At 42.2% G+C, this 461,373-nt stretch carries 444 protein-coding genes, 4 tRNA genes, 14 pseudogenes, 1 riboswitch and 2 other annotated features (2 of these 465 running past the window's edge); of the genes and pseudogenes, 287 read left to right on the top strand and 175 right to left on the bottom strand.

Annotated features, from left to right (window positions below):
* The 12 genes from rplT to SSV_RS06890 all read left to right on the top strand — a co-directional run.
* Positions 1–34, top strand: the final stretch of a protein-coding gene (rplT, locus tag SSV_RS06945) for a 50S ribosomal protein L20 (RefSeq protein WP_000124830.1). 326 nt of this gene lie to the left of the window's left edge; the window shows 34 of its 360 coding nt (coding positions 327–360); its start codon lies off the left edge, out of view; its stop codon occupies positions 32–34.
* Positions 35–251: 217 nt separating this feature from the next.
* Positions 252–719: a deoxycytidylate deaminase gene (locus SSV_RS06940; RefSeq protein ID WP_072074226.1), complete on the top strand. Its 468-nt coding sequence runs from the start codon at positions 252–254 to the stop codon at positions 717–719.
* A 33-nt stretch (positions 720–752) separates the two neighbouring features.
* A complete protein-coding gene (locus tag SSV_RS06935; RefSeq protein WP_072074225.1) occupies positions 753–1,367 on the top strand; it encodes a tetratricopeptide repeat protein in 615 nt (204 codons plus the stop codon).
* A gap of 344 nt (positions 1,368–1,711) precedes the next feature.
* Positions 1,712–2,902, top strand: a complete 1,191-nt coding sequence (gene metK, locus SSV_RS06930; RefSeq protein ID WP_072074224.1) for a methionine adenosyltransferase — start codon at positions 1,712–1,714, stop codon at positions 2,900–2,902.
* 267 nt (positions 2,903–3,169) lie between these two features.
* Positions 3,170–4,429: a UDP-N-acetylglucosamine 1-carboxyvinyltransferase gene (locus tag SSV_RS06925; protein WP_072074223.1), complete on the top strand. Its 1,260-nt coding sequence runs from the start codon at positions 3,170–3,172 to the stop codon at positions 4,427–4,429.
* 33 nt (positions 4,430–4,462) lie between these two features.
* The gene (locus SSV_RS06920; RefSeq protein ID WP_072074222.1) at positions 4,463–5,014 is read left to right on the top strand and encodes a GNAT family N-acetyltransferase; all 552 of its coding nucleotides are present in this window, start codon (positions 4,463–4,465) and stop codon (positions 5,012–5,014) included.
* The gene (gene spxR / locus SSV_RS06915) at positions 5,007–6,284 is read left to right on the top strand and encodes a CBS-HotDog domain-containing transcription factor SpxR (protein WP_009659239.1); all 1,278 of its coding nucleotides are present in this window, start codon (positions 5,007–5,009) and stop codon (positions 6,282–6,284) included. Before SSV_RS06920 ends, spxR begins: the two co-directional genes overlap by 8 nt.
* A gap of 21 nt (positions 6,285–6,305) precedes the next feature.
* Positions 6,306–7,163 (top strand): methionyl aminopeptidase, encoded by an 858-nt coding sequence (locus tag SSV_RS06910; RefSeq protein ID WP_072074221.1) that lies wholly within the window; start codon positions 6,306–6,308, stop codon positions 7,161–7,163.
* Between the two features lie 33 nt (positions 7,164–7,196).
* Positions 7,197–8,123, top strand: coding sequence for a YihY/virulence factor BrkB family protein (locus SSV_RS06905; protein ID WP_176693628.1), 927 nt, complete (start codon positions 7,197–7,199; stop codon positions 8,121–8,123).
* Between the two features lie 32 nt (positions 8,124–8,155).
* A complete protein-coding gene (locus SSV_RS06900; protein ID WP_072074219.1) occupies positions 8,156–9,169 on the top strand; it encodes a hypothetical protein in 1,014 nt (337 codons plus the stop codon).
* A gap of 118 nt (positions 9,170–9,287) precedes the next feature.
* The gene (locus tag SSV_RS06895) at positions 9,288–9,737 is read left to right on the top strand and encodes a MarR family winged helix-turn-helix transcriptional regulator (protein WP_072074218.1); all 450 of its coding nucleotides are present in this window, start codon (positions 9,288–9,290) and stop codon (positions 9,735–9,737) included.
* A gap of 17 nt (positions 9,738–9,754) precedes the next feature.
* Positions 9,755–10,462 (top strand): B3/B4 domain-containing protein, encoded by a 708-nt coding sequence (locus SSV_RS06890; RefSeq protein ID WP_072074217.1) that lies wholly within the window; start codon positions 9,755–9,757, stop codon positions 10,460–10,462.
* Positions 10,463–10,534: 72 nt separating this feature from the next.
* On the opposite strand, the gene SSV_RS06885 is transcribed toward SSV_RS06890, so the two are convergent.
* Entirely contained in the window at positions 10,535–10,975 is a 441-nt protein-coding gene (locus SSV_RS06885; protein WP_072074216.1) for a GtrA family protein, read from the bottom strand.
* Between the two features lie 28 nt (positions 10,976–11,003).
* Positions 11,004–11,126: riboswitch (PreQ1 riboswitch) on the top strand.
* On the opposite strand from SSV_RS06885, the gene SSV_RS06880 reads away from it, so the two are divergent.
* The 19 genes and pseudogenes from SSV_RS06880 to pulA all read left to right on the top strand — a co-directional run bounded on the left by SSV_RS06880 (position 11,124) and on the right by pulA (position 26,129).
* Positions 11,124–11,639, top strand: coding sequence for a QueT transporter family protein (locus tag SSV_RS06880; RefSeq protein ID WP_072074215.1), 516 nt, complete (start codon positions 11,124–11,126; stop codon positions 11,637–11,639). Its footprint overlaps the riboswitch before it by 3 nt.
* 156 nt (positions 11,640–11,795) lie before the next feature.
* Complete coding sequence (locus tag SSV_RS06875) at positions 11,796–12,218, top strand: hypothetical protein (protein ID WP_060975873.1); 423 nt, start codon at positions 11,796–11,798, stop codon at positions 12,216–12,218.
* A gap of 14 nt (positions 12,219–12,232) precedes the next feature.
* The gene (locus SSV_RS06870; protein WP_072074214.1) at positions 12,233–12,622 is read left to right on the top strand and encodes a hypothetical protein; all 390 of its coding nucleotides are present in this window, start codon (positions 12,233–12,235) and stop codon (positions 12,620–12,622) included.
* 16 nt (positions 12,623–12,638) lie between these two features.
* Positions 12,639–12,974 (top strand): hypothetical protein, encoded by a 336-nt coding sequence (locus SSV_RS06865; RefSeq protein WP_072074213.1) that lies wholly within the window; start codon positions 12,639–12,641, stop codon positions 12,972–12,974.
* The gene (locus SSV_RS06860) at positions 12,971–13,630 is read left to right on the top strand and encodes a hypothetical protein (RefSeq protein ID WP_002924161.1); all 660 of its coding nucleotides are present in this window, start codon (positions 12,971–12,973) and stop codon (positions 13,628–13,630) included. The genes SSV_RS06865 and SSV_RS06860 overlap by 4 nt, the downstream gene beginning before the upstream one ends.
* Before the next feature lies 1 nt (position 13,631).
* Positions 13,632–14,108 (top strand): hypothetical protein, encoded by a 477-nt coding sequence (locus SSV_RS06855; protein WP_002924162.1) that lies wholly within the window; start codon positions 13,632–13,634, stop codon positions 14,106–14,108.
* A 15-nt stretch (positions 14,109–14,123) separates the two neighbouring features.
* Positions 14,124–16,322, top strand: coding sequence for a hypothetical protein (locus SSV_RS12240; protein ID WP_072074212.1), 2,199 nt, complete (start codon positions 14,124–14,126; stop codon positions 16,320–16,322).
* 5 nt (positions 16,323–16,327) lie between these two features.
* Complete coding sequence (locus tag SSV_RS06845; protein ID WP_002924187.1) at positions 16,328–16,699, top strand: hypothetical protein; 372 nt, start codon at positions 16,328–16,330, stop codon at positions 16,697–16,699.
* On the top strand, positions 16,692–17,243 hold the full coding sequence (locus SSV_RS06840; RefSeq protein WP_002924189.1) for an RNA 2'-phosphotransferase: 552 nt from the start codon (positions 16,692–16,694) through the stop codon (positions 17,241–17,243). The genes SSV_RS06845 and SSV_RS06840 overlap by 8 nt, the downstream gene beginning before the upstream one ends.
* A 38-nt stretch (positions 17,244–17,281) precedes the next feature.
* A complete protein-coding gene (locus SSV_RS06835; RefSeq protein WP_002924190.1) occupies positions 17,282–17,491 on the top strand; it encodes a hypothetical protein in 210 nt (69 codons plus the stop codon).
* A gap of 159 nt (positions 17,492–17,650) precedes the next feature.
* Positions 17,651–18,376 carry an AHH domain-containing protein gene (locus SSV_RS06830; RefSeq protein WP_231908363.1) on the top strand — a complete coding sequence of 242 codons (726 nt, stop codon included), beginning with the start codon at positions 17,651–17,653 and terminating at the stop codon, positions 18,374–18,376.
* An 18-nt stretch (positions 18,377–18,394) separates the two neighbouring features.
* Positions 18,395–18,838 carry a DUF4274 domain-containing protein gene (locus tag SSV_RS06825; RefSeq protein ID WP_002924193.1) on the top strand — a complete coding sequence of 148 codons (444 nt, stop codon included), beginning with the start codon at positions 18,395–18,397 and terminating at the stop codon, positions 18,836–18,838.
* A 50-nt stretch (positions 18,839–18,888) separates the two neighbouring features.
* On the top strand, positions 18,889–19,083 hold the full coding sequence (locus SSV_RS06820) for a hypothetical protein (RefSeq protein WP_223322483.1): 195 nt from the start codon (positions 18,889–18,891) through the stop codon (positions 19,081–19,083).
* A gap of 97 nt (positions 19,084–19,180) precedes the next feature.
* Positions 19,181–19,888 (top strand): annotated as a pseudogene (gene imm47 / locus SSV_RS06815) (Imm47 family immunity protein).
* Between the two features lie 50 nt (positions 19,889–19,938).
* Positions 19,939–20,127 carry a hypothetical protein gene (locus SSV_RS06810; RefSeq protein WP_002933180.1) on the top strand — a complete coding sequence of 63 codons (189 nt, stop codon included), beginning with the start codon at positions 19,939–19,941 and terminating at the stop codon, positions 20,125–20,127.
* A gap of 122 nt (positions 20,128–20,249) precedes the next feature.
* Positions 20,250–20,675 carry an IS200/IS605 family transposase gene (gene tnpA / locus SSV_RS06800; protein WP_141640138.1) on the top strand — a complete coding sequence of 142 codons (426 nt, stop codon included), beginning with the start codon at positions 20,250–20,252 and terminating at the stop codon, positions 20,673–20,675.
* Between the two features lie 214 nt (positions 20,676–20,889).
* Positions 20,890–22,848 carry an NAD-dependent DNA ligase LigA gene (gene ligA, locus SSV_RS06795; RefSeq protein WP_072074209.1) on the top strand — a complete coding sequence of 653 codons (1,959 nt, stop codon included), beginning with the start codon at positions 20,890–20,892 and terminating at the stop codon, positions 22,846–22,848.
* A gap of 9 nt (positions 22,849–22,857) precedes the next feature.
* Entirely contained in the window at positions 22,858–23,808 is a 951-nt protein-coding gene (locus SSV_RS06790; RefSeq protein ID WP_002906169.1) for a diacylglycerol kinase family lipid kinase, read from the top strand.
* A 23-nt stretch (positions 23,809–23,831) separates the two neighbouring features.
* Positions 23,832–26,129, top strand: a complete 2,298-nt coding sequence (gene pulA, locus SSV_RS06785) for a type I pullulanase (protein ID WP_072074208.1) — start codon at positions 23,832–23,834, stop codon at positions 26,127–26,129.
* Positions 26,130–26,182: 53 nt separating this feature from the next.
* Here the strand turns inward: pulA and SSV_RS06780 are convergent, their stop codons facing one another.
* Positions 26,183–28,378 (bottom strand): LTA synthase family protein, encoded by a 2,196-nt coding sequence (locus SSV_RS06780; protein WP_072074207.1) that lies wholly within the window; start codon positions 28,376–28,378, stop codon positions 26,183–26,185.
* Between the two features lie 250 nt (positions 28,379–28,628).
* Here SSV_RS06780 and SSV_RS06775 point away from each other — a divergent pair, with 250 nt between their 5' ends.
* The 37 genes from SSV_RS06775 to SSV_RS06590 all read left to right on the top strand — a co-directional run bounded on the left by SSV_RS06775 (position 28,629) and on the right by SSV_RS06590 (position 66,432).
* Positions 28,629–29,792, top strand: a complete 1,164-nt coding sequence (locus SSV_RS06775; RefSeq protein ID WP_072074206.1) for a class I SAM-dependent rRNA methyltransferase — start codon at positions 28,629–28,631, stop codon at positions 29,790–29,792.
* The gene (aroD, locus tag SSV_RS06770) at positions 29,789–30,466 is read left to right on the top strand and encodes a type I 3-dehydroquinate dehydratase (protein ID WP_072074205.1); all 678 of its coding nucleotides are present in this window, start codon (positions 29,789–29,791) and stop codon (positions 30,464–30,466) included. Before SSV_RS06775 ends, aroD begins: the two co-directional genes overlap by 4 nt.
* Entirely contained in the window at positions 30,456–31,310 is an 855-nt protein-coding gene (locus SSV_RS06765; protein WP_072074204.1) for a shikimate dehydrogenase, read from the top strand. Before aroD ends, SSV_RS06765 begins: the two co-directional genes overlap by 11 nt.
* Positions 31,311–31,320: 10 nt before the next feature.
* Positions 31,321–32,388, top strand: a complete 1,068-nt coding sequence (aroB, locus tag SSV_RS06760; protein WP_072074203.1) for a 3-dehydroquinate synthase — start codon at positions 31,321–31,323, stop codon at positions 32,386–32,388.
* Positions 32,389–32,479: 91 nt separating this feature from the next.
* Positions 32,480–33,646 (top strand): chorismate synthase, encoded by a 1,167-nt coding sequence (gene aroC, locus SSV_RS06755; RefSeq protein WP_072074202.1) that lies wholly within the window; start codon positions 32,480–32,482, stop codon positions 33,644–33,646.
* A 15-nt stretch (positions 33,647–33,661) separates the two neighbouring features.
* Positions 33,662–34,768 carry a prephenate dehydrogenase gene (locus SSV_RS06750; RefSeq protein ID WP_072074201.1) on the top strand — a complete coding sequence of 369 codons (1,107 nt, stop codon included), beginning with the start codon at positions 33,662–33,664 and terminating at the stop codon, positions 34,766–34,768.
* A gap of 18 nt (positions 34,769–34,786) precedes the next feature.
* The gene (locus SSV_RS06745) at positions 34,787–35,125 is read left to right on the top strand and encodes a YlbF/YmcA family competence regulator (RefSeq protein WP_072074200.1); all 339 of its coding nucleotides are present in this window, start codon (positions 34,787–34,789) and stop codon (positions 35,123–35,125) included.
* A gap of 130 nt (positions 35,126–35,255) precedes the next feature.
* Positions 35,256–36,539: a 3-phosphoshikimate 1-carboxyvinyltransferase gene (aroA, locus tag SSV_RS06735; RefSeq protein ID WP_072074199.1), complete on the top strand. Its 1,284-nt coding sequence runs from the start codon at positions 35,256–35,258 to the stop codon at positions 36,537–36,539.
* Positions 36,532–37,008 (top strand): shikimate kinase, encoded by a 477-nt coding sequence (locus SSV_RS06730; RefSeq protein WP_072074198.1) that lies wholly within the window; start codon positions 36,532–36,534, stop codon positions 37,006–37,008. Before aroA ends, SSV_RS06730 begins: the two co-directional genes overlap by 8 nt.
* Positions 37,005–37,838 carry a prephenate dehydratase gene (pheA, locus tag SSV_RS06725; protein WP_072074197.1) on the top strand — a complete coding sequence of 278 codons (834 nt, stop codon included), beginning with the start codon at positions 37,005–37,007 and terminating at the stop codon, positions 37,836–37,838. The genes SSV_RS06730 and pheA overlap by 4 nt, the downstream gene beginning before the upstream one ends.
* Positions 37,839–37,856: 18 nt before the next feature.
* Positions 37,857–39,206 (top strand): LCP family protein, encoded by a 1,350-nt coding sequence (locus SSV_RS06720; RefSeq protein ID WP_072074196.1) that lies wholly within the window; start codon positions 37,857–37,859, stop codon positions 39,204–39,206.
* 84 nt (positions 39,207–39,290) lie between these two features.
* A complete protein-coding gene (rlmD, locus tag SSV_RS06715) occupies positions 39,291–40,661 on the top strand; it encodes a 23S rRNA (uracil(1939)-C(5))-methyltransferase RlmD (RefSeq protein ID WP_072074195.1) in 1,371 nt (456 codons plus the stop codon).
* Between the two features lie 292 nt (positions 40,662–40,953).
* A complete protein-coding gene (locus SSV_RS06710) occupies positions 40,954–41,508 on the top strand; it encodes a hypothetical protein (RefSeq protein WP_072074194.1) in 555 nt (184 codons plus the stop codon).
* A gap of 142 nt (positions 41,509–41,650) precedes the next feature.
* Positions 41,651–42,214, top strand: coding sequence for a TMEM175 family protein (locus tag SSV_RS06705; RefSeq protein ID WP_072074925.1), 564 nt, complete (start codon positions 41,651–41,653; stop codon positions 42,212–42,214).
* Positions 42,215–42,400: 186 nt separating this feature from the next.
* The gene (gene gggC / locus SSV_RS06700; protein ID WP_072074193.1) at positions 42,401–43,942 is read left to right on the top strand and encodes a streptosactin export ABC transporter GggC; all 1,542 of its coding nucleotides are present in this window, start codon (positions 42,401–42,403) and stop codon (positions 43,940–43,942) included.
* A gap of 308 nt (positions 43,943–44,250) precedes the next feature.
* Positions 44,251–45,129 (top strand): phosphotransferase family protein, encoded by an 879-nt coding sequence (locus SSV_RS06695; protein WP_072074192.1) that lies wholly within the window; start codon positions 44,251–44,253, stop codon positions 45,127–45,129.
* A gap of 235 nt (positions 45,130–45,364) precedes the next feature.
* The gene (locus SSV_RS06690) at positions 45,365–47,122 is read left to right on the top strand and encodes a glycoside hydrolase family 13 protein (protein WP_072074191.1); all 1,758 of its coding nucleotides are present in this window, start codon (positions 45,365–45,367) and stop codon (positions 47,120–47,122) included.
* A gap of 124 nt (positions 47,123–47,246) precedes the next feature.
* Positions 47,247–47,483: an AbrB/MazE/SpoVT family DNA-binding domain-containing protein gene (locus SSV_RS06685; protein ID WP_002897305.1), complete on the top strand. Its 237-nt coding sequence runs from the start codon at positions 47,247–47,249 to the stop codon at positions 47,481–47,483.
* Entirely contained in the window at positions 47,480–47,890 is a 411-nt protein-coding gene (locus tag SSV_RS06680) for a type II toxin-antitoxin system death-on-curing family toxin (protein ID WP_072074190.1), read from the top strand. The genes SSV_RS06685 and SSV_RS06680 overlap by 4 nt, the downstream gene beginning before the upstream one ends.
* Positions 47,891–47,919: 29 nt before the next feature.
* A complete protein-coding gene (locus SSV_RS06675; protein WP_072074189.1) occupies positions 47,920–48,462 on the top strand; it encodes a ClbS/DfsB family four-helix bundle protein in 543 nt (180 codons plus the stop codon).
* Positions 48,463–48,495: 33 nt separating this feature from the next.
* Positions 48,496–49,341 carry a DUF4300 family protein gene (locus SSV_RS06670; RefSeq protein ID WP_072074188.1) on the top strand — a complete coding sequence of 282 codons (846 nt, stop codon included), beginning with the start codon at positions 48,496–48,498 and terminating at the stop codon, positions 49,339–49,341.
* 46 nt (positions 49,342–49,387) lie between these two features.
* Positions 49,388–49,699 carry a hypothetical protein gene (locus SSV_RS06665; protein WP_072074187.1) on the top strand — a complete coding sequence of 104 codons (312 nt, stop codon included), beginning with the start codon at positions 49,388–49,390 and terminating at the stop codon, positions 49,697–49,699.
* 200 nt (positions 49,700–49,899) lie between these two features.
* A complete protein-coding gene (gene rexB, locus SSV_RS06660; RefSeq protein ID WP_072074186.1) occupies positions 49,900–53,181 on the top strand; it encodes an ATP-dependent nuclease subunit B in 3,282 nt (1,093 codons plus the stop codon).
* A complete protein-coding gene (gene addA, locus SSV_RS06655) occupies positions 53,178–56,852 on the top strand; it encodes a helicase-exonuclease AddAB subunit AddA (RefSeq protein ID WP_072074185.1) in 3,675 nt (1,224 codons plus the stop codon). The genes rexB and addA overlap by 4 nt, the downstream gene beginning before the upstream one ends.
* Before the next feature lie 33 nt (positions 56,853–56,885).
* Positions 56,886–57,191, top strand: coding sequence for a DUF4298 domain-containing protein (locus SSV_RS06650; protein ID WP_072074184.1), 306 nt, complete (start codon positions 56,886–56,888; stop codon positions 57,189–57,191).
* 442 nt (positions 57,192–57,633) lie between these two features.
* The gene (hisC, locus tag SSV_RS06645) at positions 57,634–58,692 is read left to right on the top strand and encodes a histidinol-phosphate transaminase (RefSeq protein WP_072074183.1); all 1,059 of its coding nucleotides are present in this window, start codon (positions 57,634–57,636) and stop codon (positions 58,690–58,692) included.
* Positions 58,693–58,747: 55 nt separating this feature from the next.
* Entirely contained in the window at positions 58,748–59,737 is a 990-nt protein-coding gene (locus SSV_RS06640) for an ATP phosphoribosyltransferase regulatory subunit (protein WP_072074182.1), read from the top strand.
* The gene (gene hisG / locus SSV_RS06635) at positions 59,734–60,378 is read left to right on the top strand and encodes an ATP phosphoribosyltransferase (RefSeq protein WP_072074181.1); all 645 of its coding nucleotides are present in this window, start codon (positions 59,734–59,736) and stop codon (positions 60,376–60,378) included. Before SSV_RS06640 ends, hisG begins: the two co-directional genes overlap by 4 nt.
* Positions 60,375–61,667, top strand: coding sequence for a histidinol dehydrogenase (gene hisD, locus SSV_RS06630; RefSeq protein ID WP_072074180.1), 1,293 nt, complete (start codon positions 60,375–60,377; stop codon positions 61,665–61,667). Before hisG ends, hisD begins: the two co-directional genes overlap by 4 nt.
* An 11-nt stretch (positions 61,668–61,678) precedes the next feature.
* Positions 61,679–62,263, top strand: coding sequence for an imidazoleglycerol-phosphate dehydratase HisB (gene hisB, locus SSV_RS06625; protein ID WP_060553370.1), 585 nt, complete (start codon positions 61,679–61,681; stop codon positions 62,261–62,263).
* A 34-nt stretch (positions 62,264–62,297) separates the two neighbouring features.
* On the top strand, positions 62,298–62,921 hold the full coding sequence (hisH, locus tag SSV_RS06620; RefSeq protein ID WP_072074179.1) for an imidazole glycerol phosphate synthase subunit HisH: 624 nt from the start codon (positions 62,298–62,300) through the stop codon (positions 62,919–62,921).
* A complete protein-coding gene (gene hisA / locus SSV_RS06615) occupies positions 62,899–63,621 on the top strand; it encodes a 1-(5-phosphoribosyl)-5-[(5-phosphoribosylamino)methylideneamino]imidazole-4-carboxamide isomerase (protein ID WP_176693578.1) in 723 nt (240 codons plus the stop codon). Before hisH ends, hisA begins: the two co-directional genes overlap by 23 nt.
* Before the next feature lie 2 nt (positions 63,622–63,623).
* Positions 63,624–64,382, top strand: a complete 759-nt coding sequence (hisF, locus tag SSV_RS06610; protein WP_072074177.1) for an imidazole glycerol phosphate synthase subunit HisF — start codon at positions 63,624–63,626, stop codon at positions 64,380–64,382.
* A complete protein-coding gene (hisI, locus tag SSV_RS06605) occupies positions 64,382–64,726 on the top strand; it encodes a phosphoribosyl-AMP cyclohydrolase (protein WP_072074176.1) in 345 nt (114 codons plus the stop codon). Before hisF ends, hisI begins: the two co-directional genes overlap by 1 nt.
* Positions 64,727–64,852: 126 nt before the next feature.
* Positions 64,853–65,167, top strand: coding sequence for a phosphoribosyl-ATP diphosphatase (gene hisE, locus SSV_RS06600; RefSeq protein ID WP_072074175.1), 315 nt, complete (start codon positions 64,853–64,855; stop codon positions 65,165–65,167).
* A gap of 33 nt (positions 65,168–65,200) precedes the next feature.
* Positions 65,201–65,950 (top strand): PHP domain-containing protein, encoded by a 750-nt coding sequence (locus SSV_RS06595; protein ID WP_072074174.1) that lies wholly within the window; start codon positions 65,201–65,203, stop codon positions 65,948–65,950.
* An 11-nt stretch (positions 65,951–65,961) separates the two neighbouring features.
* Positions 65,962–66,432 carry a GNAT family N-acetyltransferase gene (locus SSV_RS06590; RefSeq protein WP_072074173.1) on the top strand — a complete coding sequence of 157 codons (471 nt, stop codon included), beginning with the start codon at positions 65,962–65,964 and terminating at the stop codon, positions 66,430–66,432.
* Between the two features lie 139 nt (positions 66,433–66,571).
* On the opposite strand, the gene SSV_RS06585 is transcribed toward SSV_RS06590, so the two are convergent.
* Entirely contained in the window at positions 66,572–66,742 is a 171-nt protein-coding gene (locus SSV_RS06585; protein ID WP_072074172.1) for a DUF3042 family protein, read from the bottom strand.
* 82 nt (positions 66,743–66,824) lie between these two features.
* Between SSV_RS06585 and miaA the strand changes: the two genes are divergently transcribed.
* The 8 genes from miaA to SSV_RS06545 all read left to right on the top strand — a co-directional run bounded on the left by miaA (position 66,825) and on the right by SSV_RS06545 (position 73,751).
* On the top strand, positions 66,825–67,709 hold the full coding sequence (gene miaA, locus SSV_RS06580; RefSeq protein WP_072074171.1) for a tRNA (adenosine(37)-N6)-dimethylallyltransferase MiaA: 885 nt from the start codon (positions 66,825–66,827) through the stop codon (positions 67,707–67,709).
* 31 nt (positions 67,710–67,740) lie between these two features.
* Positions 67,741–68,979, top strand: a complete 1,239-nt coding sequence (gene hflX, locus SSV_RS06575) for a GTPase HflX (RefSeq protein WP_072074170.1) — start codon at positions 67,741–67,743, stop codon at positions 68,977–68,979.
* Positions 68,972–69,595, top strand: a complete 624-nt coding sequence (locus SSV_RS06570; protein ID WP_072074169.1) for a cystathionine beta-lyase — start codon at positions 68,972–68,974, stop codon at positions 69,593–69,595. Before hflX ends, SSV_RS06570 begins: the two co-directional genes overlap by 8 nt.
* 10 nt (positions 69,596–69,605) lie before the next feature.
* Positions 69,606–70,535 carry a ribonuclease Z gene (rnz, locus tag SSV_RS06565; RefSeq protein WP_072074168.1) on the top strand — a complete coding sequence of 310 codons (930 nt, stop codon included), beginning with the start codon at positions 69,606–69,608 and terminating at the stop codon, positions 70,533–70,535.
* Positions 70,532–71,287, top strand: coding sequence for an SDR family NAD(P)-dependent oxidoreductase (locus tag SSV_RS06560; RefSeq protein WP_072074167.1), 756 nt, complete (start codon positions 70,532–70,534; stop codon positions 71,285–71,287). The genes rnz and SSV_RS06560 overlap by 4 nt, the downstream gene beginning before the upstream one ends.
* 6 nt (positions 71,288–71,293) lie before the next feature.
* Positions 71,294–72,013: a class I SAM-dependent methyltransferase gene (locus SSV_RS06555; RefSeq protein WP_072074166.1), complete on the top strand. Its 720-nt coding sequence runs from the start codon at positions 71,294–71,296 to the stop codon at positions 72,011–72,013.
* Between the two features lie 15 nt (positions 72,014–72,028).
* Positions 72,029–72,577 (top strand): hypothetical protein, encoded by a 549-nt coding sequence (locus tag SSV_RS06550; RefSeq protein WP_072074165.1) that lies wholly within the window; start codon positions 72,029–72,031, stop codon positions 72,575–72,577.
* Positions 72,578–72,722: 145 nt separating this feature from the next.
* Entirely contained in the window at positions 72,723–73,751 is a 1,029-nt protein-coding gene (locus SSV_RS06545; RefSeq protein WP_072074164.1) for an acyltransferase family protein, read from the top strand.
* 142 nt (positions 73,752–73,893) lie between these two features.
* On the opposite strand, the gene SSV_RS06540 is transcribed toward SSV_RS06545, so the two are convergent.
* From SSV_RS06540 to SSV_RS06495, 10 genes are all read right to left on the bottom strand, one after another.
* Positions 73,894–74,958 (bottom strand): HpcH/HpaI aldolase/citrate lyase family protein, encoded by a 1,065-nt coding sequence (locus tag SSV_RS06540; protein WP_072074163.1) that lies wholly within the window; start codon positions 74,956–74,958, stop codon positions 73,894–73,896.
* 22 nt (positions 74,959–74,980) lie between these two features.
* On the bottom strand, positions 74,981–75,763 hold the full coding sequence (locus SSV_RS06535; RefSeq protein WP_072074162.1) for an HAD family hydrolase: 783 nt from the start codon (positions 75,761–75,763) through the stop codon (positions 74,981–74,983).
* Positions 75,764–76,162: 399 nt separating this feature from the next.
* Positions 76,163–78,793: a calcium-translocating P-type ATPase, PMCA-type gene (locus tag SSV_RS06530; protein WP_072074161.1), complete on the bottom strand. Its 2,631-nt coding sequence runs from the start codon at positions 78,791–78,793 to the stop codon at positions 76,163–76,165.
* Between the two features lie 99 nt (positions 78,794–78,892).
* The gene (locus SSV_RS06525) at positions 78,893–79,531 is read right to left on the bottom strand and encodes a TerD family protein (RefSeq protein WP_072074160.1); all 639 of its coding nucleotides are present in this window, start codon (positions 79,529–79,531) and stop codon (positions 78,893–78,895) included.
* Positions 79,532–79,548: 17 nt separating this feature from the next.
* Positions 79,549–80,244 (bottom strand): TerD family protein, encoded by a 696-nt coding sequence (locus tag SSV_RS06520; RefSeq protein ID WP_002900105.1) that lies wholly within the window; start codon positions 80,242–80,244, stop codon positions 79,549–79,551.
* Between the two features lie 25 nt (positions 80,245–80,269).
* On the bottom strand, positions 80,270–80,869 hold the full coding sequence (locus SSV_RS06515) for a TerD family protein (RefSeq protein WP_002900106.1): 600 nt from the start codon (positions 80,867–80,869) through the stop codon (positions 80,270–80,272).
* Positions 80,870–80,961: 92 nt separating this feature from the next.
* Positions 80,962–82,092: a toxic anion resistance protein gene (locus SSV_RS06510; RefSeq protein ID WP_002900107.1), complete on the bottom strand. Its 1,131-nt coding sequence runs from the start codon at positions 82,090–82,092 to the stop codon at positions 80,962–80,964.
* Positions 82,093–82,107: 15 nt separating this feature from the next.
* Positions 82,108–83,676 carry a YceG family protein gene (locus SSV_RS06505; protein ID WP_072074159.1) on the bottom strand — a complete coding sequence of 523 codons (1,569 nt, stop codon included), beginning with the start codon at positions 83,674–83,676 and terminating at the stop codon, positions 82,108–82,110.
* 188 nt (positions 83,677–83,864) lie between these two features.
* Positions 83,865–84,956 (bottom strand): cysteine protease StiP family protein, encoded by a 1,092-nt coding sequence (locus SSV_RS06500; RefSeq protein WP_072074158.1) that lies wholly within the window; start codon positions 84,954–84,956, stop codon positions 83,865–83,867.
* An 11-nt stretch (positions 84,957–84,967) separates the two neighbouring features.
* Positions 84,968–86,104 carry a phosphoribosyltransferase domain-containing protein gene (locus SSV_RS06495; protein ID WP_072074157.1) on the bottom strand — a complete coding sequence of 379 codons (1,137 nt, stop codon included), beginning with the start codon at positions 86,102–86,104 and terminating at the stop codon, positions 84,968–84,970.
* Positions 86,105–86,260: 156 nt separating this feature from the next.
* Here SSV_RS06495 and SSV_RS06490 point away from each other — a divergent pair, with 156 nt between their 5' ends.
* The 20 genes and pseudogenes from SSV_RS06490 (at position 86,261) to SSV_RS06385 (ending at position 106,309) form a co-directional block, all read left to right on the top strand.
* Entirely contained in the window at positions 86,261–86,851 is a 591-nt protein-coding gene (locus SSV_RS06490) for an HD domain-containing protein (protein ID WP_072074156.1), read from the top strand.
* A gap of 105 nt (positions 86,852–86,956) precedes the next feature.
* Positions 86,957–89,170, top strand: a complete 2,214-nt coding sequence (gene recJ / locus SSV_RS06485) for a single-stranded-DNA-specific exonuclease RecJ (RefSeq protein ID WP_072074155.1) — start codon at positions 86,957–86,959, stop codon at positions 89,168–89,170.
* 275 nt (positions 89,171–89,445) lie between these two features.
* Positions 89,446–89,958 carry an adenine phosphoribosyltransferase gene (locus SSV_RS06475; protein ID WP_002897341.1) on the top strand — a complete coding sequence of 171 codons (513 nt, stop codon included), beginning with the start codon at positions 89,446–89,448 and terminating at the stop codon, positions 89,956–89,958.
* 147 nt (positions 89,959–90,105) lie between these two features.
* The gene (metA, locus tag SSV_RS06470; protein WP_072074154.1) at positions 90,106–91,047 is read left to right on the top strand and encodes a homoserine O-acetyltransferase MetA; all 942 of its coding nucleotides are present in this window, start codon (positions 90,106–90,108) and stop codon (positions 91,045–91,047) included.
* Between the two features lie 8 nt (positions 91,048–91,055).
* The gene (locus SSV_RS06465; RefSeq protein ID WP_002897343.1) at positions 91,056–91,736 is read left to right on the top strand and encodes a DnaD domain-containing protein; all 681 of its coding nucleotides are present in this window, start codon (positions 91,056–91,058) and stop codon (positions 91,734–91,736) included.
* A gap of 67 nt (positions 91,737–91,803) precedes the next feature.
* On the top strand, positions 91,804–92,592 hold the full coding sequence (gene yghU, locus SSV_RS06460) for a glutathione-dependent disulfide-bond oxidoreductase (protein ID WP_072074153.1): 789 nt from the start codon (positions 91,804–91,806) through the stop codon (positions 92,590–92,592).
* 141 nt (positions 92,593–92,733) lie between these two features.
* A complete protein-coding gene (locus tag SSV_RS06455; protein ID WP_072074152.1) occupies positions 92,734–93,423 on the top strand; it encodes a tRNA (adenine(22)-N(1))-methyltransferase in 690 nt (229 codons plus the stop codon).
* Positions 93,410–94,207, top strand: coding sequence for a Nif3-like dinuclear metal center hexameric protein (locus tag SSV_RS06450; protein ID WP_072074151.1), 798 nt, complete (start codon positions 93,410–93,412; stop codon positions 94,205–94,207). The genes SSV_RS06455 and SSV_RS06450 overlap by 14 nt, the downstream gene beginning before the upstream one ends.
* Before the next feature lie 11 nt (positions 94,208–94,218).
* Positions 94,219–95,313, top strand: coding sequence for an NAD(P)/FAD-dependent oxidoreductase (locus SSV_RS06445; RefSeq protein WP_072074150.1), 1,095 nt, complete (start codon positions 94,219–94,221; stop codon positions 95,311–95,313).
* Between the two features lies 1 nt (position 95,314).
* Positions 95,315–95,846, top strand: a pseudogene (locus tag SSV_RS06440) (NUDIX domain-containing protein).
* Positions 95,847–95,868: 22 nt separating this feature from the next.
* Positions 95,869–96,692: pseudogene (gene tmpA / locus SSV_RS11965) on the top strand (ZIP family manganese transporter TmpA).
* 134 nt (positions 96,693–96,826) lie between these two features.
* Entirely contained in the window at positions 96,827–97,696 is an 870-nt protein-coding gene (gene rfbA, locus SSV_RS06425) for a glucose-1-phosphate thymidylyltransferase RfbA (RefSeq protein WP_015605115.1), read from the top strand.
* A 4-nt stretch (positions 97,697–97,700) separates the two neighbouring features.
* The gene (locus SSV_RS06420; protein ID WP_072074148.1) at positions 97,701–98,294 is read left to right on the top strand and encodes a dTDP-4-dehydrorhamnose 3,5-epimerase family protein; all 594 of its coding nucleotides are present in this window, start codon (positions 97,701–97,703) and stop codon (positions 98,292–98,294) included.
* A gap of 240 nt (positions 98,295–98,534) precedes the next feature.
* The gene (gene rfbB, locus SSV_RS06415; protein ID WP_002909476.1) at positions 98,535–99,581 is read left to right on the top strand and encodes a dTDP-glucose 4,6-dehydratase; all 1,047 of its coding nucleotides are present in this window, start codon (positions 98,535–98,537) and stop codon (positions 99,579–99,581) included.
* A 203-nt stretch (positions 99,582–99,784) separates the two neighbouring features.
* Positions 99,785–100,384: a hypothetical protein gene (locus SSV_RS06410; RefSeq protein ID WP_072074147.1), complete on the top strand. Its 600-nt coding sequence runs from the start codon at positions 99,785–99,787 to the stop codon at positions 100,382–100,384.
* A 90-nt stretch (positions 100,385–100,474) separates the two neighbouring features.
* Entirely contained in the window at positions 100,475–101,335 is an 861-nt protein-coding gene (locus SSV_RS06405; RefSeq protein WP_072074146.1) for a GNAT family N-acetyltransferase, read from the top strand.
* Positions 101,336–101,399: 64 nt separating this feature from the next.
* Positions 101,400–102,032 (top strand): copper homeostasis protein CutC, encoded by a 633-nt coding sequence (locus SSV_RS06400; RefSeq protein ID WP_176693577.1) that lies wholly within the window; start codon positions 101,400–101,402, stop codon positions 102,030–102,032.
* A gap of 34 nt (positions 102,033–102,066) precedes the next feature.
* Positions 102,067–102,738, top strand: coding sequence for an MmcQ/YjbR family DNA-binding protein (locus SSV_RS06395; RefSeq protein ID WP_072074144.1), 672 nt, complete (start codon positions 102,067–102,069; stop codon positions 102,736–102,738).
* Between the two features lie 87 nt (positions 102,739–102,825).
* Positions 102,826–104,568 (top strand): ABC transporter ATP-binding protein, encoded by a 1,743-nt coding sequence (locus SSV_RS06390; RefSeq protein ID WP_072074143.1) that lies wholly within the window; start codon positions 102,826–102,828, stop codon positions 104,566–104,568.
* Position 104,569: 1 nt separating this feature from the next.
* Positions 104,570–106,309, top strand: a complete 1,740-nt coding sequence (locus tag SSV_RS06385) for an ABC transporter ATP-binding protein (protein ID WP_072074142.1) — start codon at positions 104,570–104,572, stop codon at positions 106,307–106,309.
* 51 nt (positions 106,310–106,360) lie between these two features.
* On the opposite strand, the gene SSV_RS06380 is transcribed toward SSV_RS06385, so the two are convergent.
* Positions 106,361–107,680 (bottom strand): aminotransferase-like domain-containing protein, encoded by a 1,320-nt coding sequence (locus SSV_RS06380; protein WP_072074141.1) that lies wholly within the window; start codon positions 107,678–107,680, stop codon positions 106,361–106,363.
* A gap of 39 nt (positions 107,681–107,719) precedes the next feature.
* Between SSV_RS06380 and SSV_RS06375 the strand changes: the two genes are divergently transcribed.
* Positions 107,720–108,586, top strand: coding sequence for a pyridoxamine kinase (locus tag SSV_RS06375; RefSeq protein ID WP_072074140.1), 867 nt, complete (start codon positions 107,720–107,722; stop codon positions 108,584–108,586).
* On the top strand, positions 108,567–109,166 hold the full coding sequence (locus SSV_RS06370; protein ID WP_072074139.1) for an ECF transporter S component: 600 nt from the start codon (positions 108,567–108,569) through the stop codon (positions 109,164–109,166). Before SSV_RS06375 ends, SSV_RS06370 begins: the two co-directional genes overlap by 20 nt.
* Positions 109,167–109,196: 30 nt before the next feature.
* Here the strand turns inward: SSV_RS06370 and trhA are convergent, their stop codons facing one another.
* Both trhA and SSV_RS06360 read right to left on the bottom strand, forming a co-directional pair.
* Entirely contained in the window at positions 109,197–109,844 is a 648-nt protein-coding gene (trhA, locus tag SSV_RS06365; protein ID WP_002900134.1) for a PAQR family membrane homeostasis protein TrhA, read from the bottom strand.
* The gene (locus SSV_RS06360) at positions 109,828–110,289 is read right to left on the bottom strand and encodes a DUF1836 domain-containing protein (protein WP_072074138.1); all 462 of its coding nucleotides are present in this window, start codon (positions 110,287–110,289) and stop codon (positions 109,828–109,830) included. The genes trhA and SSV_RS06360 overlap by 17 nt, the downstream gene beginning before the upstream one ends.
* A 129-nt stretch (positions 110,290–110,418) precedes the next feature.
* Between SSV_RS06360 and SSV_RS06355 the strand changes: the two genes are divergently transcribed.
* The 6 genes from SSV_RS06355 to SSV_RS12095 all read left to right on the top strand — a co-directional run bounded on the left by SSV_RS06355 (position 110,419) and on the right by SSV_RS12095 (position 113,489).
* A complete protein-coding gene (locus SSV_RS06355; RefSeq protein ID WP_072074137.1) occupies positions 110,419–111,003 on the top strand; it encodes a VanZ family protein in 585 nt (194 codons plus the stop codon).
* A 16-nt stretch (positions 111,004–111,019) separates the two neighbouring features.
* Complete coding sequence (gene yaaA / locus SSV_RS06350; RefSeq protein ID WP_072074136.1) at positions 111,020–111,748, top strand: peroxide stress protein YaaA; 729 nt, start codon at positions 111,020–111,022, stop codon at positions 111,746–111,748.
* The gene (locus SSV_RS12100; protein ID WP_176693576.1) at positions 111,745–111,915 is read left to right on the top strand and encodes a hypothetical protein; all 171 of its coding nucleotides are present in this window, start codon (positions 111,745–111,747) and stop codon (positions 111,913–111,915) included. Before yaaA ends, SSV_RS12100 begins: the two co-directional genes overlap by 4 nt.
* A gap of 45 nt (positions 111,916–111,960) precedes the next feature.
* A complete protein-coding gene (locus tag SSV_RS06345; protein WP_255297045.1) occupies positions 111,961–112,539 on the top strand; it encodes a hypothetical protein in 579 nt (192 codons plus the stop codon).
* Positions 112,540–112,669: 130 nt separating this feature from the next.
* Positions 112,670–112,912, top strand: a complete 243-nt coding sequence (locus SSV_RS06340) for a DUF4176 domain-containing protein (protein ID WP_080983539.1) — start codon at positions 112,670–112,672, stop codon at positions 112,910–112,912.
* Positions 112,913–112,961: 49 nt separating this feature from the next.
* Positions 112,962–113,489 carry a thiol-disulfide isomerase gene (locus SSV_RS12095; protein ID WP_176693575.1) on the top strand — a complete coding sequence of 176 codons (528 nt, stop codon included), beginning with the start codon at positions 112,962–112,964 and terminating at the stop codon, positions 113,487–113,489.
* Positions 113,490–113,595: 106 nt separating this feature from the next.
* Here SSV_RS12095 and SSV_RS06330 read toward each other — a convergent pair whose 3' ends face one another.
* Both SSV_RS06330 and SSV_RS06325 read right to left on the bottom strand, forming a co-directional pair.
* Entirely contained in the window at positions 113,596–114,144 is a 549-nt protein-coding gene (locus tag SSV_RS06330; RefSeq protein ID WP_072074133.1) for an NADPH-dependent FMN reductase, read from the bottom strand.
* Positions 114,145–114,229: 85 nt separating this feature from the next.
* Positions 114,230–114,676, bottom strand: a complete 447-nt coding sequence (locus SSV_RS06325) for a MarR family winged helix-turn-helix transcriptional regulator (RefSeq protein ID WP_072074132.1) — start codon at positions 114,674–114,676, stop codon at positions 114,230–114,232.
* Positions 114,677–114,790: 114 nt separating this feature from the next.
* Between SSV_RS06325 and SSV_RS06320 the strand changes: the two genes are divergently transcribed.
* The 12 genes from SSV_RS06320 (at position 114,791) to SSV_RS06265 (ending at position 126,295) form a co-directional block, all read left to right on the top strand.
* Entirely contained in the window at positions 114,791–115,279 is a 489-nt protein-coding gene (locus SSV_RS06320) for a cell wall elongation regulator TseB-like domain-containing protein (RefSeq protein ID WP_009659456.1), read from the top strand.
* Entirely contained in the window at positions 115,276–116,457 is a 1,182-nt protein-coding gene (locus tag SSV_RS06315; RefSeq protein ID WP_072074131.1) for a pyridoxal phosphate-dependent aminotransferase, read from the top strand. Before SSV_RS06320 ends, SSV_RS06315 begins: the two co-directional genes overlap by 4 nt.
* Before the next feature lie 250 nt (positions 116,458–116,707).
* The gene (locus SSV_RS06310) at positions 116,708–117,175 is read left to right on the top strand and encodes a hypothetical protein (protein WP_072074130.1); all 468 of its coding nucleotides are present in this window, start codon (positions 116,708–116,710) and stop codon (positions 117,173–117,175) included.
* Between the two features lie 234 nt (positions 117,176–117,409).
* Positions 117,410–117,883 carry a hypothetical protein gene (locus tag SSV_RS06305; RefSeq protein WP_072074129.1) on the top strand — a complete coding sequence of 158 codons (474 nt, stop codon included), beginning with the start codon at positions 117,410–117,412 and terminating at the stop codon, positions 117,881–117,883.
* Between the two features lie 232 nt (positions 117,884–118,115).
* Entirely contained in the window at positions 118,116–118,535 is a 420-nt protein-coding gene (locus SSV_RS06300) for a hypothetical protein (protein ID WP_002895228.1), read from the top strand.
* A 14-nt stretch (positions 118,536–118,549) separates the two neighbouring features.
* On the top strand, positions 118,550–119,143 hold the full coding sequence (locus SSV_RS06295; RefSeq protein ID WP_072074128.1) for a hypothetical protein: 594 nt from the start codon (positions 118,550–118,552) through the stop codon (positions 119,141–119,143).
* A gap of 9 nt (positions 119,144–119,152) precedes the next feature.
* A complete protein-coding gene (locus SSV_RS06290; RefSeq protein ID WP_072074127.1) occupies positions 119,153–119,503 on the top strand; it encodes a hypothetical protein in 351 nt (116 codons plus the stop codon).
* 179 nt (positions 119,504–119,682) lie between these two features.
* Positions 119,683–120,048, top strand: coding sequence for a VOC family protein (locus SSV_RS06285; protein WP_072074126.1), 366 nt, complete (start codon positions 119,683–119,685; stop codon positions 120,046–120,048).
* Between the two features lie 22 nt (positions 120,049–120,070).
* On the top strand, positions 120,071–121,417 hold the full coding sequence (asnS, locus tag SSV_RS06280; protein ID WP_072074125.1) for an asparagine--tRNA ligase: 1,347 nt from the start codon (positions 120,071–120,073) through the stop codon (positions 121,415–121,417).
* 125 nt (positions 121,418–121,542) lie between these two features.
* Positions 121,543–122,730 (top strand): MFS transporter, encoded by a 1,188-nt coding sequence (locus tag SSV_RS06275; RefSeq protein ID WP_072074124.1) that lies wholly within the window; start codon positions 121,543–121,545, stop codon positions 122,728–122,730.
* Positions 122,731–122,826: 96 nt separating this feature from the next.
* A complete protein-coding gene (locus SSV_RS06270; RefSeq protein WP_072074123.1) occupies positions 122,827–124,569 on the top strand; it encodes an ABC transporter ATP-binding protein in 1,743 nt (580 codons plus the stop codon).
* On the top strand, positions 124,559–126,295 hold the full coding sequence (locus tag SSV_RS06265) for an ABC transporter ATP-binding protein (protein WP_072074122.1): 1,737 nt from the start codon (positions 124,559–124,561) through the stop codon (positions 126,293–126,295). Before SSV_RS06270 ends, SSV_RS06265 begins: the two co-directional genes overlap by 11 nt.
* Before the next feature lie 90 nt (positions 126,296–126,385).
* Here the strand turns inward: SSV_RS06265 and SSV_RS06260 are convergent, their stop codons facing one another.
* Together SSV_RS06260 and SSV_RS06255 are read right to left on the bottom strand one after the other, a co-directional pair.
* A complete protein-coding gene (locus SSV_RS06260; RefSeq protein WP_072074121.1) occupies positions 126,386–127,594 on the bottom strand; it encodes a DNA helicase UvrB in 1,209 nt (402 codons plus the stop codon).
* Between the two features lie 90 nt (positions 127,595–127,684).
* A complete protein-coding gene (locus tag SSV_RS06255) occupies positions 127,685–129,217 on the bottom strand; it encodes an ATP-binding cassette domain-containing protein (RefSeq protein ID WP_072074120.1) in 1,533 nt (510 codons plus the stop codon).
* A gap of 617 nt (positions 129,218–129,834) precedes the next feature.
* On the opposite strand from SSV_RS06255, the gene SSV_RS06245 reads away from it, so the two are divergent.
* The 3 genes from SSV_RS06245 (at position 129,835) to SSV_RS06235 (ending at position 133,758) form a co-directional block, all read left to right on the top strand.
* Entirely contained in the window at positions 129,835–130,026 is a 192-nt protein-coding gene (locus SSV_RS06245; RefSeq protein WP_072074119.1) for a hypothetical protein, read from the top strand.
* A 113-nt stretch (positions 130,027–130,139) separates the two neighbouring features.
* The gene (locus SSV_RS06240) at positions 130,140–131,924 is read left to right on the top strand and encodes a serine hydrolase domain-containing protein (RefSeq protein ID WP_072074118.1); all 1,785 of its coding nucleotides are present in this window, start codon (positions 130,140–130,142) and stop codon (positions 131,922–131,924) included.
* 52 nt (positions 131,925–131,976) lie between these two features.
* Complete coding sequence (locus tag SSV_RS06235; protein WP_072074117.1) at positions 131,977–133,758, top strand: serine hydrolase domain-containing protein; 1,782 nt, start codon at positions 131,977–131,979, stop codon at positions 133,756–133,758.
* A gap of 57 nt (positions 133,759–133,815) precedes the next feature.
* Here SSV_RS06235 and SSV_RS06230 read toward each other — a convergent pair whose 3' ends face one another.
* Both SSV_RS06230 and SSV_RS06225 read right to left on the bottom strand, forming a co-directional pair.
* A complete protein-coding gene (locus tag SSV_RS06230) occupies positions 133,816–134,556 on the bottom strand; it encodes an amino acid ABC transporter ATP-binding protein (RefSeq protein ID WP_002895249.1) in 741 nt (246 codons plus the stop codon).
* Complete coding sequence (locus tag SSV_RS06225; protein WP_072074116.1) at positions 134,556–136,724, bottom strand: ABC transporter substrate-binding protein/permease; 2,169 nt, start codon at positions 136,722–136,724, stop codon at positions 134,556–134,558. The genes SSV_RS06230 and SSV_RS06225 overlap by 1 nt, the downstream gene beginning before the upstream one ends.
* Positions 136,725–136,919: 195 nt before the next feature.
* On the opposite strand from SSV_RS06225, the gene SSV_RS06220 reads away from it, so the two are divergent.
* From SSV_RS06220 to SSV_RS06160, 13 genes are all read left to right on the top strand, one after another.
* Complete coding sequence (locus SSV_RS06220) at positions 136,920–137,858, top strand: CPBP family intramembrane glutamic endopeptidase (RefSeq protein WP_072074115.1); 939 nt, start codon at positions 136,920–136,922, stop codon at positions 137,856–137,858.
* Positions 137,859–137,936: 78 nt separating this feature from the next.
* Positions 137,937–138,230, top strand: a complete 294-nt coding sequence (locus tag SSV_RS06215) for a TIGR04197 family type VII secretion effector (protein WP_072074114.1) — start codon at positions 137,937–137,939, stop codon at positions 138,228–138,230.
* Entirely contained in the window at positions 138,223–138,582 is a 360-nt protein-coding gene (locus SSV_RS06210) for a flagellar hook-associated protein (protein ID WP_072074113.1), read from the top strand. Before SSV_RS06215 ends, SSV_RS06210 begins: the two co-directional genes overlap by 8 nt.
* Positions 138,572–140,470 (top strand): DUF3114 domain-containing protein, encoded by a 1,899-nt coding sequence (locus tag SSV_RS06205; protein ID WP_072074112.1) that lies wholly within the window; start codon positions 138,572–138,574, stop codon positions 140,468–140,470. Before SSV_RS06210 ends, SSV_RS06205 begins: the two co-directional genes overlap by 11 nt.
* Complete coding sequence (locus tag SSV_RS12090) at positions 140,451–141,044, top strand: hypothetical protein (RefSeq protein WP_080983538.1); 594 nt, start codon at positions 140,451–140,453, stop codon at positions 141,042–141,044. Before SSV_RS06205 ends, SSV_RS12090 begins: the two co-directional genes overlap by 20 nt.
* 168 nt (positions 141,045–141,212) lie before the next feature.
* The gene (locus SSV_RS06195; protein WP_072074111.1) at positions 141,213–142,160 is read left to right on the top strand and encodes a CPBP family intramembrane glutamic endopeptidase; all 948 of its coding nucleotides are present in this window, start codon (positions 141,213–141,215) and stop codon (positions 142,158–142,160) included.
* A gap of 161 nt (positions 142,161–142,321) precedes the next feature.
* Positions 142,322–144,310, top strand: coding sequence for an excinuclease ABC subunit UvrB (uvrB, locus tag SSV_RS06190; protein WP_072074110.1), 1,989 nt, complete (start codon positions 142,322–142,324; stop codon positions 144,308–144,310).
* Positions 144,311–144,418: 108 nt separating this feature from the next.
* Positions 144,419–145,195 (top strand): hypothetical protein, encoded by a 777-nt coding sequence (locus tag SSV_RS06185; protein WP_072074109.1) that lies wholly within the window; start codon positions 144,419–144,421, stop codon positions 145,193–145,195.
* Between the two features lie 31 nt (positions 145,196–145,226).
* Entirely contained in the window at positions 145,227–145,724 is a 498-nt protein-coding gene (locus SSV_RS06180) for a GNAT family N-acetyltransferase (protein WP_072074108.1), read from the top strand.
* 36 nt (positions 145,725–145,760) lie between these two features.
* The gene (locus tag SSV_RS06175) at positions 145,761–146,306 is read left to right on the top strand and encodes a DUF1697 domain-containing protein (protein ID WP_072074107.1); all 546 of its coding nucleotides are present in this window, start codon (positions 145,761–145,763) and stop codon (positions 146,304–146,306) included.
* On the top strand, positions 146,296–146,838 hold the full coding sequence (locus SSV_RS06170) for a hypothetical protein (protein WP_072074106.1): 543 nt from the start codon (positions 146,296–146,298) through the stop codon (positions 146,836–146,838). Before SSV_RS06175 ends, SSV_RS06170 begins: the two co-directional genes overlap by 11 nt.
* Positions 146,816–147,259, top strand: a complete 444-nt coding sequence (locus tag SSV_RS06165) for a hypothetical protein (RefSeq protein ID WP_072074105.1) — start codon at positions 146,816–146,818, stop codon at positions 147,257–147,259. Before SSV_RS06170 ends, SSV_RS06165 begins: the two co-directional genes overlap by 23 nt.
* A 23-nt stretch (positions 147,260–147,282) precedes the next feature.
* Positions 147,283–147,750, top strand: coding sequence for an 8-oxo-dGTP diphosphatase (locus tag SSV_RS06160; RefSeq protein ID WP_072074104.1), 468 nt, complete (start codon positions 147,283–147,285; stop codon positions 147,748–147,750).
* Positions 147,751–147,796: 46 nt separating this feature from the next.
* On the opposite strand, the gene SSV_RS06155 is transcribed toward SSV_RS06160, so the two are convergent.
* On the bottom strand, positions 147,797–148,327 hold the full coding sequence (locus SSV_RS06155; RefSeq protein WP_173328821.1) for a transcription repressor NadR: 531 nt from the start codon (positions 148,325–148,327) through the stop codon (positions 147,797–147,799).
* A gap of 20 nt (positions 148,328–148,347) precedes the next feature.
* Positions 148,348–148,872, bottom strand: coding sequence for a hypothetical protein (locus SSV_RS06150; RefSeq protein ID WP_072074103.1), 525 nt, complete (start codon positions 148,870–148,872; stop codon positions 148,348–148,350).
* Positions 148,873–149,146: 274 nt separating this feature from the next.
* Between SSV_RS06150 and SSV_RS06145 the strand changes: the two genes are divergently transcribed.
* The 28 genes and pseudogenes from SSV_RS06145 (at position 149,147) to SSV_RS06010 (ending at position 176,508) form a co-directional block, all read left to right on the top strand.
* Positions 149,147–149,485: a zinc ribbon domain-containing protein YjdM gene (locus SSV_RS06145; RefSeq protein WP_002897401.1), complete on the top strand. Its 339-nt coding sequence runs from the start codon at positions 149,147–149,149 to the stop codon at positions 149,483–149,485.
* Between the two features lie 7 nt (positions 149,486–149,492).
* Positions 149,493–150,125 carry a Pr6Pr family membrane protein gene (locus SSV_RS06140; RefSeq protein WP_072074102.1) on the top strand — a complete coding sequence of 211 codons (633 nt, stop codon included), beginning with the start codon at positions 149,493–149,495 and terminating at the stop codon, positions 150,123–150,125.
* Positions 150,126–150,262: 137 nt separating this feature from the next.
* Entirely contained in the window at positions 150,263–152,803 is a 2,541-nt protein-coding gene (locus SSV_RS06135) for a pneumococcal-type histidine triad protein (RefSeq protein WP_072074101.1), read from the top strand.
* Positions 152,804–153,034: 231 nt separating this feature from the next.
* The gene (gene pyrR / locus SSV_RS06130) at positions 153,035–153,553 is read left to right on the top strand and encodes a bifunctional pyr operon transcriptional regulator/uracil phosphoribosyltransferase PyrR (protein WP_072074100.1); all 519 of its coding nucleotides are present in this window, start codon (positions 153,035–153,037) and stop codon (positions 153,551–153,553) included.
* 8 nt (positions 153,554–153,561) lie between these two features.
* Entirely contained in the window at positions 153,562–154,845 is a 1,284-nt protein-coding gene (locus tag SSV_RS06125; RefSeq protein ID WP_072074099.1) for a uracil-xanthine permease family protein, read from the top strand.
* Positions 154,846–154,952: 107 nt separating this feature from the next.
* Positions 154,953–155,870 carry an aspartate carbamoyltransferase catalytic subunit gene (locus tag SSV_RS06120; RefSeq protein ID WP_072074098.1) on the top strand — a complete coding sequence of 306 codons (918 nt, stop codon included), beginning with the start codon at positions 154,953–154,955 and terminating at the stop codon, positions 155,868–155,870.
* A 114-nt stretch (positions 155,871–155,984) separates the two neighbouring features.
* Positions 155,985–157,061 (top strand): carbamoyl phosphate synthase small subunit, encoded by a 1,077-nt coding sequence (locus tag SSV_RS06115; protein ID WP_072074097.1) that lies wholly within the window; start codon positions 155,985–155,987, stop codon positions 157,059–157,061.
* 23 nt (positions 157,062–157,084) lie between these two features.
* Positions 157,085–160,264 (top strand): carbamoyl-phosphate synthase large subunit, encoded by a 3,180-nt coding sequence (carB, locus tag SSV_RS06110; protein ID WP_072074096.1) that lies wholly within the window; start codon positions 157,085–157,087, stop codon positions 160,262–160,264.
* 284 nt (positions 160,265–160,548) lie between these two features.
* On the top strand, positions 160,549–161,487 hold the full coding sequence (locus tag SSV_RS06105) for a metal ABC transporter solute-binding protein, Zn/Mn family (RefSeq protein ID WP_072074095.1): 939 nt from the start codon (positions 160,549–160,551) through the stop codon (positions 161,485–161,487).
* A 9-nt stretch (positions 161,488–161,496) separates the two neighbouring features.
* Positions 161,497–163,929: pseudogene (locus SSV_RS06100) on the top strand (pneumococcal-type histidine triad protein); the annotation flags it as partial.
* Positions 163,930–164,040: 111 nt separating this feature from the next.
* Entirely contained in the window at positions 164,041–165,045 is a 1,005-nt protein-coding gene (locus tag SSV_RS12415) for a pneumococcal-type histidine triad protein (protein WP_441005783.1), read from the top strand.
* A 287-nt stretch (positions 165,046–165,332) separates the two neighbouring features.
* Positions 165,333–166,049, top strand: a pseudogene (locus SSV_RS06095) (PoNe immunity protein domain-containing protein); the annotation flags it as partial.
* A gap of 160 nt (positions 166,050–166,209) precedes the next feature.
* Positions 166,210–166,722, top strand: a complete 513-nt coding sequence (locus SSV_RS06090) for a hypothetical protein (RefSeq protein WP_072074093.1) — start codon at positions 166,210–166,212, stop codon at positions 166,720–166,722.
* A 287-nt stretch (positions 166,723–167,009) separates the two neighbouring features.
* Positions 167,010–167,357, top strand: coding sequence for an ankyrin repeat domain-containing protein (locus SSV_RS06085; protein WP_255297044.1), 348 nt, complete (start codon positions 167,010–167,012; stop codon positions 167,355–167,357).
* A gap of 96 nt (positions 167,358–167,453) precedes the next feature.
* Positions 167,454–167,930 (top strand): hypothetical protein, encoded by a 477-nt coding sequence (locus tag SSV_RS06080; RefSeq protein WP_072074092.1) that lies wholly within the window; start codon positions 167,454–167,456, stop codon positions 167,928–167,930.
* Positions 167,931–167,970: 40 nt separating this feature from the next.
* On the top strand, positions 167,971–168,717 hold the full coding sequence (locus SSV_RS06075) for a PoNe immunity protein domain-containing protein (RefSeq protein WP_072074091.1): 747 nt from the start codon (positions 167,971–167,973) through the stop codon (positions 168,715–168,717).
* A 47-nt stretch (positions 168,718–168,764) separates the two neighbouring features.
* A complete protein-coding gene (locus tag SSV_RS06070; RefSeq protein ID WP_072074090.1) occupies positions 168,765–169,193 on the top strand; it encodes a hypothetical protein in 429 nt (142 codons plus the stop codon).
* A 119-nt stretch (positions 169,194–169,312) separates the two neighbouring features.
* Positions 169,313–169,972, top strand: coding sequence for a DUF6572 domain-containing protein (locus SSV_RS06065; protein WP_072074089.1), 660 nt, complete (start codon positions 169,313–169,315; stop codon positions 169,970–169,972).
* Positions 169,973–170,254: 282 nt separating this feature from the next.
* Positions 170,255–170,677, top strand: coding sequence for a hypothetical protein (locus SSV_RS06060; RefSeq protein ID WP_072074088.1), 423 nt, complete (start codon positions 170,255–170,257; stop codon positions 170,675–170,677).
* 11 nt (positions 170,678–170,688) lie between these two features.
* Positions 170,689–171,111, top strand: coding sequence for a hypothetical protein (locus tag SSV_RS06055; protein ID WP_072074087.1), 423 nt, complete (start codon positions 170,689–170,691; stop codon positions 171,109–171,111).
* A 33-nt stretch (positions 171,112–171,144) separates the two neighbouring features.
* Positions 171,145–171,336 (top strand): hypothetical protein, encoded by a 192-nt coding sequence (locus SSV_RS06050; protein ID WP_072074086.1) that lies wholly within the window; start codon positions 171,145–171,147, stop codon positions 171,334–171,336.
* A gap of 265 nt (positions 171,337–171,601) precedes the next feature.
* Positions 171,602–172,338: pseudogene (locus SSV_RS06045) on the top strand (DUF4299 family protein).
* Positions 172,339–172,467: 129 nt separating this feature from the next.
* Positions 172,468–173,346 (top strand): NAD glycohydrolase toxin immunity factor, encoded by an 879-nt coding sequence (gene ifs / locus SSV_RS06035; protein ID WP_072074083.1) that lies wholly within the window; start codon positions 172,468–172,470, stop codon positions 173,344–173,346.
* A 110-nt stretch (positions 173,347–173,456) separates the two neighbouring features.
* Positions 173,457–173,924, top strand: coding sequence for a hypothetical protein (locus SSV_RS06030; RefSeq protein WP_072074082.1), 468 nt, complete (start codon positions 173,457–173,459; stop codon positions 173,922–173,924).
* Complete coding sequence (locus SSV_RS06025) at positions 173,921–174,799, top strand: DUF4299 family protein (protein ID WP_072074081.1); 879 nt, start codon at positions 173,921–173,923, stop codon at positions 174,797–174,799. The genes SSV_RS06030 and SSV_RS06025 overlap by 4 nt, the downstream gene beginning before the upstream one ends.
* 129 nt (positions 174,800–174,928) lie before the next feature.
* The gene (locus SSV_RS06020) at positions 174,929–175,483 is read left to right on the top strand and encodes an NAD glycohydrolase inhibitor (protein WP_072074080.1); all 555 of its coding nucleotides are present in this window, start codon (positions 174,929–174,931) and stop codon (positions 175,481–175,483) included.
* A gap of 28 nt (positions 175,484–175,511) precedes the next feature.
* Positions 175,512–175,799: a hypothetical protein gene (locus SSV_RS06015; RefSeq protein ID WP_072074079.1), complete on the top strand. Its 288-nt coding sequence runs from the start codon at positions 175,512–175,514 to the stop codon at positions 175,797–175,799.
* 64 nt (positions 175,800–175,863) lie between these two features.
* On the top strand, positions 175,864–176,508 hold the full coding sequence (locus tag SSV_RS06010) for a DUF6572 domain-containing protein (protein ID WP_072074078.1): 645 nt from the start codon (positions 175,864–175,866) through the stop codon (positions 176,506–176,508).
* A 45-nt stretch (positions 176,509–176,553) separates the two neighbouring features.
* Here the strand turns inward: SSV_RS06010 and pepT are convergent, their stop codons facing one another.
* On the bottom strand, positions 176,554–177,777 hold the full coding sequence (gene pepT, locus SSV_RS06005; RefSeq protein ID WP_072074077.1) for a peptidase T: 1,224 nt from the start codon (positions 177,775–177,777) through the stop codon (positions 176,554–176,556).
* A 139-nt stretch (positions 177,778–177,916) separates the two neighbouring features.
* Between pepT and SSV_RS06000 the strand changes: the two genes are divergently transcribed.
* The 6 genes from SSV_RS06000 (at position 177,917) to SSV_RS05975 (ending at position 183,430) form a co-directional block, all read left to right on the top strand.
* Positions 177,917–178,687, top strand: coding sequence for an SDR family NAD(P)-dependent oxidoreductase (locus SSV_RS06000; protein ID WP_072074076.1), 771 nt, complete (start codon positions 177,917–177,919; stop codon positions 178,685–178,687).
* A gap of 2 nt (positions 178,688–178,689) precedes the next feature.
* The gene (locus SSV_RS05995) at positions 178,690–179,832 is read left to right on the top strand and encodes a glycosyltransferase family 2 protein (protein WP_176693574.1); all 1,143 of its coding nucleotides are present in this window, start codon (positions 178,690–178,692) and stop codon (positions 179,830–179,832) included.
* Entirely contained in the window at positions 179,825–180,472 is a 648-nt protein-coding gene (locus tag SSV_RS05990; RefSeq protein ID WP_176693573.1) for a hypothetical protein, read from the top strand. Before SSV_RS05995 ends, SSV_RS05990 begins: the two co-directional genes overlap by 8 nt.
* Positions 180,441–181,724 carry a glycosyltransferase gene (locus SSV_RS05985; protein ID WP_072074073.1) on the top strand — a complete coding sequence of 428 codons (1,284 nt, stop codon included), beginning with the start codon at positions 180,441–180,443 and terminating at the stop codon, positions 181,722–181,724. The genes SSV_RS05990 and SSV_RS05985 overlap by 32 nt, the downstream gene beginning before the upstream one ends.
* 194 nt (positions 181,725–181,918) lie before the next feature.
* The gene (gene hemH, locus SSV_RS05980) at positions 181,919–183,013 is read left to right on the top strand and encodes a ferrochelatase (RefSeq protein ID WP_176693627.1); all 1,095 of its coding nucleotides are present in this window, start codon (positions 181,919–181,921) and stop codon (positions 183,011–183,013) included.
* Between the two features lie 51 nt (positions 183,014–183,064).
* Entirely contained in the window at positions 183,065–183,430 is a 366-nt protein-coding gene (locus tag SSV_RS05975) for a TIGR02328 family protein (protein ID WP_072074071.1), read from the top strand.
* Between the two features lie 76 nt (positions 183,431–183,506).
* Here the strand turns inward: SSV_RS05975 and SSV_RS05970 are convergent, their stop codons facing one another.
* Positions 183,507–184,322, bottom strand: a complete 816-nt coding sequence (locus SSV_RS05970) for a Cof-type HAD-IIB family hydrolase (protein WP_072074070.1) — start codon at positions 184,320–184,322, stop codon at positions 183,507–183,509.
* Between the two features lie 122 nt (positions 184,323–184,444).
* On the opposite strand from SSV_RS05970, the gene lepA reads away from it, so the two are divergent.
* From lepA to SSV_RS05920, 10 genes are all read left to right on the top strand, one after another.
* The gene (lepA, locus tag SSV_RS05965; RefSeq protein ID WP_176693572.1) at positions 184,445–186,268 is read left to right on the top strand and encodes a translation elongation factor 4; all 1,824 of its coding nucleotides are present in this window, start codon (positions 184,445–184,447) and stop codon (positions 186,266–186,268) included.
* 115 nt (positions 186,269–186,383) lie between these two features.
* Positions 186,384–187,022 carry a hypothetical protein gene (locus SSV_RS05960; protein ID WP_072074068.1) on the top strand — a complete coding sequence of 213 codons (639 nt, stop codon included), beginning with the start codon at positions 186,384–186,386 and terminating at the stop codon, positions 187,020–187,022.
* A 167-nt stretch (positions 187,023–187,189) separates the two neighbouring features.
* The gene (locus SSV_RS05955; protein ID WP_072074067.1) at positions 187,190–187,684 is read left to right on the top strand and encodes a YkgJ family cysteine cluster protein; all 495 of its coding nucleotides are present in this window, start codon (positions 187,190–187,192) and stop codon (positions 187,682–187,684) included.
* Positions 187,685–187,880: 196 nt separating this feature from the next.
* Positions 187,881–188,714 carry an AraC family transcriptional regulator gene (locus tag SSV_RS05950; protein WP_072074066.1) on the top strand — a complete coding sequence of 278 codons (834 nt, stop codon included), beginning with the start codon at positions 187,881–187,883 and terminating at the stop codon, positions 188,712–188,714.
* A 53-nt stretch (positions 188,715–188,767) separates the two neighbouring features.
* Complete coding sequence (locus SSV_RS05945; RefSeq protein WP_072074065.1) at positions 188,768–189,694, top strand: ATP-binding cassette domain-containing protein; 927 nt, start codon at positions 188,768–188,770, stop codon at positions 189,692–189,694.
* Between the two features lie 186 nt (positions 189,695–189,880).
* Positions 189,881–190,570 carry a pyrimidine 5'-nucleotidase PynA gene (locus SSV_RS05940; protein ID WP_072074064.1) on the top strand — a complete coding sequence of 230 codons (690 nt, stop codon included), beginning with the start codon at positions 189,881–189,883 and terminating at the stop codon, positions 190,568–190,570.
* A gap of 176 nt (positions 190,571–190,746) precedes the next feature.
* Positions 190,747–191,019: a 30S ribosomal protein S16 gene (gene rpsP, locus SSV_RS05935; RefSeq protein ID WP_002895310.1), complete on the top strand. Its 273-nt coding sequence runs from the start codon at positions 190,747–190,749 to the stop codon at positions 191,017–191,019.
* A 19-nt stretch (positions 191,020–191,038) separates the two neighbouring features.
* Positions 191,039–191,278 (top strand): RNA-binding protein KphA, encoded by a 240-nt coding sequence (gene kphA, locus SSV_RS05930; protein WP_002895313.1) that lies wholly within the window; start codon positions 191,039–191,041, stop codon positions 191,276–191,278.
* A gap of 237 nt (positions 191,279–191,515) precedes the next feature.
* Positions 191,516–192,064, top strand: coding sequence for a putative immunity protein (locus SSV_RS05925; protein WP_072074923.1), 549 nt, complete (start codon positions 191,516–191,518; stop codon positions 192,062–192,064).
* Positions 192,065–192,079: 15 nt separating this feature from the next.
* On the top strand, positions 192,080–192,892 hold the full coding sequence (locus SSV_RS05920; RefSeq protein ID WP_072074063.1) for an alpha/beta fold hydrolase: 813 nt from the start codon (positions 192,080–192,082) through the stop codon (positions 192,890–192,892).
* Here SSV_RS05920 and SSV_RS05915 read toward each other — a convergent pair.
* Complete coding sequence (locus tag SSV_RS05915; RefSeq protein ID WP_255297043.1) at positions 192,876–193,508, bottom strand: VOC family protein; 633 nt, start codon at positions 193,506–193,508, stop codon at positions 192,876–192,878. The two genes, SSV_RS05920 and SSV_RS05915, sit on opposite strands and share 17 nt — an antisense overlap.
* 233 nt (positions 193,509–193,741) lie before the next feature.
* On the opposite strand from SSV_RS05915, the pseudogene SSV_RS12375 reads away from it, so the two are divergent.
* Positions 193,742–194,550: pseudogene (locus SSV_RS12375) on the top strand (alpha/beta fold hydrolase).
* Positions 194,551–194,634: 84 nt separating this feature from the next.
* Here the strand turns inward: SSV_RS12375 and SSV_RS05905 are convergent.
* Positions 194,635–195,093, bottom strand: a complete 459-nt coding sequence (locus SSV_RS05905) for a hypothetical protein (protein ID WP_002897445.1) — start codon at positions 195,091–195,093, stop codon at positions 194,635–194,637.
* Between the two features lie 198 nt (positions 195,094–195,291).
* Here SSV_RS05905 and rimM point away from each other — a divergent pair, with 198 nt between their 5' ends.
* The 3 genes from rimM (at position 195,292) to SSV_RS05890 (ending at position 199,277) form a co-directional block, all read left to right on the top strand.
* A complete protein-coding gene (gene rimM, locus SSV_RS05900; RefSeq protein WP_072074062.1) occupies positions 195,292–195,810 on the top strand; it encodes a ribosome maturation factor RimM in 519 nt (172 codons plus the stop codon).
* The gene (gene trmD / locus SSV_RS05895; RefSeq protein WP_072074061.1) at positions 195,800–196,522 is read left to right on the top strand and encodes a tRNA (guanosine(37)-N1)-methyltransferase TrmD; all 723 of its coding nucleotides are present in this window, start codon (positions 195,800–195,802) and stop codon (positions 196,520–196,522) included. Before rimM ends, trmD begins: the two co-directional genes overlap by 11 nt.
* A 190-nt stretch (positions 196,523–196,712) precedes the next feature.
* Positions 196,713–199,277, top strand: a complete 2,565-nt coding sequence (locus tag SSV_RS05890) for a CAP domain-containing protein (RefSeq protein ID WP_072074060.1) — start codon at positions 196,713–196,715, stop codon at positions 199,275–199,277.
* Positions 199,278–199,436: 159 nt separating this feature from the next.
* On the opposite strand, the gene SSV_RS05885 is transcribed toward SSV_RS05890, so the two are convergent.
* From SSV_RS05885 to SSV_RS05875, 3 genes are all read right to left on the bottom strand, one after another.
* A complete protein-coding gene (locus tag SSV_RS05885) occupies positions 199,437–200,273 on the bottom strand; it encodes a sugar ABC transporter permease (RefSeq protein WP_002904608.1) in 837 nt (278 codons plus the stop codon).
* Positions 200,273–201,631 (bottom strand): carbohydrate ABC transporter permease, encoded by a 1,359-nt coding sequence (locus SSV_RS05880; RefSeq protein ID WP_072074059.1) that lies wholly within the window; start codon positions 201,629–201,631, stop codon positions 200,273–200,275. Before SSV_RS05880 ends, SSV_RS05885 begins: the two co-directional genes overlap by 1 nt.
* Positions 201,632–201,711: 80 nt before the next feature.
* The gene (locus SSV_RS05875) at positions 201,712–202,968 is read right to left on the bottom strand and encodes an extracellular solute-binding protein (RefSeq protein WP_072074058.1); all 1,257 of its coding nucleotides are present in this window, start codon (positions 202,966–202,968) and stop codon (positions 201,712–201,714) included.
* 364 nt (positions 202,969–203,332) lie between these two features.
* On the opposite strand from SSV_RS05875, the gene uvrC reads away from it, so the two are divergent.
* From uvrC to SSV_RS05800, 15 genes are all read left to right on the top strand, one after another.
* Positions 203,333–205,162: an excinuclease ABC subunit UvrC gene (gene uvrC, locus SSV_RS05870; RefSeq protein ID WP_072074057.1), complete on the top strand. Its 1,830-nt coding sequence runs from the start codon at positions 203,333–203,335 to the stop codon at positions 205,160–205,162.
* 43 nt (positions 205,163–205,205) lie between these two features.
* Positions 205,206–205,751 carry a hypothetical protein gene (locus SSV_RS05865; RefSeq protein WP_072074056.1) on the top strand — a complete coding sequence of 182 codons (546 nt, stop codon included), beginning with the start codon at positions 205,206–205,208 and terminating at the stop codon, positions 205,749–205,751.
* Between the two features lie 197 nt (positions 205,752–205,948).
* Positions 205,949–206,554, top strand: a complete 606-nt coding sequence (locus SSV_RS05860) for a nitroreductase family protein (protein ID WP_061589042.1) — start codon at positions 205,949–205,951, stop codon at positions 206,552–206,554.
* Positions 206,555–206,624: 70 nt separating this feature from the next.
* On the top strand, positions 206,625–208,031 hold the full coding sequence (pepV, locus tag SSV_RS05855; protein ID WP_072074055.1) for a dipeptidase PepV: 1,407 nt from the start codon (positions 206,625–206,627) through the stop codon (positions 208,029–208,031).
* 53 nt (positions 208,032–208,084) lie between these two features.
* On the top strand, positions 208,085–208,669 hold the full coding sequence (locus SSV_RS05850) for a uracil-DNA glycosylase family protein (RefSeq protein WP_072074054.1): 585 nt from the start codon (positions 208,085–208,087) through the stop codon (positions 208,667–208,669).
* Between the two features lie 10 nt (positions 208,670–208,679).
* Positions 208,680–209,168 carry a prolyl-tRNA synthetase associated domain-containing protein gene (locus SSV_RS05845; protein ID WP_072074053.1) on the top strand — a complete coding sequence of 163 codons (489 nt, stop codon included), beginning with the start codon at positions 208,680–208,682 and terminating at the stop codon, positions 209,166–209,168.
* A gap of 61 nt (positions 209,169–209,229) precedes the next feature.
* Positions 209,230–209,373, top strand: a complete 144-nt coding sequence (locus SSV_RS12085; protein ID WP_176693516.1) for a hypothetical protein — start codon at positions 209,230–209,232, stop codon at positions 209,371–209,373.
* 57 nt (positions 209,374–209,430) lie between these two features.
* Positions 209,431–210,393 (top strand): zinc-binding alcohol dehydrogenase family protein, encoded by a 963-nt coding sequence (locus SSV_RS05835; RefSeq protein ID WP_072074052.1) that lies wholly within the window; start codon positions 209,431–209,433, stop codon positions 210,391–210,393.
* Entirely contained in the window at positions 210,386–210,700 is a 315-nt protein-coding gene (locus SSV_RS05830; protein ID WP_072074051.1) for a rhodanese-like domain-containing protein, read from the top strand. Before SSV_RS05835 ends, SSV_RS05830 begins: the two co-directional genes overlap by 8 nt.
* A 98-nt stretch (positions 210,701–210,798) precedes the next feature.
* Positions 210,799–211,893, top strand: coding sequence for a DUF6574 domain-containing protein (locus tag SSV_RS05825; protein ID WP_072074050.1), 1,095 nt, complete (start codon positions 210,799–210,801; stop codon positions 211,891–211,893).
* A gap of 16 nt (positions 211,894–211,909) precedes the next feature.
* Positions 211,910–213,640 (top strand): TcaA second domain-containing protein, encoded by a 1,731-nt coding sequence (locus tag SSV_RS05820; protein ID WP_072074049.1) that lies wholly within the window; start codon positions 211,910–211,912, stop codon positions 213,638–213,640.
* 4 nt (positions 213,641–213,644) lie between these two features.
* Complete coding sequence (ldcB, locus tag SSV_RS05815; RefSeq protein WP_441005779.1) at positions 213,645–214,436, top strand: LD-carboxypeptidase LdcB/DacB; 792 nt, start codon at positions 213,645–213,647, stop codon at positions 214,434–214,436.
* A 32-nt stretch (positions 214,437–214,468) separates the two neighbouring features.
* Positions 214,469–214,759 carry an AraC family ligand binding domain-containing protein gene (locus SSV_RS05810; protein WP_072074048.1) on the top strand — a complete coding sequence of 97 codons (291 nt, stop codon included), beginning with the start codon at positions 214,469–214,471 and terminating at the stop codon, positions 214,757–214,759.
* Between the two features lie 713 nt (positions 214,760–215,472).
* Positions 215,473–217,386, top strand: coding sequence for a cell wall protein (locus SSV_RS05805; RefSeq protein ID WP_072074047.1), 1,914 nt, complete (start codon positions 215,473–215,475; stop codon positions 217,384–217,386).
* Between the two features lie 387 nt (positions 217,387–217,773).
* Positions 217,774–219,228, top strand: a complete 1,455-nt coding sequence (locus SSV_RS05800; RefSeq protein WP_072074046.1) for a CAP domain-containing protein — start codon at positions 217,774–217,776, stop codon at positions 219,226–219,228.
* A 142-nt stretch (positions 219,229–219,370) separates the two neighbouring features.
* Here SSV_RS05800 and SSV_RS05795 read toward each other — a convergent pair whose 3' ends face one another.
* Together SSV_RS05795 and SSV_RS05790 are read right to left on the bottom strand one after the other, a co-directional pair.
* On the bottom strand, positions 219,371–219,613 hold the full coding sequence (locus SSV_RS05795) for a type B 50S ribosomal protein L31 (protein WP_002895374.1): 243 nt from the start codon (positions 219,611–219,613) through the stop codon (positions 219,371–219,373).
* A 107-nt stretch (positions 219,614–219,720) separates the two neighbouring features.
* The gene (locus tag SSV_RS05790) at positions 219,721–220,656 is read right to left on the bottom strand and encodes a DHH family phosphoesterase (protein ID WP_072074045.1); all 936 of its coding nucleotides are present in this window, start codon (positions 220,654–220,656) and stop codon (positions 219,721–219,723) included.
* 105 nt (positions 220,657–220,761) lie between these two features.
* Between SSV_RS05790 and SSV_RS05785 the strand changes: the two genes are divergently transcribed.
* The 7 genes from SSV_RS05785 (at position 220,762) to SSV_RS05755 (ending at position 224,607) form a co-directional block, all read left to right on the top strand.
* Positions 220,762–221,202: a flavodoxin gene (locus SSV_RS05785; protein WP_072074044.1), complete on the top strand. Its 441-nt coding sequence runs from the start codon at positions 220,762–220,764 to the stop codon at positions 221,200–221,202.
* A gap of 125 nt (positions 221,203–221,327) precedes the next feature.
* Positions 221,328–222,710 (top strand): Fe-S cluster assembly protein SufB, encoded by a 1,383-nt coding sequence (sufB, locus tag SSV_RS05780; protein ID WP_072074043.1) that lies wholly within the window; start codon positions 221,328–221,330, stop codon positions 222,708–222,710.
* A gap of 357 nt (positions 222,711–223,067) precedes the next feature.
* On the top strand, positions 223,068–223,331 hold the full coding sequence (locus SSV_RS05775) for a chorismate mutase (RefSeq protein ID WP_072074042.1): 264 nt from the start codon (positions 223,068–223,070) through the stop codon (positions 223,329–223,331).
* On the top strand, positions 223,331–223,705 hold the full coding sequence (crcB, locus tag SSV_RS05770; RefSeq protein WP_072074041.1) for a fluoride efflux transporter CrcB: 375 nt from the start codon (positions 223,331–223,333) through the stop codon (positions 223,703–223,705). Before SSV_RS05775 ends, crcB (SSV_RS05770) begins: the two co-directional genes overlap by 1 nt.
* The gene (gene crcB / locus SSV_RS05765) at positions 223,702–224,028 is read left to right on the top strand and encodes a fluoride efflux transporter CrcB (RefSeq protein ID WP_176693569.1); all 327 of its coding nucleotides are present in this window, start codon (positions 223,702–223,704) and stop codon (positions 224,026–224,028) included. Before crcB (SSV_RS05770) ends, crcB (SSV_RS05765) begins: the two co-directional genes overlap by 4 nt.
* Before the next feature lie 119 nt (positions 224,029–224,147).
* On the top strand, positions 224,148–224,495 hold the full coding sequence (gene rplS, locus SSV_RS05760) for a 50S ribosomal protein L19 (protein ID WP_009660455.1): 348 nt from the start codon (positions 224,148–224,150) through the stop codon (positions 224,493–224,495).
* A gap of 40 nt (positions 224,496–224,535) precedes the next feature.
* Positions 224,536–224,607 (top strand) — tRNA-Arg (locus SSV_RS05755).
* A gap of 251 nt (positions 224,608–224,858) precedes the next feature.
* Here the strand turns inward: SSV_RS05755 and SSV_RS05750 are convergent.
* Together SSV_RS05750 and mnmE are read right to left on the bottom strand one after the other, a co-directional pair.
* Positions 224,859–225,386, bottom strand: a complete 528-nt coding sequence (locus SSV_RS05750) for a hypothetical protein (RefSeq protein ID WP_072074039.1) — start codon at positions 225,384–225,386, stop codon at positions 224,859–224,861.
* A 146-nt stretch (positions 225,387–225,532) separates the two neighbouring features.
* The gene (mnmE, locus tag SSV_RS05745) at positions 225,533–226,906 is read right to left on the bottom strand and encodes a tRNA uridine-5-carboxymethylaminomethyl(34) synthesis GTPase MnmE (protein ID WP_072074038.1); all 1,374 of its coding nucleotides are present in this window, start codon (positions 226,904–226,906) and stop codon (positions 225,533–225,535) included.
* 176 nt (positions 226,907–227,082) lie between these two features.
* Between mnmE and rpiA the strand changes: the two genes are divergently transcribed.
* The 6 genes from rpiA to SSV_RS05715 all read left to right on the top strand — a co-directional run bounded on the left by rpiA (position 227,083) and on the right by SSV_RS05715 (position 232,238).
* A complete protein-coding gene (gene rpiA / locus SSV_RS05740) occupies positions 227,083–227,760 on the top strand; it encodes a ribose-5-phosphate isomerase RpiA (RefSeq protein WP_072074037.1) in 678 nt (225 codons plus the stop codon).
* A 13-nt stretch (positions 227,761–227,773) separates the two neighbouring features.
* A complete protein-coding gene (locus SSV_RS05735) occupies positions 227,774–228,985 on the top strand; it encodes a phosphopentomutase (RefSeq protein WP_072074036.1) in 1,212 nt (403 codons plus the stop codon).
* A 28-nt stretch (positions 228,986–229,013) separates the two neighbouring features.
* Positions 229,014–229,826, top strand: a complete 813-nt coding sequence (locus SSV_RS05730) for a purine-nucleoside phosphorylase (RefSeq protein ID WP_072074035.1) — start codon at positions 229,014–229,016, stop codon at positions 229,824–229,826.
* A gap of 197 nt (positions 229,827–230,023) precedes the next feature.
* Complete coding sequence (gene deoD, locus SSV_RS05725) at positions 230,024–230,737, top strand: purine-nucleoside phosphorylase (protein ID WP_176693568.1); 714 nt, start codon at positions 230,024–230,026, stop codon at positions 230,735–230,737.
* Positions 230,734–231,495 carry a hypothetical protein gene (locus tag SSV_RS05720; protein WP_072074033.1) on the top strand — a complete coding sequence of 254 codons (762 nt, stop codon included), beginning with the start codon at positions 230,734–230,736 and terminating at the stop codon, positions 231,493–231,495. Before deoD ends, SSV_RS05720 begins: the two co-directional genes overlap by 4 nt.
* An 11-nt stretch (positions 231,496–231,506) precedes the next feature.
* On the top strand, positions 231,507–232,238 hold the full coding sequence (locus SSV_RS05715; RefSeq protein WP_072074032.1) for an NAD-dependent protein deacylase: 732 nt from the start codon (positions 231,507–231,509) through the stop codon (positions 232,236–232,238).
* 41 nt (positions 232,239–232,279) lie between these two features.
* On the opposite strand, the gene SSV_RS05710 is transcribed toward SSV_RS05715, so the two are convergent.
* Complete coding sequence (locus SSV_RS05710; protein ID WP_072074031.1) at positions 232,280–233,188, bottom strand: LysR family transcriptional regulator; 909 nt, start codon at positions 233,186–233,188, stop codon at positions 232,280–232,282.
* A gap of 110 nt (positions 233,189–233,298) precedes the next feature.
* Between SSV_RS05710 and SSV_RS05705 the strand changes: the two genes are divergently transcribed.
* From SSV_RS05705 to nt5e, 11 genes are all read left to right on the top strand, one after another.
* A complete protein-coding gene (locus SSV_RS05705; RefSeq protein WP_072074030.1) occupies positions 233,299–234,117 on the top strand; it encodes a hypothetical protein in 819 nt (272 codons plus the stop codon).
* Positions 234,118–234,492: 375 nt separating this feature from the next.
* Complete coding sequence (locus SSV_RS05700; RefSeq protein WP_072074029.1) at positions 234,493–235,299, top strand: dihydroorotate dehydrogenase electron transfer subunit; 807 nt, start codon at positions 234,493–234,495, stop codon at positions 235,297–235,299.
* A gap of 11 nt (positions 235,300–235,310) precedes the next feature.
* Positions 235,311–236,249 carry a dihydroorotate dehydrogenase gene (locus SSV_RS05695; RefSeq protein ID WP_072074028.1) on the top strand — a complete coding sequence of 313 codons (939 nt, stop codon included), beginning with the start codon at positions 235,311–235,313 and terminating at the stop codon, positions 236,247–236,249.
* Between the two features lie 248 nt (positions 236,250–236,497).
* On the top strand, positions 236,498–237,190 hold the full coding sequence (gene pyrF / locus SSV_RS05690; protein ID WP_072074027.1) for an orotidine-5'-phosphate decarboxylase: 693 nt from the start codon (positions 236,498–236,500) through the stop codon (positions 237,188–237,190).
* Positions 237,191–237,269: 79 nt separating this feature from the next.
* Positions 237,270–237,899, top strand: coding sequence for an orotate phosphoribosyltransferase (gene pyrE / locus SSV_RS05685; RefSeq protein ID WP_072074026.1), 630 nt, complete (start codon positions 237,270–237,272; stop codon positions 237,897–237,899).
* Positions 237,900–238,010: 111 nt separating this feature from the next.
* Complete coding sequence (locus SSV_RS05680; RefSeq protein ID WP_072074025.1) at positions 238,011–239,549, top strand: glycosyltransferase family 39 protein; 1,539 nt, start codon at positions 238,011–238,013, stop codon at positions 239,547–239,549.
* Entirely contained in the window at positions 239,546–240,298 is a 753-nt protein-coding gene (locus tag SSV_RS05675; protein WP_072074024.1) for a DUF4336 domain-containing protein, read from the top strand. Before SSV_RS05680 ends, SSV_RS05675 begins: the two co-directional genes overlap by 4 nt.
* A 35-nt stretch (positions 240,299–240,333) precedes the next feature.
* A complete protein-coding gene (locus tag SSV_RS05670; protein WP_072074023.1) occupies positions 240,334–240,987 on the top strand; it encodes a uracil-DNA glycosylase in 654 nt (217 codons plus the stop codon).
* 8 nt (positions 240,988–240,995) lie between these two features.
* Complete coding sequence (locus SSV_RS05665) at positions 240,996–241,460, top strand: NUDIX hydrolase (RefSeq protein WP_072074022.1); 465 nt, start codon at positions 240,996–240,998, stop codon at positions 241,458–241,460.
* 12 nt (positions 241,461–241,472) lie between these two features.
* A complete protein-coding gene (locus SSV_RS05660; RefSeq protein ID WP_072074920.1) occupies positions 241,473–242,741 on the top strand; it encodes a dihydroorotase in 1,269 nt (422 codons plus the stop codon).
* A gap of 164 nt (positions 242,742–242,905) precedes the next feature.
* A complete protein-coding gene (nt5e, locus tag SSV_RS05655; RefSeq protein WP_072074021.1) occupies positions 242,906–245,065 on the top strand; it encodes a cell surface ecto-5'-nucleotidase Nt5e in 2,160 nt (719 codons plus the stop codon).
* 39 nt (positions 245,066–245,104) lie between these two features.
* Here nt5e and plsY read toward each other — a convergent pair whose 3' ends face one another.
* Positions 245,105–245,755, bottom strand: a complete 651-nt coding sequence (gene plsY / locus SSV_RS05650; protein ID WP_061589022.1) for a glycerol-3-phosphate 1-O-acyltransferase PlsY — start codon at positions 245,753–245,755, stop codon at positions 245,105–245,107.
* A 190-nt stretch (positions 245,756–245,945) separates the two neighbouring features.
* Between plsY and parE the strand changes: the two genes are divergently transcribed.
* The 16 genes and pseudogenes from parE (at position 245,946) to SSV_RS05570 (ending at position 260,872) form a co-directional block, all read left to right on the top strand.
* Positions 245,946–247,889 (top strand): DNA topoisomerase IV subunit B, encoded by a 1,944-nt coding sequence (parE, locus tag SSV_RS05645; protein WP_072074020.1) that lies wholly within the window; start codon positions 245,946–245,948, stop codon positions 247,887–247,889.
* Between the two features lie 15 nt (positions 247,890–247,904).
* The gene (locus SSV_RS05640; RefSeq protein ID WP_072074019.1) at positions 247,905–249,938 is read left to right on the top strand and encodes an HsdM family class I SAM-dependent methyltransferase; all 2,034 of its coding nucleotides are present in this window, start codon (positions 247,905–247,907) and stop codon (positions 249,936–249,938) included.
* A 59-nt stretch (positions 249,939–249,997) separates the two neighbouring features.
* Positions 249,998–251,122: pseudogene (locus SSV_RS05635) on the top strand (restriction endonuclease subunit S); the annotation flags it as partial.
* Between the two features lie 245 nt (positions 251,123–251,367).
* Complete coding sequence (locus SSV_RS05630; RefSeq protein ID WP_072074017.1) at positions 251,368–252,114, top strand: DUF6261 family protein; 747 nt, start codon at positions 251,368–251,370, stop codon at positions 252,112–252,114.
* Positions 252,115–252,193: 79 nt separating this feature from the next.
* Positions 252,194–252,413, top strand: a pseudogene (locus SSV_RS05625) (GNAT family N-acetyltransferase); the annotation flags it as partial.
* A gap of 16 nt (positions 252,414–252,429) precedes the next feature.
* On the top strand, positions 252,430–253,251 hold the full coding sequence (locus SSV_RS05620) for an aminoglycoside 6-adenylyltransferase (RefSeq protein ID WP_072074016.1): 822 nt from the start codon (positions 252,430–252,432) through the stop codon (positions 253,249–253,251).
* 31 nt (positions 253,252–253,282) lie between these two features.
* Positions 253,283–253,773: pseudogene (locus SSV_RS05615) on the top strand (GTP pyrophosphokinase).
* A 23-nt stretch (positions 253,774–253,796) separates the two neighbouring features.
* Positions 253,797–254,495 (top strand): hypothetical protein, encoded by a 699-nt coding sequence (locus tag SSV_RS05610; RefSeq protein WP_072074015.1) that lies wholly within the window; start codon positions 253,797–253,799, stop codon positions 254,493–254,495.
* 178 nt (positions 254,496–254,673) lie between these two features.
* On the top strand, positions 254,674–257,124 hold the full coding sequence (gene parC / locus SSV_RS05605) for a DNA topoisomerase IV subunit A (RefSeq protein ID WP_072074014.1): 2,451 nt from the start codon (positions 254,674–254,676) through the stop codon (positions 257,122–257,124).
* Positions 257,125–257,293: 169 nt separating this feature from the next.
* A pseudogene (locus SSV_RS05600) lies at positions 257,294–258,319 on the top strand (branched-chain amino acid aminotransferase); the annotation flags it as partial.
* A 105-nt stretch (positions 258,320–258,424) separates the two neighbouring features.
* The gene (locus SSV_RS05595) at positions 258,425–258,655 is read left to right on the top strand and encodes a DUF2969 domain-containing protein (RefSeq protein WP_072074012.1); all 231 of its coding nucleotides are present in this window, start codon (positions 258,425–258,427) and stop codon (positions 258,653–258,655) included.
* Positions 258,656–258,705: 50 nt separating this feature from the next.
* Positions 258,706–258,786: transfer RNA gene (locus tag SSV_RS05590), tRNA-Tyr, on the top strand.
* Positions 258,787–258,799: 13 nt separating this feature from the next.
* Positions 258,800–258,871 (top strand) — tRNA-Gln (locus SSV_RS05585).
* Positions 258,872–259,034: 163 nt separating this feature from the next.
* The gene (rpsA, locus tag SSV_RS05580) at positions 259,035–260,237 is read left to right on the top strand and encodes a 30S ribosomal protein S1 (RefSeq protein WP_072074011.1); all 1,203 of its coding nucleotides are present in this window, start codon (positions 259,035–259,037) and stop codon (positions 260,235–260,237) included.
* Between the two features lie 87 nt (positions 260,238–260,324).
* Positions 260,325–260,396 (top strand) — tRNA-Arg (locus SSV_RS05575).
* A gap of 59 nt (positions 260,397–260,455) precedes the next feature.
* Complete coding sequence (locus tag SSV_RS05570) at positions 260,456–260,872, top strand: NUDIX hydrolase (protein WP_072074010.1); 417 nt, start codon at positions 260,456–260,458, stop codon at positions 260,870–260,872.
* A gap of 48 nt (positions 260,873–260,920) precedes the next feature.
* Here the strand turns inward: SSV_RS05570 and SSV_RS05565 are convergent, their stop codons facing one another.
* Positions 260,921–261,907, bottom strand: a complete 987-nt coding sequence (locus SSV_RS05565; protein WP_002895436.1) for an L-lactate dehydrogenase — start codon at positions 261,905–261,907, stop codon at positions 260,921–260,923.
* 194 nt (positions 261,908–262,101) lie between these two features.
* On the opposite strand from SSV_RS05565, the gene gyrA reads away from it, so the two are divergent.
* The 3 genes from gyrA (at position 262,102) to radC (ending at position 266,170) form a co-directional block, all read left to right on the top strand.
* Positions 262,102–264,561 carry a DNA gyrase subunit A gene (gene gyrA, locus SSV_RS05560; RefSeq protein ID WP_218054017.1) on the top strand — a complete coding sequence of 820 codons (2,460 nt, stop codon included), beginning with the start codon at positions 262,102–262,104 and terminating at the stop codon, positions 264,559–264,561.
* Between the two features lie 14 nt (positions 264,562–264,575).
* Complete coding sequence (locus tag SSV_RS05555; RefSeq protein WP_072074008.1) at positions 264,576–265,331, top strand: class A sortase; 756 nt, start codon at positions 264,576–264,578, stop codon at positions 265,329–265,331.
* A 155-nt stretch (positions 265,332–265,486) separates the two neighbouring features.
* Positions 265,487–266,170 (top strand): RadC family protein, encoded by a 684-nt coding sequence (gene radC, locus SSV_RS05550; protein ID WP_002897519.1) that lies wholly within the window; start codon positions 265,487–265,489, stop codon positions 266,168–266,170.
* A gap of 68 nt (positions 266,171–266,238) precedes the next feature.
* Here the strand turns inward: radC and SSV_RS05545 are convergent, their stop codons facing one another.
* The 7 genes from SSV_RS05545 to SSV_RS05515 form a co-directional block, all read right to left on the bottom strand.
* Positions 266,239–266,931, bottom strand: a complete 693-nt coding sequence (locus SSV_RS05545) for a gamma-glutamyl-gamma-aminobutyrate hydrolase family protein (RefSeq protein ID WP_002897520.1) — start codon at positions 266,929–266,931, stop codon at positions 266,239–266,241.
* A gap of 24 nt (positions 266,932–266,955) precedes the next feature.
* Complete coding sequence (locus SSV_RS05540) at positions 266,956–267,603, bottom strand: redox-sensing transcriptional repressor Rex (RefSeq protein ID WP_072074007.1); 648 nt, start codon at positions 267,601–267,603, stop codon at positions 266,956–266,958.
* Positions 267,604–267,726: 123 nt separating this feature from the next.
* Entirely contained in the window at positions 267,727–267,948 is a 222-nt protein-coding gene (locus tag SSV_RS05535; RefSeq protein WP_002900305.1) for a DUF4649 family protein, read from the bottom strand.
* A 122-nt stretch (positions 267,949–268,070) separates the two neighbouring features.
* Positions 268,071–268,418, bottom strand: coding sequence for a DUF1831 domain-containing protein (locus SSV_RS05530; RefSeq protein ID WP_002902952.1), 348 nt, complete (start codon positions 268,416–268,418; stop codon positions 268,071–268,073).
* A gap of 1 nt (position 268,419) precedes the next feature.
* On the bottom strand, positions 268,420–269,532 hold the full coding sequence (locus SSV_RS05525) for a cysteine desulfurase family protein (RefSeq protein WP_304362497.1): 1,113 nt from the start codon (positions 269,530–269,532) through the stop codon (positions 268,420–268,422).
* Between the two features lie 10 nt (positions 269,533–269,542).
* Positions 269,543–270,499: a ribose-phosphate diphosphokinase gene (locus SSV_RS05520; RefSeq protein WP_072074005.1), complete on the bottom strand. Its 957-nt coding sequence runs from the start codon at positions 270,497–270,499 to the stop codon at positions 269,543–269,545.
* Positions 270,500–270,634: 135 nt separating this feature from the next.
* A complete protein-coding gene (locus SSV_RS05515) occupies positions 270,635–271,198 on the bottom strand; it encodes a CYTH domain-containing protein (RefSeq protein ID WP_304362496.1) in 564 nt (187 codons plus the stop codon).
* A gap of 100 nt (positions 271,199–271,298) precedes the next feature.
* Here SSV_RS05515 and SSV_RS05510 point away from each other — a divergent pair, with 100 nt between their 5' ends.
* The 5 genes from SSV_RS05510 (at position 271,299) to mutY (ending at position 275,883) form a co-directional block, all read left to right on the top strand.
* The gene (locus SSV_RS05510; protein WP_072074003.1) at positions 271,299–271,970 is read left to right on the top strand and encodes a GTP diphosphokinase; all 672 of its coding nucleotides are present in this window, start codon (positions 271,299–271,301) and stop codon (positions 271,968–271,970) included.
* The gene (locus SSV_RS05505; protein ID WP_176693566.1) at positions 271,945–272,772 is read left to right on the top strand and encodes an NAD kinase; all 828 of its coding nucleotides are present in this window, start codon (positions 271,945–271,947) and stop codon (positions 272,770–272,772) included. Before SSV_RS05510 ends, SSV_RS05505 begins: the two co-directional genes overlap by 26 nt.
* On the top strand, positions 272,769–273,659 hold the full coding sequence (locus tag SSV_RS05500) for an RluA family pseudouridine synthase (protein ID WP_072074001.1): 891 nt from the start codon (positions 272,769–272,771) through the stop codon (positions 273,657–273,659). The genes SSV_RS05505 and SSV_RS05500 overlap by 4 nt, the downstream gene beginning before the upstream one ends.
* Positions 273,660–273,679: 20 nt before the next feature.
* Positions 273,680–274,657 (top strand): phosphate acetyltransferase, encoded by a 978-nt coding sequence (pta, locus tag SSV_RS05495; RefSeq protein ID WP_072074000.1) that lies wholly within the window; start codon positions 273,680–273,682, stop codon positions 274,655–274,657.
* Positions 274,658–274,722: 65 nt separating this feature from the next.
* Positions 274,723–275,883: an A/G-specific adenine glycosylase gene (mutY, locus tag SSV_RS05490; protein WP_072074919.1), complete on the top strand. Its 1,161-nt coding sequence runs from the start codon at positions 274,723–274,725 to the stop codon at positions 275,881–275,883.
* Positions 275,884–275,926: 43 nt separating this feature from the next.
* Here mutY and SSV_RS05485 read toward each other — a convergent pair whose 3' ends face one another.
* The 5 genes from SSV_RS05485 to SSV_RS05465 all read right to left on the bottom strand — a co-directional run bounded on the left by SSV_RS05485 (position 275,927) and on the right by SSV_RS05465 (position 280,149).
* On the bottom strand, positions 275,927–276,274 hold the full coding sequence (locus SSV_RS05485) for a DUF6568 family protein (RefSeq protein WP_072073999.1): 348 nt from the start codon (positions 276,272–276,274) through the stop codon (positions 275,927–275,929).
* A gap of 124 nt (positions 276,275–276,398) precedes the next feature.
* Positions 276,399–278,117 carry a phospho-sugar mutase gene (locus tag SSV_RS05480; protein ID WP_072073998.1) on the bottom strand — a complete coding sequence of 573 codons (1,719 nt, stop codon included), beginning with the start codon at positions 278,115–278,117 and terminating at the stop codon, positions 276,399–276,401.
* A 238-nt stretch (positions 278,118–278,355) separates the two neighbouring features.
* Positions 278,356–278,919, bottom strand: a complete 564-nt coding sequence (locus tag SSV_RS05475) for an ECF transporter S component (RefSeq protein ID WP_072073997.1) — start codon at positions 278,917–278,919, stop codon at positions 278,356–278,358.
* Positions 278,903–279,454 carry a phosphopantothenoylcysteine decarboxylase gene (gene coaC / locus SSV_RS05470; RefSeq protein ID WP_032906563.1) on the bottom strand — a complete coding sequence of 184 codons (552 nt, stop codon included), beginning with the start codon at positions 279,452–279,454 and terminating at the stop codon, positions 278,903–278,905. Before coaC ends, SSV_RS05475 begins: the two co-directional genes overlap by 17 nt.
* Positions 279,455–279,465: 11 nt before the next feature.
* A complete protein-coding gene (locus SSV_RS05465) occupies positions 279,466–280,149 on the bottom strand; it encodes a phosphopantothenate--cysteine ligase (RefSeq protein WP_072073996.1) in 684 nt (227 codons plus the stop codon).
* 213 nt (positions 280,150–280,362) lie between these two features.
* On the opposite strand from SSV_RS05465, the gene SSV_RS05460 reads away from it, so the two are divergent.
* From SSV_RS05460 to SSV_RS05330, 26 genes are all read left to right on the top strand, one after another.
* Complete coding sequence (locus SSV_RS05460) at positions 280,363–282,036, top strand: formate--tetrahydrofolate ligase (RefSeq protein ID WP_072073995.1); 1,674 nt, start codon at positions 280,363–280,365, stop codon at positions 282,034–282,036.
* A gap of 76 nt (positions 282,037–282,112) precedes the next feature.
* Positions 282,113–282,646 carry a GNAT family N-acetyltransferase gene (locus SSV_RS05455; protein WP_255297041.1) on the top strand — a complete coding sequence of 178 codons (534 nt, stop codon included), beginning with the start codon at positions 282,113–282,115 and terminating at the stop codon, positions 282,644–282,646.
* Positions 282,643–283,254, top strand: coding sequence for a DUF5052 family protein (locus tag SSV_RS05450; RefSeq protein WP_072073993.1), 612 nt, complete (start codon positions 282,643–282,645; stop codon positions 283,252–283,254). The genes SSV_RS05455 and SSV_RS05450 overlap by 4 nt, the downstream gene beginning before the upstream one ends.
* Before the next feature lie 3 nt (positions 283,255–283,257).
* Positions 283,258–283,911 carry a DNA alkylation repair protein gene (locus SSV_RS05445; protein WP_072073992.1) on the top strand — a complete coding sequence of 218 codons (654 nt, stop codon included), beginning with the start codon at positions 283,258–283,260 and terminating at the stop codon, positions 283,909–283,911.
* A 17-nt stretch (positions 283,912–283,928) separates the two neighbouring features.
* Positions 283,929–284,873, top strand: a complete 945-nt coding sequence (locus SSV_RS05440) for a hypothetical protein (protein WP_072073991.1) — start codon at positions 283,929–283,931, stop codon at positions 284,871–284,873.
* Positions 284,874–284,897: 24 nt separating this feature from the next.
* On the top strand, positions 284,898–285,764 hold the full coding sequence (locus tag SSV_RS05435) for a hypothetical protein (protein ID WP_072073990.1): 867 nt from the start codon (positions 284,898–284,900) through the stop codon (positions 285,762–285,764).
* A 182-nt stretch (positions 285,765–285,946) separates the two neighbouring features.
* Positions 285,947–286,072 (top strand): hypothetical protein, encoded by a 126-nt coding sequence (locus SSV_RS12225; RefSeq protein WP_255297040.1) that lies wholly within the window; start codon positions 285,947–285,949, stop codon positions 286,070–286,072.
* A 298-nt stretch (positions 286,073–286,370) separates the two neighbouring features.
* Positions 286,371–287,447 carry an aspartate-semialdehyde dehydrogenase gene (locus SSV_RS05420; protein ID WP_072073989.1) on the top strand — a complete coding sequence of 359 codons (1,077 nt, stop codon included), beginning with the start codon at positions 286,371–286,373 and terminating at the stop codon, positions 287,445–287,447.
* Positions 287,448–287,529: 82 nt separating this feature from the next.
* Positions 287,530–288,465 carry a 4-hydroxy-tetrahydrodipicolinate synthase gene (gene dapA / locus SSV_RS05415; RefSeq protein ID WP_072073988.1) on the top strand — a complete coding sequence of 312 codons (936 nt, stop codon included), beginning with the start codon at positions 287,530–287,532 and terminating at the stop codon, positions 288,463–288,465.
* Between the two features lie 244 nt (positions 288,466–288,709).
* Entirely contained in the window at positions 288,710–289,048 is a 339-nt protein-coding gene (locus tag SSV_RS05410; protein ID WP_002895476.1) for an ATP cone domain-containing protein, read from the top strand.
* Positions 289,049–289,189: 141 nt separating this feature from the next.
* Entirely contained in the window at positions 289,190–290,041 is an 852-nt protein-coding gene (gene ylqF, locus SSV_RS05405) for a ribosome biogenesis GTPase YlqF (RefSeq protein ID WP_011836977.1), read from the top strand.
* Positions 290,028–290,792: a ribonuclease HII gene (locus SSV_RS05400; RefSeq protein ID WP_072073987.1), complete on the top strand. Its 765-nt coding sequence runs from the start codon at positions 290,028–290,030 to the stop codon at positions 290,790–290,792. Before ylqF ends, SSV_RS05400 begins: the two co-directional genes overlap by 14 nt.
* A gap of 19 nt (positions 290,793–290,811) precedes the next feature.
* Positions 290,812–291,375: a sugar O-acetyltransferase gene (locus tag SSV_RS05395; protein WP_072073986.1), complete on the top strand. Its 564-nt coding sequence runs from the start codon at positions 290,812–290,814 to the stop codon at positions 291,373–291,375.
* A gap of 131 nt (positions 291,376–291,506) precedes the next feature.
* The gene (gene dprA, locus SSV_RS05390; RefSeq protein WP_072073985.1) at positions 291,507–292,349 is read left to right on the top strand and encodes a DNA-processing protein DprA; all 843 of its coding nucleotides are present in this window, start codon (positions 291,507–291,509) and stop codon (positions 292,347–292,349) included.
* 84 nt (positions 292,350–292,433) lie between these two features.
* Positions 292,434–294,527, top strand: a complete 2,094-nt coding sequence (gene topA, locus SSV_RS05385; protein WP_072073984.1) for a type I DNA topoisomerase — start codon at positions 292,434–292,436, stop codon at positions 294,525–294,527.
* A gap of 59 nt (positions 294,528–294,586) precedes the next feature.
* Positions 294,587–295,081 carry an LSm family protein gene (locus SSV_RS05380; RefSeq protein ID WP_072073983.1) on the top strand — a complete coding sequence of 165 codons (495 nt, stop codon included), beginning with the start codon at positions 294,587–294,589 and terminating at the stop codon, positions 295,079–295,081.
* Between the two features lie 92 nt (positions 295,082–295,173).
* A complete protein-coding gene (trmFO, locus tag SSV_RS05375; protein WP_072073982.1) occupies positions 295,174–296,508 on the top strand; it encodes a methylenetetrahydrofolate--tRNA-(uracil(54)-C(5))-methyltransferase (FADH(2)-oxidizing) TrmFO in 1,335 nt (444 codons plus the stop codon).
* A gap of 115 nt (positions 296,509–296,623) precedes the next feature.
* Positions 296,624–297,448, top strand: coding sequence for an alpha/beta hydrolase (locus SSV_RS05370; protein WP_072073981.1), 825 nt, complete (start codon positions 296,624–296,626; stop codon positions 297,446–297,448).
* A 32-nt stretch (positions 297,449–297,480) separates the two neighbouring features.
* A complete protein-coding gene (locus tag SSV_RS05365) occupies positions 297,481–298,236 on the top strand; it encodes an esterase family protein (protein WP_072073980.1) in 756 nt (251 codons plus the stop codon).
* Positions 298,233–299,399 (top strand): ATP-grasp domain-containing protein, encoded by a 1,167-nt coding sequence (locus SSV_RS05360; protein ID WP_072073979.1) that lies wholly within the window; start codon positions 298,233–298,235, stop codon positions 299,397–299,399. The genes SSV_RS05365 and SSV_RS05360 overlap by 4 nt, the downstream gene beginning before the upstream one ends.
* Before the next feature lie 222 nt (positions 299,400–299,621).
* Positions 299,622–300,590 carry a thiamine pyrophosphate-dependent dehydrogenase E1 component subunit alpha gene (locus SSV_RS05355; RefSeq protein WP_002906568.1) on the top strand — a complete coding sequence of 323 codons (969 nt, stop codon included), beginning with the start codon at positions 299,622–299,624 and terminating at the stop codon, positions 300,588–300,590.
* Positions 300,591–300,608: 18 nt separating this feature from the next.
* Positions 300,609–301,601: an alpha-ketoacid dehydrogenase subunit beta gene (locus tag SSV_RS05350; RefSeq protein ID WP_009660433.1), complete on the top strand. Its 993-nt coding sequence runs from the start codon at positions 300,609–300,611 to the stop codon at positions 301,599–301,601.
* A 380-nt stretch (positions 301,602–301,981) separates the two neighbouring features.
* Positions 301,982–303,025 (top strand): dihydrolipoamide acetyltransferase, encoded by a 1,044-nt coding sequence (locus SSV_RS05345; RefSeq protein ID WP_002913560.1) that lies wholly within the window; start codon positions 301,982–301,984, stop codon positions 303,023–303,025.
* A 71-nt stretch (positions 303,026–303,096) separates the two neighbouring features.
* Positions 303,097–304,803 (top strand): dihydrolipoyl dehydrogenase, encoded by a 1,707-nt coding sequence (lpdA, locus tag SSV_RS05340; protein ID WP_072073978.1) that lies wholly within the window; start codon positions 303,097–303,099, stop codon positions 304,801–304,803.
* Between the two features lie 66 nt (positions 304,804–304,869).
* A complete protein-coding gene (locus SSV_RS05335) occupies positions 304,870–305,859 on the top strand; it encodes a lipoate--protein ligase (RefSeq protein ID WP_002895497.1) in 990 nt (329 codons plus the stop codon).
* Between the two features lie 165 nt (positions 305,860–306,024).
* Positions 306,025–306,663, top strand: coding sequence for a hypothetical protein (locus tag SSV_RS05330; protein WP_072073977.1), 639 nt, complete (start codon positions 306,025–306,027; stop codon positions 306,661–306,663).
* 91 nt (positions 306,664–306,754) lie between these two features.
* Here SSV_RS05330 and xerS read toward each other — a convergent pair whose 3' ends face one another.
* The 7 genes and pseudogenes from xerS to SSV_RS05295 all read right to left on the bottom strand — a co-directional run bounded on the left by xerS (position 306,755) and on the right by SSV_RS05295 (position 312,383).
* Positions 306,755–307,825 (bottom strand): tyrosine recombinase XerS, encoded by a 1,071-nt coding sequence (gene xerS / locus SSV_RS05325; RefSeq protein WP_072073976.1) that lies wholly within the window; start codon positions 307,823–307,825, stop codon positions 306,755–306,757.
* A gap of 178 nt (positions 307,826–308,003) precedes the next feature.
* Positions 308,004–308,444, bottom strand: a pseudogene (locus tag SSV_RS05320) (MepB family protein).
* A gap of 55 nt (positions 308,445–308,499) precedes the next feature.
* Complete coding sequence (locus tag SSV_RS05315; protein WP_072073975.1) at positions 308,500–309,300, bottom strand: alpha/beta hydrolase; 801 nt, start codon at positions 309,298–309,300, stop codon at positions 308,500–308,502.
* 78 nt (positions 309,301–309,378) lie between these two features.
* Complete coding sequence (gene ffh / locus SSV_RS05310) at positions 309,379–310,953, bottom strand: signal recognition particle protein (RefSeq protein WP_049547722.1); 1,575 nt, start codon at positions 310,951–310,953, stop codon at positions 309,379–309,381.
* Positions 310,954–310,981: 28 nt separating this feature from the next.
* Positions 310,982–311,197 (bottom strand): 2-oxoglutarate:acceptor oxidoreductase, encoded by a 216-nt coding sequence (locus SSV_RS05305; RefSeq protein WP_072073974.1) that lies wholly within the window; start codon positions 311,195–311,197, stop codon positions 310,982–310,984.
* A gap of 2 nt (positions 311,198–311,199) precedes the next feature.
* Positions 311,200–311,532, bottom strand: coding sequence for a putative DNA-binding protein (locus SSV_RS05300; RefSeq protein WP_032907526.1), 333 nt, complete (start codon positions 311,530–311,532; stop codon positions 311,200–311,202).
* Between the two features lie 152 nt (positions 311,533–311,684).
* Positions 311,685–312,383, bottom strand: a complete 699-nt coding sequence (locus tag SSV_RS05295) for a GntR family transcriptional regulator (protein ID WP_004191301.1) — start codon at positions 312,381–312,383, stop codon at positions 311,685–311,687.
* 323 nt (positions 312,384–312,706) lie between these two features.
* Between SSV_RS05295 and guaA the strand changes: the two genes are divergently transcribed.
* Positions 312,707–314,269: a glutamine-hydrolyzing GMP synthase gene (gene guaA, locus SSV_RS05285; RefSeq protein WP_072073973.1), complete on the top strand. Its 1,563-nt coding sequence runs from the start codon at positions 312,707–312,709 to the stop codon at positions 314,267–314,269.
* A 72-nt stretch (positions 314,270–314,341) separates the two neighbouring features.
* Here guaA and SSV_RS05280 read toward each other — a convergent pair whose 3' ends face one another.
* The 9 genes from SSV_RS05280 to SSV_RS05240 all read right to left on the bottom strand — a co-directional run bounded on the left by SSV_RS05280 (position 314,342) and on the right by SSV_RS05240 (position 322,554).
* Positions 314,342–315,322 carry a DUF1002 domain-containing protein gene (locus SSV_RS05280; protein ID WP_072073972.1) on the bottom strand — a complete coding sequence of 327 codons (981 nt, stop codon included), beginning with the start codon at positions 315,320–315,322 and terminating at the stop codon, positions 314,342–314,344.
* A gap of 274 nt (positions 315,323–315,596) precedes the next feature.
* Complete coding sequence (locus tag SSV_RS05275) at positions 315,597–316,451, bottom strand: alpha/beta hydrolase (protein ID WP_072073971.1); 855 nt, start codon at positions 316,449–316,451, stop codon at positions 315,597–315,599.
* A gap of 114 nt (positions 316,452–316,565) precedes the next feature.
* Positions 316,566–317,168, bottom strand: a complete 603-nt coding sequence (locus tag SSV_RS05270) for a lysozyme family protein (RefSeq protein ID WP_002915229.1) — start codon at positions 317,166–317,168, stop codon at positions 316,566–316,568.
* A complete protein-coding gene (locus SSV_RS05265; RefSeq protein WP_002915230.1) occupies positions 317,168–318,142 on the bottom strand; it encodes a nucleoid-associated protein in 975 nt (324 codons plus the stop codon). The genes SSV_RS05270 and SSV_RS05265 overlap by 1 nt, the downstream gene beginning before the upstream one ends.
* Before the next feature lies 1 nt (position 318,143).
* Positions 318,144–319,406, bottom strand: a complete 1,263-nt coding sequence (gene glyA, locus SSV_RS05260) for a serine hydroxymethyltransferase (protein WP_072073970.1) — start codon at positions 319,404–319,406, stop codon at positions 318,144–318,146.
* Between the two features lie 47 nt (positions 319,407–319,453).
* Complete coding sequence (locus SSV_RS05255) at positions 319,454–320,044, bottom strand: L-threonylcarbamoyladenylate synthase (protein ID WP_072073969.1); 591 nt, start codon at positions 320,042–320,044, stop codon at positions 319,454–319,456.
* On the bottom strand, positions 320,037–320,867 hold the full coding sequence (gene prmC, locus SSV_RS05250; protein WP_072073968.1) for a peptide chain release factor N(5)-glutamine methyltransferase: 831 nt from the start codon (positions 320,865–320,867) through the stop codon (positions 320,037–320,039). The genes SSV_RS05255 and prmC overlap by 8 nt, the downstream gene beginning before the upstream one ends.
* Positions 320,867–321,946 carry a peptide chain release factor 1 gene (gene prfA, locus SSV_RS05245; protein WP_072073967.1) on the bottom strand — a complete coding sequence of 360 codons (1,080 nt, stop codon included), beginning with the start codon at positions 321,944–321,946 and terminating at the stop codon, positions 320,867–320,869. Before prfA ends, prmC begins: the two co-directional genes overlap by 1 nt.
* Before the next feature lie 35 nt (positions 321,947–321,981).
* Positions 321,982–322,554 carry a thymidine kinase gene (locus tag SSV_RS05240; protein ID WP_002897586.1) on the bottom strand — a complete coding sequence of 191 codons (573 nt, stop codon included), beginning with the start codon at positions 322,552–322,554 and terminating at the stop codon, positions 321,982–321,984.
* 105 nt (positions 322,555–322,659) lie between these two features.
* Between SSV_RS05240 and SSV_RS05235 the strand changes: the two genes are divergently transcribed.
* Positions 322,660–322,860 carry a 4-oxalocrotonate tautomerase gene (locus tag SSV_RS05235; RefSeq protein ID WP_223310287.1) on the top strand — a complete coding sequence of 67 codons (201 nt, stop codon included), beginning with the start codon at positions 322,660–322,662 and terminating at the stop codon, positions 322,858–322,860.
* 47 nt (positions 322,861–322,907) lie between these two features.
* Here SSV_RS05235 and SSV_RS05230 read toward each other — a convergent pair whose 3' ends face one another.
* From SSV_RS05230 to SSV_RS05215, 4 genes are read right to left on the bottom strand one after another with little or no spacing between them, the layout of a single operon-like run.
* Positions 322,908–324,314, bottom strand: a complete 1,407-nt coding sequence (locus tag SSV_RS05230) for a glycoside hydrolase family 1 protein (protein ID WP_176693565.1) — start codon at positions 324,312–324,314, stop codon at positions 322,908–322,910.
* Entirely contained in the window at positions 324,311–325,618 is a 1,308-nt protein-coding gene (locus tag SSV_RS05225) for a PTS sugar transporter subunit IIC (protein WP_072073966.1), read from the bottom strand. The genes SSV_RS05230 and SSV_RS05225 overlap by 4 nt, the downstream gene beginning before the upstream one ends.
* A 13-nt stretch (positions 325,619–325,631) precedes the next feature.
* Positions 325,632–325,922 (bottom strand): PTS sugar transporter subunit IIB, encoded by a 291-nt coding sequence (locus SSV_RS05220; protein WP_002909758.1) that lies wholly within the window; start codon positions 325,920–325,922, stop codon positions 325,632–325,634.
* A complete protein-coding gene (locus SSV_RS05215; protein ID WP_072073965.1) occupies positions 325,919–326,251 on the bottom strand; it encodes a PTS sugar transporter subunit IIA in 333 nt (110 codons plus the stop codon). The genes SSV_RS05220 and SSV_RS05215 overlap by 4 nt, the downstream gene beginning before the upstream one ends.
* 371 nt (positions 326,252–326,622) lie before the next feature.
* Between SSV_RS05215 and SSV_RS05210 the strand changes: the two genes are divergently transcribed.
* The 3 genes from SSV_RS05210 to SSV_RS05200 all read left to right on the top strand — a co-directional run bounded on the left by SSV_RS05210 (position 326,623) and on the right by SSV_RS05200 (position 330,606).
* Positions 326,623–327,060, top strand: a complete 438-nt coding sequence (locus SSV_RS05210; protein WP_072073964.1) for a DUF3284 domain-containing protein — start codon at positions 326,623–326,625, stop codon at positions 327,058–327,060.
* Between the two features lie 83 nt (positions 327,061–327,143).
* The gene (locus SSV_RS05205) at positions 327,144–329,105 is read left to right on the top strand and encodes a family 20 glycosylhydrolase (protein ID WP_072073963.1); all 1,962 of its coding nucleotides are present in this window, start codon (positions 327,144–327,146) and stop codon (positions 329,103–329,105) included.
* A 115-nt stretch (positions 329,106–329,220) separates the two neighbouring features.
* Positions 329,221–330,606: an MATE family efflux transporter gene (locus tag SSV_RS05200; RefSeq protein ID WP_176693564.1), complete on the top strand. Its 1,386-nt coding sequence runs from the start codon at positions 329,221–329,223 to the stop codon at positions 330,604–330,606.
* A gap of 111 nt (positions 330,607–330,717) precedes the next feature.
* Here SSV_RS05200 and SSV_RS05195 read toward each other — a convergent pair whose 3' ends face one another.
* From SSV_RS05195 to nox, 15 genes and pseudogenes are all read right to left on the bottom strand, one after another.
* Entirely contained in the window at positions 330,718–333,318 is a 2,601-nt protein-coding gene (locus SSV_RS05195) for a PRD domain-containing protein (protein ID WP_072073961.1), read from the bottom strand.
* 243 nt (positions 333,319–333,561) lie between these two features.
* On the bottom strand, positions 333,562–334,821 hold the full coding sequence (locus SSV_RS05190; protein WP_072073960.1) for a dihydrolipoamide acetyltransferase family protein: 1,260 nt from the start codon (positions 334,819–334,821) through the stop codon (positions 333,562–333,564).
* 13 nt (positions 334,822–334,834) lie between these two features.
* Positions 334,835–335,866, bottom strand: coding sequence for an alpha-ketoacid dehydrogenase subunit beta (locus SSV_RS05185; protein ID WP_002915247.1), 1,032 nt, complete (start codon positions 335,864–335,866; stop codon positions 334,835–334,837).
* Positions 335,867–335,884: 18 nt separating this feature from the next.
* Positions 335,885–336,958: a thiamine pyrophosphate-dependent dehydrogenase E1 component subunit alpha gene (locus SSV_RS05180; RefSeq protein WP_072073959.1), complete on the bottom strand. Its 1,074-nt coding sequence runs from the start codon at positions 336,956–336,958 to the stop codon at positions 335,885–335,887.
* Positions 336,959–336,973: 15 nt separating this feature from the next.
* A complete protein-coding gene (gene lpdA / locus SSV_RS05175; RefSeq protein ID WP_072073958.1) occupies positions 336,974–338,314 on the bottom strand; it encodes a dihydrolipoyl dehydrogenase in 1,341 nt (446 codons plus the stop codon).
* Positions 338,315–338,522: 208 nt separating this feature from the next.
* The gene (locus SSV_RS05170) at positions 338,523–340,766 is read right to left on the bottom strand and encodes an ATP-dependent Clp protease ATP-binding subunit (RefSeq protein WP_072073957.1); all 2,244 of its coding nucleotides are present in this window, start codon (positions 340,764–340,766) and stop codon (positions 338,523–338,525) included.
* A gap of 228 nt (positions 340,767–340,994) precedes the next feature.
* Positions 340,995–342,339 (bottom strand): annotated as a pseudogene (locus SSV_RS05165) (MATE family efflux transporter).
* A gap of 114 nt (positions 342,340–342,453) precedes the next feature.
* On the bottom strand, positions 342,454–343,035 hold the full coding sequence (locus tag SSV_RS05160) for a xanthine phosphoribosyltransferase (RefSeq protein ID WP_072073956.1): 582 nt from the start codon (positions 343,033–343,035) through the stop codon (positions 342,454–342,456).
* A gap of 64 nt (positions 343,036–343,099) precedes the next feature.
* On the bottom strand, positions 343,100–343,288 hold the full coding sequence (locus SSV_RS05155) for a twin-arginine translocase TatA/TatE family subunit (RefSeq protein ID WP_002897604.1): 189 nt from the start codon (positions 343,286–343,288) through the stop codon (positions 343,100–343,102).
* Positions 343,288–344,004, bottom strand: coding sequence for a twin-arginine translocase subunit TatC (tatC, locus tag SSV_RS05150; RefSeq protein ID WP_072073955.1), 717 nt, complete (start codon positions 344,002–344,004; stop codon positions 343,288–343,290). Before tatC ends, SSV_RS05155 begins: the two co-directional genes overlap by 1 nt.
* Positions 343,997–345,697 carry an FTR1 family protein gene (locus SSV_RS05145; RefSeq protein ID WP_141640136.1) on the bottom strand — a complete coding sequence of 567 codons (1,701 nt, stop codon included), beginning with the start codon at positions 345,695–345,697 and terminating at the stop codon, positions 343,997–343,999. The genes tatC and SSV_RS05145 overlap by 8 nt, the downstream gene beginning before the upstream one ends.
* Positions 345,675–346,883, bottom strand: a complete 1,209-nt coding sequence (efeB, locus tag SSV_RS05140) for an iron uptake transporter deferrochelatase/peroxidase subunit (RefSeq protein WP_072073954.1) — start codon at positions 346,881–346,883, stop codon at positions 345,675–345,677. The genes SSV_RS05145 and efeB overlap by 23 nt, the downstream gene beginning before the upstream one ends.
* Positions 346,884–346,887: 4 nt before the next feature.
* Entirely contained in the window at positions 346,888–347,760 is an 873-nt protein-coding gene (efeO, locus tag SSV_RS05135; RefSeq protein ID WP_072073953.1) for an iron uptake system protein EfeO, read from the bottom strand.
* A gap of 117 nt (positions 347,761–347,877) precedes the next feature.
* Positions 347,878–349,434 carry a ClC family H(+)/Cl(-) exchange transporter gene (locus tag SSV_RS05130; protein ID WP_072073952.1) on the bottom strand — a complete coding sequence of 519 codons (1,557 nt, stop codon included), beginning with the start codon at positions 349,432–349,434 and terminating at the stop codon, positions 347,878–347,880.
* A gap of 148 nt (positions 349,435–349,582) precedes the next feature.
* Positions 349,583–350,959, bottom strand: a complete 1,377-nt coding sequence (nox, locus tag SSV_RS05125) for a H2O-forming NADH oxidase (protein WP_002900394.1) — start codon at positions 350,957–350,959, stop codon at positions 349,583–349,585.
* Positions 350,960–351,217: 258 nt separating this feature from the next.
* Between nox and SSV_RS05120 the strand changes: the two genes are divergently transcribed.
* The 3 genes from SSV_RS05120 (at position 351,218) to SSV_RS05110 (ending at position 354,189) form a co-directional block, all read left to right on the top strand.
* Positions 351,218–352,153: an FAD:protein FMN transferase gene (locus SSV_RS05120; RefSeq protein WP_072073951.1), complete on the top strand. Its 936-nt coding sequence runs from the start codon at positions 351,218–351,220 to the stop codon at positions 352,151–352,153.
* A 168-nt stretch (positions 352,154–352,321) separates the two neighbouring features.
* A complete protein-coding gene (locus SSV_RS05115) occupies positions 352,322–352,927 on the top strand; it encodes an NADPH-dependent FMN reductase (RefSeq protein WP_002904465.1) in 606 nt (201 codons plus the stop codon).
* 17 nt (positions 352,928–352,944) lie between these two features.
* Positions 352,945–354,189 (top strand): NAD(P)H-dependent oxidoreductase, encoded by a 1,245-nt coding sequence (locus tag SSV_RS05110; RefSeq protein ID WP_072073950.1) that lies wholly within the window; start codon positions 352,945–352,947, stop codon positions 354,187–354,189.
* A gap of 49 nt (positions 354,190–354,238) precedes the next feature.
* Here SSV_RS05110 and sdbB read toward each other — a convergent pair whose 3' ends face one another.
* The 9 genes from sdbB to brnQ form a co-directional block, all read right to left on the bottom strand.
* Complete coding sequence (sdbB, locus tag SSV_RS05105; RefSeq protein WP_072073949.1) at positions 354,239–354,814, bottom strand: thiol-disulfide oxidoreductase-associated lipoprotein SdbB; 576 nt, start codon at positions 354,812–354,814, stop codon at positions 354,239–354,241.
* Between the two features lie 14 nt (positions 354,815–354,828).
* Positions 354,829–355,536 (bottom strand): thiol-disulfide oxidoreductase-associated membrane protein CcdA2, encoded by a 708-nt coding sequence (ccdA2, locus tag SSV_RS05100; RefSeq protein WP_072073948.1) that lies wholly within the window; start codon positions 355,534–355,536, stop codon positions 354,829–354,831.
* Positions 355,537–355,759: 223 nt separating this feature from the next.
* Positions 355,760–357,463: a cache domain-containing sensor histidine kinase gene (locus SSV_RS05095; protein ID WP_072073947.1), complete on the bottom strand. Its 1,704-nt coding sequence runs from the start codon at positions 357,461–357,463 to the stop codon at positions 355,760–355,762.
* Entirely contained in the window at positions 357,460–358,194 is a 735-nt protein-coding gene (locus SSV_RS05090) for a response regulator transcription factor (protein ID WP_072073946.1), read from the bottom strand. The genes SSV_RS05095 and SSV_RS05090 overlap by 4 nt, the downstream gene beginning before the upstream one ends.
* A 59-nt stretch (positions 358,195–358,253) precedes the next feature.
* Entirely contained in the window at positions 358,254–359,363 is a 1,110-nt protein-coding gene (gene msrB, locus SSV_RS05085) for a peptide-methionine (R)-S-oxide reductase MsrB (protein WP_072073945.1), read from the bottom strand.
* A gap of 15 nt (positions 359,364–359,378) precedes the next feature.
* Entirely contained in the window at positions 359,379–359,942 is a 564-nt protein-coding gene (locus SSV_RS05080) for a redoxin family protein (protein ID WP_072073944.1), read from the bottom strand.
* A 70-nt stretch (positions 359,943–360,012) separates the two neighbouring features.
* Entirely contained in the window at positions 360,013–360,333 is a 321-nt protein-coding gene (locus tag SSV_RS05075; RefSeq protein ID WP_002909792.1) for a hypothetical protein, read from the bottom strand.
* Positions 360,334–360,360: 27 nt separating this feature from the next.
* Positions 360,361–361,071: a thiol-disulfide oxidoreductase-associated membrane protein CcdA2 gene (gene ccdA2, locus SSV_RS05070; RefSeq protein ID WP_072073943.1), complete on the bottom strand. Its 711-nt coding sequence runs from the start codon at positions 361,069–361,071 to the stop codon at positions 360,361–360,363.
* Between the two features lie 157 nt (positions 361,072–361,228).
* A complete protein-coding gene (brnQ, locus tag SSV_RS05065; protein WP_072073942.1) occupies positions 361,229–362,557 on the bottom strand; it encodes a branched-chain amino acid transport system II carrier protein in 1,329 nt (442 codons plus the stop codon).
* Between the two features lie 377 nt (positions 362,558–362,934).
* On the opposite strand from brnQ, the gene SSV_RS05060 reads away from it, so the two are divergent.
* A complete protein-coding gene (locus SSV_RS05060; protein WP_072073941.1) occupies positions 362,935–364,089 on the top strand; it encodes a low temperature requirement protein A in 1,155 nt (384 codons plus the stop codon).
* A gap of 62 nt (positions 364,090–364,151) precedes the next feature.
* On the opposite strand, the gene SSV_RS05055 is transcribed toward SSV_RS05060, so the two are convergent.
* From SSV_RS05055 to SSV_RS04800, 51 genes and pseudogenes are all read right to left on the bottom strand, one after another.
* Positions 364,152–364,706 (bottom strand): GNAT family N-acetyltransferase, encoded by a 555-nt coding sequence (locus SSV_RS05055; RefSeq protein ID WP_072073940.1) that lies wholly within the window; start codon positions 364,704–364,706, stop codon positions 364,152–364,154.
* Between the two features lie 54 nt (positions 364,707–364,760).
* Positions 364,761–366,539 (bottom strand): ABC transporter ATP-binding protein, encoded by a 1,779-nt coding sequence (locus SSV_RS05050; RefSeq protein WP_072073939.1) that lies wholly within the window; start codon positions 366,537–366,539, stop codon positions 364,761–364,763.
* 13 nt (positions 366,540–366,552) lie between these two features.
* Positions 366,553–368,289 carry an ABC transporter ATP-binding protein gene (locus SSV_RS05045; protein ID WP_072073938.1) on the bottom strand — a complete coding sequence of 579 codons (1,737 nt, stop codon included), beginning with the start codon at positions 368,287–368,289 and terminating at the stop codon, positions 366,553–366,555.
* Between the two features lie 376 nt (positions 368,290–368,665).
* Positions 368,666–374,350, bottom strand: coding sequence for a ZmpA/ZmpB/ZmpC family metallo-endopeptidase (locus tag SSV_RS05040; RefSeq protein WP_072073937.1), 5,685 nt, complete (start codon positions 374,348–374,350; stop codon positions 368,666–368,668).
* A gap of 354 nt (positions 374,351–374,704) precedes the next feature.
* A pseudogene (locus SSV_RS05035) lies at positions 374,705–375,811 on the bottom strand (tyrosine-type recombinase/integrase); the annotation flags it as partial.
* Between the two features lie 285 nt (positions 375,812–376,096).
* Entirely contained in the window at positions 376,097–376,411 is a 315-nt protein-coding gene (locus SSV_RS05030) for a helix-turn-helix domain-containing protein (protein WP_072073936.1), read from the bottom strand.
* Between the two features lie 47 nt (positions 376,412–376,458).
* Positions 376,459–379,500: a type I restriction endonuclease subunit R gene (locus SSV_RS05025; RefSeq protein WP_072073935.1), complete on the bottom strand. Its 3,042-nt coding sequence runs from the start codon at positions 379,498–379,500 to the stop codon at positions 376,459–376,461.
* A 1-nt stretch (position 379,501) separates the two neighbouring features.
* On the bottom strand, positions 379,502–380,644 hold the full coding sequence (locus SSV_RS05020; protein WP_072073934.1) for a HEPN domain-containing protein: 1,143 nt from the start codon (positions 380,642–380,644) through the stop codon (positions 379,502–379,504).
* Positions 380,634–381,941 (bottom strand): restriction endonuclease subunit S, encoded by a 1,308-nt coding sequence (locus SSV_RS05015; protein ID WP_080983536.1) that lies wholly within the window; start codon positions 381,939–381,941, stop codon positions 380,634–380,636. Before SSV_RS05015 ends, SSV_RS05020 begins: the two co-directional genes overlap by 11 nt.
* Positions 381,934–382,623, bottom strand: coding sequence for a hypothetical protein (locus SSV_RS05010; RefSeq protein ID WP_072073933.1), 690 nt, complete (start codon positions 382,621–382,623; stop codon positions 381,934–381,936). Before SSV_RS05010 ends, SSV_RS05015 begins: the two co-directional genes overlap by 8 nt.
* Positions 382,616–384,415: a type I restriction-modification system subunit M gene (locus SSV_RS05005; RefSeq protein WP_072073932.1), complete on the bottom strand. Its 1,800-nt coding sequence runs from the start codon at positions 384,413–384,415 to the stop codon at positions 382,616–382,618. The genes SSV_RS05010 and SSV_RS05005 overlap by 8 nt, the downstream gene beginning before the upstream one ends.
* A gap of 253 nt (positions 384,416–384,668) precedes the next feature.
* On the bottom strand, positions 384,669–385,676 hold the full coding sequence (locus SSV_RS05000; protein ID WP_072073931.1) for a hypothetical protein: 1,008 nt from the start codon (positions 385,674–385,676) through the stop codon (positions 384,669–384,671).
* A gap of 171 nt (positions 385,677–385,847) precedes the next feature.
* Complete coding sequence (rplL, locus tag SSV_RS04995) at positions 385,848–386,216, bottom strand: 50S ribosomal protein L7/L12 (protein ID WP_002900419.1); 369 nt, start codon at positions 386,214–386,216, stop codon at positions 385,848–385,850.
* Between the two features lie 73 nt (positions 386,217–386,289).
* Positions 386,290–386,790 (bottom strand): 50S ribosomal protein L10, encoded by a 501-nt coding sequence (gene rplJ / locus SSV_RS04990; protein ID WP_072073930.1) that lies wholly within the window; start codon positions 386,788–386,790, stop codon positions 386,290–386,292.
* A 37-nt stretch (positions 386,791–386,827) separates the two neighbouring features.
* Positions 386,828–386,963, bottom strand: a sequence feature (ribosomal protein L10 leader region).
* A gap of 86 nt (positions 386,964–387,049) precedes the next feature.
* On the bottom strand, positions 387,050–387,847 hold the full coding sequence (locus SSV_RS04980) for a formate/nitrite transporter family protein (RefSeq protein WP_072073929.1): 798 nt from the start codon (positions 387,845–387,847) through the stop codon (positions 387,050–387,052).
* A gap of 113 nt (positions 387,848–387,960) precedes the next feature.
* Positions 387,961–388,908 carry a homocysteine S-methyltransferase gene (mmuM, locus tag SSV_RS04975; RefSeq protein WP_072073928.1) on the bottom strand — a complete coding sequence of 316 codons (948 nt, stop codon included), beginning with the start codon at positions 388,906–388,908 and terminating at the stop codon, positions 387,961–387,963.
* A gap of 9 nt (positions 388,909–388,917) precedes the next feature.
* Positions 388,918–390,324 (bottom strand): amino acid permease, encoded by a 1,407-nt coding sequence (locus tag SSV_RS04970; protein WP_072073927.1) that lies wholly within the window; start codon positions 390,322–390,324, stop codon positions 388,918–388,920.
* 137 nt (positions 390,325–390,461) lie between these two features.
* Entirely contained in the window at positions 390,462–391,160 is a 699-nt protein-coding gene (locus SSV_RS04965) for a glucosaminidase domain-containing protein (RefSeq protein WP_072073926.1), read from the bottom strand.
* Between the two features lie 110 nt (positions 391,161–391,270).
* Positions 391,271–392,113 carry a hypothetical protein gene (locus tag SSV_RS04960; RefSeq protein WP_072073925.1) on the bottom strand — a complete coding sequence of 281 codons (843 nt, stop codon included), beginning with the start codon at positions 392,111–392,113 and terminating at the stop codon, positions 391,271–391,273.
* Positions 392,106–393,602 (bottom strand): T7SS effector LXG polymorphic toxin, encoded by a 1,497-nt coding sequence (locus tag SSV_RS04955; protein WP_072073924.1) that lies wholly within the window; start codon positions 393,600–393,602, stop codon positions 392,106–392,108. The genes SSV_RS04960 and SSV_RS04955 overlap by 8 nt, the downstream gene beginning before the upstream one ends.
* A gap of 23 nt (positions 393,603–393,625) precedes the next feature.
* Entirely contained in the window at positions 393,626–393,733 is a 108-nt protein-coding gene (locus SSV_RS12220; protein WP_304362495.1) for a TIGR04197 family type VII secretion effector, read from the bottom strand.
* A 3-nt stretch (positions 393,734–393,736) separates the two neighbouring features.
* Positions 393,737–393,892 (bottom strand): hypothetical protein, encoded by a 156-nt coding sequence (locus tag SSV_RS12215; RefSeq protein ID WP_255297039.1) that lies wholly within the window; start codon positions 393,890–393,892, stop codon positions 393,737–393,739.
* 358 nt (positions 393,893–394,250) lie between these two features.
* Positions 394,251–394,838 carry a ribosome biogenesis GTP-binding protein YihA/YsxC gene (gene yihA, locus SSV_RS04945; protein ID WP_072073923.1) on the bottom strand — a complete coding sequence of 196 codons (588 nt, stop codon included), beginning with the start codon at positions 394,836–394,838 and terminating at the stop codon, positions 394,251–394,253.
* A gap of 10 nt (positions 394,839–394,848) precedes the next feature.
* Positions 394,849–396,078 carry an ATP-dependent Clp protease ATP-binding subunit ClpX gene (gene clpX, locus SSV_RS04940; RefSeq protein WP_072073922.1) on the bottom strand — a complete coding sequence of 410 codons (1,230 nt, stop codon included), beginning with the start codon at positions 396,076–396,078 and terminating at the stop codon, positions 394,849–394,851.
* Positions 396,079–396,302: 224 nt separating this feature from the next.
* Positions 396,303–396,815, bottom strand: coding sequence for a dihydrofolate reductase (locus tag SSV_RS04935; RefSeq protein WP_072073921.1), 513 nt, complete (start codon positions 396,813–396,815; stop codon positions 396,303–396,305).
* 124 nt (positions 396,816–396,939) lie between these two features.
* Positions 396,940–397,779, bottom strand: a complete 840-nt coding sequence (locus SSV_RS04930) for a thymidylate synthase (protein WP_072073920.1) — start codon at positions 397,777–397,779, stop codon at positions 396,940–396,942.
* Between the two features lie 104 nt (positions 397,780–397,883).
* Entirely contained in the window at positions 397,884–398,843 is a 960-nt protein-coding gene (locus tag SSV_RS04925) for an ROK family glucokinase (protein WP_072073919.1), read from the bottom strand.
* 112 nt (positions 398,844–398,955) lie between these two features.
* Positions 398,956–399,366, bottom strand: a complete 411-nt coding sequence (locus SSV_RS04920; protein ID WP_072073918.1) for a GNAT family N-acetyltransferase — start codon at positions 399,364–399,366, stop codon at positions 398,956–398,958.
* Between the two features lie 72 nt (positions 399,367–399,438).
* Complete coding sequence (locus tag SSV_RS04915; protein WP_072073917.1) at positions 399,439–400,026, bottom strand: hypothetical protein; 588 nt, start codon at positions 400,024–400,026, stop codon at positions 399,439–399,441.
* Positions 400,023–401,891, bottom strand: coding sequence for an ABC-F family ATP-binding cassette domain-containing protein (locus tag SSV_RS04910; protein WP_072073916.1), 1,869 nt, complete (start codon positions 401,889–401,891; stop codon positions 400,023–400,025). Before SSV_RS04910 ends, SSV_RS04915 begins: the two co-directional genes overlap by 4 nt.
* On the bottom strand, positions 401,888–403,087 hold the full coding sequence (locus SSV_RS04905; RefSeq protein WP_072073915.1) for a CCA tRNA nucleotidyltransferase: 1,200 nt from the start codon (positions 403,085–403,087) through the stop codon (positions 401,888–401,890). The genes SSV_RS04910 and SSV_RS04905 overlap by 4 nt, the downstream gene beginning before the upstream one ends.
* Positions 403,084–403,851 (bottom strand): 4-hydroxy-tetrahydrodipicolinate reductase, encoded by a 768-nt coding sequence (dapB, locus tag SSV_RS04900; RefSeq protein WP_072073914.1) that lies wholly within the window; start codon positions 403,849–403,851, stop codon positions 403,084–403,086. The genes SSV_RS04905 and dapB overlap by 4 nt, the downstream gene beginning before the upstream one ends.
* Positions 403,852–403,892: 41 nt before the next feature.
* Positions 403,893–404,741 carry a DegV family protein gene (locus SSV_RS04895; protein WP_072073913.1) on the bottom strand — a complete coding sequence of 283 codons (849 nt, stop codon included), beginning with the start codon at positions 404,739–404,741 and terminating at the stop codon, positions 403,893–403,895.
* A 2-nt stretch (positions 404,742–404,743) separates the two neighbouring features.
* Entirely contained in the window at positions 404,744–405,118 is a 375-nt protein-coding gene (locus tag SSV_RS04890) for a DUF1149 family protein (RefSeq protein WP_002915309.1), read from the bottom strand.
* 126 nt (positions 405,119–405,244) lie between these two features.
* Positions 405,245–407,206 carry a PTS fructose transporter subunit IIABC gene (locus tag SSV_RS04885; RefSeq protein ID WP_072073912.1) on the bottom strand — a complete coding sequence of 654 codons (1,962 nt, stop codon included), beginning with the start codon at positions 407,204–407,206 and terminating at the stop codon, positions 405,245–405,247.
* Positions 407,203–408,114 (bottom strand): 1-phosphofructokinase, encoded by a 912-nt coding sequence (pfkB, locus tag SSV_RS04880; protein WP_072073911.1) that lies wholly within the window; start codon positions 408,112–408,114, stop codon positions 407,203–407,205. The genes SSV_RS04885 and pfkB overlap by 4 nt, the downstream gene beginning before the upstream one ends.
* Complete coding sequence (locus SSV_RS04875; protein ID WP_072073910.1) at positions 408,111–408,854, bottom strand: DeoR/GlpR family DNA-binding transcription regulator; 744 nt, start codon at positions 408,852–408,854, stop codon at positions 408,111–408,113. The genes pfkB and SSV_RS04875 overlap by 4 nt, the downstream gene beginning before the upstream one ends.
* Positions 408,855–409,023: 169 nt before the next feature.
* A complete protein-coding gene (locus tag SSV_RS04870; protein ID WP_072073909.1) occupies positions 409,024–410,007 on the bottom strand; it encodes a CPBP family intramembrane glutamic endopeptidase in 984 nt (327 codons plus the stop codon).
* Positions 410,008–410,020: 13 nt separating this feature from the next.
* The gene (locus SSV_RS04865) at positions 410,021–410,650 is read right to left on the bottom strand and encodes a TIGR01906 family membrane protein (RefSeq protein WP_072073908.1); all 630 of its coding nucleotides are present in this window, start codon (positions 410,648–410,650) and stop codon (positions 410,021–410,023) included.
* A complete protein-coding gene (locus SSV_RS04860; protein ID WP_072073907.1) occupies positions 410,643–411,413 on the bottom strand; it encodes a TIGR01457 family HAD-type hydrolase in 771 nt (256 codons plus the stop codon). The genes SSV_RS04865 and SSV_RS04860 overlap by 8 nt, the downstream gene beginning before the upstream one ends.
* The gene (locus tag SSV_RS04855) at positions 411,410–412,165 is read right to left on the bottom strand and encodes an acyl-[acyl-carrier-protein] thioesterase (protein ID WP_072073906.1); all 756 of its coding nucleotides are present in this window, start codon (positions 412,163–412,165) and stop codon (positions 411,410–411,412) included. Before SSV_RS04855 ends, SSV_RS04860 begins: the two co-directional genes overlap by 4 nt.
* Positions 412,166–412,168: 3 nt before the next feature.
* Entirely contained in the window at positions 412,169–413,299 is a 1,131-nt protein-coding gene (gene hemW, locus SSV_RS04850; RefSeq protein WP_072073905.1) for a radical SAM family heme chaperone HemW, read from the bottom strand.
* Between the two features lie 141 nt (positions 413,300–413,440).
* The gene (gene proC, locus SSV_RS04845) at positions 413,441–414,244 is read right to left on the bottom strand and encodes a pyrroline-5-carboxylate reductase (RefSeq protein ID WP_072073904.1); all 804 of its coding nucleotides are present in this window, start codon (positions 414,242–414,244) and stop codon (positions 413,441–413,443) included.
* Positions 414,245–414,246: 2 nt separating this feature from the next.
* The gene (locus SSV_RS04840) at positions 414,247–415,509 is read right to left on the bottom strand and encodes a glutamate-5-semialdehyde dehydrogenase (RefSeq protein ID WP_072073903.1); all 1,263 of its coding nucleotides are present in this window, start codon (positions 415,507–415,509) and stop codon (positions 414,247–414,249) included.
* Between the two features lie 21 nt (positions 415,510–415,530).
* The gene (proB, locus tag SSV_RS04835; RefSeq protein WP_072073902.1) at positions 415,531–416,640 is read right to left on the bottom strand and encodes a glutamate 5-kinase; all 1,110 of its coding nucleotides are present in this window, start codon (positions 416,638–416,640) and stop codon (positions 415,531–415,533) included.
* A 115-nt stretch (positions 416,641–416,755) separates the two neighbouring features.
* Positions 416,756–417,652 carry an RluA family pseudouridine synthase gene (locus tag SSV_RS04830; protein ID WP_072073901.1) on the bottom strand — a complete coding sequence of 299 codons (897 nt, stop codon included), beginning with the start codon at positions 417,650–417,652 and terminating at the stop codon, positions 416,756–416,758.
* Positions 417,636–418,103 carry a signal peptidase II gene (gene lspA / locus SSV_RS04825; RefSeq protein ID WP_002895609.1) on the bottom strand — a complete coding sequence of 156 codons (468 nt, stop codon included), beginning with the start codon at positions 418,101–418,103 and terminating at the stop codon, positions 417,636–417,638. Before lspA ends, SSV_RS04830 begins: the two co-directional genes overlap by 17 nt.
* 3 nt (positions 418,104–418,106) lie before the next feature.
* Positions 418,107–419,009 (bottom strand): LysR family transcriptional regulator, encoded by a 903-nt coding sequence (locus tag SSV_RS04820; RefSeq protein WP_141640135.1) that lies wholly within the window; start codon positions 419,007–419,009, stop codon positions 418,107–418,109.
* Between the two features lie 119 nt (positions 419,010–419,128).
* Entirely contained in the window at positions 419,129–419,986 is an 858-nt protein-coding gene (locus SSV_RS04815) for a GNAT family N-acetyltransferase (protein ID WP_176693563.1), read from the bottom strand.
* A gap of 111 nt (positions 419,987–420,097) precedes the next feature.
* Positions 420,098–422,059 (bottom strand): peptide ABC transporter substrate-binding protein, encoded by a 1,962-nt coding sequence (locus SSV_RS04805; RefSeq protein WP_072073897.1) that lies wholly within the window; start codon positions 422,057–422,059, stop codon positions 420,098–420,100.
* 284 nt (positions 422,060–422,343) lie between these two features.
* Positions 422,344–425,142, bottom strand: coding sequence for a glycoside hydrolase family 3 protein (locus tag SSV_RS04800; RefSeq protein ID WP_176693562.1), 2,799 nt, complete (start codon positions 425,140–425,142; stop codon positions 422,344–422,346).
* Positions 425,143–425,378: 236 nt separating this feature from the next.
* Here SSV_RS04800 and SSV_RS04795 point away from each other — a divergent pair, with 236 nt between their 5' ends.
* Positions 425,379–426,119, top strand: a complete 741-nt coding sequence (locus SSV_RS04795; RefSeq protein ID WP_072073895.1) for a hypothetical protein — start codon at positions 425,379–425,381, stop codon at positions 426,117–426,119.
* A gap of 94 nt (positions 426,120–426,213) precedes the next feature.
* Here SSV_RS04795 and SSV_RS04790 read toward each other — a convergent pair whose 3' ends face one another.
* From SSV_RS04790 to SSV_RS04745, 10 genes are all read right to left on the bottom strand, one after another.
* Positions 426,214–427,566 carry a vWA domain-containing protein gene (locus SSV_RS04790; RefSeq protein WP_072073894.1) on the bottom strand — a complete coding sequence of 451 codons (1,353 nt, stop codon included), beginning with the start codon at positions 427,564–427,566 and terminating at the stop codon, positions 426,214–426,216.
* A gap of 250 nt (positions 427,567–427,816) precedes the next feature.
* Entirely contained in the window at positions 427,817–428,110 is a 294-nt protein-coding gene (gene rpmA / locus SSV_RS04785; RefSeq protein WP_002895619.1) for a 50S ribosomal protein L27, read from the bottom strand.
* Positions 428,111–428,126: 16 nt separating this feature from the next.
* A complete protein-coding gene (locus SSV_RS04780; protein WP_002900460.1) occupies positions 428,127–428,471 on the bottom strand; it encodes a ribosomal-processing cysteine protease Prp in 345 nt (114 codons plus the stop codon).
* A gap of 15 nt (positions 428,472–428,486) precedes the next feature.
* Positions 428,487–428,801 (bottom strand): 50S ribosomal protein L21, encoded by a 315-nt coding sequence (gene rplU / locus SSV_RS04775; protein ID WP_002904398.1) that lies wholly within the window; start codon positions 428,799–428,801, stop codon positions 428,487–428,489.
* A 33-nt stretch (positions 428,802–428,834) separates the two neighbouring features.
* Positions 428,835–428,922, bottom strand: a sequence feature (ribosomal protein L21 leader region).
* Positions 428,923–429,100: 178 nt separating this feature from the next.
* Positions 429,101–429,622, bottom strand: coding sequence for a methyltransferase family protein (locus SSV_RS04770; RefSeq protein WP_072073893.1), 522 nt, complete (start codon positions 429,620–429,622; stop codon positions 429,101–429,103).
* 21 nt (positions 429,623–429,643) lie between these two features.
* On the bottom strand, positions 429,644–430,858 hold the full coding sequence (thiI, locus tag SSV_RS04765; RefSeq protein ID WP_072073892.1) for a tRNA uracil 4-sulfurtransferase ThiI: 1,215 nt from the start codon (positions 430,856–430,858) through the stop codon (positions 429,644–429,646).
* A 3-nt stretch (positions 430,859–430,861) separates the two neighbouring features.
* Complete coding sequence (locus tag SSV_RS04760) at positions 430,862–432,004, bottom strand: cysteine desulfurase family protein (RefSeq protein WP_072073891.1); 1,143 nt, start codon at positions 432,002–432,004, stop codon at positions 430,862–430,864.
* A 100-nt stretch (positions 432,005–432,104) separates the two neighbouring features.
* Positions 432,105–434,015 (bottom strand): fructose-1,6-bisphosphatase, encoded by a 1,911-nt coding sequence (locus SSV_RS04755; protein WP_072073890.1) that lies wholly within the window; start codon positions 434,013–434,015, stop codon positions 432,105–432,107.
* Between the two features lie 41 nt (positions 434,016–434,056).
* Positions 434,057–434,875, bottom strand: coding sequence for a pyruvate, water dikinase regulatory protein (locus tag SSV_RS04750; RefSeq protein ID WP_072073889.1), 819 nt, complete (start codon positions 434,873–434,875; stop codon positions 434,057–434,059).
* A gap of 5 nt (positions 434,876–434,880) precedes the next feature.
* Complete coding sequence (locus SSV_RS04745) at positions 434,881–435,510, bottom strand: CBS domain-containing protein (RefSeq protein ID WP_072073888.1); 630 nt, start codon at positions 435,508–435,510, stop codon at positions 434,881–434,883.
* Between the two features lie 245 nt (positions 435,511–435,755).
* Here SSV_RS04745 and ppdK point away from each other — a divergent pair, with 245 nt between their 5' ends.
* Entirely contained in the window at positions 435,756–438,377 is a 2,622-nt protein-coding gene (gene ppdK, locus SSV_RS04740) for a pyruvate, phosphate dikinase (RefSeq protein WP_072073887.1), read from the top strand.
* A 184-nt stretch (positions 438,378–438,561) separates the two neighbouring features.
* On the top strand, positions 438,562–438,978 hold the full coding sequence (locus tag SSV_RS04735) for a DUF6556 family protein (protein ID WP_072073886.1): 417 nt from the start codon (positions 438,562–438,564) through the stop codon (positions 438,976–438,978).
* A 70-nt stretch (positions 438,979–439,048) separates the two neighbouring features.
* On the opposite strand, the gene SSV_RS04730 is transcribed toward SSV_RS04735, so the two are convergent.
* The 7 genes from SSV_RS04730 to SSV_RS04700 form a co-directional block, all read right to left on the bottom strand.
* Entirely contained in the window at positions 439,049–440,119 is a 1,071-nt protein-coding gene (locus SSV_RS04730; RefSeq protein ID WP_072073885.1) for an ABC transporter substrate-binding protein, read from the bottom strand.
* Positions 440,116–440,889, bottom strand: a complete 774-nt coding sequence (locus SSV_RS04725) for an ABC transporter permease (protein WP_072073884.1) — start codon at positions 440,887–440,889, stop codon at positions 440,116–440,118. The genes SSV_RS04730 and SSV_RS04725 overlap by 4 nt, the downstream gene beginning before the upstream one ends.
* Complete coding sequence (locus SSV_RS04720) at positions 440,886–441,692, bottom strand: ABC transporter permease (RefSeq protein ID WP_072073883.1); 807 nt, start codon at positions 441,690–441,692, stop codon at positions 440,886–440,888. Before SSV_RS04720 ends, SSV_RS04725 begins: the two co-directional genes overlap by 4 nt.
* On the bottom strand, positions 441,673–442,830 hold the full coding sequence (locus SSV_RS04715; RefSeq protein WP_002904388.1) for an ABC transporter ATP-binding protein: 1,158 nt from the start codon (positions 442,828–442,830) through the stop codon (positions 441,673–441,675). The genes SSV_RS04720 and SSV_RS04715 overlap by 20 nt, the downstream gene beginning before the upstream one ends.
* Before the next feature lie 181 nt (positions 442,831–443,011).
* Positions 443,012–443,917: a UDP-N-acetylmuramate dehydrogenase gene (murB, locus tag SSV_RS04710; protein WP_061591850.1), complete on the bottom strand. Its 906-nt coding sequence runs from the start codon at positions 443,915–443,917 to the stop codon at positions 443,012–443,014.
* 335 nt (positions 443,918–444,252) lie between these two features.
* Entirely contained in the window at positions 444,253–445,119 is an 867-nt protein-coding gene (gene thrB, locus SSV_RS04705; RefSeq protein ID WP_072073882.1) for a homoserine kinase, read from the bottom strand.
* Position 445,120: 1 nt separating this feature from the next.
* Positions 445,121–446,407, bottom strand: coding sequence for a homoserine dehydrogenase (locus SSV_RS04700; protein ID WP_072073881.1), 1,287 nt, complete (start codon positions 446,405–446,407; stop codon positions 445,121–445,123).
* A 138-nt stretch (positions 446,408–446,545) separates the two neighbouring features.
* Here SSV_RS04700 and SSV_RS04695 point away from each other — a divergent pair, with 138 nt between their 5' ends.
* Complete coding sequence (locus SSV_RS04695) at positions 446,546–447,511, top strand: polysaccharide deacetylase family protein (RefSeq protein ID WP_072073880.1); 966 nt, start codon at positions 446,546–446,548, stop codon at positions 447,509–447,511.
* 104 nt (positions 447,512–447,615) lie between these two features.
* On the opposite strand, the gene SSV_RS04690 is transcribed toward SSV_RS04695, so the two are convergent.
* The 8 genes from SSV_RS04690 to SSV_RS04655 all read right to left on the bottom strand — a co-directional run bounded on the left by SSV_RS04690 (position 447,616) and on the right by SSV_RS04655 (position 455,385).
* Positions 447,616–448,572, bottom strand: a complete 957-nt coding sequence (locus tag SSV_RS04690; RefSeq protein WP_072073879.1) for an ABC transporter permease — start codon at positions 448,570–448,572, stop codon at positions 447,616–447,618.
* A 1-nt stretch (position 448,573) separates the two neighbouring features.
* Positions 448,574–449,668 (bottom strand): ABC transporter permease, encoded by a 1,095-nt coding sequence (locus tag SSV_RS04685; RefSeq protein WP_072073878.1) that lies wholly within the window; start codon positions 449,666–449,668, stop codon positions 448,574–448,576.
* Positions 449,661–451,196: an ABC transporter ATP-binding protein gene (locus tag SSV_RS04680; RefSeq protein WP_072073877.1), complete on the bottom strand. Its 1,536-nt coding sequence runs from the start codon at positions 451,194–451,196 to the stop codon at positions 449,661–449,663. Before SSV_RS04680 ends, SSV_RS04685 begins: the two co-directional genes overlap by 8 nt.
* A gap of 139 nt (positions 451,197–451,335) precedes the next feature.
* The gene (locus tag SSV_RS04675) at positions 451,336–452,391 is read right to left on the bottom strand and encodes a BMP family lipoprotein (protein ID WP_072073876.1); all 1,056 of its coding nucleotides are present in this window, start codon (positions 452,389–452,391) and stop codon (positions 451,336–451,338) included.
* A 71-nt stretch (positions 452,392–452,462) separates the two neighbouring features.
* Positions 452,463–452,852 (bottom strand): cytidine deaminase, encoded by a 390-nt coding sequence (locus SSV_RS04670; protein ID WP_002906685.1) that lies wholly within the window; start codon positions 452,850–452,852, stop codon positions 452,463–452,465.
* On the bottom strand, positions 452,839–453,501 hold the full coding sequence (gene deoC / locus SSV_RS04665) for a deoxyribose-phosphate aldolase (RefSeq protein ID WP_072073875.1): 663 nt from the start codon (positions 453,499–453,501) through the stop codon (positions 452,839–452,841). Before deoC ends, SSV_RS04670 begins: the two co-directional genes overlap by 14 nt.
* A 17-nt stretch (positions 453,502–453,518) precedes the next feature.
* The gene (locus SSV_RS04660; RefSeq protein WP_072073874.1) at positions 453,519–454,796 is read right to left on the bottom strand and encodes a pyrimidine-nucleoside phosphorylase; all 1,278 of its coding nucleotides are present in this window, start codon (positions 454,794–454,796) and stop codon (positions 453,519–453,521) included.
* Position 454,797: 1 nt separating this feature from the next.
* A complete protein-coding gene (locus tag SSV_RS04655; RefSeq protein ID WP_072073873.1) occupies positions 454,798–455,385 on the bottom strand; it encodes a class I SAM-dependent methyltransferase in 588 nt (195 codons plus the stop codon).
* Positions 455,386–455,479: 94 nt separating this feature from the next.
* Between SSV_RS04655 and coaA the strand changes: the two genes are divergently transcribed.
* The 3 genes from coaA to SSV_RS04640 all read left to right on the top strand — a co-directional run bounded on the left by coaA (position 455,480) and on the right by SSV_RS04640 (position 457,286).
* On the top strand, positions 455,480–456,400 hold the full coding sequence (coaA, locus tag SSV_RS04650) for a type I pantothenate kinase (protein ID WP_072073872.1): 921 nt from the start codon (positions 455,480–455,482) through the stop codon (positions 456,398–456,400).
* A gap of 70 nt (positions 456,401–456,470) precedes the next feature.
* On the top strand, positions 456,471–456,707 hold the full coding sequence (gene rpsT, locus SSV_RS04645; protein WP_002895661.1) for a 30S ribosomal protein S20: 237 nt from the start codon (positions 456,471–456,473) through the stop codon (positions 456,705–456,707).
* Positions 456,708–456,764: 57 nt separating this feature from the next.
* Positions 456,765–457,286 (top strand): DNA topology modulation protein, encoded by a 522-nt coding sequence (locus tag SSV_RS04640; protein ID WP_072073871.1) that lies wholly within the window; start codon positions 456,765–456,767, stop codon positions 457,284–457,286.
* Between the two features lie 14 nt (positions 457,287–457,300).
* On the opposite strand, the gene SSV_RS04635 is transcribed toward SSV_RS04640, so the two are convergent.
* The gene (locus tag SSV_RS04635; RefSeq protein ID WP_002895666.1) at positions 457,301–457,876 is read right to left on the bottom strand and encodes a TetR/AcrR family transcriptional regulator; all 576 of its coding nucleotides are present in this window, start codon (positions 457,874–457,876) and stop codon (positions 457,301–457,303) included.
* 134 nt (positions 457,877–458,010) lie between these two features.
* Here SSV_RS04635 and SSV_RS04630 point away from each other — a divergent pair, with 134 nt between their 5' ends.
* Positions 458,011–458,853 (top strand): DegV family protein, encoded by an 843-nt coding sequence (locus SSV_RS04630; protein ID WP_072073870.1) that lies wholly within the window; start codon positions 458,011–458,013, stop codon positions 458,851–458,853.
* A 104-nt stretch (positions 458,854–458,957) separates the two neighbouring features.
* Positions 458,958–459,731, top strand: coding sequence for an XRE family transcriptional regulator (locus SSV_RS04625; RefSeq protein WP_072073869.1), 774 nt, complete (start codon positions 458,958–458,960; stop codon positions 459,729–459,731).
* Positions 459,732–460,025: 294 nt separating this feature from the next.
* Here the strand turns inward: SSV_RS04625 and SSV_RS12210 are convergent, their stop codons facing one another.
* The 4 genes from SSV_RS12210 to SSV_RS04605 form a co-directional block, all read right to left on the bottom strand.
* The gene (locus tag SSV_RS12210; RefSeq protein ID WP_255297038.1) at positions 460,026–460,250 is read right to left on the bottom strand and encodes a hypothetical protein; all 225 of its coding nucleotides are present in this window, start codon (positions 460,248–460,250) and stop codon (positions 460,026–460,028) included.
* Between the two features lie 84 nt (positions 460,251–460,334).
* On the bottom strand, positions 460,335–460,835 hold the full coding sequence (locus tag SSV_RS04615; RefSeq protein WP_072074915.1) for a hypothetical protein: 501 nt from the start codon (positions 460,833–460,835) through the stop codon (positions 460,335–460,337).
* 102 nt (positions 460,836–460,937) lie between these two features.
* Positions 460,938–461,231 carry an ABC transporter gene (locus tag SSV_RS04610; RefSeq protein ID WP_072073868.1) on the bottom strand — a complete coding sequence of 98 codons (294 nt, stop codon included), beginning with the start codon at positions 461,229–461,231 and terminating at the stop codon, positions 460,938–460,940.
* Between the two features lie 128 nt (positions 461,232–461,359).
* Positions 461,360–461,373 carry the final stretch of a hypothetical protein gene (locus SSV_RS04605; protein ID WP_072073867.1) on the bottom strand. 364 nt of this gene lie beyond the right edge of the window, so 14 of the gene's 378 nt are visible here — the last part of the coding sequence; its start codon lies beyond the right edge, outside the window; its stop codon occupies positions 461,360–461,362.

The raw sequence follows: 461,373 nt of genomic DNA, 5'->3' as shown, positions 1-461,373 counted from the left end.
TGCAGATGCAGCTAAAGCTAAGCTTGGTAAATAATTAAAATAAGAACTGAGGATTTCCTTGGTTCTTTTTCCATAACTCTTAATGAAAAGTATGGAGAGAGAAATTGCCTGCCATGCCACTTATATTATAGATAAAGGCTTGTTACTGATAAGACAGCTTTCATGGTAAAGCTAGTTAAAAATAGGGATTTGCGATATAATAGAAAAAACAGACATTTATGTAAATAAAAAATCAGTAGAATGGAGAAATTATGTCAGAAAATCGTTTGGCTTGGGACCAGTATTTTGCGGCTCAGGCTCTCTTAATCGCTAATCGTTCAACCTGCAAGCGGGCCAAGGTCGGCGCTGTCTTGGTCAAGGATAATAAGGTTATTTCAACTGGTTACAATGGCTCTGTTTCGGGGACTGAGCACTGTATTGACCATGAGTGCTTGGTCATTGACGGTCACTGCGTACGGACCTTGCATGCTGAGGTCAATGCCATCTTGCAAGGAGCCGAGCGGGGAGTTCCCAAGGGCTTTACAGCTTATGTGACCCATTTTCCCTGCCTCAACTGTACCAAGCAACTGCTTCAGGTCGGCTGCAAACGGGTTGTCTTTATCAACCAATATCGGATAGATGACTATGCTCAGTATCTCTACAAGGAAAAAGAGGTGGAATTGGTTCATTTGCCGCTGGATGATGTCAAGAAGGCTATCGCTCAAACGGATTTAGTTTAGAAGAGAAGTTCTGGAGATAAAAAGAGAAGGCAGATGAATGATAAATTGGCAGCTGCTTGGCAGCATTTCTTTGAAGGACAGTTAAATAAGGCCGAAGAACTAGAGCAGCAGCTGGAAAAAGATTCTTTTAGCCGCTGGAATTTACGAGCTTATCTAGCTGTAGAAAGGCAAGATTATCAGAATGCTTTTGCAAATTTGGAGATTTATCTGATTCAGGCTCAGAATGATGGTGATATTGAAAATGAGCATATCGCTTATCATCAGCTAGGTTATGTTGCTAGAGTTGCGGGAGATTTTTATCAAGCTTTAGAGTGGATAGAAAAAGAAGCTGCTTTCCTAGCGATGTATTTCCCAGATGACCATTATCGTCAATCAGTTAATCTCTATGAGCTAGGCTACCTAAATCTTAAATTAGGCCGATTGACTCAAGCTCAGGAGTTTATGCGAAAGGCGCATATCTATGCTAAGGAGTCAGATGATGTGATAAACCATGCATGTATTTGCCGAGGATTGGGTGAAATTGCTCAAGCTTTGGGAAATCTCAAAGAAGCAAGAACCAACTTTGCGGCTGCTATCAGACTTTTTGACCAAGCTGATGATGCTATCGGTAAGGCGGAAGTTGAAGAGTTGTTAGCAAGCTGCCCTTAGTTTATCATTGCAATAAAGCTATAGTTTCTGATTATAGCTTTTTCTATTAAAAAAATTCTGAATTTTTTAGGGAAAAGTGGTATAATGAGAAAGTTATATAGTCCCGATAAGGTGGTAGGAAACTTCTATCAGTACTTTGTAACTCGCAAACAATGACGGCTCCAAAAGTCGCACGTCATTCTACGGTTGCCGCTATTCTGCGGTCAACCTATGCGTCTTACTAGCTTCAGAAATAAAAAGGTATTGTTTTTATTTCTTTCGCGTCGTAACTCGCAGGTGACATGTTTTTAAAGAGTTTTTGAGTTTGTTTACTTGTTTAATATTTTTTAAGGGGGGACATTTCTATGTCAGAACGTAAACTTTTCACGTCTGAGTCTGTATCGGAGGGGCATCCCGATAAGATTGCAGACCAAATTTCCGATGCTATTTTGGATGCTGTCTTGAGTCAGGATCCAGATGCCCATGTGGCTGCTGAAACAGCCGTTTATACGGGCTCAGTTCATGTTTTTGGTGAAATTTCAACCACAGCCTATGTGGATATCAATTGTGTGGTTCGTGATACCATTGCAGAGATTGGCTACACCAATACAGAGTATGGATTTTCAGCCGAGACAGTCGGTGTGCATCCGTCTTTGGTAGAGCAGTCGCCAGATATTGCTCAGGGTGTCAATGAAGCTTTGGAGGTTCGTGGGAATGCGGATCAAGATCCATTGGACTTAATCGGTGCTGGAGACCAGGGGCTTATGTTTGGCTTTGCAGTGGATGAAACGCCAGAGCTCATGCCGCTTCCTATCTCGCTCAGTCACAAGCTAGTCCGTCGATTGGCAGAGTTGCGCAAATCAGGAGAGATTGCCTATCTGCGTCCAGATGCCAAGTCACAGGTGACCGTTGAGTATGATGAAAATGACCAGCCTGTGCGCGTGGATACGGTAGTTATTTCGACCCAGCATGACCCAGAAGTGACCAATGAAGAGATTCATCGTGATGTGATTGAAAAGGTAATTAAAGCAGTTATTCCAGCCCAGTATTTGGATGATAAGACGAAATTCTTCATCAATCCAACCGGTCGCTTTGTAATTGGCGGCCCGCAAGGTGACTCTGGCTTGACTGGACGTAAGATTATTGTGGATACTTACGGCGGTTATGCTCGTCACGGTGGCGGTGCCTTCTCTGGTAAGGATGCAACCAAGGTCGATCGCTCAGCTTCATACGCAGCTCGCTACATCGCTAAAAACATCGTGGCGGCTGGACTGGCCAAGAAAGCAGAAGTGCAGTTAGCCTATGCCATTGGTGTGGCTCAGCCGGTTTCTGTACGGATTGATACTTTTGGAACTGGTGCTGTTGCAGAAAGCAAGCTTCAGGAAGCTGTTCGTCAGATTTTTGATCTGCGTCCGGCCGGTATCATTCAAATGCTGGATTTGAAACGACCAATCTACTGTCAGACAGCAGCTTATGGCCACATGGGTAGGACAGACATTGACCTGCCTTGGGAAAAGTTGGATAAGGTAGAGGCTTTGAAGGCAGCAGTGCAGTAAGATGACAGTTCTCAATCGTCATGATTGGGAACTTTTCTATTTTCTAAAGAAAAAGTCATTTCTATACAGGCAACTTTAAAAAGGCAAGCAGTCTAACCTTGTGCTTCTTTCATTTTTTGCAATGCTGTTTTTCTGAAAAATTATTGAAAAAGCCATTTTCCCTGTTTCATTTTAATTTCAATTGTCTTATTTATCTAAAAGTATAGGAAATTTCCCGAATCTGTGGTATAATAAATGGCAATACCTTGAAAGAGCTTTATTTTAAACATGAAAAAAATTGTAATACATGGTGGTCGCCCCTTAAAAGGAGAGGTGACTATTAATGGTGCTAAAAACAGTGTCGTTGCCTTGATTCCGGCTGTGATTCTGGCGGATGATATTGTAACGTTGGATGGTGTTCCTGATATTTCGGACGTGGATAGTCTGATTGATATTATGATTGCCATGGGAGCTAGTGTTACTCGCTCTGAGGACAGTTTGACGATTGATCCGCGCGGTATCCAAAACGTCCCTATGCCTTATGGAAAAATCAACAGTCTAAGAGCATCTTATTATTTCTATGGAAGCTTGCTTGGACGCTATGGTGAAGCGACGGTAGGTCTGCCTGGTGGTTGTGACTTGGGGCCGCGTCCTATTGACTTGCATCTCAAGGCTTTTGAAGCCATGGGGGCTAAGATGACCATGGATGGCAACTACATGAACCTATCCACAGGAGGTCAGCAGCTGAAAGGCGCTAGCATTTATATGGATACGGTCAGCGTGGGCGCTACCATCAATACGATGTTAGCTGCTGTCAAGGCCAAAGGTCGAACCATTATTGAAAATGCAGCGCGGGAGCCAGAAATCATCGATGTGGCAACTCTCTTGAATAATATGGGAGCGCACATCCGTGGAGCAGGAACTGATATTATCACGATTGAGGGGGTTCCACACCTTCATGGAACGCGTCATCAAGTAATTCCTGACCGTATCGAGGCAGGAACTTATATCGCTCTTGCTGCAGCTATTGGTCAGGGAATTCAGATTAATAATGTCCTTTATGAGCATTTAGAGAGTTTTATTGCTAAGCTTGAGGAAATGGGTGTTCGGATGACGGTTTCTGAAGACAGCATTTTTGTCGAAGAGCAGCAAACTCTGAGAGCTATAAACATTAAGACTTCTCCTTATCCAGGCTTTGCAACTGACCTACAACAGCCTATTACCCCGCTCTTGCTGACGGCTAATGGCCATGGTAAAATCACGGACACGATCTATGAGAAGCGGGTTAACCATGTGGCGGAGCTGGCTAAGATGGCAGGCAAAATTTCGACCAGTAGTGATCAGATTGTCTATGAGGGACCAAATCAACTGCAGGGAGCTCAGGTCAAGGCGACCGATTTACGAGCAGGAGCTGCCTTGGTTATTGCTGGTTTGATGGCTCAAGGAAAGACAGAGATTACTAATATCGAGTTTATCTTGCGCGGCTATTCCAATATTATTGAAAAATTAACAAATCTGGGTGCAGATATCCAGTTGATAGAAGAATAAGCGTTTTTCGCTTATTTTTTGTAGAGGTAGCAGATGAATTTGTGGACTCATTTAGCAGCTTGTTCATTTATTGAGACGGAGCATGCTTTTTTGCGGCCTATTGTATTTGAAGATGCAGGGGCTCTATATAAGATTGCGTCCAATCCGGAAAATACTCAGTTCATCTTTCCGACAGAAGCAAGCCTAGAGGAAAGTGAATACGTCATTGCCAATTTCTTTATGAAAAATCCTCTGGGGATTTGGGCTATTTGTCACAAGGAAACGCAGGAAATGATTGGCTCTGTCAAGTTTGAAAAGATGGATGAGATTAAGAAAGAAGCTGAGTTAGGCTATTTTCTGCGGCAAGACCACTGGGGACAAGGGCTGATGACGGAAATTGTTCGAGAAATTGCTTTTCTATCTTTTACCCGCTTTGACTTCAAACGACTTAGTATTATCACTCACGCAGAGAACCTAGCTAGTCAAAAGGTAGCTCAAAAATCTGGCTTCAGCCTCTACCGGCAGTTTAAAGGGAGCGATCGGTACACGAGGAAGATGAGAGATTATCTGGAGTACCGTTATGAGAGAGGAAATTTTAATGAGTAAGCATCAGGAAATTTTAACCTATCTTGAAAATCTTCCAATCGGCAAGAGGGTCAGTGTCCGCAGTATTTCAAACTATCTGGGAGTCAGCGATGGTACGGCCTATCGAGCGATCAAGGAAGCGGAGAACCGCGGTATTGTTGAGACCAGGCCTCGGAGTGGTACGGTTCGGGTCAAGTCCAAGAAAGTTGTCTTGGAGCATCTGACCTATAAGGAAATCGTTGATATTACTGGCTCAGAAGTATTGGCTGGAGAAGATGGTCTAGAAAAAGAGTTCAATAAATTTTCTATCGGAGCCATGACGGAGCAGAATATCCTACGCTATCTGACAGAGGGCGGTCTTTTGATTGTCGGAGACCGGACGAAAATTCAGCTCTTGGCCCTGGAAAATGAGAATGCTGTGTTGGTAACCGGAGGATTTGAAGTCAGCTCGGAAGTTCTGAAGATGGCTAATTTGCTTAATATACCGGTTCTCAGGACCAAGCACGATACCTACACCGTTGCAACCATGATTAATCGTGCCTTATCCAATATGCAGATCAAGACCGATATTTTAACAGTGGAGCAGGTCTATCGCTCCAGCCACGAGTACGGCTTCTTGCATGATACTGATACTGTTCGTGACTATCTGGATTTGGTCCGTCGCAATCGTGCCAGCCGGTTTCCGGTTATCAACCAGCAGCAGATGCTAGTGGGAGTAGTAACCATGCGTGACGCGGGGGATAAGTCGCCTCTGACAACCTTGGATAAGGTCATGACGAAAAATGTCTTTATGACAGGCCTATCTGCCAATATTGCCAATATCAGTCAGCGCATGATTGCAGAAGATTTTGAAATGATACCAGTGGTTCGCAGCAATCAGACCTTGCTAGGTGTGATTACGCGGCGGGATATTATGGAAAAAATGAGCCGTTCTCAAATTTCCAGCTTACCGACTTTCAGTGAGCAGGTGGGACAGAAGATTAGCCGTCAGGATGATTTGTTTTCCTTTACCGTTGAGCCTTTTATGCTGGAGCAAAATGGTGTGCTGGCCAACGGTGTGCTGACAGAAATTCTGACTCGGATTACCCAGCAGCTCATGGTCAACAGCGGCCGCAGCTTGATTATCGACCAGCTGATGATTTATTTCTTTCAGGCGGTTCAGATTGATGACCTACTGCATATCCAGCCGCGCATTATCCGTCAGACTAGGCGGACAGCCATTATAGACTTTGAGATGTATCTGGAAGCGATGCTGGTTGCCAAAGCGACGATTACAGTGAAAATTAATTAAGAAGAGGAAATTAGAGAAAGAATGATTACTTTAAAATCACAGCGTGAAATTGACTTGATGGACAAGAGTGGAGATTTTCTGGCTTCTGTCCATATTGGTTTGAGAGACTTGATTAAGCCAGGTATTGACATGTGGGACATTGAAGAGTATGTTCGCAAGCGTTGTAAAGAAGACAATGCGCTGCCTCTGCAAATTGGTGTTGAAGGCTCTGTCATTGACTATCCTTATGCGACCTGCTGCTCTCTTAATGACGAGGTAGCCCATGCCTTTCCCCGTCATCAGAAGCTGGTAGAAGGTGATGTCATCAGCGTTGATATGGTGGTTGGCTTGATCGATAAGGCAGAGTTGGATGTGTCCAAGCTAGATTTTGACAATGTAGCACAGATGAAGCAGCACACAGAGAGCTTCCGAGGCGGCGTGGCAGACTCTTGCTGGACCTATGCAGTAGGAAAGATTAGCCCAGAAGCTCAGCAGCTGATGGATGTGACCAAGGAATGTCTCTATCGTGGAATTGCGGCAGCTAAGGTCGGCAATCGTATCGGCGACATTGGTGCAGCTATTCAGGAATATGCTGAAAGTCATGGCTATGGCGTTGTGCGGGATTTGGTGGGGCACGGTGTTGGCCCAACCATGCATGAGGAGCCTATGGTGCCGCATTACGGTCGAGCAGGACGCGGCTTGCGCTTGCGTGAGGGAATGGTTCTGACTATCGAGCCCATGATCAATACAGGTACCTGGGAAATTGATACGGACTTTGAGACCGGCTGGGCACATAAAACGCTGGATGGCGGCTTGTCTTGCCAGTATGAGCATCAGTTTGTCATTACAAAAGATGGTCCTGTCATTCTGACCAGCCAGGGAGAAGAAGGGACTTATTAGAAATCAAAGGCTGGGCACTTGTCTCAGCTTTTTTTGAAGGAGAAGAGAGTGAAGAAATTATTTAGTAAGGTTCGCAACAATCAGTTTTTAAGAGAATTTTTCCGTTTTTATAAAGAGGCAGATAGTGAGCTGAGCAGCGTTGCAGTTGCTTATTATTGGCTGATTTCCGTTTTTCCCTTGCTCTTGATTATCGTCAATATTCTGCCTTATTTCCATATTCCAATTGCGGATTTTCTGACAGCTATCAAGGACATGCTGCCAGAGACTTTATATGATGTTGTGGCAAAAGTCATGCGTGAAGTGCTGACCCAGCCTTCGACTGGCCTGCTGAGCTTCTCAGTCTTGTCGGCTCTTTGGACTTTTTCCAAGTCCATGAATTTCCTACAGATTGCCTTTAATAAAGCCTATGGGGTGGCTAAGAGTCGGGGGCTGATTTCTCATCGCGTCATGAGTCTCTTTGTGAGTCTAGGTCTGCAGATTCTATTTGCCTTGGCCCTCTTTCTGACCATGTTTGGCCATATGTCGCTTGATTTTCTCCGTACTTACTGGAAACTTGATAGCCAACTCTATCAGCACTTGCAGAATTTTACGGAGCCATTGATTTACGCCATACTCTTCGCGGTTTTGGTTATGTTCTATTATTTCCTGCCTAACGTGAAAATCAACAAAAAACGCTATGTTCTGCCTGGCAGCGCCTTTGTGCTCTTGATCATTCTAGCTTTACTTAATATCTTTTCCGTTTACATGGACAATTACTTAAATCACCTAGTTGATGTTCGTTTTTTCAGTTCCATCATTATGGTTGTGATGATGTTTTGGTTTATCATGATTGCTAAAATTTTGATTGTTGGTGCAGTGCTCAATGCCAGTATCCAGAGCTGTTGTGAGTCAGGGTTTCAAGTTGAAAGTACTGGACGCTTTACTTTCACGAAGAAAGAGCAGGATGGGGAAGAGGACTGATGTTGTTTTGGAATGGAAAAGGATAAATAAGTATGAAAAGTAAAAAACTAACTAAATGGAAGAGTATTGTGGTCGCTTTGCTCTTGCTTCTAGGAGCTGCAACGTATTTTATTTGGAGTAAGGAAGAGGCAAAGAAGTTCCAAGAAAAGTACGGGCAGTTTACGTATTATTCTCCTGAATATGAACCTGTTTATAGCTTTCTTGAAAACGATAAGGCTATTGCTTATAACTGGAGCGTTGTAAATTCTGAAGAACAGGAAAATATGAAAAAAGCAAAATCATATATAGTAGATCCTGATTATGATGTTATAAGAGAGTTTGACTCCGGATATTTCGTCAATAGTTACATGAAGCTCAAAGCTAATCCCAATCTATTGAATAAAAATGAATTTAATCGAAATATTCCTCAAAAAGGAGAATATTGGAAGTTGGCAGTTTACAAATTCCAGAATAAAAAATTAAAAAAAAGAGAATTTGATGTTTTTGAAATGGTTCGTAACTACGACCCTGATTTGATTCCGATAAAAATCCGTTCAGATATTATAGCGGACTCAAACACTCAAAAGTATTATGCAGTAATCTATTTAAGACAGAAGTCAACTGATAAAGAAAAGGCATATTGTATTAATCTAGATGAAGGGAGAATTGTTTCAGATAAGGGAATTAATCCATATAGAGTTCTTCCTAATGGTTTTACAATCTTCACTAATTTTGATGAACGTATGGAAAAAAGAGGTGTTGGACTTCATATAACATGGATGTCTCTGGAAAGTTCTTATTCAGAAAAACAATTTGAGAATTCACTTCTATCAAGTAAATATCCCCAAGTATATAAGATTATGCATGAAAAAGATGCTTGCATTGCTTTCTTAAATAGAGAAACCGATGTTGAGTTAGTAAAAAACGTAACCGAACTCTTCTTTCCGCCTGGAACGAATGTATTTGAGAACGTGACTATACCAGCTAAATATTCAGTAGATGGGCAGGAACATGTCATTAATTCAGCGGAAGAATTGCAAAAATACTACAAGGAAGAAGAAAACTAGAAAAAGACATTTTTGCCAAATTTAAAGAGGATTTTCCTCTTTTTCTTTTTAGTTAATTTTATTGCATTTGCAACAAAATGTGTTATAATAGATTCAAATAAAAATCAAAGGAGGGGATATGTCAGTATTGCAGGAAGTTGGGATTATCGCCCGAGCTTTGGATTCCATTGCTAATATTGAGTTCCGCGACATAGAGTTGGCGCGGGGGCAATATCTTTATTTGGTGCGAATTGCGGAGAATCCGGGAATTATCCAAGAGGAGCTATCGGAGCTACTCAAGGTGGATCGCTCGACGGTTGCCCGTTCTGTTAAGAAGCTAGAGGCCAAGGGCTTGATCCAGCAGAAGGCAGCCAAGGAAAACAAGAAGAACAAGGAATGGTTTGTGACGGAAAAAGGGGAAAAACTCTATCCTTTTATCCTAGCGGAGAATAACTATTCTGAAGAGACATCCCTGCAGGGCTTTTCTCAGGCGGAAGTTAAAGCCTTGGAGAAAATGCTGGTCCGAGTACGTGAAAATATCACAAGTGACTGGGAAGCCGTCAAAAAAGGACAAAAAAGAAACTATTAAGATTAAAGAGGTGCATCATGAATATTACAGTTGAAAAAGCATTTTGGGAAATATTTCCAGAAGCGCAGATTAGTGTTTTAGTAGTCAAAGGACTGGATAATCGAGTGGATGAAAGTAAGGATCCATATTTCAAATCCCTGCTAGATAAGGGAGCGAAACGAGCTGAAGACTTTATCTTGGATGAGAACTTCACTCAAAATGAAGTCATTCAGGAGTGGCGGCAGGCTTTCAGCAAATTCAAGACCAAGAAAGGAGCACGATCCTCTATCGAAGCTCTGCTTAAGCGGGTTAGTCAGGGGCGGGAGTTTCATCCCATAAATCCTTTGGTAGATATCTACAACAGTGTTTCGCTCTCTTATGCAGTTCCTTGTGGCGGAGAGGATTTGGATAAGATTGTCGGAGGTCTTCATCTAGGAAAAGCCAAGGGTGGGGAAGCCTTTTTCCCACTGGGCGCTGAGAGTGACGCACCGGCACTGCCAGAAGAAATCATCTACTACGATGAAGAGGGAGCTGTCTGCCGTTGCCTTAACTGGCGAGAAGCCCAGCGGACTATGTTAACAGACGAGACAAAGGATGCCATCTTGGTCATCGAGGCCATCAATGGAGCGCAAGCAGCGCGTGCACAAGCAGCCATGACAGAACTCCAGACTCTGATTGAGGACTATTTTGGTGCCAAAGGAGAAATCACCCATCTGACGCTTGATAATCCAAGCTTGGAAATCTGAGAATAAAAAAATCTGGATCAGAATTATCTAATCCAGATTTGCTTTTATAGGGTAAAATAGGCTAATTTGTTGTTATTTTTTCTTATTTTTAAAGACAAAAATCTTACTAAAGACATAGTTGAGGACGATAATAAGCACTTGAGCAATGAAAGTTTCAACGGTGTTGATCATTTTAATATCATTTTGGACGAATTGACCAATAATTTGTGGGAAGCTAGTGACAAAGATAAAAGTCAATAGTAAATTTAAGCCCATAGTAGCCAAACGTGCAGTGAAAAATTTGATAAGTCTAGAAGGCCAGCCACTCCTTGCTTGCTTGAAAACGATAGTATCGTTGGTTACAAAGGCAAATAGAATACCAAGAATATCACCTATTATTGTAGCCAGTAGTTCGTTTCCCGTCAATTCATAGCAGAGCATCCGACTGACAACGGATACGACAGTTGTTGCCACACCAAAGAAAAGATAGGACAGGACCTCATTGTCAAAGAATTTTTTGATTAAAGTTTTCATAAAGATAGTCTATCATATTTCCAGGATTTATGCTATACTAGTTGGGTTGCCGAACCACAGAGTGATAAGCTCTTGGTAGCGCGACCCTTGGCGCTTAGCTTCTTTCGCCAAGCATATTACACGCGGTAAAGCCGCTAAAGGAGAAAACATGAAACAAGAAAAACTGACAGTTCGTGACTTGGCTCAGATTGCCATTGTTGCTGCCATTTATGTAGCCCTAACCATTACGCCCCCTTTAAATGCTATTAGTTATGGGGCCTATCAGTTCAGAATTTCTGAAATGATGAACTTTATGGCATTTTATAACCGAAAATATATCATGGGAGTCACCATTGGTTGTATGATTGCTAATCTCTATAGTTTTGGAATCGTTGATGTCTTCGTCGGCGGTGGGTCAACCTTAGTCTTCCTGTCACTGGGAGTCTACCTCTTCAATCGCTATAAGAATCAATATCTGATTAAAGGCTTGATTCGTTTGGATCATTTCTATTTTGCAGTTTTATTCTCTATTTCGATGGTGACCATTGCTGCAGAATTACATTTCTTGCAAGGCCTGCCATTCTTCCTGACTTGGTTTACAACAGCCATTGGAGAATTTGCTTCCTTGATTGTTGGAGCCATCGTCATTAACCTGATTGCCCGACGAATTGATTTAACAAAATAGGCTTTTTGTGGCTCTGATGTGTGTAAATAGACAGATTGGAAGCATTTGCATATTTTTTTACTTCATGGTATCCTAGAAGTGTACATTTAGACTAAGATTAGTCTCATTAAACTTCTTGGTAGGGGAGACCAAAAAAACAACGCAAGGAGGTTCTGTATGGAACAAAATGAGCAGCTTAGGGAGTATTTGATAATCAAAAAAGAGGCCTATCATTGGCTTCTTTGGTGGGGACTTGCATACCTTATTGGAGTGGCGGGTGTCATTATATTACTATATAATGATTTACCGTCCTACAATAGGTATTTTTCTATTCTCACGATTATTATGCTCCCTATTTGGTTTGTCGGGGCTTTTCCTCTATTTATGGCAAAAAATCAAATAGAAAAAGAGCACCCAGAATTTAAAGCTGTTAAGACCAAAGAGGTCGTGGTGCCTATGTCTATGCGGAAAAAGCGATATCTGATGCTTCTTCCAGCGCTCGTAGTTGTGGCTTTTGTCTTTGTGCAAAGCTATCAGTCGGGCATGGCAGAGAAAGAAAAAAAGGAAATCTACGAGATTATCCAACAGTATCGTAATTAAGGAAGGAGAAGAGTATGGCAAGTGATGAAGAATTGAAAAGCAGGGTAGAAAACCTGAGCGGTGAAAAGAGAAAATATGAGCGGGTGCGAAATAGTATTCGGTCGCATAGTTTGAGTCATATGCGTAGTCTGGATGATATGAACAATTTTATCGATTATTGTGAAAAAATCATCGGCATTGTAGACGGTGAAGAGGGCTATCATTACATCAGCAATCTTTCTGAACATCTCAAAGAAGATGTCAAAACGATGAAAAAATACCGCGACTATGTTCGTGACGCCAATCAGTCATTCGTCAATCTGCACAATCTTTTAGAATCGAAAATCAGTAGTCTTGACAGTCAGATTGATAGTGCTAAGGATGAGTACAACAAGGATAAGACCTGGTTTTGGGAAAAAATATAAGAAGGAGTGTGTATAAATGAATACAAATATCAACGATATTCAAGATCGCTATACGGCTGAGACGGTACAATACGAAAGTAGCAATATTGCTGCGGTGTTGGAAAATCTAAAAGCAGCCGTGACTTTGATAGAGACAACCATTCCTTCTAATATCTCCGCTATGGAAAGCAGTGAGAGCCTCTGGAGCGGAAAGGCTAAGGAGCAATATCTGGGGCTGAAGGATTTTCTCAAACAGTACCAAGGTGATTTTTCTTCTAGCGTGAAGGAGCTGAAAGCGGCTGTTGAGGGGCTGGAAACCCTGCTCAATTCAACTTCCCAAGCCAATGTAAAAAAGGAGATTGACAACGGATGAAGACTTTTACTTTGGAGGCGATTTACGCCTTACACATGTTTAACGATTATTCGGATGACCTCTTCTTTCTGCCCCTGCCTAGCGAAGAGGGAAAAACTCGCTTGGAAAATCTGCGCCAGGTTTTAGAAAAAGGCTACGAGGACTTGGGGAAAATGGGCTTGGTGATTGATAACGAGCCGACGGAAGAGTGCGCTTATTACGGCGCTTTTCTGGAGCGTTATCACAAGGCGATTTACCATTGTCAGGTGGACAGCAATTATTTCTGCGCGCAGGAAACCGACAGCAACAAGTGGACGACGACGGTCATCAAGCAGATTGGCGATAATCAATATGTGATTGAAACTTTGCATAGCCTGGTTTTTCTGGCGCATTTGAAAGACATTCATCCGATTTTGAAGGACTTGGAAGAGAAGCGCAAGAACTACGCTTACTACAGCTGGGAACCTTTTTCGGCTTTTCGCTTACAGGCTTACTATGCCGACAATGAAGCCATTCGTTTGCAGACATTTCGGCGCAAGGAGCTGCTGAAAGACAGTCTCTTTTTGGAGGCGCCATCGGGCTTGTATGAGTTTGATGTGGCGCATGAACGCATTCGCTCGGTGGACGGTGAGGAATTACGAGATGAGATTATCCACGATTTGAAAGTGAGGGTGTAATATGGCAGACAAAATTAGTATTGACCTAACGCAGCAGGAACAGCTTTTGCTCCATATCCGAACTATGGTCACTTCAGCAACCCAGCTGAGTACGAAATTAAAAGAAGGAGTTGACGGCTTGCCTGCGCTCACTTCAAAGGGAGAAGTGCATAATCGTATGGTTGGAAATGAGAATCAGCTGATTCGATTTGTCACGAAAGCGCAGACTTTTCAGACTTTGACCGAGGTCATATTTAAGCACACACAGACCACCTATAGCGAATTTATTGATACTGATAAGATACTGGCTATGGACATCGCCAACAGTATTTTATATAGCTCCGAGACTTCTGCTGAGGACAAGCAGGGGATAAAAGACGATCCTAAGGGCTCTGTTGACAAGCTGAAAAAATCTATTCAAGACGAGAATGGTGAAATTCACAAGAATATGAAGGGGACCAAGTCTTCTGATATTATCATCGGTACTGGTGGAGCCTGATAGAGAGGAGTTACAATGGCTAAATATTATACGAATGAACCTGACTTTAAAGAAGGCTCTAAGACGGGTTGGTTTCACAGCAACATCAACTGCGTAAAGGACTTGCTACGCGATATTGATGAAGTGTCAAATAAGGTCAATTCTGAGGGCTTAGCTCATCTCTATGTGGCAACGGGAGAAGCGACTTTGGGGCGTGACATGCCCGTCGGTCCTTTTGAAGATGCGGAGCACCATGCTCTTCATCGCTTGGATGCCTCTAAGAAAGTCCACAAGGAAATCGTCCAAAATATTGACGGGAAATTCTTTGAGGGTTTGGATAATGCTTTGGAGAGTCTCAATAAGGTCAACGAAGGGAAAAACCAGTATAAGAGTAAGTATTTGACTTATACGAAAACCAACACGGCTTACGATGAGTACGGGACTGCGATAGAGTACACCACCACAGAGCACTACAGTATTTCGGATATTGTCAATAGCGACAAAACACCGATACCCGCTGCCAAGGAACTCTACGATGTTAAGCTCAAGCTGGCAAAAGAAGGCTTGGCGAAAATTGAGAAAGAAGATCATGAGAATTACGAAAAGCTCAAGGGCTTGAGCGACCAACAGCTCATGGAAGCTATGTTTCCGACGCAAGTCGGCGAGTACGAGCGGGCGCGCTCGACTTGGAAGGAGAACAACAAAGGCTGGTTGCAGTGGGTTGAAATTGGTGGTAAAATTATAGCAGTGGGTGCCATTATCGCAGGGAGCGTCCTGAGTGGCGGTACCCTAGCTCCTATCCTTATCGGAGCAGGGACTGCTTATCTGGTGGCAGATAGCGGTTATCAGGCGATTAGCGGGGAGACCATTTCGGGGAAACGGTTGACTGACGGGGAGCGTATCTGGGCAGGTGTGGACGCAGTCTTGACGGCAGCGACCGGTGGCTTTGCGACCTATGCCAGCGTGCTTGCCAAGACAGGGAAAGCCGCCTCTACGACGGTACAGACGGTAGGCAAAGCTGTCAATTATGCCGACGATGCCAATGACATCGCTCATACGGTGACCGCGATGCAGGATGACCCCTTGGGCGCAGCACTCCAGTTTGGAATAGGGCGTGCGATTGGTCATGGAGCTACTGCTCTTGGAAATAAAGCCCGAGCAAGATTTGGCAAGGGTGGCAGTGGAGCTGATGTGGACTTGCCAAGTAGTGGGAAAGGTGTGGATCTGCCAGCGGGCAATGCAGGCTTGAAGACCCATGCGGACACAGATGTGGATCCGTCTACGCTTGGTACAGGCAAGAAGCCAAAACCAGAGATTCAAACGCCTCAACATCAAGAAATACCAAGCCCAAGCAAGAAGCCAGAGCTTGATGTGACGAAGACAAGCAAGCCTGATATTGACCGTGCAAGCAGTCCAGAGATAACTGGTCCAAATAAGAAGCCAGAAATTGATACCACTAAAACGGCGAAACCCGAGATTGACAATCCAAGCCGTCCAGCGGTGGATAAGACCAACAGCGAGTTGGATACAGGTAAGCCCGTGAAGCCGGAGGTCAGCCAAGCTCGTCCGAGCGAGGTGGTGTCACCAAACAGCCGTCCGAAAGAAGTGGACGTGACCAAGAAGCCCGATATCGAAGTGACTCGCCCAGCCGAAGTCAATCCGACCAAGGTTAAGCCAGAAATGGAAACCAAGGTCAAACCAGACATTGACGCAGCTGCGGCTAGTGCCAGCGCCGTTCCGAAAGTCAAGGCGCAAGAACCCGACCTCCCCAAAGCCGGACAACCCGAAGTCACTCCTGATGCCGGCAAGAAGGTGCAGAAGCCAGAAGAGGTGGATACCGAAGCAACTAAGGCTGGTATAGGAATGTCGGAAGATGCAAATTATGCACAAAAGACATATGGTCACTCGTTCAGTCAAGAAGGACAGAAAATATATTCTGAATTAGCAGGGGAACCTATAAAAACAATTGATGATTTAGTTGATGCAATAAAATCGGGTAAAATAGATATTAAAGACTTACCGGTTGAATATATCAATCGCGATGGAAATACTTTGATATTGAATACTCGTACATCACAGGCTTTAACTCAATCAGGTATTCCTAGGAGTGATTGGCATACGATTGATAGGACGGGAGAAAAGTTACACGAGACTTTGCTTGACGGACAACTACAAAGAAACAAACTCACTTCAGAAGGTATTAAAGAAGTTAGACCAAGTAACAGAAAAGGATAATAAATATGACATACAAAACAGAATATGTTTTACCTATGTTTTCTTCAAATTTAGAAAAAGAGCCTGAAATTCAGATAACAGGTTTGGAGGTTGCAATTCGGATTTCAGGTTATGATGATGAGGAACAATTTAGTGATGTTCTACTAAAATTTCAATCAGTCTTGGAATTTACTCGGACATCCTCAAAATTTGGAATAACAGAGGGTTCTTATGATACAGTCATTAAAATTGAAAATTCTAAAAGATTAGCGGAGTTAAAAGAAGCAAATGAAAGGGACTATGCGTTTTGGTCTCCTAATCATTATGCTTTTTACCTAGACGGCTCAGGTTTCTTTCAAATAATTGCTGATAGTTTTGAGGTGGAAAGGCTTGTTTGATTATACAAAACTTAGTAGAGAAGTATCCTATATATTAAGACATAATCCAGATAAATATGGTATAAAGCTGGACTCGGAGGGGTGGTGTTCAGTTGATGATTTAATACATAAATTATCAGAAACTCCTTTATGGAAAGGACTTACAAGAGATGACCTTGAAACAATGATAGAACTATCTGACAAAAAGCGTCATGAAATAAAAGGTGAAAAGATTAGGGCTTTTTATGGACATTCAATAAAAGACAAATTATCTAAAACAGCCAATAAACCACCGAAAGTTTTATACCATGGAACAGTTCAAAGATTTTTAAATCAGATTTTACAAACTGGGCTAATTCCAAAAGAAAGGCAGTATGTTCATTTGTCTTCTGATGTGAGTACAGCAAAGCAGGTAGCTTTGAGAAGAGATGACAGAGCTATCATTTTAGAAGTTGCTGCCCAGTCTGCTTGGGAAAATGGTGTAAAATTTTATATTGGGAATGAAGATATATGGCTTTCTGAGCCAATTCCTAGTGAGTATATTTCTATTATTGAGGATAAATAATCTTTTTATGAGTAGAAATAGAAAGAAAGGGGAAAAGAATGTCCGATAAATCAATGAAAATGACAATGATGACAGAACAATTTGAAAAGGGCGATAGCGGAGAAACAGTAGAGGGCATTACTCTCATTGTTGACGGTGTTGTCAAAGACGTGACAGATATTCTTAAGGAAACAAAAGGATATAATTCAACCTTAGACTTAATTCAAGATGCTATTGTTCGTGGATTGGCTGAAATCAGGGAGTCATAGTTTTATTTAAGAGGACGTTAGTCCTCTTTTTTGTTATACTGGAAAGTGTAGGGGAACAAAATGGAAATTTTAAACAAGTACATTGACAATCCAATCCGAGATTAACAACTCAAGCCGAGCGAGGTGGCGTCACCAAACAGTCGTCCAAAAGAAGTGGATGTGAGCAAGAAGCCAGACATCGAAACCAGTCGTCCGGCCGAAGTCAATCCGACCAAGGTCAAGCCAGAAATGGAAACCAAGGTCAAACCAGACATTGACGCTGCGGCAGCTAGTGCCAGTGCCGTTCCCAAGGTCAAGGCGCAAGAGCCCGACCTACCCAAAGCCGGACAACCCGAAGTCACCCCTGACGCTGGCAAGAAGGTGCAGAAGCCAGAAGAGGTGGATAATCCAAATAGCGATAAAGGAATATCACAACAGACACCTAGAGTTATCCCTGGGCAAGATGGAGTTGTAACAGGCGGTAGTTCAACTAAACTAGGTAAAAATATGATGGAAGATATGGGGCTTAGTAGGGGGCAAAAATGGACTGGTTATCAAGCCCAACACATCATTCCGGCAGATATGGCTGATCACCCTGTTATACAAAAAATGGGTATGGATTTGGATGATGCAAGTAATGGGAAATTTTTGCCTGTGCCAGATTCGGTAGATACTACAAGTGTTAGTCCATTATCAAGACATAGAGGTTATCACTCCACGTATAATGAATTTGTTCGTGCACAGTTAGATAATATTGATGTAAATCAATCTCCTGCAATGTTGCAAAAAGAGGTTAAAGAGTTACAAAGAAAATTAGGCATACTGCAAGATAAGGGTCTGCCTTTATATCCTAAATTTGGCGCAACCGCCGAACTTTGGGAAAGATTTATGAAAAATTTAGACTAATTATTGAAGGATGATTTTATGACTAATAACATGAAATTTTTAACAAATATTCTATTCTCTGAAGACATAACAAGAGCACTAGAACAAGTTCAAAGTATAAATAGCTCCGAACAACTGTTCATCTTGTTAGACAATTATAACTGGGACAGTGGCTTTGACCTTCCGCAAGCGGTACTTGACAATCCTGCTTGTACTAACGCTGTAGCGCTACTGGCATTTGATAGAGCGGACGGCTACCGTTTCCTTTTCGAGGGGTTCGGAGAATATTCCTCGCCAGTTTGGCAAGACTTTGTGACGTCTTTATATAAAGATTTATGTGAGAACAAATTTCCTGACGGAGAGCTTGGTTATTTGCCTGAACTTAGTAAAGTGCAGAAATTTAAGTTGAAAAAACAACATCCAGATTTACCGACGATATTTCTAGACGGAGTTGACGGAGAGCATGTCCGTGTAACTTTATAAAAGTAGGCTATATATCGTATTATATTTGCGAAATGGAAGAAAATAGACGATTGATTATTTTAAATGACACTTTCGGGAAAGAGGGGTCAGATGAGGAAATTGCTGGGCTTACGATTTTGGTGGACGGCACGATTAAAATCGCTTTTGACAAAATTCAAGCCATGCGTCAGTATGACAGTTATAACGAAGTCTTGCGGGATGTCATTTTTGAAGGTTTAGAAAAGATATTCACAGAAAACCGATGATTTTGGGTAAAGTTTTTAATGGTTAAAAATATATTACTAACAGGTTCATGGTACGGTGAGATAAGCTCTCTCAGTAGAAGAATTGAGAGAAAAATTAGTGCAAGTACAAGATGAAAAAGATTGTATCTTGTTAATTGCTGAATTGCTCAAAAAAGGAGATTTTTCTGTAAAAAATCTTTTGATTGACTTGATGAATACCACTAAAGACGATGCCGTGCTTAATCTGTGTATTCGCTTGTTTTGTTCAGTCTGTACTCACGAAGATTTAGAAAATCCTCAAAATTTGAATTTTTTAGCTAATGTGTCAGAGCTTGGTGCTTTAACTTTTGCTTCAAGCGCGATTAACAGTCTGTCTCATGAAGTCATCCCTTATTTGCTAGCTTTATGGGAGGATTGGGAAGATACAGATGTAGCGGTTGCTATTCGTGATAGTTTAGACTCTTATCTAGATTACTATGATGTTCTTGGTGAAAAAGCCGACCTTGATGAAGTGGGACAGTATTATTTGGATAAAGTCCAATCAGTTGATAAAAGACTTTATTACTATGAAAAGGGACCGATTTTTCTTGGTGATTTAACAAAAATCATCTTCCAGCGTTTGTATATGGCGGCTAACCAAAAGGAACGTTTCGCTCTTTTTATCTAGCCAAGTCTTCTTTCAGTCTTATCTGGTTATCATTTTCCACTTGAATATGGACAGGAAGTTAGCGAGCAAGATTTACGGAAAGCTCAAGAATACGTAGACTTTCTGGCTCAAAAAGAGTGGAAAAAAAGTACAAAATATTTTTATGGCTACAACTTGTAGTAAGGTTTTAAGAGGACGGACGTCCTCTTTTTTGCAGTGGGGTAGAGTAAATGACAGATAAAATAGAATTTTTAAACAAGTATACTTTAACTTCTTCAGAAGTAGAAATTGTAACAGATAAAGCAAATATTCTAAATGCCCCAATTCCAGATTTTTGGAAAGAAGCACTTTTGTCAGATAGTTTGGAAGAAAGAAAAGAAAAAATTCATCAATATCTTGCTTTTGGGCTAGGAAGTTAAGCAATTCTGTAGTAAACTGTGTCATAGGAATAAATCTCTTTCTAGTAATGTTTCGCAACTCTACTATAACGGATTTATTCCTTTTTGTGTTTACACAACTTATTTTACACTACCCAAAGTGGATGTGTAAATATCACAGTGTGTTTACACCTAAGTATAGACGAAAAGTCATCTATAATCAATATCGAAACAGTTTGGGTGAAATATTCCACCGATTATGTGGTTATAAAGGCGTTGAAATTATTGAGGGACACTTAATGCCAGATCATGTACATATGTTGGTAAGTATTCCACCGAGGATAAGTGTTTCTAGTTTTATGGGGTATTTAAAAGGTAAAAGTGCACTCATGATGTTTGATAAGCAGGCCAATATAAAATATAAGTTTGGGAACCGACATTTTTGGGCGGAAGGCTATTACGTGAGTACAGTAGGCCTTAATGAAGCCACCATTAAGAAATATATCCAAGAGCAGGAAAAGCATGATATAGCGTTGGATGAATTGAGTGAAAAAGAATATGAGGATCCCTTTAGGGATAGTGGCAAGTAATGCAAACACCTCTTTGAGAGGTTTGTTACGAGTCAAGAGCAATGAGGCTTGAACAAAGTGAAAGCCAGCGTCTTTAGGCGCTGGCTGGTGATGTGGGCTTATAGCCCTGGGACAAACCACCCGTTAGACGGGTGGTTATGATGTCCTTTTGTTTTTTAGGAAGAATTCGGAACAAATAGAGGAAGATTTTGTGTATTTGTGATAAAATAGAAGTATGAAAGAAAGAATGTCAGAATTAGTAGAATTGCTCAACCGATATGCCCATGAGTATTATACGGCAGACAGGCCAAGTGTATCGGACAGCGAGTATGACAGACTCTATCGTGAGTTAGCGGAGTTAGAAGAAAAGTACCCAACCGATATCCTGCCTGACAGTCCGACACATCGGGTGGGAGGGAAGATTTTAGAAGGATTTAAAAAATATCCACACCAGTATCCTCTCTTTAGTTTGCAGGATGCTTTTTCACGTGAAGAATTAATAGCCTTTGACCAAAGGATTCGCAAGGAATTCCCTCAGGTCTCTTATCTTTGTGAACTCAAGATTGATGGGCTCTCTATTTCCCTGACCTATGAAAAGGGAATCTTGGTGGCAGGAGCGACTCGGGGGGATGGCTCTGTTGGTGAAAATATCACTGAAAACCTCAAGCGGGTCAAGGATATTCCACTGACCTTGAAAGAACCGCTGGACATTACCGTTCGAGGAGAGTGCTACATGCCTAAGGCTTCCTTTGATGCGGTCAATCAGCTGCGGCAGGAGAATGGTGAGCCTGAGTTTGCCAATCCCCGAAATGCAGCAGCAGGAACCTTGCGGCAGCTGGACACAGCAGTTGTGGCCAAGCGCAATCTAGCGACTTTCCTATACCAAGAAGCCAGTCCGACTCAGGTTGGCAGCCAAGAAGCCGTCTTAAACAAGCTGGCGGATTTGGACTTCTCAGTCAATCCTACTCATATTCTGGCGGATTCTATCGAAGCAGTTTGGGAGTTTATCGAAAATATTGCTCAGGAGCGGGACAGTCTTCCTTATGAGATTGACGGTATTGTTATCAAGGTTAATGACTTGGCGGTGCAAGAGGAGCTTGGATTTACTGTCAAGGCACCTAAGTGGGCTATCGCCTATAAATTTCCAGCTGAGGAAAAGGAAGCCCAACTTCTGTATGTTGACTGGACAGTCGGTCGAACAGGTGTTGTGACTCCGACGGCTAATCTGACGCCAGTGCAGCTAGCGGGAACGACTGTCAGCCGAGCAACTTTGCACAATGTGGACTATATTGCAGAGAAGGATATTCGTCAGAAAGACACCGTTATCGTCTATAAAGCGGGTGATATTATTCCTGCTGTCTTGCGAGTGGTGGAGTCCAAGCGTGTCTCAGAGGAGCCTCTGGAAATACCAAGTCACTGTCCGAGCTGTGAGAGTGAGCTAGTACACTTTGAAGATGAAGTCGCTCTGCGCTGCATCAATCCTCTTTGTCCAGCCCAAATCAAGGAGGGGTTGATTCACTTTGCTAGCCGGGATGCCATGAATATTACTGGCCTTGGTCCAGCAGTGGTAGAGAAGCTCTTTGCTAAAAATCTAGTTAAAGATGTGGCTGGAATCTATCGGCTGACGGTAGAAAATTTACTAGAACTAGAGAACTTTAAGGAAAAATCAGCAAATAAATTGTATACTGCTATTCAAGCTTCCAAGGAGAACTCGGCCGAACGCCTCTTGTTCGGTTTGGGGATTCGCCATGTGGGAAGCAAGGCCAGTCGGATATTGCTGGAGAAATTCCATGATATCCCTAAGCTGTCTCAGGCCAGCCAAAAAGAGATTGCAGCTATTGACAGCCTTGGAACTGTGATTGCCCAAAGCTTACATACCTATTTTGAGCAGGAAGGCTCTCAGATTCTTTTGGCGGAGCTGCAGGAAGCAGGTGTGAATCTAGACTATCTGGGACAAAAGGCAGCGGCTGATGCAGCCCTATCAGGTATGACGGTTGTTTTGACTGGTAAATTACAAAAATTGACCCGCAATCAAGCTAAAGAAAAATTGCAGAGTTTGGGTGCTAATGTTTCTGGATCTGTTTCTAAAAAAACGGATCTGGTAGTGGCTGGCGCAGATGCTGGCAGCAAGCTAGCCAAGGCTCAGGAGTTAGGAATTGAAATTCGGGATGAAGACTGGCTTGATAGCTTATGAGGCTGAAGTATGAAGGATAAGATTAAACGAGCACGATTGATTTATAACCCGACTTCGGGACAGGAAATTATTAAGAAAAATATAGCGGAAGTTTTGGATGTTTTGGAGGATGTGGGCTATGAAACCAGCGCCTACCAAACCACTCCAGCGCCTCTTTCTGCTCAAAAAGAAGCTGAAAGAGCAGCAAAAGCAGGATTTGATTTGATTATTGCGGCAGGCGGTGACGGTACCATCAATGAGGTAGTTAATGGCGTGGCGAATCTGGATGAACGGCCTAAACTGGCCTTTATTCCAACTGGCACAACCAACGATTATGCGCGTGCTCTGAAGATCCCCATGGGAGACCCCGTAGCGGCAGCCCGCATCATCGAAAAGAACCAGACCATTAAGATGGATATTGGCCGAGCCTATGGTAACAAGTATTTTATCAATATTGCGGCAGCTGGAACCCTAACAGAGCTGACTTACAGTGTCCCTAGTGAAGTCAAATCCCGCCTAGGTTACTTTGCCTATGTCGCAGAAGGAGCAAAAAAGCTCCCTCGCTCTAAGTTCCGCAAGGTCCGTATCAAGCATGACCATGGTGTCTTTGAAGGGAAGATTTCGCTCATGTTTGCGGCTCTGACCAACTCTATCGGTGGTTTTGAAAAGCTAGCGCCAGACACTAAATTAGACGATGGGAATTTTACCTTGATTTTGGTCAAGACAGCTAATCTCTTTGACATGCTGAGTCTGATGATGCAGGCTATCAATGGCGGTCAGCACGTAGGCGATATCAATGTAGAATACCTCAAAACAAGCAAGCTGCAGCTAGAAATTTTAGACAAAAAAGGTCCATTTATGCTGAATTTGGATGGAGAATATGGCGGCGATACACCTGTTGAACTAGAGGTGCTGCACGGACATTTGGAATTTTTTGCCAATATTGATGAAATCAGTCAGACAGCCCTTTCAATAGAATAATTTTAGATAAGAGATGAAAGAACATGCTAGACTATAAAGTCTTAGTCCATTACCACAATCCTACTGGAGATTATTTCTCCTATGATATGTGGCAGTGGCAAATAAACCAATGGGGAAAGGAAGCAGCCTTTTCCAAACTTGATTATTTTGGTATTCAGGGAGAATTATCATTTGAGACCTGGGAGCCCTTAGATCACGCTCATGTGATTATCAAACGTTCAGACTGGTCTAGCCAGTCATGTGACTATCATATTGATTTATTACCTCCTCATCTGCTGACGGAAATTTGGCTGATTGAGGGAGATGCTCAAGTTTATTATTCCCTGCAGGCTGCAACGACAAGTCACCAGTATTCACGCCGGCGTCCGCATAACTTTGATATGGCCCTGAGAACAGACTACTTTGATGAGTGCTGGGGCTATCAAGGCTGGTTGGGACACCGTCAGACGGACGGTGCACATGCTTTCAAAGTTTGGGCACCGACTGCTAAGAAGGTAGAACTAGTAGTCTATGAATCAGCTGCCAATCAAGCTCCTGTTTATAAAATCTTCCCAATGCAAAAAGGAGATCGATATTCTCAAGACCATAAGGAAAACACCATCGGTGTCTGGTCAACTGAAATAGCAGAAGACTTGACCGGCAAAACTTATCACTATCATGTTAGCTTTGAATACCGTAATTTTTATACTCGCGATCCTTATACCATTGCGACCAGTCCAGATGGCAAGCGCTCAGCGATTCTTGGAGCGGATGAGACAGAAGTAGCTGGTTTTCAAGTTCTGCAAGGCAAAGAAGCTTTCTGGCGCTTGGATAATCCAAATCAAGCAGTGATTTATGAGATGCACATTCGGGATTTGACCAAGTCGGAGACTTCAGGCGTGGATAGTCAGCTGCGCGGGACCTTCTTGGGAGCCTTTCAAAAAGGCACTACCAATCATCAAGGGCAAAAGACAGGCTTTGACTATATCAGTGATTTAGGCGTTAATGTCGTCCAGCTTCAGCCTGTCTCTGACCGTCACAAGGACTATGATGAAAATGGAGAGCTAATCTACAACTGGGGCTATGACCCGCAGAATTATCATGCTCCGGAGACGAGCTTTTCCAGCAATCCTGCTGACCCAGCGCAGGCCATCCGTGATTTGAAAACGATGATTCAGGCCTACCATGATGCGGGGATTTCTGTGACATTGGATGTTGTCTACAATCACATCTACTCGACCTATGATTCTGCTTTCCAAGCTACGGTACCAGATTATTACTATCGGATGAATCCTAACGGCTCTTTCCAAAATGGAACCGGAGTGGGGAGTGAGACGGCCAGCGAGCATGAGATGTTTCGCAAGTTTATGATTGACTCTCTGCTCTACTGGGTAAAGGAGTTCAATGTAGATGGCTTCCGCTTCGACCTGATGGGAATTCATGATGTAGAAACGATGAATGCCATTCGTCAAGCTATGGATGAGGTGGATCCGAGAATCCTGCTCTATGGAGAAGGCTGGGATATGGGAACGGGTCTGAGACCGGAAGATAAAGCCAAAAAGGACAATGCTTATCAGTTGCCGCGGATTGGATTTTTCAATGATACAGAGCGGGATGCGGTCAAAGGTGCAGAAGTTTATGGTGGCATCAAGGCTGGTTTTGTTAGTGGTCAGGCGACGGAGGATATCGTCGCTAAGTCTATCCTTGGCAGCAGGGAACTAGGCAGCTATCACAGTCCTGATCAAGTCCTTAACTACGTGGAGGCTCACGACAATTTCAACTTACATGATTTGCTTGCGGAGCTGCATCCCGACGATGATGTTCTGACTCGCACCAAGCGTATTGAGCTGGCAACTGCTATGAACCTCCTCATGCAAGGTATGGCATTCATGGAGGTTGGACAGGAATTTTCTCGTACTAAGCTTGTAGCTACGGGGGAAGACGGCCAAGTCCTGCATAGCGATCGCGAAAGGGCTATGAACAGCTACAATGCGCCAGATGCAGTCAATCAAGTGAATTGGGATATTTTGCAGGACCATCAAGAGAGTATTGATTTTATCAAGGACATCATTCGCCTCAAGACAAGCTGCAAGGCCTTTTCTTATCAGGCTTATGAAGATATTTACAAGCATGTCTTTGTCCAATCAGCCGAGCAGGGCAGTGGTTTGATTATCTTTGAGATTAAGGATGACAAGCATTATCAAGTCATATTTAATGCCAGCGGCCTGCCCTATTATCTGCCTAATGCAGATAAGCTGCGTCTCATAGTGGGCAATAGCCGTCATAAGAAGCCTTTCTATGTTGAAAATCTGACGGTTTCTGTTTTTGAAGTTATTCAATAAGTTATTAGCTACAAGAAAAGCCTTAAGTCCATTGGACTTAAGGCTTTTGCTATCTATGGATTGGCTGTGGAGCTAGAGCTGGAAGAGCTCGAGTCTTCCTGACTGCTGTCTTCGTCGCTGCTGCTAGTTTGGAACTGCTCTGGATGCAGTGCACGATAGCTTGGCGAATTAAAGAGGTCCACAGTGGAGACATTGCCTCGTTTAGAGTAAAGACTGGTTGATTGGTCACCTTTTTCCTTTTCAATAGCCAATAAGGCTTTCATTGAATTAAGATAAGAGTAATCTTTAGGGTTGACCTTGCCTAAGTCATTTCCCTTGTAGAAGCGAATCAAGTCGCCGGTCTGAATAGCGTCACTCATCTTCAGCTGAGTATTGGCAGCATTGCGAATCTCATCCAGCTCCTTCTTGATGGTTTCGTCAGGATTGGTAATTTCCTCACCGGTCTGGGTGTAGTAGGTCCGTCCGTTGAAGCTAGTGTATTTTGGAGTGACAAAGTTATTGCTGGATCGGAAGGCTGTGATTTGCTGATGCTGAGATGACAGCAGGTCTTGTCCAACTTGAAGGTAGTTCTTAGAGTCAATGCCCAGCAAATGCTCCAATGTTGGCAGCATATCCACTTGACCGCCGTAGGTATCAATGATCTTTCCTTTGTCCATATCAGGCACCACGACCATGTAAGGCACGCGCTGCATCATGGCATTGTCATAATTAGACCAAGTCTCAGAGGATTTGCCTACAAGAGGGGCCAAGTTAGGATTGCGGGTTTGGGAAATTCCAAAGTGATCCCCATAGAGAACGATAATAGAGTTGTCATAGAGGCCGGATTCTTTGAGATAGTCAAACAAGGCCTTGACAGAAGAATCTAGATAGTTGGCAGTGGCAAAGTAGCCGTTGATGGTTTCATCCTTGGTCTTAGCCAGAGGGAATCCAATCTCGTCGCCAATCAAGCTAGTTGTGTAAGGATAGTGATTGGAAACCGTGATATACTTAGCATAGAAAGGCTGCTGCAGGTGTTCCAGATATTTGATGGAATCTTTCAGCATAATCTTGTCGTTCAAGCCGTACTGGAAGGAGTTGGTGTCGTCCTGCTTGGTAAAGTAAGACGCATCGAAGAAATAGTTATAACCCCATTGCTTGTAAGCTGTATTGCGGTTCCAGAAACTTCCAGTATTTCCATGGAAAACAGCAGAAGTATAGTCGCCGTTTTTGGAAAGAATAAAAGGTGCAGCTTGCTGGGTATTGGTACCGCCGTAGTTAACCATGAAGGAGCCTTGATTGAGACCAAAGAGCCCAGTTTCAATCATGGTTTCAGCATCAGAAGTCTTACCAGCCTTGACCTGGTTGAAGACATTAGAGAAAGCCAGAGTCGAATTGGAGTGGTAGAGGGAATTGAGGAAAGGTGTCACCTCGTACTCTTTCCCATCTGCCTGCAGCTTATAGTCAATCAGGAACTGCTGGAAGCTTTCCAGATGGACGTAGATGACATTGCGACCCTTGGCAATCCCGTAATATTCTGGATTTGGTTCCGCATAGTGGGATTGGATATATTCTGTTACTGGTTCCAAGTCTTTTTCAGAAGCTTTGGAGCGCTCGCGATTGGCGGTATATGTCTGGTTAGCACTGTAACCTAGAAAGGCTGGCAAGCCCAGAGCCCGAACGACATAATAGTTGGAAAATCCACGTGACAAGAGCTCAGGCCGGTCAATTTCAGCCAAGAAAAGGTTGGCTGAGAATAGCATGGCAGACAGGGATGTCACAGCAAAGCTGGCGCGTTTATTGAAAGGCCTGTCATCCATGCGGATGTATTTCTTAAAGAATAAGAAGGCCAAAATCGGGAAATCAATCAGATAAAGAATATCCCAAGGGCGGAAGAGTTCAAGTGCTGCCTCCCCAAGACCAGCTGAAACGCTGCTAGAAGCTAGCATAGTGTTTACTGTGACAAAGTCACTGAACTCGCGGTAGTAAATGGAGTTAGATACCAGCCAAGCAAAGAGGAGCAGATAGATTCCGAAGGCTAGGCTGTAGAATAATTTAGTTCGTTTTACATAAAGTGCTAGTCCTAGCAGCAAGAGGCTGATAGGGAAAGGGTTGATAATAGCTAAAAATACTTGATAGGCACCTTGAATATCAAGGTTAAAATCAATCGTATAGGCCCACATGGTTTTTATCCAATAGAGGATCAGTAAAATCAAGACAAAACCTAGTCTTGTACTCATGAAGTTGAGTAAATTCTTGGTTATTTTTTTCACAAAAAGTTACTTCCTTGTCTTATTTCCTAAAAATTTTCTCCTCTAAGTATAACATAATTTCTCCAGTTAAGGAAAATTTGAGCCGCATTTGAGATATTTTAAATCGGTGAAATTGTAATATTTCTATAAAAGCCTTATCCTCTCTATGGAGAGGTTTATAGTCGTTTTGCACTTGTTTGTGAAATCTTTTATTAACTCAAATGTAAAATATGTTTTGAGAATTTTCACAATCTTTGGTATAATATAATTTATGAATAAACTTACTGTTACTCAAGAGGCAGAAGAAAAACTGAGAAAGGGCATTCTTTTATTAGATAAAAAGGATTTTGGCGCTCTTTCGCTTCAGAATCAATGTGTGGAGCTGCAAAACCGTCAGGGAAAGTTCTTAGGCACAGCTTATCTCTCTCCGCAGAATAAAGGAGTAGGCTGGCTGATTTCCCAGAAGAAGGTAGAGCTGAATCCTGCTTTTTTTCAAGACCTCTTTGAGCAGGCTAAGAGCAGACGTTCTACTTATTTCCATTCGTCTGACACGACAGCCTTTCGACTCTTTAATCAAGAGGGGGATGGCTTCGGTGGCTTCACAGTGGATTTCTACAATGATTTTGCGCTCTTTTCTTGGTACAATGACTTTGTCTTTGCTATCAAGGATCAGATTCTGACAGCCTTCGCTATGGTTTTCCCAGAAATTCAGGGAGCTTATGAAAAGATTCGTTTCAAGGGTTTGAACTACGAATCAGCCCATCTCTACGGAGCAGAAGCGCCAGCAACCTTCACAGTCTTGGAGAACGGTGTTCGCTATCAGGTTTTTTTGAATGAGGGGCTCATGACCGGTATCTTTCTGGATCAGCACGATGTGCGTGCCAGTCTGGTAGATGGTCTGGCTGCTGGTAAAAGTTTACTCAATATGTTTTCCTATACAGCTGCTTTTTCAGTGGCAGCAGCCATGGGCGGTGCCAGTCAGACAGTATCAGTTGATTTGGCCAAGCGCAGCCGTGAGCTGTCAGAAGCTCATTTTCTGGCCAATGGTCTGACACTGGATCAGCATTGCTTTCAGGTGATGGATGTCTTTGATTATTTCAAGTACGCTAAGCGTCACGATCTAAGTTTTGATGTCATTGTCATAGATCCGCCCAGCTTTGCTAGAAATAAGAAGCGGACATTCTCAGTTGCTAAAGATTATCATCGTTTGGTTGCACAAGCTTTGGAAATCTTGAATCCTCAGGGAATCATGATTTTAAGTACCAATGCAGCTAATCTTTCCAAAAGTAAGTTTAAACAAGAAATTGAAAAAGGTTTTGCCGGCAGAAAGCACCGCTATCTTGCGGAGTATGGCTTGCCAGCAGACTTTGTCTATAATAAAAAAGACGGGAGCAGTAATTACCTCAAGGTATTTACAATAAAGGTGGACCAATGAAATTAGTCGTTTCTGTAATGCCCAAGAGTTTAGAAGAAGCTCAAGAAATTGATGTATCACGCTATGAAGAAGCAGATATTATTGAGTGGCGGGCAGAATTTTTTGCCAAGGATGACATTTTAAATGTTGCGCCAGCTATTTTTGAAAAATTTGCTGGACGTGAATTGATTTTCACCTTGCGGACCCGTCAGGAAGGCGGAGAAATCGAACTATCCGATGATGAATACGTAGCTCTCATCAAGGAAGTAGCCGGTTTTTACCAGCCGGATTATATCGACTTTGAATATTTCTCTCACAAGGGGAAATTTGAAGAAATGCTGGAGTTTCCTAATCTGGTGCTGAGCTACCACAACTTTGAGGAGACGCCTGAAAATATGATGGAAATCCTGTCTGAGCTGACTTCTCTGACCCCTAAGGTGGTCAAGGTTTCTGTCATGGCTCACAATGAGCAGGATGTGTTGGACTTGATGAACTATACTCGCGGTTTCAAGACTTTGAATCCTGAGCAAGATTTTGTCACCATTTCCATGGGAAAAGTCGGCAAGATTTCACGCATTGCGGCTGATTTGACAGGTTCCAGTTGGTCATTTGCCAGTCAGGAGATGGCGTCAGCACCTGGTCAGATTTCTCTGAGCAATATGAAGAAAATCCAGGAGATTTTGAATGAGAATTAATGGCCACACCCGCATGGCTGCTGTGGTTGCCAAGCCAATTAAGCACAGTATTTCTCCTCTTATTCACAATATGGCTTTTGAAAAGACTGGTGTCAATGGTGTCTATCTAGCTTGGGAAGTAGAAGCGAAGGATCTGCAGGCCAGTATAGAAAATATCCGCAGATACGATATGTTTGGTGTCAATCTTTCCATGCCCTATAAGCAGGAAGTGATACCTTATCTGGACGAGCTTGATGTCAGCGCCCGCCTTATCGGAGCAGTCAATACCGTTGTGAATAAAAATGGAATTTTAGTTGGTTATAACACAGATGGCAAGGGATTTTTTAAGAGCTTGCCTTCTTTTGCTATTCGGGGCAAAAAAATGACGATTTTGGGAGCAGGTGGAGCAGCGACAGCGATTATTGCTCAAGCAGCTTTGGACAAGGCAGAGGAAATTTTTGTTTTCACTCGACAGGCTTCCTATGAGAAGATTGTCAGCAAAATGGCAGCTATCAGCCATCAAACCAAGAGTCGTATCCAGGTACTAACTTTGGAAGATGCGGATAGTTTGCAGGATAAAATCAATCAATCAGACCTTCTGGTCAATGGAACTAGTCTAGGCATGGATGGTATCAGCATGCCCCTGCCTGAACAGCTTGAGCTGCCCAGCCAGATTTTAGTTGCGGATGTTATCTACCAACCTTTTGAAACGCCCTTTCTCAAATGGGCCAGAAATCAAAATGTCTCAGCGGTCAATGGACTTGGTATGCTGCTTTATCAAGGAGCAGAAGCCTTTGAGCTTTGGACTGGCAAAACCATGCCCAGTCAGGAAATTTGGCAGTGTTTAGAAGAATTGTATAAATAAGGAGGCGCTTATGAAACTGAATGTGAATCTCCCGCATCATCCCTATGATATTCTCATCAAAAAGGGGTCTTTATCTCAGGCTGGAAGTTGGCTGAGTCAGCTTTGGCAGCCTCAGAAGGTAGTTATCGTCACGGACAATCGAGTGGCTCGACTCTATGCGGAAAAGATCAAGCTGAGCTTGGAAGCGGCTGGGTTTGAAGCCTTTGTCTTTGACTTTTTGGAGGGTGAAGCCAGCAAGAACTTAAAGACTGTCAACAAAGTCTATGAGTTTTTGGTCAAGGTTGGTCTGACTCGCAGCGACGGGATCGTTGCCTTGGGTGGCGGCGTTGTTGGTGATTTGGCAGGCTTTGCCGCTTCGACCTACATGCGGGGCGTTCATTTCGTGCAGGTTCCGACCAGTCTGACAGCTCAAGTGGACTCCTCTATCGGTGGTAAGACAGGTGTCAATACACCCTGGGCCAAGAATATGGTCGGGACTTTTACCCAGCCTGACGGAGTTCTGATTGACCCTGAAGTCTTGCAGACCTTGGGCCAGCGGGAATTGATTGAAGGCATGGGCGAGGTGGTCAAGTACGGCTTGATTGAGGATAAGGAACTCTGGGATGAGATGTCAGAAATGGATGGCAGTCCAGAGTCGATTTTGGAGCATGCAGAGAGCATCATCTACCATTCCTGCGATGTCAAGCGTAAGATTGTGGTCGAGGACGAGCTGGATAATGGCGTCCGCCTCTATCTGAACTTCGGCCATACTATTGGGCACGCTATTGAAGCGACAGCAGGCTACGGAAAAGTCATGCACGGTGAAGCTGTGGCGATTGGCATGGTACAGGTTTCTCGTGTCGCTGAAAAGAAAGGCCTCATGCCAGCCGGAATCACAGAAGACATTATCCGCATGTGTCAGAAGTTTGGCTTGCCAGTGGATTACCAGCCTTGGGATGAAAATGCTCTCTATCAGGCACTGACCCATGATAAGAAGGCTAGAGGCAACTCTATCAAGCTAGTACTGGTGCCTGAGCTGGGTTCGGCTAGTATTCACCAGATTCCGCTGGAAGAGATGAAAGAATTTCTGAAGAAATAAGTGCCAGATGGAGTTTAAGACGATTGGACAGTTTGGATAATAAATAGACAGGTTGTCCATATCTTTCCATCCCAGAAATAGGAGAAAATGTATGAGATACTTAACAGCAGGAGAATCGCACGGACCACGTCTGACAGCTATTATTGAGGGAGTGCCAGCTGGTCTTCCTTTGACCGCTGACTATATCAATGCTGAGCTCAAGCGCCGTCAGGGTGGTTACGGCCGTGGTGCCCGCATGAAGATTGAGAGCGACCAAGTCGAGATTACATCTGGTGTTCGGCATGGCTTGACCATGGGCGGTCCGATTACCCTCAATGTCACGAATCTGGATCATCAGAAGTGGCTGGAGATTATGAGCGCGGCAGATGTGGATGAAAAGAAAAAAGGGCTGCGCAAGATTACCAAACCACGCCCTGGCCATGCTGACTTGGTTGGTGGTATGAAATACCGCTTTGATGATTTGCGAAATTCTCTGGAGCGTTCTTCTGCCCGCGAAACGACCATGCGTGTAGCAGTCGGAGCAGTAGCCAAGCGCTTGCTGGAAGAAATTGGTGTAGAGGTGACCAGTCATATCGTAACCTTTGGTGGCATTGATATTGATGTGCCGAACGACCTGACTGTAGCAGAAATCAAGGAAAGAGCTGCCCAGTCAGAGGTTTCCATTGTCAATCCCGAGCGCGAAGAAGAGATTAAGGCCTTTATTGATCAGATTAAGAAAGACGGGGATACTATCGGTGGTGTCATTGAGACTGTCGTTGGCGGTGTTCCGGTTGGTCTGGGCTCCTATGTCCAATGGGACAAGAAGCTGGATGCCAAGATTGCTCAGGGAATCGTGTCCATCAATGCTTTCAAGGGAGTTGAGTTTGGCGTGGGCTTTGAAGCCGGCCGTCTCAAGGGCAGTCAAGTCATGGATGAAATCCTCTGGTCCGAGGAAGATGGCTTCACTCGCAGGACCAATAATCTAGGCGGCTTTGAGGGCGGTATGACCAATGGTCAGCCAATCGTAGTGCGCGGTGTTATGAAGCCCATTCCAACCCTTTACAAGCCACTGATGAGTGTGGATATTGAGACCCACGAGCCTTATAAGGCGACAGTGGAGCGGAGCGATCCTACGGCTCTGCCAGCGGCGGGTGTAGTTATGGAAAGTGTGGTGGCGACAGTTTTAGCCACCGAAGTCTTGGAGAAGTTCTCTTCGGACAATCTGGAAGAACTAAAGGATGCGGTAGCTCGCCATCGGGAATTTGTCAAGAACTTTTAGAAGAGAGGAGTTGGCATGGAGAGAAAAACGGTCTATATCGCAGGCCTGGGACTGATTGGAGCTTCCTTAGCTCTGGGAATCAGGCGAGCTCATCCTGAGATAGAGATTCTTGGCTATAATCGCAGTGAAGAATCGCGCAGAGTTACCTTGGAACGTGGAATGGTAGACCGGGTAACGGATGATTTTGCCGCCTTTGCTCCATTGGCTGATGTGATTATTCTGGCTGTGCCCATCAAGCAGACCATAGCATTTATCAAGGAGCTATCAGATCTGGAACTGAAGGAAAATGTTATCATCTCAGATGCTGGATCGACCAAGGCAGAGATTGTGGCAGCAGCAGAAAAGTACCTGAAGAATAAGCCCGTCCGCTTTGTCGGAGCTCATCCTATGGCCGGAAGTCACAAGACCGGAGCCAAGGCTGCCCATGTCACTCTCTTTGAAAATGCCTATTATATCTTCACGCCCTCTAGCCTGACCAAGCCTGGTACGCTTGAGAAAATGAAAGACTTGCTAAGTGGTCTTCATGCCCGCTTTATCCAGGTGGATGCAGCTGAGCACGACCGAGTGACCAGTCAAATCAGCCATTTTCCGCATATCCTAGCCTCCAGCCTTATGGAGCAAGCGGCAGCTTATAGTCAGGAGCATGAGCTGACTCAGTCTTTTGCAGCCGGTGGTTTTCGAGATATGACGCGGATTGCGGAGAGTGAGCCGGGTATGTGGACCTCTATCCTCTTGACAAATCCTCAAGCTATCTTGGAGCGGCTGGAAGATTTTAAAAACCAGTTAGACAAGGTTGCCGCAGCGATTGAGGCTAAGGACGAGACAGCTATCTGGGAATTTTTCGATCGAGGACGGCAAAGCCGTAAGCAGATGGAAATTCATAAACGGGCTGGTGTGGACAGTTTTTATGACCTCTTTATTGAGGTGCCCGATGAAGAAGATGCGATTTTGGGTATTTTGGAGCTCCTGCGCGGAATTTCAGTTGTCAATATTCGTATCAACGAGGAAAACCGAGAAGATATCAATGGTATTCTGCAAATCACCTTTAAAAATCACCAAGATTTGGAAAAATCTGCTAAAATAGTAAGAGAAAACACGGATTACCTAGTGTCCGTAGACTAATATAGATTGGAGAATTCTATGTCAAATATTTATGATTTAGCCAATGAACTGAGCAGAAATCTGCGTGATTTACCTGAGTACAAGGCAGTCGCAGAAAGAAAGAAAGCAGTGGATGCTGATAGCGAAGCGAAGGCTATTTTTACAGATTATCTGGCTTTCCAGCAGGAGTTGCAACAGCTGGCTCAAACTGGTCAGGTGCCGACTCAGGAGGTGCAGGACAAGATGACTTCCTTTGGTGAGAAGATTCAGGGCAATGCTGTTCTTTCTGAATTCTTCAATAAGCAGCAGCAACTGTCCATCTATCTGGCGGACATTGAGCGTATTATCTTTGAACCGGTGCAGGATTTGCTTAAGTAAGCTAAAAAAAGAAGAATCTGGGCTGAATACCTGGATTCTTTTTGCTGCGGCTAGGATTCCAGAAATTTTAAGAATTTCTGGTCTTTTTATGATAAAATAAGAAGCAACAAAGGAAAGTACGAGGTCATCTATGAAATTATCAACCAATGTAAGAGGCCTGAAGGGCCGTATCCGCGTACCTGGAGATAAATCTATCAGCCACCGTTCCATTATTTTTGGCAGTTTGGCCAAGGGGGTCACTACTGTTCGCGACATTTTGCGAGGAGAAGATGTGCTGTCTACCATGCAGGTTTTTCGTGACTTAGGCGTGCAGATTGAGGACGATGGAAATTTAGTCAAGATTCATGGCGTAGGATTTGAAGGCCTGCAAGTACCGAAAAATAAGCTGGATATGGGCAATTCTGGAACGTCTATCCGTTTGATTTCTGGTGTTTTGGCCGGTCAGGATTTCAAAGCGGAGATGTTTGGTGACGACAGTCTATCCAAGCGCCCTATGGATCGGGTGACCATTCCTCTGCGGCAGATGGGAGTCGAGATTGCTGGTCGGACTGAGCGTGATTTACCACCGCTCAAGATGAAGGGCAGTAGGGAACTGAAGTCTATTCATTATCAGCTGCCAGTGGCTTCTGCTCAGGTTAAGTCGGCCTTGATTTTTGCTGCTCTGCAGGCTCAGGGAGAGTCGGTTATTATAGAAAAGGAAATCACCCGTAATCATACAGAAGATATGATTGCCCAGTTTGGTGGGCAGATTGAGGTCAAGGGTAAGGAAATTCGCATTCAGGGTGGTCAGGAATTCACTGCTCAGGAAGTGACGGTTCCAGGTGACATTTCCAGTGCGGCCTTCTGGCTGGTAGCTGGATTGATTGTGCCGGACTCTAAGATCGTTTTAGAAAATGTTGGCATCAATGAAACTCGCACAGGTATTCTAGAAGTGATAGAGGCTATGGGCGGACGGATGACGCTGTCAGATGTCGATCCAGTAGCCAAGTCTGCAACCATCACCGTTGAGACGTCTGTGCTTAAGGGCACTGAGATTGGCGGCGAGATTATCCCGCGCTTGATTGATGAGTTGCCGATTATTGCGCTTCTGGCGACGCAGGCTCAGGGACGAACTGTCATTCGTGATGCAGAGGAACTCAAGGTCAAGGAAACCGACCGGATCCAGGTAGTGGCAGACGCGCTCAATAGCATGGGCGCAGCTATTACCCCGACGGAAGACGGCATGATTATTGAAGGGAAAACACCTCTCCACGGCGCTCAGATCAATACCTTGGGAGACCATCGCATCGGGATGATGACGGCAATTGCTGCTTTGTTGGCTCAAAGTGGTCAGGTAGAACTTGAGCGGTCTGAAGCTATTAAGACCAGCTATCCAAGTTTCTTCAGCGACTTGGAGGGCTTGATACATGGCTAAGATATTGCTGGGCTTTATGGGAGCCGGAAAATCCACAGTAGCCAGAGGCTTAGCCCAAGATTTTGTCGATATGGATGAACTGCTCTGCCAGCGGCTAGGCATGTCTATCAAGGACTATTTTGACCAGCATGGTGAAGCGGCCTTTCGGGCTGCTGAATCCCAACTCTTAGCTGAGTTGATCGATACGGACTTGGTCGTCTCAACTGGCGGTGGTGTAGTCGTCAGCCCTGAAAATCGCAGATTGCTGGCTCAGAATGCTGACAATATCTACCTGAAAGCAGATTTTGAAACGCTCTATCAGAGAATCCAGCAGGATGCTGAGCAGGAACGGCCCTTGTTCTTAAATCAGAGCAAGTCAGACTTACAGCAAATTTTTGAGCAGCGTCAGGCTTGGTATGAGGAAGTGGCGACCCAGATTGTCGATACGAGGCTCAAAAGCCTGCAGGAAATTATTGAGGAAATTCAATGAAAATAGCATTTTTAGGTCCCAGAGGCTCCTTTTCTCACCATGTAGCCCAAGCTGCTTTCCCCAGCGAGGACTTGGTGTCCTATCAGAATATCACCGAGGTCATGAAGGCTTATGAGGCTAGAGAAGTGGATTACTCGGTCGTTCCGGTGGAAAATTCCATTGAAGGCAGTGTCCACGAGACTTTGGACTATCTCTTTCATCAGGCAGACATTCAGGCAGTGGCTGAGATTGTACAGCCCATCAAGCAGCAGCTCTTGGTGACCGATTTGGAGAAGCCGATCGAGAAGATATTTTCTCATCCGCAGGCTATTGCCCAAGGAAAGAAATACATCCGCCAGCATTATCCGCAGGCTGCCATTGAGGTGACAGCTAGTACGGCCTATGCAGCTCGTTTTGTAGCAGAACATCCTGAAAAGAATTTTGCGGCTATTGCCCCGCGCACGGCTGCAGCAGAATACGGGCTCAAAGTAGCAGCCAGCGACATTCAGGAAATGGAAGAAAATTATACCCGCTTCTGGATTCTAGGTCATGAGGTGCCTGAGCTTGAACTGGTTAAGACAGGAGACAAGCAGACACTGGCCTTGACCCTGCCGGACAATCTGCCTGGTGCCCTCTATAAGGCTTTGTCGACCTTTGCTTGGCGTGGGATTGACCTGACCAAGATTGAGAGCCGGCCTCTAAAAACGGCTCTGGGAGAGTATTTTTTCATTATTGACATTGACAACGAGCAGAAAAAATTGTCGGATTTTGCCTATCAAGAGTTGACAAGTCTTGGAATTACTTATAAAATTTTTGGTAGCTACAGTGTGTTTCTGATTCAGGACCAGTAGCAGTAGATTGGAGAAGAGATGAAGAAACCAGAAAATCTTAGCCATCATGAACAGCTCCGCTTAGATTATCTCTATAAAAATTATTATTATCTAAACGATAAAGAAAAGAAAGAATTTGACTATTTGCGTCAGAAGTCCAAGGGGATTGGCAGTTCAGCCAGTGCGCCGGACCATGAAGAGCAGCCGCATACAGTTAGTGACGCCTATGAGCAAGAGCCTGTTGAAATGGATTCTTCTGGCCTCTTGCCCAAGTACCCTGAGCGTTCTTCTCGCAGCAGAAGGCAAAAGAAGGCATCGGAAGCTCTGGAAGGAGCTGGTCTGGGACAAGACAAGCCCAAGAAACCCCGCAAAAAAATTCGTTTGAAACGGATTTTGCTTTGGGCAGGGATTTTCCTGCTGATGGTCTTGGGGGGCATGATTTTCATGTTTATCAAAGGCTTGACGACAGCTCATAATGGCAATTCTAAGCCAGCAGAAACGGAATTCTTTGACGGCAAGGATACTAAGGACGGAGTGAATATCCTCATTCTCGGAACAGATGGCCGGGTTGGTGATGACTCAACTGAGACACGGACTGACTCCATTATGGTCTTGAATGTTGGTAATAAGGACCACAAGGTGAAATTGGTCAGCTTTATGCGTGATACCCTTATTCACATCGATGGAGTCAGCAATGAGTACTCAGACCCATCGCAGGCAGATTACTATGACCAAAAGCTCAATTCAGCCTATACGATTGGTGAGCAAAACCACAACCGCGGTGCAGACTATGTCCGCCAGATGCTCAAAGATAATTTTGATCTGGACATCAAATATTATGCACTGGTGGATTTCCAGACCTTTGCGACAGCTATTGACACGCTTTTCCCAAATGGTGTCAGCATGAATGCCCAGTTCTCAACGATTGATGGGGAGAAAGTGACTGAAGTTGAAGTGCCAGATGATTTGAATATGAAAGACGGTGTGGTGCCTAATCAAACAATCAAGGTCGGTCAGCAGCAGATGGATGGTCGGACCTTGCTCAACTACGCTCGCTTCCGTAAGGATGACGAGGGAGACTTTGGCCGGACCCGCCGCCAGCAGGAAGTCTTGACAGCTGTTTTCCAGCAGGTCAAAGATCCGACTAAGCTCTTTACCGGATCAGAGGCTCTTGGTAAGGTCTTTGCCTTGACTTCTACCAATGTGCCTTACAGTTTCCTTTTGACTAACGGTCTCTCTATGGCAGGAGATTCCCGCAATGGAGTTGAGCGCCTGACGATTCCGGAAAATGGCGACTGGGTGGATACCTATGACATGTATGGTGGCCAAGGGCTATTGATTGACTTTGAAGCCTATAAAGAAAGACTGCAGCAAATGGGTCTCAGATAAGATATATGATATAATGAAAGGTAGGACGATGTCCTGCCTTTTCTTTTGGGAAATGGCAGAGCGATAAAGCAGAAAGAGAAAAATATGTTAAAAAAGAATGATATGATTGAAGTTGAAATCGTGGATTTGAGCCACGAGGGAGCAGGGGTGGCCAAGGCAGAAGGCCTGGTTTTCTTTGTGGAAAATGCCCTGCCGGGTGAACTCATCCGCATGCGCGTGCTCAAAGTCAACAAAAAGATTGGCTATGGTAAGGTGGAGGAATTTCTTCGTACTTCAGACCAGCGCAATGAAAATCTTGATATGGCCTATCTACGTACGGGGATTGCCGACTTGGGGCATCTGAACTATCCAGCTCAGCTGGACTTCAAACGCAAGCAGGTCAAGGATAGTCTCTATAAGATTGCTGGTTTGTCTGATGTTGAGGTACCGCCGACACTTGGTATGGAGCAGCCGCTGGGTTACCGTAATAAGGCTCAAGTGCCTGTCCGCCGTGTCAATGGCCAGCTGGAAACAGGATTTTTCCGGAAAAATTCCCATGACCTCCTGCCGATTGAAGATTTCTATATTCAGGACCCAGTCATTGACCAAGTTATCCTTTTTACACGTGATTTGCTGCGTCGTTTTGACCTCAAACCTTACGATGAGCAAGAAAAGACTGGACTCATTCGCAATCTAGTTGTTCGCCGTGGCCATTATTCAGGGGAAATCATGGTAATATTGGTCACAACTAGGCCTAAAATATTCCGAGTGGAGCAGCTGGTGGAGCACTTGACAGAAGCCTTCCCAGCTATAAAGTCCATCATGCAGAATATCAACGACCAGCCGGGCAATGCGATTTTCGGAAAAGACTGGCGAACGCTTTATGGCCAAGACTACATTACCGACCAGATGCTGGGAAACGACTTCCAGATTGCCGCGCCGGCCTTTTACCAAGTCAATACCGAAATGGCTGAGAAACTCTATCAAACAGCCATTGATTTTTCCGAACTGACAGCTGATGATGTGGTGCTTGATGCTTACTCGGGTATCGGAACGATTGGGCTCTCTGTTGCTAAGCAGGTCAAGCAGGTCTATGGTGTCGAAGTGATTCCAGAAGCTGTCGAAAATAGCCGAAAGAATGCGGCAATCAATGGCATTACCAACGCCAGCTATGTCTGCGCTCCTGCTGAAGAAGCCATTCAAAACTGGCTTAAAGAGGGCATCCAAGCGGATGTTATCCTAGTCGATCCACCAAGAAAAGGCCTGACCGAGAGCTTCATCAAAGCCAGCGTCAGCATGGGGCCCAAAAAAATCACTTATATCTCCTGCAATGTCGCAACCATGGCGCGTGATATCAAACTCTATCAAGAATTAGGATATGAGTTGAAGAAAGTACAGCCGGTGGATTTATTTCCGCAAACGCATCACGTTGAGGCGGTATCACTGATTGTACGATCTGAGGCATCAGCGAAGTAGAAGTAGATGCTCCGCCCAAGGGATAGGACTCATAGAATGAGGAGGGAAACCGACGAAATGATACGGAAAGTCTGAACCGCTGAGTGTGTGTGTTTGTTTGAGAAACGTAGTTAACCCTCAAAAGTATCAATTTTCATAGCAAGTTCCTCTTTAGGAGGTTAGATAGATAGTATGATTTATTTGGTTAATTAACGGAGCATGTCTCAGTTGACTCGGTTTAGCTACGTAGCAATTAGGTATAGAACTTGTGTTCTTGATAAATTTTAGCTTTTAACATGGAGGTTTTAAAGAGATGATAAAGATTAATTGGGATAAGATAAAGACTCGCTTAGATGCTTTGGTCGTCATTGATGAGTATCTAACAGATCCAAACAAGGATTGGCTTCGACTGGTGGTTAAGACTAAGGAAAGCTATGGAGTCCGTTATCTTGTTGACAATGGTTCCGGAGATTCTTTGGATGTGATTTTGATTGACCAACTGATTCTCATAAAAGGTTTTGATCACGAAAATAGTTTAAGCCAGTTTGCTGCAGACGAGTGGAATCAAGACATCATAGATGGATTTTATAAAGGTCTGGATAAAAAGTATCAAAAGCTTTATTCAGAAGACCAAAAAGATGAAACAACTTTCTTTATTTGGTATGACGGTCAAGTGCATCAAAAAACCTACCAAGATCAGGACGGTGGTGAATGGTTATTATCCTATTTTTTTGATAGCTTTGAAAGATTTCGTGAATTTGTGACTAACTATTATTCAATTACCGTAGATGAGGCCTTACTAAGAAAACTATACAATTATGGACATCTTTCAGAAGTAGAATTAGAACAATTGATTCGCACTGTCTAGATTTAGGCATTTATGAAGTGGGATAATTATTAATACCAGAATGTCTTATACTTATATAAAATTAAAACTATAATGTGACTGATATAGTTCGGCACGTGAATGGAATAGAAAGGATTGTTTGATGAAAAGAGAACCAATGATTATGGAAAAGGAACGTTTGGGAGCCTTTATTGACGCTGTGTTAGCCATCGTTATGACTATTTTGGTTTTGGAGCTGGAAAAGCCAAAAACCTTTGATTTACAAGGACTATGGGAACTTAGAACAAATTTTCTTGCCTATGGTATTTCTTTCTTTTGGCTGGGAGCTATGTGGGTTAATATCCATTCATCTTCGCATCTCATTAAAAAGGTCAGCCAAAAAACGGTCTGGGCAACTATTGTCATGCTCTTTTTCTCCTCCCTCTTTCCCTATACCACACAGCTCATAGCAACCCATTTTGACAATGGTAGCATGCAAGCATTCTATGGAGTAATCGTCTTACTCATTACCTTTTCAGTATTATGGTATTACCGTACTTTGGACGAAGTGAATAACGTAGCTCAGATGCATGAGCTACGTCAAAAACGAAAACGTTGGATGCGATGGGATATTGGCATTAAAATGTTAGGGCTCATCTTGTCTCTGACAGTCTTCCCAGCAGGAGTAGGACTGTCAGTCCTAGTAACACTTTTATTTATTGTTATCCCGAGACAATTTAAAGTCTGATTGTTTAATCAACTCAGCAGCTCTTTCTGAGAACGGTTTTACTGCTTTTGATGCTGAGATTTTTGAATTTATATTGTCATGTGTTTCGTTTAATGGTTTCATTCAAATATTCAGGCTCCTATTATATTCCCGTCTAGAAAAAACGACCATCTAAGTTGGTAGATAATTTCAGGAGGTTTATACGCTATGCTTAGATCTTATGTGACTAAAAAGTATTTATTCTTCTATTTTGTGGCAATTATGATTACTTGGTTGGAGGCTGTTATTACACCGGCTTTGATTCAGTATATTGTCTCTAGTTTTACCAATCACCAGTTGCATTTGCTGTGGCAGGTCTTGATTTGGGGGATTGTGGGGAATTTGATTCTCTTGCTAGGTTTGGCGGGGAAACGTTATTACTATGCACGAGTGCTGACGGACTTCAAGTTGGGGATTAAGCAGGCTATCTTTCAAACTTTCTTATATAGCCGTCGGATAGCAGATGAAGAGGTTTTGTCCGACCTGGAAAATGATGTGAAACAACTAGAAGATAACTATATTGAGCCGACTGTCATTATCATTTCTTCTTTGGGATTTACAACTGTCTCCATCTCTTATGCACTTTGGACTAATTTTTATCTTGGCTTGCTCTTTATCATTTTTTATTCGATACCGGTTCTTTGTAGTAGCATAGGTTCCAAACGTCTGGATACGATTACTAAGCAGAAGTCCCTAGCTAACCAAGGCTACGTCTCTCAAGTGACCAATATGATTGCGGGTGCTCGTTCCATACGGCATTATCGGGGACAAAGCTTGTTTTACAATCTTTTTTCCAAAGATTTGCACAAGGCTTTAGAGCAAGAAGTCGCCTATGAAAAGCAACGGACGATAAACAGTCTCTTTATCAATGGAATTGATGCCTTTTGCTCTGTTGCGCCTATTGTCATTGGTGGTTTCATGACCTATTATAACTACCTATCTGCAGCCAGCTTTGTTGGGATTTACCTAGTATCGCATAATATTGGCTACCAATTTCAGGAGCTATCTTATTTTATTAATACTAGAAAATCAGCTAAGTCTCTTTGTGATAAATATCAAAACATGCTGGGAGATGAGTTGACGATGCCTTCTGTTCTTGCAAGTTCCGTCTTTCCGATTCAGTTAGAGCAAGTCAGTGTAGAGCGTGATGGTCAAGAAATCCTAGCCCCTTGTGACCTTACCATTGAGGAAGGGGAAAAGATCGCCATTATCGGAGAAAGCGGATCAGGAAAAACAACCTTACTGAACCTCATATATGGAGAAATCAAGCCTAGTCAAGCTCGGATTCGCTACCATGGACAAGAGCTAAGCTCGGATGAACTCTATCAGGCAGGAGCCTACATTCTCCAGTCCAGTCATGTCTTTGACGGATTGAGCCTAGAGGAAAATATCGCTCTGGGGCAAGAACTGGATTCTGTAAGGATGGAAGAGATTCTGCAGCAAACCGGTTTGAAAGATCTCCAAGGGAAAACACCTAGCAATCAAACTCTGTCAGGTGGTGAGAAGCAGCGGCTAGAAATTGCCCGCGCTCTCTATCACAATCGTCAATTTATCCTGGCTGATGAGGTCAAGGCCAATCTGGATCTAAAAAACCAAGAGAAAATCAGCCAGCTTCTCTTCTCTCTCCCACAAGCAATTATAGAAGTGATTCATCATTATAGTGAAGAGGACTTGAAGCGCTATGATAAGGTTATAAAACTGGTGAGATAGGTGGGACATAGATTTCAGAAAGGAGTGGCAGAGCCCACTCTTTTTTGTGAGTTGGTGAATAAGATGATTAGCTTTTTTCCCATTTATAATATACAATAAAGTTAACAAAGGAGTATAGAAGAGCGGCGTAATGGATAATAAAAAACAACTCCGTCTTAAAATATCGGTACAAAAATGTCAAACGAAGATTATGTTGAAGAACATAATGAACGACTGAATAATTTTAAAAGCTTAAAAAATAAAGCGATTTTCTTGAATTAGAGTTTGGACTATATAGTAGTGTTGTAAAGTTAATCGAGGAGTTATTGATGGAGTTTATTAGTAAGATAGCCATAAATAAAGGCTGGTCAGATGATAAAAAGTATTGTGTTACCGACCAGAACCAGCAAGAATATTTATTGCGTGTTTCTGATAAAGAGAAGTTAGATTCTAAGAGAATTGAATTTGATATAATGGAGAAAGTTGCTTTTCTTGGAGTTCGTATGAGTAAACCGATTAAATTTGAACTCTGCGGTGACGAAGTGCATTCTATACACGAGTGGATAGATGGAAGAGATGCAATAGATAGCATTTTAACTTATTCAGAAAACCAACAATACACATACGGTGTAGAAGCAGGAAAGATACTTAGAAAGATTCATACAATTCCTGCTACAGAAGTTTGTGAAGACTGGGAAATCTTTTTTAATCGAAAAATTGATGATAAAATCTCCAAATACAAAGAATGTCCCGTCCAATATGAAAGTGGGCAGGTCTTCATTGATTTTTTGAACGAAAACCGTGAACTGCTAAAGAATAGACCCCAAGTTTTGCAACATGGTGATTATCATATTGGGAATTTCATAATTGGAGAAGATCGTGAGATTTATGTGATTGACTTTGATCGTTTTGACTTTGGAGATCCTTGGGAGGAGTTCAATCGTATTGTGTGGTCAGTTCAAGTATCTCCCTTTTTTGCATCAGGTATGATAGATGGATATTTTGATGACAAGGTTCCAGATTTATTTTGGAAACTTCTTGCTGTTTACATTCTAAGTAACCTAGTTGGTGCTCTTCCATGGGCTATTTCTTATGGAGAAGAAGAAGTATCAATAATGCAAAATCAAGCTAAGGAAATTTTAGAATGGTATGATTATATGAACCAATTAGTCCCAAGTTGGTATATGAACAAGAATAATACTGAATAAGCGTTGGAATATCAATTTGGAAAAAGAAAAGAATTAAATGAAATCTCAAAATTGAAACTACTATTAAGCCTTGTCTCCAAGGCTCTTTAATATTCCCTGATATATCTCCTATTCCCAAACGAGAACAATGGCTTGCAATCCTTTTTTTAAAATAGTATACTAGGGCTAGTCTATGGAATCGTTTGCATAAAGTTGAAGCGACTTTAAGAAAGAGAAATATTTAGGAGATAAAAATATGGAATTAACAGCCATTTATCATAGACCAGAGTCGGAGTATGCCTACCTTTATAAAGAAGGTCAAGTGCATATCAGAATAAGGACTAAGAAAGAGGATATAGAGAAAATCGTTTTGCACTATGGCGATCCCTTTATTTTTCTTGAGAATTCTTATGAAGATGTAAAAGAGATGGTCAAAGTGACCTCTGATGCCTTATTTGATTATTGGCAAGTAGCAGTGTCGGTTGATTTTGGTCGGCTCCAGTATCTCTTTGAGCTGAGGGATAAAGAGGGGCAAAGTGTCTTGTATGGAGATAAAGGTTTCACTGACAATAGTCCAGAAAACCTTGCTTTGGAGGGCAATGGTTTTAAACTGCCTTATATTCACGAAATTGATGGTTGCCAGGTTCCTGAATGGGTCTCCAAAACGGTCTGGTATCAGATTTTCCCAGAACGATTTGCCAATGGAAATCCTGACCTTTCTCCAGAGGGAGCGTTATATTGGAATGCTGCTATCAGCCCTAAGACTACGGATTTCTTTGGTGGGGATTTACAAGGGATTATTGAACATCTGGATTATTTGCAAGACTTGGGCATTACAGGGCTTTACCTTTGCCCCATCTTTGAATCTCCAAGCAATCACAAGTACAATACGACGGATTACTTTGAAATTGATCGACACTTTGGGGACAAGGAAACCTTCCGTCAACTGGTGGACCAAGCTCATCAGCGTGGCATGAAGGTCATGCTGGATGCGGTTTTTAATCATATGGGCGATCAATCCGCTCAATGGCAGGATGTTCTCAAGCATGGTGAAAATTCAGCTTACAAAGACTGGTTCCACATTCAAGAGTTCCCAGTGATGAATGACAAGCTTGTGAATCACAAAGAACTCCCTTATCATACATTTGCTTTTGCCAGCTATATGCCTAAGTTAAATACGGCAAATCCTGAGGTGAAAGACTATCTCTTAAGCGTTGCGACCTATTGGATTGAATATTTTGATATTGATGCTTGGCGACTGGATGTAGCCAATGAGGTTGATCACCAATTCTGGCGAGATTTCCGCAAGGCCGTTTTGTCCAAAAAGCCTGACCTTTATATTCTTGGAGAAGTTTGGCATACCTCTAAGCCTTGGCTAAATGGTGATGAATTTCATGCTGTTATGAACTATCCTCTATCCGATAGTATCAAGGACTACTTTTTGAGCAGGAGCAAGAAGACCAGTCAATTCATATCTGAAATTAACTGCCAGTCCATGTACTACAAGCAACAGATTTCTGAAGTAATGTTTAATCTCTTGGATTCGCATGATACGGAACGCATCTTGACGACAGCTAAGGGTGATATCCAGCTGGTCAAATTAGCACTCGCCTTTCTCTTTTTACAAAGAGGGGCGCCTTGTATTTATTATGGGACTGAGCTAGAATTGGGCGGAGGTATGGATCCGGATTGTAGACGGGTCATGCCTTGGGACCGGGTTTCCAATGACAATGACATGCTCAATTTTATGAAGAACTTAATTCAGCTTCGCAAGGATGTTGCGGAAATTATTCAGCATGGGAGATATATTCTAGAAGAAATCACTCCTGATGTGCTGGCTTTAGAGTGGGAAGATGATCATCAAGTAATCCGGGCCATTTTTAATCAGTCCAAAGAGAATTATCTCTTAGACAGAGATTCAGCTGATTTAGTGAGTCATTGCCAAACTGATGATGAGAAACTTGTCATCTTACCAAAGGGATTTGTAGTTTATTGTGATGAGTCTTGCATTTGAGATGTGTTTAGCTAATATCTTAATTCTATGATGTATTCTAAATAAGATAAGAGAAGTCGAAAGATTATTCTATTTTTGTAATTACTGTAATTATCTGTTATAATATTCCTAAGGAGGAAGCAAGATGGCAGTAAAAACTAGAAAACAAGGGAATTCTATAACAATAACAATTCCAAGTGAATTTAATATTCCGAGTGGCGTGCATTACGATGCTAAATTGTTACCGAGTGGCGAAATTGTCTTTACTCCAGAAAAGACTGAAAATCAGGTTACTTATATTTCTGACGAATCTTTTGAATTGGATTTAGATAATATTTTTGATGAATACGATGATATTTTTAAAGCTTTGGTGGAAAAATGACAGTCTATTTAACAGAAAAGCAAATTGCAAAGATTAATACTTTAGTTATTCAGCGCTATTCTCCGAAAGAACAAATCAAGACGATTAGTCCATCAGCACTAAATATGATTGTGAACTTACCTGAACAATTTGTTTTTGGGAAACCTCTTTATCCATCAATCTTTGATAAGGCGACAATTTTATTTGTCCAATTGATAAAAAAGCATGTTTTTGCTAGTGCTAATAAACGAACGGCTTTTTATGTTTTAGTAAAATTTTTACGATTAAACGATTATCATTTTTCTGTTACGCTTGAAGAAGCGGTTGAAATGTGTGTAAGAATAGCGGTTGAATCCCTGTCGGAGCAAAATTTAAAAAACTACTCAAAATGGGTTTCTGAACATTCGTTTCGTAATGATAACGATTAAGCTTTAACTATGCAAAGGAGTGCAATCTTATGCCTAGACCGAAAACTAAAGAAGATTTGCTGTTAGCTGCTAAGGAAAACTATGAGAAGTTACAAACTCTCATTTCCAAATTGTCTGATCAAGAGTTAAATACGCCTTTTGATTTTTCTCGGGATGAAAAGAAGAAAGAGGCCCATTGGAGACGAGATAAAAATGTAAGAGATGTTTTGATTCACCTCTATGAATGGCATCAGCTCTTGTTGAATTGGGTGCATTCCAATCAAAAGGGTCAAGATCAACCCTTTCTTCCTGCGCCCTACAACTGGAAGACTTATGGAGAGCTGAATCTGGAATTTTGGAAGAAGCATCAAAATACTTCTCTAAAAGAGGCAACTGAGATCTTTCATCAGTCCCATCAAGATGTTTTGAAGTTGGCAGACACATTTACAAACGAAGAATTATTTTCAAAAAAAGTCTATAAATGGGTCGGAGGGACTGTACTAGGTTCCTATTTTGTAAGTGCTACTTCCAGCCATTATGATTGGGCTATAAAAAAGTTGAAGGCTCATCAGAAAAATTGTAAAGCAAAATAGTCAATTGAATACAAATAGTGGAGAGAAATAAGAATGAAGAAATACAGCAAAATAATCATGTCCTGCGCCTGCTTAGCTTTGGCTTTGGGGCTGGTGGCATGTGCTAGTTCGCAGAAAAATAAAGAAACAAGTCAAACTACATCGACTTATTCAAATCTAAACAGTAAAAAGAGTGTCGAAGAAGTTAAGAATTTGTTGGCAGCCGACTTGGATAAAGACAGTGTCGATAACTTTGTCAATCTAGTCAATGACTACAATGGACTTGTTGGCTCTACTGGATTAACGGGCGATTTCACTAAATTTACCAAAACCGAATATGATGTGGAAAAAATCAATCCTCTGTGGCAGGCAAAGAAGGGCGATTTTATCGGGACAAATTGTCGGATTAATACCTATACTTTGTTGAAAAATAGCATCGACATCCCTCAAATAGAAAAAGATGACGAACTCTTGTTCATAGATAATGATTCGATTGACAAGGGCAAGCTTTTTGATGCCAAGGATAAGGAAGAATTTAATATCTTATTTTCTAGAGTCAAGACTGAAGCGACTCAAGATGTAAAAGTCCATGCTAAGAAGATGGAGGAATACTTCAAGCAGTTCAAGTTTAGTGAAAAAGCAAGGATGCTTTCAGTCATTGTTCATGACAATCTTGACGGTGATTCTCTCTTTGTAGGCCATGTCGGTGTCTTAGTTCCAGACAAAGACGGATATTTATTTATCGAAAAGCTGACCTTTGAAGAGCCATACCAAGCAATCAAGTTTGCGACCAAGGAAGATGTCTACAAATACTTGCAGACAAAATATAAGGACTACACAGGGGAAGGTCTGGCCAAACCTTTTATCATGGACAATGATAAGTGGGTAGAGGGTAAGTAATGTGCTTTAGTTAGCATTAAGAAAATAGAACTGGGAGATTAAGCGTATGGAATTAAAAGATTTTACAGAAAAGGAACAGGAGCAGATCAATCAAGGGCTCAGCACTGCAGAAATTTCCGATAAGGAAGCTGCTAAAAAGATTTTAGCACTTGTGCCCCAAGAGTGGATTAAGAGGATTCCTTTCTTCGTGAGAGGGCATGCGACGACCAAGACCGTTGAGCGAGTTGCTAAGCAATATCCTGAACTTTATGCTGTAGCCAAGCAGCAAGGCGAACTTCCTGACAAGGAAAGAGAAGAATTGCGCGTGATTATGACAAGCATTTTTGAAGAAAAGATGAATAAGCATAAGATTAAATGAGTACTTACTTTGAAAGAAGTGAGAGCCATAGGAAGTCACTGGAAGCAGTGGCTTTTTCGTTTTTTATGGATATGATGAGGATGGTCACTAAGACTGTCTTTAGATGATGGGTTTTAATCGGGCTTTGGGACTATTCTCCATGAGAATTATTGGCAAAAATGGTATAATGTTCCTATATTTTCTAGAGGAAAAGGCAGGCTATGAAATTACTTTATACAGATATTCGCCATTCTTTGACCAAGGTTTTAGTGGCTGAGGCTGAGAGCTTGGTGGCGGCTGGTAAGCGAGTCTTTTATATTGCGCCAAATTCGCTATCTTTTGAGAAGGAGCGGGCGGTTTTGGAGTGTCTGAAGAACAAAGCTTCCTTTGCCATTACGGTGACGCGCTTTGCCCAGATGGCCCGGTATTTTGTCCTTAATGATGTTCGGCAAGGGCAGAGTTTGGACGATATTGGTCTGGGAATGCTGATTTATCGAACCTTGACAGAGCTGGATGATGGAGAGCTTAAGGTCTATGGCCGGATTAAGAAGGATCCCCAGTTTATCCAGCAGCTGATGGATCTTTACCATGAACTGCAGACCGCCCAGATGTCCTTTGCGGATTTGGAATTTCTTGAGGAGCCTGAGAAGCGGGAGGATCTGGTCAAGATTTTTACAGCGGTGACTGCTGCTCTGAATAAGGGGGATTTTGATTCGTCTTCTCAGCTTGCTGCTTTTGCCCAGCATATTCTGTCAGGTGATACAGATGAGGAATTGGAGAATTTAGCCCTGGTCATCGATGGTTTTACTCGTTTTTCTGCTGAAGAGGAATACCTAGTCGGTCTTCTCCATCGAAAAGGTGTGGAGATTGTTATCGGGACCTATGCCAGTCAAAAAGCCTATCGAGCAGCCTTTCGTGAGGGCAATCTCTATCAGGCCAGCGTGGATTTTCTGCGAAAACTGGCCGAGGACTATCAGGTCAAGCCTGACTATATCCCTCATGCGGGAGCAGAAGATGCCTTTGGACGGATTTCTAAGATTTTGGAGAGTCGCTATGACTTTTCAGAATCAACGGTTAGTCTTAGTGAGACAGACCGCTCGCGGCTTCAGATTTGGGCTACTATGAACCAGAAAGAAGAGCTGGAGTATGTGGCTAAGTCCATTCGGCAGCGGGTTCATGATGGTGTGCGCTATAAGGATATTCGTCTGCTTTTGGGAGATGTGGAAGCTTACCAGCTTCAGCTCAAGACCATTTTTGACCACTATCAGATTCCCTATTATCTGGGGCGGAGCGAGTCGATGGCCCAGCATCCGCTGGTTCAGTTTGTCGAGTCCTTGGAGCGGCTCAAGCGCTATAACTTCCAACTGGAAGACCTGCTCAATCTCTTAAAGACAGGGCTCTACGGAGATTTGACTCAGGAGGAGCTGGATCATTTTGAGCAATATTTGCGCTTTGCGGACATTAAGGGGGCAGGCAAGCTAGCCAAGGATTTCACGGCTAATAGCCAAGGGAAATTTGACCTAGACAGTCTCAATCATATTCGTCGTCGGGTTATGTCTCCATTGCAAGACTTTTTCAAATCCCGCAGTCAGACGGCGTCAGGGCTCTTAGTTAAGTTTACGGAGTTTGTCAAAGCAGCTAGTTTGTCTGACAATTTGAAGGCTCTGCTGCAGGGAGCAAGTCAGCAGGAGCAGGAACGTCATGAGGAAGTCTGGAAGTCTTTCAGCCATGTTCTAGAGCAATTTGCTCAGGTCTTTGCAGATAGTAAGGTCAAACTAGACGATTTTCTGGCTTTGGTCTTATCAGGCATGCTTTTGTCTAACTATCGGACGGTGCCAGCAACGGTAGATGTGGTCAAGGTCCAGTCTTATGATCTGATAGAGCCTTTAGCAGCTCCTTACGTCTACGCGATTGGACTGACCCAAGAGCGTTTCCCGAAAATCGCGCAAAACAAGAGTCTGCTCAGTGATGAAGACCGGGCTCGACTCAATGACACAACGGATTCTCAGGCAGAACTGCAGATTGCCAGCTCAGAAAATCTCAAGAAGAATCGCTATACAGCCCTGTCGCTGATTAATTCTGCGACCAAAGAGCTGGTCTTGTCTGCGCCAGCCTTGGTCAATGAAGTAGAGGACAGCATGTCGACCTATCTGCTGGAATTGACTGCAGCACCGATTTCCTTGCCCATCATTGTCAAAAAGCCTCAAGCTTCCAGTGACGATATTGGCAGCTACCGAGCTCTCCTGTCTCAAATCATCGAGCTTCACCAAGAGGAGATTGATCGAGAGTGGACAGCAGAGGAGCAGACTTTTTGGGCAGTGGCTGTGCGGGTTCTCCGCAAGAAATTGGCAGCACAAGGCATCAGCATTCCGCAAATCAGCAAGGAACTGAAAACGGAGTCTTTGCAACCTGAAACTCTGCAAGCTCTTTATCCAAAAGATCAGCCCCTCCGACTTTCAGCGTCAGCTCTAAACGAATATTTCCGGCATCAGTATGCTTATTTTCTCAAGTATGTTCTGCGCCTGCAGGAAGAGTGGACCATTCATCCAGATGCTCGAAGTCACGGGATTTTCCTCCACCGGATCTTTGAAAGGGTCCTACAGGATGATTCGTCGGCTGATTTTGACCGGCGTTTAGCACAAGCTATGGAAGAGACCAGCCGAGAGGCCGAGTTTGAGAGCATCTACAGTGAGTCAGGACAGACCCGTTTTGCCTGCCAGCTCTTGCTAGATACGGCGAGGGCGACCGGCCGCGTGCTGGCTTATCCAAGCGGGATTGAGACCATTGGCGAGGAGACTGGCTTTGGGTCAGCTTCTAAGCCTTTCCTGACTTTGGAAAATGGCAGAGCAGTGACCGTGAGCGGTAAGGTGGACCGGATTGACCGTCTGACCAAGACCGAGAGTCTGGGAGTGGTGGACTATAAGTCTGGCGATATTAAGTTCAGCTTTGAAAAGTTCTTTAATGGGCTTAATTCTCAGCTGCCGACCTATCTGGCGGCGATTGAGGAGTTAGCAGACTATCAAGAGGATAAGGGAACTTTTGGCGCCATGTATTTGCAGATGACCGATCCGATTGTGGCGCTTAAAGATACCAAGACCTTGGCGGATGCAGTCAATCAGTCTATGAAGCCACTCCAGTACAAGGGACTTTTTGTGGCTGATGCTGTCAAGGAGCTTGGTCCGCTCTATGAAAAAAATAAGACCAACTTGCTAAGTCAGGAAGACTTGGACTTGCTGCTGGCCTACAATGCTTATCTCTACAAAAAAGCTGCAGAAGGCATTCTATCAGGCCATTTTGCAGTCAATCCTTATACAGAGAATGGGCGAAGCATTGCTCCTTATGTAGAGCAGTTTAAGGCCATTACTGGCTTTGAAGCCAATCTCCACCTAGGACAGGCACGCCAGCTAGAAAAGCTGGATGCAAGTAAGTTTGATAGGCGGCCGACTGGTGAGAAGTTGCGCCAGGCCTGGCTAGAAAAGATGAGGGAGGAGCTGGAAAAATGAAGAGAATTCCTTTTTTAACTGCAGAAGAAATTGCTCTTAAGCAAGCCCAAGAAGCTGCTTCGGACAAGCCGCAGAAAAAGACGGCAGAGCAGATTGAGGCCATCTACTCCTCTGGCCAGAATATTCTGGTCTCCGCTTCGGCCGGATCGGGTAAGACTTTTGTCATGGTCCAGCGGATTATCGACCAGATTCTTAGAGGTGTTGCTGTCAGCCAGCTCTTTATCTCGACCTTTACTGTCAAGGCGGCAGGCGAGCTAAAAGAGAGGCTGGAGAAGGAACTGGGTCAGGCCTTGAAAGAGGCTGAAAGTCCTGAACTCAAGCAACATTTGGCCCAGCAATTAGCTGACCTGCCCAATGCTGACATTGGCACCATGGACGCCTTTACCCAGAAAGTGCTTAGTCGCTATGGTTACCTGCTTGGTTTGGCACCGAATTTTCGAATTCTCCAGTCTGCCAGTGAGCAGCTGATTCTGCAAAATGAAGTTTTCAGCCAAGTGTTTGACCGTTACTATGACAGCGAGCGTCAGGCTTTGTTTAGCCGTTTGGTTAAGAACTTTACTGGTAAGCGCAAGGATTTATCAGGTTTCCGGGAGCAAGTTTATCGGATTTACAGTTTTCTGCAGTCAACCAGCAGCCCTCAGCGCTGGCTGGAAGAAACCTTCCTCTATGGCTATGAGCACAGCGACTTTGCAGCAGAGAGAGAGAGGATATTCGGTCAAATCAAATCAGCCCTTTGGGAGCTGGAAGCTTTCTTTTCCGCCCATTTGGAGCATGAAGGGAGAGAGTTTGCGGGCGCCAAGTATCAGGAAAATGTCCAAGATGCTCTGACCGTCTTAGCAGGCCTGAATGAATTGTCATCGATAGAGGACACGGCTCAGATTCTCAAGCAGATCGTGGCACTTTCCCAACTGTCCAATGGTCAAGCCTTTACAGCTCGGGTTGGCAAGAATGCAGACGAGCTCAAAAAAGAAATGGCCAAGGACTACAATGAAGCCAGAAAGCCTATGATTGAACGGCTGCGTAGCTTTGACCAGCAGCTTTATCAACTGGACTTTATCGAGCAGCATCAGGATGAATGCCTGCCTCTGGTTGAGCTTCTGCGGGGCTTTGTGGCGGACTTTGCACAGGCTTACTTGGAGCGAAAGAAAGCGGAAAATGCCTTTGAATTTGGTGACATCAGCCATTTTGCTATTGAGATTTTAGAGACATTCCCAGAGGTGCGTCGCTTTTATCAGGAACGCTACCACGAGGTCATGGTGGATGAGTATCAGGATACCAACCACACGCAGGAGCGCATGCTGGACTTGCTTGCCAGAGGGCAAAATCGCTTTATGGTGGGTGATATCAAGCAGTCTATCTACCGTTTCCGTCAAGCTGACCCGCAGATTTTCAGTGATAAGTTTAAGGCCTATCAAGAGGATAGCAGTCAGGGCAAGCTAATCGTCCTTAAGGAAAATTTCCGTAGTCATCTTGAGGTACTGGAAGCGACCAATGATGTTTTCAAACGCCTGATGGATGAAGAAGTTGGGGAAATTGACTACAATGAAACCCACTATTTGGTGGCGGGAAATCCAGCCAAACGTGAGCCTAATCCAGCTAACCGCGCTTCTTTCTTAATCTATGAAGGCTCTAAGGAGAGTCCGGAAGAGGAGACTGATGAGGGCTTGCCACAGGCAGTATCAGCTGGGGAAGTGGATCTAGTCATCAAGGAAATCATTCGCCTGCACAATGAAGAAGGAGTGGCTTTTAAAGATATCACGCTGCTGACGGCATCCAGAACCCGAAATGATTTGATTTTAGCTGCCTTTGAGCAGCACCAGATTCCGCTGGTACCAGATGATGGTTCAGCAAACTATCTGCAGTCGGTTGAGGTCTTAGTCATGCTGGATACCCTTCGGACTATCAATAATCCGCTGAATGACTATGCCTTGACCGCCCTTCTTAAGTCTCCTATGTTTGACTTTGGTGAGGACGAGCTGGCTCGGCTGTCCCTGCAGGCCAGTCAAGAGCGTTCTCAGGAAAATCTCTATGAAAAATTGCTCAATGCCCTTGAAGGTAGAGGTTTGCACCCTGCTTTAGTCACCCAGGAACTGCAGAAAAAATTGCAGCATTTCCATGAAACCCTGCAAAGCTGGAGGACCTATTCCAAGACGCATTCCCTGTATGATTTGATTTGGAAGATTTATCAGGACCGTTTCTACTATGACATGGTGGGAACTCTAGCCAATGGTGCCCAGAGACAGGCCAATCTCTATGCTCTCTCTTTGCGGGCCAATGAGTATGAAAAGTCCAGCTTTAAAGGCTTGTCTCGCTTTATCGGAATGATAGACCGTATCTTGGAAAATCAGCACGATCTAGCCAGTGTGCCAGTGGCGGCGCCTAAGGACGCCGTTCGTCTCATGACCATTCATAAGAGTAAGGGGCTGGAGTTCAAGTATGTCTTCCTGCTCAATATGGACAAGGCCTTCAACCGTCAGGATAGCAGCTCTGCTATTATCCTCAGCCGAACCAAGGGAGTCGGCATCAAGTATGTGGCGGATGTATCGGTGTCTGTGGAAGATCCTTATGCGCCAAATCAGTTGCGCATTTCCATGGATACGCTGCCTTATCAGCAGAATCTAGCGGAGCTGCAGTTGGCCAGTTTGTCTGAGCAAATGCGTTTGCTTTATGTGGCCATGACGCGGGCTGAAACCAAGCTTTATCTGGTCGGCAAGGGCAGTCAAGAGACCTTGGATAAGCGTAAGTGGGGCAAGAGCCAGCAAGGGCGTTTGTCTGCCAGTCTGCGCAGCCAGCTCAGTAATTTCCAAGACTGGCTCTATGCCATTCAGGCTGTTTTTTCTGATGAGAATCTTGCCTACGAGACCCGTTTTGTTACTGATGAGGAGCTAACTGCTCAAGAGATAGGGCAGATTAATGAGCCTGTGCTCTTTCCAGCGGATGATTTGGCAGATAATCGTCAGTCGGACGATATCCGTCGGGCTCTGGATATTTTAGAAAGCGTGGATCGACTGAATAGCCAGTACCGTTCTGCTATTGAGCTGCCTAGTGTGCGAACTCCAAGCCAGATTAAGAAGTTTTATGAGCCAATCATGGATACGGACGGTCTGGATATCATGGATGAGCGAGCAGCTTTTCGGCCTCAGCCCAGCTTTGAGTTGCCTGATTTTGGCAAGAAAGCCAAAGTGACTGGGGCTCAAGTCGGTAGTGCCGTTCATGAGTTCATGCAGCGGATTCCTTTGGATAGCCGTCCCAGCATGGCTGTACTTCGTTCTGCCTTGGCTCAGGTTCAGGCTGATGACGCAGTCAAAAAGCAGATTCAGCTGTCTAAGATTGCATCTTTCTTTGAGACTGATTTGGGGCTCCTCTTGATTGAGAACAGTGACAGACTTCGTCGAGAAGCACCGTTTGCCATGCTCAAGAGAGATGAGGCCAGCGGTCAGGAATTTGTTTTGCGGGGGATTTTGGATGGTTACCTGCTCTTTGAAGACCGGATTATCCTTTTTGACTACAAGACGGATAAATATAAGGAGCCATCTGAGTTGATTGCTCGCTACCATGGCCAGCTAGACTTATATGCTCAAGCTCTCAGCCGTTCTTATGGTATTTCTCAGATTGAAAAATATTTGATTTTGCTAGGCGGTGAGCAGATGCAGGTGGTTAGGGTAGATTGATTAGTTTGTCATGTCCAGAAAGGAAGGAAAGCTGTGGAACAGTTAGAACGCATTCAAAGAATGGAAAAGCACCTGAATAAATATTCTCAGGTATTGGCAAGTGCTCAGGAAGCTTTAGCTGAGCTGGAGCGCTGCCAGTTAGATTATATCCAGCTGAGGGACTACTATACTGATCAGAAATTTTTTGATGATTTAGAGTTCTCGAATGGACCGGATTTCCCTGAAAATATAGCTTGCGGCGTCTTAAGTGAAGATGCTGTCTATGATCTGATGGGGGAGCATTTTGAAACAGCAATTAATCTGTTGGATTTGTCTAGTGTCATGCTGAAAGAGCGTTAATACATTTAGAAAGAAAAAAATATTTAATTTTTTTCAATTTTCCTCTTGCTTTTTAATAAAAATTCATGTAGAATATTCAACAATAAATTGAAAGCGATGAGAGAAAAAGTCTAAGACAAGAAACAGAGAGTGCCTGATGGTGAGACGGCATGCAATCCTTAGACGACACATTCTTGAGTGCGGATGCGAAATCAGTTAGCAGTCTGAGACTAGTGTCCGACGGCTGATTGCCGTTATTAATCTGGAGTCCCGTACTCCCAGAGGGTCCTCAGGCGACTGGGGTCCGAATAAAGGTGGAACCGCGTGTCAACGTCCTTGCAAAGTTTTTTTGCGAGGGCTTTTTATTATATTTAAATCAGAAGGTTCCCCCTATTTTCCTTTAGCAAAGCGGTAAATTTCGTCTTTCATTTATTAGAAGTTCTAAAAGATAAGAGGTGGCAAGATGGTTAAGCTAAAAGGTCTCAGGCAAATCAATCCCTATGTAGCGGGGCAGCAGCCCAATGAGCCAGACATGATTAAGATCAATACCAATGAAAATGCTTATGGGCCAAGTCCTAAGGTGGCAGAGGCCCTGCAGAATTTTGATGCCCAGGACTTGCGCAAATATTCCAGTTTGGATCAGGCGGAGCTCTGTCAGGTTTTGGCGGCAAATTTGGGTGTATCACCCGACCAGCTCATTATTGGTAACGGCAGTGACGACATCTTGTCCATGGCTTTCCTGGCTTTCTTTAACAGTGGCGAGTCGGTCTTATTTCCGGACTTGACCTATGGTTTTTACAAGGTCTGGGCCGACCTCTACCATGTGCCTTTTCGAGAAATCCCACTGACAGATGGTTTTGAGGTCCATCCGTCAGATTATTTTGGAGACAATGGCGGCATTATCCTAGCCAATCCCAATGCCCCGACGGGGATTTATCTGCCGCTAGATCAGTTGGAGGAAATTCTGGCGTCCAATCAGGATGTGGTAGTGGTGGTGGATGAGGCCTATATTCACTTTGGCGGTCAATCTGCCCTGTCTCTGCTAGACAACTATCCCAACCTCTTTATCACACGGACTTTTTCCAAGGACGCAGCCTTGGCTGGTCTGCGGGTGGGCTACGGCATTGGCCATCCGGACTTAATAGCTGTCATGAAAGCTGTCAAGGACTCCATCAATCCTTACTCAGTGGATATGTTAGCAGAGCGCTTAGCTCTTGCGGCAGTGGAAGATTGGGATTATTATCTCGAGACCGGTAGAGCCATTCAAGATACCCGAGATTGGTTTGCTGGGGAATTGGCTGCGCTGGATTTCCAAGTCCTGCCCAGTCAGACCAACTTTGTCCTAGCTCAGCCAACTAGAATCTCTGCAGCAGAGCTTTTTCAGCAGTTAGAGGAGCGTCAGATTTATGTGCGGTATTTTCCAAAAGCAGAACGAATCAAAGACTTTCTGCGCATCTCTATCGGACAGCGAGAGGAGATGGAAGCAGTCCTGGCAGCTATCAAGGAAATTTGCAGCAGCTGAGGGTTTGACTCAGAGCCAGCTAGTGTAAGAATAGAGCAAGAAAGGAAAGCAGCCTATGAATAAAATCACCCTTCCGATTGGCATGCATGACAAGCTTTTCAAGAGGGCACGTGTGACCTACGAGATTGAGCGGGACATCAGTGATTTTCTGATGGCTCAAGGTTTCAATCGGATTGACACGCCGACTTTGGAGCACTTTGAGGTCTTCAGTGACCATGTGGAGCCCCATCATTATCATCTTTTTGATAAAAAAGGTGAGCTATTGGTGCTGCGGCCTGATGTGACCAGCCAGATTGGTCGGGTTATTGCTTCGACCAGGGTGCATACGCCGACCAAGTTTTCCTATTCAGGCAAGGTTTTTCACTATCAAGAAGAGCTGCGTGGTCTTGCCAACGAGCTCAGCCAAGCTGGTATTGAGATTATTGGCTATCCAGCTCGCGAGGCGGTGCTTGAGGCTATCAAGACAGCCAAGCAGTCGCTGGATTTAGCGCAGGTTAAGTCTTATCAGTTCGAGTTTTCCCATGCGGCGATCCTGCAGACCATCCTAGCGAGTTTGGCCTTGGATTCGCAGGAGGAGGCCCAGCTGCTAGATTATATTCGCAAGAAAAATAGGACGGGGATCTTTGAATTCACCCAGACCAGATCTAGTGAATTTGATGATTTTTTGCAGGAGCTGCCCTATTTGTTTGGTCCTAGCCAACAGGTTTTAGCTAGGGCCAGAGAGCTGGTTGATAACGAGAGAATATTGACAGCTCTAGATGATATAGAGCAGGTTCTGCAGAGCCTATCAGGCTTGCTGGAGCAGACAATTATGGACTTGGGGCAGGTAGCGGCCATGCCTTACTATACTGGATTGACCTTCAAGGTCTTTGGCGACCGAGTGCCAGATGCTTTTCTGTCAGGTGGTCGCTATGACCAGCTTTTCAAGCGCTTCGGGGCAGCAGAACTGACAGCTATCGGCTGGTCTTTAGATATTGATAGCGTCTATCAAGCTATTCATGATGACCTACCGGACGAGGGCGGAAAGGAAGGTGATAGCAGATGAGTCAGATTACCATTGCCCTGACCAAGGGGCGGATTGAGGAAGATACGGTCAAGCTCTTGACCCAGGCTGGTTTTGATATGTCCTTCATGGCAGACAAGGGGCGCAGCTTGATTTTTGAAAGTCCAGACAGTCGCTTTCGCTTTCTCTTGGTCAAGGGGCCTGATGTGACGACCTATGTACGCCATGGAGTCGCTGAACTAGGCATTGTCGGAAAGGACATTCTCTTTGAGCATCCGACTGGCTATCTGGAGCTGCTGGATCTGAACTTTGGGCTTTGTAAATTCTCACTGGCCTCGGTGCCCAGCTATGACCCTCATGATCACAAGCGCAAGCGGATTGCGACCAAGTACCCAACGGTGGCGACTGATTATTTCAATCAAAAAGGGGAAGATGTGGAAATCATCTCCATCCAAGGAAGTGTGGAGATTTCACCAGTGCTGGGTCTGGCGGATGCCATTGTTGATATTGTGGAGACGGGGCATACCCTGTCAGCTAACGGCCTGCTGGTTTTTGAAGACATTTGTCGGGTGTCAGCCCGGCTCATTGCTAATCAGGCTTCCCTGAAAAATAACCCGGATATCATGCCTTTTGTGGCAAAGATTGAATCCCTAGTAGGAAGAAGAGAGGTGGCTTTTAAATGACAATTATCAAACGTTTAAGCGGAAGTAACGAAGAAATTTCACGGATTTTATACGAAGAGCAGCTGCAGCTTAGTCAACAAAACTTAGATGTGGAAGAAGCGGTGGCTGAGATTATTGAAAGAGTCAAACAAGACGGTGACCAAGCTTTAAGAGACTATACCATGCTTTTTGACAAGGTTGAGGTGACAGACTTTGAGATTGGGCAGGAGCTAATTGACAAGGCCTTTGAGGAGATTGACCCAGGGGTCTTGGCCGCATTGAAAAATGCCCAAGCTAATATCGAATCCTACCACCGCCAGCAGTTGGAGACTGGTTTTGAGGACAGTCCCAGTAAGGGCGTTGTCCGTGGTCAGTTGATTCGACCGATTGAGCGGGTCGGCACCTATGTACCTGGCGGCACCGCAGCATATCCGTCTTCCGTCCTCATGAATGTTATTCCAGCCAAGATTGCCGGTGTCAAAGAAATCATCATGATTACACCGCCCCAAGAGCACTTTACTCCAGCGATTTTGGTTGCAGCCAAGCTGGCTGGTGTGGATCGGATTTTCCAAATTGGCGGAGCCCAAGGTGTAGCAGCTCTGGCTTATGGAACTGAGACCATTCCCAAGGTGGATAAGATAACTGGGCCGGGCAATATCTTTGTGGCTACGGCCAAAAAGATGGTCTATGGTGTCGTGGGAATTGACATGATTGCTGGTCCTTCGGAGATTGGAGTCATTGCAGATCGTTCAGCCAGTCCAGTCTATGTGGCAGCTGACCTCCTGTCGCAAGCCGAGCACGACAAGCTGGCTCGAGCTATTCTAGTAACCGACTCGGAGGAGCTGGCAGACCAAGTCGAAGCAGAACTGGACAGACAGCTGGAAGAGCTGCCGCGAGAGGAAATTGCACGTGCTTCGATTGAGAATAACGGCCGCATTATCCTTGCGCCTTCTAAGGAAGCTATGTTTGAGCTCATGAATCAGGTGGCACCGGAGCATTTGGAAATTGCCATGGATGATGCTTACAGCTATCTAGATCAGGTTGAAAATGCCGGCTCTGTCTTTCTGGGGCATTATACCAGTGAGCCAATTGGTGACTACTATGCGGGAGCCAATCACGTTTTGCCGACAACCAGCACCAGCCGCTTTTCATCAGCTCTGGGAGTCTATGACTTCATCAAGCGCATTCAGTACACCCAGTACAGCCGTGCTGCTGTAGGGGCGGCTGACAAGGATATTACCAGTCTGGCCTATGCAGAAGGCCTGCAGGGACATGCCAAGGCCATCGAAGCCCGCAGACAGGAGAAATAGAAGGAGTTGCCATGAGACAAGCTGAAATTAAGCGTAAAACACAGGAGACCGATATTGAGCTGGCTGTCAATCTGGACCAACAGGAGCCGGTAGCTATCGAGACTGGTGTCGGATTCTTTGACCACATGCTGACCCTTTTTGCCCGCCACAGTCGGATTTCTCTGACGGTCAAGGCTGAAGGCGACCTTTGGGTAGACAGCCATCATACGGTCGAGGATGTGGGTATCGTATTAGGACAGGCTCTGCGTCAGGCCTTGGGAGACAAGACCGGCATCAACCGCTACGGTACTAGCTTTGTGCCTATGGATGAAACGCTGGGCATGGCCAGTCTGGACCTATCCGGTCGCTCCTATCTGGTTTTTGAGGCTGATTTTGACAATCCCAAACTTGGGAATTTTGACACCGAACTGGTGGAGGAATTTTTCCAAGCCCTAGCCTTTAATCTGCAGATGAATCTGCACCTGAAAATCCTTCATGGCAAGAACAGCCACCACAAGGCGGAAAGTCTCTTTAAAGCGACTGGACGAGCTCTGCGGGAGGCTATTACGATAAATCCAGAGATTCATGGAGTCAACTCCACCAAGGGCTTGCTCTAGCTTGTCCTTCTGAGTGAAAGGAGTTGATGTAGAGATGATGATTGTTATTGATTATGACGCGGGAAATACTGCCAATGTTCTCCGTGCTCTAGCTCAGGTCGGAGTAGAAGCGCGCCTGTCAGCTGACCCGCAGGAAATTTTGGACGCTGATGGTTTGGTTTTACCTGGTGTCGGTGCTTTTCCTACTGCCATGCAGGAGTTGGAAAAGCGAGGGCTGGTTTCAGTTATTCAGCAGGCTGTGGCCGATGGCAAGCCTCTCTTGGGCATTTGCTTAGGCATGCAGCTCCTGCTGGAGTCTGGATTAGAGAATGGTCAAAGCTCTGGACTGGGCTTGATTCCGGGTGTTTGCCGCCGGATTCCGGACCAGGCTGGTCTGCCTGTGCCCCACATGGGCTGGAATGACTTACAAATCCAGCAGTCGTCTTCTTTGACAGCTGATCTTGATGGCCAGTCAGTCTATTTCGTCCATAGCTACTATACGGATGTTCCGGAGGAGTACTTGGATGTGACGGCTGATTATGGGCTGCCTATTCCAGCCATGATCCACCGAGGCTCTGTCTTTGGCTGCCAGTTCCACCCAGAAAAGTCTGGTGCTGTTGGCCTCGGTATCCTAGAGAAGTTTAAGGAGTATGTCTATGAAAATACTGCCCGCTATTGATATCAAAGACGGTCAGGCCGTCCGCCTTTTTAAAGGGGATTTTAGTCAGAAGACAGTAGTCAATCCCGATGTCTTGGAGCAAGCTCGAGTTTTCAAAGAAGCCGGGGTTACCATGATTCATGTGGTTGACTTGGACGGAGCTTTAGAAGGTCGGGCGGCTAATCGAGATTTGATTGCTCAGATTAAAGTGGAAACAGGCCTAGCCATCCAAGTCGGGGGCGGCATCCGCAGTCTGGAGCAGATTGAAGATTACCTGGCAGTTGGCATTGACCGTGTCATTATTGGCTCTATGGCTGTTAAGAATCCTGAATTTGTCGAGGCTGCGCTGGAGCGCTTTGGAAGCAGCAAAATCGTAATTGGCATTGATGCGAAAGAGGGTCTGGTTGCGACTGAGGGTTGGCTGGAAACCAGCAGTCAGGACTATATTAGCCTAGCGCTTGCCATGGAAAAAATCGGCGTCCGTCTCTTTGTCTATACAGATGTGGACCGAGACGGGACTCTGACTGGTCCCAATATCCAGCATTATAAAAAATTGCTGGCAGCACTCAAAGATGCTCAAGTCATTGCCTCTGGCGGCATCCAGTCAGCGGATGACTTAGAAGAGCTGAAAAAACTGGGCTTGGCTGGTGCCATTGTGGGTAAGGCCTATTATAGTGGACGAATTAGCCTAGAGCAGATCAAGGAAGCAGAAAGGGGCTAGGCATGCTGAAAAAACGAATCATTCCCTGTCTGGATGTCAAGGACGGCCGGGTGGTCAAGGGCATCAACTTTGTCAATCTGACTGATGTGGGTGATCCAGTTGATGCTGCCAAGGCCTACTATGAAGCAGGCTGCGATGAGTTGGTCTTTCTGGACATTACAGCCACTCATGAGGAGCGGGACACGACGGTCGAGATGGTCCGGCGCGTGGCGGAGCAGGTTTTCATTCCCTTTACCGTCGGGGGCGGCATTCGCACGGTTGAGGATATGAAGCGGATGCTGCAGGCTGGTGCGGATAAGGTTGCAGTTAATTCCTCGGCGCTGGCAAATCCTCAGCTTTTAGCTGACTGCGCTGAGAAATTCGGCAGCCAATGCGTGGTGCTGGCCGTGGATGCTAAGAAAGAAGCGGATGGCAGCTGGCATGTCTATCTGGCTGGTGGCCGCAAGGACAGCGGTCGTGACCTGTTAGACTGGGTCCAAGAAGCTGTCAGTCTTGGAGCGGGGGAAATTCTTCTGACCAGTATGGACAAGGACGGGACCAAGTCCGGTTTTGACTTGCCTATGCTGGAAGCCGTCTCTCAAGTGGTTTCCGTTCCTATCATCGCCTCTGGTGGTGCTGGCAGTAGTCAGCATATCCTAGAAGTTTTTGAAAAGACTGCAGCGACAGGTGCTTTGGCCGCTTCTATTTTCCATTATGGTCAGGTCTCCATCGCAGAAACCAAAAAAGTCATGCTGGAAGCCGGGTTGGAGGTGCGCATCTAATGACAGAAGTGAAGTTAGATTTTCAAAAGCAAGGCGGTCTTATACCTGCCATTATTCTAGACCACACCAGCAAAGAAGTCCTCATGCTAGCCTATCTCAATGAAGAAGCCTACCATCTGACTCGCACCAGCGGTCAGATGTGGTACTGGAGCCGGTCACGTCAGGAGCTTTGGCATAAGGGAGTCACCAGCGGCCACTACCAGACTGTCAAAAAAATCACAGCTGACTGCGACCTAGATACCCTGCTGATCGAGGTAGACCAGCTGGGAGCAGCCTGCCACACCGGTGCTAAATCCTGCTTTTTCCATACAATCTGGGATGAAAAAAACGGAAAAACTGACTAAAAGCTCACTTACTTTAGTACTTGGTTAATGCAAGAATAAAACTAAGAAGTCAGTATCGAGCCTCCGGCCCGCCATTGGAAAGAATTGCTTTTTATAGTAAAATAAAGACAGTAACAAGGAGATACTATGCTAGAAACCCTCTATCAAGAAGCCCTCAAACGCAAAAAAGAGCCCAAGGAAGGCTCCTATACCAGCTATCTCTATGACAAGGGGCTGGACAAGATTCTCAAAAAAGTCGGTGAAGAAGCGACAGAAGTGGTCATTGCGGCTAAAAATGCTGACAAGGACGAGATGGCCAATGAGACAGCTGATCTGCTCTACCATCTGGCGGTCGCTCTCGTTGAGACTGGCGTCAGTCTGGATCAGGTAGAGGCCGTCCTCCAGGCCCGTCAGGGCAAGCAGAGCCGGATTCATGACCGAACTGAAATTGACCAATACTAAACGGATATAAGATTTGCAGAAAGGCGGTCCAGCATGCGCGACAACCATCTTCACACCTATTTTTCCTATGATTCTGATGCAGATTTCTGTGACTATCTGGACCATTACGAGGGCGAGATTGTCACCACTGAGCACTATGATTTGTCTAACCCCTACCCTTACGAAGCTGCCTCGCCCCACGATGATGTGCCTGACTATGAGGCCTATTCAGCAAAAATAGCAGAGCTGAACCAGCAATATGGCAACCGCATCAAAAAGGGCATTGAAATTGGCTATTACGCTCCGCGTAAGGATGATATCCTAGCTTTCCTAGCGGACAAGGATTATGACCTCAAGCTCCTGTCTGTCCACCACAATGGCAGCTTTGACTATCTGGAAGATCCAGTCTTGGAGCTGGATAAGATGGAGTTAATTCCCTCCTACCTGAGAGAGTTAGAGGAGGCTATTGAGGCTGTACCGGCAGATGTGCTAGCTCACTTTGACTATGGTTTCCGAAAATTTGCGCTTACCGTAGAGGAGTTAAAAACTTTTGAACCAGAGCTGCGACAGCTTTTTCAAAAGATGATTGACCATGGTCTGGCCTTTGAGCTTAACTGCAAGTCCATGTACCTCTATGAACACGAGGAACTCTATATCTATGCTCTTTCGCTAGTCAAGGAGCTGGGTGGCCAGCGCTTTTCAGTGGGATCAGACGGCCATAAGCTGGAGCATTTCCGCTTGCAGTTTGACCGAGTTGCCAAAATCTTAGAGGAGGCCGGAATAGCTGAGGAGCAGTTGATCTAGAAGGAGAAATCATGACCGAGATTAGGCCCTTAAAATCAGAGGAAATCCCACTCTTAGAGGAATTTCTTTACCAAGCTATTTTTATCCCTCAAGGTCTAGAGCCACTGCCCAGAAGCATCTTAAAGGAACCAGAACTAGAGATGTATATCAAGGACTTTGGTCAGCAGCCAGATGATTGGGCTTTAGCGGCAGAAGTGGACGGCCAGCTGGTCGGAGCTGTTTGGGTTCGCATCATGAAAGACTACGGCTATTTTGACGACCAGACACCCTCTCTATCCATTTCATTCCTGCCTGAGTTCAGAGGGCAAGGACTAGGCCAGCAGTTGATGACGGCCACGCTGGACTTGCTCAAGGCCAAAGGCTACCCAAGTGTCTCCCTATCCGTTTCCAAAGACAATCCCGCCGTTGGCTTTTATCAAAGACTGGGCTTTGTCACGGTTGAAGAGAGGGAAGATGATTATTTGATGCTGTGTCGATTGTAGCAAGAGGAAAGACCACCCAAACGAGCGGTCTTTTCGTATTATCGTTTGTTCTAGGTGGAAACTCAATTTTGACTAAGTTTTCTCCTTCAAAAGAAAAAAACCTGGAAAAAATCCAGGCTTTTTAGTGAAATGTGCAGGCTTAGTGTGCTACACGTTTGCGAGCTGCTTTTTTACGGTTTTCTTCGATGAAAGCCGCTTTTTGTTCTTCAGGTTCGATGACTTTTTTCTTAAAGGCATAGACTGCTCCAGCAACAGCAGCAACAGTACCAGCAACACCTGTAAGAACGCCTTTTCCAAATCCTTTAGCCATATGATTTCTCCTTTTCTGAACTTTTATTATTTATGTTATAATTAATAGTAACGAAAAATCAAAATTTTTTCAAGGAAAAACGATGAAAACCAAAATAATTGTGATAGTGGGGCCTACGGCGGTCGGAAAAACGGCTTTGAGTATCGAGGTAGCCAAGCGCTTCAATGGGCAAATCATCAGCGGTGACAGCCAGCAGGTCTATCGTGGCTTAGATATTGGCACGGCTAAGATTCGTCCTGAAGAGCAAGAGGGCATTCCTCATCATCTGCTGGATGTGCGGGAGGTTGGCGAGAGCTACTCGGCCTATGATTTTGTGACTGAGGCAGCTCAGGCTATTCGTGAGATTGCGGCTCAAGGTCAGCTTCCCATCATTTGCGGTGGCACAGGGCTCTATATCCAGGGCTTGCTCGAGGGCTATCATCTGGGCGGCTCCGTCCCTCACGAGGAGATTCTGAACTATCGGACGCAGCTGGATAGTTGGTCAGATGAAGCTTTGTTTGGGAAAATAGCAGAGCTGAGTATCGAGATTCCCCAACTGAATCGACGCAGGGCTATGAGGGCGCTGGAGATTGCTCAGTTAGGTGGTCAACTAGAAAACAATCAACCAGACTATGAAGCCCTGCTGATTTGCCTAGATGATGAGCGACAAAAACTTTATGAGCGAATCAATCAGCGAGTAGATCTGATGCTAGAAGCCGGACTTTTAGAAGAAGCTCGCTGGCTGTTTGAGAAAGCTCCGACCAGTCAAGCCAGCAAGGGTATTGGCTACAAGGAACTTTTCCCCTACTTTGAAGGTCAGATGAGCCTAGAAGAGGCCGTGGACAAGCTCAAGCAGAATACTCGCCGTTTCGCCAAGCGCCAGCTGACTTGGTTTCGCAACCGGATGTCCGTAACCTTTTATCAAGTGGGAAATCCAGACTATAAAAATCAGGTCATGGAAGACATCAGGAAGTTTTTGGACAAGTAACTGGCTGACCAAGTCTTAGTAAGGATATGAGATGATAGAAACAGAGAAAAAAACAGAGCGTGTCTTTTTGGTCGGTGTGGAACTAGCAGACACGGAGAATTTTGACCTATCCATGGAGGAGCTACAAAGTCTAGCTAAGACGGCAGGAGCTGAGGTAGTCGGCTCCTATAGCCAGAAACGGGAAAAGTATGACAGCAAGACCTTTGTCGGATCTGGCAAGTTAGAAGAAATCCGGCAAATGGTTGGTGCCGAAGAGATTTCGACCGTCATTGTCAATAATCGCTTGACACCTCGCCAAAATGTCAATCTGGAGGAAAGCTTGGGCGTTAAGGTCATTGACCGTATGCAGCTGATTTTGGATATTTTTGCCATGAGAGCTAGGAGTCATGAGGGCAAGCTGCAAGTTCATCTGGCCCAGCTCAAGTACCTGCTTCCTCGCTTGGTTGGCCAGGGGATTATGCTTAGCCGTCAGGCAGGTGGCATTGGCTCTCGTGGGCCTGGTGAAAGCCAGCTGGAGCTCAATCGACGCAGTGTCCGCAATCAGATTCATGATATTGAGCGCCAGCTCAAGGCTGTCGAGAAAAATCGGGCGACCGTTCGTGAAAAACGGCTGGAATCCAGTGTTTTCAAAATCGGTCTCATCGGTTATACCAATGCTGGCAAGTCTACGATCATGAACTGCTTGACCAGCAAGAGCCAGTATGAGGCAGACGAACTCTTTGCGACGCTAGACGCTACGACCAAGAACATCAACCTCAGTGGGCAGCTCAATGTCACTCTGACAGACACAGTTGGCTTCATTCAGGATTTGCCGACAGAGCTGGTATCCAGCTTTAAATCCACACTAGAAGAGAGTAAAAATGTCGATTTGCTGATCCATGTTATTGACGCCAGCGACCCTCATCATGAGGAGCATGAAAAGACTGTCCTCGACATCATGAAAGAGCTCGACATGCTGGATATTCCTCGGCTGACTCTCTATAACAAAGCGGACAAGGCTGAGCATTTCACTCCGACCCTGACTCCTTATTCTTTGATTTCGGCTAAGGCGGACAATAGTAGAGCTGTTTTGCAGCAAGTCCTGCTGGAGCGGATGAAAGAGCTCTTTTTGCCTTTTACCATCAAGGTAGCGCCTGCTAAAGCCTACAAGATTCATGATTTAGAGAAAGTCGCGATTATGGGGAATCGAGAATACATAGACGATATCGAAACCATTTCAGGCTGGATTGCCGAGAAAAACAAATGGAAACTGGAAGAATTTTATGACTGATTATATTGACTTGGCCCTCAAATACGGTGGTTTTACAAGCCTAGACAGGGTCTACTTAGAGCAAGTATTGGCTGGCCTGACAGAAGAGCAGAAGCGGAGCTTCATCACACCTCCGCCCAGCGTTATCAATGCTTACTTTGCTGAGCTTTATCAGAAGAAAAGTCCGGAAGCCGCGACAGCCTATTTTTTAGAGATTAGTCAGGCGCTGGACTTGTGGAATGCGAATCCCAGTTTTTTAGAAAATAAACCTTTTGTCCGGCTTAATCTTTCTGGCAAGTCCTATGGATTTTGCTATGAGAGCGAGAAAGTCGGCTTGGTCTTCCCTGAAAAGCCAGAACCGGTAACAGCTGACTTGCTCTTTGAAATCGCTCAAATCTTTCCACAGTACTTGGTTTACGAAGAAGCTGGGAGAATAAAAATGGCACCTCTCAAAGCTGAGTCTCAAGTCGTGGATAGTCAGGCGCTGACTGCTTTGACCGATTGGCAGCAGCTGGCGGATGGCAGCCAGAGAGTTCTGGGCTATAATCAAGATGAAGTCAGTCAGCTGGCTCGGTCCTATGCTGGCAGGAAATACTATCACTCGCAGAATCGCTCTGCCATGATTTATATCATTTAGAAAGAAAAACATGCAATTACAATTTTTAGGAACCGGAGCCGGTCAGCCCTCCAAGGCTCGCAATGTGTCCAGCCTTGTCCTCAAGCTTTTGGAGGAAATCAATGAGGTCTGGATGTTTGACTGCGGTGAGGGGACCCAGCACCAGATTTTGGAGACAACGATTAAACCGCGCAAAATCAGCAAGATTTTTATCACCCATCTGCATGGAGACCATATTTTCGGTCTGCCGGGTTTTTTATCTAGTCGTTCTTTTCAGGCTAACGAAGAACAGACGGACCTAGAGATTTATGGTCCCAAAGGCATTAAAAACTTTGTCCTGTCTAGCCTGCGCGTGTCTGGCTCTCGTCTGCCTTATCGAATTGATTTTCATGAGTTTGATGAAAATAGTCTGGGTAAGATTCTGGAAACGGACAAGTTCACTGTTTATGCAGATAAGCTGGACCACACGATTTTCTGTGTGGGTTATCGGGTGATGCAGAAAGATTTGGAAGGAACGCTGGATGCAGATAAGCTAAGAGAGGCGGGCGTACCTTTTGGTCCCCTCTTTGGTAAAGTCAAGAACGGTCAGGATATCGTCCTAGAAGATGGTACCAAAATCATTGCAGCCGATTATATCTCAGCTCCTCGTCCGGGCAAGACCATTGCTATTCTGGGTGATACTCGGAAGACTGCCGCCAGCGTTCGCTTGGCTGTATCAGCAGATGTGCTGGTCCATGAAGCAACCTATGGCAAGGGAGACGAAAAATTGGCCCGCAATCACGGTCATTCGACCAATATGCAAGCAGCAGAAGTAGCCAAGGAAGCTGGTGCCAAGCGCCTCCTGCTAAATCATATCAGTGCTCGCTTTTTGGCCAAGGACATCAGCCAAATGCGCCGCGATGCTAGCGCTGTCTTTGAAAAGGTCCATGTGGTCAAGGACTTGGAAGAGGTGGAGTTGTGAGAAATATCATCATCACAGGAGCTAGCGGTGGACTGGCCCAGGAAATGGTTGAGATCTTGCCCCATGACCGACTGATTTTGGTCGGTCGGAGCAAGGCTAAGCTGGAAAAACTATATGGAGAAAGGGAAAATATTGACCTAGTGGAGCTGGATATCACAGACAGCTCAGCTTTGGAAAGATTTGCTAAGCGGATTGACAGCCAGTATGGCCACGTAGATGTCCTAGTCAATAATGCTGGCTATGGGATTTTTGAAGAATTTGACAAAATCAGCTCCAGCGATATCGAGACCATGTTTGAAGTCAATACCTTTGCCCTCATGAACCTGTCCCGTATCTTTGGATCTCGCATGAAGCAGGCAGGTCAAGGACATATCGTCAATATTGTTAGTATGGCCGGCCTCATTGCAAGTAGCAAGTCCAGTCTTTACTCAGCGACCAAGTTTGCAGCTATTGGTTTTTCCAACGCCCTGCGTTTAGAACTCCTGCCTTTTGGTGTTTATGTCACGACGGTTAATCCAGGTCCTATCAAAACAGCCTTTTTCGATCAGGCAGACCCTGATGGTTCCTATGTAAAAGCAGTCGACAAGTATATCCTTGAGCCTGACTTTGTAGCGAGCAAAATTGTCAGCTCCTTTGGCAAAAAGAAGCGGGAAATTAATCTTCCAGGGATTCTCAATCTAGCTCACAAGCTTTATACCCTTTTTCCAAGAATTGCCGACAAGATGGCAGCCAATATGTTTAACTATAAGTGAGGTTTTATGACAGCTAATCTACAAGCCTACAAAGCTCATCTGCAGGCGCCTTGGGGCAAGCTTCAGTATGATATTGTTTTTGCCTTTCTAGAGTCGCTGAAGGGCCAGAAAATTCTTGATTTCGGCAGCGGTTTTGGAATTGTGGCTGATTTTCTAGCGGAAAAGAACCAAGTGACCGCAATCGAGCCTAGTTCAGAAATGATTGCTGAGCGCAAGCAGAACTTTTTCTATGAGCAATTGCAAGGCAGTTTGGACCTTCTGCAGAAATTGCCAGACCAGTCTTTTGATATCATCATCTGTCATAATGTCTTAGAGTATGTATCAGACCCTGATCTCTATTTGACAGAATTTTCCCGCCTCTTAAAAAAGGACGGCAAAATTTCTCTGGTCAAGCATCACGAGGTTGGACGCATTATGCATACGGTGGTTTTTGAAAATGGCCTAGAAAAGGCCCAGCAGCTTTTGGCGGGTCAGGAATATCAAACTCACAGCATGGGAGCTGCAAAGGTCTATCAGATCCAAGAAGTGATTTCAGGTCTCTCATTAGAAGTTGAAGATTATCAAGGACTACGGATTTTTTACGGGCTGCAATCCAATGACTACAAAACTGCCCCTGACTGGGCTCAAAAGATGCTTAAGATGGAGCTAGCAGTCTGCAACCAATCACCTTATCGAGACATCGCTGCTTTTCAGCATGTTTGGCTAAGGAAGGACAGAGAGATTTAAAATAAGAGGATTTACATGAAATTTTTAAAGAAACAAAAGGATTATTTTGCTCTATGTTACATTTATAATTGGTTGGTTTTACTAATAGGTCCTCCCTTGAGTTTTTTTGCTTTAATTCTACTTGCTTTCGGTTTTGGCCAAGCATTTAGTACAGGCCAAACTTCTTCTTTAGAGTCGGGTATACTATTAGGTTTTCTTTTTTTAGTTTTGATTGGTATTTATGGGATTTTTTACCTTGTAATGTGGTTTAAATCACTAAGAAACTCGTTGAAAACGGGAAAATCATCTTTTTTTGCAGCTCCAATTAGTTTAATAATGACAATGATATGTCAGCTGCCTGTTTTTATTCTTATCTGCAAGGGGTTTAACTTACTTAGTCAGTACAGATCAGAAATATTCCTAGGTCAACTTTACTCTGTGTTGACATTTTCTCTTTATCTCTATTGCCAGTATGGGAGAAAAGGTAAGAAAAGCAATAAAATTCTATATCTTTCCCAAGTTATTAATTTTTTACTAGTTTTTCTTTTAGCTTATCAAGTTTACTATCCTATATTTTTAAAATAATCTAGTTTACAGATCTAAATGTTTAATAGAAAGTAGCAAGAAAGGTAGATTGTCGCCTTTCAGCATGTTTGGCTAGTCAAGTCCTAGGTTAAAGGGAAGAAGTGCTCATTTACATCTTAAACAAACCTCGTAAGGAGAAAGCTTGATGCAGAGGAGAGAAGTCATAGGGCCAGGGCAGCCAGTCAATTATGCCCTGCTCAGCCTTTTTCAATATATTGCTTCTGTTTTGGTAATTCTGGTTCACTGCCAGAGGCTTTTTGAACATGAAGCTCTACATTTTATTCAGAAGAGTATGTTTGGCCGCATGGCGGTCCCTTTCTTTTTAATTTCTTCAGCCTATTTTTTCCGAGTACGATGGAAGCGAGAGCACGATTCTACGAAACTAACTCTGTATATCAAAGGTATTTTAAAGGTCTATGGCTTCTGGAGCTTGGTCTATCTTCCCTATGCTTTGACTTACTTCCAATCTCTGCACTTGCCTCTCTGCCTAGCTCTGCTGGCTATTCTAGCAGCGCTCTTCTACATCGGAATGAGCTACCAGCTCTGGTATATCCCCGCCTTTCTCTTAGGTTTGCTGCTGGTCCATTTTTTGTATAGGAAGTTGGGTCCCAAGAAAACATTTGCCCTTTTGCTAATTCTCTACGCCTTAGGTGCTATTGAGACTTATCACGCCTATCTGTCGCCTAGTCTGCTGACAGACTGGTATGATGCTTATGCCAAGCTCTTTTTCACTAGCAGGAATGGCCTCTTCTATACGCCCATTTTTATCTATTTAGGCTACTTTCTAGCTGATTACGGGCAGATAGCCTTATTTCAGAAAAAACGCTGGCTGTCTCTTTTGTTGGGAAGTCTTTTCCTAGCAGGCGAAGGAGTACTGGTTTACATCAGGCAGGGACTGGATAAAAATTTTTTCTTTGCTCTCATTCCCTTTACACTTTTCTTATTCAATTGGCTGTTAAAAACACGGTGGAAGCGTGAAAAAAATTGGCGACATTTAAAAGATCTAAGTATCCTTTATTTCTTCCTCCATCCTATCTTTATTGAGTTATCTTTCTTTCTGCTCAAATCCCAGCAGCTGACCAAGTGGGAAACTGGCCGTTGGGTCTTCCTTCTGACGATTATCCTGACCCACCTGACGTCAGAGTTGGTGATTCGATGGCGAGGGAAAGGTTAAGTTGTTTACCAAAACATTTTAAAAAAAATGAATAGATCGCTATTTCTTTAACTAAAAAGACACGACTTTTTAATACGTGTCTTTTTAGTTAAAGAAAAATAGTTAGGCTGAGCATTAGTTATATATTCCTCTATTATCTCAGTTAATTATCCTTTGGAACATCGTCTTCAGCTATTCCGTAGACTGTAGCTAACTGGATAATTTTCTTTGCCCATTTGCTATGGGGCTTCATTTCATTCATTCTGTTTTCTTTATATCCTTTTGATACACCAATCTGTTGTTGATTCGAATTAAGAATGGTCAGAGCGTCTTGGTAGTCTTCTAAACTAACAATGTTATTCTCAGCAATAAGACTTAGCTGAGAGGGATGGATGCAAGTTTTTCCAACGAATCCATTAAGTCTGTCTAACTCTAGCTCTTTTTTCAATCCATGAGCCCAATTACCGTCTTGAAAACGGCTATTAAAGTATTCCCATACTGGTCCTGAACAGATATAATCAGCGGAAAAAATATTTAATATATCTGTTAGACAGTCAGCAATAAGTTTAACATCGTAGATAGTCTGGCGAACATTACGACGAATACCGAAAATATTACTAAAATCAGTTGCTCCCACACGAATATTTAAAACTTTCTCTTTATAGGGTTTCAATAACTCTGATATAAAAAGAAGTTCTTCCATTCGGGTATTCTTTTTCATGATGCTTTCGCTCTCAAGAATTGGCATTATGTAAAATGTTTGATTCGTTCTTTTGCAAAATTTGTCAAAAACTTGAAGGTAGGCAGCAGCAGTAGTGGAATCAAATTTAGGAAAATTAAATCCAGAAACTAATCTAAAGATATCAGGAGAAGAGTGGTCGAGCATCTGATTAAATTGTTTGGAAGAACGGACTCGGATAAAAATTAAAGGAAGAGAATCAAAATCTAACTGGCCAGTTTCCAAGGCTTGATTAAGTTTGTCTAAAGTCTCAAAGAGTTGTAATTCAGCTTGGTGAACAGTTCCATCTCCGATAGAATCTTCTAGATCTAGACAGATTGAGCTACAGCAAGGATGGAGGCCGGCAATGATTTCATCAACTATCTGAGTTCGATGAGCGGGCATATAAAGAAGTCCAGATATTGCATATTGCAATAAATCTTTTGGGGAATTTTGATTAAATTGGCATCCTTCTTTAAATAGGGGTATAGAATCATAAGTAAATTTCATTCAAATCTTCCATTCAACACTTTTAAGTTTTTTGTTCGAGGACTACTGAAAGAATATCCTCAGCGCCTTCTATTCCTTGATTAACTATCATATAGTCATCTTTATTATCGATAAGCTGGTAAACTTCACTGTTCTTTGGTATCATTTTAATATCGCCCAAAGATAAGAATCCAGCATCTAATTTTCCGTCACCCGAAGTAATTAGAAATTCTTCTTTGAGATAGTCTTTTAAAAAAGAAAGAGCGTTTTCTTTAGAAATTTCTTTAGGTATGATGTAAAGTTTAAGTCCTTGAAGAGTGAAAGTCCATTCTAAGTTTTTTAAATCTTTTTCGAGCCTTGGCAAGATAAACTCTTGAACGACATCTTGATTTTCGGTAACTTTGGTAAAGAAGAATAGATTGTCAACCAAAGAAGGAGTTCTAGTTAAGTATTTTTGATATTTAGTTAAAATATCTAAGATTTTAGGATAATCCAAAGCTTGTATTTGTCGAGTTCTTTCAATGTATTCCTGCCAGACTTTTAAAGGTTGGCCGTTATGTAAAATGATTCCACCATTAGCAACAACAGCATAAGGGCAGTCCTGTAGGGGTATAATACGGGAGAATTGCGCTAGCGAGCGAGTTGTAATTGGAAGTAAATGGATATTGGAGCGGGTTTTAACTTTTTCTAGTAATTCCAATGCTTTATGACTCATATAGGAAATTTCTCGTCCGTCTAGATGTTCTACACAAGATACAGTCTGATAATTTTCGACAAATTTATTAGAATAAATAATGGTTCTATCTAAATCAGTAGCAAAAAGCATAATATTCCTCTCTTTATTGGAACTGATATTTGTAAAGGTTTAATTGAAAACAAAATTTTTAAAATTTTAAGCAGTTATATTTAATAGTTATTACAGTTAGATTGATTGTCTTAAATTTTTGGTTAAACTAAAATGACAGAATAGTTTAATCTCAAATGTCTTAAGAGAATAAATTTTAGTTTTCAAAGAGTGCAATTCATCAAACTATACCAATCTTACTATAAATGAGCTAATAAGTCTAGTCTTCAAGTATTTTATAAAAAAATTCTAGAAGATTATTGGAATGTATAATTAGAATGAGCAATTTTTCCTATTTATTAAACATTCATACACACTTATGTAAAAAATGATAAGTAAAAGGCCGAAACACTATTGTCTCAGCCTTTTCATAACTAACATTTATTTTGTAAGAGCTTTTCGAATAAAGTCTATAGGAATAATCAGAACAGCAATAGCAAGAGCTACAATATAGTGTTCAATATCCATAGGAACTGTGTTGAAGACCTGCCCACCAAACTGAATGATTAAAGATTGGACGATAGCAATAGAAATCATAACAATAGAGAACTTTTTGTTTTCTGAAATATGTTCAAAAACATTAAGTCCGGTACTGCGAGTATTGAGGGAATTGAAGATAATCGCATAGATAAATACAGTAAAAGTGAAGGTAGTTACCATTTCAAAGTTTCCGCTTCCATTAGTAATAAAATCTTGAATACCAGCTACATTTTTAAGAATAGCAAGACAAACAATAGTAATGAAAATGCTAGCAACTCCAATAGCAGACTTCATATACTTTGTTAGGATATTAGCTTTTTTAGCCACTGGTTTTTCATTCATGTAACGATCTAAGGTAGGTTCTTCACCAAATGCCAAAGCAGCTAGTGTATCCATGATAAGGTTAATCCAAAGGATTTGAATGATTGTAAATGGCTCTTTCAGACCAAAAAGAGGAGAGAGAAGAGACATAGCAATAGTAGTTACATTTACTGTCAGCTGGAAAATAATGAATTTGCTAACTGATTTGCTCATTGTCCGGCCGTAAAGCACAGCTTTTTCGATAGACGTCAAACTATTGTTTAAAATTACAATATCAGAGGCTTCACGGGCAACTTCAGTTCCATCTCCCATAGAGAAACCAACGTCAGCAGCTTTAAGAGCAGGTGAGTCGTTTACTCCATCACCAGTCATACCACAAACCATATCAAGGTCTTGTGCTGCTTCAATTAAGCGCTTCTTATCCATAGGTAAGGCGCGGCTTACTACTTTCATATTAGGAAGTTGCGCTTTTAATTCTTCGTCAGAGAGGTTTTCTAGCTCATCATGAGTTAGGATTAAATCTGTATCACTGGTAACGATTCCAGCTTCTTTAGCAATGGCAATAGCTGTTTCTTTACGGTCTCCTGTAACCATAACTACTTGAACTCCAGCTTTGTTCATTGTTTCAACAGTTTGTTTAATAGAATCCCGTACATTGTCTCGAATACATACAATAGCAATCAAGATTTTATCTGAGCCTTCTTTTTTAAGAATAGCAAGAAGACGCATAGAACGATTAGCCTGTTCCAAAGAGAGTGCAGAGAATTTATCTTTATCAGGAGTAGTAAAAGCAGTCTTATTTCCGTCTTTATCAAGATAGAAATGACAATCATCTAAAATAAATTCTGGTGCTCCTTTGATGTAAATTTCGCCTGACTTAGTTGTAACACTAGCATATTTTTTAGCAGAGTTAAACTGTTCTTTTTCAGCAATAGTGTTTGTATCAAAATCTAAGAGATTGCGGTTGATTAGAAAATCTAAAAGAGCACGGTCAGTTGCGTTACTTCCAACAGCTATACCATCTGCTACATTAGCGTCATTATTTAAACCAATGCCATGAATAACTTGCTTGAGTAACTTTTCAGACATACTCGAGAAATCAGCAGCAGAACTCTCATCAGTTGTCTCATAAAGAATTCCATTGCCAAGGAAGAAATCAACAACAGATAGTTTCCCTTCTGTAATTGTTCCAGTTTTATCGCTGAAAAGGATATTCATATAACCTGCTGTTTCAATAGTATCTGGATGGCGAACCAGAATATTCTGAGCTAATAAGCGGCCTGAGTTCATTGAAGACACAAGAGCCAGCATCATAGGCAATCCTTCTGGAACTGCCATGATAATGATAGTCACTGCAAAGAGAATTGTTTCAATGACTAATAAGAAAATAGATGAAAGATTCAAATTGTTTGCAGCATTTAAAGCAAGAAAACCAAGAACAAGGTTGATGACAGAGTAAGCCGCACCAGCACTGTATCCAAGAACGCCAATATTTTCTGCCAGTTTGTTCAATTTCTCTTTTGATGGAGAATCTTTCCCATCCTCTTGGAGAGAGGTATTGATGCTTCCAAGAACAGTATGGTCACCAATATCAGTTGCTTCCATAACAGCTTCACCAGATGTTACCACAGTCCCACGGAAGATTTTTAATTCTGTAAAGAGGTCCTGACTATCTGGTTCTGCATTATCACCTAAAGCGATTTTTGTAGCATCTTCACTTTCCCCATTCAAGATAGCTTGATTTACCTTTAATTCTCCAGCAAGAATAATACCATCAACAGGAATTTTATCACCAGTTTGAAGAAGAATTTGGTCTCCTTTGACAATATCATCTACTAAAATCTCTTTAAGTTTACCGTCACGATAGACTTTAGCATTAGTTTTGCTAGCTTCTTCTTGTAATGTATTAAACTTTTGCTCATTTTGATATTGTGAGATAGCAGAAAATCCTGTTGACAGGAGAATGGCAAAAATCAAGGAGATTGCTTCATACCAATTTGCCTCACCAATACCTGGGAAAATCATGCCGATAAAGTTGAAAATAATTTTGAGACCTAAGGCCGCCAGCAGAATCAAAATCCACTGATCCTTGAAAGCCTCAATAAATATTGAAAGAAGTGAGTTGGCTTCTTTACTGGAAAGTTTATTATCTCCATGGGCAGATTTGCTTGCTGCAACCTCAGCTGAGCTTAGCCCTTTAAAGTTATTCATTTGGTTTATTTGTCCTTTCTAAAAATAAAGAGGCTGAGACAATAGTGTTCAGTCTCTTTATTGTATGTCAATAAAACTTGATATGGCAACTGTTTGTCTTTAGCTAAAGAGTGCAGCTATACCATTTAAATCAGCCTGCTTACCTTCACCAATGGTGTGGAAAGCCCAAGTTGAACCATCTTTTACAAGTTCTGCAAAAACAACAGCTGTATCGGTAGAATAATCATCTTTAAGCTGGAATTTGCAAAGTTCAGAATTGTTCTCTGCATTAACTAAGCGAACATAGGAATTATTAACCATGCCAAATGTTTGACGACGAGCGATAGCCTGATCGATGGTAACAGCGCAAATGACCTTATGGGTACTTGGTGAGAGAGCAGCTAAATCCAAATTGATAACTTCATCATCACCATCACCTGCACCAGTACGGTTATCACCATTTAAGTGAATACCAGGAGCAGTTTTGTTATTATAAAAAATAACATCATTAGCAGAAGTAATTTTACCTGCCTCATTCAATAGGAATGCAGAAATATCAAGGTCAAAATCTGCACCACCAGCAGAGATATCCCAACCAGCGCATAAGTCAACTTTTGTAAGGCCTGGAGCCGCTTTAGCTAAGTCCAGAATAGTATTTTTTTCTAAATCAAGAGATACACCTCCTATTGCAGGAGCAACTTCAGTGGGTGTTGGAGTAGGATTGGCAGGTCCGCCAAGTGAAGTGAAATTAATAGCCATTAGAGATTCCTTTCTAATTAACGGTAAGATTTTTCAATGTCTTGGATTGAAGCGTTTAGGTATTCTCCAACTGCTTTGAAGGTCCACCCATTGACAGTACGTGTAAGTTCAGCAAATTTAACGGCCGTTGCTTTGCCACCATCTTCTGATAGATTGAAACGGGCGATTTCTTTTTCAGGACGTTGTGCCTGATCAACTAAACGAACGTAGGCATTCTTTACTTGGCCAAAATATTGTTTGCGATTTTGACCAGAATAGATAACAACTGCTACAACGATTTGAGCCACGTCTGGATGAATATTATTGAAATTCACAAACATGTTTTCATCATCACCGTCACCAGCACCGGTGAGGTTATCATGATCTAATTGAATACCTTGAGATTTCTTCTTGCTGAAATAGACAAGATTATTAACTGAACGAGTCAGATGGCCAGAAGAATCAAGAAGGAAGGCACAAAGATCAAGGTCAAAGTCAGAGCCAAAGAGACTTGTCTTAACATCCCATCCTGCTGATACGCGAATATTTTCTAAAGAGAAATCTGTTTTAGAAAGATTAAGGAAGTCATTTTTTGCAAGGTTAAGCATGCCTCCTTTATTTAAATCAAGTGTAACTTCGCGCCCTTCCGTACTAGCAGTTTGAATAGGTGTGTTAGCAGCAGGAGCTTGAGTTTGTTGCTCATCTCCACCAAATAATTTACCAAAAAGTCCCATAATATTTTCCTTTCTATTTTCCTAATTACATATAGCGAGACAAGAGTTGGTTGAGGTCAGCGATAGCTCCCTCACCGATTGCTTCAAAAGCCCAGCCATTAGCTGTCCGACTAAGGGAACAAGCTGTTACAGAAGTATCAGCAGAATAACTGTCACTCAATTCATAGCGGCAGATTTCCTGTTCGTTATTATCGGCATCTAGAAGTCGGACAAAAGCATTTTTAATCATGCCAAAAGTCTGACGTTTAGTGACTGCGTCAAAAATAGTAATGAAGAAGACAATTTTCTTAATTCGAGGTTCGATTGCATCAAGATTAATTTGGATTCGTTCATCGTCGCCTTCGCCTTCTCCAGTACGATTATCACCTTCAAGACGAATTCCAGCTGCAGACATATTATTAAAGAAAATAACATCATTCGGTACTTGTGCAACACGACCGCTTTCTTCAACTAGGAAGGCAGCTAAGTCTAGGTCAGCAGTAGGTCCTGCAACAGCCATATCCCAGCCGCCACCTAGAATACAATTTTTTAATGCAGGAGCCTGCTTTGTTAAATCTAAAACGCTCCCTTTAGAGAGATTAAGAGGAGCAGCAGAGCTGCCAGAGTTTAAATTAGTGAAATCCATATAGATATTCCTTTCTGAATCATAATATTTTTAAAACTTTTTAGCTTAAGGAAGGCTAAGTAAGAGTTATCGGTACCTTATTTTAAGTGATATTAATGACCGCTTATAAAACCTTTTTCAGCCATGTCAGATTTCATATGTTCTAACTCAATAGAATCACTTTTTCGTTTTTCAGCAATTTGATTATTGATTTGCTTGGTTTCTTCAATTCCTTTTTTGATTGTCTCATAAGTTGTACGAAGAGTCTCCATTTGAATAGAGCTTCCACCAGCCATACGAGCAATATTAACAGATTGATTAGCAGTGTTTTGTGCATTACGAATTAGAAGTTCATTGGTTTTTTCATCCAATTGTTTGATAGACTTAGCTTGAATTTCCTGTCTTTTTAATTGAATAGCTTGAACCAAACATTGCTTGAAGATTGGCAATGTGATAATAAAGGAAGAATTGATTTTCCGCATCAGATTAAAGTTAGACATTTGCATGGTCTGAATCATAGGACAGGTTTGCATGGCCACGTTTTCAGCAATTTGCAAGTCATATGTTCGCTGTGCGAGCATATCTTTAATCATGCTTAGCTTTTGCTGTTGAGTTTGTTTTTCTTGCTCTGTTATATCCGTACGAGCAGCGATCTGATTACTGTATTCTTCGATTTCTTCTTGAGCAATCTCACCAGCAACAATATATTTTTCTAATTCTTCATAGTAGGCTACATTAGTTTTATATTGTTTTTCCAGATTTTCTTGAGTTTGGTGAATTTGAACTTCATATTGCTTCAATATGGTATAAATCTGATCAACCTCTTTACCCATATCTTCATATTTAGCAAAAAGTTTATCAATACTATTCTTTATTTTGCCAAATAATTTTTGCAGAGCAGATGCTTTTTCTGGATTTTCAATTTCTTTAATATCGAATTTATCCATGATTTTAGTAAGTTGAACGAGCATTCGAGAAGCTTCCTCTGCATCTACCCTTCGCATGGAAGATAATAGAGCATCAGACATTTGAGAAATCCCTTCACTCGGTTTTTGACCGAAAGCCATAATTGAGTTGACATTAGTAATATCAATCTCATTGGTGAGGTTCTGAACCTCAGGCAGTGATCTTAGCTTCTGCTTATAGGCTAAGTTGTCAGCTAGGACTTCTGGTTTAGCAAGTTCAAGTTCAGTTGATTCAATCTCTTGTGGAGTTGAATCAAAACTTCCTGTGTTGATAGGCATATTGTTTTCCTTTCTTTAATTAAAAAGTTTACTGAAGAAATTTTGTTTTTTCAGCTTTCGTTGAATAGCTTGAAAACTTTGCTCATAGTTTATAACATCTAACCTGACAGTGTTAAAGTACTCTGCATTAATGTAAGAGTTCAGATCAGATAAGCCAGCAGGTGAAAAAATGATGATGTCAAAACCAATTTTTCCAAGATAGGCAAGGACATAGCACGTATTTTTTGATAACTGAGTTTCGCCTTCCAAGAAAAAGACAATCTTGGGTATAAAGCCAGTAAAATCAAAGCTATCTATGAGTCGTATTACTCTTTTATCCAACTGTAAAATCAACAGTGCAAAGTTTAATATTTCTTCTTTGGATACTGTCAATGGCTGTTTGAACAGTCGAGTATCAGCAATGGTTTCGTTAATCTTATTGAGAATGAATTTTTCTGTTTCATCGTTATAAGGAGCATAGCGATAGAATGGGAGCTTCATAATCTCCTCAATATCAAAACTTCCATTACTGAGTTGACAAAACATAAGCTGATACTTATCGGAATCATTTATTTCATGAGTAATCAGTTCATCACCATTGGATGTTAAAACGAGCGTACTGTCAGACGAAGAACAGATATTGACCAAATGGGCGTACTTGTCAATTGGATTATATTCTCCCTCTATTTCAAAAAAGAAATGTGGGACATAGACTGTTTTCTCAACAGTCTTAAATCCGTTCCGAACTTTTGCGGGTGCGTTCCAATTTTGTTCTACATCAATTAAAGTTGAATTGAAAAAAATGGGGCTTGTCGTTCCATTTCGGAACTGCCAAGGCCTATAAATGCCAGAATTTGTAAATAACTGTTCTTCAATTTGTGTTTCTATATCCAGTGTAATTGAACGATTTTCCTCTATAATTTGTCCATTTTTAGCTCTTTCTGCCCAACTTTGGATAGGTAGGATTTGAGTGTTTTTATGGACAGTACTGATTTGATCAGAGTCAACTTGAGCAAAATTTTCATCATCTTTTAGTGGATTGATATAAATGACATCAAATCCAAAGCGATTAAGTAACAGCAGGAAATATATATCGTGTTTTGAAATACTACCATAGTAGATGCACTTGTTTGTAAGGTAATCTCTATCTTGATAGGATAAGCTAAAAATATGTAAGTATGCATAGAGTAGCATTTTACATATAAAATTATTTCTCACGCTGTTATTCAGGAAATTTTCCTGACGAATAGCAAGGTTTGTTATATATTCAAGAGCAATCAGAAATTGATGATTGAGCTCTGCATCTTCAAAGAGTGTAATATCCTGACTGGCTATTTGACTAACTTCCATTGAAGCAAGCTCGTTTTTTATGCTGTTAATGAAATCAAAATCTGCATCCATTGGGATTTGGCCATCAAAGTAAATAGTGTGAGTTGAATCCTCTTGAGCTTTTACCAAAATAGTTTTTAATACACTATCATATTTACTTTGATTTTCAACCCCGATATATCGTGTAAAAACAGGAGCGAAAGTGGCTTGTATTCCTTTTCGTTCTGTGATTGAACGCCAAAGTTCAAAGGGCAGATTTTGCAGACTGGTCGACATGAAATATACCTGCTTTCTACGATTATAATGTCACATCTTTTGTCTTCTTTGTATAAAAGTTAAACGAAGAGTGCAGATGGTTTGCTTTGTACCTCCTAAATCACTGGAGATAGCTTATTAAAGTCTGCTCTCCCCTACTTTATAGATACCATTGTATATTTATAAAATGGTCTTTGTCAAGAGATAAACTATAAATCAGCGACTTCCTTTATAATGCCACAAACATTATATTTCTGTAGGTTGACATATTCGATTGGGATCTGTTTTTCTTCACACAATTGAAGGATATGTTTAAGGTATTTTTGATTAGCCTTTTCTCTAATTAACACCCTGTCTGGAAGGCGCCTAAGCAGAACTCTAGTTGTCTCACCAACTCCTGGTTTTATTTTATTGATATCACTAATGTTGTAGTATTGGGCGATTTTCTTAACTTCGTCCAATCCTTTGAAATCCTCATTGAGCTCTTCTTGTGAAGGATTGAAATAATCTAATTGAACTTGGTCAAAATAGGATTGCACTTTATCTAAGAATTCCAATGAATGGTCGTAAGCTTCGTTTTCTGCATAATAAACAGCTCCGTGAAGCTCGTCATCGCTCATTTCTTTTAATTTGACTGTCCTGCTGACGAGGCCGCTGACAGTAGCATTTAAGCAAGCGCTAGGGATTAAAAAGTCCTGACGTGTACCATAAAGCGGTGTTACCGAAGCTGGATCACTGAGTACAGCTAGAGTAGGATCTAGTTCGGAAAAGAGTTTGTTTTCCTCTGCTAACCTCTGGCAGGCTTCTTCCAGGACGGTATTTATTGCTCCTTTTCCAACCCAACCATCCACAAATTGAATATCTTTAGGATGGTGCTTGTTGGCTATAATATTCATGGCAGCTATGTCAATCCCTTTACCTCGAATGATAGAAATACTATAATGCGGCACATCAAGCTGATATTTATAGTGAAGGTACCTTTTTATTAGAATACCTATAGGAGTCCCTGCCCTTGCTAAGGAAACTAAAACAAGATTTTCTCCTTTTTTATTAAAAATCTTTTCAGAAAGACTTGCTATAGCGTTAGCAGTCTCAAAAGAAAGAGTTGCGAGGCTTTCTTGATAGATTTTCATATAGCGCTCTGTTGGGGCATATTCTAGAGGTAGCATTTCGGAATAATGAACGCCCTGTTGATTTAACTTTTCTCTTTCGGCAGTGTCTAATACAGGAACCTTTCCACGCACATCTTGTAAGAGGATGGTTACATCGGATTCAGGGTAACTAGTTTTTACTAAATTCATAAAAGCCTTTCTTATTGTTTAACAAAAATTAGTGTTTGCTTACTAAAGGGCTGCAGTTTATTTTGAAGAGTTGCTCGAAATGCATCAGTCATAACCTCATAGACGATGATAATTTGGTCATAATGACGTTCAATATCGTAAAGGAAAGTCATTCTATTAGTTTCGTAAGCACTGGCCAAAGCTAAGCCGTTATGGAAAAGATAGTTGTCTTCACTGGAGAGGGAAATAGGACTTCTTGTAGTGGAGCGAACCTCTGCGTCAAGTTCTTGGGCTAGTCTAATTGGTAACCACATGTTTTCCTCAGTTCCAATGACAGCTATTGTTTCTTCTTTAGATTTCCGAGAGACTTGCGAAGTCAATCGATTTAGAGCAGTTTCTTGGAAGACTAAAAACTCTTCTTTAGTGAGACCTGTTCGAGGATTGAGGTTGTCAGCTAAATGATAGTGAACGTCTGAAGTTAGTTTTGGTTTTTCCAGTGTTGTTTCTTTCAGATCTATGAGAGGAGTATTAGCTCTCATTTGACCACTGACTAGGCATATTCTTTTGATTCCTTTTTCTTGAAAAATCTTACGATTCTTTGTATTTTGCCAGTTTAATATAGAAGCAGCTGCAAAAGAAATACCATCTTTAATTTTTTGAAATTTTTCAATAAAGTTAACAATTGTATTTCCTGTTGTTATTTCATCTTCGATAAATAAGACAGTATCATAGTTAGGAATATCTGAACGGTAATATAATTTTTGTGTGCTTGCATGTGAATGCTCTTCTTCGAAAGAGATATTTTGGATATCTGTATTAATGCTTTCTCGAGTAGTCTGTAAATAAAAGACAGTTTTCAAATCTTTATTTTCCAAGGCCATATGCATGATTGCCTGGGCGATTCCAGTAGCCGTCTCAGAAAAACCAACAACTAAAATACGCTTGTCAGAAGGAATTTGTCTTTTTATTTCTTGATAGAGTTCGGAAAATAGCTGTAGCGTGTTATGGGCTTTAACAGGATAATGTTTAGCTTGATATTTATTAACAAATAAATAGTCTCGATTGGGATTATTTCTCCGTTTACAAATAGCAACCATATCATTGATATCGAAAGAACTCTTATTTTCTTCTATATCAATGAAATCTTCTACTTTTAAAAGATAGGTCATTACTTAATTCCTTTCAAAGTTTACGATTAATTAACCTTTATTGTCTTAGTATAGCACTAATTAGCTCAACTGTCACTTTAATACTTCAAACAACTTACAACAATTTTATTGGAGTAATTATGGTATAATAATAAAAACATTTCAAAGGAGTTTCACATGCTTGAACGTCTACAGCAGCAGTTGGCTTTTACCAATGAGCTGGAAAAGCTGAAAGCCACTCATCGCAATAATCGTACCTTGGATGCCTATCGTTTTGAGAATTCTGCTGAACATAGTTGGCAGGGTGCGCTCATGGCGCTAGTCTTTCAAGAATATATCCCTGAAGAAGTTAATCTGGAAAAGGTCATGTCTATGTTACTGATTCATGATTTGGGCGAAATATATGCTGGTGATACCTTTATCTTTGACGACGTGGGTAAGAGCGATTCATACGATAGAGAGTTGGAGTCCTTGAAAATCAGTTTGAACAAGCTACCGTCAGATCAGCAGGATTCCTTTCTAAAGCTTTGGCAGGAATTTGAGACTGGGATTAGCATAGAGGCTAAATATGCACGAGTGCTGGACGCTCTGGTTCCCTTGCTCAATCACTTGGAAGTTGCTCAGCCCCATGACAACCCTCATGGCCTGACCAAGTCGCAGGTCATCGCAAAGAAATCCTTTATTCAAGAAACCTCTGAAAGTCTTTGGGGATTAGCTCAGGAAGTTATTGACCAAAGCGTTGCTAAGGGGCTTTACCTAGATGAGTGAGGCTGAGAACCTTGCTCGAAGATAAGAAGTTTGAGACTGGTTGAACCAGTCTTTTCATGTTATAATATTCAGACAAGATTGAACGGAGAAAGTGTTTCACTTATCATGATTAGCTCAAAATATGATTGGCAGTTTGCCACTAATTTTACAGACGAAAAATTTTTAAAAAAGGCGGGATTAGAACCAACTGCTGCTAGTCTCCTTTACCAAAGAGGTGTGCAGACTGAGGAGGCTTTACAGGAATTTTTGGAGCCTAGTTTAGACCAGCTTCACGACCCTTATGATCTGCATGATATGGAGCGGGCAGTGGAGCGCATTCGCTCAGCGATTGAGGATTACGAACAGATTTTGATCTATGGTGATTATGATGCTGATGGGATGACCTCGGCATCTATTGTCAAGGAAGCCTTGGAGCAACTGGGGGCTGAGTGTCAGGTTTATCTGCCCAATCGCTTTACGGACGGCTATGGTCCTAATAGCAGTGTTTACAAGTATTTTATTGAAAATCAAGGCATCTCGCTCATTATTACAGTGGATAATGGAGTGGCGGGACTTGAAGCTATCGAGCTGGCCCAGTCTTTGGGCGTGGATGTCATCGTGACGGATCACCACTCTATGCCTGAGGAGCTGCCAGACGCCTATGCGATTGTCCATCCGGAACATAGCGGAGCGGATTATCCTTTCAAGCATCTAGCTGGTTGTGGAGTGGCTTTTAAGTTGGCAACAGCACTGCTGGAAGAAGTCCAAGTCGAACTTTTGGACTTAGTTGCTATTGGTACCATTGCCGATATGGTCAGTCTGACGGGAGAAAATCGGATTTTGATCAAATATGGCCTTTCCGTCCTCAAAAATACCCAGCGAGTAGGACTTCAGGAACTCTTCAAAATCGCTGGTATTCAGCCTGACGAACTGGACGAAGAAACAGTTGGCTTCCAGCTTGCTCCCCGACTCAATGCTTTAGGACGGCTGGATGATCCAAATCCAGCGGTTGAGCTTTTGACAGGCTTTGACGACGAAGAAGCTCGTGACATTGCGCTTATGATCAACCAGAAAAATGACGAGCGCAAGGAAATCGTCCAGCAGATTTATGAAGAAGCACAAACCATGCTGGACCCTAAGAGACCAGTGCAGGTCTTGGCTAAGGAAGGTTGGAATCCCGGTGTGCTAGGGATTGTCGCTGGGCGCTTGCTGGAAGAGCTGCACCAGCCAGTCATAGTGCTTAATATTGAGGATGGCATTGCTAAGGGCAGCGCCCGCAGTATTGAAGCAGTCAATATTTTTGAGGCCTTGGACAGTCATCGTGATCTCTTTGTAGCCTTTGGCGGCCATGCTGGAGCAGCTGGAATGACTCTCGAAGCAGACAAGCTGGCAGAACTTGCTGACATCTTGACAGCTTACATCTTAGACAATGATTTGGATTTGACTGGCAAAACAGCCCTGTATTTAGATGAGGAGCTGCATCTGCCGGAACTGACCCTGGATACGCTCAAAAGCTTTGAAAAACTTGCGCCTTTTGGTATGGACAATAAGAAGCCGCTTTTTTACCTCAAGGACTTTAAAGTGGACAATGCTCGGACTATGGGGGCTGGCAATAGCCATCTCAAGCTGAAAATTTCTCAGGGAGATGCTACTTTTGAAGTAGTAGCTTTTGGGCAAGGAAGCCTGGCGACAGAGTTTGCCCAGACCAAGAATCTAGAGCTAGCTGTCAGCCTCTCTGTCAATAAATGGAATGGACAGACCAGTCTCCAGCTCATGCTGGTAGATGCCCGTGTGGACGGCGTTCAGCTTTTCAATATCCGCAGCAAAAATGCGGCGCTGCCTGACAAGGTTCCTGTCTTGCGTTTCACAGAGGAATTGCCGGATTTGACAAATAGCAGAGCAGTTGTAGTTTATGACCTGCCTGATGATTTGCAGGTCTTGAAGAAGGTTCTTCAGTCTCAGGATTTCGAAGCGATTTACTTTAAGAATGAGATTGCTAAACCTTACTATCTGACAGGTTTTGGCAACCGTGAGCAATTTGCCAAACTCTACAAGACTATCTATCAGTTCCCCGAGTTTGATGTACGCTATAAGCTCAAGGATCTGGCAGCTTACCTGAAGATTGACCCGATTCTCTTGGTCAAAATGATTCAGATTTTTGAAGAACTGGGCTTTGTCAGCATCACAGAAGGCGTCATGACGGTCAATAAGGAAGCTGAAAAGAAAGAAATTGACAGCAGTCACATTTACCAAGACCTCAAGCGTCTAGTAAAAGAACAAGAACTCATGGCACTGGGCACCGTGCAGGAGATTTATGATTATTTGATGTCATCGGACTGAAAATTGTGCAGGTAATCCCGTTAAAAAGTGAATGGCTTGGACCTATGGCTCAGCCTTTTAGGGAAAAATAAGTTTCGTTCTTGGAGCTAGTAGAAGACGTGATTATAAAGAATAACCAACTCAATCCCAGCCTCAATACGGTGGTCTATAAATGAATGAGACATACTCTTTTAAATTAAATAATCTATCCCCTTAAAAAGTAAGTTTTCTGTTACCATTTGGATGAAAAAGTGATATAATAGAGAGTAAAAAATTTTTTTGAAAGAAAGTATATAATGAATTTAAAAGACTATATTGCAACAATCGAAAATTATCCAAAGGAGGGCGTGACATTCCGTGATATCAGCCCATTGATGGCAGATGGAAATGCTTATAGCTACGCTGTTCGTGAGATTGTTCAGTATGCGACAGACAAGAAGATTGACATGATTGTTGGACCGGAAGCTCGTGGCTTTATCGTGGGCTGTCCAGTTGCCTTTGAGTTAGGAATCGGCTTTGCTCCAGTCCGTAAGCCTGGTAAGCTTCCTCGTGAGGTTATCTCAGCTGACTATGAAAAAGAGTACGGTGTAGATACTTTGACTATGCATGCCGATGCTATCAAGCCAGGTCAGCGCGTTCTAATCGTAGATGATCTCCTTGCGACTGGTGGAACAGTGAAGGCGACGATTGAGATGATTGAGCGCCTTGGCGGTGTGGTAGCCGGCTGTGCCTTCCTTATTGAGCTGGATGAGCTCAAGGGTCGCGAAGTTATCGGCGATTACGACTATAAGGTTCTGATGCACTATTAATACATAGTTTCTAGCTATATCTAGTTAGAGAAAAAGTATAATTGAAAACTATATCTCCTTTCAGTATAATGAAAGTACATTGGATAAACAAATGATAGGCTGGAAAAGTATTTCCAAGCCTTTCTAACGATTGAAGGAGATATTTTTATGCCAATTAAGATTGATAAGAAACTGCCAGCTGTTGACATTTTAAATTCTGAGAATATCTTTGTCATGGATGACGACAGGGCGGACCATCAGGATATCCGACCTCTGAATATTTTGGTACTCAATCTCATGCCCCAGAAAATGGTAACGGAGACTCAGATACTGCGCCACTTGGCTAATACTCCGCTGCAGTTGACTATTGACTTCCTCTACATGAGCTCTCATCAGTCTAAAACGACACGTGCAGAGCATATGGAGACTTTCTATAAGACTTTTGATGAGGTTGAAAATCGCTATTTTGATGGCTTGATTATCACTGGTGCACCGGTAGAGCATCTGCCTTTTGAAGCGGTCGACTACTGGGAAGAGTTCCAGCAGGTGATTGAATGGTCCAAGACCCATGTCTTTTCGACTCTGCATATCTGTTGGGGAGCTCAGGCTGGACTTTATGCTCGCTACGGCGTGGACAAGCAGCAGATGACGCGCAAATTATCGGGTGTCTATAGCCAGTCAGCTGACAGCAGTAATCTACTTTTCCGTGGCTTTGACGATGAGTTTTATACGCCGCATTCCCGTCATACCGAAGTTCTGAAGGAAGATATTGTCAATCTGACCAATCTGGAAATTCTTTCGTATGGAGAGGATACGGGCCTCTCTGTGTTGGCTAGCCGAGACTTGCGAGAAGTATATAGCTTCGGTCACATGGAATACGACCGCGATACTTTATCTAAGGAATATTTCCGCGATTTGAAGGCAGGGAAGAACCCACACATTCCAGAGAATTATTTCAAAAACGATGATGTCCATGCGACACCGGCCTTGCGTTGGAGTTCGGCCGCAGCACTCTTTTTCAGCAATTGGGTCAATTATGCTGTCTATCAGGAGACGCCTTTTGACTGGGAAAGTCCTGAAAATGATATATCGTTTTTTGCTTATCTATAAGAGGTGACATGACTTATTTATCAGCTTTTAAATCGGGTAATCTTGTAATCCCGAGTGCCCTTCTTTTACATTTTAAAGATATCTTTGATTCCAGCGATGATTTTTTGGTCTGGCAGTTTTTCTATCTGCAAAATACAACTTCTCTGGAAGAGCTGGCGCCTAGTCAGATTGCGGAGCATATTGGTAAGACCCTGTCAGAAGTCAATCGCTCTATGTCCCATCTGACGGAGAAAGGTCTCTTGCAGTATAAAACCATTGAGCTCAATGGAGAGACAGAGGTTATCTTTGATGCTTCACCGGCTTTGGAAAAGCTGGATGAACTGCTGGCAGCCAAAAGTGGTCCGCAGACTGTGGCAAAGGCGCCACAGAATGTTTTAAAAGACTTGGTGGAGACCTTCCAGCAGGAGCTGGGCCGTCTCTTGACACCTTTTGAAATTGAGGACTTGACTAAGACTGTTCAAGACGATAAAACCAATCCTGACTTGGTCAAGGCTGCCCTTCGTGAGGCTGTGTTTAATGGCAAGGCCAACTGGAAGTATATTCAGGCTATCTTGCGCAATTGGCGTAAAGAAGGCATCACTACGCTTGCTCAGGTAGAAGCCAAACGGGAAGAACGTGAAGCAGCCAATCCTCAAAATGTGACAGTTTCAGATGATTTCCTCAATGCCATGAATTTGTGGAAGGACTGACTTTATTAGATTTGCAGTGGCCTGTTAGATATGACAGGCCCTTGGTTTTATAAAAAAGGAGAAAAGTATGACCTATCAATTACCAAAAGTCTGGTCTGCTGCGGACAGCGATCAAGGAAAATTTTCAGGTATCAATCAGCCTACTGCTGGCGCTCGCTTTGAGCAGAAGCTTCCTGTCGGGAAAGAGCCTTTTCAGCTGTATTCGCTTGGAACTCCAAATGGGGTCAAGGTGACGATTATGCTGGAGGAACTGCTGGCAGCAGGGGTGACAGAGTCAGCCTATGACCTCTATAAGATCAGCATCATGGATGGCGACCAGTTTGGCTCAGATTTTGTGAAAATCAATCCCAACTCTAAGATTCCGGCCTTGTTGGATCAGTCAGGTCATAAGCCGATTCCTGTATTTGAATCAGCAAATATCCTACTCTATCTAGCAGAGAAGTTCGGAAAGCTGATTCCGTCAGATTTGGCTGGTCGAACTGAGGTGCTCAACTGGCTCTTCTGGCAGACAGGCGCGGCGCCCTTCTTGGGTGGCGGATTTGGTCATTTCTTTAACTACGCTCCCGAAAAGCTAGAATACCCGATTAATCGCTTTACGATGGAAGCCAAGCGACAGCTGGATTTATTAGATAAAGAATTAGCCAAGAAAGCTTATATCGCAGGAGATGACTACAGTATTGCTGATATTGCTATCTGGTCTTGGTATGGGCAGTTAGTGCAGGATAAGCTCTATCCAGGCGCAGCTGAGTTCTTGGATGCCACCTCCTACAAACACCTATCTGCTTGGGCGGAGAAGATTGTGGCTCGTCCGGCAGTCCAGCGAGGTTTAGCTGCCGAGTATCAGGAAATCAAATAAACATTTGATGGGGAGGAACTTCCCATCATCAAGTGGCGAGACAAAATCAGTTTATCAACAGGCTGATTTTTCCTCCGCTGCTTTTTTTAAACCCTTAAAAATGATATACTGAATAGAAGAATGTTTAGAAAAGAGTAAGCAATGCAAAAAAAGACTATTTCCCAACGCTTGGAGCGAGTAGCTGCTTTTGTGCCGAATGGGGCAAAGTTGCTGGATGTTGGGAGCGATCACGCCTATCTGCCTATTTACCTGATTCAGCAAGGACGGATTGAGAAGGCTCTGGCCGGAGAAGTGGTAGAGGGGCCTTTTCGGTCTGCCCAGAAAAATGTGGCAGAGCATGGACTGACGGAGCAGATTGAGGTTCGATTGGCCAATGGTCTGGAGGCTTTTGAAGCGGAAGATCAGATTGACACCATCGTTATAGCTGGCATGGGTGGTCGCTTGATTTCAGAGATTTTGGAAAATGGCAGAGCTAAGCTGGGGTCTATTTCCCGTTTGATTTTGCAACCCAATAACCGAGAGGATGAGCTCCGCAGCTGGCTGGTGTCTAAGGGCTTTCGCTTGCTAGCTGAGGATATCCTAGAAGAGGCTGGTAAGTTTTACGAAATCCTGGTTGCAGAAGCAGGCCAGCAAACTTTGACAGAGCAAGAAAAGCGCTTTGGGCCTTTTCTGATGAAGCAACAGTCACCTGCTTTTCAGTTAAGATGGCAAAAAGAACTGAAGAAACTTGAAGGAGCTCTAGCCCATATCCCAGAAAAGAATCAGCTAGAACGCTCTGCTATGTCTCAAAAAATTGAAAGTATCAAGGAGGTACTCCATGCTAGCAAGTGAAATCATCGCTCGTTATGAAGCCTACTGCCCGCAAGAACTGTCCATGGAGGGTGACATTTCAGGCTTGCAAATCGGAACTTTGGACAAAGAAGTGGACAAGGTCCTAGTAGCGCTAGATATTCGCGAGCAGACGGTGGCGGAGGCTATTGAGGCAGGTGCTGGATTGATTATCGTTAAGCATGCGCCTATTTTTCGCCCGCTCAAGGACCTAGTGGCAGATAAGGCGCGAAATCAGATGATTTTAGACCTCATCAAGCATGATATTGCTGTCTATGTCAGTCATACCAATATTGATGTTGTGGAGGACGGGCTCAATGATTGGTTCTGCCAGCTTCTGGAGATTGAGGAAACAAGTTTCCTTAGTCAGACCGGTCCAGAGCAGGGCATTGGTCGTATAGGGAAGATTGCTCCTCAGACCTTTGGGGACTTTGCGGCTAAGGTCAAGGCAAGTTTTGGACTAGATTGTTTGCGTCTGGTCACTTATGAAGAAGCGGATTTTGAACGCGTGATTGAGCGTGTGGCTATTTGTGGTGGCAGCGGTCAGTCCTTTTATCCAGAGGCCATTGCCAAGGGAGCGCAGGTCTACATAACAGGTGATATTTACTATCATACAGCTCAGGAGATGCTGACAGAAGGTCTTTTAGCGCTGGATCCTGGACATCATATCGAGGTTCTATTTGCGGAAAAATTAAAAGAAAAGCTTGATACTTGGAAGGCAGAAGAAGGCTGGGAGATCGAGATTCTGGCTAGTCAGGCTTGGACCAATCCTTTCCGACATATTTGAGAGGGAGCGACATGAAAAAAGTAGCAGTAATTGGTGCTGGAATTGTCGGATCAACAGCCGCTTACTATCTTTCAAAATCCCCAGATGTGGAAGTGACTGTCTTTGATGACGGTAAGGGGCAGGCAACCAAGGCAGCCGCTGGCATTATCAGTCCTTGGTTTTCCAAGCGTCGCAACAAGGTTTGGTATAGGATGGCGCGTTTGGGCGCTGATTTTTATCAGGTCTTGATTGCGGATCTGAAAGCGGCTGGAATCCAGACAGACTTTTACCAACAGACAGGTGTTTATCTGCTGAAAAAGGATGAGAGCAAGCTGCAGGAGCTTTATGATTTGGCTTCTAATCGTCGGGAAGAGTCGCCCTTAATAGGGGACTTGAGTCTTCTTAGCCGTCAGGAAGCCCAGGAGAAATTTCCAGACTTACTAGGCTTTGAGCGACTTCTCTATGCTTCCGGCGGTGCTCGTGTGGAGGGAGCACTCTTGACGGAGAGGCTTCTGAAAGCCAGCAAGGCAGAGTTGGTTGAGAAAAAGGTAAACTTGACAGTAGAAAGAGAGCAACTTCTGGTGGATGGTTGTAGCTTTGACTGTGTTGTCTTGGCTGTGGGGGCTTGGCTGGGAGAAATCTTGCAGCCACTGGGCTATAAGACAGATGTTCGGCCGCAAAAAGGACAGCTACGTGATTTTAAGCTGGCTGAGCAGACAGATGACTACCCTGTTGTTATGCCTGAGGGCGAGCTGGATATCATTCCCTTTCTGGCAGGCAAGGTTGGTGTCGGGGCCAGCCATGAAAATAATCAGGGATTTGATTTGACGGTCGATAAGACGGTATTGAATCAGTTGCAGCGAGAAGCGGAAACTTACTTGCCAAGGCTGTCTAAAGCAGAGATTCTAGGCGAGCGCGTGGGAATACGGGCTTATACCAGCGACTTTGCTCCTTTCTTTGGAGCTGTGCCAGACTTACCGCATGTCTACGCTGCCAGCGGATTAGGCTCTTCTGGTCTGACAACTGGCCCGCTTATTGGACGCCAATTGGCTCAGATGGCTATGGGAGAAGCGGGGCTGCTGAATCCAGCTGACTATCCTATTGAGCGGTATGTGGAGAAGGTTTGATATGACAGAAACTATTTTGAATTGGGTCAATATTTGTGTAAAAAAAGATGAAGAAATCCTACTGCTTAATCGCCGGCATGATAACTTTAAAGGGTGGATACAACCAGGCGGCTTCACCAGTCTGGGGATAGACTGGTGAAGGTTGGGGATAGAAAAAGCTTAGCTTTTTACCTTCGTAAGAGTTTCCAGAATCTTTTTTCGAAGCTGCAAGGCGCGAATTAAAAGAAGAAACAGGGCTGACTGCTCTAAACTTGGAATTGAAAGGGATTTCAGGTTTCACTAATCCGAGTAAAAAAGAACGGTATGTGTATTACGATTTTCTTTGTACTGCCTTTGAGGGGCAAGTCAGGGGAAACGATCATGAAGGGGAGCCCAAATGGTGGAAGATTTCGGAACTTGACCAAATAGATATGCAGGACGACATACGTGAACGTTTGCCTCTCTACTGGCGGAAAGGCTCTTTTGAGCGGATTCATTACTGGAATGAGGAAAAACACTGTATCGAAGAAACCAAGACGATTTTGTATGATTGATTTCAGAGGATAAGGAGAAGTTATGGATTGGTTACAATCGCAGCCTGTGGTTATGCAGGCATTCTTGGCTGGGCTTTTTACATGGGGATGTACCATTGTAGGCTCGGCTGTTGTATTTTTCTTTAAACAGGTCAGTCGCAAGCTGCTGGATATTATGATGGGCTTTGCGGCAGGCGTCATGATTGCGGCTTCCTTTTAGTCGCTTTTGGCACCATCGATTGAGTATGCGCAAAGTTCTTATGGCAAGCTATCCTGGTTGCCTGCAGCGATTGGTTTTTTAGTGGGAGGTTTTTTCCTGCGGCTGATTGATGCTGTGGTGCCTCACTTGCACTTGAGCAAGGATATTTCGGAGGCAGAGAGTGTTCCTGAGCATAGCCGCAAGAAGCTGTCCAAGACAGCTCTGCTTTTCTTAGCCATTATCATTCACAATTTTCCAGAAGGTTTGGCAGTCGGAGTAGCCTTTGGTGCTTTGTCCGCTAATCCTAGTCCAGAAGCCTTTGTTGGCGCGATTGGCCTAGCTTTGGGAATTGGCCTGCAAAACGTCCCGGAGGGGGCTGCTCTGTCCATTCCGATTCGGACGGACGGCAAGTCTCGGCTTAAAGCCTTTTACTGGGGCTCCATGTCTGCTATTGTTGAGCCATCGGGGCTGTTCTAGGATCAGTTGCCGTTATGGCCATGACGGCGATTCTGCCCTATGCCCTTTCCTTTGCGGCAGGACCTATGATTTTCGTAGTGGTAGAGGAGCTGATACCGGATTTGCAGACCAATGGCAATACTGATGTGGCGACCTTAGGTCTCATGGTGGGCTTTGTTCTCATGATGGTTTTGGATGTGGCTTTGGGTTGATACCAACTTGGAATCAAAGAGCGGAAGAAAGCGGAATTTCCCCTCTTTTTCTTTTATTTAAGGGTAGTGAAAAGGATGACATCCGCTTTCAAAAATGGTAGAATAAGGAGAATACATTAAGAGAGGAAACTCATATGAAAGGTATTATTCTTGCAGGTGGTTCTGGTACACGTCTCTATCCATTGACCCGCGCTGCGTCAAAACAGCTCATGCCGGTTTATGACAAACCCATGATTTATTATCCACTGTCAACTCTTATGCTGGCTGGTATCAAGGACATTTTGATTATCTCCACTCCAACGGACCTGCCTCGTTTTGAGGATCTGCTGGGTGATGGCTCTGAGTTTGGTATCAAGCTCTCTTATGCTGAGCAGCCAAGTCCGGACGGGCTGGCACAAGCCTTTATCATTGGGGCTGATTTTATTGGAGATGACCGCGTGGCGCTGATTCTTGGGGATAATATTTACCATGGACCAGGTCTGAGTAAAATGCTCCAAAATGCTGCTGCTAAGGAAAAAGGAGCAACTGTTTTTGGATACCATGTCAAGGACCCAGAACGTTTTGGTGTTGTAGAATTTGATGAGAATATGAATGCTATCTCCATCGAAGAAAAACCAGAACAGCCGCGCTCTAACTATGCAGTGACAGGACTGTATTTCTATGATAACGATGTTGTAGAAATTGCCAAGAACATCAAACCAAGTCCTCGCGGAGAATTGGAAATTACAGATGTCAACAAGGCTTACTTGGATCGTGGTGATTTGTCTGTAGAGCTTATGGGACGCGGTTTCGCTTGGTTGGATACAGGAACCCACGAAAGTCTTTTAGAAGCCGCTCAATATATCGAAACGGTTCAGCGTATGCAGAACGTTCAGGTGGCGAATCTGGAAGAAATTGCCTATCGTATGGGCTATATCAGCAAAGAGCAAGTGCATGAATTGGCGCAGCCATTGAAAAAGAATGAATATGGCCACTATCTCTTGCGCTTGATTGGAGAAGAATAAGAAGATGACGGAACAATTTTTTGATAAGGAATTAGCAGCGCGTGAGATTCCCGGAATCCCAGGTATGCTGGAGTTTGATATCCCTGTGCGGGGGGACAACCGAGGCTGGTTTAAGGAGAATTTCCAAAAGGAAAAAATGCTGCCGCTAGGCTTCCCTGAAAGTTTCTTTGCAGAAGGAAAACTGCAAAATAATGTCAGCTTTTCTCGTGAAAATGTCCTGCGTGGTCTTCATGCAGAGCCCTGGGACAAGTACATCTCTGTTGCAGATGATGGCAAGGTGCTGGGATCTTGGGTAGACCTGCGTGAAGGCGAGACCTTTGGCAATACCTACCAGACAGTGATCGATGCCAGCAAGGGAATTTTTGTGCCACGCGGCGTCGCTAACGGCTTCCAAGTCCTTTCTGACACCGTTTCCTATAGCTATCTGGTGAATGACTACTGGGCTCTGGAACTCAAACCTAAGTATGCCTTTGTCAACTATGAAGACCCAGCTTTAGGCATCCAGTGGGAAAACTTAGAAGCAGCAGAAGTCTCAGAAGCAGACAAGAACCATCCGCTACTTAAGGATGTCAAACCTCTAAGAAAAGAAGATTTGTAAAAAGAATTCTTTTCTGACGCATTAATTTATATTGAAATATATGATTTAGCTCAGCTCCTATTCGAGCGAAGCGAGTGGAAGAAATGATTGCCACTGTGGTGTAAGTCATGTAACAAATTGTTTAGTTTGTTACATGACAGGGGATTTTTGAGACATTAGGCTCAAAAATAAGCAATGAAACCGGAGGTTTGCTTGTGTTCCCATCACTTAAGGCAATTATAAAAAAGTTAAGGAATAAAAATGACTGAATACAAAAAAATTATCGTGACAGGTGGAGCTGGTTTTATTGGTTCTAACTTTGTCCACTATGTTTACAATAACTTTCCAGATGTCCATGTTACAGTGCTGGACAAGCTGACTTACGCGGGTAATCGTGCTAATATTGAAGAAATTTTAGGCGACCGCGTTGAGTTGGTTGTTGGAGATATTGCTGATGCAGCCTTGGTAGATAAGCTGGCAGCTGAAGCTGATGCTATTGTTCACTATGCGGCAGAAAGCCACAATGACAACTCGCTCAATGACCCGAGTCCATTTATCCACACCAACTTCATCGGAACTTACACACTCTTGGAAGCAGCTCGTAAATACGACATTCGTTTCCACCATGTATCGACTGACGAAGTCTATGGTGACCTGCCTCTGCGTGAAGATTTGCCAGGTCATGGCGAAGGACCAGGTGAGAAGTTTACAGCTGAAACCAAGTACAATCCAAGCTCGCCTTACTCATCAACCAAGGCGGCTTCAGACTTGATTGTCAAAGCTTGGGTGCGCTCTTTTGGTGTCAAAGCGACTATTTCTAACTGTTCAAACAACTATGGTCCTTACCAGCACATTGAGAAGTTCATTCCGCGCCAAATCACCAATATCTTGAGCGGTATCAAGCCAAAACTCTACGGCGAAGGTAAAAACGTCCGTGACTGGATTCATACTAATGACCATTCATCAGGTGTTTGGACAATTCTGACCAAGGGTCAAATCGGTGAAACTTACTTGATTGGTGCTGACGGTGAGAAGAACAATAAGGAAGTTCTGGAGCTGATTCTCAAGGAAATGGGACAGCCAGCTGATGCTTATGACCATGTGACAGACCGTGCGGGTCACGATCTCCGCTATGCTATTGATGCTAGCAAGCTCCGTGATGAGCTAGGTTGGAAGCCAGAGTTCACCAACTTTGAAGCTGGACTCAAAGAGACAATCAAGTGGTACACGGACAACCAAGACTGGTGGAAATCTGAAAAAGAAGCAGTCGAAGCGAACTACGCTAAGACTCAGGAAGTTATTAAGTAAGGATAGGCTATCTATGATGAGCCTTGTAAAACTAGCGCTATGTGATTGAGAGGCTGGGATTAACTGTCCCAGCCTTTTCTCACAGGATTGTTAGCTTTTTAATATGTTTGTTACAGAAAATTATGCAAAAATAGTGTAAAATAAGATAAATCCTTTCTGTGTTTTTAGCTAGAGGGATTTTCTCAAATTAAAGGAATACAAACATGAAAATGGTAAAAAGAGTAGTGGGAATTGCTTTGGTGCTGTTGCTTGCAGCGGTGCTATTTCTGGTTCCTGCATCTGTGAATCAAAGTGAACAATTAAAAAATGTTCAAGGTAGTGCTTCGTGGATGAGTATTATTGAGCCGGCTTTGAGCAATGCCAATGTGACGGCACAGGGAGTGAGCACGGAGGTTTCTCTCAATAGCGTCCAGCTTAATCAGGTGCTCAAGTCTTCTCTGGCTGACTCTGAGAATCAGGAGCTGCTGAACAGTGTTTACAGTATTGAAGGCAATAAGCTGCGCATTCAGTATCCGGTTAAGCTGGTCTTTATTGACAGTAAGCTGGACCTAGAGGTGGATGTGACGGTGAGAGATAATGTCTTGCACATCACAATCGATAATGCCAAGCTGGGCTCCCTTCCTATCCCTAAATCTTGGGTGACAGGCATGCTGAAGCAACAAATGCAGGCCTCTAATTCATCTATCACGACGGAGGGAGATAGTTTCCTTCTCGCTCTGCCGCAGAGTCAATACAGCATTAATAAAATCAGCTTCCAGAACGGAGCTGCTAAAATCCAGTTCAGCATGGGTTATGGAATCTAAAAAAGAAAACTTCATTTGAGGAAGAAGTCTTCCGAATCAAATGGAGTTTTTATACTATTATTTGAGCAATAGCATTGTGAGGGAGAAAAGATGCCTATTCCTAATATCCAGCAAGAGGAGCTGATTGTTATTGATGACAATCTGCGTTTGCGGGCCTATGATGGCCAGTTTGAGTTGGCCTTAGATTGGTACCAAGATCCAGATACGATTTATATGATTGATGGCAGAAGAGACCCCTATCCGCCGGAGCGAGTTCAAAGAATGTATGAATCTCTTGCTAGGCAAGGTGAAGTGTATTTTATTGAAGTATGGGAGACGGAGCATTGGCTACTCATTGGAGATGTGTCCTTTTGGCAAGATGATTTGCCCATTGTCATTGGAAAAGCGGACTACCGCGGGAAAGGCATTGGCAAAAAAGTTCTTTCTGCTTTGATACAGCGCGCACGCAATCTAGGCTATCAGAAACTAGCAGTTCAAGAAATTTATGATTTCAATCAGCCCTCTCGCAGTTTGTTTGAGTCGCTTGGTTTCTATCCAACTCTTGCTAGGGAGAAAGGCAAATCTTATACACTTGATTTGACCTTGCCCTTGGCACAGATTCAGCCCAGTCAGTTCTACCTTTCACGGGAAAAGCTGGACAGGATTTGTATTGATTTTGACCAACAAGAACTTGAACCTTTACCTGTCAAGCGCATGGATGGCAAAATTTTCTTTACTGATGGACATAGCAGAGCCTTTAAGGCTTATCAGGCTGGCCTCTCTCATATCCCCATCTATTATGATAGGGACGAGCTTAACTGGGATTTTTATCAATACTGTGTTCAGGCTTGTCAAGAAAGAGGCATCTTCTCGATAGCTGATTTACAGAACCGCATTTTGTCCAAGGAAGACTATCAGACCAAATGGCTTGATTGGTGTAAGAGAGAAGCTAGAAAATTTGATAAGAGCTGATATCGCGAAGTTCTTGTGTTATAATAGATAAAGGAAATCAATATATTAAATCAGAGGTAAGATAATGCTTTATGAATTTTGTGCAGAAAATGTAGCCTTGTTAGAAAAGGCTATGAAGGCGGGAGCTCAGCGGATTGAGCTCTGTGATAACCTGGCTGTCGGTGGTACGACGCCCAGCTATGGCGTGATTCAAGCAGCAGTTGACTTAGCCAAGCTTTATGGTGCGACTGTGATGACCATGATTCGGCCTCGGGGCGGTGATTTTGTTTACACTGATCTTGAAATTGAGATTATGCTGGCAGATATACAAAAAGCCAAGGAAGCCGGCAGTCAGGGAGTGGTTTTTGGTGTCTTGACGGAGAAGAACGAAATAGATGTTTCGAAGATGCAGCGCCTGCTGGAGGCATGCAAGGGACTGGAAGTAGTCTTCCACATGGCTTTTGACTCAATCCCAGCTGAATACCAGTTTGGCGAAATGGACTGGCTGATTGAAAACGGTGTCCAGCGAATTTTGACCCACGGAGGACCTGCTAATGAGCCGATTGAGGAGCATTTTGCTTGGCTGGACGAATTAATCGAGCATGCCGCTGATCGGATTGATATCATGCCGGGTGGTGGCATTCATCTGGGAAATCGTCAGAAAATTATAGACAGTCTGGCAGTAGAACAGCTGCATGGAACTAAAATTGTGTTTTAAGGAGGAGTAAGCTGCGCTAGCAGCGGCTAAGTAGATGTTGGAACTATTTGAAAAATATAAGGCTAATCCAGATAAGCTTCAGACTTACGGTTTTAAGGAGTCTGATGGAGTTTACCATTTCTCGCAGAAGATTATGAAGGGTGACTTTCGCTTGGAGGTGACTATCAGAGATGGGAAGCTGGACTATCAGGTCTTTGATTGTGATACTGATGACGCCTATCTGCAGGTCAAGATGGAGCAGGTGATGGGGGAGTTTGTCGGTCAGGTTCGTGAAGCTTGTCAGGCAGCTCTTTTGGCTATCCGTCAGCACTGTTTTGACGAGGTTGGCTTTCTCTATGAGCAGAGTAAGCGACTGCGGGATCATGCGGCTGAGGTTTATCAGGGGCAAATAGAGTACCTCTGGGAGAAGTCGTCCAGAAAGAGCTCGACCAAGGCTGGAGTTTTCCGCCACCAGGACAGTAAAAAATGGTACGGAGCCTTTCTGACCACAGACTGGTCTAAGTTTGAAGCAGAGCGAAGCGGCGCTATTGAGGTGCTGAATGTTAAGAATGATCATGTGGCTGAACTGATTCAGAAAAAGGGGATTTACCCGGCCTTTCACATGAATAAGAAATATTGGCTCAGTCTGCCCTTGGATGATAGACTGAGCGATCAGGAAATCTTTGATTTACTGGCTGTTAGTTACCAGCTGACCAGTAAAAAATAGAATCGAAGCACAGCGCTCCAATCCGCTGTGTTTCATTTTTCCTCAAAAAACAGTATAATAAAAAGACTAGTAAGAATAGGAGAAATTATGAACCTCATTAGAAAATTAGCCTGGTTTTTTAAGTTGGAAAAGCGGCGCTATATCATCGGTATCTTGGCCTTATCCTTGGTCAGTGTCTTCAATCTGATACCGCCCAGAGTCATCGGTCAGGTTATTGACCGAATTGCTAGCAAACATCTGACTTCTCAAGAGCTGCTCTTTAATTTGCTGTTGCTGATTGCTTCAGCTTTTATCATGTACGGCCTCCGTTATGTCTGGCGCCTTTATATCTTAGGGACGTCTAATAATCTGGGACGAATTCTGCGCTCTCGATTGTTCGAGCACTTTACTCACATGTCTCCCTCTTTTTATCAGAAATACCGTACAGGGGACTTGATGGCTCATGCGACTAACGATATCAATGCAGTTGTCAGTCTGGCTGGTGGCGGAGTCATGTCAGCTGTGGATGCTTCTATTACAGCCCTGGTGACCCTGCTGACTATGTTTTTCGTTTTGGACTGGCGGCTGACCTTGATTGCCATTGTGCCCATGCCTTTCTTGTCGTGGGGCACGGGTTTGATTGGCCGAAAAAATCATGAAAGTTTTAAGGCTGCTCAAGAGGCATTTTCAGATTTGAACAATAAGGTTCAGGAGAGCGTTTCAGGGATTCGAGTGACCAAGTCCTTTGGCTATCAGGAGGCGGAGACTCAGTCTTTTGCCAAGACAAATCAGGAAGTCTACGAAAAAAATGTTTTGGCTGCCAAGTACGATTCTCTTTTTGACCCCTTGGTTTTGCTTTTTATCGGTCTTTCTTATGTTTTGACCTTGATTTTCGGTGGAATTTTTATCTCCCAGGGGCAGTTTACCATAGGAGAGTTGGTTACCTTTATCACCTATCTGGATATGCTGGTTTGGCCGCTGCAGGCTACAGGCTATCTTTTTAACATCGGCCAGCGAGGGGCTGTTTCTTATGAGCGAATTGAGAAACTGTTGGCTCAGGAGTCAGAGGTCAAGGAAGCTGAACAACCCCTTTCTCATGCGGAAAATGGTCGATTGGATTATGACATTCGGAAGTTTGCTTATGCAGAGGAGACTAGTTTATCGGATATTCATTTTTCCATTGAGCAGGGACAGACACTGGGAATTGTCGGTCAGACGGGCTCAGGGAAGACCACTCTTCTGCGCTTGCTGCTGCGGGAGCAGGATATTCAGGAGGGGGCTATCTATCTGAATGGCCATGATATCCGAGAGTACCGCCTCAAAGACTTGCGTCGTCTCATCGGCTATGTACCACAGGAACAGATGCTCTTTGCTCTGTCCATTCGGGACAATATCCGTTTTGCTAATCCCCAGCTGACAAATAGCCAGGTTCTAGCTGCCGCTAAACTATGCGGTGTGTATGAGGATATTCAGGCTATGCCAGAGGGGCTGGATACGGTTGTGGGTGAGCGGGGCTTGTCCCTATCTGGTGGGCAGAAGCAGCGCTTGGCGATGAGTCGGGCTATTATTACCAATCCTGAAATTCTGATTTTAGATGATTCCTTGTCGGCTGTTGATGCTAAGACAGAGCATCTGATTTTAGAAAATCTAAAGTCAGAGCGTGCTGGCAAGACAACCATTATCACAGCTCATCGGCTGTCAGCCTTGGTGCATGCAGACCTGATTTTGGTCATGGAAAAGGGTCGAATAAAGGAGCGGGGAACTCACCAAGAGCTATTGGAGCAAGAGGGCTGGTATGCCCAGACCTATCATAATCAGCAGCTGGCAGAAAGCTTGAAGGAGGAAGATTAACATGAAAAAGAAAGCGACTTTTCATCGCCTCCTAGGCTATATGTGGCGCTACAGGTTAGTAAGCAGCATGGCCTTGACCTTCATCCTGCTGACGACTCTGTTCACAACGGCATTGCCGCTCCTAGCCCGCTATTTTATTGATCAGTTTATCGGCCGTAACCAAGCCTGGGCTGGCCTGCCTTTGCTGGCTCTTTACTATGGTCTTTTCCTCTTGCGGGTACTTTTTACTTTCTTGGGAAAGTATTTCTTTGCGCGTGTGGCTCAAAGCGTGGTTCGGGATTTGCGACAGGAAAGCTTTGCCAATATCCAGCGTCTGCAAATGGCTTATTTTGATAGGACGCCAGCTGGTGCTATCGTTTCCCGCCTGACTAATGATACTCAGGCAGTCGCAGATATGTTCAGTGAGATTTTTTCTAATTTTTTGAGCTCTTTGCTGATTCTAGTTGTTACTTTGAGCGCTATGTTTGCCCTCAACTGGCAATTGACCTTCATGATCGCTCTCTTTTTGCCTCTGATGGCAGCCTCTATCTTGCTCTATCAGCATCTATCCAATCGTCAGCTGAAGCAGGTCCGGAATAAGCTCAGCGATTTGAATGTCAAGCTATCTGAAAGTATTGAAGGGATGCGGATTATTCAGGCGTTTGGGCAAGAGAAGCGCTTGCTACGGGAATTTGAAGAAATCAACGGTCAGCATTTAGGCTTTACCAATCGCTATCTCAATATCAACAGTCTCTTTCTGAGGCCGGCCATGTCTCTGCTGAAAATCTTGGCTTATGGAGTGATTATGACTTACTTTGGCTTGACTTGGCAAGTGGCGGGAATTACGGCTGGTATTATGTATGCCTTTATCCAGTATGTTAATCAGCTTTTTAATCCTTTGATTGATGTCATGCAGAATTACTCTGTTTTACAGACATCTATGGTTGCTGCGGAGCGGGTTTTTGAAATCATGGACCGCACTGACTACGAGCCTGAGCAGGCTAACCAAGACTTGCAAATCCAAGATGGCGACATCGAATTCAAACATGTTTCCTTTTCTTATGATGGGAAGCGTGATGTTTTACAGGATATCTCCTTTTCGGTCAAAAAAGGTCAGACGATTGCCTTTGTGGGATCGACTGGCTCTGGCAAGTCATCTATTATCAATCTCTTCCTGCGTTTTTATGAGTTTGAGCGGGGGCAGATTTTGATTGATGGCCGTGATATTAAAGACTATAGTCAGGCGGAGCTGCGGCGAAAGATTGGCCTTGTTTTGCAGGATCCCTTCCTTTATCACGGTACAGTTGCTTCCAATATCAAGCTTTACCAAGAGCAGCTGACGCGAGGAGAAATTATAGAAGCGGCTAAGTTTGTAGACGCTCATGGCTTTATCAGTCAGCTGCCTCAAAGCTATGATTCCCCTGTGACTGAGCGGGGAGCGACTTTTTCCAGCGGTCAACGGCAGCTTCTAGCCTTTGCCAGAACCATCGCCACCAAGCCTAAAATCTTAATTTTGGATGAGGCGACAGCCAATATTGATTCGGAGACAGAAGAGTTGATTCAAGCCTCACTGAGAAAAATGCGACAGGGACGTACAACCATTGCCATTGCCCACCGTCTGTCTACTATTCAGGATGCCGACTGCATCTATGTCTTAGATAAGGGTCGCATTATCGAATCCGGCAGCCACGAAGAATTGTTAGCCCAAGATGGAACCTATAAGAAAATGTACCAACTGCAGGCTGGAATGATGGAGTCTTGAAGAAAGCCTGATTATAAATAAAAGGTGCAGAATTCATTTGGAATTCTACACCTATTTTAAATAGGCTTTTAATTTCTCTACATTTTCTTCTAAGTTATCATAAGGAAGCTTAGCATACTGGTAAGGGCAGCTAGCAAGGTAGCTCTGTTCAAAGAAGTCAAGCGGCAGGCTGCTGTGTTTGAGAGCACTGACGGAAGAAAGTGACCTCAAGTCTAGCAGAATGCCGTCCTTTGTCAGATAGCTGGCTAGCGGCAGCTGAGCTTGCTCCAGTAGTATCTGCGCCTTTCTTGCTTCCTCTTCTTGAAGCTGCAGCAGTGCCAGCCTATTTTTTTCAAACATTAGACTGTCGATATAGAGCGATAGGGCCTTCTGCATGATGAGGTTGCTGTCATAGTCCACGGCGCTTTTGTAAGCGATGAAGGTCTTTTGAATCTGGGGCGGAAGGAGCAGGGCGGTAATCCTCAGGGCTGGGAAAAGGCTGGTAGAAAAGGACTTGATGTAGATGACCCGCTGACTATTATCTAGATAGTGAAAGGTTAGTTCTCGTCGGCTATCAAAGTCTGATAGGTAGTCATCTTCTACGATATAGACATCATAAAGCTGTGCCAGCCGAAGAATCTCTTCCTTTTCTTGGCGGCTGTAGGAGTGGCCCAAGGGATAGTGAAAACGCGGAATAGTATAGAAAAACTTGATCTTTCCGCTTTGAAAAATCCTCTCAAGTTCTTGCAGATTAATCCCCTGCGGTGTCCTTTCAATGGTTTCATAAGGAAGTTTTTGCGCTAGCAGAAGATCATTAATCCGATGGTAGGTCGGCTGCTCCACCAGTATATGATCTTTTTGGTTGGGAAATTCAATCTGTGAAAGGATATAGAGAGCTTGCTGGGTGCCGGAAGTCAGTACCAACTGATTCCTAGAAGCATAGACAGCAGAGTCCAGCATTAGCTTTTGCACAGACTGGCGCAGATCCTCCAGTCCTTCCTGCTGAGAGTAATAGTTGAAGAGATAATTTTCCCGACCAATCAGAGTTTCATTTACACAGAGGCGAAAATCCTCGTAGGCTTGGTGGCGGTCATCCCTCACAGTCAGCTCCAAATCCTGCTTTTCTTCCTGAGCATTTTCCAGCACATAGTAGCCGCTTTTGGGAACGGCATAGATGTACTTCTGATATTTGAGCTCAATCAGAGCCTTCTGCGCAGTATCCTTACTGCAGTGATAACGCTCTGCCAGCTTGCGCACAGAAGGGATTTTCTGACCAGTAGCCAGTTTTCCCTCTTTAATATCCTTAGTAATCTTATCAACGATGCGTTGGTATTTTGCCTTGGTCATAAAACTGTCCCCATACAGATTTGATTTTTTCATATTGTAACTCATTTTCAGATATTTTACAATAGAGAGCAAGTAGGAGGAGTCATGAAAACAAAAACAGTCATTCTGGCCACAGATATTTCTGGCTTAGGTAAGGTTGCCGCAACAGCTGCCCTGCCGCTTTTTTCAATTTGCCAGCTAGAGGTGGCCTTGTTGCCAACCATGATTTTGTCGTCTCATACAGGCGGTTTTTCAGACATTTATATAGATGATTATACGCCTGGACTGCTTGCTTTTTTGAAACAATGGCAGAGCTTGGAGTTCGATTTTTCAGCTCTGGTAACAGGGTATTTGAAGTCTGATATTCAGGTGGAACATTTGCTACGCTTTAAAGAGGAAAAAGGTTTGCCCCTTATCGTGGATCCTATCATGGGGGACAAGGGGACTTTTTATAAGGGATTTTCAGATGCCCATCTAGACCATATGCGTCGCCTCTGCCAACATGCCGATTTGGTTCTGCCCAATTTGACGGAAGCCTGTTTGTTGTTAGAAGAATCCTACGAAGAGAGTTTATCAGAAGATAGATGGGAGGACTACTGCAAACGTTTGGCTGAGTTAGGACCGAGCAAGGTCTTGCTAACTGGCTTGCCCATGAAAGAGAATCAGATTGGTGTGGCCTATTTTGATGAAGCAATAGAAGAGTTTAACCTCTTTTCTAGTCCATCTCTGCCCCAGCAATTTTTTGGAACGGGTGATATATTGACGACACTTGTGGCTGCGGCTTTTGTTCAGGGGGTTGACATCAAGCAAGCCCTGCCGGTGATTTTGAAATTTATTGAAAAGAGTTTGGCACTTAGCTTTAAAGAGCAAATAGATCCAAAGAAGGGCGTTTTTTACCAGCCCTATCTAGGAGAGCTTTTCGCTGATTTTCAAGCCTTAATGGAGGAAAAATATGAAGAAACAAACACTTGATTTGCAAACCTTAACCATGATAAGTTTATTTGCTGCTTTGATATTTTTGAGCATTCAGTTTTTTAAAATTCCTGTGGGAGCTCAGTTTATTCACTTCGGAAATGCACTGGTGGTAGTGGGCTGTCTGATTTTTGGCAGTAAACTCGGTTTTTTAGCGGCTGCCATCGGATTGGGAATATTTGACTTGTTAAATGGTTATGCAGCGGAAATCCCAGTCATCTTGTTAGAAGCACTTGCGGTGGCTGTGGTGATTCATTTTCTGTATGAAGAACTTTTTCAGAGAAAGGATAAACTAAGAAATATTCTTGTGACAGCAGTAGCTGCTGCTTTGGTGAAAATTGTGCTCAATATCTTCAAGTACACACTGACAGGAACACTGTTTGGCGGGAGTAGTTTACCAGCAGCCTTTTTACTGGCAGTAGCTGAGATTACTGGTACATTTGGCTCTAGTCTAGCGACAGTCATTGCTGTCCCAATCTTATATCCAATCTTTAAGCAAGTCAGAAAAGCGCACAAGCAAAGAAGACCACTGAAAAGCAAGGATGAATCAATAATCAACATAAAAAAAGAAACCGTCTGAAAATCTTCAGATGGTTTTTGTGTTTTTCACTTACATAAAGTAAACGATAGCAAGGTATTGCAGGGCAGAGGCCGCTAGAATGAAAAGGTGCCAAATCATGTGGAAGTAGGGCTTCTTTTGAGCATAGAAGCCGGCTCCTACAGTATAGCAGAGGCCACCAGCCAGCATGAGTCCCCAGAAGACAGGTCCAGTTTGACCGATAATCTGCGGAATGATAAAGACCACCAACCAGCCCATAATCAAATAGAGAGCCAAGCTGAATTTTTCATTGACCTTCTTAGCGAAAATCTTGTAGAGAATGCCAAAGATGGTCGTGCCCCACTGGATGGCAATGATGAGATAGCCAAACCAGTTATTCATCAGTGACAGCACGACTGGCGTGTAGCTGCCAGCGATGGCGATGTAAATCATGGAGTGGTCGATAATCCGCAGGATATACTTGTGGGTCGAGCCATAAGACATAGAATGGTAGACAGTCGAAGACAGGAACATGAGAAAGAGGCTGATGACAAAGATAGAAGTCCCGACCGCAGCCACTAACCCGTGTCCTTCATAGCTATAAATAGCTGAGATAGGCAACAGAATCAGCATGAGAACAGCCCCAACTGCATGGGTAACGGCGTTAGCAATTTCCTCTCCAAAGGATAGTTTTTTACTGAGTTTAAGCGCGTAGTTCAAGGTTTTCTTCCTCCTCATTTGGTACTTGGATTAGGGATAAGGTCTTTTGATAGAGTTTGACTGTCTGGCAGGCAGTGGAAATGATGGGTGCTACCTCTGGCTTGCTACCGTTCATATAGTCAACGAAGTCATCATAAAGTTCTCGCGAATCTGCTAATTTATGCAGCATATTTAAAGTAGCTGAAATTTCCTGGATAGAAAAGACCGTTTTTAAGGTCGTAATGGCAATCAAGCGTGCTACCTGACGACGTTGGTATTTTTTCTTGACCGGCTTGGCAATATAGCCATGCTTGACGTAGTTGTTAATCATAGAAGCGGTCAGTCCCTTGTCAGCAGCTGAAATGGAAGAGCCACAGACATTGTTCACATAGAGCAGAACTTGGTCTAAATATAGGTCCAGTTCTGGTAATTCGTCCCACTTGGGAAAAACTTGTTGAGCGTTCAAATCTTTATCACTTTCTTATCTAGTCTTTATAACTAGATGATAACATCTCTGTAAATCAAAGTCAAGCAAAAAATAGAATGTCCCTTTGAAATTTGATATAATTTTAAAAAGAAGAAAGGGAGGTTTCAGATGAAAAAACAAACAATCTTTGATATGGCAGCCTTCCTAGTCAGTCTGATTTTTTGGTCTTGGCTCTATATGCGCTTTTTTTATGTCTACGTAGCCGTCGTCTTTTACAAGAATCAGCCAGAATGGAATCTGCTGATACCAGCTTCTATCATCCTGACTTTTACAGCTATCAGCTCACTTTTTATTCGTGGCCTCTATAGTCGGCACATTCCTCGTTGGCTGGTGCTAGCTAGTTACACCCTCTATTTTCTCATTCTATTCTATGCCCTCTTTTTGAAAAATATCGGCAGGCAAGGCTTCAGTCTAGACCTGCAGTCTTTTACCTATAATTGGATTTATGGAGATAAGCTGCTACCCACTATGAATATCATTATGTTCATTCCGCTGGGATTTCTCTATAAAATCTCTTGGAAACATGTGGCTTATTTTACCTTGGCTATTAGTATGGTTGAGGGGAGCCAATATCTCTTTCACCTTGGTATTTTTGACTTGGGTGATGTCTTGACCAATCTGCTAGGCTTCATCATCGGCAGCTATCTGCTAGAGACAGCCTTGGGAAAATGGGTTGTCCGCCATATTCACTAAATGAAAGAAGGAAACTATGAAAATTCTTATCCCAACTGCGAAAGAGTTGAATCTAACTGCGCCATCTGCAATCCCGAATCTACCTTCAGCACAAACTCAGGCTGTGTTGGATGAGTTGGCAGCCATGTCAGTAGCTGACTTGGCATCATTTTATAAAATTTCCCCAGAAAGAGCGGAGGTAGAGTGGCAAGCCATTCAGGCTTTGCGAGAAGGAACTGCGCAGCATGCTCCAGCACTTTATCTTTTTGACGGCCTCATGTACCGCCATATCAAGAGAGAGGGTTATACTGAAGAAGAGAGTCGGTATATCGAGAAGCATCTTGCTATCACATCAGCCCTTTACGGTGTCATCCCGGCCCTGGAGCCCATAGCGCCCCATCGCTTGGACTTTATGATGCCGCTTAAGTTAGATGGGAAGAGCCTCAAGGCTTTTTGGAAAGAAGCTTATGACCAAGCTCTGGCAGAAGATGAGGTGATTCTCTCCCTCCTGTCCAGCGAGTTTGAAATAGTCTTTTCTAAGAAAATCCGCCAGCGCATGATAGGTTTCAAGTTTCTGGAAGACCGAGGCGGCAAGCTGAAAGTCCATTCGACTATTTCTAAAAAAGCGCGAGGTGAGTTTTTAACAGCTCTAATAACTAACCAAGTGACAGAAGTTGAACGGATGAAGAAATTAAACTTTGCAGGATTTAGCTACCGACCTGATCTGTCTAGTGAACAAGAATTGGTTTATGTTAAGGAAGTGTGAAAATAAAAATCAAGTCAAGTACTATCTATGCTCAGAATGCTATCAGTGAATTGGTTGGAGTAGATACAAGCGACAGGCAAAATCGGCAGGTAGAGTTTAGCTATACTACTGATGTTGCTGGGATGGAAGCAGGCCGTCAGGCATGCAATCAAAGAGTAAAATGTTAAAAAATGAAAAACTATTATAAAAACAAACCAACTCAAGCTTTCTTAATGCTCATAGTTCTTATTTGGTCAATATACGAGATTGGTGCGACCAGTCTGGCTAGCAATTCGGCCTTGGCCAAGGAATTCATGCATAGTCGGTACGTTATGGTTTGGCCAATGGTAGATAAGAAGGCAACTCTTTATCACTATGCGGAAGAATGGACTAGTAACATTTTGGATGGCATTATGCATCTAGACTATGAAAATATAAAAATGACCTGTTACCCTAGTAAATATGATGATCAGGTCTCCGCTCAATACAATCATATTCCTAATAAGGAAAATTACGCGATTTCATTTCCTTTAGACGGATCGTTGTCCAAATCAAATTTTTCGACATTAGACACTAGATACTATCTCATACCAAAGAATGCTGCTATTGTGGAGCAAAAGACGGGTAAGACTATTGAGGAATTAACTCATGAGATAGGGTATGCAAGGAAAAACTTCTTGTCAGCTCTTGGAAAGATGAAAATCCTTCGTTTGATCTATTTGATTCTTCGTATGATAGTACTGTTACTATGTATCAGGTGGTCGGGTCAGCAGAGAAAACGGAAAGAAGATGAAATCTTGCAGAATGGATAGAGTCCTAATATGATATGGGGTCTATAAAGGAAATAAAGAATGATAACTTCAGTAATTTTTATTGCAACTCTAATATTCCTTTTGCATCATACTAACATCAGTTCAGCTTAAAAATGGACAAGTAAAAATTATGATTATTAACCGTTATCCTCTTTATGATAGCAAGGGTGAAATTGGGTATTTAGACTATTCCGGTTGTGTATATCCTTTTGGTATGACGGATAATCAAGCTTGCTTCTTTAACCAAGAAGATATTGAAAAAATTTGGTTTGAGGGGTATATAGATGGATCAGAAGAGAAAATGCTAGCAAAAATAGAAGATAAATTATCTCAAATTCCTTATCCTAAATATTCTTTAAATGATTTGAAATAGAAAAGATATTCATCTGATAGATAAGTTCTAATCTTTCTTAGGAGAAAAAATGCTGAGATTTAAAAATATGCTAATTTTTATTTGTTTTGTTGTTTTTCTAGTTGTTGGAATTAAACTCTATTTCAATGATCAAAGTCACAAAGAATTTCTTCAGCTGAAAGAAGATTTTAAACGGGATGATAAAATCACAGTTTTAGAGCAGCTAATGGCATCAGAAAAGTATGCAACTGACATTCGCAAAGCAGGCTATATTATCCAGCCAGATGGAGCTATTCGCCTGGATGGGGGAATCAATCCCTTAGAAATAGAAGGGGATTTACATTTGAAGATTGCGTACCCAGGCGGGAACGAAGTAATAGTTTTTTTTGAAACTGAGTTTGATGGGACAATAATAAATTGTCAATATATTTTAAACGACAATCTGAACATAGTTCGCAGTTACTATTCTCAAATAAATAAACAAAATATAAATGAGCAAGTGAGCATCTCACAATCCGAAGAAGCCCGCTTGTTGAAAATTGTTCAAGATGAGATTGATGGTTTTGTGAAAAAAATGTATCAAACTTTGTATGGTTAAGGCTGTCTACTTGCTCTTGTCAATAATGCATTCTAAAAACCCCTCGCAATTATTTGCGGGGGTTAGTGTCTTATAAGTTTTCTTTTCTTTTTATAATCTTCTCTTTTTAGTTAAGGGCTGCTAAAAGAGCATCAGCCTGTGCTGAGAGTTCAGCAAGTTTGTCTTCTGCGACAGTCAGTTGACCAGTTCCCCATGCTTCTGGGTTGATACCAACACCTGTGAATGGCTCTACCACATTCATACGGATGAAAGGCAGCAGGCTGCGGTAGTGCTTGAATACTTCATCTGGTGATGTGCCGTTAGCTACAGATGAAACAGTAACAACCTTAGCATTCAGAGCAGATGGGCCAGTTGGGTCTGACAAATCCAGAGCGCGTGAAGCCCAGTCCAAAAGGTTTTTCACTACTCCTGGAATAGCCCAGTTGTAAACAGGTGAGAAAATCCAGATGGCATCAGCGGCCAAAATTTCTTCACGAACCTTAGCAACAGCAGCTGGAGCAGGACTTTCGATGTCTTGGTTGAAGAATGGTACATCTTTGTAATCAAGATATGAAACTTCTGCCTTGCCAGTCAAAGCTTTTTCAGCTTGCTCAGCCAATTGGTGATTGAAAGAACCTTGACGAAGCGAGCCGACGATGAATAATACTTTAGACATTGCATTGTCTCCTTTTTTATAATATAAAGAGATATTTCTCTTGTTACAATATATGTTACAACATTAATCACTAGTTAGCAATTATTTAGCTCATTTTTTTGAAATTTTTTAGAATGCGAATCAAATCTTGTTTATCGACTTCTTCGAGAATGGAAAGAGCTTGCTGAATATTTTTGATATGATCAGGCAGTGCGGCTTCAATTTTAGCTCTGCCTTGTTCCGTCAAGCCAATCAAAAAAGCCCGACGGTCATTGGGGTCGCAGGTGCGGACAATCCAGCCGTCGCGTTCCATATTTTTGATGACGACAGTCATGTTGCCAGAAGTAGCCAGTATACGGTCAATCAAGTCCTGAATGCGCAGCTCTCCTTTGCTGTATAGGGTTTCTAAGACGGAAAACTGAGTAGGAGTCAAATCATGCTTTTTAAAAATTTGGGCTTCAATGGCACGGATAGTTCTTGCTGCCTTGTGAAAGACAATCATGGTTTTCAAATCAAGCAGAGTTTCTTTGCTTAAATCGTCTGTAATCTTCATAACAATATTTTACCAATAAATAGTATCTTATGCAAGGATATTGCTTTAGAATTTTGAGAATATTCTCATAAAAAAAAGATAGAAAAATAGGAGTATTTGTAGTATAATGACGGAGTGAAATATAAAAATAGAAATAAAGCCAGTTTTCCAATTTGGCAGTACCTTATCGGTATTTTTATCGTTCTCAGTGTTCTTGTATTTTCATTTTTTGCAGTTTTGCAAGTATCTATGCAGCCGAGACAGTCGGCTAAGGAAGCAAGCAGCCGCTTGGCCAAGGAATATGCAGATCTTGAAAAAGTGGATTCTTTTGCCATCTACAATGGGCAGGAATCCTACTACAGTCTGCTTGGCAAGACAAGTAAGGGTGTCAAAAAAGCTGTTTTGATTGCCAAAGATTCCAATGAGATTCGGGTCTATCGACTGGACCAAGGTGTCAGTCAGGCTGAGGCAAAGAGCATTGCCAAGGAAAATGGAGCAGGAACTATTGATAAGGTGACCATGGGCTATTTTCAGGATCAGCCCATCTGGGAAGTCAAGTCGGGAGGCACCTACTACCTGATTGGTTTTGAAAGCGGACAGTTGGTCAGCAAGGAGGGACTATGAAATTATCAAATCGTGTCTTAAAGATGGAAGAAAGCGTGACTTTGGCAACAGCAGCACGAGCTAAGGCTTTGAAAGCGCAGGGGCGGGATATTCTGTCTCTGACTTTGGGAGAGCCGGATTTTCCAACGCCTAAGAATATCCGAGATGCGGCTGTGGCTGCCATTGAGGATGGGCGTGCTAGTTTTTACACAGTGACCAGCGGTCTGCCAGAGCTAAAAGAAGCAGTGGTGGAGTATTTTGCCAACTATTACGGCTACACAATCCAGCCTAATCAAGTGACTGTGGCAACCGGAGCTAAATTCTCCCTCTACACCTTCTTTATGAGTGTGCTTGACCCAGGTGATGAAGCTATCATTCCGACGCCTTATTGGGTAAGCTATGGCGACCAGATTAAGATGGCCGAGGGGACTCCTGTTTTTGTCCAAGCCACAGAGGAAAACAATTTCAAGGTGACGGTGGAACAGCTAGAAGCTGCTCGTACTGAAAAGACGAAGGTCTTAGTTTTGAACTCGCCGTCCAATCCGACGGGTATGATTTATACAGCAGAGGAGCTGCTGGCGATTGGAAACTGGGCTGTAGAGCATGATATTCTGATTTTGGCAGATGACATTTATGGACGTCTGGTTTATAACGGTAATACATTTACTCCAATTTCCAGTCTGTCTGAGGATATTCGCAAGCAGACGGTGGTTATCAATGGTGTCTCTAAGAGCTACTCCATGACAGGCTGGCGGATTGGCTACGCAGTTGGTGAGCCAGAGATTATAGCAGCTATGAGTAAGATTGCAGGTCAGACGACTTCTAACCCGACAGCAGTGGCTCAATATGCAGCTATCGAAGCTCTGACTGGCAGTCAAGATACGGTTGAGACGATGCGTCAGGCCTTTGAAGAGCGTCTGAATACCATCTATCCGCTCTTGGCTCAGGTGCCAGGATTTGAAGTAGTCAAGCCACAAGGGGCCTTCTATCTCTTTCCAAATGTCAAGAAAGCCATGGAAATGAAAGGATGTACCGATGTGACCGAGTTTACGACAGCTATTTTAGAAGAGGTTGGCGTGGCTCTGGTGACCGGAGCAGGCTTCGGTGCTCCAGAAAATGTCCGTCTTAGCTATGCGACGGACTTGGATACGCTCAAAGAAGCTGTTCAGCGCCTGCAGCAATTCATGGAGAGTAAATAGAGCTCATAATCTTACACTGCTTTCGAAGATTTATAAACGATAAATAAGGACGGACTCAGAGTTCGTCCTTTTCAGTCTCTCTAAACTGCATTGGCAAATAGTTTGACAAAATGGTAAAATAATATAGAATTTATAAAAACGTTTTCAAGTTTTCTGGTCGAATTGAGAAAATTTTGTTCAGAAAATAAAAGCTGGGAGCAGTTATATTATAGCTGCTAGGGCTTGCAAACAGGAGTGAAAGGAGAAGGATATGAAACGACATTTATTTTTCTTATTCATGGCAGTCAGTTTGGTTTTATTGGCTGCTTGTTCTGTTGTTGATTCAGAGCAAGGGTGGACCACAATTTCCCAGTCTAAGCCGGGTGAACCAAGTTACAGCCTACAAGCAAAAGATAATAGGTACCGGATTCTTTTTGAGGAGAATGCCTCGACTCGTATGGACTGGTACTTAAATAATTATCAGCCAGGTTTAAATTTAAAGATGCGAACTTTAAATAGTAAACATTTGAAAAATACTGTTGGTGGATCTGCAAAGCAGGAGCTTTCTGGGAAGGGATATGCGGACTTTACGATGGTTTATGAGACTAGTTACAAACCGCAGATTGAGCGAACCTATTTTAAAGTACATATTGAAGTCAATGATAAGAAAGATGTAGATACTAAGGAAAGCAGCATGACCTTTGATAAAACTGAAAAGGTTGATATAAAACAAGAATAAAAGCGAAGAGCAGCTACTAATAAAAAGAGAGGATGAACTCAGCGTTCGTCCTTTTCAATTTATTTTTGACTGTACTGGCAATGAGTTAAATAAAATGGTAAAATAATATAGAAAGATATGGAAGCGTTTTTCACTCTAGTCACAATCAGCAAGTTTTAGCAAGGATAAATGTTAATTGGCTTCGCTTAGAATTCAGCTGATGACGGATTTAAACAATAGTGGAAGGAGAACAATATGAAAGGTCGTTTGATTTTCTTATTATTGCTAGGCGGTCTAGTCTTGCTAGGAGCTTATGTTTTCTTTAATTCAGAGGTGGGTTGGACCACTATTTCCGAATCCAATGGCTATAGTCTGCAAGTCAAAGGTCATCGCTATCGTATCCAATACTATGAGAATGATTCGGCCCGAATAGACTGGTATTTGAACAATTACCAGCCAGAATTAAATTTGAATATGAGAATCTTAGAACGTCCAACTGCACCTGGTTCTTACACTAAGGAGGAGATATCTGGACTGGGTTCTGCACGCTTTTTGATGGTTTGTAGAACTTGGGGTTCTGCAGAGAACAGTCAAAAGTTTTTAATTAAACGTGCCTATTATAAGGTTGATATTAGACTTAATAAAAAGATGGAAATAGATACTGAGAAGAGCGGTATGACCTACTGGAAGACGAAAGAAGAGGTAAAGGATGATCCGCCTATTGATTAAATAGCAGCTATCAATGCTAGATTTAGTTAGTAGAAGTAACTTTCTGATAGAAATCACCACACGACTTATAAATTTGAGGAGTATTTAGTTGAAGACGACGGTGTTTCGGTGTATAATAAAAGAAGTCCATTTGGTCTAGCCCTGCATTCTATTGACTTGCAGTGTGTTCCTCATGGTCTTTTTACTTAAGTAATAATAGGGATGAAGATTATTTTGTACAAAAGGAGATAAAATGGGTTTTATCAGAAAGGAAATAGGGGAAAGAGAGAAGAAGCTTCTTGAGGATTTTTCTATTGAAGAAAAAGAACTGGCTCTGCCATTTTTACTAGAGGATGAGAAGAGAGGAATTTTTCTCTGCGTCAAGCAATTTCGTATTGGGGAAGGGAAATATCAAGTCTTAGCCATGATGCTCGGTGGCCATTTGCTTGAATTTCGCCTAGAAGAAGAGCGGGCCGATAGATATCCAGTTCGCAATGAGGAAGATCAAAGTGTAAAAGGTCTATCAACAGAAACAATCTCCCAGCTTGTGATTCCCAAGGTTTTAAAAGGACGAGAGGACAAGATCGTAACAGTGATTCAACATGCCCTGTCGCAAATTAACCCTTATTATGATACAAAGATAAGGGAAGTAAACCACGTGGAGTACAGATAAAGAGGAGATAAGATATGGGATTATTAGAAAAGTGTCTGGATTTTTTACCGACTAGGCGGGCTGTCAGTGACATAGAAGAAGATATGAGCTGGGAGGAAGAATTTACCCCTAAAAGAGTTCATCATAAAGCAGTCAGTAGTAGCCCTCAGAAGGAGACTGAGGGAACAGCGACTCTTCCTCAAGAAGGAAGTTGGAAATTCGTGCATGAGATGATTTCTGAAGAAGGGATTGAGCTTTTAAAGAAGGCTGGTATTGATGACGAGCTAATCTTTGAGACGGGCGATTGGGTTGCAGATTATGATTTGGGGATTTATCTGGTCCTTTATCGCTTTGGTGGCAGAACCAACTGGAAGAAGACTTATAAGCTAATCTTGCAAGGACAGGTGATTGAATTTAAGACTAAGACCATTTTTCATCAGCAGGATTTTTCTTATGAAGATGGGGAATTCACCAAGGGAGTGATTGTCAAAAATGTCTCCAATATGCTGCTGCCTTTGGCTTTCGAAGGTCAACAGCAGCGCGTGCTCCATATCATTCAAGCAGCTCTCTCAGCAGCTAGCCCAAGCTATGATACGGTCATTTACAGGGCGAACTTTGATTTGGTTTAGGAGGGGAAGATGATATATATTACAAGAGAAGATGTTTTGACTTGGCTGGACAAACATGAGCCTGTGGCCAATCGTCAGAAGGACATTGCGGCTTTTCATAAAGAACTGTCGTTTCGTCTGCAAAGAATGGATTTTCGACCGTCTACCAGTTCCAAAGATCCTCAGAGAAATGTTTGTGAAGATCCTGACCAAGAGCTCACTGTAGCCTTTACTCAGGATGGGGAGGGGAATTATGCGACGATCGATCAGAGTCCTGGAGGTCAGATTCTCAGTGATCAGCGCTTTAAGATGGCTTTGAAAAAAGTCTTGAACTATGATGATGATATGGTTGATCGACTGCTTTATGGAACGAAAAATTAGTCCTCTTATTTAGAGAGAGTTATCCGCCAGCCTTTAGGAGGCTGGTTTTTTAATTTTTCTGAGATTTAGCCTCTTCAAGGATAGCTATTGCAATCGCTTTATGGTAAAATATAGAACAGATGTCCAAAAGATTTGTCTTGAAATAAAGTGACATTTAGCAACCAATCTAGGAGGCAGATATGATTGATCATTTTGGGATTACAGTCAAGGATTTGGAAACCAGTAAGCTCTTTTATCAGAAAGCTTTAGAGCCATTGGGCTACAAGATTGCCTTTGAAATTCCTCAGGCAGTAAGTTTTGCAGAACCTCGGACAGCTCCAGCTGGAGATTTTTGGTTAAGTCATGGGCAATCAGATGCATCTCATTTTGCCTTTCGTACGGAGACTAGGGAGCAGGTGGATGCTTTTTATCAAGCGGGTCTAGCAGCGGGTGGTCAAGATAATGGTGCTCCGGGTATTCGTCCCCAATATCACCAGCCTTATTATGCAGCCTTTGTCTTGGATCCGGATGGTAATAATGTCGAGGCAGTCTGTCATAAAGAATAAAAAAATAGAAAAGAGAAAAAACGTGTCAAAGAAAATCGTAACAATTATTGATGTGAAAAATTATGTTGGTCAAGAAGTGACCATCGGTGCTTGGGTTGCCAATAAGTCCGGTAAGGGTAAGATTGCTTTCTTGCAGCTGCGCGATGGTTCTGCTTTTTTCCAAGGGGTGGCCTTCAAGCCTAACTTCATTGAGAAATTTGGCGAAGAAGAAGGATTGGCGAGGTTTGATACGATTAAAAAGCTTAGCCAAGAAACTTCTGTCTATGTGACAGGGGTTGTCAAGGAAGACGAGCGCTCAAAATTTGGCTACGAGCTGGATATTACAGACATCGAAATCATCGGCGAGTCAAATGACTATCCAATCACGCCTAAAGAACATGGAACGGACTTCCTCATGGACAACCGTCACCTGTGGCTGCGTTCTCGTAAGCAAGTGGCTATGATGCAAATCCGCAATGCCATTATCTACGCTACCTATGAATTCTTTGACAAGAATGGCTTTATGAAGTTTGACAGCCCAATCTTGTCAGGAAATGCAGCAGAAGACTCAACTGAGCTCTTTGAAACAGACTACTTCGGAACTCCAGCATACTTGAGTCAGTCAGGTCAGCTTTATCTGGAAGCTGGTGCCATGGCTCTTGGTCGTGTCTTTGACTTCGGTCCTGTATTCCGTGCCGAAAAATCAAAAACTCGTCGTCATTTGACGGAGTTCTGGATGATGGATGCAGAGTATTCATACTTGACGCATGATGAGTCACTTGACTTGCAAGAAGCTTATGTTAAAGCCTTGATCCAAGGTGTTCTTGACCGTGCTCCTCAAGCTTTGGAAACACTGGAACGTGATGTAGAACTCTTGAAACGCTATATTGCTGAGCCTTTCAAGCGTGTTAGCTATGATGAAGCGATTGACCTCTTGCAAGCTCATGAAAATGATGAGGATTCGGACTATGAGCATCTGGAACATGGAGATGACTTTGGTTCACCACATGAAACATGGATTTCAAACCACTTTGGAGTACCAACCTTTGTCGTGAATTATCCGGCAGCCATCAAGGCTTTCTACATGAAACCAGTTCCTGGAAATCCAGACCGTGTCCTTTGTGCGGACCTACTGGCACCAGAAGGCTACGGTGAAATCATAGGTGGTTCTATGCGTGAAGAAGACTACGATGCGCTCGTTGCTAAGATGAATGAACTTGGTATGGATACTTCAGAATATGAATTCTACTTGGATCTTCGTAAGTATGGAACAGTCCCTCACGGTGGATTTGGTATCGGTATCGAGCGTATGGTAACCTTTGTAGCAGGGACTAAGCATATCCGTGAAGCCATTCCATTCCCACGTATGTTGCACCGTATTAAACCATAAAACAAATCAAACGCCCATGGGGCGTTTTTTCAAAGCACTAGAAAGAAGAGGTGGAGATCATGTAACGAGAGGATTAACAAGTGACAAAGGATAGAAATGAAAAAACACTTGTTAAAGGAGAAAGTATGTTTAAAAGAAGTTATCGGAAAAATATCGGTCTTATGGCCGGAGTAGAATTTTTTGCCTTTCTAGGCATTACTAGTTTTTGGATTTTATTTCTAATTCAAAATGGTATGTCCCTCTGGCAGATTGGGCTTTTGGAAAGTATTTTTCATGCGACTAGCGTTATTTGTGAAATTCCTTCTGGGATGTTGGCGGATCGCTTTTCCTACAAGACCAATCTTTATCTGAGCCGGATAGCTGGGATTGTGTCTTCTGTTCTCATGTTGGCCGGGCAGGGGAACTTTTGGGTTTATGCATTGGCTATGGTGATTAGTGCTTGGTCCTATAATTTTGATTCAGGGACAAGTGCAGCCATGGTCTATGATTCATCTGTGGAAGCCGGACTCAAGGAACGTTACCTATCCATCTCCAGCTTTATGTCTGGAGTGGCTGAAGCGACCAGGTCTTTGGGAACGGTCTGGGCTGGATTTTTTGTCCATGGACAACTGCACCTGACCTACTACATCATGATTGGCACCTCTATCATCGTTCTTTTCTTGACTTGGATGCTGAAAGAGCCAAGTGTCAAGGCAGAGAAAGCGGAGCGCCTGACTATGAAAAAGATTATCTGGGCTGTCAAAGAGGAGTTGCAGAGGAATCCTAGCCTTTTCATCTGGATGATTCTGTCCCAAATCATCGGAACACTCATGTGCATGTTTTATTTTTACTACCAAAATCAATTGCCTGACTTAAAAGCTTGGCAAATTTCAGCGGTCATGCTGATTGGCAGTGCTTTGAATATCTTAGCGGTATATCTGGCGAGTATGATTGGAAAGAAATATTCTGCCTTGAAACTTTTTCCTTCAGTAGTCCTTCTAACTGGAGCAAGCTACCTGCTGTCCTATTTTGGCACACCGATCATCTATATTTTGATTTATCTAATCAGCAACGCCTTGTATGCTCTTTTTCAGCCGATTTTTGACAACGATTTACAAAAGCAGCTGCCAAGTGAAGTACGGGCGACCATGCTCAGTGTTTATTCTATGATGTTCAGCCTGAGTATGATTGTCATCTTCCCTCTGACAGGCTGGTTGATTGATTACTTTGGCTTCGACTGGACTTTTATAGCTTGGGGCAGCTTTTTATTAGCATCGACACCTTTTTTGTATATGGGTCTAAAGAAAATAAGCCAGAACTTACAAGAAGTCTAATATCAATGTTCTCTTTCTGCTGGTCAGAAGGAGAATATTTTTTACCCTTTGAAAATTATGGTAAAATAAATACAGTTTAATGGAGAAGTAGGCGGTATGAAAGATTTATTGAAATATTTTAAGGGCTATATCAGGGAGTCTCTGCTGGGACCCTTGTTCAAGCTTTTGGAAGCCAGTTTTGAACTGTTAGTTCCGCTTTTGATTGCGGAAATTGTGGACGAGACCATTCCTAGACAGGACAGCTCCCATCTCTACTGGATGGTTTTTCTTTTGATGAGCTTGGCTGCACTGGGCGTGGTGGTAGCAGTGGTAGCCCAGTATTATTCGTCTAAGGCGGCAGTGGGCTTTACTCGTCAGATGACAGGTGACCTCTATCAAAAGATTCTGCGCTTGCCCAAGGTTAGTCGGGATGAGCTGACGACCTCTAGCCTGGTGACTCGGCTGACGAGCGACACCTATCAGATCCAGACGGGCATCAATCAATTCCTTCGTCTCTTTCTGCGGGCGCCTATCATCGTTTTTGGCTCAATCATCATGGCCTTTACTATCAGTCCGGTCATTACCTTGTGGTTCTTGCTCATGGTGGCAATTTTAACGGCTATTATCGTTTTCATGTCTCGTCTGATGAATCCTCTCTATGCCAAAATTCGCCAGCTGACAGACCAACTGGTCAATCTGACGCGTGAGCAACTGCAGGGTATGCGGGTTATACGAGCTTTCGGTCAGACCCAACGCGAGGTTCAGAGTTTTCGCAATCGCAATGAGCTCTATAAAACCTGGCAAATCAGGACGGGAGCTCTGGCTAGTCTGATTAGTCCTCTGACCTTTCTTACGGTCAATGGTACCCTGATTGCTGTGATTTGGCAGGGGAATAGCTTTATCGGCAAGGGCTTGCTGACCCAGGGGATGCTAGTGGCTTTGGTCAATTATTTATTGCAGATTTTGGTGGAATTGCTCAAGCTAGCGATGCTGGTCAATTCTCTTAATCAAAGCTATATCAGTGCAGGTCGCATCAATCAAGTCTTCGAGCAAGCAGAAGAAGATGTCCTGCAGGAATTAGTGCAGGAAACAGCTCTGCCGAATCAAGCTATTAAAGTTCAGCAGGTCAGCTTTTCTTATCCAAATGCAGCTAGTCCAGCCCTGACTGGTCTGACTTTTGATTTGAAAAGAGGTCAGACTTTGGGGGTTATTGGCGGGACAGGGTCAGGGAAGTCTACTCTGGTTCAGCTACTGGCCCATCTCTATCCTGTGGCTGCTGGTCAGTTGACCATCTTTTCCCAAGGACGCAGTCCTAAAAATCTCAGAGAATGGCGGTCTTGGATCAGTCTGGTGCCTCAGAAGGCGGAGCTTTTCCAAGGAACTGTTCGTTCCAATCTGACCTTGGGTATGTCAAGCAAGCCAACAGACGCAGACTTGTGGCAGGCTTTAGAGATTGCTCAGGCGGTAAACTTTGTCTCTCAGAAGGAAGGTGGCTTGGATGCGACTGTAGAGGCCTTTGGTCGGAATTTTTCTGGCGGTCAGCGTCAGCGTTTAACCATTGCCAGAGCTGTCTTGCGGAGGACACCTTTCTTGGTTTTAGATGATGCGACCTCAGCTCTGGACTATTTGACAGAGGCTAGACTTTTGCAGGCTATTAAGAATGAATTGACTCAGACCAGTCTGGTCTTGATTTCCCAGCGGACCAATAGCTTGCGCTCAGCGGATCAAATTTTAGTCCTAGATAAGGGAGAACAGGTGGCTCTTGGTCGCCACGAGGAACTCTTAGTCAGCTCTGCCATTTACCGAGAAATCCATCACTCACAGCATAGTCAAGGAGAGGAGGGAAAGCATGAAGCATAAGACATCACCTAGCAGCTTGAGGCGTTTGACTCGAGATTTGCTGCAGGCGCGCTGGCTCTTTCTCCTAGCTAGTCTGGGAACGGTGGCTCAAGTGGCTCTGACTGTTCTTCTTCCAGTTTTAATCGGGAATGCGGTTGATAGTGTTCTTCTCCCTCAATCGGAGCAGCATTTGATGCCGATTTTGGGTCAGATGCTGTTGGTTATCTTAGCCAATACGCTGATTCAATGGCTCAATCCCTTGCTCTATAATCAGCTGGTTTATCGCTATAGCCAGCAGCTCCGTCAAGACGTTATCAAGAAAGTACACTATCTGCCTTTGGCTTATCTGGATTGGCAGGGAACTGGCGACTTGGTTAGTCGGGTGACGACGGACTTGGAGCAACTCAGCAATGGCCTACTCATGGTTTTTAATCAATTTTTTGTGGGTTTGCTGACAATTTTAGTGACTATCATTAGCATGGCCAGATTGGACTTTTTCCTCTTGCTTTTGGTTCTGCTTTTGACGCCCCTTTCTCTCTTCTTAGCTCGCTTTATTGCTAGAAAGAGTTTTAGCTTTTTCCAACAGCAGACGCAGGCGAGAGGGGCCCAGACCCAGCTGATTGAGGAAAGTCTGACCCAGGAAAGTCTGATACAGGCTTTTAATGCTCAGGAGCAGTTTGATACAGCTTTTACTCGCAGTAATCAAACTTATGCTGACTATTCGCAGGCGGCCATTTTCTATTCTTCGACGGTTAATCCTTCAACTCGTTTTATCAATGCCCTGATCTATGCTTTGATTGTAGGCTTTGGGGCTGTCCGAATCATTCAGGGAACAGGTTTTACGGTTGGGCAGCTGGTAACCTTTCTCAACTACGTCAACCAGTACACTAAGCCTTTCAATGATATATCGTCAGTCATGTCGGAATTGCAGAGCGCTTTATCTTGTGCGGAGAGGATTTACAGCGTTTTGGACCAAGAAGAAATAGCAGAGTCTGGTCAGGAAATCCTCCAGTCGGAAGATGTCAGAGGACAGATTAGCTTTGAGCATGTGGCTTTTGGCTATGAGCCTGGAAAAGAGCTGATTCAGGATTTGAATATGAGGATTCCAGCAGCTAGCAAGGTCGCCATTGTCGGGCCAACTGGTGCTGGCAAGTCTACCTTGATCAATCTCCTCATGCGCTTTTACAATGTTGATAGTGGTCTTATTTCTCTAGATGATGTTTCCATCACACATTACACTAGAGCCTCTTATCGTCAGCAGTTTGGTATGGTACTGCAAGAGACTTGGCTTAAGACGGCGACCATTCATGATAACATAGCTTTTGGTCGGCCAGACGCCAGCCGAGAAGAGGTCACTGCAGCTGCCAAGGCGGCCAACGCGCATTTCTTTATCCAGCAGCTGCCTCAGGGCTATGACACCTATCTGGCGGATGCTGGGGACTCCCTTTCTCAAGGCCAGCGGCAGCTTCTGACCATTGCCCGTGTCTTCCTGGCTGTGCCTAAAATCCTAATCTTGGATGAGGCGACTTCCTCCATCGATACCCGGACAGAAGTCTTGATTCAGGAGGCTTTCAGCAAGCTCATGGTGGGACGGACTAGCTTTATCATTGCCCACCGCCTGTCCACTATTCAAAATGCTGACATCATCCTCGTCATGGTAGATGGTGATATCGTCGAACATGGGAATCATCAGGAGCTCATGACAGCCAGAGGTATTTATTACCAAATGCAGACGGCGCAGGAGTAGAAGGGGAGCTTTATTAAAGTTCACAGATTGATGCTAAACAGAATTAAAAGAGTTGGAATTTCCAACTCTTTTTGCTTATAGACTATAGTACTATGAAACAATAAAATAAATATTCTCATTGTCTATACATACATCTGATGTATGGTTGTAGATTTGGTTCAGTTCATTGAGCCTATCAATAAAAACAGATGTTTTAGCATTTTCTAATTTTTTGAATGATTTAATTATATCTTTTTCCATTTTCTTTGCGCTTTTATTTAGCTCTTCTCCGCCGTCTTGGAGAAATTCATCTACAGGGCTGTCCTTGATAAAAGGAATATTTCCTAAGAAACCGCCTATTGCTTTGCTTGCTTCTCCTACACCTTTCAATACATTGGATTCAATAGAGGATTCGCTCATTTTTTCTAAATAATTTAGACATTTTGTAAACATGGCAGAATAGGCAGAAGAAAGTTTTTCGATTTCTTCTTTGATAGATAATATATTTTTTTCAGCTAAATTTCCACTGAGCATAATTTCGATATAAGATGCCAGTGAATAGGTGTATAGAGATAAGCTGTAGTATTTAAATTTCTTACTAATTTTTTTCTTAGCTGATGAAACTTCTGATTGGATGATAAGAAGAGGGTTAGACTTTAAATCTTCTTCTAATTTTTTTTGGTAGGAAGTCATTTGCTGTCTCGCACTTCTCTGAATATCCATTACCATTTTATGGCTGCTGGAGACGAAGTGGCTATTGTCCCAATTATGCTTATATTTCCTAATTAAATCCATCAATGTCTCGACATCGGCTTCAATTGAGGACTCTTTTTCGGTTTCTAAAAATGATAAAATTTGTTTCTCAATTTCAACAATATTGTCTAATCTTTTCTCAACAGAATATAAGAGTGCAGCGACAATGATAACTTGTGGTTGAATCATCAATCCTTCATTTGCAAGTTCACTTATTTCTTGAAGTTGGACAAATTTCGAGCCTCCATCCGCTTTTCGCAGAGCTCCCCAGTAGTTACCATTTTTTGCCTTTTTTAAGGTATCACCAGCAGCTTTATTAACAATGCGATAGGCTTTTTCGCCATTATTTCCTTGGACAACTTTTGTCAAATTAGGGATTAGAGAAGCTACAGTAGTTCCTAATTCTGATAATTCAATAATTGGTAACTTCATTGTAGTTGGTTGTTCAATTTCAGAACGAGTTTGTAAAAGTATCTGATCTGTGAGTTCAACGAATTGGGCTTGTTCGTTAAAAATCTCTTTTTTGTTAAGTGTGTTTTCAGCAGCAATATTTATGATATCTCCCATGTTTAAAACCTGAACTTTCTATGAAACTATCTTCATTATAAAGGAAGTGACCATAAGTAGTCAATAAAGATAGTGAAGAAAATTTTGGAATCACTTTTCAAGTCCAACTTCCTCCAACCCTGTTTCTGTCAGTTTATAAATCTTCTGGCAGACTTCTTTGAGAAAGATTCGGTCGTGGGAGACAGCGATAATGGCGCCCGGATAGGTCGCCAAAAGCTGGCGAATCTGAGGCTGAGAGGTGGGAGAGAAGTTGCGGGTGGGCTCGTCCAATATAAGAACATTAGGGCGATCTAGGACAAGTTTGAGCAGGAGGAGCTTGGCTTTTTGACCTCCGGAAAGCTGCCCAATCGAGTGGCTGGCCTCATCGCGCGTGAACTGGAGACTGGCTAGATGCGTCAGGATTTTCTCCTCCTGGGACTTGTCGCTAGAGGGAGCCAGAAAGTCCAAAGGGCTACTCTCATCAGCCAGCAAGTCGCCATAATGCTGGGGCATGTAGCCGACCTGCATATCTGTCCGCTCGCGCAGAATCTTCCATATTTCCTTAAGCAAAGTGGATTTGCCTGCACCATTAGCACCAATCAGCCCGATTTTTTCCTGGCCACAGACCTCCAGAGTAAGGTTCTCCGCCAGTTGTCGTTCGTTTGTTTCCAGTTTCATTCCTTCTAATTTGAGGATTCTTTTGGTCAATGGCAGAGCTTCTATATCTGAGAAGTGAAGGCTGATGGCATCTTCCTGTGTCGGAATTTCTGTCATTTCAGCGCCTGCCTTTTCAAATCGTTTGCCCTGCGAGAGGACGTTTTTCATTTTCTTAGCCACCAGTCGACCTGCAGTAGCGTCATGGGTGTTTCGTAAAGTATGCTCCACACTCTGCTTAACCCGTCGATGTTTTTCCATGGTCTTGGCGTGTTCTTCTCGCTCTTTTCGTGCTAGTTGCCCTTGTTTTTCAAAAGCCTCCTGACGCTGATGGCGGTAATTTTCATAGTCCAGACTCTTGACGCTGGTTCTGGCCTCCTGTTTCTTTTTGATTCGCTCCAGATGAACAATCTTGGTCGCAGCTTGAGCGAGAAAGTGCTCGTCGTGAGAGACGAAAAGGACCGTTCTCTGGCTGTGGCTGATAAAGTTTTCCAGCCAAGTCAGAGTTTCGAGATCAAGGTCATTAGAGGGCTCGTCAAGAAAGAGAATGTCCCAATCACTGGCTAGTTTCTTGATAAGCTGAACTTTAAGTTTTTCTCCTCCAGATAGGCTAGAGAGCTGCTGCTGACTGGCAAAACGCTGACTGTCAAAGTTGAGCTCTCCAGCATAGCGGTAGAGCTTAGCGTAGTCCAGCTCAGTCTCAAAATCAGCAAAGAAATAGTCGTTGAGCGTCAGTTGGGCATCCTCTGAAGGAAGCTGCTGGGGTAAGTAGACTGCAGCAGTATAGGACTTATCAATCTGTCCGCTGTAGCTGACATAGGAACTGACAAGTCGCTCGTCTAGCAAGAGCTTGAGTAGGGTGGACTTGCCATTGCCCTCCTCACCGATAATAGCGACCTTGTCTTCTTGATTGACAGTCAGTGACAAATCTTTGACTAGCTCCTTCAGGTCTTTTAGGTGGGTGATGGTTAGATTTCTTATTTGAAGCATTGATGTCTCCTTTGTTTTATAACGCAAAATACAGCCCTGCTTTATTTAGCAGAGCTGTTGAGATTGCACAAAGCAGACACAGGAGTGTCCCAGTAGGATAATTCATCTATAGGGTTCCAGCTTGTATTGTCAAAGAAATGACAGGATTGATCTAAAGATAAGCAAATAGAAGCTAGAAAGCACAAAAAAATGAACATCCCGCGGATATGCAGAAACATGACAAAATCTACTAAATAAAGTTTCCTTTAAAAAATAGACTTAATTTTTCATGTCTCCGTGTACCTCCGAAATAGTTCTGTCTTAAGTCTAGCAAAAGATAGTAGATTCGTCAAGCGCTTTCAAAAAAATAAAAATTTTTAAAAAATTTTTGGAGCCAATTTTTATAAACTCTCTAAGAATATTGATTTCAAGGCTTTTAAGCTGATTTTGATATATAATTTTTAGATTATATAAAAATTTGACATATACCAGAAAATTATATATAATCGTCTTGTATATAAAAATATTATATATAAAATGATTATACAAATAGGCCTAAAATTTGTAAAAGATAAGAAGAGCTGCAATGGGATAGATTCCAGTCGTCATTTTAAATTGTATCTAAGGAGTAAGAAACCATGCCAAAAACTTTATTTCTCTGGCTTTTGACAGTCCTAAGCTTGGGACTTGTAAAAACGCCTCAAGCTAAGACGGTGGAGCAATCCTTGAAATCTAACGCAGAGGCCATTGAGATTGCCCAAAAGATTCAGGAACATGTCAAGCAAGATGAAGCGACAAGGGTGGCTGTAGAAGCAGCGGCCTTTGATTAGATGAGGCAAATCATTGCATAAGAAAGGAGAAAGCTATGTTAAGAATTTTTATCCGAATGGTATACAGAAGTATCGCCTATGCGATTGTTGAAGCTAAATAGAAAGGAAATATCATGAAAAAATCATTTATTCTAACGCTTCTAACGATTATAACTCTAGGGCTCTTCCAGCCGGTTACAGCCTTGGCTGACTCGCAGAAGCTGCCATCAGGTACGGGTCGTGACAAAATCGGTCAGAAAATCCAAGACTTTGTCAAGGAACATGAAAAGACAACGGCAGGTATGGAGACGGCGGTCTTTGATAAGGACGGGACTATTTACAAAGGAAACTTTGGCTATATGAACAAGGATAAAGGACTCAAGGCCGATGATAGCAGTGTCTTTGACTGGGGTTCTGTTGGGAAACTAACAGTCTGGGTCTCTGTCATGCAGCTATACGAAGAGGGCAAAATCGATCTGAAGGAAGACATTCGTACCTACCTGCCAGAGGGATTTTTCAAGACTCTCCGCTATGATAAGCCTATCACTATGCTAGATCTGATGAACCATCAGGCGGGATTTGGCGAGTCGACTCATGCTTATAAGGAGGATATTGGACTGACAATCGGTGAAATCGTAGCTACTAACCAGCCAGAACAGACTTATGAACCTGGAACCATAACGAGCTATTCAAACTTCTCTGCGGGGCTAGCTGGCTACATCGTAGAGCGAGTTTCTGGTCAAGATTTATCTGCTTATATTCATGAGCATATCTTTCAGCCTCTTGGGATGAATGATACAGCTATGTCTTCAGATTTGAAGGATAATCTCAAGGTTTATAAGAAGCGGATGGAGGCCTTGTCCTATCAAGCAGACGGTCAGACCTCGATGGGAAATGTCTACTTTCAGGTCGGTCTCTATCCAGCTGGAAATACAGTCAGTACGATGGGAGATTTCCAGAAGTTCGCCCAAGCGCTTTTGAAGAGAGACAAACTTTTCAAAAAATCGGAAACTTGGGAGACGCTTTTCACTGCTAGCTCTACCTATCCAGGAACAGATATGCCGCTCAATATGCACGGCTTTTGGACTCAGGAATATGGGACGACGGTTGTCGGTCATGGTGGTAATTCCATAGGTTATTCATCTTATCTGCTTATGGATTTGAAAAATGGCATTGGTATGACCGTTATGACCAATCAAGAGCACGAGTCCGTTTATAACTTTGAGATGCCTGCCTTGGTCTTTGGACCTAAGAAAAAGACGAGTCAAGAGACTTTTGATGCATTTCAACCTGGCTATTACAGACCGGCACGTCATTTTGCGGCAGGACCTCTCTCCGTTACCAGAAGTTTGCTCTATACAAATTTTGTCAAGAAATCTGCGGACAACCAGCTTTTGACTCAGAACTATGCGGTTGTCAGCAATCAAGCTGGAACGGAAAAAGTAACAGCAGCTTATGGTGACAGCGTCAAGGTAAAGGATTCGGATGTAATAAGAGATTGGACCATCCTGATTTTAGCAGTGATTGGAATTGTCTTTAGTTTTGTTGTCTTCTTGGTACGGGGTGGACTTGATCTCTTCCGCCTGGTCTTCAAAAAAGGTCCGTCCAAAACACCGAAACATCTTCGCATCTGGACTTATGTGACTTCCATAGCAGGAGTAGCTGTGGCTGTCAACTTCACTCTCTTCTTCAGTGCTTTGGCTGTCAGCGATCTGAGTTTTTTGGCTAGCTGGCGTTTCATGACATTTGCCGGTCTAGGGTTAATCTTGGTAATTTGTGCGGTTTATCCACTTCTGGCTAAGGTTGGAAAAGGCATCGGAAAAGGTCGCCTCTTCCTGACAGTCATGACTAGCCTATCTGCGCTGGCCGTCGTTGTCAATATCCTCTATTGGTCACTTTATCAGTGGTGGGCATTGTGATCCTTTTTCCGCTTTCTTTTGGGGAATGGACAATCTTGTGAAAGGGTATCTCATGAAAAAATCTATTCTAATCATTTTTTTAACCATTTTGACGCTAGGAATCTTCCGGCCGACAGCTGCTTTAGCTGACTCGCAGAAGCTGCCGTCTGGCACGGACCGCAGCCAAATCGGTCAGAAAATCCAAGACTTTGTCAAGGAACATGAAAAGACAACTGTCGGAATGACGACCGCTGTCTTTGATAAAAACGGAACCATCTACAAGGGGAATTTTGGCTATGTGGACAAGGAAAACAAAGTCAAAGTTGACGATGACAGTGTTTTTGAATGGGCTTCAATCACTAAACTGACGGTCTGGGTGTCGGTCATGCAGCTCTGGGAAGAGGGCAAAATCGACCTGGAAGCAGACATCAAAACTTATCTGCCAGAAGGCTTTCTCCGCAATCTTCGCTACGATAAGCCTATCACCATGCTGGATCTGATGAACCATCAGGCTGGCTTTGATGAAATGCCACTCTACAAAAAGGGAGACAAGAGCGACTTGGAAGAGCAGTTCCGCGATTACCAGCCTATTCAATCCTTTGAGCCGGGTACGACGACATCATACTCTAACTTCAGCACGGCTTTGGCATCTTATATCGTGGAGCGGATATCTGGGCAGAAGTATGCAGACTATGTCCATGAGCATGTTTTTGAGCCGCTGGACATGGATCGGACTGCTATCTTGCCTGACTTATCGGACAACGCTTATGTACAGGAAAAGCGCAAGGAGGATAAGGGCTATGATGACCAAGGTAAGCTCTTGGGAGATACACCATTTAAGCTTTGGATGTACCCAGTCGGTGGGACAGTGGGGACTCTAGGAGACCTGCAGAAATTCGCCCAGGCCTTGCTGGAACGTAAGACGCTCTTTCATCGTCCAGAAACTTGGACCGAGCTTTACTCAACAACCTCTACCTATCCTGGTACGGATATTGTTCGTAATGCTCATGGCTTTTGGGCCAGTCACTACGGTGTTACCTTGCTGGGACACAGTGGTAATGCAGATGGCTTTTCTAGCAATCTCTACTTAGATCTGAAAAATGGCATCGGTCAAGTCATCTTAACCAATCAACTGTATGAACAAGTTTACAATGTTCAAATGCCGGAGCTGACATTTGGCAAGATGCAGACTGTCAGCGAAGCTACTAAAAAGCAGTTCAAGCCCGGATCCTACCACTATCTGAGAAGCTATAATAGTGGTCCGCTGTCCATCATGCTCATGATTCCCGGGGCCATCCAAAAGATCAACAAAGTCTCTGATCAGCCTGATTTGCTGAGCACTTTCTGGACCATTGACAAGAGCCAAGGTGCTGACCGCCTCGAATTTGGTGTCCTTAATGCAGAAAGGATTTCCGATTCAGTTCTCTTTAGGCATTATCTAGTCGTATTTCTCGGAGGTTTGGCACTCGTGTTTGCTCTGGGAAATGTCTTGATTATTTCTTTGATTGGCGGTTTCCGTCTTATCCTGCGTAAAGCAAAAAGTTCGGCTCCTCGCTCTTGGAAGGTTTGGAATTACCTGACTTCTCTAGGGATGCTGCTGTTTGCTGGCAATCTCATTCTGCTTTTACTGGCTGCCATGAACCAGGATTACTCAATTGTTCAATCTTGGCGTTATATGGTCTTTGCAGGACTGGGTCTATTCTTAGCAGGATGTGCGGTTTATCCGCTCTTTAGCAAGGCGAAAAAGGGACTCGGAAAAGGTCGCCTCTTCCTGACGGTTCTGACTAGTCTATCCGCCCTCGCCATAGTAGCTAATATTCTCTATTGGTCGCTTTACCAGTGGTGGGTGATGTAGTTTAAAAATTTTGAAACAAGAAAAGAGCCGGCATATAAGCTGGCTCTTCGTTTGTGTTTATACATTCAGCACCTTGTCCAAGAAGTCTTTAAGACGTGGATGCTGTGGATTGTCAAAGATTTGGTCAGGCTTGCCGTCTTCTAGGAATTCACCATCAGCGGTAAAGATAACGCGGTTAGCCACCTGACGGGCAAAGCCCATCTCATGGGTCACAATCAGCATGGTCATACCTTGCTGTGCCAGATCCTTCATAACGTTGAGAACATCGCCGACCATTTCAGGGTCAAGGGCAGAAGTAGGCTCGTCAAAGAGCATGATGTCTGGATTCATGGCCAGACCGCGAGCAATTGCCACCCGTTGCTTTTGACCGCCAGACAGACTGTCTGGACTAGCATCAGCCTTATCAGCCAAGCCGACCTTTTCCAAGAGCTCCATACCCAGCTTATTTGCCTCGTCTTGGGTCAAGCGCTTGTGCTCAACAGGAGCAAAGGTGATATTTTCCAGAACGGTCATGTGCGGGAAGAGGTTGAAGTGCTGGAAGACCATACCGATATTTTCACGGACCAGATCCACGTCAGTCTTCTTGTCCGTCAGATCAAAGCCATCAACCGTGATGGTTCCGCTGGTCACTTCCTCAAGTAAGTTGAGACTGCGCAGGAAGGTTGACTTACCAGATCCAGAAGGACCGATGATGCAGACCACATCTCCCTCGTAGAATTTAGCAGTAATACCCTTTAGGACTTCGTTTTCCCCGTAATATTTATGAAGATCGTTCACATCGATTTTTAATTTTGCCATTACTTAATCCTCTTTTCTAAACGTTTTGCCAAGCGGGTCAAGAGCGTGATAATGATGAGATAAAGCACGGCTAGGATAGCATACATGCGGAAACTCTGATAGTTGCGGGCGATGATGTCCTTACCCGTTTTGAAGAGCTCGGCCAGTCCAATAGCTGAGACTATGGTTGTATCCTTGAGTGCGATGACAAACTGATTGACAAAGTTTGGCAGCATAATCTTGGTTGCTTGTGGCAGGATAATCTTGCGCATGGTCTTTGAGTAGGAAATCCCCAAGCTGCGGCTGGCTTCCATCTGTCCAACAGGAACGGCTTGAATACCTCCACGGACAATTTCGGCGATATAGGCACCCGCGTTAAGAGAGAGGGCGATGGTTCCTGCGACGAAAGCATTGATTGGGCTTTGTTGACCAGTCATGGATTCGATTAGATTAGGAATTCCCCAGAAGATAAAGGCTGCCACAATCATCAGTGGAATACCACGAATGACATCAACAAAGATTTCTGCAATCCAGCGCAGCGGTTTATAAGGGCTGACGCTGAACATACCAAAGATAATCCCGATGACCATAGCAATTGCAAATGAAATCAGTGCCAAAGCAATCGTCACTCCCAGACCTTTAAGAAGTTCTTGGTAGTTGTTTTGCAGCAAGCCCCAAATAGTGGACTCATCTACATTGGATTCCTTTTCTTCGCTAGCCAGATACTTGTCTAAAATCTCTTGGTACTTGCCACTTTCTTTGAGGTTGGCCAGTCCATTGTTAAACATCTCAATCAGCTCAGGATTGCTGCCTTTTTTGACTGCGAAAGCGACTTGGCCGCTTGGTGTGCCTTCAATAGGTGTTTTAAGCTTCTTGCCTTGTTTGATAGCGTATTTGACAACGGGTTCATCATCCATCACAGCTGCGACAGAGCCAGTATTTAGGCTGTCATACATGGAAGCTGCATCTGAGAATGTTTTAATAGAGTAGCCATACTTGCTCTTGTTTTCTTCAAGGAAAGTCTGAGAAGCGGTACCAGTTTTGACACCGACGGTTTTGCCCTTGAGTTCCTCGTAGGACTTGATATTGCTGCTGTCCTTGACTGCCAAGATAGAGTTGGCTGTATAGTAAGGGTCAGAATAGTCAAAAGTTTTCTTGCGAGCATCAGTGACAGACATGCCGGCGATAATTCCGTCAGCCTGACCGGTCTGAACGCTATTGATAGCTGCATCAAAGCCAGGGTTGGTTACTTCCACAGTAAAGCCTTGATCTTTGGCAATAGCCTTAATCAGCTCCATGTCAATCCCAGTGTATTGGTTGCTGTCATCTTGGAAGACAAAAGGGGCAAAAGATGAGTCGCTGGCAATGATGTATTTGTCTTTTGTCGGAGTAGCTTTTTGACCGGCAGGAGTAGAAGTCTCTGGAACGGCGGAGTCAGCGCTGCCTTTAGAAGCCGTCCATTTATTAATGATTTCATCCAGACTGCCGTCTTCCTTCATCTGTGCCAAAGCCTCGTTAAACTCAGTAACTAGGTGCTCGTGCTTGCTACCTTTTTTGACACCGAAAGCAAAGCTTCCAACAGCCTCACCCTTCATAGAAATTTTCAGGTTTTGGCCTTGATTGATGGCGTACTCAATGACAGGCTGATCGTCCATCACTGCATCGACATCACCAGCAGAAAGGCTGTTATACATCAAGTCACCCGTGTCAAAGGTTTTGAGAGTGAAGCCGTACTTATCCTTGTTCTTCTCAAGGAAACGCTGGGCAGCTGTACCGGTTTTGACACCGACTTTTTTCCCTTTTAGCTGTTCATATTTGCTGATGGTGTTTTCTTTTCGTGTCGCGATAACGACCTTAGTGTCATAGTAGGTATCAGACATGGTAAAGACTTTTTCGCGCTCGCTTGTCTTGGTCATACCAGCCATGATGGCATCCGCCTGGCCGGCTTGGACCGCATTGACGGCTGCATCGAAGCCTGGGAAGCTCATGTCAATGTCCCAGCCTTTGATTTCTGCAACCTTGTTGATGATATCAACGTCAATCCCCTTGTAAGTCTGATCAGAATCTTTAAATTCAAATGGTGCGTAAGCAGTATCGGATACGATTTTGATCGTATCTGCCTGGGCTGTCGCCCCTAACGCAAAAAATGGAAATAATGTTAGCAAGACTGCTAAGAATTTTTTCTTCATTTTCTTCCTCCTTTTTAGCATTCTAGCATTATAGCAAAAAATCACTGATTAGGCAAATTTCTCCTATTTTTATGTTAGGTTTTCTGACATATAAACTCTGAATTTCTCGCAAAAATAGCCGCAACTTTTCTTTGTACTTAAAGCAAAGTTTGCTATACTGGAAATAAATGAAAACAAGGATAGAATGAGGTTCTTATGAAAAAATCACGTATCTTGGACGGAGTCAATCAAGCTCGCTTTGTCCCTCCTTATATTTTGTCTCTTTTACTGGCAGTTGTTTTCGTGCAAGGAGGACAACAATTGGCCTATCTGGCTTTGGAGCCAATTTCGGCTGTCCTCAGTCTTATGCTAGGTTTCTTAGGGCAAGGCGGATTCTTTGAAATCTTCTTCAATTTTGCCCTGCCTTTTCTCTTGTTCGGCTTTGTATTTATGATACTAGCTCTCTTTCTTTGGGTGCGCTGGGCTGAAGGACGACCGCTCGCGACTCTAGGCTTTGTCAAAAAAGGAAGCTTGGTGGAGCTAGTCAAAGGATTAGCAGTAGGTTTTCTCCTCTTTAGTCTAGTCGCTCTGCTTATGCTGTTGAGCGGAGCTGGCTCTTTCGAATGGGGACAGCTGACGCTGGAACCTTTCCTCTATATCTTGATTTTGCTTCCGCTTTGGATGATTCAGGGTGGAGCAGAAGAGCTAGTGACAAGGGCTTGGCTGCTGCCAGTTGCTGTCAAAAAGACCAACCTCCCCATCGGTTTGCTGACTTCGAGCCTGCTCTTTGCACTTTTGCACCTTGGCAATCCAGATATTGGTATTCTTCCCATTCTTAACATTGCCTTATTTGGCCTTTTTGCAAGTCTCTATCTGCTCTGGACGGACAATGTCTGGGGGATTATAGGACTTCATGCTGCTTGGAACTTTAGCCAAGGCAATATCTACGGTTTCAGTGTTAGTGGTACTGGTGTTGATGCAGCAGTCCTGAATTTTATCCCTAAGTCAGAATGGAGCTGGCTGACTGGTGGAGCTTTCGGCGCTGAAGCTTCTATTTTCAGTTCGCTCATTCTCTTGTTGGCCGTGTTTTACTTGCTTTTTAAGATGAAAAAAGATGGTAGTTTGACAGTGCTTGTGAGAATGGGTGGGAAATAGAGGAAATAGTGTCCTTTTGTTATTGCTTTAATAATATGCTAGAATTGATATAGAAATATTAATTTGAGGGAAAGATAAATGGTAGAAATTAAAAGTGATATTTTGATTGCTCAACAATTAGCGTCAGCTTTGAAGGCTGGAGGAGATACCCTAGCTAGTGTTTCAAATGCTTCTAAGGATGAAAAGACTAAACTTTTGGGAAATGATTCTGCACATCATGCAATTGATCTTTCTCAAAGTAAAGCCAAGGATATTTCGGAGGCTATTCAATCAGCTTGCACCAATATTCAAAGTGTGGCTGAGCAATTTCAAGCAGTTGATGAAGATAGTGTTGGAAGGTTTCGTTTAATTGAAGGACAGAATCGTGAATAAAGAGAAGAAACTTGATGAACTTAGAAAAAAGGAAGAAGCCCTGTCTCTGCAGAAAGAAAAACTGCTGAGGGGAAAAAGGTTATTGGAGAATCAAATAGATGATTTCGAATGTTGTAGTTCAGAAGCGCAAACTCAACTTTGGGATTCATTCGAGTCTTATCCCTCTTCCAGAATTTTTTTTGAACAGTTATATTCAGAAGCGTTTCATGAATCGAATATTGTTTCTGAGAGTTTTTTAGATGATTTGGATGAGATTAACCTTCAAAAGCGTAAGCTAGAAGATGATTTGAATGACATTTATCATGAACGTATCAGAATCAATCAAACGGAGGATAAAGTAGATGGGAATTGAAGTTTATTGCGGAAGTTTAGATTCGCAAGTTGAGAGTACTACAGCTATGACGAAAAGCCAGTTGGATAGCTATAAAGAATTAGGAAATTCTCTTGAACAAGTGGAAAATTCGGTCTCGGACTTATCTGGTAAAGCTTATGATTCCTTTAGAGCTTTTATCACAAGTGTCATTATTCCATTAAAAGAAACAGGGATAGCATTAGCTGAGGCGATTCAGGAAGATGTTAAGTCTCTTCCAAAGGAGTATCGTGCACAAGTTGCAGATGAGGATTTACAAGAGGATAAGCTAATAGAGGATATTCAGCATTATGACCAGCTTATTGCAGCCAATCAAGCTTCAATAGATGCCATTGAAGTTAACAAGTCAACTAGTTCGGGAAACTTTCAGAATCTACAGCGTCTACAGAGTCTGCAGAAACTTGGAGATACCTATTCTTCAGCTCGAGATAAACTTCAAGAAAAATTAGATAAACTTAGAGCTTTTAATGCGAGTTCTCCTGAAATATTTGGAGATATTGACGCTTTGGCGCAAGCAATTGATACTGGTTTGGGGCAGCTAGCTAGCTCTTGGGATGCTAATACATGGACCTATAGTATTCCTGCAGATTTATCGTGGACAACAGTAGCGGGAGAACTAAAAGCAAATCGTGATTTTGCTAAGAAATATCAGATTGAGCGACCACAAAATCTTTCATGGAAGGAATACAATTCTTATATCACGGGACTGCGCCAACAGGCCGAAGAGTTGAAGAAAGTTGATGGCTGGGATGATGAGGCTGTAAAGAATTATATCAATCAGGTTAAATCAAGCACAGCAAAACTTCAGACAGGCCAAGAGTTCTACAATAAACGTGACGAACTATATGCTCAAACAAAGGAAGTAGGATCTGACGTCTACACAGGCATGTATGCAGCAAGTAAGATGAGTTCCAGAGAAAAATTAGAATTAGTTCTCAAACATTTAGGCGCTGAAGTAGATGAACATAATTTCATGCATTTAACCAGTGCTACTCATAAATTTTCTGATAAAATGCCACCTCATGGAGATTTTTTGATGTATTTTAGAAAAGATGTAATTTTGACTTTTAAGGATAAATCGCTTAAGGAAGATAAATCTGGCTTAGGTCAACAAATTCACCTGTTTCGCTATTATCTTGATCGTCAAGCAATTTATTATATTCGAAATAACTATGAGGGAGCTAGTGATTATGAAAAGCTTTTGGCGTACGGTGAAGAGCAAGGGCTTACTTTTGATTATACTACGGGAGCTAACTATCATAATCGTTATGATAAAGATACAGATGTTTTTAGACGTCCTTACAATATGAAAGTTCAAGTTCCTCAAGAAAACACTTTTGATCAAGAAAATGATTTCAATAATGCTCGAATGGTTGAGTTTATTGTAAATCTAGAAACAGGAGAATTTGAGACACAGTGGGATGCCTATGATCAGCATAAGCTGCCTAATGGTAGATATGATTCAAATCCAGAACATTATACTCATGATGAATTGCATGAAATTGCTAATACAGAGTCCTTTAACTATGGTCCATCCAAAGGGCATAATGAACCAAACAAAGGAATTTATGCTGGCCAGCATGATAGATTGGATGTTACACAGCCGTCTGATTCTGAACTTAGACAAAAGGCCAAGAGTATCTTCAAATCTGAAGATGATTTGGGTAAAAAGGGCGGTCAGTATGCAGATATTGTAAAAGGAGGAGGACACAAAGATTATGAAGCTTGGCAAGAAAGAACAAAGGATATGTCTGAAAAAGAGAAAGTGGAAGAATATCATAAGTTTAAAAACTACACTACTAAGTTTAGGGTTAATCCTGGTTATAGGGATTATACTAATAGTGATGTCTATGTTTGGGACCACCAATAAGACTCAGGAGATTCTGGAGCAGAAACGCTTTGTATTTGTTCAAAAGCCAAAATATTCAAAAATGCATAATAATGAATATGGTATTGGATTCGATTTACAGAATAAACTATTCTTTTTCCCTTTTCATACTGCTATAAGAAATGATACTGTATTCGGAGGATATGGTAATCCAGAAAACGCAAAGCAGACTTTCGAAGAAATCCACTACAACGAGTTCTCTTCTGCTCTCTTAAATTCACATATCACAACTGATGAAATAAAGAAATCAAAATACCAAGTAGTATTAAGCACGGAATCGGTAGTAGATAAGTCCTTGTTTGAAAGTAAATTTGTGCCAGAATTAGAACTCAAGTATGCTTTAAAGGAACAAGAATTTTCCAAAATTCGCATCACATATAACAAAGAGTTTCTACCAACCAAGATAGAGTGGTATTATAAAGGCGAGGAAGGTCTTAAATGGTACACTTGGCGGACTTATTCTTATCCTTTCAAGAACAAGGCAGAGTTTGATAAACGGTTAGACGAAGAAATAGCAAATATTGAAGAGATTGCTAGAGAAAATGAAGGGGATTGATAGATTTTTCTAGTTTATTATTTAATGATATAGAGTCAATGGGTAAGGAACTGAAAAGGGCTAGGGTATTGAAGTTGATAAGAAAACTAAAATAGTTCATACCGTCCGCTTTTGCCCGCACTAAAATAATATGCTATAATAAATTCAAACAAGGAAAGGAATGTGTATATGTTTAAATCTCGTATGTTGGATGCTATCAAGCAATCGCGCTATATCCCACCAGTTTGGTTAGCTATTTTAATCGCTATTGGTTTTGTTTATGGAGGAGGAATTTTAAGTTTTGTCGGGTTGTTACCAATTGGAATAGTTGTCGGACTCTTGATTGGTTTTGCAGATCCTACAGTTAATCGAGCAGAAGCAATGGCGGTGCTTGCTCCCTATACAGTCTTTTTTCAGTTAGCTGGTTTCTTCTTTATCGCCCTAGCAGTCTTCCTCTGGGTTCGATATCGTGAGAAGCGTCCTTTTTCTAGTTTGGGATTCTATAAACAAGACTGGTTCAAAAATCTCCTTAAAGGCTTCCTTATCGGAGCAGTTCAGTTTTCAATCGTTGTGGTTTTGCTCTTGGTCACGGGGACAGGCAGTCTGAAATTTGGTCAGGTTAACTTGCAGTCTTTGGTTTTTGTCTTAGCTATCATTCCTTTCTGGATTCTCCAAGGTGGGACAGAAGAGCTAGTGACGCGTGGTTGGCTCTTTCCAGCAGTTAGCGCTAAGTCAAATATCTTCATTGGTATCTTGATTTCCAGTGCTCTATTTGGGGCATTGCACCTCTTTAACCCTGGTGTGACCATTCTTTCCATTGTCAATATCATACTAGACGGTATCTTTGCTTGTTTCCTTATGCTCAAGTATGACAATATGTGGGTGCTGGCTGGTATGCACGGCGCTTGGAATTTTGTGCAAGGAAATATCTATGGTATTCAGGTCAGTGGTCAAGGAGCATCTACCTCAATCTTGAACTATAGCTCACAATCATCTGTGGATTTGCTATCCGGTGGGGCTTTTGGTGCTGAAGGATCTATTTTTGCCAGTATCGTCCTGATTGGCTGCATTGCCTTTCTTTACTGGTCACTCAAAAAAGAAAATCGTCTGCCGCAAGCGCTGATATTTAATAAATAACCATTTCGCCCAGTTGAGCTGGGCATTTTTTATGTCTTTTAACGAGATGTGTGACAAGGTATATAAGATGGTAGAAGTATGGCCATTCTACCTACACCCAAATCCAGAGAAAATAGGTCAAATATGGTAAAATAATAGAAGCACAATTTAAGGAATAAAAGATGATTAACAGAATAACAGATAATAAATTTGAATTGGTTTCCAAGTACGAGCCTTCAGGAGATCAGCCCCAGGCTATCGAGCAGCTAGTGGATAATATCGAAGGGGGCGAGAAGGCCCAGATTCTCATGGGAGCGACTGGTACTGGTAAGACCTATACCATGAGTCAGGTTATCGCTCAGGTCAACAAGCCGACTCTGGTTATTGCCCATAATAAAACGCTGGCAGGCCAGCTTTATGGCGAGTTCAAGGAGTTCTTCCCTAATAACGCCGTGGAATACTTCGTTTCCTACTATGATTACTACCAGCCTGAGGCCTATGTGCCTTCCAGTGATACTTATATCGAAAAGGATAGCTCGGTCAATGACGAGATTGACAAGCTCCGTCACTCAGCGACATCAGCTCTCTTGGAGCGCAATGATGTGATTGTCGTGGCTTCAGTCTCTTGTATCTATGGTCTGGGATCACCAAAGGAATACTCCGATAGCGTGGTTAGCCTGCGTCCTGGATTAGAGATTTCCCGTGACAAGCTGCTTAATGATTTGGTTGATATCCAGTTTGAGCGTAATGACATTGACTTTCAGCGGGGGAAATTCCGGGTTCGTGGTGATGTGGTAGAGATTTTCCCAGCTTCTCGGGATGAGCATGCCTTTCGGATAGAGTTTTTCGGAGACGAAATCGACCGGATTCGTGAGGTCGAAGCCTTGACAGGTCGAGTCTTGGGTGAAGTGGACCATTTGGCCATCTTCCCAGCCACTCACTTCGTAACCAATGAAGACCACATGGAAGTAGCGATTGCTAAGATTCAGGCCGAGCTGGAGGAGCAACTGGCTATCTTTGAGAAGGAAGGCAAGCTTCTGGAAGCTCAGCGCTTGAAGCAACGCACAGAGTACGATATCGAAATGCTGCGTGAAATGGGCTATACAAACGGTGTTGAGAACTATTCTCGCCACATGGATGGTCGGAGCGAAGGAGAGCCGCCTTATACCCTTCTGGACTTTTTCCCTGATGATTTCTTGATTATGATTGACGAGAGTCACATGACCATGGGGCAGATTCGCGGTATGTACAATGGCGACCGCTCTCGTAAGGAGATGCTGGTTAATTATGGTTTCCGCTTGCCGTCTGCCTTGGACAATCGTCCGCTGCGCCGAGAAGAATTTGAAAGCCATGTTCACCAGATTGTCTATGTATCGGCTACGCCGGGCGACTATGAAAATGAACAGACGGATACTGTTATTGAGCAAATTATCCGGCCAACCGGGCTTCTGGATCCAGAGGTGGAAGTCCGCCCGACTATGGGACAGATTGATGACCTTTTGGGCGAAATCACTGCGCGTGCAGAGAAGAATGAGCGAACCTTTATCACCACCCTGACCAAGAAGATGGCAGAAGATCTGACCGACTATTTCAAGGAAATGGGCGTCAAGGTCAAGTACATGCACTCAGACATCAAGACCTTGGAACGGACTGAGATTATCCGCGACTTACGCTTGGGTGTCTTTGACGTTTTGGTTGGGATTAACTTGCTGCGTGAGGGAATCGACGTTCCCGAGGTTAGTCTGGTGGCAATCCTTGATGCGGACAAGGAAGGTTTTCTCCGCAACGAACGCGGTCTTATCCAGACCATCGGCCGGGCAGCCCGCAACAGTGAGGGTCATGTGATTATGTATGCAGATACCATGACCCAGTCCATGCAGCGCGCTATTGATGAAACTGCCCGCCGTCGGGCAATCCAGATGGCTTATAATGAAGAGCATGGCATTGTACCCCAGACCATCAAGAAAGAAATCCGAGACCTGATCAGCGTGACCAAGGCTTCCCTACCAGACAAGGAAGAAACAGTCGAAATCGAAAGCCTCAACAAGCAAGAACGCAAGGACATGATCAAGAAACTGGAAGCTCAGATGCAAGAAGCTGCCGGACTCCTCGACTTTGAACTGGCTGCACAGATTCGCGATATGATTCTGGAAATAAAGGCGATGGATTAGAAAATACAGTTAGTACCAAAGTTGCAAGCTAAGCTCTTAATTATATCTCTAGTCAATGAGTCACTATGTAAAAAAATAAGTTAGAGAAGTTTAAGAGGGGGAATTGAAGTGAAAAAAGAACTAATTAAACTAATATTTATTTTCTTTATTTCAATTTTTGTGATAGGCATGATACCGATAGTTCAATTTGTTTGGGCATACTTACCAACTAAATTAGTTTCTAAAGAAGAAAAACAGCGTATTGAATATGTAGTACATACAGCTTTTGAAGATAATTTAGGATTGGAGGTTAAGAACATAGAGATTCCAACTTGGGTTAGTCATGTTACTTATGAATATGATGTCAAAGTTCAAGTAGCAGAAGATGCAGAAAAAATTTTAACAGATGAATTAGAAGATGGGACTTATTCCTATTATGCTAATAATGATGATGAACCATCTTCGTTATTAACAGATCTTACCTTTTCTTCTGTCTTAGATACAAATTCACACCCTATGCTGAATGCCTTATATTTTGATAAAGAGTCTGTTCTAAAGCCAGTGAAATTTAAGAAGCTGAGTACAGATTTAGATTATGATGTAACAGACGCCAAAAAGGAATTTTATCGAGATTTGGTTCAAATAAAAAAGAAATTAAAGTATAATCCTAAGACAGAGAAGTATGAAGCATCGGCAGAAGAAATAAAGAATTTGAGAAAAGATTTCATTCGTTTATCGGAAAATTATGAGGTTCTGTTGTTTTTCGATCTATATCTGGAAGGAGATGTTCCTGAAGGTGCGAGTTTAAGTGACTATATTGATTTTACTAGCTTACCCAAAAATGTTTATGTAGTTGTTTGGGGAGAAAATGGGAAATTAGATAGCAATGGTTTTCAGGCGGAATAATTTAGATAGTTTTATTCAAGGAGAAAAACAAATGGTTATCACTATCAAAGCAATGGAAACAGCTGAGGAGATAGAAGGGAAATCCCGAGTTCATTGGCAGACATGGCGTGAAGCTTATGATGAGATTTTGCCTGCAGAATTTCAAGAGCAGATGACTTTGGATAAGTGTCGGTTTTATAGTCAAAAGTATCCTGAAAATACCTTGATTGCTTTGGATGGTGCTAAAGTGGTCGGCTTTGTTAGCTACGGTGATTTTCGAGATTCAGCTAGGATAGCTGGTGAAATTTTCGCCTTGTATGTCTTAAAAGATTATTATGGCAAGGGTATAGGACAGCAGTTAATGAAGGCTGCTTTTGCTGCCTTGGATGGTTATCAAGAGATTATGTTATGGGTTTTAGAAGATAACAAACGTGCCATCGCCTTTTATGAAAAAATGGGTTTTGTTTTTGACGGCGAGGAAAAGGTCATTGACCTAGGAAAAGCCGTGAAAGAAAAACGGATGATCTACTCGAAAAACTCTAATAGTTAGTTTGGAAATAATAGATATATTTTTAAGGAGCACTATATGCGTTATGCACTTTTACTCCGTGGCATTAATGTCGGCGGGAAAAACAAGGTTGTTATGGCTGATTTGAAGAAGGATTTGGCTGGGTTGGGTTTTGAAAATCCAGTTTCCTACATCAATAGCGGCAATCTTTTCTTTGATAGCGAGGAGCAGGAGGAGAGGATTCGGGAGATCTTGTCGGTTTATTTCAGCCGGTCTTACGATTTTCCTCTGCCTTTTGTCCTTGTCAGCTCTGCCATTCTTGAAAAAGAAACAGCCAATCTGCCTACTTGGTGGCAGGATGAGACAGCCTTTCGGCGAGATGTTCTCTTTTATCTGCCCGAGACAGATAGGGAGAGTGTTCAAGAGCTGGCAGGCAGCTGGGCAAATGACAAGGAACAACTGCATTTCGGGCAGACGGCTTTCTTTTATAGGAATGCTGACCAAGCGGACTATCTCAAGTCCAACTACCATAAGAAACTGCTCAAGTCCAGTTTCTACAAACAACTGACTATCCGAAACGGCAAGACTTTCCAGAAGATTGTGGAGTTGGTGAATGAGAAGTAAAACCAAAAAGAAAAATAAAAACAAAAGAAAAGTAAAAGTAAAAGTTCAGGGGAACAGGTTTATCCTTTGGTTGGAAAAGCATTGGATAGTAGAAGCTCTTTTAGGTTATATATTCTTTATAATGGTTGGTCTTGGCGTGGGATATTTAACATTTGGTAATGAGAGTATTCCTGCTCCGCTTCGTGAGTTTAGTTATATTAGCCCCTTGTATTTAAATTTGTTTCTTTTGATCACTTTTCCATTCAATTCTTGGTTTGGAAGTCTGAGAGGAGAGGGGAGCAACTCGCTGAAAGATATCTCAGAAGTTTTTCTTTATCTTAATGGTCTACTTTTTCTTTTGCATTATTTTATAGGAATAGAATTAGAAGATGGAGAGGGATTTCTGCCACCATTGTGGAACTTGAATCCTCGCTATGTTTGGTTTCCAATTGCCACCTATCTAATCTTTTTCTTCATTCCAGCGTTAACGATGTTGATTTTAAAATATAATGAAAAAAAGAGGAAAAAACATGACCAAAGAAAATCTATCTAAGTTATTTTCATTTATAACACTCTATCTGGCCTTGCTAACCTTTGTCATTCTTCATTTGATTTTGTTACCTTTTGGTCTATCCTTTACTCCAGTTTTTTGGAATAGCTGGTTTTTTATTCTTTGTTTGACCTTCTTTATCCATCCTTGGATAGTCTTTTTTAGGACAAGAGATTTTCACTGGTATCACCTTATTTTTCAATTATTCAGTGGATTGGTGGCACTTTATCTTTGGTTTTCGGCATTCTTTGCTTTGTCAATCGTCTCAGATCCAGCAATGCCCATCAATATAGACTATCATATACAAGATAAAGAAATCATCATTGTCAGAGGTTTTGTGGTTCATAGTACCTATGAGCATCATGAATTGATCAATCCCTTTGTCATGAAGTCAGAAGTGAAATATAACGAAGATATGTTTTAATAACTTAGAAAGCGAGAGAACCCATGTCCCGTTCCCAAGAAACAATCCTAACAAACATCTGCCTTGTTGAAGATGTGTCGCGAGGTAAAGTCCTGGTCCAATACCGTTCTCCTGAACGAAATCACTGGTCTGGATATGCTTTTCCTGGTGGGCATATTGAGAAGGGTGAGTCTCTCCATGATGCGGTTGTCCGAGAGATTTTAGAGGAAACAGGTTTGACTATTGCTCATCCAAAACTGGTTGGGGTAAAGAACTGGCATACGGATGAAGGGGTTCGCTACATTGTCTTTTGTTACAAAGCGACCGAATTTTCTGGTCAGATTCACTCGACTGAAGAGGGCGAGATCTCTTGGGTAGACAAGGAAACCCTGCCACAGCTAGACTTGGCCTACGATATGTTAGAACTTCTGCGTATGATGGAAGATGAGGAACTGTCGGAATATTACTATCACGAGCGCATCGAAGGCGGCTGGCGCAAGAGTATGTACTAAAAAGACTGACTAGGTTGGGGCCTAATCAGTCTTTTTTTCTTGTTATTTATTCCTGTAAAAATCCTAGGTCTCTCAAGGCGGCTTCTACATAGTCCAAATCCTGCTGGGAGTCGGCTTGTACTAGGTGATAGTGGACTCCATCTGTCAGCTCAGATAAGGGGCGAAAGGCACAGGATGCGACCTGTTGGAGAAAATGCTGGACATCTCGGCGGCAGGTCAGCTTCAGGTAAGTCTGAATTTCGCCGTAAACCGGGTGCTCAATCAAAATAGTCTGCACGCGGCCGCCATTATCCACGATAGCCAGCAGCTCGGCCTCCATATCCTCAGCCCCATGCTGAACCTTGAAGAGCTGATGGACAGCAGCATTTTCTTGGCGGTCTTTATAAAGATAGCCACGATTGGTTGAGAGGATGGGGGCACCATCAGCCCGCAAGAGGGCAATATCTTGCACGATAATCTGTCTGGTCACATGGAAATGCTCCGCCAGTGACTGGCCATTGAGGGCAGCAGATGATGTTTTCAAAAGGTCTAATAGTTCTTCTCGTCTTTGCTTGGTCATAGCTTCATTGTAAACCAAAAGTCAGGAATCTTCAAGCTCTAGCGAATCTTTTTCAGCGCTTTATAGATGAACTTAGCAATGACAAAGTCGACCATGCTATGAATGACCGTACCAAGTCCAACCAGACCAAATAAGATATAGAAAGCATTAGCAGGATAGGCAGACGTTGTGTAAAAGAGGATGCAGACGACCACTTCGCCAAAGGCATGAATCAAGGCTAGCAGGAAATTAAATATCCAAGTCTTCTTCTGGCTGTCCAGTGTGTCAGGGTGCTTTTGAAGATAAAGAGCGCCTATGCTAGCGAAGAGCAAGTGGGACAGGGCCCTAAGCGTGATGATAAAAGGAAGTCCGGACATTCCAAATCCAATAGTAGAACCAATCACGACAATCACCGTCATGAGAGGGGAGATAAACATAGCCAGAAAGATAGCGACATGACTGGCTAAGGTGAAGGAAGCGGGCGGAATGACAATTTTAATCGGCATAACCAGTGGGATAACAATAGCTAGTGCAGTCAAAAAAGCGGTCAGTGTCATAAACTGATTTTTAGATTTTGGTTTCATAGCGACTCCTTTTTATCTGTATATACACTAGTATAGTACACTGTTTTTGCAGAAAGGTCAAGACCTGTAGGAAATCCTAAAAGAGATTTGTCAAAATCCTTAAAATAGCTTATACTAGAAAGGTGTGGAAATAGGAGTAAACTAGATTTTTAGAGTTTAATTGACCTTCACATCGATTAGTGTTCTGCTGGACTTGAAAAATGAAAGAAGAACTTAATCATATATAGAAGGCTGGTATGGAAATTTAGCAGTCTTGACTAGAAATGGAGAAAAAATGAACAACTTACCAAACTGCCCCAAATGTAATTCAGAGTATGTCTACGAAGATGGAACGCTCTTGGTCTGCCCAGAGTGCGCCTATGAGTGGAATCCAGCTGAGGTCCAAGAAGCAGAAGAAGGACCAGTTGCAATTGATGCTAATGGCAATAAACTGGCTGATGGCGACACAGTTACCTTGATTAAGGACCTGAAGGTCAAAGGCGCACCTAAGGATCTCAAGCAGGGAACGCGCGTGAAAAACATCCGCATTGTGGAAGGCGACCATAATATTGACTGTAAGATTGACGGCTTCGGTGCGATGAAGCTCAAGTCAGAGTTTGTTAAGAAAATTTGAGGTCTCTATGAATCGTCGTTTTATCTTAATTTATCGAATTATTCTTTTTATTCTCGCCTTTTTGGGTGTGTATCTGGAAATCACTAAGTATGGCGTGGGCATGCTCATGTACTATACGGTTTTGTCCAATCTCTTGGTCCTGCTCTTTACGGGCTATCTTGTCTATCTGATGATGAGACCTGGCGATGCTTGGAAGGCTCCGAAAATCTTGAGAATCAAGGGCGGGGTGACCATGTCCATCATGATTACTTGTGTCGTTTATCACCTCTTGTTGGCCCCAATTGCGACAGATTTTTACCGTCTAGAGAATTTTTTGTGTCATTATATAGTACCCTTGGCGTTTCTTCTGGATACAGTAATCTTTGACAAATCGCGCCAGTACCGTTGGTTTGATCCGATTTCTTGGACGAGTGTGCCTTTGGTCTATATGGCCTTTGCTCTCTTTAATGGCTTCTTCTTGAAAATAAACATTCCAAGATCCAAGGACAATCCATTTCCTTACTTTTTCCTCAATGTCTTTAAGAAAGGCTGGCCTTATGTCATCCAGATGTCTCTGATTATCTTTGCAGCCTACCTGATCTTTGGTTTTGTCTTTTACGGGATAAAATCCATCTCTTTCTCAAAGAAGAAGACTTCTTAGAGACATGTTAATTTTAGATGAAAAACAGATTTTATCTGTTTTTTTATTTTGCTTCGATTTTTTCTTGCCAATATCAGATTTGTATGATATAGTTAACTAGTTAATGATTAACCGGTTAAACAAAAAAGGAGGAAAGAATGAAACATAATCAGAAACTGTTAGGTCTAGCAGGAATCATTCTAGCTTGTAATCTTTGCTTGGCTGCTTGTCAATCTCAGACATCTCAACAGGAAAACAGTAAGGATAAGGTTAAGACCAAGCAAGAAGTGAAGAAGAAAAGCAAGGCGACCAAAAAAGGACAGGTTCCTGGAGTTGATAAGCCGACGGATGATGGTTTTCTCTTCAAAAGCGAGTCTCAAATTAAAGCTAGAACTAGTGAAGGTTTGATTTTAGAGCATGATGGCCATACGCACTTTATTTTTTATTCTGATCTAAAGAATAGTAAATGGGCCTATCTGATACCAAAAGATGGGCAAGTGCCTGCAGGATCGCCTCAGCTGGCAAATCAAATGAGCACTGCTGATGATGGCTATGTTTTTAATCCTAGAGACATTGTTTCAGAAGACCAATACGGCTATGTTGTGCGTCACGGGGATCATTTCCATTACATTTTGAAACAGTCAGTGGGTAATCTTGCACAAGCACCGAGCTATCGTCCAACGCCGTCTAGCAATCCTACGGGACATATTTATCAGCCAACTCTTAGGCCGTCTGTTCCCCAGCAGCAAGGGACAACAAAACGCCATTTTGCTGGGATTGATTATCCTACAAGTGATGGATTCTTATTTAGAGGCACAGGGGTAACAGGCAAACTTGCTATAGGCTTGCTGGCAGATCATAATGGTCATACTCATTTCATCCCCTATGAGCAGTTGATTGCTTCGCCTTGGGAGTCATTGATTCCAGCAGAACATAAGAAAGCTGCTGAAGATGCCTACTATGGCCGTCAAGAGCAAGCACAGCCTTCACCAGAACCGTCGCCAGCGCCAGCTCCTACACCTGAGCCTACGCCTAGTCCATCAGACGAGGAAGAAGAAATTGCCAAGAAAAAAGCCTATTTGGCTCAGCAATTAGGAATCGATGAAAGCTTGATTCAAGTGAGTGATACAGATAAAGGAAAGGTATTTATCTATCCGCATGGTGATCATAGTCATTCGACCTTGGTCAGTGAGATTGATACGACCAAGCCTTTTGACCCTCATGGAAATCCGCACGCTCATGACGCAGTCGGTATGGCAACCTTGAAAACTCTAGGATTTGATGATGAAATCATTGAAGATATTTTACATGCTACGGCAGACACCCCATTCCCATCAGGTGAGACGGATACGGAAAAGATGAAAGCCTGGCTGGCAACTGTGAAGTATCTAAATATTGGCCAGCGCAAAGATCCGCTGGAAAGAAAAGGCTTGGAACTGATGCCAAATATTGAAGTTCTGGGGATTGGCTTTACTCCGATAAAGGACATCAGACCAGTGCTGCAATTTAAGCATTTAAAACAGCTGTGGATGACAAAGACAGGCGTTACCAACTATGATTTCTTAAAAGAAATTCCGACCTTGGAAGGCTTGGACATTTCCCAGAATGGCATCACTGATTTATCTTTCTTGAAGGATTATCCGAACCTCAAAACAGTGGCAGCAGCGGGAAATGACCTTACCGATATTACACCTTTAGCTAAGCTGAAAAATCTGGAGTCATTGAACCTTGACTACAACAATATCTCAGATATTTCTGCTTTGACCAAGCTTTCAAAATTAAAAGCTGTAAGTTTAGAGCACAATCAACTGCAAGATGTTTCTGCTCTGAGCCAAAAAGAAGATTTAACAAGGCTTTTCTTATCCAACAACCCAAACTTAAATATCAATACCCTTAAGGCTTCCCATCTGGAAGAATTAACAGCTGATAATTCCAATGTTGAGAGCTTGAACTTCCTGAAGTCTAATCCAAATCTGACAACTCTAAGCCTAAATGGCAATCGTCTGACTTCTCTGGCGGGAGTTGAAGATGCTAAGAATTTAGTAACTTTGTCCGCAAGTCAAAACAAGATTACATCTTTGGACATTCCAGCTGCTCAGTCTTCCTTGAAGAATTTAAACTTGGGTGAGAATGAGCTGAAAAACTTGGAAGGAATTAATCAGTTTAGGTCTTTAGACAATCTGGCTGTCAACAAGAATAAAATCACAACCTTAGCGTTGCAGGAACCAAATAAGACGGTGACTTATATAAATGTCAGCGACAATCACATCCCTAAAGAAGAGCTTGAATTGAATGAAAATAAAATTCCGAAAGCCTTGGCGCAGCATTTTCCAGATGTTCAGGGTGGCAGCATTGACAATAATAAGCCGGCTGATCCAAAAGAAGAAAATAAGGAAGCGCCTAAGGAAAGTGAGCCTAATAAGGCAGATGTCCAAGGGAAGCCAGCATCCGATAAGCCAGCCTTATCTGAAGCCAGCAGCCAAGTAGCTTCAAATGATAGCGAGCATCCAGCTGGATCTGCTGAAGCAGAGTTAAACAATCAAGCTGAGAATCTAGAAAACTCTTCTAAGCCATTACCAGAAGAAGTGCCAACTGCTGAAAATCCTGAATTAAAAGACGAGCCAGCTCAAGCAGAAGACAAAGAAAATCCAAAGAATTCAAAAGATAAGGAAAAAGAAGAGAAAGAAGCTAATCATTAATCCATATCCAGTCAAGCAGAAAAAATACAATTTTTTCTTGAAATAGTTTTGAAATTGTGATATAGTATAAAAAATTAAATAATCCTTTAATTCTATCCAGAGAGATAGACAAGGAGCAAGTAAAAAGATGGGTGGAGTGTAAGCAAGTGCGTCTTGTTTTAGCTTGCCTGACTAGATTTTTCTGAAGTCTCCTTGTAATAAGGAGACTTTTTCTTGTTTGAGGAGGAAAGAATGAAAACAAAAGAAGTTGTCGATGACATCACCATGAATCGCGCGATTACGCGGATTACCTATGAAATCATCGAGCGCAACAAGGACTTAAACCAAGTGGTCTTGGCTGGCATTAAGACCCGCGGGGTTCACTTGGCTCACCGCATTCAGAAGCGACTGGTTCAGTTGGAGAATATCGATATTCCGGTCGCAGAAGTTGATACTAAGCCTTTCCGAGATGATATCAAGGTTGAGGAAGATACGACAGTGATTCCAGTGGATATTACCGACCGTCAAGTAATCCTGATCGATGATGTCCTCTACACAGGAAGAACTATCCGAGCGGCTATCGACAATCTAGTCAGTCATGGACGGCCTTCTCGGGTTGGTTTGGCTGTCTTGGTTGACCGTGGTCACCGCGAGCTGCCGATACGGGCAGACTATGTCGGCAAGAATATTCCGACTAGCCAAACTGAGGAGATTGTTGTTGAGGTGACTGAGACAGACGGTCAAGATCGCGTTTTGATTATGGGGGAGTAATTAGCTAAATGAATCAAGATGTTAAGTATGATGTGCATGATATGCCAAAGCCAGGTCTGCTTTTAGGACTATCCTTTCAGCACTTGTTCGCCATGTTTGGGGCGACAGTCTTGGTACCGATTCTGGTGGGAATTGACCCAGCGGTGGCCCTCTTCTCAAGCGGTCTGGGGACACTGGCCCATCTGACTGTTACCAAGTACAAGATTCCAGCCTACATGGGATCCAGCTTTGCCTATATCGCAGCTATGCAGATGCTGATGAAGACTGATGGTATCGGAGCAGTTGCACAGGGAGCTATCACTGGTGGTTTGGTTTATTTCATCGTAGCCCTAATTGTCAAGTTTGCCGGCAATGCTTGGATTGACAAGGTGCTGCCGCCAGTAGTAGTTGGCCCCATTATCATGGTCATCGGTCTGAGCTTGGCTGGAACAGCTGTTAGCGATGTGATGAACAAGACTTTGACTAATGGAGAAAAGGTTTATGATTTGACCTACTTCATTATCGGTATGGTCACTCTCTTGGCAGTCATCCTCTTTAATATCTATGGTAAGAAGATTGTGGGAATCATCCCTGTCTTGCTAGGCTTGATAGTCGGCTACATCTTTAGCTTGATTCTAGGGGCTGTGACAGGGCAGGAAATCGTTTCTTTTGCCAAGGTTGGGCAAGCTTCTTGGTTCCACCTTCCGCCAATGAGTTTGCCATTCTTAGACTATGATGTGAAATTTTACCCAAGCGCAATCCTAACCATGGCGCCTATCGCCTTTGTAACCATGACAGAACACTTCGGGCATGTCATGGTGCTGAATAGCTTGACAGGCAAGGATTTCTTCAAGGATCCAGGACTGGACAAGACCTTGACTGGTGATGGTCTGGCTCAGATTATTGCAGGGCTTTTCGGAGCACCACCAGTGACTAGCTACGGAGAGAATATCGGAGTCATGGCGCTCAATAAAATCTACAGCGTTTATGTCATTGCAGGTGCAGCAGTGCTAGCTATTGTCATGAGCTTTGTGGGGAAGGTCTCAGCCCTGCTCCAATCCATCCCGAGTCCTGTGCTGGGTGGTATTTCCATCGCCCTCTTTGGGGTAATTGCTTCGAGCGGTCTCAAGATTCTGATTGAAGCACAGACCAACTTTGACAATAAAAAGAATCTCTTGATTGCTAGTGTCATCTTGGTATCCGGTATCGGTGGTCTGACCTTGCAGCTGTCGGGTCTGCAAATCTCAGGAGTTGCCTTGTCAACTATTCTGGGAATTGTCCTCTATCTTGTCCTGCCTGAGCCCAAGGATTGAGCTAGGCGCTAAATCATTAAATTTCGTTCAAAAATAGCTTGCTCTCAGAGCGACTTTACTTGCAGCACTCTGGAAGCCCTCATTCTTTCATAAAGGAGAATTACATCATGTCATCCAATCAAATCGCTCTTAAGAACCTTGTTTCTATGGAAAATCTGTCAAATGAAGAAGTTATGGCCTTGATTAAACGCGGAATCGAATTTAAAAATGGCGCTAAAGTCCATTATGATGAACAGCATATCGTGTCTAACCTTTTCTTTGAGCCTTCGACTCGGACCCACAAGGCCTTTGAGGTAGCGGAGTTGAAGTTAGGCTGCGATCTTCTGGACTTTGATGTCAAGACCAGCTCGGTCAATAAAGGAGAAACCTTGTATGACACTATCTTGACCATGTCTGCCCTAGGCGTTGATGTCTGTGTCATTCGCCACCCAGAAGTAGATTATTACAAAGAGCTAGTTGAAAGTCCAACAATTACGACTTCCATCGTTAACGGTGGAGACGGTTCTGGTCAGCATCCTAGCCAGAGCTTGCTGGACCTGATGACCATTTACCAAGAGTTTGGGCGCTTTGAAGGACTCAAGGTTGCGATTGCTGGTGACTTGGATCATTCGCGCGTGGCTAAGTCAAATATGCAAATTCTCAGGCGCTTGGGAGCAGAACTCTACTTTGCTGGTCCGGAAGAATGGCGGAGCCAGGAGTTTGCGGACTATGGTAAATTTGTCACCATTGATGAGGTGATTGAAGAAGTGGATGTCATGATGTTCCTGCGCGTGCAGCATGAGCGCCATGACTACGAGTCCATCTTTTCTAAAGAAAATTACCACAGACTGCATGGGCTGACTCAAGAGCGTTATGACCGCATGAAAGATACGGCGATTCTGATGCATCCAGCTCCAGTTAACCGCGATGTAGAAATTGCGGATCATCTGGTCGAAGCACCAAAATCACGTATCGTTGAACAAATGACCAACGGCGTCTTTGTCAGAATGGCTATTATCGAAGCAGTTCTGAAAGGTCGTCAATAATCTCGGACAGTAGGCCGGGAGTGGGTGAAGCTATGTGAAGCAATCCCACTCCCTATTATTATATTTTGATGTGGAGGGTCGACAGGCAGTCTGCATCCTGGACAGGAGGGAAGAATGACAAAGAGACTTTTAATATTAGAAAACGGCATGATTTTCGAAGGGGAAGCTTTTGGAGCGGATCTTTTTGTGACAGGTGAAATCGTCTTTAACACAGGCATGACTGGCTATCAGGAATCGATTACGGACCAGTCTTATAACGGACAGATTTTGACCTTTACCTATCCCTTGGTGGGAAATTATGGTATCAACCGGGACGACTATGAGTCCATTTTACCGACCTGTAAGGGAGTGGTGGTCTATGAGTATGCACGTCGGGCCAGCAATTGGCGCCAGCAATTGTCTTTGGATGAGTTCCTCAAAGTCAAGAAAATACCAGGAATTTCGGGAATTGATACAAGGGCACTAACCAAGATTATCCGCCAGCATGGAACCATGCGGGCGACCATTGCCAATGCAGAGGATAGCATCGAGCATCTGCAAGACCAGCTGCAGGCGACTGTTCTGCCGACTGATAACATCAAGCAGGTGTCTACCAAGCAGTCCTATCCAGCTCCGGGAACGGGTCGCAGTGTAGTATTGGTGGACTTTGGCCTCAAACATTCTATCCTGCGGGAGTTATCCAAGCGCAACTGCAGCGTGACAGTGGTGCCTTATGATACCAGTGCTGAGGAAATTCTCCAGCTCAATCCTGATGGAGTCATGCTGTCCAATGGACCGGGCAATCCGGAAGATGTGCCGGAGGCTTTGGACATGATTCGTGGTATTCAGGGCAAGATTCCAATTTTCGGCATCTGTATGGGACATCAGCTCTTCTCCATGGCTAACGGTGCTAAGACGCATAAGATGAAGTTCGGCCACCGTGGTTTCAACCATGCGGTACGCGAGATTGCGACCGGCCGAGTTGACTTTACCAGTCAAAATCACGGCTATGCAGTCAGTCGTGAGGATTTGCCGGAATGCCTGATTGTGACTCATGAAGAAATCAATGATAAGTCTGTCGAAGGTGTGCGCCATCGGGATTATCCTGCCTTTTCTGTTCAGTTCCACCCAGATGCTGCGCCGGGACCGCATGATGCAGACTATCTCTTTGACGAGTTTATGGAAATGATGGATGCCCATCAGGCTTACTAGGAAGCAAGATTGAGAGGTACACTATGCCAAAACGTAAAGATATTCAGAAAATTATGGTCATCGGTTCTGGTCCTATTGTTATTGGTCAGGCTGCGGAGTTTGACTATGCAGGGACTCAGGCATGCCTGTCCTTGAAAGAAGAGGGTTACAGTGTTGTCTTAGTTAATTCTAACCCAGCGACCATCATGACGGACAAGGAAATTGCGGACCGGGTTTATATCGAGCCAATCACGCTGGAGTTTGTTGCGCGGATTTTGCGTAAGGAGCGGCCGGATGCTCTTCTGCCTACTTTGGGCGGCCAGACCGGACTCAATATGGCCATGGAATTATCAAAGTCAGGGCTTTTAGAAGAGCTGGGAGTGGAACTCTTGGGGACAAAGCTGTCAGCCATTGACCAAGCAGAAGATCGAGACCTTTTCAAGCAGCTGATGGAAGAGTTAGGCCAGCCCATCCCTGAGTCAGAGATTGTCAATACAGTTGATGAAGCACTGGAATTTGCGGCTGGCATCGGCTATCCAGTCATTGTCCGTCCGGCATTTACACTGGGAGGAACTGGCGGCGGTATCTGTAGCAATGAAGAAGAGCTGCAAGAAATCGCAGAAAATGGCCTCAAACTCTCTCCGGTTACCCAGTGTCTGATCGAGCGCTCCATAGCTGGCTTTAAAGAAATCGAATACGAAGTCATGCGGGATGGTGCTGACAATGCGCTGGTCGTCTGTAACATGGAAAACTTTGACCCAGTCGGCATCCACACAGGGGATTCTATCGTTTTTGCACCTAGTCAGACCATCTCAGATTATGAATACCAGATGCTGCGGGATGCCAGTCTCAAGATTATCCGTGCGCTGAAGATTGAAGGTGGCTGTAATGTGCAGCTGGCTCTGGATCCGCATAGTTTCAAATACTATGTCATCGAGGTCAATCCACGGGTTTCCCGCTCATCAGCCCTAGCCTCTAAGGCGACTGGCTATCCGATTGCCAAGCTGGCGGCGAAAATCGCAGTCGGGCTTACATTGGATGAAATCATCAACCCAGTGACAGGCTCTACCTATGCTATGTTTGAGCCGGCTCTGGACTATGTGGTCGCTAAGATTCCACGCTTTCCATTTGATAAATTTGAGCAGGGTGAGCGCCGTCTGGGAACCCAGATGAAGGCGACAGGGGAAGTCATGGCTATTGGCCGCAATATTGAGGAGAGTCTGCTCAAGGCCTGCCGCTCTCTGGAAGTTGGTGTGGACCACAATGAGCTGCCTGCTCTCAGCCAAGTAAGCGATGATGAGCTGATGAGGAAGATTGTCAAAGCGCAAGATGACCGACTTTTCTACATCTCAGAGGCTATTCGCCGTGGTTACAGTCCAGATGAAATTGCCGAGCTGACCAAGATTGATGTCTTTTTCCTGGATAAGCTGCTCCATATTTACGAAATCGAGCAGGAGCTGGTCAGTCATATCGGAGATAGCTATGTGCTCAAGAAAGCCAAACAGAATGGCTTTGCGGATACTAAGATTGCTGCCTTGTGGGACATGACAGCTGAGCAGGTGCGTCACATCCGGCAGGAGCAGAAGATTGTTCCGGTTTACAAGATGGTAGATACCTGTGCTGCTGAGTTCGAGTCTGCGACGCCTTATTTCTACTCTACCTATGGCTTTGAAAATGAATCTGTCAAATCCAGCAAGGAATCAGTTCTGGTGCTGGGCTCAGGTCCTATCCGAATCGGGCAAGGGGTCGAGTTTGACTATGCGACTGTTCATTCTGTAAAGGCTATTCAGGCAGCTGGCTACGAAGCGATTATCATGAACAGCAATCCAGAGACTGTATCGACTGACTTTTCTGTCTCTGACAAGCTCTATTATGAGCCGCTGACCTTTGAAGATGTCATGAATGTCATTGAGCTGGAACAGCCTAAAGGTGTTATCGTTCAGTTTGGCGGACAGACAGCCATTAATCTGGCAGAGCCTCTGTCCAAGGCTGGTGTGAAGATTTTAGGTACCCAAGTAGCGGACTTGGATCGAGCTGAGGATCGGGATCTCTTTGAGCAAGCTCTGAAGGAGCTGGATATTCCGCAGCCGCCAGGCCAGACGGCTACTAATGAAGAGGAAGCAGTAGAAGCAGCTCGTAAGATTGGCTTCCCAGTCCTGGTGCGACCTTCCTATGTCTTGGGTGGCCGTGCCATGGAAATCGTAGAAAACGAAGCGGATCTACGCTCTTATATGCGGACAGCGGTTAAGGCCAGTCCAGACCATCCGGTTTTGGTGGATTCTTACATTGTCGGTGATGAGTGCGAAGTGGATGCCATTTCTGATGGCTGTCAGGTCTTGATTCCAGGGATTATGGAGCATATCGAGCGGGCAGGAGTCCACTCAGGAGATTCCATGGCGGCCTATCCGCCACAAACCCTATCGCAGAAAGTCAAGGATACCATTGCAGACTATACCAAACGCTTGGCTCTGGGACTGAACTGTATTGGCATGATGAATATTCAGTTCGTCATCAAGGATGAGCAGGTCTATGTCATTGAGGTCAATCCACGGGCCAGCCGGACCGTTCCCTTCTTGTCCAAGGTGACTGATATTCCGATGGCGCAAGTAGCGACTCGTTTGATCCTTGGAGAAAGTCTGGTAGATCAGGACTATGAAGACGGCCTTCATCCAGAGAGTTCCATGGTTCATATCAAGGCGCCAGTCTTCTCCTTTACCAAGCTGGCGAAGGTTGACAGTCTTTTGGGGCCTGAAATGAAGTCTACCGGCGAAGTCATGGGCAGCGACCGCACACTCGAGAAAGCACTCTATAAGGCTTTTGAGGCTTCCTATCTCCATCTGCCAAACTTTGGTAATGTCGTCTTTACTATTGCAGATGACAGCAAGGAAGAAGCCCTGCAGTTGGCTCAGCGTTTTGCCAATATTGGCTATGGAATCTGGGCAACCAAGGGGACAGCCTCTTATTTTGAAAATCATGGTCTCCATGTTCGTCTGGTGGAAAAAATCGGCAGTGATGATAACAAGGACATCCCAGCCTATATCCGCAAGAGCAAGGTTCAGGCTATTATTAACACAGTCGGAACCAAGCGGACAGCTGACAAGCATGGTCAAATTATCCGTAGCTCAGCTATTGAGCATGGAGTGCCCCTCTTCACAGCCTTGGACACAGCTGATGCCATGCTGAAAGTGCTGGAAAGCCGCAGTTTCACTACAGAGGCGATTTAAAGATGGAGTTTTCATTTTCAGATTGTCATTTGACAGTCTGAAAGTCTGAAAAGTAATCTCATACAGTTAAGCTTGAAAAATGCATCTGTCAAAGCTTATTCTGTCCTTGAATAGTCATAATAAATAACCTTTCAAATATAATGAATTAAAAGCAAACAAAGGAAGTGGGAAAGAATCCTACTTCCTTTTTTCTTTATTTTCTTAAAAAACTTGACAAAGAAGTTGACAAAGTGTATGATATTAACCAGTTAATAAACCGGTTAACAATGAGTTAAGGAGATATTATGAAACGAACTTTAAAAATCTCAGCATGCCTTAGCCTGCTGGCCCTGGCCTTGTGTCTCTGGGCTTGTCAGTCTCAAAAGGAATCCAGTCCATCCAGTCCGTCGCAAGGATTGAGGATTGTAACCAGCTTTTATCCTATTTACTCCATGGTTAAGGCTATATCGGGGGATCTGAATGATGTGCGCATGATTCAGTCTAGCAGCGGTATTCATGATTTTGAGCCTTCAGCCAATGATGTGGCAGCCATCTATGATGCAGATGTCTTTGTCTATCACTCACGGACTTTGGAGTCCTGGGCTGGAGAGCTGAATCCCAGTCTCAAGAATTCCAAGGTTCAAGTCCTTGAGGCTTCCCAGGGAATGGAGCTGGATCGGGTTGCAGGCTTGGAAGATGTCCAAGCGGGAGAGGGAGTGGATGAGAAGACGCTCTATGACCCCCATACCTGGTTGGATCCTCAGAAGGCTGCGGAGGAAGCTCAGATTATCGCCGACAGGCTGTCGGAGCTGGATAGCGACCATCGGGATATTTATCAGACCAATGCCCGAAAATTTCAAGAAGGGGCCAAGGAGCTGACAGAACGCTATCAGAATATTTTTGATAAAGTGCCCAACAAGACCTTTGTCACCCAGCATACAGCTTTTTCTTATCTGGCCAAGCGGTTCGGGCTGATCCAGCTGGGCATTGCTGGTATTTCACCGGAGCAGGAGCCTAGTCCGCGCCAGCTGACAGAGATAGAAGACTTTGTCAAGGAGCACAAGGTGAAGACCATTTTTGTGGAAAGCAATGCTTCTTCCAAAGTGGCTCAAACCTTGGTCAAGGCGACCGGTGTACAAATCAAGGAGCTGAATCCTCTGGAAGCAGACCCAGCCAACCAACTATCTTATTTAGAAAATTTAGAAAAAAATCTAGCTGTTTTAGCTAAAGATTTGAAAGGATAAAAGACAACTATGAAAAAGAAATATTTCCTTGCTTCAGCAGCTGTATTAGCTCTTGGTCTCGGAACTTACGGGCTTATCCAATGGCAAGCTCAGCCTCGAACTCAGACCAAAGATAACAAAGTAGCCTATATTGAGGACAAGACTTCGGGTGACAAGTTGGATAAAAATTTGACGCCTGACCAAATCAATGATGAGGAAGGTATTGAAGCAGAACAGATTGTCGTGAAAATCACAGATCAGGGCTATGTCACTTCCCATGGAGACCATTATCATTACTTTGATGGAAAGGTGCCTTTTGATGCCATTATTAGCGAAGAGCTGATTATCCGAGATCCTAACTACACGCTGCAGGAAGCAGATATTGTCAATGAGGTCAAAGATGGTTATATCATCAAGGTGGAGGGGAAGTATTATCTCTACCTCAAGGATGCCAAACATACCAGCAATGTCCGCTCGGTGGATGAGATTGCTCGGCAGAAGAAGCTGCATAAGACCAAGGAAGAAGGCGATAGTGGCAAATCTTCCACTACAAAATCAAGCAAGACCCGCGATTTCAGCCAGCCTAGCAAGTCCTTAGCTGCGGGAAAGACAGCCGCAGATCTTGCAGGAGTTTCTTATCAAGGCCAAGGGGGATATAGGACGGATGATGGTTATACGTTCAGTCCCTCTGACGTCATCGAGGATACTGGCGATGCTTTTATCGTGCCGCATGGCGGGCATTTTCACTACATTCCCAAGAGCGACCTGTCGCCGGCAGAATTGGCTGCGGCTCAGAGCTACTGGAATAGCAGGCGGGCTGGCGGAAGGGTGAATCCGCCTAACTACGGTAGGCCGATAGTATCTTCCAACACATGGAATCAGAATAGTGCTATCAATCAGGGTGGACCAGTAGTCTCAAATCCGTCTCCACAGCTACCAAATCATTCAAAGATTGAGCAGCTAAGTCCTGGCGTAGCGGTTACTCAGCCAAGTTCGCCCAATCCGCTTCAGCCGTCTCAACCATCTCAGCCATCCTTGCCAAGTCTGCTGCAGCAACTCTATGCCCTGCCTCAGTCTCAGCGCTATCATGAAGGGGACGGTGTCGTGTTTGACCCGCTGAAAATCAGCCGTCGGACAGAAAATGGGATCGTTATCCCCCACGGAGACCATCATCATTTCATTCCTTATGACAAGCTATCAGACTTGGAAGCGAAGATTGCCCGCTTGATTCCTATTGGATATACTTATGAGCCACTAGGAGATCCTCTACAAGCTTTGAAGCCTCAGTTACCGTCACAGCCTGATCACGACCATGGTTTTCATGCGGGGTCTGTCATTGGCAAGGACGATCAAGGCTACATGGTATCGCATGGAGATCATGCTCATTACTTTTACAAGAAAGACTTGACTGCTGAACAGATTCAAGCAGCGGAGCAAGTCTTGGCCAAGCAGCAACCAGCAAAACCATCAGCAGCAGTCAATGACGCTGAGCGCTATTCACGCGATGCCAGCGATGAGGAAAAGATTGCTTATATCTGCCAAACCTATGGGGTTCCCAAGGAGGCGGTTCGCATCTCAAACGGTTTCTTTGTCTTTAATAATCCTGATCAAGCCTACGATCCGACTCATATCCACCCCTATGCTGTTCGCAAGGAGCATGTTCGCATTCCGCTGGTAACGGGCAATGCAGAGCTGGACTTCATGAATGAGCTCTACACAACAGCCTTGCGCTCAGGTCTTTCGCCTTACAGTCTGCAGGTGGAAGATGGTCAGTTTGTCATTCCTCATGGCGACCACAATCACTATATCAAGATCCAGTCCAAGGGCGCAGCAGAAGCCTTGAAAAATCGTCTGCCTCAGATTCAATCTAAGTATGAGCAGGGTGATTATGATGAGGCCGCTATTTTGCAAAAAGTAGAAAGCCTAAAAGCGGACAGTCAGCGTCTCTATGCCGATGATCCTCTTATGCAGCGGCGGATTGAGCTGGCTTTGGGGCAGTTTGTGGAAACCATGAAGAAGCTGCCTAGCAACTCAACAACTGGTTATCTGAACAGTCTGGATAACTTTGATAAGCAGTTTATCCATGTGGATCAGACGGTCAAGCCAATCCAAGAGACCGAGCTAGACAAGAGTTATCAAGGACTTTTGGAGAGAATGAATCGACTAGATACGGATAGCTATGGGCTGAAGAAAGCTGACTTGCTGCAGCGTCTGCAAAATGCTTATGCTGGCCAGAATCAAGCTGAAATGGCAGAGCTAGGACAATTACTATCTGCTTTAGAAGATTATCATGATCGGACAGGCGTCACAGCAGTTGATTATATTCGTTATTTCTACCAAGCATTAGAGGATGGGCGCTTGAGTCCTGAGCTGCGCAGAAAAGCGGCAGGGCTGACTTTGACTCTCTATAAGTCTCAAGCCTTTATAGAAGCGACCAATCTCCAGCAGCTTTTCCCTGCTCTCTATCAGACTAAGAAAGAGATTGCAGCAGCCCTTGCTAGCGGTCAGCCTTCTGCGTCCTCTGAAAAGACAGACCTGGATCAGGGTGAGCCTGATCAGCCGACCTATAAGGCCATGATTTATGACTTTTTGAGGGGCATTTATGACGATTTTGGAACAACAGATGATAGCGAAAAGAGCGCTCAAGCCCTTGTCTTCCTTGGAAAAGCGCAGGAACTGCTTGGAGAAGTAAAGGACCAAAACAGCCGGGCAGACTATGCAGCTAAAATCTTAGAACTAGGCAAGGAGTTAAAGAGCAGCAGCTCAGATAAGCAAGCTCTGCTGGCAGCAAGTCAGAAGCTTTTGGATCAGATGAGCAGGGCCATTGCTGGGCAAAAGGAAGAGCCGTCTAATACGGAAAATCAGGAAGTTTACCAACAGCTTTATAATTTGCTCATGTCTATCCATCAGTATTTGGAAAAGAATCAAGGAAGTGAGCAGCAATACCAGCAGCTGGACCAGCTTTTTGATAAGCTTGGACAGAGAGCTACTGACAAGAAAGAGCTACTCAAGGAAATCCTGGCCTTCCAGCAGTCACTCGTCCATCCTGAGGGAACAAACGAGTCTGATTCTCAGCATAGGGACGATGATGGCTATCGCTTTAATCTGCAGGATATGGTCGGAGCGGACGAGCAAGGCTATCGGGTAGCCCATCTGGACCACGAGCATTATATTTACAAGAAAGACTTGTCAGAAGCCGAGCGCCAAGCAGCAGATGCCTATGCGGTGCAAAAAGGCTTCCTCAAAGCACCGGCTCAACAACCTACTTCTGGTCAGCCAGCCAGCAGCAGTACTCCTGAAACGGCGCAAAATGGCAAACAACCTTCCGAATCTGCTACTGGAGAAACAGTTCAAAACCAATCTGATAAGCCAGCAGAAGCTTCGACAACTGCAAATCCAGCTGGTCAATCGAGCTTAGCAGCCAGTTTTGGTATGACAGAGGAAACGTTTAACCAGAAATTGCGGGAACTTTCTCAGATCTACGGTGCCAGTCCAGAGACTTTCAACTACAATCCAGCAAGCAGAAGCATCAGCTTTACAGGAGCTGACGGCCAACTGAAAATTGTTCAGGTTAGTTAATACTACATTTTGATGTAAAACAACAATAAAACGAATGATGAAGACCAAGCCAAGTCTAAGACCATCATTCGTTTTTGATTTTCACACCCCTATACTTATTCGATTGATATTGTGTTAAAATAAACGGAGAACAGTAGTATGTTAAAGCAAGTTCAGAAGGAATTTCTTGAGGACCTTCATAAACAACGTGAGGAAGAAAATCAGAATAATAATCAATAAGGCTGGGAATAAGTTAAAAATTCATTAACTTAAAATTAGTTGCTATATGACTATAAGAGGATAAAATAGTGAAAAGAGATAATATATTTATAGAAGAAAAAATTAATGAATTAATTAAAATTAACAACTTATCAATTGATGAGTTGGTTGAAGAATTGGAAAAATTAAAGCAAGGTATAAATCCCTACAAGCGTCCGATAGAAAAAGTTATCAGATCAGTACAACTTGATCATTCTGTTTGCCAAAAAGAGAATATGATAGCCACCTACACTGCAGGCTACTCTATTGAGAAATTCAGAGAAGAGTACCTTAAATTTGTTGATAGCCTTCTCCCTGTTTGGTTTAGTAATTCAGGATATGATGAAATGATCTGTGCCCTTTCCATTGGGATTCTTTTAGAGATTGACGGAGTGACTTTTGATAAATTGGTGGATTTAGTCAAAAAGGATGATCCGGAGGACTATTTGATTGATTACTTGATTCAATCACGTCATCCAGATTGGAAGATTCGGATAAACTATAATTTTCCAAGACCCTATGGCTTTACTCGAAAGATCATTGAGGAAGAAAATTCTGAAAATGCCGTAGCTCTTCTGAAAGAATATCTGGAGAAAAAATGGTATCAGGGAAGCAGAGATGAAGGCTGGTATGATTTGCATAAGCGGAATATTGATAATTATTATGGCTATTGGTCCTTTGAATCAGGCGCTATTTGCAAAATCAAGGGCTTGGATTACAAGGAATTGGAAGGTGTCCCGTATTTCCCTTATGATTTGGTTGCTGAGGTAAATGAAGGAACATCAAGCTCAGCATCATCTTCCATGTCTAATTCTTTAGCTTTTGTTGAAGAAGGTGTTCAAATGGAAAGCTCCAGTAATGATAATAGTAACACTCATTATCATATCTCCAGAGCTGATGACGAGATGATTAAGAAGGTATTAGATAATGATAATTGAAAAACCAGAAGTAAATATTGTAGCAGTAATTGTAAATAAAACTTTTAATTGGTATATTTGTTCCAAAGATATGTGGATTATGGATGTCAATAAATTAATAAAATCCTATGAAGATGCTGGGTGGAATTTTGACTTTTCGTTTTTGCCAGAGGTTCAACATAATATTCGTGTGGTATCTAAAGCCAATTTGAAAGATTATCTTGCTATGTATACTGGCGAGTATGAGAAAGTTTCTGTTAGTCAATTAAAAGAAGAAATCTTGTATTCACAATCTGTTTGTGAAACTATGCCCTCAGAATTCAAATTAGAAAATGAACTTCTTTTACCAGATTTATTGATAGATTTTGATTGTGAAATATTTTACTCTAATTATTGGGGATTCACTCGTTACGAATCTTATATGCCGAATGGTTGGCAAGCTTACCGTCAAAATTTTGAAAAGTTGATTCCTGAAAACGAACGCTATTGGATAGTAAAGGAAGGTAAATATAACGTCAGATAATTAATTATTTTAAACGAGACATTTGGTAAGGAAGGCTCAGATGAGAAAGTCGAAGGCTTAACTTTAATTTTAGATGGACAAATTAAGACTGGATTTGATGCAATTAAAACGAAAAAAGATTATAGTAATTATAACGAAGTCTTGAGAGATATAGTGTTTGTCGGCTTAGAAAGTATTTTGAGAGAAAAATAATTAATCTTTCCATGTTAGAGTTGCTATTTACGGAATCTAGTGATCTTTTTGATAGAATCCAAATCGCAGAACATCTGATTCATCAAGGAATTGATGTGAACCATCAATCAAAAACTAAGAGCACTGCCCTTCATTTACTATTAGGATCTGCAAAAGCAAATTGGTCTGCTGATCCCCAATACCTCTTACAGGAAGCAGAATTACTTATAAAGAATGGAGCAGATGTGAATTTGAAGGATTCTCACGGTGGAACGCCTCTATCATATGCAATTGCGACATTAAAAGCTTCATCTGAGGAGTTACTTCCTTTATACAAAGTTCTTTTAAACGCTGGAGCATATGTAGATGAACGCTTTGGTGTACCTTCTTGTTTAGAGTTGACAAAAATTTTTCCTTGGAGGGCAGATCTACTTCCCTTGCTGGAAGACTTTCAGAGGAGATAAGAATGATTGGAGCGATTTTGCTACTTCAAATAACATTCTTTTTGATAAATTTATTCGCAATCTCATAATTAATCGAAAGTAAAAAAGGTAGGCCACATGGTATTAAATAAAGAAAAAATTCAGGAAAATTTTGAGGAATTTATGTTTTACATTGATGATACCTTGGATGCAATAAAGCAAAAAGCTAATAAGCAAGGTTATCATCTAGATATGAGTTTAGAAAGCTTGAAGTATTTGGCGCAATTCGTTCGAGAGAATGATGTCAAAAATGATCCTGAAAATATTGACGATTTCTTTAATAGTTGGGTTTATCTTGGTGAGGTTTTTCGCTTACAAGCCAAAGGATCCTACTGGACAGTTGGTACTGAAAATCCGAAAAACTTAAATTATGGGTTAGAGTATTTGACGGGTTATAATACAATTGGTTCAGAATTTATTCCGTTATTAATTATGAATAACTTTACTGTAAGTTCACCTGATAGGTTAAATAATAATTTTTTCTATGAATTAGTATTGAAACGTTTAAATCTTAAACCAATAAATCTAGATCATCTTCCAACTGAGGAAGGTTAGAGAGATAAAGGTTGTTTGGCCTTAATAAAGGAGATATAAAATGGCAATACGAGATACTTTAAGTACAGAAAAGAATTATAAAGATGGCCTAATGTCAAATAAAGAGGCATTGCAGTATTTTCAAGAGAAATTAATAAAACTTCAAATTGATTTAGATAATGGAATCGAAAACTATAAGAAGCCAACAATAGACGTGTATCATTCAACTTTAGCTACTATATTGTCTTATCAGAGAGATATTTTATTTGCAACTTATTCTAGTGGGGCTTCTTTGTTAGTTTTTAAAGAGGAATACATCTCATTTGTGGCTTGTTTAGTTCCGGTATGGCATAAGGAATGGGGATATGAACAAATGGTATGGGCGCTTTCTATTGGTATTCTGTTAGAGATTGATGAGGAGATTTTTAAACAGCTGGTAGACTTGGTCAAAAAAGATGATCCAGAGGATTATTTGATTGACTACCTGATTCAATATCGTAATCCAGCTTGGAAGATTCGGATTAATTATAATTTTCCAAGACCCTATGGCTTTACTAGGAAAATTATTGAAGAAGAGAATTCTGAACAAGCACTTAAACTGTTGCAAGAATATTTGACTAAGAAATGGTATCAAGGGAGCAGAGATGCAGGATGGCATGATTTGCATAAGCAGAATGTAAAAAATCATGTGGGTTATTGGTCTTTTGAATCAGGGGCTATTTGCAAAATTAAAGGTTTGAATTACAAGGAATTGGAAGAGATTCCGTATTTTCCTTATGAATTAGTTGCGGAAAGGGCTGAAGTTTAGAGTATTTTAATTTAACCAATAATAAAGGTATTTGAATAGGTGTTTATATGATAACAGAAATTCAACAATACAAAAATTGTACGATATTAAAAAACAATAATGATTATCAGATTCTGTGGAGTAGAGGGAAAGAAGTGCTTAACTTTTCCATTAGCCAGGAATTAGCAGAATGTGTTTCAAAATCAGAAAAAGATTCTTTAGAAGTAATGTTTTATTGTGAAAATCATCGTTGGCCAGAGAAAGATGAGCTAGAAGATTATAATCAATCGGATACAATTGTACATCGAGGCGATGGATTTATTGTATATGAGACAGACGACTATTACGAAATTAGCTTCTTTAAAGAAATTGGCGGTGCAATAGGTCCAGAAGTTCGCTATCCTATTACTAAAGAACTGATGGATAAAGCATTTGAATCCTTTAGAGGAGCATATGAAGTTATGATTTATGCTGAAACAGGGCACTGGCCTTTATAGTAAAGTGGATTACACCATAAGGACAGCCAAAAAAATTGGGTGAAGTATCAACAGTTAGTTCTTTTGCATTAGGGAATAAATAATCAGTAGATATTTGGTAAAAGACAAAGGAGATAAGAATGGAATCAATTTATGTAAGTCAAAAAGATATGTTGGAAATTTGTCAAGATGGTGATAAGTATTTCTTGCGTTATCCAACTTTTAATATTACCTGCCCAGAAGTGATTAGAGAAATTCCCAAAGAAGCTGCAGATAGTTACATGTCGGGAGAACATACTGGCAAAGAGTTGATGACTTATGCGCAATATGGTTTTTGGGAATCTAAAAAACAGTATACACGAGAAGAATCTGGTAAGCTCTTCATCGAAGATCATCCTTCCTTTATTTTGAAGAATCCTAAAAATAGCCGTCGTCTTTTCACAGCAGAGGAATTTACACAAAGTGTCACCCAAGCCATTGTTTCAGAACTGGAACCTAGCGAGCTTGACGCTATTGGTATAGTTGATAGTCATTTAGAGCTTCTTCTGGTGGATTCAGTTGGCTGGGAGGAAGAAATAGAAGCAGTCCATCTGGAAATTTTGCAGGAAAAAATTAACAACTATATCTACTTCCTCGAAAGCAAGCAGTATGTGGCACGATACGGCGATAGCTTTGATAAAACAGTCATCCATATTACATTCCAGTATTCACCATCAGACAATGTTTTAGCTTTCCTAGCAGCTGTACAGAAGACATTACAGAATACAGATATGAGTTTGAAGGTAGAATTACCGGAGTGAAAAAACTAGCGAAATATAGAGGAGATAATCATCTTCTCTTTTTTTAGAGCACTTTGTTTTTTCAGCACCACCTAAGTCTCAATATGTTATAATAAGCAAAGGTAAAATTTCCGATTAATACTTTTTGATGTGTCGGAAACGTCAAACAGATTTCTGTTTTAATTTAGATTTAGAAACTATAGAATGGATAAAAGACGGTCTAGCCTATTGAGGAAGAGAAATAGAAGGCTGATTTTTATGATATTTAATGATGAGAGTAGAACTTGCACTAGGAGAATACAAATGAAACCAACAAAACTACAATGGGAAGATGTTATCCAATTTGAAGAGGTAAAAGGATACGGAAAATCCATCTGGAGAAATGATAACAAGTATTATTTAGTTTCAGAAGAGGGAACCGTAGCTTCTTGGTTAGTTGTCTATGAACTACCACAAGAATTATTTACCTTACTAGAGAGTGGAGAGAGAACGATACGAGAAGTGTCTTATAGAGTAAAGAACGATTGTTGGCCACCGACGGAAGAAGAAAAGAAAGCTAGTGAGAAACAATTTGTATTAAAAGGCTTAACTCCTTTAATAGCTAGTCCTAAGAGTTGGGAATTATTTACTCAGGAAGAACTTGAAAAATTAATTCCAATTGCTGAGCAAATGTGGATTGACTGGAGAGGCAAACTTCCAGATGATTATGTATCACCACTTAAGTAAGGAATGTATAAATGAAACCAACAAGACTACAATGGGAAGATGTTATCCAATTTGAAGAGGTAAAAGGTTATGGTCAGCATATCTGGAGAGATGGTAATCATCTTTATTACGTTACTGAGGAGGGAGGAATTGCCCCTCAGCGTGTTGTTTATGAATTACCAAATGAGCTATTTACCTTACTGGAGAGTGGGGAGAGAACGATACGAGAAGTATCTTATAGAGCAAGGAACAATTGTTGGCCACTGACGGAAGAAGAAAAGAACGAAATAAGAAAAGATAGAGCTAGAGAAAAGCCAATTGTGCTGATTTCCAACCGCAAAAATCAGTTGCTTTTTAGTAATAAAGAACTTGAAATACTTATTCCCCAAGCCGAACAACAATGGATAGAATCAATGGGCAAACTTCCAGATGATTATGTATCACCAATAAAGTAGAAAATGACTGTTATATATTGAATACATGGAGGGATGATGGATAAATTATACATAGTGGTTGATGGAATTGAACACCAATACTTTGATCGTGATAGTACAGGATATTATTTGATTTCTTATAATCCTTTATCAGAGAATAATGGCTATAAATTATTTGATTCAGAGTTGAAACAATATAGAAAATACTTGACAGAAAAACAGGTTGAAAAAAATATAAAATTATAGATCATATTTGGTTTAATGAACAAAAATGGGATATTTTTCAACGAAGTGATGATAATTTAGATAAGCCTAATTCATGGGTAACGATCGTTTCTGATGATATACAATTTTTAAAAAGAAATGGGCTATGGAAGAAGGAGAATTTAGTTGAAAGTAGGTATGGACATTTGTATTATTGTTCTTTACCAATCGAGGCAGAAAAGTTTTCTCTAATTCGAACTCGAAAAAATCTCCCTATATAGTCAAGATAGTAAGAAAGTAGTTTATTATGAAATCAGTTAATTTTACAATAAAAAGCAACCAATCACTAAGAATTGGTGAGGTGCTCCAAGCAGAACTTTTTGAATGTTACAGCGTTTCCGCTAAGGATGCAGGATTAAAGCCATCTGCAGACTCTCTTATTTCGGATTTCCATTCTGTTCAGTTTGAGGTCAAAGAGAAGTCTAGTTTAGGGTTCCGTCTATCTTTTGATGGTCAAGTTTATCAGGTATCTGTTCCAGATTTGGCAACAGCTTCTGACTGGACTGGGGCCTTGATGTTCTTGAAAACCTTGCTCATTTTCTTAGATGTAACTGTATGTGAACATGATGGTGTGGCGTATGATAAAGATTCTATTCTAGAATTTCATTTCACAGATATTTTCTTATCAGCTCTTTCAGAATTGACTAAGGAAGTAAAAGTTCATCCCATCGTGGAAATTATGGGAGTGAAACGTCCCATTTACATCAATGAACTCTACCTAGGGCAGATTATCCATGTTCCGGACGAACAATCTTACCATCTCATCCAGAGCTAGAACCTCAATATTTGCAACAGTACCGAGGAAGTAAGGTTGCAGTTGCACGACTATTTATCATGACAGCCGATGGGGAAAAACTAGCCGAAGTTCCTTATCGTCAGTACTTGGAGTCATTGACTGAAGGCATCTATATGCTGGATGCCAAATATGTTCTTGTGGATCCAATTTCTCCTGAAACTTTACAGCAGATACTAGCCAGAATTTAAAAAGTCGTATAAAAATATCTTTTGAGAAATCTTCTTTGATATGATTTTACATTCCGACAAATATGTTCTATCAGCCTGAAAAATCAGACAAGTTTGGGAATTTTTAGAATAAATCAATGGAGTAAATAAATGCAGACATATAGACTAAAAACAGATACTGAGTGGGATATTACGAGGTATAAAAAAGCCATTGAAAATCACAGAGAAGTAGATGCTTTCTTAGGTATTGATCCCGAGTATAGAATTGGTCACCGCGATTCATATTATCAAGATATTACGGATACCCATATTTTGATAGAATACAGCCTTTATCCAATTTATGTAGAGGGAGATTTTGATATTCCAGATCGAACTTTTAATATTTTAAAGGATTTAGCTTCTAGTCAGGATATTATACATTTATATCAAGTTGTATCATTTATAAAAAAACAAGAAGATTTACTGGAAGAATATGGTACTTTACCTTTTATCGTTGATGTGGAGAACATAGTACCTATAGTTCTTGAAAGTATTTATAATCTTCCTAATGAGAAAAAGGTTGATTATTACCGTAATATTTGTATTTTAATTGATTCTATGGAGCTTTTCAAAAACTGTGATAAAGACAAAGTAGAATATATTGTTAATGAGCAAAAGAAAGAGGAAAATAAGAATAGAAGAAAAATTAAATCAGTTGCAGAAGTATGGCCAATTGTATTAGATGTTACAAGTATAGATGCGATGGGTGTTTCAGAAGACCATCTTGAGTTGTTATTGATTGATGAAAACAAATGGATAGAGTCATTAGAAGAAGAGCATCTCTTGAAACTTCAAGAAAAACTCAACAACTATATCTACTTCCTCGAAAGCAAGCAGTATGTGGCACGATACGGCGATAGCTTTGATAAAACTGTCATCCATATCACATTCCAGTATTCTCCCTCTGACAATGGATTAGCATTTCTAGCAGCTGCTCAGAAGACATTGCAGAATACGGATATGAGTTTGAAGGTAGAATTGCCGGAGTGAAAAAACTAGCGAAATATAGAGGAGGCATTTGTCTTCTTTTTTTATTCATTTTGTACATCATTCTGTCAATAAATTTTTGTGTGGTATAATGGAATATATGGAGGGTTAGTATGCGTAAAGAATTTCTAGTTTACCAAAACAAAGTATACTCTAATTTTGTGAATTATGTAAATGACTATATTCTTCTTTCAGAAGATCCAGCGATGTTGGAAGAAGGCTACGTTCCCTATAGTAATTTTGAAGATGAAGTCGAAGAAGGGGTATATGGGAAGCTTATTTCTTATAGTGAGGTTAGTCAGAGGTATTCGGTTTATGATCGTGTTTTGTATAAAGAACATGAATTTACAATTGCTGGTCACAAGCATGGGGATGATGATTTTACAGCACCCGATTCTTATGTGCGACTCCTGGTTTTTGATAAAGAATTTCTAATTGAAAACAATTTAGCTGATGATGCGGAATTATTGGATGAGAAATATGGCCAGACCATGTATGCATCAGGAAAAATCCCTGTCAGCGAAGTAACGATTCTACGTCGTAGAAAGGATTTGCCAGTAGACCGAAGGAGAAAAATATGAAATCAGTTAATTTTACAATAAAAAGCAACCAATCACTAAGGATTGGTGAGGTGCTTCAAGCTGAAACTTTTGAATGTTACAGCGTTTCCGCTAAGGATGCGGGCTTAAAACCCTCTGCAGACTCTCTTATTTCAGATTTCCATTCGGTCCAGTTTGGAGTCAAAGAGAAGTCTAGTTTAGGTTTCCGTTTATCCTTTGATGCTCAAGTTTATCAAGTATCTGTTCCAGATTTGGCGACTGTTTCTGATTGGACTGGCGCTTTGTTATTCTTGAAATCCTTGCTCATTCTCTTAGATGTAAATGTTTGCGAACACGATGGCGTGGAGTATGATAAAGAATCCATTCTTGATTTCCATTTCACGGATACTTTCTTATCAGCTCTTTCAGAATTGACCAAGGAAGTAAAAGTCCATCCCATCGTGGAAATTATGGGAGTGAAACGTCCCATTTACATCAATGAACTCTACCTAGGGCAGATCATCCATGTTCCGGACGAACAACTTTTGAATAGCTATGACCAGCGTTTGCGCTTTACCCAACAGATGAATGCTTATTACTCTGAGCAGCAAGTTTTTAAAGTAGAGCAGGATGGTGAGGATATCATCATTCCTGTCAACTATCTAAATAGTGAAGGACGAACAATCTTACCATCTCATCCAGAGCTAGAACCTCAATATTTGCAACAGTACCGAGGAAGTAAGGTTGCAGTTGCACGACTATTTGTTATGACAGCCAATGGGGAAAAACTAGCTGAAGTTCCTTATCGTCAGTACTTGGAGTCATTGACTGAAGGCATCTATATGCTGGATGCCAAATATGTTCTTGTTGACCCGATTTCACCTGATACTTTGCAGCAGATACTAGCCAAAATTTAAAAAGTCGGATAAAAATATCTTTTGAGAAATCTTCTTTGATATGATTTTACATTCCGACAAATATGTTCTATCAGGCTGAAAAATCAGCCAAGTTTGGAAATTTTCAGAATTAATCAATGGAGTATATAAATGAAGACATATAAATTGAAAAATAAAGAAAATTATCAAAATTTTGTAAAAGACTATCGTGAAATAATGAAAGAAGGGAAAGAAGCTGAAGTTTTTCTAGGGACGGAAGCTAAATATTGTTTTCGGCAACGAGATTCTTATGAAGTGGAGAGCACAGATATTGGCGTATTGATGGAGTATTGCTTATATCCTTTGTATGCAGAAGGTGATAGGGATATAGCGAGAAGAACTTTTGAAATCTTGAAAGATTTTAGCTTATCGGTTGACCTAGTCAAATTAGATAAGGTAACAGATTATATTTCTATGCAAGGCAGTCGTTTAAGAAGATATACAAGCCTTCCCTTTGTTATTGAAACAGATGAGTTGGTAAGAAATATTATAGAAAGTATTTCAAAATTATCAGATGAGCAGAAACGTACTTATACCTATGAAAGACTATGTAATGTATTAGACCGTAGTCCATTATACAGACAGTGTGATGAAGAAAAGGTAGAGAAGATTCTTAAGGAATTCAAGGAAAAATACTACAATCCACCTAAGGTAGTAGAACAATAGCAAGCGTGAGAGTTGTGGAGAATTTTAAATGACGAAACAAGAACTAGTAATTTTCATTAATAAACATAGGGATATGATAGGGAAATTTCATATTGCGCTTGATAAACAATTTGAAGGCCAATTTACTTTGGGATACTATTACGATGAGAAGTCTAAACAATATAAAGTATATGAGGTTAATGAGCGCCAAGATATCTGGATTAGAGATGAATTTAAAAATGAAAGTGATGCAATAAATCGACTTTATCGTTTGATAAAAACAAAATTTTGGATAAAAGAAACTCCAATTCTGTTAGATGATTCAGAAATCGATTGATTAGAAACAGTGATATATTTTTCATTGGGCATACTTATATGAAGGGGAAAAGGTGTATTACCAAATGAATCAAATAAAAGCAAATGGATTTATCATAACTGAAGAAGACGGAAATTATACTATGTCCTGGATGTCAGGAGGTTTTCAAGATAAAGAAGTAAGTTATCCAGTAAGCAAGGAATTAGTAGACAAAGCTTTAAAGTCCGAACAGGATGCTTATGAAGTTGAACTGTTTTTAGAAACCGGAGAATGGGTGACTAAGGAAAGCAACGAAGCAGCTAGGCAAAATTATTTTAGGGATTCACCTACTCGTATTTTAGTAAATCCGTCGTCTATTAAACGGTTGTTTTCCAATCAAGAATTTGAAGAACTCTTACAAAAAGCCATCTCTTCAGAACTAAAGCCAACTGAACTTGACGCTATTGGTACAGTTGATAATCATTTGGAGCTTCTCCTAGTGGATCCAGTTGACTGGCAAGAGGAGATAGAAGCAGTCCATCTGGAAATTCTGCAGGAAAAAATTAACAATTATATCTACTTCCTCGAAAGCAAGCAGTATGTGGCACGATACGGCGATAGCTTTAATAAAAAAGTCATCCATATCACATTACAGTATTCTCCATCGGATAATGGACTAGCCTTTTTAGCAGCTGTACAGAAGACATTACAGAACACAGATATGAGTTTGAAAGTAGAATTGCCAGAGTGAGAAAAAACCACAGAAATTCCTCATGAATTACTGTGGTTTCGTTTTTTACTCTTGATAGGAAACAATGCCGATGATGGTATCGACAGCGCGTTCCATGGTTTCTAGGCTGACATATTCGAAGCGGCCATGCATGTTTTCGCCGCCGGCAAAGAGGTTAGGTGTCGGGATGCCCATAAAGGAAATTTTAGAGCCATCAGTTCCGCCACGGATAGGCTCGATAATAGGCTGGATGTCCAGACTTTCCATGACTGCTTTGGCGATATGGATAGGTGTCATGTCCTTTTCAATGACCTGCTTCATGTTGTAATACTGGTCCTTGAGAGTCAGGATAACGCGCTCGCTGCCTAGCTCTTGGTTCATCTTTTCAGCAATGGCCTGCATAGCAGCTTTGCGATTTTCAAAAGCCTCTGTCTCAAAGTCACGAACAATGTAGCTAGCATGAGCTTCTTCGACAGTACCGGTCAGGTTCATCAGGTGGTAGAAGCCTTGGTAGCCCTCGGTCTTCTCTGGCCGATCGGCTTCTGGCAGCTGGTTGTGGAAATCAATAGCCAGCTGGAGAGCATTGACCATCTGGTCTTTAGCAGTTCCCGGATGGACATTGCGGCCTTGGAAGGTCAGTTCTGCTCCAGCAGCGCTAAAGGTTTCGTACTGGAGCTCGCCTAAAGGTCCGCCGTCTACTGTGTAGGCAAAGTCCACATCAAAGTCTTCAGCGTCAAACTTATCAGCCCCGATACCGATTTCCTCATCTGGACCAAAGCCCACTCGGATTTCTCCGTGCTTGATTTCTGGATGGGCAGACAGATATTCAATAGCAGTCATGATTTCAGCAATACCTGACTTGTCATCTGCTCCCAAAAGAGTTGTTCCATCAGTCGTAATTAAGGTTTGGCCCTTGTATTTATGGAGACTGGCGAAGTCTGCCGGATCTAAGTTAAAGCCGGATTGCCCCAGCGGAATCACACCGCCATCATAATTCTCGATGACCTGCGGCTGGATGTTTTCTGCGTTGAAGTCTGCTGTATCCATGTGAGAAATAAAGCCAATCTTGCGGGTAAAGCTAGGGTCGTTGCCTGGCAGAGTTCCAATCGCAAAACCGTTGGGCAGGTAGTAGACATTTTCCAAGCCAACCCGCTTCATTTCAGGGATGAGGACATTATTAGCAAAATCCACCTGACTCTGGGTGCTGGGTGTAGTAGAAGATGTCTCGTCTGAGCGCGTATTGACCTTGACATAAGTCAAGAAACGCTCTAAAAGATTAGAATATTTCATAAATGCTCCTTTTTTCATTTCATATAAGTCTATTTTAGCATATTCAGGAGAGAGTGAGAAATGTTTTTAGTTTCTTGAAGGCAAAGGTAAAATCTAGCAATTAGTTTTATATCTTGTCAAAATCTGGTAAACTATATCTATGCAAATGGAAAAAACAATCAGCAAAGCGGTGATTTTGGGGGCTTCGGGAGGTATAGGTCGTCAGTTGGCTAGAGAACTGGCTCAAAGGACAGACCAGCTAGTCTTGGTTGGCAGAGATGAAGCTAAGCTCACTCAGTTGCAAGAGGACTTGTCTGGAGTTAGAGCTAAGCTTTCCTGCAGAGTTTTGGATTTGCTGGATGCGGCTGCGGTAGACGATTTTGCTCAGCAGCTAGAGGCAGATCTAGTGATTAATTGCTGCGGTCTGGCGAACTTTGGTCCAGCGCTATCTCTTTCGGAAGCAGATGAAAATGACCTCTGGCAGGTTAATTACCAAGCGGCGGTTCGACTGATCAAGCAAGTTGCGGAGCGCAATTGCAAGATAAGACTTGTCCAGCTTTCATCACTAGCGGCACTTTGTCCCCATCCTTATTTGGCAGCTTACAGCGCCAGCAAGGTCGCTTTACAGACCTACTGTCTAGCCTTGCAAGAAGAGCTGCGGTTAAAAGGCTCTGAGGTGACGGTTTGTCTTTACGTTTTAGGACCGGTTCGGACTGCCATCTTTCCTCCAGAGTTACAGAATGCTTTAGGTGGAAGTCAGTTGCAAATGAGTCCGGAGATAGCGGCACGGCGCATCATTAGACTTCTTCAGCAAGGCAGTTCTTATGCGATAGTGGGCAAGAGATATCGATTACTGGCTTGGCTCATGAAGCTACTTCCGCAAAGATGGATTATCCGTTTTATTGGTGCTTATCTACGAAAGGGGCTTTAATCATGAAACTTATTTTTTTCCTGCTGGCTGCTGCTTACCTGCTTATTTTTATCTTGCGTTGGCTCTTGTCTTTGGCTTATTTGAAAAAAGGGCAGAGCTCTTCATCGGACTTTCAAGAGGAGCTTTATACGGTGGTTCAGCCCATCCTATCTGGTGACCCTCGTTTGGAAAATGACTTATTAGCCAATCTCCAGCAGACAGAAGCGGTTGAGTTTTACTGGCTGATTGATCAGTCTGACCCTGAGGCGCAGCGAGTGGCTGACAAGATTTGTCAAAATCCCTCTTATGCCCAGCGCATTCGCGTTTTTCTCATGGAGGATGTCCCTCAGGGGATTAATCCTAAGAGTTATAAGATTGAGCAGATTATAGATGAGCTGACCCGGCCATATCTGATTGTTCTCGATGACGACAGTGTCATTGATTTTTCAAAAATGGGAGAGTTGACAGATTATTTGGGTGAGAATGTTATTTTGACCGGCATTCCCTATAATCAAGAGCGAAGCAATTTCTGGTCTAAGCTAGTGGCGGCTTTTGTCAATGGGAATTCTTTTATTACCTATTTTACAATGGCAGAAGTTAAAGCTAACCACTCGATTAATGGAATGTTCTACATCCTACCACTTGAACTAGCTAGAGAGCAGAAGCTCTTCAGTGCTATAAAAGACTACCTATGTGATGATTTGGCTGTAGCGGATTTTCTGCGCAGCAAGGGAGTGGAGATTATCCAGACGCGGGTGACATGCAATGTTCGGACTACTATCAAGGATGCCAAACAATATTTGCTGCAGATGAAGCGTTGGCTGCTTTTTAGCTCTATCTATCTGAAGGAGCACTTGGACTGGAAGGTTATTATTTTAATTACTCTGCCTAGTTTTCTGCCCCTTCCTGCCTTGCTCATTAGTTTCTTTTTTGGCTGGCCTTTTGTACTGCTGGCTTTGCTTTTGCTCTTGATCAAAGCGGTTTGGATGCTGGCTTATCGTCGCCTTATCCTAACTGCTCGGCCGCATCCTGATGAGGTGTTTTACGAGGTACTGAATGACTTACTCTTGCCTTGGCTTTTCCTCTATGTCTTGCTCAGTCCGCGAGTGATTAACTGGCGGGGAAGAAAGATTCGAGTGACGGATGGGAAAATCCGCTATGAGTAAGATGAAGCAGTACTTGGATAAGTTGGATGCTTTGTCGCCAGACCAAACCTTGTTAAAATCTAGCAAAGTCTTGCTTTTTCTCAGTGGCAGCAGTCATTTGGAGAGCGCTAGTCTGACTTCAGGACAACTTGAGTTTCTTGAGCAGATTTGTCCACCAGATTTCTCAGTGGTGCCAAGCAATTTTCCGTTTAACCAGGGATTTGAGCACGGGAGACAAACCCAAGTTTCCTTGCTTACAGCTTCCATTTCCAATATCCGTTACTATTGGCATACTCTCTACAATTCTCGCTTTCAGGAGGCTTTGCAGTGGCACTTGTCTCCTTTACTGGATGTTGAGGAAACTGTCATTATCTGCAAAAGCTCGGGGCTCAATATGCTGACCCAGTGGCTGGAGGGCTTGGGTGAGAAAAATCTGCCGATCAGACTGAGAGTGATTGCGCTGGGGCCTGTTTCACGGAGACTCCTAAATCGCAAGGATATTGACTCGCTGGTCATCAAGGGCAGGAAGGATATTTACAGCAGATGTCTAGATGGCCATCTAGCTGATGTGATAGTGGATAGCAACCATTTTGATTATGAATACAGGGAAGATGTGAAAGGATTAGTTTATGACTGGATTAGAAAAAGTGATAAAGATTGATGTGATTAGTGTGCCATTTAGTGGCCACCTGCTGCCTACTTTGACCTTAGTCAAGCCTCTGCTGACGGATCCGCGTTTTCGGATTCGGGTTATCACTGGCTGCCAAAAGAAAGAGTTAGTAGAGGAAATCGGTTTTGATTGTCTGGCCCTCTTTCCAGAAAGACCGACCGTGATGGAAGACATCGCCAATACACCGCAGCAAAGCAACCCTTTAATTACCTATCAGCAGTTTCGGGCCAATTCTAGACTAATTCCAGAAGTTATAGACGAATTAAATCGAATTTGGCGAGAGGGCGGTAAACCGGATTTGGTCATAGCGGATTTTGTTGCTTCGCCGGCAGGCCTGATTTCTGATCGCTTTGACATCCCCTGGATAACCACGATTCCGAGTCCGGTTGCGATTGAGTGCCGGACGACAACTCCGACCTATTTAGGGGGCTGGAAACCTCATCAAGGCGTCTTATACAAATTCAGAGATGCTTTAGGCAGGCAAGTTATTCGCTGTGGAAAGAAAATGGCCTTTGCCTTAGTTCGGAAGAGTTTGGGAGACTATCAAGATTTTAAACTCTATAGGGAAGACGGCACAGAAGCTATTTATTCGCCTTACTCTATCTTGGCTTTGGGCATGAAAGAGCTGGAGTTTCGAGATGATTTTCCGGAGCAGCTTCGCTGGGTTGGCTACAAATGCCTGTCCTTTGATCGCCTGCCTGCAGCCCATGAGTCTTATTTTGAGACCGATAAGAAGCGGGTTTTAGTGACTTGCGGTACGCATTTGAAATGGGAGAAGGAGCGTATGGTGGAGCGATCGAAAAAGCTGAGTCAGCTCTATCCAGACTACCTCTTTTACGTCACCTTGGGAGAAGCTAGCGGCTTGGAGAATCCTCCTAAGAGACTTGCGGAAAACCTGCTGCTCTTTGACTATCTGCCTTATACAGATGTTCTGGATAAGATAGATTTTGCCATTCACCATGCAGGGACAGGTATCATGATGGCCTGTATTGAGCATGAGATTCCCAGTCTCATTTTGCCGCAGGATTATGACCAGTTTGACAATGCCGTTCGTGCTGAGCTAGCTCAGGTGGGGCTAGTTGCTCGCAGAAAGACCGATGCAGAAGTGCTGCGCCTTTTTAAGGAATTGACAAATCGCACGGACTGGTCTCGGTTGAAAACTTTTGCCCAGCAAAGCAAAGAATATCAGCCTACAGAGATTCTCTATCAAGAGCTGGGGCGCCTGCTCAAGCTTGATTTATAACTGGAGAATTCAACAAACCATTAAAGCATACTTCCAATATTAAAATATCTGAATTATTAAATTTCCCTATTCTTTTTAAGGAATAGATTTTTGATCTAATCAAGTCTTTTTTAAGATGTTAAAATGAAAGTGATTACAAGAAAGTCGTTGGAAAGCCAGCTTGGCTTTCTCGGAGTGACTGAAGAGGAAAGATGATGAAGAAAGCAATTCTAATGATGACTTTTGGCTCGCCAGAGGAGATTAGCTTTGAGGGAGTGGCTGAATTTTTTACCAATATTCGCCGCGGTGTCAGGCCGCAAGACCATGAGATTCAGACCCTCTATAATAACTATGTCCTCATCGGTGGAACGCCTCTGCAGCGTATCAGTCTAGAAGAAGTAGAAAAGGTCCGCCAGCGTTTGTCTGGCGAGTATGCGGTTTATTTTGCCAATAAATTTTCATGTCCTTTTATTCCAGATGTGATTGAGCAGATGGAGGAGGATGGTATTGAGGATTGTATCTGTTTGATTCTAGAGCCGCATTTTTCTTACTATTCTGTCATGGGCTATGAGAAGTTTATCCAGAGTGATACCATCCGCTTTAATATCATTAAGGAATGGTATCAGGAAGAAGCTATTCTTGATTATTGGTCAGAGGAGCTGAGAAAGATTCTTACAGAAGAGGTTGGAGAAGAGACCTTCAAGATTTTCTTCTCAGCCCACAGTGTGCCTATTCTGGCCTTGGATTTCGGAGATCCTTACATTGATCAGATCTATGACAATGCCCGTTTGATTGCTGAAAGGTTAGGTCTGACAGAAGAGGATTATCTCAATGTTTGGCAGAGCGAGAGTGACATTGGGCTCCCTTGGATCAAACCTGATGTACTGGACTACATGCGCCAGCAAGAAACACATCCGCAGCATTATATTTTTGTGCCGATTAGCTTTATCAGTGAGCATATAGAGGTTCTTTTTGACAATGACGTGGAGTGCAAGGAACTTTGCGAAGATTTGGGTGTTGCCTATCATAGACCGCCTATGCCCAATGCAGATGACCGTCTAATTGATGCCCTGATTCAAAGTATCCGCCGCCATGAGCATGAACCCTTCAAAGAGTGTTTTCCAGAAGAAGAAACCTTCGATGAATTACAGCCATCGGAGGAGAGCAGCCAGATTCTTGCAGAGGATGCAGAGCTGAAAATGCCAGATTTCGTCAAGAAGCTAATTGAGAAAAAGGGGCGTGAGAATGTTAAGATGCCGTATTTTGTCAAGAAAATGCTGGAGAAAGCAGGAAAGCTGCCCAAGAGTTGATTGTTCATATTCGTTGATGACTTTATAAGATTATTCTAGAAGGAGAAAACCGTGAGACTTTGGCACCAAGATTTGATTGAAAAACTTCCGCGCCAGCAGCTTTTAGGCCAGCACCGAGAGTGTGCAGCCTTGCGTGGACGAGGGTGGGGCAAGCCGCATGCGACGGTCAACTATGTTTTTGAGCACAGCCCTTATCGCCTGTATGCTTATCACCTGCTGATTATGGAGGAGATGCAACGACGGGGCTATCAGCCGGATACCCTTTGGCTGGATAGGGACTATCGTGGCAAGACCTGTCCACCTTACCAGCAGTTGCCAGCTGATGAGCTAGAACATCCCATTTATCCAGAGCATGATGAGGCCTATCTGCAAGAATGTTTGGAAAATCTGAAAGAGAAGGGGATAGATATTGCCTGATTTCCAAGTGCCAAGACGGCATAGTATTAAGGTTATAGAACAAAAAGGAAGAGACAGTGCTCTTCCTTTTTGACTTTTATGAGTTCAAAATAAACTTTTCAATAGCTGTAGCGACCCCATTTTCCTCGCAGCTGTCTGTGACAGCATGGGCAATGCTTTTGACATAGTCTGAAGCATTGCCCATGGCTACACCGAGGCCTGCATATTCCAGCATTTCGATATCGTTGTTAGCATCACCGATTGCCATGATTTCCTGAGGCTTGATGTCCAATTGTTTAGCCAGTCGCTCTAGGGCAAAGGCTTTGGTCACACCAGCCGGCATGGCCTCGTAAATAACTGGCTGGGAGCGAACGCCGCTGAAACGCTGGCAGATTTCTTGGCCAAAGTCAGCTTCAAAAGCATCTACCTGTTCTTGGCTGCCTAAAAACATAGCTTGAAACATTCTGTGTTGACCGCTGCAAGCCTCTTCTAGACTAATCTCGGTTGGAGTGGTGAATACTAAGCTAGCATCATTCACGACATAGGAACTGGCTTTTTCTCCGACAACGAAATAATGCTCTTCATCAAAGAGAGTCAGCTGGACAGGGCTATTTTCAGACAGGCTGTAGAGATAGCGAATATCCTGACCGCTCAGCTCTTGCCAGTCTACCAGACTCCAGTCGCTGGTCTGGTGTGTAGCGCAGCCATTGTCCACGATGACATATTCGTTTTCTTGTGCAAGGCCCAGCTTGTCATAATAGGGCTTGACACCAACCAAGGGACGGCCTGTGCAGAGAACCAATTTGACTCCTTTTTCAATAGCTCGGTGCAGAGCTTCGATGTGAGCCTGGGGAATTTCTTTTTTGCTGTTGAGCAAGGTGCCGTCCATATCAAGTGCAAGAATTTTAATCATAAAGTGTCTCCAAAATTATTCTCTGACTAGTATAGCATAATTTACAGAGAAAGTCCGAGTCTATAGGAAAAATCACTGGTCTTGTGTTATAATAAATAGAATACCCTAAAAGGATGAGAAAAATGAATTTAGAAGATTTGAAAAAACGTCAGGAGAAGATTCGCAATTTCTCCATCATTGCCCACATCGACCACGGAAAATCAACCTTGGCTGACCGGATTTTGGAGGCGACTGAGACGGTCTCCAGCCGGGAAATGCAGGCCCAACTCTTGGACAGCATGGACTTGGAGCGGGAGCGCGGTATCACCATTAAGCTCAATGCTATCGAGCTGAATTATACTGCAAAAGATGGGGAAACTTATATTTTTCACTTGATAGACACACCGGGGCACGTGGACTTTACCTATGAAGTATCGCGCTCGTTAGCGGCCTGTGAAGGGGCTATTCTAGTCGTGGATGCAGCTCAGGGGATTGAGGCTCAGACCTTGGCTAATGTCTATCTAGCGCTGGACAATGACTTGGAAATCCTGCCAGTTATCAATAAGATTGATCTGCCAGCTGCGGACCCAGAGCGGGTGCGGGCAGAAATTGAAGACGTGATCGGACTGGATGCTAGCGAAGCTGTGTTAGCTTCTGCCAAAGCTGGCATTGGAATTGAAGAAATCCTCGAACAGATAGTAGAAAAAGTTCCAGCTCCGACTGGAAATGTTAAAGCACCGCTCAAAGCCTTGATTTTTGACTCGGTCTATGACGCCTATCGTGGGGTAATCCTGCAAGTGCGGGTTATGGACGGTGTGGTCAAGCCTGGAGATACCATTCAGCTCATGAGCAATGGCAAGACCTTTGATGTGACTGAGGTCGGCATCTTTACTCCGAAAGCCATTGGCCGCGATTTCCTAGCGACAGGGGATGTTGGCTATATCGCAGCATCTATCAAGACTGTACAGGATACTCGGGTCGGGGATACAGTGACCTTGGCCGACAATCCAGCTGCAGAGCCACTAGCTGGCTACAAGCAGATGAATCCTATGGTCTTCGCTGGTCTATATCCGATTGAGTCCAATAAATACAATGACCTGCGTGAGGCGCTGGAAAAGCTCCAGCTAAACGACGCCAGTCTGCAGTTTGAACCAGAAACATCACAAGCTCTTGGTTTTGGATTCCGTTGTGGATTCCTGGGCTTGCTGCACATGGATGTTATTCAGGAGCGTTTGGAGCGCGAGTTTAATATTGATCTGATTATGACGGCGCCGTCAGTTATCTATAAGGTCAATATGACAGATGGTGCTTCAATTGATGTGTCCAATCCGAGCGAATTTCCAGACCCGACTAAGATTGATTCTATTGAAGAGCCTTATGTCAAGGCGCAGATTATGGTGCCTCAGGAATTTGTCGGAGCAGTGATGGAGTTAGCTCAGCGCAAGCGTGGTGACTTTGTGACCATGGATTATATCGATGATAATCGGGTCAATGTCATCTATCAAATCCCGCTTGCTGAAATTGTCTTTGACTTTTTTGACAAGCTCAAGTCCTCTACTCGTGGCTATGCGAGCTTTGACTACGAAATTTCTGAGTATCGCTCGTCCAAGCTGGTTAAGATGGATATTCTCCTCAATGGCGACAAGGTTGATGCCCTTAGCTTTATCGTTCATAAGGAATTTGCCTATGAGCGTGGTAAGCTGATTGTAGACAAGCTCAAGAAAATCATTCCTCGTCAGCAGTTTGAAGTACCCATTCAGGCTGCTATCGGTCAGAAAATCTTGGCTCGGACAGACATCAAGGCTCTGCGTAAAAATGTCTTGGCCAAGTGTTATGGTGGTGACGTTTCTCGGAAGCGCAAACTCCTGGAAAAACAAAAAGCCGGTAAAAAACGGATGAAAGCTATCGGCTCTGTCGAAGTCCCACAAGAAGCCTTCCTCAGCGTCCTGAGTATGGATGAGGAATAGTGGTCTACTGCTTACTATTTTTTGTATCAAATCTCACGGTAAAGATTTTTAGTAAACTAAAAAATGTGGTAGAATATAGATATCATTCAATCTAGCCTGTAAAAGGAGTTCCGCCATGAAAAAGAAGTACTTTCTGCTCTCCCTGATAATCTTAGCCGGCCTTTCTCTGTCTTCCTGTAGCCTTATCAAGAGCTATAGCAGTCGGAAACCATCTGATTCTTCCAGTCGGGTTTCCCTGAGAGATGACAGCGATACAAGCAGCAGCAGTCGTAGAGAAAAAGATTCGTCAAAGACAACTGGTACTATGCGCGTCGGCTCTGATGATTATGGCTATATCAGTATTCCTGATAATTGGATTAAGTTTACAGACGTAGATGGTGGCGACAGCGTCCAGTATACGGATGGAAGTGGCTATAACATTGTCACGATGAACGCTTATACAAAAGAAAAAGCTAACATTGGAGAAGGTGAAGAATTCAACGCTGAAACCATTGCCCAACGTATTGCTTACCATTGGAAGGATAATAAGGAAGTCGATGACTTTTGGGGTGCAAAGAGTACTGTAGCCGGCAATGAAGCTTTTCAGATTAATGTTGTTTTAAAATCCACTCAAAACCTAACGGTTTGGGTCTTCAAACAAGGCGATAAGGTCTATATGATGTCCTTTGAAGGCGATGAAGATACTCTGTATGAGTTTATCCCCTATATCGAAGAAACTTGGAGCGCTAGCAAAGACGGCGGAAAAAGCATTTAGCGATAGCATTTGATGATAACTCTCTAAGTTTATAAAAAGCAAATCTGGGACTGGTTCTCAGATTTTTTTGTGAGGTGGAATATGTCATATTTTTGGGTTTTGATGACATTTAAGAGCGCTCATTTTATGATATAATTAAAACAATTTGAATACAGAAAGAAAAATATATGACTCAAGAAATTGACCTTGAAAAATACCATCAGCTAGCCCTGCAAAAGCAGAAAGAGCATCGAAAATTTTTAGCCAGTCTCAAGAAAAAGCCACCAAAAAACCTAGATAAAATTGCCCAGCAAATTCATGATGAGGTTTTTGAAGAGATTGACTGTATAGCCTGTGCCAATTGCTGTAAGACACTGGGACCAGACTTTAAGGAAGCCGATATAGTCCGAATTGCCAAGTATTTCAAGATGAAGCTGCCAGCTTTTGAAGAGGAATTTCTACAGGTAGACGAAGACGGTGACAAGGTTTTCAAGGCCATGCCTTGTCCTTTTTTAGGTGGAGACAATCTCTGTTCGATCTACGATGTCCGTCCTAAGGCTTGCCGAGAATTTCCCCATACAGACCGCAAGAAGATTCATCAGATTAATCATCTGACAATCAAAAATACCCTGACCTGTCCTGCGGCTTATCTCTTTGTGGAGAAGCTGCGGGATAGGTTGTAGAATCCCCCTCTAAATCTTGTACAAAAATTCTAGGGCGGAAGTATCTTAGATCTGTTAGACTATAGTTAGAATTGAACATGGCCTAGAAGCTGTGTGAAAAAGACAAAATTTTCTCGGAGCAGGAGCCCCTCCGTCATTTTCCTATTTTCACTTTGCTTTTAAGGGCCTTAGTATCTTTTGTGAGGTGAAAAAGAATATGATGCATCAATTCAATCGAACCATGGAATATCTGGAAAGTAAGTTGGACGCAGAAGTGGATTTGCAGAAATTTCAGCAGCTATCTGGCTATTCTTATGCTCTCTTTAGCAGGCTCTTTTCTATCTTGGCAGATATTACTTTAGCAGAATACTTACGCAATCGCAGGTTGTCAGAAGCTGTGACAGACTTGCAGGAAAGCTCTGAGAAAGTCATTGACATAGCGATGAAATACGGCTATGACTCTGCGGATGCTTTCAGCGCAGCCTTCAAGAAATTCCATGGTGCGACTCCCTCAGAAGTTCGAAATGGAAAACCTTATCGCGTCTTTCCTAGACTTCAATTATCCTTAAAGATTACAGGAGGAAAGAACATGGATATCAAGATTCAAAAGAAACCTGCTTTTACCGTAGCAGGCGTCCTATTGGAAGCTATTGATAATAGCCAGTGCCCGTCTGCATGGGAGAAGCTCTATGCCAATTACAGCTTTGAAATCCTGGAAAGTATGGGCAGTGGCCAATCCTTTGGTGTCTGCTCGGATGTTAAAGAAGGCGAAATCATCAATTATATGGCCGCTTATGATGTGACGGATAAAGCCAAAGCAGAAGAACTAGGTCTGTTAATCAAAGAAATCGCAGAAGCTGAATATGCCATCGTACCAGTCAAAGGGGCTATACCAGCCAGCATCCACCATGCTTGGAAATATGTCTTGGAAGTCTTTTTTCCAGAAACTGGCTATCGTCACTCAGGAGCACCAGATTTTGAAGTCTACACCGAGGGTGATATGTCCTCCCCAGACTATCAAATGGAACTCTGGATACCAGTGGTGAAATAGAATGGTGATTGCAAGTCATTTTTTAGGTGTCGATTACAGAGGAGGATGATGCTATGCAGATTTATTTTGGGGATGTTTCTCTTTGTTATACATATTCACTTGCGATGGCGCTGCATTCGTATGGTTATGATGTTCGCCCTGAGTTTTTGGAAGCCATTATGGTGATGGGAAATGGTGCTAGTATTATAAAGGAAGATGAAAAACACCCCTTAGTCTTCTTTGATAATGGGATGCCAGACAGTTCTATCAGTCATTCTTTAGATATTCTGGGTTTTACATATGATGAATACTATATAAAGGATCCAAATGCGGTGAATCTTCTCTCTATCAGAGAGATCTTAAGTAAGTTCTTGCTCAGCGGGCCAGTTGTTCTTGGCCCTTTGGACATGGGTTATCTGACTTATAATCCCAATCATATCCATTTGTATGGGGTGGACCATTTTGTTTCAGTTTATGATCTAGATGATGAGTTTATCTATTTCCATGATCCAGCAGGCTTTGCTTATATGAAAATGAGTTTCTCAGAATTTTCGAAAGCTTGGGAAGCTAAAAATATCGACTATAAAAGAGGTTCTTTCTCCATGTGGGGAAACTTCCAAAAAATCAAATCTCCAACTTCCAAAGAGATTTACCAGAAAACATCTATACTGATGAAGCAACGATATGAGCACGGCGAGGAGAATGTGATTGCAAGATATGCTAAGTCGGTAGCGGAGAATGGCTTGAATGAAGAACAAAAGCATCTTCACCAATACTTTAGTTTCAAATTAGCTTCTATCAGAAATCTATACATGAGTAACTTCTTAAAAGACCACGATACGGTCAGATCTGAACTAAAAGCAAATTTAGCAAAGTTGTTCGGCCAAGCTCATCTATTTTGTATCAAGGAAGATTATCAGAAACTGTCAGAAGTCTTGTATGATATTGCTGCGCTAGATAGTAAATTTAGAGATTTGTGTATTCACTATAAAGAAGAGTAGAAGAAGTGAGAAAAACGAAGATTTGGGAATGCAGCAGAATCAAAACAAGAGCCACCAAACTATCAAATGAAAGTCTGGATTCCAGTAGTGAAATAGAATGAGAATCAGCCGTTTATTTTTGAGCGGCTGGTTTTTTATGCATTGTGGTATAATGAAGCTACTACAGTTGCAGAAAGGATTTCTACCTTGTCATACAAATTTCTACTTTTCGACCTTGACCATACGTTGCTGGATTTTGATACGGCAGAAGATATTGCGCTGACTCAGTTTTTGAAGGAACAGGGCGTGACGGAGATTCAGACTTACAAAGATTATTATATTCCCATGAACAAGGGGCTTTGGCGGGAACTGGAGCAGGGGAAAATCACCAAGCCAGAGCTGGTCAATACTCGCTTTTCTCGTCTTTTTGCCCATTTTGGCATTGTGAAGGATGGGGCCGAGTTGGCTCTTCTCTATCAGCAGCATATTGCTCAGCAAGGACAAACATACGCTGGTGCAAGCGAGCTTTTGGACAGTCTGACCGCAGCTGATTATGAGATTTACGGAGCGACCAATGGCATCACGGCTATTCAGAGCGGCCGCATGGCCCATTCCGACATTTCTCCTTATTTTAATCATATTTTTATCTCGGAAAAGATGGGGACTCAGAAGCCTGAAGCTTTATTTTATGAAAAAATAGCAGAGCAGATACCAGATTTTGATCTGTCCCAGACTTTGATGATTGGAGACTCCTTGACAGCAGATATTGCTGGTGCTAATAATGCCGGACTAGACTCTCTCTGGTACAATCCCAAACAGCTAGAAAATGAAAGTCTTTTTCAACCGACCTATACCGCTTATTCTTATGACGACATTATCAGACTATTGGTTCCATAAGGAGACTGCAAATGAAAAACTATTGTTCTTTTAAACAAGAGAGACTAATCTAAAAAATTTTTAACTCTGTCAAGAAAAAAACTTGACAGCTATTTTTAATCTGCTATAATAGAACATGTGCTTAATAGCTTTGCTATTTCACCAAAAGAAAAAAATAAAGAAAAGAGACCTTAATAATGGCAGTAAAAATCCGTTTGACTCGTATGGGTTCTAAGAAAAAACCTTTCTACCGTATCAATGTTGCAGACTCACGTTCACCTCGTGACGGACGTTTCATCGAAACAGTTGGTACTTACAACCCACTTGTAGCTGAAAACCAAGTGACTTTGAAGGAAGATCGTATCCTTGAGTGGTTGGGTAATGGTGCACAACCTTCTGATACTGTACGCAACATCCTTTCAAAAGAAGGCGTATTGAAGAAATTCCACGATTCAAAATACTCTAAATAATAGAAGCGTAGGTTGACATATGGACACGATTGAAAATCTAATTATTGCGATAGTGAAACCTTTGATTTCACAGCCAGATGCCTTAACTATCAAGATTGAGGATACACCTGAATTTTTAGAATATCACCTGGATCTTGATCAGAGTGATGTTGGACGTGTAATCGGTCGTAAAGGTCGTACTATCTCCGCTATAAGGACGATTGTTTACTCTGTCCCAACTGAATACAAAAAAGTTCGCATCGTTATTGATGAGAAATAAGAAGAACGGGACCAGTATGTCCCGTTTTTTTTCTATTTCTCTTAGCGAACTGAGTGCGCAGCTCTCAAGTGAGCTTAGCGAAATTGATGCCCAGCAAAGCGTGGGTACAAAGCCCTTAATGAAACAAGCCGTTAGGCGCAGTTGAATTTAGGGGAATTGATGCAGTTCGAGTCTATGCGAGAACTATCTACCTTATTTTTTAATGAAATAAGCGAGAAGCGTGGAAACGGAGGAAATATGAAGTCAGAAGATTATGCTTGGAACACCCATGAACGAGAGTGTTATGAGAATGGACAAGTGAGTCTACCCAGTCCTTACAAGCTAAAGATTCTTGATGACGGTCAGAAAAGATTGGAACTGGAACAAATCTTGGTCCAGCTTCCTCAGAAGCAGCTTGCCCAATGGGCAATGGAACATGCTACTCGCTTTATAGCTTTGATAGATATTGGTGACGATTTTAAAAAACAGCAAATCTTGACTCAAGTTCAGGAAGTGTTTGACGCCCGACTTGCGGGCAAGGTTTCTGCCTATGAGCTGAGGAAGGCTGGTTTCTTGGCTCAAAAGCTGCCGCAGCAAGCCAAATCACCAGTTAGCAAGTATGCTGCGCGTGTCTTTGCCCAAGCGGTCGCAACAGCTCATATGCGAGGTCATGCCATTGTCTCAGCGGATTATGCTGTCAAAGTAATGAATCTGCAGAGTCCAGATGATATGCAAGCAGTTGTCAGAGAAAGAAAGCAACAGATTGAATTGGCCAAAGAATGGCAAAAAAGTATAAATAAGATGTAGAATGGAGGCAATAGGATGGATCATATCGAAAGAACTGATGCTAAGATATTCTATCGGATAGAAGGGCGAGGTCACAAAGAAACGCTCGTGCTCCTGCATGGTCTGAGTGCTGACTCGGGCATGTTTCAGCCTCAGATAGATTTTTTTAAAGGTTGCTATCAGGTTATTGCGCCTGATTTACGAGGAAATGGACAATCAAGCCAGCTGACTTGTCAGGCGGATCAGGTTCTAGATATACAGGCAGAAGATGTGTTGGCGATTTTGGAAAAAGAAGGTATCAGCCAAGCCATTATCGGAGGGACTTCCTATGGCGGTATCTTAACCATGCACCTCATGACTCAAAATCCGCAAATCTTTAAGGGAGCTTTCTTGTGCGATACTTTTTGTGCGACGGATTTGTCGCCAATGATGAACTCTCTGGCTCAACTTACGGCTCCTTTGGTGAAATACTCATGGTTTATGAAGCTATCAACCTTGCCAATTTATAAACGATGGCCTTTAGCTCGCTCCTATTTTGTTGATTTATTCGACCGGATACGACCTGAGGAGTCTGTTTTGCAGCGCAGGGCAATTGAAGCCATTGATTATCGTGCTGCCTTGGATAAGTGCAAGATTCCTACACTTTTGCTGGCGGGGGATTTTTCAGGAAAATTAGTCCAAATGATGAAAACAACTAAGGAACATCTTAGTCATGTTCAAAATGTTGTCATTGCTGATTCGTTTGATCCGTCGAATCTATGCCAACCAGCCAAGTTTAATGCTCTGGTGGAGGAATTTGCTAAACAGGTTTTCGAAGATAACGCCGATACCTCTAATCCTGTCGATTGAAAATAACCTCTACGATGCCATTTTCGTTTTCGTCTTCAAGAATCTCAAGAGTCTGGTCCTGAACCAGCTCTTTTAGTATCTTAGCCTGAGCTGGGGAAATCTTAAATACAATTTTCTTAATTCCCTGAATGCCATTTGGGTGGGTGAAATTCTGAGGTTTGGGGTCAATACTGAAATAAGTCATAAGAAAAGGAAAGCTTGTTCCATGTGGAAAGAAGCAGCGGTACCGTAGCTCACGATTTTTTGTATCTATCCGTTTGAGATTGTTGAGAAGCAAGCCCTTGATGCCTCTCTTAGCAAGAAAATTCATTTCTTCATCCAAGTCACCATAATCTTTTTCAATACAAAGTCCCTGCCAGCCTTCCTCGCACTCATCCCAGTAGAAAAAGCGCTCCAGATTTTTAGGTCTGCCAAATAGTTTAGCTATGATTTTAGCTATTACAGGAATGCCTGTATTTTCCAGGAGCTCAATATAGGGGCCTTGACTAAAGTATATTAAGGCGTTGTTTGGTTTTTCCCTTCTGCCGTATTCGACGACAAAACCCTTTGCTTCCCATTCCTTGACCACTTCCTGTAAGTCTTTTACCTTGTAAATCAGATGGCCGCTTCTCATCATAGTAGCCCTTCCTTTTCGCATTCTGCTTTTACCTTAGCATAGATTTTTAGGAAAAACAAGCCTTGAGATTAGTCTTCATTCACAGTGCAAACAACTGCCTCTTGTAACACGGAGCTTTATTGAATATAAAAAATTTTTGGTATTGGGGTGTCCTTATTCCACTAGTAAAATAGCTATCTCTCAGATAGTAGTGTGTGCCCAGATAATATTGTTAAGAATTGATTGTAAACATTATGAAAGAAAAAATAATCAAAACGAAAGTAGGACAGCTATTTGTGTCCTATCAACCTGCGGAAAAGATTGCTGTATTTTTAAGCGGTGCAGGGAGTCTGCCGACCTATGAAAATTTTTTGCCAGTCATTCGGAAGTTACCTAAAAATTGGGGCTATTTAACAATAGATTACCCTAATGCTGGGCAAAGCCCACTGGAAAATCAAGAAAATTTTGTTTTGGACGATTTGGTTCAATCTATTATGGAGGTTTTATCGCATTTTAAAGTAATCCAGTATGCTGTTTGCGCGCACAGTATTAGTGGCCTTGTGGCAGTTAAAATTGCTGAGTCAGAGACGTTTTGTCAGGGACTAATCTTAATTGAGCCGACCACTTATTCTGTTCTATATGGCGAATTAGCTCAGAATCCTTATCCCGAATTTTTATCCTTACAGGAGAAAGTTCAGACGCTCGGTGGAGGATATGAATATCTGAAAAAATAGGACAAGAGAGTTTTTCAGTAGCTGATTTTAAAATCTTATGGGCTAAGGCAGAAAGGAGTTCTGATAGATTAAAATCTGTACAAGAAGGATTTCAACATTATTGCAGTATCGCAAAAAGCGATTTTCAAAACTTAGATATCTCTTTTCAATTCCCAATTTTTATCCTGAGTCAGGCCTATCGAGAACAAGAATATAAATATTCCGAATTTGCTTCACAAAATACTCAGATTATTTTAGGAGGAAACCATCACTATTTACATTGGAGTCAGTCAGAAAAGATAGCGGAGCTTCTTTTGAAGTGTGATGAACGAGAGGTATACAAGCTTTAAATGGTATATTGAAAGTGGGTGTGAAGATACATGTAAAATAGCTGAGATTTTAATCTCAGCTATTTAGTACGTATTTATGAGAGTCTACCCAAGAATCTCAGCAATAGCATCTCGAATTTCCTGAACGGTTGCGGATTTGCTATGGTCACTGGTATCAAACTCGATATATTGACCATCATCATCAACAGTTCCCCCGACAGGCCCTTCGGATCCATCGACTGATGTTCCAATGGCAGGGGGGATGCTCGTATCTGCATAGTCTATATCAATAACGATGATGCGCGTATTGGCCTCTAAATCATCTATCATTGGAAGAGACGATGCGGAGGTCATATTCTGACTAGCATAGTATTCTAGGAAAGCCTTGATGGTTAGGTTATCAATTTGAGCAATTTTTTCGTCAAGGGCTGAGACATTTCTAGTTTCTTTCGTTTCATTTTCCATTGCTTGGCCTTTTTTGACCTGTGTCAAAGCAGTCAAACTGGCGGCTGTGGTAGCTAGAATAGCAGTAGAGAGAAGGAGTTTGCTTAACTTTTTTCCCATAGGTATCACCAACTTCTTTCTAGTTTTGCGTAAACACACTTGGGTGTTTATAGTGTTGTGACTCTATATGTATAATTATACGTTAAATAGCAATTTTAATCAAATAAATATAGGCAAGGGAATTCCCTCTTATCTCCCTTGTACATTCCCCTATATCATGATAAAATACTAGGCAGAGTATAATATGTTGGAGTCGAGATGAATTATTTTAATGTTGGAAAAATCGTCAATACGCAAGGTCTGCAAGGTGAGATGCGGGTTTTGTCAGTGACGGATTTTGCAGAAGAGCGTTTTAAAAAAGGCAATACTCTTGCCCTGTTTGACAAGAAAGATCAGTTTGTCATGGACGTGGAGATTGCCAGCCATCGCAAGGTCAAGAACTTTGATATTATCAAGTTTAAGGGGATGTACCACATCAATGACATTGAGAAATTTCGTGATTTTACTCTGAAGGTCCGAGAGGAAGACTTGACGGACTTGGAAGACGGGGAATTTTACTATCATGAAATCATCGGCCTTGAAGTCTATGAAAATGACATTCTTCTTGGTACGATTAAGGAAATTCTGCAGCCAGGAGCCAATGATGTCTGGGTGGTCAAGCGTAAAGGTAAGCGTGATTTGCTGCTGCCTTACATTCCGCCAGTGGTGCTGGGAATTGACATTGACCAAGGTCGGGTTGATGTAGAGATACCGGAAGGACTGGACGATGAAAATTGATATTTTGACTCTCTTTCCGGAGATGTTTGCGCCCTTGGAACACTCTATCGTCGGTAAAGCTCGGGAAAAAGGCCTCTTGGAAATCAACTACCACAATTTCAGAGAGAAGGCAGAAAAATCCCGTCATGTAGACGACGAGCCTTACGGCGGAGGTCAGGGGATGCTGCTACGGGCACAACCTATTTTTGATGCCTATGATGCCATTGAAAAGAAGGAACCTCGTGTGATTTTGCTGGATCCTGCTGGCCGGACTTTTGACCAAGCCTATGCTGAGGAGCTGGCTAAAGAAGAAGAACTCATTTTCATCTGTGGCCATTACGAAGGCTATGATGAGCGGATTAAGACTTTAGTGACAGATGAGATCTCGCTTGGTGACTATGTCCTTACTGGGGGAGAATTGGCAGCTATGACTATGATTGATGCTACAGTTCGCTTGATTCCAGAGGTTATTGGCAAGGAAGCCAGTCATACAGATGACAGTTTTTCGTCTGGACTCTTGGAGTATCCTCAGTACACTCGCCCCTATGATTATCGCGGCATGGTCGTTCCTGAAGTCCTTATGAGTGGCCATCATGAAAAGATCCGTAAGTGGCGTCTCTATGAAAGTCTGAAAAAGACCTACCTAAGACGTCCAGACTTGCTGGAACACTATGAAATGACGGCCGAAGAAGAAGCAATGTTAGAAGAAATTCGACAAGCTCAATCGAACTGACAAGCAAAGTTAACTCTTAGAAAGGATCTAGGAGTTTTTGCTTTACTCAATACAGAAATGCTCATTTTTGTTGGAAAAACCATCTTATTTTTCTAATAAAACATTTTTGTAACCAAATTGTAATAAAAAAACTATTAAAACTATACGTTTGCTACTAGTTAATACTAGCGTTTTGTGATAGTATATTACTATGCGGGCTGCTATACCCAGGGTAATTATAGTATGTGAGATTATAAAAAGGAGATTGATTATGGAAAAGAAAATAGGCAAGTCTGTTGTAGCGACTGGTATCGCAGCTACAACTATTATTTCTGGTGGACTGACCCATCAAGTGCACGCGGATGAGTTGGTTGAATCAACTGTAACAGCTCCACAAGCGACTGAAGTAACTGGAAAACCGGTGACAGCAGCAGATGTAGCTGTTGTCCAAGAAAATGCTGAAGCTGCTAAAGCTAAACTCGATGAGCAAAGATCGATAGTAGATACTGCTAAAACAGAAGCTGAAGATGCAAAAACTAGCGTGAAAGTGGCTGAAGCCGCTGTTGAGAATGCTAAAGAAATACAGGCAGAAGCAACAGAAGAAAATGTTGCTAAAGCGGAGACAGAAGCAAAAACAGCAGAGCAAGAGGTTAGCACGAAAGACGTTGCTGTTCGAGAAGCAGCGGCTAAAGCTGCCAAGGCTGACCAAGCTGTTAAAGATCAAGCAAATACTATTAAAGCGAGTCAATCTCTGGTAGATGTTGCAGAGACTGAATTGAAACAAGCTAAAACACCACTTAACTCAGAAGAGCAAGCTGTAGCAACTGCTAAGAGTCAGCAAAGTCAAGCACAGACTGCTTTAGACAATGCAAAGTCTGAACTGACAAAGGCAGAACAAGCAGCGTCTTCTGCTCCACAGGTGCAGGCTGAAATCCAGAATAAAATCAATCAGGCAAAGGAATCTTTGGGTCAAACCAATCAAGCTATCAGCTCTCTTGAAGGACAGATTCCGGCTGCCGAGAAAGCAGCAGCAACAGCTCCTGTTGACCTTCGCAATACGACTTATTCTCAATTTTTAGAAAATGTTCGTAACAATGCGGCTAATCAGGAGATTCGTGATGCTGCCAATAATGCTCTTGCAGTTTATCAACGTGGACAAAATGAATTTGGTATCTCAGTTAATTCTGACCCAACAAGTCCAGCTAGTCTAGAAAATAACCTTCAAGCTTTGGAGTTGGTTAAGGCGATTAATGCTTACCGTCGTAATGCTGGCTTACAAGAGTTGTTGGTTGACCCGTATGCGAATGTGGCCAGCCAGATTCAGACTATCTACTTTGAGCGCAATAACAGGCACATGGGCAAGCTGATTCGTAACGAGAATGTGGCGATTAGTTTTGACCCTCAGGGTGCAGTTAATTTCTGGCATAATGAAGAAAAAGCACTCTACCAAGAGATTGCAGCGCAATATGGACTGCCTACTGATGAAACTCAGATTGATGCTAATGCTATCTACATGAGAGTTGGAGCAGATGTGTTTGCTAAGATTGGTCACTATGTTCAGATGATGGATAATAAAGCCAATGCTATCTCAGCAGCTTATGATAAGCATCCAAACCAATGGGGCACACCTCATGGTACATCCGAAGTTGGTTTCCATCATATTAGCAACTTTGACCAACGTGTTAATAACGGTACTCTATTGACTGTTGCGGCTATGGAGCAGTTGTTGCGTGCTGGTGGCGGTCGTTCTGCAGGTTCTAACGCTAATGTTACAGCACTTAAGAAACAAATAGCTGAACTTAAGGCTCAAAAAGTCGGTCAGGAATCAGCTATCAATATCCTCAATGCTCAATTAGCTGATGCTCAAAAGGCAGCGGCAGATCAAATTGCAGCAGTTGAAGCAGCTCGTCAGAAGGTAGCAACTGCTGAAAATAATCTGGCATTGACCAAGCAAAATGTTGCCCTTAAGCAGGAAGCTCTCGACAGAGCGACAGCTAAGATTGCAGCAAACCTAGCACCTTATCAGACTAACTTGAGCAATGCTCAGGCTGTTCTAGCGGCAGCTAAGGATAAGTTGGCAGAACTTCAGTCTGCTCAAGAAGCTGCGAAAGCTAATTTGACAACTGCTCAAGAGGATTTCTTGGCTGCTCAAAAGACATTAGCAGCAGCTAAAAAGAAAGTTATTGATCTAAAAAATGCTCCTCAGTTACTAGCAGAAGCTGAGCGAGAGTTGGCAGAAGCACAGCTTGATTTTGAAGCTAAACAAGCAATCTTAAATCAAGAGACTGCAACTTTAGCTGTCCTTGAGGAATCCTACAACAGTCTTCAAGCGACTTATGAAACTCTCTTGAATATCTTGAACCAAGCATCTCTCCTTTATGGAAATGCTCTGAATAGCAACTACCGCTCAGGTGAAGATAAACAGACTCTAACAGCTGTAAAAGGTGGAGCAGCTGGTCCAGGTACAGAGGATGAATCTAAGAAAGATTCAGATGCTAAGACTGCAGAAGTTCATGCGAACACTCGTGAAGTCAAAGGAGCAACTACGGGTGCCGTTCAAGCGGCAGGTGGTGGTGCATTTACTGATTTTGTTGTAAATCCTGCAGCTCAGCTAGCAAGTGTGGCTACGACAGCCGATAAGGCTCCAACGGTACCTGCTATTCTGCCAAATACTGGTTCAGAAGCAGAACGCCTTGCGATTTTTGGTATGGCACTTGGTGCAGCTGCCTTTTTGGGAACCAACAAGCGCCGTCGCAGAGACGAAGATTATAATTAAAGAAATACAAAATGAGACTGGAATAATTTTCAGCCTCATTTTTTGTCTATAGCTGATAAGCAATCGCATATAGAAAGGAAAGAGAGGCTAAGTTCTGCATTTTCTAAGAAAAAACTTCCGATATTAACTGTCGGAAGTTTTCAATATACATATTAGTTTCTATTTGACTGCTCCGCCTGTTACACCTTCTACGTAGTATTTCTGCATGAAGATGAAGAGAAGAGTGATTGGGATAGCGATGATAATCGCTCCAGATGTAAAAGGTAGGAACCATTTATTGATGGCGTCCTTATTAAGCATTTGGAAAAGTCCTAAAGCGACTGTGTATTTTTCCTTGACATCGCCTAGGATGACAGAGGCAAAGATGAAGTCGACCCAAGGTCCCATGAAAGCCATAAGTGCTGTGTAAACGATAATCGGTTTTGACAGCGGCAGTGTGATAGTCCGGAAGATTTGGAAGCGGGTAGCTCCGTCGATCATAGCGGATTCGTCCAAAGAATATGGGATAGTATCAAAGAAGCCTTTAGCGATATAGAAGCCTAGAGCTGCTCCAGCTGAATAAACCAGAATCAGTGAGGTCAGGGTTTGTGTCAAATTGAGTGCTTTCAAGATGTAGTAAACCGCAATCATAGACATGAAGCCTGGGAACATGTTAAGAACCAAAGCCAGCTTGAGGAAACGGTTTTTATGCTTGAATTTGATACGGCTGAGTGAGTAAGCCATACCCACAGTAATCAAAGTAGACAGGATACAGGTTGCTGTCGCAACAATCAGGGTATTCATAAACCACTGAAGAAAAGGATAAGTGTTGTTATTAAACAGTCTGATATAGTTGTCAAGAGTATAAGTCTTAGGGAAGAAGTAAGGGACTGCATTAGAACCTTCACCACGGAAGCTGGTCAGAAAAATCCAGATAATCGGCGTTAGCCAGATGAGTGCTAAAACAGCCAGTAAGACATAAATCCCTAATAAACTGAGTTTTTTTCTATTTTTCATTATTTAGCAGTTCCTTCCTTGAATGATGCGGATCTAGTATAGGCTAAGAGACTGAAGGCTGCAGAGATTGCAAAGATCAGGATACCGATAACAGATGCCAGATTGTAGTCCTTGGCAGAAACGGTCAGTTTATAGAGCCAGGTAACCAAGAGGTCAGTTGAGCCTGCCTGATAGTAGGAAGAGTTAGTAGGTCCACCGCCTGTCAGGAAGTAGATAACGTTGAAGTTGTTAATGTTTCCGATAAACTGCTGAATGAGTGATGGCGCCATAATCAAGAGAATTTGAGGGAAAGTAATGCTCTTGAAGATTTGAAGCTTGCTAGCTCCATCAATCTCAGCGGCTTCGATTTGCTCACTAGGCAGGTTCATGATAATCCCGGTCGCTACCAGCATGGTAAATGGAATACCAATCCACATATTGACAAGGATGATGGAGAACTTAGCCCAAACAGGGTCACTCAAGAATGGAATTGGATTCTGAATGAGATGGAGGCTTTGCAATAGTCCGTTCAAAGGTCCATTGTCATTCAGGAAATTACGCATCAAGAGCAGGGACACGAATTGAGGCACAGCAATAGTGATAACGAAGAGTGTGCGCCAAACTTTCTTGTACTTGAGGCCTTTTGTATTGAGCAAGAGAGCTAAAACGATTCCGAAGAAGAAAGTAGTAGCTGTCGCAGCAACCGCCCAAATCAAGGTCCAGCTTAAAAGTGGGAAGAAGGTGCTAGCCATACGACCTGAGAAAACATCACCAAAGCTAGAGAAGCCAACCCAGTCAAAGAGTGATTTAGGAGCTGGATGCTTATGGTCAAAGTTAGTAAAGGCCAAACAGATCATATAGATCAGAGGCAAGATGGTAAAGAGCAGTACTCCGATAAGAGGGATGCTCATTAGGCCCATGTGAAAGCGGCCGTCAGCCAACGTCTTAAAGTCCTCAACGAAGTTGGGAATCTTCTGGCCTGACTGCTTGAGAGCCATCAAGTGACGAGCACTTTTCAGATTACACCAGTAGATGTAGGCGAAGACTGCACAGAAGATGAGAGAAGCAAGTCCAAAAATCAGCATCAGCATAGAGTTATCACCCGCTACTTGAACAGTGATTTCCAAGCCGTTAACTTTTTTGATAGCCTCTCCTTGCTCTTGAGTCCCCAATGTAATCATGCCGCCAATAGCTGGTATGATTTGGACTGCAAAAGCAATCAGGAAAGCAATTTCTGAGAAGAGGAAGAGCAGCCCCTTGATAAATTGTTTGTTTACAAGGTTGCTCAGTCCCATTACCAGAAAAGAGAGTTTGACATCCCATGTTCCCTCTTTAAAGATCTGAACCATGGATGCATTGTCATAGGATGACTGAGTCATAGTATTCTCCTTATATTTACAAAGAAAGAAGTGAGGAGGTTGCCCCCTCACTTCAATGCTTATTTAAATTTGCTTGAGTATTATTTAGCTGCTGCTAAATCTTTATCAAACTGTTGTAATTTTGCGAGGTATTGATCTTCACCAAATTTACCGTTGTAAGCATCGCTGAGGATTGCAGCACTTTCAGTCCAGAAGACAGACATTTGGCTAAGTTTAGGCATAACTGTTGTGTAGGTATCAGAAGATCCCATTGTGATAACAGCTTGTGCCAAGGCATCTTTCTTAACATCTTCAGACTCTTGCACTTCTTTGTTAGCAGGGATGATGTGACGTCCTTCAAACTTGAATTGGTTTTCTTGGCTTTCTTTGCTAGTAAGCACTTGAGCCAGTTTGTAGCTTGCTGCGATACGGTCAGTGTCGCCGTTTGAAGGTGTTTGGTTAACTGCGTAAAGTTTTACACCGAGGAAGGCTTTTTGTTGAACGTCTTGTCCACCGATGTTAACAGTTGGGTAAACAGAGATACCAAGGTTGTCTTTGCCGACAGCTTTTTCAGCAGCTGCGTAGTCCCATGGACCTGATTGGAAAGCGTCAACTGAACCATCTTCAAATTTAGCAAGAAGGTTAGAAGCATCTACGTTTACAAAACCGCTGTTATTCTTTTGAGCTGCGATGAACTTCAGAACGTTCACACCGGCTTCGTTACCCCAGTTTGTTCCGTCTACTTGCTCACCATCTTTACCAAAGAGAGTGTCGCCAACAGAAAGGAAGAGTGGAGCAGTGATGTATCCATTAGCCTCTTTCAAGTTTCCACCAAATTTAGCTTTAGAAGTGATGGTTTCATAAGACTTAACATCATCAGCGGAAAGCCTTGATTTGTTATAGTAGGTTACTTGTGATTCGATACCGTATGGGAAAGCATAAGTTTTGCCTTTGTATTGAGCACCAACTGCTGCTTGTTCAGTATCGTTTTTCTTGACTTCTTCTGCCATTTTAGAAGGAACTTCTTGAATAGCTCCAGCTTCAACTAATTTACCAAGTTGGTCGTGTGGCAGAGAGAAAACATCAGCAGCAGTACTAGCATCTTTTGTCAGATTTTCCTGAGCGTTTGGATCTTCCATTTCGACTACATCAACCTTGTAGCCTGATTCTTTCTCGAACTTGCTAACTGTATCAGAGTAAGAATCTTTAGCACCAGTTGGTACCCAAAGTTTCAAGGTCTTGCTATCAGCTTTAGAAGAAGAACTCTCCTTGCTACTGTTCGAGCTACAAGCTGCTAACAGTGTTCCTGCAGCCAGCAAGCTGACACTGCCCAATACTACTTTTTTCCATGTTTTCATTCCTATTTCCTCCCGGAATTTTTATTTACAATCCTATTATGCAACCGTTTGCAATTTTTGTCAAGTCTTTTTTGAAAAATTTTTTAAAAATATATTAATTTTTCTAAAATTTTTCTATTTTATCTCTGTTTATTTAATCAAAGCCTATTAAAATGGCTGTGCAATCGCTTGCTTGATTTTTACTTAGAAAACGCATTGTTATAAAGAAAATCATGTTTCTTTTGAGATTGATTTTTGATACTTGCAAGAAGATATAAAGACAAGTTAAAGTTCAGTATTACCTATGAAAAGAATCAAACTTATGATTTTCTAACATTCTAACGTCTTTCTGTTGTATGCTATTCTTTTCTGCTATAATAGACCTATGAACAAGCTAATCCAATCAAAGCTGGAACTGTTGCCGACCAGTCCCGGCTGTTACATTCACAAAGACAAAAACGATACTATTATTTATGTTGGCAAAGCCAAGAATCTGCGCAACCGGGTTCGTTCTTATTTCCGTGGTAGTCATGATACCAAGACGGAGGCTCTTGTTTCTGAGATTGAGGATTTTGAGTTTATTGTCACCGAGTCTAACATTGAGGCTTTGCTTCTGGAAATCAATCTAATCAAGGAAAACCAGCCCAAGTACAATATCATGCTCAAGGACGATAAGTCCTATCCATTTATCAAGATTACTAACGAAACCTATCCACGCCTAATCATCACGCGCCAAGTCAAAAAGGACGGTGGACTTTATTTTGGTCCTTATCCGGATGTCGGTGCGGCCAATGAAATTAAGCGTCTTTTGGATCGACTCTTTCCTTTCCGCAAGTGTACAAATCCGCCTGAAAAGGTCTGCTTTTACTACCATCTGGGGCAGTGCAAGGCTCACACTATTTGCCAAGTAGACAGCCAGTATTTCAAAGAGCTGGCTCAGGAGGTGGCGGCCTTTCTCAAGGGTCAGGATGACCAGATTATTGAGGATTTACGGGGGAAAATGGCTGGCGCAGCGCAAGCTATGGAGTTTGAAAAAGCGGCAGAGTACCGCGACTTGATTCAGTCCATTGGCACCCTGCGAACCAAGCAGCGGGTCATGGCCAAGGATTTGCAGAATCGGGATGTCTTTGGTTACTATGTAGATAAGGGCTGGATGTGCGTACAGGTCTTCTTTGTCCGCCAGGGCAAGTTAATCGAGCGCGATGTCAATCTTTTTCCTTATTACAATGATCCTGACGAAGATTTTTTGACCTATGTTGGCCAGTTCTATCAGGAAAAATCCCACCTCAAGCCCAATGAAATTTTGATTCCGGCAGATATTGACGAAGAAGCTGTACGGGCCATGGTGGATACCAAGGTGCTAAAGCCCCAGCGAGGCGAGAAGAAGCAGTTGGTCAATCTGGCTATCAAAAACGCCCGAGTCAGTCTCCGGCAGAAATTTGACCTTTTGGAGAAATCTATTGAAAAGACCCAAGGTGCTATTGAGAATCTAGGGCAGCTTCTTAACATTCCGACACCTGTTCGCATTGAGTCTTTTGATAACTCCAACATCATGGGGACCAGTCCTGTATCAGCTATGGTGGTCTTTGTCAATGGTAAACCAAGCAAGAAGGACTATCGCAAGTATAAGATTAAGACTGTGGTAGGACCCGATGACTACGCAAGTATGCGTGAGGTCATCAAGCGGCGCTATAGTCGGGTGATTCGAGATGGACTGACTCCGCCTGATTTGATTGTCATTGACGGTGGACAGGGTCAGGTCAATGTCGCTAAAGAAGTTATTCAGGAGCAGTTGGGATTGGATATTCCCATCGCTGGACTGCAAAAAAATGACAAGCACCAGACCCATGAACTGCTCTTTGGTGACCCTCTGCAGGTTGTAGAATTATCCCGGAATTCGCAGGAATTTTTCCTGCTTCAGCGTATCCAAGATGAGGTCCACCGCTTCGCCATTAGCTTCCACCGCCAGCTCCGGTCTAAAAATTCCTTCTCATCGCAGCTGGATGGCATTGAAGGCTTGGGACCAAAACGCAAGCAAAATCTTATGAAACACTTCAAATCTCTAACCAAGATTAAAGAAGCCAGTGTCGACCAAATCGTCGAAGTCGGTGTACCACGAGCAGTGGCAGAAGCGGTGCGGGAGAAGTTGAATCCAGTAGACCAGCAGAAAGCAACATTGCCAGAAGTAGCAGAGCCACAGGTGGATTTAAAATAGACAAATCTCATATGAGGACTGTGTATGCTGAATTTTTCCTATAATGAGAAAAATTATTACAGCTAGTGTAGCGCTTTTATCTGTTATAACTTTAGCAGCATGTTCTGGAAAAACAACATCAGATTCTTCTGAAAAAGCTTCAAGTTCTGTAGAAAAAACATCTACTTCAAAGAGTAAATCAAGTAGCTCTGAAACTTCATCAAAAACAGCTAGTTCAGATGTAGAAATCCCAGAAATTGTTCTTTTGACAGATGAAGAAATCGACAATGCTAAAACAATTGGTGACATGAAAGCTCTCTTTAGTAAGTTGATTGATAATTATAAAAAGTACATTGATGAAATTGGGAACAAAGTACCTGAGGCTGGGAAAGAAGCATACAATCAACAAGTAGAACCAGCTATTCAATCTATGGAAACTTCAAGAGAAACTTTTAATGAAACGCTCTCAAGTGCTGGTTCAGATGATACAGAAATTCCGGAACAAAATCGTGCTCTATTTGCTCAGCAATTGAAAACAGGACGTGATGCTATGAAGAAGGCTATTGAAGGGGCTTATAAAGCTCTTGGTCAGCTTAAATCTGGACAATAATATTAACAAAGCAGGTAAGAACCACCTGCTTTTTTTATTCCTAAAATTTAAAATCAATCGAAGAAAGAGTATTTGAGAGAAAGCCTAAAATATTCATAACAGTTACGGTGTAAAGTTTCTCCCAGTGAAAAAACTCCTGCAAACTCTTACAAAATATGATAAAATGAAGCTAATATATTTAGAAAAGGATGCGACTTATGAAATTTCTAGAACTCAATAAAAAGCGTCATGCGACCAAGCATTTTAATGACAAGCCTGTGGATCCAAAGGATGTTCGCACTGCCATTGAAATTGCAACGTTGGCACCCAGTGCTCACAATAGCCAGCCATGGAAGTTCGTTGTGGTGCGGGAGCGTAATCAGGCTCTGGCAGAGACAGCTTTCGGTGGAAATGTGGACCAGATTAAGGAAGCACCAGTGACCATTGCCCTCTTTACGGATACAGATTTGACCAAGCGGGCTCGTAAGATTGCGCGGGTAGCTGGAGTTAAGAATTTCTCTGATGAGCAGCTCCAATTTTACATGCAAAATCTGCCAGCTGAGTTTGCTCGCTATAGTGAACAGCAAAAGAGCGATTATTTATCTCTCAATGCTGGTCTGGTAACCATGAATCTTGTTTTGGCTCTGACTGACCAAGGTATCGGCTCTAACATCATCTTAGGTTTCGATAAATCTAAGGTTAATGAGGTTTTGGAAATTGATGAGCGTTTTCGTCCGGAACTCTTGATTACTGTTGGCTATACAGATGAAAAACTAGAGCCTAGTTATCGTTTGCCGGTTGATGAAATCATTGAGAAACGTTGATATAGTTGCGTTTATGATTTAATTCGACATTCTATTGATTTAAATCGAATTAGAAATTTGGGGTGAAATAATGACAATTGATTTTAAAGCGGAAGTTGAAAAACGCAGAGAAGCTCTCTTAGCTGACCTGTTTAGTCTTTTGGAAATCAACTCAGAGCGGGATGATTCCAAGGCAGACAAGGAGCATCCTTTTGGACCTGGACCTGTTCAAGCTCTGCATAAGTTTTTAGAAATTGCTGAACGCGATGGTTATGAAACGAAGAATGTGGACAATTATGCTGGACACTTTACTTTTGGTGAGGGTACGGAAGAACTTGGAATTTTTGCCCACATGGATGTGGTTCCTGCCGGGAGTGGCTGGAATACAGATCCTTACAAACCTGAAATTATTGATGGTAAGCTTTATGCGCGTGGTTCGTCTGATGATAAAGGGCCAACCATGGCTTGTTACTACGGTTTGAAAATCATCAAAGACTTGGGATTGCCAGTATCTAAGCGCGTGCGCTTTGTGGTGGGGACAGACGAGGAATCCGGTTGGCAAGACATGGACTATTATTTCAAGCATGTTGGCCTACCTGAGCCAGACTTTGGTTTCTCACCAGATGCGGAATTTCCAATCATTAACGGTGAAAAAGGAAATATCTCAGAATATCTCCACTTTGGTAATAGTAATGATGGCAGCTTTAAACTTAAGAGCTTCACTGGCGGACTTCGTGAGAATATGGTGCCAGAATCAGCGACAGCTATTTTTACTGCAGCAGTTGATGCAGAGGAGTTGGATAAGAAATTACAAGACTTTGCTGCTGCCCACAAGGTTTCAGCTAGTCTAAAAGAAAATGGCGACGCTCTTGAAGTGACAGTCATTGGGAAATCAGCTCATGGTTCTACACCAGAGGACGGTATCAACGGCGCAACCTATCTGGCTCTCTTCCTCAACCAATTCGACTTTGCTGGTGACGCCAAGGCTTATCTGGAAGTTGCGGCTCAAGTTCTGCACGAAGACTTTGCTGGTGAGAAGTTAGGAATTGCTTATACAGATGCTAAAATGGGTGTTCTCAGTATGAATGCTGGTGTCTTCCATTTTGACAGTGCCAATGCTGACAATACCATTGCTCTGAATATCCGTTACCCGCAAGGAACTGATCCGAAAACAATTCAGGCCGGTCTTGAAAAAGTTACTGGTGTTGTGTCTGTGAGTTTGTCTGAACACGGACACACTCCGCACTATGTCCCAGTAGATGATGAATTGGTAGCAACTCTTTTGAGTGTTTACGAAAAACAAACGGGTCTCAAAGGACATGAGCAAGTCATTGGTGGTGGAACCTTTGGCCGTCTTTTGAAGCGCGGTGTGGCTTTTGGAGCTATGTTCCCAGACTATGTCAACACTATGCATCAAGCCAATGAATTTACAGACGTAGAAGACCTTTTCCGTGCTGCGGCCATTTACGCGGAGGCTATCTACGAGCTAATCAAATAAAAAAGAAGAACTCGTTTGGCCTTGCTGGATGAGTTTCTTTGCAAGGAGCTATCATGCAAACAATAGAGGATATTGCCAAGGCCATCATGTCTGATCCAGAAAATCAAGAATTTACAGAGCAGGGAATCAAGCCGCTTTTTGCGGCACCTAAGAATGCTCGGATTAACATTGTTGGTCAAGCGCCGGGGCTGAAAACTCAGCAGGCAGGACTTTACTGGAAGGACAAGAGTGGTGAGCGGCTGAGAAAATGGCTGGGTGTCGATGAAGAGACTTTTTATAATTCTGGCTACTTTGCGGTTTTGCCCATGGATTTTTATTTTCCGGGGCATGGGAAGTCTGGAGATTTACCACCTCGTAAGGGCTTTGCGGACAAATGGCATCAGCCAATTTTAGAGCTTTTGCCAGATATTGAGCTGACAATTTTGATTGGTCAGTATGCGCAAAAATACTATCTTCATCAAAAAGGAAATATCAAGCTGACCGAGACGGTTCAACGTTATCAAGACTACCTGCCTGACTTTTTTCCTTTGGTCCACCCATCGCCCCGCAACCAAATTTGGATGGCTAAAAATCCTTGGTTTGCAGAGCAGGTTGTGCCAGACTTGCAAAAAATTGTAAAGAATATCATGAAGAAATGAGGTAAGAAGGATGGATGCATTTGAAAAAGTAGTAGAAAAACTAAAGGAATTAGACATTCCGTTCGAGTTGGTAGAGCATAAGCCAGCGCTGACCACAGAGCAAGCAGACACCTTTATCGAAGGAATCGAAGGTGTTCGGACCAAGACCATGTTTTTGACCAATAAGAAGAAAACCCAGTATTACCTGCTGATTATGGATGACAAGAAGAGTCTGGACATGGATTTGTTTAAAGAGCTGGTTTCAGCCAACCGTATTCGCATGGCTTCAGCAGATTCTCTCTTCGAAAAAATGCAGCTGCCACCAGGAACTGTATCGCCTTTTGGTCTGCTAAACAATGAGGAAAAGGATATTCAAGTTTATTTTGATAAAGAGATTATCAACGAAGAACGCATGAGTTTCCATCCTAATACCAATGAAAAGACTATCTTTGTCTCTACAAAAGATTTGTTTAAATTCTTGCAAGATTTAGGCTACTCTTACCAAGTGCTGGAGCTTTAACTAACTGTTTTGCTGAGATAGAGTAGTACTATCCAGCTGCTCTCTCAGGTTGTCAAACCGAGTGGATTGGTATCACTCATTTGCTAGCGTCTTGAACTTGGATGAAGGACGTATCCAGCAACTTGCTTCCTCTCAGGAGATTCTCCAACAGCCAGCCAATGATTTTGTCAAAGAACTATTATACCTTGCAGGAGTAGCTGACTGATTTTTTTGAAAAGTCTAAGCTTAGAATGCTAAACTTTGTAGAAAGCGAGGTGATTCTATGGAAACGATGAAAGCTATAGTCATTTACGAAGCAGGTGGCCCAGAAAAGCTTCTGCTGGAAGAAAGACCGATTCCACAACTTCAAGAAGGCTGGACCTTGGTCAGGGTCAGAGGGTTTGGGATTAACCGATCGGAGATTTTTACTCGTGAGGGTTTATCGCCTAGTGTCACCTTTCCTCGAATTTTAGGCATTGAGTGTGTTGGTCAAGTGGCTGAGACGACTCGGCCTGATTTAGAGGTCGGTCAAAAAGTGGTTTCCATTATGGGTGAAATGGGGCGAGCTTTTGACGGTTCTTATGCTGAGTATGTCCTCCTGCCGAACGACCAAATTTATACAGTCGAGACCAACCTGACCTGGACGGAGCTGGCTGCAGTGCCAGAGACCTATTATACTGCTCTAGGCTCTATGAAAAATCTGTGTATTGAGCCCAATGACAAGATTTTAGTCCGAGCTGCTACTAGCGGTGTCGGTTTGGCCTTTGCTCGTCTGGTCAAGGCACAGTTTCCAGACACACATATCGTGGGCTCGGTCAATAGCGGTTCCAAACAGTTTCTGCTCAAGCACCAAGCCTACGACGATATCATCATAGACCAGGATGGTCGACTGGAAACAGAGGAGAAGTTTGGTAAAATCCTTGAATTGGTCGGCCCAGCTACTGTCAAGGATTCATTTGACCATATCGCAGAGGGCGGGATTATCTGTGTGACCGGCCTCTTGGGCGGCCAATGGGAACTGGATGATTTCAACCCAATTGAAGAAATTAAAAATAACAGTTTTCTGACAAGTTTCCACTCTGCTCATGTGAGCCAAGATTTGATAGATGAATTATTTGACTACATTGACCGCTACCAGGTCAATGTTACACCAAGGCGTGTCTTTCCCCTAGAGCAAGTGCCCAAAGCTCATGCTTTTATAGAGGGAACAGCAGGTTTTGGAAAAATCGTGATTATGAATGAATAGGAGAAAAAGAATGCAAAAAATTAGTGCGAAAGATTTATATGACAAATTGCAGGCAGAAGAACTGCAGTTGATTGATGTCCGTGAGGTGGACGAATTTACAGCTGGACATGTCTCTGGAGCTCTGAATCTGCCTCTCAGCAGCTTGCCGGAGAATTATGGGCAATTAGATAAACAAATCCCCTACCATATCATCTGCCAAAAAGGCGGCCGCTCAGCGCGTGCCTGCGAATTTTTGGAAGCCAAGGGTTACCAAGTAACCAATGTCGAAGGAGGAGTGGAAGCTTTTCCTGCTAAATTGACGTTGTGACAAGCGATTAAGAAGTGCAAATGCCGGAATAGATTGAATTTCCGGCCCTTTTTTTGTATACTATAGTAGTATAATAAATTGAGGATAGGAGAATATCTATGTCAAAAGAAGATTGGCTTGAATATTTTGAGGCCGTTAACGGACGCTCAGCTACAGAAGAAGAAATTGCCCAAGCATTGGCTGCCGGGGAATTTGTTGAAGCTGAACAGTTAAGTGCTGAGCAAGTGTCTAGTGAAGCTAGCCCAGCTTCATCAAGCTTTGAACAGCCTCAACAAGAAGCTCAAACAGTTGAAACACAAGGTCATCCACAAAACTTTGCTCAGCCGCAAAAATTCCAACAACCTTTTGCTCAGCCGGCTTCTCAACAATATCAAGAAGCTCCACAGCAACAAGCGAATCAAAATCAATTTGCGAATCAGGGACAAGCATATAAGCAACAAGGATTTCAGCAAGCGAGCCCTTTTGCTGGCCAGCCTCAGTCTTCTGGACCGCAAGCTTATCAGAACAACCCACAGCAAGGACAGTTCAATTCACAAGTACCTCAACAAGGACCGCAGGCTTATTACAGTCAGCAGCCTCCTCAGCCCAACGAGTTTTCTAAAACAATGAAAGGTTTCTGGACTTGGCTTGTTTCAGCTTGGAAATCACCGACATCTGAAATTGAGAGCAGTAAGGTGAATGGCTACCTATCTTTAGGTTTGACAGTGTTCTTTTTTGCTATTGTCGCCAACTACAACATTTTCAGTACTATTGGTATCATGAGTTTTGGTATGTATAATGGACCGACTTTTAATTTCAAAATCTTCTTTGTTTCACTGATAGCAGCGGCTCTCTTCCTTTTTTCTATTATTTTAGGTGGTTTTGTTGTGAAGCGTTTGGTCTACCAGGATAGAAGTTTTACCTTTAATAAGGCTTTTGATTGGTACGGTCGACTGTATGCCATTGTTCTTCCATTTATTGCTGTTTCAGCTCTGTTTGCTCTGTTGGGTATTATTCATTTATCTCTGTTCTTCACATGGATTGGTCTTTTGTTAGTCGGAGTTGGAGCGACCTTTGCTTTGATTTATTCCAAGACAAACAACTCTATGGATCCTTTTTATAAATACCTATTGGCCATTATTGTCAATGGTGTGATTACACTTTTCTTCTCTTTCATCGCTTTTTCTCTACTAACTAGTATCGCAATGATGTAATAATTGGAGGAGATTTATGGCAACAAAAGAAAAATGGGTTGATCTCTTTGAAAAAGTAATTGGTCGAAAACCAACTGCAAGTGAGTTTCTAGCCGGCAAACAATCTAACTTTGATCCAAAAAAAATTAAGGAGATTGCAGGCGAAGCAGAGGAAGCAACCACAGAAACTCCGTCAGTAGAAAATACTACTGATGAAGCTTCTGAGAATCAAAATATTGTTCAGGAGAAGCCTTCTGAAGATTCTGTCACAGAAGAATCAATTCAACCATCTTCCCAAGATGAGAAGCAAGGTTCTTCTGAGTCTAGCCAATATGAAGAACTCCGCCAGAATTGGCTGCAAGCTTTTGAAAATAATATTGGTCGAAAACCTACCAAAGAAGAATTTGCAGAAGCTAAGAGCCAAGGATTCTCTAACCTACCTATCCGATCTGAACTGCTCGATTCGCAATTACCACAGAAACCGGTAAAAAAGGCTAAAAAGAGAATATCAAAGAAGCAAGCAATCATGATTGGAGGTCCAACCCTTCTAGTTGCCGCTTTGATTGGAGCTTTCTTCTATCTAAACTCTATAACCGGAGTTAAAGTAGTTACAGACCATTTTGCAAAAGCAGTCTCTAGTAAAGACTTTGATGAAGTGGCAAGTCTTCTCTCTACTCAATCCGATAGGTGGACACGTGCTGAAGCAAGAGCACTGGTTGAGCACCTAGAGAGCCAAAAAATCAATCTCGAAACTGAGCTAGATAACATTGTTGAGTCAAATGGCAAATCTGCTTATATTGATGACAATAATAATAAGATTTTAGGTGTTACTGAAAAGAGTAAGAAATTTGGTATTTTCCAGGAATATCAGATGGTTTCCTATCCAGTTAAAGTTAAAGTCAATACTAATTTAGATAATGCTACCATTAAACCTAGTGAGAAAAAAACTATTACCCTTAAGAAAAACACAGACACTGAATTGGGTGAATATCACTTCATCAAACAAGACTTTACTCTCAAAGGTAAGACGGATGTTGGAGATGTAGAGAGTAAGGTTCAGCTTGATTTAGCTACGGCTAAAGATAATGAGATCAAACTGGATCTCAAGTCTGAAAAGAAACAGCTAAAAATTACTATGCCTTCTGAAACTTCAAAAGCAACAGATATTAAAATCGTTGTTAATGGTAAAGAAAGTGGTAGCAGTTTGACCCCTGAGTTGCAGCTTGTTCCTTATCAAGAACTTGAAATTTATGCCAAGTTTACTATCTCTGATACTACCTTTACTACCAATAAAGAGACAGTGATTGTGGAAGATGATACCACGAATGTGAAATTATCTCTTCCTAAGGAAGTGGTTTCTAAGATTAGAGAAAAGAACGAAGAAGCGAAAAAGGTTGAGGCTCAAAAGGCAAAAGTCTCTACTTTCCTTAATGACTACCGCAGTGCTGTTTTCAGCTCAGTTTCTAACAGGAGCAACAACTATTCTCAATACTACGATACCTCTAGTGCAGTATATCGAGAAATGGTTGAGTGGACCACTGGTGGTGGTGTTAAGAAAGCGAAAATTAACTATTATGAGCCAGGAGCTTTGGATATCCGCGAAATCAAGGAAGAAAATGGTTCCTATATCGTGACAACATATGAGGACTATACAGTCCACTATGTTGATAGCACTCCAAATAGTGTAAATCGTAAAAATAAGACTTATTACTTGAAACCTAGCGGGGATTCTTTTGTAATCTATAATCTTGAAGTTTCAGAAGGTTGATATTATGACAATGAAATACAGTAAACTAATTTTTCTTGCAGCATCTGTTCTTGTTCTAGGCGCGTGTTCGTCTGGTAAAGACACTACTGGAGATAGCTCTAATAAACAAGCGGCTAGCTCAACTAGTACGGTTAAAAAACAAGATGCTGAAAAAGACAAAAACTCTAGCCAAGATACGACAACATCTTCAGATAACACTGATACTAAAAAGGAGCAAAATCACGAGGCCAAAACTCTTGATCAAAATGTTTCTTATAACGGCAGCTACTACAGTGTCAAAGGGAAATATGATGAGATTCTTGTTGTCAACAAACACTACCCTTTGTCTGCTTCCTATAACCCAGGTGAGAATGCGATTGCTAAAGCAGAATTGCTCAAACTGATTGCTGACATGAAGGCACAAGGTTATGCCATCAGCGACCAATACAGTGGCTTTCGCAGCTATGATACTCAGACCGAGCTCTATCAAAACTATGTCAATCAGGACGGTAAATCAGCAGCAGATCGCTATTCGGCTCGACCAGGCTACAGTGAGCACCAGACTGGCTTAGCTTTTGACTTGATTGATAAGAGTGGTAACCTTGTGCAAGAAGTAGGAGCCAGTCAGTGGCTCTTAGACAACGCTTATAAATACGGTTTTATCATTCGCTATCTAGAAGGCAAGGAAGATTCAACTGGCTACATGCCTGAAAGCTGGCATCTACGCTATATTGGTCAAGAAGCCAAGGAAATTGCTCAATCAGGCAAATCTTTAGAAGAATATTTCGGCATTACTGGCGGTGATTACGAAGAATAATCATCCTATTATCCGTTACAAGGAGGAAGAAAATGAAATTTTTTGTTACCAATCCCAATAATGATTTTGCAGAAACACCTGTGCAGGAAGAAGGCAGGATCATCCATCATCTGCATCTTGCTAAAGGAAAAGAAGTACCAGAGCACAGTGCTGATGCACTAGTAACAGTCGTTTGTTTATCAGGAAATGTAAGCTTTTCTGCTGGAGAGCATACTGTACGGCTGGTGGCAGGTTCCTTTCTAACGATGGAACCCAATGAGTCACACAGCTTGGTTGGAGAAGAAGATAGCCACCTCTTGGTTATCAAACAACTCAAATATTAATAAATACAAAAATACTAGAAGCCGGAATAAATGCTTCTAGTATTTTTTACTATTCAGCATTAGTTATTCATTAATATAAATAAAAACCCATAACGAAGAAAGTTGGCAACAGATTCTTTGATTCTTAAACCAAACTTAAGAAAAACTTAAAAAAGGCTTAATATAAGCTTAAAATAAACTTAAAGCAAAAATAAGGAAAATAGAATTTCTCTCTGAAAAATGTTTTTATAAAGAAAAAACAAAAATAATTTACAGTATGTAAACCAAATTATAAACATTATTACGAACTTTTAGTTCGGATAAAAAGCAGAATGTAATTATTTATCAGCATTTAATAATAACAAACAAACAAAAATACGAACTATAAAAAATTACCCATAAAAATAATTTACACCTTGTTAACCAAAATGCTTGCATTCAAAAATTTCTTGTGCTATAATTCATCTCGAGGGTGAGATATGCATAAAAAAGTATTTTCAAGCATATTGACTTCTTTCTTTCTAAATCAAATGCTATAAAAACATTTATGTGCAACCTTTAATCAGGTAGATTCACTAACTAGTGATTCGTTTTTGCGTTTGATAATGATGGAGTAGTCAACTGTCAGCTGGCAGTATTTTCGTGAAATTCTTTTTTATGAAGTTGTGCACAAAAGATAAATTCCCCCCACAAAAATATGAAGTGATGTTGGTCACTTTGGAGGTTTAATTAATATGAACAATCGTTTCAGACTCTTATCAAGATCTGTTGTAGCAGCTGCAGCTCTTATTCCAGCAATCGCTGCTGTGAATAATGTTGAGGCGCAAGATTATGGTTATGGTTATAATTACTATCAACCAGGCTATAATTACTGGAATGGCGGCTATAACAATTATAATTATGGTTACAATAACTACAATTATGGCTATAACTACGGCTACAATGGCTATAATTACAACTATGGTTACAATAACTATTATCCAGGCTATAACTATGGCTACAATGGCTATAATTACAACTATGGTTATAATAACTATTATCCAGGCTATAACAACTGGAATTACAACTATAGCAACAACTACGGATATAATGGTTGGAATAATTACAACAATCTCGCAAATGATGAAAACTACATTTACTGGAATGGTAACCATTACTACCGTATGACGGATGGTTCTTACCGCATCTATCGTGATGGTGAGTGGAAACCATTGACAAATACTAACAATAACAGCACATCCAATAACAACTTGGAAAACGATCCGCATTATCGTTATGAAAATGGTTATCATTACTATGTGTTGGATAATGGTGACTATTACTACTATAAAAATGGCAAGTGGGTGTTTGTTAAGGATTCTGCTGATAACTCAACTAATCCAACAACTCCAAGCCAGCCGGAAGAACCAAAACCAGAAGTTCCAACTCCGACACCAGCGGAACCAGAGCAACCAACTCCAGCTCCAAATGATAGACCGGAACAACCAACAGCTCCAGCAGAACCAAAACCTGAGGTACCAAGTGTTGATTTGCCAGAAAATCCTCCAATTGGCGGTGCAGAAGGTGAGTTTGATCCATTTGCTCCGAAACCAGAGCAACCAGCAGAACCAAAACCAGAAACTCCAACAACACCTGCTGTGCCAGAGACTCCTGGTTTGGTAACGACTGATAAACCAAGTGAAGATCAAATTCCTCCATATGTTGAAAAACCAGCAGAAGGTCTTGAACACTTGACATGGGCACCAAATGGACGAGTTCCAAAATTGATTTACCCGTCTGGAAAACCAGGTGACAAAGCTCTTGAGAAAGATCCAAACTACTACTACGACGGAAGCACTCATTACTACTACGTGCCTTCTGATTCAGAACGTACAGGATACTCAGCGTATTGGAAATGGTTTGGTGACAAATGGAAACTGCAAGGTATGACTGATCCAAACGATCCAGCTCTTGATCCAAAACTTCACGAAAACACTGCTGATGATGAATACATGTACAGTGATAAAGACTCTAGCGTGAAATTGTACTCAACTAACCTAGTGACAACGGCTAAAGCTGGTCAGCCGCTGCCATTCAAGAACGTTGAAGAGTTCAAGAACTACGTTATCGAAAAGATGAATCCTAAGTTCCTTGATAACGCAGGATGGGATGCCAAAGTTGAATGGGAAATCGAAGATCCAGAAATCTTTGAAAAAACCAAAGAAAACCCATATGCTAAGGATTATGTCTTGATTGCAAACCTTAAGAGTGGTGTTGAGGATAAGAAATACAGTGATGTAGAATTTGGTTATGTTAAGTTTGTTTACCGTGTTGAAGCAACAAACGATACAAACTATGACTATGTTTCAAAAGCTAAAGAAGCTTTCGCTAAAATCAATGAAGAGCGTAAAGCTCAAGGCTTGAAAGAGTTGACTTGGTCAGAAGACATTTATCAAAATCAAGCACTTCCAAAAGTAAATGAAATCTCACGTCAATACGATAGCTCAGGCTTTGTTGGACGTCGTGATGAGGATGCCTCTGTTGTCGTTAAGAAATGGGCTAACAGCGGTCTGAGAGACTTGCTTCTTGATCCTAACGTAACTGAAGGTGCAGTAGCGACAGTTGTAGACGGAAATGGCGTATACTACTGGGCTTACAGCTACAAATAATAAGGAAGTATCTTCCTAAACAAAGTACCCTTAACCTCTGAGAGCAGACTTGATTTGCCTCAGGGGTTTTTGTGTGTATTAATGTACATATTCAATCGAACATCATAATGAATTTGGAATCTGTTCTCATTCCAAAATTCAGTGTTTTTAAACAAGTTTAAGCTTATTTATGAAATCGCTCAGTGGTTGTTGTAAAGCTTAAAAAAATCGCATTTTTTAATAAAAATAGATAAAAATTAGTCTAATTTATACATATAATGAAAGAGTGTATAATTATAGGATAATATTTGTGTTATCGTTTGACTCTTTGGATAAAACTGATTAATATGGAAGATAAAGGGAGGGTAAGGAATAATTGCTTTTTATGACTAAAAGGAGTGAATAATCATGAAGTTAAAAAGAAAGCATTTTTCAACACTTATTCTTATTGGAGCTGCTGCGCTCTTAACGTTTGTAACCACTGAACAGGCTAAGGCCGCCGAATATAGTAGGAGTCCATCCCATTATTATCAACCGGGCTATCGTTATTATAACAGGCGCGGTTATGATTATGGGTATGGCTACGGCCGTTATCCGGGATATTTCAATCCTTGGTATCGTTCTGATATTTTTTATTGGAACGGCTCTTATTTCTATAAGGATAAAGACGGTGACTACTATATCTATAGGAATGGCAAGTGGGAACTCTACTATCAAGATGGCTTTAACAAGCTAAAAAATGATCCGCATTACCGTTATGAAAATGGCTATCACTATTATGTACTGGATGATGGCTCTTACTATTATTACCAGAACGGTCAGTGGATTTATGTGAAGAAGGCAGAGGAACCATCTCCAACACCAACTCCGGATCCAGAACCAAGTCCAGATCCACAACCACAACCAGAACCTAAGCCTGAGCCGGATAAGCCAGAAACGCCTGACTGGGCACCGAAACCGAATATCGACTATAGCAAGCTGCCAAAACCTCTCTACAGACCTGACGATCCTCGGATGAAGAGTGACCCTCGCTTTGTAGATGATAACGGCGCCTATTATTACCGAGTCCATCTAGGAGACGAAAATCCTGATGGTATTGATGGATATTACAAGTGGATGGGCGACCGCTGGAAACTCTTTAATGGAACAGATTTAGACGATCCGGCTCTTGATCCAAATAATCATTCGAATCCAAAAGACGATGAATACAATTATGATGATAATGCATCTAGTGTTAAACTTTATTCTGAAAATGTGGTTGGAACTGGTAAAGCAGGAGAAGCGCTGCCGTTTAAGAATAAAGAAGAATTTATCGATTATGTTCAGAAGCAGTTGGCACCAAAAATGCTGGATAATGCAGGTTACGAATGTAAAGTAACTTATGAAATCGAAGAAGAAGATGTCTTCAAACAGGCAGTGGAACATGCTTGGGCTAGAGATTATGTTCTGACTGCTAATCTAACCAGCAGCGTTAAAGGTTATGAAAAAACAGAATTCGGCTCTATCAAATTTATCTATCGAGTTGAGAAAACAGAAGATTCTAATTTCCCAGATATAGATAAGGCCAAGGCAGCTTTTGCAGCTATTAATGCTGCTCGTAAGGAGCAAAATCTACCTGAATTAACCTGGTCTGATGACATCTACAATAACCAATCTCTCCCAACAGCCAATAAATTAGCTGTTAGCTATGACAGCGATGCAGGGATTACCTTCCGTCGAGAAGATGACGCGTCAGTAGTAGCCTCTAAATGGCTTAAAAGCGGCAATCGTGAGCTATTGCTCAGCCCAGATGCTAAAGAGGGCGCTGTAGCTTGCGTACTGGCAGGAGATGGAACCTATTATTGGATATTTAATTATAAATAATCTTCATCATTAAACTCTCCCTTATAAAAACTCTTCAAAAAAGAACTGGGTAATTCGCCCAGTTCTTTTGCTATCAAGTTTTTAAAACTTAGCATATAAGAAAAAAAGAAGGTACAAAAAAAGCACCGATTGGTGCTTATGATTATTTGAGACCGTATTTTTTGTTGAAACGATCCACACGTCCATCTGCTTGAGTGAACTTTTGACGTCCAGTGTAGAATGGGTGTGAGTCTGATGAAATTTCTACACGGATCAATGGGTAAGTTTCCCCTTCGAACTCAACTGTTTCGTTTGAACGCTTAGTTGAACCACTAAGGAACTGGTAGCCGGTAGAAGTGTCCATGAAGACAACTGGGCGGTATTCTGGATGAATATCTTTTCTCATTTTACAAAAATTTCCTTTCTGCCATGGTCTCTTTGCGAGCCATAGATTAGTTACTTTGATAGTTTATCAAATTCTGATTGATTTGACAAGACTTTTAGACTAATTTCTTACTTTTTTGCCAATTCTTTCATCTCGGTGTAGATTTGCTCAATTTCTTCTTTAGAAAATGCATTGGCTCCGCTGGCTAAGGGGTGTCCTCCGCCGTGATGATTTTTCGCAATACCGTTGATAGGAATAACCTTGCTGCGCATGCGGACACGGTAGTGACCTTCAGGCTGCTCAACAAAGATAGCCCACAGACCGACTTCTTCAATTCGTCCAGGTGCCCCGACAATGGCTGCTGTATCAGCATCGGTCAGTTGATAGGCTTGTAAAACTTCCTGAGGCAAAATGACCCGCGCAGTCCCATTTTCATCTATTTCCAACTGCTCATAGACATAGCCCTGCAGTTTAGCTACTTGGCGGCTGATAGAGTCCATCTTACGAGATAAGGTTGATAAGTCGAAATCGTACTGGCGCAGCTTGGCAGCTACTTCGAATGTGCGGGCGCTAGTAGAAGGATAAAGGAAGCGGCCAGTGTCGCCGATGATGCCAGCATAGAGGAGTTCTGCAGCTTCCTTGCTCAAGCCTAAGTCATTTTCAAAGGCAAAGAGAGCAATCATCTCACTGGCACTGCTGGAGCTTGTATCCACCAGAGAAATATCTCCGTAAACCTCATCATCAGGATGATGATCGATTTTGATGAGGAAGTCGCCTGTCGTGTAGCGTTGGTCGTCAATGCGGGGTGTATTAGCAGTGTCACAGACGATGACTAGGGCCTCTTGGTATTCTTCGTCTGTAACTTGGTCCATTTGCGCCAACCACATGAGATTGGGCTCATCGTAGCCTGTCGCTTTGATTGTCTTTTCTGGGAAGTGGTACTGAAGCAGCTTTTGCAGTCCGACCTGACTGCCAAGAGCATCAGGATCTGGCCGCATATGGCGATGGATAATAATAGTATCGTATTCTTTGATCTTACTTAAAATATCATGATAAAGAGTCATAAATAACCTCGTCAACTTTCTTCACCCATTGTAGCATAAGAGTTTTTATTTTTAAAATAAAAAAGATATGATATAATGAGAGCAGATTAGAATTTGGAGGAAACTATGACCTTAGCGAAAATTGTATTTGCCAGCATGACTGGAAACACCGAGGAAATTGCTGATATTGTGGCGGATAAGCTAAGAGACCTGGATGTAGAAGTTGAAGTGGACGAGTGCACCACTGTCGATGCAGAAGATTTCTTGGAAGCAGATATTGCAATTGTGGCGACCTATACCTATGGTGATGGTGAGCTGCCGGATGAAATGATGGACTTCTACGAAGACTTGTCTGGTCTGGATTTGTCTGGCAAGGTCTACGGAGTGGTCGGTTCGGGCGATACTTTCTATGATGAATTCTGCAAGGCTGTCGATGACTTTGATGCTGCTTTTGCTGCTACAGGAGCAGTGAAGGGTGCAGAAAGCGTTAAAGTGGATCTATCTGCGGAAGATGATGATATTGCACGCTTGGAAGCTTTTGCGGAAGGCATGGTTAATAAAGTTTAAAGCGATAAATAGAGAAAGCGGCTGCGGCCGTTTTTTTTGTGCGAAAAGTGTTATTTTCTGACAATTCTCATGATTAGGAGTATAATGTAAGTAAGCGCTATCCATCAGATAAAGGAGGAGTTCCTATGAAAGAACGCGACTATGCTTTTGGCTTTCATGATGATGTCAAGCCGCTCTTTTCGACTGGTAAAGGCCTGACAGAAGAAGTTGTTCGAGAAATCTCAGAAATCAAGAATGAGCCCCAGTGGATGCTGGACTATCGTCTGCGCTCCTTGGAACTCTTTCATAAGTTACCTATGCCCGACTTTGGCCCTGATTTGTCAGGGATTCACTTTGATGATGTTATCTATTATCAGAAGCTAAGCGGAGATCGGGCTCGCAGTTGGGATGAAGTCCCAGAAGAGATTAAGAAAACCTTTGACCGCCTGGGAATTCCAGAAGCTGAGAAGCAGTTTTTATCTGGAGCTGTTGCACAGTATGAATCTGAAGTGGTTTATCATAATATGAAGGAAGAGTTTGCCAAGCTGGGGATTATCTTCACTGATACGGATACGGCTGTTCAGGAATATCCAGACTTGGTCAAGCAGTATTTTGGTACTGTGATTTCAAATGCTGAGCATAAATTTTCTGCGCTTAATAGTGCAGTTTGGTCCGGTGGAACCTTTATCTATGTGCCCAAGAACGTCCAGTGCCAAGTTCCTGTCCAGACCTATTTTCGTATCAATGGTGAAAATGCCGGCCAGTTTGAGCGCTCCTTGATGATTATCGAGGAGGGTGGCTCTATCCAGTATATTGAGGGTTGTACAGCACCGACTTACACAAGCAATAGTCTTCATGCCGCAAATGTCGAAATCATTGTCAAAAAGGATGCCTTTTTCCGCTATACAACCATTCAAAACTGGTCAGACAATGTCTATAACCTCGTAACGGAGCGCGGGGTTGTTGAAGAGGGCGGCACCTTAGAGTGGATTGATGGGAACTTAGGCAGCAAGGTCAATATGAAATATCCTTGTAGCATTCTTAATGGCCGCAATGCAAGAACTTCTGTCCTCTCTATGTCCTTTGCCAACTATGGTCAGCACTTAGATGCGGGCTGTAAGGTCTTTCATAATGCACCTAAGACTTCCAGTACCTTAATTTCTAAATCAGTGGCCAAGGATGGTGGTAAGACGGACTATCGTGGTCAGGTTCGCTTTGGCAAGAATAGTGCAGGCTCCAAATCTCATATCGAGTGTGATACCATTCTGATGGATGGTGAGTCCAGTTCTGACACCATTCCCTTTAATGAAATTCATAATTCCAATGTCGCTCTAGAGCATGAAGCCAAGGTTTCCAAAGTGTCTGAGGATCAGCTCTACTATCTGATGAGTCGCGGCATCAGCGAAGAAGAAGCCACAGCTATGATTATCAACGGATTTATGGAACCCATTACCAAAGAACTACCAATGGAATACGCCGTCGAACTCAACCAACTCATCAACATGAGTATGGAAGGCTCAGTTGGCTAAAACAGTCCGGGGGACTGTTTTAGGTTACGGATAAAAACTTGCCTTTGCGAGTTCTCTTTAATAAGATCCAGTGGACCTTTTTAATCTGTGGATAAAAGCTCGCTTTTGCGAGTTATCTTTAATCCAAGGTTCGGGAGACTGTTTTAGGTTGCTGATAAGCACTCGGTTAAGCGAGTGCTCTTTAAAAAGGTTCGGGGAACCTTTTTAATCTATAGATAGGAGCTGTTTTAGGTGGCAGATAAAGACTCGCCCTTGCGAGTTTCCTTTAATCAAGGTCCATTGGACCTTTTTATTTAGAATTAACTAGAAAATTTTACTATTTTTTGATATGATAGATAGAATATAAGGAGGAATGAGATGACGTTAGAAGAAATCAGACAGGAAATCGATCAAGTGGATGATGCAATCGTTACCTTACTGGAGCAACGCATGAATCTGGTTGGCCAAGTCGTGGCTTTAAAAAAATTAACGGGCACAGCAGTCTTGGATAGCAAGAGAGAAGATGTGATTTTTGCCAGAGTGGCGGATAAGGTTGAAAACAAGGACTACAAGGAAACTGTTGTTGCGACCTTTTCTGACATTTTAAAACGTTCGCGTGAATTTCAGAATAAAAATATCTAATGAAAGAAGTACAGAACTCTATTGCTGTGGCTTTATTTGCAATGGCAGGCGGTTGGCTACGTTACCAAGTAGCGCTCATATCAGTTTTTGATGATTCATTTCCGCTGGCTACCTTACTGGTCAATTATTTGGGAACTTTTTTGCTAGTCTATATTATCAAGGGATATCTTAGCAGTAAAGTTAAGTCCCAGCGTCTGCTTTTAGCGCTTTCGACCGGTTTTTGCGGAGGTTTGACGACTTTTTCTGGTCTTCTGCTAGACAGTATCAAACTAGCAGATTCAGGGCGCTATACGGAGCTTCTTATCTATCTAGTTTTAAGTGTAGGTGGTGGCCTTGCAATCGCCCTATGGGCTGGAAAGCAGGTGAAGCCATGATGTGGGCGATGTTAATCTGTTGCGGCGCTGGTTCTCTTGTGCGTTATGTTTTCTCCAAGGTCAATAGCAGAGCATATCTGCCGATTGGGACTTTATTGGCAAATTTGCTAGGTGCTTTTCTCATTGGATATTTTTATAATCATATAGAAGACAAGCAGCTTTATGTGATTTTGGCAACAGGCTTCTGTGGTGGCCTGACGACCTTTTCCACCTTGAATGCTGAGTTGGCAGATCTCTTTTCGGATCGAAAGAAATTTGCTCTCTATTTGGCTTTGACCTATATCCTCGGATTTTTAGCGATTCTTTTGGGAATTTTCATTTAAACATCTTTACATTTTTAGAAATTTTGATATAATATATTTTGTGCCTAATGGAAGCACAAAAAACGGCTAATCCGCTGCGGTCTTGAACCTTAAGATTAGTAAGATAGGAGTAGAAAAAAATGAATCCATTAATCCAAAGTTTGACTGAAGGTCAACTTCGTACTGACATCCCTGCATTCCGTCCTGGTGACACTGTCCGCGTTCACGCGAAAGTTGTCGAAGGAACTCGCGAACGTATCCAGATCTTTGAAGGTGTGGTTATCGCTCGTAAAGGTGCTGGTATCTCAGAAACTTACACCGTTCGTAAAATCTCTAACGGTATCGGTGTTGAACGTACTTTCCCAATCCACACTCCACGTGTTGACAAGATTGAAGTCGTTCGTTACGGTAAAGTCCGTCGTGCTAAATTGTACTACCTTCGTGCATTGCAAGGTAAGGCAGCACGTATCAAAGAAATTCGCCGTTAATCTTAGAAAGACTCTGTCGTTGGGCAGAGTTTTTCTCTAAGTCCCCTTAGTTCAATGGATATAACAACTCCCTCCTAAGGAGTAGTTGCTGGTTCGATTCCGGCAGGGGACATTCTAAAAGCCTGACTAAGGCTTTTTTCAATACTCTCAGGAGGAAAAGAGATGGGTTGTCATTTTCTCTTGGGCCTGACTGAGTCGATAACGTCAGTTTTGGACTGAAATTTTAAAATGCTGTTCTTAATTTAAAAGGATACTTAATGAGTATAGTGAATAAATTACTGCATTTGAAAAGAGACCTAAATTTTAGGTCTCTCGTTCTCTATTTCCCTAAGCAAAATTGGTTAGATATGCTTTATTTTTACTCTAGTTGTTTGATGATTTTGCTTTTTCTATAATCGCGTCAATATCAGCAGTTCCAGAAACTCCAAATTTTGCATAGACGTCATTAACTGGACCAGGATCGACATCAATGCTATTGATATTTCTACCCTCTGATGTGATAGACATATATTGTCCATCAGTTCTAATCATTACCCAAAGGCCTTGCGAAGCGAATAGATAGCCATCATCTTTCTTCACGACTTTACCGATTTCAGGAAAAGTGATAAAAGCACCTTCGGAAGTAATAGAAACTTCCTTGCCATCTACTATAGTAGAGCCTGAGCTGCTGTTAGTGCTTGGAATGCTGCTGGAGTCAGAAGATGAACTGGATGACGAAGAGCTATCAGATTTACTAGATGATTTAGAACTGGCTTTACTGCTAGAGGATGATTTTTTGGAAGTTTTAGCCTTATCACTTGATTGAGCTGGCTTTTTTGATTGAGATTGGGCACAAGCGGCCAAACTTAATAGACTAGCTGCTAGTAAGAATACTTGAAAGGTTTTTTTCATGGAGAATCTCCTTTTTGATATGATAGGATTATTTTATATGAATTTGAAGATTTTAGCAATAGTTTTATTAGAGGGCAATGGAACTTGATAGAACTAAGGACAGTAGAACAAGTGTAAGTTTGGAAATGACAGGTATTTATTGTTCTCTATTTCCCCAAGCAGAATTGGCTGAAGAGTTGGGTGATGAGTTCGTCTGGTGCGGCGTCACCAGTGATTTCGCCGAGGATTTCCCAGGTGCGGGTCATATCGACTTGGAGAAGATCTACCGGCATACCCATTTCCAAGCCTTGGTTGACAGCTTGCAGGCTTTCCAAGGCTTTTTCAATCAAGGAGATGTGGCGGGCGTTGGACAGGTAGGTGGCGTCTTGCTCAACGATACCAGCATTTTCAAAGAAGAGTTGATTGATGCATTCTTCAATTTTATCGATATTTTGATTGTGAAGGACAGAAATCCTGATAGCATCTGCTGGCAGCTGATCCAGCTCAATCTTTTCCTCAAGGTCAGTCTTGTTAAGCAGGACGATACGATTGCTATCTTGACTGATTTCGAGCAATTGTCTGTCCTGATCCGTCAGAGGCTCGCTGGCATTAAGAACTAAGAGGACCAAGTCAGCTTCCTGCAGGGCTTTTTTAGAGCGCTCAACTCCAATCTGCTCCACAAGGTCATCGGTTTCTCGAATCCCTGCGGTATCGATGAGTTTGAGGGGGACACCCTTGATATTAACATACTCCTCGATCACATCTCGAGTCGTCCCCTCAATATCAGTCACAATGGCCTTGTCCTCGCGCAATAGATTGTTGAGCAGGCTGGACTTGCCAACATTAGGCCGTCCGATGATAGCAGTGGAAATACCTTCGCGTAAAATCTTACCTCGTCGTGCAGTATTAAGGAGATTGCTCAGCAATGTCTCGAACTCAGCCGTTTTTTCTCGCATAAGTTGGGTCGTCATCTCTTCTACATCGTCGTACTCAGGATAGTCGATGTTGACCTCGACCTGAGCTAAAGTGTTGAGAATTTCCTGACGGGTATTGTTGATAAGGTTGGAGAGGGAGCCATCCAGCTGCTTGACAGCGTTGTTCATGGCTTTATCGGTCTTGGCGCGGATTATGTCCATGACAGCCTCGGCCTGAGTCAAATCCACTCGCCCATTGAGAAAGGCCCGCTTGGTAAACTCGCCAGGCTCAGCCATTCTCGCGCCCTCGCGGATAGCCAGCTGCAAAATTTCATTCGTGACTGCAATCCCGCCGTGGGTATTAATCTCGATGATATCCTCGCGCGTGAAGGTCTTGGGAGAGCGCATGGCACCAACCATAACCTCATCCAGAATTTCCTGATTTTGAGGGTCGACGATATGACCGTAGTTGAGCGTGTGACTTTCCACTTTGCTTAGATTTTTCCCTTTGAAGATTTTTTGGGCAATAGCAAAGCTGTCAGTCCCGCTTAGTCTAACAATGCCGATGGCCCCTTCGCCAAGAGGCGTAGAAATTGCAGCGATTGTATCAAATTCTCTGGTAATCATACAGTATTTTTCCTTGTGTTTAAAATCAATTACCTTAATTGTAACGCAAAAATCAAGGAGGAGCAAGGCTTTCGATTATCAAGCCAAAGGAATGAAATTTAAGTCTGGTAAAGAAAACACTTTCATGTTAGTGAAAATCATGATATAATAAAAGTAGTGTGATTTGAGGAGGTGCTATGGAAAATCTAAAGAAACTGGCAGGAATCAAGGCTGCTGAATTTGTCCAAAGCGGGATGATAGTTGGTCTCGGGACGGGTTCGACCGCTTATTATTTTGTCGAAGAGATTGGTCGGCGTATAAAAGAGGAAGGACTACAGATTACAGCTGTTACGACTTCCAGTGTCACTAGCAAACAGGCAGAAGGTTTAGGTATTCCGCTCAAATCCATTGATGAAGTTGACTTTGTTGATGTGACAGTTGATGGAGCTGATGAGGTTGACGCCACTTTTAACGGTATCAAGGGTGGTGGCGGCGCACTTCTCATGGAGAAAGTCGTAGCGGTGCCCACCAAGCACTATATCTGGGTAGTCGATGAGAGCAAGATGGTAGAGAAGTTAGGTGTCTTCAAGCTGCCAGTAGAAGTTGTTCAGTATGGTGCTGAACAGCTCTTTCGTCGCTTTGAGCGTGCGGGCTATAAGCCGGCCTTTCGTCAGCAGGTGGGTCAGCGTTTTATCACGGACATGCAGAATTTCATTATCGACCTAGACCTTGGTGTGATTGAAAATCCAGTTGAGTTTGCGCAAGAACTTGATCATGTTGTGGGCGTAGTGGAGCATGGACTGTTTAATCAAATGGTAGACAAGGTCATTGTTGCTGGAAAATCAGGTCTTAAAATTTTAGAGGCCAATAAATAGAAAGAGGTGTTTTATGCCAAAATTTAATCGTATTCACTTGGTAGTCATGGACTCAGTTGGTATCGGTGCTGCACCAGATGCTAATAACTTTGTCAATGCAGGGGTACCAGATGGTGCTTCAGATACTCTGGGACATATTTCCAAAACGGTAGGACTGAGTGTGCCAAATATGGCTAAAATCGGCCTGGGAAATATCGAGCGTCCTGCTCCTTTGAAGACCGTTCCTCAAGAAGAAAATCCTAGCGGTTACTATACCAAGCTGGAAGAAGTGTCTCTTGGAAAAGACACGATGACAGGACACTGGGAAATCATGGGTCTCAATATTACTGAGCCTTTTGATACTTTCTGGAATGGCTTCCCAGAAGAAATCCTGACTCAGATTGAAGAGTTTTCTGGTCGCAAGGTCATTCGTGAGGCTAACAAGCCATACTCTGGTACAGCAGTTATTGATGACTTTGGTCCTCGTCAGATGGAAACAGGCGAGCTGATTATCTACACCTCTGCAGACCCAGTATTGCAAATTGCAGCACACGAAGAAGTGATTCCTTTGGAAGAGCTCTATCGTATCTGTGAATTCGCCCGCTCTATTACCTTGGAACGCCCTGCGCTTCTGGGACGTATTATCGCTCGTCCTTATGTAGGTGAGCCTGGTAACTTTACTCGTACAGCCAACCGTCACGACTATGCCGTTTCTCCGTTTGAGCCAACTGTTCTTGATAGGCTCAATGAAGCTGGAATTGCCACTTATTCTGTTGGTAAGATTAATGATATCTTCAACGGCGCTGGAATCAATCATGATATGGGACACAATAAGTCTAACAATCATGGTGTAGATACTTTGGTCAAAGCCCTCAAAGACGAAAACTTCAAAGAAGGTTTCTCATTTACCAACCTAGTAGACTTTGATGCTCTTTATGGTCACCGCCGTGATCCACATGGCTACCGTGACTGCCTGGAAGAGTTTGATGCGCGCATCCCAGAAATCATTGAAAATATGCGTGAAGATGACTTGCTCATGATTACTGCAGACCATGGTAATGACCCTACCTATGCCGGAACTGACCACACTCGTGAGTACATTCCGCTCTTGGTCTTCGGAAAATCGCTGAGCGGTCATGGTCATATTCCTATCGGACACTTTGCAGATATCTCAGCTACCGTTGCTGAAAACTTCGGAGTGGATAAGGCGATGATTGGCGAAAGCTTCTTGGACAAATTGTTATAAGCGTGATAAGAGAGTGAGGAAAATATTTATGACAGCATTATCTGAAAAAATCAAAGCAACAGCAGCCTTCTTAAAAGAAAAAGGTATGACAGAACCTGAATTTGGTCTAATCTTGGGATCTGGTTTGGGAGAATTGGCTGAAGCAATCGAAAATGCCGTTAGTCTTGACTATGCGGATATTCCAAACTGGGGCCGCTCAACTGTTGTTGGCCACGCTGGTAAATTAGTCTATGGAGACTTGGCTGGACGTAAAGTCTTGGCACTGCAAGGCCGTTTCCATTTCTATGAAGGAAATCCTTTAGAAATCGTTACTTTCCCAGTGCGTGTGATGAAGGCTCTTGGTGCGACAGGTGTTATTGTGACAAATGCAGCTGGTGGTATCGGCTATGGCCCCGGTACGCTTATGGCGATCACTGACCACATCAATATGACTGGTCGAAATCCTTTGATCGGTGAAAACTTGGATGAATTTGGTCTGCGTTTCCCTGATATGTCTAAATCTTACACTCCAGAATACCGTGCCATTGCTCACAAAGTTGCTGATAAGCTTGGTATCAAGCTGGATGAGGGTGTCTATATCGGTGTAACTGGACCAACTTATGAAACGCCAGCAGAAATCCGAGCTTATAAGACACTTGGAGCGGATGCAGTCGGCATGTCTACTGTGCCTGAAGTGATTGTAGCAGCACATTCTGGTTTGAAAGTCCTTGGAATTTCATGCATTACAAACTTTGCTGCTGGGTTCCAAGAAGAGCTTAATCATGAGGAAGTGGTTGAAGTAACAGAACGTGTCAAGGGTGATTTTAAACGACTGCTTAAAGAAACACTTGCTGAATTGTAAAAAAATGTTGAAAGGCGGAGTGTCTGGGTTTGTAATTGAATCCGAACTAGTCTTTCTATGGAATATTAAAATTAAGAAAGAAAGGAATTGAACCCACCCTAAAAGCGGTGGGAAAAAGATAGTTGGTCTTGCGAGCATCGCTCACTGCGACCATCTCCTATTTTCCCTTTGCTTTTGACGGGTTTGGTATCTTAACTATGTCTATTCATATTTCTGCTAAGCAGGGTGAAATTGCTGATAAAATCCTTCTTCCGGGGGATCCGCTTCGTGCCAAATTTATTGCGGAGAATTTCCTTGAGGATGCTGTTTGCTTCAATGAAATCCGCAATATGTTCGGCTACACTGGTACTTATAAAGGACAACGTGTTTCAGTTATGGGGACTGGAATGGGAATGCCCTCAATCTCTATCTACGCGCGAGAGCTGATTGTTGATTACGGTGTGAAAAAGCTGATTCGTGTGGGAACAGCTGGTTCGCTGAATGCTGATGTCCATGTCCGTGAATTAGTACTGGCTCAGGCGGCTGCGACTAACTCCAATATCATCCGCAATGACTGGCCACAGTATGATTTCCCACAAATCGCTAGCTTTGATTTACTAGATAAGGCCTATCATATCGCCAAAGATCTCGGTATGACAACGCATGTTGGGAATGTCTTGTCGTCAGATGTCTTTTATTCAAACTACTTTGAAAAGAACATTGAGCTTGGTAAATGGGGAGTTAAAGCTGTTGAAATGGAAGCGGCAGCTCTTTACTACTTGGCAGCTCAACACCATGTGGATGCTCTTGCTATCATGACCATTTCTGATAGCTTGGTCAATCCTGAAGAGGATACGACAGCTGAAGAGCGTCAAAATACCTTTACCGATATGATGAAGGTTGGTTTGGAAACCTTGATTGCAGAAGCATGAAAGTAGATGTCAAAGAAGCCATTCTCTTTGCTATTTCCCGCTATGACTATGCTTATGCTCATAAGCTGGCTGTGCGAGCAGGAAGCAGTATCCAGTCTGATTTGGTCCTTCTTCTTGAGGCTTTAGCGGAGCGAAGAGAGCTTAACATCCAATCTATGATGAATCTAAAGTTGGAAATCACTGGGGCTAACCTAGCTGATTTTCAACTTTTTTACCATGAAAATGAAGTGGATGAGCAGCTAGTTAATTACCTTTATGATCTGGAAGCCAAGCTGAGAAATGAGCAGCTGATTGACTTTATCCGAGCTGTAAGTCCAGCTATTTATCGGATTTTTATGCGGCTGATTCGCATGCAAATACCAGATATTGAGAGCTATATTCATAATTCGCGAGGGGCTAGTTACGACCGTTGGAAGTTTGAAAAGATGCGAAATTCTGATAATCCTGACCTGCAAAATTTTCATGCGGAAAGCACGGTCAATTCTTCTAGTTTGACGGAGATGATTTTGCAGTTGCATTTGCCCGAATCTGTCAAAGAATCAGCACGGCAACTAAGAGAGTTAGAAAAGTCAGTCCGCAATCCACTGGCTCATCTTATCAAGCCTTTTGATGAGGAAGAATTGCACCGGACGACAGGTTTCTCATCTCAGCATTTTATGGAGCTTCTGGTTGATTTGGCGCAGGAGACAGGCATTGTCTACCAGAGGGAACCTTTTTACTTCGACCTAGCTAATGAGGTTATAGAAAGTCTCTTATAAGGAGTAGCAGGATGGATAAAATTGCAAGGCTGCAAGAATTGATAGACCAAAGTCAAAATATCGTCTTTTTCGGTGGGGCAGGTGTTTCGACTGAGTCCAATATTCCGGACTTCCGCAGCTCAGATGGGATATACAGCGTCGAGCTGGGTCGGCATTTTACAGCAGAGCAGCTGGTTTCTCATACTATGTTTGAGCGCTATCCGCAGGAGTTTTTTGACTTTTACAAGAAGTACCTGCTCTATCCAGAGGCTAAGCCCAATGCAGCACATGTCTACTTGGCAGCCTTAGAGAAAATGGGTAAGCTCAAGGCTGTTGTGACTCAAAATATCGATAGCTTGCATGAAATAGCTGATTCAAAAAAGGTTCTCAAGCTACATGGCAGTGCGGATAGAAATTACTGTCTGAATTGTCAGCAATTCTATGATTTGGATGCCTTTCTGGCTCTGCAGAGTACCATTCCTCGCTGCCTTGACTGTGGCGGTATTGTCAAGCCAGATGTGACCCTTTATGAAGAACCGCTAGATATGGAAGTTTTCCAGCAGGCAGCCCAAGCTATCCAGCAAGCTGATCTACTGATAATCGGCGGTACATCCTTAGTCGTCTATCCCGCAGCCAGCCTCATCCAGTACTTTTCAGGTAAGCATCTGGTCGTCATCAACAAGACCAGCATCCCTCAAGACAGCCAAGCAGACTTAGTGATTGAGGGCAAGATAGGGGAAGTCTTGGGGAAATTAAAACAATAGAAAAAACACCTGAGATAGCTTTTTCAGGTGTTTTTTGCAGTTTATTTATCAAATTGTACTTCCTCAATCAGATACTCAATGAATCGTTCTCCCATTTTGGATAGGCTGGCTTTTTCGTGATGGATGTAGACCAGCTCAATCGGATCATCGATGTCCAGTGGAATGGAGACGATATTATCTCCATTGAGGTTGCTATTGAGAATACCTGTTGCAATTGTGTAGCCATCCAGACCAATCAAAAGGTTAAAAAGGGTCGCGCGGTCGCTGACAACGATGGATTTTTTATGGTGTTCCTGAGAGAGAATTTCCTCGGAAAAGTAGAAGGAGTTGTGAGTTCCTTGGTCGTAGCTGAGGTAGGGGAAGTTTTCTAAGTCAGATAATTGAACCAGCTTTTTCTTGGCCAGCGGATTGGACTTGCTGACAAAGATATGGGGTTGAGCTGTGAATAGATGAGTAGCAATCAGGTGATTGTCATCCAGCATCTTGGATAGGACATCGCGGTTGTAGCTATTGAGAAAGAGAACGCCGATTTCGCTGCGGAAGTTTTTTACGTCGTCAATAATTTCCCAAGTCCGAGTTTCCCGCAAAAAGAGCTCGTATTTCTCCATATCGCTTTTTTTAAGCAGGGAGACAAAGGCATTGACCACAAAGGCATAGTGCTGGGCAGAAACGCTGAAAAGCTCGCGGTGGGCGACAGGGTTCTTGTATCGCTCCTCTAGAAGCTGCGTCTGCTCAACTACCTGCCGAGCATAGGAAAGAAACTCCATGCCGTCCTTGGTCAAGGTAATTCCTTTGGGATTGCGAATAAAAATCTCGATGCCCATTTCATTTTCCAAATCCCGTACAGCATTGGATAAGCTAGGCTGGGTAATGAAAAGCTGCTTGGCAGCTTCGTTCATACTGCCAGTCTCGACAATTTTGATAATATAGTGTAACTGTTGAATTCTCATAGGACTATTTTATCACAAACTGGGGATTTTTTCCCGATAAATCTGAAGATTAGAAAATGTTTGCTTGCTATGGTTCCCTGTGCTAAAATGAAGGAAATAAGGAGGGCGATATGGATAAAGATGATGATTACAAGAATCGTTCAGTGGTTTTACCAATTGCAATTTTTATAGTATTTATGATAATTTGCATAATGATTGCATTTGGGAATGTGTTATTTATGTGGGGGATTAAGTCTGCTTATGAGAGTCTTGGGCAAAACAGTAATACCTCATCTCTTCCTCAAAAATCGTCAGACGAGCTTCAGTTAGAAGATAAAGTCTTAGATAAAGGAAACTATAGCTTCAAGTGGTCAACTGACGAAATAATCAATCTGCAAATTAAGGATACTTCTACTGGCCAAGCTGGAGTTTCTTTGGATGAAGTGCTGGAAAAACATGGCAAAGCTACTAGCTTTTTTTATAGTGAAATAGATGACAATATTGAATTAACTTATTTTAGCGAAGCTAAGCAAGACTATCATAGAAGCAATTTAAGTTTGACATTTGAAAAAAATGGGTCAAACTATCATCTTATTAGGAAGAGTGCGCATATTATTGATGAACTATATCCAAGTTTACCAAAGGAAGATAGTTCCCATCTCTGGACAAAGGATGAAATTTCCAGCTTACAAGTTCGTGACGAGAGTACAGGCAAACCCGGTATGTCTTATGAAGAAATCATTCAATTGTTTGGACTTCCTCAGGAATCAGAAGTCTTCATTTCTCACTTAGATTCAGAAAGTAGTCATTATATTGGCTTAGACCTTAGATACGTAACATCAGATGAAGTTTATAAAAATGAATGGGTTCATCTAACTTTACATCGTGAAGAAGACGGAATTTACCGTTTAACGATAGCAGATAGCCACATTGAGAGAACAGAAAGATAAAACGAATAATGGCTCTCTTTCAACACAAAAACATGCAGACATGTTATTCCGAATAATAATCAGATACTGAACGAAAAAGTGATAGAGTAGCCTTGGTTTTCAGAAGACAGGAGGATGGAAGCTTTTGTCTAGCAGATGTAAGTAGCGAATTTGACAAGGACTGGTAAAGCTGAGGTAAGTCGGAAATGTGAAAATTCTGATATTTTTATGCCTTGACATTCCTCATCTCTAACGATATAATGTTTACAATTTAACCTTTAATCAAGTCCAGTGAGGCTGCAAGGTAGGAAAAACGGTATAAGAGGCAGTTGGCTGCCTTGTTTTTTGCGAAACCTTGCTGCGGCGAGGTTTTTTCTTGTAGAAAGTGAGGTTGTCATGGTTAGTGACAGTTGCAAAAAGAGATTTGGCAAGATTATGCTGGAGCAGATGGAGCTGCTGGAGCAAGTAGAGATTGCGCCTAATATTTTTTCTATGCTCCTAAAGGGTCAAATGGTCAGCCAGATGCAGGCTGGGCAGTTTTTACATATTCGGGTACCAGATGACAGCAAGCTTTTGCGCCGGCCTATCTCAATCGCAGAGATTGACCGAGACAATCTGACTTGTCGCATCATTTATCGGATAGAAGGTGGCGGGACGGCTATTTTTTCTCAACTTTCAGTTGGAACTTTTCTTGATGTTATGGGGCCTCAGGGCAATGGCTTTGATTTGAGTCCTGTAAGTGCAGGTGACCACGCTTTGATTATCGGTGGTGGGATTGGTGTCCCTCCCCTGCTTGAGGTTGCTAAAGACTTGTATGCCAAGGGAGCTCAAGTGACAGCTGTTCTGGGGTTTTCTGATAAATCTGCTGTCATTTTGGAAGCAGAAATGAAAAAATACGCTGAGGTCATTGTCACGACAGATAACGGTTCTTATGGTCGTCAGGGCTATGTATCAGCTGTTGTGGATGAGTTCTCCCAAGACTATGCGGCTGTTTATTCCTGTGGTGCGCCAGCTATGCTTCAGTATGTGGATCGTAAGTTTCTGGACCATCCGCATGCTTATCTTTCCATGGAATCCCGAATGGCATGTGGTATGGGCGCCTGCTATGCCTGCGTAGTTCATGTGGCAGGTCAGGACGAGTCGGTCAATAAGCGAGTTTGTGAAGACGGGCCGGTCTTTGAGACGGGCACGATTATTGTCTAGGAGGGGAAAGAATGAGTGACCAACGTTTAAGAGTTTCCTTGCCAGGCTTGGACCTGAAAAATCCAATTATTCCAGCATCTGGCTGCTTTGGCTTCGGTCAAGAATATGCCAAGTACTATGGACTAGACTTGCTGGGCTCTATAATGATAAAGGCTACGACTTTGGACCCCCGCTTTGGCAATCCCACTCCACGTGTGGCAGAAACGCCAGCTGGTATGCTCAATGCCATTGGCCTACAAAATCCAGGTGTTGAGGTTGTTCTAGCTGAAAAACTGCCCTGGCTGGAAAAACATTATCCCGACCTACCAATCATCGCCAATGTAGCAGGCTTTTCTAATCAAGAGTATGCCACAGTTGCTGGGAAAATTTCTCAAGCCCCCAATGTCAAGGCTATTGAGCTCAATATCTCCTGTCCTAATGTTGATCATGGAAATGCTGGACTGTTGATTGGTCAAGTTCCGGAGTTGGCTTACGAAGCAACCAAGGCAGCAGTAGATGCCTCCACTGTACCTGTCTATATCAAATTGACTCCGAGCGTAGCAGACATCACTCAGGTAGCCAAGGCAGTTGAAGACGCTGGTGCTGTTGGTTTTACCATGATTAACACCTTAGTAGGTATGCGATTTGACTTGAAATCGCGCAAGCCTATTATCGCTAATGGCACTGGAGGTATGTCAGGTCCGGCTGTCTTTCCGGTAGCGCTCAAACTGATTCGTCAAGTGGCGCAAGCAAGTAAACTTCCCATTATTGGTATGGGGGGAGTTGATTCTGCGGAGGCTGCTCTGGAGATGTTTATAGCGGGCGCTTCAGCTATTGGAGTGGGAACTGCCAATTTCACGGATCCATATGCCTGTCCGACCATCATTGAAGATTTGCCTAAGGCTATGGATAGATACGGCATCGAAAGTCTTGAAAGCTTACGAAAAGAAGTTCGAGAGAATTTGCTTTAAAGTTACATTTTTACTTGACAATCCTGCCGTGAAATTATAGAATGAACTAAATATAACCTTTAAAGAAGTCCAGAGAGGCTACTAAGGTACATACGTTTGAATGGCAGATACTGCCACATTTTCGTGTAACCTTGCTCTCGGGCAAGGTTTTTTCTATGTCTCTAAGCCTAATGTGAAGGTTGGTTTTGAGATATAAATGCCTAATGGACTTTTTTGAAGATAATAATTTAAAAGGAGATTTTCCCCTCATGCGTGAAGAACGGCCTATTATCGCCCTCGACTTTCCATCTTTTGACGATGTCAAAGAGTTCTTGGAGCATTTTCCGGAAGATGAAAAGCTTTATGTCAAAATCGGCATGGAATTCTTCTATGCCATTGGTCCAGAAATCGTTCATTATTTGAAAGGTCTTGGACACAGCATTTTCTTGGATCTGAAACTGCACGACATTCCCAATACGGTGCGCTCAGCCATGTCTGTCTTAGGAACATTTGGCATCGACATGGTCACGGTCCATGCGGCAGGCGGTGTGGAGATGATGAGCGAAGCCAAGAAGGTTTTGGGAGATAATGCTAAGTTGGTTGCGGTGACTCAGCTGACCTCGACCAGTGAGGAAGATATGCGTGATTGCCAAAATATCCAGACTACGGTTCAGGAGTCAGTTGTCAATTACGCTCGGAAGGCTAAAGAAGCTGGCTTGGATGGCGTCGTTTGTTCGGCTCAAGAAGTTGAACTGATTAAGGCGGCTACTGCAAATGACTTTCTCTGTGTGACGCCGGGTATTCGGCCAGCTGGATCAGAAATCGGTGACCAAAAGCGGGTCATGACTCCGCAGGAAGCCCATCAAATCGGAAGTGATTATATTGTAGTCGGCCGTCCGATTATCCAAGCTGAAAATCCTTGGGATGCTTACCATGAGATCAAGAAGCAGTGGAATAGCTAAGTAAGAACAAGAGATACGATTTAAATCGTTATACGAAATTGACAGCATCATAAACATTCAAATTTATAAGGAGCAAAAAATGACTTTAGCAAAAGAGATTGCGCGTGATTTATTGAACATCAAAGCTGTGTATTTGAAGCCAGAAGAACCTTTTACATGGGCGTCGGGCATCAAGTCACCTATATATACGGACAACCGAGTGACCTTGGCTTATCCAGAAACTCGGACCTTGATTGAAGATGGTTTTGTCGAAAAGATTCGAGCGGAATTTCCAGATGTAGAAGTCATTGCTGGAACTGCGACAGCAGGTATTCCTCACGGAGCTATTATTGCAGATAAAATGAACCTGCCATTTGCCTATATCCGCAGCAAACCAAAAGATCACGGAGCGGGCAATCAAATCGAAGGTCGCGTAGTGCCTGGACAGAAGATGGTTGTCATTGAAGACTTAATCTCGACGGGTGGTTCGGTCTTGGATGCGATTGCTGCCGCTAAACGTGAAGGTGCGGATGTGATTGGTGCGGCGGCTATCTTTACCTATGAGCTGCCAAAGGCAGAAAAGAACTTCAATGAAGCGGGTGTGAAATTAATAACCCTTTCTAACTACACTGAGCTAATCACTCTGGCTGAAGCAGAAGGGTATGTCAGTCCTGAAGGCTTGGCCTTGCTTGAGAAATTTAAGCATGACCAAGAAAATTGGCAAGATTAGACCGAATACAAATAAAATGATCTGACCTTTATTCAGGTCATTTTTCAGTAAAACGTCCTTGTATTGCCTTTAAAAATGGCTTAAAGTCTCGGTGTTTGGTATAATAGAGCTATGTCTAAGATTTATCATCTATCCTTTTCAATATTACAGAAAGTTATGCTGATTACGGCTGTTCACTGGTTTCTGATTGCCATATGGCATGTTTCAGAGCTGAATAGTATAGCTATTATTGCTTTTGCTGGGTTAGCGTATCTAGGCTATCGCTATCGGCATTTGCTAGGAAAAGCTTATCATTGGCTGATGAAGCATAAACTTCTTATTATGCTAGCCGCCTTTATTTTTCAGCTGATTATGCTCTTTTCAGCAGAGCTTTTGATTAGGCGGGATGCAGCAGTTGTCTTTACAGGGGCTTTCAAAACTCTGAAAGAAAGTTCCATTTCCAGCTATTTGACCCGCAACCCTAACAATGTCTCACTCTTTCTTTACGAGCGTTTTTTCTTTAATGTATTTGGGGAATCTGGTCTATGGGTCATGCAGGCCTTGAATATTGTTTATACTAACGTAACGGCCTTGATTCTCTATAAGGGCTGCCAAAAGTATTTTTCCCAAAAGACTGCAGATGTTGTCTTTAGTTTATATGTGCTTTTACTGGGCTTTTCTCCTTATTTCTTTTCAATGTATACCGATATTCCGCCTCTGCCTTTCATCAGTTTGCAGATTTTCCTAGTTCTGGGATTGCTGAAGGGAGAGGAATCAAGCCGACAGCTGGTTTGGCGCAGTATTTTGCTTGGGCTGATGACTAGTCTGGCTTTCTTCTTTAGACCAACAGTAATGATTCTGCTGATAGCTGTCTTCGGAGTTCTCTTTTTCAAAAAGAACTGGAAGAAGTTCTTTCTGACACTAGTCGTTTTTGCTTGCAGTTTTGCGATTAGCTATGCTCCGCTGCATTACTGCTCCAAGCATCAGAATGAAGTGCCGATTATGGAGGGAGAGGGATTGGCAAAAGGTCCCCTGCTCTTTATCAATCTAGGTCTGACCTTCAATGGCCACAATCAGGAAGATATGAAAGAAGGGCTCTTGCAGTATATTGAGCCCGATAAGCAATATGATTATAACAATGGCATGTTTGCTAAGGAATATGTTATCAAGGAAATCAAGCGGCGCTTGAGCGATTATAATCCTTTGACTTTAGCTCATCATCTCTTCCACAAGCAGTCTCTGACTGTAGCAGAAGGAGATTTGGGCTGGCTCTACCGCAGTGTCGAAAATGAAAAGACGCCTTATATATCGCCTTTTTACCAAGATACGAAAGATAATCCTTTAACTCAGTTTGTCCGTGACTTCTTACTGAACACTGACAAGTCAGAATTTGTCTATTTCTCGCTGTCCAAGCAGGTGGTTTGGATTGTCATGGCGGCAGGACTTGTCTTTGCTCTTTGGAAATATCGATCCAGTGACGAACTGAATTTTCTAACCTTAGCTGTTTTTGGCGGCCTGCTTTTTCTGCAAATTTTTGAGGGAGGAAAGACGCGTTATCTGATTCAGTTTTTGCCACAGATTCTAATTCTGTCCGCACTAGGATTAGCCCAGTACCCTCAATCTCTAGGGAAGTTTCGCTTTTGGACTAGAAAGAAGGAGTCTTTAGAATGAAAAGACCTGTTCCTATCTATGAACCGCTTTATAGCTTGAAGCCCATTGCTGAGAATATCTGGATTGCCGACGGTGATTTGATTGAAATGGATGCGGTGCTGACAAAGTTGCCTTTTTCTACCCGCATGACTGTTATTAAGTTAGCAAACGGCCAGCTCTGGTGTCATTCACCAATCCAGCCAAATCAAGTTTTGTTTGACCAGTTAGACGCTTTGGGTCCGGTTTCGCATCTTGTTTCTCCTAATAAGATTCACTATGCTTATATTGCTGACTGGAAGAAGCGCTATCCGGAGGCAATTGCTTGGTCTAGCCCAGGAGTTGAGGAGAGAGCGGCCAAGCAGAAAATCCCAGTCTCTTTTGATGAAAAGCTGACGAATGAGGCTCCTGAAGTTTGGGCAGACCAGATAGATCAGTTGGTTTTCAAGGGAAGTACTTATATTGAGGAAGTGGTCTTTTTTCACAAGGACAGTCGAACCTTGATTTTGACAGATTTGATTGAGAATTTTCAAACAGACCGTTTTCCAAGTCCGCTTCGCAGCAAGTTTTATAAATTAGTTCGAGTTGCAGCTCCGGACGGTCAGACACCTATTGACTACCGTATGACTTTTATCGGTCATCAAAAAGAAGCCAGAGAGTGTTTGAAGCAGATGCTGGCTTGGCAACCGGAGAAAATCATCCTAGCCCACGGTTCTTGTTTTCTGGAAAATGGCACAGCAGAATTAAGAAGAGCGCTTAGGTGGATTAGGTAAGAGAATTTTATCGTAGGAAATGAGAGGAGACATGTATGAAGCATTCAGCTTGGCATGCTTTGATTAAGGAGCAGCTGCCGGAAGGTTATTTTGCAAAAATCAATCATTTTTTAGACGAAGTGTATGCTTCAGGGACCATTTACCCACCTCGGGAAAAGGTGTTTAATGCGATTCAGACGACAGATTTAGCGGATGTTAAGGTGGTTATTTTGGGGCAGGATCCCTACCACGGACCGAGACAGGCACAAGGCTTGAGTTTTTCTGTACCTGATGACATTCCAGCTCCGCCTTCTTTGCAGAATATTCTCAAAGAACTGGCTGACGATATCGGAGTGAAGGAGTCGCATGATTTGACTTCCTGGGCTCAGCAAGGTGTTCTCTTGCTCAATGCTGGTCTGACAGTGCCTGCTGGTCAGGCCAATGCGCATGCCGGCTTAATCTGGGAGCCATTCACAGATGCAATTATCAAGGTAGTCAATGAAAAGACTGTTCCAGTTGTCTTTATCCTTTGGGGTTCTTACGCCCGCAAGAAAAAAGCCCTGATTAGCAATTCCCAACATTTGATTATCGAGTCAGCTCACCCAAGTCCGCTGTCTGCGTATCGTGGTTTCTTTGGCAGCAAACCTTTTTCACGTACCAATGATTTTTTAGTGGCTAAGGGCTTGGAGCCTATCAATTGGTTAGCTTAGGAGGTAGTATGGTTCAGTTAGCAACGATTTGTTATATCGATAATGGTCAAGAGTTTCTCATGCTGCACCGCAACAAAAAGCCCAACGATGTTCATGCTGGGAAGTGGATTGGTGTCGGTGGCAAGCTAGAGCGAGGAGAAACTCCGCAAGAATGTGCTGCACGTGAGATTCTAGAGGAAACAGGTCTAAAAGCTAAACCTGTTCTCAAAGGAGTTATCACTTTTCCAGAGTTTACTCCCGACTTGGACTGGTACACCTATGTCTTCATGGTGACTGAGTTCGAGGGTGAACTGATTGAATGCAACGAAGGGACTTTGGAATGGGTGCCCTATGACCAGGTTTTATCTAAACCAACCTGGGAAGGCGATCATACCTTTGTTGAGTGGCTTCTAGAAGACAAGCCTTTCTTTTCTGCAAAGTTTGTTTATGACGGTGATAAACTGTTGGATACGCAGGTGGACTTTTACGAATAAGGAGATAAGATGATGCTATTAATCAAAAACGGACGAGTTATGGATCCTAAGACTGGTTTTGACCAAATTACTGACCTCTTGGTCGAGGGGAAGAAAATTGTCAAAATCGGTCAAGATTTGCAGGAAGAAAATGCAAAAGTTATTGATGCCAATGGTTTGGTTGTGGCTCCTGGTTTGGTGGATATACATGTTCATTTTAGAGAGCCTGGCCAGACTCATAAGGAAGATATTCATACGGGGGCCTTGGCAGCAGCAGCAGGAGGCTTTACGACTGTTGTTATGATGGCCAATACCAATCCGACCATCTCTACGGTTGAAACCCTGAAAGAAGTACTGGACTCGGCTAGTCGTGAAAATATCCATATTAAGTCGGTCGCAACGATTACAGAGAATTTTGACGGGCAGCATCTGACAGATTTTCAAGGTCTCTTGGCAGCAGGAGCAGTAGGTTTTTCTGATGACGGTATTCCGTTGACCAACGCTGGCATTGTCCGCCAAGCCCTTGTAGAAGCGCGTAAAAATGACACCTTTATCAGCTTGCATGAGGAAGATCCCAATCTCAACGGAATCCTTGGTTTCAATGAGCATATTGCCAAAGAGCATTTTCATATCTGCGGCGCGACAGGTGTGGCAGAATACAGCATGATTTCCCGCGATGTCATGATTGCTTATGATGCAAAGGCTCATGTGCATATCCAGCATTTGTCCAAGGCTGAGAGTGTAAAGGTTGTGGAATTCGCTCAGAAGCTAGGTGCTCAAGTCACTGCTGAAGCAGCACCTCAGCACTTCTCTAAGACAGAAGCTCTGCTATTGACCAAGGGCAGCAATGCTAAGATGAATCCACCTCTGCGCTTAGAATCGGACCGTCTGGCGGTTATCGAGGGGCTCAAGTCTGGTGTCATTTCTGTCATTGCGACGGACCATGCTCCACATCATGCTGACGAGAAAAATGTAGCCGATATCACGCAGGCGCCTTCTGGTATGACTGGTCTTGAGACTTCGCTTTCTCTAGGTCTGACCTACCTTGTTGAGGCTGGTCATCTGAGTTTGATGGAACTTTTGGAAAAAATGACTCTTAATCCGGCTCAATTGTATGGCTTTGATGCTGGCTTCATCGCTCAGGATGGTCCAGCCGATTTGACAATATTTGACCCAGAAGCAGATATACTTGTGACTGACCATTTTGCCTCCAAGGCTGCCAATTCACCTTTCGTTGGTGAAAAACTTAAAGGCCAAGTGAAGTTTACCATCTGTGATGGGGAAGTTGTCTTTGAAGGATAATACTAATAAGACTCTGATGAATTTCAGGGTCTTTTTTAACACAGAAAACTTTCTGGGAATTTTCTGAAAATACGAATGTTTGTTGAAATAGTAGTAGTTTAGTTCCTTTTTGAACCGAAAAGATGTATAATATAACAAAATACTAAAGAGGAGTGTTCGTTAATATGAAGAAGAAATTTTTCATCTTACCTGTTCTATCAACAGTGCTTTTGGCACCTGCTTTTTTGGCGCATCAAGTCTCTGCGGAAGAGGCTCAGGCTAGTCCTGAACCTGCAACGACGGAGTTGACCAATCAGCCAGCTGCTGAGACAGCTTCTGAAGCGCAACCAACTGCTCCAGCAGCTTCAGAAGAAGAAAAACCAGCAGCAACTAGTCAGGATGCAGTTGCTCAGGTTCCTCCAGCTGCGACAGAAGCCGCTGCAGCACCAGCCCAGTCTGAAAATCTGCCAGAGGCTACGATTCTCCATACCAACGATGTGCACGGCCGCATCGTAGAAGAAAAAGGCGTTATCGGTGATGCCAAGCTAGCTACTGTTATCAAGGAAGAACGTGCTAAAAATCCTAAGGTTCTAGTCGTGGATGCGGGTGATGCCTTCCAAGGGTTGCCAATTTCCAATAGCTCAAAAGGGGAAGAACGGGCGAAAATCCTTAATGAAATTGGTTACGATGCTATGGCAGTTGGTAACCATGAGTTTGACTTTGGTCTGGATGAGGCAAAGAAATACAAGGAAATTCTTAAATTCCCACTCCTCAGTTCTAACACCTACGCCAATAATGCTCGAGTCTTCCAAGCATCTACCATTGTGGACAAGGACCCAGCGGTTGAGGGAGATGAGTTTGTGGTAATAGGTGTGACAACACCAGAAACTGCTACAAAAACTCACCCTAAAAACGTCCAAGGTGTGACCTTCACTGATCCAATTACAGAGGTTAATCGGGTTATTGACGAAATTGAAGCACGCGCAGCAGCAGAAGGAAAGAACTACAAAAACTATGTTGTCCTGGCTCACTTAGGTATTGATACGACCACTCCAACTGAGTGGCGCGGCTCAACCTTATCTGAGGCCCTTTCCAAAAATCCTAAGCTCAAGGGCAAACGTGTAACCGTTATTGACGGCCACTCCCACACAGTAGCTTCTACAACTTATGGCGATAATGTAACCTACAACCAGACCGGTAGCTACCTACACAATATCGGAAAAGTGACTTTCAAGGCCAATCAACTGCTAGGCAATCCTCAGCAAATCCCTGCTGAAATAGCTAAGAAAGTCGCTCCAGACCCAGTTGTAGCAGACATGGTCAGCAAGATTAAAGCCAGATACGACGCAGATAATGCCAAAGTTATCGTTGCAAACAGCCCTGTAGAGCTTAATGGCGATCGTGAAAATGTCCGCGTTCGCGAAACCAATCTGGGTAATGTCGTAGCCGATGCTCTCTACGATTATGGTCAAACTGGCTTTGCCAATAAAACAGACTTAGCTGTTACTAACGGAGGCGGCCTGCGCGAAACTATTGCCAAAGACAAGCCAATCACCAAGGGAAATGTTATCGCCGTATTACCTTTTGGGAATACTATTTCTCAAATCAAGGTAACTGGTCAAAATATTGCAGATATGTTTGCCAAATCTCTGGGCTCTATTCTTCAGGAAAAAGATGGCAAGCCTGTGCTGGATGAGAACGGACAACCCTTGCTAGAACCAAGCGGTGGCTACCTGCAAATATCTGGAGCTAAAGTCTACAACGATACTACTCTGCCGGCTGATCAGCGTGTCCTTCACATTGAGATTAAGAACAAAGAAACTGGTGTTTATGAGCCTCTTGATCCAAATAAGACTTATTATCTGACGACTAATGACTTCTTGGCTGCTGGTGGTGACGGCTATACCATGCTAGGCGGCCCTCGCGAGGAAGGACCATCTATGGATGTGGCTTTCGCAGACTATCTTGCAAAAGCTGATTTGACAACCTATGCAGTTATCAATCCAAACTCACGTGCTATCTCTATTTCATCCACTAAGGATACAGATGGTGATGGCTACACTGATATTGAAGAAATCAAGCAAGGAACGGATCCGGCTAATGCGGCTTCCTACCCAGCTGGTGCTAAAGCAGCTGATCCTGCAAAACAGGCAGCTCCAATGGCCAACACGCCAAATCAAACTAAGCAAGTGCCTGTGCATGTTGCCAAGACCTTCACTAAGGACCCTGCAGCTAAAGAACTACCACAAACAGGCAGCGAATCAGCAGTTACCTTGAGCCTAGTTGGTATGGTTTTAGGATTCTTTGGATTGGCAGGAATCAAGAAAAGTCATAAAGAAGACTAGTTAGAAGACACAATAAAACGGAAGTTGTTCACTTCCGTTTTATTTCTTAGCCTCAGGATTTTGATGGGTGATATTCAAGCCCCAAGGAATTAAATTTTCTTTTTTCTGTTTGATACGTTGGATATTGTCCTTGTGCCGGAAGATAATAATCAAAGCTAGCACAATGATAATCAGAGTAAAGAAGAGGTCATAGCTGGGCAGGATAAAGCCAACTAGAGGAAAGAGCAGAGCCGACAGGATAGCGATGACTGCTGAGAGCACACTTGCCAGAGAAATCATACTTCCCAGATAGAGGATGCTGGCAAAGATGATAATCAGATAGACAAAGAAGGCTGGTGAGAAGCCCAGAACAACCCCTGCACTGGTTGCCACTGCCTTGCCGCCCTTAAAGCCAGCAAAGATGGGAAAAGTATGGCCAATTACGGCCAAGAGGCCAAAGACAAGCGGCGAAACTCCCTCAATATGCAAAAAGAAAGGCAGCAGGGTCGCTGCAGTTCCTTTGAGAAAGTCGATAGCAAAAGTAGCCGTCCCAGCAGTCTTTCCCAAAATACGGAAAGTATTGGTCGTTCCAGTATTGCCGCTGCCGTATTCTCTCAGGTTCTTTTTAAAGAAAATTTGCCCAATCCAAAGTCCAGTCGGAATAGAGCCCAGTAAGTATGCTAGTATTAATCCAATTATCGTGTTCATCATGATTTTATTATACCATTATTTCGCTTTCTTACAATAGAAAAGGATAGAATTTATAGCAGGAAATGTCTACTCGGATAGTGGATTGTTCTTCGTGTAAAATCAGTCCTCATCAGCATTTTTTTCAAAAAAATCTTTGCAATATTTGCCAAAAACTTGTAAGATAGAAAAGATGAATCATTAGGAGGTTCTTGTGGCAAAAAAGGAAATCAATATTAACAATTACAATGACGATGCCATTCAGGTATTAGAAGGGTTGGATGCGGTCCGCAAACGTCCAGGGATGTATATCGGATCGACCGACGGAGCGGGACTCCACCATCTGGTCTGGGAGATTGTGGACAATGCTGTTGATGAAGCCCTGTCAGGCTTCGGTGACCGGATCGATGTGACGATTAACAAGGACGGCAGCCTGACTGTCGCAGACCACGGACGCGGGATGCCAGTCGGCAAGCACGCTATGGGCATTCCCACGGTTGAGGTCATCTTCACCGTTCTCCACGCTGGCGGTAAGTTTGGCCAAGGTGGCTATAAGACCTCGGGCGGTCTTCACGGTGTAGGGTCCTCTGTTGTCAATGCCCTGTCTAGCTGGCTGGAAGTGGAAATCACACGGGATGGGACTGTTTACAAGCAGCGCTTTGAAAATGGTGGAAAACCAGTCACTACGCTCAAGAAAATCGGCACGGCACCTAAGTCCAAATCTGGGACCAAAGTGACCTTCATGCCAGACGATACGATTTTTTCAACGACGGACTTCAAGTACAACACTATTGCGGAGCGGCTTAAAGAATCAGCCTTCTTGCTCAAGAATGTCCGCCTGTCGCTGACCGATGCACGGACTGGCGAAGAAGTAGAGTTTCATTATGAGAACGGGGTTGAAGACTTTGTCAGCTATCTCAATGAAGACAAGGAAACCCTGACTCCTGTCCTCTATTTCGAGGGCGAGGAGAGTGGCTTCCAAGTTCAGGTGGCTCTCCAGTACAACGACGGCTACGCCGATAATATCCTGTCCTTTGTCAATAACGTCCGTACCAAGGACGGTGGTACCCATGAGACGGGGCTCAAGACCGCTATTACCAAGGCCATGAACGACTATGCCAGAAAGACTGGCTTGCTAAAGGAAAAGGATAAGAATCTGGAAGGCTCAGACTACCGTGAGGGTCTGGCAGCTGTCCTGTCCATCCTCGTCCCTGAGGCACACCTGCAGTTTGAAGGCCAGACCAAGGACAAGCTGGGCAGCCCTTTGGCTCGTCCGGCCGTGGACTCCATTGTCTCTGACAAGCTGACTTTCTTCCTCTTGGAAAATGGTGAGCTGGCATCTAATCTCATCCGCAAGGCTATCAAGGCCAGAGATGCTAGGGAAGCAGCCCGCAAGGCGCGTGACGAAAGCCGGAACGGCAAGAAGAATAAGAAAGACAAGGGTTTGCTGTCTGGTAAGCTGACCCCGGCCCAGTCCAAGAATCCAGCCAAGAACGAACTCTATCTGGTCGAGGGAGACTCTGCCGGTGGCTCTGCCAAGCAAGGCCGTGACCGTAAGTTCCAAGCCATCCTGCCCCTGCGCGGTAAGGTTATCAATACTGCCAAGGCTAAGATGGCTGACATTCTCAAGAACGAGGAAATCAACACCATGATCTACACGATTGGAGCGGGTGTTGGGACAGACTTTACCCTTGAGGATGCCAACTATGACAAGATCATCATCATGACCGATGCGGACACCGACGGTGCCCATATCCAGACCTTGCTGCTGACCTTTTTCTATCGCTATATGCGCCCGCTGGTCGAGGCCGGTCGCGTCTATATCGCCCTGCCGCCTCTCTATAAGATGTCCAAGGGCAAGGGCAAGAGCGAAGTCGTCGAGTATGCCTGGACCGATGGCGAGCTGGATGACCTGCGCCGCAAGTTTGGCAAGGGTGCCATGCTTCAGCGCTATAAGGGGCTCGGTGAAATGAACGCTGACCAACTCTGGGAGACCACCATGAATCCCGACACCCGCACCCTCATCCGTGTTACCATCGAAGACCTGGCCCGGGCCGAACGCCGTGTCAATGTCCTCATGGGCGACAAGGTTGAACCACGCCGCAAGTGGATTGAGGATAACGTCAAGTTTACGCTTGAGGAAGTAACAGCATTTTAATAAGAAAGATAAAACATGACAGTAAATTGGAAATTAGAATCAGATGTGAACGATTGGGTAAAACGACAGTTAGAGGGTTTAGGATTAGTCAAACTTGTAGATTTTAACGAAGAATCGGCAATGAGTCCTAAGCTTAAATCAGCTCTGAAAGGAGCTGCTAAGACTAAAATGAAGACGAAGACTGGTACGCCAGACTTTCATGTTGAAAAATATGTTGATAGATACAAAGTGCCTGTTATCATTGAGGACAAGCTTAAACTGAATAAATTGGTAGTTCAAACAAAAGATGGATTGAAATTTGACTATAACTCAGTTAATTCTTTTGCTGTAAATGGTGCTATTCATTATTCTCGTAAGGTAATTGATAGTGGGAAATACAATGAAGTTATTGCGATTGGAATTGCCGGTGATAATGCCGAAAATGTTGCTATTAAAGTCTATTATGTTTTTGGTTCTGCAGAAAATGCCCATAAAGAAGTTACAACTGTTACAACTTTAGACTTTCTCGAAAACGAAAAAACTTTTGCTGATTTTTATAATGAAGCAAAACTTAGTGAAGAAGACAAACATCAAATTCTTATTGATAGCCAGGCAACGTTGCAAAATTATGCTAAAAAGTTAAATAAGCTTATGCACAATCATAATATTACTGCTCCACAGCGAGTTTTGTATGTGTCTGGTATGCTTTTAGCTATGCAGGAAGTAGTTGATAGCGATGGAAAACATGTAGATGATGGTTTAACTCCTGATGATCTTAAAGGTATCCAATCGGCATCTAAACGAGATGGTAAAAAAGTTGTTGATCAAATTAAATCTTTTTTAGATGAAAGAAATATTAATTCTGAAAAATTGAAATTGATGATGGCATCTTTTGGTGAAATTTCCAAGGATAGTCAACGAGATGAATTACATGAGACGGATAAAGAAGTTGCTAAGTTTATTGATGGCTCATCATCAGTGACAAAGCAAATTTTCACTTTCATTTTTGAATATATCTTTAAATCAATTGATGGTTTAGGTGGTCATATTGATATTATGGGCGAGATGTACTCTGAGTTTCTTAAATATGCTCTTGGTGATGGGAAGGAAATCGGAATCGTATTGACTCCTCCTTATGTGACCAAAATGATGTCTCAAATTCTTGATATTGATATGAATAACAAGGTGATGGACTTGGCAACCGGTTCTGCTGGATTCTTGATTTCTGCTATGGAATTAATGACAGATAGTGCTAATGAAAAGTATGGTAAAGGAACAACTAGAGCAGAAAAAACAATTAGACACATTAAACGAAATAATCTTTTAGGGATTGAACTCAATGCAGAGATGTATACCTTGGCGACAACTAATATGATTTTGCGTGGAGACGGTTCTAGTCGTATTGAAAAAGGTTCTGCTTTTAATCGTCCTGAAAGTCTTTTTGCAGACTTTAAAGCAGATCGTGTCTTGCTAAATCCTCCATTTTCTTACAAAGAAAATGGTCTGCCATTCATTGCCTACGGTCTGGATAAAATGGAGAAAGGCGGACTTGGTGCTATTATTATCCAAGATAGTGCTGGCTCAGGTAAGGCGACAGAGACTGCTAAGGCTATCTTGAAGAAACATACATTGTTAGCTTCAATCAAAATGCCAGTTGATCTATTCGTTCCCATGGCAGGAGTACAAACCTCTATTTATATTTTTGAAGCTCATAAAAAACATGACTATGAGCAGACGGTTAAATTTATTGATTTCAGAAATGATGGATATAAACGTGCAAAACGAGGAATTTCAGAAATAGATAGTCCTGTTCAGCGTTACCAGGATATTATCAAGATTTACAAAGCTGGAACTCGTGCAAAAGTTGATCAAGAGCTCTGGAATTTAGAACAAGTCTATTTTGAAGATTTTATCACTGATAAAGGTAATGACTGGAATTTTGAGCAGCATCAAGTAATTGATACCAAACCAACCTTGGACGATTTTAAAAAGACTGTTGCCGACTACCTAGCTTGGGAAGTTGACCAACTTCTAAAAAACAAGGGAGATGATGACTCAAAAAAAGCTTAAGCCCTCGTCTTCAGAAATTAAATGAAGAATTTGAAGCTAGCGGGGGCGAGTGGAGAGAAGTCAAAGTGGGAAAATTGTTTCATATTCGTCCCACTAAAAATTATGGTCTAACAAATCAGAAACTGTTTGCTAATTCTGGTTCAGTACCAGTTGTAGTTAATTCCAGCCAAAATAATGGAATTGGGGGTTTTGTTGATTTAGAACCTACAGAGCAGGGAAATATAATTACTTTTTCTGATACAACTACATCGGATAGTATTTTTTATCAACCAAATGATTTTATAGGTTACTCGCATGTACAGGGAATGTTTCCATATGAAGAGTGGGATAAGTACAGTTTGCTATATTTTGTAATATGTTTTAGAACGGCTACAAAAGGGAAATTTGACTATGGAAACAAATTTAATCGAGATAAGGCAAAAGAGATTTTAGTTACCGTACCTTACCACAATAATAAACCGGCATTTAAATATATGGAAGACTACATCAAAGCGCTCGAGGCTGAACGCATCGAGACGCTCGAGGCTTATCTAACAGTAACAAATCTCAAGGATTATCACCTCACAAAAAATGATGAGAAAATCCTTGACAGATTTGACAAACTCAACGATACTAAGAGTAGAGTAGAGGAGTGGGAATACTGTGTCATTAACAAATTATTTACGAAATTAGAGTTGAAATGTCATAGAGCTAATTTTGATAAATTAAGAGATACATCACAAAAACCCACCAAAGAATTCGATCTTCCGCTTGTTAATGCGAAAATTGGTGGAAATGGTATAATGTTTTATGGTAGAACTGAGGATTTTGATAGCGCAGAGATGACTATCGATATTATTAGTAACGGTGCTGTTGCAACTGGGACTGTGTATCCACAAGTTCACAGAGTAGGAGTTCTTTGGGATGCTTATTTAATCAAATCTAAGTTAAATGTTACGGAATCACAGTTGAAATTTATGGCAACATCAATTCAAAAGTCAATTAAACAAAGATTTGGTTGGGAAAATAAAGCTGTATGGTCAAAAGTTCAAAAAGAAAGTATTCAACTTCCTACTCAAAATGGTCAAATTGATTATCAATTCATGTCTGATTTTATTAAAGTCGTTGAGAAAATTGTCATCAAAGACTTAGTGCAGTGGACAGATAAGAAAATTGCGGCAGCAAAAGAAATTGTGGCAAAATAAATAATTCCATTCGTCCGATTTTCTGTCAAGCTCGCCAGAGCTTAAGTGAGACCGTCCGATTTTCTGATAAGGCATTTTTTAGCAAATTCTGTTTGGCAGAAAATCTGGCGAGTATTTTTTGAGTAAAAGACGAACGTTTGTTTTTCTGGCAAGTAGTTTTTAAGCAAAAAACTTTTTCTGAAAATCAGGAAAGGTAAAAAGGGAATTAAAGTTAAAATAAATAAAAAATTTAGGAGATTATAAAAATGAAAAAAATTTATGGAATTACTAGTGTAGATGTTCAGACTTTGGAAAACAACGAATTTTTCCAGCTCATGTCTGAGAGTCGGAGCGAGATTGCAACTTTTATCAAGGAAAATAAGGTGGACGGCATTTACACGACCAAGCTGGATGAGATGGACAAACTTCTGGAACAGCTGCAGGGCGGGCTTCATCAGACCAAGTCCAGCAAGCTGGTGGCTAGTCTAGATCAGGCTGACCGCGAGCGTGATGATGCTTTGGGTACGCTCCAGTCTTTGGTTCGGGCCTTTGCACGGGTCAAGGATGCAGCGACCAAGGAAGCTTATGAGACCCTGTCTCAGATCCTGAAAAACTACATTGGCCTAGCTGCGACTAGCTTGGAAAAGGAGACCGAGGGCATCAACCACTTGCTCCAAGAGCTGAAAAAACCAACCTACCAGACAGCGCTGGCTAAGCTTCATCTGGAAGCCCATGTCGACAGTCTGGCTGCTGCTCAGAAGGCCTTTGAAAAGGTCTACAAGGAGCGACTGACTGAGCTCAAGGGCAAGACACCGAGCCAGAATAAGAACGTCCGCCTCAAGCTGCAAGAAATCTATGATTTTCTAGTCGATTTCACTGCGATCATTGCCTACGCTTATCCTGAAAGAACTCACGTGGTCAATCTCCGCGACCACCTCAATACCATCCGCAGCCGCTACAAAAAACGCAAACCAGCTAAGAAAGTGAAAGAAGAAGTGGCGGAGGCGAACTAGCTACTTCTGACGAAAGGAGACAGCCAATGACGCTTGACAATAAACTGGGTCTGACGGATTCGCTTGAACTAGCCAAGATGGTTATGCGACAGAGGCTGCCCAAGCCTGTCTAGACTTCGCTTTCCAGCTAGCTAGCTTGTCAGAAGTTTACTCTTTTACATCCTTACTCAATCTCCCTTCGCAAAAAGTCATGCAAAAACTAGGCATGGAATTTGTCAAAGAATTTGATAATGAAAAAGTTCCAGCAGACAGTCCCCCTTTATAGACATGTCCTCTACAGAATCAAGTGTTTTCACTAAAAAGGCAGGTATTCCCATGAGAACTGAAACCGAGATGTTTAATGTGATTTTGCAAACTGCAAAAGTGCTACAGGTTGACGCTGTCGCTATGTCCGGCTCGCGGACAAATCCAAAGGCTCCCAAAGACGAGTTCCAAGACTATGATGTGGTCTACGTTGTGGAGGATTTGGATGGTATGGTGGCTGACCTTGCTTGGTTGGACCAGTTTGGCAAGCGCATGATTGAGCAGCATGTCCTACTAGACCATCGCCACCTCTATCTCATGCTTTTTGAGGATGGCAATCGGATAGATTTGACCCTTTGTTCTAAGGAGCACATTAAAGAGTGGGTGGATAGCGAAGCAGATTTCACGGTGCTGGATGACGCGCAGGGGCTGTTTGCTCCTTATGCACCGGCCCCCAAGCGCTATTGGACGACAACAGCTAGTGCGACTGACTTTGACAAATCCTGCAATGAATTCTGGTGGGTCTCAGCTTATGTAGTCAAGGGCATTCGTCGGAACCATCTGGTCTATGCGACGGATCATCTGTATGGAATCTGCCAGCAAGAATTGCTCAAGCTTTTAGCTTGGCAAGTGGCAGCAGATAAGGGGACTGTCGATATTGGCAAGAACTACAAGTACCTCTTTCAGTATTTGCCTGCTGAAAAAGAGAAAGAATTTACAGCCTTGCTTGACTTTTCTAACCAGAAAAGCCTCACCAAGTCTCTCTTAGCTACCATGGACTTTTTCCACAAAGAGGCACAAGCCTTCTCTCTCAAAACCGGCTTCCACTATGACAAAGAAAGCGCAGAGAAGATGCTGACCTATGCCAAGGAAAAGCTAGGAGTGGGGGAATGAGTGTTAGCTCGCAATAGATAGTAATCATATCATGTTAGAAAAAGTTGAACGCTTCATTCCGGAAATCAACCGCATTCTTCGAGAGGGATGTTCAAAGGATTACATTGAGACTGACAAGGTAGAGAAAATAAATCTTAAGCACATCTTTGCGAAGGTACTAATTGAGGTCATTCTGGTTTACCGTGTCAAAACCTCCGAGTCTATCCTGGATAAAGTCGCACGCTTTTCTGAACACAGGAGGTCTATCCGGCCAACTCTGTCCTCAATGACATTTTCAGTGCCCGCATGATCTTAAGCTCGGAGGAAATTACCCAAGTCATGGAGCGACTCGACGACTGGCAGATCGCCTACAGCCTGAAAAAATAGTACCTGCGGGACAAAGACGGCTATGTTGGCATCCATATCTACTTCAAAAACAAAAGCAACTTTTACTACCCATGGGAGCTCCAACTCTGGGACAAAAAAGATGTGACTGGCAATATCGCCAGTCATATCAAGTATAAACGGGAGTTTGTGAGGTAGGAGAGTGAATAAGAGGAGTAACAATGACACCAGAAATGTTTGAGAGATTAATCAGAGCGATTAATTCAACAGATTGGATTGATCACGGATTGCAGTTCGGAGGAATAATAGTACCTATTATCTTTGCCCTCTGGATTTCTTGGAGAGATTCAAAGAGATTAAAAGTAGATGTTGAAAATCAGAACAGAATATTGGATGAACGGCAACAAAAGTTAGAAACTATTCAAACTACAATCGCCGAAAATATTTCAGAACTGACAAAACAACAGAATCAACTCTCCAAAACCCAAGAAAAAGTTGAAGAAAACCTAAGAGAGCTAAAAGAATTAGCACAGCAATCTAGGAAGTTAAATCAGTTGACCATGCAGGTTCATTATAAAGTATTTTTTGAAAAACATAAAAGTTTTAAAAAAGCTTTGATGAGAATTGAAGAATTTTATGAGTTGTACCAACAAAAATGTTCTGATTCTGGTTCAATGCCACCTGAAGTAAAAAATAAATACAAAGCTCTCCGAAATTCGATCGGGGATTATAAAATCTATGGATTCCTATTTTTAGATGAAGAAAATATTCCACCAATTGTTTTTGATGATTTTTTAAAATTAAAAGAATTTCTACAAAAAATAGATTTTAAAAGAGCACAAAATTATGACGAATATTTTGAAAACATTTATCCTAAACTAAAAGAATTTGATATGGAATTGAATAAATTATTGTCCTAACACAAAACTGATCTTGAAGGAGTCTGTATCGCTGTCGTAGTGATTCTGACAGTCCTCAGGGCCGTCTATCGCAATCTGAGAGACTCTGGCTCTCAGATTAGCCATGAAACCGTAGGTTTGCTGGTGTCCCATGCTACCTAAGGAAACTATTAAAAAAATTTTTAAAAAGAGAATTATTATGTCCAACATTCAAAACATGTCCCTTGAGGACATCATGGGAGAGCGCTTTGGTCGCTACTCCAAATACATCATTCAAGAGCGGGCCTTGCCGGACATTCGCGATGGCTTGAAGCCTGTGCAACGTCGTATTCTTTATTCGATGAACAAGGACGGCAACACCTTTGACAAGGGCTACCGCAAATCTGCCAAGTCTGTCGGGAACATCATGGGGAATTTTCACCCCCATGGTGACAGCTCCATCTACGATGCCATGGTCCGCATGTCTCAGGACTGGAAAAACCGTGAGATTCTCGTTGAGATGCACGGTAACAACGGTTCTATGGACGGTGATCCACCAGCGGCTATGCGTTATACCGAGGCGCGCTTGTCTGAAATGGCTGGCTATCTTTTGCAGGATATCGAGAAAGATACCGTTCCTTTTGCTTGGAACTTTGACGATACTGAGAAGGAGCCGACTGTTCTGCCAGCAGCCTTTCCTAACCTTTTGGTCAATGGTGCAACTGGGATTTCCGCCGGTTATGCGACTGATATTCCACCTCATAATCTAGCCGAAGTCATTGACGCGGTTATCTATATGATTGACCATCCGTCTGCCAAGGTGGACAAACTCATGGAGTTTCTGCCTGGTCCAGACTTCCCGACAGGAGCTATTGTCCAAGGCCGTGATGAGATCAAGAAAGCCTATGAGACTGGTAAAGGTCGCGTCGTGGTGCGCTCTAGAACTGAGATTGAAAAGTTGAAGGGCGGAAAAGAGCAAATCGTCATCACCGAGATTCCTTACGAGATTAATAAGGCGGTCTTGGTCAAGAAAATCGACGATGTGCGGGTCAACAATAAGGTGACTGGCATTGCTGAGGTTCGGGACGAATCCGACCGTGACGGTCTGCGCATTGCTATTGAGCTCAAGAAAGACGCCAATACTGAACTGATTCTCAATTATCTCTTTAAGTACACTGACTTACAGGTGAATTATAACTTCAACATGGTGGCTATTGACAATTTCACGCCTCGTTTGGTGGGAATTGTACCAATCTTGACTAGTTATATTGCCCACCGCAAGGAGATTATTCTGGCTCGTAGCCGTTTTGACAAGGCCAAGGCTGAGAAACGACTGCATATTGTAGAAGGATTGATTCGGGTGCTTTCCATCTTGGATGAGGTGATTGCCCTGATTCGTGCTTCTGAAAACAAAGCAGACGCCAAGGAAAATCTTAAGGTCAGCTATGATTTCACTGAGGAGCAGGCTGAGGCTATCGTCACTCTCCAACTCTACCGTTTGACCAATACAGACGTAGTGGTTCTGGAAGAGGAAGAAGCAGAGCTCCGCGAGAAGATTGCCATGCTGGCTGCCATTATCGGTGATGAGCGCACCATGTATAATCTTATGAAGCGGGAGCTCCGCGATGTCAAGAAGAAGTTTGGCAATCCGCGTCTCAGTGAGTTGCAAGATACAGCAAATGCCATTGAGATTGATACAGCTAGTCTGATTGTTGAGGAAGAAACCTATGTCAGCGTGACTCGTTCTGGTTATATCAAGCGGACCAGTCCGCGTTCCTTCTCAGCTTCGACCTTAGAGGAGATGGGCAAGCGTGATGATGACCGCCTGATTTTCCTCAGCCCAGCCAAGACGACTCAGCATTTATTGATTTTCACCAGCCTGGGAAATGTTATTTACCGGCCTGTTCATGAGCTGTCAGACATCCGCTGGAAAGAAATAGGAGAACACCTCAGCCAGACCATCAGCAACTTTGATACCAAGGAAGAGGTTATCTATACAGAATTGCTGGATAGCTTTGAGGAAGGCACTTACTTTGCAGCGACCAAGTTAGGTCAAATCAAGCGTGTAGAGCGCAAGGAATTCAGTCCTTGGCGGACCTACAAGTCTAAGTCGATTAAATTTGCCAAGCTGAAAAATGAAGACGACCAGGTTATTGCTCTGGCGCCGATTAAGCTGGATGATGTTATGCTCGTGACTAGGAATGGCTATGCCCTTCGCTTCAATATTGAGGAAGTTCCTGTCATCGGAGCTAAGGCTGCTGGGGTTAAAGCCATCAATCTCAAGAAAGACGATGTCCTAGCGGCAGCCTTTATCGCCAATACAGACTCACTTTACCTCCTGACCCAGCGCGGTTCGATCAAGCGTATGGCAGTCGCAGATATTCCTGTTACCAGTCGGGCAAATCGCGGTCTTCAAGTTCTGAGAGAGCTTAAGACCAAGCCACATCGTGTCTTTGCAGCTGGACCAGTCTATGGCGAAGCAGTGGACTTCGACCTTTTCACAACAGAAGCAGAAGCCAGCGAGGAGCAGATTTTGCAGGTGCTTTCTAATAAAGGAACTGCCTATGAGATCAATCTAGCTGATCTTAGTCTGTCTGAGAGAACTAGTAACGGCAGCTTTATTTCTGATACCATTTCAGACGAAGAAGTCTTCTCAGCTTATATCAAGTAATCATCAAACCAGTTCGCAGGAGCTGGTTTTTTTCAATTTCTATAAGTTTGATAGCGGAACAAAAGACTGAATAACAAAATTTTCAGAAAATTGAAAATAATACTTGAAAATATCTTAAAAAGGTGTAAAATAGGGAGTATCTAAAAATGAAGTTTGGAAGAAGAGGAGAAAGACCATGACTGTAAATCTTGACTGGGAAAATCTAGGATTCTCATATATGAAACTACCTTATCGCTATTTAGCTTACTATCGCAATGGCCAGTGGGAAGAAGGAACCCTAACTGAGGACGCTACGCTCCATATTTCTGAGTCGTCTCCTTGCCTTCACTACGGTCAGCAGGCTTTTGAGGGTCTGAAGGCTTATCGAACTAAGGACGGCAGCATTCAACTCTTCCGTCCGGATAAAAATGCGGATCGTCTGCAGCGGACAGCTGACCGCTTGCTCATGCCGCAAGTTCCTACGGAAATGTTCGTGGAAGCAGTCAAGCAGGTTGTCCGAGCTAATGAAGAATATGTGCCACCTTATGGAACAGGCGGAACCCTTTATATTCGACCTCTCTTGATTGGAGTCGGCGATATTATCGGCGTAAAACCAGCTGAAGAATACATTTTCACTATCTTTGTAATGCCTGTCGGCAATTACTTCAAAGGCGGTCTGACTCCGACTAACTTCATTGTGTCAGATGACTATGATCGCGCGGCACCGCACGGAACTGGTGCGGCAAAAGTGGGTGGCAATTACGCTGCTAGCTTATTACCAGGAAAGATTGCTAAGGATAAGCATTTCTCTGATGTGATTTATCTAGATCCGGCAACCCATACCAAGATTGAAGAAGTAGGTTCTGCCAATTTCTTTGGTATCACCAAGGATAATGAGTTTGTAACACCGCTCAGTCCGTCTATCTTGCCATCCATCACCAAGTACTCTTTGCTTTATCTGGCAGAGCATAGACTAGGGCTCAAACCGATTGAAGGAGATGTTCCTCTGGCAGACTTGGGTAAATTTACTGAAGCTGGAGCTTGCGGAACTGCTGCAGTTATCTCTCCTATCGGAGGTATCCAGCACGGCGATGATTTTCATGTCTTTTATAGCGAGACAGAAGTCGGTCCAGTCACTCGGAAGCTATATGACGAATTGACTGGTATCCAATTCGGTGATGTTGAAGCACCAGAAGATTGGATTGTGAATGTATAATCTAAAAACTGTCCTTGATTGGGCAGTTTTTCTGTAATTCTAGCTTAAGATAGCTTGCGTACTCAGTCTTTTTCGTGTACAATAGAAATTTGAAAGAGGTAAGTTATGAGTAAAAAAGACAAAAAAATTGAAATTCAAATCACAGATAGCAAAGTGAAGGTCGGATCAGACCAATTTGACGGTTATAGTCTTGCTATAGGTAAGAAGGTTATTGGCGAGATTGCCGAACTAGATGGCCAGTTTGCAATTATCAAAAATGGAAATGCTGAAAGTTTTTATAAAAAATTTGAAAGAGCCGTGGAAACTTTGATTGAAACCTATAATTTAAGCAAATAAGGGCTTGCATTTTCATTGTATCAATGTTATAATAGATAGCGTTGATTGTCGGAGAGATAGCGAAGAGGCTAAACGCGGCGGACTGTAAATCCGCTCCTTCGGGTTCGGGGGTTCGAATCCCTCTCTCTCCATTCTTTATATTAATGGGGTATAGCCAAGCGGTAAGGCAAGGGACTTTGACTCCCTCATGCGTTGGTTCGAATCCAGCTACCCCAGTTCTTAGGTAATAGATCTGATAAAATAATAAAATGTCTTCTGGTGTTTTATTTCTTTATAGGATGGAAATCGTTAACGATAGATCAATGTCATTTGCGGGTGCTTAGGAAAATAAATAAGTAGTATGTCAAGCGAAAGCTTGATTGTTGGAGGATTTTTTTAGATGAATGAATTTGAAGATTTGCTAAATAGTGTTAGCCAAGTTGAGCCAGGTGACGTCGTTACTGCTGAAGTATTGACTGTTGACGCTAACCAAGCTAATGTTGCAATCGCTGGAACTGGTGTTGAAGGTGTTTTGACTCTTCGTGAGTTGACAAACGACCGCGACGCTGATATCAACGATCTTGTAAAACCAGGTGAAACACTTGAATTGCTTGTTCTTCGTCAAGTAGTGGGTAAAGATACAGACACCGTAACTTACCTGGTATCTAAAAAACGTTTGGAAGCTCGCAAAGCTTGGGACAAATTGGTTGGTCGTGAAGAAGAAGTTGTCACTGTTAAGGGCACTCGTGCTGTTAAAGGTGGTCTTTCAGTTGAGTTTGAAGGACTTCGTGGATTTATCCCTGCTTCAATGCTTGATACTCGTTTCGTTCGCAACACTGAGCGTTTTGTAGGTCAAGAGTTTGATGCTAAGATCAAAGAAGTAGATCCAAAAGAAAACCGCTTCATCCTTTCACGTCGTGAAGTTGTAGAAGCTGAAGCTGCAGCAGCACGTGCTGAAGTCTTTGGTAAGTTGAATGTTGGTGATATTGTAACTGGTAAAGTTGCTCGCATCACTAGCTTCGGTGCTTTCATTGACCTTGGCGGAGTTGACGGATTGGTTCACTTGACTGAATTGTCACATGAACGCAACGTATCACCTAAGTCTGTCGTATCAGTTGGTGATGAAATTGAAGTTAAAGTTCTTGACTTGAACGAAGAAGAAGGACGTGTGTCTCTCTCTCTTAAAGCAACAACACCTGGACCATGGGATGGCGTTGAGCAAAAACTTGCTGCTGGCGATGTGATTGAAGGAACTGTAAAACGTTTGACTGATTTCGGTGCTTTCGTTGAAGTATTGCCAGGAATTGATGGACTGGTTCACATTTCACAAATTTCTCACAAGCGTGTTGAAAGCCCTAAGGATGCCCTTAAGGTTGGTCAAGAAGTGACTGTTAAGGTTCTTGAAGTGAATGCTGCTGATGAGCGTGTATCACTTTCTATTAAGGCTCTTGAAGAACGTCCGGCTCAAGAAGAAGGGCCAAAAGATGAGAAACGTCAATCACGTCCTCGTCGTCCAAAACGTCAAGAAAAACGTGACTTTGAACTTCCAGAAACTCAAACTGGATTCTCAATGGCTGATTTGTTTGGCGATATTGAATTGTAATTAGATAAAAGAAGTTGAGTTTTCTCAGCTTCTTTTTCTGATTTTCACTTGTATTTTCAGAGAAAATCAGTTATAATGAATTAGTTGCCACCCTTAGTGTAATGGATATCACGCAAGATTCCGGTTCTTGAGATGGGAGTTCGATTCTCTCAGGGTGGATGACTTAAAATTGGACTCTTAGGAGTCTTTTTTTGCTCTTTCTTGGAGGAACACATGCAATGACAGTAAAATTAATTGCTCATACCTTAATCGAGAAAGAGGGGAAGTATTTGCTTATCAAACGCTCTAAGATAAAGCGAGGCCTTCCTAATGTTTATCCATCTTATTGGGATATTCCAGGCGGAGGTGTAGAAGAGAATGAACTGCCTAGAGAGGCAGCTCTACGTGAGGCTATGGAGGAGGTTAATCAAAAGATTCGGATTGATAAGATTATCCATGAAGATAGTCAGTTTGATGCTAGCAAAGATACTGTTTTCACACGCTTAGTTTATGCGGGTAGAATTTTGGAAGAGCGTGATATTATATTAGATCCAGAAGAGCACACAGACTTTATCTGGATTTCTTCTTTGAAAGACATAGAGAGCGAGCTCATCGTGCCTTATTTAATAGATATTTTTGCCGACAAACCTATATAAAACAACTAAAAAACACCCCCTTTTTTATCAGGAGATGTTTTTTTATAATTAGTTTTTAGACGCTTCTTGGAATTCAGGATTCTTCCATGCTTCATCAATAATTGCTTGCAATTCTTTAGCAGAAGCTTGCATTTTTTGAGTCTCAGCATCGTTAAGTGGGATGTTTACTGGACGTACGATACCGTGAGCACCAACGATAGCAGGTTGACCAATGAAGACATTTTCAACGCCATATTGGCCTTCTTGGAAGACTGACAATGGCAATACAGCATTTTCATCGTCAAGGATAGCTTTTGTGATACGAGCCAAGGCAACCGCGATACCGTAGTAAGTAGCACCTTTTTTGTTGATGATTGAGTATGCTGCGTCACGAACGGAGATGAAAAGATCAACCAAGTCTTGTTCGTTCAAGTCACGGTTAGCTTGCAACCATTGCTCCAATTTCACACCTGCAACGTTAGCGTGTGACCAAACGGCAAACTCAGAGTCACCGTGCTCACCCATGATGTAGGCATGGACAGAACGAGCATCGATACCAATCTTTTCAGCAAGAGCTTGACGGAAGCGAGCTGAGTCAAGTGAAGTACCTGAACCGATAACGCGCTCTTTAGGGAAACCAGAGAATTTCCATGTAGAGTATGTCAAAACATCCACTGGGTTAGCAGCAACGAGGAAGATACCGTTAAAGCCTGATTCTACGACTTGAGTAACGATAGATTTGTTGATAGCCAAGTTTTTACCAACAAGGTCAAGACGAGTTTCGCCTGGTTTTTGAGGTGCACCTGCAGTGATAACAACCAGGTCTGCATCCGCACAGTCTGCATAAGTAGCTGCGTAGATTTTCTTAGGTGAAGTGAAGGCAAGGGCATGACTAAGGTCTTCAGCATCACCGACAGCCTTTTCAAATAATTGAGGGATTTCAATAATACCAAGTTCTTGAGCTATACCTTGGTTTACAAGAGCAAATGCGTAAGATGAACCTACAGCACCGTCACCGACAAGGATGACTTTTTTATGTTGTTTAGTAGCAGTCATTTCTAAACATCTCCTTATTTTTTTAGGAAAGATTTCCCATACACATTCATTCTACCACTTTTGACATATTTTGTCACGGTCAACTTGTATATCTAGCGATGTAAACGTTTTTACAAATGGTTCAAAATACTGAAAAATCAAAGAAAATGTGGTATAATATAGGATAGTTTAATATGAAAGAAAGGCATTTTTTAATGCAAGACAGAAACTTAGTAAATGTTAATCTGACTAGTGAAATGAAGACTAGTTTCATCGATTACGCTATGAGTGTTATCGTGGCTCGGGCACTTCCAGATGTTCGTGATGGTCTCAAACCAGTTCACCGTCGGATTCTCTATGGTATGAATGAGCTGGGCGTGACGCCTGAGAAGCCTCACAAGAAATCAGCTCGTATCACAGGGGATGTCATGGGTAAGTATCACCCGCATGGTGACTCCTCTATTTATGAAGCGATGGTGCGGATGGCTCAATGGTGGAGTTATCGCTATATGCTCGTAGATGGCCATGGAAACTTCGGTTCTATGGACGGAGACGGAGCTGCTGCTCAACGTTATACAGAAGCACGTATGAGCAAGATTGCTCTTGAGATGCTTCGCGATATTAATAAAAATACTGTTGATTATATTGACAACTATGATGCCAGTGAGAGAGAGCCTGTAGTTCTTCCTGCTCGTTTCCCTAACTTGCTTGTAAATGGAGCGACAGGGATTGCAGTTGGGATGGCGACTAATATCCCTACACATAATCTCGGTGAGTCTATTGATGCAGTAAAACTTGTCATGGATAATCCGGAAGCAACAACTCGCGATATCATGGAAGTCCTGCCTGGACCAGATTTTCCTACAGGTGCACTGGTTATGGGTAAGTCTGGTATTCACCGGGCTTATGAAACAGGGAAGGGTTCGATTGTTCTTCGTTCTCGCACTGAAATCGAAGAGATGAAAAATGGTCGTGAGCGAATTGTCGTAACTGAGTTTCCTTACATGGTTAATAAGACTAAGGTCCATGAACATATTGTTCGTCTGGTGCAGGAAAAACGCATTGACGGTATCACAGCTGTTCGTGATGAGTCCAACCGTGAAGGGGTCCGTTTTGTCATTGAGGTTCGTCGTGATGCCTCTGCACATGTCATTCTAAATAACCTTTTCAAGCTGACTCAGATGCAGACCAATTTCAGCTTCAATATGCTGGCTATTCAAAATGGTGTTCCGAAGATTCTGTCTCTACGTGAGATTTTGTTGGCTTACATTGAGCACCAAAAAGAAGTAGTGACTCGACGGACGGCTTTTGATAAAGAAAAGGCGGAAGCTCGAGCTCACATCTTGGCTGGTTTGCTGATTGCGTTGGATCACATTGATGAAGTGATTCGCATTATCCGTAATAGCGAGACGGACGCAGAAGCCCAAGCTGAATTGATAGCTAAGTTTGAGCTGTCTGAGCGCCAGAGTCAGGCTATCCTTGACATGCGTCTGCGTCGTCTGACTGGTTTGGAACGTGATAAGATTCAGTCAGAGTATGATGAGCTAATTGCTTTGATTGCGGACTTGGCTGATATTTTGGCTAAGCCAGAGCGCGTTATCGCTATTATCAAGGAGGAGTTAGACGAGGTCAAGCGTAAATTTGCGGATGACCGCCGGACTGAGCTGATGGTGGGAGAAGTTCTTTCTCTTGAAGATGAAGATTTGATTGAGGAAGCGGATGTTTTGATTACCCTGTCTAATAAAGGCTATATAAAACGTCTGAATCAGGCTGAATTTACCGCTCAGAAACGCGGAGGCCGTGGTGTTCAAGGAACAGGTGTCAAGGACGATGACTTCGTCAAAGAGCTGGTTTCAACGAGTACCCACGATAGACTGCTCTTCTTTACTAACAAAGGCCGGGTCTATCGTCTCAAAGGATATGAAATCCCTGAGTATGGCCGGACAGCCAAGGGCTTGCCAGTAGTCAATCTTTTGAAGCTGGATGAAGGAGAGACTATTCAGACTATTATTAATGTCCAGCAAGACCGAAGTGATGATTCCTATCTCTTCTTTACTACCCGTCATGGGGTGGTCAAACGGACAAGTGTGACAGAATTTGCTAATATTCGTCAGAACGGTCTCAAGGCTTTGAATTTGAAGGATGAAGACGAGTTAATCAATGTCTTTCTGACGGACGGTGCTGCAGACGTTATCATTGGTACTAAGTTTGGTTATTCTGTCCGTTTCAATGAGACAGCTGTCCGGAGCATGAGTCGTATAGCGACTGGTGTTCGCGGGGTTAATCTTCGAGAGGGCGACCAGGTTGTTGGGGCTGGAGTGATTGCTGAGGGAGACGAAGTGCTTGTCATTACCGAAAAAGGCTATGGTAAGCGAACTCTTGCTAGCGAGTACCCAACCAAGGGTCGTGGTGGTAAAGGGATTAAAACAGCCAATATCACTGATAAGAACGGGCCTCTTGCTGGTCTGATGACAGTTACTGGCGAAGAAGATTTGATGATTATCACTAATACAGGCGTCATCATTCGGACCAGTGTGGCTAATATTTCTCAGACCGGTCGCTCGACCATGGGAGTTAAGGTCATGCGTCTGGACCAAAATGCACAGATTGTCACCTTTACAAGCGTCGAAGCAGACGATAAAGAAGATGTAGCAGAGGAAGAAAACGAATCGTAAAAGAGGACCTCTATATGGTACAAGGAAAAAGAAGTCGAAAAAGAAAACAAAAAAGCAAAAGAAATATTTTTATCAATATTGTTGCGACATTATTAATTATTGTGGCTCTTGGCTTAATCTTTAATGCGCAAATCCGAAACATGATTATGGTTTGGCATACCAACCAATATCAGGTCAGCAAGGTTTCCAAAGACTCTATTAATAAAAATAAAAATGTTGAGACTAGCTTTGATTTTAATAAGGTAGAGTCACTTTCTACAGAAGCAGTTATCAATGCTCAGTGGAAAGCTCAGCAACTGCCTGTTATAGGAGGCATCTCTATTCCGGAAGTTTCCATGAATTTGCCGATCTTCAAAGGACTGGATAATGCCGGATTGTATTATGGTGCTGGTACGATGAAAGAGACCCAGCAGATGGGGCAGGGAAATTATGCCTTGGCTAGCCACCATGTCTTTGGCATCACAGGGGCTAGCAACATGCTCTTTTCCCCACTGGATCGTGCTAAGACTGGCATGAAGATCTATATCACTGATAAAGAGCATGTCTATACTTATGTAATCACTAGTGTTGAAACGGTAACTCCGGATCGAACGGATTTAATTGAGGATACCGAAGGCGTTACAGAGATTACTTTGGTTACCTGTGAGGATGCTGCGGCAACCAACCGGACTATTGTCAAGGGAACGTTAGAAGGCTCTGTTGAGTATGAAAAGGCTCCTAAGGAAGTTCTTGAATCTTTCAGTAAGTCCTACAATCAAATGCAGATTTAAAGACAAAAAACTAAAAAAATTTCACTCCAAAGGTTAGGAAGAACTCTAATTTTTGGAGTTTTTTTATCTAAAATTTTGTTCTGAGCAAAAGTTTTTTTATATCAATTCTTGCTGATTTTGACTCTTTTTCCGAATAATAAGGTAAGGAGGTTTCTATGTATAGCATTTCATTTCAAGATGATATTAGCATGATGCCACGGGAGCGTTTGATGAGAGAAGGGGCTGAAAAACTCAGTAACCAGGAGCTTCTATCGATCTTTCTCAGAACAGGCAACAAAAAAGAAACTGTTTTTCAAGTTTCTCAAAGAATTTTATCATCGATTTCCAGTTTGAACGATCTTAAGTATTTAACTTTGCAGGAATTGCAGACTATTTCTGGAATCGGTCCGATTAAGGCTGTGGAGCTGCAGGCCATTATCGAATTAGGTCGTCGGATTAATCGAGCAGAGGTTCTGCAGAAAGAGCAGATTATGGGCAGTCAAAAATTAGCCCAGAAGATGCAGCAGGAATTGGGAGACAAGAGGCAGGAGTGCTTGGTTGCCATTTATCTTAATAGTCAAAATCAAATTCTTCACCAGCAGACAATTTTCATGGGGACGGTAAGCAGAAGCATTGCTGAGCCGAGAGAGATTCTCCACTACGCTCTCAAGCATCTAGCGACATCTATCATACTGGTACACAATCATCCATCAGGCTCAGTCATTCCCAGCAGAAACGACGATGAGGTGACCCAGCATATGAAAGAAGCTTGTGAGATGATGGGTTTAGTTCTTTTGGATCATTTGATTGTGTCTAAGTCCAACTACTATAGCTACCGAGAGGAGACAGATATGATATAATTTGATTTACTTGAATATAAAAAACTTCTATTCGTGTAGAACAGAAGTTTATCTAGGAATAGAGGCTTCTAAAGAATATTGACAACATAATCAAACAGAGCTAAGTCTCCTTCTCTGGAGCCAAACAAGAACTCTGGGTGCCATTGGACGCCAAGGAAAGGACTACCGTCAGTAGAAGTGATGGCTTCAATAATCTTATCGCGAGGATCATAGGCGATGACTTCTAGGCCAGTAGCCAAATCCTTGATACTTTGGTGGTGGAAGGAGTTGATTTCAGATGCAGGGCCATAGATTTCATGCAGAATAGAGCCATTCTTGGTCACCATGCTTTGAGTTGTGTACTCAGCAGAGCTATCTTGCCAATGATCTTCAATGTCTTGATGAAGAGTACCACCTAGAGCGACATTATAAAGTTGGGTTCCGCGGCAGACGGTGAAAATTGGTTTATTTTGACGGCGAGCTTCCTTAATTAAAGCTAATTCAAAAATGTCCCGTTTGAGTAGATAATCATCGCTGTCAATGGTTTTCTCTTCACCATAGAATTGAGGGCATACATTCTGACCGCCTGTGATGATTAATTTATCGATAATGGAAACATACTGTTTCGCCATTTCTTCATCACCGATTGGCAAAATCATTGGAATTCCGCCAACTTCTTTGACACCCTCAACGAATCCTGTCGCTGTATAGCTCATATGGATGAAGTGATCGTCTGGGATTTCTCTTTCATTTCCGGTTATTCCAATAATAGGTTTACCCATAGATTGTTTAATACCTCTTTCAAATTAATTGTCATTTTTTCTCATGAAGTAGAGCAGAGTCTGCAGTTCGCTAGTCAGGTCAACATACTGGACGACCACATCCTTAGGCAGGGATAGGTTTACAGGTGAGAAACAGAGAATACCCTTTACACCAGCCTGAACTAAGATAGATGCGACTTCTTGAGCTTTTACGCTAGGTACAGTTAGGATAGCAGTTTGCACATTTCCTGACTGTATTTTTTCTTTGATTTGGGAAATTCCATAGATAGGAATCCCATCGCTGGTTGTGCTGCCAACTTCTGGATGGTCATCTGTGTCAAAAGCCATTACAACCTTCATTTTATTGCGCTCATGAAAACGATAGTGCAGCAGAGCACGTCCCATATTACCAACGCCAACAATCATGACATTGGTAATAGCATTGTCGTTTAAGAGGTCAGCAAAAAAGTTCATTAATTTCTTGACATCGTAACCAAATCCTCTGCGGCCGAGTTCACCGAAATAAGAAAAATCTCGTCTGACAGTAGCAGAGTCAATACCAATGGCTTCTGCAATTTGTTTGGAGTTGGCTTTTTCAATCTTCTCAGCATTAAAACGTTTAAAAATACGATAGTAGAGCGATAGCCTTTTAGCAGTAGCTCGGGGAATTGTAGTATTTTTTTCAGTTTTCACAAAATCACAACCTTTCTAATTCTATTTTATAGAAAGTTTGTGAAAAAATCAACTAATTAAGAGTGTTTGATCATTAAAAAAGAAAAGAGTTAACGTTTAAGTTATGTTGCAGTTGCGAAGAGATTAGTCCTGATAGGGAGTTAAGTCTAACTGGTACATCTGGCGGTACAAGTCTCCAATTAGCCCTGCAAAAGGCAGCTGGTGTCCCTTATACGTAACAGAAAGCACCTTGAGCGAGTCAGGAACCGTAACGCAGCCAGAGAAGGCTAGAAGAAATTCATCGAAATCTTCATAGGTAAGTGTTCGTTTTACCTTATATGAGTCCAAATAGGTCAGTTCAACCATCGTTAATCCTTTCCTTTGGTTCGATTAGTCATTTGATATTTTCAAGAGTTCTAAGCAGAAGTCAAGCTTGTTTGGTTTTTTAAAGAGTCTAAATCAAAAAAGCAAAATTGCGAGAATCTTGCTTATTGTGGTGTCTTTTCAAAAATATTTCTTTCAACCAAGCTATCCATCAAGAAATAAAATTTTTGCTGGATAATGTGATGGTCTTCTGATTTGAAAATATTGACCAAGCGCAGGCCTGATTTGTCAGTGATATTGATTTTGAAACCATTCAAATCTTTATTGACGATGATTTTCAGCAGAAAACCATTTCCGCTGTTGGGAACAGATTCCAGCAGACGAGAGAGTTCATAGTTGCCAACCTTGCTTTCAGCGAATGTATTGTCGCGCAAGGTAAATTTCTTGACATTTGGGTGAAGTGAATAGGTATATTCACAGTTTGCTAAGCTAACAGATGTTTGAAAGGCCATCTTATCCTCCTAAAATTTCTTTTAATTTCTTTGTAAATGATTGAATCTCTTGCAGAGTTGTTTGGTCCGAAGTGCTGAGCCGAATAGACTCATGCAAGCGGTTGGAATCTTTGCCATACATAGCCTGCAGGACATGACTGGGTTGTATAGCTCCGGCTGTGCAGGCTGATCCTGTTGAAATGGAAAAGCCATTTAAATCCATTTGAAGCAGAAGCAGGTCATTCTTTTGATTGGGAAATCCCAAATTGATGACGTAAGGCAAGCTTGGTTGGCTTTCATTTAAGTAAAAGTCAATGTCCGATAAGTCAGCAAGTAAGCTGTTTTTTAAGTCTTGCGCATGCGCTAAATTCTCCTCAAGATGTTCCGTGCTATCTGACAGAGCCGCCGCCATACCTGTGATAGAGATTAGATTTTCAGTTCCGGCCCGGTGTTTTTCTTCCTGGTCGCCACCGTGCATGAAATTGTCAAAATCCATCTTCTTGGCATAAAGGAAGCCAACGCCTTTGGGACCATGAAACTTATGCGCTGAAGCAGATAGAAAGTCAATCCCTAGCTCGTCAGGGTAGATGGGAAGTTTACCAATTGCTTGGACAGCATCAACGTGAAAAGCAGCAGGATGTTCTTGTAGTAATTCACCAATTTCCTTAATGGGGAGCATGGCACCCGTCTCGTTATTAACTGCCATGACGGACACAAGAATAGTGTCAGGTCTAAGAGCCTTCTTAATATCCTCCGCTCGAATCTGACCATCTACCGGCTGAACAAAAGTAGCTTCGAAGCCGAATTTATCTACTAGGTACTCCACCACTTCTAAGACAGCATGGTGTTCAATAGCAGTGGTCACAATATGCTTTCCTCGGTTCTGGTGACGAAGGGCATAGCCTTTGATAGCAGTATTATTGCTTTCAGTGCCGCCTGAAGTAAAAAGAATCTTATTGCTTTGAGTATGCAGGGCTTGAGCAATATCTTCACGCGCCTGCCTAAGGAGTTTACTAGCTTCTCGACCATGGCTATGCGTACTGGAAGGATTTCCGAAGACAGTCATAGTTTTGGTCATTGCTTGAATTGCAGCGAGCGACAAAGCAGTTGTAGCAGCATTATCTAAATAAATCACTCCGGTTACCTTATTTCTTTTGATAGGCAAAGAGCGGGCTGACTGGTCTTCTTTCTTGGATGCGGACAATGGCATCACCAATCAGTTCACTTGCTGTAATGTAGTGGAGGTTTTTAGGTGTTTTTTCTTTGGTATCAACAGAGTCTGTCACAAGAATTTCCCTGATAGGAGAATTATCCAGTAATTCTGCAGCTTTATCTGCAAAGAGACCATGACTGGATACGGCATAAATTTCGACTGCGCCTTCGCGGCTGACAATTTTAGACGCTTCAGAGAAAGTCCTGCCGGTATTTAAAATATCGTCAATCAGAATTGCTTTCTTGCCTTCAACATCTCCAATGATATAGCCCTCAGAGCGACCTGCCTCGTCTTCGCCATAATCAATGATTGCAATCGGGGAATCCAAATACTCAGCAAGATTGCGGGCGCGTTTGACGCCAGAGTTTTTAGGACTGACGACAACGACATTTTCACCAGTTAATCCCTTATTGCAGTAGTGTTTGGCAAAGAGTGGGATAGTGAAAAGGTTGTCGACAGGGATATCAAAGAAACCTTGGACTTGCACTGCATGAAGATCCAGAGAAATTACGCGATCTACTCCAGCACCGACCAGCATGTTGGCAACCAACTTAGCTGTGATTGGCTCACGTGGAGCAGCTGTCCGATCCTGACGAGCGTAACCAAAATAAGGCATAACAACATTGACTGTATTAGCACTGGCACGCTTGCAGGCATCCACCATAATCAAGAGCTCCATCAAGTGATTGTTGACAGGGAAACTGGTCGACTGAATGATATAAATATCATAGCCGCGAACACTTTCTTCGATATTAATCTGAATCTCGCCATCAGAGAATTGGCGGGAAGATAGTTTTCCCAAAGGAACCCCAGCAGCCTCAGCGATTTTTTCAGCTATGGAATGATTGGAGTTGAGGGAAAAAAGCTTCATATTTTTTTTATCTGACATGAGTTGGACCGTCCTCTTTTTGTCTCATTTCTATATCTAATGCTCCATGAAATTTATTTTTCAATAGGCTTTAGATTGCTACCTTTTATTTTACCAAAAAAAATAGATTATTTCAGCTATTTTGTAGTTTAGGATTTACAAGTTTTCAGAAAATCTTGCTATTTTGCTCTTGCCAGGCTTGTAGTCGATCTTGTGCTGCTTTAGGAAGTCAAGGAAATTTTCTTTTCCTTTTTCGAAATCTTCAACTTCGACTTCAAGTTCAAAGTCTGTTTTCCCAAAATAGTGGCTCTCATCCAGAGCGAGAAGGCCGATTTCGTCTTCCTTTTCATAGCGGATAGTCTCTAGAGAACCTAAAACTTTTAAGTCTTGAATGGGAAGTCCTTTTTGAATCAGGGTATCTAAAATCTCACCAGCAGGAAAGATATTATTTTGCAAAATATTTTCAGTTTCTGCTGGTGTCAGGTTCTGATTAAGTTCCAAGGCTCCGACTTCTTGAGGAATCTTAAGCGTCAGCTCAGCTTCGCGATGCTTAAAAGTTCGTACTCGAAAAGCCATGTGAGCATGACGAATACTTTTCTGGTCTGACTCGATGTAGTAGTTGGTCTGGCTAACGGCAGTGATGTCAGCAAACAACTGGAGCAAACGGTCGTGCTCTTCTTTTGTCAGCATGGTTTTGAATTCAATTTCTAAGTGAGTCATTTTCAAGTCCTTTTCTTTGCTTTTGTTTGAAAGCGATTTATGTTATAATAACAGTTGTGTTTATTTTATACAAAAAATAATGATATGACAAGGTAAGTGTATGACAATAGAATGGGAAGATTTTCTAGACCCCTATATTCAAGCGGTTGGAGAGCTGAAAATTAAGTTACGTGGGGTGCGAAAGCAATACCGCAAGCAGCAGCGTCATTCTCCGATTGAGTTTGTGACCGGGCGTGTCAAGCCGATTGAGAGCATTAAAGAAAAGATGGTTCTGCGAGGCATTCGCGAGGAAAATATCGAGCAGGAGATGCAGGATATCGCTGGCTTACGGGTCATGGTCCAGTTTGTCGATGATGTGGATGAAGTTTTAGAAGTCTTGCGAAACCGGACCGATATGCGTATTGTCCAGGAGCGAGACTACATCAAAAACAAAAAAGCCAGTGGCTATCGGAGCTACCATGTGATTGTAGAGTATCCAGTTGATACGATTAATGGTCATAGGCTTATTCTGGCTGAAATTCAGATTCGCACCCTTTCGATGAATTTTTGGGCTACGATTGAGCATTCTTTGAATTACAAGTATAAAGGAGAATTTCCCGAGGAAATCAAATGCCGCTTGGAAACCACAGCTAACCTAGCCTATCAGCTGGATGAGGAGATGGGTGCTATCCGTGACGCTATCCAGGAGGCGCAGGCCCTCTTTGACCCTCTTCACCGCAAGTTAAATGACGGTGTGGGAAATAGTGATGATACAGATGAAGAATACAGATAAAAAAATAGCGATTATCCGCAATCGGAAAAGACAGAGTGAACAAGTTTATCAAGATTTGAATCAGAAGCTGAAACAGAACGGCTTTATTTTAACTCCTAAGAATCCCGACATCGTGATTTCGGTGGGTGGTGACGGCATGTTGCTATCGGCTTTTCATATGTATGAAGAACGGCTAGACCGGGTTCGCTTTGTTGGTGTGCATACAGGCCATCTCGGCTTCTATACGGACTACCGTGATTTTGAATTGGATAAGCTGGTAGAAAATCTCAAATTAGACTCTGGTGCTCAGGTTTCATATCCAATTTTAAATGTCAAAATTACTTTTGAAAATGGTGATACACGCATCATTCGTGCTTTGAACGAAGCAACAATCAAGCGCTCGGATCGGACTATGGTAGCCGATGTCATTATCAATCGGGTTCATTTCGAGCGTTTCCGAGGAGATGGGATTTCCGTTTCTACTCCTACGGGCAGTACAGCCTATAACAAATCTTTGGGCGGAGCGGTATTGCATCCGACGATTGAAGCCTTGCAAGTAACAGAAATTGCCAGTCTCAACAATCGGGTTTATCGGACGTTGGGTTCGTCTGTCATTGTTCCCAAAAAGGATAAGATTGAGCTGGTGCCAACCCGCAGTGATTATCACACTATTGCGGTTGATAATCAGACTTTCTCTTTCAAAAATATTGTCCGTATTGAGTATCAGATTGACAATCATAAGATACATTTTGTGGCATCGCCAAGTCATACCAGCTTTTGGAATCGTGTCAGAGACTCCTTTATTGGAGAGTGCAAGGAATGAGGTTTGAGTTTATTGCCGATGAGCATGTCAAGGTGAAGACCTTTTTAAAACGGCACGAAATTTCCAAAGGCCTCTTGGCAAAGATAAAATTTTCCGGCGGAAACATTCTTGTCAACCATCAACCTCAGAACGCTATTTATCTCTTGGATATTGGCGATAGGGTGACGATTGATATCCCGTCTGAAAAGGGATTTGAGAGTCTGATGGCTGTTGATAAGGATTTGTCTATCATCTATGAAGATGAGCATTTCTTGGTTTTGGATAAGCCGGCAGGGGTAGCCAGTATTCCTAGTGTTAATCATTCCAACACTATGGCTAATTTCGTCAAGGCTTACTATATTCGTCAGGCCTATGAAAACCAGCAGGTGCATATCGTGACGCGTCTTGATAAGGATACAAGTGGTCTCATGCTCTTTGCCAAGCATGGCTATGCTCATGCCAGATTGGACAAGCAGCTGCAGAAGAAGCTGATAGAAAAGCGCTATTACGCTCTGGTTAGGGGGAGTGGTGACTTAGAAGAGCAAAGTGAGATTATTGCTCCGATTGGGCGCAACCCTGAGAGTATCATTACGAGACTCGTGACAAAGGATGGCAAGTATGCTCATACCAGCTACAAGGTCATAGAGCAGTTCGGAGATGTCTATCTGGTGGATATCCATCTTCATACTGGGCGGACTCATCAAATCCGCGTTCACTTTTCACATATTGGCTTTCCGCTTTTGGGTGATGACCTTTATGGAGGGAGTTTAGAGCACGGAATAGAGCGTCAGGCTTTACATTGTCATTCTTTGAAATTTTATAATCCTTTTAACGGACAGGAAGTTGAGCGTGCCAGTCCTTTGCCGGAAGATTTTAAACAAGTTATCGAGAAATTAAAAGCTAAATAGATAAAGGAGTGTTAAGAACCATGAAAATTTTTGACTCAATTCGTGAAGCCTTGAAGGATAAGGAAGTAAAGATTGTCTTGCCGGAGGGGGAAGAACCACGTATTCTGCAGGCGACTAAGCTATTGGTGAAAGAAACCAGTATTACACCAGTTCTTTTGGGTAATCCTGATAAAATCCGTATTTATCTAGAAATTGAAGGAATAAAAGAAGGGTATCAGGTTATTGATCCTTCAAACTGTTCCTGCTTTGAGGAAATGGTAGAAGCTTTCGTTGAGCGTCGTAAAGGGAAAATCACAGCTGATGAAGCACGCCGGTTGCTCAAGGAAGACGTCAACTACTTTGGTGTTATGTTGGTTTATCTTGGTAAAGTCCAAGGAATGGTATCTGGTGCGATTCACTCCACTGCAGCGACTGTTCGGCCGGCTCTTCAAATCATCAAGACTCTGCCTTGGGTTTCTCGCACTTCAGGAGCTTTCCTTATGGTGCGTGATGACGAACGCTATATTTTCAGTGACTGTGCTATTAATATCGATCCAGATGCCAATATTTTGGCAGAGATTGCTGTTAACTCAGCCTTAACAGCGCAGATTTTCGGTATCGATCCAAAAGTTGCTATGCTCAGCTATTCGACCAAGGGCTCTGGTTTCGGAGAGAAGGTTGATAAGGTAGTAGAGGCAACTAAGCTAGCTCGGGAAATGCGTCCAGACTTGGTTATCGATGGTGAATTGCAGTTTGATGCAGCTTTCGTTCCTGCAACAGCAGAGCTGAAAGCACCTGGCAGCCCGGTGGCTGGTCAAGCGACCGTCTTTGTCTTCCCAAGTATCGAAGCTGGGAATATCAGTTACAAAATGGCAGAGCGTTTAGGTGGCTTTTCAGCGGTAGGACCTATCCTGCAGGGACTTAACCACCCAGTTAATGACCTTTCTCGAGGCTGTAATGCGGATGATGTTTATAAGCTGACTTTGATTACAGCTAGTCAGGCAGTAGGTCATTATTAAACGATAGGAAATGATTGGAGGGCATAAGCTCTCCTATTTTTCTTGCCTTATGCTATACTAGATTTATGTTAGATTTGAAAGAATACGGAATTGAGATGTGGGAGGCATATAAAGTCGCCTCTTTTCGCGAAAAATTATTGACTTGGTATGATGAAAATAAACGTGATCTGCCTTGGCGTAGAACAAATAATCCTTATCATATATGGGTTTCTGAGATTATGTTGCAACAGACTCGGGTTGATACAGTGATTCCTTACTACGAGCGTTTTCTAGACTGGTTCCCGACTGTAGCTGACTTAGCGCAGGCGCCAGAAGATAGACTCCTCAAGGCTTGGGAAGGGTTAGGCTATTATTCGCGGGTGCGAAATATGCAAAAAGCAGCCCAGCAGATAATGACGGATTTTGCTGGAAAATTTCCTGATAGCTATGAAGAAATTGCAAGCCTCAAAGGGATTGGACCTTATACAGCTGGTGCCATTGCTAGTATCGCCTTTAGCCTAGCTGAGCCTGCGGTAGATGGCAATGTCATGCGGGTGCTTAGTCGCTTGTTTGAAGTTGATTTAGATATTGGCCAACCTAGCAATCGTAAGGTCTTTCAAGCCATGATGGAGATTCTGATTGATCCAGACAGACCCGGAGATTTCAATCAGGCACTGATGGATTTGGGGTCAGATATCGAAGCACCTGTTAATCCTCATCCAGAAGACAGTCCTGTAAAAGAGTTCAGCGCAGCTTATTTGCACGGAACAATGGATAAATATCCAATCAAAGCACCTAAAAAGAAGCCAGTTCCGGTCTATCTGCAAGGCTTGATTATCGAAAACGAACAGGGACAGTTCTTACTTGAAAAGAATGAGGCTGCTGGCTTGTTATCAGGTTTTTGGCATTTTCCCTTGATTGAAATCGAGGAATTTCAAACTGAAAATCAGATGTCCTTGTTTGAGGTGGCTGAAAATCAGCCAAGTCTGGATCTGTCTCCTCAAGAAAGCTTTGAGCAGGATTATGATTTGATTGTTGATTGGCAGCAGCAGTCCTTTTCAAAAGTGCAGCATGTTTTCAGTCATCGCAAGTGGCATATCCAGCTGGCTTATGGCCGAGTTAAAGATAGCCAGCATGCAGCTGATGGGGAGGTCATGTGGCTTCATCCAGAAGATTTTGGCAATTACCCCTTTGCCAAACCCCAGCAGAAGATGTGGGAGGCTTTTCAGGAAGCTAGAAATAAATAAAAAATCTGAGACTCATCTGGTCTCAGATTTTTTTGAATCAATTTTACAAGTTTGCAAAAGCTTTAATTTCATCCGCTGTCATAGAAGAATCACAACGAACAGATACTTGTCCGTCTTGAACATGAACGAAACCAGGAACCGTCGGAATGCTGTATTCAGAGCGGAAGGCTTGCAGTTTCTCTAATTCGCTAGCTTCTTCACTGTTGATAAAGAAAATATGCGCCTTGGTATCAGCGACCACGCCAGCGAGAGTAGCAGCGAATTTACGACAGTAGGGGCAAGTTTTGCGACCGACGAAGAAAGTTGCTGTCCCTTTGTCAGCAATCGCTTGACGAGCACGGTCAACAGTTGTAACTTCCAAGTCTTTAATATTTTGAGCAAATTGTTCCATAAATAATCCTCATTTCTTTTGATAAAACTAGTATGCCATAAAAAGCAGAAAAATGCTTGATTCGGAAACGAAAAACCAGAGAATGTGAATTTCTTTCTCTGGTTGATTGGGTGATAGTATTATTTTACTTGATAAAGGCATTAATCTCTGCTTCAATAGCAGCAATTTTTGCTTGAGCATCCTCATTGCTTTCACCGACAACAGCAATGTAGAACTTGATTTTTGGTTCTGTTCCGGATGGACGGACAGCAATCCATGAACCATCAGCCAAGGTGTATTTCAGCACATCACTTGGAGGAGTTGTCAGAGCTGTAACAGTACCATCTGAGGCAGTAGAAGTCTGAGCCTTGAAGTCTTCAGTAACAGAAATAGCAGTAGCGTTGAAATCTTTTGGACCATTGTCACGGAACTTAGCCATGATAGCCTTGATTTGCTCAGCTCCATCAACACCAGACAAGGTCACAGAGATAGTCTTTTCAGCAAAGTAACCATACTCTTTGTAGATTTCTTCAATACCGTCAGCCAGAGTCAAGCCACGTGAGCGGTAGTAGGCAGCAAGCTCAGCCACGACCAAAACAGCTTGGATAGCATCTTTATCACGTACAAATGGCTTAATCAGATAGCCGAAGCTTTCTTCAAATCCCATCATGTAGGTGTGATTGTGTTTTTCTTCGAATTCTTGAATCTTTTCAGCGATAAATTTGAAACCAGTCAAGACATTGAACATGGTTGCGCCATAACTTTCAGCAATCTTAGTCACCAAATCAGTAGAAACGATAGACTTGCAGAGAGCTGCGTTAGCTGGCAGAGTTCCAGCACTCTTATGAGCTTCCAAGATGTATTTAGCCATAATGGCTCCGATTTGGTTACCTGAAAGGTTGAGATAGCTGCCGTCTTTTTGCAGAACTTCTACACCGACACGGTCAGCATCTGGGTCAGTTGCAACCAAGACATCTGCACCAACCTTGCGGCCTAATTCTTCAGCTAAGGCAAAGGCTGCTTGGCTTTCAGGGTTTGGAGACTTAACAGTAGAGAAGTCTGGATCAGCTACAGCTTGAGCTTCAACAACTTCTACAGAATCAAATCCAGCTTGAGCCAAAGCGCGACGAGCCAACATTTCACCAGTACCATGCAGAGGAGTATAGATAATCTTCATGTCCTTGCCGTATTCATCAATCAGTTTTTGATTGATATTGACATCTTTAACTTCCTTGAGGTATTCAGCGTCAATTGCATCACCAATAACCTCAATCAGACCAGACGCTTTTTCAGCTTCAACATCAGCGACCTCAATAGCAAAAGGATTTTCAATGGCACGGATGTAGCCTGTCAATGCATCTGCATCATGCGGAGGCATTTGTCCGCCGTCTTCACCATATACCTTGTAGCCGTTAAATGGAGCAGGGTTGTGGCTGGCTGTAATCATAATACCAGCAAAAGTTCCTAAATGACGTACCGCAAATGAAAGTTCCGGAGTTGGGCGCAGACTTTCAAAGACATAGGACTTGATGCCGTGTTTAGCTAAAACAGCAGCAGATTCAAAGGCAAATTCTGGTGAGAAATGACGGGAGTCGTAAGCAATCGCAACACCGCGTTTTTTGAACTCATCACCTTTTTCTTCAATCAAGCGAGCCAAACCTTCGGTTGCCTGACGGACAACATAAATATTAATACGGTTGGTACCAGCGCCAATCAAACCACGCATACCAGCAGTACCAAACTCAAGATTGGTGTAAAAGGCATCTTCCTTAGTTTTTTCGTCCATACTATTCAAGTCTTCGCGAAGATAGTCAGGAAGTTCAGCATAATCAAGCCATTTTTTGAAGTTATCTTGATAAGTCATAGGTTGAGTCTCCTTTATTTTTGAAATGAAGAGTGGAAAATTTTAGTAAAAAATCCTGCTCTTAAATTTTCTTAATCGCTTTCATTGTAGCATATTTTCATTAATTTTGAAAGAGGTTACCTAGAAAACGATGAAATACTTTTCAAGGCATTGTTTCAAGGATTTCAAGATGGTAGAGCTGAATTGCGATCTTAAAAAAAGACCAAAGCATTGCTTGGTCCAGAAAACTAAATCATCATCATTTTTGGGCTTTTTCAAGTGCAGGAATGATAGTTGCTGTCAAAATCGCAGAAATGATTAACTCGGCAATGGAATTAGCTGATAAAATCACAGCCAGAAGTGCTTTGATATCACCTTGGTATACATTTGCAAAGAGAAAGAAAATACCGCCCAAGACGAAGATGGTATTGGTAGCAGAACCAACGGAACCTGCTACAATCAAGCCAGCCTTATTTTTCATTGCTTTATATACGAAATAAGGAGTGATACCGATGAGAATGCGAGGCACCATGGCAACAAGAAGCGAAGAGAGGCTTCCATTTGGTACAAAAGGGCTAAAGAGATAGCTAGTTGGCAGCAATACCAAGGTATTGGTGACAACGCTGATACATCCCATAAGGCCACCTAGAACAGCTCCGACTTTAGGGCCATAGAGGATACTGGCGATAATCACTGGAATGTGAATAATCGTAGGTTTAATCGGTACTGGAAGTAAGTTGAAAATGACTGAGCTGAGCAGGTGCAGTACCAACATAATGGCAAAGAAAATAGCAATTTGAGCAATTTTAGACTGTTTTTTCATAAATAAGTTCCTTTACTGTATCAATAATTGTATCAATTTCAGCTAGAGCACCTGTCCCCTGATCGCCACAGGCTAGAACAGCTTCGCGCGGTTGGATAATCTTCCATCCAAAACGCTGTAGACGCTCCAAATTGTGCTGAGTTAGTGGATTTTCAAACATCTTAGTGTTCATAGCTGGAGCCAAAACTTTCTTCGTATGAGGCGGCAGAGCCAGGGCAGTAGCAGTCACCATATTATCAGCTAAACCATTGGCTAGTTTAGCGATGGTATTAGCTGTTGCAGGCGCAAGCAGAAAGAGGTCAGACTCTTTAGCGATGTCAATGTGATTGACCTTGCTAGGGTCAGGTTCTTGCATAATATCAATTGCAACTGACCTTTGTGACAAGACTTGTAGAGTCAGCGGTGTGATAAATTCTGTCGCTGCCTCTGTCATGAGGACAGCAACTTCAAAGTTCTCTTTCTTTAGACGACTGGTGATGTCAGCAGCCTTGTAAGCTGATATGCTGCCACTGACGGCTAAGGTAATCTGTGTCATCATTTACCTCCTTATGGACTATGGATATGCAGGTAGAGGAGCTGAGCAATTTCTTCTTTGGATTGAGCCTGGGTTACAGTATCATTTCCGACAAGATAGGCTTTGTGCTCATGGTTAGAAATATCTGTCAAATCATTGGCGACAATGATTTCTGCCTGATTTTTTATGAGACTGGCTCGCGCGGTCTTGAGTAGCTCTTCCTTAGAAACATCGACCAAGAGTTTAAAGCCAATCAAGCGAATGTGCGGATTCCATTTTTTTATCAGACTGATGATTTTCGGTGTCTTTTTGAGAAAAAGAATTTGAACATCATCCTGAGAAGAAATCTTACTTTCTGAGTTATTCTTATTCAGAAATTCAGTCAAATCAGAGCTAGCTGCTACAGTTTCCAAACCAGTCATGTAGACGGGAGTGTAGTCTGAGACAGCCATTGTATGAATCAGTACATCATGTGTGTGAACGAGCGGCTCTAGGGTTTCAAGCAATTCTGCAACATTTTCAATCTGGACAATGGTAAGGTTGGGATGAGCTGCAGGGCGAACAGCTTTAGAAGTCGTCACCAGAGTCACCTGATCACCCTTATTTAGGAATGTTTCAGCTATGATTTTCCCTAGCCTGCCTGTCGAATGATTGGTAATAGAGCGGACACGGTCGATTTTCTCGCTGGTCCCGCCAGAAGTAATCAATATGTTCATAGCACTATTTTACAAGAAAAAAGAAATTTAGTAAAGTAATTCTAATTGCAGAGTGTCACAGCGGAGAAGTGACTCTAAAATCTTATAGTTTAGAGAACAAAAATTTCCAAGTTTTTTGTTTTTCCCGAACATTAAAATCTATTTAGAGCTTAATCATGTAGATTTTGCTATTTTTTGTTATAATCTTTATATTAATTGATAGAGGAGTTCTTGATGAAAACAGATATTGAAATTGCTCAAAGTGTTGAATTGCAGCCTATTGTTGATGTGGTGAAAAAAGTCGGCATCGACTATGATGATGACTTAGAACTATATGGTAAGTATAAGGCCAAGCTCAGCTTTGATAAGATTCGTGAAGTTGAAAAAAATCCTGTTGGCAAGCTGATTTTGGTAACAGCGATTAATCCGACACCAGCTGGAGAAGGTAAGTCTACTATTACTATTGGACTAGCTGATGCGCTCAACAAAATTGGCAAGAAAACTATGATTGCTATCCGCGAACCATCTCTGGGTCCAGTGATGGGGATTAAAGGAGGAGCAGCTGGCGGCGGCCACGCGCAGGTTCTACCTATGGAAGATATCAACTTGCATTTCACTGGTGACATGCATGCCATCACGACTGCTAATAATGCCCTGTCAGCTCTTATTGATAATCATTTACATCAAGGAAATGCCCTGGGAATCGATCAGCGCCGCATTATCTGGAAGCGGGTTGTTGACCTGAATGACCGAGCTCTGCGCCATGTGACTGTTGGCTTAGGAAGTCCAGTTAACGGTATTCCACGCGAAGATGGTTTTGATATTACGGTTGCTTCTGAAATTATGGCGATTCTTTGCCTAGCCACTGATATTGAAGATTTGAAAAAGCGCTTGGCTAACATTGTCATCGGTTATCGCTATGACCGTACACCAGTCTATGTCCGTGATCTTGAAGTCGAAGGTGCCTTGGCTTTGGTATTGAAAGATGCGATTAAGCCAAATCTAGTTCAGACTATTTACGGGACACCAGCTTTTGTTCATGGCGGACCGTTTGCCAATATCGCTCATGGCTGTAACTCTGTTTTGGCGACTAGCACTGCGCTGCGCTTGGCTGATTATACAGTGACTGAGGCAGGGTTTGGTGCGGACCTTGGTGCTGAAAAATTCTTGGACATTAAGACGCCAAACTTGCCAACCTCTCCAGATGCAGTAGTCATTGTTGCAACCCTTCGTGCTCTTAAGATGAATGGCGGCGTAGCTAAGGATGCACTGACAGAAGAAAATGTTGAGGCAGTCCGAGCTGGTTTTGCTAACCTTAAACGTCACGTTGAAAATATCCGTAAGTTCGGTATTCCAGCGGTAGTAGCCATCAATGAATTTGTTTCAGATACAGAGGCTGAAATTGCTACGCTTAAGGAACTTTGTGCAGAAATCGGAGTAGCGGTTGAGCTTGCTAGTGTCTGGGCTGATGGCGCTGAAGGCGGTGTGTCTCTAGCTGAGACTGTAGTCAAAACCATTAATAAAGAACCTGCTCATTACACTCGCCTCTATGACAATGATCTCTCTATTGAAGAAAAAATAGAAAAAATTGTCACAGAAATCTATCGTGGTTCGAAGGTGAACTTTGAGAAAAAAGCGCAGACTCAGATTCGCGAAATTGTCAAAAACGGCTGGGACAAGCTACCAATCTGTATGGCCAAAACACAGTATAGCTTCTCTGACAATCCTGCTGCTCTGGGGGCGCCAGAAAACTTTGAAATTACCATTCGTGAACTGGTACCAAAACTTGGAGCAGGCTTTATCGTGGCTTTGACAGGAGATGTCATGACCATGCCAGGATTGCCAAAACGTCCTGCGGCACTTAATATGGATGTTGCAGCAGACGGCACAGCGATTGGACTATTTTGATCTTGGTTTAAAAGGCTCTTTACGAGCCTTTTTTGGTATAATAGTGAAAATAATGAGAATAAAATATGGAAACAACATGAACATTAGATTTGCAACACCATCAGACGCTGCGACCTTGCTTGCTATTTACGCGCCTTATGTGGAAAATACAGCCATTACTTTTGAGTATGAAGTCCCGACCATCGAGGATTTTGCAACTAGGATTGAGAAAACATTAGAAAAATATCCTTATTTGGTAGCGGAAGAAGATAGTTTAATTTTAGGTTATGCCTATGCTTCGACTTATTATGCGCGTGCTGCCTATGATTGGGCGGTGGAATTGTCCGTCTATGTCAGTCAAGGTGCTAGAGGAAAAGGAGTCGGCAGTAAGCTTTATGATGAACTTGAAGACCTGTTAGATCAGATGGGATATATGCATTTTCTAGCCTGTATTTCTCTGCCAAATGAAGCTAGCCTGGCTTTGCATCTAAAAAGAGGTTACCAGCAGGTGGCACATTTCCCCAAAATTGGCTATAAATTCGAGCGTTGGCATGACATTGTTTGGTTGCAAAAATCCTTAGACAAGCAAGCTGGACCAATTAAACTTTTAAAAGAAATGGAGTGGAAATGATGAAAAAGAAACATTTATTAATAACTCTTCTAAGCATTACCCTTTTGACCTTGACCGGCTGTCAGTCCGTTGAAAATTGGTTCAAAAATGCCAAAGAGGAATGGTTGGGGTTGGAGATGACGGTTCGCACCTATGATGAAAATTCCCAGCTCATCGACCAGATGTCGGGCAAGTCTCTATCCATCTCGCGTAACGAGGAATTTGACTCAGTTGATGAGGAAGGAAATTCTAGAGAAGATTCTTCTGTGCTCAAAATCACCTTGGGTAAGTATGAGATTGACCATGTGGGCTCTTCCTTGATTGCAGAAGAAAAAGGCTTGAAAGATGTCTTTGCTCAGTATCAAAAGACTGCAGATGTTGAGGAAAATAGCCACTCTATTCCTGTTTTAAATCGTATGATTTCAGCTTTTAAAAACGACTTTACTGGAAAGAAAAAGGTTATTCTGATTCGCTCTCAAAACGGGACTCCTCTGGCAGCCTATGCTGGCGACCGGGTCTCTCTAGATAAATCCGATGCTCCTAAAACTTCTGAATTGCTGATTGATGGTAAGCGTCTAGTGATTTACCGCTGTGACTACACTATTTATGACCGTGAATTGCTGGAGTAAGATATGAATGTAGAGGAATTGGTAAAAGAGTTAAAAGCTTTAGCTAACCCAGATGATGCGGTGGCTATGAAAGCCTATATGAAAAATAAATTTGAGTTTCTAGGAGTCAAGACTCTAGCCAGACGGAAGCTCACAAAGGCTTTTTTCAAACAGCAGACTGACTCCGTTATTGACTGGTATTTTATAAATGAAGCTTGGGACAATCCTTATCGGGAACTGCAGTACACTGCGCTAGATTATCTGGAAAGTCGCAAGAAACTATTGACACCATCTGACTTTCCACGTTTGAAAAAGCTGGCCCAAACAAAATCTTGGTGGGATACCATTGACTTTTTGGATCGCTTGGTCGGATCAATCATTGCTCGATTTCCAGAAACCAAAGAGATTATTTTAGCTTGGAGTTGTGATGAGGATATCTGGCTGCGGCGCTTGGCCATCGATCATCAGCTGCTGCGAAAAGAAGAAACTGACACAGAACTGCTGGAGAAGATTTTAGTGAATAATCTAGGCCAAACTGAATTCTTTATTAACAAGGCCATTGGCTGGGCGCTGAGAGATTATTCCAAGACCAATCCAGACTGGGTCAGAGCTTTTATCGAACGGCATCAGACAGAAATGGCTGCACTTAGTATTCGAGAGGGAAGTAAGTATTTATAATAAAATAGGAGTTTTAAATGAATAAAAATTACAGGAATTACTTTAAAATATTTTATGTCTTTATTTTCTCTGTCATTATATCTTTAATAGTTATGTTTAGTTATCCAAAACAAAATAAAAACTATGATTCTAACGAGAGTTACGAATCAAGAGTTTATTCTTATCAGAAGCTAGGAACTTTTGGAGTTGCAGTTGATGGAGATGGTTTAGTCTTAGTCTCTGATAAATATCTTGTTACTTTTGATTATAAAATGCCAGTAAATTTTAATACCTCTTTAATAGATAATAGCAATTCAAAATATTATTTTTATATTAATAAAATTGATATAGATAAACAGAAAGACAATCACTCAAAAGTTGATTTAAGAAAGAAGGTCAAGGACTTTAATTCTAATATGGAATTAAGAATTATTGATAATTTAATCTATACCAGTAAAAAATCTGGTAAAAAGAAATACTATTTAAAACTATTCGTTCATAGTCAAGCAGATACTCAATCTGATTTTATATTTTTTGATTTATCTTCAAATAAAATATTCGAGAAAATGGACTCTGATGAACATTTTGTTTTTAATCCTTCAGTAAATTATGCGGAAGATATAAGCAACAATATTATAATGAACTTTATCACCAGTAAGGAAGAAACAACACAAGAAAATTTGGATGATATTGTTTCTGCAACAAAGTTAGAGATTGATAAAAATGAGAATATAAAGTTGTTTTCTGAATATCCTGATTTATCAGTTTTCAAAAACAAAATTTCTAGTAATTATCTTATTTTCTATCCTTACCCTGAAGTGTCTTATTCAGAAGAAAAGACTATAAAATTTTATAATGAGCTGATAGAATCTGGAAAAGCCTCTTTTTTTCAAGATGCTGAGTTTGTGAAACATGACGGTGAAAGAAGTAAAATCAATAGTTACGAAGAATACAAAATTTATAAGAATCAAAAAAACGAATAAATCATCGATAAGGAGACTGCATTTGTGAAGAAAATCCGAAAAATTCTAGTCAATAAATTTTTCAACAAGAATATGCTTGTATTGTACAAATGGTTTTTTGTTGTCACCACAGGTACATACTGCGGAAGTTCCATATATTTTTCTGTTAATATTGATGTTAATGAAAACGAGATATTTTCAACAGGACATAGTTATGTAAGACGAGTCTCTAAAGATATGGTGATGACAGATGCAAGCTATTTGAATCAGGAATATGTAGCTGATCGAGAATACAATTATGGTAAAGTTGATTATCCTCTGAAAACAAAAGAAGATATTCAAAAGAATAAAGATATTTTAAGAATATTTTCTATTGATAATCCCTATAGAATATATAAAACATTTGATCTGATTCAAATCGCTAGTCAAAAGAACCCTTATTATAGAACGGAAATTAATCACTCTAGACCATTATCATTAAATACTGATAAAAAGACAGGGCATACCATTGTTGTTTTCAATGTTAAACATATTCTAAATGAATATAGTCGAGATTTATACCTTGATATTGAAACAGAAAAACTGGTTAATTATGCAGAATTGTCCTTGTATGAGCCAGTCGATATAGGAACAGTGAAAAATTCATCTCACTCTTTAATCGAAAAATCTTATATTAATAAGTCACTTTTCTTGTTTTACAGCTTAGACAAACAAAACCTCTTTTATTTAAAAGTGAAGAAAAGATCCCCGCTTTCAGAATTTAGTGTTCTAAATCAAATTTCTAAAGACAAAATATATAATCATTTGCCGTCAAGGTTTTGGAAAGACCTACTTAGGGAAAGCAATGGGCTCTATATTTTTGATACGGAAAAGGCTATTGAGTTTGCTAAAGCAATAGAGGAATCGGATTAATGACTTGACATCAAGCAAAAGAACGTGTTAGAATGTTTTTTGTGCGATGAGTCGATATGCAGATTTTCTGCAAATTGAAGCATGGGAGGTCATAACGCAGGAGCGGACTTTGATCAGTTGTGTGAACCTGCTGATCACACGAAAGTGCCCTTATCCCCAGTCTACGGATTGGGGATTTTTCTATGTCTCTTAGAGAGGCGAGATTGTTTGTCTCAGCCGAGCTTAGAGACATTGATGCTGAGACGGTTGGCGTCGTGAGTGCTATTGCTCTTGATGAAACAATTTCGCAGAAGGAAGTTGAGTCGTAGAGCAATGGATGCAGTTTTGTTCGTGAGAACAAAATCTGTAAACCTTGAAACTTCTCTTAGATAGGCAAGATTGTTTGTCTCAGCCGAGCTTAGAGACATTGATGCTGAGACGGTTGGTGTCGTGAGTGCTATTGCTCTTGACGAAACGAGTCCACAGGAAGAAGTTGAGTCGTAGAGTAATGGTGTGTATTTTATCAAAATATCGCACTTATGTTCTTCAGAACTATTTGCATTTTTCCCTAAAAATAGTATAATACTAACAATACAAAATTTTTTGAAAATTCAGAGAGGTTATCGCATGGGATATACAGTTGCTGTAGTAGGTGCCACTGGTGCCGTTGGATCTCAAATGATTAAAATGCTGGAAGAATCTAGCCTTCCAATTGATAAAATACGCTATCTGGCGTCTGCTCGTTCAGCTGGTAAAGTTCTCCAGTTCAAAGGGCAAGATATTACTATTGAAGAGACGACTGAGACAGCTTTTGAAGGTGTAGATATTGCTCTCTTTTCAGCTGGTGGTTCTACCTCAGCAAAATTCGCTCCTTACGCAGTCAAAGCTGGAGCAGTAGTGGTCGATAACACCTCTTATTTCCGTCAAAATCCTGATGTTCCTCTGGTTGTTCCAGAAGTCAACGCCCATGCCTTAGATCAGCACAAGGGAATTATCGCTTGCCCTAACTGCTCGACAATTCAGATGATGGTGGCTTTGGAGCCTGTTCGTCAGCAATGGGGGCTGGAGCGTATCATTGTGTCTACTTATCAAGCTGTTTCTGGTGCAGGTATGGGAGCCATTCTTGAAACCCAAGCTCAATTACGTTCTGTTCTCAATGATGGTGTAAATCCTAAGGACGCGGAAGCCAATATCCTGCCGTGTGGCGGTGATAAGAAGCATTATCCTATTGCCTTTAATGCCTTACCTCAGATTGATGTCTTTACAGATAACGACTACACTTATGAAGAGATGAAGATGACTAAGGAAACTAAGAAAATCATGGAAGATGATTCTATTGCTGTTTCTGCGACTTGTGTCCGTCTTCCAATCTTGTCTGCTCACTCAGAGTCTGTTTACATCGAGACTAAGGAAGTAGCACCTATTGACCAGGTAAAAGCAGCAATCGCAGCTTTCCCAGGTGCTATTTTGGAGGATGATGTAGCTCATCAGGTTTATCCGCAAGCAATCAATGCGGTTGGCAAGAAAGAAACCTTTGTTGGCCGGATTCGTAAGGATCTTGATGCAGAAAAAGGAATCCATATGTGGGTGGTTTCAGACAATCTTCTTAAGGGAGCAGCTTGGAATTCTGTTCAAATCGCAGAGACACTGCATGAGCGTGGTTTAGTTCGTCCGACAGCAGAAGTTGTTTTTGAATTAAAATAAAGTGACCAAGGAAACTTGACAGCACAGGGTTGAATAATCGTTCTTTCAACCCTCTTTTCGTATAATAAAGAGAGGTAAGTTTATGGCGTATGCGGATCTGAAAAACTGTAAAATCATCACAGCTTTTATTACTCCTTTTCATGAAGATGGCTCCATCAATTTTGAAGCTATTCCAGATTTGATTGAGCACCTTTTGGCGCATCATACGGATGGGATTTTGCTGGCTGGAACAACTGCTGAAAGTCCAACTCTGACTCACGATGAAGAGTTGGAGTTATTTGCGGCAGTTCAAAAGGTTGTTAAAGGACGTGTCCCTTTGATAGCTGGTGTTGGTACCAATGAAACGCGCGACTCCATCGAATTCGTCAAAGAAGTAGATGAATTTGGTGGGTTTGCTGCTGGTTTAGCCATTGTACCCTATTACAATAAACCTTCTCAAGAAGGCATGTATCAGCATTTTAAAGCCATTGCGGATGCTTCAAACCTGCCGATCATTATCTACAATATACCTGGCCGGGTTGTTGTTGAGATGACGCCTGAGACTATGCTGAGGTTGGCTGAACATCCAAATATTATCGGCGTTAAAGAATGTACCAGTCTGGCAAATATGGCCTATCTGATTGAGCATCGTCCAGAGGAGTTTCTGATTTACACTGGTGAGGATGGCGATGCCTTTCATGCTATGAATCTGGGGGCTGATGGAGTTATCTCAGTTGCTTCTCACACAAACGGTGATGAAATGTTTGAAATGCTGGATGCTATTGAGCACAATGACATCAAAAAAGCAGCAGCTATTCAACGAAAATTCATCCCTAAAGTCAATGCCCTTTTCTCTTACCCAAGCCCTGCCCCTGTCAAGGCAGTCCTTAATTACTTAGGATTTGCAGCTGGTCCAACCCGCTTACCTCTTGTGCCTGCACCTGAAGAAGATGCCAAACGCATTATCAAGGTCGTGGTTGATGGCGACTACCAAGCAACCAGAGAGACGGTTAAAGGTGTCCTGAGACCAGATTATTGATTGATAAAATTGAAAGAAATATTTCTAGAAAGGATTGCCCGGAGCAGTCCTTTTTTATATGCTCTTTTAATGCTAAAGAAAAAAGGAAGCATCCTTTGAAAAATATTGGAAAAAATTATATAATGTTAAGGTATGGTCTGACTTTGAGATTTCTTTTTGAGCAGTCTATAGACAACTGGACTGACAGCAGTCATGTTAGAGACTTACATTAGATTAGAAATATATAATATAAAAGGAGTTTTTTATGCAAGTTATTAAACGGAGTGGTGAGGTTGTAGAATTTGACCCAGATAAAATTTATCAAGCAGTTTTAAAGGCAGCACAGACTGTCTATGTGTTGACAGATGATTTGCGTCAGAATTTAGCGCAGGTTACAAAGAAAGTGGTTCTGGATTTGGAAGAAGCTAAGGTTGAGCGTGCGACGATTAGCATGATTCAGTCCATGGTTGAAAGCCGCCTCTTGGGTGCAGGTTATATTACCATTGCTGAGCATTATATCTCCTATCGCTTGCAGCGCGATTTAGAGCGCAACGGCTATGGAGATCATATCGCTGTGCATCTGCATTTTGAACAAGTGAGATAAAGTTAAAAAGCCTGCTAGGGCTTTTTTTGCTATTGAGGTAGAGAGTATCACTTTAGCATTCATCCGCTTAAATTTTAGAAATATGTTAAAATAGTTAAAGATATAAAATTTTATCAATGATATTCGTTGAAAGGATAAATTATGGCAACGATTCAATGGTTTCCGGGTCATATGTCTAAGGCACGGAGACAGGTACAGGAAAATATTAAGTTTGTTGATTTTGTGACGATATTGGTTGATGCGAGACTTCCTTTATCTAGTCAGAATCCTATGCTGACTAAGATTGTGGGGGATAAGCCCAAGCTTTTGATTTTAAACAAGGCTGATTTGGCAGACCCTGTTCGTATCAAGGAATGGCAGAGCTATTTTGAAAGCCAGGAGATTCCGACTTTATCTATTAATTCCAAAGAGCAATCTGCTGTAAAAAAAGTGACAGATGCAGCTAAAAAGCTTATGGCTGACAAATTGGCGCGTCAGAAAGAGAGAGGAATTCGCATCGAAACCCTGCGTACCATGATAATCGGTATTCCCAATGCTGGCAAATCAACCCTCATGAATCGCTTAGCTGGTAAGAAAATCGCTGTTGTAGGGAATAAGCCAGGTGTGACCAAGGGTCAGCAATGGCTCAAATCAAATAAAGACTTGGAAATCTTGGATACACCAGGGATTCTCTGGCCAAAGTTTGAAGATGAGACGGTTGCTCTCAAGCTTGCTCTGACTGGTGCTATTAAGGATAATCTGTTGCCTATGGATGAGGTGACGATTTTTGGTCTCAATTACTTTAAGAAACATTATCCTGAGGAGCTGATAGCACGCTTCAAGCAGCTGGATCTAAGTCAGGAAGCACCTGATATGATTATGGATATGACTCAAAAACTCGGTTTCCGCGATGACTATGACCGTTTTTACAGCCTTTTTGTCAAAGATGTCCGCGATGGCAAGTTAGGTCGTTATTGCTTGGACACGGTTGGAGAACTAGATGGCAACGATTAAAGAAATCCAGCAACGTTTAGAGTTAGTGACTGATTTGGCTGATCCTTTTCTGGCAGAAGCGGCTAATGACCAGCGGAGCGGAGTTCAAAAGGCGATTGAAAAACGTAAAAGAGCCATTCAGGCGGAGTTAGACGAGGATTTACGTCTGGAGCAGATGTTACGGTATGAAAAAGAGCTTTATAAAGCTGACTACCAGGCAATTGCTGGGATTGATGAAGTCGGTCGTGGGCCTCTAGCTGGACCAGTTGTCGCTGCAGCTGTCATCTTACCACCAGAATGTAAAATTAAGGGGCTCAACGATAGTAAAAAAATTCCCAAGAAAAAACATCAAGAAATCTATCAGGCAGTTCTTGATAAAGCTTTGGCAGTCGGTGTTGGCCTGATGGACAGTGAGATCATTGATCAAGTCAATATCTACGAAGCGACCAAGCTTGCTATGAAAGAGGCTTTGTCTAAGCTTTCTCTCAAGCCCGATTATCTGCTGATTGATGCCATGAAACTGGATGTTGATATCCCGCAAGAGTCCATCATCAAAGGCGATGCCAATTCTCTGTCTATCGCAGCAGCTAGTATTATAGCTAAGGTTACTCGGGATAAGCTGATGGCAGACTACGACAAGGAATATCTGGGCTATGATTTTGCGCAAAATGCCGGTTATGGCACTAAGAGCCATTTGCAGGGATTGGAAAGAAAGGGCGTAACCCCTATCCATCGCAAGACATTTGAACCCGTAAAATCAATGTGTGAATAAACATGAAAAGGAGGATGCCATGCAAAGCGAATACGAAAAAATGATTGCTGGAGAGATTTACCGACCACAAGATGAAGATTTAAGAAAAATTAGAGCCCGATCCAAAGAATTTCAATATCGTTTTAACCAAGAGCAAGACAGCGACAAGAGAAGTGCTATTATCAAAGAATGGTTTGGCAGCACAGGGGAGAATCTTGCTATGAAGCCAGATTTGGTTTGCGACTACGGAATTAACATTCATTTAGGAGAAAATTTTTGTTCTAACTGGAACCTAACTATGCTGGACGTTTGCCCGATTCGCATCGGAGACAATGCTATGCTTGGTCCAAATTGCCAGTTTCTGACACCTCTTCATCCACTTGATCCAGTGGAAAGAAATTCCGGTATTGAGTACGGAGCACCAATCACTATTGGTGATAATTTCTGGGCTGGCGGCGGTGTGACGATTCTGCCAGGCGTGACACTAGGAGATAATGTGGTAGTCGGAGCAGGAGCGGTTGTGACCAAGTCTTTTGGCGACAATGTAGTCTTGGCTGGCAATCCTGCTAAAATTATTAAGAAAATTTCTATTCATAAAGAATAAAAGATGTGTTAAAGGCAATATCCAAGAAAACCAGCTATTGACAACATCAAATTCAATAAAATCGTAAAGAAGGAACTGTACTGCAGTTCTTTTTTTGAACTTTTTTACGAATAAGAAAGTGAGGTGAAAAAATGAATAATTTTGAGATTTATAAAATGAAAAAAGCTGGCTTGACCAATCATCAGGTTTTAAATGTTTTGAGATACGCTGAGAGTAGAGATGGCAAGCTTTCTCTGCGAGATAAGGCTGTCGTATCTGAGTGCCGCAATCCCGCTCTCTTTATAGAGAAGTATAAACGGCTTGATTTACCAGCTTTGAAGGAAGAATTTGAACTTTTCCCGTCCTTTTCTATCTTAGATGATATTTACCCTTGGGATTTATGCGAGATTTATGATGCCCCGACTTTATTATTTTATCAGGGAAATCTAAATCTACTAGAATTGCCCAAGGCTGCAGTCGTTGGCAGTCGAGACAGCAGTAAGCAAGGAAACGCCTCTGTACAAAAGATTATCAAAGAGCTAAATAATGAATTAGTTATCGTCAGCGGGCTGGCTCGAGGGATTGATACAGCGGCTCATATGGCTACCCTGCAAAACGGAGGTCAGACCATTGCTGTCATCGGGACGGGATTAGATGTCTTTTATCCTAAGGCCAACAAAAAATTACAAGCTTACATTGGCAAAAATCATTTATTGCTGACAGAGTATGGTCCGGGTGAACAGCCCTTGAAATTTCATTTTCCAGCGCGGAATCGTATCATCGCCGGTCTCTGTCGAGGCGTCATCGTGGTAGAAGCCAAGATGCGATCCGGCAGTCTGATTACCTGTGAGCGAGCCATGGAAGAAGGGCGTGATGTCTTTGCTATTCCGGGGTCCATTTTAGATGGAAAATCTGACGGTTGCCATCATTTGATCCAAGAGGGTGCAAAGTGCATTACATCAGGCTCTGACGTTCTTTCTGAGTTTGATTTTTAAAACAAGTTTTCCTATAAGAAAAGTTGGCAGTTGACATCTATCAAAAAATAGTTTAAACTCTATGAGATTTATTTCTTATAGAAGGTGTCTAAATTGGTAACAAAAACAAAGAAAAAGTCTACGACCAAGAAAAATCTTGTCATCGTAGAGTCGCCTGCTAAGGCAAAGACAATAGAAAAATATCTGGGACGAAACTACAAGGTTCTGGCCAGTGTCGGGCATATTCGTGATCTGAAAAAGTCTACGATGTCCATTGATTTTGAGAACAACTATGAGCCGCAATATATTAATATTCGTGGTAAAGGTCCATTAATTAATGACTTGAAAAAAGAAGCCAAGAAAGCTAAGCAAGTCTTTCTGGCAAGCGACCCGGACCGCGAAGGAGAAGCTATTTCTTGGCATCTGGCTCACATTCTTAATTTGGATGAGAAAGAGAAAAACCGTGTCGTCTTCAATGAAATCACCAAAGATGCGGTCAAGAATGCTTTTAAAGAGCCTCGCCAGATTGATATGGATCTGGTCGATGCACAGCAGGCTCGCCGAGTTCTGGACCGCTTGGTTGGTTATTCCATTTCTCCTATTCTCTGGAAGAAAGTCAAAAAAGGTTTGTCAGCTGGTCGGGTGCAGTCTGTCGCTCTCAAGCTGATTATCGACCGGGAGAATGAAATCAATGCCTTCAAACCAGAAGAATACTGGACGATTGACGGAACCTTCAAGAAAGGAACCCGTCAGTTTCAGGCCAGCTTTTACGGTATGAACGGTAAAAAGATGAAGCTGACCAACAATGACGAGGTCAAAGAAGTTCTGTCTCACCTCAAGGGTGATGACTTTACAGTCGACAGTGTCGAAAAGAAAGAGCGTCGACGCAATGCTCCGCTGCCCTACACGACTTCCTCTATGCAGCAGGATGCTGCTAATAAGATTAATTTCCGGACTCGTAAGACCATGATGGTGGCTCAGCAGCTCTATGAGGGGATTAATATCGGTTCTGGCGTACAAGGTCTGATTACGTATATGCGTACCGACTCGACTCGCATCAGCCCTGTGGCGCAAAATGAAGCAGCAAGCTTTATCACGGATAAATTTGGCGCTAAATATTCTAAACATGGCAGCAAGGCTAAGAACGCTTCTAGCGCTCAAGATGCCCACGAGGCTATTCGTCCTTCCAGCGTTTTCAATACACCAGAAAGCATCGCAAAGTATCTGGACAAGGATCAACTTAAGCTCTATACGCTGATTTGGAACCGTTTTGTAGCCAGCCAAATGACAGCAGCAGTCTTTGATACTATGAATGTTAAGTTGGGGCAAAATGGGGTCCAATTTGCTGCCAACGGCAGTCAGGTCAAGTTTGATGGCTATCTGGCTATTTACAACGACTCTGACAAGAATAAAATGCTGCCAGACATGGAAAAGGGTGATACCGTCAAACGTGTTAATACCAACCCAGAACAGCACTTTACCCAGCCACCTGCACGTTATTCTGAAGCGACTCTTATCAAGACTTTAGAAGAAAATGGTGTTGGCCGACCGTCTACCTATGCACCGACCATTGAGACCATTCAGAAACGCTACTACGTTAAACTGGTTTCCAAGCGCTTTGAGCCGACGGAACTAGGTGAGATTGTCAATGCTCTGATTGTCGAATTCTTCCCAGGCATTGTAAATGTGAAATTTACAGCCGAAATGGAAGCAAAACTGGATGATGTAGAAGTTGGAAAAGAGCAGTGGCAGAAAGTCATTGATGAGTTTTATCGACCTTTTGAAAAGGAAGTCGCTAAAGCCGAGACCGAAATGGAGAAAATCCAAATCAAGGACGAACCAGCTGGTTTTGACTGTGAGGTCTGTGGCAGTCCCATGGTCATCAAGTTGGGTAGATTTGGCAAGTTCTACGCCTGCAGCAATTTCCCAGACTGTCGTCACACTCAGGCTATCGTCAAGGAAATCGGCGTGACCTGTCCACAGTGCCAGAAAGGTCAAGTTATCGAGCGTAAGACTAAGCGAAATCGCATTTTCTATGGCTGTGATCGTTATCCAGACTGTGATTTCACATCTTGGGACAAGCCAGTCGGTCGGAACTGTCCAAAATGTGACCATTATCTGATTGAAAAGAAAGTTCGTGGTGGCGGCAAGCAAGTGGTCTGCAGCAATGGCGATTACGAAGAAGAAAAAGTGAAATAGTTGTTTTTTACATAATTTATATTACGTAAAACATTTTTTTGAAGAAGAGGTGCAGTTTTATGACAGATAAATTTGCAGAATTTCTAAAAATCGCGTCTCAACTAAACAAGATGGAAATTGTTCCACTGCTGATGGGTTCCTTGGGGCTGGAGCAGGTTACTGGTCAGGACTGGCAGGCGCGGGATATTGATATTCATGTTCATGGTGATGAGCGTGGCTGGGAAGCACCAGATGAAGAACGTATTTATGATATGGATAAGATTGAGCCTATGATGGAGCGCTTGGGCTATCGCTTAGTCGATCTGCACGAGCATGAATTTCAAAAAGAAGGCTTATCAATTGAATTTGGAGGCATGGAAACCTTGGAGGCATTTTCAGGTGTGTCAATAGCGGAGCTATCTCGAAAAGAAGTTGAAGGTGTTGAGTTTCTACTGCCGACAGCAGAGCAATTTTTAGCTATCTACCGTGCTTCTTCCCAAGATTCTTATCGAAATGAAAATAACAATCATAAGGATTTTGCTAAGATTACTTATTTGGAAAAAATGACAAAATGATAGACGGACGGAATCCTCCTGTCTGTCTTTTTTACTATCTTTTTGTTATAATGGTCAGAGTGAAAATCTAGAAATATCCAAGGGAGAGTATCATGTCATCATCCTATATCAATGTTATCGGTGCTGGTCTAGCTGGCAGTGAAGCAGCTTACCAGATTGCTAAGCGTGGCATTTCAGTTAAACTTTATGAAATGCGGGGTGTCAAGTCGACGCCTCAACACAAAACTGCGGACTTTGCAGAACTGGTCTGCTCCAACTCTTTGCGAGGAGATGCGCTGACCAATGCAGTCGGTCTGCTCAAGGAAGAAATGCGACGGTTGGACTCGGTCATCTTAAAGTCAGCAGAAGCGACTCGGGTGCCAGCGGGTGGTGCTCTAGCGGTTGATAGAGAAGGGTTTTCGCAGATGGTGACGGAGCTAGTGACCAATCATCCATTGATTGAGGTCATTCGTGAAGAAATCACCGAAATTCCAGAGGATGACATCACAGTCATTGCGACAGGACCATTGACCAGCGATGTTTTAGCAGAAAAAATACACGAGCTCAATGGAGGCGATGGTTTTTATTTCTACGACGCAGCTGCGCCGATTGTTGATGTCAATACCATTGATATGACTAAAATCTATCTCAAATCCCGCTATGATAAGGGGGAAGCAGCTTATCTCAATGCACCTATGACTAAGCAAGAATTTATGAATTTCCATGATGCTTTGGTCAATGCTGAGGAAGCACCGCTCAATTCCTTTGAGAAAGAAAAATACTTTGAAGGCTGTATGCCTATTGAAGTTATGGCTAAGCGGGGCATTAAAACAATGCTTTATGGACCGATGAAGCCAGTTGGTTTAGAATATCCAGATGACTATCAAGGCCCTCGAGATGGTGAATATAAGACGCCATACGCTGTGGTGCAGCTTCGTCAGGACAATGCAGCAGGTAGTCTTTACAACATCGTCGGCTTCCAAACTCATCTCAAGTGGGGAGAGCAAAAGCGGGTCTTTCAGATGATTCCTGGCCTTGAGAATGCAGAATTTGTCCGCTATGGAGTTATGCATCGAAACTCTTACATGGACTCTCCAAATCTGCTTGAACAGACTTTCCGCTCTAAGAAACAGCCAAATCTTTTCTTTGCTGGTCAAATGACTGGAGTTGAAGGCTATGTCGAGTCAGCAGCTTCTGGTTTGGTTGCTGGTATCAATGCCACTCGACTCTTCAAGGGAGAAGAAGCGCTTGTCTTTCCAGAAACAACAGCAATCGGCAGCCTGCCTCATTATGTTACCCATGCTGACAGCAAGCATTTCCAACCTATGAATGTCAATTTTGGCATTATCAAAGAGCTGGACGGCCCTCGGATTCGTGACAAGAAAGAGCGCTATGAGAAAATTGCTGAGCGCGCCTTGCAGGATTTACAGCCTTATTTGGATAAATAATCCATTTTCTATCATTATCTAATAAAAATCATCAAAAAGTTAGGAAATTCCTAACTTTTTTGCTTAATTTGTGATATAATAAATAAAAATTTTGAAAATAGAAAGTTTTCTGAAAATGAATAAATCCTATTTTTATCTTGAAATGAAAACGCATGAATTAGTCGTTCCTTATACCAAGCAAAAACGCCGTGTCCGCGTCTTGCTTCCAAAGAACTATAGCCAGGACACAAATAAGACGTATCCCGTCGTTTATTTTCATGACGGACAAAACGTTCTCTATAGCAAGGAGTCTTTCAGCGGCCATTCGTGGAAAGTCATTCCGACAATCAAACGCAATCCAGATATTGAAAAAATGATTGTCGTGGCTATTGATAACGATGGCCAACGCCGGATGAATGAATACGCAGCTTGGAAGTTCCAAGAGTCCAATATTCCCGGCATTCAGTTTGGCGGCAAGGGGACAGAGTATGCGGAGTTTGTCATGGAAGTTGTCAAGCCTTTTATTGATCAGCATTATCGGACCAAGTCAGATCGGCTGCATACGGCTATGATTGGCTCTTCTCTTGGGGGGAATATCAGCCAGTTTATTGGTGTTGAATACCAAGATCAAATTGGCTGTCTGGGCATTTTTTCATCAGCTAATTGGTTGCATCAGGAAGCTTTTGACCGTTATATTGAGAGAAAGAAACTTCAGGTAGACCAGCGAGTTTTCATTTATGTTGGGACGGAAGAGGCTGATGATACAGATAAGACATTGATGGCGGGCAATATCAAGCAGGCCTATATTGATTCATCGCTCAGCTATTTCCGACAGCTACTTGTGTCTGGGGTAGATTTGTCCAATATCCAGATTAAAATCCAGTCTGGAGCTATTCACAACGAGATCGCTTGGGCGGAGCACTTGCCGGACTGTTTCCGTTTTATCGGCGAAAAATGGTAATTTAGTCAAACAGTGAGAAAGAGGTATAAACTATGCATGTAGAATTTTTAAGTCATTGGAGTGGCAATCTAGGCCGTGAAATGTATGTCAATCGCTATGGCCACGCTGGGCTCCCGATTATAGTCTTTGCATCATCAGGCGGCAGCCACAATGAGTATGCTGACTTTGGTATGATTGAGGCCTGTGCAGGTTTTATCGAAGCTGGTAAAGTCCAGTTTTTCACTCTCAGCAGCGTTGATAGCGAGAGTTGGCTGGCTGACTGGAAGCATCCTCACGACCGAGCAGAAATGCATTGTGCCTATGAGCGTTATGTCATTGAAGAGGCAATTCCTTTCGTCAAACATAAGACGGGCTGGTTTGACCCTATGATGACGACAGGATGCTCTATGGGGGCTTATCATGCGGTAAATTTCTTCCTCCAGCATCCAGATGTTTTCAATAAAGTGATTGCCCTCAGTGGTGTCTATGATGCACGTTTCTTTGTCGGTGACAATTTGAATGACGAAGTCATTTATCAAAACTCGCCAGCTGACTATATCTGGAACCAAAATGATGGCTGGTTTATTGACCGCTATCGACAGGCGGATATTATCATTTGTACTGGCTTGGGCGACTGGGAGCAGGATGGCCTGCCTTCCTTCTACACGCTGAAAGAGGCTTTTGAGCATAAGAATATTCCAGCTTGGTTTGCTGAATGGGGGCATGATGTTTCCCATGACTGGATTTGGTGGCGTAAGCAAATGCCTTATTTCCTTAATGAACTCAACTTTAAAGGAGGTTTCCTATGAATTATATCGTTATTTCTCCCTACTATCCTCAAAATTTTCAGCAGTTTACCGTGGAGCTGGCTAACAAAGGAATCACTGTTCTGGGAATCGGTCAGGAGCCTTATGACCAGCTAGATCAGCCTTTGAAGGATTCATTGACCGAATATTTCAGAGTAGAAAATCTTGAAAATCTTGACGAAGTCAAAAGAGCGGTGGCCTTTCTCTTCTATAAGCATGGGCATATTGATCGGATTGAGTCTCATAACGAATACTGGCTGGAACTGGACGCTGAGTTGCGTGAGCAATTCAATGTTTTTGGAGCAAAACCAAAAGACTTGAAAAAGACCAAGTTCAAATCTGAGATGAAGAAGCTCTTTAAAAAAGCAGGTGTTCCAGTCGTACCCGGTCAGATTGTCAATACAGAAGCTGGGGCAGATTTGGCTGTCAAGAAACTTGGTCTTCCTTTGATTGCCAAGCCTGATAATGGAGTGGGAGCAGCTGCGACCTTTAAGCTTGAAACAGCAGAAGATATCGAACGATTCAAGCAAGAATGGGATCATCAGACAGCTTATTTCTTTGAAAAGTTTGTCCAGTCTGGCGAAATCTGTACTTTTGATGGTTTGGTAGATAAGGACGGTCAGATCGTCTTTGCAACCACCTTTGACTATGCGCATACACCGCTGGATTTGATGATGTATAAGATGGACAATTCCTACTACGTTCTCAAGGATATGGATCCAAAACTGCGTGCTTATGGAGAAGCGATTGTCAAAATCTTCGGCATGAAAGAACGTTTTTTCCATATTGAGTTCTTCCGTGAAGGTGATGATTATGTAGCCATTGAGTACAATAACCGTCCAGCCGGTGGCTTTACCATTGATGTCTATAATTTCGCTCACTCAATCGATCTTTACAGAGGCTATGCAGCGATTGTAGCAGGAGAGCCTTTCCCAGCTGCCCACATGGAGCCCTTGTTCTGTCTGGCAACCTCACGCCGTGCATCAACGAACTATGCTTACCCTGAAGCTGACTTGCTGGAGAAATACCGAGATAACTTCAAGGTTAAAAAAGACATGCCAGCTGCATTTGCGGAGCTGCAAGGTGACTACCTTTATATGCTGACAACACCAAGCCGCGAGCAGATGGAGCAGATGATTGCAGATTTTGCTAAACAGGCAGATTAATCAGAAGCATGCTCTGCTATTATTTTCGTATAACAGTTTCAAAATAGTAAAAACTACTCTAGCACAAAAAGTTCGTGAAATTTCTGTTTTGGTGCCTAAAACCAGTTTATCCAATGGATTGACTGGTTTTTCTTTGTGAAATATAAATGAGCAAAAGTTTTGACAGTGCTTACAGCTTTAGATAGAATTAAATAGAAGAATTATGCTTAGAAAGGCAAAAAAATGGCAACTTTAGATAAAGATCTTTTGTTAGAGATGTTCCGTAAGATGGAAGAAATCCGTCGTATGGACTTAAAAATTGCTCAACTTGTAAAAAAAGGAAAGGTTCCTGGAATGACTCACTTCTCAGTAGGTGAGGAAGCAGCCAATGTCGGTGCTATGCTGGCCTTAAATGAGGATGATTTACTGACTTCTAACCACCGGGGACACGGTCAAGCTATCGCCAAAGGAATCAACCTCAACGAAATGATGGCTGAAATCCTAGGGAAATACACCGGGACCTGTAAAGGAAAAGGCGGTTCTATGCACATTGCGGACCTAGATGCTGGAAACCTTGGTGCTAATGGTATCGTAGGTGGCGGAATGGGAATTGCTGTTGGAGCAGCTCTGACCCAGCAAATGCAGAAGACAGGCAAGATTGTTGTCTGCTTCTTTGGTGACGGTGCTACTAACGAAGGCGTCTTCCACGAAGCGGTCAATATGGCTTCCATCTGGAATCTACCCGTTATTTTCTATTGTATCAATAACGGCTATGGTATTTCTGCTGACATCAAGAAAATGACCAATGTAGAGCACATCCACGAGCGCAGCGCAGCTTATGGTATCCCAGGTATGTTCATCGAAGATGGCAATAATGTTCTGGATGTCTATGAAGGATTCCAAAAGGCTGTGGAGCATGTTCGCAGTGGTAAAGGACCTGTCTTAATTGAGAGTGTGACCTATCGTTGGTTGGGACACTCGTCTTCTGACCCAGGTAAATACCGTACTCGTGAAGAAGTAGAAGAATGGAAGAAAAAAGATCCAATCGAAAATCTTCGTAAATACTTGCTGGAAAACAAGATTGCAAGCGAGGAAGAGCTGGAAGCTATCCAAGCCGGAGTCAAAGAAGCAGTAGAAGCATCTGTGAAGTTCGCAGAAGAAAGCCCGTTCCCGCCGCTTGAATCTGCCTTTGAAGATATTTACGCAGACTAAAGAGAGGAGAAAAAGAAAATGGAAACTAAAACTATGTCTTTTCGTGACACCATTATCCTCGCTATGTCTGAGGAAATGCGTCGCGATGAAAATGTACTCTTGATGGGAGAAGATGTCGGAGTCTTTGGTGGAGATTTCGGAACATCTGTTGGTATGCTGGAAGAGTTCGGACCAGAGCGTGTACGTGACTGTCCAATTTCGGAAGCAGCTATCTCTGGCGCAGCAGCTGGAGCAGCTATGACGGGGCTGCGTCCAATCGTAGACATGACCTTTATGGACTTCTCTGTAATCGCTATGGATGCTATTGTCAACCAAGCCGCTAAAACGCGCTATATGTTTGGCGGAAAAGGACAAGTCCCAATGACTGTCCGTTGTGCGGCAGGTAATGGAGTTGGGTCAGCGGCTCAGCACTCTCAGTCTTTGGAATCTTGGTTTACCCACATTCCAGGTCTTAAGGTAGTCGCTCCAGGAACTCCGGCTGATATGAAGGGGCTTCTCAAGGCTTCTATCCGAGACAACAACCCGGTCATTATCCTGGAATACAAGTCTGAATTTAACCAAAAAGGCGAAGTGCCACTGGATCCTGAGTATGTAATCCCACTTGGTGTTGGTGAAATCAAAAAAGAAGGTACCGATGTAACAGTTGTTACCTACGGAAAAATGCTTCGCCGTGTCATGCAGGCAGCGGAAGAATTGGCAGAAGAAGGCATCTCTGTAGAAGTGGTCGACCCACGTACATTGGTGCCGCTTGATAAGGATATTATCATTAATTCCGTTAAGAAGACTGGCAAGGTTGTTCTGGTTAATGATGCCCACAAAACAAGTGGCTATATCGGAGAGATTTCAGCGATTATTTCTGAGTCTGAAGCATTTGACTATCTAGATGCTCCAATCCGCCGTTGTGCAGGTGAAGATGTGCCAATGCCTTATGCGCAAAACTTGGAAAACGCGATGATTCCGACCGTTGAAAGCATTAAAGACGCTATTCGGAAGACATATCATAAAGAATAAGGTATAATAAAGAAAAGGCTTTCTTATGAATTAGATTACATAAATTATTTTATGTAATCTAATCTTGTGTAGAGGGTCAAAGTAGCTAAAATTTTACTAATTACAGACAAACGTTAGTAACTTGAGATACGTTTCGTATCCAAGTTACTTGTAGAGCTGAACAAGGGCTAAAAGTTCGGAAAAAAGATAAATCTTCTTGGCTTCATCGAAGCCAGCGTCGATTTCCTATTTTTCAAGTCCTTAGTTTCATGTAATTGAATTCGGACGGAGGTCTGTGAAAAAAAGATAGATTTCCTTGTGTTCATCGAACACAAAGTCAATCTCCTATTTTTTCATTGTCCTCTGCGTCCTTAATATCTTATAATAGAATTGGAGAGGTCATGGCTGATGATAAGCTAAGAGCGACTCCTGCAGCTAGAAAGTTAGCGGATGATTTGGGAATCAACCTCTATGATGTTTCTGGTTCAGGTGCAAACGGTCGTGTCCACAAAGAAGACGTGGAAACTTATAAAGATACAAATGTGGTGCGCATTTCACCACTGGCAAAACGAATTGCCCAAGAACACAATATTGCTTGGCAAGAGATTCAAGGAACTGGCCATCGTGGCAAGATTATGAAGAAGGATGTTCTTGCCTTCTTGCCTGAGAATGTTGAGAGCGACACAATCAAATCTCCTGCTCAAATCGAAAAAGTGGAAGAAGTGCCTGATAATGTCACTCCTTACGGTGAAATTGAGCGTATTCCAATGACGCCAATGCGGAAGGTTATAGCTCAGCGGATGGTAGAATCTTACCTGACGGCGCCAACATTCACCCTTAACTATGATGTTGATATGACAGAAATGCTGGCCTTGCGTAAAAAAGTGCTAGATCCAATCATGGAAGCAACTGGCAAGAAAGTAACTGTCACAGATCTGCTTTCGCTAGCTGTTGTGAAGACACTGATGAAGCATCCGTACCTCAACTCGACCTTGACAGAGGATGGCAAGACCATTATCACACACAACTATGTCAACCTTTCAATGGCAGTCGGTATGGATAATGGCCTGATGACACCAGTTGTCTACAATGCAGAAAAAATGAGCCTATCAGAGCTTGTGGTAGCCTTTAAAGATGTAATCGGACGTACCTTGGAAGGCAAGTTAGCTCCAAGCGAGCTGCAAAACTCAACCTTCACAATCAGTAACTTAGGAATGTTTGGCGTTCAGTCCTTTGGGCCCATCATCAACCAGCCTAACTCTGCTATCTTGGGTGTGAGCTCAACGGTAGAGAAACCTGTCGTTGTCAATGGCGAAATTGTTATCCGTCCAATTATGAGTCTTGGCTTGACCATTGACCACCGTGTAGTTGACGGAATGGCTGGAGCTAAGTTTATGAAGGACTTGAAGGCTTTGATTGAAGACCCAATTTCAATGTTGGTATAAGATTTTCTTTGCTATTCTAAAAAGCAAAGAGTCCTTAGCAAATGAAAAACTAGTTAGAAAAGGAAAGAAAAATGTCTTTAGAAGTAATTATGCCAAAAGCCGGCGTGGATATGACCGAAGGGCAAATTGTCCAATGGAATAAGAAAGTCGGCGAATTTGTCAAAGAAGGAGAAATCCTTCTGGAAATCATGACTGACAAGGTCAGCATGGAATTGGAAGCTGAAGAAGACGGCTATCTGATTGCCATTCTCAAAGGAGACGGTGAAACCGTCCCAGTAACAGAAGTCATCGGTTACTTGGGAGAAGAAGGAGAAAATATCCCAACTGCTGGCGGCTCTGTTCCTGCGGAAGCACCAGCTCCTGCACCAGCGGCAGCAAACACAGATGATGATAAGAGCGATGATGCTTACGATATCGTTGTTATCGGTGGCGGACCTGCTGGTTATGTAGCGGCTATCAAAGCAGCCCAGCTAGGTGGCAAGATTGCCTTGGTTGAGAAGTCTGAGCTAGGCGGAACCTGCTTGAACCGTGGTTGTATCCCTACTAAGACTTACCTGCACAATGCTGAAATCATTGAAAACCTTGGTCACGCTGCTAATCGCGGTATCATCATCGAAAATCCAAGTTTCACAGTAGACATGCACAAGGTCCTTGAAACTAAAAATAAGGTTGTTAATGCGCTTGTCGGCGGTGTTGCAGGCCTTCTCCGCAGCTATGGCGTAGATGTTCATAAGGGAATTGGTACCATTACTAAAGACAAGAATGTTCTTGTAAACGGCAGCGAGCTGCTAGAAACGAAGAAGATTATCTTGGCTGGTGGTTCCAAAGTCAGCAAGATCAATGTTCCTGGTATGGAATCATCTCTCGTTATGACTAGTGATGATATTCTGGAAATGAACGAAGTGCCTGAAAATCTTGTAATTATAGGCGGTGGTGTTGTAGGTATTGAGCTTGGCCAAGCCTTTATGACATTTGGCTCAAAAGTCACTGTTATCGAAATGATGGACCGCATCGTACCAGCTATGGATGCGGAAGTTTCTAAAAACCTTCGCCTCATCTTGGAGCGCAAGGGCATGACAATTCTGACTGAAACCAAGTTGGAAGAAATCATCGAAGAAAACGGCAAACTCCGTATCAAGGTTGAAGGAAAAGAAGATATTCTAGCAGATAAGGCCCTTCTTTCTATCGGACGCGTGCCAGACCTAGAAGGCATCGGTGAGGTTGAATTCGAACTGGATCGTGGTCGTATCAAGGTCAATGAGTATATGGAAACTTCTGTTCCAGGTATTTACGCACCAGGTGATATCAATGGTACTAAGATGCTGGCTCATGCAGCCTTCCGTATGGGTGAAGTTGCTGCTGAAAATGCTCTGAAAGGAAATCATCACGTTGCTAAACTCAACCTAACTCCTGCAGCTATTTACACCCTGCCAGAAGTAGCAGCAGTTGGTTTGACAGAAGAGCAAGCTCGTGATAAATACGATGTAGCGATTGGTAAGTTCAACTTTGCTGCTAATGGCCGTGCTATCGCTTCAGATGCAGCTCAAGGCTTCGTTAAAGTCATTGCTGACAAGAAGTATGGTGAAGTGCTCGGTGTTCATATCATCGGTCCTGCAGCCGCAGAATTGATCAATGAAGCATCAACCATCATCGAAATGGAAATCACCGTAGAAGAAATGCTTAAGACCATCCACGGTCACCCAACCTTCTCAGAAGTCATGTACGAAGCATTTGCGGACGTACTGGGATTGGCAGTTCACTCACCTAAGAAAAAATAATTTAAAAGATAGATTAGACTGGGCATAAATCATTGTTCCAGTCTCTATCGTATAAAGAGGAAGCTTATGAAATACATTGTTAACTACTCAAATGATACAGCTTTTAATATTGCCCTGGAAGAATATGCTTTCAAACACCTCTTAGACGAGGATGAAATTTTTCTGCTCTGGATTAACAAACCCTCTATCATCGTGGGCCGCCACCAAAACACTATTGAAGAGATCAACCGTGATTATGTTCGTGAGCATGGCATTGAGGTCGTGCGTCGCATCAGTGGTGGTGGAGCTGTTTATCACGATTTAAACAACCTCAACTACACCATCATCTCCAAGGAAAGCGAAGATAGAGCTTTTGACTTTAAGAGTTTTTCTACCCCGGTTATCAATACCCTGGCAGAGCTTGGTGTAAAGGCTGAATTCACTGGCCGTAATGACCTAGAGATTGATGGCAAGAAGTTCTGTGGCAATGCGCAGGCCTATATCAATGGCCGTATCATGCACCATGGCTGCCTACTCTTTGATGTTGATTTGTCTGTCTTAGCCAATGCGCTTAAGGTTTCTAAAGACAAGTTCGAATCAAAAGGAGTTAAATCTGTCCGTGCACGCGTGACAAATATTGTCAATGAATTGCCAGAAAAGATTACTGTCGAAGAATTCCGTGACTTGCTTCTGGACTATATGAAGAAAGAATATCCAGAAATGACAGAATATGTCTTCTCTGAGAAAGAACTGGAAGAAATCAAGCAAATCAGAGATAGCAAGTTTGGAACTTGGGACTGGAACTACGGTAAATCACCTGAATACAACGTGCGCCGTGGCACCAAGTTTACCAGCGGTAAGGTAGAAATCTTTGCCAATGTTGTTGAATCCAAGATTCAGGATATTAAAATCTATGGAGACTTCTTTGGCATTGAAGACGTAGCAGCAGTAGAAGATGTGCTACGCGGCGTTAAATACGAACGCGAAGATGTGCTCAAGGCCCTTGAAACGATTGATATTAGCCGCTACTTTGCTGGAATCAGCAGAGAAGAGATTGCCGAAGCTATCGTCGGTTAAAATATGACATAAAGAAAACCAAGCTCTCGAAGAGTTTGGTTTTTCATGTAAACAGTATATTTCAAATCAACAACATTCTTACGTTTCCTTGACCAGCTAGTTTTCTCTAGGCTTTATCTACCAGATATGATAAAATGATAGGTAATCAGAGAAAGAGGTGTCTTGATGCAGAAAGTCCCAGTAGAAAGCCTTGGTCTATTTGAGCAGTTGGACCGCACAGTTGTAGCTTTTCTGAAGAAAAAACCATCTCCTAATCCAGACAATTTTTATGTTAGCATATCTTCAGAAGATTATGAGAAAAAGAAAGAAGAATTTGAAAAATCAGGCTATCAAGCCGTGGAATTGCCGCTTGGCATGGCGTTAGATAATGTTATTCAGCAACCTTCTTTCCAAAACCTTGTCATTGGCGGACTCTACATGGTAGATATCCTCGTTCCCAAAGAAGACCTGATGCCCTTGAAGGATCTTGTAGACAGCTTTTGTATCATGTTTGCAGCAGCTAATAATCGAATAGAGAATATCAAGGCTTACGATCTGATGAAGAGTAAAACGGTCTATTTTATCGGAAAACTCTTCATGGATAATCCTCATCAAGGAGATGAAATTAGCTTCGAAGGATTGAATAGAGAGACAGCAGAAGGATCCTACGAAGCGGTCAAATGCTTCCTAACTAGAGAAAGCGCTGAAAAGTACAACTCTAAAAATCGACCTGTCACAGCAGCAAATCTAGAACATCTCAAGCACTTCTGGGGCAAATCGCTAATTGTTGAACCGCATCGGAATTACTGGATTGAATTTTTATAAGATAAAATAGCGAAACATCTATCAGTGTTGTTTCGCTATTTTATTGTTATCATTCAATACATATCTTAAACATATCTTAAATTATGTAATTTTATAATTTATCTAAAGCATTCTTTTGCTCATCATTGACAATGTGGGTGTAGAGGTCTGTTACCTGAGTGCTAGCATGCCCTAGCTGATGACTGACAAGAACTTGAGATTTGGTTGCATCGTATAAACGTGTGGCAAGAGTGTGGCGGAGTTTGTGAGGAGTAACTCGCACCTTGAAGTCCTCAGAATACTTAGCTACCATTTTTTCGACACTGGAAGCATCGATTCGATTAGGGATGCCACGATATTCAGTTAAAAAGAAGGCTGTATCAGTCTTTTCTGCCTTGTATCGTTTGCTTCGAATACTCAGATAGTCTTCTAAATAGGGCTTAGCAAAAGCAGCAACATTGACAGAGTCTCTTTTACCACCTTTTCTTGTCACTTCAATGACCATAATTTTGAGATTGATGTCTTTCAGGTCCAAATTAACGGCTTCAGATAGACGAATACCAGAGGCTAGCAGCAAGGCAATGATGGCTAGATCACGTTCTTTGTTCTTGTTAAAAGAAGACAGAGCGCGATTAGAGAGCTTCTTAGGGTACTCCGTATCAATATACTGGAGGAATTCTTCTGTCTCATCTCCTAAAAAGAGCTTCTGCTTAATATTCTCTGCACGAGCAGCCAGAGTTTCCTTTTTCTTCTTAGTAGCAACCTTCTTCATCACATTTCGATAGAAGTAGGGCTCACCCTGCTCGTTTTCCACTTCCTCCGTTAAATATTTGTATAAGCTGGACAAAGCTGAAAGAGTCCGGTTGATGGTTGTCTGGGAAACACCGTTTTGGGTCGTATTAGCGTTTAGAAGCGGACGCTCCCGCAGATACAGAATGAAAGCCTCCATGTCTTTCTTGGTCATATTTTCCAAGACCGAGAGAGGGATCTCAGCAATATGCGAAGCATCTGTGATACCAGATTCTAGCACCCAGTTAAAAAAGCGATCATATTCTTTGAGATATTCGTATAAGGTTGTAAAACTATAAGGCACCGCCAGCTTAGACTGGTAATATTCTAAAATGTACCAGGGCATAGTAGCCTTGAGTTTATCAATTCTTTCTAACAACAGTTCACGTCTCATCATATTTCTCCGTTTTTTCTTTAATAGTAGTATAGCATATCTAGATATATTTTTCAAGAAAATTATAGTTTTTCGGAAAGATTATAGAGGGAAGTAAGAAATCTGACTTTACTACAAAACAAATAATAAAAACAAGACAGAATTGAGAAGCTAAACTCTGTCTTGTTTTACCTAAAACTTATTCTTCTAATTCGATTTTTTGAAAATAATCCAGTTGCCATTTTTGTGTTGCCCTAGCTGTTTTATTTAAATTTGTGCACCAGGACGGATAAAACCGCATAGCCATTTTTCCTTTACAATCCTTTGTAGAAAGAATTTTGTTACTGATAGCTACCTCTTTGGGAATAATAAATAAACCGCAATGACAGTCGTCGATAACGACAATAACCAGTTCATCACCCAAGTCTCTATCAGTATAAGGAATATTCTTGTTGTCTTGGTCTTTTTTTCAAAAGACTGTAAAGTAGCCTTCTTTTTTGGGTGTTTTCTTTGCCAAACGGCATCTTTTATATTCTTGATTATCCTTTGGCTTAATTAAAATGCTTTCATAGTCTTCATTCCATTTTTCATTTATCAGATCGAAGTCGCCATAACATCTAAGAATGTCTGTCATTTTCATTGTTGTTTTATTGCCTTTCTAATTTTTACTAAAATTAAATTATGTAAAATAATTACTAGAATAAAAACTCCCTAATCAAATCAACTACCTGTTCATTTTGTGGCAGAGAGGAATGATGAGCATCCTTGCCTACGATGACGATCTCTCTGTGTGAAGCAATCTTTCCTTTATAAATCAAACTTCCAGCTGCTACACTGCTTTTATGGACAATTCCGTCTCCATCTCGGAAAAAGATTCCCAAAATCGACAAATGCTGAAGCTTCTTAGGCAGTTTTTCCTGGTTGGCTACAAAGTCATCTAACATCGCAACTCGATGATTGAGATTTTTCTTGTTCAGATTATAAGGACTGCCAATAGTCAGGAGCTTTTCCATTTCTAGCTCAGAATGGTTTGCAAGGTATTGCTGTAGGAATACTGTATAAATCAGACCACCGTTAGAATGCCCCAACGCCTTGAAGCTGTTAAAAGAGTACTTCTCTCGCAAGACAGTCAAGGCAGCGTCAAACATGGCCGCCTGCTGCTTGATATTTTCATAACCATCGCGATTATTTTGAAAGCCAACCACAAAAATAGGATTTTTGTCCTTGCGCTTCAAATGCCCACGATAAGTCATATGTCCGTCATTCCAGACTTTAATACGGACCAGACTATGACGCGGATGTTGATTGCGATTGAGTTTTTTAACCATTCGATTAAAACGATTCTCAGTCGCCGAACTACCTGGAATCATGATAATAGGACGTATTTTGACCTTGCTGGCAGGTAGATGAGAAATAGGGTGGGAAGGCAGCTTATTCAATAATTTTTGAAAGGTTTTAGCAAGTCGATGAATCAATCGAGTCAAAAAAGGCTTCATTCTAGTCTCCGTATCTGAATCTGATGTTTCCAAAAACAAGCCACATAGAACTTAGTTATGCGACTTGTTTTTTTGTTATTACTTCCGCTTCTTCTTGTTTTTCTTCATTTGCTTGGCCATCTTGTTCATGCTGCGGCGCATCAGGAACTCTCCAGCCTTACCCTTAAGACCGCCACCAAACATTTGGCTCATATCCGGCATGCCGGCTCCTCCTAAGCCTGACATATCTGGCATACCGCCTTGGCCCATCATGCCTTCCAGAGCTGACATGTCGGGCATTCCTCCGCCACCAGGCATGTTCTTAGGCATATTGTTTGGATTGAGCCCCATTTGCTTCATCATCTTGCTCATATCGCCTGACAGAACGCCCTGCATCATCTGCTTAGCTTGATTGAAGTCTTTGATAAATTTATTGACATCAACGAAACTGTTACCTGAACCATTGGCAATCCGACGGCGACGGCTAGGACTCAGCAAGTCAGGATTTTCCCGCTCAGCTGGTGTCATAGAGGATACGATGGCGCGCTTGCGGGCAATTTCTTTCTCATCCACTTTGATATTCTTGAGGGCAGGATTATTGGCCATACCTGGGATCAGCTTGAGCAAATCTTCCATAGGTCCCATGCCTTGTACCTGATCCAGCTGATCAATGAAATCATTGAAATCAAAGGTGTTTTCCCGCATCTTTTCAGCCATTTCAAGCGATTTTTTCTCATCGTATTCTTGAGAGGCTTTTTCTATCAGAGTCAGCATGTCCCCCATGCCTAGAATCCGGCTAGACATGCGGTCTGGGTGGAAGGTTTCGATGTCAGTGATTTTTTCACCGGTACCAGTAAATTTAATAGGCTTCCCAGTAATCTGACGGACAGACAGGGCTGCACCACCACGAGTATCACCATCAATCTTAGTCAGGATAACCCCGGTCACCTCCAGTTGACTGTTAAATTCTCGAGCGACATTAGCCGCTTCCTGACCAATCATGGCATCGACAACCAAGAGGATTTCATTCGGATTAGCCAGCGCTTTGACATCTGACAGCTCCTGCATGAGCTTTTCGTCAATCTGAAGACGCCCAGCCGTATCAATCAGGACATAGTCATTGTGGTTGGCTTTTGCCTGCTCCAAACCTTGACGGACAATCTCAACAGCTGGAACTTCTGTACCCAAAGCAAAGACAGGTACATCAATTTGCTGTCCAAGTGTTTTCAGCTGATCAATTGCCGCTGGACGGTAAATATCCGCCGCAATCATGAGCGGACGAGCTTTTTCTTCTTTCTTGAGCTTATTAGCAAGCTTTCCGGCAAAGGTAGTCTTACCAGCCCCTTGCAGACCAACCATCATGATAATAGTCGGAATCTTTGGTGACTTGATAATCTCAGCAGTATCAGAACCCAGGATAGTTGTTAGCTCTTCGTCAACAATCTTGATAATCTGTTGCGCTGGATTGAGGGTATCGATAACCTCATGGCCGACAGCGCGCTCACGGACTTTCTTTATAAAGTCTTTGACAACTGGCAGGGCAACGTCGGCTTCTAAAAGAGCCAGACGAATCTCTTTGGTTGCTTCCTGGACATCACTCTCTGAGATTTTTCCTTTTCTGCGCAGATTTTTAAAGACGTTCTGCAAACGTTCCGTTAAACTTTCAAATGCCATTTTTTATTTCTCCTAGTTTCTATTTCAATCAATTCAGTGGAAATTTTCCAAAACGTGTTAAACAAGCAAATTCCTCGGCAGAGACTTCTTTCATAATCTCATTAGGGTAGCCCCAGCAGCTGAAGCCTTCTTGCATTGCCTTAGAAAGATCGTCAGGGGAGATGAGTTGTACCCTAGCAGGAAAAGGTTCTTCCAACTCTAACAGCCAGCAAGACATTCCCTTGTAGATAACTTGTTTAGCCATGGTCACTCTCGGTTGTCAATACCAGACAGAATCCCGATCTGCTCCTGAAGATAGCTGTCGTCAGGGTATTTCTCTGTAATCTGGTCAAATATCTGACTTCTGACAATGTAGTCCGAGTACATGTGCAGCTTTTTCTCATAGTCTTCCAGAATCTTCTCTGTCCGTTTGATATTATCATAAACGGCCTGACGGCTAACACCAAACTCCTCGGCAATCTCCGCCAGACTGTAATCATCTGCATAGTAGAGTTCAATATAGTTCATCTGCTTGTCAGTCAAAAGCGCCGCATAAAACTCAAAGAGAGCATTCATTCGGTTTGTTTTTTCAATTTCCATAAGAAACATTATACCAGAAAAGCATGATAAACTCTAGTCTGACAAGGGAAATAAACACTCGAAATATGAGATTGCAAAACTTCAATCAACTTTTTCTGCTGAGTAAAAGACAAGTTAAAAACTCTTAGTGATAACTAAGAGTTTTGCAATAATTAATTGTTTTCCAAATAAAATTCAAAACGATCGCCAACATATTGGCTTTTTACATATTCAAAAGCTGTTCCGTCATCAAAGTAAGAAATCTGAGTCAGTCCTAAGATGGCATGGCCGCGGGGAATATCAAGGTAATTGGCGATTTTTTCCTTAGCCAACCGAGCATAAATAGTCTGCTGAGACTTGCCGATCTTATAGCCATGTTCCTGCAAGGTCTGGAAGAAATGACTGGTCACCTCTTCTTTTTTAAAATTCTTAATGAACTTCTCTGGAATTGAAGCCACCTCGTAAACCACCGGCAAATCGTCAGCGTAGCGAACCCGCTCCATCCGAATGACATTTTCCGTCTTGTGGATGCCTAGCTTCACCACTTCCTGCTCACTTGGCAGAGTACGTCGATAAGAAATGAGCTGGCTGGATGGTGTTTTACCTTGTGCTTTCATGATTTCTGTGAAGCTGGTAGTGCCGCGCATTTTTTCCTGAACACGTGTGCTGGCTACGAAGGTTCCGCTACCGACTCGACGCTCCAGCACTCCCTCCTCAACCAAGAGTGTAATAGCCTGACGCAGGGTCATACGACTAACTTTAAAAGTTTCGGCTAGATCTCGCTCGCTGGGCAGGCGCTCCCCAATCTCCCAAACGGCATCGTCGATGTCTTTCTTAATCTGATCATGAATTTTAATATATGCGGGTAACATGTCGGCTCTTCTTTCTTATTTGGTACCTCCCTTTATTTTAGTACCAAATACTTCAAATGTCAAACTAAATATTGAAGAGCGGAGGCTTTTCTCACGAATTCAGTTGTTTTGTCAAAAAAGATCAACATTTTAAGAGCTTGTTTATTTAATTTTAGTCAGAGATAGCATTGGCGTCCATGACAAGTCGGTCTAAACAAACGATAATAGCAAACTAAAGTCTCATATTCGTTTTTTCATCACACTTACTCCTTATTACCTTGGAAAAATTCCTTTTTTGTGATAAAATGAGGGGAAAAGATTACTTCTTTTAAGAAAGGGAACAGATGACTACTAGAACTGAATTGCAAGATGTCGAAAAGATCATCGTGCTTGATTACGGAAGCCAGTACAACCAGCTGATTTCACGCCGCATTCGTGAAATCGGTGTTTTTTCTGAGCTCAAGAGCCACAAGATTACCGCTGACGAAGTCCGTGCTATCCAGCCTGTCGGGATTATCCTTTCCGGCGGTCCAAATTCTGTATATGAAGACGGCTCCTTTGATATTGACCCAGAAATTTTCGAGTTGAGCATCCCGATTTTGGGGATCTGCTATGGTATGCAGCTTTTGACTCACAAGCTGGGCGGCAAGGTTGTCCCTGCTGGTCATGCTGGAAATCGTGAATATGGTCAGTCAACTCTGTCACATACCGCTAACTCCAGCCTTTTCAAGGGAACACCTGAAAGCCAGCTAGTTCTTATGAGCCACGGAGATGCAGTAACAGAGATTCCTGCTGACTTTGTCCGTACTGGTACTTCTGCTGACTGTCCTTTTGCGGCGATTGAAAATCCTGCTAAGAAAATCTACGGCATTCAGTTCCACCCTGAGGTTCGTCATTCGGAGTTTGGCTACGATATCCTGCGCAACTTTGCTCTGAATATTTGTGGAGCCAAAGGCGACTGGTCTATGGATAACTTCATTGACATGGAAATTCAAAAAATCCGCCAAACCGTTGGTGACAAAAAGGTGCTGTTGGGACTTTCTGGTGGTGTAGACTCTTCTGTTGTCGGTGTTCTCTTGCAGAAAGCAATCGGTGATCAACTAATCTGTATCTTTGTGGATCATGGTCTTTTGCGTAAAGGTGAAGCTGACCAGGTCATGGATATGCTTGGCGGCAAATTTGGTTTGAATATCGTCAAGGCAGACGCAGCTAAACGTTTCCTTGATAAACTAGCTGGTGTTTCTGATCCAGAGCAAAAACGTAAAATCATCGGAAACGAGTTTGTCTATGTCTTTGACGACGAAGCCAGCAAACTGAAAGATGTGAAATTTTTGGCTCAAGGGACTCTCTATACAGACGTTATCGAGTCCGGAACTGACACCGCTCAGACTATCAAGTCTCACCATAACGTTGGTGGTCTGCCGGAAGACATGCAGTTTGAGCTGATTGAGCCGTTGAACACACTTTATAAGGACGAAGTTCGTGCTTTGGGTACAGAGCTTGGTATGCCTGATGAAATTGTCTGGCGACAGCCATTCCCAGGACCAGGACTCGCCATTCGTGTCATGGGAGAAATTACCGAAGAAAAATTGGAAACCGTCCGCGAATCCGATGCTATTCTCCGCGAAGAAATTGCAAAAGCTGGTCTTGACCGCGACATCTGGCAATACTTTACTGTTAATACTGGCGTCCGATCTGTTGGGGTCATGGGAGACGGCCGGACTTACGACTACACAATTGCGATTCGCGCTATCACTTCTATCGATGGTATGACAGCTGACTTTGCCAAGATTCCTTGGGATATTCTGCAAAAGATTTCTGTTCGTATCGTTAATGAAGTAGACCATGTCAACCGCATCGTCTATGATATCACCAGCAAACCACCTGCAACTGTAGAATGGGAGTAAAAAGCAAATCTTATTAAAAACAAACAAGGCTAGGACTAAAATGTCCCAGCCTTGTTTTACATAATCTTGAAATTAACCGCCAAATAATCCTTTAAAGAAGTTGACAATGGCATTCCAGATATTAGAAAAGAAATTACCGCCTTCTTGAAGGAGGCCGTTTGCATCAAAGTTAAGGTTAATATTGTTAAAAGTATCTCCTGCCTTTGAAACAATGCTATCTTTCAAGTCACTAAGTGTCTTTGTAAAGTCAGAATCTGTAATGACTCCGCTGTTTGAAAGATTGATAGCGAAATTCACGATGAGGTTGATTTGGTCGCTAGTTACTGACTGAGTCAGTCCATAGTTTTTCAAGGTTTCTTCAACAATCTTACGGACATCATCTGTTGTCAGATTGCTGTTGTTCTTCTTAGCATTGGCGATAGCCGCTTTGATATCAGCCAGAGCCACGTTGAGCTTGTCCGCGTCATAGCCTTCCTTACCTGTATTTTCAGCATTGATACCAGAAAGGGCAGCCAGTTCTTCCTGCGCTAGGTTTTTATTTTCCTGAGGAATAGTCGCACCGTTATCCTCTAGAGAGTAGTAAATCCCTGCCAAAGCGCTCTCACCTGTTACCGGAATCGGTGCCGCAACGGTAATCTGCGCGTGCTTGACACCCAGAGTAACAGCCGCATTGCGATACATATCTTCAGTAACCTTAGTGATGTTTTGCGGAGTGACAATTTTGACCTCTAATGGCTTATTGCTGCCTAACTTCTGGATTTTTACAGAAGAATAAAGCTGCAGGCTAGGGTCGTTAGCAACATCCATGATTTTTGAATAGACTTCAGGCGTCATGGTTTTAAGCGGCTTACTGTCGCTGGATGAATTGTAGCCCAGCATCTGCAAGGTCTGCTGTTTTTGGCTCTCATCCAAGGAGTAACCCAGCACATACTCTGGCTGCACGTAAGTCTCATCAATGACTTTCTGAACATTTGAATCGGCAGCTGCGGTCGATACAGTAAACAGAGTAGCCAGCAAGGCTCCTGCTGTCATTAAAGTTTTTTTGAATTTCATATTCTTTCCTCTTTTCCTCCCGCTATAGTTTCCCAAATTCTATAGCTTTTTATAGAGCAAACTTCTTTCTGATTGTCTCGAATTTCTGTTTCTTGAGCTTGTGATTTCCGCTCCTTTTGATGTTTAGAGTGCTTCAGTTAAGTTGCTGCAATGATGGAGTTATTATTATCTCATCCATTGAGGGCTTGAGATAATAGATACATTTTACAACATTTCTCAAAGAAGTTCAAAGAAAAAACAGTCACTGGATTTGCTTGCCAGTAACTGCTCTTTCCTACTTTTTCCAAAGGAAGTCAATCAGTAATTCGTCTACTTCTGGATTCTCATGCAATTGGCTGTGCTGAGCCAACTGACCTGTGATTTTCTTTTCCTGGTAAGATTTGGCATTCTCAACCAGGAGATATTTGAGGCTGCGAGAAGAAATATTGAGGACAGAACCGTCGGATTCATTTTTAAAATCACCATAAATGTTCAGAACATCTACTTGCTCTTGCGGATAGATTTCTCGTAATCCCAGTAGTTTTTGATAAGTCTGGCTCATAGCACTAGGCTGGCCAGTTTGGTCGTCTAGAATTGTCAAATCTTCAGGCAAGTCCCTTCCTTGCAGACCATTAACATGGTTGGCAATATTGACCTGCTTTTGCAGCTCGGGCAGCTTTTCATCCTGACCGTTCTCCAACATATAAAAGAGGATGGACATATTCCCCATCGAATGGCCTACTAGATTCATCTTATCAAAGCCATAAGTCTCTTGTAGCTTGCGAATCACAGCTGCTGCATATTTTCCGTCTTGAGCGTAGTCAGTATTGCGGTTATCTTCATAGTTTACCTTAATAATGGGATTGATAGCACCTTTCGGTATCTCGCCTAATAAGCTTACTTGCTCATTTTTACTGACATTTGCCGTGATAATTGTCTGAGTAACTCCAGCTTTTTTGGCTGCCTCTGTCATATGATTTTCAGCGTTAGAGCTGGATCCAAAACCATGGAAAAACAAGGTCGGCGTTGTTGACTGCACATATTGTTTTGTATTGAGGCTAGTGGCTTCTTTATGGTTGTAAAAAGCTGTTAGACCGGCAATTGTCACTAAAACCAGAATGAGGAGCTTAAAACCGAGTTTCTTGTTCATTTTTCATTCCTTTTTATGATAGATGTACAAAATTATACCATGTATCGATCGTGGTTACAAATATCTGGATTATTACTCCACTATCAAAAAAGAAAGAAGCTTGAAAACTTCTTTCTAAAACCATTTTAAGAGGCGCATGATGTGCATGTTCATCTTGACCTGACGAGAATAATAATAATTACCGCCGTTGATATAGAGTTCTGGCCCGTGGAAAATTGAAATCAGGTTATAGTAGCCGTAGGTCTTGCCAGTTACATTTCCTAAGCTTGGCGCTACTACATCTTTTGAATATTTCTTAGCCAGCTCCAGCGTATTTTCACCACCGTTTTTAGCGACGTAGTCGATATAGGCCTGACCAAAATTATAGGCTTGTACTGCTGTCCAAACGTCCACCTTTTTCTCGCTGGCTAACTCTAGGTTATCAGACAGGGTTTGAACTCCCTGGCGAATACTTTCTTTGTTGTCCGTAATGGCATTGGTCTGACCAGTTGCACTTTCACTGGACTGCATGACATCAGTATCTTTCCCCTTGGTTTCTGTATAAATCATGGCCAATACCAATTCTTCATTGGCCGCTGTGTCCTGCTCATCAAGCACTTCTCTGACCAAAGTCTGATACTTCATGACCTGCTTGACATCATGATGAACCTGATAAATCTTATAGCCAGCAAAGAGCACGAAAAGGACTAAAATCAGTCTTCTTAGAAATTTAAACATTATTTATTTTGGATATCCTCGATGTTCTTAATCAAAATGGAATAGGTCCCATTGTCATTCTGGATAAATTCTACCGACTCTGCGTCCTGATAGATATTATTGGGAACGATGAGCTCGATTCCGTTTGAAAGGGAGAGTTTCTGATTTTCGAACTTTTTCTTCTGGCGGCTGCTGTCAATCTCATCAAACTTAACTGGCTCAGGAATGGCTTCCTTGACTTGGTCAATAAAGGTAAGTCGGGCAGTCAAATTGCTGTCAAAAAGATCATCGGCCAACTTCTCAGGCGATAGTTCGTCATTTTCTTCCAGATTTTTGAAGATACTGGATTTGACCTTGGACTGAAACTGAAAATCGTCTTTGTTAAAACTTTCGGCAACCTTCTGAGCTGTCTTCTCAAGCGCTTTGATTGATTTCTTGGCTGAGATTGTCGGATTGACCTGCAAGAGATTGTCTGACATATAATTGAGAAAGGCGCCGTTATACTTGATGCGTTTTTCAATCAGATGGTACTTGCGAGACTTGAGATTGATGACCAAAGCCTCGTCTGCACCCGTACCAAAGCCAGGCAGATTGTTCTGCGTCAGCTTGATAGGATTGTCCACCTCACCACCCAAGTGGGTTAGGGTTTCCCGCAGAGCAATCCGCAGAAAAGCGAAGTGCTCCACACCTTCTTTGTCAAACTGGACAAAAATCAGATCGTTGGTTTTCTGGTTTTCACTGACTGAAAACTCCTCCTGCCAAAGCTTGGCCACTGTCACTGATGTTTCCAGTAAGTCGTCTGAAAGCTGGGCTAAAAAGACGTTTTCGGGATCGAAAACACCTGTTTTAGCATCGTCAGAATAGACCCGTTCAATCTTCTTGCGCAGGTATTCTTCAATCTTGGGAGTAATGTTGAGAAATTTATCCGCTAGCAGCAGTTCGGTATCAGCTGGGCTGAATTGATGAATAATCGCTTTTTTTACGTAAATATCCATCTTAGTTCAAGCCCTCATAGAGTGGAAAAGCGTCCGTCAATTCGCGAACTTCTGCTCGCACTTGATTCAGCACCGCTTCGTTTTCAGCATTTTCCAGAGCCTTGATAATAAGCTCGGCTACCTTGATACTTTCTGTTACACCAAAGCCTCGAGCTGCAATAGCTGCTGTACCGATACGAATTCCGCTAGTCTTAAATGGTGACAAAGTTTCGTAAGGGATGGAGTTTTTATTAAGGGTAATATTGACTTCATCCAAGAGATTTTGAGCGACTTTCCCATTTTCTACAACCTTAGTGACATCAACCAAGAAAAGATGATTTTCAGTACGGTCAGAAATCACACGGAACTTATCATGCTGACGGAAGACTTGGGCCATGGCTTGGGCATTGTCCAAAATCTGCTGAGCATAAACCTTGAAAGCTGGGTCAAGCACTTCTTTAAAAGCCACAGCCTTAGCTGCAATGACATGCTCCAATGGTCCGCCTTGAATGCCTGGGAAGATAGCTGAGTTAATTTTCTTAGCCAATTCCTCATCATTGGTCAAAATCAAGCCACCTCGAGGTCCACGCAAGGTCTTGTGGGTCGTTGTTGTTGTGATATCTGCATAAGGCACTGGGCTAGGATGGAGACCTGCCGCGACCAATCCAGCGATGTGAGCCATATCTACCATAAGCTTGGCACCTACCGCATCAGCGATTTCACGGAATTTTGAAAAGTCAATGATATGAGAGTAAGCTGAAGCCCCCGCCACAATTAGCTTAGGCTGAACCTCTTTGGCTTGCTGGAGGATAGCATCAAAATCCAGTAATTCTGTTTCAGGATCAACGCTATAGGATACAAAATTGTAGGTCTGACCAGAGAAGCTGACTGATGCACCATGAGTCAAGTGACCACCCGCAGACAAATCCATACCCATAACTGTATCACCTGGCTCAATCAAAGCCATATAAGCAGCACAATTTGCCTGGCTGCCTGAGTGAGGTTGCACATTGGCAAACTTAGCACCAAAGATTTCCTTGGCGCGTTCAATTGCCAAACTTTCAATCACATCCACTACATCAGTCCCACCATAGTAACGGCGACCTGGGTAACCTTCAGCGTACTTATTGGTCAAAATAGAACCTTGAGCAGCCATGACAGCTTTAGAAACGACATTTTCTGAAGCAATCAGCTCAATATTATGCTGCTGACGTTCTTCTTCTTTAGCAACTGCTTCCCAAATCTCTGGGTCAAATGCTTTGTAGTCTTCTTGGTCAAAAATCATAAGGTGTCTCCCTTCTTTTGCGAAAATAGGACCTTAGGTCCTAAAAGTTAAAATTTTATATCATTTACTTGGGCGAGAATATCCTCGCGAGTGATTGCCCCTTGGCGTAAAATAAGAGCCTTTTCTCCAGACAAGTCCAGAATAGTTGAATCCTGACCGGTCAAAGAGTCATCATCCTCTACACCCGAGACCTCCTCTTGAAAATCCATCATAATCTGCTGGAAAGAAGTTCCACTAGCTTTTCCAGAAAGATTGGCGGATGGACCAATCAAGGGACCGTACTTCCGAATCAAGTCCAGCGTAACTGGATGCTTAGGAATCCGAAAACCCACGGTTTCCATACCTGAGTTTATCCAAGTTGGCACTCGGTCATTGGCTTGAAGGATAATAGTCAGCGGTCCAGGCAGAAAGGTTTGATAGAGTTGATTCAGATAACTGGGCTGATTCTTAGAAAAAGCATAAATCTCTTCCAAGCTAGCCACATTGAGATTAAGAGCCTTGTCACGGGGTCTTCGTTTTAATTCATAGACTCGCTCAACCGCCTCTTCATTCAAAGCCTGGGCAAAGAGGCCATAAACAGTTTCGGTGGGCAGGACAACTGCTCCGCCTGCTGCCAGAGTCTTTTCTATCTTATCCATTGTCAACCGCCACCATTCTATCTTTGCCAAATTGATCTTTCAGGACTCGGATTCGTTTTTGAGGGAAGTTTTTTTCCAGCAACTCCCTGACACCGTCTCCTTGCTTGTATCCAATTTCCAGATAGATTTTTCCTTTTTTTATCAGATAGTCTCCTGCCTGCTCGGCTATTTTCCGATAGACGGCATAGCCATCCTCTTCTGCGAAGAGGGCCATGTGAGGCTCTGAGGTCAGAACGTTAAGTCCGACTTCGTCCTTATCCGCTTCTGAAATATAGGGCGGGTTGGAAACGATGATATCAAATTTTCCTTGAATTGCATCCAAGCAATCAGATTGGATAAAAGTGAGGCTGAATCCGCAGGACTGAGCGTTTTCTGCTGCCAGGGAAAGAGCGTCTTCCGAAAGGTCAGAAGCAGTAATCTGCCAGTCTGGACGGCTGTTTGCCAGTGCCAGAGCAATGGCTCCGCTACCCGTTCCGATATCCAAGACAGACAGAGAACTTTCAGGATTTTCTGACAAAATCAGCTCCACCAGCTCCTCCGTCTCAGGCCTAGGAATTAGAACCCGCTCATCAACCTTTAGAGCCAGGCCATGAAAGTTACTGCTGCCAATGATATACTGAGCCGGCTTATGAGCAAGCAGCTGCTCTTGGATTGCTTTTAGCTGTTTACGGTCTTTCTGGCTGACTTCTGTCCGAAGTTTGAGAACAAAGTCGGTAAAGGAAAGCTTATTGAGAGCCCGATAAGCGAAAGAAAGGCTTTCTGCCTCTTCTCCCGCTACTAACAGATCCTGCTCTAGCTCAGCCAAATATTGAGCTAGTATCATTATTTATTCAGCTCTTCTAGTTTTTGCGTTTGGTCATAGAGAACCAGAGCGTCAACGACTTCATCCAGTTTGCCAGCTAAAATCGTGTCCAGCTTTTGCAGAGTCAATCCGATACGGTGGTCTGTCACCCGGTTTTGCGGGAAGTTATAGGTGCGAATCCGCTCCGAGCGATCACCAGTACCAATCGTAGACTTGCGCTCTGCATCTTGCTCATCTTGAGCGATTTGAGCAAAGTGGTCTGCTACGCGAGCTCGTATGATTTTCATAGCCTTATCCCGGTTCTTCTGCTGAGTACGCTCTTCCTGCATTTCGACCTTAATATTGGTTGGCAGATGAACGATTCGAACAGCAGTCGCAACCTTATTGACGTTCTGACCGCCGGCACCTGAAGCATGGTAGATGTCCACCCGCAGATCTTTAGGATCAATGTCGTATTCTACTTCTTCGATTTCAGGCATCACCAAGACAGTTGCCGTCGAGGTATGAACGCGTCCTTGGCTTTCGGTTACAGGAACCCGCTGTACGCGGTGAGCGCCAGATTCATACTTAAGCTTTGAGTAGACCGACTGACCTGAGACCATAGCGACCACTTCCTTGATCCCGCCTACACCATTATAAGAAGCCTCCATGACTTCGAAGCGCCAGCCTTGGCTTTCAGCATATTTTTGATACATCTGCAAGAGGTCTCCTGCAAACAACTGCGCTTCGTCTCCTCCTGCAGCTCCGCGGATTTCCAAAATGATATTCTTATCATCGTTTGGATCCTTAGGTAAAAGGAGGATTTTTAGTTTTTCTTCGTATTCCTCTTTTTCAACCTTGGCATCTTTAAGCTCTTGCTTAGCCATTTCTTCCAAGTCAGCATCACCAGAGGAGTCTTTTATCATTTCTTCAGCGTCTGTGATGTTTTGCAGAACTTTTTTATACTCACGGTAAGCTGTCACTGTATCGCGGGTGCTGGCTTCTTCCTTAGAAAGCTCCATAAAACGCTTGGTATCGCTGACTACATCAGGGTCGCTTAGGAGTTCACCAAGTTCTTCATAGCGATCTTCAACTGCTTGTAACTGTTCATAGATGTTCATAGATTTTTCATCATCTCCTTTTTTCTATCGTCGGATTACTTAATGTCGGGGTTAAAATAGTGCTTGCGGCAGACTGAGATATAGGTCTCGTGCCCACCAATTTTGATTTGCTCTCCGTCATAAACCGGCTTTCCGTTATCAGTCCGTAAAACCATGGTAGCCTTACGAGAGCAATATTGGCAAATGGTTTTAATCTCCTCAATCTTGTCAGCCAAGAGCAAGAGATGCTTGGATCCTTCAAAGAGTTCATTGCGAAAATCATTTTTCAGACCAAAAGCCATAACCGGAACATCTAGCTCATCCACCACTCTAGCCAAATCATAGACATGATGGCGTTTCAAGAATTGAGCCTCATCAATCAAAACGCAATAAGGTTTTTCAGGCAGCTGCTGGATATAGCCAAAAATATCGGTCTGGTCTTCAATAGCTATGGCATTTCGTTTCATGCCGATACGACTAGAAACGACACCAAAACCATCACGGGTATCAACCGCTGAGGTCATGATGACTACGCTCTTGCCTTGTTCTTCATAATTGTGAGCCACTTTTAAAATTTCAATGGTCTTGCCCGAATTCATCGTGCCATATTTGTAGTATAACTGAGCCATAATTTAAATCTTTGCTAATTCACTATCTCCATTTTTACTTCACATTATTTTACCATAATTCACTACTCTTTAAAACCTCATTTATGATAAAATAATGATAAAGAAATAAAGGAGGCAGAAAATATGCCATTTGTTCGAATTGATTTATTTGAAGGCCGTACTCTGGAGCAGAAAAAAGCTCTTGCCAAGGAAGTAACTGAAGCTGTTGTCAGAAATACTGGCGCACCTCAGTCTGCTGTCCATGTCATCATTAACGACATGCCAGAAGGAACCTACTTCCCACAAGGTCAAATGCGGGAAAAATAAAAAAGAAAAGCCGGCAGTTTATATCCCTATAAACTGCTGGCTTTTTTCTATGAATGAGTCCTACTGTTATCTCTTTTGCTCTCAAATTCTTTAATTAATTTTTGATACCAATAAAAACTATCTTTTCGAATCCGCTCTAGACTGCCTCCTTCTTCCTCATCACGGTCTACATAAACAAATCCATAACGCTTGCCATAGCCGTTGAGCCATGAAAGTAAATCTGTGAAAGACCATGTACAATAGCCGATGACTTGGCAACCATCTTCTATGGCGTCTTGTACAGCTGTAATATGCTTATCAAGATATTCAATCCGATATGGGTCATGTATCTTTCTATCTTCCGTTAAGGTATCATACTCTCCTAGCCCATTTTCAGTTATCATAATCGGAATGTCATATCTACTGGTAATCCGCCGTAAAGCAATTCGCAAACCAATTGGATCTATTTCCCACTCCCAGCTAGTACGCTCTAAGTGTTCGTTTGGCACATGCTTAAACTGGTCCGGCTCTCCAGCTTCAGCATTCGGTACATTAGCAGCAAAAGTATGGGATTGGTAATAGTTGACGCCTACGAAATCTGGACGACCAGCTTTTAAAATCTCTAAATCCCCTTCTCGAATATCTAATTCTATATCGAATTGATTTTTCAGATAAGCTAAGGCTGTCTTTGGATAACGTCCCAATAGATAAGCATCCATCCAGTACCAAACATTGACATCCAAAGATTTCTCCATGGCTAGAACATTTTCTGGCTGATTATCCAGAGCATAGAGGACAGGAAAAGCAAAGCTTGGACCGATTTGACCTTTTATTTTTAAATCATGGAATCGTTTGATAATCGTTGCATTAGCCAAGTTGACAATGTGATTCACCTGGTGCATTAACTGAATATTTTTGATTCCTGGTGGAAAACGACCATCCCGATAACCTAGTCCAACAAAGACATTTTGCTCATTGAGTCCAATCCAATATTTCACTCGATCTCCAAAGTTTTTGAAGAGAATCTCTGCATAATACAGGAAATCGTCGATTATCTTTCTGGATTCCCAACCGCCGTACTCATCTTGCAGTACTTGAGGCAAATCCCAGTGATAGATTGTGATAATGGGTTCAATATTATATTTGAGAAGCTCATCAATCAGATTTGAATAAAATTCAATCCCTTTCTGGTTGACCTCTCCTCGTCCCTCGGGCAAAATACGGGTCCATGCAATAGAAAATCGATAAGCTTTTAGGCCCATTTCGGCCATCAGTTCAACATCTTCTTTATAGTGATGGTAATGGTCCACTGCCACGTCGCCTGTAGTGTTTTTAAAGGTCCTATTAGGCTGGCGAACAAAGATGTCCCAGATAGACAGACTCTTACCATCTTCATCCCAAGCTCCTTCAACTTGATAGGCTGCTGAAGCCGATCCCCAGAGAAAGTCTCTGGAAAATTTTGTCACATCAATCAAGCTGCTGCACCTCCTTTAGCTTCTAGAGCTTCCATTTCAGCTTCTTGCTTAACCAATTGCTCTTCGTATTTTTTGAAGAATGGATAGTAGATCAACATAGCTGGTAAAATCAAGATATAGTCCCAAACAAAGTTTTGCCAACGAAGAGTGGTTAGATAGTTACTAAAGCCCATTGGCAACTGAGCGCTGACAACAATCCAAGCTGGAATGATAAAGCCTGTTTTATAAGCAAAATAAGTCAAAATCATCATAATAGGCACGTTGAGTACATAAGGGATACATAGAATAGGGTTGAACATAATTGGCATACCAAATGTTACCGGCTCATTGATACCAAACCATCCAGGAATGAGAGAAATCTTAGACACGGCACTGATTTGTTTAGATTTTGATCGTAAGCCCATCAGGACCAGGGCCCAGGTATTCCCTGTGCCACCAACTAAAGCCATGGAAGTGTAGAGTAAGACTGGGAAGAATTGCATTGGCTGACCGTTCGCATGAAGAGCAGCATTGGTTGTTGCCGCTTGAATCCCAAGCGGAGAAATGATTGGAATAATGATGAGGGTACCATGAATACCGAAGCACCAAAGAATCAGCGCTAACATACAAAGCATCACAATACCTGGAACAGATGATACAGCGCCAAGCGGTGCACGCAAGAGAGACATAAAACCAGACGGAACATTATAAGCTCCTGCTGTCAATGCTCCAATTCCAACATTCAGCAAGAGGAAGAGAGTGATGGAAAAGAATACCGGCAGAATAGAGCCGAAACTATCTTGCAGGAACTGCGGCACAACATCTGGCATCTTTATTTTAATATCTTTTTCATAACAGAATTTTTCAATCTGTACGACAACAAAGACAATAAAGAAGCTGATAAACATACCTTGTGAGCCGAGATAGTCTAATTGCAGACCGGAGAATTCTTCAGTATCAACAAAAGCTCCTGCCACAAGCATGAAAGTAACGGCTGTATCAACAGCTGCCATAATAGGGGATTTCAATTTCAAATTCTTAGCATAATGATAAGCAAAGAAGATAGCAACCCAGATAGAAATAAAATCCATTGAATAACGGAAAGGCAAGGTCAATGTATTATACACTGCATCCCCTGTTTTGAACCAACCTAGAGCAGTTTCATTTCCAATTGCAGCTAAGACTTGAAATAAGGAACCTACGGTAATCAATCCCAAGAGAGAGCCCAATCCAGCTTGTAAAGACTGTATAAACACATTGTTGGCCAGTTTATAACCAATTTCCTGAAGTTTGGTCATGAATTTACTGTTAAAGAATTTTTCCATCAGAAAAACCTCCTTAAGATATTGCTTTAATTAATTGAAAGATATTCTTACAATCTCCCATTGCATAATCCATAGCTGGAATGGTGGCAACAGGTTTTGAAACTGTCTCTTTGACAGAATCAAGTTTATAAGAAACCTGAGGACCTAATAAAATTACGTCATAGTCCTGAGCATAATCTTGATAGTCCATCAATCCGACCGCTTTTATATCGAGGTCAATACCTTGGTCATTTGCATATTGCTCCATTTTTTTCATCAGGATGCTCGTGGACATTCCGGCTGCACATATTAATAAGATTTTCATTGTCTTTCTCCTTCTCTATTGGAATACAGCTCAATCATCTCGGTGATAAGGTCAATGGCCAAGAGACTCGTCATAAAATGATCTTGTGCATGAACAAGCAATATACTCAACTGATGACCGTTTCCTTGTGCTTCTTCCTGCAATAAATCTGTTTGGGAATGATGGGCCTTTAAAATTACACTATTTGCCTCATCCATTAATTCCTTAGCTGCATCAAATTCTGCAAGTTTTGCTTTTTTAAGTGCTTCAAAAGCTAAGGATCGGGCTTCACCAGAATTGGCAATTAAGGACATGGCAATAATCTCCGCTGAACTATTCCATTCTTCCATACAAACTCCTCCTTTCAATTTGACTTCTTACCCACAGTTTACTATAGCGCTATTCCACTGTCAAAAGCGTTTATATTTTCTTAATATACAGTTTTCTAGCTTAGTGTATCCATTTTCAAATGCCATTCATACTCAATTTGTTATAAAAAATTTACAGCAATAGTTTCTTGCGTGCTTTACCACTGGCACTCGCTATTTTTAAATAGTTCCCTTAATATATTTTAAAACCTATCGTAAAATTAGTGTATAAAAAATAATCGTTTTTTATGATAATGTATAACACAAAGCTAAAGAGTATTAAAAAGCTCTAAAAACCGTCTCATTTCCCTAAAGGGGTTACTTTCCACAAGGGCTTATTATATACTTAATTTATGAAGATTATTAGAGAACTCCAAGTCACTTCAGATGAATTTTATGACTTCTTGGAAAACGAGTTTCTGAATCAAATCAATCAAGCTGACGATCAAACAAAAAAGATAGATAGGTTAAAGAAAGGACTTCGTTACTCAAAATTGTCAGACAATGTCTATACCAAGACTGATTATGAGATTCTGGACTATCGTCGCCATGAAACCTACGTCATTCAAATATCGTCCCACAGTGAAAAAACGATTACTTCCTACAAGACCAAGCCTTGCTCAAAAGGGCTTGAGGTTACGCTAGAACAAGAACAAAATAAATTGACAAAAAATTCAAAAAGCAAGCTCATCAAGTGGATGGGAGAGCTTCTCTACTTTGGTCGCCTTTCGGAAAATCTTTATAAGATTCAAGGGGAAATCGAGAAGGCTAGAAAGGCGAAAACTCAGTAAAAGGCAAGTCCGATCCATACCTTCTTTTCTGCGCCCAGATTTTTTATGACTAGCAGATATTCAGATAGTTCAAGGAGTAGATTATGAAACAAGGCATCACACCTCAATATTGGAAACAAGAAAACAGCGGTCGCTATTTCACTAAAGAAACTAAAATATTTAGCCCGTTGCCTATTTTGACCGACACCTTACTGGCTCATCCAAGAGCAAGAAATAATGGACAACTAGCTTTCTCTGCCATTCATTTCATAGAAGGGATTTCCCGAGAAGTCGGACAAGAGGTCATGCAGTCCTTTTCACTTCCCTATCCATCCAATACTGAAGCGCACATCGTAAAGATTACTGAAGACGGTATTTTCGTTTATGCCTTGTCCAAACGTGGCTTATTTTATGGGGCAATTTCAATTATTCAAATGTTACAGGATGGCTACTTGCCTTATGGCTTGGTCTATGACGAACCTGTCTGTTCTGAGCGGGGCCTCAAGGTCTTTTTACCGTCTCGTAAGAATATGGATTTCTTCAAGCAATTTGTGGACATGCTTGCTTTCTTCAAGTACAATACTCTCATGATTGAAATCGGCGGTGCTATGGAATATAAAAAACACCCTGAAATTAACCAGGAGTGGATTAAATATTGTGCTGATATGGCTGAATACTCTGGCAAGACCAAAGAAATCCAAGACTATACCTTCCCTTGGTACAAGAATGCCATTCACATGGAAAATGGTGATGGGGAGTTTCTAAGTCAAAATGATGTTAAAGATCTGGTCCTCTACTGTAAGGAACGATTTTTTGAAGTGATTCCTGAGGTACCCTCTCTTGGCCACTGTGACTACCTGATGCTTGGCCACCCTGAAATCGCAGAAATCCCTGAAGATCCTTATCCGGACACTTACTGCCCATCAAATCCTGCCTCTTATGAACTCCTCTTTGATGTTCTGGATGAAATCATTGATGTCTTTGAACCTGAAGTCATCAATATCGGGCATGATGAATACTATTCAATTGCCATGTGTGACCGCTGCAAAGGGAAGGCTGGAGCAGACATCTTTGCAGAGGACATTATCAAGATTTATGACCACCTCAAGCAGAAAAATGTCCGAACCATGATTTGGGGAGACAAGTTACTGAAAAATGCTATCGTTCCTGATGCAGGGCCTTTTGGTGGAGCAGAAATCATCATGTACACCCCCCAGTTCAAAAAGGATACAGGCACAAAAGTTGGCATCATGCCGGCAACCTGGCAGGCTATTCATCAGATTCCCAAAGATGTCGAGATTCTCCATTGGCTCTGGAGTTTGGATGAAAAACTGGAAGATGAAGTTTTGGAAGAAGGCTTTAGCATCCGTTATGGTAATTTTGAAGGCTATCTCTTTCCGCATTGGGCTGAACATTTGAAGAAGGGGAGCAAGGGGGCTATCATCTCCAACTGGAGCACCTTAAATGAGGTAATCTTGCAGAGAAATGTCATTTTCTTCGGCTTGGCCTATGCTTACGAGATGTTTTGGAATCATGACTATCGTGATGAAGACTATGCGACAATCCGTGATAAAACCTTATCATATCTCTTCCATTACCACTATCCTGACCTGCAAAACCACTCGCGCAGCCTTGAACCACTCGCGCAGCCTAGCTGGATTGAAATTGGCTATGCTACTGACTATTTTGTGGAATACCAATGGTTTGTGGACGGTGTCTTCCCTGAAATGGAAACCTATCAAATCGGAAATATCCTACTGACCTATGCTGATCAAACCGAGTTCACTGTTCCCATTATCTTTGGAGAAAACATTGGCAAAACAAGTGTTGAATGGGATCGAACTACCAATACCAACCCTTTACCTGGTGAACCTATCTATAAAGTAGATGAGCAATTATTTGAAGTCTCGCTTAGAACCAAACCTTATCAAAAAGAGCAGCAAACTTTCTTCGCATTTCCTATTCAAAACCCTTATCCTGAAAAGGAATTGAAGAATGTAGCAGTTCAAACAGAAGCTGACAAAGATTATCAAATTTTTGTTGATCAAATTGTCTATTATCACTAAACTTGAGGCTTAGTTCAAGCTATCAGGTAGAAAGATCGAAGTTTATGAGGAATCAGAAGCATCCAATTCAAAAAGAACATCAAATTTCTAGACATCGGCTTACTGGACATACTGATTGCTTATCCTATTTGAAACGAAGGGAGGTGAGACAGTGAGTGAAAAGAAAACATTTCTGAAACAATTCTTACGTCTCAGCCTACCCTTTTCTCTTCAATTTCTACTGGCCAGCGCTGTCAATCTAGCTGATGTTGTCATGATTGGCCAGCTAGGGGAAAAACAAATCGCAGCTGCTGGCGCTGCCAACCAGATTTTCTTCCTCTTGACTATTGTACAATTTGGTATTGGTAGCGGAGCTTCTGTCTTCATGGCCCAATACTGGGGAGCCCAGCGAATTGCTGATATGAGAAAAACCTTGGGATTGGTCTATATGCTGAGCGGGCTCATCTCCGCTTCCTTTACTTTAGTCGCTTTACTTTTTCCCAAGCAACTGATTGGCTTTTATATTCATGATACCGAAGCTATTCAGTTGGGTGCCCAGTACCTATCTATCGTCTCCTGGACCTACCTGATGACAGCTATCACAACCTCATTAGCCACCATGTGTCGCTGTAGTAACGAAGTTTTCTTGCCAACTCTTGCTAGTCTACTATCCATGGCGACCAATATCATTGGCAATGCCGTCCTTATTTTTGGACTGATTGGATTTCCTAAACTTGGACTGGTTGGTGCTGCTATTGCCACCTTTATTGCTCGATTGCTAGAGCTTTGCTTGTTAGTATTTGGTGTCTATCGAACAAGGATGGCTGGAGCCGCTAGCATAGCTGAACTCTTTGCCTTCCACAAAGACTTTATTTATCAATTTTTGAAAAAAACCTTGCCAGTCGTCTTCAATGAAGGCGCTTGGTCTCTTGGAACATCAATTGGATTGGCCATCATCGGGCTACTAGGTACTGAAGTGGTGGCCTCTACCCAGATTGCTAGCGCCATTGCTCAAATTGGTTTTGTCTTTGTGCGTGGTGCAGGAAATGCCGTAGCTGTTATACTAGGCAATACCATCGGAGAGAATCAAGTAGAAAAAGCCTTACAAGAAGCCAAGCGCTTCTTACTTCTACTACCTCTCATCGGGCTCATCGTCAGCGTCCTACTCATCTGGGCAATTCCCTTAGCCCTGAAACTCTACAACTTAAGCAATCAGACAGAGCAGCTAACCATCTTGATGATTCAATTAAATGCCCTGTTGTTTATCCCAAAAGCTTTTAGTGTTGTTTTAATCGTCGGGATTTTACGTAGCGGAGGCGATACCAACTATGCCTGCCTGCTAGATATTTTACCTGTCTGGCTCTTCAGCATTCCACTTGGCTATGCTCTGGTTGGTCTACAGGCTCCCATTTGGCTAATCTTTCTTGTGATAAATGGCGAAGACATTCTCAAGCCAATCTGGGGAATCCCTCGTGTCTTCTCAGGAAAATGGCTGCATAATCTTGTGCAAGAGCACATGTAAAAAAGCATCTAAATCACAACATTACCACAGAAATCGGAAATATATATCCCGACTAAAACGGTAATGAGAGTTAGGTGCTTTTTTATTGGTTTGCGACTCCAACTTACAATTTTATAATTTGCGCAGCATCTGAATTAAAACACTGACCTCTGCGTCATCTACAAGAATCTTAAAGCTTCTCTCCACCGTTCGGATGATTTTCCTAACGTGCTTATAGTCATCAGGGAATTTTTCGATAACACCGGCAATTTCTTTACTGCTCTTCTTCAAGCATTCTCCTGAAAGGGTCCGCTCCACTAGACACGCAATATGAACAAACAAACCTATTGTTTGCTCCTCTGTGAGCTGATAATAAAAATCAAATTCATCTAAAATAGCAGGAAGAATCTTTTTAATCTTAGCTAAGGAAGTATAGACAAATTGCTCTTCTAAAAATTGGTAAACTTTCTCATAATCGTAGCTATTGACAGAGGTCGGTACAAACATCAATAATTTATCTAAGTGCTCCTTGGGCTGCTCAAAAACATCTTTAATGGAAATAAAAGGGATACCCATAATTTTGGGGTCGAAAGTTCCAACAAAAGCATGAACTTGATAGGTCTTCCTTAAGGCCATCACTTCCTCAATCAACATCTCCTTATTAGCAACTGACAACGCAATGACACGGTAACCCAGCTTTGAATACTGATCAAGATAGTGCTTGAGCTGAAGAGAACCGCCTTCGCTGGTATAACAGAGTGTAATGATGATTTTTTCTTGGTCCCGATTTTTATAAAGCTGATTCATTTCCATATGAAAAGCATGAAAGACACTGTCAATATCATTTTCTATCAAACAGCGCCGTGCAATCCCCATGCCAATCATAGTAATGGGAATTTCAAATTCTCTGATTTTAATCAGAGTTTCTTCTCGAATTTTATCCAGCATTTCCTTAATCGATCCCATATCATAGAGGACGATGACCCCTAAACCTTGGTCTAGCTCCTCAATTTGCTCTTTTAATTTACGATAGCTTTCCTCTAGAGATTCTTCTAATAGAATATCAAAGCCATACACTTGGCTATTTTTAGTCAGCATCTTGGTTGACTCAGCCAAGGACTTGGCAACCCCTTTACCATGCAGAACGTAGAGCAAGATAGGTCGTAGACTATCTTGTTTCTTTTCGGATTCAATAATAAACATGGTTAGGATGACGATTTCATCTATTGGAACAGCTAGTTGAAATCTTGTTTCTAGTTGCCTGGCAAATTTAGAACATTGTGCATACTCTATTGGATAATCCCGAATCACTTTCACAATAGCATCATTATCCAACTGCCGGTTTAACGAGCCTTTCTGCTTGATCATCGCATTGACATGAAGGCTGATGCCGTAATATGCCGTCGAATTAAGCTCTATATTGAGTTCTTTTTGAACAGATAGAACAAAGGCTTGTACCAACTGGATTACTTCAGCAGAAACAATCGTCTCAAGCTGATTAAGATTTTCCAACCCATCTTCTTTTTTAACAAAAGGTTTGTATTCAATATAGCTTTGAATATAATTTCTCACTGCCTCAAAAACATCATCCTGCTCAATGCCTCTTTCTGATAACTGAGAATATTCTGATTTAATTTTGTTATATAAATCATCCGACTCTTGCTCTGGAAAATCCAGCAATCCCAACTCCTTATCATAAATCAGCACCTTACGTTTGCCAATCAATTCATCGATTTTAACTACATTATGACTACCTAAATGCCGAATTCCTTGATAAGGAATGGGCAAATCGTCATTACTAAGTGTTAAATCTTTTAGCTCCGACCTCAGACTTCTTACAAAAGCATTGGCACAAGCAGTTCGAACTGCATATTCTAATTCTTTTATATTGCTAATATTCGCTGATAGGATGAAGGAATGAATGACATCACGCGGTACTTGAATATCATGCGCAGAATTCTTTGATTCGATAGCTAAAAAGTAATTTAGTAACTCTAGCTTTTCACTAATCGGTCGATTCGGATAAGAAGGCAGCTGGATTACAACAGGAAGTTTATTGGATAAATGTTCAGATAGCTTAGCCCTGCTTCCGATAATTACCAAACCTTTCTTCTGACGTCTCTTTTGTTCTCCTTCTCTGTGATTCAGCCAGGAAATCAATCTATTTTGATCCGCCGAAGATAGAACCTGTATGTTATCTATAAATAAAATTCCTTCTGCCACTTTCTCAAATACAGACTTCGTCGCATCTGAGCCAAATAACAACTTCAGCAAATCATCCAGAACATCAATATAGTCTAAGCAGTTAATTTTTTCAAACAACTGAGGTTTACTAATCGCTTGATTTTTAATAGCAAACTCCATCATTTTATTAACGAAGTGAGTTCTACCAGCACCGACCTCGGATAAAATGAGTACTGGAAGGGCATAATTTGGGTATAGAATAGCTGCTTGTGCTAACTGGATGGCTGTTCGCAAACTGCCATTTTCACCTATAATGCTTGGAAAATCCAAAGGATTTTCTACAAATACCTCTTTTAACTTGTATTGAACTGGCCGTGTATTTCCTTTAACAAGTATCCCTTCTTTTACCAATTGATTCAAAATAGTGCTCACATTTGAGCGTTGCATTCCTAAAGCAGCAGCAATTACTTTCGTTTCAAGGCCTTGCTTATTATTCTTTAGTAATTCTTGCTCTAGATATTCTAAGACTAGTGTTTTGGCAACCTTCATATTCTACCTCACTGATATTTTTCTCCCATTATCGTCATTCAATTTATCTTATAACGCAGCTTTATCCATCCACTTAGAGCCTTAGAACTTACTCCCTATCATCCTGTCATTTCCTTATCTGACCATTATAAATTTAAAGCAAGAGGATGATATAATACATAAAAGCCAACTGTTAATAAGTGATATAAACAGCTAGCCTTTTTCTTTATCATTCAGGAATGAAATTCTTTATTCATTCTTTTATCAGAAAACCAAGTCGTAAGGAGATTCCAACTTGTCCGCTAAACTGGCTAGAAACTCCGCAGCAGGCTGACCATCTACGACTTGATGGTCAAAAGTCAGGCTGAGCGGCAGGAATTTATGCTCATAGACCTGTCCTTGGCTGTCAAGAGCCAGCGCCGTTTGCAGGGCACCAACTCCTAAAATCGCCACTTCTGGAGTATTTAGGATAGGAGTGAAATACTCAATCCCTGCTCCCCCGAGATTGGTAATACTGAAGGTTGAACCTGAGTAAAGAGCTGGATCTAAAGCGCCTTTACGAGCTTGATTGGCCTCTGTTTTGATAGCCAGGCCCAAGTCAGCCAGCGTTAGCTTATCCACGTGACGAATGACTGGCACCACCAAACCATCACTAAGTGCCGTTGCAATACCGATATGAATATCTTCTACTTCCTGATACTGACCATTGAAATACCAAGCGTTGAGTTGAGGGTGATCTTTCAACGCCTTGGCAACTGCCTTTGTCAGCAGAGTCGTGATGCTGATTTCTCCGTTTTCTAGTGGAGAAGCCACCTTATCCTTCATATCCTGTCTAAAGGCCATCAGCTGACTAATATCCACCTTACGGTGCAAGGTGACCTGAGCAGATGTCTGGAGACTATTCATCATCCGCTCTGCAATAGTCTTACGCATACCTGTCAATCCTGCACCGTAGTCAGCCTGACTAGTTGGCTGAAGGACTGCTAAACTACTTTCCGGTGCTTGGGTTGGGAGTGCCTCTGGTTTATGATTCTCTACATCCCGTCGGGTAATGCGGCCCTTGCCTCCCGTTCCTGAAATCATGGAAATATCATATCCTTTTTCCTTAGCAATCTTGCGAGCCAGCGGAGTGATGAAAATACGACCTTTTTCATTTTTTCCGACAGTGTTGGAACTTGCTGCCACAGTTTTTTCAGCTAGCTCTGGCTCTGAATCAACTGCTCCCTTATCACTTTCTGATTTATTCGCAGAAACTTCTTCCGTCTCCATACCTGGAATAGATTCTCCTGCTTCACCAATCCATGCAATTACTTTCTTGCACGGGACAGTATCGCCCGCCTGACTGATAATTTTTAAAATCACTCCTGCGCTTGGAGCCTCTACATCGCTGGTCAATTTTTCAGAACTGATTTCCAAGACAGGCTGACCAGCAGCTACGGTGTCGCCTTCCTTGACCAGCCAGTTATTTATCAGACCTTCGGTCATTGTTAAGCCTAGCTTAGGCATTACAATTTCTGTAGCCATACTTGCCTCCCTTCTATCTCTTCAGATCGTCAATCAATTCTGCAGCAACAGTCAGAACCTTATCAGCATTAGGGATATAGAGCTGTTCCAAATTCACCGCAAATGGTACTGGCACATTTGGCGCGCAGACGCATTTCACTGGGCCGTCCAGATAGTCAAAGCATTTATCAGTCACTACAGCTGCAATATCCGTCGCTGTGTTATTATGAGGGTTGGATTCATCAACGATAATCAGTCGTCCAGTTTTCTTGACTGATTCAAAGACAGTCTCCTCATCCCAAGGAGCTACTGTTCTCAAGTCAATCACTTCGACCGAAACACCATCTTTTTCCAAGCGATCCGCTACCTCATAAGCAACATAAAGCATTTTACCGATAGTAACGATAGTAAGGTCTGTTCCTTCACGGCGGACAGCAGCCTTTCCAATTGGAACTGTATAATATTCTTCTGGCACCTCTCCCTTGATACCATAGAGAGTCTTATCTTCTGAATAAATCACGATATTGTCGTCTTCAATGGAAGCCAGCAGTAACCCTTTAGCATCATACGGAGTTGCTGGAACAACTACCTTGATACCAGGAATAGATCCAAAGAGACCGTAATATGAACCCGAGTGTTGAGCTGCAGCCGAAGCTCCTGCCCCATGCATGGTCCGCATTGTCATCGGAACCTTGGCCTTACCGCCAAACATATAGCGCATTTTTGAGCCTTGCCCCAGAATGGCGTCAAAGCAGAAACCGATAAAGTCATTGAACATCAGCTCCGGTACTGGACGCAAGCCAGTCAGAGCCATTCCAACAGAAGCTGACACGTATCCGTGCTCTGAAATCGGAGTATCAATCACCCGCTCTCGGCCATATTTTGGCATAAGCCCTTTGGTTACACCCATTACACCGCCCCAAGCATCTTCGTTTTCTTCTTCCAAGTGCTTGATTGTTACACCGCCAGCAATATCTTCTCCCAGAAGGATTACGGTGTCATCTTTTGCCATTGCCTGATCCAGCGCTTCATTGATTGCTTTCATAAATAACAGTTGTCTAGCCATTTGATCAACCTCCTTCTATCAATCAGCAAATACATCTTCCAGCAGAGACTCGGAACGAGGAATCGGACTGTCTTGAGCAAATTTGATAGCTTCTTCCACATCCTTTCTAGACTCCTCTAATATGGCATCAAGTTCCTCTTCAGTCAAGAGGCCATGCTCGATAGCGTAATCACGGAAGACATCTAGAGCATCCACATCAGCCCAGTCTTTTTCTTCACCTTCCAAAGCCTTATACTTCTGCTCATCCCCTTCAAAGTGACCATGGTCGCGATATGTTACAGCTTCAATCAAGGTAGGCCCTTCCCCTCTGCGAGCCCGCTCTACAGCTTCCTTGGCTACTTGGTAGACAGCGAATAAATCCTTACCATTAACCCGAACGCCGGGCATATTATAAGCAGCCGCTCTCTCAGCAATGGTGCCAGACGCTGAAGAATACCATTGCGGAGTTGATTCTGCAAAGAAGTTGTTTTCATTGACAAAGATAACTGGCAGTTTCCAAATTGATGCCATATTGAGACATTCGTGGAAATTCCCTTCATTGGCCGCACCGTCACCGAAGAAGCAGACAGCTACACTGTCGGTTTTCAAGTACTTGTTGCGCATAGCAGCACCAGTTGCTAGACCAAAGCCTCCACCAACCATACCATTGGCACCGAGAATCCCCTTATCCAAATCGGCGATGTGCATAGATCCGCCTTTTCCTTTTCCAAGTCCAGTCTCCTTGCCAAAAATTTCTGCCATCATTCCCTTTAAATCACCGCCCTTAGCAACACAGTGACCGTGTCCCCGGTGAGTACTGGTAATATAGTCCTGGTCTGTCAGATTGGCACAGACACCAGTAGCAATCGCTTCCTCTCCAGCATAAAGGTGAACAAAGCCAGGAATCTGTCCTGCAGCAAAGAAACGCCGAGTATTTTCCTCAAAATTACGGATATCCCACATGGTTTTATACATGATCTTGGCTTTTTCTTTGGAAATCTGCTCCACCTCAACTTCGGTAGCATCATGGACTTTTAAATCGACTAGCTCCGATACAGCCCCTTGGCTTCTTGTTTTGGTCAATCGTTGTGGTAAATCTTTATAATTTGACATATTTTTACCTCCTCATTAATCGTCCTGAACGAGTCTTTTAGCGACTTCTTGTATTAGTTCTGATGTGGTAGGATGAGCAAAAACCGTTTCAAGAACTTGATCCAGCGTTGCTTCGGCCTGCCTCAGCAAAATCAAATTCTGCAGAAGATCTGTACCGTTCGGACCGACGATGACTGCACCTAGCAGAAGATGGTATTGCTTTTCTGAGATTAGCTTGACATAGCCCTCTGTCTCACCTATTGCGATAGCCCGCCCATTATAAGAGAAAGGCAGCTGCTCGACCAGAACATCATAGCCGGCCTGCTCAGCCTCTTCCTTGCTGAGACCAAAAGAAGCCACTTCAGGATTGGTGTAGAGTGAACGGGGAACACCCAGCGGATCAACTGCTTCTTCAGCTCTCCGGCAGATAGCTCTTACAGCCTTTATCCCTTCTGCACTAGCTACGTGAGCTAGCATATAAGATTCCAAGAGATCACCGATAGCATAAACATGCTCTTGGGAAGTTTCGTAGTATTGATCTATCTTGACAAAATTCCGTTCTGTCAAGGCTAATCCCATATCCTTTGCTAGCTCTAGATTTGGTTTGCGGCCAGTAGCAACCAAAAGATGGTCGAAAGCAACCTGCTCGTTCTCAAGTAAGACAGAATTAGCAGTTACTTCCTTTATCTGCGCTCCCTGATAAATCATCACCCCCATTTTCTTTAGTTTCTTTTGAATCACATGTCGCGCATCTCCTTCTTCAGTCAAAAGAATTTCCGGCGCAACCTCAATAACAGTGACAGCGACACCCAGAGGAGCCATAGCGAAAGCTAGCTCAATTGCGATAACGCCACCTCCGATAATGACTAATTTCTCAGGAAGCTCCCTCAAGTCAAAAAACGTATCCGTCGTTAGATAGTCAACCTGTTCCAATCCCTTGATAGGAGGCACAAAAGGATAACTGCCAGTAGCCAAAATCACATCTTTACCACTGATTTCTTTACCATTGACGGAGAAAGTTCGGTCTTTGACAAACTTGGCCTGACCTTCTATATACTCAATGCCTAAAGACTTAAAGCTAGCATGAATTCCAGATTGTAAACTGGCAACAACCTGATTCTTTCGGTCTACCAATTTCTCAAAATCAATCCTTTCAAGCTTGCTCTCAATGCCATAACGCCTAGCTTCCTCCATTGTCAGCAACCAATGACCGTGCTGGAGATAGGCCTTAGACGGTATACATCCTACATTCAGGCAGGTTCCGCCGATAGACTTCTTTTCTACCACAGCCACTTTCTTACCCAACCGAGCTGCTTCTTCAGCAGCCACATAACCGCCCGGTCCAGCACCGATAATCAAAACATCATAAACAGACAAAACAGGCCTCCTTTCATAAAATGCAAAGGGTGCTCCAACAATCAAAATGATTGCTGTCGGCTATAGATACAAAAAGTATCTCATTATTTATTCATATACCTAAGACTCATTTCAAAATCTCAGGATAGAGTCTGCTCAGAAACCATGAACCTCCTTTCTGTATTTTTATTTATCTACAAATAGTAAGCGCTTACTTTTTATGAGAAGCTTATACCAAATAATTAAACTCCAGTTGCCCATCCTTCAAACTGACTTGAACTGTCATTTCAGTTGTTTCCTTATTTTCTACCAAATAACGAGCCAAAGGCGTTTCGAGATAGCGCATAATGCTTCTTTGAATAGGACGGGCACCAAATTCTGGTTGGTAACCTTTCTGGGCTAAAAAAGCATAAACTCCTTCGCTCAGATGAAGCTGAATCTTCTGATGTTTCAACCTTTCCTGAAGTTGCTGGACCATAATTTTTACGATATTGATCATATCTTCTGCCCTTAGAGGGTTGAAAATAACCGTATCGTCAATCCGATTTAAAAACTCTGGTCTAAAGCTATGTTGCAGCAAGGACAGAACTTCTTCCTGCGTTTCAGCAGTCAGTCCCTGTTCACTTTTGAGACTTTCCAAAATCTGCTGGGAGCCAATATTGCTTGTCATAATCAAAATAGTATTTTTAAAGTCGATAGTACGCCCTTTAGAGTCTGTCAAGCGTCCTTCGTCCAAGACTTGCAGCAGGGTGTTGAATACATCTGGATGGGCTTTTTCAATCTCATCCAGCAAAACAATCGAATAAAGCCTCCTACGGACAGCTTCTGTCAGCTGTCCTCCCTCTTCAAATCCGACGTAACCTGGTGGCGGACCAACTAAACGAGCTACGGCATGTTTTTCCATGTACTCAGACATATCCAGCCGGACCATTTCCAGCTCATTACCAAACAGCCGCTCAGCAAGGGATTTTGCCAGAGCAGTCTTCCCGACTCCAGTCGGCCCCAGAAAGAGAAAGGACCCAATTGGACGCTTTGGATTTTGAATTCCTGCTCTCGAGCGTAAAATGGCCTCCGAAACCTTTTGAACAGCTTGGTCTTGCCCTACAATTCTCTGGCGCAGGAGCTTGTCTAGATTTAGCAGGTGTTCGCGTTCATTGTCCATGATTCCCTGCACTTTGATTCCTGTTATACGCTCTACGATACTGGCTATATCTTCACGACTGACGTCTGGTCGTTCAGTTCCCGCTTGAGCTAGCTGGATTTTCTTGACAGCACAAGCCTCATCAATCAAGTCCAGTGCTTTATCAGGCAAATAACGATCTGATAGATAACGAATTGAAAGACTGATTGCTGCCTGCAAGGCTTCGTCCGTCAGCCTAACTCCGTGAAAGCCCTGATAATTCTCTCGCAGTCCTTGCAGAATTGTCAATGCTTTATCTTGATCAGGCTCCTCAATGCGAATGCGCTGGAAACGCCCTTCCAAAGCTTGATCCAGCTCGAAACTTTCTCGATAAGCAACAAAAGTCGTTGTGCCAATGATATTAATCTGTCCCTGAGCCAAGAGTGGCTTTAAAAGATTTCCTGCATCAAGAGACCCCTCCGTCCGCCCTGCTGTCACGATTTGGTGGATATCCTCAATATAAAGAATAATCTTTCCCTTAGCAGCCAGCACCTCATCCAAAACAGCCTTGAAGCGCTCTTCAAACTCTCCTCTATACTTAGTCCCAGCAATCAATCCGCCTAGATTTAACTTAAAAACTTCCTTGCCCAGTAAATGTTCTGGAACGTCATCTGCAAGTAATCTTCCAACAAACCCCTCTATCACTTTGGATTTTCCAACGCCTGGAAAACCTAGGAGAATGGCATTGCTTTTCTCTTTCCTACACAGCACACGGATAATATCGTCAATTTCGTCTTTTCGACCAATTACCTGTCTATCGGTCTGGTCAGCCAGCCACTGATTAAAGTTAGTCGCATATTTGTTCAGGGCCTGATAGTGACTTTCCTGGTTTGAAGAGATTGCTCGTTTGCCTTGGCGAACCTTATTCAACTTTTTCGCAACTAGCTCCTTATCAATTCCTGCCTGCTTCAAAAAGACAGTTATCGGATTTCGCTGCTGGTGAAATAGACTGAGAATCAGGTGTTCTACTGTTACTACCTCGTCCCTCAGTTCCGCCCTCTCAGCCTCTGCATCATCCAAAAGATTCTTGAGACGTTGACTATACTGACGTCCGTAGCGATTCTTGTCTGTATGTGAAAATACAGGAATCTTGGCTAGTTCCTGATTGATGACACTGATAAATTCATTAATATCAAGGTCCAGACCGGTATAGAATTCCAAAGCAAAAGCCTGAGGCTGGGTCAGCACTGTCCAGACATGCGGAATATCCACTTGATAATTGTGTTTTTGAATAGCTAATTCCTTTGCAGCATTTAGTACTTCTTGCAAAAGATTGGTATAGTGTTCGGTCATATAGTTTCCTCGCTTTTCTACTGAAAACCAAAGTCAACTGCAAACAATATTTTAAAAATTAACCTATTTTAACAAAAACTTAACTTGATAATCTTATGTTTATTATATCATTTTCACAATCAATATACTAGAAAAAATGTAAGCGTTTTTCATGTTTTAATCTAATTTTAACAAAAGATTGTGAAAAAAAGAGCACTAATTTATCCTAAAGGGACAAACCAACACTCTTTAATTTGTAATATTTTTAGCCAAACGATTAAGCCGCCACTGAAAGAGTATGCCACTTGTCACCAAACTAGCGATAAGTCCAATCCAATATCCGTAAGGGCCCAAGCTAGTAAAATGATCTAAGAAGAGACCGAGTGGCAGAGAAACTCCCCAATAAGCAATCAAACCTAAGTAAAATGGCACCTGAGTATCCTTGTATCCCCGAAGAATGCCCTGCAAAGGAGCCGCAAAAGTATCTGCTAACTGAAAAAAAAGGCTGTAGGTTAGAAAAACAGATGTCGTACGGATAAACACGGTATCCGAACCATAGAGAGCAGCCACACGGTCACGTAAGATATAGAGAAAGAGAAAGGTAAATCCAGCAATTCCCAAGGCCGTCAGCCGCCCGAGTTTACAGAATTTCTTAACATCATCAGGACGGTTGGCTCCAATTTCATAAGAAACAATGATGGACATAGAGGTTGAAATGCTCATAGGAAAGGCATACATTAAGTTTGAAAAATTCATGGCCGCCTGATGGCTGGCAATGATTAGTGACGAAAACTTAGCCATGACCAGGCCAACAACCGAGAAAATCACGACTTCAGCAAAAAAACGTTCCTCCGATAGGCAGACCAAGTCGAATGCCTTCGATTAAGCCCTTTTTATCTAGCGGTCGAATCTTCCACAGCTCATAGGCTCTGATTTTGGGATGTTTGACTGCTACTAACAAGGATATGAGGAGCAAAACCCAATAAGCCAAAGGAGTCCCAAGTCCAGCTCCAGCTCCGCCCATTTCTGGAAATCCAAATGCTCCGTAGATTAGGGCATAATTGAAAGAGCCATTCAAAGGTAAGAGTAAGAGCATAAGATACATGGAAAGTTTGGTCAATCCAAGAGCATCAAACAGAGAACGGATGGTGCTAAAGAGCAAAAGAGGAATAATGCCGAGCGCCAGATACCAAAGATAGTTCTTAGCTACTTCTTCTACTAAAGGCTCTAGGCTAAGGTGAGACAAAACCAGAGGAGCGCCCACAAATACCAAAGCAAATAAAATTAGCGATAACCCCAAAGAAAGATAAATAAACTGATAAAAATCAGAAGCAATCTTTCCTTTTTTTCCCTGCCCTAAATGATGCCCAATTATGGGTACCAAGGCCGAAACAATCCCTATCAGCAGGTCGAAAAATGGAATCCAAAGACTAGTTGCCATGGAAACACCAGCCAGATGCAAAGTGTTATACTGACCAGTCATAGTCGTATCGACAAAAGAGGCTGAAAAATTGGCCAGTTGGTAGATCAAAATTGGCAAAAAAATAGAAATAAAGAGCCGCATCCGCTGCAGTAAATTATGAGTTTGGTGCATAGAAATCCCTCAAAAACTTTTTCTAGCCAAGTAAAATCAATGAGCTTAAATTCTAGAATATCAACTATCTTTACTATACTATAAGCCAGACATATAGTCAAAAGGAAAAGGAAATCATATATCTGCTTCAGTAAAGATAACTTGCCCCTTCTCAAAACCTGCGATACGCGCCAAAGAAAGGACACGATAACCAGCAGTTTCCAAAAGTTGACGGCCATCCTGAAACGATTTTTCAATGATAATGCCAACAGCTTCAACCTGTGCTCCCGCTTGCTCCATAATGGTAATCAAGCCCTTAGCTGCCTGACCATTAGCCAAAAAATCGTCAATAATCAGCACCTTATCGTCAGAGGTGAGAAATTTCCCTGCAATTGAGACAGTCGAAGTCACTTGCTTGGTGAAAGAATATACTTCAGCCGTCAAAATCCCCTCTGTCATGGTGATGTTTTTGGCTTTCTTGGCGAATATCATTGGAACATTCAGAGCTTCAGCCACGTAGACAGCCGGAGCAATACCAGAAGCCTCAATGGTCACTACCTTGGTAATTCCTGCGTCCTTTACCGCCTCCGCAAAAACCTGGCCAATCTCTTTCATCAGAGAAAAATCAACCTGATGGGTCAGAAAAGAGTCAACTTTCAAGATATTTTCACCTAAGACTTGGCCATCTTGGAAAATGCGTTCTTCCAATTTTTTCATTTGTCTTCCTTTTCACGAACCGTCTTGATTCTAGCAGAAAAGCACGGATATCCGTGCTTTTCGTTTACTCTTTTTCATTTTTATTCTCGGTCTTGTCTTCTTCTCCAGCGTGATTGACTGCTTTTTTGAATTCTGAAAACATTTTACCGATAGACTGTCCCAGTTCGGGCAGGCGTTTTGGTCCGAAAATAAGCAGAGCTCCCAGAACAATAATGATTACCCCAGGTACTCCGATGTCTTTTAAAAGTCCCATTAATTTCTCCTCGTTGATTTTCTTTGATAAATGATGCTACTGAGCAAGATGCTGACTTCATAGAGCAAAATCAAAGGCACTGTCATAGACAAGTCGCTGATAAAGTCGGCCGGTGTCAGGACAACAGCTAAAACCAGCAAAATGAAGTAAGCGTATCGTCTATATTTTACCAAAAATTTCGGATTGAGCAAACCGATAGAAGTCAGAAAGGACACAAGAACTGGCAACTCAAAAAGGCAAGCAATCGGAATAGTGGTATGAAAGACGAAACCAAGATAATTCTGCGCAGTCAGTCGAGTCTCAAAGAGACCCTCCCCCAGCGACAGCAAAACCTGTAAAATAGCTGGAGTCACAAAGTAAAAGCCGAAAGCCAGCCCCAAAACAAAACAGATAAAGGTAGCCGGTATATAAGCGAAAACAGCCCGAGCTTCATTGGCCCGCAAAGCTGGTCGGACAAACTCCCAGACCTGATAAACCCAAAAAGGCAAGGTCAGGGAAAAAGCGACCAGACTAGCCAGGCTGATATAAATCCAAAGGATATCATCCGGCCCCAGCACCAGCAGCTTCTGCTCAAAATTACTAGTCAGCCATCGATAAATATCAGCCGAAAAAAGCAAGCTGACCAGAAAAACTACGAAGAAGCAAGCCAATACCGCTAAAAAACGCCGTCTGAACTCAATCAAATGCTCAATAATTGTCTGCTCTTTTTTATCCATGCTGCCGCTCGCTTTTCAGATTTTTAAAGCTAACATAGACCACAAGCAGGATAAAGAGCGCCTGACTGACGACAACTTCCAGGCTTGGATAAATCCCCATCCAGTCTACTGTCACAAAGCCATTGATTAAGTGAGCCGGTAGGATATTGGTCAACTGAAGGGCATGGATGCTGACGCCCAGCATTTTAAAGGCCAAGGCATATATGAGCCAAGTCAGCCAGAAGAAAATGCTGTGTGGCTTGAGAAGGCCAGACGCCTTGCTCATGATAAAGGCCAGCAAGACCAAGACCAGAAGAGCCAAGCCGATTCCCAAAAGGAAATCAGTCATAGTGATGCGTGGCAGAATTCCTACATAAAAGAGGATGGTCTCAGCGCCTTCACGGAAAACTGCCAGAAAGCTAAGAGCAAACATGGAAAGAAAACTGCCTGTGGCTGTTACAGCCTTCATTTGGCTTTCCATAAAGTCATTCCATTTCTCGATAGATGCCTTGCTGTGCAGCCAGATACCAACCAATATCATCATGGCGACAGCGAAAATTCCCACTGCACCTTCGATAATCTCACGATTGGATCCAGAAGCAACTGCCGGGAATAGAAACTGCAGCAAAGCTGCAATCACAGCACTGGCTAGAACTCCACTCGCTGCTCCTGCGTAAACCCATTTGAGCCCCTTTTTCATCTTGGAGGCTTTCAGAGTCGTTATCAAAGCCATGACGATCAAGAGCGCTTCTACACCCTCACGCAGCAAAATCAGCATAGCATCAAAGAAATGATAGGAAGCTGTCGTGTCAATCTGTGACAGCTCACTAATCAAGGATTCTAGCTGCTTTTGATACTTCTCTTCGCTCCCCTTGACCATAATAACAGGCGTCTGACTCTCTACCTTGGTATAAAGCGAAGAGTTATTGACACTGACATCTCCTTCAATCGTTGGCCAAATGGTGATGAACTCTTTCATCTTGGCAGTAGCCTTTTTATCATCTCCGCTTTGAAAGAGACTCAAGGCTTCCTCTAGGAGCTTAATCCCATCTTTCAACGTCAGATTGCCAGCAGCTTCTTGGACTTTCTCACCTTTGACAAAATTATCAATGGCGGTTTTCAAATCATCAAAAGAAGACTGAATCATGTCAAAGTCAGTAGGCTCCGTCTCAATGGCACTGCGCAGGAATGAAATAGCTGTTTCTACCTTGCCGTAATGAGCTGTGCTGTTGTCTCGCACCACGCTTTCATTGGTAGTCCAGGTACTATTCATCTTCTTGTATGCTTCTCTTGTCGCTTCTAAATCCTTAGCGCTAATGGCCTTTTGTAGATTTTCAAATTTTGGCTCTAGCTTACTGAGAAGCTTCTTTTTCTCGGCCTCTAAGTCGACTGGATTCTGCTCTTTCTCAAATTTCAAGAGGGCCGAAGAGATTTGTGTCAGCTTCTCCTCCGTCACCTGACCCGATAAGTCTAGTGCCTTACTTACCTCTTGTCCCGCTGCAGAGTCGTGATTAGCCACCCTTTCAAAGTCAGTCTTGATCTCTCTAACTAGCTCCTTGGCTTTTTCCTGATCCTTCTGCTTGACGGCAGTGCCAGCATCAGTAATTTTGACGAATAGACTGCTGTAGTTCTCATCTGCAAAAACCGGTTTTACCAGAAAAATCAGAAAGAAACCCAATATCAAGAGACTTTTATTCAAATAATTTTTGCCCAAGGTACTCTCCTTTTTTCACTCCGCCAAAGCAAGCAAACAAGCCACTGCCGACATGCGTGACGTACTCATTCATCTTATCTTGAGCGCCTAGATTGGTCTGAACTTTGACAAAGCTGTCTGGATCTTTCTGGAAGGAAAGAAAGAGCAGGCCTGTGTCAAACTGGCCAGTAATTTCATCAATCCCATCCGAGTACGAGTAAGATCGGCGATATATGGGCTTATCAACCTCCTTGGCCAGACGGACATGTGAATCCTCCGGCAGGAAGTCTAAGTCAACCTCGTCAAACTCGTCTTTCTTGCCAAAAGGCGCTCCGCTCTCCTTATAGCGGCCAAAAGTGTTTTCCTGCTCCTGGAGATTGGTCCGGTCCCAGGTCTCAAGGAACATCTGGATTCGGCGGACAGCCATGTAAGAGCCGCCCTGCATCCAGTCCTTGCTGTCGCACCAAATGACCTTGTCAAAATCTTTTTCCTTGGTCACATTGGCCGTGCCATCCTTAAATCCAAAGAGATTACGAGGCGTTGACATCCGGTCTCCGATAGCTGCAAAGCCTGACTGACTCCACTTCATAGTGATGGCATTTCTGCCCTTGCGGACCAGATTGCGGACCGCATGAAAGGCTACTTGCTCATCATCTGCGCAGGCCTGGATGACAATATCGCCACCCGTATATTTTTCTTTGAGCTGTTCCTTTGGAAAAGGAGGTAAATCTCGAAAAGCCTTCGGTCGTTTGTTTGACAAGCCCATTTTTTTCAGAAAAGAGGCTGAGACACCGAAGGTCAAGGTCAGTCGATAAGGGTTGAGACCGACAGTTTCTCCAGTATCCGTTGGTGGCAAAAGAGCATTGGAATTATCTTTTTTGACCAATTCTCCATCTACCAGCTTCTCGCTATAGGCTGTCCAGTCCTTGAAGAGCTGGATAATGGCTTCCCTATCTGTCGTATGCAAATCCAACACAACAAAGTAGATATTCTTCTGCATCGGAGTTGTGATACCCGCCTGATGCTCCCCGTAAAAGCTGATTTCTTCCTCACCGTCAGCGAATTTCTTATCTCCCTTTGCCTGATTAGCGAAAAAAGCAGATGCACCAGAGACACCCAGTGCAAGACCAGCGCCTCCAATCCCTGCTTTTTTAAGAAATTCACGACGATCCATTTTTTTATTAAACCATTTTTCGTCGTTTGTCATATGATTACTCCCCGTTTAGAATGACTCCCATTTGTGAAAGAGGCTCACCCAGTTTGGTAACTGCTTCTGCCAGCTCCTTGGTGTCTTCTTTTGTCAATTCTGTATAGAGCTTGTAGTTTTCAGAGTCGGTCATGTGCTTGTCTAGGAGACTGTTTACATTTTTAAACTCAAGTTCCAAGGTTTTGACAAGTTTCTCATCCTTGTCCTTAATCAATGGCTTAAAGAGCTCAAAAATCTTTTCTGCTCCTTCAATATTTGCTCGGAAATCATAGAGATCTGTATGGGAGAATACCTCTTCCTCGCCTGTAATCTTGCTGGTCGCTACTTCATTGAGCAAGTCAACAGCGCCCGTTAACATCATATCCGGAGTCACTTCAACTGTTGCGATTTTAGCTTTTAGCTCCTTGATATCGTTGACCAGCTGATCGGCATAGCTTTCAGTTCCTTTGGTCGTATTTTGCTCCCACATGATTTTTTCAATGCGGTGGAAACCAGACCAGCCTTCTTCGGTCTTGTTTTCATCCACATAGTCGACTAAGCGGAAGTCAATTTTTACATCTGATTCACCAAAGCTCTCAGCAATCGGCTCCGAGCGCTCGTAGGCCATCCGGATAAGCGGATATTGCTTTTTAGCCTCATCAAGCTTGCCTTCTTTAAGGGTGTCACGAAACTTCTCCGTATCTGTCAGGAGCTGATCGATTTGTCCTTGGACAAACGTTTTGTAGTCTGCTGTTGCCTTGTCCAATTCTTTCTGATTGACAGCTGTTTGGCTGCTGGATGCTTGACTGCTTGAGCCAGTCTTGTTTGTAGAATTGTTGGCTGCACAGCCAGTCAGTAAAATTGCCGTTGAAAATAGGACGATGCCAAGTTTTTTCATGGTGACTCCTTTGCTTTCTCTCCTAGATAGAGATTATTCTTGTAAATTATACCAGTTTTTCTCTTATATTTCAAGAAATTGTCTGACAATTTAATCAAAAACTGTATATTAAGACCATTAAAGCAGTGCTTCTTTAACTTTCCCGATTTCTGTCTTTTTCAGCACTAAGTAAATCGTATCTCCCAGATAGAGGCGCGTGCTGCCATTGACCGTTTGAGTCTTTCCCTTGTGGACATTCATGGTAATCAAGACCCCATCAGGCAAGTTCAGCTCATGCACCTGCCGACCAGCAATTTTTTCAGAAACAGGGATTTCAATTAAAGTCGTATCTCCCTGGTCCTCGATACTGTCTGGCAACATTTTTTCCAGCATGGCTTCATAGACGGGCGCTCCTTTTAGTAAATCCATGATAATGTAAGCAGTCAGAGTGACCATTCCCAGAGGCATGAGATTACTAATGTCTCCAACCATTTCTGTGACCAGAATCATAGCTGTCAGTGGAGCCTTGGAAATGGCGCCAAAAAAGCCACTCATGCCTAGGATAATGAAAATTGGAAATTGCTCCTGAGAAATCAAACCCAGCTGCAGACAGACCGAACCCATTGCTGCGCCAAGCAATGAACCCAGAGCTAAAATAGGCAGGAAAATACCACCTGGCAATCCACTGCCATAACTCATCATGCTCCAGACAAAACGCAGAGCAAAAAATAAGAGCAAAGTTCCTACAGTGTAATGACTAGCAGTCAAAGATAAAATCAATTGATTGCCCCCGCCCAACAAGTGAGGCAAGAAATAACCTACCGGAAGAATCAAAGCAAAGGCTAGAATAGGATAATAGGCTTCTGACATCATAAATATTCGCACCAAAAACTGATAAACCAGCTGAATATTCAAAATGACTTTCTCATAAATATAGCCTGACAAGCCCAGCAGCAAGCCCATGACTAAGTAGATCCAATACTGCTCCAGCCTCATGACCGGGATATTATCCGGCATATCCAGCACTGGCGTCAGTCCAAACATGGAGAGTGAAACAAAGTTAGCAACTAGACTGGCCGCCAGCGTAGAGACCCAGAAAAAGCGTGAAAAATGACGGTAAACTTCTTCTACTACGAATAGCAAACCTGCGATTGGTGCATTAAAAGCTGCCGCTAATCCTGCCGCCGCACCGCTAGCAATGAGCGCTCTCTCCTCAGCAGAACTAAGATTCAGAAATTTAGAAACGCCTTTGCCACTCATAGCACCTAGCTGAATACTTGGTCCTTCTCGCCCCAGCATCAGACCGCTGGAAATGGCTAAAATCCCCAATACAAACTTCTTCCAGAGAATACTCCACCAAGAAAGTGACATCAACCCTTTCAGCTCTGCTTCGACCTGAGGAATCCCTGACCCCTTAATGTTTTTCTCTGACTTTACCAAGCGGGCATGGAGCAAAACAATAATAGCATAAAGCAGTACCAAAGGTAAAAGCCAAAGTATAGACTGCTGGCTTCTGTGGTAGACATCCTGCACTAAATGAAAGATTTTTTCAATCAGAAATCGAAAAATCCCCACTATCAGACCAGCAAAAATCCCAACTAAAACACCTCGCAAAACCTGGGAAATAATCGAATGAGTTGCGAAATTAAATTCTCTCTTGATGTCGTCCTCACGTGAGCTAGCTTCTTTTGCCATTCCCAATCTCCTCTAAATAGTTACTTTACCAATATTCTAGCACAAAGCAGGCCTGATAAACAGATGAAATATAAATTTCTTATTTCAATTTTCTTTTTAAAAACTCTACAAAAAAAGTCTAGGACTTGTCCCAGACTTAATTACTTTCTTATTTTGCTTTCAAAGCTGCTTGAGTAATGTAGTTGTATGGTTTGTTGAAGTGTGGCAGGAAGAAAAGATCCAGCAAGGCCAATTTATCAATTGTAACCTTTTCCTGAATGGCCAATGAGAACATGTGAATACCCATAGACATATCTTCTCTAGAAACCATCTGAGCTCCAAGAACTACACGCGTGTCCTTATCATAGACAATCTTAATTGTAACATCATGATGCTCAACCTTTTCAAGGAAAGTTGGTTTTTGAGTATCTTTAAACTCAACCACAGCTGGGCTATAACCAAAGCGTTTTGCTTTTTCTTCTGTCAGACCAGTTGAAACCATCTTCAGACCAAAGATTTCGATACCGTTAGAACCTTGAACACCGTTAGACTCCAATTCATGACCGCAAGCATTATGAGCTGCTACGATACCAGAGCGCAGGGCGTTAGATGCCAAGGCGATGTAGTTTGTATCATTGATAGAGTTATCGTAGACAGTCGCACAGTCACCGATTGCATAAACATCTTTGATGCTAGTTTCTTGCTTCTTGTCTACCAAGAAAGCACCATTGCGGAATGTTTCCAACTTGCCAGCGCCAAGACCAGTGTTTGGACGGAAACCAACCGCCAGAACAACCATATCTACATCATAGCTAGCCTTATCTGTTACAATGCGTTCTACCTTGCTTTCACCTTCAATAGCCTGAACAGTTTGACCAAAGGCTAATTGAACACCGTTATCTTCAAGATTTTGGCGCATCATTTCAGACAAGTCGTGGTCATAGTAACCTGCCAAACAAGTATCCACAACGTCAATCAGAATCACTTCTTTACCAAGGCGTTTGAAGGCTTCTGCTAATTCAACCCCAATGTAACCAGCTCCTACTACTGCCACACGTTCGATATGTTTGCTCTTGTCTTGCAATTTCTCAATAACATCAGCAGCATTTTGATACAATTTAACAAACTGCAGATTTTCCAAGGTTGACTTAAATTCCCGACTGTTAGGATCCATTTCAGCACCTTTAATCGGAGGCAGAATTGGCTGAGAACCTGTTGCCAAAATCAATTTGTCATATGACTCTACATGCTCTTTGCCATCAACAATAGCTGTAACTTTTTTCGCATCATAATCAATTGACTCAACTGGTGAATTCATATAAACTTTTGCGCCTTTTGCTTCAAAAGTTTCTTTATCTGCATAAAAAAGTCCATCTGGCTTGCTGATTTGCTGTCCAATCCAAAGGGCCATTCCGCATGCCAAGAATGAAATGTTTGAGTTTTGGTCAAAAATAACTACTTCGTTTTCTGCACCATAATTGTCCAACATTGTATTAATACACGCTGTACCTGCGTGGTTTGCACCAACTACAACGATTTTACTCATAAGAATAGTCCTACCTTAATTTATAATTTACTAGAACAGTATATCATCTCCTGTGAGCGTTTACAAGAAATTTGCTCGAGATTTTCAAAAATTCTTATACCGCCTAAAAAGCTTTACCACCACTGTCTTATCGCTTCGAAAATACAGCTTTGTGCGAAAGTTAATTTTCTGAAAATATAACAATTTTAAGATTGTGAAACCGGTATCTTTTTGATATAATAAGGTCAGAGAGGTTAATTTTAGAAAGGTTGTGATAATGTGGACTTTGCTTCTCGCTCACTCCATTTGATGGGGAGTACGATTTGCATCTCTCTCTGTCATGAGCGAGCGGAATTACTCTTAGATGAGGCGGTTCAACTGCTTTATCTCTATAAAAATCGCTTCAGTGCCAATGATGAAGACTCTGAACTTATGAGTATCAATCATCTGGCAGGAATTGAAAGCGTCTCAGTTCATCCAGAGCTTTTTGAGCTGATTGAGTTGGGGAAATATCACAGCCTAGCAGAAGGCAGCCACTTAAATATCACGATTGGCCCTCTCGTCCAGACCTGGCGGATAGGATTTTCAGACGCCCGTCTCCCAAGCAGGGAGGAGATTCAGCAAGCTCTAAGTCTGACTGACCCAAACTTGCTTGAGTTGAAGCCAGAAGATTGTGGTGTCTTTTTGACTAAGAAAGGCATGAAGCTGGATTTAGGTGCCTTGGCTAAAGGCTATATCGCTGATAAGATTAAAGACTATTTGATGAGTCAGGGAGTGACCTCTGCTCTTATCAATCTCGGTGGCAATGTACTAACCATTGGGCAAAATGCAGTCAGCCAGCGCGCCTGGCGGATTGGCATCCAAAATCCCAAACAGCCTCGCGGCAATCACTCAGCTATACTAGCGGTCACCAATCAGTCAGTGGTCACATCAGGAATCTACGAGCGAACCCTTACAGTTGAAGGGCAGAACTACCATCATATTCTGGATCGTAAAACAGGTTATCCTATTGAAAATCAATTGGCTAGTCTGACTATTGTTTCAGACAAGTCAGTAGATGGCGAAATCTGGACAACTCGCCTATTTGGTGAAAGTCCGACATCAATTCTGTCCCAGATTGAACAGCAAACAGGGATTGAAGTCTTGATAATCACCCAGGACAGTCAGCTCTTCTGTAGCTCAGGCCTTTTAGAGCAGATAATTCCTGCATCTTAATTCAAAAGTGATGAATTCGCTACAGCACTAAGCGGTAACTCTATCGCTCTAGCTTTTATAAACAATGCCCATTTAAAACGCCCTCTTTTTCTTCAGGTTTTTACTTGCCTTAAGAAAAATAAATGCACCTACTAGGGATTTGTATCTTCATTTCAGAAAGGAAATTTTATGTTAAAACTTATTGCAATTGTTGGAACAAATTCTAAACGTTCTACAAACCGGCAACTTCTTCAATATATGTCTAAGCACTTTGCTGACAAGGCTGAAATCGAGCTGGTAGAGATTAAAGATATCCCAATGTTTAATAAACCTGCTGACAGAAACGTCCCTGAGTTGGTATCAGAAATCGCAGAAAAAATCGATGCAGCGGATGGCGTACTTATTGGTACACCTGAGTACGACCACTCTATTCCAGCTGTGCTTATGAATGCTCTAGCTTGGCTTTCTTATGGTATCTATCCACTGCTGAACAAGCCAGTCATGATCACTGGTGCTTCTTATGGTACACTTGGCTCCTCTCGTGCCCAGTTGCAGCTCCGTCAAATATTGAATGCTCCAGAAATCAAGGCAAATGTACTTCCAGATGAGTTCCTGCTTTCGCATTCTCTTCAAGCTTTTGACCCAAGCGGAGATTTGGTAGATCTTGATGTTGTCAAAAAATTGGATGCTATCTTTGATGACTTCCGTATCTTTGTCAAAATCACAGACAAATTGCGCAACGCTCAAGAATTGCTTCGCAAAGATGCTGAAGAATTTAACTGGGAAAAATTGTAAGATAGGAGACCTAAAGAATGAAATTTGTTGGAATTGTAGGATCAAACTACGAACAATCATATAACCGAAAATTATTGGAATTCATCCGCCGTCAGTTCAAAATTAAATTTGAATTGGAAGTCTTGGAAATCGATGAAGTCCCAATGTTTAACCAGGATGAAAAATGGGATGAAAGCTTCCAGTTGCGTTATTTGTATAACAAAATTACACGTGCAGACGGTGTCATCATCGCAACTCCTGAGCACAATCATACTATCAGCGCTCCTTTGAAGAGTGTCTTAGAATGGCTCTCTTACGAGGTTCATCCTTTCGAAAACAAGCCTGTCATGATTGTTGGTGCTTCTTACTACGACCAAGGAACATCTCGCGCTCAAGTTCACCTGCGTAAAATCCTAGACGCCCCTGGTGTCAATGCTTACACTCTTCCAGGCAATGAGTTCCTGCTGGGCAAAGCCAAGGAAGCTTTTGACAATGATGGCAATATCACCAACGAAGGAACTGTGAATTTCCTTGAAACATGCTTAGATAACTTTATCAAATATGTAGAGGTGGTTTCAAAATTGAAAAAACCAAAACCAATCGAACCTGAAGACTTAGACTGCGGGAAACCAATCGCTACGACAATTACAGAAGTTGATCCAGATGATCCAGAATGGGTAGAAAAAGTCGCTGAAATCACTGGTGCTGTTTCTGGTGATACTTATGTCAAACTCGACCATGGTATCTTGACCGTTAATCAAATTGATATGTTCCTAAAAGCTATGCCATTTGAATTGACATACGCTGACGATAACAACCAATTCCTCTACTACAACAACGCCCACCAAGACCCAGACACCATGTTTGCTAAACGTGTGCCACCTCAATCAGGTAGCCGCATGTCAACCGTTCATGGTTCTCTTCCACCAGCTCGGATGAAGAATGTAGAGTGGGTTATCGGAACGCTTCGCAACGGAAACCAAGAATACGTACGTACAATCGTCCCAGGTGCACCTGCAGGCGTTATCAATACCCACAACTACCAAGCAATGTACTATCCTGACGGATCATACGCAGGTATCAATGAAATCGTCTTTAATTTCCAACCATGGCTCGACTGGTACTTAAAAGAAACTGGTCAACGTTTGGTTGGAGGCAGCGGACCATTTGCTCCTGCCGGAGGTCATGGAGACGCAGACGCTACTTCTGGTGCTTCTGATGCTGGAGGCGATGGAGGTCATGGAGACGGAGGAGCCGATGCGACATCAGGTGCTAGCGTTTAATCACATTACAAACAAAAAAGAATGGATTAAAAGTCCATTCTTTTTTGCTTTATTTCATTTCTTTGAAAGCTGCTTCTGCATCAGCATTACTGATAGCTCCAAACTGGATTTTACCGATTTTCCCTTGGCTGTCAATGAGAATTTCAGTCGGAATACTGCGGATCTGATAGGCTTGGAAAATTTCTCCTGAAGTGTCAAATAAAACTGGTACATCTTTATAACCTTGTTCTTGATACCATTTTGGAAATTCCTCGACTGACTTCTCTCCTTGGAGACCTGGTGCTACAACTGTCAAGATTTCAAAATCACGATCTGTTTTACCAGCCAATTCTACCAATTCTGGCATACTCTTCTTACAAGGTCCGCACCAAGAAGCCCAGAATTTTAGATAAACTTTCTTGCCTTTATAGTCAGAAAGTTTGACTGTTTTTCCATCCATAGACTGCAGAGTAAAGTCAGGTGCCTCTTGACCGACAGCTGCTTGGGTGACTGTGCTTGTCTGAGGGGTCTCACTAGATGAACTGCTGGTTGTGGGCATAGTCATAGGCTTCTCCTCCTGCTCCGAGCAGGCTGCCAAAAAGGCTACAGCTGACACAGTTGCTAATAACGTAACGATTTTTTTCATTTTTCTTTCTCCTTTTATCCAAAAAGTCCAGACAGGGCGTTAAGCTGCCCGAACATCAGCAAAATTCCCATCAGAATAATCAGGGCTCCGCCAATTTTCTTCATCAAACCCATATAAGGCTTGATTTTATTAAAATACTGCATAACAAAGCTAGATGCCAAAGCTAAGATTAAGAAAGGCAGGGCCATTCCCAAAGTGTAAATCAAGGTCAGAATTGCGCCCTGGAAAGCACCATTCCCACCCGAAGCTGCTAAGGCTAAGACTGAGCTGAGAATCGGACCAATGCAAGGAGTCCAACCAAAGCTAAAGGTAATACCTAATAAGAATGCAGACCAAAAATGATGTTTCTGGCCGTTCTTTTTGAAAGTCAAGCTCTTTTGAATCTGTAACTGGCGAATATTAATAAGCTCCATCTGATGCAGACCTAGCAGAATAATGAGGCCGCCCATCACATAACGAAAGGTCGAACTGTAAATAATAGTTCCTAAAAATCCGGCCCCAAAGCCAAGCAAAAAGAAGACCGTTGAGATGCCTGCAATGAAAAAGAGCGTTCTAACCATGCCTTGCCAAGCAAACTCCCGGCCGAATACTTTCAGGGTCTTGCCCTCCTTGTCATCCAGTAAAATACCAATATAAACTGGCAATAAAGGAAAAATACAAGGGGAAAAGAAGGACAAAATACCAGCTAAAAAAACTGAAACAAAAAATAAAGGTGATTCCATTTTCTCTCCTCTAACTACTTACGTAGAATATACATTCACTTATCATTATAAATGAATCTTATAGATTTTTCACAAATTTGCTACGGTAATTTTCTTGCAAACATGTCGAGAGTAGAAAGAGATAAAATTTCGCTTGATGAACAGCAAATCTAGTGCATTTTTTTTAAACAGTAAAAAGCCGGAGAAAATCCTACCGGCTTGAATATTTTAAAACTTAATAGACCTAATCATCTGTAACTAGTGGCAAATAAAGACTAATCTGGGTAAATTTATCTGGTTCGGACTTGATTTCCATATGGTAGTCTTCTCCGAACTGCAATCTTAAGCGTTGATCGACATTTTTCAGACCAACCCCACCTAAGCGAAGGAGAGTCACATCCATAGAGGCGTTGACATCAAAGCCTCGGCCATTATCATAGATAGACAGTATCAGCTGACCCTCTTCTGCTTTCGACTTCACCCGGATTATGCCCCGCCGGTCAATTTCCTTGATGCCATGGTAGATGGCATTTTCAACCAAAGGCTGAAGTACCAGCTTGGGCAGTTTATAATCAGCTATGGATTCATCCTCTTCAATCTCATACTGGAGCTTGTCACCATAGCGCTGCTTCTGGATGAAGAGATACTGACGAACGTGATCAATCTCATCTCTAAGAGAAATCTGTTCATGCCCTTGATTAAGCGCCAAACGGAAATACTGAGCGAGTGACTTTGTTACCTCAACAACACGCTTGCTGTCATTAAACTCAGCCATCCATACAATGGTATCCAAGGTATTATAAAGGAAATGGGGGTTGATTTGAGCTGAGAGAGCTCGGAGCTCATAGCGTCGGACATTTTGTTCTTCAGTCTTGACAGCTTCCATCAGCTGTTCAATTTGGTCCAGCATTTTATTGAACTGCTGAGCCAAGTCAACCAACTCTGGAGAACCCTTTGCTTCCGCTCGCAAATTTGAGTTACCTGCCCCAATCTTCAGAATGACAGCTTGTAGATTCTGCAGAGGCTTAATCCACAAACGCAGGACAAACCAAATACCAGTCAAGCACATCAGGAGTGCTAAAATGCCCATTCCAACAAAAGAATAAAGCATCTGTGACTGAAGCATCTGCAATTGCTCTAATGAGGCGACGCCAATTAAAGTCCAGTCGCTGTCCGCAATATCAATCTGGTAGACAAAAGCCTGTTTCTGGTCTGCGTAACCATCCTTGACCGAGATATAGGGCTGCATAGCTTTCATTTCCTGACTGGAGGAATAAACACTTTTCTTGGGATGATAGACAAATTCATGCTGGCTATTGACAATAAAGCTAAAGCCCTTCTTCCCTAGCTGAAGCCGATCCAGATAGGCTTTGAGACTGTTATAGCCGATATCCAAACGCAAAACACCGAGATTCTGCCCTGCTTCATCCACTACTTCCTGAGTGACGGAAACAACCCACTTCTCCTTCTCAGATGACAGAGACTCCTTGCGAGCAGGAGTCAAGACAGGCATGGCTTTGGTATGGACAGCTTCCTGATACCATTTTTCATTCATCATATCAGAGGATGTCTGCATACTGATTTGAGAATCTGTCGAGACCACGCGCCCGTCCTTGGTAACCAATACTGCCGACACCAAATCCGGATCTGTCTCAATGATGGTTTTCATCAAAGCCTGTACTGATGTTTCGCTGCTTTCTTGATTCTGAGCAAACTTACGAATCGTTTCTTCCTTGCTCAGTGTGGATGTAGTTTGTTTTAATTTTTGCAAATAGGAAGCAATGAACTGCCCACTTTGATCCATGCTATTACGCGTCGTTCGCTCTGTCAGCTGCCGAATAGTTCCCGAGCTAGTCTGATAGTAAAGACTCCCAACAAATCCCAAGAGTAAAAGAACCAGCAGAAAAATATAAACAATCAACTGGATAAGAAGCGGATATCGTTTCATTTCTCCTCTCCTTTTTTAAACTGCCGAGGTGTCAGCCCGACCACCTGCTTGAAGCGCTGAGAAAAATAGTTCATATCTTCAAAACCTGCCTGCTCTGCTATTTCATAAATCTTCAAATCTGTAGTCAAGAGTAAGAGTTTTGCTTTTTTCATCCGCTCTTGGATCAGATAATCCTGAAAGGGCAAGCCTAATTCTTTTTTGATAAGAACACTTAGGTAGGACGGACTAAACCCTAATTGGAAAGCCAAACTTTTCAGACTTAATTCTGAATCTGCTAGACGCGCGTGAATAGCCTCTTCCAACTCAGAACGGTGCCCCTGATCGACCAAGTTTTGAATCTGTGTTTTTTTACGTTCTTTATCGAGCTTGGTCCGCACCTTGGCCAACATTTCCTCAATATCATCCTTGGAAAATGGCTTGAGAAGATAGTCATCTGCACCTAGCTTAATGGCAGTCCGAGCATAGTCAAAATCATCATAGCCCGTCAGAAAAACGATATGGCAAGTAGGAACCTGATCTCTGACTAGCTTGGCCAGTTCGAGGCCGTTCATCTGTGGCATATTGATATCGGTTAGCAGGATGTCAGCAGGATTTTCCTGAAATTTCTTCCAAGCTTCTCTTCCATTTTCAGCCTTGGCAATGACTTGCATACCAAACTGTTCATAGTCTACCAAGGACGCAATTCCCTGTCTTACCAGATACTCATCCTCTACAATCATAATTGAATACACAAGATTCAACTCCTTATTTTTACTGGATTTATTATAGCAAATTTTCAATCAAAATGCTCTTAAACATAATCCAAAAGATAGCCGTAGCCCTTCTCTTCCATTTCAGCTTTTGGAATGAACTTAATTGACAGACTATTGATGCAATAGCGCAAGCCGCCCTTGTCCTTAGGACCGTCTGTGAAAACATGGCCCAGATGTGAATTTCCAACTCTGCTGCGAACTTCTGTCCGTGTCATATTGAAACTCTTGTCTTCTTTGTAAGTCGCAACATCTGGACTGATAGGACGTGTGAAACTGGGCCAACCGCAGCCTGAGTCAAACTTATCCTTTGATGAAAAGAGAGGCTCGCCTGTCACCACATCCACATAGATACCAGCATCGAACTTATCCCAATAACGGTTAGAAAAGGCCCGCTCTGTGTCATTCTTTTGTGTGACCGCGTATTCTTCTGGCGAGAGCTTAGCCTTAATCTCTTCATCGCTAGGCTTAGGATAGCGACTAGCTTCGATAACAGGATAAGAAGCTTGATTGACATCAATATGGCAATATCCGTTAGGATTCTTTTTTAGGTAATCCTGATGATAATCTTCTGCTTTGATAAAGTTTTTCAGAGCTTCTTTTTCGACAGCTAAAGGTTTATCATATTTCTTTGCAACTTCATCAAAGACCTGGTTAATAGTATCAAGATCAGCTTCATCCGTATAGTAGACGCCTGTCCGATACTGGGTACCCTGATCATTTCCCTGCTTGTTTTTAGAAGTTGGATCAATGATGCGGAAATAGTGAAGCAGGATTTCTTTGAGTGAGATCTTCTTGGCATTGTAAGTGATGTGAACAGTCTCAGCGTGACCAGTCTGGGAGACCAATTCATACTTGGTTGTATCACTTTTACCATTGGCGTAACCTGACACTGCATCAAGTACACCTGGCACGCGAGAAAAGTACTCTTCTACTCCCCAGAAACAGCCACCAGCCAGATAAATCTCCCGCTTATCTTCTTCCTTGACGTCTTCTTGCTTTTGTTGGGATACAGCTTCTGTCTTGCTCATAGAGGCTTTCTTAATCTGTTCAGGAGATGATTGCTTACCATTCCCTGCAATCACATAGACCAGTCCAAAGCAGACAAGCAAGCCAAGAAGAACCAGAAGAATCTTCCATTTTCCTTCCATGTTTATTGCTCCTTTCTACTTGATTTCTTTCAATGTTTTCTCAATATCTTCCTTGCTCATGTAGCCAATATGTGTCTTGGCAAGAGAACCATCGCTGCCTACGAAAAGAGCAGAGGGATAAGAGCGAATACCGTATTCTTTCAGCAATTCTCCCTTTGTATCCATGAGAACAGGGAAGTCTTTGTAATCCAAAGATTTGTACCATTCCTTGAAATCATCGGCAGACTTTTCTCCGTTAAAAGTCGGAGACACCACTGACAGGACAACATAATCTTTTCCTGACTGCTCCTTAGCCAAATCATTAGTATCTCCAAGAGTGGATAGACAGATAGAGCACCAAGAAGCCCAAAACTTTAGATAGACTTTCTTGCCTTTGAAATCAGACAACTTGTAGGTCTTCCCGTCTACTCCTTTCAGACTAAAGTCCTTGGCCATCTTGGTAGATTGCTCAGAATCAGCTTTTGTTTGCATATTGCTTTTATCACTTTTAGAAACTTCCGAGTTCATTTTCTGATTTGAACAGGCTCCCAAAAAGCCGACACAAAGCAGACTGACAGTCAATATCGATAACTTCTTCATCGTTTTCTTTCCTTTCAAAATAAGGAGAAAGCCGACAAAACTGACGACTTTCTTTCCTATGGTGGAATTCTTATTTGTCAGATGACATTTCGGATGAATCTTTCATGTCATCCTTCATGCTCGAATCGCTTGATTTCATATCATCTTTCATGTCAGACTTACTGTCGGACATCATAGAAGAGTCCTTCATATCATCCTTTTTCATTTTATCATCAGACATGCTGGAGTCTTTCATATCCTCCTTCTTCATGTCGTCTTTTTTCATATCATCTTTCTTCATCATACTACTGTCATCCATCTTCTTCATATCAGAATCTGATTTTTGATTAGAGCAGGCAGCTAGGACAAAGATACTAAGTGCAGCGATTGTAAGTGTAGTGATTTTTTTCATGATGTGTCTCCTTTAATTATATAATTTTTATCCAAATAATGATGCTAGAACGTTTAGATTTCCAAGCATTAGCAAAATTCCCATGAGAATGATGAGTGCTCCGCCGATTTTTTTAAGAGTTCCCATATAAGGTTTGAGTTTCGCAAAGCGCTGTAATACCCAGCCAGAAGCCAAAGCCATAGCTAGAAAAGGAAGTGCTAATCCAAGTGTATAAACCAACATAAGCAAACCTCCCTGAAGAGCGCCGTTGCCTCCAGAAGCTGCAATTGCTAAAACAGAACTCAGAACAGGTCCCACACAAGGCGTCCAACCAAAGCTAAAGGTAATCCCCAAGAGAAAAGCGTTAAGAAAATCACTTCTTTTGCTATTCTTTTTAAGTTGGATGCTCTTTTGCTTTTGTAGCTGCTGGATATTGATGATCCCCATCTGGTGAATTCCCAGTAGAATAACAATCCCGCCCAGGACGTAGCGAAACCAAGGGGCATAGAGGACTTGCCCCAAAGCACCAGCTCCATAACCTAAAACCAAAAACACAGTTGATAAGCCAGCTATAAAGCTGAGCGTCTTAGCTAGACCGTACCAAGAAAAATCCTTTCCCATAAACCGAACCGTTTTCGGCTGATCCGAATCCAGGAGAATCCCCACATAGACTGGCATAAGCGGTAAAATACAGGGCGAGAAAAAAGATAGAATCCCCGCCAGAAAAACAGAAATAAAGAACAAAAAACTTGTTGCCATTTCAAAAACCTCACTATCAATTTCTGACTCTAGTATAAAATAAAAATCCCTCTAAAAATAGAGAGAAAGATTTGAAAAAACTTGAATTTGATGTTATATTGCTTGAGATTTCTGGATTTAGCAAAAACATCCACCACATTGTGGCGGATGTTATCTATTAGCTCTCCATCTCAAAACGCTCACTCTTCTGCTTGTTTGGCAAAAAGAGCGACAGTAGGATTCCAACTAGAGCTGGCACCAACCAAGGCAGGGAAGCCTGAGCAAACGGAAGGGCATTTACCATATCATTTACTTTTGTAATATGGAACTGCTGCCCAAGAATACCCGCAAAGGAAATCAGTGTCACTGCTGCTACCGTCAATTGCATACCGATTTTAGACAGTGGCAAGAATTTATTGACAATGACAATCAGTACGATAACAATGGTAATTGGATAAAGAATTTGCAGTACAGGAACTGAATATTGAATAATAGCATTAAGGCCAAGATTAGCAATCGCAAACCCAATCAAAGTAAAGATGGTTGCGTAAACTTTATAAGACACCTTTGGGAAAGTTTTATGGAAGAATTCCCCAGTCGATACAATAAGTCCTGCTGTTGTCGTAAAGCAAGTCACAGTAACCATAGCTGCAAGGAAAATCTGTGCTGTAGGTCCAAAGATAGCCTGTGTCGCCTGCGATAGGACATAAACACCTGGATTGCCTTTGGCAATAATCTCAGCTGGAACTGGAAAATGATTGCCCAGAAAAGCCAAACCAATATACATGGCGCTAAAACCCAACGCTACCATCAAACCAACAACCCAGATGGTTGAAACATATTCCTTTTTATTCTTGAAACCTAGCTGGTTAAGAGTTGTTACTGCGATTACGCTGAAGGCCACGGAAGCCAAGGCATCCAAAGTGTTATAACCTTCCAAGAAGCCCTGTCCAAAAGCTGACGCAGAATAAGCTTGCGAAGCCTGCTGAGGTGTCGTTGTTCCGTATTTCAAAGCTCCTAGAATGACTAAGATAATAATCAAAACTGCAAAGACAGGCGTCAGAATACGTCCAATCCGATCCAAAATCTTTGAAGGATTCAAAGAAATCAGATAAGCCGCTGCAAAGTAAAGGGCCGTGAAAACAATCAATCCGATACCCGTCATGTTTTTAGACAGCATTGGAGCGATACCAACTTCATAGGCCACCGTCGCAGTCCGCGGAATAGCAAAAAAGGGCCCGATTGACAGATACAAGGATACAAGATAGACAATAGCGAACCAAGGCGCAATCTTTTTAGAAATCTCGTGGATATATCCCTTAGGATTGAGTGTCCCGATAATCAAAGTCAGAACAGCAAGTCCAACCCCAGACAGGACAAATCCTGCAATAGCCGGCCAAAAATGCTGACCAGATAATGTTCCAAGCGAAGGCGGGAAAATCAAGTTCCCAGCACCGAAAAATATTCCAAATAAGAGCAAGCCTGTCAAGGCACCTTTTTTAATCACAGGAATCTCCTTTAAATTTTTTATGCTTTATCATTATATACGGAAATATCCCGGTCCGCAAGACTTTTGAATTTTTCAGAATATTGATTCAAATCAAAAGGGCGTATCTGATTTAAATCGAATTATCTATCCGAAATTTTTGGCAAATTCCTCACTTATCCACAGATTTTTTGGATATTTTGAATTTTTTAAAACAAAATAACTTTTTTTGTTTTAAATCGTAATCTCTTTCCTTATCAATCTCTTCTTTACCTATCTTTCTTGAGTGGCTCCTTTATGTTATACTAAGAGAAGAAAAATTAGAAAGAGCTTACCTATCTCTTTGTCTATTTTATGTTGACTTCGCTTCCTTTCCCTGTTTATTTATAGGAGGATTTATGTCCAAGATTGTTTCGAAACGCGTATCCAACTACGAACTCTTTTTTGACTTATCCTTTGTCTTAGCGATTAGTCAGATGACTTCTGCCATCCATATCGAACCTTTGAACTGGCAGCAAATTCTTGCTTTTATTACAATCAACATTGTCATGATTAGCATTTGGAATAACGAAGCTTATTACTATAACAAATACGGCGACTCGCGCATGATTGACATTTACTCAGTGATTTTTCTTATGCTTTGGGTAGGAAATCTGGCTCTCAATATCAATTTTGATTTAGAAGTCCTTGCCAATAACCAGCTTACCGTTATCGCCTTTAATTGTTTTCTGATACTTGCCTACCTGACCATTGCCCTCCAATATTATCTCAAGGGGCGAAAGCTAGGATTTAATCGGGTCATGAAGTTTCATATCAACTTCTTGCTTATCTATTCTATCACTCTTCTGCCGCTAGCAACCACTCTGATTCCTTTTTCCCTTTCTGTTTTTCCAGTCTACTATCTTCCTCTGATTTTGCCCCTTTTTTTCAGAAAAGAACTCTTCACAGATCGCTTCAATTTCGCTCACTTTCTGGAGCGTAAGCAGCTTTTGACAATTCTGACTTTTGGCGAATCCGTTGTTACCATTATCCGCACCTATCCCCTCACTCAATATCCTTTGGAAGGTGTTGTCTTCTTTCTCGGTTTAGGTTTTCTCTTTGTTTTTTATATTGTCCAGACCTTTATCAATGTTAATCGCCATCAAAATGCTTCACCATTTCTGCTCCACTATGCGCATTTGATTATCATACTGAGCCTCATGTTTCTTACTCTTGGTCTCCAGTTCATTGCCAATAAAGCCCATCATGAATTAGGAACTTATTTTTTTATCTTTTCCATTCTGGCCTTTTTCATCGGGACTTTAGCAACTTCTTGGTACAACCACGACTTCTACCAGATTGATAAAAAGCTGATTGGTCAGTACTCTCTTATCTTGTTTATTTCTTGCTTCTTATTCTATATCCTGCGCCATAACCTTTTTCTGCTAGGCCTGTCCTTAGTCATTTCGACTTTTTTGATGCAGCAGACCGGTATGCGCTACCGACGCTTAATGCGTGAGAAATACAATATCGTGCATCCCGATCCAAAACAAAATAAAAGAGATTTTTCATAGTAAAAAGGTTGAGAAATCTTATCTCAACCTTTTAAAAACGGCTATAAATCATTTAGCAATCTTTACACATCGCTAAATCTTCTGTGCTTAATTTCGAATTCAAAAAAGTTCTTCTCTTGAAGCATATGGAAAATATCTCGATAAGCCTCCTCATCAAAATGATGTCCCAAATACAGGATTTCAAAACTTAAGCCTTCATATTCCAGAAAGGCATTGGTCGTTCGAAAGCCGTTACGCTTATAGAAGTCCATACGTGCTTGACGTTGCTCTAGATTATCACATTCTTCATCGACACGTTCTACCTCTAGAACCATGGTTTTTTGATAAAACTCTGTCAGTTTATGAATAATTTCTCCCCCATAGCCATGGCTGCGAAGGTGCGGCATAATCGCAAAGAAGCTGACATAGAACATTTTTTCGTTATAAACTGCAAAAGCAAAACCTACAAATTCTTCCTCATTGTAGAAGGCGAAGAAATTAGACTGCTTATCGTTTGTATAACGAAGAAATTCGCTGATAGGAACCCTTTCCTCTACAGGAAAAGCTTCGCGATTTAAGGCCTCAACCTTATCCAAATCAGGAAATTCTGCTGTAATAATTTGACTCGTTAAAGACATTGCTACCTCACTTTGCTTATATTCTAGCAGTTATCAAATGATTTAGCAAACCTTTTAAACTTCTTCCGCTTTTTTAGAAAATTGACTCTGGTAAAGGTCATAATAGAATCCTTTATCTGCCAAGAGACTCTCATGATTGCCTTGCTCGATAATCTGACCATCCTTGAGTACCAAAATCTTATCTGCTTCTTGAATAGTTGACAGACGGTGAGCAATAACAAAACTGGTCCGACCCTGCATGAGTGTTTTCATAGCCTTCTGAATCAAGAGCTCCAGCCGTGTATCGACAGATGAGGTCGCTTCATCCAAAATCAGAATCTTAGGATCTGCTAAAAGCGCTCGTGCAATCGTAAGCAACTGCTTTTGACCCAGCGATATATTGCTGGATTCTTGGTTCATTTCCATATTGTAGCCGCCTGGCAAGGTCCGGATAAAGTGGTCGACATTAGCCGCCTTGGCCGCTTCTACAATTTCTTCATCAGTGGCTTGCAAATTGCCAAAGCGAAGATTTTCCTTGATAGTCCCTTCATAAAGCCAGGCATCCTGCAGCACCATACCGAACTGTTTGCGGTAGTCCTGGCGGGTAAGGTGACGTATGTCATGCCCATCAACTGTAATCGCGCCTTTGGTCACATCGTAGAAACGCATAAGAAGATTAATCAGTGTGGTCTTACCAGCACCAGTCGGACCTACAATAGCCACCATTTCGCCTGGTTTGACTTCCAGATTGAAATTCCGAATGAGCGGCTTGTCTGCCACATACTGGAAGTCCACATCCTTGAAGCTAACCTGACCTGTCAGATCTTGATCCAGCTTTTCTGTCTTATCATTGACTTCATCTGCTTCGTCCAGCACTTGGAAAATCCGGTCCAAAGAAGACTTGGCACTCTGCAGCTGACCTGCTAACTGAGTTAGGTTTTGAATGGGCTGGTTAATCTGCCAGACATACTGAACAAAGGCTTGCATATTTCCGACTGTCAAGCGCCCAGCGATAACCTGAAGACCGCCCAGCAGAGCCAGCAAGAGGTAGGTCAGATCTGAAATAACATTCAAAACAGGCATCATCAAACCAGAGATAAAACTGGCTTTAAAACCCACTTTCTGCAAATTTTGCGTAATTTGACGAAAATCCTCCTGGGAGCTTTCTTCTCTGATATAGAGCTTCAAAATATTAAAGCCTGTCAAATTCTCCTGAACAAAGCCATTCATAGCTCCTAGTGCATCTGCCTGCTGTTTAAAGTAAGGCTGGGATTTCTTCACGATAAAGCGGGCACTAAGGTAGGTAATCGGAATCGAGATTACCACAATTATACCCAACTGCAGATTGAGTACCAATACCATGGCAATGACCAAGATTAGAGTAAAGACTGCGTTGATAACCTGCAGAAAGGACTGCTGCAAGGCATTGGAAACAGCTTCGACATCACTGGTAAAACGCCCCAGCAAGTCACCAAACTGGTGCTTATCAAAGTAAGAAACGGGGATGCGATTAATCTTATGACTAAGTTCATCGCGCAAGTCACGAATGGTAGCCTGCACTGCATTGGTCATAAAGTAATTTGAATAGTAAGAACCGATTTCATAAAAAATTGCCCGCACAAAATACAAGACCATGACCCAGCCAACATAGGACACATTAATCTGGGCACCAGCCACACCTTTAGCCATATCCAGCAAATTATTTGTCAGTTCAGTAATGGCTAGACCTAAGACAAAGGGCTCGACGACACTCATAACGACGCTGAGGATTTTGAGGAAGATCGCAAAGGCGACTGCAAACTTATAAACTTTTAGATAGCTCCACAGGCGAGCAAAACTAGATGTGTTTTTCATATCAGTCTCCTTTCTATTCCTCTGCCAAAGATTGATTTTTCAGCTGCGAATCCGCAATTTCACGATAGATATCGTTGGTTTCCATTAGTTCTTCATGCTTCCCGCGTCCAACGATTTCGCCCTGATCCAAGACAATAATCTGGTCAGCGTCCATGATGGTTCCCACTCGCTGGGCTACAATCAGCACCGTTGCCTGACCTGTCACTTCCTTGAGGCGACGACGAAGCACCGCATCTGTCTTATAATCCAGAGCAGAAAAAGAGTCATCAAAGATATAAATATCCGGCTTTTTGACCACCGCTCGGGCGATAGAGAGCCGTTGCTTCTGCCCACCAGATAGATTGCTGCCTCCTTCGGCCAGATGAGTCTCAAAACGCTCTTCCCGACTCTCGATAAAGTCCTTGGCTTGAGCAACCTCAGCCGCCTGACTCAGCTCCTCTTGGCTAGCTTCTTCCTTCCCATAGCGTAGGTTTGCTGCGATGGTTCCGGTAAATAGCAGAGCCTTCTGCGGAATAAAGCCAATCTTCTGACGAAGAGCTTTCAGATTGTACTCACGAATGTCCACACCGTCCACTAAAATCTTACCTAGTGTTACATCGTAAAAGCGCGGAATCAGCTGCACCAGTGTTGACTTCCCAGAACCAGTTGAACCGATAAAGGCAATAGTCTCACCCGGCTTGGCCTTGAAGGAAATATTATGCAGTACAGGACTCTCCGTCTCACCCGGATAAGCGAAGGTTACATTGTCGAACTCCAGATACCCCTGCGTATCTGTCTCAGTTATACCATCTTCATTAGGATTGATTGAAATAGGCATATCCATAACTTCTTTTAGGCGTTGACTCGATACCGCTGTCCGTGGATACATGGTAAAGAGATTGGCCAAGAAGAGGAAGGACAGTAGGGCGTGAAAGCTGTATTCGATAAAGGCAACAAGATTTCCGATTTCAAGACTGCCGTCCCGCAAGGGGTCAAGGGCAAACCAGACAATGGCCACAATCATCGCAATAATAATCTGCACAAAGAGTGGCTCTGTCAGACCAGTCAGCTTAAAGAGCTTATTGGAGTTTTGCGCATAGACCTCATTTTCATCAGCAAAACGCTTCTCTTGAAATTCCTCACGCGCAAAAGCTCGTATAACACGCAGACCAGTCAGATTTTCCCTTACATACTGATTAATCTTATCAAGGGTCTTCTGCTGCTTTTCAGACAGGGGCTTGGTTTTAACCGCTACATAAATGACCACGACTGCCAAGAAAGGCACTGAAACAGCTACAATCCAGGCCAAAGATGGACTAGTCAGAAAAATCATGAGAATACTGGACAGCATCATCATAGGAGTAATGACACCCATTTTAAGGGTTTGCTCCGCAAACTGCATGAGTACAAAAGCATCCGAAGTCAAGCGCGTGACCAAAGAAGACACTCCAATCTGCTCATATTCATGATGAGAATACTCTTGCAGCTTGGCATAGAGATCATTGCGCATGTCCTGCACCATGGTCGTCGTTAGCTTCCCAGCCGCATAAGCCAGAACGATTCGCCCCAGCACTCCTAAGATAATAACGCCAAACATCACCCAAGCCCAGAAAAAGAGCCAGTCTGTCTGCTTAGGATTGATTCCCTCATCAATCATTCGAGCCAGTACCGTTGGCAACCCTAGATTGACGATTACAAAAAAGATTGCCGCCACAAAATCCAAGACTAGCCACTTAGGATATCTCTTCAAATAAGACCAAATGTATAACATAACTCCTCCTTCACCATCTATTCAAAAATAACTCACTCTAAAGCACCCAAGTGCTTTCTAAACACAGAAAAGAGCGCGCAAATGCACGCTTTAATATGAATATTATAACAAAAATATGAAGTAGGGTAAAGGTCATTTCAGACTTTTTTCTCGCCTAGTATCAGCCTCATAAATGACTGTCAGCAGCAAACTGCCTGAAAGCAGACTAGCTACAGTTTTAATTGCTTGACTTATATAGAAAAACAAACCTAGTTTTCACTAGGTTTGTAATTTCTTATCTGCAAGAAGGTCTGAATCTAAGAGTAATTTAAGTTCTTACCCAGCACAAACTTGTCAGACTTGCCATTTTGCTGACTGGTTGGCCGGCTCAAATCCATCACTTCTGGTTTTCAAAGATTGATGTTCTGAAATCTTTAGTCTGATCAAGGTAAGCTTTGAAGACTGCTTTTTTAAGCTTATGGACAGCACTGTCATGTTCTGGTTTATAGCCACTCCAAGAATACCAATTATCATTTGCATCTTTGAGTACGGCTTCATCCATCAATGCCTGCAACTCTCCCACGGTACTTATAGTCTTGGTAGCATAACTTGTCCATGGTTGTCTCGTATCATCAAATGTGACCTTATTCAAGCTGTCGAACTTGTTTTTACGTTCTTCATACATAGCCTTCTTAAACTCGGTCCAATTATTAAATTGACCATTGAAGACCTTACGTAAAACCAATTCATCTGTTACCAGACCTCTGGTCTTACCATAGATACTGATTGTTTTTCCATTTTGCTTGGCATCATCTTCATACTGATTAGAGATATAAGGGACCATGCCATCTTTGAATCCTTTGGCTGCCAGAAGCTCATAAGCCATACGTCGTCCCATAAGATCACCAGGCGTTCCTTTTTCACTGCTTAAAGCCGAATAAATCGGAGAGAAGAGTTTAATCGTATGGTAGCCATTTCTTTCTACATCACCATTTTTGTACTCACGCGCTGAAAGAATATCATTTTCAATGAGGCTGTCGAATGAGTTTAATTTTTGCGCATCCGCCATTGTAATATTTTTTATCACATTCGTTGCGTAAACATCATTTCCATCAGCATCTCGGGCATATTTATTCTCAACTTTTCTCAGCACGTTCACTTTCTGCACATCGGACAGACGGTTCACGATTGACATCCCTTCTAGGTACTCCAACATATAAATGACATCAAACATGTTGTGAACATAGTTTTTCAAATCATCCGCATCTCTGAATCGTTCAGTTGGATCCAGGACTTGCAAACGAGATTTTTCAGTCGCATCATTTTTGTCATATTTGAGAATTGAGTTGACTGTGATTGTCGCATCATCTGGATGGTCCGGTGCTTGCAACAAGCCCTTGGCGAAGAATTCAGGACCAAGACCGCTTCTCCTTCCATATCCGCCTAAATAGATCTCGTTATCAGAATCATGCGTCATTTCATGGGTATAGGTAATGGCTCCGTCCTTGTCAAGCATACGATAACCCATGTAGTAAACACCGTCACCTGTAGCGTAAGCTCCATGCTTATTGTGTACGACCTTGTTTCCAACCGGCCCAAAGAAATACTTCATAGCTGGATTAGAACTGTCAAATTGCTCCTCTGCTGTAGCCTTGCCAACAGTAGTGTCATCACCAAACTTATAGGCATCATAGAGCAAGATATTTCGATAGAGCTTTTCACGTCCCTGCTCGTCTAATATTCTGTACCAATAATCATAATGGTCGCGTTGGCGTTTTGCGGTTTCCTGAGCATTATCCTCAACAAACTTATTGAGTTCTGCTCCCGCTCTGTGCTCATTATTTCTATATCTGTCATAGGCGCCAAATCCAAGACTGGATATAGTCGATATGACAAAGACTGATCTTTCAGGCATTGTCAGCAAAGGTAGAACCATATTTCGGTATTTCCAAGTGTCGCTGGTAATTCGATCATATACCCCGATAGAATACTTGCTGCCAGCCTGCTCTTGTTTGACCCTCACCTCATCAATAGCTGATTTTTCTTCAACGATATAAGCCTTGCTTTGCTCTTTGAACCATTGATTATTCGTTTTGTTTGGTAAAAATACTTCTCGGTAATTGGCAAGCGTGCTAAACAAATCTTTTGTTGCATTATTATTTGCAAGGCTAATGCTATAGGCATCTACGTTGTTCTTGGCTAGAAGATTGTTAAAGCCAGATTTCCCTAATTCAATGATTGTGTCTAGCGATGATACATTACCCTTACCAAAGAAATCCATGTGGTACATGACTATGTCTTTGACATTCACGTCACCATAGTTAAAGTTGTACCAGCGCTCTAAATAGGTCAAGCCTAAAAGCAAGGCTTCCTTATTGCGTTTGATTTTATCAACGACGTAACCATTAATCGTATGATTTTCGCTGGCAATAACTGCATCAGCCGACAACAGTTTTTCCAGTGTATTTGCTAGATTTTCCTTCGTTTTGGCAAACTGCTCTTCTAAGTATAATTCCGTTAATGAAACGTCTGAAGAAATACCTAGGGTGTTTCTGATAGCCTCTGACTGATAATCGACCGCTTTCAAATCAGGTAAAACTTCATTGATGATCGAACTATGACTATGCAAGAATTGATTTGGCGTATAGATGAGTCCTGTATCGCCCACGCGATATTCTGCTAACTTACTAAAGTCAGATTGGTAGGTGAGATCTAGTATTTCAGATGAATGATCCTGATAGTGCAGCAAGAGCTTATTAGCCGCCTCCTTATGTGAAGCAATATCTGTAATCACTTCATTATCCTTCATCATGACTGCAGATAGGACTACTTTTTCATGCAAAGCGCTATCTTCTTTTACCAGATTACCGTATTTGACAATGGTTGCCTTATTATAAAAAGGCAGTAATTTTTCAATATTCTTATATGCTAATGCTCGACTGGCTTGATAGTCTTTAACCTTAGAGAAATCACTTTCTATATTTCTGCTAGTCAGTAAGCTTTCGACTTTCGGTACAGCAAGAGAGTTGATTTCAGATTTCTTACTTGCGATTTGAGAAGCATCAACCAGCGTCCCTCTCTCTTCAAGAGATTCCTTGGTTACGACCTCATCCTTTTCAAGAGTCACTTTGTAGACTCTGTTGTCCTTGTTGCTATATGAGTCAGTTATCCTCATTCCTCGATAGTGATAGCCACTAATCGCATTTCCGTTCATAACATTGACATCGCTAAGAACATTATGCAATCTTCCAGCGTGTCTCTCTTCGCTAGAATCTCTATCCCATAAGTAGCCAGCCACACCAGCAACGCTGCCAAAGCGCTTGACATTATTAATTTGGCCCTCAGCGTAACTATTGCTGATAAGCGCATCTTTCTCGACAAGACCTGCAAGGCCGCCGACAGTTTGGTTTGTGCTATCCGCATTTGACGAGATGGTAATTGTAGCTTTTGACTTATCGACTACTGCATTGATGCCAGTCAGTTGACCTACTAATCCTCCGATATTGTATGGTGACCTCGTTTCATAGGAGTTGACAATTCTTCCCTTGAAACTGCTATTGGTAATCTTAGAATTATCTGCCTTCCAGACCAAGCCACCAATGCCACGTTCACCAGCCAGAACACCGTCTACGTGGACATTGTTAATCCTTGTTGCATTATTGGCTTCATTTGCAAGGGCTCCAATATCAGTTTTCCCTGAGATATTTACATCTTTAAGAGCTAGATTTTCTACGGTAGCAGCACTCAATGTATCAAATAAAGGCTTCTTCAAATTATAAATAGCATAATTTTTTCCATCTTTGCTGCCAAATAGCTTACCAGTAAATCTACCATTTATATAACTGCTAGCGCCATTTTCTAGTTCGACCTCATTGGCATTCAGACTAGCACCTAAATAATAGGTTCCATTGAGATCATTATTTATAGCTTGAACCAAGTTACTAAAGGAAGTGAAGTTTGTGACTTCTCTCTCTGCCTTTTTAGCTAGATAGAAAGTAAAATTGTCCTCGTACTTATTGTCAACGTCCTGTTTTAATTTTTCCGCACTTGCTGTAATTTTATAAACCGGCTGGCCATCTTTCGTGCTATCGACTATTGAAGAAATCGGCAAGAAGACATCTTTAAACTTAGATGATTTCACTTTCACGAAATAATTCTCTTGATTGCTTGGAATGGCATCCAGAGAAACATGCTGCTTGTATTTTCCATCAGTTAGACTATACAGCTCTACATCAGATACATTTCTTAGCTCGATATTCTTTTCTGGTTCTTGCTTCTGCTCTTTCGGCTCTTGAGCTTTTTCAGCAGGATTTTGCGCTTCTGACGCCGCTGGTTCGATGTTTCCAGTATACTCTTGCGGAGGTTCTACCTGTTCAGGTTCAACAATCGCTCCGGCTTGGACATCTGTATACTCAGGTAATGGAGCGACCTGCTCAGGTTCCACTACCGCTCCGGCTTGGGTTCCTGTATATTCAGGTAATGAAGACACTTGTTCAGGTTCTACGATTGCTCCTGCTTGCACTTCTGTATACTCCGACAATGGCGTAACTTGCTCGGGTGCTACTACTGCACCGGATTGCGTTCCTGTGTATTCAGGCGACGGGGTGACTTGTTCAGGTTCTACTACTGCACCTGCTTGAGTCCCCGTATACTCTGGTAAGGGTGTAGCTTGTTCAGGTGACACTACTGAACCTGCTTGAACACCAGTGTATTCAGGCAATGGAGTAACTTGTTCGGGGGCTACTACTGCACCAGATTGAGTTCCTGTATATTCTGGTAATGAAGACACCTGTTCAGGTTCAACAATTGCTCCTGCTTGAACACCAGTGTATTCAGGTAATGGAGTAACTTGCGCAGGTTCTACTATTGCCCCAGATTGGACACCTCCAATCTCCGGTTCAATTTGTTCAGGCTCAACGATGGCTCCAGATAATGTACCTCTATACTCAGGTAAGGAAGCCGCCTGCTCAGGATCAACGATTGCACCGGATTGGACGCCTGTGTATTCTGGTAATGGTGCGACTTGCTCAGGTTGAACCAAGTTAGAAGCTACTGGTTTGTCGCTAGGCGCGTCAAGTTTTTTAGTCCCTTTTTCCACTATTTGAGGAGTTGCTTCCTCTATTTTTGTCGAAAGAACTTCCCTAGAAACTTCCGCATTATCTACTGTGAAAATCCGAACGACTTCGATTTTACGGCCTGGTTTGCCTTCTTTTTTTACTCTTACAGTCCCCTCGGCTAAATCAGGATTCTCTTGTATTTGTTCTCCAAAGGCTATCTCAGTTTCAATAGACGTTTCTTTGTATAATAGTTCTGGTTTAACTACTCGGCCAGACAAGACTTCATCTTGAGGCTCAATTGTATTGACGCCAACCGTTTGATTTTTCAGCCCATTCTTATCTAAAGAAAGAGAATAATCAAGCTTCTTATTTTGGTTTAAAGTTTCTTTATCTAGATTAGCATTCTGCTGATTATCAAGAATCTTATTACCTAATAATTTTTTAATCGATTCATCTTTTATATAGCCAACATAGGTATAACCTGAGATTTCACTTGGTGACGGCAGACTTTCCCCAGCCGACACTTGATATTCCGCATTATACTGTAGCAAGATCCCATTTTCCAGCGCATCAACGGATAGTATCAAACCTCCTCCGACACCAGCACCCACCAAAACAGTCAATAGGAACTTGTTTTGAACCTTTCTTTTTGACACAACAAAAACAACAAATCCTATCGTCGTTAACAGACTAGCCGTCATCATAGTATTGAAATTGTTATCATCGCCTGTATTCGGTAACGTTTTTGCTCCAGAATTTGAGTTTAACCTGTAGACAAGATAGTAAGTCTCCTCGTTGCTTTCTGACATTTTAGGAAATCCACTTACAATCAACTCCTTTTCTTGCGGAGTTATTTCAGTATCTGTCACGTATTTATAGTGTACATTCACCTTTTCCTGCGCTTGAACAGAGTCAACCCCAAAGATAGACACAAAAAACAAACTAGAAATAGCAGCCGAAACAAGCCCGACAGCTAATTTCCTAAAAGCAAACCGAGTTTGCTTCTCCCCAAAAAACTTTTTCATAAAATCCCTTTCAAATTATTCTAAAAAGAATAACAAATCCTTTAAACCATAGAATGAGCAACAGTAAGCCATTGCATTCATTCATCTGAATCCCCCTAACAAAAATTCCCTAATCAACAATTTCATATAACTTTTATCTTATTCATAATATCTCCTAAATCGCAATAATCTGTCTAAATTATATCATACAATCCTATTTTTTGTTAGCGTTTTAACATAAAAATGATTTTTGAATACAAAAAACCAAGTCTTTCGACTTGGTTGATTTCTATGATTGGAAACTCTATTATTTAAGAGTAATAAGTTGCATCATACTACAAACAACCCCATTATACGGTTTGTAGATAGTTCTAATTATTTTAGCAGGGTTTTGGCAGGATTTGATGTTACTCCAAACTTTCTTAATGCTTGAGTTATCTCCGCTCCACCAGTTGCGTTCTGACCATCATATAAATGAGAATAAGTATTCAACGTAGTTGCTTTATCAACTCTTCCAGATCTCTGAGAAACATATAATACATCTTTTTTTAATACGTTAATCATAAAACTGTCGTGTGAATGTCTGAGTCCTTTTCCAGTTATGACAGGAACACCTGATTTTATAGCATGCCTTTTCAAAATTCTACTTAAAGTAGATTTGTTTAAAGGACTACCAAACCGTGCTAAAACAAAATCGTCTTCTGAACTTTGAATCTGGATTTCCCTCCATCTTTTAAGCACAGATATAGTTTCATCATCAAGTTCAATATACCTAATTCCTGCTGCAGTCTTTGTTTGGTCTTTACGAGTATAAATTCCATTCCCTTCATACTCAAGTGTGGATTGAACATGTAATAATTTGGAATTAAAATCTATATCTGACCACTTAAGGCTTAATCCTTCAGATACCCTTACTCCAGTCATAAAATATACCCAAACAACAGTGAACCTATGAATATCCTCGTAATCATTTAAATTAAAGGATTGGACTACTTTCTGAAATTCTGCTAGAGTCCAAAATTTTGTTTCTGGACGTTTACCTTTTGAATTATTTAAAGCTTTACATGGAAAGGTTTCTATATAACCTAATCGTTCAGCATAACCTAAACACTGTTTAAAACGAATCCATACTCCTTTAGCATAATTTAGGCTATAAGTATCGACTAAATAAATTCTAAACTTTTCACAATCTCTAACAGTTATATCACTAAGAATCTTCTTTCCAAAAACATTTACAAACATTTTATGTTGACAAGAAGTTGTTTTATAAGTAACTTTTTGAACAGTTTGTTTATAATAAGGCAAATAAACAGTTTCCATGTATTCTTTAAACGTCATATAACCAGAAAAGCTATTCTGTTTATTGATAAATTCAGCTCTTATTCTACACAACTCTTCATATGCTTGTTTTTCCGTTCTAAAAGAATGTCCACATTGATCCTTGTATGATTTTTTTCTTTGTCTTTTATCTGTCAATTCATTATTATCCTTATATCACTAAATGGTTTTAAAATATATTCATATTCAATTAGTATTTTAACAATTAAGTTGATTAGAATTATCAACATGAGGTTAATACTGAAGAAGTATTCAATAATATTTATAAAAGTTTTTACACCGATTTAATAAAATTAGAAAAACTTGAGATTGAGGATTACCAAAGATTTCAAGATGTTATTAAATTGCTAGATGTATTAATGAAAATACTCGAGCAAAATTATTCTTTAAAATATAATTTGTAGGAAGCACTTGTGTGCTTCTTTTTTATTAAATTAATAATAAAATAAAATCTGTTTCCAAAGGATGAATTACTACTAAACTAAAATATTGAAAGAAAATCCACTCAACTAACTCTTCTATTTCAGAATCATCACCCCAAAACAAATATTCTTCTGAAAGTAATAATTCAGTAGCATACTTTTTGAGAACTGTGCTCGTTACATCATTTACTTGGTTTTCTACATTACTTATTTGGCTAGGAATATCAGAGATTCTTAGCTGACTGAAACCTAGTTTAGTTCTTTCATGTTTTAACCGAATTGCTATTTTTTTCGTGAGATAATCTTCAATATTTATAAACAATTCATTTTACCTTTCAAAATCTAATTATTCTGGGCTTTAATATATACTTAATTTCCTTCACTTCTCCAATATTTGTATGCCTCGCCTGCAACAATTGACTGAAGCAACTTAAATAAATTTTCATCTTGAAATAATTTAACAAAAACTTCATTAGCCGAATTAGAGAGTTCAACAACCTGATCTTCAAATTCTTTTGGAAATAGGGAGTTTTTAAACATAGGAAAATCATTACTTCTTGCTAAAGAACGTTGTTTTTCTGTTGGATTATTAACCACGTGATTAACAAGCATCTCAAGTATAACACGGTCATCTTCAGTAAATGTATCTGGGAACTGACTATTAATTTTTTCAATTATTGCAGTTAAGCTATCCTTCTCCTCAGGAACCTTTACAGTTGGATTAATTTTTTCTTGTTGTTTATACTGAGACTGTTCACTAGATGATAAATCTATAGAACCAAAACCATCCTGTGTCAACTTGTAATATTCCATACGAATCTTATCTTCAATGTCTACATAATCTACGCCTGGAATTGGTAAAAGATTTATCAAATAAGTAACAAAAATACTCTCTTCCAATAAATCTTTGTCAAAAAGTCTTATAAGTTGGGAAATATAATTATATTTTTCTTTAAAACCTCTAAGGAGAGTTCTAAATTCATACTGAACTGTATCATCCAGTTCTTTATATCTTTCAATTATCGGTCTAAAGGCAGCCGAAAGTCGTCCAAGCAATTTTGCATCTTGTTCTATGCTAGCTTTACTATAAAGACCAGAAACTTTAAGAACGTCTTCATCAGTATAAATTTTGTATTTTCGAATTTTTTCTTTAGCATCATAAAGCATATTGGGATCAATAGCCTTATCAAGACTGGAAACTTCATAAAATGGCTGAAATGCTTTTTGAATTTCTTCTGCTGTATTTTTAAAATCCAAAATAAATGTATCTGATTTATTAGTTGTAGTTCGATTAAGGCGAGATAATGTCTGAACAGCTTTGACACCACGAAGTTTCTTATCTACAAACATTGTATGTAACAATGGTTCATCAAATCCTGTTTGATATTTTTCAGCCACAATTAAAATATTGAAGTCTGTTCCATGAAAAACTTCTTTTAATTGATTTTCCTTTACATGAGAACCATCTTTAAGAATGTTTAATCCAACTTCATTATAGTTATCACCTCCATCGATAACGTCACCTGAAAAAGCTACCAGAACCCCTATATCACGATATCCCTTTTCATCAATATATCGTTTAAATTCATTTAAGTAGCGAACTGCAGCCAAACGAGAACTCGTTACAACCATTGCTTTCCCTCTACCACCTATACTATGACGTGTCTTTTCTCTAAACGTCTCAATCATAATCTCAGTTTTCTGAGCAATATTATATGGGTGGAGGTCAGCATAACGAGTGATAATTCGCTTGGCAGTTGAAGGTGGAAGTTTTGGATCATCCTCAACCAACTTAGCTATCTTGTATGCCGTATGGTATGTCATGTAATTTTTTAAGACATCTAAAATAAAGCCTTCCTCAATAGCTTGTCTCATTGAATACACATGAAAAGGAACAAAACTACCGTCAGCTTGCTGAGTTCCAAACATTTCCATTGTTTTCACTTTAGGAGTTGCTGTAAAAGCATAAAATGATATATTTTCATGTCGTCCCTGTCCAAGCAAAATAGTATTTAACTCATCTTCTTCGTCACGGGCTTTTGAAGCTTCTTCCTCATCAAACTCTTCCCACTCTTTTAAAGCATCCTCTGTGTCCGATAAAGCTCTCCTCAATTTTTGAGCTGCTGTTCCTGTCTGTGAAGAATGTGCTTCATCCACAATGACAGCAAAACGTTTACCTTGTGTTGAATCGACTTCTTGATAAATAACTGGGAATTTTTGCAGGGTGGTTATTATGATTTGGCGACCATCATTTATCGCTTTCAACAAGTCTTTAGAAGATTTGTTTTCTCCAATAGTCTCAACTAGACCTGTTGTAGCATCGAATGAAGTAATAGTATCTTGCAACTGCCTATCTAATACTGTTCTATCTGTAACAATTATAACTGAGTTAAACAAGGGTTGATTCTGATCATTGTGAATTCTCTGCAAGTGATAAGCTAACCAGGCAATTGAATTAGATTTTCCAGAACCCGCTGAGTGCTGAATCAGATAATGATTCCCAGAACCGTTCTGTTGAGTGTCTTCTACTAACTTTTTAACAACATCTAACTGGTGATATCTCGGGAAAATCAACGTTTTCTTCTCAACCTGTTTTCCCGATGAATTCTTTTCAATCTTAACTTCTAGATTCATAAATCTCTGTATGATATCTAAGAGGGCATCTTTTTGCAAAACATTCTGCCAAAGATAGGCTGTTATATAATCATCATCACGTTCAGGATTCCCAGCACCACCAACATTTCCAGCACCATTCGAGCCTTGATTGAAAGGTAGAAAATAAGTCTTGTCTCCAGCTAGTTTCGTAGTCATCCACACCTCGTGAGTATCAACTGCAAAGTATACAAGAAAACGACGATTGAATTGGAAAACCAGTTCTTTCGGATCTCTATCAAACATAAACTGTTTTTTTGCATGTTCTACAGACTGATTCTTAAACTGGTTTTTCAGTTCAAGAGCTACTAGAGGTATACCATTTATAGACAAAACGATATCAATCGTATTTTTGTTATGAGGGCTATAAGCAAACTGACGTGTAATCGTAGTTTTATTTGCTTGATAGGCAAGACAAAGTTCATCATTTAAACTAGAAGATGGTTTAAATTGTATTACTTTAAATTTACAGCCTCTATCCTGTATACCATTACGTAGTACATGTAAAATCCCATGGTTATTAACTTCTTGTTCAAATCTCTTGAAAAAAGAACTTTCAGGATTTACTCCAACTACCTTTTTGTAACGTTCCCACATTTTATTCTGTGTTTCCTGAACATAGGATAAAAGAGCATCTAAATCGAGACCTTTTGTCGCATCATAGTTAGAATCTTGAAACTTATTTTTTATCCAACCACCCTCTGGTGAACTTAACCAAGTTTCGATATCTTGTTCAAAGCGTTTTTCATTATCTTCCATATTATTCCTTATCTTCTTCATCATTTTCCGATGAACTTTCTTGCTCATCATTTCCTAACACGCCTATCTGAGGGATAGTTGTTTTTTGCATTATTTTTGATATACGTTCAGCATGAGAATTAGCAATCTCGGCCATAGCAGGTGCAATGGTTTTGGAAATATCTATTCTAGGAATAGTTATACTCTTCATTGCCTTTGCTATTGTTTCTCCTAATAGAATTGCATTGTGGGCCGGTATTGTCTTTGTGTAGGCTTCAACCGCTTTTTGAAATTGTTTCGACATTTCAAGAAGTCCTTGTAGTGCAACAGTTGAAACCTTTGTATTTTGGTAAAATTTCCTTTCAAGTAGCTCATCTTGAATTTTGTGAAATATATTAGCATAGGTCCGAACTTCATTTTTACAGAACTTCCAATCATTAAAGCTCATTTCTTTATGGTGAGCGACCTTATTTCGGACATTTCTAATCTTCGTTATGACTTCTTCATCAATATTATGCTTAGGTAGTAAGGGCTTTATATTCACTTCCCACAGACTTCGAAATTCTATCTTTTCGGTTAGGTTTTGAAGTTTTTCATATAGATTACTATCTTTGATAATATCGCAAAATTCATAGGAGTCACCAACTGCTAGCCAAGCTTTCGCAAACAAGAGTTTTTCTAGTTGACTCAAATCCAAATCTTCAACATAGGCATTTAATGTTTGTTTTTTGCGTCCAGCGGTCGCATCCGTCACATCATAAAAATGGTAAATGAAGTAAAAAATCTTTCTTAAGTTTGTTTCATAGTCAAGAAGAGTCGAGTAGCATTTTTTCGCATAGTAAGCTGATAAGTCGGCAGAGTAGTGAGTTACTTCAAAATGTTGACTCAAGACTCCACTTATCCTTGCCCTAAACTTATCATAGAAATACGCCTTCCTCCAGTGGACATCAACTGTCGCCTTTAGTCGACAATGGAGGATACTATCTGATTTTCTGATGATTGTTTTAAATTGTAGCGGATTATCCTCTGGGAAATTGTAAGTAAGCGTATTGGTTTTCTCCAACCGATTTATGTCGTGAATCCTTTCAAAGGATTCCCAAAACAGCTGGCGTAAGTCTCCATCTTGGATTTTTGGTTTTAACAATAGTTCAAAATCAACTTTCATAGCCTTCCACTCGTTTTTTCCCTGTCACATATTCATAAATCATTGATTTTTTATAGTTTTCGTATTCAGAAATCACATTCTCTTTTTCAGTTATTAAAGTATCAATTTGTGCAGTTTTTCTGTCGAGAAAATCAGCAATTTGATTTTGTAATTCAAAACTTGGTAACATCAATGGAAGCTTCTTAACATCATTCCAATTTACACTTTGTCGAACTCCTGAACCCATACCATAATATCCCTTATTCACATCAAACCCAAAAAGTTGATAATAAACGAAACGAGAACATACTTTTTTGGTTGATCTGATAGTTATATAAGCCGAAGTTATAATACCTCGTTCTTCAGAAATTCCTTGTCTTAGACTTTTTTTATCATTCTGTAAATCTGTCATCCTCAATACAATATCATCCTTCTCTATAATATTGTACCCTTCGAAACTTTCCGGAAGCAATCCTTCACCAGAGTTAATATCTCGCTTTTTAATCCGTCCATAAGATAAACTCAGTAGATTTGTTTCAATCATTCCCGTATTCTTTTGTCTAACTTGTTCGAATAATTGACCAATTGTAAATTTATTCCATTCTTTGGGAGAGTCCCCTATCCATTCCACTCCAGACGGCACTAGTGTCTCACTTGAATTAAGTCCTTTAGTTACAATTTCCGTAATTATAGACTGTTTATATGATTTTAACTCTTCAATCGTTTGTTTCGTATCTGTAATAATACCATCAATTAGAGCTGTCTTTTCATTAAGAAATTTTGCAATTCGTTGTTGTTCGGAAATCGATGGAATTGGAAGTAGTAGGCAGTTTAACTTTTCAGATGGTATTCTCATTCTAATAGTGTTTAATTTCCCATTACTTGACTCTTTAATAAGAATACCATTACCTAAACCCATTAAACTTTTTTGAAACTCTTTAGTTTGAAATAAATAGTAATAGTAATCTATATTTGCATAATCATTATCTGAATAGAATGTATAATATACTGGACTCACAGCCCCAAACCAACTTGAAAGACCAACAGCGCCAGCTAAAATATTCATACTGTTTATTACGATATCATTAGGTCGCGCTACTTTATATGCGGATAAGTCATCTTTCGCTTTATTTCCCCCACCTTTTTTTTCTGAGTATGGGAAAACTCCTTGTTCTATCGATAACGATAGGATAAAATCCGTCACAATAGGATCATTCTTTTCTTTACGTTCTTTAAGTATATTTTTCCATCTTCGTAATTCCCACTCTTCAGGTATTACTCCTATCCATTCAACTCTACTTTGTTTCATCTTATCCATGAACAGCTCCCTTTGTAATCTCATTTAACCGAATTAAAATTACAATTCCTAAATGAATTAGAAAATTTTTTCTAGATTCATCAAATTCGGATTCTCTTTCTTCTAGCGCTTGCTTGTGGCTATGTCTAAAAACTTGTAATTGTTTTCGAAAATTCTTCAATTGTTCTTCTGTAAACAAACCATAAAAGTCAGATTCGTCTACCAAGAGAAACTTACCATTAGATAATTTCATAAGATTCTCAATCACTTCGGCAATTGTTCTTAATTTTTCATCATCAGTTTGTTGTTCCCATGTCGCATCTCTAAGAGATATTTTCTTGATAATAGTCTGTAAATCATCTGGTACTGGCTGAAGGATTATGCCGTCTTTAAGAATATCTAACCCGAAAATTAATATGCGTCTCTCATCCCACGAGACTGTTCCTAAACACCCACGTTCGATTTGAATATGAGATCTTATTTTATTATAAGCAAAATCATAAAGAGTACTTGGGGTTTTTAATGCGTTAGGAAATTGTTTTATTTTATACCCCTGATTATCTAAATACCGACGAATAAGCTGAAACTCTTTATTCAAAGTCTTATTGTGGTAATATTTTTCATTATCAGGACTGATTAATTCTTTGAATCTTTCAATCAGTTCATTATCATCAAAGTAAATAAACTCATCAAGTTCAATCATCTCTTTCTTCCCCTTTTTGATCAATAAGAGTTTCAAAATTCTTAATGATTCTCTCTTCTAGAGTTTTAAGGCGTTGAGCAATATCTTTTGAACTTTCTGGTGCTTGATATTTATAAAATAATCGTGTAAATGAAACCTCAAAACCAATCTTTGTTTTACTTTTATCAACCCAAACATCTGGATTAAAAGGTAGTACTTCTCGATTGATGTAAGTATCAATATCTTCTGTCAGAGGAATATCCTCAGTATCACGCTTGCTAGTATCAGGTTCTGGTTTCCCATTTTTCTTTCTGATAATATTGCCATTTTCATCATATAGAGGTGTTTCAACAACAACTTTTTGATAACCAAAAAAATCATTATTAAATATTTTAGACTCTACAATCGAATCATTTTCACTATAAACTTTATTAGCAAATTCTCCATAAGTCTCTACAATTAGTTCTCTGCGTTTCTTATCAATATCCACCTTCTTTTCACCAATATTTTTACGACGCTTAACAAAAGCTTTACTTGCATCTAATAACTGCACTTTACCCTGGCGTTCTTTAGTTTTATTTTTAGTGATAATCCAAATATAAGTAGAAATTCCAGTATTATAAAACAAATCTGTCGGTAGTTGTATAATAGCTTCCAGCCAGTCATTCATAATAACATGTCTACGAATTTCTGATTCTCCACCTCCTGCTTTTCCAGAAAATAATGCTGAGCCATTATGGATAATCGCCATACGCCCTGTATCTTTTAATTTAGCAATACCATTTAGTTGGAAAAGAAGTTGACCATCTGAAATCTTAGGTAAACCGACCCCAAAACGGCCTTGTTCACCTAAATCTGCCTCTGCCTTGACAGCACTCTGATCTTTCTTCCAGTCAATACCAAATGGAGGATTAGATATCAAATAATCAAAAGTATAACCTGAAAAAGCATCTTTTGAGAGAGTTGATCCTAAAGCCATATTATCCGGATTTCCTCCACGAATCATCGTGTCAGCTTTTGCAATAGCATAAGTTTCTGGATTTAACTCTTGACCAAACGTTGTTACATCTGCATTAGCATCTAAAGCTTTAATTCGCTCCATCATAGCTGAAAGCATTTGAGACGTTCCCATTGTCTGATCGTAAATAGTTCTTACTATAGCTTTATCTGATGGTTTTTCATCAATTAAGAGAATGTCTGTCATCAGATAAATAATATCTCGACTAGTAAAGTGTGCTCCTGCATCCTCTCCATAACTTTCTGAAAAACGACGAACAAGTTCCTCAAAAATGTACCCCATATCTGTTGAAGTCACTGTATCTGCACCAAGATAGGCTTTTTGACTATTAAATTCTTGAATCACTGAATAAAGCGCATCATTATTCTGCATCTTAGTGATTTCTTTATCGAATTCAAAGTTCTCTAAAATATCTTGCACGTTTTCTGAGAAACCATTAATAAATGACCTAAAGTTTTCTTCAATATTCTCAGCATCAGACAGGAGTGTATCAAAAGTAAAGTTGCTAGTATTATAGAAACTATAGCCTGAGGTATCTGTTAATTTTCGATTTTTAATCTGTTCAACTTTGATAGTTTTTACCTTCTCCAAAGTTTCCAGAACAGCTTTTCGTGTAGGAAGCAATGTATCATGAAGTCTTTTAATGACTGTCATAGGTAATATTACCTTACCATACTCATGTGGCTTGTATAGACCACGTAGAATTTCAGCTGTACCCCAAATGAGAGCAGCTTTTTTTTGAATATTAACTGTAGTTTGCTTTTGATGTTCATTTTCCGTTTTAATGTTCGACATTATTCTACTCCCACTTAAATAAATTATAAAAGACCTGCAATCGCTTTTATTATATCATATTTTATGTAACATTAAAAATTAAAAAAAAGCCACTAATAATAGTGACTCTATGGTTCTTGAATAGTTTAGAAATTAGAATTTCATAATTTATTTAGATATATTTTTATGCATTTAAATTATTTTATAAATAACTGATTTATCTCTTTAACAATAATTCATCTTTTAATACTTTCTAAATAAAGTAGAACTTGATTTAGAAAGGTAATTTAAAACAAATAGAATTGTAATTTTGTAAAGTTAAAGGAATCATATAAATATTCGATTCAGCCTCAGAAAAAGCCCCTTGATAGTATATCTCGACTTCTGATTTATTTTTTAGCGCTTCATTTACAATTTTCTTATTGTAATCATTTAAATGATCCTTATTAAATTTAAAGTTTAACTTTTTATCATTGTTCAGCATATTTGAATCAAGAGAGTCAAAAAAAACAAATACTAAACCTGGATATTTAATCGATTCCCATAATTTTGCTTTACCATAAAAAATATGAAATTCATTAAACGGTAAATCTTTCGAAATCATATAAAAGAGAGAATTCAGGGTGCTTCTACAATGAGTATTCTTTATTTTTTTAACATTTAGCTCTCTCTTATTTTGTTTTTTTACATATGCTTGGAACTCTTTTTTAGTCTTGAAAGATTTAAGTGAAAGGTTTTTATATAATTGAAAATTAAAATCTAGTTTAATTTCAGAATTATTGTTAAAATTTTTATCGTTAAAAATTGAAATCATAGAATCTAGTAACGAAATTCTATTTTGCTTTTTTTTTGCTAAAATCGAATGATTGTTAGCAGACTTTACAAACGTAGCTTTAGACATCTTTTCAAACACATTCTCAGTGTTAGATGTTGTTTTTTTACTATGACTTTGAACTGTATTTCCTAAAGTAATAAGTTTCTTGTCTTGTATACACTTGTAAGCATAAGTCAAATCACTATCAACTCTGCTCTGCTTTTCAGATTGATTTACTTCTTTACAACCCGCAACGTGTGGAAAATTATGATTACTAATATAAAAATATGGTTCCATTCTGGAATTTTTTTCGTTCCATACAGCACAACTTAGTGGGACACCACAATTCGGATCACAACACTTAAATTGATTATGCAAGTGATTAGGATACTTATTTTGAAATAATCTAACATTTGTTTTTACTAATATGTATCCTTCGATTAAAGTACTCTCAGCTCTTTCAACCATAATTTACACCTTTATCTTTCTATGTATTTATTATACCACTTTAATTATTAAAAAACCCCACCAAGAAAATTCCTAGTGGGGGAAAAATTTAGTTCTCCATTTTTTAAAATCGCTTTATGATATCAGAAAGACCATTAAATTGGGCTTCCGCAATCAAATTGCGGTACTCTATTATTTAAGAGTAACTGAAGCTCCAGCTTCTTCCAATTTAGCTTTAAGTTCTTCAGCTTCTGCTGCAGCAACGCCTTCTTTGATAACGTTTGGTGCACCATCAACAAGTTCTTTAGCTTCTTTAAGGCCAAGACCAGTGATTTCACGTACAACTTTGATAACGCCGACTTTCTTGTCGCCAGCAGCAGTCAATTCGATATCGAATGAATCTTTAGCAGCGGCAGCTTCACCAGCACCAGCTGCAGCTACAGCTACAGGAGCAGCTGCAGTTACACCAAATTCTTCTTCGATAGCTTTTACAAGGTCGTTCAATTCAAGGATTGAAGCTTCTTTAATTTCAGCAATAATGTTTTCAATGTTCAATGCCATTGTTATTTCCTCCAAATAATTTTTAAATTTATAATATTTTTTTCGTAGCTAGGCTACGCTGCGTAGCTTAAGATTAAGCTACGTCTTCTTTGTTTTCTGCAACTGCTTTGACAGCAAGTGCAACGTTGCGAACTGGCGCTTGAAGTACAGAAAGGAGCATAGAAAGAAGTCCTTCGCGGTTTGGAAGAGTTGCAAGTGCAAGAATCTCTTCTTTTGATGCGACAGCGCCTTCAATTGCACCACCTTTGATTTCAAGTGCATCAGCGTTCTTAGCAAAGTCGTTCAAGATTTTCGCTGGAGCAACAACATCTTCGTTAGAAAATGCTACTGCAGACGGTCCAACAAAAACAGATGCCAGGTCTTCAAGTCCAGCTTTTTCAGCTGCACGACGCAAGATTGAGTTTTTAATAACTTTGTACTCAACTTCGCTTCCACGAAGCTCACGACGAAGAACGGTATCTTGCTCAACAGTCAAACCACGAGCGTCGACAACGACGATAGATGCAGCAGCTTTCATTTTTTCAGCAACTGCGTCAACCAGTTCCGCTTTTTTAGCAATAATAGCTTCACTCATTTAGTGTTTCACCTCCGTAATTATTTTGCTTGGGGAATTTTCCAAAAGAAAAACGCGCCCAAACCTAGACACGAAAGTACAATACGCTTCTTTTTACATGATACGTTTTGTCCTCGGTAGGATTTTTATGAGTCGAGCTCCCCTACTGTCTTAGGCAGTTTTTTCAAACCATTGATAATTATAGCAAAAGAAAAAAAAGATTGCAAGTCTTTTAAGCAATCTTTTTTATTTTATTGAATTATATTGAAATTACACTGCATCAATCCACGTAATTTTCTTCCTTTTTATTAAACCAAGCGTATGGCAAACCTATGAGTAGACCACCACCGATGAGGTTACCGATAAAGGTTACACCCCAGTGGCGTAGGATATTTCCAATACCAAAATTTTGCACTTCCGCTGCTGCTGAGCTGAATTTCACGATAGCAAAGGAAGCAAAGTTAGCAGCCAAGTGTTCGTTAGTCAGGAATACAAACATATAAATGGCTGATATAACTAAGAAGAGCTTAGCTGTACTATCCTTGACCAAGACGAAGGAAAGAATAGCGATATTAACAAAGATATTGGCTAACACTCCCTCGAGCAGAATCAGCTCATTAGACCGAGCAAGCTTCATCTGCACGACACCAGAAATGAAACTTTCTTTGCTAAGCCCAGCGTAAGCAGCCGAGTTAGCAAAGAGCCAGCCGGCAATCAAAGCGCCAATCAGATTGAAAAAGGTACAATAAAGCAAAATCATCAAGGCTTTTTTCCAGTCAATCTTCTTCAAAAAGGTACCAGCAGTCAGAAACATCATGTTGGAAGTCACTAACTCTGCATTTAGAAAGACAATGTAAGCCAATCCCCAAGCAAAGATGAAAGGAAAGAGAAAACGCCCAGTTCCTGGAACGATCTTATTCGTCAAATCTGCCGCAATAGCCCCAGCACCAGTACTAAAGGTTAGGAAAGCTCCAGCAAAGATAGACCGAACAGCGTACTTGGCCTTGTTTGTATCAAACAAAGCTTCTTTCTTGTGGCAAGCTGCTTCAATTTTAGGGATAAATGTCGATTCAGGCATAAAAAATTCTCCTATTAATGTAAACTATGTATAGTATATCACAAAGTTCTTGCTTTTGATAGCGTTTTCGAGAACCTTTTTAAATTTTCTAAAAAAGATTTGAAAATCTATTTTCAAACCTTAAATCCTTTTGCTAACTGAGCAATATCTTCTGGCCGTGTTCGACAGCAACCGCCAAAAAGCCGCACTCCTTGATTTTTCCAAAGTTTACTATTTTCCAGCAAACTCCGCTCCTGCTCTGGATCATCATGCCAAGTCTTGGTCAAGCCATTATAAGTTTCGCCAGAGTTTGGATAGGTCAGAAAAGGTTTGTTGCACACTTGTCCAAGCCCATCTAATAAAGGAGCAATTAAATGTGGAGCTGTACAATTAAAACCAACTGCCAAGACTTGTGGGCTTTCTTGAGCCAAATTCCCTAATTCCTCAATCTTAGTGCCATCTGATATAGCATTCTCCGACTGGGCGACCAAGGACAAATATGCCTCAGCCTGCGGAAATTCCTCAGCTAAAAGTCGGAGGATTGCTGCTACTTCTGATCCATTTGGAATGGTTTCAATAGCCAGTAAATCACAGCCTGCTTCTAACAAAGCTTGAATACGCGGACGGTGAAACTCTTGGAATTCTCCCTCGCTCAGCTGGTAGTCTCCCGTATACTCCGAACCATCAGCTAAATAGGCAGCATAAGGCCCTACCGAGCCTGCAATCAGAGGATAGGGTCGCTGCTTTTGCTCTTCTGGAGATAATTCTTGCCAGACATTTTCGATTGCCTTTTGTGCTAAGAAGACTGTCTCTTTTAAAAGATCATAACCCTTTTCAGGAGTTAGTCCTGCCTCTATAAATGCTGGAATGCTAGCCTGATAACTGGACGTAGTGATGATGTCACTGCCAGCTCTTACATAGCTTTCATGCACATTTTGAATAATCTGAGGCTGGTCTAATAGGTATTGAGCGGACCAAAGCTTACCAGATACATCATAACCTCGGCTTTCCAACTCTGTACCTAAGGCTCCATCTAAAATAATAATTTCTTGCTCATCAAGCAAATCTTTAAATTTTCCCATGAAATACTCCTAAAATCTACGATGACGAAGGTAATAATATAGATAGCAAAGACCAACAAAAGGTAGACCAAAATAAAGTCCTGCCCTTTGGGACTTATCCCAAGCAATTCCAACGACAGATAGAACCAAAAGAACTATCGTAATGTAAGGCAAGAAAGGACTAAACGGAGTTTTGAAAGCTAGTTCGTCTTCTTGATGTTCTTTCAACCATTCTTTTCGGAAACGAATTTGAGCAATGGGAATAGACAACCAAACAACTACCACCGCAAAACCTGCAATCGAAACCAAAGCTAGGAAAACTGTGTCTGCCGCATAAAAACTTGCAAAAAGTGATAAAGCAGCCCCTAACATAGATAATAAGAGAGCTCTCATCGGTACACCATGTCGATTAATTTTTACAACTTTTCGGCTAATCATTCCTTCATTTGCCAAAGACCATAGCATACGACTGGAAGCATATAAACCAGAATTTCCCGCTGACAGAATAGCTGTTAAAATAACAAAATTCATGATATCCGCTGCATAAGGTAAACCAATCTTATCAAAAACAGTTACGAAAGGAGCCTGTGTCACTCCTGCTTCCTTGACTGGTAACAAAGCAGCTAGAACAATGATTGTCAACACAAAGAAAATTACCAAACGACCAATCGTTGTTTTAATTGCTTTAGGCACAGCTTCTGTCGGATTATCCGTTTCTCCAGCTGCAATACCAATGAGTTCTGTACCTGAAAAGGCGTAGTTTACTGCCAACATAATAGATAAAAGAGATGTCCAGCTTTTAGGAAAAGCTCCATGAGCTGTCAAGTTACTGAAGAAAGGCGCGTTTTGATGGTGACTCATAGGAATCAGACCAAATATCGCACCAATTCCCAAGATAATAAAGACAATAATCGTGATGACCTTGATGCTTGAAAAGTAGAATTCTGCTTCTGCAAACAATCTAACACTAAGAGCATTCATCCAAAAAATTACAGCTGCAAAAAAAGCCGCAAAAAACCAAGCTGGAACACTAGGAAACCATCGTTGCATCAGCATACCTGCACCCAAGAACTCTGTTCCTAAAGCCACCGTCCAACAAAGCCAATAGAGCCAAGCAACCGCAAAACCTGTGCCCAGACTAATAAACTTTGTTGCATAAGTGTGAAAGGAACCCGTCACTGGCATGGCAACAGCAAGCTCTCCTAAAGAGAGCATAACCAGATAAACCACCACTGCTCCAACTAGATAAGACAAGATGGCCCCCAAAGGTCCTGCCTGAGCAATCGTATAACCAGAACTGAGAAAAAGACCTGTCCCAATAACACCGCCAAGCGACAGCATAAAGAGATGCCTGCTCGTCATTTTACGCTGAAATTCACCTTCATTCTCAAAGTTGTGGTTTTGAGAATGTTCATGTTTTGAATCTTTTTTAGCCATAATACTTCCTTTATTTTTTTGCTATCTACCTATTGTATCATAAAGGAAAGTAAGGAATCATATATATTTTTTATTTGGGTCATAAAGAAAACCTATATATACTAAAAAAGAGGTCTCCCTCTTTTTTGTTGTCTTTATTAAAATCTAGTCGCCCAAGCAGTATCGACGTCCAAGATATCTTGAGTAGTGTATTGCTGACGATAAGGATTGTAAACGATATAGCCAGCACCAGACTCATAGAGTGGTGAATCAAAACGAGTCAAATCATATTTTTCAATAATATAATTCAATTTAGCATTGTAACTAGTATCTGTCGCATAGACACCAGTCAGGGCAGCTGTTGCATCCTGATAGGTTGGCGCATTGCTCTTCCATGCGCCTGCAAAATGCCCCTGTTTGAGAACCGCAACATAGTCTTGCAGAGACTCTACATAGCTAGGATATGAACGGAAACTGTCATTGATGGTGTAGGCATTTCCCTCTCCATCATCTTCCCAAGTCTCCATATTAGCAGACTGACCGTCGTAGTGACCTTTGATACCGAAAAGGTTATAATGAGGTTCACCGGACAGACCAGACTGTCCTGATCCACTTTCTAAAATAGCCTGGGCAATCATAACAGAGGCATAAAGATCGTTGTCCTGTCCCAACTGACGCGCTGGCTCACCGATTTGTGAGATGAAATAGTCTGTTTGATTCATAGGCTGCTGGTCGCTATTATTAGCACTAGCAGGATTAATATGCTTTGCCAAGACAAAACCAACAGCAATCGTTGTTGTCATGATGAATAAAGCTGAAAGGATTCTCTTACCTTTTTTTGAAATTCTCTTTTTCACAGCACTTCTCCTGAATAAGATGTTAATGATACCATTGTAACATACTAAAAAGCAGAATAATAGTCTTGATAAATTACAAATTGATAACAATTAAAAACAGAAAAGTAAAATTATGTGAGTCTTATGTTTGAATAGAGTGAATTCTCAATCTGGACCTTAACGCCTAGTTTTTCTGAAAAGATATGCTCGTATTTAGGAACGAGTTCTTCGTATTTTTGACGCTCAGATTCTCGCATAGCAGTATTCTCATCAAAATAATAATCTAAAGTTCCTGAATTTTTAGGTTTGCGATATTCAATAGAAAAAAGAAGGGAAGAATGAAGTATATCAGATTTTATAGCTCCTCCTCCATGTACGCGATATTGAACAGCAAAATTATCTTTTCCTTCCCCGTAATATGAAATTACTCTAACAAGCGTTTTTTTCAAAAATTTTTCTTTCTCTACTTCATCTACAATTTCACCACTTTTTATATCTTTTAAAGTTTGGAATTCTTCGTCACTTAATCGTTCTATATGAATATCATTGTGGATATAAAGATACTCTGAATCTAAGTGAGATAAACTAGAATAATACATCTCTCGATCACTAATATCTTTTAAAGGCTTTTTAACTGAGCGGAAAAACTGTGAAACTTCTAGATTTGCAATCTCTTTATCAAATTCTTTAAAATCAATTTGTCGGTTGATATAATCGAAAAGTATTTCACGGTAGGCATCTTGCTGCTTCAAATACTCTTTATTGATTTCTTTCTTACTATCTGATAGGCCTAAAGCATAAGCTTTTTCAAAATCAATCTGATTAATATCAGTTTTTCTCATAAATCGATAAAACACGTCAATATTTGTCGGTCGAGAATAATTATCATTTTGGATATACATAAATACCACCCCTAAAATAAATGCTAATACTAATATAAAAGAAATAATAAACAATAATTTAATTTTATTCATAATACTTTACTACCTGAATTGACCCACCTTCGATATCTTCGGGAGATATAGTATATTGATCGCCCCATGTACTTACAATAAAACGACCATCGTTTGTAACTCCAGTTATCGTCACTATATGGCCTCCTTCTAGCTCTTGAATATTTTCTTTATTATCTACAGGATAAAAGACAGATCCACTTTTTGCTGAAAGGTATACTTCTCCTTCTTTTTTTAGTTCATTATAATTCTCTACAGTTGGAGCTATCGGCTTAGTTTCTTTAAAAAATGCATTCGAGCCAACTTCTTGCTCGTAAATAAAGTCCACTTTAATATTATGTTCTTCCATATAACTTTCGAATCTTTTCTCAACATCCTCATTAGTCATACCATAACCAACTCTATTTTTATAGTCTCCATTAGGATTTTCCATTTCATAGTCTTTTTCAGTATTTTTATCTTTACTATCATCAGTCCATTCAAACCATAAAAATCTTTCCTTATTGTCCTTACTAGCGTAGAAATCAACAATAGCTGCATCATAATTTGGAATTTTTTTACCATCCTTCTCTATATACATTGAAAAGCCAAACTTTTTTTGAAACTCTTCTTCAGTACCCTTAAACCGACTAAATATAGAATTAGTCATTGCTACATAAGCGCATCCTTCGTCCTGCAGTTTAGCAAGAAAATCCTCAATTTCATCGTTAGTATCAAGTTCAGGATGATATTTTTGAATAATAGTAATTAGTTGTTTTTTTTCTTCCTTGCTTCCTTTTTGAAAAGTTTTTAAAGGAGAACTTTGATTACCACCATAGATTCCATTGCTTTTCCCTTTATAATGATCGTGTTGTTGAGGAGTTTTTAAAGAAGATGTTTTTCTATCAGCCTCTAATTTCTTCTTCCAACTCATATTAGTCGGAAGAAGAAAAACACCTCCTTGGAATTGCTTGTTGAGCTGAATTGAAGCCAAACCTTCTTTGATAGCTTGGTTAAGATCTGACAGTTGATTAAACAATGAACTAGAGCTACTATCAAAAGCTAAGAGTTTATCTAATTTCTCCTGAATAACTGAGATTTGATCAGAAAGATTATTAATGCTATCTGAAATACTTTGTTTGGTTTGACTTGACATAATTTTACTGGCACCAGGAAGAGAAAGAACAGCTTCCTGAACCTGTTTAATAATCTCATAAGCAGAAATCTGCTGTTCAAGAATATCTTGATCTAAACTTTCATTGCCGACCTCGCTAGTATACTTAGGATGCAAGTTAAAAATAGCTTGACTAAGTGTTTCAAGATAAATAAGCATTCCATTCAAAAGAGGAAGATAGACAGACTGAGAATATTGTTTGGCACTACTATAGCCTTTGCCTTTTAAAGTATCGTCTTCACAAAATTGATTGAAGCGTTTAATAAGTAGCTGACAAATCTTAACCTGTTCATCCAAAACACTCTTGGCTGAGGTAGACTGAACACTCATCGTTCCAATTTCAACTTTCACACCCATTGCATTTCCTCCTATTACCTTATTTATCCAATCTTAGAAGCAATATCTGAGTCCATAAAATCAAAGTTGATGCCTATTTCCTGAATGCAATCTGCAAACTGACTAACAGACTCCAACATTTGGCTAACCATCTGTTATTCTTTATCTAAGTGATTATGAGCTAAAGAATTACCACTATAACGACTGACTGTATCTTTATTGGTCTTCATTTCCTTCTCAGCTGCCACAACCTTAATTTCTCTACTGTGGATAGCTGAAATTTCACTATTACTCAAAATTGTACCGCTCATTTTCTATTCTCCAAGTTGTATTTTATACTATTTTATCACAACTATATATTTTTTACTAAAAAATATAGTATCATTCTATAAAAATAGCACCTATCTCCCTTTTATCCGCAAAAGTTATAAGCAAGGTATTTAGAAATACCAAAACTCAAAAAAATTATATCTATTATTAATTCAAATAAAATCTATCATTATATCTTGACAACATTTCTTTTTTTCATACAGAATAGATAACATAATAGATTATATTGTCAAAGAGTTGATAAAAAAACTACTTCCGATATTTTCAGAAGTAAGTTGTTTTTTTTTTACTCATAATTTTAAACTTCAATTATCTAACTTTCAAGATCAGTACTAAAGTTTAAATCTTACTCAAAATCGCTTCCCAAGCAGCATCTAAGCCATCCTTGGTGACTGAGGAAAAAAGAATGAAATCATCATTTTTGTCAAAGTCCAGTTTTTTCTTAATAGCTGACTCGTGCTTATTCCATTTTCCGCGAGGGATTTTATCAGCTTTGGTCGCTACTAGAATGACTGGAATCTCGTAATACTTGAGAAATTCATACATCTGCACATCATCTGCACTAGGATCGTGCCGAAGATCGACAAGGCTGACAACCGCTCTGAGATTTTCACGACTGGTCAGATACTCCTCAATCATCCGCCCCCATTTTTCACGCTCTTTTTTGGAAACACGGGCATAGCCATAACCAGGCACATCTACAAAACGCAGCTTGTCATCAATGTTAAAAAAGTTTAGCAGCTGAGTTTTTCCAGGTTTTCCAGAAGTTCGCGCTAAATTTTTACGATTGAGAAGTGTGTTGATGAAGCTGGACTTTCCGACGTTTGATCGACCTGCTAAGGCAATCTCTGGAATATCATCTTGAGGGTAGTGCGATTTATTGGCTGCACTCAGCAAAATCTCTGCGTTGTGGGTATTGATTTCCATAAGCACCTCGTTAGGCAGTTTCTAGAATAGGCTTATCTGTTCCATCTACTGCTTCTTTGGTAATGCGGACAAGTTTTACATTTTCCTGACTTGGGACCTCAAACATGACATCCATCATGGTTTCTTCGATGATAGAGCGAAGGCCACGTGCACCAGTTTTACGTTCGATCGCTTTATTGGCAATCTCCTGCAGAGCTTCTTCGTCAAATTCAAGCGTAACATCATCATAAGACAGAAGTGCCTGATACTGCTTAATAAGGGCGTTTCTAGGCTCTTTCAGAATACGGACCAAATCATCAACTGTCAGTTGCTCCAGAGCAGCAAAAACAGGCAAACGGCCAATCAACTCAGGGATAATACCAAATTTTTGAACGTCTTCTGAGATAATTTCCTGCATGTAGGAACTATCTTCGTCGATTGCTCGGTTGTTCTGACCGAAACCAATGATTTTCTCACCCAGACGCTGTTTTACGATTTCTTCGATACCGTCAAAAGCACCGCCAACGATGAAGAGAATGTTCTTAGTATCAACTTGAATCATTTCCTGCTGCGGATGCTTGCGTCCACCTTGCGGCGGTACACTAGCTACTGTTCCTTCGATAATCTTCAGCAGAGCTTGCTGAACTCCTTCACCCGAAACATCACGGGTGATCGAGACGTTTTCGCCTTTTTTAGCGATCTTGTCAATCTCATCGACATAGATAATGCCGCGTTCTGCGCGCTCAATATTAAAGTCAGCCGCCTGCAAAAGCTTGAGGAGGATATTTTCCACATCTTCTCCGACATAACCAGCTTCAGTCAGAGCAGTTGCGTCCGCAATGGCGAAAGGCACATTGAGGCTGCGAGCTAGAGTCTGTGCCAGGAAGGTCTTACCTGACCCGGTCGGGCCAATCATCAAAATATTTGACTTTTGCAGTTCCACATCTTCTTCTTCTCGGCTGTCGTGGTAGTTAATACGTTTGTAGTGATTATAGACCGCTACTGCTAAGGCACGCTTAGCTCGGTCTTGCCCGATAACGTAGTGGTTCAAGATATTCAGCAGCTCCTGAGGTTTTGGCACCTCAGACAGATCTGCCAGCACTTCCTCAGCTAGCTCTTCACGGATGATTTCCTGCGCTAGCTCCACACATTCATTACAGATAAAGGCATTGTTACCAGCGATAATCTTCTGAACCTCATCTTGGTTCTTCCCACAGAAAGAACAAAAAACCATCATATCATCATTACGACTTGTAGGCATTGTTTACTCCAATTCTAAAATTCTAAATCTATTTATTTTCTTTCGTACATGTTAAAAAAGTGTCATATAAAAAGCATGAATGGAATTTACAAGATTTGTAAAAGCATTCAGCAAAAATAAAGCTGCCAGTCCAAACCGCTTTTTCCGAAAGGTTTGAACGGCACAAATAAGACAAATGACACATAAAAAGGCCGTAAAAAAACCAAAAATACTACGTTCCATTCTTACGAGTCCTTCCTTTGGTATCTTTTTATAGTGAAATCATAAGGATTCTTTTCATCTTTGGCATGAAATTCACTGCTAACTTCCTGATAAGGAGCCCAGTCAAATGTCTCAGGGAAATAGGTATCTCCTTCCAACTTAGCAGAAATCTGAGTCTGAATCAATTCTTCCAAATACGGCTCAAAAGCTCTGATAATTTGCGCTCCGCCGATAATATACAAGTTTCTATCTTGCTTTTGGTACCACTCCAAAACATCTTCCACATTGTTGAACAGTAAGACATTTTCATTGTCAACTTGGTAGTTCTTGTCCTTGCTCAAAATCAAACTGATTCGATTTGGCAAAACGCGACGCTGCAGACCATCAAAGGTCACACGCCCCATCAAAATAGCATGTCCAGTGGTTGTTGCCTTAAAATGCTGCAATTCTGCAGGTAGATGCCAAGGCATGACCTTGTCTTTTCCAATCAGACCATCCTCTGCCTGAGCCCAAATGGCAATAATCTTCTTTGTCATCCTTTTATCCTTTGTATTAGTAACTCTATTCTATCAAATTTGCCGTAAAAAGGCATGTTTAAAGTATGATTCAAGCAGAACTTTTGCAAAGGTTGGCTGTTTTCGCATACACTTATCAAAATCGTTAAATAGCCAAATCAAACTTCAGCTGAGGTTTAACGGGATCATAGTCTAATAACTCAAAATCTTCTGCTTTGATATCAAAGAAATTGGTTCCATCCGGCACATTTAACACGAGCCTAGGGTGACAGTCGCTAGGTTCCCGACACAATAGCTCCTCCGCCTGCTCGAACTGATTGTCATAGATGTGCAAGTTATTGATAAAGTAAAAGAACTTGCCAATTTTCCAGCCGAAATGCTTGGCAATCATCATCTGCAGAGCCACATACTGCATAGCATTAATATGGTGAGCAACCAACATATCATTTGAGCGCTGAGTCAGAGTCGCATCCAGATAAATGTCTCCATCTACACGCCGAACGTCAAACATGGTTTGAAAAGCGCATGGAAGCAAGCCATCTGTTTCTTCAAAAGCTTCATAATCCCAGAGAGAGATGATATTGCGACGGTTCCAAGGATTGGCTTCAAGCTGTTGGAGAATTTTATTGATAATATTGTGCTTCTTGACAACTGCTCCGTAGCGCTGCCCGATAGTACCCGTATCGCCAACTTCCCAGTCATTCCAATAGTGAACATTGTATTTGTCATTGAGCAATTCTAAGCTATTAGACTGATCTTGATAGATCCAAAGAACTTCCTTGATGGCAGACTTGATGGCAATAGGGCGCAGAGTCGTGATTGGGAATTCTCCCTTGCTCAAATCGTATTCCGCAAAAGAGCCAGTGATATATTTGGAATTGGCCACATTTCCATCCTTGTAGCGCGGACGGGCATTTTCAGAAAAAACACCCTGCTCCATAATTTTTTTAATATTCTCTTTGAAAATCGTATCTGCTAACGTCATGATTTCTCCTTCGTTCAGTGAGCTTTTTCTAGTATAGCAAATTTTCCACAAAAATTCTCCTACAGGCCTTTCTGCAGGAGAACAAATGAAGCATACTTGTTGAATTATTGTAAGACCAATGAAGCTGCCCCGATAACACCAGCATCATTTCCAAGAGTAGCCAAGGCTAACTTGGTTGAAGTACGAACCTGCGGGAAGCTGTTCTCTTCATAAACCTTGCGCACACCTTCCAGTAGGAAGTCACCCGCAGCTGATACACCACCTCCGATAACAATTGTAGATGGATTTAGGATAGAACCGATATTGGCACAGGCAATTCCTAGATAGCGCGCGAAATTGCGATAGACAATCAGAGCCAGCTCATCGCCCTCTTTCGCCAAGTCGAAGACAACCTTTGCATTGACATCTTCACCATTGTCAATCAGTTTTTTCAGCTCAGCATCACCAGCATACTCATCAGCATAGCGACGAGTCAAATTAACAATACCAGTCGCAGATGCAACAGTCTCTAGGCAGCCTTTCTTGCCACAGGTACATTGAATCGGCTGATCGAAGTCAACAGTGATATGGCCCAACTCTCCTGCTGCTCCAGCAAGTCCATGCAAGAGCTTACCTTCGGCAACAATTCCTCCGCCAACACCTGTACCTAGTGTCATGAAGACTACATCAGGCTGGTTTTCTCCAGCCCCCATCCAGCGTTCACCCAAAGCGGCAACGTTAGCATCGTTGTCAATATAGAAAGGAATCCCAGTCGCTTTTTCAATCTTATCCTTGACTGGCTGCAGCGTCTTCCAATTGAGGTTGTAAGCACCAATAACAGTGCCCTTTTCTCGGTCAACTACTCCTGGCGAGCCCATACCAATCCCAATAAAATCCTCTGCTGAAAGCTGAAGTAATTCCAAACGATGCAGGATTGACTCAATCATATCATCTACGATGTGGCTACCTTCGTCCAAAATATTGGTTTTAATGGACCATTTTTCCTGAATTTCGCCCTCTGAGGTTAAAATAGCAAACTTAATAGATGTTCCACCAAGATCAATTCCGATTATTTTTTTCGACATGATGTTCTCCTCTGTGTTTTATTTATCATCATTATATCAGATTTTTTCAGTAAGGAAAAGGTTTGCATAAAGAAAAGTGAAAATCAAATCCATCTTTATTCCCAAAGTAAACTCACAGGTCTTTTGTATAATAATACCTTTCACCAGTATAGGGGTATTCTTTCAACGCGAACACTTCTGTATAGCCGTGCTGTTTATAAAAATCTGGGGCTTGAAACCGATACGTATCCACAAATGAATATTTGCATTTTCTTTCTCTGGCTTCTTGTTCAGCCTTGCACAGTATTTTTGAGCCTATGCCTTGCCCTCGTAAATCCTCACTCACATACAAATATTCAATCTCCAGCCAATTACCAAAAGTTTCGGCCGCCATACCAGCCAGCAGATTTCCTTGTTCGTCTTCTACATAGATGTTAAGAGGCTCACTTTTGGAGGGCTCCCTCTTAGAGCGATTATAGGCCCTGATTAAGTTTCCCAGTTCTTGTGTTTTCTTTGAGTCGGTATTTTCCAATCTTAGTTTCATAGATGCCTCCGTTCCATCTCTAAAGGTTTTAGATTAACAGTATATGAAACTGTTCGGACTATAAAATTTCTATTAACTATTTTTCTGTCTTACTTGCCATTGATTATGGTAGTCCACCATCGTTTTATAAATATATTTTGGTTTCTCTTTTTTCAGTAACATAAGAGTAATTTCTAACGGTTCAGGAATACCAAACTTATATCTTTTGCTCTTTCTAGAAGCAAGCCTACTTCTCTTCAAAACCGCAGGATCCACTGAATGAAAACAAATCGTCAAAATATGACTCTTATTGAATAATTGATATTTTGCATAATGTCGAATACGTTCAATTCTATAGTCTATCCTCTGGATTTCTTCCCAACTATAAAACGAAACTTCTCTAAAAAGAAGGGGTTTAAAGTAAAAACCCTGTTCCGTTAGACGAAGAAAACGTTTATCCCTAAACAAACAAATCCATACCAAAATAGAAAGAAAATCAAAAACAATTGTACCTATCACTAAAAACATTTTTTCAATCACAGAAATATTGGAGTCGAATAATAGGTATCCATTTTTAGATGGTAATACAAGAACTGTAGTCATAAAGACAGCAAGAGCGCTCGCCGATATAGCTAAGATGATTATCTTCAACCAGCTCTGCCTAAACACTACTTCTTTCATCCGTCTAACCCACTTAGGTATTCATAGCGCTCGTATTTTTCCAGCAGTTTCTCGTTCTGCTCATCCAGTTCTTGCTGGAGTTGAGACAGGCGAGCAAAGTCAGAGCCATTCTCCTGCATGGCCGTTTCAATCTCAGAAATCCGCTCCTCCAGCGCCTCGATATCGGCCTCGATAGTCTCCCACTCCTGCTTTTCAAAGTAGGTCATGCGCTTTTTATCCTCGCGCACCTTGGTCGATTTTTCCTTTTCCGCCTTTTGGGAAATAGCAGAGCTTTCTGCCAGAAAGGCTTTTTCATCCAGGTAATCCGTGTAATTACCGAAAAATTCTCTAATGGTTCCATTCTCAAAAGCTAAAATCTTGCTGGCTACCTTGTCCAGGAAATAACGGTCATGGCTGACCGTAATAACTGGCCCGGCAAAGCCTTGCAAAAAATTCTCCAAGACCGTTAGAGTTGCAACATCTAAATCATTGGTCGGCTCGTCAAGAAGCAAGACATTCGGCTTTTCCAAGAGAAGCTTGAGCAGATAAAGGCGCTTTTTCTCTCCGCCAGAAAGCTTTTCGATTAAAGTCCCATGAGTAGAACGAGGAAAAAGAAACTGCTCCAAGAGTTCTGCAATGGAAGTCGTTCCACTGCCTATCTTGACCTCCTCGGCCACTTCTTGCAGGTAATTGATGACCCGCTTAGACTCATCCAAACCCTCAATCTGCTGAGAGAAATAGGCCACTCGGACTGTCTCTCCGATAAGGAGCTGACCAGCTTGAGGCTGAAGTTTACCGCCAATCAGATTGAGCAAGGTTGACTTGCCGACACCGTTATCTCCGACGATTCCAATACGGTCCTTGTTCTGGATCAAAAGACTAAATTGAGAGAGAATAGGCTTCTGATCATAAGCAAAGTCCACATTTTGAAACTCAATGACTTTCTTACCGATACGGCTAGTTTCAAAGTTCATTTCCAGATTACTGTCAGTCGTCAGACCGACCAAATCTTTCTTTAGGTCATGGAAACGATTAATCCGAGCTTGTTGCTTGGTTGCCCGAGCCTGAGGCTGCCGCCGCATCCAAGAAAGCTCCTGCTTGTACAACTGCTGTTTCTTATGAAGCAAGGCCGCATCCCGCTCATCCTGCTCTGCCTTGAGACGAACATAGTCTTGATAATTTCCTTGATATTCAACCAAGCGACCGCCATCTAACTCAAAAATCCGAGTTGAAATATTATCCAAGAAATAACGATCATGGGTGATGAAAAGCACGGTCTTCTTGGAATTTTTCAAGAAATTAGTCAGCCATTCAATGGTATCAATATCTAAGTGGTTGGTCGGCTCATCCAGCAAGAGCAAATCTGCATCGCCTAAGAGAACTTGGGCCAGCTGAACTCGACGACGAAGACCTCCTGATAACTGACCAACCTTAAGTGACAGATTAGTCAGACCAAGCTTGGACAGGACCGTCTTGACCTGACTTTCGATTTCCCAAGCATGGAGTGAGTCCATCTCGGCCATAATCGCTTCTAGTCTAGACTGTTGACTTTCATCATAAGCCGTCAAGAGCAGCTCATACTCTCGAATCAACTGCATTTCCCGTAAATCACTAGACAAAACAGTGTCAAGCACCGTCTGCTCCTCATCAAAATCAGGCTCCTGAGTCAGATAAGCAATCTTATAACCCGTCTTAGCAGAAAAAGGGCTGACATCACCGTCAAAGCCCGACTTTCCTGATAAAACATCCAGCAGCGTTGTCTTTCCCGTTCCATTGACACCAATCAGACCAATCCTGTCCAATTCATGAATGATAAAGGAAATGTCCTGAAAAACTGTCTTATCTCCTACTGATTTGGTTAGCTTGTTAACGATTAAATCGCTCATCTCTTCTCCTTGATATAGCCATAAATGGCCTCTAAGTCATTAGGTAAGTGTCCGTCTACAATAGCATATTCCAACTCTTTCAAAATTTGGCCAAGTTTTGGCCCTGACTCAAAGCCGAACTCCCGCATCAGCATGCCGCCATTGACTACCATTTCCTGCTTGCTATGAATAGTTAGACTGGCATCAAGATTCTGAATAGCAGAGAAATCCACTGCCAAACCTTGCGCCTGCCGAAGCTCTTCTGCTTGTAGCAATAAGTCAATATCATAGTCATAGCAGTCTCGCATGGTCAAGTTTCGTTCTGAACGAATAGCCGCAATCTCAGCCAAATCTTCTACTTTATTGGCAAATTCACGAGAGGTCTTCCATTTTTTTAGAAAGCCTTTGACATTTTGCACATCCAAGGCCAGTAAAAGGGCTGCCCAAGCCTGCTCGGATGCTGAAAAGCGAAAATCTGAAGCCAAATCGAAGAGCCTTTCTAACTTAGCTCTGCTTCCCTTCAAATCAGGCAGAAATTCTATGGCACCGCTTGTCAAGAGTGCCTCTAATCCCTTGCGCCAAAACGGAGCCAGCAAGAGCTTGTCAAACTCGATAAAAATTCGTTCAACTGAAATCTTTTCCAGCAAGGGAGCACAATCCTTCATAGCTGCAAAAGTATCTTGCTCCAGATCAAAATCCAAGGCAGCTTGAAAACGAAAGCCGCGCATGATGCGCAGAGCATCTTCATTAAAACGCTCTGCAGCCGTTCCAACCGCCCGCAAAATCCGATTTTCCAAGTCATCCAAGCCTTGGAAAAGATCGATGACTTGACCGTTTTCATCCAAAGCTAGAGCATTGATGGTAAAATCGCGCCGCTTAAGATCTTCCTCCAAAGATCGCACAAAAGAAACCTTACTGGGCCTGCGGTAATCCACATAGACATCCTCGGTCCGGAAAGTAGTCACTTCGTATTCACGGTTATTTTCCAGAACTAAGACAGTTCCATGCTCAATCCCCACATCAACTGTCCGTTCAAAGATACGCTTGGTTTCCTCAGGATAGCTGGAGCTAGCGATATCCACATCGTGAATAGGTCGCTGCAAAAGGGCATCTCGAACAGAACCCCCAACGAAATAAGCTTCAAAGCCAGCCGCTTTTATCTTCTCTAATACTGGCAAAGCCTCCTGAAATTCAGAAGGCAGAGTTTCTAATCTCATAGTAAATGTTCCAATCCATAGACTAATTCTGAGCGTTTGACAACTTCTTTAATGGCCAGATTAACCCCTGTCATAAAGGAAGCTCGGTCATAGGAATCATGTCGCAGGGTCAATCCCTCTCCCTGACTGCCAAAGATTACTTCTTGGTGAGCAACCAGACCAGGCAAGCGAACTGAATGAATACGCATGCCATCGAAATCAGCTCCGCGGGCGCCGGCTATAGACTCTTCCTCATCAGCAGCTCCCTGCTGCTTGCTTGGTCTGACTTGGCTGATGAGCTCTGCTGTCTTAATAGCCGTCCCGCTCGGTGCATCCTTTTTCTGGTCATGATGCAACTCTATAATTTCTACATTTGGAAAATACTTAGCTGCCTGAGCTGCAAACTGCATCAGCAAAACAGCTCCCAAGGCAAAGTTTGGAGCAATCAAGCCGCCCAGCTCCTTTTCCCTAGACAATGCGATTAACTCTTCCAACTGCTCGGGAGTAAACCCTGTCGTTCCGACCACTGGGCAAAATCCCTGCTCCAGAGCAAAGCGAGTATTGTCATAAGCTACTTTAGGGGTTGTAAAATCAACCCAGACATGGGCTTCCAGCCCAGCCAATTCTTCCTTGGCATTGAAGACAGGAACACCAGCTACTTCTTTTTCATCCGTAAAGGGATCCAGCAGTCCAACTAATTCTAGTTCAGTATCTTCTGTCACCATTTTATAGGCTGCTTGACCCATTTTCCCTTTAAAACCAGCAATAATAACTTTGATACTCATGTTTCTCCTCCTTACAGAGACAAGCTTAGGTACTCAGACAATCAAATTACAGGAATATATCCCAGTGCAACGCTGCCCTCACCCAAGTGTGTCCCGATGACGCTGCCAAAGGTTGCGATAGGAACTTCGCCAGCAATACCACTGTCTAGCAGATTTTGCCGTAGTTCAGCTGCTTTTTCTGGTGCATTGCCATGGATAACCATAATCTGATAAGCACCGCCTGCTGTTCTTTCTTGGACAAGTTCCAGCATACGCTTGGTTGCCTTCTTCTCCGTCCGAATCTTTTCAAAAACCTCTATAACACCATGATCGTTAAAATACAGAATAGGCTTGATGCTGAGCAGATTTCCCAAAATAGCTGCGCCGTTAGACAGGCGTCCTCCTTTGACCAAGTGGTTCAAGTCATCCACCATGATAAAAGCACTGGTGCCATCTATCTGCTTCTGGACATTGGCTAAGATTGTTTCAAAATCTAGTCCTTCTTCTGCCCACTCTAGAGCAGATTGGACCATGATACCGAGCGGAGCACTAGTAATCTTAGAATCCAGAAAGGCAATTTTCAAACCATGAAACTCATCTTTCAGATACTGAATATTTTGGTAAAAACCAGAAATACCGCTGGATAGAAAGAGCCCTAGAACATGGGTATAGTCCTTTCCGTCTAGAATAGTGAGAATCTCTTCTAACTCAGCAATGCTAGGCTGACTGGTCTTGGGTAATTCATCTGACTGAGCCATTTTTTCATAAAATTCACTGGCTGTTAAGTTTCTACCTTCGACATAAGTCTCACCAGCAATCACGACCGGAATATCCAAGACGAAAAGATTTTCATTCTCCAGCAGGGAAGCCGGTAGATAGGTCGATGAATCTGTGATAACCGCTAACTTCATTATTAAAACTCCAAATTAATGCCTGGCAAATCCAGAGCAATTTCTGTCACTTCATAAGTCAAGCGGTTGAGCATGGTTAAGCAAGGCCGAGCCAGCTCTTCTACTTCATCGTGGTCAAATTCACTCGGTTCCTCAATAAGACGACCGTGAATGTGGTTGGCTTGCGAAATAGTTCCGCTGATAACAAAATTCTCAAAAACAATCATAAAGGTCAAAATCACAATCAATGAAGTCGTGTGGGCTTCGACATCTCTTTTGACCAATTGGAAATTCACATCAACCTTGGTTTCAGGTGTTCCATTTTCTTTTTCCCACTCAAAATTTCGGGCGTCAAAATGGTACTGACTAACAAATTCTTTTTCGCGCTGTATGTTCATTTTTATTCTCCTAAAAATATGCGATAGGCCCATTATACCATATATCGAGCGAAGTTTCCATGCTAAAATTTGCATGTTGGAAAACACAAAAAAGAACCTCACTGACAAGCGAGATTCTTTTAAATATCATTTTTCAAGTGGTTTGCGCAAGTAACCAAAGATAAGACCGCTGACTACCGCACCAATCAATACATATACCAAGTAAAGGATTGGATTGTTTGTCAAGCCGATAACGAAGATTCCTCCGTGAGGAGCCATAAGCTTGATACCAGACAATCCTACAAGAGCACCCGTAAGAGCAGAACCTACAATAAAGCTTGGAATAGCGCGGGCTGGGTCAGCAGCTCCAAACGGGATAGCTCCTTCTGTGATGAAAGACAGACCCATGACAATGTTTGTCAAACCTGAATCACGTTCTTCTTCAGTGAATTTATGTTTGAACAAAAGAGTTGCAAGAAATACTGCCAAAGGCGGAACCATACCCGCTGCCATAACTGCAGCCATGACTGGTGAACCACCAGTTGAAACAGTGCTTGCCAGTGTACTAGTACCGAATACATAAGCAGCCTTATTAACCGGTCCACCCATATCGACAGCCATCATACCACCGACCAAGAGACCAAGAAGTACAGCCGAGCTTCCGCTCAGGCTTCCCAAGAAATCGTTCAAGGCTGTATTGATTGCTGACATTGGAATATTGACCGCCAACATCACAAATCCAGTCACAAGAACACCCAGAAGAGGCAAAAGAAGGATTGAACGGATACCTTCAAGTGAGCGAGGCAGACCTGCAAGAAGCTTACGAAGGAGAAGAATGATACCACCAGCTAAGAAACCGCCTACCAAAGCTCCTAGGAAACCAGATGACACACCAGTTAATTCAAGAGTCTTCTGACCGCCTTCAGCATAGGCAACACCGCCAAATGATGCACCGCTGCTTGCAATGGCACCAGCTACGAAACCAGAAACCAGACCAGGCTTTTCAGCGATTGAGTAAGCGATATAACCAGCTAATACTGGCAACATAAAGCCAAATGCTGCTCCACCAATTGCTTTAAACTGCGCTGCAATCTCATGATAACTTCCCAGATTAGAAAGCTGATCTTTTGGTACACCTAAGATCTGATCCAGCAAGAATGCAATGGCAATCATAATCCCGCCACCAATAACGAATGGCAACATTTGGGAAACACCGCTCATCAAGTGCTTGTAGAAAGCACCGCCCAGACTAAGTTTCTCATTGCTTGATTCGGCAGCACCGCCGCCGTTAGCAGCCTTGTAAATCTCAGCATTTCCTGAAAGAGCCAGATTAATCAGTTCTTCTGTCTTACGAATACCATCCGCAACTGGACGATTGATCAAAGGCTTGCCGTCAAAGCGATTCATTTCTACTGCTTTATCTGCTGCAATGATAACAGCCTTGGCATTTTTGATATCTTCTGCTGTCAGTTTATTTCCTACACCGCTGGCACCGTTGGTTTCAACCTTGATGCCGACACCCATTTCAGCAGCGACCTTCTGTAAGGCCTCTTGAGCCATGTAAGTATGCGCAATCCCTGTCGTACAAGCTGTTACAGCTACAAGGAAGTCTCCGCCTTCATTGGCAGGTTCGACGACAGCAGGTTCTTCTGCTTTTTCTGAAGCTTGGTCAAAGAGCTCAATCACCTGATCAGGCGAAGTCACTTGGCGCAATTTATCCGCAAAACCATCCTTCATCAGGTATTGAGACAATTCAGCCAAGGCAGCCAAGTGAGTATCGTTAGCACCTTCTGGAGCTGCAATCATGAAGAAAAGGTCAGTTGGTTGGCCATCCAAACTTTCATAATCTACGCCTTTATTTGACTTGGCAAAAAGTACAGTCGCTTCTTTCACTGCAGTATTTTTGCTGTGAGGCATAGCAATCCCGTCACCCAAGCCTGTAGAAGTCAAGGCTTCACGAGCCAAAATCCCTTCTTTAAAAGTCTCGAAGTCTGTCACATAACCATGTTCCACTAGGCTTTGAATCATTTCTTCGATAACAGCTTTTTTCTCTGTTGCCTGTAAGTCAAGCAGCATCACATCTTTTCTTAGTAAGTCTTGAATTTTCATATTTTTTCTACCTCTACTTTTTCATAGATTTCTTTTATAAAATCAGCTGTCGCCAAATCATCTGAGAAGGTGGTTGCCGTTCCGCAGGCAACTCCCCATTTGAAGGCTTGAATAACATCGCTAGACCGGACAAACTCTCCAGTAAACCCAGCCACCATGGAGTCTCCAGCACCAACAGAATTCTTCACATCGCCCTTGATAGGTTTAGCGAAGTAGGCACCCTCTTGAGTTACCAGCAAGGCACCGTCGCCAGCCATGGAAATAATCACATGCTGGGCACCCTTGTCTAAGATTTGACGGGCATAACTCTCAATCTGATCCAAGCTTTCAAGCTTGACTCCGAAAATATCACCTAGTTCGTGGTTGTTAGGTTTGACTAAGAGCGGCTCAAACTCTAATGAATCAAGCAACGTCTGGCCTTCAAAGTCACAGACGACTTGTGCTCCTGTCTTTCTGGTTAAGCCAATCAGCTCCTTGTAGACAACATTTCCTAGATTTTTAGGACTGCTGCCAGCGAAGACTACTGTATCTTCTGAAGTCAGAGAAGAAAGAAATGATTTCAGTTCTTCTAGTTTCTGATGAGAAATTTCTGGACCTGGTCCGTTAATCTCTGTCTCAGCATCTGCTTTAATCTTGACATTGATACGAGTATCCTGCTCAACCTCTACAAAATGGCTGGAAATCCCTTCCTCTTCCAGAATATCTGTGATGAACTTTCCAGTAAACCCACCGATAAAGCCAGTCGCTGTATTCTCAATACCTAGACGTTTGAGAACTCGGCTAACATTGATTCCCTTCCCGCCAGCGAATTTGTCGTCACTGTCCATCCGATTGACGCTTCCTATAAGGACCTTGTCCAGACGGACAATATAGTCGATGGAAGGGTTTAGTGTGACAGTATAAATCATACTTCAATCACCTCCGTTTTTTCTTTGAGCGCTTGAATCAGTTGCGATTCATGTTGATTAGTAATAATACTTGCCTTGGCAAGAGGAGCGACCTTTACAAAGGACGTCTGTCCAAGTTTAGAAAGATCAGCCAAGACATAAGTCTTCTTAGCGTTCTCTAAAATCGCTCTTTTGACAGCTCCTTCCTCCATATCTGGAGTGGTAAAGAAGCCATTGTCAATGCCATTCATTCCAATAAAGGCCTTATCAAAATTCAACTGACCGATTTGATTTAAGGCAACACCGCCAATGCTGGCATCCGTTGAGCGCTTGACCTTTCCGCCGATAATGACTGTCGGGATATTGCGCTCCACCAACTTGGTCGCATGGTGAATGGAGTTGGTGACGACTGTCACTCTTGGATCATGCAGCTCATTGACTAAGAGCTCATTGGTTGTCCCCGCATCAATAAAAATCACATCATGCTCTTGAATCAAGCTTGCTGCCATCTTGGCAATAGCTGTCTTTTCTTGAATGCTTTTGATAGATTTTTCCTGATTACTCTCTTCTTCCTGCAGAAAATGAAAGCTTTCGGCCCCACCATGAACTCGTCGCAGTTTATGTTCGCTCTCCAGTTCATCCAAATCTCTTCTGATAGTTGACTCTGAAGTGTTTAAAGCATGTACCAGGTAGTCTAAAGAAACAAATTTTTCTTTTATGACTGTCTCTAGAATAACTTGCTTTCTTTCCGACTTCAGCATAAAGCACCTCCTTTGGAATCGTTTACGATTATTATTATACCTCTTTATTTTTCAATGTCAAGCACTTTCTATCAAATTCTTTCATTTTCTATCTTTTTACCGAACAAAAAAGAGCTGGACTATAATCCAACTCTTTTTGATGTTCAACTTACATTTATTAAATAAAAGGCTAATAGGGTTTGAACAATGATACAAGATAGGCTGCCATAACAGGCAGAAAAGTTCCAAGAAAAGTAAACACAACCAGAACCCAGAACCAGACTGATTTAAAAGCCTGTCGGTAGGTCCCTGGGAGCGAACGATTAGCATCAATGTATTCCTTAAATTTTGGCCATTTCAGAATTAAGAACAAAAGAAATACCGTGCTGCCAGCAATTAATAGGCCGTAAAAAAAGATGTTGACAATAGGCTCTGGAGCTCTTTTTGAAAGAAAAGCTAAACCTTCTGCTATGACAAAGTTATTGATAGCATGAAACACGATAGACCAGATAATCGAATACTCAAAAGCGATATAGCCAAGCCCCAAACCGATAAAACTAGCAAAATAAAGCTGATATAGATTTTCGTGAAAAAGGCCAAATAAAATCGAAGTCATCAGAATGGCAAAAATCTTTCCATGCTTCTCTAACGCTCGCAAACCAGCACCTCTGAAAATAATCTCCTCCGTAACTGGAGCCATCAAAGATGAATAAATCAGCATAGTCAGTGTCTCAGAACCGCCGCTCCCTGATTCCATACCAGAAAGATTCAGATTGAAGAGCTGAATGATAGCCTGCATGAGCTGATTGACAACAGCTGTGAATAATTGGGCAAATAAAAGGAAGCAAATCGTATAAAAGAAAACTTTAGGAGTCATCTTCTGTCCCTTACGACGAAGGTCATACTTAAAAAGCTGCTTGCCCCGAGACACCGTGAAAGTAAGAACACCAAGACAGGAAGCTAGAATATAGGCTCCACCATCTTTTTCAATAAATTTAGTGAGAACTTCCTGTGTCTTTTGAATATCCATACCTTGCCCAGGCATGATAACGAAAAAAGCCACAAATGCATAAATGAAAACAGAACCAAGCATAACCCATAAATAAGTAAAGCAGGTCGCTGAAAATCGTCCTAGATCTTTTTTAGGATTTAAAGGTTCGGGTATATAATACATAAAATCTCCTATATTAAGTTTGCTCTTTACCCTTTCTACTCAGAAAATACAAGGCCAAAAAGATTCCCTCATAAAGCAAAGCAAAAAGAATAAAGACGTGCATAAAAAATTCTTCTGGCAGAATCCAAATGACTGGATCATTGGCTGGGTCAAACATCCAGGTATTGTCTCCGGCAAAGAGAACTTGATGAAAGAGTGTGAAAAAATTGTTGAAACCAATCATAAAAGCCAGTCCAGCAAAGACAAGTGGCAATATACTGATCACTAGAAAAGCCCATCTGTAGAGACCTAAAAATCCCTTTTTGACCACTTTTTTGACAAAGAAAATCAAAGCAGGCAGAGTAACTAGAAAAATAGCTTGCGCCAAGTGAAAAAGATACTTGACCACCTGAAAATGATGCAGCCCAGCTGCCGACGAGCGAAAATCCGGCATCGCCAGTTTCTGACTAAAAGGATTGGTCAGGTAATTCATCAAAATATTAAAATTATACTGAATGGTCTCTGATTTTAAATAAACTTTATCTGGTAGGTTGAAATAAGAAATCTCCATTGGGTATAAGAACCAAGCCAGATAAATAGTTAGCAAGATTGCTGCTGCCAACAAGCACAAGACGCTTGCTGAAAATCTCAATTTATCACGCATCGAAGTCCCACTCCGCTAGACTGGACAAGACATGCGTCGGTTGGATAGGCAGATTAGGCACCTCTTCTGGCAGGGTAAAACCTGTCGTCACCAAGAGAGTCGGAATGCCATTGTCAATTCCCGCTCGAATATCTGTCAGATAGTTATCACCCACCATGACCACTTCTTCACGCGCCAACCCTAGATGCTCTATGGCTTTTCCCATTATGATGGCATTGGGCTTGCCGATAAAGGTCGGCTCAACCCGAGTGGCTGCTTCTAAGAGGGCGTTGATAGCACCCGCTCCCGGCTGCAGACCTCGTTCTGTCGGAATATTGAGATCAGGATTGGTCCCGATAAAATGAGCACCCTTTTGAATGGCCAGAGTCGCTATTGTCAGCTTCTCATAATCCACTTCCCAGTCCAGCCCCACTACCACATAGTCAGGATTTTCTGTATCCTCTATATATCCAGCTTCTTCAATGGCATGTTTAAGCCCAACATCACCAATAACGTAAGCTTTCTTGCCCAGATTTTTCTCCTGCATATAATCGATGGTAGCTAAAGTAGCTGTGTAAATAGTTTCAAGTGGCGTCTCAATATTGAAATTTGCAGCCAGCATGGTCTGAACCGCTTCTGGCGTGCGAGTAGTATTATTGGTCACGAAAAGATAGGGAATCTTGCGCTTCTGCAGCTCATGCACAAAAGCTTCACCAGCCGGAATTCTGCTCTTGCCCTTATAAATCGTCCCGTCTAAATCAATCAAATATCCTTTATAAGTCATGTCTGCTCTTCCTCATTCTCTTGTTTAAACTCTTGCCAGGTCACCAAAGCCTGAGCATTCACTTCACCATCACTGGAAATTTGGTGATTGCTCTGCAGACCTTCTAGGTCATAGCTAGAAGCAATCATACCGCCTGGTCGGACTTCCTTGACATACTTAAGATGGACTTTCTTGGGAATGTGCTGGGTGAGGAAGTCTGCGCCCATGACCTCAAAGATCCAGTCCAGATACTTGCTATTGTTGACATGTCCGTTCATATCCAAATCGTAAAAGCGCACATGGTAGTCCTTGCTGATAGGGTTTTCCAAGTCTGGATACTTAGGACCGCGCAGTAATTTCTTGGAAAACTCAGATTGATAAGGCGCTACAATCTCCGGATCTACCGGACGAACCTTACGGCTATCCCGGTCCATGAGAACAAAGGTCGCCATCATCTTGATAATGGCTTGACCCGCTTCATCAAAAATCGTGAAGCGCCGGTAGCAAAAGAGCCTATTGTAGGTCAAAGCTTCTGTTTCAATGGCAATCTCCTCTGCAAAGCGTGGCAGTCGTGTCACATCAATATCATAGTCCGTGATAATCCAGACAAGATTATACTGCTCCAGCATATCCTTGTCGCTAACACCTAGCTCAATCGACTGCATCCCCGATACCTGCAAGGATAGCAGGATAACATCTGGCAGCTTGATATGGCCATTCATATCTGCCATATCAAAAGGAATTTTCATTTTCATTTGATAAGTTAAGCCCATGATTTACTCCAATATAAATTTCTCAGCAACCGTATCGCCCAAAAAGAGGCCTTGTTTGGTCATGCGCACGATGTCTCTGTCTGCCACTAACAAGCCCTGCTCAGTCAATTCAGCCACAACAGCTCCGTACTGGTCTTCAAAGGAAAGACCAAATTTTTCCTCAAATCGTTTTTTAGAAACACCTGACTTCTTGCGCAGTCCTAGAAACATCTCTTCTTCCATCTTTTCTTTCAGCGTCAGCACTTCTTCCTGCACACGGGCATTGCCCGCTTCCACTGCCTGCAGATAACGACGAATGGGGCCGTGGTTTTTATAGCGAACACCATCGACATAGCCAGACGCTCCCGCTCCAATACCATAATACTCCGCATTGTCCCAGTACATGAGGTTGTGACGGCTCTCAAAGCCTGGCTTGGAAAAGTTTGAAATCTCATAATGCTCAAAGCCGGCCTTTTCGAGCTCAGCTATAATGTAGTCAAACATCTCCGCTTCCAAATCTTCCTTGGGCAGAGGCAGTTTCCCTCGTCGCATCCGATTCATAAATACTGTGTGGTTTTCCAAAATCAAGCTGTACAAACTCATGTGGGGAATGTCCAGAGCAATAGCCTTGGCTACATTGGTTTTCACATCTTCCATAGTTTGCTTGGGCAGGGCATAAATCAGATCAATCGAGATATTGTCAAAGCCCGCTTTTTTGAGATTGGTAATATTCTCATAGATGTCTTTTTCTAAGTGACTGCGGCCAATCTGCTTGAGCATACGGTCGTTGAAAGTCTGTACGCCCAGCGAAACCCGATTGATAGGCGAGTCTTTGAGTACAGCAATCTTCTCCTGATCTAAGTCCCCAGGATTGGCTTCAATGGTCAACTCTTCTAGATAAGATAAATCTAACTTGTCCGTCAGCTTTTCCAGCAAAAAGGCTAATTGAGGCGCAGATAGAGCCGTCGGAGTCCCTCCACCGATATAGAGGGTACGGAGCTTTTTGATATCGTACGAATGATACTCCTCAATCAAATGCTCCAGATAAGAATCCACCGGCTGATTTTTGATAAAAACCTTGGAAAAATCACAATAATAACAAATCTGGGTACAAAAAGGAATGTGCACATAAGCAGAAGTCGGTTTGGTTTGCATAGTACTTATTATACCACAGTTTTAGAATGAGGACTTATTTGATAATCAAACAAAGAAAAAAAGAGACGTTGCAAGGACAAAGAAAAAATATTGTCCTCACATGTCACCTTGTTTCTATATGGATAAAAATGACTTGGTAAATCACTTCTTCCCCAACTCTTGCGTCCTCTTGTAGGCAGCTTGAACGGCATCCATGACCGTTCCTCGAAAGGCATTTTCTTCCAGACTGGCTACCCCGGCAATGGTTGAACCAGCCGGACTGCAGACCTGGTCTTTGAGCTCGGCAGGATGTTGCCCACTGACCTGACTTAGCTTGGCAGTGCCTAAGAGGGTCTGATTGGCTAGTTCAAGCGAGATGTCGCGACTGAGTCCTGCTCGGACACCAGCGTCCGCTAAGGCCTCTATAAATAGATAGACGAAAGCTGGTCCACAGCCAGCAAGAGCTGTTGCTGCATCCAACTGCTTTTCCTCTAGTTTGATCAAAAGGCCAGCCGAAGACAGAAGCTCACGCAACAAGTCTTCGTCCGCTTGATTCGCCTGCTGAGATAAGCTATAGGTAATAACACCCTCGCCTACTGCTACTGGTGTATTAGGCATGATCCGAATCCAACGATAGTGGCTAGGTGTCAATTTTTCTAATAGCTCTAAGGTTAGACCAGCAGCCATCGAAACCAGCAGAAGAGAATCCCGTTTTTCTAGAATTTTCCGATAATCAGCCAGCAAGTCAGCAAATTGAGCTGGTTTGATTCCCAGAAAAATCACCTCTGCCTGAGCAAAAACCTCTTCATTACTGACCGGCTGCCCACCAACTTCCGCAGCAATCTTTTCAGCCTTGTCACGACTGCGATTGGCCAGTAACAATTCGCTTCTAAATCTTTCATCTTTGGCAACTAGGCGAGCGAGACTGCCACCCATATTTCCCAGACCGATAAATCCAATTTTCATCATTATTTCCTCACCTGACCAGTCCCTTGGATGACGTACTTATAGCTGGTCAACTCTTTCAGCCCCATAGGACCTCTGGCATGCAGTTTTTGAGTAGAAATCCCCATTTCGCAGCCAAGCCCAAATTGACTGCCATCTGTAAAGCGGGTTGAGGCATTGACATAAACTGCTGCACTATCCACCTGCTCCGTGAAGTAAGCTGCCGCTGCATCGTTATCCGTCACAATGGCATCCGAGTGATGAGTGCTGTGGGCTTCGATATGCTCTACTGCTTTTTCTAGCGAAGGCACCAGCTTGACTGCTAAGATATAGTCCAAAAATTCGGTATCAAAATCTTCTGGTTTAGCTTGCGAGCCCGAGATATACTGAGCTGCTTTCTCATCCAAACGTAATTCAACAGCTTTTTCTTGCGCAGCATCACGTTCTGTCACCAAGATTTTCTGCAAACGTGGTAAAAATTCAGCTGCAATCTCTTCATGAACCAGCAGGCCCTCCATGGCATTGCAGACAGAAGGGCGACTGGTCTTGGCATTCTCAATAATGGCCAAAGCTTTGTCTTGATCAGCATCCTTATCTACATATACATGGACAATTCCAGTACCTGTCTCAATAACCGGTACAGTAGCATTTTCAACTACCGCCTGAATCAGTCCCGCACCTCCACGAGGAATGAGCAAATCCAGATATCCTTTGGCCTTCATCATAGCCTGGGCAGAAGCCCGGCTGGTATCAGAAACCAACTGGATACAATCCGGTGAAATCGCCGTCTGAGCCAAGCCTTTTTTCAGAGCTGTGACAATAGCTAACGCTGTCTGATAGGCATCCTTGCCGCTTCTGAGAACGACTGCGCTACCACTCTTTAGAGCCAGAGCCGCAGCGTCAGAGGTGACATTAGGCCGGCTTTCGTAGATAATCCCAATCACGCCCATAGCCACCCGCTTCTTACTGATGACAAGACCGTTATCAAGCTCGGTCCTTTCCAAGACTTGCCCTACAGGATCCTCCAAGTCAATCAGTTGGCGAATGCCCTCTGCCATGGCAGCAATCCGCTCCTCATCCAGATAGAGGCGGTCCAGCATCACATCTGAAATCTTACCTTTAGCTGTGGCCATATCCAATTCATTGGCTGCTAAAATGTCCGCACGAGAAAGCCAGAGCTGCTTTGCCATTTCTTCCAAAGCATGGTTTTTCTCAGTAGTTGTGGCCGTATTGATCGTCTTCTTGACTTTCTGAACCTTTTCAAAAATCGCTTGTGTTGAGGTCATCGCTTCTCCTTTCCTTGTCTTCTAAAATTCTGCAAATAAATCATTCAACTCCGGTGTCAGAGAAATCCAGTCATCCCGATGAATGACGACACCTTTAGGTTTATTAGACTTGAGCATATCCTTAAGAGACGATTTGCCAAAACGCACGCGCCCTTTACCAAGAATAGCTCCGCTGCCTTCTTCATAAACGGTCACCGTATCCTGATAGGCAAAGCTGCCCGATACAGATACAAGACCGGATACCAACAAACTTTTTCCATTATTTCTGAGAGCGTTGGCTGCTCCTTGGTCTACATAGATTTCCCCTTGACTTTTAGCGTAGAAAGCCAACCATTGCTTCTGCGTTTTTAGACCTTTTTCCTGGGCCAAAAAGAGACTGCCATCCTTGGTTCCCTCAGCAGCTTCCAGCAGAGCATCAGTCTTGAGCGAGGAGCAGATATAGACTGGAACTCCAGACATGGTCGCAAGCGTTGCAGCCTTAATCTTTGTCAGCATGCCGCCAGTTCCATTGCTCGTTCCTGCACCGCCAGCCATATCAATCAGCTCAGAGCTAATCTTCTCAATCTTTTCAAGTCGGCGGGCATCTGGATTGTTAGAGGGATTGGCTGTGTAAAGGCCATCTACATCTGTCAAGAGCACCAGGAGATCCGCCTGAACCATAGCCGCTACTTGAGCACTCAGTGTATCATTATCCCCAACCTTAAGCTCCTCGATGGCCACTGAGTCATTTTCATTGATGATGGGAATAGCACCGCGATTCAGCAAGACAGACAAGGCCTGATGGGCATTCTTGTAACGCCGCTTGTCCGCAAAATCATCTTGTGTCAGAAGAATCTGTGCTGAAATGATTTGCTTCAAAAGAAGATTGGTTGTATATTCTTCCAAGAGCAAACCCTGTCCAACCGCAGCTGAAGCCTGTTTATCTGCTACCTTGGTCGGTCGCTTTTTAAAGCCTAGAGAAGAAAAACCTGCCGCAATAGCTCCTGATGAGACCAAGATTAACTCATGTCCCGCCTCATGCAAAAGAGCCAACTGCCGAGTAATTTCCTTTACCTTGGCGCGTGACAAACTACCATCTGCGTTTGTCAATGACGAAGTTCCCACCTTAAATACGATTCGCTTTGCTTTCATTTCCTTTTCCTTCACTGCCAGATTGTCTTATTATACCACGATTTACGGAAAATAAAAACGACCGCGATTGAAGCGGTCAAAGGAAAATTTGTATTTTAATAATGAATGGACCTGACTAATCTTGTCGCAATTTTTCTAAGGTTTCTTGGAAAATGGCTGGCACTTCAGTTGTAAATTCCAGCACTTCACCAGTTCGAGGATGGGTGAAGCCCAGTGTTCGTGCGTGCAGAAATTGGCCATGTCCTTTTAAGGTCTTACGCGGTCCGTAGACCCCATCTCCAGCTACAGGATGTCCAATGTAGGCCATGTGAACGCGGATTTGATGAGTCCGACCTGTTTCTAGCTGAAGCTCAACCAAGCTATAGTCACCAAAACGTTCCAAGACCTGGAAACGTGTCAGAGCTGGCTTGCCTTTAGCCGTCACAGCCTGCTTCTTGCGGTCTTTTTCGCTGCGGCCAATCGGTGCTTCAATCACTCCACGGTCGTTAGGCAGATTTCCATGAACAATAGCCCAATACTTGCGCAGGGATTTCTTATCCTTAAGCTCATCAGCAAGAGCCACATGGGCTTGGTCGTTTTTAGCAATCATGAGAAGCCCTGAAGTGTCCTTATCAATCCGATGGACAATCCCTGGCCGGAGTACTCCATTGATGCCGGACAAGTCTTGGATGTGGTACATAAGGGCGTTGACTAGCGTGCCGCTGGTATGGCCTGCCGAAGGATGGACCACCATTCCCTGCGGTTTATTGACGACTGCCACGTCCTCATCTTGGTAGACAATTTCTAGCGGAATATCCTCTGCCACATACTCAAACACTTCTGGCTCAGGCAGCTCATAGGAGATGACATCGCCTTCTTTGACAGCGTATTTGGCTTTTTTGGCTTGTCCATTGACCAAAATCAGGCCGTCCTTAATCTGCTCATTAGCCAAACTCCGCGATAGGTTTGTCAGCTCTGCCACCGCCTTGTCCAATCGCTGACCAACTACTGAAGCCTCAATTCTTACTTCCATCTTTTTCTTCCTTCAAAATCATCAGCAGTAAAATAGCTACACCAAAGGTCAGATACATATCAGCCACATTGAAAATAGCAAAATTAATAAAATCTAACTGAAACATGTCCACGACAAATCCTTGACGTATCCGGTCAATAAAGTTCCCCAAACCGCCAGCAATCACCAAGGTCAGCCCAGCCAGCATCCACTTTGAGGCATGGAGGTGCTTGATGAGGTAGTAAACAGCTCCGCCGATGACCAAAAATGTCACCAAAGTAAAGAGCCATTGCTGGTTTTCCAGCATGGAGAAGGCTGCGCCGGTATTCTGAAGATAGGTCAGACTCACCAGATGCGGAATGAAACTCTTGACCTGCCCCAGCTTAAAATCGCTGACAATATACAACTTAACTAGCTGGTCCACAACAATAAGAACCAAGACTGCAAAAGGAATAATAATTTTTCTTTTCATACTTTATTTTTTCTGTGCAAAATACTCTTTCATAACCGATACGAAGTCTTCTCCGACCTGAGTCAATTCCACATCTTCACGCTTGACATAGACCATGTGGTTGTCCAAGTTGTCACGAAGCTTGATGACAGTAATACCATTCACACTGTTGCTGTCCAAAAAGCCAGATCCAGTCGCATAAGCATTCGTACGCTCCAAAATCCCATTCAAAGTCGCACGGTCCGTCACATTAAACATCTGTGAGCTGGCACTGGTATCGACAAAGTTCTCTGAATAATAGAGATACTCGTCCTTTTCCTGAGTGAAGCGAACAGTCGGCAAAGCCGCTAAATCTTCCATGACCAGCTCTTCCTTTTGTGTCAGAGGATGATCTTCCCGCAGGTAAATGTGGGTCTGAAAAGGAATCAACTCAATTACTTCCAAGCCCAGCTTTTCCACCCGCTGCATAATGCCCTTGGTATTTTGATTATTAAGATAGATAATGCCAATTTCACTATGGCCTTGCGCTACTTCATCCAGAATCTGTACGGTTGTTGACTCAAAAATCCGGAAGTTCTTATACTCAGGATAGGTCTGAGAAAATTGTGTGATCAAAGGAGGCAGAAAATCATAGTGCTGACTGGCAATTGAAAACTCATCCCGCTCTTCCTCAGGATTGGCATATTGATTTTGAAAAACATCAAAACCCTTGACCAAGTCTTGAGCTTTTTCATAAAACTCCATTCCTCGGCGAGTCAGAAAAGTCCCACTGCTAGTCCGACGAAAAATCTTGAAACCCAGCTCTTTTTCCAGATCACGGACAGAGATGGACAGACTCGGCTGACTGACATACATTTTTTCCGCAGCTTCGCGAAAGGTCCCGCTGTTGGCAATGGCGACCACATAACGCAATTGTTGAATATTCATAACATTTTCCTTCTTTACATATCGTCTCATTATACCATAAACCAAGGCAGAACAAAAGAAACCAGCTGTAAGAAGCCTGTTTCTCCTTTGAAGTTAATGAGCAATCTGAGAAACATTTGCTATTTTTCTTTTAGATAGACAACCTCTGTCATCTCTTTGAAGCCTAGTTTTTTATAAAGTTTCAAAGCTCGGGTATTCTGCTTTTCTACGACAATCTGAAAGTCCTGTCCATTGAGCTCATTCAAATTCTGCATACTTGCAAGCAAGAGATAGCTTCCTAGCCCCTGCCCCTGAAAATCTTGATTAACTGCCAAGCCAAAGAAATAATTGGTCCCAAAATCCGTATCAACTGACACTGATGCGACAACTCGGTCATCTTTTTTTAAGATATAAAGCAGACTGGAGCTACTGGTGATGGATTCTTGAGCGTATTTCAAAGCAACATCTAGCGGTGTCTCAAAGACTCGAGACTGAAAAGCAGCAATTTCCTCTGCCAAGTCCAAACTTCCTTGCAAGACCTCTATCCCTTCTCTCTTTTCCAGAGGAAAAGTTTGAGCAGACTGCGCCAGCCAGATTTCAGCTTCACCCTCTTGGTAATCAAATCTCCGAGCAAAATCGGGATGACCGTTCAAAAAAGCCAGCTCCGCTATATACTCAATCTCGATCAAATCATACTTATCAGCTACTTTTGAAAAAGCAGCCAGGAGCTGATTAGCCACACCCTGACGACGATACGCCGGCAGAACATAAAGAGACACCTCTGCTTGGCCAGGTTCATCCGCATAGACTGATAAAAAGCCGATGGTTCGGCCATCCATCTCTGCCAAGAAAAAGGCAGGCATTCTAGTATCTGCATTATAATTATTATTTAGATAGGGCAGTCGATAGCCTCCGTCTCCCTTATTACACTCTTGAACTAATTCAAACAATGCCTGCTTTTCTTTCTCAGGTAATGCACTATAAATACTTATCTGCACCTGTCTCACTTCTTTCCAGTATTTTTTTCTATTTTACCACGAATAGCCCGACCAAGCCATTCAAAAAGGGACTGGAAAAATCCAGCCCCAATCTCGCTAAGTTAATCGTTTTTATTTTTCAACGTGGTCAGCAAGTTCTTCCTGGGCTTTTTTATTTGCCGCAGTAGCTTCTTCTTTCCATTTTTTCTTAGCTGCTTCGTATTCTTTGGTCGTTACTACATCCTTCTGAAGCTGAGTCAGCTTGAAGTTGTAGCCTGAACCCTTGACACCAACTGGTGAGTAGGCCTTTGTAAATGGTACTGATTTAGTAACAGACGGTGTTGCCCCTTGTGATACAGTCGGGATAATCAAGCCGCTATCTAGCAACCAAGCTTCCGCTTCTGCATACTTTTCGTAACGCAGCTGAACATCATTGGTTTCTGCATTGGCTTCTTCCAGCATCTTAGTATATGTATCCAAGCCTAACTCTTTAATCTTATCATTGTCTTGACCTGGTTCAAAACCAAAGTTTTGCAAGCTTCCGCCGTTCTTGATATTGAGAGTATCAAGGTAGGTAGATGGGTCTTGGTAGTCACCAGTCCAGCCACCAGTAGACATATCATAGTCTTTTTGAGCAGCAGAGTTAGCGAAATAAGTAATATTATTAAGATCGTCTGTGCTCATCTTTTGCAGGTCAATCACAACATTTTCCGCTCCAAGAGCCGATTCGATTGACTGCTTGGTTGAGCTAGCCCATTGAACGCCAATCGTGCTAGACTGATCCACTGGCATATCTAAGTGAATTGGGAATTCAACCCCCTTAGCCTGCAAGGCTTGCTTAGCTTCTGCAAATTTCGCCTTAGCTTTTTCAGGATTATAGTATGGATCTTGAGCGTCAGAGAGGTCAATTCCTTGCCATTGACTGCCATAGTTAACTAATTTTTCCCCAACAACGGTTCCAAAATCCTTGTCGCCAATTTGAACAAAGCTAGGTGGTACCAAGGTATTTCTCAAGACCTTAGTCGCTCCGTCTTCACCATTTCCTTGCGCACCATAAGATGTACGGTCAAAGGCAAAGTTGATAGCCTGACGGAAGTCTTTGTTCATGATCGCTTCGTTAGTAGCAGATTTTTGAGCATCTGTTGTTTTAGAAGTATGATTGTAGGACTGACGGTTGTAGTTGAAATTATAGTAATAAGAAGTAGAATCCTGCGGGCTGTATACGATATTGTCCGCGTATTTCTTCTTGACTGAGGCAAAGCCAGAGCTATTCGGATAGAGACGAGCAGTGCTGTAAACGCCATCGCTGAAGTTACGAATCAACGCTTCCTGATCATTTCCATCATAATAGGTCAGCTTGATGTTATCCAGAGTGACATTGTCTTTGTCGAAGTAATTTGGGTTTTTGACAAATTCCATCACAGACTTGGAAGTCAGAGACTTGAGCAAGTAAGGACCGTTATAGAGAATGCTAGATGGCTTGACAGAGCCAAAATTGCTTCCTTCTGCTTTCAGAAACTCTTCATTGACTGGGAAAAGAATCGTGCTGGTCGTTTTAGAGTTCCAGTAAGGCTCAGGGCGGGCCAGAGTGTATTGGAGTGTATGGTCGTCAATAGCCTTGACACCAACATTGTCGAAATTCTTATCTTCACCCTTAATATAAGCATCCAAGCCCTTCACAGAATCCTGAACGAGATAAATAGCTTCTGAATTTTCATCCGCAGCATACTTCAAGCCAGTCACAAAGTCCTGGGCCTTTACTTCTGCATATTCTTCACCATCGGATGTGTACCATTTAGCATCATCACGCAGCTTATAAGTATAGGTCAGACCGTCCTTAGAAACTGTCCATGACTTCGCGATAGAGGGAATCAGGTTCCCATACTTGTCATTTTCAAAAAGTCCATCGACCAGGTTGGAAATGACATCACCTGTCGTTGCACGATTTGTAGCAAGATAGTTCAAGCTGTCAGGGTCTGAACTATAAACGTAAGTATAATTATTTGTGCTAGATGAAGACTGGCTACAAGCCGTCAGCAATAGCCCGGCACTCAGTGCAACTCCAGTCGCAATCAGCCATTTTGATGCTTTCATGGATAGAACCTCCTTCGATGTTACATTTTATAACATGAACTATTATACCAAAAAACGTATAAAAAGTAAATAGTAAACCGATGACAGTTGAGTATAATATCTAAGGACGGGTACTTTTAGCAAGCTCACAAAGCTTTCCGTTACTGCATTTCTGCAAATTTCTAAATAAAAAAGGAAGAATCCACTTCTAGCAGAAAGTTGCTTTGGACTCTTCCTTTTTTTATTTTATCTTGTATGAACAAATCCGCTAGAATTTTACCGTCATCTGCTCATTTCCTACTTTCTTATACTTTGCAAGAAGACAGACCATAGAGGCAGATAGCTCCAAAGAAGAAGACAAGGCCCAGCAAGGTCAAGACCAATCCACTGCCATCTCCTGTTTCAGGAAGCTGGCTAAACTGTGTAGCTTGCTGACTTAGTTGCCTACGAGAACTTACAGGTTCAACAGAACGCAAACTCAACTGCGGAGGATTTTGTTGACCTGGGACCATGCTCTGCCTAGCTGCAGTAATCTGAACAAGTTCCTTGTAATAACCTTCTCCCATACTGAATTCTCTGTCTTTACTGTCAATCAAGGTTAGGGAAAGCACTGGACTGAACTGACCTTCTACTAAGCCTTTCAAGCCTATCTCAACTGGATTGGTATCATTGGATTTTTTAGAAATCAGAACGGTATCACCAGAGATGATATAGTCTGGACTAGGGAGAATGCTAAATTGCTTAGTATCCATCTTAAGAGCAAGGCGGTAGTCATTTTTCTCTAGACCATTTAATCCACTCAGGGTAACCGTAGCTGTAAAAGGCTGATCTAGCTGAGCAGATGTAGGAACATTGACTTTGATATCCTTAACTGGATCGGTATAAAAGAGACCATGCCCCATAGGATAGGCAACCTCTGCCTCAGACATGATGCCATCCTTGATACGCGGCACATTTACTGGTAGCGTTCCAACATGTTTTTGACCATTGAAAATCACTTCCACTCCAGCTGGGATATTAGGACCAAAAGCATTGTCCGGCTTCAGGGACTCGGTCGGATCCATGCCCTTGTTTCCATAAACTGCTACAATAGCCTTGGCATTAGGATAATTTGCTACATCATAGGGTTTAGAAATGCTCATGACAGCTGCCTGTTTTCCAGTTGCATTTGCATAGTCTACAACTTCCGTCGGAACCCTTGTCAGCCAAAAATCACTTGCTAGTTGAGATTGACGACCAATCTCAGAAATAAGAACAATGTGAGTAGCCTGGTCAATCTTTCCTTTCAAATCTTCCAACTTGGTCGTCTTACTGTAGTTCAACGCATCATATGTAACTCCAGCTGGAATCACTCCATCTGCTATCAGACGCTTGACGCCCAGCTCTAGTCCAGGAACTTCATCGTCGTAAGCTGCTAACAGCAAAATCCTGTCGCCAGATTTGACCTTAAAGGGCAGAACAGTATCTTCGTTTTTAACTACCGTCACTGCACTGGCAGCGATTTTTCTCTCGTTATCTCTGTTTAGCTCTGAGCCAACAGTTGCTTCAGCCTTGGCTTGAGTACGCTCAGATGGGTCAAAGTCCAAAACACCCCGTTTTTCTTTTAGATTCAAGATTCGGGTCACTGACTCATCCAATCTGCTGACTGGAATATCGCCGCTCTGAACCGCCTGCTCAATATCACTGATAATCTTATCAATCTTGGCCAAGTCACTCTTGCTGCGTAAGACAGTTGGCATCAGAACTACATCCACACCTGACTTGATTGCCATGATAGCCGCTTCAGATTCTCCGAAGTTTTTGGCAATCGCATCCATGCCCATAGCATCAGAAACTACCACTCCCTTGTAACCAAACTTTTTGCGAACAATGCCAGTAATAATGTCATCAGACAAGGTGGCAGGGATATAGATGGTTTCACCAGTTTGTTTGGATATAACCGTGTCTTTTTCAATCTGAGGATACTGAATATGGGCTGTCATCAGCATATCAGCATTTTTGTCAATGGCAGCCTTGAAGGGCAGCAACTCCAGCGCTTCTAACTCCGCATAAGACTTGTCTACCAGAGGCAGACCAGTGTGAGAATCCACCGCCGTATCACCATGCCCAGGGAAATGCTTAGCCGCTACTGCAACATTGTATTTCTGAATCCCCTCCATCATAGCCGTTCCCAAGCGAGCAACAACCTTAGGATCTGAAGAGAAGGACCGCAAACCAATAACTGGATTCTGCGGATTATTATTGGTATCAAAAACAGGAGCAAAGTTGACATTCAAACCTAGAGCCGATAGCTCCCGTCCGATAATTTGACCTGCTTGATTAGCCAATTCCGGATCTCGCGTCGCGCCAACTGCCATGTTGCCAGGAAGGGCTGTCCCACTACCCAAACGATAGACGATACCACCTTCTTGGTCAATCGCGAGCAAGAGCGGCAACTTGCCATTATTAGCTTGGTTGCTGATAGCTGCTTGCTGCAGGGCATGCGTCAAGGCTAAGGTTTGAGCAGTTCCTTTCACATTCTCAGCAAAAAGAATAACTCCGCCAAAGTCGTATTTATCAACCGCTTCTGCCACTTCTTTATTAAGCTCCGTCATATCTGACTGGGAGGCTTGGCCCTCTTGCTGCCATTTTCTGAAGTCAGGCATCAGCATCTGTGTAATCTTCTGACGAAGTGTCATATCCGCCACAAGCTCCTGCACTCTCTTAGAAGCTGAAGGTGCATCAGTCGCCGCCTGACCTTGAGCTTGATTAGCTTCCGAGGAAGCTTCTACAGGCTGGGCAGTCGCAGGTTTGGTAGAATCTTCTAGCAAATTACCAGTATTGCCTTCTTGGGTTGAAGCAGCAGATTCAGTAGGTGCAACTGACGGTGCATCAGAGACCGTCAGAGCTTTTGCAGCAATCTGAGCATCCTGACTTGGTGTGCCCCTAGCCCCTGCACTACTATCAGAAGAGTCCGTTGCAACTGCAGCACTTGCTTGTTCAGACTGGTTAGCAGGTTCCGGCGGCTGATTAGTTGTATCTGCTTTTATGGATCCAACTGGCCAAAAAACCAGTAATGACAAGGCAAGCACCAATAGCAATTTATACCTTTTCATCATAGGCATTCTCCTTTCATCCCTATAATAATAGCATAAAAAACGATGTTTGTAAACGTTTACATATTATCCAATGATTGTTCGCTTTTATCACCAATTAGTAATATAATCTCTATAAAAATGAAATCTTATTACAATATTATAGAAATGTTACAGAGGTATAATTTTATAGAAATAACATAACCTAACTGTTAAAAATGAGATTCTTTCATCTTATACTAACAGTTGCATAGAAAGGATTTGCTATGAGACAAGAAAAGAAGACTAAAACAATGTTCAATCATCGCTACTGGCTGGGGCTTCCCCTCGCTTCTGCTGCGACTTTGGCCGCTGCTTTGATTTCCACCGGAACAGTTCAAGCGGAGAACAAGTCAATCCCAGACTGGGCTTCTAGACGTGAAGTTGGTATTTACGACCCTAGTGTACCTGACATTGAGGACGATCCTACTATCTTTGATGATTCTGAACCTATCAAGGTTCCGGAAGCACCTAAGCGTGAGTACCCTGAAGCTTTTTATGATGAGTCTGGGGAAATAATTAAAAATAGAATCGTTCTTCACGAGGGTAAATACTATCTCGCAAACCAATATGGGGATACATACAAAGTTCAAGATGACCCAGCAGAACAAATTCCGACGAATCTAAAAAACTCCTTCTATACCAGCCCAACAGGTAAGGTTTATTATTTTGACGAAAAAGGACGAAGGGTCATCAATCTTTACAGTGTTGATGGCAAACAATACTTCTTTGATTCTTACGGAGAAATGGCTAAAAACAGATTTATTAGTTACTCTGAATACACTTATTACTTTGGAGAAGATGGAACACCTTATAAAAACGGTCTTTTTAAGATTGGCGAGTACTACTATTACTTTGGTGAGTATGGTGAACTTTATAGGGAGACTATTGTCAACTACAAAGGAAAGACCTATTATGCAAATTGGTATGGCGTTGTCAATATAAAAGACGAAGAAGTTACACCATAATGAAAAACACCAGAAATGAGGACGTGTGTCTTCGTTTCTGGTATTTATTTTATTCAAAACCCCTCTAATGGGAAATTCATTTTTTAGCAGATGGTTATTGTTCTTCTGATTTTCTTACACTAATACCTAGCCCCAATCCAGTCAGAAGCAAACCAAGCCCCACAACACTATAGACTGCCTTTTCGCTACTTCCTGTTTTAGGAAGAGACTGTTCAGATTTGGCCAAAAGTGTTGGTGCCTGAACATGGTAGACGGTAGATGTAGGCATTGTAGTACGACGCTCAAGATAGAATTGATAACTATCTTTTATGATTTTATAGTAACGTGCTTCATTGACACTTTCAACAATCCATGAAGTGGTTCCTTTTGTTAGAGCATCAGCTAAGTTATTTTCAATATCAAGCACTCTGCCTTCTGTTGCAAAATTTTTGTAAATTCCCTCAATCGCTTTTACCGTTGCTACGGTTCTTTCTATACCAGCAGCTTTCAAAGCCGCAAGTGTATCAGCAACCGTTGGAATTGAAGGGTCTTCTTTCATTTCAGCATCTGTTAATAAAACGACGAATTTCTTATTTTTAGATGACTTAGACCAATCATAGGTCGAAATAATCTGGTTCAGGGCAGGAGTTGGTGTTTCTGGAGTATCTCCTCCATTCGCTATACGAATCGCAGCTAACGCTTTTTCGAGCTCAGCCGGATCAGTTGTAAAATAAGATGACCCAAACCGTGTTAGAACCGTATCTTCATCTTTGCTGCCAGAATTACGGCCGTAGACTTCATCACTAAATGTTGCCAAGCCAAAACGTGCTGTAATCCCCTCTTTAGTAATATTTCGCACAAATTCATTAATATTTGCACGAACAATATCAATTGTGCCGCCCATGGATCCTGAACGGTCGACAACAAATACAATATCAGCTGAACCAGCTTTTGTCACAGTTGGTGGCGTTGAGGTGTAGGTAATAGTTGTAGTCTTATCTACTCGCTCATACTGCGTATAGGGATTCCCATTTTCATCTGTGCCAGATAAAGTATTTTCAGTACGTCTAGTTATTGGCTCTGGCGCCTTATCAACCTTTGCCGGAGCCACTTCTGTCTTTGTAACATCAACAGTCGACGTTTCTACACGGACTGTTTGATTGCCTTCTTGACTTTCTTTGACATCAACAGGTGATACATTTTTTGAGACATCGATCAAATCTCCTGGTTTCGCTGTAGATTCTTCAACAACAGGTTTCGTCGTATCAGCAGCAATTTCAGTACCAGCAGCTTCAATCGGAGAGCTTACTACTTCAGTTTTTGCTATACTGCTTGAAGGTGGTGTGCCAACCTGGTCCGCAAAAACATGCGAAGCTTGTGAAAAGGCAAATAGAAGAGTTACTGATGCTAATCCAACTTTCAATTTGTACAATGAAAAGCCTGGAAGTTTAAATGATTCTTTTTCCATAATTTCTCCTTATCTTTTTAGATTTAGAAACATTATTGCATCTATTTTATATAGAATAACATAAAAAAATAGGAACAGCAAGCGATTTCAAATATTTATTAGTCTAAAAATTAAAATTTTAGAATATTATCAGAGTTTGTATGCTAAAATTGATGAGCATCATCATGAATTATTAAATAAATGCTTTATCGTGCCGTCTCTAATAAGAAATCCCCATGCTCAATATCCGAGCATGGGGATTTCTTATTAATTATTTAGCGATTGGGTAAACAGAAACTTGTTTCTTATCGCGTCCTTTGCGTTCAAAGCGTACTACGCCTTCAACTTTTGCGAACAAAGTATCATCTCCGCCGCGTCCAACGTTGACACCTGCATGGATGTGAGTGCCACGTTGACGGTAAAGGATAGAGCCGCCTGTTACGGTTTGACCGTCAGCTGCTTTAGCTCCCAGACGTTTCGCTTGCGAATCACGTCCGTTAGATGTAGAACCTCCACCTTTTTTGTGGGCGAATAGTTGCAAGTTAGCAAGATTCATTTTTAACATAATGTTTTCCTCCGTGTTAGTTTTCTGTGATAACTCTGGTTTGGACGAACTCAGATGAGTCCTCCGATAAGTTTGCCATTCCTAGGAAAAATGATTCAAAGAAAAGCTGAGTCATTTCTCTTTGGTGTGACGGTATATCCTGAGGAATTTCAACCTTCAGATAACCACCTTCTATTTCGTTTAATTCTAAGTTTGGTTCGTAGCCTGCGAATTTCTCAACTGAATTGACAAAATTAATGGCGAGCGTCGAAACAGACGCACACACGACATCAAAGCCGTATTCACCACTCGCGGCGTGACCTGTGATTTCTGCACGCCTCAGTTCGCCATCTTCGGCTCTTTCAAAGACTGCTTGTATCATTTAATCTCCTTAAAATTAAGCGTTGATAGCGTTGATGACAACTTTTGTATATGGTTGACGGTGACCTTGTTTACGATGGCTGCCTTTTTTAGGTTTGTACTTGTAAGTAACAACCTTCTTTTGCTTGCCTTGTTTTTCAACAGTTCCGACAACAGAAGCTCCAGCAACAAGCGGAGTTCCGACAACAGTGTTTTCACCACCAACAAGAACAACTTCGTCAAAAGTAACGTCTTGACCAGCTTCAGCGTTCAACTTTTCAACGTAGATTGCTTGACCAACTTCAACTTTAACTTGTTTTCCGCCAGTTTTAATGATTGCGTATGTGCTCATTATGCACCTCCTATGATTTTTAGGGTTTCCCCGAATTTTGTGAAGACTCGCCTAGCATCGTGGGACGAACCACTTCTATCTCACAGAGTGAGCAACGATGATCGTGCGGTTGCACAGGAATGTGCATAGTCAACTCTATAAGTATAGCACTTCTGCATCTCTTTAGCAAGCTTTTTCATCTCATGAAAACGGATTTTCAAGGATTATATTTAGATTTTGTTCACTAATGAACTAAGACAACCTCTGTTATCTTTTATCCGCTAACTGCTTTATTAAATAATTATTAATTGAGAAAATTTCTAAATATAACGCCGTACCCTATCTTGATAGTCTTGGTAAGACTTTCCGAATTTTTCAAGACACCAGCGCTCCTCGGAGAGGATAATCCAGTGGGCCGAAGTCTGAAAAATGAATAAAATCAGAAAGAAAATCATTGACTTAGTCAAAAAAGCTATTCCTAAAAAACAAATAAAGTAAGCTACATACATGGGATTACGGGAATAGCGATAAAGACCCTTTGTATTCATTCCGTTTGCATCTGGTCTAGCGAAATCCCTCATACTGATACCACACAAAGCCAAACCAAGCAGGTAAATAGCTATACCAGCATAAAAGAAAACAGAAAAATCAAACTTAATTTCAAGCAAAAAAGGAGTTATGAACAAGGCTAGATTACTCAATTGATAAATCATATAAGCTATCTTTTCCTTTCCCTGGATTGGTGCAAAATAAGCTGCGCGTGACAAAGCATTTTTGCCAAAATGACTTAATAAAGGAAAACGAATCAGCAGAAAAGGAATTAAGAGAAAAACAGCAAGCATAAACGTCACCTTCTCTCGCTTTTACAAGAGCCCCTCAATCAGCTCATCGACTTCATCAGCCTCTGCTTGCGGTCTGATTTCTGTAATCATGATGCCTGCGACCGCGCGCTCAATCAAGCCTTCAACATCTAGGTAAGTTTCGTACTTCTCAGCATTCTTGATTTTTGGATTAGTTTTAGGCCGGTCTGGAGCAAAAATGGTACAGCAGTCTTCAAATGGCTGGATAGAAATTTGGAAAGTATCAATTTTCTCTGCAATCTCAATGATTTCCAGCTTGTCCATGGTCACGACAGGACGGATAACCGGTGTATTGGTCACAGCGTTGATAGCCTGCATACTTTCAATGGTTTGACTTGCCACCTGACCAAGACTTTCTCCGTTGATAATGACTTGAGCGCCCCGCTCCTCCCGAATTCGGTCTGTAATGCGCATCATAAAGCGACGAGTCAGTGTCATCAGGTAAGCTTCTGGAGCCTTGGCCTTGATTTCCTCCTGAATCTCTGTAAAAGGGACTTCGATAAACTGGATATTGCCGCCAAACTTGGTCAATTTTCGCGTCAAATCTTGAGTTTTTTTCAACGCACCTGGACTGGTGTAAGGTGGACTGGCAAAGTGAACCGCCTCGATATCCACACCGCGCTTAAGAGCCAGATAGCCAGCCACCGGTGAGTCAATCCCACCTGAGAGCATGAGCATGCCTTTGCCTGAAGTGCCGACTGGCAAACCTCCAGCACCACGAATGGTCTCATAGGAGATATAGGCCGCTTCTTCACGAATTTCGACACGTAGCTCAATATCCGGCGCTTTCATCTTGACCTGAACATTAGGAATGGCCATAAAAACAGCGTCTCCCAGAGTCTGGTTAAGCTCGCGGCTATCTAACTCAAAGCTGTGGTCACTGCGCTTGCTGGTAATCTTAAAGGTCATCCCTTCCTGATAGACTTGCTTCATGATGGTTTGAACAGCTTCAATCAAGGCTGGTACAGACTTTTTAACCCTATAAGATGGTGAAAAATTCTGAATCCCAAAAATCTGCTTGAGCGATTCGGCGACTGGCTGATAATCGGTTCCTTGCAGATAGATATGAGTGCGGTCACGGTCAGCCTTGACATGAACCCGCGGATAGATTGATAAGACTGATTGGATATTGCGTTTGAGTTTGTTGATAAAGCGCATGCGGTTCTTGCCCTTGGTTGAGAGCTCACCGTAGCGTACCATAATTTCTGAATAATGCATTTTTTACCTTACTTTTCTTGTTTTTTCGTAAATAATTTTAAAGGTTGTTAAAAACTGCTCCATCTGGCTCATATCGTTGTCAAGATCCAAACTGATACGGACAGCAGTTTGAGCGAGAGACTTTTCGAAGCCCATAGCGATTAGCGTTCCCGCCGGCTTTCCAGCCTTGGAAGAGCAAGCGCTGGTAGTCGAGATATAGATCTCGTAGTCTTCAAATGCATGGACGACGACTTCACCCCGCACCCCCTTGAAACCAAAGGTAAGGATATGGGGCGCAAAATCCTCCATGTCTGAGAAAATGACCACATCTGGATACTTCTGCAGTTCTTCAAGGAGAATCTTCTTCATCTGAGCCGTCTGCTGGGCAAATACTTCTTGTTTTTCCATAGACAGCCTCAGAGCCTTAGCCGTCGCTGCAATGCCAGCTAAATTTTCCGTCGTTGAGCGCTTGTCCGACTCCTGGCCGCCACCGGTCAAGAGGGGACTGATTTTCTTGCCAGACTTGATATAGACAAAACCTACACCCCGAAGACCGTGAAATTTATGACTGGAAAATGTCGCAAAATCGATACGTTCCGTCAGATAAGCAGCAGTCGGAATCTTCGTAACAGCCTGTACAGCATCCACATGAAAGGAAATAGTCGGCTTGTCTGCTAGCAGTTCGGATATTTTCTGAATGGGCTGGATACTGCCAATTTCATTATTGACAGCCATGATGGAGATTAGAGTGGTGTCTGGTCGAATCAACTCCGCTAGCTTGTCTACCTCAACAAAACCAGACTTATCGACTGGTGCAAAATCTATTTCAAATCCTTGACTCTGCAGCCAGAGGGCTGATTCTTTAACTGCAGGATGCTCAATGTTGGATACGATGATGTGTTTGCCAAAAGGAACCTTTTCAAAAGCAACTCCCTTTAGCACCCAGTTGTCCCCTTCAGTCCCTCCAGACGTAAAAAAAATCTCCGAAGAAGACTTGCCTAAAAGCTCTGCTATTTGCCGGCGAGAAGCTTCTAAGAGACGGGTTGCCTGACTACCTAAACTGTGCAGACTAGATGGATTGCCCCAGATTTTAGAAGCTACTTCTGTGTAAGCGGTCAAAGCCTCAGGATAAGGTTTGGTTGTCGCTGAATTATCTAAATAAATCATGTTCTTTCCTCTAAATTTCAATACTCCTATTGTAACACGAAAGAGAAGCTGGAACAAGAAAGAAAAAGCCCTAAATTCTGTTAGAACTTAGGGATAAATATCACCGGTCATAAAACTCATGCAGCAAGCCAAAAAGTTCCTGTTGTTGAGCTAACAAGCTTTGACCGATGGTAGTAGATTTGATGAGGGTTCGTTCCTCTACATTTTCAATCACCTTTTTCAGAGAGGTCTGAGCAAAAGGCGATTCCACGACTTTTTGAGCGTTTTGGAAAGGTTGATGGGTCACCAGCTGGAAGCCATAGGAATTATTGAGCAGTGAGTAGCCAGCTGTTCCAGTCTTCTTTTGATAGGCTTCACACAGACCGCCATCAATGACAAAGAGCAGACCGCCACCGCGAATGGGAGATTCACCCTTGCCTGTCTTAACCGGGGTATGACCGTTGACCATCCTAGACTCTTGAGAAAAGAGGCCGAATTCTTCCAAAATCAGCTGGCAGACTTTCTCAGAATTACGATAAGAAAAATAAGAATTTTCCACTTCCTTGTGGGTGCCCTTATCTTCAATGAAATAGCGCTCCAAGGTAGTCATCTTTTCTTTTCCAAACAAGGGCGACAGCTTACCTTTCCAGCAATACCAAATCAAATCAGTCGACAAATCATCGCCCACTTCCTTGTTCTTGGCCGACTGTCGAATATGATACTCAAAGAAATCCAGCAATTCCTTGCCCGCATAATGGGCTTGATTGAGAATGAAAGGCTGGAATTCTCCTGACGGCTCCAGAGGAATGCAGCCGTGAAAAAGCAAGTGATGGTTGTAAATCTTATACATAGAGCCCTTGTTCATCAGAAGACTCATATGCTCAGCCATCTTAAGAGAACTTTGGAATGAGGCCAGCATACTGTCTACAGCTTGATTTTCTTCTAGTGTCAAAGCTGACGGATTTTCCGGATTGATAGTTTGGAAGCAGGTGTTAACCAGGGGATGCTTGGTATCGTCAATCGTAACACTTTCTTCCCAATAATCAATCTTGTCTAGCATAACATGGTCCTGCATCTGGAATTCAGGCCGTCGTTTGATGAGTTGATTTTCCAGCTTGAACTGGATAATCGCTAAGGCTTGGTGAACCTTTTCCAGCTGCAGAATTTCCTCATCTGAAAACTCCTGCTCTCTGCCGCCTAGAATGGGTCTAAACTTAGGATTAGACTGGTAAGTTTTGTCCGCAAAAAGAGTCAAGGAACGCAGGTTTAAACCATAATCTTTCTCGATATCCCAGAGATAGCCATAGCGAGCTGCAATGCGCAGCACATTGAGCAAGCAAGCCTTGGAACCAAAAAAGGCTCCCATCCAGATAATGTCGTGATTACCCCACTGAATATCAAGCGAGTGAAAATGCTGCAGTTCATCCATGACCTGAGCACTGCCAGCTCCTCGGTCAAAAATATCTCCAACCACATGCAGATGGTCGATCAACAACTGCCGAATACTTCGGGACAAGCCTAGGATAAAAGGCACAGCTTCCCGCAATTCAATCACATAAGTCAGGATATTCTCAAAATAGGACTTTTTATCAGCTAGAGCCCTGTCACTATAGAGGAGCTCCTCGATGATATAGGCATACTGTGGCGGCAAGGACTTTCTGACCTTGGACCGACTGTATTTTGCACCTGCAAAAGCCAGCAAATTCAAGAGCTGGGGAATGGTTTCCTGATACCAGTCTTGGCCTTTAGTTTCTTCCCCCAACACAAGCTCAGGATAGGAAACCAGCGCTGACAGGCGATCCTTATGAGATTCTGACAAGCTGTCCCCAAAACAGTCCTTGATCTTCTCATTGAGGATACCTGCACAGCTTCTCAAAATATAGTCAAAAGCAGCAAACTCCCCGTGAATGTCACTGATATACAGCTCCGTCCCTTTAGGCAGGTTCAAAATTGCCTCTAGGTTGGTCAGCTCTGTAATGACCTTCTGCCGACTGTCAAATTCTTTCAGTAAAATACGCTTATATTGCTCCATCTTATGCCCTCACTCTATAACCGCTCTCTCAATCTTCTCTCTTATCTCAATTTCTTCAAATGATCTTCAATCAAGAAAGCTGTCTCCTCGATTGATTTATCTGTGATATTGATGACATGAGCCCGATACTTTTTAAAGACTTCTTTTGAGTAGTCTAGTTCTTCGTATATCTTTTCCAGATCTGTGTAGCTGGTCGACTGGGTCAATCCCAGAGAATTCAAGCGATTACTGCGTATCTTAGACAGTTTTTCTGGCTCACATAAGAGACCGATAATACGCTCTGAATCAACTTTTTCCAAGACCTGAGGCAGAGGTACTTCTGGAATCAAAGGCAGGTTAGAAACCTTGTATCCTTTATTTGCCAGATAAATACTTAGTGGCGTTTTGGATGTACGGGAGACGCCCAAGAGCACCAAATCCGAATCTAAAAATCCTTGTGGTGCCTTGCCATCGTCGTATTTGACCGCAAACTCAATAGCAGAGATTTTATTAAAATACTCAGTGTCCAGCCGGTGCAAGGTACCCGGCACCTCTATAGGACTGGTGCCTGTCTTTTCCTTGATAATCTCAAAAAATGGATGCATCAAATCCAGATAAGAAAGACCATTGGCCTGACTAAACTCCCTAGCTACTGCTGCTAGCTTGCCATCAACCAGAGTGCTAATAACAAGGGCATCGTCCTTGATGGCATCGCGCAGAATATCCAGCAATTCTTCTTCCTTGTTGATAAATGGAAAACGATAGCTGTTATTAAAAATAATATCTGGGTATTGGGCTGTCACTGCAGACAATAGCTTCTGCGAAGTTCCCCCCAAAGAATCTGAAATGCTGTAAACAATAATTTCTTTCTTCATGTACATTCCTCTTATCTATTAACCTCAGCGCTTCTGGCCTCTTGAATAATATAGTCCAGCAGAGCTGACTTGGTCACAGTTCCTAAAATTTTACGCTCATTATCCTCATCGACTACCGGCAGTGAATCAATCGCAAAATCCTGCAAAACTGCCGCCGCTTCCAAAATATTCATATCCTTGTAGCAAGTTTTAATATGGGGCATTCGGGTCATGCAAACCGCTACAGGCGTGCTGTCAATGTTAGTATTGAGCGAAGCCCGCAGCAAGTCCTTACGCGACAAAATCCCCAAGAGCAGCTTATGCTCATCAATGACATAGAGAACATCCGCATCATACATAAATAATGTAATAATGGCATCTTGAATAAAAGAATCATGAGATACCAAAACGGGAGAAGTCATAATCTCTGCCACTTTCTTTCGAAAGGTATCGAAAAAGAAAAGCGTCTCTAAATCCGAGCCCGAGTACGTGTAACCAACTTTAGGCGTAGCCTTCAAAATCCCAACCAAGGTCAGAAAAGACAGGTCCGAGCGCAGAGTTGCCCGAGAAATATCGAGTAATTCTGAGATTTTCTCACCGCTGAGTGGCTGGTGTTCTTTAACAATTTCTACAATTTTCTTTTGCCGTTCACTTAATTTCAAATAGGTCTGACTCCTTCGTTCTTTATAATAGATGACTAGCCTGATTTCGCTTAAAATTTAGGAATTATTACTCATATTTCATTTTCAGGCGTTTAAATAATCATCATTTTGTAACACATTATAACAAAAAAAGAAAAATTGTCAATAAAACAGGATACTTTTTTCGGTTGACAAATATATGTGATGTATATTACAATGTAGTTGTCCTACAATATGACACATATTTCATAATTTTGGAGGTAAATATGGCGAAATGGATTTACTCCTTCGAGGAAGGATGTGCAGATGACAAAGCTCTGCTTGGCGGAAAAGGTGCCAACCTAGCTGAAATGACCAATTTGGGACTGCCTGTCCCTCCAGGTTTTACTATTACTACAGAAAGCTGTATCGAATATTTAGAAAGCCCTTATTTCTTTGAATCTTCTTTAAAAGAAGATGTTTTGAAAGCGGTTACTGAATTAGAAGAAAAAACCGGTAAATATTTCAGCGGCAACGACTCTGCCTTGCTTTTAGTGTCTGTTCGAAGCGGAGCCAAGTTTTCCATGCCGGGCATGATGGACACTATTCTCAATCTAGGTCTGAACGATTTAAGAACCCAGACTCTGGCTGAGCAGACCAATGCTGACTTTGCCTACAACTGCTACCGACGTCTGCTGCAAATGTTTGCTGATGTGGTTTATGGCATTTCCAAGGATGAGTTCGATGACCTCTTGGGATATTTTGAAAAGAATGCTGGCAAACAGGCCAAGGATTTCACATTGGAAGAACATCAAGCATTAATCGACCAGTACAAGCTGCTTTATCGTGAGCATCATCAAACCTTCCCGCAAAGCTCTAAAGAACAGCTCTATGCTGCTATCAAGTCTGTCTTCAAGTCTTGGAATAACCCCCGAGCTCAGGTCTACCGCAACTTGAATGATATTCCTCATGATTTGGGAACAGCGGTGAATGTCCAAGCCATGGTTTTCGGAAATAGCGACCAAGCTAGTGGTACAGGAGTTGTCTTCACGAGAAACCCTGCCAGCGGTGAGCATCAGTTATTTGGCGAATTTTTGCTCAATGCACAAGGAGAGGATGTCGTAGCCGGCATTCGAACACCTGAGCCTATCGCTGCACTTGAGACAGCTCTCCCTCAGGCCTATGCAGCCTTCCAAGACTATGCTAAGATTCTTGAAAACCACTACAAGGACATGCAAGATATCGAATTTACCATCGAAAAGGGTAAACTCTATATTCTCCAAACTAGAAACGGTAAACGGACCGCCAAGGCATCTTTGAAAATCGCCTTAGATCTGGTAGACGAGGGCATTATCAGCAAAAAAGAAGCTCTCCAGCGCGTATCTCCTGCTACGATTAGCCAGCTCATCCATCCTGTATTTGAAGAAAAAGCTCTGCAAGATGCTCCTTTCTTGGCTCAAGGACTGCCAGCAAGCCCTGGTGCTGCAACTGGTGAGATTGTCTTTACAGCTGAGCGCGCCAAAGACTACCACTCCTTGGGTAAAAATGTCATCTTAGTACGGCAGGAAACTTCACCTGAAGACATTGAGGGCATGGTTGTCAGCCAGGCCATCGTAACCAGTCAGGGCGGTATGACCTCTCACGCAGCTGTCGTAGCTAGGGGAATGGGAACCTGCTGTGTGGCTGGCTGTGGAGAGCTGACCATCAGCGAGGACAGCAAGACTGTTTCCTGCGGAAATCTTGTCTTGACCGAAGGTGATGTCATTTCAGTTGACGGCAGCTCTGGGCGCATTTATAGCGGTGAGATTCCGACCGTCCTAGTCGAAAATGACCAAGAACTCCAACGCTTGCTTTCATGGGCAGACGAAGTCGCACAGCTCAAAGTCCGTGCCAACGCAGAGACCGTTCAAGATCTGAAAACAGCTATCAAGTTTGGGGCAAAGGGCATTGGTCTGGCTCGTACCGAACACATGTTCTTTGGCCAAGAGCGGATTCTGGAAATGCGGCGTCTGATTCTAGCCGACAACGAATTGGAAACCAGATCCGCCCTCAAAAAACTGCTGGAGTTCCAAGAAAAAGACTTCTATCAAATGTTCCAAGCAGTTCAGGACAAACCTATGATTATCCGTCTTTTGGATCCGCCGATGCATGAATTTCTACCTAAAGATTCACAGGAAATCAAGGCTTTGGCTGACAAGCTGCACAAGTCACCAGAAAAACTGACTCGCCGCATTGAACAGCTGCAAGAAAGCAATCCTATGCTGGGCCACCGCGGCTGCCGTCTGGGGATTACGCAACCAGAGATTTACAAGATGCAGGTCGAAGCCGTCTTCAAGAGTGCTATCAAGCTGAGTCAAGAAGGATTGACTGTCAAGCCAGAAATTATGATTCCGCTGATTGCAGACAAGGCCGAGCTAGACTCTGTCAAATCCTTTCTCATCCAACATATCAACAAGCTCTTTAGGCATCAAGGTCTGGAGCCTTTCCCTTATGAAATTGGCACCATGATTGAACTTCCGCGTGCCTGTCTGGTTGCAGACCAGCTGGCTCAGGAAGCGGACTTCTTTAGCTTTGGTACTAACGACTTGACCCAGATGACCTACGGTTTCTCACGAGACGATATTGGAAAATTCATCGGCCATTATAAGGAGAAAGAAATTCTTCCTTTTGATCCTTTCCAAAGTATTGACCAGGACGGCGTTGGTGAATTGATGCGCATAGCTATCAGCAAAGGGCGTCAAGTCAAACCTGAACTTCCTATCGGCATCTGCGGTGAGGTCGGTGGCGATCCTGCTTCCATCCCCTTCTTCCAAGAAATTGGTGTCACCTACGTTTCCTGCTCTCCTTATCGGGTTCCAGCAGCTAGGCTGGCTGTCGCTCAAGCTGCACTCCAAGATGAGAAGGCGTGATTACTTTGCTATTCTAGCTCAAGAAACTGCTCAATCCAAATTTGAGCAGTTTCTTTTCTTGACAGCAATCTTTTGTGTGCGTTTTCATAGATAAAAATTTGATTTTTTAAAGACATTTTCAGATAAAAAACGTATAATGAGAGATAAGAAATCATTGAAATTTTAAAAGGAGATTCTTTCAAGCATGGAAAACTATTCTCGCAGTAATAAAAACAAGACAAAATCATCTAAAAAACCTACTAAACAGCATATTAAAACAGGTCTTTCAGCCTTCCAAAAGACTATTGCAACGGTTGCCAGTATCTTATCTATCATCATTGCCAGCATCACGATCATGAATCTGACTGGCCATAAGGATGAAAAATCAAAAACTGATACCAGCAGCTCTACTGCAACGACTACCATTATCAAGGAAATCGAAAAAGAAACAAGCAACCCTGCTTCAACAACTGCAACTGATACAGCAGCTTCCAGCAGTGATACAGCAGCGGTTGAGACTAGTGCGTCTAGCTCTACGGCAGATACAGCAGCAGGCGACACTACCGCTTCTAGCCAGAGTCAAGACACTGCAACCAATACTCAGACAGAAGCTTCAAACTAAGCAAGCAGAAAACGCCCAGCTCATTGAGCCAGGCGTTTTTTTGTATTCATCAAGCAACCTTACTTGACTATCACTTCCGATACATCTTGACTTGAAGATAGAGGTCATTGTAGGTTCCCAGCCATTTAGGGCCCAACTGCTCATAGACTTCCAGATGTTTCATCGTTTCTTCTGTCGGATAAAAAGCCTCATCTTCCTGAACTTCCTTAGGCAACATGGCCTTGGCAGGAAGATTTGGTGTCGAATAACCAACATAAAGGGCGTTCTTATAAGCATTTTCCGGTCTCAGCATAAAGTTAATAAACTGATAAGCTGCTTTTTTATTTTTGACCGTTTTAGGAATGACAATATTGTCAAACCAAAGGTTGCTGGCTTCTGTAGGCACGACATAGCGCAGGTCTTCATTGGCCTCCAGCATCTGACGGGCCTCACCAGAAAAGGTTACACCGATAGCTGCATTGTTCTGAATCATGTATCCCTTCATCTCATCAGCCACAATGGCCTTGATATTTGGCGTCAGAGTGTAGAGCTTGTCGACAGCCTCCTGCAGCTGATTAGCATCTTTGGAGTTGAGACTATGACCATCCGAGTTCAGACCAATTCCCATGACTTCACGGGCTCCGTCAATCATCATGATGGAGTTTTTGTATTCAGGACGCCAGAGGTCATTCCAATGCTCCGGAGCTTTATCAACCATTTTTTCATTGTAGACAATGCCCAGCGTTCCCCAAAAATAAGGAATCGAGTACTGATTTCCTGGATCGAAAGGCTGGTCTAAAAAGTCAGAACCGATATTTTCCAAACCTTTAATCTGGCTATGATCTAGCTTTTCTACCAATCCTTCTTTCATCATCTTTGCAATCATATATTCACTGGGAATAGCAATGTCGTAGGTTGTGCCGCCCTGCTTCACTTTTGTATACATGGCTTCATTGGAGTCAAAGGTATCGTACTGGATTTGGACACCAGTTTCCTTAGTAAACTCAGTCAGCAGCTCAGGATCAATATAGTCACCCCAGTTGTAAATAACTAACTTATCGCTTTCTTTACTCTGCGTCCGACTTTCGATCTGGTAACTGACACCCCATAAGACTAAGATAATCAGCAGAATCCCCGCTAAAAATGAATAGAGCTTTCTCATACAGTCTCCTCCTTCTCACGGGTGATAAAGTAATACCCAATTACCAAAGCAATGCTGAAGAGAAAGACCAAGGCTGACAGAGCATTGATTTCCAAAGAAATCCCTTGCCGAGCGCGGGAGTAAATCTCAACAGACAGAGTAGAGAAACCATTGCCTGTAACGAAGAAGGTCACAGCAAAGTCATCTAGTGAATAGGTAAAAGCCATGAAGTAGCCAGCGATAATGGCTGGAGTCAGATAAGGCAGCATGATTTCTTTCAGCATTTGCAATTGGCTGGCGCCTAAGTCATAGGCAGCCTTAATCATATCATCGTTCATTTCCTTCAGACGCGGAAGAATCATCAGCACCACAATCGGAATGGAAAAGGCCACATGGCTAGCCAGCACAGACAGGAAGCCCAGCTGGAATTTTACAGTGGTAAAGAGAATCAGAAAACTAGCCCCAATCATGACATCCGGCGCTACCATGAGAATATTGTTGATAGACAGAAAGGCATCCTGATATTTCTTGCGAGCTTGATAAATATAGATGGCTCCAAAAGTTCCAATCAAAGTCGCAATCAACGAAGACAGGAAAGCCAGAAAGAAAGTCTGAACCAAAATCAAAATCAGACGCGAATCCTCAAAGAGATTTTGAAAATGACTGAGACTGAATCCTGTAAAGCGATTCATGTCTTCCCCTGCATTAAAGGCATAAGCAATCAGATAGAAAATTGGAATGTAGAGCACCAAAAAGACAAAGGCCAGATAGAGATTTGCAATTTTTTTCATCGCCCTCTCCTTTCCTTGGTTGCCCACATGGTAAAGAGCATGGCAACAATCAGTACCACACCGATAGTAGAGCCCATGCCCCAGTTCTGAGTAGTCAGGAAGTGCTGCTCAATGGCAGTTCCCAAAGTAATCACTCGATTACCACCGATTAAGCGGGTCAGCATGAAGAGACTGAGACTAGGGATAAAGACTGACTGCACTCCACTTCTGACACCATTCAAAGACAAAGGGAAAACAACCCGACGGAAAGTATCCCAGCGATTAGCTCCCAAGTCATAGCTGGCATTGATAAGATTTGGATCCAAATCATCCAGAACATTGAAAATGGGCAGAATCATAAAAGGCAGCTCGATGTAGCTGGCTACAAAGATAAATGAAAAGTCCGTAAAGAGAATCTGCTGCGGTCCTACTCCGATAAAAGTCAAAAATTGGTTAATTGAGCCATTCTGACCAAAAATACCGATGAAAGCATAAGCTTTGAGCAGGAGGTTGATCCAGGTCGGCAGGACAATCAGCATCAGCCAGAGCTGCTTGTGCTTGAGCTGAGTCAAAAAGAATGCAGTCGGATAGGAAATCAGCAGTGTTACAACAGTAATAATCCCTGCATAAAGAACCGAATTCAGACTCATCTTGAGATAGGTCCAGTTCTGCGATGTGAAGTAGGTCTGGTAATTTTCCAGAGTAAATTGGCCTTCAATGTTAAAGAAGGATTTCCAGATAATCATAACAACAGGTGCTAGGACAAAAAGGAAAATCCAGAGCAGGTAGGGCAAGAGAAAAAGATTAGAGGTTGTTTTCTTCATCGCGTTCCTCCTCAATGGCATTGATCAGACCCGCTTCCTGCTCTTCTACTTCTACATATTCTTCGATACGGGCATCGAATTCTTCTTCAGTTTCATTGAGACGCATGATATGGATATCTTCAGGCTCGAAATGCAGACCAATTTCTTCTCCGACAATGGCCTTGCGAGTTGAGTGAATCATCCATTCATTGCCCAGTTCATCATAAGCGATAATCTCATAGTGAACGCCACGGAAAAGCTGGGTATCAACTTTAACCTGCAGCTTGCCTTCTTCTGGCAGAGTAATCCGTAAGTCCTCCGGCCGAATCACCACTTCAACAGATTCATTTGGGCGCATCCCACCATCCACTGCTTCAAAGCGCTTGCCGTTAAACTCAACCAGATAGTCCTCAATCATCTTACCTGGCAGAATATTGGACTCGCCAATGAAGGTTGCAACAAAGTGGTTGATGGGCTCGTCATAAATATCAACAGGCGTCCCCGACTGAACAATCTCGCCGTCATTCATAACGAAAATCCAGTCGCTCATAGCCAGAGCTTCCTCTTGGTCGTGCGTGACAAAGACAAAGGTAATGCCCAGACGCTGCTGCAATTCCCGCAGCTCATACTGCATGTCCGTACGCAGCTTCAAATCCAGAGCAGACAGCGGCTCATCCAGCAAAACGACCCGTGGCTGATTAATGATTGCCCGCGCAATGGCTACACGCTGGCGCTGGCCGCCCGACAGTTTGCGAATAGAACGGCGCTCAAAACCTTCCAGCTGAACCATTTTCAGCACTTCTGCAACCCGCTCTTGAATTTCTTTTTTATCAACCTTGCGCAGACGCAGCGGAAAGGCAACATTTTCAAAAACATTCATATGCGGAAACAGTGCATAGGACTGAAAAACCGTGTGAACGTCTCTTTTATTAGTCGGAATATCATTGATGCGGACGCCATCAAGAAAAATATCCCCGTCTGTCGCGTCCAAAAGACCGGCAATAATGTTCAGAATCGTTGATTTTCCAGAACCAGAAGATCCCAGCAAAGTATAGAACTTTCCTTCTTCCAACTCGAAATTAATATCTTTCAGAACGACAGTATTATTATCTTCAAAAACTTTTGAAACGTTTTTAAACTCGATGATTGGTTTTTTCAATTGTCATAAATTCCTTCTTTCTCGTATTAACAGATTAAGGGTTCTGTCAGACCGCTGCTACCTCGTGAGGGCTGTAAAGGCCCTTTATAAATTCCGTGTCGATAGGCTTTCACCCCCTTACTAAGTTGCAGCCAGCTGCAGTTCCTTATCCAGCATACTTCTACTGGAAATCATATCTGTCTTACAGAGATTCACCAATGATGCGGACTTCGCGCTCCAGAGTAATACCTGAATTTTCCCGCACCCTTTCAATCACATGAGCGATAAGATTTTCGTAATCTTGAGCCGTTCCTTTATCGACGTTAATCATAAAGCCGGCATGCTTCTCAGATACCTCTACACCACCGATCCGATGACCTTTGAGTCCTGCTTCACTAATGAGCTGACCAGCAAAGTGACCCAAAGGACGCTTGAAAACAGAGCCACAGGATGGATATTCCAAAGGCTGCTTGAGCTCCCGCAGATGGGTTAAGCGCTCCATTTCCTGACGAATCGTTCTGTGAACACCAGGCGAAAGAGCAAACTTAGCAGAAATAACAATGTCGCCTGTTTCCTGAACCAGTGAGTGACGATAGCCGAACTTCATATCCCGAACATCCAGCGTTTTGACTTGACCCTGAGGAGTCAGTACCTTGCAAGACACCAAGACATGAGCAATCTCGCCGCCATAAGCCCCAGCGTTCATAAAGACAGCTCCGCCAACGCTACCTGGAATACCACAAGCGAACTCAAAGCCAGTCAGACTGTTCTGCAAGGCGATATGGGTTGTCTGAATCAGATTAGCTCCAGCCTCTGCCTCAATCATATAGCCATCTACTGCTACATTATTGAGCTTGTCAAACATAATCACGAAACCTCGGATACCGCCATCTCTCACAATGATATTACTGGCATTTCCCAGCACCATCCAAGGAATGTCTTCTTGATTGGCAAAATTGACAATACGAGCCAGCTCATAACAATTGCGGGGGAAAACTAAGAAATCGGCTGCACCCCCGACCTTTGTGTAGGTGTATTGACTCAAAGGCTCATTGAAGCGAATGTCGATTCCCTCTAATTCAGATTTTAATTTCTCTAGTTTTTGCATGATTTTCTCTCTTTTATGTAAACAAAATACACTCTATTATATCAAAAATCTATGGCATTTACGATAGATTACAAAGAAAAAGCTGAGAAAGGTCAGCTTTTTAACGCTTATAATTTTCTAGTAGCAAATCGCTGTGTTTGAGTAGAAAGAGCATTCCTGATAGCACCGAAAGCTCTAGCTCACCTGACAGAGCCTGTAATTCTAAATGATCCATAAAGTGAATTATCCTCCTTTAAGCTAGCCCCATTATAGCACAGTTAGGTATAAAAAGATAGGGATATCAACTCCCTAGCTTAGAAATGAAAAAAGAGGCTCATAAAAAACCTCTTGATGATTTATTTTTCTACTCGGACGCCCTCTGTATCCACCTGAAGCCGGAAGATTTGCCCCTTGAAATTCTGTTTTTGCAGAAGCTGATAAATCTTCTCTGTCTTGTGCTTAGGCGATAAGACCATAACAGTCGGTCCCGCTCCTGAGATATAGGTTGCGTAAGAGCCATTTTTTCTGGCTAAGAACTTAATATCTGAAAATTCCTTGATCAAAGGCTGACGGTATTTTTCGTGGAACAAATCTGACTCGATAGCTCGACCAGCGATTTTCATATCACCTTTTAAAAGAGCTGCAATCGCAACATTGGCAATGGAGCTAGCCGCAACAGCTTCCTTGTAAGAAAGCCGATTTGGTAAGACTTGGCGGCTCTCAACCGTCCGAAGCTCATAGTCTGGGATATAGGCGATGAAGTCTGCGTCCGGAAAGTCCGCTACCACAGCAGATACTTGATTTCTAGATGAGCTAGATACGACCAAATTACCATAAATAGCCGGCGCAACATTGTCAGGATGGCCTTCAATCTTGGTAGCGATTTTCAGCTTCTGATAATCCGACAAATTAAGATAAGCTAGCTGGTTGGCCAATTCAATCCCAGCTACAATGACCGAGCTAGAAGACCCAAGTCCACGAGCCAATGGAATATCACTGGTCATTTTCAAACGGCGTGGCTGAATATCTGGTGCCAACTGCAGGGCAATCTTAACCAATAGATTGCGCCGGTCCTTAGGAATTCTCGGATTGAGGTCATGTTCAATCACCCACTCCTGGCTTTCTTCCAAGACTTCAATTTCAAGATATTTTGACAGAGCTACCCCAACGGAGTCAAAGCCAGGACCGATATTGGCACTGGTCGCCGGTACAATAATTTTCATCTTAATCTCCTAATACTTTGAAGGTATTGAGCAAGTCGAACTCAGCAACTTCTTTAAGCTTAGCAGTGACATTTTCCAACTGTGTCTTGCTGACAGCATGGGTAATAATCACCACGCGAGCCTTCTCACCATCTGTACCTTCCTGCAGAATCTGCTTAAAGGAAACATCCTCAGCATTGAAAATCTCTGCCAAATGCAGAACTTGACCTTTAGAGTCAGGTGCCAAGATAGAGAAGTAATAGCTGCTCTTCACATCTTCTGGCTTAGCCAACACTAGCTCACGACTAAATTCATTAAAGGCCTTGCCAACTGTTCCTTCATTCAAACGGCGGCTGATACGAACAATATCTGCCACAACACTAGTTGCAGTTGGTTTTTGACCAGCTCCCGGTCCGTAATACATGGATTCTCCGATGCCGATGGACTCAACAAAGACAGCATTCATTACCCCATTGACACTAGCCAGCGGATGCGCTTTAGGCAGAAATGTTGGAGCTACTTCTGCTGCGATTCCTGACGGCGTTTCTTCGATAGAACCAACCAGCTTGACTACATAGCCCAAATCTTGGGCAACAGCCACATCTTCTGGTGTGATATGACGAATTCCCTGATGGCCTACATCTTCAAACTTAACATTCATACCAAAAGCGAACTGGCTAAGAATCACCATCTTGTAAGCCGCATCAATCCCATCTACGTCATTGGTCGGGTCGCTTTCAGCAAAACCAAGACGCTGTGCTTCAGCAAGAGCGTCTTCATAAGACCATCCTTCTTCTACCATCTTGGTCATCATAAAGTTAGAGGTCCCATTGACCACACCCAAGATACGGGTAATTTTGTCAGAAGCCAGTGAATTAACCAAGGTACGGAGGATTGGAATGCCGCCAGCAACAGCTGCTTCATAATAGAGAGCCACATTTTGCTTTTGAGCAATTTCTAGCAACTCTGCTCCGTGAACAGCCAACAAGTCCTTATTGGCCGTTACCACATGTTTGCCAGCTTCAAGAGCACGAGTGATGAAAGTTTTCGCAGGCTCAATCCGCCCCATCAATTCTACAACGATGGTAATCTCAGAATCCTTCAGAATTTCCTCAACATTTGTGACAAAGTTAAAGTCATTTCCAGCTGCTAAAAGACGCTTTTTTTCAGCATCGTCTTTGACCAAAACTTTAGCAACCTCTATCTCTGAATGAGCTGCTTGAACGATTTTTTCTCCATTTTCCTTCAGCAAAAAAGGCACACCGCTGGCCACTGTTCCAAAACCAAGTAAAGCTATTTTAATAGACATGAAGCACTCCTTGAAAATTTCTTGTATAAAAAATATTATAACAAAATTATAAAAAAATGCCTACAAAACTACCTCTTTATTTGTTATAATAGATGTAAATTTCCGCAAGGAATTGTAATTTTTTTAAAAGGAGATATTATGACAGGAAAACACCGTGGAAATCGCATGCAGCGGCGCAAGGCAAAGAAAAGGGCTATTTTACTGGCCGTGACGAGTCTAGTTCTTCTTCTCGTCCTGATCGTGAGTGGGGTTTATTCATTGGCTCAGTTAGGCAAGCCCCACAATCAAGAAGAAGCGAATAATGTATCCATTAATCAGGTCACTAGCTCTTCAAAGGCATCGTCAGAACCGACTCGGGAAAAAAAGACGAGTTCGGATGATAACAGTAAGGACAAGATTAAATGGGTTAAGCAAGACCAGCCAGTCCAAGTTCCTATCTTGATGTACCATGCCATTCACGTCATGGATCCATCAGAAGCAGCTAACGCCGGTTTGATTGTGGATCCAGCCACATTTGAAAGTCATCTAAAAGCTTTGAAAGACGCAGGCTACTACCCTCTGACACCAGCTGAAGCATACAAAGTCCTGACGGAGAATGTCCTGCCAGAAAACAAAAAAGTCGTCTGGCTGACCTTCGATGATAGTTTAAAGGATTTCTACACTAATGCCTTTCCACTTCTCCAGAAATATGACATGAAAGCAACCAATAATGTCATTACTGGATTTGTTCAAGCGGGTCGTGAAGATATGCTGACACTGGATGAGATAAAGGAAATGAAGGACAAAGGAATGTCCTTCGAAGACCACACTGTCAACCATCCCGACCTCTCAGCAACGAAAGAAGGCCAACAAAAAATTGAGTTAAAAGACTCCAAGTCTTACTTAGACAAAAATCTGTCTCAAACCACAACCACTGTTGCCTATCCATCTGGACGATACAGTGATGCAACCTTGCAGATTGCTGAAAGCCTTGGCTACAAGATGGGATTGACGACCAATAACGGTCTAGCTTCCCTATCCAATGGCTTGCTCACACTCAATCGCGTTCGCGTTAACCCAACCACTACTGCAGAAGACCTGCTAAATGAAATCGCAACAAACTAATCTTAAAAAACCTGTTTCAGACGAAGCAGGCTTTTTCTATTCCTATGATTGTATCTTCTTCCAATCACAAAACAACACCAGTTCCAAAGAACTGGTGTAAAGGTTTATTTAGACTTGATATAGTTGATACCATCCGCTTTCGGAGCAACAGCTTTACCGAAGAATGCCGCAAGGACTACAATCGTCAATACGTAAGGCGCAATCTGCAGATAAACCTTTGGAACGCTTGAAAGCAATGGCAACTGGTTCCCGATAACCGCCAAACTTTGGGAAGCTCCAAAGAAGAGACTAGCCAACATGGCACCAATAGGACTCCATTTACCAAAGATCATAGCCGCCAAGGCGATAAATCCAGGACCTACGATAGTTGTCACAGCAAAGTTTACTGAGATTGACTGAGCATAGATAGCTCCACCAATACCACCGAGCAGACCAGAGATCATGACACCGCAATAACGCATGAGGTAAACATTAATCCCCAAGGTATCTGCTGCCTGCGGATGCTCTCCGACTGAGCGAAGACGCAATCCAAACTTAGTCTTAAACATGATAAACCAAGCAAGGAAAGAGAAAGCAATGGCAAGATAACCAACCAAGCTTGTATGCTTGAAGAAAATGTCTCCCAAGACTGGAATATCAGATAGGACAGGGAAATTAAACTTCCCGAATGAACGCTGAATATTATCCGTTTGTCCCTTATTATAAATAGCTTTAACAAGGAAAATTGCCAAGGCTGGCGCCAGCAAGTTCAGCACTGTACCACTCACAACGTGGTCCGCACGGAAGGTAATGGTCGCAACAGCATGGATAAGAGAGAAGACAACTCCGACCAAACCAGCAGCAAACAATGAAAGCCATGGAGTCGCGCTACCCAAACTCTTCTCGAAAGTCAGGTTAAAGAGAACGCCTGTAAAAGCTCCCATAACCATGATTCCTTCCAAGCCAACATTAACAACACCAGCGTGCTCAGAGTAGGCTCCGCCAATACTTGTGAAAATCAAGGGAGCCGCATAAATCAACATAGATGATACTAATAAACCTAATACCGTTACAATATTCATCCTAGTTTCCCTCCTTCACTTTTTTAGCTTCCTGCCGACGATTTTTAAGGAAATCAAAGATCGTCATACCTGTCATACGCTCAATCAGATAGTGGGCACTGACAAAGAAGATAATAGAAGCTGTTACGATGTTTACAAGTTCTGTTGGAATCTGAGCCACGTTCATACCTGGAGCACCAACACTCAGAACTGCAAAGAGGAAGGCTGCAAAGAGGATTCCAATTGGAGAGTTGGCTGCCAAAAGACTTACCGCCATACCATTGAAACCAACACTCAAGGAACTTCCTTGAACAAAGACATTCTGATAAGTTCCAAGTCCTTCTACTACTCCTCCAAGTCCTGCAAGAGCACCTGAAATAATCATAGACACGATAATAGTACGCTTAGATGACATCCCTGCATATTCAGATGCATTTGGATTAAGCCCTACAGCACGAATTTCAAAACCAAGTGTTGTTTTCTTAAGCAAATACCAAATAACCACTACTGCAATCAAGGCAAAGAAGATACCGATATTCATCCGAGAGTTAGATGTAAGACTTCTCAACCACTCTGTTTGATAAATCGCATTGGCAGAAACACGCTTACTAGAGTCAATACTCTGCATCACAGATTTAGGGAAACTATGAATAACAGCATTTCCAACAAAGAGAACAATATAGTTCATCATAATGGTTACGATGACTTCACTCGTTCCCAAATAAGCACGCAGAATTCCTGGAATAGCGCCAATAACACCACCAGCTGCTGCCGCAATGACTACAGTAGCCAATAACATCAGCGGACGAGGTAAATTAGGGAAGGAAAGTGCAAACCAACCAGCCATAATCCAGCCAGCCAAGGCCTGCCCTGGAAGTCCGACATTAAAGAATCCAGCACGACTGGCTACAGCAAAGCCCAAACCGATGAGAATCAGAGGTCCCATTGCACGAGAAATTTCACCCAAACTTCTCAAAGAACCAAAAGCTGTTTTAAAAAGGGATTCATATCCCCAGAGGGCATCATAACCAAAGATGAGCATGACAACCGCTCCCAATAAAATCCCGAGAACAACTGATATTAAGGGAACTGCAATCTTTTGTGATTTCTTAGACATTTGATTCTCCCTTCTGGATCTTACCGCCGGCCATGAGAATACCAAGCTCTTGCTTATTGGTTTCCTCTGGATTTACAATCCCCTGAATCTTACCATCATGGATAACTGCGATTCTATCAGAAACATTGAGGATTTCATCTAGCTCAAAGCTGACAACGAGAACAGCCTTGCCTTGAGTCCGCGCTTCAATCAGGCGTTTATGGATGTATTCAATCGCCCCAACATCAAGTCCGCGAGTTGGCTGACTGACAATCAGAAGGTCTGGATCACGGTCCACTTCCCGAGCAATGATAGCTTTCTGCTGGTTTCCTCCTGAAAGAGCTGAAGCAGGTACATATTCGCTAGCCGCCCGAACATCAAATTCATCCATCAACTTGCGTGCGTAAGAATAAATGTTACCGTAATTCAGGATTCCATTTTTACTGAGCGGTTCTTTATAGTAAGTCTGTAAAGCAATATTTTCAGAAATGGACATTGCCAGGACTAAACCATCACGGTGGCGGTCTTCAGGAACGTGGCTGACTTTCATTTCAGTTATCTGCCGCGGCTGCTTACCAATAATAGACTGGTTCTTAATTGTAATCTCGCCAGAGCTAGCTTTTCTAAGTCCTGTAATAGCCTGAATCAGCTCGGTTTGACCATTGCCGTCAATCCCAGCAATACCAACAATCTCACCAGCACGGACATCAAGAGAAAGTCCCTTAACAGCTGGAACACCACGGTTTTCTTCAACAACAAGATCCTTGATTGACAAAACAGTTTCTTGAGGATTAGCAGGCTCTTTCGCAGTCTTGAAGGAAACAGCCCGTCCCACCATCATTTCAGCCAAATCTTGGTTCGTCGCACCAGCGATTTCAACTGTTTCAATAGATTTTCCGCGACGAATAACTGTTACGCGATCAGAAACTGCCCGAATCTCATCCAGCTTGTGAGTGATGAGAATGATAGATTTTCCTTCTTTGACGAGGTTCTTCATGATTTTCATCAATTCATCAATCTCAGCTGGAGTCAGAACGGCTGTTGGCTCATCAAAGATGAGAATGTCCGCCCCACGATAAAGAGTCTTGAGGATTTCAACCCGCTGCTGGGCACCGACAGAAATATCTTCAACCTTAGCAGATGGATCAACTGCCAAGCCGTATTTCTGAGAAAGTTCCTTGATTTCTTTAGTAGCACCTTTCAAGTCCAACACACCATTTTTTGTGATTTCACTTCCAAGGATGATATTTTCAGCAACAGTAAATGCTTCAACAAGCATAAAGTGCTGGTGCACCATCCCGATACCAAGTGAGGCCGCCTTTGATGGAGAGTCCAGCTTAACTGACTTTCCATTCACTACAATCTCACCGCTGGTCGGTTCAAGTAGGCCAGCCAGCATATTCATCAAGGTTGACTTTCCGGCACCATTTTCTCCCAAAAGAGCGTGAATTTCACCTTTTCTGAGTTCCAAATTGATTTTATCATTGGCTACAAATTCACCAAAAATTTTGGTGATTTCTCGCATTTCAATGACATTTTCATGTGTCATGGCTCTTTCCTTTCCAGAATTTCATTTTATTTCAATAAAACTTACTGGCACAGCCCGTGCTAATAAATTCTATTGATACAAAGGCGTCTCAAATTTTAAAAAGGAGCGACCCTCCACGGTCGGATCGCTCCTAAATTTTTTATTTGTCAGGAACAGTGATACTGCCGTCAAGGATTTTTGCTTTCGCTTCTTCAACAGCCTTTTTAGTATCTTCTGACAGGTTTGTAGTTGTCAAGTCAACTCCACCGTCTTTCAGACCGAAGGTTGTAGTTTTACCGCCTGGGAATTTACCTTTAGCAGTTTGGTTAGCGATGTCTTGGACAGTCTTACCAACTTGTTTCAAGCTTGATGCCAAAACAAAGTTAGACTCTTTACCATCCTTAGACTTGTATTTACCTTCTTCAGTTTGGTCACGGTCAACACCGAGTACCCAAACTTTTTCATCTTCATTTCTTGTTTCGTTGATTGACTTAGCTTCGTTAAATACTCCTGCACCAGTTCCACCAGCAACTTGGTAAACCACATCTGCACCTGCAGCATATTGAGCAGCAGCAATTGTCTTACCTTTAGCTGCATCACCGAATGAGCCAGCATAGTCTACTTGAATCTTGATAGATGGATCAACTGATTTCACACCAGCTTCGAAACCTTTTTCAAAACGTGTGATAACTGCGCCTTCTATACCACCTACGAAACCAACTTGTTTTGTCTTAGTAGTTTTTGCAGCAGCAACACCAGCAAGGTAAGCAGCTTCATTATCAGCAAAGACAGCTGAAGCAACATTCTTTTGTCCTTCGATAACATCATCGATAATAACATAATTGATTTCTGTGTTATCTTGGGCAGCAGATTCAACCGCATCACGAAGGGCAAATCCGATACCAAATACTAGCTTGTAACCATCTGTAGCGGCTTGGTTCAGGTTGTTTGCGTACTGAGACTCATCATTAGATTGGTAGTAAGTGTAACCATTGTCTTTTGAAAGACCGTTTTCTTTCCCCCAAGCTTGCATACCTTCCCAAGCTGACTGGTTAAATGATTTATCATCAACACCGCCAGTGTCAGTTACGATAGCAGCTTTCAAGTCAGTTTTCGCATCTGAAGAATCTGAGCGAGAAGCACGGTTTCCACATGCAGCAAGTCCGAATGCTGCGACAGTTACTAGACCAAGACCTAGCCATTGTTTTTTGTTCATTTCTGAACCTCCTAAATAAGATGTGCAACACAGTTGCAAGTTTGAGTTTGGTCAGATGACCGATAACAGACTTATGTTAAATCTGTAAAAGAATATGGAAGTAATTCCTTGACCGTCATCACGACCGTCGATTTATCTTTAGCGACCAAGGTCACTTTTAGATCCTCAGCAAAAAATTCTGCCATTACTTGGCGGCAGGCACCACAAGGTGATATGGGTTTTTCCGTCTCACCATAGACAATCAGCTCCTCGAAGTCTAAAGCTCCTTCTGAAACTGCCTTAAATATAGCTGTCCGCTCGCCGCAGTTGGTCAAACCAAAACTAGCATTTTCAACATTAACGCCGGTAAATACTCGTCCATCTTTAGCGACTAAAACCGCTCCGATAGGGAAATGAGAATAGGGAACATAAGCATTTTTGCTGGCTTGGACAGCCAAGTCAATCAACTCAGTAGTCGCCACTAGCTTCTTCTCCCTTCATAATCGCCACTCCGGCCGAAGTTCCGATACGAGTTGCACCTGCTTCAATAAAGGCCAGCGCATCTTCATAAGAACGAGCACCGCCAGAAGCCTTGACGCCCATGTCAGGACCAACTGTTTTTCTCATAAGGGCAACATCTTCGACTGTCGCACCGCCAGTTGAGAATCCTGTAGAGGTCTTAACAAAATCAGCTCCAGCTTTCTGAGCCAGTTGGCAGGCCTTAACCTTTTCCTCATCTGTCAGCAGGCAAGTTTCCAGAATCACCTTGACCAAGGTACCGTTAGCAGCTTCTACAACCGCACGGATGTCTCGCTCTACCAAATCATAATTTTTAGACTTCAGAGCGCCGACATTGATGACCATATCCACTTCGCCCGCACCCTTTTGGATTGCGTCCTTCGTTTCAAAAGCTTTCACATCGGAAGTGTTGGCTCCTAAAGGAAAACCAATTGGCACACAAACCTTGACATCTGAGCCTTTTAGCTGCTCCGCAGCAAACTCTATCCAGGTTGGATTGACACAGATACTGGCAAAATCATAAACTTTTGCTTCTTCGATTAACTTCAGAACCTGCTCTTTTGACGCTTCCGGTTTTAAAAGCGTATGGTCTATGTATTTGTTTAATTTCATGTTTGCTTCTCCTAGAATTAAGCAATAACCTCGATAATCTCGCTTACTGCAACGCTTTCATCACCTATTTTAACATTTTTTTGAAAATCTGTAACTAGTTCTTGAGAAATTTTTTCATTTGAATAAATTTTTGCGAAAACTTCTCCAATTTCGACCTTGTCTCCGACTTTCTTTTCGAAAACAATTCCAGTTTCATAATCCAAGTCGTCAGATTTGACCGCGCGTCCTGCTCCAAGTCTCATGGCAAAGAGTCCGAACTCCATAGCAGGCAGTTCAGTGATATAGCCTGCCTGTTCTGCTTTCACATCTATAATATGAGCTGCACTTGATGGACGATAGAGGTCTTCCAAGTCACCACCTTGATCAGCAATCATAGCTTCAAATTTCTTCAAAGCAGCGCCATTAGTCAACTGTTCTCTCACTTCTTCTGCTGTTTTCTCAACATCTGCAAGTCCGAGCATAATCTGAGCCAACTCACAAATGAAAGTTGTGATGTCTTCACGACCCCTGCCCTGCAAGATATCCAAAGCTTCTAAGATTTCCAGACGATTGCCAATGCTGGTTCCCAAAGGCTGACTCATATCTGTCAGAACAGCTACTGTTTTTCTTCCGACCGCCTTGCCCAAATCTACCATAGTACGTGCTAGTACACGAGCGTCATCAATATTTTTCATAAAGGCGCCTTCACCGACCGTCACATCCAGAAGGATACTGTCTGCACCAGCAGCAATTTTCTTACTCATGACAGAGCTCGCTATCAGCGGAATGGTATCAACAGTTGCTGTTACATCTCGCAAGGCATAGAGTAACTTATCCGCTAGCACCAACTGATCAGACTGACCGATAACGGACAAGCCGATTTCCTGCACCTGCTTGATAAAGTCTTCCTGACTACGCTCTACCTGAAATCCTTTAATGGATTCCAATTTATCAATGGTTCCTCCAGTATGGCCCAGCCCGCGGCCGCTCATTTTAGCAACGGGCACACCGAAACTAGCCACCAAAGGAACCAAGACCAAAGTTACTTTATCACCAACACCGCCAGTAGAATGTTTATCTACTTTTATTCCCGCGATTTCTGACAAGTCAAACTGTTCACCGGTTCCAACCATTGTCATGGTTAAATCAGAAATTTCCCGAGTCGTCATGCCTTTAAAATAGACAGCCATAGCAAAGGCTGCCATCTGATAGTCTGGCACAGTCCCGTCCACATAACCCTCAATCAGCCACTGGATTTCCTGACTGGTCAGCTCAAGACCATCTCTTTTCTTTTGGATAATATCTACAGCACGCATCCTATTTTTCGCTCCTTAGTATATAGTAGCCTTTGTCCTTCTTAACAATCTCACAATTACCGAAGACAGCTTCCATCTTCGACTTGGCACTGGGCGCTCCTTGCTTCTTCTGAATCACAAGGGTCAAATCACCGCCTTCTGTCAAATGCTCATAGCTTCCGCTGATAACCTCATGTACAACTTGCTTACCAGCACGAATAGGCGGATTACTGATAATATGGTCGAAAATACCGTTGACCTTTTCATAAACATTTGACTGGAAGATCTCAGCTGAAATCTGGTTTCTCTCAGCATTCTTCTGAGCCAAGTCCAAGGCCCGCTGGTTGATATCTACCATGGTTGCAGCCACTCCGTACGCTTTGGCTAAGGTCAAACCTAATGGGCCATAACCACAGCCAACATCCAGCACCCGTTCTCCAGCTTCAAAGTCCAAGACAGACAAAAGAACCCGACTGCCATAATCAATCATCTTTTTACTGAAGACACCAGCATCTGTCAAAAAAGTCAGCTGCTGTCCTAACAGTTCTACATTTAATTCATGAATATCATGTTTGGCATCAGGATTTTCTGCAAAATACATTTTAGTCATACAACCATTTTATCATAATTTTCCTAGATTTGTAAATCGTTTTCATTTCTCCAAAAAGTATGTTATACTAAAGTCCATCATACAGGAGTAACTTATGACTAACGAATTTCTTCACTTTGAAAAAATCAGCCGCCATACTTGGCAAAATCTGCACCGCAAAACAACTCCTCCTCTGACCCAGGCCGAGCTTAATTCTATCAAGAGTTTCAATGACAAAATTAGCCTGCAAGACGTAACGGACATTTATTTACCCTTGACCAATCTCATTCAGATTTATAAACGTTCTAAGGAAGACTTGGCTTTTTCCAAGGGGATTTTTCTACAAAAAGAGAGCCGGAAACAGCCCTTTATCATCGGCGTTTCTGGCAGTGTGGCCGTTGGGAAATCTACCACCAGCCGTTTGCTGCAGATTCTGCTTTCTCGGACTTTTTCAAATGCGACAGTCGAGCTGGTTACCACAGACGGCTTCTTATTTCCTAATCAAATTTTAGAAGCTAATGGTATTTTAAACCGCAAGGGTTTCCCAGAAAGCTATAATATGGAGCTGCTTCTTTCCTTTCTGGACAGCATAAAAAACGGTCAAGATTTCCAAATCCCCGTCTACTCGCATGAGACTTATGATATCGTCCCTCAGGAAATGCAGGAGGTAAAGGCTGCAGACTTTGTTATTGTTGAAGGGATCAATGTTTTCCAAAATCCTCAGAACGAGCGCCTCTATATGACAGACTTTTTTGACTTTTCTATCTATGTCGATGCAGAAGTCGAAAATATTGAAAACTGGTATCTGGATCGCTTTAAAAAAATGCTGACGCTGGCTGAAAACGACCCAAAAAACTACTACCACCGCTTCACCACTCAATCAGAAGAGGAAGTGGTAGCTTTCGCCCATAATGTCTGGAAAACCATTAATCTTGTCAACCTGCTAGACTACATTGAGCCAACCCGCAATCGGGCAGAAATTATTCTGCACAAAGCTGGAAATCATGAAATTGATGAAATTTACTTAAAAAAATAAAAAAGCTTGTCAAATCCTAACTTTTCATATATAATTAGATAGTTAGTATTTTCAATGGAGGTGAAACAACTTGGCAAACATTAAATCAGCTATCAAACGCGCTGAATTGAACGTGAAACATAACGAAAAAAACTCAGCTCAAAAGTCAGCTATGCGTACTGCAATCAAAGCATTTGAAGCAAACCCATCTGAAGAACTTTTCCGTGCTGCTAGCTCAGCTATCGATAAAGCAGAAACAAAAGGTTTGATCCACAAAAACAAAGCAAGCCGCGATAAAGCACGCCTTTCAGCTAAACTTGCTAAATAATGCATACAAAGGGAGCTCTCAGGAGCTTTTTTTGTTTCTCACACAAAGGAGGTAGGGATGAAAATAGCAATTATTGGTTATTCCGGGTCTGGCAAATCCACTCTAGCAGCACAACTGTCCAACCACTACTCCATTCCCAAACTTCACATGGATACATTGCAGTTCCAACCTGGCTGGAAGGATAGCGACCGTGATTGGATGAGTAAACAGATAGATAATTTTTTGTCAAAAAATACCGACTGGATTATTGATGGCAACTACTCTTGGTGTTTTTATGAACGTCGGATGGCAGAAGCCGACCAAATCATCTTTCTGAACTTCTCTCGCTGGAACTGCCTCTATCGAGCTTTCAAACGCTATCTAAAATACCGCAATCGGACCAGAGAAAGCATGGCTCCCGGCTGCCCCGAAAAGTTTGACTGGGAGTTTATCTGCTGGGTTCTTTGGAAAGGACGACGTCAGACAGCACTGGCAAGATATAAGAAAATCCGACAAACTTTTCCTCAGAAATTCTACGAATTAAGAAATCAAAAAGAACTAACCAACTTCTTACAGAACCTAAAAACAAGCGAGCCCTAATGACTCACTTGTTTTTATTTGATTTTCTTTTTCTGTGGGAAAAGAGGTAGGCCTAAAGAAGCTATTTTTTCAGCTGGAACCTTCATGCCGTCCTTAATCCACTTGGAAAGAACGGAAACAACTGCCGAACTCCAGAAGGAATTCATGTAAGAGTTAGTCGTTTTCTTAGCATTGCGATTGCGCTTTTCCAAAAAGTCAAATACGGCCTGAGTCAGCAGCTTTTCAAAATTATAGTCAATGGCTAGACTGATAACCCGAGCCTCTTTCTTAGCTTCCTTAAAAAGAAAAAGCCAAATCTGGTACATCTCAGTTTTAAAGTTAAACTCTTCCAATTTATCCGTAATACCTTGAACAGTGTTTTTAAAAATCTCTTCTAGAATCTGCTCTTTAGAGCTATAATTGCGGTAAAATGCAGCTCGGGAAACCCCTGCTCGCTCAACCAGCTCTGAAATTGTGATCTTTTTGAGTTCTTTCTTCTCCAACAGCTGCATGAGAGAGATTTCCAGAGACTCTCTCGTAATTTGATTGGATTCCTGATTGTATTTCTTTAAATTCGCGAGTGATTTTTCCGATATTTTCTTTTCCGACATAACAATTTCTTCCCTCTTGTATCAGCTGACAGTTTCCGCTTTTTAGTAAGCATTCTTCATGTTATAATTTTAAAAAAAGACAGGTTTTTTGTCAATTTTTTTATTGTACATACTTGGCAAAAAAGGAGAAAAATATGACTTGGAAAATTATAGCTGACTCTGGCTGTGACTTTCGTGAAATGGAAAACTTGGCTAAAGATACCCAGTTTGAAAGTGTTCCCTTAACCATTCAAGTGGAAAATGAGATTTTTGTAGATGATAAGCAGCTTGATATTGACCTGATGATGGAAAAGATGTATGCTTCTTCTGCTGCTTCAAAGTCTGCCTGCCCTAGTCCAGATGACTATCTCAAAAGCTTTGAGGGAGCAGACAAGATTTTTGTTGTAACCATCACCGGCACTCTATCTGGTAGTAATAATAGTGCACAGGTTGCTAAGAAAATCTTTTTGGAAGAACATCCTGATGCCCAGATTCATGTCATTGATAGTCTTTCTGCTGGCGGAGAAGTGGACTTGCTTGTGACTAAACTCAATGAACTCATCCAGCAAGATTTCAGCTTTGATGAAGTTGTTGAAGTCATTAGTCGCTATCAGGAGAAAACCAAGCTTCTCTTCGTTCTGGCAAAGGTAGATAACTTGGTCAAAAACGGCCGACTTAGCAAACTTCTGGGAACCGTTGTCGGCTTGCTCAATATCCGTATGGTCGGAGAAGCTAGCCAGACCGGCACGCTAGAGCTTCTGCAAAAGGCACGCGGTCCAAAAAAGGCCCTTGCTTCTGCAATCGAAGAGCTACTTAAAGCCGGTTACAAGGGCGGCCGACTCATCATCGCTCACCGTAATAACGAGAAGTTCTGCCAGCAATTTAGCCAACTAGTACAAGAAATGTATCCCCAGGCTCAAATCGAAATGGTGCCGACTTCAGGTCTCTGCAGCTTCTACGCTGAGGAAGGCGGAATCTTAATGGGCTATGAAATTTAATACATTATCTAAAAAAGTAGAGGATTAGGCTAAGATAATTGACCTAATCCTTTACTTTTTCGATTTAATTCGCTATAATTGAAATAAGTAAAGGAGTTGATATTATGGCCAGAGGAAGAGGTGCCGCAAGCCCCCAAGACAAGGAAGCAAGTCTTCTCATTTCTAAAAAGCTCAAAGAACTTCTCAAGGAAACAGGTAAGAAGCAAGTCGAGCTATCTCGTGAAACAGGCATTCCTGCTAGTACACTCACTGGCTATATCAAAGGAACATCTCTGCCTATCGCAGCCAATCTAGAGAAAATTGCAAGATTTTTTGATGTAGAGGTTGAAGAAATCGATCCTCGTTACCGACTAATTACTGACATCCCTCAACAATTTCCCGATTTAAATCGTATTTATCAACAACTTGACCAAGACAGACAGGAGAAAGGATTAAAGTTACTGGAAGCTAGCCTGACTGAACAAGAAACACAAGCCAGCTTAAAGGACGACTACTTCCCCTACTTAGTCTATGAAAATTACTATCTCTCTCAGCATAAGCCTGAACAAGCTGATTTTGTCTGGTTGGACAGAGAAATTGACTACGATATTGCCCTTTGGGTACGAACTGATTCGTTAGAGCCCAAGTATCCGAGAGATTCCGTAGCGCTAATCAAGCAGACACATTTCGAGCTTGCCGGCGCTATCTATGCTATTGACTATGACGGTCAAACCATTATCAAAAGGGTCTTCAACGATCCATCCGGTATCCGTCTGATTTCCCTTAATAAAAAATACAGTGATAAGTTTATCCCGCATGAGGAAGAACCTAAACTAATCGGTCGAGTTATGGCGACTTTCATGCCACTGGATGTAGAAAAAATAAAGAAAAACAAATAACAGCTCTGTACATTTGCAGAGCTGTTATTTTGATGATTGTCAGTCAAAAAAATTTTTATTAAGTTATGAATGATAGCATTGTAAATTACTTAGAATTTTTTGATTTGTCATGCGGAAATTTATAGAACAAATTCCCGCTCTTCAGCAGGAAAAATATATTTTACAAAAAGTTCACTTCTAACCTATCAAGTTTACATGTAACATATTGACCGACTAGATAGGAATAATCTGCTAACCACTCACTTGAGATAGGAAATCCAACATCAATTGTTTCTGAGTCAATAATTTTTCCTGTTATTCATAAGAGTAATTTTCAATATGAGCGATATCATATCTTTCATTAGAAACTAATTGTAATTTAAAATCTCCGAACATATAGAACGTTAATTCTGTATCATATTCTTCTCCTTCTTTAAGATTATACAGGGCCATAGATATCATCGCTTTAAGTTTTTTATTACCAATTTGAATAATAATATCATCTGTATCATCAAGTGAGATTATTTTTATTTTGGCCATTTGTTCTTTCCACCTAAATCAAGCTTCACAATCAAATCGTTTAATTATCTATAAGTAAGTAATACTTTTTACAAAGAAAAATATTCAGTATAGTTTAAAACTATCTTTTAAATCTGCGTATTCTTTATCTGTTAAATCCAACAGTAAAAAACTCACTAGTATTCCATCTTGAGAAAAACCTAATTTTACTCGACCATTCGTTAGATAAGATGTTTCTTCCACATCAATTAACCGAATCTTCAAAATTTCTCTTGATAAGAATACATCAAAGGACTGATTTATATCATGCAGGCCATTTGTGAATGAAATATCACTTTGGAAAACAGGACAACCTTGTTTATCAGCTATTTCCTTTACTACTATTTGATCAACTAAACTTGCACTTGAAATTTGGACTAAAATAATATTCATTAATTGGTGAGACTCTATATCAATGCCTATTTCGAGTAAACTATTTTCCTTTACTAAACGAAAATAATTCTTTTCTGCATAAGAAGGAATTCCTGAAACCTCAATCGTAAGAGGAATATAGTAATCGACTTCAACATTATAAGTAGCATTAATTAATTGACTTAATTTTAACATATTAGATCCCTTTGGATTTAAATCTATATTATTTATTAAATCATTATTTTTATAGGTTTTAGTTTTAATTTTTTTAAGAATATTCACCATTAAATTATTTTGTTACCGTTCCAGCAAATAATCAGCAATTGTTTTCGTTGAATCTGATATGACTTCATTAACTGTTTTTCTTGCTTCAAAGTCGTTATGCCAATAGTGAATATCTGATAAACCACCGCGTGGTGGAAAAAGTTCTTGATAAAGAGTAAATTTTTCCCTTGTACTTAGCTCGTCATTAGTATTCAATGATTTTTTTAAATACTTTAAATCCTCCACTTGCGGATGAATGTTTTTAATTTTATATTGGTCAATTATTGATAACAAATTATCAATTGCTTTTAAAACTGTTTCTAACATACTAATATTTTCCTGTCCTAGAGGTATATTCAAAATGCTTTTGTTCAAAGTTAAGACCGTGTTTCTCAACAAATCTACGAGACGAAAAGGGCAAGGAAAGCATCCTACCCTAAATTCTTTATACTAGATCAATCTTCTAAGA

The sequence above is a fragment of the Streptococcus sanguinis genome (genome assembly GCF_001078705.1).
GTDB lineage: Bacteria > Bacillota > Bacilli > Lactobacillales > Streptococcaceae > Streptococcus > Streptococcus sanguinis_D.
This window is presented reverse-complemented; position numbering and strand designations above follow the sequence as displayed.

Bases quoted from the DNA above. Each gene is read 5' to 3' on its own strand.
- SSV_RS06520 (WP_002900105.1), bottom strand. From the start codon at position 80,244: ATGGGACTTTTTGGTAAATTATTTGGTGGAGATGAGCAACAAACTCAA.
- aroA (WP_072074199.1), top strand. From the start codon at position 35,256: ATGAAATTATCAACCAATGTAAGAGGCCTGAAGGGCCGTATCCGCGTA.
- SSV_RS05905 (WP_002897445.1), bottom strand. From the start codon at position 195,093: ATGGGAAAAAAGTTAAGCAAACTCCTTCTCTCTACTGCTATTCTAGCT.
- hisA (WP_176693578.1), top strand. From the start codon at position 62,899: ATGAAAATACTGCCCGCTATTGATATCAAAGACGGTCAGGCCGTCCGC.
- SSV_RS05195 (WP_072073961.1), bottom strand. From the start codon at position 333,318: ATGAAGGTTGCCAAAACACTAGTCTTAGAATATCTAGAGCAAGAATTA.
- prfA (WP_072073967.1), bottom strand. From the start codon at position 321,946: ATGAACATCTATGAACAGTTACAAGCAGTTGAAGATCGCTATGAAGAA.
- SSV_RS05885 (WP_002904608.1), bottom strand. From the start codon at position 200,273: ATGAAAAATAGAAAAAAACTCAGTTTATTAGGGATTTATGTCTTACTG.
- SSV_RS04935 (WP_072073921.1), bottom strand. From the start codon at position 396,815: ATGACAAAGAAGATTATTGCCATTTGGGCTCAGGCAGAGGATGGTCTG.
- SSV_RS04700 (WP_072073881.1), bottom strand. From the start codon at position 446,407: ATGTCTATTAAAATAGCTTTACTTGGTTTTGGAACAGTGGCCAGCGGT.
- thiI (WP_072073892.1), bottom strand. From the start codon at position 430,858: ATGCATTATTCAGAAATTATGGTACGCTACGGTGAGCTCTCAACCAAG.
- proB (WP_072073902.1), bottom strand. From the start codon at position 416,640: ATGAAAGCAAAGCGAATCGTATTTAAGGTGGGAACTTCGTCATTGACA.
- SSV_RS06215 (WP_072074114.1), top strand. From the start codon at position 137,937: ATGGTAGAAATTAAAAGTGATATTTTGATTGCTCAACAATTAGCGTCA.
- SSV_RS05680 (WP_072074025.1), top strand. From the start codon at position 238,011: ATGTCTAAGATTTATCATCTATCCTTTTCAATATTACAGAAAGTTATG.
- SSV_RS06000 (WP_072074076.1), top strand. From the start codon at position 177,917: ATGCAAATGGAAAAAACAATCAGCAAAGCGGTGATTTTGGGGGCTTCG.
- miaA (WP_072074171.1), top strand. From the start codon at position 66,825: ATGAAAACCAAAATAATTGTGATAGTGGGGCCTACGGCGGTCGGAAAA.
- SSV_RS06160 (WP_072074104.1), top strand. From the start codon at position 147,283: ATGTCCCGTTCCCAAGAAACAATCCTAACAAACATCTGCCTTGTTGAA.
- SSV_RS05185 (WP_002915247.1), bottom strand. From the start codon at position 335,866: ATGGCTAGACAACTGTTATTTATGAAAGCAATCAATGAAGCGCTGGAT.
- hisD (WP_072074180.1), top strand. From the start codon at position 60,375: ATGACAATTATCAAACGTTTAAGCGGAAGTAACGAAGAAATTTCACGG.
- SSV_RS06310 (WP_072074130.1), top strand. From the start codon at position 116,708: ATGAAACGACATTTATTTTTCTTATTCATGGCAGTCAGTTTGGTTTTA.
- SSV_RS05510 (WP_072074003.1), top strand. From the start codon at position 271,299: ATGACAATAGAATGGGAAGATTTTCTAGACCCCTATATTCAAGCGGTT.
- SSV_RS06030 (WP_072074082.1), top strand. From the start codon at position 173,457: ATGCGTAAAGAATTTCTAGTTTACCAAAACAAAGTATACTCTAATTTT.
- tatC (WP_072073955.1), bottom strand. From the start codon at position 344,004: ATGGATAAAAAAGAGCAGACAATTATTGAGCATTTGATTGAGTTCAGA.
- SSV_RS06720 (WP_072074196.1), top strand. From the start codon at position 37,857: ATGAAGAAACCAGAAAATCTTAGCCATCATGAACAGCTCCGCTTAGAT.
- ppdK (WP_072073887.1), top strand. From the start codon at position 435,756: ATGGCGAAATGGATTTACTCCTTCGAGGAAGGATGTGCAGATGACAAA.
- SSV_RS04830 (WP_072073901.1), bottom strand. From the start codon at position 417,652: ATGGAAGTAAGAATTGAGGCTTCAGTAGTTGGTCAGCGATTGGACAAG.
- rimM (WP_072074062.1), top strand. From the start codon at position 195,292: ATGAATTATTTTAATGTTGGAAAAATCGTCAATACGCAAGGTCTGCAA.
- dprA (WP_072073985.1), top strand. From the start codon at position 291,507: ATGAATAATTTTGAGATTTATAAAATGAAAAAAGCTGGCTTGACCAAT.
- SSV_RS05950 (WP_072074066.1), top strand. From the start codon at position 187,881: ATGATGCATCAATTCAATCGAACCATGGAATATCTGGAAAGTAAGTTG.
- SSV_RS05880 (WP_072074059.1), bottom strand. From the start codon at position 201,631: ATGACTCAGTCATCCTATGACAATGCATCCATGGTTCAGATCTTTAAA.
- SSV_RS06235 (WP_072074117.1), top strand. From the start codon at position 131,977: ATGAAAAAATCTATTCTAATCATTTTTTTAACCATTTTGACGCTAGGA.
- uvrB (WP_072074110.1), top strand. From the start codon at position 142,322: ATGATTAACAGAATAACAGATAATAAATTTGAATTGGTTTCCAAGTAC.
- SSV_RS06595 (WP_072074174.1), top strand. From the start codon at position 65,201: ATGCGCGACAACCATCTTCACACCTATTTTTCCTATGATTCTGATGCA.
- SSV_RS06105 (WP_072074095.1), top strand. From the start codon at position 160,549: ATGAAACGAACTTTAAAAATCTCAGCATGCCTTAGCCTGCTGGCCCTG.
- SSV_RS05695 (WP_072074028.1), top strand. From the start codon at position 235,311: ATGAGTGACCAACGTTTAAGAGTTTCCTTGCCAGGCTTGGACCTGAAA.
- gggC (WP_072074193.1), top strand. From the start codon at position 42,401: ATGCTTAGATCTTATGTGACTAAAAAGTATTTATTCTTCTATTTTGTG.
- SSV_RS06670 (WP_072074188.1), top strand. From the start codon at position 48,496: ATGAAGAAATACAGCAAAATAATCATGTCCTGCGCCTGCTTAGCTTTG.
- SSV_RS04780 (WP_002900460.1), bottom strand. From the start codon at position 428,471: ATGATACAAGCAGTCTTTGAAAGAGCCGAAGATGGCGAACTGAGGCGT.
- SSV_RS04720 (WP_072073883.1), bottom strand. From the start codon at position 441,692: ATGAAGAAAACAACCTCTAATCTTTTTCTCTTGCCCTACCTGCTCTGG.
- SSV_RS06745 (WP_072074200.1), top strand. From the start codon at position 34,787: ATGTCAAATATTTATGATTTAGCCAATGAACTGAGCAGAAATCTGCGT.
- SSV_RS06730 (WP_072074198.1), top strand. From the start codon at position 36,532: ATGGCTAAGATATTGCTGGGCTTTATGGGAGCCGGAAAATCCACAGTA.
- SSV_RS05480 (WP_072073998.1), bottom strand. From the start codon at position 278,117: ATGACTTATCAAGATAACTTCAAAAAATGGCTTGATTATGCTGAACTT.
- SSV_RS06870 (WP_072074214.1), top strand. From the start codon at position 12,233: ATGGCAAGTGATGAAGAATTGAAAAGCAGGGTAGAAAACCTGAGCGGT.
- SSV_RS06345 (WP_255297045.1), top strand. From the start codon at position 111,961: ATGCTCATAGTTCTTATTTGGTCAATATACGAGATTGGTGCGACCAGT.
- SSV_RS05370 (WP_072073981.1), top strand. From the start codon at position 296,624: ATGAATAAATCCTATTTTTATCTTGAAATGAAAACGCATGAATTAGTC.
- metA (WP_072074154.1), top strand. From the start codon at position 90,106: ATGCCAATTAAGATTGATAAGAAACTGCCAGCTGTTGACATTTTAAAT.
- SSV_RS06275 (WP_072074124.1), top strand. From the start codon at position 121,543: ATGTTTAAAAGAAGTTATCGGAAAAATATCGGTCTTATGGCCGGAGTA.
- SSV_RS05565 (WP_002895436.1), bottom strand. From the start codon at position 261,907: ATGACTGCTACTAAACAACATAAAAAAGTCATCCTTGTCGGTGACGGT.
- aroB (WP_072074203.1), top strand. From the start codon at position 31,321: ATGAAACTGAATGTGAATCTCCCGCATCATCCCTATGATATTCTCATC.
- SSV_RS04610 (WP_072073868.1), bottom strand. From the start codon at position 461,231: ATGTTAGAAACAGTTTTAAAAGCAATTGATAATTTGTTATCAATAATT.
- SSV_RS06010 (WP_072074078.1), top strand. From the start codon at position 175,864: ATGAATCAAATAAAAGCAAATGGATTTATCATAACTGAAGAAGACGGA.
- SSV_RS05210 (WP_072073964.1), top strand. From the start codon at position 326,623: ATGAAGATTATTAGAGAACTCCAAGTCACTTCAGATGAATTTTATGAC.
- lpdA (WP_072073978.1), top strand. From the start codon at position 303,097: ATGTCTTTAGAAGTAATTATGCCAAAAGCCGGCGTGGATATGACCGAA.
- aroC (WP_072074202.1), top strand. From the start codon at position 32,480: ATGAGATACTTAACAGCAGGAGAATCGCACGGACCACGTCTGACAGCT.
- SSV_RS06150 (WP_072074103.1), bottom strand. From the start codon at position 148,872: ATGAAACCAAAATCTAAAAATCAGTTTATGACACTGACCGCTTTTTTG.
- SSV_RS06885 (WP_072074216.1), bottom strand. From the start codon at position 10,975: ATGAAAACTTTAATCAAAAAATTCTTTGACAATGAGGTCCTGTCCTAT.
- SSV_RS06910 (WP_072074221.1), top strand. From the start codon at position 6,306: ATGATTACTTTAAAATCACAGCGTGAAATTGACTTGATGGACAAGAGT.
- SSV_RS05990 (WP_176693573.1), top strand. From the start codon at position 179,825: ATGAGTAAGATGAAGCAGTACTTGGATAAGTTGGATGCTTTGTCGCCA.
- SSV_RS05485 (WP_072073999.1), bottom strand. From the start codon at position 276,274: ATGGAACAATTTGCTCAAAATATTAAAGACTTGGAAGTTACAACTGTT.
- SSV_RS05920 (WP_072074063.1), top strand. From the start codon at position 192,080: ATGGATCATATCGAAAGAACTGATGCTAAGATATTCTATCGGATAGAA.
- SSV_RS05360 (WP_072073979.1), top strand. From the start codon at position 298,233: ATGAATTATATCGTTATTTCTCCCTACTATCCTCAAAATTTTCAGCAG.
- SSV_RS04640 (WP_072073871.1), top strand. From the start codon at position 456,765: ATGAAAATAGCAATTATTGGTTATTCCGGGTCTGGCAAATCCACTCTA.
- SSV_RS06265 (WP_072074122.1), top strand. From the start codon at position 124,559: ATGAAGCATAAGACATCACCTAGCAGCTTGAGGCGTTTGACTCGAGAT.
- SSV_RS04885 (WP_072073912.1), bottom strand. From the start codon at position 407,206: ATGAAAATTCAAGACTTACTAAGAAAAGATGTGATGCTGCTTGACTTA.
- SSV_RS04615 (WP_072074915.1), bottom strand. From the start codon at position 460,835: ATGTTAAAATTAAGTCAATTAATTAATGCTACTTATAATGTTGAAGTC.
- SSV_RS06450 (WP_072074151.1), top strand. From the start codon at position 93,410: ATGCTAGCAAGTGAAATCATCGCTCGTTATGAAGCCTACTGCCCGCAA.
- SSV_RS05215 (WP_072073965.1), bottom strand. From the start codon at position 326,251: ATGGAAGAATGGAATAGTTCAGCGGAGATTATTGCCATGTCCTTAATT.
- SSV_RS12090 (WP_080983538.1), top strand. From the start codon at position 140,451: ATGTTTGGGACCACCAATAAGACTCAGGAGATTCTGGAGCAGAAACGC.
- SSV_RS12220 (WP_304362495.1), bottom strand. From the start codon at position 393,733: ATGGTTAGCCAAATGTTGGAGTCTGTTAGTCAGTTTGCAGATTGCATT.
- SSV_RS04690 (WP_072073879.1), bottom strand. From the start codon at position 448,572: ATGAATATTGTAACGGTATTAGGTTTATTAGTATCATCTATGTTGATT.
- SSV_RS05530 (WP_002902952.1), bottom strand. From the start codon at position 268,418: ATGGCCTTTCAAACATCTGTTAGCTTAGCAAACTGTGAATATACCTAT.
- SSV_RS06495 (WP_072074157.1), bottom strand. From the start codon at position 86,104: ATGACCTATCTTTTAAAAGTAGAAGATTTCATTGATATAGAAGAAAAT.
- rpsA (WP_072074011.1), top strand. From the start codon at position 259,035: ATGAATGAATTTGAAGATTTGCTAAATAGTGTTAGCCAAGTTGAGCCA.
- xerS (WP_072073976.1), bottom strand. From the start codon at position 307,825: ATGAGACGTGAACTGTTGTTAGAAAGAATTGATAAACTCAAGGCTACT.
- SSV_RS05160 (WP_072073956.1), bottom strand. From the start codon at position 343,035: ATGAAAAAATTGGAAGAACGCATTTTCCAAGATGGCCAAGTCTTAGGT.
- SSV_RS06710 (WP_072074194.1), top strand. From the start codon at position 40,954: ATGATAAAGATTAATTGGGATAAGATAAAGACTCGCTTAGATGCTTTG.
- SSV_RS05790 (WP_072074045.1), bottom strand. From the start codon at position 220,656: ATGACTCTTTATCATGATATTTTAAGTAAGATCAAAGAATACGATACT.
- SSV_RS06270 (WP_072074123.1), top strand. From the start codon at position 122,827: ATGAAAGATTTATTGAAATATTTTAAGGGCTATATCAGGGAGTCTCTG.
- SSV_RS05450 (WP_072073993.1), top strand. From the start codon at position 282,643: ATGATGAAAAAGAAACATTTATTAATAACTCTTCTAAGCATTACCCTT.
- pta (WP_072074000.1), top strand. From the start codon at position 273,680: ATGAAAATTTTTGACTCAATTCGTGAAGCCTTGAAGGATAAGGAAGTA.
- SSV_RS05995 (WP_176693574.1), top strand. From the start codon at position 178,690: ATGAAACTTATTTTTTTCCTGCTGGCTGCTGCTTACCTGCTTATTTTT.
- SSV_RS06120 (WP_072074098.1), top strand. From the start codon at position 154,953: ATGTCATCCAATCAAATCGCTCTTAAGAACCTTGTTTCTATGGAAAAT.
- SSV_RS06220 (WP_072074115.1), top strand. From the start codon at position 136,920: ATGAAAAAATCACGTATCTTGGACGGAGTCAATCAAGCTCGCTTTGTC.
- SSV_RS06390 (WP_072074143.1), top strand. From the start codon at position 102,826: ATGAACCTCATTAGAAAATTAGCCTGGTTTTTTAAGTTGGAAAAGCGG.
- SSV_RS04635 (WP_002895666.1), bottom strand. From the start codon at position 457,876: ATGTCGGAAAAGAAAATATCGGAAAAATCACTCGCGAATTTAAAGAAA.
- SSV_RS06855 (WP_002924162.1), top strand. From the start codon at position 13,632: ATGGCAGACAAAATTAGTATTGACCTAACGCAGCAGGAACAGCTTTTG.
- SSV_RS05705 (WP_072074030.1), top strand. From the start codon at position 233,299: ATGGATAAAGATGATGATTACAAGAATCGTTCAGTGGTTTTACCAATT.
- hisH (WP_072074179.1), top strand. From the start codon at position 62,298: ATGATGATTGTTATTGATTATGACGCGGGAAATACTGCCAATGTTCTC.
- SSV_RS06685 (WP_002897305.1), top strand. From the start codon at position 47,247: ATGGCAGTAAAAACTAGAAAACAAGGGAATTCTATAACAATAACAATT.
- SSV_RS04675 (WP_072073876.1), bottom strand. From the start codon at position 452,391: ATGAACAAAAAACAATGGCTAGGTCTTGGTCTAGTAACTGTCGCAGCA.
- tnpA (WP_141640138.1), top strand. From the start codon at position 20,250: ATGTGTAAATATCACAGTGTGTTTACACCTAAGTATAGACGAAAAGTC.
- SSV_RS05350 (WP_009660433.1), top strand. From the start codon at position 300,609: ATGGAAACTAAAACTATGTCTTTTCGTGACACCATTATCCTCGCTATG.
- SSV_RS06240 (WP_072074118.1), top strand. From the start codon at position 130,140: ATGAAAAAATCATTTATTCTAACGCTTCTAACGATTATAACTCTAGGG.
- SSV_RS04625 (WP_072073869.1), top strand. From the start codon at position 458,958: ATGGCCAGAGGAAGAGGTGCCGCAAGCCCCCAAGACAAGGAAGCAAGT.
- SSV_RS05735 (WP_072074036.1), top strand. From the start codon at position 227,774: ATGCCAAAATTTAATCGTATTCACTTGGTAGTCATGGACTCAGTTGGT.
- hflX (WP_072074170.1), top strand. From the start codon at position 67,741: ATGATAGAAACAGAGAAAAAAACAGAGCGTGTCTTTTTGGTCGGTGTG.
- SSV_RS06515 (WP_002900106.1), bottom strand. From the start codon at position 80,869: ATGGATTTCACTAATTTAAACTCTGGCAGCTCTGCTGCTCCTCTTAAT.
- SSV_RS05570 (WP_072074010.1), top strand. From the start codon at position 260,456: ATGACAGTAAAATTAATTGCTCATACCTTAATCGAGAAAGAGGGGAAG.
- nox (WP_002900394.1), bottom strand. From the start codon at position 350,959: ATGAGTAAAATCGTTGTAGTTGGTGCAAACCACGCAGGTACAGCGTGT.
- SSV_RS05720 (WP_072074033.1), top strand. From the start codon at position 230,734: ATGAAAGTAGATGTCAAAGAAGCCATTCTCTTTGCTATTTCCCGCTAT.
- SSV_RS06180 (WP_072074108.1), top strand. From the start codon at position 145,227: ATGGTTATCACTATCAAAGCAATGGAAACAGCTGAGGAGATAGAAGGG.
- SSV_RS05335 (WP_002895497.1), top strand. From the start codon at position 304,870: ATGAAATACATTGTTAACTACTCAAATGATACAGCTTTTAATATTGCC.
- SSV_RS06420 (WP_072074148.1), top strand. From the start codon at position 97,701: ATGACGGAACAATTTTTTGATAAGGAATTAGCAGCGCGTGAGATTCCC.
- rfbB (WP_002909476.1), top strand. From the start codon at position 98,535: ATGACTGAATACAAAAAAATTATCGTGACAGGTGGAGCTGGTTTTATT.
- crcB (WP_072074041.1), top strand. From the start codon at position 223,331: ATGAAAGAAGTACAGAACTCTATTGCTGTGGCTTTATTTGCAATGGCA.
- SSV_RS06290 (WP_072074127.1), top strand. From the start codon at position 119,153: ATGATATATATTACAAGAGAAGATGTTTTGACTTGGCTGGACAAACAT.
- SSV_RS05795 (WP_002895374.1), bottom strand. From the start codon at position 219,613: ATGAGAAAAGATATTCATCCAGAATACCGCCCAGTTGTCTTCATGGAC.
- pyrR (WP_072074100.1), top strand. From the start codon at position 153,035: ATGAAAACAAAAGAAGTTGTCGATGACATCACCATGAATCGCGCGATT.
- SSV_RS06535 (WP_072074162.1), bottom strand. From the start codon at position 75,763: ATGCTTTTTGCTACTGATTTAGATAGAACCATTATTTATTCTAATAAA.
- SSV_RS04930 (WP_072073920.1), bottom strand. From the start codon at position 397,779: ATGACGTTAGCAGATACGATTTTCAAAGAGAATATTAAAAAAATTATG.
- SSV_RS05785 (WP_072074044.1), top strand. From the start codon at position 220,762: ATGACCTTAGCGAAAATTGTATTTGCCAGCATGACTGGAAACACCGAG.
- ligA (WP_072074209.1), top strand. From the start codon at position 20,890: ATGAAAGAAAGAATGTCAGAATTAGTAGAATTGCTCAACCGATATGCC.
- SSV_RS04920 (WP_072073918.1), bottom strand. From the start codon at position 399,366: ATGAAACTAAGATTGGAAAATACCGACTCAAAGAAAACACAAGAACTG.
- SSV_RS04955 (WP_072073924.1), bottom strand. From the start codon at position 393,602: ATGGGTGTGAAAGTTGAAATTGGAACGATGAGTGTTCAGTCTACCTCA.
- SSV_RS05395 (WP_072073986.1), top strand. From the start codon at position 290,812: ATGCAAAGCGAATACGAAAAAATGATTGCTGGAGAGATTTACCGACCA.
- SSV_RS05640 (WP_072074019.1), top strand. From the start codon at position 247,905: ATGACAGTAAATTGGAAATTAGAATCAGATGTGAACGATTGGGTAAAA.
- SSV_RS05115 (WP_002904465.1), top strand. From the start codon at position 352,322: ATGTTAAAACTTATTGCAATTGTTGGAACAAATTCTAAACGTTCTACA.
- SSV_RS06490 (WP_072074156.1), top strand. From the start codon at position 86,261: ATGCTTGAACGTCTACAGCAGCAGTTGGCTTTTACCAATGAGCTGGAA.
- rpsP (WP_002895310.1), top strand. From the start codon at position 190,747: ATGGCAGTAAAAATCCGTTTGACTCGTATGGGTTCTAAGAAAAAACCT.
- deoC (WP_072073875.1), bottom strand. From the start codon at position 453,501: ATGAAATTAAACAAATACATAGACCATACGCTTTTAAAACCGGAAGCG.
- aroD (WP_072074205.1), top strand. From the start codon at position 29,789: ATGAAATTAGTCGTTTCTGTAATGCCCAAGAGTTTAGAAGAAGCTCAA.
- SSV_RS05005 (WP_072073932.1), bottom strand. From the start codon at position 384,415: ATGTCGAACATTAAAACGGAAAATGAACATCAAAAGCAAACTACAGTT.
- hemH (WP_176693627.1), top strand. From the start codon at position 181,919: ATGAAGAAAGCAATTCTAATGATGACTTTTGGCTCGCCAGAGGAGATT.
- SSV_RS05050 (WP_072073939.1), bottom strand. From the start codon at position 366,539: ATGAAAAACACATCTAGTTTTGCTCGCCTGTGGAGCTATCTAAAAGTT.
- SSV_RS05110 (WP_072073950.1), top strand. From the start codon at position 352,945: ATGAAATTTGTTGGAATTGTAGGATCAAACTACGAACAATCATATAAC.
- SSV_RS05775 (WP_072074042.1), top strand. From the start codon at position 223,068: ATGACGTTAGAAGAAATCAGACAGGAAATCGATCAAGTGGATGATGCA.
- ffh (WP_049547722.1), bottom strand. From the start codon at position 310,953: ATGGCATTTGAAAGTTTAACGGAACGTTTGCAGAACGTCTTTAAAAAT.
- SSV_RS06475 (WP_002897341.1), top strand. From the start codon at position 89,446: ATGAATTTAAAAGACTATATTGCAACAATCGAAAATTATCCAAAGGAG.
- SSV_RS06050 (WP_072074086.1), top strand. From the start codon at position 171,145: ATGATGGATAAATTATACATAGTGGTTGATGGAATTGAACACCAATAC.
- SSV_RS06145 (WP_002897401.1), top strand. From the start codon at position 149,147: ATGAACAACTTACCAAACTGCCCCAAATGTAATTCAGAGTATGTCTAC.
- SSV_RS05825 (WP_072074050.1), top strand. From the start codon at position 210,799: ATGTCAAAAGAAGATTGGCTTGAATATTTTGAGGCCGTTAACGGACGC.
- SSV_RS06075 (WP_072074091.1), top strand. From the start codon at position 167,971: ATGGCAATACGAGATACTTTAAGTACAGAAAAGAATTATAAAGATGGC.
- SSV_RS05925 (WP_072074923.1), top strand. From the start codon at position 191,516: ATGAAGTCAGAAGATTATGCTTGGAACACCCATGAACGAGAGTGTTAT.
- SSV_RS06900 (WP_072074219.1), top strand. From the start codon at position 8,156: ATGAAAAGTAAAAAACTAACTAAATGGAAGAGTATTGTGGTCGCTTTG.
- hisF (WP_072074177.1), top strand. From the start codon at position 63,624: ATGCTGAAAAAACGAATCATTCCCTGTCTGGATGTCAAGGACGGCCGG.
- pyrF (WP_072074027.1), top strand. From the start codon at position 236,498: ATGCGTGAAGAACGGCCTATTATCGCCCTCGACTTTCCATCTTTTGAC.
- SSV_RS06385 (WP_072074142.1), top strand. From the start codon at position 104,570: ATGAAAAAGAAAGCGACTTTTCATCGCCTCCTAGGCTATATGTGGCGC.
- SSV_RS06500 (WP_072074158.1), bottom strand. From the start codon at position 84,956: ATGAATTTAGTAAAAACTAGTTACCCTGAATCCGATGTAACCATCCTC.
- SSV_RS06080 (WP_072074092.1), top strand. From the start codon at position 167,454: ATGGTATTAAATAAAGAAAAAATTCAGGAAAATTTTGAGGAATTTATG.
- SSV_RS05010 (WP_072073933.1), bottom strand. From the start codon at position 382,623: ATGATTGAACTTGATGAGTTTATTTACTTTGATGATAATGAACTGATT.
- rpiA (WP_072074037.1), top strand. From the start codon at position 227,083: ATGGAAAATCTAAAGAAACTGGCAGGAATCAAGGCTGCTGAATTTGTC.
- SSV_RS05280 (WP_072073972.1), bottom strand. From the start codon at position 315,322: ATGAAATTCAAAAAAACTTTAATGACAGCAGGAGCCTTGCTGGCTACT.
- hisG (WP_072074181.1), top strand. From the start codon at position 59,734: ATGAGTCAGATTACCATTGCCCTGACCAAGGGGCGGATTGAGGAAGAT.
- recJ (WP_072074155.1), top strand. From the start codon at position 86,957: ATGATTAGCTCAAAATATGATTGGCAGTTTGCCACTAATTTTACAGAC.
- SSV_RS06530 (WP_072074161.1), bottom strand. From the start codon at position 78,793: ATGAATAACTTTAAAGGGCTAAGCTCAGCTGAGGTTGCAGCAAGCAAA.
- SSV_RS06455 (WP_072074152.1), top strand. From the start codon at position 92,734: ATGCAAAAAAAGACTATTTCCCAACGCTTGGAGCGAGTAGCTGCTTTT.
- trmFO (WP_072073982.1), top strand. From the start codon at position 295,174: ATGTCATCATCCTATATCAATGTTATCGGTGCTGGTCTAGCTGGCAGT.
- SSV_RS05820 (WP_072074049.1), top strand. From the start codon at position 211,910: ATGGCAACAAAAGAAAAATGGGTTGATCTCTTTGAAAAAGTAATTGGT.
- SSV_RS12210 (WP_255297038.1), bottom strand. From the start codon at position 460,250: ATGGCCAAAATAAAAATAATCTCACTTGATGATACAGATGATATTATT.
- murB (WP_061591850.1), bottom strand. From the start codon at position 443,917: ATGCAAAAACTAGAGAAATTAAAATCTGAATTAGAGGGAATCGACATT.
- SSV_RS05860 (WP_061589042.1), top strand. From the start codon at position 205,949: ATGAAATTTCTAGAACTCAATAAAAAGCGTCATGCGACCAAGCATTTT.
- ylqF (WP_011836977.1), top strand. From the start codon at position 289,190: ATGGCAACGATTCAATGGTTTCCGGGTCATATGTCTAAGGCACGGAGA.
- ifs (WP_072074083.1), top strand. From the start codon at position 172,468: ATGCAGACATATAGACTAAAAACAGATACTGAGTGGGATATTACGAGG.
- SSV_RS06070 (WP_072074090.1), top strand. From the start codon at position 168,765: ATGATAACAGAAATTCAACAATACAAAAATTGTACGATATTAAAAAAC.
- SSV_RS06400 (WP_176693577.1), top strand. From the start codon at position 101,400: ATGCTTTATGAATTTTGTGCAGAAAATGTAGCCTTGTTAGAAAAGGCT.
- SSV_RS04890 (WP_002915309.1), bottom strand. From the start codon at position 405,118: ATGAACATACAGCGCGAAAAAGAATTTGTTAGTCAGTACCATTTTGAC.
- SSV_RS06555 (WP_072074166.1), top strand. From the start codon at position 71,294: ATGACAGCTAATCTACAAGCCTACAAAGCTCATCTGCAGGCGCCTTGG.
- SSV_RS06880 (WP_072074215.1), top strand. From the start codon at position 11,124: ATGAAACAAGAAAAACTGACAGTTCGTGACTTGGCTCAGATTGCCATT.
- SSV_RS06205 (WP_072074112.1), top strand. From the start codon at position 138,572: ATGGGAATTGAAGTTTATTGCGGAAGTTTAGATTCGCAAGTTGAGAGT.
- SSV_RS05805 (WP_072074047.1), top strand. From the start codon at position 215,473: ATGAACAATCGTTTCAGACTCTTATCAAGATCTGTTGTAGCAGCTGCA.
- SSV_RS06895 (WP_072074218.1), top strand. From the start codon at position 9,288: ATGTCAGTATTGCAGGAAGTTGGGATTATCGCCCGAGCTTTGGATTCC.
- SSV_RS05845 (WP_072074053.1), top strand. From the start codon at position 208,680: ATGGATGCATTTGAAAAAGTAGTAGAAAAACTAAAGGAATTAGACATT.
- SSV_RS06025 (WP_072074081.1), top strand. From the start codon at position 173,921: ATGAAATCAGTTAATTTTACAATAAAAAGCAACCAATCACTAAGGATT.
- SSV_RS05190 (WP_072073960.1), bottom strand. From the start codon at position 334,821: ATGGCTACAGAAATTGTAATGCCTAAGCTAGGCTTAACAATGACCGAA.
- SSV_RS06570 (WP_072074169.1), top strand. From the start codon at position 68,972: ATGACTGATTATATTGACTTGGCCCTCAAATACGGTGGTTTTACAAGC.
- SSV_RS06175 (WP_072074107.1), top strand. From the start codon at position 145,761: ATGCGTTATGCACTTTTACTCCGTGGCATTAATGTCGGCGGGAAAAAC.
- SSV_RS04805 (WP_072073897.1), bottom strand. From the start codon at position 422,059: ATGAAAGCATCAAAATGGCTGATTGCGACTGGAGTTGCACTGAGTGCC.
- SSV_RS06295 (WP_072074128.1), top strand. From the start codon at position 118,550: ATGGGATTATTAGAAAAGTGTCTGGATTTTTTACCGACTAGGCGGGCT.
- radC (WP_002897519.1), top strand. From the start codon at position 265,487: ATGTATAGCATTTCATTTCAAGATGATATTAGCATGATGCCACGGGAG.
- SSV_RS05475 (WP_072073997.1), bottom strand. From the start codon at position 278,919: ATGAAAAAACAGTCTAAAATTGCTCAAATTGCTATTTTCTTTGCCATT.
- SSV_RS05970 (WP_072074070.1), bottom strand. From the start codon at position 184,322: ATGATTAAAATTCTTGCACTTGATATGGACGGCACCTTGCTCAACAGC.
- crcB (WP_176693569.1), top strand. From the start codon at position 223,702: ATGATGTGGGCGATGTTAATCTGTTGCGGCGCTGGTTCTCTTGTGCGT.
- SSV_RS05220 (WP_002909758.1), bottom strand. From the start codon at position 325,922: ATGAAAATCTTATTAATATGTGCAGCCGGAATGTCCACGAGCATCCTG.
- SSV_RS05365 (WP_072073980.1), top strand. From the start codon at position 297,481: ATGCATGTAGAATTTTTAAGTCATTGGAGTGGCAATCTAGGCCGTGAA.
- SSV_RS04630 (WP_072073870.1), top strand. From the start codon at position 458,011: ATGACTTGGAAAATTATAGCTGACTCTGGCTGTGACTTTCGTGAAATG.
- gyrA (WP_218054017.1), top strand. From the start codon at position 262,102: ATGCAAGACAGAAACTTAGTAAATGTTAATCTGACTAGTGAAATGAAG.
- thrB (WP_072073882.1), bottom strand. From the start codon at position 445,119: ATGAAAATTATTGTACCGGCGACCAGTGCCAATATCGGTCCTGGCTTT.
- SSV_RS06585 (WP_072074172.1), bottom strand. From the start codon at position 66,742: ATGGCTAAAGGATTTGGAAAAGGCGTTCTTACAGGTGTTGCTGGTACT.
- SSV_RS06090 (WP_072074093.1), top strand. From the start codon at position 166,210: ATGATAATTGAAAAACCAGAAGTAAATATTGTAGCAGTAATTGTAAAT.
- SSV_RS12215 (WP_255297039.1), bottom strand. From the start codon at position 393,892: ATGAGCGGTACAATTTTGAGTAATAGTGAAATTTCAGCTATCCACAGT.
- SSV_RS05440 (WP_072073991.1), top strand. From the start codon at position 283,929: ATGAATAAAAATTACAGGAATTACTTTAAAATATTTTATGTCTTTATT.
- rplS (WP_009660455.1), top strand. From the start codon at position 224,148: ATGAATCCATTAATCCAAAGTTTGACTGAAGGTCAACTTCGTACTGAC.
- SSV_RS06055 (WP_072074087.1), top strand. From the start codon at position 170,689: ATGAAACCAACAAGACTACAATGGGAAGATGTTATCCAATTTGAAGAG.
- SSV_RS04840 (WP_072073903.1), bottom strand. From the start codon at position 415,509: ATGACCTCAACACAAGCGATTTTTGAAAAGGTTCAGAAAGTCAAGAAG.
- rplJ (WP_072073930.1), bottom strand. From the start codon at position 386,790: ATGAGTGAAGCTATTATTGCTAAAAAAGCGGAACTGGTTGACGCAGTT.
- SSV_RS05715 (WP_072074032.1), top strand. From the start codon at position 231,507: ATGGATAAAATTGCAAGGCTGCAAGAATTGATAGACCAAAGTCAAAAT.
- SSV_RS04695 (WP_072073880.1), top strand. From the start codon at position 446,546: ATGACAGGAAAACACCGTGGAAATCGCATGCAGCGGCGCAAGGCAAAG.
- SSV_RS04820 (WP_141640135.1), bottom strand. From the start codon at position 419,009: ATGAATATTCAACAATTGCGTTATGTGGTCGCCATTGCCAACAGCGGG.
- sufB (WP_072074043.1), top strand. From the start codon at position 221,328: ATGAAAGAACGCGACTATGCTTTTGGCTTTCATGATGATGTCAAGCCG.
- prmC (WP_072073968.1), bottom strand. From the start codon at position 320,867: ATGATACTAGCTCAATATTTGGCTGAGCTAGAGCAGGATCTGTTAGTA.
- SSV_RS05055 (WP_072073940.1), bottom strand. From the start codon at position 364,706: ATGTCTTTAACGAGTCAAATTATTACAGCAGAATTTCCTGATTTGGAT.
- SSV_RS05960 (WP_072074068.1), top strand. From the start codon at position 186,384: ATGAAAAAGAAGTACTTTCTGCTCTCCCTGATAATCTTAGCCGGCCTT.
- SSV_RS05410 (WP_002895476.1), top strand. From the start codon at position 288,710: ATGCAAGTTATTAAACGGAGTGGTGAGGTTGTAGAATTTGACCCAGAT.
- SSV_RS06665 (WP_072074187.1), top strand. From the start codon at position 49,388: ATGGAATTAAAAGATTTTACAGAAAAGGAACAGGAGCAGATCAATCAA.
- SSV_RS05040 (WP_072073937.1), bottom strand. From the start codon at position 374,350: ATGAAAAAGTTTTTTGGGGAGAAGCAAACTCGGTTTGCTTTTAGGAAA.
- SSV_RS06810 (WP_002933180.1), top strand. From the start codon at position 19,939: ATGACAGATAAAATAGAATTTTTAAACAAGTATACTTTAACTTCTTCA.
- SSV_RS04855 (WP_072073906.1), bottom strand. From the start codon at position 412,165: ATGGGCTTAACTTATCAAATGAAAATGAAAATTCCTTTTGATATGGCA.
- SSV_RS06695 (WP_072074192.1), top strand. From the start codon at position 44,251: ATGGAGTTTATTAGTAAGATAGCCATAAATAAAGGCTGGTCAGATGAT.
- uvrC (WP_072074057.1), top strand. From the start codon at position 203,333: ATGAACAAGCTAATCCAATCAAAGCTGGAACTGTTGCCGACCAGTCCC.
- SSV_RS05270 (WP_002915229.1), bottom strand. From the start codon at position 317,168: ATGTTTAAATTTCTAAGAAGACTGATTTTAGTCCTTTTCGTGCTCTTT.
- rexB (WP_072074186.1), top strand. From the start codon at position 49,900: ATGAAATTACTTTATACAGATATTCGCCATTCTTTGACCAAGGTTTTA.
- SSV_RS05810 (WP_072074048.1), top strand. From the start codon at position 214,469: ATGAAATTTTTTGTTACCAATCCCAATAATGATTTTGCAGAAACACCT.
- SSV_RS05255 (WP_072073969.1), bottom strand. From the start codon at position 320,044: ATGGATAAGATAGAAAAGACTCTGGCAGCAGGCGGAGCAGTTGTCCTG.
- SSV_RS05080 (WP_072073944.1), bottom strand. From the start codon at position 359,942: ATGAAGAAGTTATCGATATTGACTGTCAGTCTGCTTTGTGTCGGCTTT.
- SSV_RS06545 (WP_072074164.1), top strand. From the start codon at position 72,723: ATGCAGAGGAGAGAAGTCATAGGGCCAGGGCAGCCAGTCAATTATGCC.
- SSV_RS05060 (WP_072073941.1), top strand. From the start codon at position 362,935: ATGTCCAAGATTGTTTCGAAACGCGTATCCAACTACGAACTCTTTTTT.
- SSV_RS05315 (WP_072073975.1), bottom strand. From the start codon at position 309,300: ATGAAGCCTTTTTTGACTCGATTGATTCATCGACTTGCTAAAACCTTT.
- rnz (WP_072074168.1), top strand. From the start codon at position 69,606: ATGCAATTACAATTTTTAGGAACCGGAGCCGGTCAGCCCTCCAAGGCT.
- SSV_RS06260 (WP_072074121.1), bottom strand. From the start codon at position 127,594: ATGGGAGATATCATAAATATTGCTGCTGAAAACACACTTAACAAAAAA.
- SSV_RS05445 (WP_072073992.1), top strand. From the start codon at position 283,258: ATGAATGTAGAGGAATTGGTAAAAGAGTTAAAAGCTTTAGCTAACCCA.
- SSV_RS05075 (WP_002909792.1), bottom strand. From the start codon at position 360,333: ATGAAAAAAATCACTACACTTACAATCGCTGCACTTAGTATCTTTGTC.
- SSV_RS05420 (WP_072073989.1), top strand. From the start codon at position 286,371: ATGGGATATACAGTTGCTGTAGTAGGTGCCACTGGTGCCGTTGGATCT.
- pepV (WP_072074055.1), top strand. From the start codon at position 206,625: ATGACAATTGATTTTAAAGCGGAAGTTGAAAAACGCAGAGAAGCTCTC.
- pepT (WP_072074077.1), bottom strand. From the start codon at position 177,777: ATGAAATATTCTAATCTTTTAGAGCGTTTCTTGACTTATGTCAAGGTC.
- SSV_RS12415 (WP_441005783.1), top strand. From the start codon at position 164,041: ATGATTTATGACTTTTTGAGGGGCATTTATGACGATTTTGGAACAACA.
- SSV_RS05665 (WP_072074022.1), top strand. From the start codon at position 240,996: ATGGTTCAGTTAGCAACGATTTGTTATATCGATAATGGTCAAGAGTTT.
- mutY (WP_072074919.1), top strand. From the start codon at position 274,723: ATGTTAGATTTGAAAGAATACGGAATTGAGATGTGGGAGGCATATAAA.
- SSV_RS06775 (WP_072074206.1), top strand. From the start codon at position 28,629: ATGAATAAACTTACTGTTACTCAAGAGGCAGAAGAAAAACTGAGAAAG.
- SSV_RS06825 (WP_002924193.1), top strand. From the start codon at position 18,395: ATGACTAATAACATGAAATTTTTAACAAATATTCTATTCTCTGAAGAC.
- SSV_RS05465 (WP_072073996.1), bottom strand. From the start codon at position 280,149: ATGAACATATTGATTACTTCTGGCGGGACCAGCGAGAAAATCGACCGT.
- SSV_RS05830 (WP_072074051.1), top strand. From the start codon at position 210,386: ATGAATAGGAGAAAAAGAATGCAAAAAATTAGTGCGAAAGATTTATAT.
- SSV_RS04970 (WP_072073927.1), bottom strand. From the start codon at position 390,324: ATGGCTAAAAAAGATTCAAAACATGAACATTCTCAAAACCACAACTTT.
- SSV_RS06835 (WP_002924190.1), top strand. From the start codon at position 17,282: ATGTCCGATAAATCAATGAAAATGACAATGATGACAGAACAATTTGAA.
- spxR (WP_009659239.1), top strand. From the start codon at position 5,007: ATGAGTAAGCATCAGGAAATTTTAACCTATCTTGAAAATCTTCCAATC.
- SSV_RS04735 (WP_072073886.1), top strand. From the start codon at position 438,562: ATGGAAAACTATTCTCGCAGTAATAAAAACAAGACAAAATCATCTAAA.
- SSV_RS06410 (WP_072074147.1), top strand. From the start codon at position 99,785: ATGAAAATGGTAAAAAGAGTAGTGGGAATTGCTTTGGTGCTGTTGCTT.
- kphA (WP_002895313.1), top strand. From the start codon at position 191,039: ATGGACACGATTGAAAATCTAATTATTGCGATAGTGAAACCTTTGATT.
- SSV_RS06590 (WP_072074173.1), top strand. From the start codon at position 65,962: ATGACCGAGATTAGGCCCTTAAAATCAGAGGAAATCCCACTCTTAGAG.
- dapB (WP_072073914.1), bottom strand. From the start codon at position 403,851: ATGAGTATCAAAGTTATTATTGCTGGTTTTAAAGGGAAAATGGGTCAA.
- SSV_RS05400 (WP_072073987.1), top strand. From the start codon at position 290,028: ATGGCAACGATTAAAGAAATCCAGCAACGTTTAGAGTTAGTGACTGAT.
- SSV_RS04755 (WP_072073890.1), bottom strand. From the start codon at position 434,015: ATGGAGCAATATAAGCGTATTTTACTGAAAGAATTTGACAGTCGGCAG.
- SSV_RS06680 (WP_072074190.1), top strand. From the start codon at position 47,480: ATGACAGTCTATTTAACAGAAAAGCAAATTGCAAAGATTAATACTTTA.
- hemW (WP_072073905.1), bottom strand. From the start codon at position 413,299: ATGCAAACCAAACCGACTTCTGCTTATGTGCACATTCCTTTTTGTACC.
- SSV_RS06170 (WP_072074106.1), top strand. From the start codon at position 146,296: ATGAGAAGTAAAACCAAAAAGAAAAATAAAAACAAAAGAAAAGTAAAA.
- SSV_RS05835 (WP_072074052.1), top strand. From the start codon at position 209,431: ATGGAAACGATGAAAGCTATAGTCATTTACGAAGCAGGTGGCCCAGAA.
- SSV_RS06340 (WP_080983539.1), top strand. From the start codon at position 112,670: ATGATTATTAACCGTTATCCTCTTTATGATAGCAAGGGTGAAATTGGG.
- efeB (WP_072073954.1), bottom strand. From the start codon at position 346,883: ATGACAAACGACGAAAAATGGTTTAATAAAAAAATGGATCGTCGTGAA.
- SSV_RS06750 (WP_072074201.1), top strand. From the start codon at position 33,662: ATGGAGAGAAAAACGGTCTATATCGCAGGCCTGGGACTGATTGGAGCT.
- SSV_RS05500 (WP_072074001.1), top strand. From the start codon at position 272,769: ATGAGGTTTGAGTTTATTGCCGATGAGCATGTCAAGGTGAAGACCTTT.
- SSV_RS04760 (WP_072073891.1), bottom strand. From the start codon at position 432,004: ATGATTTATTTAGATAATTCAGCGACAACCAAACCTTATCCTGAGGCT.
- SSV_RS06165 (WP_072074105.1), top strand. From the start codon at position 146,816: ATGACCAAAGAAAATCTATCTAAGTTATTTTCATTTATAACACTCTAT.
- SSV_RS06300 (WP_002895228.1), top strand. From the start codon at position 118,116: ATGGGTTTTATCAGAAAGGAAATAGGGGAAAGAGAGAAGAAGCTTCTT.
- parC (WP_072074014.1), top strand. From the start codon at position 254,674: ATGTCCAACATTCAAAACATGTCCCTTGAGGACATCATGGGAGAGCGC.
- SSV_RS12225 (WP_255297040.1), top strand. From the start codon at position 285,947: ATGTCTCTTAGAGAGGCGAGATTGTTTGTCTCAGCCGAGCTTAGAGAC.
- SSV_RS06505 (WP_072074159.1), bottom strand. From the start codon at position 83,676: ATGTCGACCAGTCTGCAAAATCTGCCCTTTGAACTTTGGCGTTCAATC.
- SSV_RS05675 (WP_072074024.1), top strand. From the start codon at position 239,546: ATGAAAAGACCTGTTCCTATCTATGAACCGCTTTATAGCTTGAAGCCC.
- SSV_RS05380 (WP_072073983.1), top strand. From the start codon at position 294,587: ATGACAGATAAATTTGCAGAATTTCTAAAAATCGCGTCTCAACTAAAC.
- SSV_RS04725 (WP_072073884.1), bottom strand. From the start codon at position 440,889: ATGAAAAAAATTGCAAATCTCTATCTGGCCTTTGTCTTTTTGGTGCTC.
- SSV_RS06370 (WP_072074139.1), top strand. From the start codon at position 108,567: ATGAAGAAACAAACACTTGATTTGCAAACCTTAACCATGATAAGTTTA.
- SSV_RS06355 (WP_072074137.1), top strand. From the start codon at position 110,419: ATGAAAAAACAAACAATCTTTGATATGGCAGCCTTCCTAGTCAGTCTG.
- SSV_RS04905 (WP_072073915.1), bottom strand. From the start codon at position 403,087: ATGAGATTAGAAACTCTGCCTTCTGAATTTCAGGAGGCTTTGCCAGTA.
- SSV_RS06860 (WP_002924161.1), top strand. From the start codon at position 12,971: ATGAAGACTTTTACTTTGGAGGCGATTTACGCCTTACACATGTTTAAC.
- rpmA (WP_002895619.1), bottom strand. From the start codon at position 428,110: ATGTTAAAAATGAATCTTGCTAACTTGCAACTATTCGCCCACAAAAAA.
- SSV_RS05170 (WP_072073957.1), bottom strand. From the start codon at position 340,766: ATGACCGAACACTATACCAATCTTTTGCAAGAAGTACTAAATGCTGCA.
- carB (WP_072074096.1), top strand. From the start codon at position 157,085: ATGCCAAAACGTAAAGATATTCAGAAAATTATGGTCATCGGTTCTGGT.
- hisE (WP_072074175.1), top strand. From the start codon at position 64,853: ATGCTAGAAACCCTCTATCAAGAAGCCCTCAAACGCAAAAAAGAGCCC.
- SSV_RS05020 (WP_072073934.1), bottom strand. From the start codon at position 380,644: ATGAAAGTTGATTTTGAACTATTGTTAAAACCAAAAATCCAAGATGGA.
- SSV_RS06935 (WP_072074225.1), top strand. From the start codon at position 753: ATGAATGATAAATTGGCAGCTGCTTGGCAGCATTTCTTTGAAGGACAG.
- SSV_RS04925 (WP_072073919.1), bottom strand. From the start codon at position 398,843: ATGTCGAAAAAAATAATCGGAATTGATCTTGGTGGAACATCTATTAAG.
- SSV_RS04730 (WP_072073885.1), bottom strand. From the start codon at position 440,119: ATGAGAAAGCTCTATTCATTTTTAGCGGGGATTCTGCTGATTATCTTA.
- SSV_RS06060 (WP_072074088.1), top strand. From the start codon at position 170,255: ATGAAACCAACAAAACTACAATGGGAAGATGTTATCCAATTTGAAGAG.
- SSV_RS04800 (WP_176693562.1), bottom strand. From the start codon at position 425,142: ATGCCTATGATGAAAAGGTATAAATTGCTATTGGTGCTTGCCTTGTCA.
- SSV_RS05955 (WP_072074067.1), top strand. From the start codon at position 187,190: ATGACTCAAGAAATTGACCTTGAAAAATACCATCAGCTAGCCCTGCAA.
- SSV_RS06540 (WP_072074163.1), bottom strand. From the start codon at position 74,958: ATGAAATTTACTTATGATTCTATACCCCTATTTAAAGAAGGATGCCAA.
- SSV_RS06315 (WP_072074131.1), top strand. From the start codon at position 115,276: ATGAAATTATCAAATCGTGTCTTAAAGATGGAAGAAAGCGTGACTTTG.
- SSV_RS05275 (WP_072073971.1), bottom strand. From the start codon at position 316,451: ATGAACAAGAAACTCGGTTTTAAGCTCCTCATTCTGGTTTTAGTGACA.
- SSV_RS05875 (WP_072074058.1), bottom strand. From the start codon at position 202,968: ATGAAAACATGGAAAAAAGTAGTATTGGGCAGTGTCAGCTTGCTGGCT.
- SSV_RS05850 (WP_072074054.1), top strand. From the start codon at position 208,085: ATGCAAACAATAGAGGATATTGCCAAGGCCATCATGTCTGATCCAGAA.
- SSV_RS06925 (WP_072074223.1), top strand. From the start codon at position 3,170: ATGAAAAAAATTGTAATACATGGTGGTCGCCCCTTAAAAGGAGAGGTG.
- SSV_RS05265 (WP_002915230.1), bottom strand. From the start codon at position 318,142: ATGGATATTTACGTAAAAAAAGCGATTATTCATCAATTCAGCCCAGCT.
- clpX (WP_072073922.1), bottom strand. From the start codon at position 396,078: ATGCCTACAAGTCGTAATGATGATATGATGGTTTTTTGTTCTTTCTGT.
- SSV_RS05015 (WP_080983536.1), bottom strand. From the start codon at position 381,941: ATGGATAAGATGAAACAAAGTAGAGTTGAATGGATAGGAGTAATACCT.
- SSV_RS06325 (WP_072074132.1), bottom strand. From the start codon at position 114,676: ATGAAGATTACAGACGATTTAAGCAAAGAAACTCTGCTTGATTTGAAA.
- SSV_RS06405 (WP_072074146.1), top strand. From the start codon at position 100,475: ATGCCTATTCCTAATATCCAGCAAGAGGAGCTGATTGTTATTGATGAC.
- SSV_RS06305 (WP_072074129.1), top strand. From the start codon at position 117,410: ATGAAAGGTCGTTTGATTTTCTTATTATTGCTAGGCGGTCTAGTCTTG.
- SSV_RS05130 (WP_072073952.1), bottom strand. From the start codon at position 349,434: ATGGCAAAAGAAGCTAGCTCACGTGAGGACGACATCAAGAGAGAATTT.
- rplU (WP_002904398.1), bottom strand. From the start codon at position 428,801: ATGAGCACATACGCAATCATTAAAACTGGCGGAAAACAAGTTAAAGTT.
- SSV_RS04895 (WP_072073913.1), bottom strand. From the start codon at position 404,741: ATGAAGTTAGCGGTTATCACAGATTCATCGACCTATCTACCGGCTTCC.
- SSV_RS06865 (WP_072074213.1), top strand. From the start codon at position 12,639: ATGAATACAAATATCAACGATATTCAAGATCGCTATACGGCTGAGACG.
- SSV_RS05985 (WP_072074073.1), top strand. From the start codon at position 180,441: ATGACTGGATTAGAAAAAGTGATAAAGATTGATGTGATTAGTGTGCCA.
- SSV_RS06940 (WP_072074226.1), top strand. From the start codon at position 252: ATGTCAGAAAATCGTTTGGCTTGGGACCAGTATTTTGCGGCTCAGGCT.
- dapA (WP_072073988.1), top strand. From the start codon at position 287,530: ATGGCGTATGCGGATCTGAAAAACTGTAAAATCATCACAGCTTTTATT.
- SSV_RS06890 (WP_072074217.1), top strand. From the start codon at position 9,755: ATGAATATTACAGTTGAAAAAGCATTTTGGGAAATATTTCCAGAAGCG.
- SSV_RS04685 (WP_072073878.1), bottom strand. From the start codon at position 449,668: ATGTCTAAGAAATCACAAAAGATTGCAGTTCCCTTAATATCAGTTGTT.
- SSV_RS04865 (WP_072073908.1), bottom strand. From the start codon at position 410,650: ATGCGTGATAAATTGAGATTTTCAGCAAGCGTCTTGTGCTTGTTGGCA.
- SSV_RS04770 (WP_072073893.1), bottom strand. From the start codon at position 429,622: ATGCTTGCTGTTTTTCTCTTAATTCCTTTTCTGCTGATTCGTTTTCCT.
- SSV_RS06115 (WP_072074097.1), top strand. From the start codon at position 155,985: ATGACAAAGAGACTTTTAATATTAGAAAACGGCATGATTTTCGAAGGG.
- msrB (WP_072073945.1), bottom strand. From the start codon at position 359,363: ATGGAAGGAAAATGGAAGATTCTTCTGGTTCTTCTTGGCTTGCTTGTC.
- SSV_RS06845 (WP_002924187.1), top strand. From the start codon at position 16,328: ATGACATACAAAACAGAATATGTTTTACCTATGTTTTCTTCAAATTTA.
- glyA (WP_072073970.1), bottom strand. From the start codon at position 319,406: ATGATTTTTGACCAAGAAGACTACAAAGCATTTGACCCAGAGATTTGG.
- SSV_RS05505 (WP_176693566.1), top strand. From the start codon at position 271,945: ATGATACAGATGAAGAATACAGATAAAAAAATAGCGATTATCCGCAAT.
- pheA (WP_072074197.1), top strand. From the start codon at position 37,005: ATGAAAATAGCATTTTTAGGTCCCAGAGGCTCCTTTTCTCACCATGTA.
- SSV_RS05300 (WP_032907526.1), bottom strand. From the start codon at position 311,532: ATGGAAATTGAAAAAACAAACCGAATGAATGCTCTCTTTGAGTTTTAT.
- SSV_RS06020 (WP_072074080.1), top strand. From the start codon at position 174,929: ATGAAGACATATAAATTGAAAAATAAAGAAAATTATCAAAATTTTGTA.
- SSV_RS05025 (WP_072073935.1), bottom strand. From the start codon at position 379,500: ATGGAAGATAATGAAAAACGCTTTGAACAAGATATCGAAACTTGGTTA.
- ccdA2 (WP_072073943.1), bottom strand. From the start codon at position 361,071: ATGGCAACAAGTTTTTTGTTCTTTATTTCTGTTTTTCTGGCGGGGATT.
- addA (WP_072074185.1), top strand. From the start codon at position 53,178: ATGAAGAGAATTCCTTTTTTAACTGCAGAAGAAATTGCTCTTAAGCAA.
- SSV_RS06395 (WP_072074144.1), top strand. From the start codon at position 102,067: ATGTTGGAACTATTTGAAAAATATAAGGCTAATCCAGATAAGCTTCAG.
- SSV_RS05045 (WP_072073938.1), bottom strand. From the start codon at position 368,289: ATGTTATACATTTGGTCTTATTTGAAGAGATATCCTAAGTGGCTAGTC.
- SSV_RS05660 (WP_072074920.1), top strand. From the start codon at position 241,473: ATGCTATTAATCAAAAACGGACGAGTTATGGATCCTAAGACTGGTTTT.
- SSV_RS06125 (WP_072074099.1), top strand. From the start codon at position 153,562: ATGAATCAAGATGTTAAGTATGATGTGCATGATATGCCAAAGCCAGGT.
- SSV_RS05345 (WP_002913560.1), top strand. From the start codon at position 301,982: ATGGCTGATGATAAGCTAAGAGCGACTCCTGCAGCTAGAAAGTTAGCG.
- SSV_RS05520 (WP_072074005.1), bottom strand. From the start codon at position 270,499: ATGTCAGATAAAAAAAATATGAAGCTTTTTTCCCTCAACTCCAATCAT.
- ldcB (WP_441005779.1), top strand. From the start codon at position 213,645: ATGACAATGAAATACAGTAAACTAATTTTTCTTGCAGCATCTGTTCTT.
- pfkB (WP_072073911.1), bottom strand. From the start codon at position 408,114: ATGATTTATACTGTCACACTAAACCCTTCCATCGACTATATTGTCCGT.
- SSV_RS06245 (WP_072074119.1), top strand. From the start codon at position 129,835: ATGCCAAAAACTTTATTTCTCTGGCTTTTGACAGTCCTAAGCTTGGGA.
- SSV_RS05460 (WP_072073995.1), top strand. From the start codon at position 280,363: ATGAAAACAGATATTGAAATTGCTCAAAGTGTTGAATTGCAGCCTATT.
- lepA (WP_176693572.1), top strand. From the start codon at position 184,445: ATGAATTTAGAAGATTTGAAAAAACGTCAGGAGAAGATTCGCAATTTC.
- SSV_RS05535 (WP_002900305.1), bottom strand. From the start codon at position 267,948: ATGGTTGAACTGACCTATTTGGACTCATATAAGGTAAAACGAACACTT.
- plsY (WP_061589022.1), bottom strand. From the start codon at position 245,755: ATGATGAACACGATAATTGGATTAATACTAGCATACTTACTGGGCTCT.
- SSV_RS05670 (WP_072074023.1), top strand. From the start codon at position 240,334: ATGAAGCATTCAGCTTGGCATGCTTTGATTAAGGAGCAGCTGCCGGAA.
- SSV_RS05800 (WP_072074046.1), top strand. From the start codon at position 217,774: ATGAAGTTAAAAAGAAAGCATTTTTCAACACTTATTCTTATTGGAGCT.
- SSV_RS04660 (WP_072073874.1), bottom strand. From the start codon at position 454,796: ATGCGTGCTGTAGATATTATCCAAAAGAAAAGAGATGGTCTTGAGCTG.
- mmuM (WP_072073928.1), bottom strand. From the start codon at position 388,908: ATGGGAAAATTTAAAGATTTGCTTGATGAGCAAGAAATTATTATTTTA.
- SSV_RS05545 (WP_002897520.1), bottom strand. From the start codon at position 266,931: ATGGGTAAACCTATTATTGGAATAACCGGAAATGAAAGAGAAATCCCA.
- sdbB (WP_072073949.1), bottom strand. From the start codon at position 354,814: ATGAAAAAAATCGTTACGTTATTAGCAACTGTGTCAGCTGTAGCCTTT.
- SSV_RS06465 (WP_002897343.1), top strand. From the start codon at position 91,056: ATGACTTATTTATCAGCTTTTAAATCGGGTAATCTTGTAATCCCGAGT.
- SSV_RS05945 (WP_072074065.1), top strand. From the start codon at position 188,768: ATGCAGATTTATTTTGGGGATGTTTCTCTTTGTTATACATATTCACTT.
- rlmD (WP_072074195.1), top strand. From the start codon at position 39,291: ATGTTAAAAAAGAATGATATGATTGAAGTTGAAATCGTGGATTTGAGC.
- SSV_RS05155 (WP_002897604.1), bottom strand. From the start codon at position 343,288: ATGGGACTTTTAAAAGACATCGGAGTACCTGGGGTAATCATTATTGTT.
- pyrE (WP_072074026.1), top strand. From the start codon at position 237,270: ATGACTTTAGCAAAAGAGATTGCGCGTGATTTATTGAACATCAAAGCT.
- SSV_RS06255 (WP_072074120.1), bottom strand. From the start codon at position 129,217: ATGCTTCAAATAAGAAATCTAACCATCACCCACCTAAAAGACCTGAAG.
- SSV_RS05240 (WP_002897586.1), bottom strand. From the start codon at position 322,554: ATGGCTCAGTTATACTACAAATATGGCACGATGAATTCGGGCAAGACC.
- SSV_RS04915 (WP_072073917.1), bottom strand. From the start codon at position 400,026: ATGAAAGAAGTAGTGTTTAGGCAGAGCTGGTTGAAGATAATCATCTTA.
- SSV_RS05295 (WP_004191301.1), bottom strand. From the start codon at position 312,383: ATGTTACCCGCATATATTAAAATTCATGATCAGATTAAGAAAGACATC.
- SSV_RS06705 (WP_072074925.1), top strand. From the start codon at position 41,651: ATGGAAAAGGAACGTTTGGGAGCCTTTATTGACGCTGTGTTAGCCATC.
- SSV_RS05865 (WP_072074056.1), top strand. From the start codon at position 205,206: ATGAGAAAAATTATTACAGCTAGTGTAGCGCTTTTATCTGTTATAACT.
- SSV_RS05205 (WP_072073963.1), top strand. From the start codon at position 327,144: ATGAAACAAGGCATCACACCTCAATATTGGAAACAAGAAAACAGCGGT.
- trmD (WP_072074061.1), top strand. From the start codon at position 195,800: ATGAAAATTGATATTTTGACTCTCTTTCCGGAGATGTTTGCGCCCTTG.
- SSV_RS06285 (WP_072074126.1), top strand. From the start codon at position 119,683: ATGATTGATCATTTTGGGATTACAGTCAAGGATTTGGAAACCAGTAAG.
- SSV_RS06230 (WP_002895249.1), bottom strand. From the start codon at position 134,556: ATGGCAAAATTAAAAATCGATGTGAACGATCTTCATAAATATTACGGG.
- SSV_RS05330 (WP_072073977.1), top strand. From the start codon at position 306,025: ATGCAGAAAGTCCCAGTAGAAAGCCTTGGTCTATTTGAGCAGTTGGAC.
- SSV_RS05095 (WP_072073947.1), bottom strand. From the start codon at position 357,463: ATGAAACGATATCCGCTTCTTATCCAGTTGATTGTTTATATTTTTCTG.
- SSV_RS06380 (WP_072074141.1), bottom strand. From the start codon at position 107,680: ATGAGTTACAATATGAAAAAATCAAATCTGTATGGGGACAGTTTTATG.
- coaA (WP_072073872.1), top strand. From the start codon at position 455,480: ATGACTAACGAATTTCTTCACTTTGAAAAAATCAGCCGCCATACTTGG.
- hisC (WP_072074183.1), top strand. From the start codon at position 57,634: ATGGTTAAGCTAAAAGGTCTCAGGCAAATCAATCCCTATGTAGCGGGG.
- SSV_RS04790 (WP_072073894.1), bottom strand. From the start codon at position 427,566: ATGGAAAAAGAATCATTTAAACTTCCAGGCTTTTCATTGTACAAATTG.
- deoD (WP_176693568.1), top strand. From the start codon at position 230,024: ATGTCTATTCATATTTCTGCTAAGCAGGGTGAAATTGCTGATAAAATC.
- SSV_RS05595 (WP_072074012.1), top strand. From the start codon at position 258,425: ATGAGTAAAAAAGACAAAAAAATTGAAATTCAAATCACAGATAGCAAA.
- hisB (WP_060553370.1), top strand. From the start codon at position 61,679: ATGAGACAAGCTGAAATTAAGCGTAAAACACAGGAGACCGATATTGAG.
- SSV_RS05620 (WP_072074016.1), top strand. From the start codon at position 252,430: ATGAGAACTGAAACCGAGATGTTTAATGTGATTTTGCAAACTGCAAAA.
- yaaA (WP_072074136.1), top strand. From the start codon at position 111,020: ATGAAAATTCTTATCCCAACTGCGAAAGAGTTGAATCTAACTGCGCCA.
- SSV_RS04750 (WP_072073889.1), bottom strand. From the start codon at position 434,875: ATGTACATGAAGAAAGAAATTATTGTTTACAGCATTTCAGATTCTTTG.
- SSV_RS05555 (WP_072074008.1), top strand. From the start codon at position 264,576: ATGGTACAAGGAAAAAGAAGTCGAAAAAGAAAACAAAAAAGCAAAAGA.
- SSV_RS04910 (WP_072073916.1), bottom strand. From the start codon at position 401,891: ATGAGCGATTTAATCGTTAACAAGCTAACCAAATCAGTAGGAGATAAG.
- SSV_RS04795 (WP_072073895.1), top strand. From the start codon at position 425,379: ATGAGACAAGAAAAGAAGACTAAAACAATGTTCAATCATCGCTACTGG.
- SSV_RS05630 (WP_072074017.1), top strand. From the start codon at position 251,368: ATGAAAAAAATTTATGGAATTACTAGTGTAGATGTTCAGACTTTGGAA.
- coaC (WP_032906563.1), bottom strand. From the start codon at position 279,454: ATGACACAGATTACCTTAGCCGTCAGTGGCAGCATATCAGCTTACAAG.
- lspA (WP_002895609.1), bottom strand. From the start codon at position 418,103: ATGAAAAGAAAAATTATTATTCCTTTTGCAGTCTTGGTTCTTATTGTT.
- SSV_RS06875 (WP_060975873.1), top strand. From the start codon at position 11,796: ATGGAACAAAATGAGCAGCTTAGGGAGTATTTGATAATCAAAAAAGAG.
- SSV_RS12095 (WP_176693575.1), top strand. From the start codon at position 112,962: ATGCTGAGATTTAAAAATATGCTAATTTTTATTTGTTTTGTTGTTTTT.
- SSV_RS05180 (WP_072073959.1), bottom strand. From the start codon at position 336,958: ATGTCAAATTATAAAGATTTACCACAACGATTGACCAAAACAAGAAGC.
- SSV_RS06015 (WP_072074079.1), top strand. From the start codon at position 175,512: ATGACGAAACAAGAACTAGTAATTTTCATTAATAAACATAGGGATATG.
- SSV_RS06675 (WP_072074189.1), top strand. From the start codon at position 47,920: ATGCCTAGACCGAAAACTAAAGAAGATTTGCTGTTAGCTGCTAAGGAA.
- SSV_RS05455 (WP_255297041.1), top strand. From the start codon at position 282,113: ATGAACATTAGATTTGCAACACCATCAGACGCTGCGACCTTGCTTGCT.
- SSV_RS06690 (WP_072074191.1), top strand. From the start codon at position 45,365: ATGGAATTAACAGCCATTTATCATAGACCAGAGTCGGAGTATGCCTAC.
- SSV_RS05700 (WP_072074029.1), top strand. From the start codon at position 234,493: ATGGTTAGTGACAGTTGCAAAAAGAGATTTGGCAAGATTATGCTGGAG.
- SSV_RS06195 (WP_072074111.1), top strand. From the start codon at position 141,213: ATGTTTAAATCTCGTATGTTGGATGCTATCAAGCAATCGCGCTATATC.
- rplL (WP_002900419.1), bottom strand. From the start codon at position 386,216: ATGGCATTGAACATTGAAAACATTATTGCTGAAATTAAAGAAGCTTCA.
- yihA (WP_072073923.1), bottom strand. From the start codon at position 394,838: ATGGAAATCAATACCCACAACGCAGAGATTTTGCTGAGTGCAGCCAAT.
- hisI (WP_072074176.1), top strand. From the start codon at position 64,382: ATGACAGAAGTGAAGTTAGATTTTCAAAAGCAAGGCGGTCTTATACCT.
- SSV_RS04960 (WP_072073925.1), bottom strand. From the start codon at position 392,113: ATGAATAAAATTAAATTATTGTTTATTATTTCTTTTATATTAGTATTA.
- SSV_RS06375 (WP_072074140.1), top strand. From the start codon at position 107,720: ATGAAAACAAAAACAGTCATTCTGGCCACAGATATTTCTGGCTTAGGT.
- proC (WP_072073904.1), bottom strand. From the start codon at position 414,244: ATGAAAATTGGATTTATCGGTCTGGGAAATATGGGTGGCAGTCTCGCT.
- SSV_RS06550 (WP_072074165.1), top strand. From the start codon at position 72,029: ATGAAATTTTTAAAGAAACAAAAGGATTATTTTGCTCTATGTTACATT.
- SSV_RS05000 (WP_072073931.1), bottom strand. From the start codon at position 385,676: ATGGTTGAAAGAGCTGAGAGTACTTTAATCGAAGGATACATATTAGTA.
- SSV_RS05915 (WP_255297043.1), bottom strand. From the start codon at position 193,508: ATGATGAGAAGCGGCCATCTGATTTACAAGGTAAAAGACTTACAGGAA.
- SSV_RS06445 (WP_072074150.1), top strand. From the start codon at position 94,219: ATGAAAAAAGTAGCAGTAATTGGTGCTGGAATTGTCGGATCAACAGCC.
- SSV_RS04870 (WP_072073909.1), bottom strand. From the start codon at position 410,007: ATGTATTATATACCCGAACCTTTAAATCCTAAAAAAGATCTAGGACGA.
- SSV_RS06640 (WP_072074182.1), top strand. From the start codon at position 58,748: ATGAATAAAATCACCCTTCCGATTGGCATGCATGACAAGCTTTTCAAG.
- SSV_RS06510 (WP_002900107.1), bottom strand. From the start codon at position 82,092: ATGCCTATCAACACAGGAAGTTTTGATTCAACTCCACAAGAGATTGAA.
- guaA (WP_072073973.1), top strand. From the start codon at position 312,707: ATGACTACTAGAACTGAATTGCAAGATGTCGAAAAGATCATCGTGCTT.
- ccdA2 (WP_072073948.1), bottom strand. From the start codon at position 355,536: ATGGAATCACCTTTATTTTTTGTTTCAGTTTTTTTAGCTGGTATTTTG.
- SSV_RS06135 (WP_072074101.1), top strand. From the start codon at position 150,263: ATGAAACATAATCAGAAACTGTTAGGTCTAGCAGGAATCATTCTAGCT.
- efeO (WP_072073953.1), bottom strand. From the start codon at position 347,760: ATGAAAAAACTTGGCATCGTCCTATTTTCAACGGCAATTTTACTGACT.
- SSV_RS05750 (WP_072074039.1), bottom strand. From the start codon at position 225,386: ATGAAAAAAACCTTTCAAGTATTCTTACTAGCAGCTAGTCTATTAAGT.
- SSV_RS06140 (WP_072074102.1), top strand. From the start codon at position 149,493: ATGAATCGTCGTTTTATCTTAATTTATCGAATTATTCTTTTTATTCTC.
- SSV_RS05305 (WP_072073974.1), bottom strand. From the start codon at position 311,197: ATGGCTAAACAAGTTATCTACAAGGGAATGTCTTGCTGGCTGTTAGAG.
- mnmE (WP_072074038.1), bottom strand. From the start codon at position 226,906: ATGATTACCAGAGAATTTGATACAATCGCTGCAATTTCTACGCCTCTT.
- SSV_RS04680 (WP_072073877.1), bottom strand. From the start codon at position 451,196: ATGACACATGAAAATGTCATTGAAATGCGAGAAATCACCAAAATTTTT.
- yghU (WP_072074153.1), top strand. From the start codon at position 91,804: ATGACCTATCAATTACCAAAAGTCTGGTCTGCTGCGGACAGCGATCAA.
- SSV_RS06225 (WP_072074116.1), bottom strand. From the start codon at position 136,724: ATGAAGAAAAAATTCTTAGCAGTCTTGCTAACATTATTTCCATTTTTT.
- SSV_RS05355 (WP_002906568.1), top strand. From the start codon at position 299,622: ATGGCAACTTTAGATAAAGATCTTTTGTTAGAGATGTTCCGTAAGATG.
- SSV_RS06790 (WP_002906169.1), top strand. From the start codon at position 22,858: ATGAAGGATAAGATTAAACGAGCACGATTGATTTATAACCCGACTTCG.
- SSV_RS06765 (WP_072074204.1), top strand. From the start codon at position 30,456: ATGAGAATTAATGGCCACACCCGCATGGCTGCTGTGGTTGCCAAGCCA.
- SSV_RS04655 (WP_072073873.1), bottom strand. From the start codon at position 455,385: ATGACTAAAATGTATTTTGCAGAAAATCCTGATGCCAAACATGATATT.
- SSV_RS05225 (WP_072073966.1), bottom strand. From the start codon at position 325,618: ATGGAAAAATTCTTTAACAGTAAATTCATGACCAAACTTCAGGAAATT.
- SSV_RS05730 (WP_072074035.1), top strand. From the start codon at position 229,014: ATGACAGCATTATCTGAAAAAATCAAAGCAACAGCAGCCTTCTTAAAA.
- SSV_RS04875 (WP_072073910.1), bottom strand. From the start codon at position 408,854: ATGCTGAAGTCGGAAAGAAAGCAAGTTATTCTAGAGACAGTCATAAAA.
- nt5e (WP_072074021.1), top strand. From the start codon at position 242,906: ATGAAGAAGAAATTTTTCATCTTACCTGTTCTATCAACAGTGCTTTTG.
- SSV_RS05890 (WP_072074060.1), top strand. From the start codon at position 196,713: ATGCGGGCTGCTATACCCAGGGTAATTATAGTATGTGAGATTATAAAA.
- SSV_RS06920 (WP_072074222.1), top strand. From the start codon at position 4,463: ATGAATTTGTGGACTCATTTAGCAGCTTGTTCATTTATTGAGACGGAG.
- SSV_RS06330 (WP_072074133.1), bottom strand. From the start codon at position 114,144: ATGTCTAAAGTATTATTCATCGTCGGCTCGCTTCGTCAAGGTTCTTTC.
- SSV_RS05710 (WP_072074031.1), bottom strand. From the start codon at position 233,188: ATGAGAATTCAACAGTTACACTATATTATCAAAATTGTCGAGACTGGC.
- SSV_RS12240 (WP_072074212.1), top strand. From the start codon at position 14,124: ATGGCTAAATATTATACGAATGAACCTGACTTTAAAGAAGGCTCTAAG.
- SSV_RS06065 (WP_072074089.1), top strand. From the start codon at position 169,313: ATGGAATCAATTTATGTAAGTCAAAAAGATATGTTGGAAATTTGTCAA.
- metK (WP_072074224.1), top strand. From the start codon at position 1,712: ATGTCAGAACGTAAACTTTTCACGTCTGAGTCTGTATCGGAGGGGCAT.
- SSV_RS04860 (WP_072073907.1), bottom strand. From the start codon at position 411,413: ATGACTTATAAAGGATATTTGATTGATTTAGACGGGACGATTTATAAG.
- pulA (WP_072074208.1), top strand. From the start codon at position 23,832: ATGCTAGACTATAAAGTCTTAGTCCATTACCACAATCCTACTGGAGAT.
- SSV_RS04980 (WP_072073929.1), bottom strand. From the start codon at position 387,847: ATGCCTGAATCGACATTTATCCCTAAAATTGAAGCAGCTTGCCACAAG.
- SSV_RS05515 (WP_304362496.1), bottom strand. From the start codon at position 271,198: ATGACTCACTTAGAAATTGAATTCAAAACCATGCTGACAAAAGAAGAG.
- SSV_RS06525 (WP_072074160.1), bottom strand. From the start codon at position 79,531: ATGGCTATTAATTTCACTTCACTTGGCGGACCTGCCAATCCTACTCCA.
- SSV_RS05610 (WP_072074015.1), top strand. From the start codon at position 253,797: ATGACACCAGAAATGTTTGAGAGATTAATCAGAGCGATTAATTCAACA.
- rfbA (WP_015605115.1), top strand. From the start codon at position 96,827: ATGAAAGGTATTATTCTTGCAGGTGGTTCTGGTACACGTCTCTATCCA.